Raw genomic sequence first — 458,609 nt, 5'->3', positions numbered from 1 at the left:
GAGTGGTTACCCTGGCGGGGTGACCACGTCGGTTTCGCAACGCTATCGGTGGCTGTTGCACGTCGATCTCGACCAGTTCCAGGTGTCGGTCGAGCGACTGCGCAGTCCGGAGCTCGTCGGTGTCCCGGTCATCGTCGGTGGCAACGGCGATCCGACCGAGGCCCGCAAGGTGGTGACCTGCGCGTCGTATGAGGCGCGGGACGTCGGCGTGCGGGCCGGGATGCCGCTGCGTGCTGCGTACAAGAAGTTGCCCGACGCGGTGTATCTGCCCCTGGACATGGGGGCGTACGACGCCGCGTCGGCCGACGTCATGGACGTGCTGCGCTCGACGGGACACCCCGTCGAGGTGTGGGGGTGGGACGAGGCCTACCTCGGCGTGAGTGTGCGGGGGGCCGAGGTGGACCCGTTCGACGACGACGCCGTCGTCGATCTCGCCGAGCGCATCCGTCGTGACATCTTCGACGGTTGCGGCCTGACGAGCTGCGTCGGCATCAGCGACAACAAGCAGCGCGCCAAGATGGCCACCGGTTTCGCCAAGCGGCCGCCCGGTGCCATGCCCGACACCGGGGTCGACGCGCCGCGCGTGTTCCTGCTCGACGACCGGAACTGGCTGGACCTGATGGGGGAGAAGCCGACTCGCGACCTGTGGAGCGTCGGGCCGAAGACGTCGGCGAAGCTCGCCACCAACGGCGTCGAGACCGTCAACGACCTCATCGCCACGCCCCGCGAGGACTTGATCGCCACCTTCGGTCCGCACCAGGGCAATTGGCTGTACGTGCTGTGCCGCGGCGGTGGCGATTCGACGATCACCGCCGAACCGTGGCTCGCCCGGTCGCACTCGAAGTCGCGAACCTTCGCGACCGACATCTCCGAACCGTCCGAGATGCGTGCGGCGGCTGCGGAACTGCTGCGCGAGCTACTCGACCAGGTGGTCGCCGAGGATCGTGTGCCGTTCCGTGTGGCCGTGACCGTCCGGACCACGACCTTCTACACGCGCACCAAGTCCCGGAAGCTGCCCGCACCGAGCCTCGACTTCGACCAACTCGAAGCCGTGGTCGCCGACCTGCTCACCAGGTTCGACATCGACCGTCCGGTCCGGCTCCTCGGCGTGCGTCTGGACCTGGTGACCGACGAGGAGGACGCGCCGGTGGCGTGACCTCGATACGCGGCGTGCAGGGATCACCCCGACGCAACAACCAGCGGCACAAGCTGCTCCGCAGCCGTCCACGCGCCGTGGTGGCCGATCATCATCGACTCCATCGTCTCGTTCTTCGACCGCGTGAGCGTCACGTCGTCCCGCGCCACCGCGACGACGTCCCCGATCCGACGCGCAACGGCGTCGGTCACCTCGGGCCCGAACCATCCCTCGTCGATGGTCTGCTCCCGCGAGACGACGTGCGCGGCATCGCCCAGATACCCCGACCATGCCTTCAGCACGTCCTCGCCAGCACCCGGAGCCGCGTACACGTGCCGTGCCCGCGCCTCACCGGCCACCGCTTCGACGCCGTCGAGAAGCCCTGGCGCGGTGTCGATGTCGATGGCCCGGTCGGCGGTGATCATCCCGTGGTCGCCGGTGACGAGCAGCGTTGTCCCGGAGGGCAACTCGGCGGCGAGGTCGGCGACGAGACGATCGACGAGCCGCAGCTTCTCCAGCCATGCTTCCGATCCGGGGCCGTGGATGTGGCCCGCCGTGTCGAGTTCGCTGTAGTACGCGTACACGAACCGCCGGTGGCGACTGCGTCCGCGCACGGCCGCCAGCACACCGTCGCGCACACCGTCGGGCGTCACCGCGGGCACATACTGGCCGGGTGCGCGGAACGCGGCCAGGGTCAGGCCGGTCCCGCGGAACTCGCCGGGCATCACATACGTCACCCGAACGCCTTCGTCCGCAAGCGATTCCAGGCTTCCGGGGTGGGTGCGCACCAGGGCCGGGGGATAGGTGACCAGCGCCGACGGTCCGTGCGCGTCGTCGAGACTCCAGCGCAGCGAGTTCAGTACCCGGCGCGTACCCCGAGTCCGACAGTCGTCGTCGGGCCGGAAGCTGTATCCGATGATCCCGTGCACGCCGCACGCCGCTCCGACCGTCAGGCTCAGGATGCTGGTCGCGGTCGTCGCGGGAAATCCCGCACGCAGCGTGGTCGCCGTCAGCTCACGCAGGGTCGGCGCGAAGTCCGCGTACTGCTCGAGCAGCGTCGCCCCGAGCCCGTCGATCAGCAACACCACCACCGAATCGCCCGGCGGCACAACGAGGTCCGCGCCATCGGACATGCCCAGGGCGCCAGAGACCGCAGGCAGGACATCGGCGAGGGTCTGCGGGTACCGCGCCCAGTCGGCGGGGGTCAGTTCGTCGGGAGTCGATTCGACGCTCACCGCACCCCCGAACCCGCCGGACCGAACACGTAGTGACCCGACCGCAGGAACCGCACCGACCGTCGGGCGTCACCCTCGAGAAGCAACGGCGACAGGGCGTCCCGCAGCGCGATCCGCCACCGCGCCGCGTCGAGCGGATGACTCACCCGCATCGCCTCGACGTCCCGCGGCAACGCCACCACCACCGTCGCGTCGGGGGTCACCCGTTCATGGTGGGCGACGGGACGCGACCGGTCGGAGTCGTCGATGACCGCCACCGCACCACCGGCGATCAGTGCCTCCGCGCTGCCGACACCATCCACGGCATCGGGTAGATCGGCATCGACCGCCCAAGACATCAGCACCCGATCCGAGTCGGCGTCGCCGCCCAGCTCGTCGCCGATCTCGCCGTAGAAGTCCTCGTAGTAGTGGACCGGCTCGGCTCCCAGCTTGGTGATGTTGAAGTACGCGTTGCGCGCGACCAGCGGATCGAAGGTCCACGTGATCGTCGACAGCCCGCGCGCCAGCGCCCACTTCCGCTGGTGCATCTTCAGCAGGTAGCCGACGTGGTGGCCGCGTCCGCGTCGGGTAACCCCGGTGATGTGGCTGTGCAGGGCCTCGCCGGCCGGCGCGGACAGGAACGCGACGCTACCGCCCGCCAGGTGATCGCCGATGAACGCGCCGGCGACGTAGTTGCCCGAATGCGACAACGCCCGCAGCATGTCGATGCCCACCGGGCGTCTCGTCGGGTCCGGCCGCCACACGTCGTCGAAGATCCGCATCAGTTCTTCGAGTTCGTCGGGAGACGACAGCTCGCGAACCTCGACAGGGCCGAACTCTGCTGGACGAACCTCGACATGGGCCGGTGACAGCGACATGTTCTCGATTGTTTCACCGCGGGCCGACGAGTTGGCCGGGTTGGCCGAGTCCGATCCGCGGGGACCCACTCCTTAGGATGGGGCCATGTCACGCACCGTCCGCACGCCCGACGCGTTCACGCGCGTCGCCGCGGCCGGTGCGGTGCCCGCAGTGGCGATCGCCGCGCACGGTGCCGCCGGCGGCCAGGCGCCCAGCTCGGGTGGCCTGGTGCTCACCATCGCGATCGGTGTGGTCGCGGCAATGCTCCTGCAACTGGCGACCCACCGCCGACGACTTCTCCCGGCCACCGCGTCGGCCGTCGGCGTCCTGACCGCCGCGCAGGTCGCGAGTCACTGGTCGCTCGCCGCCGACGCCGCACACGTCACCCACGACGCCCCGGCGATGCCGATGCTGCTGACGCACCTCGTCGCGATCCCGCTCAGTGCGGTGCTGATCGTCGTCGGTGCGCAGCTCCTGGCCGTCATCGGTTCGGTCATCGCGTCGCTGACGCCGCCCGTCGCGCTCCGTGTGCCGGGCGCACGCCCGATCTTCTGGACGCAACCCGCTGTTCTCGCCGGTCCCGCCGCCGGTGGTACCGGCGTTCGTGGACCTCCGCTCGGATTCTGACGCCGCGCCACCACACCGAACCCACGACGGTTCGGTGCTGTCGTGCGCGCGCCATGTACAGACATCCGAACTCCACGAAAGAACCCACATGAAGAACCTTGTCTCGACGCGGGCCACCATCGCCCGCCGGCTAGTCCTGCCCGCCGCCGCTGCCGCCGTGGTCGGCGCGGCCTCCCTGACCGGGGCGGGCGTGGCGTCGGCGCATGTCAGCGCCAACGCCCCGACCGTCACGCAGGGCGGATACGGCGTCGTCACGCTGGTGGTCCCCAACGAGTCCGACGCGGCTCCGACGACGTCGCTGCGCGTGACCCTGCCCGGCCTGAAGTCGGCACGCCCGGAGGCGATGAGCGGCTGGAAGTCGGTCGTCACCAAGAAGGACGACGTGGTCACCGAGATCACCTGGACCGCCGAACCCGGTTCGCCCGGAGTCCCGGTCGGCCAGTTCGCGCAGTTCCGGTTCTCCGGCGGCCCGTTCCCCGAGCAGGAGACCGTCACGCTGCCGACTCTGCAGACCTACGCCGACGGTGAGACGGCCGACTGGAATCAGCCCACCCCGGCCGACGGCACCGAGCCCGAGAAGCCCGCTCCGACGATCACCCTCGCGGCGGGCGGCGACGGACACGGCGGACAACACGCAGCAGCGCCCGGGACCAGCACCGACGCACCCCAGTCGCAGGCAACGGAGACGGCCCAGGCGGACTCCGCGGCCCGCTGGCTCGGCGGTATCGGCCTGGTCGTCGGCGCGCTGGGCACTGTCTTCGGCGTCGCGGCGCTGATGGTGGTCCGACGCAACGGTCGCGGCAATGCGTAAGCGGGCGGCGCTGAGCCGGCCGGTCCTGCTGGTCCTGGCCGCACTCGCGTGCCTGGGTCTGGTCGGAACCTGGTCGGCGCCCGCGGCGTCGGCGCATTCGCGTCTCGTGTCGTCCGATCCCGCCGACGGCGCGAGCCTGTCCGCCGGTCCTTCGACCGTCACGCTGACGTTCAACGAGGGCATCCAGTCCGCGTACGCGGTGCTCAACGTCGTCGGGCCCGACGATCACTTCTGGCAGTCCGGCGACCCGAAGGTCGACGGCAGCACGGTGAGCGTCGGCGTCCGTGAGCTCGGACCGGCCGGCAAGTACACGATCAACTACCGGGTCACCTCCGCCGACGGTCACGTCATCAGCGGGCAGCGCAGCTTCGAGCTGACGGTCGCCGGAAACGGTGAGCCGGGTGCGCTCGCCGATGCCTCCGCTGATCAGTCCGACGACGGAATCCCGGTGTGGTACTTCATCGTCGGTGCCGTCGCGGTTCTGGTCGTGGGTCTGGGTGTCGTGTTCTGGCTGACGCGACGCCCCAAGACACGGAGCTGACGCGTGAGGGTCGTGGCCGGTGTCCCGGTCCTGTTCGCCGGATTGTTGGTGAGCTGGTTGCTCGCCCGCCCCGACGGACCGGACACGGTGGCATTGCCCGCGACCCTCGCGCTCGGCGTCTCCGTGGTGGTGCTCGGTCTCGGCCTGCTGCCGACCATCGACGCCGAGCCGTCGTCGAAGTGGATCGGCGCACTCGCCGGTGTCTGGGTGGTGGCGACACTGATCAGCGCCTGGGTGCGGACCGCCGATCGCTCCGGCGCCGACGTGCTCGACGTGCGCGCCGGCGACTTCGGTGAGGTCCTCACCTCCGGCGCCTCCGAGATGGTCGCGCTGGTCACGGGCCTGCTCATCGTTGCGTGGGCGGTGCTCGACCTGCTGACCGAGGTCACGATCCCCGTCGTCGTGGTCGGGGCGCTCGCGGCGATCGGGGTGCTGGCCACCGCGATCTCCGGTCACGCCGGCAACAACGCACTCGGCCCACTCCTCGTCGGCGCCCACGCGCTGGCCGCCGCCTGGTGGTGCGGGCTGCTCGCCGCGATGGTGATGTCGGTGCGCGGCCGGTCCGGGTGGGCACGCAGTCTGCCGGTGTTCTCGCAGCGCGCCCCGTGGGCGGTCGGAGTGATCGCGGTGACCGGTGTGGTCGCCGCCCTCACCGAGATCGACGGGCCGTCGGCACTGTTCACCACCGGCTACGGCCGGATCCTGCTGGCGAAGGTCGTGATGCTGGCGGCCCTCGTAGGGGTCGCCATCTGGCATCGACGTCGCTGGGTGCCTGCCGCCGAACGCCACCGCGCGACCGAGGCCGCGTCGATCCGCAACGCTGCCGTCGAACTGGTCCTGATGGCCGTGGTGCTGGGTCTCGCCGCCGGCTTGTCGGCGACCGCGCCGTAGGAGCCTCCGACCCGTCCCGCCCGGAAGTGCCGGGCGGGACGGAGTCGGCTCCGCGGGTCGGATTCACTGTGGAGTTGTCAAGGAACGGATGCGGTCCCGGCTGATGTCCGGTGCCACTGCTGGTTGAGTAGGTGAGGAGCTTGCGACGAGCCGTATCGAAACCCTGCTGCGCGAAAGCTTCTCTGTGTCAGGCGGCGTCGTCGAGTCGCATGGTGCGGCGGTTGTAAGCGGGTAGCGCGGCGTCGGGGGTCGACGTCGGCGGGTGGGATCAGCCACGGATGGCGGTCGAAGCCGATCATGATGTCCCACCCGTTGTGATGGACCTGGGTGTGGCAGCGTTGACATAGCAGGCAGCCGTTGTCGAGTTCGGTCTCGCCGTTGTCGGTCCAGTGCTCGATATGGTGCACCTGCGTATGTGATGGTGGGGCACCGCATTTGATGCACTTCTCGTCGCGGATGATGATCGCCTTGCGCAGGTGTGGTGGGAACAGTCGTCGTTCGCGGCCCATCTGCAGGGGCACGGTTTCGCCGTCGATGATGATCTCGGTCAGGGTTCCGTCGCATGACAACCGTTTCGCGGTGGCTTGGGTGGTTGGTCCGGTCCAGGGCAGGGATGCGGGGTTGCCGCCGTCGGCGGGGATGGTGAGCAAGGTCTGGGTTCGCGGTGTGCCGATGGTGTCCATCGCCGCACCGATGGCGGCCTGGTCCAGCAGGGTCTCGAGGGCGTCGGCGCGTCGTTGGTCGGCGGAGCGTCGGTCAAGTGTGCCGTCGGGTTCGGGACGCGGCACGGAGCGTTCGTCGATCATCGCGATGAACTTCTCGCCGACGGTCTGGGTGACGTTGGCGTGGATCTCGACGCGACTGTCATCAGTCAGGTGGTGGGACAGGGTGTCGAGGGAGCGGTCGTCGCACGCGGGGATGCCACCCTGATCGTCGGCGATGGTGTTGCCGATGGTCTGCGCACGTTTCTGTATTTCGGTGGGTGTGGCACCGGATAGTGCTTGGGTGAGGAGTTCGGTTTCGTAGACGGCTCGCTCGTCATCGGAAAGCTGTGTGGGTGAGCGCTTCTCGATCACAGTCATGCCACGGACGATGGCGTCGACGATCTCGCCCGACAGGCGCCCGTCGGCGGCACACGCCTCGACCTTGCCCAGCATGCCGAGGCTGTCGGCGATGCGGGCGGTGCGGGTGGCGACTGCGGGCGGGAATCCCATCTCGATGAGCAGCCTGCGGGTGGTGGAGCCGGTCTTCTCGGCGACCTGTAATGCGTCGATTGGTGCTGTGTGCGTGCTGATCTGATGATCGACCACGTTGCGGATCAGTCGCCAGAACTCCAGCCGTTCGTATGTGAGGCGGCCGGTGGGGTCGTTGGCGGGTGGGGTGATCTCGATGAGGGTGTCGAGGATCTGTTCGAGCGGGGCCATGACTCCAATGTACTCGAACATACGTTCGACTGCGAGGTTTCTCCACAGCCAGTTCCTCGGTAATCGACGGCGTCGCAATGTCTTTCACATATGTGAACGATCTGGGCAATGCTGACAGCGCCGACTCCTACCCTCGGGCGCACCCTGCCGGCCGCCGACGACATTCGCAACAACGCCTCATGACGGCCACTCGCTCACCTATGGATGCGGGCAAACCCGTCACACGGCGCGAATCGTCGGCGACTCTTACGTCAACGCTGCCGAACTCACACACAACGGGTACTTCTGACAGCCGTGCTACTTCAACGCCCGTGACTGATCCCAGATCGCGAGCAGCTCGTCGATGATGTCGGTGGCCATGTGCAGGGTGCTGAGATGGCTCTCGCCGGGCAGTTCGAACAGCTTGGCGTCGGGCAGGAGCGACACCATGTGCTCGCCGTGGGCGTACGGGATGATGTGGTCGTGGTCGCCGTGCCACCAGCGCACGGGCACCTGGACGTCGGAGACGCGGAAGCCCCAGTCCCGCGCGAAGACGACGACGTCGGCGAACGGCGCTTCCATCGCCCGACGCCCGCCGTGGAGCAGGTCGTCGAGGAACATGGCGCGGAACTCGGGGCGCGCCAACAGTTCACGGTCGGCTTCGGGGGAGAAGTGGCCGTAGATGCTGATGGCCGGTTCGGCGATGGGTCGCGCGAAGCGGAGTGCCGTGCTCAGGACCTGCCCGATCTGCGACCCTGCGACACCGACGACCGGCGCCAGGAACGAGCCGAGTTTCATCGCGCCGCCGGGGATGCGGTCGGGGCCGACGGTCGGGGCGACGCCGCCGAGGATGCCCGCCGCGATCACCCGATCGGGCATCGCGTGCGCCACTCCGAGCGCGTACGGCCCGCCGCCGGAGAGGCCGATGATGGCGAACTCGTCGATGCCGAGGGCTTCGAGGACACTCTCGAGGTCGGGGGCGAAGTCGGCGATGGCGTCGTACCGGTACGGCGTCGACGCCCCGACACCGGGCCGGTCCAGCCCGATCAGCCGAACTTCCCGCTCAGCGGCATGCCCACGTGCTTCGACGGGGATCTGACGGCGCGCTCCGGGCGTTCCGTGGAGCCAGATGATGGCCCGTCCGGTGGCCGATCCGTATTCGGCGAAGCCGATTCGACGATCACCGTCGGCCACGGCGATCGACCCCTCGATTTTCGGACGGGCGATGTCGATCATGTGACCAGCATCTCACGTAGCGTTGTATGGGTGATCCCCGAGTTTCTCAACGGCGCCGCCAGAGCAGTCCGCCACGTCTTCACGCCGTACCCGGCCACGGACATTCCCCCGGGTCAGATGCTCGACCTTCCCGGTCGCGGACGCGCCTTCATCACCGATTCGGGTCCCCGCGACGCCCCGGCGGTGTTCCTGCTGCATTCGGTGCTGACCACCGGCCTGCTGTGCTGGTACCCGACCATCCCGGCGATCAACGACCGCTACCGGGTGATCACCCTCGACGCCCGCTGGCACGGTCGCGGCATCGAGTCGGACACCTTCGACCTCCGTGACTGTGCCGACGACGTGGTCGCCGTCGCCGACGTCCTCGGCATCGACCGGTTCATCGCCGCCGGCTTCTCGATGGGCGGCGGCATCGCCCAGCTGGTGTGGCGTCGTCATCCCGAGCGGGTGTCGGGTCTGGTGCTCTGCTCGACGGGCCCGTTCTTCAGCACCAACGACCCCAAGCACCGAAGGTCGTCGGAACGGACCGGCCGCATTCTGACGCCGCTCTACCGACTGCTCCCGCGCATCTCCGATAAGAGTCTCAACAAGACGACGTCACACACGTCCATCTGGGCGCTGCGGCAATTCTTCTCGACGCCGCTGTCGCATCTCGGCGAATTCGGAAACGGACTGGGCCAATTCGACTCCCGCAGTTGGCTCCACGAGATCGACGTCCCGACCGCCGTCGTGGTGTCCACCCGTGACCGCGTCGTCGAGCCCGAACGCCAGCAACTGCTCCTCGACGGCATCCCCGGGTCGCAACGCTTCGAGGTCGACGGCGGTCACGCCTGCTGCGTCCTCGGCGCGCGGTTCTTCATCCCGCCGTTCACCGAGGCGCTCGACGCGGTGAGTTCCCGTGCAGCGGTGCAGGTTCCGCCGACAGGGTGACCTCGATACGCGGCGTCCTCGCCGCGCTCGGTCGTCGCTACTCCGCCAGCGGGGAGACGGTCGGCTGGCGCCTCGGGCCTACTCTGCCAGAAGAAGTCGCTGGTTGAGTAGGTGAGGAGCTTGCGGCGAGCCGTGTCGAAACCACGCCGGCGCCAAACACTGTGGAGTTGTCAAGGATCGGATGCGGTCCCGGCTGATGTCGGGTGCCACTGCTGGTTGAGTAGGTGAGGAGCTTGCGGCGAGTCGTATCGAAATTCTGCTGCGCGAAAGCTTGTGTGTGTCAGGCGGCGTCGTCGAGTCGCATGGTGCGGCGGTTGTAGGCGGGTAGCGGTCGGCGTTGGGGGTCGATGTCGGCGGGTGGGATGAGCCAGGGGTGGCGGTCGAAGCCGATCATGATGTCCCAGCCGTTGTGGTGGACCTGGGTGTGGCAGCGTTGGCAGAGTAGGCAGCCGTTGTCGAGTTCGGTCTCGCCGTTGTCGGTCCAGTGCTCGATGTGGTGTACCTGCGTATGTGACGGTGGGGCACCGCATTTGATGCAGTTCTCGTCGCGGATGATGATCGCCTTGCGCAGGTGTGGGGGAAATAGTCGTCGTTCGCGGCCCATCTGCAGGGGCACGGTTTCGCCGTCGATGATGATCTCGGTCAGGGTTCCGTCGCAGGACAACCGTTTCGCGGTGGCTTGGGTGGTCGGTCCGGTCCAGGGCAGGGATGCGGGGTTGCCGCCGTGGGCGGGGATGGTCAGTAAGGTCTGGGTTCGCGGTGCACCGATGGTGTCCATCGAAGCGCCCGCCGCGGCCTGGTCGAGCAACACCTCGAGTGCGTCGGCGCGGATCTGGGAGGCCGAGCGCCGGTCAGGAGAACCATCCGGTTCCGGTCGCGGCACCGAACGTTCGTCGATCATCGCGACGAACTTCTCACCCACGCTCTGCGTCACGTTGCCATAGATCTCGACGCGACCGTCATCAGTCAGGTGGTGCGACAGGGCGTCCAGAGACCGATCATCACACGCGGGGATGCCACCCTGATCGTCGGCGATGGTGTTGCCGATCGTCTGGGCATGCTTGTGCACTTCGGCGGGTGTGGCACCCGACAGTGCTTGGGTGAGGAGTTCGGTCTCATAGACGGCCCGCTCGTCGTCGGAAAGTGCTGTAGGGGACCGTTTCTCGATTGCAGTCATGCCACGCACGATGGCGTCGACGATCTCACCCGACAGGCGCCCGTAGGCGGCACACGCCTCGACCTTGCTCAGTGTGCCGAGGCTGTCGGCGATGCGGATGGTGCGGGTGGCGGCCGCGGGTGGGAGTCCCATCTCGATCAACAGTTTCTTGGTGGTCGACCCGGCTTTCTCCGCAACGCCCAGCGAATCGAGAGTCGCTGCGTGGGTGGCGATCTGATGGTCGGCGACATTGCGGATCAGCCGCCAGAACTCCAACTGCGCGCACGTCGTGCGGCCGGTGGGGTCATCTGTTGGTGCGGTGATCTCGACGAGTTGGTCGAGGAGTGCGTCGAGTGAAGTGGTGTCGGTGTCGATCATGACGGCAGCCGTCCCTCTCATGGAGGCAATGCGGTTGGGTGGGACCGTCGTTGACTACTGCTGCGTCATCAAATTTTCTGTGTCTTCAGTTGTACATCGGGGGTCTGACAAACCCTGCGGACCGGCTCCGCCGACCGATCTGACCGGCGAATGGATCACACTTACTGCACGACAAGTCATAGGGCCCAATCGAACCGCCGGCCAAGCTCAATGGCGCCAACCAACCGGCCGGACGGTGGTCGTTGGGATGCCGCACCCACAACGCATTCACCAACGTCGGCTCCCGGGCGCGAGAAGCTTGACGAGCACGACGGTGCCGTGGGTCTCGTCGGGTGGGGCAACTACCTAGTGTCCTGAGTCATTAATTGTCATTCGGTTGATAGACTGGGGAATGGCAACCCGGGGTCCGCGAGCAGTGGATATTGTTCTGACCGATGACGAGCGCCGTGAGCTCGAAGGGTGGGCGCGTCGGCGAACGACGGCCTCGGGTTTGGCGATGCGATCACGAATCGTTCTCGCTGCCGCAGATGGCGGGTCGAATACCGAAGTGGCACAACGACTCGGCCTCAACCGAGGTACCGTGCGGCGATGGCGAGGCCGGTTCGTCGAGCACCGCTGCGAGGGGTTGCTCGACGAACCCCGGCCCGGGCGACCTCGAACCGTCGGCGACGAGCAGATCAAAGACCTGATCACCGCAACTCTCGAGACCACTCCGAAGAATGCGACACACTGGTCGACTCGGTCGATGGCTGAGCATCTCGACATGTCGCAGTCAACTGTTTCGCGTGTATGGAGAGCGTTCGGATTGGCTCCACACAAACAGGATTCGTGGAAGCTGTCGAAAGATCCCATGTTCACCGAAAAGGTCCGCGACGTCGTCGGGCTCTACATGAACCCACCCGAACGTGCCCTGGTGCTCTGCGTTGACGAGAAGACCCAGATCCAAGCGCTCGATCGCACCCAGCCGATCTTTCCCATGCTCCCGGGCACCCCGCAACGGGCCAGCCACGACTACGTGCGCAACGGCACCTCCAGCCTGTACGCGGCGTTGGACATCGCGTCGGGCAAAGTCATCGGTTCGCTTCACTCACGGCATCGCGCAACGGAATTCATCGGATTCCTCCGCAAGATCGACGCCGAGGTACCCGACGAGCTCGACGTCCACCTGGTCATGGACAATGCCTCCACCCACAAGACACCCGCGGTCAAGCGATGGCTGACCGCGCACCCGCGGTTTGTTGTCCACTTCACCCCCACCAGCTCATCCTGGATGAACCTCGTCGAACGCTGGTTCGCCGAACTGACCACCAAGAAACTCCAACGCTCCACCCACCGCACCGTACGAGCACTCAATGCCGACATCAGAGCGTGGATCGAGACCTGGAACGACAACCCCCGCCCCTACGTGTGGGTCAAGACCGCTGACCAGATCCTCGACTCCATCGCCCACTACTGCACACGAATTAATGACTCAGGACACTAGACGGCTCGCTTCGCTCACGAGGCCGGCGACCCCGCTCGACGGCGGCCCGGTCGCGAGGCCAGCCTTCCTGAGGGCGGCCACCTACACGCGGCAGAAACCCCGCCGCGCGGAGTGCTGCAGGTCGGAGCAACTCATCCGCCGATCGGTCGGTACTCGCTGCTAGCGTCAGCCCGAATCCGAGAGGGCTCGGTAAAGGTGCACCAACAGCAGGGGGTTCGGCTTGAACACGCTTGGCGACCCAAGTTTCTACTTGGCGCTACTCGGCGCGCTTGTACCGCTGGTGTCGGCGCTCGCCGCCCTATATGTCCATTACAAGCACCGGCGGAGCTACTTCGAACAGGTGGAGCGGTTGGTGGCGCTACTGCCCGACGAGGATGTCGATCCCACTCATGCGTCACTCAAGCAGCGATACTCCTGGGCAGAAGCCCTTCGCCAGTTCGACTTGCTCACCATGCCCCGCCCACAAGACGGCATGGCGCTGTTGTTCCGTGTGCTGAGTCTGCTCACTGCACTGTTCGCGGTCGGTTACCCGATCATGTTCTTGCCCAGCGGAACAGCGCCTCACTCGAAGGTTCTTGCTGTGGTCTTCGCGGCGGGGATGCTGTCCTTCTCATGTATTGCTTGGTTCATCGCAGGAATTTTCCGTCATCCCGCGTACAGGCTGGCTGGACGGCCGTTGAACGAGCAGTCGCCGCACACTCGGCGGATTCGACAACTGCGAGCCGCTTACGGAGTACGAGGCTCGTCCGACATCGCGGCCGAACGTTCCGCGAGAAAGCGGACGGAGCAGGCCCGTCGAGTGCGGCGGTGGTACCGGAACCGTCGCTACGACTTTCGGCTGGTGTCGTTGATCTCGAGGAGACCTCTCGCCACGCGAGCTCGCCGGGTGCGCCGCCAGCGCTCACCAGAGCACGCGTCGTAGCCGCTGATCAGCGTATGGATGCGACCGCACGAGCTGATTGCGGCGAACCTACGCATGCACCTCAAAAGCTCTGAGAACCGGAGTCTCTCATATCTGCTGGCTGCAGCGCTCGGGTTGACAGGGCCTTCAGCAGCCGCGCCGACGAGGCGTCGTCGGTGGGGAAGGCGGAGCAGACGTCGATTGCCTGGATGCCCTCGGCGTCCATGGCCGACGCGAGGCCGGCGGTCACCTCGCCGGTGTTCGTGCCCTGTGCCGAGCGCTGTTTGATCGCGACGAGGCCGGCGTTCGGGCTTCCTTGAGGAGCTGTGCGATGAGCGACTGCAGCTGTCCGGCGCGCGGTGTCGCCGCATCCTGGGTATGTCCGAGTCAATAATGCCCAAATCCGTGTGACATCGGAAAGATCAGCTTGTCGAGATTCCTCGGGCGGGTAGACCGGATTGTTCCGGATGCGCCGCCATTCCAGAGTCCGGCTGGTCCGTTAGGCGACGCCCTCGAAGAAGGCAAGGCGTGCGGATTGCTGCGCAGACGGGGCGGAGCTGGCGGCCGAGATTTTCGCAGCCGAGGCCGACGTCGGAGCAGACCGGTTGCTCGACACGATCAGGCCGACGACGAGGAGCGCTGCACAGACCACCATCGTGATCCATGCCCAGATCGGTGCAGAACCTGCGATGCGCTTCACGACATCAAACATTTAATCAGTCTCCCAACATGCGTCTTTCGTGCGCGACTTTGCAACCATAGCGGCCATTTACTGCCAGGCGCGAGTCGCCAGGTCTGAGTGTTTAAGTAATCGCGTGGTTGCTGGGACCAATGCCCTCTGCGGCACGTCGGAGCATTAGTCGTCGTAGCGCCGACGCTCGTAAGTGCGCATGAAAGTGATTGCAGAGATGATCAATCCGAGGGCCGTGAGGATGTCCGATTCGGTCAACCCATGCTCGATGCTGATGGAGATCAGCACTCGTCCCTCGATCGGGCCGTTGCCGAACAACCACATAACCGACAGAACTGCGAGGGTTGCTGCGGCTCGGTACGTCGGACGCGCCAGGCACCATGCACCTGTGACGAACAGGAGGTTCAGCAAGACCAATGCATGGAAAACTGAAGCGTCGACGGGTTGGGCAGGCACCCGACCAGTATCCTCGCACCGTCAATGCCCCGGAACTGGGGACACGTCGATCTTGGCGGGCATCAGAACGTTCGGCCTCGCGCCAGGATTTCGAGAAGGTAATCTCCGTACCCGGACTTCTGGAGCTTGACGGCTCGCGCTCGGAGTTCTTCGTCGCCGATAAACCCTTGGCGCCAGGCGATCTCTTCGGGTGCGGCGATCTTGAGGCCTTGCCGTTGTTCGACGGTGCGCACGAAGTTGCCGGCGTCGAGGAGGCTGTCGAAGGTTCCGGTGTCCAGCCAGGCTGTACCTCGAGGTAATACCCGGACAGACAATTTGCCCTGCGCGAGGTAGCGAGCGTTGATATCGGTGATCTCATACTCTCCGCGGGCACTCGGCTCGAGACTTCGTGCGATCTCGACGACATCGTTGTCGTAGAAATACAAGCCAGGGACGGCCCAGTTGCTCTTGGGTTCCAAGGGCTTCTCCTCGAGCGAGACAGCGTTGCCGTCGGCATCGAAGTCGACCACGCCGTAGGCCTCCGGATTGGACACCCAGTAGGCGAAGACCGCACCGCCGTCGATGTTCTCGAAACCCTGGAGTTGGCTTCCTACGCCAGGCCCGTAGAAGATGTTGTCGCCCAGCACGAGTGCCACCGACTCGTCGCCGATGTGGTCGGCGCCGAGGGTGAAGGCCTGGGCGAGGCCGTCGGGTGAGGGCTGGGTCTTGTAGGTGAGGTTGATGCCGAACTGGTCACCGTTGCCGAGTAGTCCCTGGAAGGCGGGCGTGTCGTGCGGGGTGGTGATGACGAGGATGTCTCGGATGCCGGCGAGCATCAGCGTCGAGAGCGGGTAGTAGATCATCGGCTTGTCGTAGACCGGGACGAGCTGCTTGCTCACACCCTGCGTGATCGGATGCAGGCGCGTGCCCGTACCGCCGGCCAGAATGATCCCTCGCATGCGCCTCAGCCTAGTGCCCGACGATCCGGCCCACCGTGTGCACACCCTGGGCGCCCACCCGGTGCCTCGGTAGAGTGACGTCCACCAGTCCTCGGGCGGAAGGAATCGACACGTGCGTGTTCTCGTGACCGGTGGTGCCGGTTTCATCGGCGCCAACTTCGTGCTGCGCACCCTGGCCACCCGCCCCGACGCCTCGATCCGCGTGCTCGACAAACTCACCTACGCCGCCAACCCCGAGACCCTGGCCCCGGTCGCCGACCGCGTCGAGCTCATCGAAGGCGACATCGCCGACGCCGCCCTGGTCCACCGCCTGGTCGGCGAAGCGGATCTGGTGGTGCACTTCGCCGCCGAATCCCACAACGACAACTCCCTGGCCGACCCCTCGGCCTTCGTCCACACCAACCTGGTGGGCACCTACACCCTGCTCGAAGCCGTCCGCGCCCACCAGGTCCGCTACCACCACATCAGCACCGACGAGGTCTACGGCGACCTCGACCTCGACGACCCGGCCCGCTTCACCGAAGCCACCGCCTACAACCCGTCGAGCCCGTATTCCTCGACCAAAGCCGGCTCCGACCTCCTCGTGCGCGCCTGGGTACGGTCCTTCGGCGTCGCCGCGACCATCTCCAACTGCTCCAACAACTACGGCCCGTACCAACACATCGAGAAGTTCATCCCCCGCCAGATCACCAACGTCCTGTCCGGAGTACGACCCAAGCTCTACGGCGACGGCCGCAACGTCCGCGACTGGATCCACGTCGACGACCACAACGACGCCGTGTGGACCATCATCGACAACGGCCAGATCGGCGAAACCTACCTGATCGGCGCCGACGGCGAGGTCGACAACCGCACCGTCGTCGAAACCATCCTCGAACTCCTCGACCAACCGAAAGATGCGTTCGACTTCGTCACCGACCGCCCCGGCCACGATCGCCGCTACGCCATCGACTCCACCCGCCTGCGCACCGAACTCGGCTGGACCCCGAAGTATGTCGACTTCCGCGCCGGTCTCGCCGCCACCATCGACTGGTACCGCGACAACACCGACTGGTGGCAACCCGCCAAAGACGCCGTCGAACAGAAATACGCCACCACCGAACGCGTCGCCGGTTGACGTGAAACGGCGCGGGCATGTCTATTCGACGGTGTGATCGGTCTGATCGAGCAAATCTAACCAACTGCAATCGTGAATTGACATCATTAGGAAAACCAGGCGGTTAACGCCAACGTTCTGCATGTTTGTCATCGTCAATCGAATGGTTGACATAGATCACATAAGTGGTCTCTATATTGTTGTTATTGGGCCCTCTGGCGGCCTGGTTCTACGAGCCGGCGCCAAGTCTTGATATGGGCAATGGGGGACTATATTAGCAGGTCAAACGACTTTTCCGCCGTGGGGCCTACTCCGAGTGTCGCTGTGCGCGAACGCAAGCCTGAGCTGGTGAGTCGGGTTCCGGATTGGGAGGGCTGTAACGGTCATTCTCTTTTTCATGTTGAGTTGTGGGTGTGACCGATCTGAAATATGCTCCTCGCACAGGACAGGATTTCAGCGTCGAGATTCTCCTTGGGCTGGGGGGTTCGCCTTTTCTTCGTAATTCGGGGGTCGTTTGGAGGAGAGCGTTGGCCAATCGCCAAGCCTACGACCAGCCTGCGCTCGGCGTCGGTCGACGCAATCAGCGACTCTGGTTTGTTGATCGTGTAGACGACCGGTCGCGCTCCTGGATGCGGACATATCTAGTGCGTGTTGCAGTCACGGACGCGGTGATTGTCGCAGGTGCGGTTGGTGTCGCCCAGTACGTCCGCTTCGGTGGAGAAGGCGCGATGGTCCCGAACGGAGCGACCGGCGCCCCCGCTGTTTACGTTTCGGTCGCTCTGGGTATAGCGTGGGTTCTCTCGCTGCGTGCGTTTCACACGCTGGACCGTCGAATTGTCGCGTCGGGTTCGCAGGAATACAGCCGCGTGGTGACCGCGTGTCTCTCGGTGTTCGGTGTCCTTGCGATGGTCGATTTGCTGTTCAAGTTGAACATTGCACGCGGATTCCTGGCACTCGCGCTTCCGATTGGAACTCTCGGCCTCGTACTTTCGCGTTGGTTGTGGCGGAGGGTCCTGCTGATCCAGCGCCGGCGATCCCAGAACCTTGAACGGGTTCTTGTGGTAGGGGCCCGCAACTCTGCGGTCCCGTTGATGGAACGCCTTGTGCGTCAACCAGAACTCGGCTATCACGTCGTTGGGATCTGCTTACCGGAGCGGAGTGGGCGACCGCGGCAAGTGGCAGTCGGTGATACGACGGTTCCCGTTCTGGGCACCTTCGACGAAGTGAGCAGTTCGGTTGCGGAGTCTGGGGCTACAACCGTCGCAGTCACCTCGGCTGAAGCGCTCGGTCACGATGCGATGCAAGGCCTGTCTTGGGATCTCGAGGGTCTCAACGTCGACATGATTGTGTCGCCTGGTGTCACCGATGTCGCGGGGCCGCGAGTGATGGTGCGGCCAGTCGCAGGACTTCCTTTGCTCCACATCGACAAGCCGCGTTATGAGGGCGCCAACCGATTTCGGAAAGCGATCGTCGACAGGATCGGTTCCGCGGTGATCCTCCTCGCCCTGGCGCCGCTGTTCCTGGCCTTGGCCGTTGCGATCAAACTTGATTCCCCTGGTCCTGTCTTCTACCGCGCAACCCGGGTCGGACTGAACAACAAACCCTTCTTGATGTGGAAGTTCCGGTCGATGGTGCAGGATGCGGACAAGCGCAAGGCCGAGTTGCGTGCGCTCGATGAAGGCGCCGGCGTCCTGTTCAAGATGCGCGACGATCCACGCGTGACAAAGGTCGGGGCATTCATCCGGCGCTACAGCCTTGACGAGATCCCGCAGTTGCTGAACGTGCTCGGTGGGACGATGAGCTTGGTCGGCCCCCGGCCTCCGCTGCCTGAGGAAGTCGAACAGTACGACGGCAGGGTGGCTCGAAGGATGCTGGTGAAACCTGGCATGACGGGTCTTTGGCAGGTCTCCGGTCGCTCAGACCTCTCATGGGAAGAATCTGTGCGACTTGACCTTTCCTATGTCGAGAACTGGTCGATCATGCAGGACGCGCTCATACTCTGGCGAACACTGCGTGCCGTTCTGAACAAAGACGGGGCGTACTGAGGGATGCCGACCGCTGTCGGCCCGGTCCGCGGTGTTGTAGTGGCGAGCGGCGATCGCAGAGGACCTGGTGGGCCGGATGGAATAGATGTGCGAGTCCTCGGTCTCGTGCTGCCTGTCGTCCTACTCCTGGCGAGTTGTGCCGCGTTCAAGACCAACCAACCGATGCATGCACAGATCGTTGGGGAGCGCGGTTATGGGTTCGTCGCAGACAGTGTTGGATTGTCAGTAGAATCAGCAATCCTCGCGGGCAATGGAAAGGCGATACAAAAGCGTGCACTGACCGAAGCCTTCAAGGGCTTTCGCCCGGGTATGGTGTTGCGGATCGGTGGGAACACATCCGACCAGATGTTCTGGACGTCGAAAGGCGAGTCGACCCCCTCGTCATACCGCTTCAGTGCGACCCCGAAGGCGATGGAGAATCTCGCCGAGGTGACAAAGCGACTGGGTTGGCGCGTAGTTATGGGTGTGAACCTGCGTTCACGGGACGCTCGCCGCGCTGCGGATATGGCTAAGCATGCCCATTCCATCTTCGGTGCATCGTTGACCGCCGTTGCAATCGGAAATGAACCCAACGTGTACTATCCGTCGAATCCGCCGTTCGGTACGTACGCGCGTGATGTGCGTGACTATTCGAACGCGATTCGCGAAGAGGTGCCAGGCGTACGCATCCAGGCTCCGGACAGTAGCGGGCATCGGTACGACTTCATCTGGAGTAGTGCGTCGCAGTTCGCGAGCAATCAAGTGACGACTCCGGACATCTATGCTGCGCACTTCTACGGAGCGCAGGGCTGTTCAACGCCCACGGTGCGTCCCAGAGATCTCTTCACCGAATTCGCCGATGACAGAAGAGATTCTTCGCTTCGGGATATCTCTCGTGCTGCATCCTTGGCCAATTCTCCGAAAGTGGTTCTTTCGGAGGTGAATTCGGTTAACTGTGGTGGCATCGTTGGAACCAGCAACCGCCTCGCCGGGGCTTTGTGGATGCTTGACTTCGCGTTCGACGCGGCGACCCGGGGTTTCGATGGTGTCTACTTCCACGGTTCCCTGACCGCCTGTATCGCGTACTCTCCGATCTGTGTCTCTGACGACCGCAAGGTGAAGAAGGCGGACCCGTTCAAGGCACTGACGGTGCTCAATGGGATGGCGAACGGAATGGCGATGCTATCCGTCGTGCCGGAAGATTCCATGAAGAATATCCGCCTGTATGCTCTCCGCGGTAAACGGTCGCTGGCCTTCGTTGTGATCAATACGGGGGAAAGTGATACGGATGGAGTCGACGTCGACGCTGTTCTGCCCGAAGGGCAGTTTGCAGAGCTCTCCGAGCTGGAAATGGTTACCGAGGACGAGACCGACACCGACGGATCACGACTCGCACGCAAGACTTCTCTGCGCGGTTCGGTTCCGGACCTGGACTCTGAATGCTCCGATGGCCTGGCGGGTCGGGATGCCGCGACATCCGCAAGAGTTACGAGTGAGCCGGCCTCCGCAAAGATCGTCTATTTATGTGAACTTCCCAACTAAACACGCCGGATTCGGCGGATTGGGTTCTGAGAAATACTTGAGAAGGGAATTCGAATGAGGATTGTTGTACTCGGCCTTGGGTATCTCGGCGCGACGCACGCAGCCTGCATGGCAGAGCTGGGCCACGAGGTACTCGGAATCGAAGTCGATGACTACCGGCGTGAGGAACTTGCGAAGGGGGAGGTTCCCTTCTACGAGCCGGGTCTTCCCGATCTGGTTCGCAAGCACCTGGAGTCGGGACTCCTCAAGGTGTCGGCCAGTTACGAGGAGGCAGCCGAATGGGGCGGGGTGTACTTCATCGCGGTTGGCACCCCGCAGCGCAAGGGCGAGTACGCGGCCGATCTCCGGTACGTCGAAGGCGTTGTCGAGAGTCTTGTTCCGCTGTTGACCGAGGACGCGCTCATCTTGGGCAAGTCCACCGTGCCGGTGGGTACATGTGAACGCCTCGCGTACCGGGCGCAGGAGCTCGCAAAGGACGATGTGACAGTCCACCTGGGGTGGAACCCGGAGTTCCTGCGTGAGGGTCACGCGATTGACGACACACTTCGGCCGGATCGAATCGTTGTCGGTGCCGAGAAGGGAAGTGAACTCGAGGTTGCCGCGCGAGAGGTCTACGCGCGGATGATCGATGCCGGGACCCCGTACATCGTGATGGATCGCCAGAGCGCCGAGATGGTCAAAGTTGCGGCGAACTCCTTTCTCGCAACCAAGATCTCGTTCATCAATGCTATCGCTGAGGTGTGCGAGGCGGCGGGTGCCGATGTCACGGCAGTAGCTGACGCCATCGGGCACGATGACAGAATCGGGCGGAAGTTCCTCAATGCGGGTCTGGGTTTCGGTGGAGGCTGCCTGCCGAAGGACATCCGGGCGTTCATGGCTCGAGCGGGCGAACTCGGTGCTTCTGAGGCACTGTCGTTTCTGCGTGAGGTCGACAACGTCAACATGCGGCGACGTAATCGCATGGTCAACCTGACGAAGCGTTCCTGCGGCGGATCACTTCTCGGGAAACGGGTCGCGGTCCTCGGCGCTGCATTCAAACCGGAGTCCGATGATGTGCGCGATTCGCCGGCTTTGAACGTTGCTGGGCAGCTGCAGTTGCAGGGTGCGTCCGTCGTGGTTTACGACCCCAAGGCAAACGAGAATTCGAAGCGGAGCTTTCCGACACTCGACTACGCCCCAAGCGTGCGCGAGGCGTGCACGGACGCGGATGTCGTTGCCGTTCTCACGGAGTGGGGCGAGTTCCGGGCGCTCACACCGCGCGACCTCAACGCCATCGTTCGCAACCGCACGATCATCGACGGACGGTTGTGCCTCGACCAGTCCGCTTGGGAGGCAGCCGGATGGTCGTTCCTCCGCTGATCCGTTTCCGATGACGTGTACGAATTCACCCAGAATGGAGTCCCAGATGAAGTCTGACGTCATTCATGCGCGCAGATCACGTCTTCGACGTGTCGCCGGGGCAACGAAGTTCCGAGCTCAGCGGAGCCTGGTGTTCGGGCGGCTCCGTGCCCGGAACGTGCTTCCGGTGCGCGGATGCGCGTTGGGAGACCCCGGTGCACCAATCGTCAGTCTGACGAGTTATGGCGAGCGGGTCGCGATTTCTTACCTTGCGATTGAATCGATCCTGAAGGGGAGACTGCGGCCGTCGCGGATCATCCTGTGGGTCGACGACGAGGAGACCGTTGAGCATCTGCCGGCAGCCCTGAGACGACTCCAGCGCGCAGGCCTGGAAATTCGTGTTGCAGCAGAGGGATCCGGTCCGCACACGAAGTATCTGGACGCATTGCCGCTTGCGGCGCAGAGTGGCGTTCCGCTGGTTACCGCTGACGACGACACCGTGTATCCGGTCGACTGGCTTCACCGACTGTTCGCTCATCATCTGGATCATCCGGACGGAATCAGTTGCTACCGAGCACGTCGAATCGCCTTCGACACCACCGACGATCAAAGCGGGCCGGGCTTGCTGCCCTATGAACAGTGGCCGTTGGTGCGCGACTCCTCGGAGTGCGAGAGAAACTTCGTGACGGGTGTCTCTGGTGCTCTATACCCGCCGGTCATGATCAATGCGCTCATGGAGCGAGGCACAGAGTTCGAGGAGGTGTGCCCGAACGCGGACGACGTATGGATCAACCACACTGCACTTCAGGTGCGGGTGCCGGTTCGGGTCGTCGACGGCCGGAGCCGAGACTTCATATCGCTCGAGGCCGCCCAGGGGACAGGGCTCAAGCATGCCAACGTTGCGCGGGGACGGAATGATGTGCAGATCGCGGCGACGTACTCCGAGCTGGATCGAAAAACGCTGGCTGCCTCGTCATGACGGCGCCGAAGGTCGCGGCTGGGGACGCTGTCGGCGCGGGGCCGACGTCCGACGGCGCCGCGCCTGAGGATCGCGTCGATGTAGGGCGCAGCGTGGCGGTCGTGACCTTCGGTAACCTGACGCCCCTTCTGGCCTCGGTCATCACAGCTCCGTTGCTCGCGCGAGCGCTCGGGGCAGAGGGTCGGGGTCTCGTCGCTGCCGCGACCGCGCCCCTGCTCGTGGCGACCGCCGCGCTCACGATGGGCATGCCTGATGCCGTGACGTACTTCGTTGCCCGACGCGTGCATACGCTACGGACGCTCGCATTGGGGATCTCCGCGGTGTGCGCGGTCGGTCCGCTGGGAAGTCTCCTAATCTTTTCGATCTCTGGGGCACTGGCCGGCGCTCACCCTGAGATTCAGGGGCTGATGTCGATGATCGGGCTCATGCTGACACCGGCCCTCGTCGCTCTGGTGATCCGGGGTTACGCTCGGGCCGTTCAAGCCTGGTTGCTGGTGGCCTTCGACCAATGTGTTGCGAGCGTGTTCCGAGTATGTGCTCTCGGGTTCCTCCTCGCTGTCGGCGATTTGACGGTCACCTCGGCTGCATGGGTCTTGGGTATCGGCAACTGTATCGGCGTGATCGCCTATCTCGGCTTGTTCTTCGGGCGCCGCACGCGGGCGGATAGTGTCGTCAGCGACCTGTCGACGGGTCGTCATGCGGCCCAGCTGACGCGCTTCGGACTCGGCGCCTGGATCGGCTCCGCGGCAGGCGTCGTACTCGCGCGGTTGGACCAAGTCCTCTTCCTGCCGTTCTCGACTGCTGAACAGCTGGGCATTTACATTGTCGCGGTTTCTCTCGCGGACATGGTCCGGACGTTCAACACGGCAGTCCGCGATGTCGTGTTCTCAGTTCAATCGGCGAAGAACGATGACGAGAGCCTTGGACGCGCGGCCCGGCTGTCCACCATCATCACCGCCGGGGTCGGTGTGTCTGCCGTATTGATGGGCTGGTGGGTGGTCCCGCTGGCCTTCGGCTCGGAGTTCTCCTCGGTGACAGGAGTTCTCGCAGTTGTTCTCGTAGGAACCATCATCGGCAACCCAGGATCTGTGGCGGCCGCCGGTATGACGGCTCGCGGAAAGCCGATCCTCAGGAGTATCGCGATCCTGTGCTCGGTCGTCCTGAACATCGTCCTCCTGGTGATCCTGTTGCCTCGAATGGGCGCGATGGGAGCGGCGATCGCCTCGATGGTCGCGAACGGCATCTGTGGCTGGCTTGTTCTTTTCCTGGCCTATCGAGTCTTCGGGATGAAGCCGTCGCTCTTTCTTCGTATTCGGGGCGACGACTTCAAGCTGCTGTATCTCAAGGTGCGTGTGTTCGCGGTGAAGTTGGGGCGCGGTAGGGGGCCGCGCGATCGCTCAGAGGAGTCAGAAGTCGGTGGTCGATATGAATAGCAGCAGAGGCGATGTGGTGAGCGAGAAGTATCTCGTATCGGTGGCCACGTACATGCGCCCCGAGGGTCTCGAGCGACTGCTCGACAGTCTGGGCGCAGGGACAAACGGGCGTGCCGATGTAATTGTTGTGGACAATGATCCGGATGGATCGGCTCGTGCGATTGCCGAAAGCCACTCCGTTACCACCTTTTACACGATCCAGTCAGAGCCAGGTATCGCGCAGGCGCGTAACAAGGGGCTGGAGTATTTCAATCCGGAGTACAAGGCCTTAATCTTCGTTGACGACGACGAGTGGGTCGAGGATGACTGGCTGAAAACGCTTACGAACTATCTCGATTCCAGCGGTGCCGACGTCGTGCAGGGCCCGGTTGTCACGTGCCTTCCGGATGATTGTCCGACTTGGATTCGGCGGGGCGGGTTCTTCCAGCGGGAGCGAGCCAAAAGTGGAACCCCGTTGCTGTCAGCCGCGACGAACAACACTGCGCTGAGGCGCAGTGCTTGGGTTCAGGCGGGAGAGCCTCGTTTCGATACATCGTTCAGTGAGACCGGTGGGAGTGACTGGGACTTCTTCTGGGGCATACGCCTATCCGGGGCGAGAATCGTCTACTGCAACGAGGCAGTGGTGTCCGAAGACGTTCCGCCGTCGAGGTTGAGCGCGCGGTGGCTACTGCGCCGGAGTACGAGGAGCGGCATCGTCCACTCGCGTGTTCGTCTCAAGTACAACGACCATCCATACCGGGCCCTCGTCAAAGGCGTTCCGCGAGCTGGTTACTACGCGCTGCTTTTCGTCTATGGCCTCGTGATCGGGCGAAAGATCCCTGCGAAGCCGTTCAGCGTCATCAGTTTTGAGACCGGGAAGGTACTCGGATTGATGGGCTTCCGTACGTACGAATATCGCCGAACCGACAATGGAGCACCCGTTGCGTAATACAGCTGCGAAGAACACGAAGGTCGCGCTGATGGCCTTCCCGATGCATGGCCAGCACAAACTGAGTCGCGAAGGCTACCGCACACGCGATGGCCACTTCATCGAGTGGTTCGGCCGACTTCTTTCCGACTCCGGTAGCACCGCAGTCATCTCGCGCCCCGAGCCCCACCTCACCGGTGCCTCGCTGAAGGCGAGAAATCTGGAGTTGGCAGACAACACGGTCGCAATCGACTCATTCACCTGGGCGGTGCCCCGACTCTCGGATCGGCAGGCGTGGTGGGTCGACTCGCTTCCCAGGTATCCGAGCCTGGGCCCAGAGCTGAGTTCCGCGGACGCGGTGGTGTGGAATCCGTTCGTGTCGCTGAGTTCGTCGTGGGCCGACCTCGGTCAGAGTGGCCGGACAATTGTCTTCGACCTCCTCGACGACTGGACAGTGCATTTCGCGTTCGAGGGCATCAGCGGCGAAGTAGAGCTGGCCTACAAGGAGATGTTTGCAAGGGCTGACCACGTCACCGCCAACTCCGAGGCGACGGCCGAGCTGGCAACGCGATTCGGTCGTGACGATGTTCATCTGGTGCTGAATGGTTGTGACCCGGAACGGTTCTCTCAGGTCCCGCGGGTGAATGGGCCGCTGACGGTCGGGTACGTCGGGAAGATCGGACGGCGGCTCGACCTGGAGCTGATTTGTCAGACCGCGAAGGAGTCGCCCGACGTCAAGTTCGTTTTCGCTGGACCGATCCTCGATCGTGAGTATCGGCGGCCCCTCGCAGAGCTGTCGAACATCGAGTTGCTCGGCGATGTGCACTACGAACGAGTGCCGGAGCTGCTGACCACGTTCGACATCGGGTGGGTTCCCCATCGAGTAGGGAAGGGTGAGGTCGGCGGCGACGTGATCAAGACCTACGAGTACCGGGCCGCAGGGCTGCCGGTCCTCACTACGCCAGTACTCGGAACAAGCAATCGCAAGCTGGACGACGGCGTGTTCGTCGTCGACGCCGACGGCCATCACGATTGGTTGTCTGGGCATCTCGGTGGCGAGAAGCGTCCGGCCCGAATCCCCGCGAATATCCCTGAATCCGTCACTTGGCGATACAAGGCACAGTTCGTTCTCGAACTGCTGGGGCGGTGACATCCGTGTTTGGTCAGAACGTCCGGGTTCACTTCGTCGCGGCACCGCTCATGGCCAGAAGTGGTGTGTACAACTCGCTGTTCGACCTCATCGAACAGGCGCAGCGAGACGGAATGCCCTGGACCGGAACGCTCGGGATGAGACCTGACGCGCCTGGAACGGTCCGCGAGCATTCGGCAGTTTCCACCGAGGACCTACATCTGCATGGACTCCCCGTTGTGTCGGAGATCCGGGAAATGCTCGCCTCTGATGAGAACTACGCACGTGCTGACTGGGTGGTCACATTGATCACCCAGTCCGACATGGCGCTCTTCATCGACACCATGGCGGGACGTCGCAGCAGATCAACGTGGATCGCATACATCCGTGGACTCCCGTGGCCGGCGCGAGGAGAGCAATCGGAGGCGAGACGGCAGACAATGCGTGTCCTCGAAACGGTCGCCCTGCGTCGTGCACGAGAAGTTTGGGTCACCACGGAGACTCTTGCTGAGGACGTCAGGCCGTGGGCCAAACCGCGTATCGTCCGGGCGGGCATCAAGGCGCTGCCGAGAATGAACACGAGTACGGACGCCGCCGGACCGTTGGTCTGGGCGGGACGTCTCGACGTCGACAAGCGCCCCGAGTTGTTCGCCGAGATATGCACTTTGAGTGGGCACAGCGGCCGAATCTACGGTGACGGACCGATGCGCGGGCAGCTCCAGGCCTCAGTATCCGGGCGCTGCGAGGTGATGGGCTGGGCAACGCCAGATCAGATGTGGTCCGGTGCTTCACTTTTCGTGGGAACTTCCTATCGCGAGGCGTTCGGGCGTAGTGCTGTCGAGGCGAGCTTGGCCGGCTTGCCGGTAGTTATCGGCGACCGTTACGGAGCAGCCCGGCTGCTCGTGACCGACCCCGAGGTCGCTGAGCTGTGCATTGTCGACTCCGCCGATGCGACCGAGTGGGCTCGCGTAGTGCGTCGCCTACTAGACGATCCGGATCTACTCAGACGGGTTGCTGAGCACGTTCACGAGAACGCCCTGCAACTGACCATCAACAACTCTGTCGCCCGAATTTCGGACCGAATCTCAGAGCTGAGTGCGAGCGCGCAGCAATCTGCGGCTCTCATCGCACACAAGTCGGAGGACTGACCTATGGAAACTCGAACCAGACCGACCGTCGCGATCGTCGGCACCCGCGGCTATCCGAGCTACTACGGCGGATTTGAGACGCTCATCAGGAAGCTGGTGCCGTTCCTGACCGAACGCGGTTGGGACGTGGTTGTCTACTGTCGCCCCGGTGTCGATCGCTTCGCAGCGGGCGAGGAAGAAGACGCGGTCCTCCAGGTGTTTTCACCGGGTATCGAGAACAAGTCGTTGAGTACTCTTTCGTACGGATTGACGAGTTCTGTCGACGCCGCATTCCGCAACGTCGACGTTGCACTGGTGATGAATGTTGCCAACGGATACTGGTTGCCGTTCTTGAGAGCTCGTGGCATTCCGATCGTTCTGAACGTGGACGGCATCGAATGGGAGCGTCAGAAATGGGGAGGCCTGGCGAAACGGGTATTCCGGACTGGAGCCTCTTTGACGGCCCGCTACGCAGACCGCATTGTGTGTGACTCCTTGGCCATTCGCGACCGGTGGGTGAGTGAGTTTGCGCGGGTGGGCGCGTACATCCCGTACGGTGGCACCGAGACCGGCGATTTGGCTCCCGTACGGGGTTTTAGACCTGGTGAATACATCTTGTACGTTGCGCGATTTGTCCCGGAGAACTCTGTAGGTGAGTTCATCGCCGCGGTTGAGAGGCTGCCAGAGAGTCAGAAAGTGGTGATAGTAGGCTCATCTGGGTACGGCGGAGAGATCGAAGAGCAAGTTGCAGCGGTCGCCGACGCGTGCGAGAGTGTGAGTTGGTTTGGTCACATATCCAACGATGACGAGCTACTTGCTTTGTGGCAGAACTGCGGAGCGTATTTCCACGGACATAGTGTTGGCGGTACTAATCCGGCGCTTGTCCAAGCGATGGCCTGTGGGGTGCCGATTATTGCCCGTGATACGAAATTCAACCGGGAGGTCCTCGGCGACGCAGGAGTGTTCACGCCGGCGGAGCCCGGTGCGATTGCAGCAGCGCTGACCGAGGTGGTCGCCGACGAATCCACTCGCACGCGACTGGGTAGGTCTGCGAAACTCCGTCAGCAAGAACACTTTACGTGGGACGGAGTTTGTGGAGCGTACGAGGATGAGCTTCTCGCTAGTATCGGCATGCCTCGCACCCCCGCGTTGATATAGGCACGAAACCGGATCGGGTAGATGTTTCGAAAACAGGCGTATCGCCCGATATCAGTCAGGTCGACCGGCTCGAAGAGTCCGAGCCACTACTGAGGCAGGCACACTGTGAACCAAACTGAAGCTGTGGACACCGCGTCGGCGGCGGACAGACTGAGAGTGCTATTTCGCGTAGTACGCGATGGCTGGTGGATTGTCGGGCTTTGTGCCTTGGTCGGGGGAGTGGCGGCCGTCGGGGTGAGCCTGACTCAGACTCCCCAATATCGCTCGTCCGCCATGCTGTACGTGACGTCAGGGACCGAGGCGACAGTGCAGAACGCCTATCAAGGGTCGCTGGCTTCGCAGCAACGTGTTGCCTCTTATGTGCGTCTGGTTGATTCCGAAGCGGTTCTCAGTACGGCGCTGAAAGATTCCGGCATCGACATGTCTGTCAAAGATGCGCGCGAAGACGTGTCCGCCTACACCTCGGTCGAAACTGTCCTCTTGACCGTGAATGCAACGAACGCAGATCCGGTGATTGCCAGCAACCTTGCGAACAGAGTTGCGGATTCACTTGTCCAGTACGTCAGTGTGCTCGAGACCCCCAGTTCCGGCGGCGATCCGTTGGCGAAGGTCACGGTCGTCAGTCCGGCGATGATCAGCGACATTCCGGTCTCACCGAGGACGAAACGAAACCTGGCCGCAGGACTCGGACTTGGGCTTCTGCTGGGTCTATTCATCGTGTTGGCACGCCATCGACTGGACACGCGTCTGCGGACCGAGTCAGACGTGACCGAGTTGTTGCCCATGACTTCGTCTTTGTGCGCAGTTCCGGTCGACTCGTCTTTGCAGGACAAGGTTCTCCTCGATTTCGCTCCAGCGGGGGCGAGTCCAACGGGTGAGGCGTACAGACGATTGCGGGTCAATCTCGGCTTCGTAAGCGTTGATACGCCTGCCCGACGAATTCTCGTGACCAGTGCCAACCCGGGAGAAGGAAAGACGACAACAGCGGTGAACCTCGCTGCGGCCTTCGCCGAGTCAGGCAAGAGGGTCGTCCTGGTCGAGGCCGATCTGCGGAAACCGTCGGCCTCGCAACGGATGCGGCTCACCAATAGCATCGGCCTCACCGACTACCTTCGTGGCGGCGTCGAGAACGTCGCGGATGTGATCCAGCAATCCAGCACGCCTGGCGTGGATGTTCTTGCATCCGGGCCGGTGCCTCCTAATCCCGCGGAGCTCCTCGCGTCGCAGCGAACTGGTCGATGCTTCGCCGAGCTCGAAGAGACATACGATCTCGTCATCGTCGACTCGGGTCCGGTTATGCCTGTCACCGACGCAGTCGAACTGACCAAGTGGGTAGACGGCGTGGTTCTGGTCGTGCGCGCTGGTAGTACCAAACGATCAGATCTGACTTCGACCTATGCGGAACTACAACGCGCGCAGGCGACAATCCTGGGATTCGTCGTCAACGGTGTCAGCGACCGTGAACGTTCATATCGTTATGGCTACTACGGGGAGGCCGTCGATCCAGATGGTCGTGATCAAGGTCCCGCGGTGATCGCCCACGCTTCGAGCGACGCGGTCCGCGAGGAACCCGACAACGGGCGGCCCATCTACCGGTAGCCGCTGGATCAGCCGATCACGGGTATTCCGAAGTCGTTGCGTTTGGGGGTCTCGACAGCACCGAACGACGTTGATCTGTCGAGCACAAGAGGCGGTGTATGTCCCTATGTCACTGATGATCCTGATGTTGGCCGTAGCGTTGGCGTTCGCCTGCGGCCTGGCGTATCTGGAACCACGCGCCGGCGTTGGTCTTGTACTGATCGGATACGCCACCATTCCGTTCGCTGCGCACATCTCATTTGCGGGTGTGCATGTGTGTACGGTCCTGGCGCTCGCAGTTGCGTGCACTCGCCTTCTGATCCCGAGTGAAGATCTTCCACCCCGATCGCGACGACTTCTGCCCACGATTCCCCTGGGCGCGATCGCGTTAGTAGCGGTCTTCCTAGTTGGCTCGGTCGTATCCGAGATACTCAAGGCATCTAGTCCGGGCGGAGCAATAGGGTTCTGGCTGAATTTCGTCGTTGCGCCTGTGCTGATTTTCGTAATGTGCTGCGACTTAGCGGAGCGATACGAGAATTTCTATCGATTACTGGCATCCGGGTACATCGCGGTGGCAGTAGCACAGAGCATTCTGGCCTTCCTTGTCTCTATGGATGTGGTCAGACAGCCATACCTGGATGACTACTCGAAGCGTTTCTGGTGGAGAATTGTCGAAGAATCGAACCGTCAGATGGGAACGATCGATCACCCCTTGGACCTGGGCTTGTTGATAGCCTCAGCCATTCCGCTTCTCGCGCTGATTCGGCGAGCGTGGGTAACGTACTTTTCGCTTGTTGCACTTGTGGCCGGCGTGCTCGTGACGCAATCACGAATAGCGCTGGTTGGGGCCGCTGTAGGGGTAGTTTTCCTCATCCTAAAGAGTTCGATGACCACAATGCGACGAGCGATTCTAGCGGTCGGTGTGCTCGTTTCCTATAGCGTTTTCAACGCTTTGGGCGCTTTCGAAGCGATCTCTGGTCGCATTCAGGACGACTCTGGCTCGGCAGAAGCGCGCCGCAACGCCTGGACTGTCATTCTTCCAGATGGTCTCAGGTTTATCCCTTCTGGCGTTGGAATTCAGAGGGTTAAAGCATTTGTTGCCTCTCAGTACGGCCTGGAGACAAGTCCGGAATCGGCACTTCTCGGATACTTGGTTGGTTTCGGTGCTGTGCTTACGATTTGCTTCTTCGCCGGTTTGCTGTGGATAGTCATGTCCAGGCTCCGCGTCGATCGAACAGTGAGCCCGGGATTGGCATCGTTCTGCATAGTGTTTGTTTCCATTCAGCTCTATTCCTCCATCAGTAGCGGGTCGACGGCCACTGCATATATTCTGTGGCTCTGTGTGTTCTTTGCGTTTGCCCATGAGCGCGACATCGAACCGGGGGATCAACCGGCACCGGCTGTCACTCGATCGCGAAACCTGGGGGCCACGGTATCGCTTTGATGTGAACAGACGTCGTTAGTAGAGACGCTAGCCAGCAGAGCCGTGTAGGAAACGATTCGGGCGTTCCCGCGCCAATATGTTGCGCGTGTCGCGGCACTGGCAGTCGACGATCAAGTGCTGCCGATAGGCGAAGTCTGAACCGTCCCGCCTGGATCAATGAGACCGTGATCTCACCGGGAGATTGCGCGCCGGGAACGCGAAGTCGTACGTTACCGTCCCGCGGACTCCTGCCTACCGTCGTGACCCGCACCGCGACGGGGCCGATTGTGACTGCGCAAGCCGGTGCAGCGCAATGGTTCTGGCGGCCGCTCGGGCGACGTAGTCCTCGATCGGTTCGAGGAGTGGCGGCACGATGGCCGGAGCGCGGCGCTCCTCTCCCGGGGCCTCGTCGTCTCGGTGCCGGTTGTCGGTGCCCGCCCACCGGAAGTAGACGGACCCGTCACTGCGATCGACGACGATGGGATCGGTGGCACCCGCCGCGCCACCGTTGCGGGGCGACGGGACCGAACAGATCGATCGGGCGATGTAGTACGCGGTGAATTCGAGTGAGTCACTTCGATCCGACCAGAAGACGGCGTTGCTGCGCACGCGCTTCTCGGCGTTTCGTGGCGGCTTGACCTCGCGGGAGAACGGGCGCTCGATCCGGCCGATGTCGTTCAATCCGCCGTCGTTGTGGACGCCCGGCCGGCGGTATTCGATCACGTCTGTCCAGAAGAAGTCGCCGTTCTTGTTGATGGAGTTGATGTAGCGGAAGAACGGCCCGTACTGGTTGTTCGCGAACCCCGCGTCGATCGTGCCGCCGATCCAGATGAGCTGCTCGTGCGTGGTGCGCAGGAAACTCTTGCTGCTCAGCTTGCTCTTCTTGGGTGAGATGCCCTCCGACACGAGCCTCGCGTACACCACCTGGAGCGGTGCGCGGATGGCCTCGATGAAGTGGCGCGTGAGTTCGCGTCGCTCCTCCCAGTCCTCGGCCGCGGACCGTTCTGCCGCCGCAACCTGCTGGTCGCGCTCCCGCCGGAGGTTGTCGGCAGCGGTGCCGGCGACTTCGTCGAATCCGAAAGTCATTGCCCTACCTCCGATATCGCGTCTGCCGGAACTCGTCGATCGCCAACTCGCAGGCGACGATCCGGGCCAGGTACTCGTCGACCGACTCGATCCAGGTGTGCGCAGCGATCTGCGAACCGACCTGGGGGACCTCCTCGAAATCAACACGGACGCTCACGACGACGCCACGAAGACGGTCGTAGTTCCATGCGATGTAGGTCTGGCCGGTGTCCGTGTCGAGGAAGAGGATTGCCGCGTCGGTAGACGTGCACGGAAGGTCGCGACCCCGGGACCGGACGGCGTCGAGCGAGTCCGCCACGGATCCGTACGACCATTCGGTGATCGCCGTCTCCCGCAGCCCCGACTCGTCGTACCAGCGGCACATGCCCGATGCATCGGGTGTCACGGTCGGCGGCGGCAACAGGGGAGTGTCGACGTCTCCGTGGCCGCGCATCTCCTCCAGGCGACCCTGCCGGTACCTGAGTTCGTAGTCCGACGACAGCAGACCGAACTGGTGGAGGTACCGGTGCCGGTCGGTGAAGGGGCCAAACTTGAACGGCTCCACCGTGCTCGGCAACCCGCTCGTGTCCCGCAGTCGGCGGACGTTGCGGCGATCGCCGATCTGCCCGAGCTTCTTGGCCGACAACTGAGAGAACGTTTGTCGTCCCAGCGGCTCCACCTGCTCGACAAAGGTGCGTGCGACGACCGATGCGTCGTCCTTCGCCCGTTTCAGCGCTGCCGCCTTGGCTTGCGTGTCCTGCGCGACCTGGGTGAGGAAGTCGTCGATCTTGCTGTTGATCTGCGATGCCAGGCGCTCGTCGATCATCGTGTCGCCCTCTCCGCCGCAATGACCTCACGCGCGAGGACCCGCCCGTAGTAGGAGGGCAGAGATTCGAAATAGTAGTCCGACGATCCGATCTGCCGGCCGACCTGGAAATCGCCTGTGAGACGGCGGAAATCCCAGACGTGCCCGATCTTTCCGATGTCGGTGGCCACCACGACGTTGGTCGAGTTCACGAAGCGACTGGCTTCGAAGTCCCCGGCCTTGTCGCGGGCGACGAGGTCGGGGAGGGCGATGTTGATCGGCAGGATCGAGGCGCGGGAGAACTCGATGATGTCGGCGGGGTCATACCACGATGCCCGGTAGCCGCTGATGGCCTTTTTCGGGACCACCAGGCGGGGATTCCGGTCCCATCGCCGATTCCGATCCAGAGACGCGACGTCGACGATCACCGTGGCGTCGGTGTTGATGAATCCGTTGGGGTGCACCAACAGGGGGGTGGTGTGGTCGGCCAGCGGTCCCAGTTTGCGGTTGTCGTCCATCTTGTGTCGCCGCCAGGCGGACGAATTCTGCCCGAGTTCGAGCACGGCTTGCGCGAGCTGCCGGCCGGGCTTGACGTTGCGGTCTCGCGGACGGGCCAGTTTGAGCTCGAAGAGGTGCTTGCGCAGGTGGAGACCGATCGCGCAGATCTCGGCGACATAGGAGGCGTAGGCAGTGTCGGTCCAGGTGAGGTGTTCCGGCGTACCCGCCGCCGGTCCGAACGTGGTCATCGTCGACTCCTGTTGCCGGACAACATGATCTTGCGGGTCACCAGGCGCTCCACGTAGTTCTCGAGCGATTCGATGTAGCGTCCCTGGAAGGGGACCCCCGGCCTGAAAAGTTCCATTCGCTCGGCCCGGGTGACCTCGGCGACACGGAGCTTCATCTCGTATTCGGTCCAGAGGAAGAGCACCTCGCCGGTCGACTCGTCGACGACGATCCGGTTCGACAATTGACGGTCGGAGGCACGGTTCAGGCTCGGCACCACTGCGGCGGCGATCGCGCGGGCCTGGGCCTCGACGGCGTCCTCGAGGTTGTACCACCGCTCCATCCCGCGGACATTGCCGTCGTACTGCGCGTACTTGGGTGGGAGGAGAGCGTTGAACACCGGGACGACCTCCTTGTCGTCTCCCGCCTTGTCGCAGCGCACGTCGGGGGACAGGAAGAAGTCACCGCGCGCGGTGATGTAGTTCCCGAACGCGGCGAACGGGCCGAACTCCCACGAATCGGTGTTGTCGATGGTGCTGATCACCGGTTCGGTGAACTTCCTGAAGAACCCCTTGTTGTTCGTGGGGAGCCGGCTGGCCGCGAAACCCTCGGACTGCAAGCGCGCGAACGCCGCGGCGAACACCGGTTTCGCCGCGGCCACAACGAGTCTGGCGGCCGCGGCACGTTCGGTCGCGGCGTCACGCAGTCGGGTCGCGCGCTCGTCGGCGAGCCTGCGGAGACGGGCCACACCGGCGTGATAGGCGTCGTCGAATTCTTGCGTGATACTCATCCCCGCACCCGCCGCTCCTGTAACTGCGCCTCGTGGACGACAACTCGTGTCATATACGCGTGCAGGGTCTCCACGCGCAGGTCGTCGGCAAGGTACTCGCCGACGCCTCCTTTCGACGCCCCGCCGTCGAGGTACCGCCACACCACATACGTGGTGCCGGAGTCGACGTCGACGTGAAGGAACCCGTCGTTGTCGGTGACGGGGCGCTTCTCGGGTGCGACGAGGTCACCGATCGGGCCGGATGACAGGGCGCGATAGCTGCGCACGAACTCCTGGCGCAGGCCCGCGTCGTCGTACCAGGTGCACGAGCCGTCGCTGCGACGAGGCACTCCGCGTGGCGGCTGCACCGGTGGTTCGCCGATACCCCCGCCGCGTCGGTACTGCTCTGTCGCGCCGGCGTTGTAATGCAGGGAGTGGCGATGGATCAGCAGCCCGTTGGCGTGCAGGAAGCGCAGGTCGGACAGGAACCTCGTGCGGCCGGACCAGGCGTCGGGATTGTCGATCGTCCCCGACGGTGACAGCCGGATGTACCGGGCCGAGGGGTCACGCCCGGTCGGGTCGGCGGCGTGGACCGTCAGTCCCCGCCGCGCCAGCACCGCGAAGGCCTCGACACCCACCGGCACGACCTGCCGGAAGTACTCGGCCGCCGCGGCCGTCGCCTTCCGGTGCCGCGCGCGGAGGGCGTCGGTCTGGTGCGCGAGATGCTGTGACGCCGACCGGATCATCGCGTCGACGCCCTGATCGAACTCGGTGTTCATGACACCCCCGCGGTGGTGCGCGCGAACATCTCCATCAAGGCCGGCCCCCCAGCACTCCTGGCCGGCCGAAGCGCCGGACACCGGAACTATAGCGCGCAAAGCGGACATTTTTGGTGATCTGATGCGCAAATTCTGAGCCGTCGACCGAAGCTCGATCGCTGGGGCGCACGACGGGCGACCGTATGAGTCTCTGGTGATCGCGACATGTGCCAGCGTCGTTGGGGTCGGGGTCCATCCACGGAAGAGCATGAGATGAGGAATTCGATCCTGGGCGCCGGCACTGCGACCCTGCCGTCGGGAGTCAGCTCTGAGCTGGGTGCGTTCAGGTCGTCGTAGATCGCATACAGGTGGCGCTACTCCGCACTCTCCGCGACCTTTCGTCGACCCGCGTCGGTGAGGGCGAAATACTTGCGGCGCCGATCGGAGCCCGGGCCTGGCTGGGTGGGCGTCACAATGTCGTCGCTGAAGAGGTCGCCAAGGGTTCGCGAGATCTCATCGAGGCGAACATCGATGCCGCCCTTGTTGATCCGTGCCTGCAGTTCGGTCGGCGTGACAGTGCCCTCGGCGATGAGGCCTTCTAGGACGAGCGCTCGGATCTGACCGCGGCGCGTCGTGTCGCCGGGGGTGCGCGCGGTGCCGAGTTGTTCGAGCCGAACGGTCATGAGCTCATTGATCGCCCACAAGGCTCCGGCGAGGTAGGCCTGACGTTCCTTCCCGAGCAGGGCCTTCTCCGGGGTGTTGATCACGTGGCCGTCGACTTCGAGTTGTTCGCGCGCCCCCGCGACCGCGGCTTGGGCCAGCCGAATATCGTCCTCCGGGCCGGCGGCAATCAGGCGGCCGAGGTCGTAGACCAAGCTGATCGCCGGCCGCAGGTCGGGCTCGTTGATCTGGTCTCGAGCGCGTTCCGCGAGGTCGTCGAGAAGTGACACGAGGGAAGCGGCAACCGCTGAAGGCATTGACACAACCTAACACAGACACAACTATTGTCAACTATTGTCAACTATTGTCATCTGTTGTGTGCACGGCGCGCTCGTCAAAGGAGAAGGTCCACAGGCCCGGCTCGTATTCCTCGTCGTTGGTGCTGCCGACTGTTGCGGCCCAGAAACGATCTGGCAGGTCGGCGTACGGTCCGGCGAAGACCGCTTCTGCCCGGTGCCCGGCCGGCGCTTGGGGCGCGTCGATCGGCGACGCGGTGTCCGGCCAGCGAGCGGGGCCGTTGGCGATCACCACGAACGCCTGGCTCCGGCGACAGAGAGACGCAGTGGTGCCGATCAGGGAGGCTGTCTTCGGGCTCATCGCGGGTACCAACAGGAGGTTCACTCCGATGGCCGCCAACTGGGCTGCCACCGCGTCGTCCATACCGTCCCGGCAGATCAGCACACACAGCGTCCACCGCTCGCTGACGAAGACACGGATCTCGGTGCCGACTCGCACTCGTTCCACCGCATCACCGATGTACGCGGGGTGCAGTTTCCGAGGCGTCGCCACCGAATGATCCGGGCTGAAACCAGCCGTGTGGATCACGAGTCTGCCGTCGTTGGTCATGACTCCGTCATCGTCGGGGCCGCTCCCGACGCCGGTGCACGTCACCGTGGGTCGCGGCTCGGCCGTCTCGCGTCGGTCGCGTTCGAGCAGGGCGGTGTGGACCGCTTCGGTGAGCGTGTACTCCGGCAGCACGAGGATGTCGGCGCCGCGTCGCGCGGCCTGCGCACCCAGCAGGGCGATCCGGTCGGCTTGCGCGGCGGCGTCTTTGGGGCCCAGGTTCGCAAAGGTGCGGCGGGGCTCGTCGCTGAACGCGATGTCGAAGTCGGTGAGGTCACGGTTGGGTTGTCCGACCGCGACCGTCAACCGCCCTGACGCACCCACCGGACTCAACCGGTTCCAGCTGTCGAAATCGATGATGTAGGTATACGGAGCGGCGTCGGCGATCCGAAGGCGCCGCGTCTGCGCCAGGTCGCGGTCGGGAAGGTTGTCCGGCCTGGTGTTGACTGCGTGGGGCGCCAGCCAGCGTCGGGGATCGCGACGACAGACCGGGTACGGCTCGCCAGGGGTCAGGACCACTTCGCCCCGAGCCCGGAACCAGTGCACGTAGGTATCGCCGGCGAGCTCGTCGATGCTCTCGGCGATGCCCCGCGCCACCGCGAGGAGATGCAACCGGGGTGGTAACGACCCATGTGGGACGGCTTCCCGAGTGGCGAACTCGCGGAGCGCGTTTCGCGTCGCGCGCGACATGAACGACAGCCGCACGACGGTTTCCGGGGCGTCCCCCAGGAGGTCGCGCAGGCCCGGCTCGGCGGTCACCATCGCGGCGAGTGCCCCCACGTGCATCGCAGCTATCGTGTCGAAGGGTTCGCCGGGGGCGAGGCCCGCCCACTCGTCGGTGGACGCCGGGTGCTCCGCGCAGTACCGCAGCAACTCGGCGGAGACGGCGAGCCACGTCGCGTCGAGGTCGGGCATCTCGACGACACGGTCGATCATCGCCGCAAACGAAGCGGTGTCGTCGGGTGACATCCGTACGGCCTCCGTGGGGATCAGGCGGGAACGCTGCGCGTGTTGTGTCCGGCCATGTTCTCCCCGGCAGCGAGTTCCGCACAGTGTAGCGACGATCGGTGACAGGCGGCGCAATTCTGTTGCGCGGCTTCACCCGCCGGTGATGTCCCGACGGGGTTGTGCGTCCTCGCGCGGGATGGCCTGCTGCGCGGCGCATCGTCGGATGCCGATGGGATGCGCGGCGGTGTCCCGATCGACTGGTGCCGGGCGCAACGCCTTCATGGGTATCGACCCGGCGCGCGGCGAGACTGGACGTCTACGCGCCGCGGGGGTTTGCCGGGCGGGTGACGGGGCGGCTGCCGGCGTGAGCCGTGTCGGCAGGTGCCGCGGTGCTGTCCGCCGCGGAGTCGGAGTGCCTTTGCGAGACAAGGTCCCGCAGATGGTCAGCAGGGGAGAGGGGAGGTGCGGAGCAACGCACAGGCCGCCGCGAGGACGGTCGCGGGATTGGAGTGCCCCCACCAGGGCTCGAACCTGGGACCTGCGGATTAAAAGTCCGTAGCTCTACCAACTGAGCTATAGGGGCGTACCCGGCGAGCCGGGCGTCGATGAGTTTACAGCCTGCCCCGACGCTCTCGCCGGGGCCCTCCACGCGTGTCGCGGGGTGATCGCGACGCTGGCCGAGCGGGCCCGCGCACGCGTCACCGGATAGTGGGCAAAACGGCCGTTTTATGCCCCTGACCACCCGATTTGTGGTTTGCTCGAAACCTGTCATAAGCTATGCGAGCTCCCAGCGGAGAAGCGAGACCGGCCCCCTTCGTCTAGCGGCCTAGGACGCCGCCCTTTCAAGGCGGTAGCGCGGGTTCGAATCCCGTAGGGGGTACGCCTGTGCGGCACTCGGAAACGAGAGTCGGACAGAACAATTGAACAAGGCCCTGTGGCGCAGTTGGTTAGCGCGCCGCCCTGTCACGGCGGAGGTCGCGGGTTCGAGTCCCGTCAGGGTCGCCAGAGATGACCGGCGCATTCGGTTCCACCGGATGCGCCGGTTCTCTTAGGGCCAGGTAGCTCAGTTGGTACGAGCGTCCGCCTGAAAAGCGGAAGGTCGTCGGTTCGATCCCGACTCTGGCCACCATGAAAACCTCCCGGTTCATCCGGGAGGTTTTTTGGGTTCGGGGGCCGGGGTGGGGGCCCACGACGTGGGCCACTGGCCGATGGGGGCCGGCTCTCGTCGCGGCTCCGCGGTGATCTGTCTGCCCGGGCCCGTGGGGCAGTCCGGCGACGTCCTCCCGGCTGATGGCGCTGCTTACGGCTGGCCCACCCGGGGGGGCGGTGCTCGGCCATGCAGCCGCTCTCCAACTATAGTGGTGTTACTCTCACTTTCGTTGGAGAAGGGGTGGGTCATGCAGCTCAACAAACCGTTCGCCACGGTGACGCCGACCCTGGACGGCGACGTGCTCGCGGTGCTGGCGAGCGCCGACGTCACGTTCACGATCAGCCAGGTCCAGCGCATCCTCGGCACCGCATCGGGGGAAGGCATCCGCAAGGTCCTCAACCGGCTCAGTGCACAGGGCGTGGTGCTGCACGACGAAGTAGGTCGGACCCACACCTACCGCCTCAACCCCGAGCATCTCGCGGCCCCACCGATCATGGCGCTGTCCCGGCTGAACTCCACGTTTCTGGACCGCCTCGAACAGCATCTCGTCGCGTGGGAGGCGGCACTGCGGTACGCCGCGGTGTTCGGGTCGGCGGCGACGGGTCGGATGAGGCCCGACAGCGACATCGACGTGCTCCTGGTGCGCGCCACCGACTCTGAGGACGACGCGTGGGACCAGCGGGTCACCGAGCTCGCTCGTCTGGTCACCGCGTGGACCGGCAACGACGGCCGGATCGTCGAGTACGCAGAGGACGAATTGCGCGCCGCGGTCGCCGCCGGCGAGCCCCTGCTCGACGACGTGTCGAAGCAGGGCGTCACCGTGGCGGGGACACACGCCTGGTTCGCCGCGCAGCTGCGCCCGGCGAGGTGGTCCTGACGGCGGGACAGCGGAACTCCTGATGCCGCGGTCACCGCGGGCCGCATGTCCAAGGCGACCGAGTTCTTCGAGGCCGCCGACCATCTCGGAGCTGAGATGCCGAACGCAGCCGGGGACCTCTATGTGGATGCGGGTATCGCAGCTTCGGACGTGATCTGCTGCGTGCGGCTCGGCGTGCACTCCAACACCGGCAACCACAGCGAGGCCGTCGCGTTGCTCAAGCGGGCCGACAGCGGATCCGAGCGGTATCTGAATACCCTCCTCAACCTGAAGAACAAAGCGGCCTACACGCATCAGGACCTGGCCGCCGCGGAGTTGACGAAGATGAGCCGCGCGGCGGAGCACCTGCTCGAGGCAGCCAAGAAGGCCGTCGCCGCCCGCGGGTAGTTCGCGGGTCGCTGATCGTGGGTGCGGACCCGCATGGCGACGCGAAGAGCTCGGACCTGGGCTGGGACGAGGGGAATTCCCGCGCGGTAGGGGTTTTCACCGGTCGGTGCGGATCTCGGTCAGCCGCGCGTCGAGGGCATCGGCGACCGCGTCGAGCTCCCCGTCGAACAGGTCGGCATAGGTGTGGGCGGTCACCGTGATCGACGCATGGCCCATCGCCACCTGCAGCAGCCGCAGATCCGCGCCGGCCGCGCGGGCCAGGCTCGCATAGGTGTGGCGCAGGTCATGCACCCGCAGGGTCGGGTAGCCCAGCGCGGTGACCTGCTCGCGCCAGCGCACCGCGCGCACCCAGTTCTCCCGGCTCAGCCGCGCCCCTTTCGGCGAGGTGATCGCCGCCTCGGTGCGGACCCGTCCCTCGATCCGGGCGGCCAGCACCCCGACGAGCGAGTCGGGGAGCGGCACGCTGCGAATCCCGGCCCGGCTCTTGGGTTTCCCGGTCACCAACTTCCCGCCGACCTGGGTCATCGACCGGCGCACGGAGATCCGCCGGCGCCCCAGATCGACGTCGGAGACGTTGAGGCCGGTCATCTCAGCGCAGACCCGTGTAGGCCAGGATGCGCACGATGTCTCCCTGCGGGCCGCACCGCGTCGCCAGGTCAGCCACCTCCTCGTGGGTGAGATAGAGGTGCTCGGCCAGATCCAACGGTGGGAACACCGTCCGCTCGGCCGGGTTCTTCACCAGCAGACCCTCGGCCACGGCATGGGCCAGGATCATCCGCAGCAGCGAATGACGCCAGCGTCGGGTCCGCGGCGCGCAGCCCATCGCGTTCACCCACACCTGGATCGACTCCCGGTCGACGGTCGTCACCGGCCACGCCCCGAACGCCGGCTGCACGTGCAGCCGCCAGTTGTCCTCGAAACCACGCCGGACCTTCGGCGTCACATCCTGGCGGGTGGCCAGCCAGGATGCATAGACCGCCGCGACGCTGAACGCGTCGCCGCGATACGGGTCGAACACCACACCCCGGTTGCGGGCGGTGACCGCCTCGGCCTCGAACGCCCGGGCCTCGCGCGCCGTGCCGAAAGCCTTGCTGCGGGTGCGGCCGTCGGGCAGCCGCCAGGTCACCCGCCAGCGGGGTTCGCCGGAGCTCGTCCGGTATCGGGTGATGCTCATCGGCGTCGGGGTGCGCCGCTCGGGCGGGGGAGCCGATCCGACCGTCGGCGGGCGGTTGCTGTTCCAGGTGTGCCGCAGGTGGTCACATCGATCACTCCTCGCCAGTCGGGTGGTCGTCGGCGGCCGCACCCAGGGCCGACCGGTCGCTCCAGAATGAGACGCACACCGTGCCTGCGGGGTTCCGTCGTCTGGTGATCCGGTCGGATGCCGCCCGAACGGTGGCTCACCTCTGAGCCGACTGGGGAGAAACAGGCCTGGCGACGACCATGCAGGGGCTCCCTGCATGGTCGAGAGGACAGCGTCGAGCGAAAAGGGCATTTCATGTGTATTGCAGATGTAATACACTGGAGAAATGGTCGGGGAGGTCAACTGGATTCACGGTGAAAACCACATGCGCGACCGGCATGGCGTCACCGTCACAGAGGACCAGGAGGCGCTCGCCGACCCCGATGCCGTCCTGCTGCGTCCGGACCCGGCCAGTACCAGCGGCGCGAGCGACCGCGTCATCGGCTGGTCGCCGACCGCGCGGGCGCTGCTCACCGTGGTGCTCGTCCGGCACATCGATGGAGTCACCTACGGCGCCAACGGCTGGAAGTCCAACCCCACCGACCACCGACGCTATCGAGAAGGGAGAGCGTGATGTCAGAGCCCGATGATGTTCTGCGGGACGCGATCACCGATGCCCAGGAGATAGAGGACCACCCGGACCGGGCCATCCGCGACGACGTCACGGTCGCCCGCCCGAACCGGGCTCGCGGCCGGGTATTGCAGGTCCGCCTCACCGACGACGAGTACACCGAGGTCGAGAAAGAGGCCGAGACGCGGGGACTGCCCGTCTCCACCTATGCCCGCGACGTCCTGCTTCGCCGCCACGACCGGTCGCTGCCCGAGACAGGCATCGTGACCCTGCCGTCGGGGGAGGCGGTCACCCTCGAGGTGTTCCTCGAGGTCTTGCTGCTGTCGAGGCAGGCCGGCATCCCGGGTCTGGCGTCGTCCGAGCAGAAGCTGCGCGCGATGCTCGGCGAGGAGGACGACAAGCACAAGCAGCGCCGGGCCGACTTCGTCCGCGAGGTCGGCGACACGATCGCCGGCGTGCGGTCGCTGACCGAGATGCTGCGTGACACACGGCTGGCGCAGGGCATGGACGTCGGGCACTCCGCGACCACGGTGCCGGGGGTTGCGGCAGAAGAGGCCGCGGAGGCGACGTCGGAACAGCGGACCCACCAGTCGGCCGACTGAGGACGACTGCCGGCGGCGATCTCCGCCGGCCGGATGGCGCCACGGACCGAGACATGTCCCCGATCTGTGGTTCATCCGTTTTGCCGGGCCACATAATTCACTGCATGAGAAATCGCGCCACGTCGGTGATCATCCGCAGTGTCTACGGCACCGCGGCCGTGGAGTGGTTCCTCATCCTGGCGATCGCCACGATCCTGGTCACCCGGCTGTACCTGCAGCTGACCGGCTACCCGCAGATCGGCGGCGGTACCCTGCACATCGCCCACGCCCTGTGGGGCGGGGCGCTGATGATGCTGGCGCTGATGACCGGCTGGCTGTTCCTCGGCGCCACCGCCCGGGTGACGGCGGTGGTGTTGGGGGGCATCGGTTTCGGGCTGTTCCTCGACGAGGTCGGCAAGTTCGTCACCCGCGACAACGACTACTTCTACGGGCCGTCGGCCGAGATCATGTACGTGCTCGTCGTGCTGGTGCTGCTGATCAGCCGCATCGTCCGGGACGTCCGCCCGCCGACCGGCGCCGAAGCCCTCGCCAACGCGGCGTCGATCGCCGCCGACGGCGTCGCCCACGGACTGCCCGACCGTCGTCGACGGCAGGCCGAGGAGTTCCTGACGATGGCCGTCGACAAGGGAGCCGACGCCGACACCGTCGACCACGTGCGCGGCCTCCTCGATTCGAGCAAGGGCACCCCCGACCGGCTGATGATCCTGCGGGACCGGGCCGTGCGCCTCATCCCCGATGTCTTCCGCAGCCCGCGGTGGGTGTCTGTCGTGGGGTGGTTCCTCGTGGTGGCCTCGGCTGGCGGCGTCGTCGTCGGCGCGCTGAGCTTCGTGTTCACCAAGGACCGCTTCGGCGACCTCGACGTCTACATCGAACTCGCCGACAACCGCATCGCCACCTGGATTCTGTTCCTCAGCGCGATCGGGACACTGGCGCTGGCGTTGCCGGCCATGCTGGCCCGCCGGCGCGGGAACGCCGGGGTCTGGCCGCTGCGGACGCTGCGCATCGCGTCGCTGGTGTTCCTGCTGAGCAACGCGCTCGTCGACTTCGCCATGGAAGGCTTCGGCGCCCTGCTGAACCTGGCGATCGGGCTGTTCGCGCTGAGCGTCGTCAGCTACCACCTCGGGCAGGTGGTCACCGCCTCGAACGGGCAGCGTGGTCAACTGAGGGTGTGACTCACCTCGAACGGGCCGTGGCGGCCGACCGCGTCGAACGGTTCGATCGCCGCACGGTCGACGTGCCCGGATCGGCGGCCGCCGCCGTCGTGCTGGCCGTCGCGGAAAAAGACGGCCGACAAGGCATCTGGCTGTGCAAACGGCCGCCGACGATGCGCCGCCACGCGGCCCAGTTCGCCCTGCCCGGCGGCCGGCTGGACCCGGGGAGGACCACATCACCGCCGGCCTCCGGGAACTCGACGAGGAGCTCGGCGTGCAGCTGCCGCCCGAGTCGGTGCTGGGCACACTCGACGACTACCCGACGCGCTCGGGATTCGTCATCACCCCCATCGTCTGCTGGGCCGAGCAGTACCAAGAGCCCACACCGAATCCCGCCGAGGTGTCGCAGCTGTTCTTCGTGACGTTCGCCGAACTGGGCGTCGAGCCGCGGTTCCTCACGATCCCGCAGTCGGCGCGTCCGGTGATCCAGCTGCCCATCGTCGACGCGCTGGTGCATGCGCCCACCGCCGCGGTGATCTACCAGTTCGCCGAGGTCGTGCTCCGGGATCGACACACCCGCGTCGATGAATTCGAACAGCCGGTGTTCGCCTGGAAATGAACGTCGATGAGGTCGTTTAGGCCGAGTTGTACGATCGTCCCATCTAAATTCTGGTGTTCTCAGATACGTTCTGCGACATGAAATTACATCGACCAGACGACACGTACTTGTATGGCAAGTTACTGGCCGGTTAGGCATGATTACGGGCGTGAACAATGCCAATTCTTCGAATACGACGACGAATCCGTCCTTCGAGGGCCGCTCAAGTGAATGGGCTCCGGCACCGAGTTCGACCCCGCAGCCGACCGCTGCCGAGCCGGCGAAGGTCGTGTACCGCTACGAGTACAAAGATCCCTACGCGCCGATGTCCACGCGCAAGCAGGCGCTGCTGGGCTGCGCGATCTCGCTCGTGGTGATCGCCTTCATGGTTGCCGCGCTCATCATCGGGCGAGGCTGACCGAGCTCCATCGCGGCGAACCTGCTGATCAGTCGGGTTCCTGAGGCCTCCCGGCGCCGGGCGGACGGCTGCCGCGGGCCTCGCGGGCGCATCTGCGTGATCTCGGGGTCGAGGCTGCCGGGCAGGGCGTCGTCGGAGGTGCCTCGGCTCGTCGGGCGTGATCCCGTGGTCTCGCTCGCCTCGCCGGTGTACCCCCGGTGAGTGGCCGCAATGGTTACGCATGGCCGCGGGGGCGGTCATGTTCTGCTCGGCAATCGTCTGCGTGGCGTCGAACGGCGGTCCTTCTCGAACGGCCTTTGCGCAACGATCGGCCGGTGTGGATTCGATCGTCTATTCGTCGACGTCGGGCCGCGCGGAATTCATGAGACCTTTCTTCGGTCTTCCGGCGCGTGTTCCGTGGTGGTTGCGGATGCAAGTTTGAGTCATTTGTCGCCGTGTGTGGCACCGGATTGTTTGCTGCGGCGAATCGTGTCCCCGGCGTGCCCGGTGGTGGCTGTGGTGCGGATCACACGAGAAAGTCCTCCCCGGGGAATGAATCCGGACCACGGTCCGTTTACAGTAGCGATGGGTCGAACAGGCCCACGCGAACCGAGAACCACTCGCTCGTCTGGAAGGACGCAATCATGACCGCAGCCACCACCGTCAAGGCCCCGATCCCCGCCGGCACCTGGACCATCGACGCCGTCCACTCCACCGTCGGCTTCTCCGTCAAGCACCTCATGGTCAGCAAGGTGCGCGGCACCTTCGACACCTTCTCCGGCACCATCACCGTCTCCGAGGACGGCACCCCCGCCGTGGAGGCCGAGATCGACGTGACCTCGATCAACACGAAGAACGAGCAGCGTGACGGCCACATCAAGTCGGCCGACTTCTTCGACGCCGAGCAGTTCCCCAAGGCCACCTTCGTCTCCACCGGCGTCCGCCAGAACGGTGACGACTACGTCCTCGACGGCGACTTCACCCTCAAGGGCGTCACCAAGCCGGTCAGCCTCGAACTCGAGTACAACGGCACCAACCCGGGCATGGGCCAGGGCACCGTCGCCGGATTCGACGCCAAGACCGTCATCAACCGCAAGGACTTCGGCATCGACATCGAGATGCCGCTCGAGGGTGGCGGCGTCGTCGTCGGCGACAAGATCACCATCACGCTCGAGATCGAGGCCGTCCAGGCCTGATCTCCCGCAGATCCCCGAACGGACTCACCACCCCCGAGTCCGGACGGTTCACGGACCGGCACCAGCGCAACCCCCGCGCAGGTGCCGGTCTGTTTCTGCGCTGCTAGACGTACCGCCGACCGTTCCAGCGGAGGATCGTGGTGGTGATGGTGCCGCCCGCGCAGTCTGGTTCGCAGTCATTGGAGAAAGTCTTGATCGTGTAGCGACCGTCGGTGCCGGGGCCGACGACCTCCGCGGAGTAATAGGCGTGCGTTGTGCTCTGGTAGGCCAACCCGCCCTTCTCCCAACCGATGTCTGCGTAGCCGGTGGCAGTCGGGACGAGAGTGATGACGCCGTTGTAGCGGCCCGGGTTGTACGTGATGAAAACGTTCTTGGTCGCATCGGTGACGGGGTCGGCGAAGTCGAGTGCATCTCCGTACACGGAGAGGGTCTGCACAAGCAGCCGCTTGCCCTTGGAATCGACCGCGACGATGCAGCCCTCTCCGGCGAGACTGTTCTCCCCGTGCCGCAATCCGATGGTGACCGCTCCAAGGGACGGGTGTGTGACCGTGCGGCGGTCGTCGATGCGGCCGCACGCAGCGTTCAGCGAATACTCGGGATCGACCTTCTTGAATAGGCCGATCTCCCATGCGCCGGCGCCGAGGTTGACGGTGGCCACGGCGTCGGCGAGAACCAGTGCGGTGGTCACCCGATTGAGCAACGGCAGGTAACGGGCATGATTCCGACCCACTTTCTCCGCGATCTTGCGGCTCTGCATCTGTTGGAACGCCTTCTCCGACAGATGACCCGCGATCTCGCTCAGCACGTCGGGTGCCTTCTGGATCAAGCACATGGCAACCGCGGCAAAGCCGGTTGCCGCGGCCCTGACCTGCGAGTCCGACATCCCGGCGAGGCCTGAGTCCACAGCTTGGCCGAAACAGGCGGCCATGAAACCGAGTTCCATCGCGCTCAGGGTCAACGGGTCGCCGATCCGGTCTTCGAGCTGATCCCAGAGAACGCCGTAGATGACCGTCGACAGCGTCGCCGTCGCAGTGATCTTCGATATCAGAGGGAGCGAACTCGCGGTGAAACCGATGTCGACGCCGCCTCCGGGTGGCAGAACCCACGTCCTGGACCGAACGCTCGTCGGAACACCCAGTAACGAGATGGTCGCGCTCTCGATCTCGGCAGCCACGTTGGCCGGCTGCCCGGAGAAGACGTCGAGGTGCGCCCACCTCGGAGTCACGGGCGCGGTGACGATCATGCCGATCCCGCGGTTGTTCCGGATCTTCACCACCGCGATGTTCTCGTCCGCTGGGTCCGCGCCGGTGCAGATCCTCATCGGCGCTTCTTTCTCGTCGAGGAACACCACCTCGTCCAACCAGCCGGGTCGCGGCTGCGTTTTGCATTCGGGTGCGCTGCCGCGCAATCCCAGCGTTGACGTCACGAAGTGGTTGGCCTCGACTGCCAGCCATTCCCACGTGCTCAGATGAGGAACCTGTGCGGTGGCGACCCGGCGGTTGCTGTCGATCGCAGCCGCGATCGGCGTGGCGGGAACGACCGAATCCGAGGCTCCGGACTCCCGTCCGAGGAGATACAGGTCGGTGCCCTCAGGTAGGGGCTCGTCTAGCTCGTATCGGAAGGTGAGCGGGGCGGTCGGCTGTCCGGTGGACAGTGTCAGGTCGGCGCCGGCGAGCGGGATCACCGACTTACCGGCCTCGTCGGACCCTTCTGCCGGCCGAACGGTGAACGTCGAATCCGATGCCGCCGAGCCCCGAGGAATCGAGATCGTCCAGTTGTCGGAGACGGAAACCTCAGTGGTTGCGTCGGGTGAGACGTCGACGGTTTGCTCCTTCACCGGCGACGCGGCGTCGAACTGTGGGGACGTGTCCTCGGACGAGGAGAACAGCGAACATCCTGACACCGACACGGCGACAGCGATGACGACGACAGCGAAACGGCGCATGGGCGCTCCTCCCGATATGGACGAGCAATTGAAACATCGGCCCAGCTCAGATGCTGTGTCGAATCGGCGTTGCCCACGGAATTCGCTCGATCGGACCACGAGCCGGCCGCGTTCTGGCGATACCTGTCTCGATTCCGAAGCGGTGACGCCAGGAAAGGGACTTTCGACGTGTCCCCGGTAACAAGCGCTTCGGTAGTCTGCTGGTATCGCCTTCAGGCAGGAGTGGCCCATGGGACGCAGGCCCCGCACCCGCCGTGGCGTGCCGTGGACGCGGCTCAGACGCCGGACCTCCGGGATGCTGTGGGGACTGCCCACGGTTCCGAGTCCTCGCGCGTGGGCGCGGGTCGGGCCGGAGATGCGGGCCCGGATCGCCCGCCACGCCACCGTCACCGCGATGACCGGCGTCGTCGTCAGCGATGCGCTGATCGGAGTCGAGACGTTCCTGCTGGTGCAACTCGCGTTCAACGGCGGTCAGCTCACCTTCGACGAGACCCTCGGCGCCCCCAACTTCCCGGCCGTCGTCGGCGCGATCATCACCGGGCTTCTCGTCAACCTGCTGCTCGGGCTGCTCGTCTTCCGGCCCCAGCTGCAGTGGTTTGTCAGTTGCCGGCCAGCCGACCATGCGCGTCGACGCGCCGTGCAACGCATCCCGGGACTCCAACTGCTGGCCACCGTCGCCGCCTGGTTCAGTGCGGCACTGTTCTACGTGCTGGTCGCCGACGACCTCACCGTCGCAACCGTCGCCGGCGTCGCGGTGGCGTTCACGCTCGCCGGCATGTCGAGCGCCTGTCTGACCTACCTGTTCGTCGAACGCGCCGCGCGACCGCTGGCGATCGTCGTCCTCGAGGACTTCCCGGCCAACCACGTGATGAACGGCGTCCGCATCCGGCTGCTCGCCGTGTGGGCGGTGAGTTCGGCGGTGCCGATGATCGGACTGCTCACCGTGAACGCCGGACGATTCACCGGGATGCTGCCCGACGTCTACGGCGCCGTCGACTGGACCACCGTCGTGCTCACCATCGTCGGACTCGCCGCCGGGGCCCGCGTCATCTTCCTGGTCGGGCAGGCCATCACCGATCCGCTGACCGAGATGCGTCGAGCCGTCCACCGCGTTGACCACGGCGACTACAACGCCCGCGTCCCCGTCTACGACTCTTCGGAACTCGGTGTGCTGCAACACGGATTCAACGTGATGGTGCAAGGGCTCGCCGAACGCGACCGCATGCGCGAGATCTTCGCCCGGCACGTCGGCGACACCGTCGCCGACCTCGCCCTCTCCGACGGCGTCGGCATGCACGGCACCAACACCGAGGTGGGTGTCCTCTTCGTCGACATCGTCGGCTCGACGAAGCTCTCCCACAATCGAAGTCCCGACGACGTCGCCGAACTCCTCAACGCGTTCTTCAGCATCGTCTTCGACGTCGTCGACCAGAACCGCGGCTTCGTCAACAAATTCGAGGGCGACGCCGCGCTCGCCGTCTTCGGAGCGCCCGTCGAGCTCGACGACCCCGCCGGTCACGCGCTCGCCGCGGCCCGCGATCTCGCCGACCGTCTCGCCAAGAGCCTCGACATCCGGTGGGGGATCGGCGTCTCCTACGGCGAGGTCTTCGCCGGCAACATCGGCGCCGAACGACGCTACGAATACACCGTCATCGGCGACCCGGTGAACGAATGCGCCCGGCTGTCCGACATGGCGAAGACCGGTCGCATCCCCGCCCTCGCCAGCGGCGCCGCGCTCGACTCGGCCGGCGCGGAAGCCGACGAATGGGAACTGCTGGGGAGCCGCATCATGCGCGGACGGTCCGCCCCGACCGAGTTCTACGCCCCCTCCGACCTCGTCGAACGGCTCGGGTCGTCGGGCAATCTGATCGCCGAGCTGCTGCGCCCGGCCCGACGCATCGTCGGCGCCAATCCACTGCGGCTGACGACGTTCTTCGGCGGCTGAGCACCCCACAGGCTGATTGAGCCGGTTGCGAGCGGTGCGCGTCGTCGTGTCTTGCGAAGCGAGCCACCGCGTCCTGCGGGTTGAGCCGGTAGCGAGCGAAGCGAGCCACCGTGTCCCGCTGGTTGAGCCGGTAGCGAGCGAAGCGAGCCACGTGTCCTGCGGGTTGAGCCGGTAGCGAGCGAAGCGAGCCACCGCGTCGAAACCCCCACTGCACCAGACGAGTCGTTGACGCGGTCCGGGGTCGTCAATAGCGTGGGCCGAAGGGTCGCGGCGCCGTCGCCGCGCCACAGACCACCCCAGGGGGCTGCGATGAACGGTTGGACGTCAGCGAACATTCCCAATCAGACAGGCCGCACCTTCGTGGTGACCGGCGCCAACAGCGGCCTCGGGGCGGAGACGGCGAAAGCGCTCGTCGCCGCCGGCGCCGACGTCATCCTGGCGTGCCGCAACACCACCAAGGCCGACGCCGTCGCGTCGAAGCTGGGACCCAACGCGACGGTCGCTCAGCTCGATCTCGCGGATCTGTCGTCGGTCCGGGCGTTCGCCTCGAGTTTCACCGGTGCCGACGTCCTCATCAACAACGCCGGTCTCATGGCCGTACCGCTTCGACGCACCGTCGACGGCTTCGAAATGCAGATCGGCACCAACCATCTCGGCCACTTCGCGCTCACCGCGCTGCTGCTGCCGAAGATCACCGACCGGGTCGTCACCGTGTCGCCGGGCGTGCATCAGATCGGGAACATCCAACTCGACGACCTCAACTGGGAGAAGCGTCGATACCGTCGGTGGCAGGCCTACGGCGATTCCAAGATGGCCAATCTCATGTTCGGACTCGAGCTCGCCAAACGGCTGAAGGAGGCCGGGTCGTCGAAGCAGTCCTTCATCGCCCACCCCGGTTATGCCGCAACGGAATTGCAGGGCCGGAGCGAGAACTTCACCGACGTCATGGCGAAGCTCGGAAACAAACTGCCGATCGCGCAGTCCGCCGCCGACGGGGCGCTGCCGCAGGAGTACGCCGCGACCATGTCGGGCCTGCCGTCCGGCACGTACTACGGGCCGACCAAGTTCTTCGGGATGCACGGTTCGCCCGGCCGGAACAAATACAAGAAGGCTGCCGACGACGAATCGTTCCGTGCGGCGCTGTGGGCGGAGTCGGAGAAGCTGACGGGGGAGAAGTTCGACGTGCCGGCGGCGGGCTGACAGTTCCCGATCACGTGCGCAGAAAGTGCGGGATGAGTGCCGGAAACCAGCACTCATCCCGCACTTTGTGTCCAGGCGGGTAGCGGTTGCTATTCGACCGAGAACGCGATGCTGTTCGACGCGCCGGAGATCAGGTCGGTGACGCGGATGGTGAAGTCGCCACCGCCCTTGAAGAAGTAGGACTTCACCGCGGTGCAGTCCCGTGTCTTGTACAGCGCGGCTTCCTTGGGCACCTTCGGTCCGGCGAGGCGGACCTCCATGCGGCACTCGTTGCCGTCGACGATGGGGCCGGAGTTGATGATCGAGTTCCAGCGCACGCCGAGGCGGGAGTTCTTGACGAAGGTGCCCGGCGTCGTCTGCGTGGCGCCCTTCGGGTTGTAGACCCAGACGTTGATGGACTTCACGCCGTTGCGCGCGTCCGCACGACCGAGCTTGCCGTAGTGGGTGACCTTGTCGCCCGACGAGCCGAACGCCGAGCTTCCGGAGTCCAGGCTGCCGCTGGCACTGCCGAACAGATCACCGACCGGGTCGGCCATCGCCGGAGTCGTCGGGATCAACATGGCGGCAGCAGCCAACAAGCCGGCGATACCGGAGCGCTTCATCGAGTTCCCCCTCGGAAAGATTTATAACGAATTGATTAAAGCATCGACGATGGGCCGCCGCTGGAGGACCCCTCACCCGGCGGCCCCCGCGTGGGTGCGCCGGATGTGCGGTTGCCCACTGGCGCGGGTCGTCGAGAACCGCGTGAGCTGCGTCGACGACGAGGCCTACCCCGCCCGCGGAGGTGAGCGTCGCCGCGTGCGCGAGTAGAGTTCCGCAGGTTCACCACCCCTGTACAGAGGAGTCCGCGGTGCCGAGTTCCGCGAAGGCCGGCACTGAGGCCGTCTCACCGGCCGACCGCCAGCCCGTCTTGTCGACACTGCGTTCGCCGAGCCGGCTGCGCACCGAGGTCCTGGCCGGACTCGTCGTCGCGCTGGCCCTGATCCCCGAGGCGATCTCGTTCTCGATCATCGCCGGCGTCGACCCGCGGGTCGGCCTGTTCGCGTCGTTCACGATGGCGGTGACCATCGCGATCGTCGGCGGTCGTCCCGCGATGATCTCGGCGGCCACCGGTGCGGTTGCGCTGGTGGTGGCGCCGCTCGTGGACAGCCACGGTCTGCAGTATCTGATCGCCGCGGTCCTGCTCGGAGGCATCTTCCAGGTCGCGCTGGGTGCGCTCGGCGTCGCGAAGCTGATGCGGTTCATCCCGCGCAGCGTGATGGTCGGCTTCGTCAACGCGCTGGCCATCCTGATCTTCTCCGCGCAGGTGCCGCATCTGCTGGGCGTGCCGTGGCTGGTGTACCCGATGGTGGCGACCGGCATCGTGATCATCGTCGGGCTGCCGCGGCTGACGACCGCGGTACCCGCACCGCTGGTCGCCATCGTGCTGCTGACCGCGGTGACGTTGATCGCGAGCGTGAAGGTGCCGAATGTCGGTGACGAGGGCGAGCTTCCGGACAGTCTGCCGGCGTGGGTGATCCCTGATGTGCCGTTCACCTGGGACACGTTGTCCGTCATCGCGCCGTACGCGCTGGCGATCGCCATCGTCGGCCTGCTCGAGTCGCTGATGACCGCCAAACTGGTCGACGACATCACCGACACGCACTCCGACAAGTCCCGTGAGGCCGTCGGGCAGGGTGTCGCCAACCTGGTCACCGGCTTCTTCGGCGGCATGGGCGGTTGCGCGATGATCGGCCAGACGATGATCAACGTCAAGGAATCCCGTGCGCGCACTCGGATCTCGACGTTCCTGGCCGGTGTCTTCCTGCTGATACTCGTCGTGGGACTGGGCGATGTGGTGGCCAAGATCCCGATGGCGGCGCTGGTCGCGGTGATGATCATGGTGTCGGTGGGGACGTTCGACTGGCACAGCATCAACCCGAAGACGTTGCGGCGCATGCCCAAGTCGGAGACCGTCGTGATGCTGGCGACAGTCGCGGTGACCGTCGCGACGTCGAACCTGGCCTATGGAGTCATCGTCGGTGTGCTGATCGCGTCGGTGTTGTTCGCGCGTCGCGTCGCGCACCTGACGGAGGTCGTCGAGGTCGACGGTCCAGACGAGAACACCCGCGTTTACAAGGTGGAGGGCGAGCTGTTCTTCGCGTCGAGCAATGACCTCGTGTACCAGTTCGACTACACCGCCGAGGAATCCAACGTCATCATCGACCTCAGCGACTCGCACGTGTGGGACGCGTCGTCGGTGGCGACCCTCGACGCCATCACCACCAAGTACAGGGCGAAGGGCAAGAACGTCACGATCGTCGGGCTCAACGACGCCAGCGCCGAACGGCACGGCCGGTTGAGCGGGCATCTGGGCGGGGAGTAGCCCGGTGTGGTGCCCCACTGCCGGCTGAGCCGGTTCCTCGTGCAGCGAGGCGCCCCTACCGCCGGCTGAGCCGGTTCCTCGCGCAGCGAGGCACCGCGTCGAAGCCCCCCGCAAGCCGACGTCGAACCCGCTGGGGATCGAGCTGCTACCTGTGGATACGACAGAGCCGCAGGCCTCGTCATCGTCCACAGTCGACCCATGTCCGGCTTCGTCTACATCCTCGAGTGCGCCGACGGCAGCCTGTACGTCGGCAGTACACGCAACGTCGAACACCGCGTCGACCAACACATGAGCGGGAAGGGTTCGAGGTACACGCGCTCACGGCTTCCCGTTCGTCTCGTCTATCAGAGAGAGTTCCCGCACATCGGTGAGGCGCATGCGGCCGAACGCCGCTTGCACGGTTGGTCGCGTGCAAAGCGTCGTGCGCTCATCGAAGGAAGAATGGAACTGCTGCCCGGCTTTGCGATGAAGGGTGGGCAGCGGAGGCTCGCGATCGACCCGTGAGGATGGCGGTGCGGGGGCTTCGACGCGGTGCCTCGCTTCGCTCGGTACCGGCTCAGCCGGCAGTGGGGGTGCCGGCTCAGCCGGCAGTGGGGGTGCAGGCTCAGCCGGCGCCAATCCTCGAACGTGCGTTCGATCTCGGTGTACGGTGGGGAGCATGTCCATCGGCATCCAGGGTTCGTTGTTCGCCGAGGTGGCCGCGGAACCGGCGCTCGGCGACCTGGCGGCCTCGATGACGCGGCGTCCACTCACCGACGGTGCGTGGGTGGACCTGTGCCCGGGCTGGATCAGCGGACCCGACGAGCTGTTCGACCGACTCCGCCGCGATGTCCCGTGGCGAGCCGAGCGACGTCAGATGTACGACCGCGTCGTCGACGTCCCCCGGCTGGTGTCGATCTATCAGAAGGACGATCCGTTCCCCGATGCGTTGATCACCGAGATGCGGTCTGCGCTGTCGCGGCATTACCGCGACGAACTGCCCGAAGGTTTCGCGACCGCCGGCATCAGCCTCTACCGCGACGGCAACGACTCGGTCGCCTGGCACGGTGACCGCATCGGCCGGGCGTCGACGCACGACACGATGGTCGCGATCGTCTCCCTCGGCGCCCCGCGGCCGCTGATGCTGCGACCGCGCGGCGGCGGGAAGTCGCTGAAGTTCACCCTGTCCACCGGTGACCTGCTGGTCATGGGCGGCAGCTGCCAGCGCACCTGGGAACACGCGGTACCCAAGGTGCGCGGCGTCGGGGCGCGGATCAGCATCCAGCTGAGGCCGCCCGGGGTGTGGTGAGCGCGGGTGCTCGTTTCGCGCGGTGGCTCGCTGGCGCTCGCTACCGGCTCAACGAGCGGGGGTGCGGGTGCTCGTTTCGACGCGGTGGCTCGCTGGCGCTCGCTACCGGCTCAACGAGCGGGATTTGCGGTGGCTCGCTACCGGCTCAACGAGCGGGATTTGCGGGCGCTCGCTACCGGCTCAACGAGCTCAGCCGGCGTTGGAAATCGGCGTGATCGGCAACCGCAGTGCGGCGGGTGCGTACTCGGGCACCGCGGGACGGGCGGGGTGCACCGGGGCGACCGGCTCGTACGACGCACCGAGCTCCGGACGCGGGTCCGCCTCACCGGCGTTCGGCCACATCGCGAGTGCGCGCTCGGCCTGGGCGGTGATCGTCAGCGACGGGTTCACACCCAGGTTCGCCGATACCGCCGAACCGTCGACGACGTGCAGGCCCGGATGGTTGAACACGCGGTGATACGGGTCGACGACGCCGTCGTCGGCGGAACGTCCGATCGAGCAGCCGCCCAGGAAGTGCGCGGTCATCGGGATGTTCAGCCAGTCGACGAAGGAACCGCCCGGGTCGCCGTCGATCTCGTCGGCGATCTTGCGGACGGCCTCGTGGCCCACCGGGATCCAGGTCGGCGGCGGGTCGCCGGCACCTGGCTTGCTGCGCAGCATCGGACCGAAACGGCCACGGCGCGAGAATAATTCGAGGGAGTTGTCGGCGGTCTGCATCACCAGGGCGATGATCGTGCGCTCGGACCAGTTGCGAACCGACAGGCCACGCAATGTGACGAGCGGGTGCTTGATCATCTCGACCACGGCTGCGAGAGGCCGCGGCAGGCGACCGTCGCCATCGATGAGCATCGCCTGCAACAACCCGATCAGGTTGCTGCCCTTGCCGTATCGCACGGGCTCGATGTGGGTGTGTTCGTTCGGGTGGAACGACGACGTGATCGCCACACCCTCGGTGTAGTCGACCTTCAGATCGGTCGCGGTCGCGGCCAGGACGGCCTCGGAGTTGGTCCGGACCACCTTCCCGAGCCGAGGGGACAGCCCGGGAAGTCGACCGCTCTGCTGCATGTCCAGCAGCAGCTTGTTGGTGCCGTACGTGCCGGCGGCGAACACCACGTGATCGGCGGTGAACGAACGGCGACCACGGCGCGACCAGCGTCGACCCGTTCGATGCGTACCGACGGTGTATCCGCCCTCTGATCGTGGACGGACATCGTCGACGGTCGTCAGCGGGATGACGGTGGCACCGGCCTGTTCGGCCAGGTACAAATAGTTCTTGACCAGCGTGTTCTTCGCGCCGACGGGACAACCGGTCATGCAGGCGCCGCAATCGGTGCAGCCGGTGCGGGCCGGTCCGGCGCCGCCGAAGAACGGGTCCTCGACAGTCTTTCCGGGCTCGCCGAAGAAGACGCCGACGGGCGTGTGGACGAAGGTGCCGCCTGCGCCCATGTCCTCGGCGACCTTGCGCATCACCCGGTCGGCCGGGGTGACCTTGGGATAGGTGGTCACACCGAGCATGCGCGACGCCTGGTCGTAGTAGGGGTCGAGTTCGGCGGCCCAGTCGGTGATCTTGCCCCAGTGCGGGTCGTCGAAGAATGCGGGGAGTGGCCGGTACAGCGTGTTCGCGTAGTTCAGCGATCCGCCGCCGACGCCTGCGCCGGCCATCACGAGGACGTCGCGCAGCAGGTGCATGCGCTGGACGCCGAACATGCCGAGCGCCGGCGCCCACACGTAATCCTTGAGACGCCAACTGGTCTTGGGCAGGTCGGCGTCGGCGAAACGACGACCCGACTCGACGACCGCGACGCGATAACCCTTCTCGGTCAGCCGGAGTGCGGCCACCGAGCCGCCGAAACCGGAACCGATGACGATGGCGTCGTAGTGGTCGGCGTCATGATGAACGGTCCTGGTCACTGGGCGAGGGTCCTTTCGGGATCGGTGTCGGTGACGGTGGTTTCAACGGTTTCGGCGACGGCCGGGATGGCGTCGTCGAAGCGGTGGTCGGCGGCCTCGAACGACGCCATCTGGCGGCGGAAGTCGCTGGTGAACTTGGGCCACATCACCGAGTTGCGGCCGGTGGAGTCGAGGTACCAGCTCGAGCAGCCACCCGAATTCCACACGGTGCGTTCCAGTTCGGGGTCGAGGTCGGCGTTGTAGCCGTCCTGCGCCGCCTGGGTGACCTCGAAGGTCGAATGCCCGGCGCGGGTGACCTCGGCGATCGTCTTGGACATGTAATACGCCTGCGGCTCGAGCATCAGCACGATCGAACTGTGGCCGAGATTGGTGTTGGGGCCGTACAGGAAGAACAGATTCGGGAAGCCGTGGACCTCGACGCCGCGGTACGCACGCGGCGAACCCTGCCAGGTCTCGGCCAGGGTGCGTCCGTCGCGGCCGGTGACGGCCCTCGCGATGGGCGGCTCGGTGGGTGTGAACCCGGTGGCGAAGACGACGGTGTCGACCTCGTGCTCGCGACCCTGATCGTCGACGGCGCCGTTCGCGGTGAGGCGGGTGATTGCACCGGTCACCGTGGCGTTGTCGCGCTGGAGGGCGGGAAACCACTTGTTGGTCAACAGCATCCGCTTGCAGCCGATGGTGTAGTCGGGGGTGAGGCGCTTGCGGAGTGAGCGGTCGCGGACCTGGACTCGGAGCTGAGCCAGCGCAAGGGTTTTCGCGATCGGCAGCAACTTGGGGTTGCGCGCCATCATCAGGACGTAGGCCTCGCGGTAGGCCCAGACCATCTTGCGGACCAGGCGGTGCACGCCGGGGACGCGCTTGTAGATGGCGCGTTCCATCGGACCGATGTTGCGGTCGAGGCGGGGCACGACCCAGGCGGGTGTGCGCTGGAAGACGGTGAGATGTCCGACGGTGTCGACGATCTCGGGCACGATCTGGATGGCCGACGCGCCGGTGCCGACCAGGGCGACCTTGCGTCCGCGCAGGTCCTGGGTGTGATCCCACTTGGCGGAGTGGAACATCGTGCCGGTGAAATCCTCGGCGCCCGGCACCTCGGGGAGGCCCGGCTCCGACAGCGCGCCCGGCGCGGCGACGAGGAAGCGGGTGCGGATCTGCCCGTTCGTCGTGTCGACGACCCACTCCTGTGCGGAACCGTCCCAGCGGGCGGCGGTCAGCGCGCAGTTGTAACGGATCTGATCGTCGTAATCGGCTGCGACCGAACGCAAGTAGTTGTGGATCTCGTGGCGTCGACCGTAGGTGTGCGCCCAGTCCGGGTTCGGTGCGAACGACAGCGAGTACAGCGAGGTGGGGACGTCGCAGGCCGCGCCCGGGTAGTCGTTCTCGCGCCACACGCCGCCGGCGCCCTCGGCCCGCTCGATCGCGAGCGTCTGCAGGCCGGGATGGTCCTTTCGCAGCCGGTGGAGGGCGGCGAGGCCACCGAATCCGACGCCGACGACGAGAACGTCGACGCGTTCGGGCAACGGGAGCGAACTGATGTCAGCCATGGTTCAGCAGGTCCTTCCAGACGGGCAGAAGACGGTCGAGGTAGTCGCGGTCGGCGTCGGGGGATCGCAGGATGCGCGACACCGCGAGGCCGCGAGCGAGTTCGATGGAGAGCTCGAGTTCTTGTGGGGTGTACCGGTCGCCGAACAGTTCGGCGCAGCCCACGGCCAGGGCGTCGGAGACACGCTGTTCGAGCGGGATCAGCGCGGTGCGCAGCCCGACGTCGCAGCGTGCGGCCACCCAGAGTTCGAGCGCGGCGTCGAACAGCGGTCCGCTGAATGCCTCGATCAGGATCTCGAGTCCCTCGTCGCCGGTGCGCGGTCGGGACAGGACCTCTTCGAGGCGCCGGTCGACGAGGTGGGCGACGGCAGCGACGACCAGCGATTCCCGGGTGGGGAAGTGGTGCAGCAGCGCGCCGCGGGAGACACCCGCACGGCGGTTGACCTCCTGGGTGGTGGTGGCCGCGTAGCCGACCTCGACCAGCGCCTCGACCGCGGCGTCGAGGACCCGGGTGCGGGTCGCCGCGGTGCGTTCGGCCTGGGTTCGCCGACGAGGGGCGCTGGTGGGCTCGGTCACAGTGGCGAGCGTAACACACAAACAGTCCGGACTGCTTGTAAGTGGTTTGGGGCGGATCTGGGTCCGGCGCGGAAACCCACCCTTTTTCGGCAAACCCTCCAGGGCCGAGAGTGGAGGAAATGCCGAAAAAGGGTGGGTTTGCGGTGGCGTGAGTTTCTCGCACCGGGGCCCGCCGGCGCGCGGAGTAAGTTCGACCTCATGCGATTCGGACTCTTCATTCCCCAGGGCTGGCGGCTTGATCTCGTGGGCATCGACCCGGCGAACCAGTGGGAGGTGATGTCGTCGGTGGCGAACCGTGCTGAATCCGCCGGCTGGGACTCGGTCTGGGTCTACGACCACTTCCACACCGTCCCGCTGCCGACCGACGAGGCCACGCATGAGGCGTGGACGCTCGTCTCCGCGCTGGCCGCGACCACGAGTCGCGTCGACATCGGACAGATGTGCACCGCGATGAGCTACCGCAACCCGATGTACCTGGCGAAGGTCGCCGCCACCGCGGACCTGATCTCCGGTGGACGCGTGCAGATGGGCATCGGCGGCGGCTGGTACGAACACGAATGGCGCGCCTACGGATACGGATTCCCCTCGGCCGGTGAGCGTCTCGCCCGGCTCGACGAGGGCGTGCAGATCATGAAGCAGGCGTGGGAAACCGGCCGCGCCACCCTCGACGGCAAGCACTACACCGTCAACGACGCGATCTGTCAGCCGCAACCGACCGCCGGGAAGCTGCCGCTGTGGATCGCGGGCGGTGGTGAGAAGAAGACGCTGCGGATCGCGGCGCAGTACGCCGATTACACCAACTTCGACGGCACTCCCGAAGGATTCGCCCACAAATCGTCGGTGCTGCAACAGCATTGCGTCGACCTCGGACGCGACTTCGATTCGATCGTCCGGTCGTCGAACTACAACGTCATCCTCGGTGAGACCGACGCCGACGTCGAGCGCAAGCTCACCGATCTCGAGGCGGGGATGGCGAAGATCGTCGGGCCGGAAGCGGCGTCGGGCAGCATGGGCGCGTTTCGCGGGATGCCTGCGGTCGGAACCCCGGAGCAGGTCGCGGACAACCTTCGTGGGCTCAAGGCAGCCGGTATGACCTACGGGATCTTCTACTTCCCGAACATCGCCCACGACCGCGAGGACCTTGAGTTGTTCGAGGAGCACGTGGTGCCCGCGTTGCGCTGAGCTGGGACGTCCGGAGCCCCGACTGCCGAACCTCAACTCGACCGGCAGACGTCGATCGACGTCTGCGGGTCGGGTTGACGTCGACCGGTAGTTGGGTGGGCGACGGTGGGTCGCCGGCCCTTCGAGGCTCGTCGCTTGCGCTCCTCGCACCTCAGGGAGCGGGGGTGGCTCGTCGCTTGCGCTCCTCGCACCTCAGGGAGCGGGGGTGGCTCGTCGCTTGCGCTCCTCGCACCTCAGGGAGCGGGGGTGGCTCGTCGCTTGCGCTCCTCGCACCTCAGGGAGCGGGGGTCGTGTCGCTCCCTTTCGATACGCTCGCAAGCTCGCTACTCAAGGAGCAGTGCGGGGCTCGCTACTCGAGGAGCAGGCTTCACAGCTTTCGCAACCGGTCCGCGGCTTCGGCGATGACGTCGTCGCGCTTGGCGAAGGCGAAGCGGACGAGGTGGTGCCAGGGTTCGCGGTCGTCGGCGAAGACGCTGACCGGCACGGCGGCGACGCCGATGCGCTCCGGTAGGGACCGGCAGAACTCGATGCCGTCGTCGAAGCCGAGGGGGCGCGGGTCGGCGCAGACGAAATAGGTTGCCTCGCTGCGGTGTACGTCGAAGCCGACGTCGAGGAGGGCGGCGGTGATCATGTCGCGCTTGTCCTGCAGCGCGGCGGCCGACGCGCGGACCCAACCCATCTCGTTGTCGAGGGCCTGGGCGACGGCCGGCTGGAACGGACCGGAACCGACGTAGGACATGTACTGCTTGGCGGTCTTGGTCGCGGCGATCAGCTCGGGAGGCCCGCTGATCCAGCCGACCTTCCAGCCGGTGCAGTTGAAAGTCTTCGCGGCGCTGGAGATCCGGAGGGTGCGCTCGCGCATGCCGGGCAGCGTCGCCAGCGGCGTGTGGGTGCGGCCGTCGAAGAGCAGGTGCTCGTACACCTCGTCGCACACGGCGATGACGTCGAATTCGATGCAGAGGCGGGCGATCTCGGCGAGGTCGTCGTCGGACAGCACGGTGCCCGTCGGATTGTGCGGCGTATTCACGATGAACACTGCGCTTTTCGGGCCGAAAGCATTTGCGAGACGTTCGCGTTCCAGGCGGAAACCGTCGCCGTCTTCGACGAGCGGCACGACGCGTCGGACACCGCTCGCCATCGCGACCGTGGCCGCGTAGGCGTCGTAGTAGGGCTCGATCATGATGACCTCGTCGCCCGGCTCGATCAGCCCGACGACGGCACCGGCGATCGCCTCGGTGGCACCGACCGTGATGAGTACTTCGCGGTCGGGGTCGTAGTCGAGTTCGTAGTGCTCGCGCTGGTGGCGCGCCACCGCATGCCGCAGCTCCGGAACCCCGATGCCGGGCGGGTACTGGTTGTGGCCGTCGGTGATGGCGCGTCGGGCGGCTTCGAGCATCGACTCCGGGCCGTCGGTGTCGGGGAAGCCCTGCCCCAGATTGATCGCCCCGTGCTCGACGGCGAGAGCCGACATCTCGGCGAAGATCGTGGTCATGAACGGCCGCAGACGGGTCGCGGTCCTGTTCTCGAACGACATGCGTCCAGGGTGGCACATCACGGATTCGGACAGCTCGCGGACGCGGTCTGAACTGCCTGATTTCCGCGCTTTGCAACGTCATTGCAGCGTACGATCCCTCGCATGGCAGAGCCATCGGAGGTTCGAACGCGCAATCGTGCGAGACGCGTGGTCGTCGCGATTGCGGCGTGTGTCGCGCTCGTCGTCCTGGGCGCATGTTCTTCGGTCGAGCGGGTGACCAACAACGTCTCCAAGCCGACGGATGTGGCGATCGGGCAATGTGTGCAGGTCAGGTCGACCGATGGCGACGATTCGAACGTCGAGGCGACGAAGTCGGGTTGTGACGCCGAGGGGATGACCTTCATCGCGTCGCAGGTCGTGCCGGGGGAGTGCGGCGAGTTCGAGAACTACCTGACCTTCCCGGACACCTCCGACCGCCTGTGCCTGATGCCGAACTTCGCGCAGGGTGAGTGCTATGCGATCCCGCAGTCGGCGGGCGGTTCGCTGGTCGACTTCAAGGAGGTCGACTGCAACGCCGACGCGGGTCCGGACTCCGTGGTCTACCTCGTCGAGACGACCGGCGACGGCTCCCTCGAATGCGCCGAAGGCCAGGTCAAAGCCGCCTACGAGAAGCCGGAACCGCGCGTCTTCTGCCTGGCCTCGTTGTCCGGCGGCTGACCTCACCCCCTCGATCGGACCATCCCGCGCCGTGCCTGGGGTGGTCCAACTGAGCGACGCCGCGACACATTGTGGTCGCCGCGCACGATCTCGGGGTGTCAGACTGAGGCCACCTGCCCGAGGAGGATGAGGAGGAGCGAATGCCGCGGAACCCCGGCGAGCACTTCGCCGGCTACACGATCATCCGACTCATCGGCCGGGGCGGAATGGGCGAGATCTATCTGGCCCGGCACCCGCACCTGCCGCGCAACGAGGCGTTGAAAGTCCTGCCCGCCGAACTCAGCCGCGACCCGATGTACCGGCAACGGTTCGTCAAAGAGGCCGAACACGCGTCGAGCGTCGTGCATCCGTCGATCGTCACGATCTTCAACTCCGGTGAGTACGACGGTCATCTGTGGATCGCGATGGAATTCATCGACGGCATCGATGCCCTCAAACTACTGCGGAAGACGCCGCAGGGCCTCGATCCGCAGACCGTCATCGCCATCGTCCGATCCGTCGGCGCCGCCCTCGACCGCGCCCACGCCACCGGGCTGCTGCACCGCGACGTCAAACCCGCCAACATCCTGCTGCAGGGCGTCGACGGCCCGGAACCGCGAGTGTTGCTCGCGGACTTCGGGATCGCGAAGTCCGAACAGGACGTCAGCCACCTGACGTCGACCAACGTCTTCCTCGGCACCGTGGCCTACGCGGCGCCGGAGCAGCTGCTGGGCGACACGGTCGACGCCCGCGCCGACCAGTACGCCCTCGCCGCCACCGTCTTCGAACTCCTCACCGGCCGACCGCCGTTCCAGGGCGCCAGCACGGCGTCGATCATCGCCCACCACCTGCAGTCGATGCCGCCGCGACTGTCGAGCCTGCGCCCCGGGATCTCGCCCGCAGCCGACGCGGTGTTCGGCCGGGCGCTGGCCAAGGAACCCGACCGTCGCTACCCGTCGTGCCGCGAGTTCGGCGTCGAACTCGAACGGGCACTCACCACTCCGGAACCGCCGAGACTGTCCAAAGAGCCGACGCTGCGCTCCCCGGGTTCGACGCCGGGGCCCGTCGTCGGTGCGCCGTATCAGCAACCGGGCGCCCATCAGCCGCAGCAACCTCCCCGGCCTGTGCAGCCGCCGTACGGGGGCGGCCCGTCGTATGCGGGGTCACCGCCGGGCCATCCGCCCGGCCAACCTCCGCCGGGCACGTATTCCCCTGGCTACCAGGGTTATCCGTCGCAGCCCGGTTACCCGACGCCGCCACCGAAGAAGAAAGGGTCGGGGGTGCTGATCGCACTGGGTGCGCTCGCGCTCGTCCTGGTTCTCGCGATCGTCGGTGGCGTCGTCTATGTGGCGACGAAGGTGTCGACCGCCCCCGAGGCCGGTGGCACGTCGACGACTTCCGCGGGACCGACGGAGTCCACCGGAACCACGCCGAGTGAGAGCCCCGCGGCCCGGACCACCGACACGACGCCGTTGTCGGTCACCGGACCCGACGACGTGGGAATCGGCGAATGCGTCGGCATCGCCATGCAGGCGGGATCGTCGACGACGGTGCTGGCGTCGAAGATCGACTGCGACTCGTCGGGGATGAACTTCTACACCGCGTCGATCATCCCGACGGCGACTCCGTGTGCCAGCGAACAGAATTCGACGCTGACCTTCCCGAACAGCACCCGAAAGCTGTGCCTGACACCGAACTTCTACGAGGGGCTCTGCTACCTGATCCCAAAGGAGGGCGGGTCGCTGGCCGACTATCGCGAGGTGCCGTGCACGAGCGCGCCCGCGTTGCGGACGGTCCTCGCGCGCGTGAACACCCGTGGCGGGTCGTCGGTCACCTGCGCGGCCGGCGAGGCCCGCTGGACGTTCGTCCAGCCGGAGTCGATCGGGTACTGCCTGGTCGAGATCTGAGGTTTCGATACGGCTCGTCGCAAGCTCCTCGCCTACTCAACCAGCAGCAAGGACGGCTCGTCGCAAGCTCCTCGCCTACTCAACCAGCAGCAAGGACGGCTCGTCGCAGGCTCCTCGCCTACTCAACCAGCAGCAGGGACGTCAGTCCGCCGAGGTGGGGTCCCCGATGGTCGGGCCGAGGAGGTCGTCGGCGTCGGTGATGCGGTAGGCGTAGCCCTGTTCGGCGAGGAAGCGCTGCCGGTGGGCGGCGTAGTCGGCGTCGAGGGTGTCGCGGGAGACCACCGAGTAGAAGTGGGCCTGTCCGCCGTCGTGTTTCGGCCGGAGCAGGCGGCCGAGGCGCTGGGCCTCTTCCTGCCGTGACCCGAAGGTGCCCGACACCTGCACGGCGACGGACGCCTCGGGCAGGTCGATGGAGAAGTTGGCGACCTTCGACACGACGAGCGTCTGCAGTTCGCCGGTGCGGAAGCGGTCGAACAGGATCTCGCGCTCCTTGTTCTTCGTCGACCCCTGGATGACCGGACAGTCGAGTTCGCGGCCGAGTTCCTCCAGCTGGTCGATGTAGGCGCCGATGACCAGCGTCTGCTGGTGCTGGTGCTTGTTCAGGATCGCCTTCACCACGTTGACCTTGGTGTGCGCGGTCGAGCAGAGCTTGTACTTCTCCTCCGGCTCGGCGACCGCGTACTGCAGGCGCTCCTCGTCGGTGAGGGTCACGCGGACCTCGATGCACTCGGCGGGCGCGATCCAGCCCTGCGCCTCGATGTCCTTCCACGGGGCGTCGTAGCGCTTGGGGCCGATGAGGGAGAAGACGTCACCCTCGCGGCCGTCTTCGCGGACCAGGGTCGCGGTGAGGCCGAGGCGGCGGCGCGACTGGAGGTCGGCGGTCATGCGGAAGACCGGTGCGGGCAGCAGGTGCACCTCGTCGTAGATGATCAGGCCCCAGTCGCGGGAGTCGAAGAGGTCGAGATTCTTGTACTCGCCCTTCGACTTTCGCGTCATCACCTGGTAGGTCGCGATGGTGACCGGGCGGATCTCCTTGCGTTCGCCGGAGTATTCGCCGATCTCGTCCTCGGTCAGCGTGGTGCGGGCGACGAGCTCGCGCTTCCACTGCCGCCCGGCGACGGTGTTGGTGACCAGGATCAGGGTGGTGGCGCCGGCCTTGGCCATCGCGGCCGCGCCGACCATCGTCTTACCCGCACCACACGGCAGCACGACGACGCCCGATCCGCCGGCCCAGAACGAGTCGGCCGCCATCTCCTGGTAGTCGCGCAGATGCCAGTCGTCCTGGGCGAGGTCGATGGGGTGCGCCTCGCCGTCGACGTAACCGGCGAGGTCCTCGGCCGGCCAGCCGACCTTCAGCAGCACCTGCTTGAGGCGGCCGCGCTCGGACGGATGCACGACGACGGTGTCGTCGTCGAGTTGCGCACCCAACATCGGGGCGACCTTCTTGTTGCGCATGACCTCGACCAGCACCGCGCGGTCGAGGCTGACGAGCGTGAGGCCGTGCGCCGGGTGCTTGACCAGCTGCAGGCGGCCGAAGCGGCCCATCGTGTCGACGACGTCCATCAGCAGCGGCTGGGGGACTGCGTAGCGCGAGTACGTGACCAGCGCGTCGACGACCTGCTCGGCGTCGTGGCCCGCAGCGCGCGCATTCCACAGCGCGAGCGGCGTGACCCGGTAGGTGTGGACGTGCTCGGGAGCACGTTCGAGTTCGGCGAAAGGTGCGATCGCCTGACGAGCGGCCTGCGCATCGGGGTGGTCGACCTCGAGCAGCAGCGTTTTGTCGGATTGCACGATCAGGGGTCCATCGGTCACCCGCTCCATTGTCCAGATGGGAGCGGTGATTGTCAGCGACGGGTGAGTTTGTGGGTCAGAACACGGGGATGCCGAGCCGGCGGCGCACCCGCAGGTCGACGATGTTCAGCCGGAAAATACCGCGCAGCACGGGTGCCACGACTGGGTCGACGACGCGCAGCGCGGCGAGAATCGCCTGGTAGCGGCGGGCGTCGTCCTCTGTCCAGGTCCAGCCCATCATCGCCCGGAACTCCGGCGGGAGGCCGGCGTTGATCGCGTAGGTGAGGAAACCGCCGAGCGTCTTGTGGGCGACGGTGCCGACGACGCCGGCGCGGAACTCCAGGAAGGAGAGGTCGGCGAGGCTGCTCAGCTCCTGCCGGACCGGCTCGTCGATGCGCAGTTCGGCCAACTGGCTGTTCCAGTAGACGAGGAGGTCGTCGTAGGTCGCCGGCCACTTGTCGCGGGGGACGTTGAGTGCGGTGCCGAGCGGATGCGACTCGGTGAGCACCAGGTGCTTCTCCGCCTCGGTGAGCGGTCCGTAGATCAGCTCGTACTGGTCGATGAAGTACTTGAGCAGGCACACCGCTACCCACAGCTGCAGACGGGAGTCGTTGGCGCTGTAGCGGACGGGGCTGGTCTCGGTGGAATAGACCTGGTCGTGGACGCGGCCGACGCAGTTGTGGATGTACTCCTTGTCGGAGTCGTTGCCCATCAGTGCCACGGCCAGGAAGGTGCCGGTGGTGCGGGCGCGTTTGATCGGGCGTTTGATGGCGTTGCCCTGCGGCACGCGGCTCTCGTGGACGCCGTACCCGACCTTCGGGTTGGACAGCTGCATGATCACGTTCGCGACGGAGAGCGTCGGACCGATGACGGTGACGAGGTCGGCGGGGCGGGTCACCGGGCGGCGCCGGCGGTGCGATCGCCTGGTCCGCGGCACCATGTCGTGCTGGTAGGTGTCCGGGACCTCGACGGAGGCGTCGGCGAGATGGCGTACGGCGGTCATGGCGGGCCAGCTTTCCTCGGCGCTGATAATCGCGAGCCTACCAAGATCTTGAGACGGATGTCACAGGTCGTTTCATCGGGTGATGGGGCCTTCGTGGCTCGTCGCTTGCGCTCCGCGCACCGGAAGTACCGGCGGCCGTCGTGGAATTCACCGATGAGCAAGGGTTCCACCGATCACACGCGACGAGATCGTCGCACCCGCGCAGAAATGAGGTCGCATGCGACATCGCTTCGCCCGTACGACTTCAGCCGAGGTCGCTCATCCGGATCGATGTCGCGTGCGACGTCGATCCGGATGCCATGTGCTGGGGCTGCACGGGGTGATTGCTGCACTGCGGTCGGGCGGCGCGAGAATCGCGTCCATCTCAGGGGTCGGCAGGGGCAATGTGCCCTCCGACGGTGCTCACGGGGACGCGTTCGTCGGCGCTTCCCCGGGTGCGGTGGCAAGGTGAACTCAGCCGGCCTTCGAGGCTCGTCGCTTACGCTCCTCGCACCTCAGTATCCGCGGCCGGCGGGCCGGCCGTCGTGGTTGGGGAAGGTTCGTGCTGGTCACCGCCGGTGGTCCGGGGTGATAGTGGAAGGGTGGAGTGCGGTGACCTCGGATACTCCTTTGTGCCGGTGAGCCAGTACCTCAGTGTGAGGCGCGGGGCCTGCCACGGGAATCGTGGATTGTTGCTGCGAGCACGCGGATCAGACTCTGAGAGCGGTCCAGCCCCGTCCGCACCCCACTCCGATCTGTTGAGAGGAGTTGGCGATGGACATCCTCCATCCCCGCTGCGCCGGTCTCGACGTGTCGAAAACCGATGTCAAAGTGTGTGTGCGGCTGAGCAGTCCGGGTCGCAAACCGGTGCAAGAGATCACCACCTGGTCATCGATGAGTCGCGACATCCTGCGCTTGCGGGACTATCTGATCGATGAACAGGTCACCTGTGTGGTCATGGAAGCCACCGGCGACTATTGGAAACCGTTCTACTACGTCCTCGAAGATGCCCCGTTCGAGGTGATGCTGGTCAACGCCCACGACGCCAAGAACCTGCCCGGCCGCAAGACCGATGTTTCCGATGCCGCCTGGCTGGCCCAGTTGGCTGCCCACGGTTTGCTGCGGGCGTCGTTCGTTCCTCCCGAACCGATCCGCCGACTGCGGGATCTGACCCGTACCCGTACCGCGATCACCCGCGAACGCAGCCGCGAGATCCAACGGTTGGAGAAAGTTCTCGAAGACGCCGGCATCAAACTATCGGTCGTCGTTTCCGACATCACCGGAGTGTCGGCCCGCCGAATGCTGCGGGCACTGGCCTCGGGGCAACGCGACCCCGATGTGCTGGCCGAGATGTCGGTGAAACTGCTGCGCCGCAAAATCCCCGCGCTCACCCAGGCACTACAAGGCCGCTTCACCGAGCACCACGCATTCCTGGTGACACTGCATCTGGACTTCATCGATCAGCACACCAGCCAGATCGATGCCCTCACCGCACGTATCGAGGAAGTGATGGCGCCCTTTCAGGCCGCCCGCGACCGGCTCGTCACCATCCCCGGAGTCTCCACCACCACCGCCGATGTGATCATCGCCGAGACCGGGGCGGAGATGACCCAGTTCCCCACACCCGGACACCTGGCCTCCTGGGCCGGAGTCTGCCCCGGCCACCACCAATCAGCCGGACGCACCAAAAACGCCAAAACCCGGCCCGGTAACCGCCACCTCAAAGGTGCCCTCGGGGCTGCGGCCCTATCGATCGCCAACCACCGAGGAACATTCCTCAACGCCAAGTACCGCCACCTCATGCGCCATCGCGGTAAGCCCAAAGCCATCGTCGCCATCGAACACAGCCTGCTCACGATCATCTGGAACATGCTCACCGACAACACCAGCTACCGAGAACCCGGACCCGACTACCACCAACGCAGCCACCCCGACCGCGCCCGCAACCAAGCCATCCGCCAACTCCAACAACTCGGCTACACCGTCACCCTCACCCCGAACGAGGCAGCCTAGCAACGCCCCTCACCTGAACCTTCGGATCAGGCAGCGAGGGGAGGGGGCGTCGTCGTGTTCTTTCGGCGAGGCAGCGAGGGGAGGGGGGCGTCGTCGTGTTCTTTCGGATCGGGCAGCGAGAGGGGTGCGTCGCTTCTTCGGATCAGGCGGCGAAGGGAGGGGGCGTCGTGTTCTTTCGGCTGAGGCAGCGGTGGTGGCGTGCACCTCAGGCGTCGAGCAGTTCGACGCTGGTCAGGCGGTGCAGCGAGAACCGCTGCTCGGTGTCGCTGCCCTCTTCGACGGCGACCAGCTGCCCGGCGCCGAGGACTTTCGGGGTCACCACGTGACGGCTGGCCGACCCCTGGGCGTCGACGTAGCCGACGCGGAGCCGGCGCTTGGCGCGCAGCGCGAGCTGGATGAGTGCGGTGGCCGATTCGCCGCTCCCGGTGGCGCGCACGGGAGTCGACGCCGAGGTGCTGCGGACCGGCGTGGCCGCGGCGGCGCGGTCGGTCGAGCGGATCCGGCCCACCACCGAGCGCAGCTGTTCCTCCGACGGCGCGCTACGACGCGGCTGGCTCTGACGACGGGCCCGCGACACGGTGACCCGGCTGCCGCGCTCGCGGAGGTCGACGACGGCACCCGACGAATCCTCGCCTGCCGGAGCGAATCCCGCGGCGCGCAGCTGGTCGATCACCTCGCGCACCTCCGACGGCGAGATCGCCACGGTCGGGGCGAGTGCCCGCAGCGCAAGGGGTTCGGCGGCCGGGCTGCGCAGGACCGCGGCCAGGACCGTCGGGTCCTCGCAGCGGATGAAGGCCGACGCGACGCCGACGCGGAGCTGGCCGTGCTTCCGGGCGACGTCCTCGATGAGATACGAGAGTGACTGGGGCACCGGTGTTCTCGAGTGGGTGGTGAACATCGACAACAGTTCGTTGCTGCTGCGTCCGGCGTCGAGCGCGCGTCGGACGCTCTCCGGCGTGATCCGGTACACCGATGCGGCGCCGCCGGATTCGAGGTCGGCGACGAGTTCGACCTGCTCGGCGAGTTCGGGCGTCATCGGGCCCGGCACGGTGAGGGTGAGGTCGGCCTGGGTGAGGAAGTGGTCCACAGGTTCGGGCAGGACGGCCCGCATCGCCGCCAGGACCGCGGCGTCGGCATCGGCGGGATCGGTGTCGGCCGGTGGCTCGATGGTGTAGACCCGGCCGACGGTGGTCAGCGCATCGTGTGCGACGAGCCCGATTTCGCGTGCCTCACGCAGGGTTTCGGCGACGAGGCGTTGGCTGAAGCGTCGGATCTGACGGGGCCGGTGCCAGTGCAGGTTCGCCAGCGCGGCGTCGGGCGACACCGCGACGGCGGGGTCGGCGTGGGCGAGCGTCGACAGGATGAGCTGCCGCTGGATGGGGGCGTAGGCGTCGTGGAGGTCGGCCGACAGGGTGGCCATCGCGTTGCCGTCGCGGTCGGGGTCGCCGACCTGCCAGGCGCGCCGGGGCATGTGCAGCCAGGCGTCGGCCAATGCCAGCCACTGACGTTCACGCGGCTGATGCAACCAGGTGTCCGCGGTGGAGGTCGGCGCGAAGGCCTGCTCGCCGGAATCGTTGGGCGGCGGCGGTTCCGGGAACCCGGCGTCGACGATCCGCAGGTAGCCGGCGAGTTCGACGAGGAAGGCGACGCGCTGGGTGTCGATGCCGGTGACCTTGGCGAGGCGTCGGAGTTCGCGGACGCCCAACGCTCCCGACCGCAGGACCGCTGCCGGTGTGGCGCCGAGGGCGTTGATCAGTGCGGTGAGATGGCGGATGAGTTCGAGCGCCTCGCCACCCGCCGCGGCGTCGACCGCCTTCGCGGGAAAGCGTGGCTTGAGGCCCGGCTCGTGCAGGGGAGGGGGAGTGAGATCGTCGGTGTGCCAGGCCGGTTCGCCGCGGATCACCGCACCGACCATGGGCGGGAGTTCGACGGTCTGATTGTCGACGCGGGCCAGCAGACCCGACGAGATCAGTTGTGCCACCGGCGTGCTCGGGTCGGCGTCGGGGGCGGCATCGCGGCTGCGACCGAGCGCCGGACCGCGCGCGAGCGTTTCCAGCAGCTCGCGCGGACGTTCGTCGAGGTCGGCGATCATCGTGGCGATCTCCTCGCCGCTCCGGCCCACCAGCGGACCGGTGAGATGCGATGACCGCCAGGGCATCGCGGAATCGACGTGCTCGCCGGCGCAGAGCGAGGTCTTGTCGCCCCAGAGGATCGCGCGGCGCCGGAGAAGTTCGATGCGGGCCCGGACCTCGTCGGCGGCGGCCCGGCCGGACAGGGCCTTGACGATCTTGGCGATCGACGGGCGCTTGGTGTTCGAGGAACTACGGGCGCCCATGGCGATCGCCTGCTCCAGGACGGCGACCGCCAAGACGTCGAGATCCTCCCGGCCAGCGCCAACGACGCCGCGGACAGCGCGCGCTGCGCCAGCACGCGCGTGCCCTGCGGGGTGGGGGAGGCGAGGTCAGGGCGTTCGATCAGCAGCTCGGTGAGCGCGTCGTCGGAACGCGCAGCCAACTCATCGGCCAGGCCGGTGTGCTGGTCATCCGAACTCATTCGATCGAGCTTACCGGGTGGGTGGCCCCGCTCTGTTCTTGCTGTGGGGGTGGTTTCGATACGGTCCTCGGCTGGCGCCTCGGACCTACTCAACCAGCAGAGGGAGCGTCCTCAGACGTCGCCGCGGCGGATCATCCGTCCGCGGGCGGTCTCGAAGTCCACCCGCTGACCGCGAACCCAGGTCCCCTTGACGACGCCGGCGAGTGCCCGGCCGTCGTAGGGGCTCACCGGGTTCTTGTGGTGGAGCCGGTTGACGTCGACGATCTGTGCGGACTCCGGCTCGAAGATGGCGAAGTCGGCGTCGCAACCGAGGGCGATGCGGCCCTTGGTGGGCAGGCCGGCGAGATCTGCGGGCGCGGAGGCCATCCACTGCATCACCTGCGGGAGGTCGATACCGCGCTTCTTGGCCTCCGACCAGATGAGCGACAGGCCGAGCTGCAACGAGGCGACGCCACCCCACGCGACGCCGAAGTCGCCGTTCTCGGGGTCCTTGAGGTCGACGGTCGACGGCGAGTGGTCGGAGACGATGCAGTCGATGGTGCCGTCGAGCAGTCCCTCCCAGAGCAACTCCCGGTTGCCGGCCTCGCGGATGGGCGGGCAGCACTTGAAGGCCGTCGCACCGTTGGGCACCTCCTCGGCGAGCAGGGTGAGGTAGTGCGGGCAGGTCTCGACCGTGATCTTCACGCCGTCGCGCTTTGCGCTCGCCAGCATGGGCAGCGCGTCCGACGACGACAGGTGGAGCACATGCGCGCGGACGCCGGTCCAGCGTGCGCGCTCGATGACCTCGGCGATCGCCAGGTTCTCGGCGCCGCGCGGGCGCGACGCGAGGAAGCGGGTGTACTCGTCACCTTCGGGTGACGGGGCGTTGTCGATGGCGCGGGAGTCCTCGGCGTGGACGATCATCAGCGAGTCGAACTCGGCGAGTTTGGCCATGTCGGCCTGCATCTCGTCGGCCGTCAGGTGCGGGAACTCGTCGACGCCCGAGTGCAGCAGGAAGCACTTGAACCCGAACACGCCTGCGTCGTGGAGGCCGCGCAGGTCATCTTCGTTGCCGGGGATGGCGCCACCCCAGAATCCGACGTCGATGTGGGTCTTCCCCTGTGCGGCAGCCTTCTTCTCGGCCAGGGCGTCGACGTTCACGGTGGGCGGGATCGAGTTGAGCGGCATGTCGATGAGCGTGGTGACGCCGCCGGCGGCCGCGGCGCGGGTGGCCGAGTCGAAGCCCTCCCACTCGGTGCGGCCGGGCTCGTTGACGTGGACGTGGGTGTCCACGAGGCCGGGGATCATCACCTGGTCGTCGGCCAGCTCGATGACCTCGGTGCCCACCAGTCCGCTTCCGAGCGGTTCGATGGCGACCACCCGGCCGTCGCGGATGCCGATCTCGCGCGCCACGATGCCAGCTGTCGTCAGCGTCTGTTCACCCCGTACGACCAGGTCGAACGGCGCATCGGTCGCGTGCTCGGCGGCGTCGGAGAGAGGGGCCGGGGCGCCGTGTTCTGAGGTCATGGGGCGGAACTCCTTGCTGGTTGCCGTGTCCTGGGGTTCGGTCCAGAGACTAACCGAGCCGTTTCTCATCGTGGAATCTTGTCATGCCATTTTGGAACGCGACTCGCGAGTAGCGCTTAGCAGTGCTATTGACAGCGCCCAGGACGATGACGCTAACCTTCACAAACGCGGAAGCGTGATTCCACATCACGGAACTTCCCCGAGTGTAGGAGCGCGGTCAACGCTGACCGTCCGACCGAAAGTGCAACAGATGAGCACTGAACCGCCCACGATCCAGCGCGACGAGGCAACGCCGACGACGTCTCCGACCGGCGTCCTCGACGCCACGGACACGACCGGTGTGACCGGAACCGTCCCGGCCGGGCTGAGCCCCAAGCTGTACAACGACGACCTCGCACCCACGAGTCGCGCCGGCCGCCGCTGGAGCAGCTACAACATCTTCACGCTCTGGGCCAACGACGTTCACAGCCTGGGCAACTACGCCTTCGCCATCGGTCTCTTCGCGCTCGGACTGGGCGGCTGGCAGATCCTGACGGCGCTGGTGCTCGGCGGTGTCTTCCTGTTCCTGTTGCTCAACCTCTCCGGTTTCATGGGCGAGAAGACGGGTGTGCCGTTCCCGGTCATGAGCCGCATCTCGTTCGGTATCCGCGGCGCGCAGATCCCCGCCCTCATCCGTGGCGGTGTGGCGATCGCGTGGTTCGGCATCCAGACCTACCTCGCGTCCGTCGTTCTCCGGATCATGCTGGTCGCCCTGTTCCCGGGCGCGGCCGATCTGGACACCAACCGGTTCCTCGGGCTCTCGACCCTGGGCTGGATCTCCTTCGTTTCGCTGTGGGTGATCCAGGTGATCATCGTCAGCTACGGCATGGAGATGATCCGGCGCTACGAGGCCTTCGCCGGTCCGGTCATCCTCGTCACGATGGTCGCGCTGGCCATCTGGATGCTCAGCAACGCGGACTGGACCATCGCGTGGTCGACGCCCGATTCGCTGACCGGCATGGACATGTGGCTGCAGATCATCGGCGGCGCCAGCCTGTGGGTCGCCATCTACGGCACCTTCGTCCTGAACTTCTGCGACTTCACGCGCAACGCGGAATCGCGAAAGGCGATCGTGCGCGGCAACTTCTGGGGTATCCCGCTCAACATGCTCCTGTTCGGCGGCATCGTGGTGGTCCTGGCCGGCGCGCAGTTCCGGATCGACGGCCGGGTCATCGAGTCGCCGTCGGACATCGTCCAGACCGTCCCCAACACCTTCCTGCTGGTGCTCGCGTGTCTGGCGCTGCTGATCCTCACCGTCGCGGTGAACCTGATGGCCAACTTCGTCGCGCCGATCTACGCGCTGTCCAACCTGTTCCCGCGCCACCTGAACTTCCGGCGCGCAGCGCTCGTGACCGCGATCATCGGACTGATCATCCTGCCGTGGAACCTGTACAACTCGCCCGCGGTGATCAACTACTTCCTGGGCGGGCTCGGTGCGCTGCTCGGGCCGCTGTTCGGCATCGTCATGGCCGACTACTGGCTCGTCCGCCGCTCGCGGATCGACGTGCCCGCGCTGTTCAGCGAAGCGCCGGACGCCGCGTATCACTACCGTGACGGAGTGAACCTGCGCGCGATCGCCGCCCTCGTCCCGACGGCCGCCTTCGCGCTGGTGATGGCCTTCGTCCCGGCGTTCGACGTGGTCGCCGAGTTCTCCTGGTTCATCGGTGCCGGCCTGGGTGCGATCGTGTACCTGGCGGTCGCCGACCGTCGCGGACCGTTCGCCGAGGTGTCGGGCGAGCCGATCTCCGTCGCCAGCACCCACTGATCCCAGCCGCTGATCCCAGGAGGTAGATCCGATGCGCATCCTCGTCGCCAACGTCAACACGACCGAGTCGATGACCGAGGCCATCGCGGCCTCGGCACGCTCGGTGGCCTCGCCCGGTACCGAGATCGTCGGCATCACACCGCGATTCGGCGCCGACTCGTGCGAGGGCAACTTCGAGTCCTACCTCGCCGCCATCGCGGTGATGGACGCGATCCTCGCCTATCCCGAGCCGTATGACGCCGTCATCCAGGCCGGTTACGGCGAACACGGGCGCGAAGGACTGCAGGAACTCCTCGAGGTGCCGGTCGTCGACATCACCGAGGCCGCGGCGTCGACCGCGATGTACCTGGGACACAAGTTCTCGGTCGTGACGACGCTGGACCGGACGGTCCCGCTGATCGAGGACCGGCTCAAGCTCGCCGGCCTCGACCAGCGCTGCGCGTCGGTCCGGGCATCGGGACTCGGTGTGCTGGAACTGGAATCGGACCCGGAACGGGCCGTGAAGGCGATCGTCGAACAGTCCACGAAGGCGGTGCACGACGACCATGCCGAGGTGATCTGCCTCGGATGTGGCGGGATGGCCGAACTCGAGGAGCAGGTTCGCGCCACGACCGGCGTACCGATCGTCGACGGTGTGCGTTCCGCGGTCACGATCGCCGAAGGTCTTGTCCGGATGGGACTCTCGACGTCGAAGGTCCGTACCTACGCGAAACCGCGCGAGAAGAAGGTCACGGGCTGGCCGTTCACGATCTGAGCCGACGGTCGGGGTTCTCCCGGTCCGGCGCCCGAAGATCCGATTGCGTTTTGTTCCGGGGGCCGGGACAAAACGCAATGTGATTCGGCGGCCGATCGAATCACTCGACTACTGGTCCTCCCGGGTGGTGTGCGGCCACAGCGGGTCCCGTCCGGTCAGGCCGGCGAGCCGGTCGACGAGGGGCGCGTCGTCGGGTACCTCGACGACCGGCCCGAACATGCCGTCGCGCTCGGCCTGCGGTTGGGGTGGGTAGTGGAAGTCGAACACGACCTGCAGGATCTCGTCGGGGACGTCGAGCGCGATGTCCGCGGCGCGTGCGACATCCCAGCCGTGCAGGACCAGTTCCGACAGCGCGACCATCCCCATCATCTCGGCGGGCAGCTCGACGCCGCCCGCCTGGGTCATGCCCTCCCACGCTGCGGTGTCGTTCCAGGAGTCGGCGAGGTCGCACACGTGACGGTGCAGGTCGTCTCGCCATTCCGGCGCCAGTCGGCTCTGCCCCGGGTTCGGCGGCGTCGAGGTCAACGGACCGAAGTCTTTGCGAGCCGCGGCCGCGAACGCCTGCGCGAATCCGTCGACGTGGGCGACCAGTGCGGCGAGATCCATGTCGCGACACGGGGTCGGACGGTCCAGTTCGGTGTCGGGGATCGTGGCGGTCAAAGCCAGCATGTGATCGGCAGCCGCAGATATCAAGCGCGCCTGGGTCGTGTCGGTGGGCATCCGAGTCCCTCTCCTCGTGTCTGAGTGCTCACCGGGACTGACCACCCGGCCGTTGATTTCTCATCGGACGCACGACAGGGCTGTGGATGCGGCGCTCGAGCCGCCGGCAGCGGCTACCTCAGACCTGATGGCACGACGTTGCCGTCGACCGTCACCGTGACCTCGCCGGTCGTCGTGTTCTCGGAGATCTCGCCGTGTTCGAAGGTCACCGTCTCGAGAGGCCCGTCGACCGTCACGTCACTGGTGGGGACGCCGAGAGGTCCGGCCGAACCGTTCGTGCCGAGGAGCATTGGGGTGCCGTCCGGGGCGCGTTCGGTGTTCCATGCGTCGCGGATCTTGCCGGAGGTGACGATGTATGCGGGCGTTCCGGGGTCGCTGTTCTTCGCGATGATCACACCACCGCGGAATTGTTGGTACACGACACCGCTCTCGCGAGTGCCGGCGTTGTGATCGCCGGTCAGCGGCCTGCCCAGCGCTTCTCGTTGTGCCTGAGTCGCCGAGGCGTACTTGATCGCGAGCGGGCCGGTGAGCGTCACCGACACGTCGTCCTCACCCGTCACCGTCAGCTCGGAGGGGTCGGCCCCGGCATCAACGGCGGCCGCGGGGGTGGAGATGGACGAATCGCGGTCGGCCTCAGCATTCCCACACCCGGCGGCGGCAAGCGCGATCACGAACCATCCGGCAACGAACACGGCGCGACGGGAAGCCGTCTGCTTCATAGATGTCTCCCGGACTCTCGACGTACAGCCGATCCACAACGCCCGAATCGGACGGATTTCGCACGAGTCTATCGGCCACGGTCGCGGGCGGGCGGCCACCTCTGCGTCGGCGAATGCCCGACCCTGTTCGCGGTCGAGTGGAGTTCACCCGTGTCGGCGGCGGTATTCGTCGGCGGCTCCCGGGTGTAGGGGGATGGGCCCGGTGACGATCAACGACTGGGCGTCGAGGAACTGACTGCCGATCGCCTGGGCCGGTACGAGCTGGGCCGATTGATCGAGCAGCAGGTCGACGACGGCCGCGGCGGTCGCGTCCGGCACGTCCCGGCGAGCGAGCAGTAGGTTCGCGACCCCGACGGTGGTGACCGCCGGATGCCGACCGTAGATGTCGGCCGGGATGCGCACGGGCTCGTACGCGAGGCCGTGCCGCTGTCGTAGCGCCGGGACGATTCCGCCGAGGTCGAGTAGAGCGATCGGTACCTGCGGGTCGGCGAATGCCGGGGTCGGCAGACCACCTGCCCACATGACCGCGTCGACCTCTCCGGCGGCGAGCGCGGCGCGGGCCTCCCGCATCGTCTGGCTAACCGGCCGGATGTCGCGTTCCGGACCGAGTCCGGCTGCGACGAGAACCCGCTGCGAGAGTTCCGCGGCCCCGGAACCCGGTGCGCCGACACTCACCACCCGCCCACGGAGGTCGGCGACCGTTGCGATGCCCGAATCGGCGCGGACCGCCACCTGGAAATAGTTCTCGTACACGCACCCGAGCGCGGTCAGCTGAGGGTCCGCGCGTTCCACGGCAGCGTCGCGGAGGCTGAGGGCGAGCTCCGCCGAACCCGCGGAGAGGGCGTCGAGGTTCTCGGCGGAGCCGTTGGACCGCAGGGGCCGGATCGGCGGTGCACCCGACCGGTCGGCCGCCGCGGCGAGCAGTCCGGCGAACTCCCAGAAGAACCCGCCCGACTCGCCGGCGGCCAGGCGGACCGGCGCCCCGCGCTCGGTCCCACACGCGGACACCACGAGCAGCGCGCCCAGGCCGGTGGCACCGCGGAGCATGGTCCGCCGGCCCACCGACCCGCGCGCGAACGACATGGTGCCACCTTAGGCCCGTCGCGCGCCGACCCCTGCGTCGAGGAAGGCCCGCCCCTGCTCGCGGTCGAGTGGCGTCTCCGCCTTGTTGCGCAGCACGAAGATGTAGACCAGCAGCGACACCGCGATCACGGCGGTGACGTAGGCGATGAACCACGGGACGTGACCGCCGTTCTTCGCCGCCTGGTAGATCAACGGTGCGGTGCCGCCGAACGCCGAGTTGGCGAGGGCGTAACCGAGGCCCACGCCGAGAGCACGGACGTGCGACGGGAACAGTTCGGCCTTCACGATCGCGTTGATGGAGGTGTAGCCGGTGAGGATGATGTAGCCGATGCCGAGCAGCGTCAACGACGCGGCCACCGAGGTGGTCTGGGGCAGGTAGGTGATCAGGACGTAGGTGTAGATGACGCCGCCGACACCGAAGAAGACGAGCACCGGCTTGCGTCCGACCTTGTCGCTGATCATCCCGCCGATCGGCTGCAGTGCCATCAGGAACACCAGTCCGATCAGGTTGATCCACGTGCCGACGCGGCCGTGGTCCTCGTAGGCGGTCTTGACGATGGCCGGGGCGTTCACGCTGTAGGTGTAGAAGGCGATGGTGCCGCCGATGGTGACCAGGAAGCAGACCACCAGCGAGCGCCAGTGGTGCAGGATGAGTTCGCGAATCGATCCGGACTCGGAATCGGCGCCGGTGCGCACGGCCTCCAACTGCTCCGGGGTGAGCGACTCGTCCATGCTGCGGCGCAGCCAGAAGACGACGACCGCGGCCACACCGCCGATGAGGAAGGCGATGCGCCAACCGAAGTCGGAGATCTGGTCCTTGTCGAGGAAACCCTGCATCACGAGCAGCGTGAGCTGCGCCAGCACGTGTCCGCCGATCAGCGTGACGTACTGGAACGACGAGAAGAACCCTCGACGCTCACGCGTGGCCGCCTCGGACATGTACGTCGCCGACGCACCGTACTCGCCGCCGGTCGCAAAGCCCTGCACCAGACGACAGAGGACAAGGACGACCGCCGCCCACACGCCGATCGATTCGCGGCCCGGTGTCAGTGCGATGACCAGCGAGCACGCGGCCATCAACGACACGCTGAAGGTCAGCGCCGCGCGCCGGCCCCGTCGGTCGGCGTACCGGCCGAAGAACCAGGAACCCACCGGCCGCATCAGGAAGGTGACGGCGAAGATGGCGTACACGTAGACGGTGGAGTTCTTGTCGGCCGAGTCGAAGAACTGGCTCTCGAAGTACGTCGCGAACACCGTGTAGACGTAGACGTCGTACCACTCGACGAGATTGCCCGAGGAGCCGCGCAGGGTGTTGTAGACGGCGCGGCGAGTGGCCGCGGCCGAGGATGTCGGTGGTGCGCTGCGCGCATCCGCGGCGAGCCGGGTGGTCGAGTCGGTCATCAGTCCTCCAGTCGTCGAACGTGCACCCGACACGAGTCCGGCGTCGGTGCCCCTAACACTGTGAAGGCAGTCACAGGCTCGACGGAAGCCGATCTCGGTTTCCTAACACTCCCTTAGGACTCGACGTCCGGCGCGAGATCTGCCGCCGGGATCCAGAGGTCGACCCGGAGTCCCGCAGAGCGTCCGGCGCCCACTGTCAGTTCGCCCCCGGCGCCCTCGATCAGGGCCCGGGCGATGGACAATCCGAGTCCGGAGCCCGGTGCGGTGCCGGTCGCCGCGCGGAAGAACCGTTCCGTCACGCGAGGCAGCTCGGAGGCGGGCACACCGCGACCGGTGTCGGCGACCCAGATGCGGATACGCGGCCCTTCGGATCGGCAGCCCAACTCGACGGACGCGTCCGGTCCGGCATGGTTGACCGTGTTGCTCATCAGGACGTCCAGCACCCGGATGAGGTCGTCCTCGTCGACCGCGGCGATCATCGACCGTGGCCGCTCCGGCGGCAAGGTGATCGACGCCGACAGGCCCGCCTCGGCGAACGCTCCCGCCCAGAAGTCGTGACGTTCGGTCAGCACGGTGGCGACGTCGCAGACGCCGGTGGCGGAGACGGCGGGCCGCGATTCGGCGGTGGCGAGGACGAGCAGGTCCTGAACGATGCGGTCCAGCCGATCGATCTCCACGAGCGTCTTCTCATGCGACGCGAGCGATCGGCCGGTCAGGCCGAGACCGAGAGTGTCGAGCCGAAACCGGACCGCGGCGAGCGGATTACGCAGTGCGTGAGCGGTGTCGGCGACCAGACGACGCTGCGCTGCGGTGGCGTGCTCGACGTCGTCGGCCATGGCGTCGAAGATGCGGGCCAGCTCACGGACCTCCGGCGGGCCTCTGCGCCGGGGATCACGGAGTCCGTCCGGCCGCGGTTCGACCGCGTCGGGAACGTGGTCGACGATGGATGCGCGCAGCGAGCGCACCCGGGTCGTCAACGCGGTCAGCGGACGAACCGTCCACCGCGACAGCGCAACCGCGATCAGCGATCCCACGAGCAGCATGGCAAGAGCACCTCCGGCGATCATCGCCCAGTACCTGGTGACATCCCGCTTCGCCGCCGACGTCGATGCCGCGATCACGACCGCGCCGTCGACCTGACTGCCCGTACCGATCGGTCGGGACACCAGTACCGATGCGGGCGACCACGGCGTCAGACCCGACGGGATCCGCGTGCGCTGGTTGCGCAACGCCTCGGAGACCGCTTCGGCGACCTCCGGCGACCGGGCCGAGAGGCCGGCCGAGGCGCGTGTCGTGCCGGCTCGATCGACCACCACGACACCCTCGCCGTAGAGGGCGTTGTAGCGCTCGACAGCCTGCTGTAGCTCGGTGCCCCGTATCTCCGGTTCGCGATCGGCGAGGTCGGCGAAGTAGGTGGCGGATGCGGTTCGGCTCTCGGTGAACCGTTGCAGCCGTTCACGACTCACCGTCGAAGCCAGGGGGACGGCCAAGCCGAGGACCACGATCGCCGAATAGGCGACGAGGACGAGCAGCACACGCCGCCACATCGCTCAGGAGTCCCAGCGGTAGCCGTACCCGCGGATCGTCTCGATCACGCCGGGTCTGCCGAGCTTCGCCCGGAGTGCGGTCATGTGGACGTCGAGGCTGCGGGAGATCGCGACGTAGGCGTCGCCCCAGATGGCATCCATCAACTGTTCGCGGCTCACGGCCTCGCCGCGGCGTCCGACGAGGTGCGCGAGGAGTTCGAACTCCTTCGGGGTGAGTGCCACGTCGGCGCCGGCGACGGTGACCCGTCGCGCATCGAGGTCGACCGTGATGTCGCCGGTCGATATCTGCCGCCCTGCGACGGCCGGCGCGTCGGCGACCCGCCGGCGGGCGGCCACCTCCAGTCGCGCCATCAGCTCGCCGAGCCGTGCCGGTTTGACCACATAGTCGTCGGCGCCCCCGCGTAGTGCCCGCACCACCGATCGCTCGTCGTCCCGCGCGGTGAGAACCACGACCGGCAGCCGGCTGACCGTACGCAACCGGCGCAACACGGTCAGGCCGTCCTCGTCCGGTAGTCCCAGGTCCAGAAGGGCGAGGTCGAAGTCCCGGTGACCGAGCAGGAGGTCGGCCCCTCGACGCATCCGGCGGGGCTCGTGTCCGACCTCGTTCAAGGCGTCGACAAGGGCGTCACCGACCCCGTCGTCGTCCTCCACCACCGCGATACGCATCGGCCCACGGTACGACAGCGGGTGACCGGAGAACCGGCGCCACCCTGCGGGTGGACCTGTGACGAACAGGGTCAGAGCGTGATCTGCCGATTGACGTCCTTGTAGAGCAGGTACCGGAAGTTCGACGGCCCGCCGGCGTAGCAGGCCTGCGGGCAGAAGGCGCGCAGCGACATGTAGTCGCCCTCCTGGACCTCCACCCAGTCCCCGTTGAGCCGGTAGACGGCCTTGCCCTCCAGGACGTACAGGCCGTGCTCCATCACGTGCGTCTCGGCGAAGGGGATCGATCCGCCCGGTTTGAAGGTGACGACGTTGACGTGCATGTCGTACGCGAGATCCTGCGGGTCGAGCATGCGCGTGGTGCTCCACGCGCCGTCGGTGTCGGGCATGGGGGAGGGCTCGATGTCGCGCTCGTTGCCGAACTTCGGGGCCGGGGTGTGGCCCGCGATCGGCTGGTAGCGCTTGCGGATCCAGTGGAAGGACGTGAGGGCGTCGCCGCGGTTGTGTGCCGACCATGCGGTGCCCGCGGGCAGGTAGCCGAACCCGCCCTCGCTCAGTACGTGTTCCTCACCCGCGACCGTGACGGTCAGCGAGCCCGCGGTGACGAAGAGGAAACCCTCGACCTCCGGTTGCGGTTCCGGAGCCTGCGACCCGCCGCCGGGCGCGACCTCGACGATCGCCTGCGAGAAGGTCTGCGCGCCACCGGGAACCGGGCTGTTGATCACCCAGGCGCGGGTGTCGGTCCACTCGGGGAAGACCGACGTGACGATGTCGCGGAGCACGCCACGCGGGATCACCGTGTAGGCCTCGGTGACCACCGCGCGGTCGGTCAGCAGATCGGTCTGCGGCGGGAGTCCTCCCGCGGGGGTGTAGTACGGGGAGGCGGTCGTCGTGGTCATCATGGTGTCCTCTTCGACAGGTAGGTGGATGGTCATTAGGGGCTGGTGGTCTCAGGCGGCGGGCGGCCGGTGGAGGGCGAGTTCGCGCACCTTCGCGACGGGCAGGTCGGTCGCCGTCTCGATCTCGTCGACGGTCAACGCCCCGCACGCTTCGCCGCGCCGGATGAAACCGGCGAGGGCACGCGCCGTCGCGGGTTCGTCGAGCACCGACGAGGAGATCCGGTGTGCATAGTCTCGCAAACGCACTGCGGCGGAATCGAATCCGTCACGGTAGAAGGCGTAGGTCGCCAGGTAGCGGGTCACCAGTTGGGCGGGATGGAGATCCCACCCCTGATAGAAGCCCCGCTCGAGGTGGCGTCGGACCAGTCGCGAGTGCAATGCCCAACCGGCTTCGACGGCCTCGCGGTCGCCGACGGGGAGGATGTTGGTCGACCCGTCCGACAGGCGTACACCGGTGCCGGCCGCCGCGAGCTGCATGACGGCCTTCGCATGGTCGGCGGCCGGATGTTCCATCGACTGGTACGCGGCGGCGATGCCGAGAGATGCCGAGTAGTCGTAGGTGCCGTAGTGCAACGCGGTCACCCGACCCTCGCCGACGTGGATCATCCGCGCGACGGGCGCGGTGCCGTCGACGCCCATCACCGACTGCGGGGTCTCCACCTGGATCTCGAAGCCGATCCGTCCGTCCGGGAGCCCGTGGATCCGCTCGAGTTCGCGGGCCACGGTGACCATCGCGGCGACCTGATCGGTCGAGGTGACCTTCGGCAGCGTCAGCGTCAGTCCGGCGGGGAGGTCGCCGGTCTCGGCCAGTCCGGAGACGAACAGGTCGAGGGTGCGCAGGCCGCGAGCCCGCACGTCGGCCTCGAAACACTTGAACCGGATGCCGATGAACGGGGGAGAGGTGGCGCCGGCATCGCGGATCGCGGCGACGGCAGCGGCCACGGCCGCGTCCTCCTCGTCGTCGGGGCGGACTCCGTAGCCGTCCTCGAAGTCGATGCGCAGATCCTCGATGGGTTCGGTGCGCAGCTTCTCCTCCACGAGCGTTGCGAGTTCGGTTGCGGCCGAGTCGGTCCGGGCAACGGTCTTGCGGGCGATGGCGTCGAGACCGCCGTGTTCGGCGGCGGTTTCCGATGCTGTGCGACCCCATTGGCCGGGGAGGCTCGCGGAGTACCGGTCGGCGGGAACGTAGACCGTGTGGATCGGTTGCCGGCTGCCGTCGTCGCCCGGATACCGATCGGCCAGCACGGCGTCCGCCGGGGCAAGGGCAGCCTCGACCTCGGACAGGAACGCCGCACCGAGGCGGCCGGGCTGCTCGCTCATGATGGGCCCTTCGTCGAATCCGATGGAATCTGTATTCCGCAGAGTGGAGTTTACCCGAGTCTGTCTCCGCTATCAGCCTCAGGTATTAATGGACTCGGATTGTGGTTTCACATCATGGAACGTAGCGTTGTGCCGAACTGTGGAGGTGGCAATGGCGGGGAACTCAGGTGGTGTCCAGTCGGTCGAGCGCGCTTTCGAGCTGCTGGAACTCATCGGACGCGCCGGCGGCGAATGTTCCCTGAGTCATCTGTCGTCGGAGTCCCCGTTGCCGCCGCCGACCATCCATCGGCTGCTGCGCACCCTCGTGGGCATCGGATATGTCCGGCAACTGCCGAATCGCTCGTACGCCTTGGGGCCCCGGCTCATCCGCCTCGGCGAGGTGGCGAACCGCCAGCTCGGCGCGGTGGCCGCACCCGTCCTCGCCTCGCTGGTCGCCGAACTCAGCGAGACCGCGAGCCTCGCCGTACTCGACGGTGACATGATCATCTACGCCGCGCAGGTCCCGTCGCCGCACAGCATGCGCACCAACAACGAGGTCGGGCGTCGGGTGACGATGCACAACACCGCGGTGGGCAAGGCGGTCCTCGCCGAACTCGACGACGCGCGAATCCTCAAGCACGTCACCCAGGCGGGGCTCACCCCCGCCACCGAATGGAGCGTCACGTCCTTGTCCGGCGTGTTCGCGGCCGTCGAGCAGGTGCGCGCCGACGGAGTCGCCACCGACGAACAGGAATACGAGGTCGGCGTCTGCGGCATGGCCGTCGCGGTCCCCGGCGCCCCGACGCCCATGGCCGTCGGCATCTCCGGGCCGGTCGCCCGGTTCGACGACGATCTGCGCGCCCGGGCGGTCGGGGCCCTGCGAGAGGCCGCCGGGGCCATCTCCGAAGCACTCATCGGCGCGCGGGAGGCCTAGCGTCGGGTCAGAAGGTCAGCTTCGTCGGCGTCGTGCGGTTGGCGGAGTCGCCGCTCGAGCCGTCGCCGATCTGGCCGTCGTTGTTGAAGCCCCAGCACCAGACCGAACCGGAGGCCATGGCGCACGACGTGCCGTTGCCGGTCGAGATGGAGGTGACGTCGGTCAGGGAGCCGACCTCGCGCGGGATCTTCACCGACCCGCCGGCCGAGCCGAGCTGGCTGCGGTCGTCGTCGCCCCAGCACCAGGCCTTCTTGTCGGCGACCGCGCAGGTCGATCCCCAATCGGTGGAGATGGCCGACGCCTTGGAGATGGTGTTCACCTTGGTGGGCGTCTTGCGCGGTTCGGCGGTGCCGTCGCCGATCTGGCCGTAGGCGTTGGCACCCCAGCAGTACGCATCTCCGCCGCCGGCGATCGCACAGGCCGTCTGGTAATAGGTGCTGGTGTTGGTGCTCGGATCGTTGTCGTCGTCGGGGGCGGACTCGTGATAGCCGCCGAGGGAGATGTCGGCGACGTCGGTCAGGCCGTCGACCTTGACCGGCGCCGACCGTTCGGTGGTGCTGCCGTCGCCGATCTGGCCGCTGTCGTTGTTGCCCCAGCAGAAGGCCGAGCCGTCGGACACGGCGCAGGTGGTGCCGTAGGCGGTGGTGACGTCGGTGACGACGCCGAGGCCGGGGACCTTGGCGGGGACCGAGGCGGGGTCGGTGCCGCCGGTGCCGAGCTGGCCGTATTCGTTGTTGCCCCAGCAGTAGGCGTCGGTACCGGCGACCGCGCAACTGGTGCCCCAGCCGGTGGAGATCGCCTTGACGTCGGAGATCGTGCCGACCTTCGTCGCGGCGTCGACGGTGTTGCCGTCGGAGCCGTTGCCGACCTCGCCGTAGTGGTTGTTGCCCCAGCACCACGCCTCACCCGCGGCGACCGCGCACGCCGTGCCGACGTATTTGTTCTCGCCGGTGAGGTAACCGCCGACGGAGACCGACGTCGCGTCGGAGAAACCGCCGACCGTGGCCGGACGGCTGTGCGGGGTGGTGGTCCCGTCGCCGAGCTGGCCGGTGGTGTTGTCGCCCCAGCAGTTCACGATGCCGTTGACCACCGCGCAGCTGGTGCCGAAGTTGGTGCTCACCAACGGCTGTGCGACGGTTGCCTTCTCCGGGTCGTCGACGGTGCTGCCGAGGAGGACCAGACCGGCGATCGCGCCGATGACCACCACCAGCACGGCGCCGAGGACGCCGGCGATGATGAGGCCGGTGCGCTTCTTCTTGGGTGGGGCCGACGGTACGCCCGGGTATCCGGTCGGCGCGTGCGGTTGCGAGCTGTAAAGCGGTTGCGGCCCAGACATGTTCGGGCCGGACATGTTCGCGGTGGCGCCGGGGCCGGAGGGATGGTTCATCAGCGGCTGCGGTCCCGACGGGCCGGTCATCGTGGGCGGCGGCGGGGTGTACTGCCCGTAGGTCTGCCCGTACGGCTGCTGCGGTGCCGCGGGTGCGCCGGTGCTGCCACCGACGAGGGTCGGCGGGGGAACGGGCGTGGCGGCGATCGTATTGCCCTGTGCCGCAGGCGACTCGATCGCCGACTTCAGTGCCGCGGCGAAGCTGCGGCAGTCGGGGTAGCGGATGGCGGGGTCTTTGGCGAGCGCGCGCTGGAAGACCGGGTCGAGATGTGCGAGGTCGCCGCGCAGCTGCCCGATGTGCGGGACGGGTCGCTGGATGTGGCCGAGCATCACCGACGGCTCGGACTGGCCGACGAACGGCGGCTGCCCGGCGAGGAGTGCATAGGCGGTACAGGCGAGCGAGTACTGATCGGAGCGTGCTGTGGCGTCGGCACCTTCGAGGGTTTCCGGCGCCGAGAACGCGACGGTCCCGATGAACGAGTGCGTGCCGGTGAGGTTCGCCGACCCGGCGAGCTTCGCGATGCCGAAGTCGAGCACGAGTGCGCGGTCGATCTCACCGGTGGCGGGGTCGCGGGTCACGAGGATGTTGGCGGGCTTGATGTCCCGGTGCACCACGTGGTGACGGTGGGCGTAGTCGAGGGCGTCGGCGACCTGGGTGACGACCGTCGACACCTCGGCCGGCTTCAGTCGCTCCTCGGTGAGGTCCTTGCCCTCCACGTAGCTCATCGAGAACCACGGCGAACCCTCTTCGATGCCGTACTGGTGGATCGTGATGATGCTGCGGTGATCGAGTTTCGCGGTGGTCTTCGCCTCGTTGGTGAAGCGCTGGTTGAACCCGGGCTGCGCGCTGACGGCAGTCGAGATGACCTTCAATGCCTCTCGCCGCTCGAGTTGCAGGTTCTCGACGAGATACACCTCGCCCATGCCACCCGCTCCCAGCTGGGAGATCACGCGGTAGCCGGCGATGTGGGTGCCCGGACTCAGCGGCACGGCGACACCTCTTTCTTACGGTGAGAATCACTTACGGGGAGAACCCACTCTTGGCGGACGTACGCTGGGACGATACCGAAGGGGTAATGCCCCGGGGCACCCTTCAACTGGATGACTCCGGGGTGGACGGCAACCATGTCTAGTACCCGATCCGGGTGGGTGTCAGCTTGTCGTCGGTGGTGCCGATACCGAGCTGGCCGGTCGCGTTGAAGCCCCAGCAGTAGACGTTCGACGACGCGAGCGCGCACGTCGTCCGTTCGCCCGCCGAGATCGCGGTGACATCGGACAAACCGTTGAGCCGGGTGGGATTCGGGCGATCCTCAAGGGTGCCGTCGCCGACCGATCCCCAGGCGTTGGCGCCCCAGCAGTAGCCGACGCCGCCGGCGATCGCGCAGGTCGTGTGCCCGGTGCCGGTGCTGATGGCCGACACGTCGTCGATGCCGGAGACGAGCGTCGCGGTGGTACGAGAATCCTTCGTGCCGTCGCCGAGTTGCCCGAAGGCGTTGTTGCCCCAGCAATATGCGCTTCCGCCGGCGATGGCACAGGCGGCCTGCGTGCCGGCCGACACCGTCGTCGCATTGTCGAGGTCGCCCACCCGGGTGGGCTTCGGCCGGTTGTAGGTGGTGCCGTCGCCGATCTGACCGTTGTCGTTGAGGCCCCAGCAGTAGGTGTCGCCACCGGCGACCGCGCAGGTGAAGTTCACGCCGACGCTGATCGAGGTGACGTCCTCGAGGCCGGGAACCCGCACCGGCCGGTACTGGTTCGCTGTCGTACCGTCGCCCACCTGGTCGTGATCGTTCGAGCCCCAGCAGTAGGCGACGCCCGCGGAGATGGCGCAGGTGGTCCAGTTGGCCGTCGAGATCGCGGTGACATCGGCGAGATCGGCGACCTGCGTCGGCTTCCAGCGGCTGGTCGTCGTGCCGTCGCCGACCTGTCCGTAGTCGTTGTTGCCCCAGCAGTAGGCGACACCCCCGGCGATCGCGCAGCTGTTGGGTCCGCCGGTGGCGATCGAGGTGACGCCGGTGAGGTCGGCGACCTGGGTGGGTGTCCAGCGGTTCGTCGTGGTGCCGTCGCCGAGTTGACCCGCCTGGTTGTCGCCCCAGCAGTACGCGATGGAGTCGCGGATCGAACAGGTCGCGCCCAGGCCGGCGCTGAGCACGACCTCCTCGGCCGCGGCCGCCTGCGGGCTCGCCGCGCCGTCGTTGCCGCTGCTGCCGCCGCGCGTGAGCAGCACGACGGTCGCGACCACCGCCAGCAGCGCGACCACCCCGATCACGCCCGCGATCAACGGCCACCGGCGTCGACGACCCGGTGGCGCGGCCTCGGTGGGTGCGGAATGCGCGGGAAGCGGGGGAGTGACGCCGGGCGGCGACGAGAGATGCTGCGTTCCCGGCGGCGGCACCTGCGCGTAGAGCGGTGGCGGCGGAAGTGTCTCCCGGCCGGCTCTCGGCGGGACGATCTGCGTCGCCGACGTGTCCACCCCGGCTCCGGTCGCGGCGAGCGCCCGACGCAGGTCCGCGGCGAAGTCGCTGCACGTCGGGTAGCGGTCCAGCGGGCCGCGGGCCAGGGCGCGGTCGAAGACGGGGTCGAGTGCGGCCAGGTCGGGACGGTACCGGCTGATCCGTTCCGGCGGCGACGTCAGCTTCGCGACGATGTGCCGGGTCTGGGTGTCGGCCTCGAACGGCGTCGTTCCGGACAGCAGCTCGTAGGCGGTGCAGGCGAGCGCGTACTGATCCGACCACGGACCGGCCGGCTTGCCGTCGAGGATCTCCGGGGCGGCGTAGACCAGTGTGCCCACGAACGACGACGGCGCGGTCAGCGTGGTGGCGGTGGCCAGCTTCGCGATCCCGAAGTCGAGAACCACGACACGGTCGAGAGCGCCGTCCATCGCCCGCCTGGTGACGAGGATGTTGCCCGGCTTGATGTCGCGGTGGACGACGCCGTTCGCGTGGGCGTAGTCGAGGGCGTCGGCGACGCGGTCGACGACCGTGAGGATCTCGTCGGGCCGGAACGAACCACGACGCAGGTCCCGCCCGTCGAGGTAGGCCATCGTGAACCAGGGGTCGTCGTCGGTGACGCCGTAGTGATAGATCGTGACGATGTTCGGGTGGTCGAGGGCGGCCGCGGTCTGGGCCTCCCGGCTGAACCGGCGGACGAACTCCTCGTCGACGGTCTCGGCGACGGAGATGACCTTGAGCGCCTCGCGACGCCGCAGTTGCGGGTTCTCCACCAGGTAGACAGTCCCCATGCCGCCCGTGCCGAGGCGGCTGATCACGCGGTAGCCGGCGACCTGTTCAGGGTGGTGGGCCATCAGCGCCTCCTGCCGGCGTGACCTGTGATGCGACGACGATAGCCCCGGTCCGGCCACCATGCCCGGACACCGCACTTCTTTCATTCGAATGGCGTGGCACAATGCTCCCGTGGCAAACAACAGTGGTGACTCCGGCAAGAAGCAGTACGTCGACAACGGCTGGCCGAAGGACGAGGACGGTAACCATCCCGACCACGCGGTCTCCGAGCTCGCGACGCACATCTCGGGTGCGCTGTCCCCGTTCGGTGACGTCGAGTTCCCGCTCCCGGTCGACGACCTGCCCTTCGTGCAGTCGAAGACGGTCGTCAACCGCTGACACCGATGCCGACCACCGGAACTCCCAGCGGCGGGTCGGTCTCTCCGGATGAAGGCGCCGGCCGCCTGTCCCACATCGACAGCTCCGGGACGGCGCGCATGGTCGACGTCGGGCACAAGGCGCCGACGAAGCGTCGTGCGACCGCAGGCGGCACCTTTCACACCACGGCCGAGGTGATCGGCCTCCTGAGTGAGTCGAAGCTGCCCAAAGGCGACGTGCTCGCAACCGCGCGCATCGCCGGGATCATGGCGGCCAAGCGCACCGACGAGCTGATCCCGCTGTGCCATCAGCTGGCGTTGTCGTCGGTGGAGGTCGGCTTCACCATCGGCACCGATTCCATCGACGTGACCGCGACCGTAGCCACCTCCGGCCAGACGGGCGTCGAGATGGAGGCCCTGACCGCGGTCGCCGTCACGGGGCTGACCCTGCACGACATGGTCAAGGCCGTGGACAAGCGCGCGCACATGGACGGCATCCGGTTGCTCGAGAAGACCGGCGGCAAATCCGGCGACTGGTACCGGGACGACCCGGCCGATGGCTGAGACCGTTCCCACCTCCACCGCGCCGCAACGCGTCGCGCAGATCGTCGTCGCGTCGACGCGCGCGAGCAACGGGGTCTATCCGGACCGGACCGGCCCGATCATCGAGGACTGGCTGGTCGAACAGGGGTTCCGTGTCGCCGAACGCGACGTGGTTGCCGACGGGCCGCCGGTGGGCGCCGCGATCCGCGCCGCCGTCTACGCCGGCGTCGACCTCGTGATCACCACCGGCGGAACAGGTCTGGCACCCACCGACCGCACGCCCGAGGAGACGCGGCCGCTGCTCGACGTCGAGATCCCCGGCCTGGCCGACGCCATCCGCGCCGCCGGACTGCCCAAGGTGCCGACCGCCGTCCTCTCCCGTGGCATCGCAGGTGTCGCCGGGACGACACTGGTGGTGAACCTGCCCGGTTCGACCGGCGGCGTGCGGGACGGTCTGGCCGTCCTCACCGGCGTCGTGCACCATGCCCTCGACCAGATCCGCGGCGGGGATCACTGAACAATCCCCCGATCGCCGCGACCAGACAGGATTCGCGAATGACCGTAGTCGTACACACCGCGGTGGCTCAGACGCCGATCGGGCTCGCCGACCACGAGGCGATGGTCGCCGACGCCGCCGACGGCAAGGCCGGCGCGATCGTCGGCTTCGTCGGCGCGGTCCGCGATCACGACAGCGGCCGTACCGTCGCCGCCCTGGACTACTCCGCCCACCCGACGGCGCCGAAGGTGCTCGCCGAGGTCGTCGAGGAGGTCTCGGCGGTCGACGGCGTGCGCGCGGTCGCGGTCTCGCATCGGGTCGGAGAGCTCGAGATCGGCGATGTCGCCTTCGTGGTGGCCGTGGCCGCCGATCATCGTCGTGCCGCGTTCGAGACGTGCGCCCGGCTCGTCGACGCGGTGAAGGCGCGCCTTCCGGTCTGGAAGCACCAGTTCTACGACGACGGCACCGAGGAGTGGATCAACTCGGCGTAGCCCTTCGAGGCTCCGGGAGCGGTGCGGCTCAGGCGCCGGCGCCGCCGTCGACCGGCACGATCGCGCCGGTGACGAAGGAGGCGCGGTCGCTGAGCAGGAATGCGGCCACCTCGGCGATCTCCACCCCGCTCGGCCATCCGGCCGAGCGGGGTGGAGTTGCTGATCCACTCGGTGACGCCCGGGCTGGCTGCTTCCCACTCGTCGATCATCTCGGTCGAGGTGCCGCCCGGCGTGAGTCCGTTGACGCGGATACCGTCGCGCGCCCAGCTGACGGCTGCGGTCTCGGTGATGCTGTTCAGCGCGCGCTTCATCGCGCCGTAGGCGGGCAGGTCGGGGTTGGCGCGGCGCGCCCCGATGCTCGAGGTGTTCACGATCGCGCCGCCTCCGCCGCGGCGCATCAGATCTGCCTGGGCGTTCATCGCGATCCAGTGGGCGCGGAAGTTCACCGTGAACTGCCGCTGGATGTCGGTGTCCGTGGTGTTCTGCAGCGGACCGGGTTCTTCCTGTACGACGGCACCGTTGTTGAAGGCGCCGTCGAGACGGCCGTGGAGTTCCTCCGCGCGGGCGATCGCGGCGTGGACACTCGCGTCGTCGGACAGGTCGAGGGCGACCGCGTCGGCGGTGCCGCCGGTGCTGCGGATCTCGTCGACGATCCGGTCGAGGGCATCGACGCCGCGTGCGCCCAGCACGACCGAGGCGCCCTCGTCGGCGAACAGGTGCGCTGCGGCAGCGCCGATCCCGCGGCTGGCGCCGCTGATGAAGATGACCTTGCCGGTGAGCAGGCCGATGGGCTGGGTGGGACGGATGTCGGTGTTGTGGGTCATGGCATCCAGCGTGGTCGCGGCGTGCGAGCTCAGGCAGGCACAGCTTGTACTACTCTCCGACGGCCGCGAGCACGCACACTCGACGTATGGACAAGCACGGACTCGCCTCGTTTCTCCGGAGCCGTCGTGAGCGATTGCGGCCGGAGGACGTCGGTCTGCCGACAGGTAGCCGACGACGGACTCCCGGGCTGCGGCGGGAGGAGGTCGCGGTGCTCGCACACATCTCGACCGAGTACTACGTGCGGCTCGAGCAGGGCCGCGCGCCCCGGCCGTCGGCGGAGGTGCTCGTCGGCATCGCCGGCGCGCTGCTGCTCACCGGGGAGGAGTCCGACCACCTGCACATGCTCGCCGGAACAGCCCCACTCCGCACTGCACTCCACCGACGTGACGTGCGTCCGAGCATCGTCGCGTTGCTGGGCCGCGTGCCGCAGACCGCGGGATTCGTGATGTCGGCGATCTTCGAGGTCCTCGCGTGGAACGAACTGGCCGCCGCACTGATGGAGGACTTCACCGATCTCGGCCCGACCGAACGCAACCTCGCGCGTCGGGCGTTCCTCGCCGACGACGCGGCGGCGTCGCTGTACGGCATTTCCGACGGCGCCGAGTTCCGGCACCACGTCGTCGCCAGGTTGCGGCTCGCAGCGACCCGCTATCCCTCGGATCCGGCGGTCGTCGGCCTGATCGAGGATCTCCGCGGAGGCAGCGCACAGTTCGCTCGACTGTGGGATCAGCACGACGTCGCGGCCGCGCCGACGCTCCGCAAGAGCCTGCAGCATCCCGTCGTCGGAAAGATCACGGTCGACTGCGATTCGCTGGAACTCGCCGAACGCGATCAGCATCTTGTTCTCTACAGTGCCCCGGCGGGTTCCGCGGACGCCGAGGCACTCGCCCTGCTGCAGGTTCTCGGATCAGACGTCGCGGAGATGAGGGAAGCCACCTGAGAATTGGAAAAGGGCCCCGCACGGATCGCTCATCGTGCGGGGCCCTTCGTCTGTGGCCCTCTGTGGTGCTCCGGATCGGTGTCCGGGCTACCCACAGATCAGGGGTTGGGCAGCAGGTGCTTGTTGTCGTTGAACAGCTTGATCTGCTCGGGACTCAGCGAGACACCGCTGCTCTTGGCGGCGTTCCAGAGGTTCTTGACCTCGGGGCTCACACCGGCGTCGGTGAGGGCCGAGGAAACCTGGTTGGCGACATCGTCGGTGCTCTTGGCCTCAGGGGCCTTGACGAAGCTGAAGCTGCCGTTGCCGTCCTGGAGCTTCTTGAGGATCGGGGCGGGAGCCTCGCTCGGCGCGGTGCGCGGGGTGTGACCCGACAGTCCGACACCACAGGTGGGCCATGCGCCCTTGCCCTGCGACGCGAGGACGCGCTCGGCGACGACGATCTGCTCTTCGCGGGTGGCCTGCTCGGCGGTCGGGGCGAACTCGCCGCCGCCGTGGCCGCTCCAGGTGCTCGGCGAGAACTGCAGGCCGCCGTGGTAGCCGTTGCCGGTGTTGATGGCCCAGTTACCGCCGGACTCACACTGGGCGACCTTGTTCCATTCCGCGTCGGTCGCGGCGTTCGCGGTACCGGTGCCGAGGAGGGCTGCTCCGCCACCGAGGACGGCGCCGGTGAGGGCGACCTTGGTGATGGTCTTGGTGGTCGAGCTGGTCGTCTGCTTGCGGTGACGTCCGGACATAGATCGAATTCCTCTCTCCACGCGCCTACGAAGTCAGCTGTCGGGTTCGAGCGAGAGGTTGCTCGGCCCCAGTGCGTCACCATGATTTGTTAATCATGGTTCTGCGCCTGGGACTTAACCCCGAGGACACCGTGTTTGGTGCCCGGTCTCAGGGGATGAGGGTGGGTCCCCCGTCCTCGCTCCTAGATTTCGTGCGGTCGTACCCTCCGGCGGAGCGAGGCTCGGCGCGGCCGGCGGGACGTATGTTCTGTTTCCTTACCGTGACCTTCGAGAAGGTCGCTTCGTACAGTACGTCGTTCGATCGGCCGATTCACCTGCTTGTACGCAACTGATTTTTTCGCCAGAACCTGGTCTCCCGACCAACATTCGGCGTCATCGCAGTTCATCGGGCCGGATGCGCTCCCGTGGCCATCTCGTTATCGGGCCGTTATGTGATAAAGGTCACAAGGCGACTGTGGTGTCAGCCACCGGCGAACGGGGGGAGGACGTCGAGTGTCGAGCAGATGCCGAGCTGTAGTGAACGGTCGGTGAAGGCCGTTTCGTCGCGGAGATAAGAGCAGCGCTTCAGGACCTTCGCCAATTCGGGGTTGCCGGCGGACAGCGTCGACTCGAGGTCTCCGAGGGTGGCCGCGGGCTGGATGTCGACGACGCGCGCCTCGGTGCCGGCGGCGGCGCGAGCCGCGGCGAAGAAGCGGACGGTGAGGTTCATCGGAGCAGAGCCTATCCGCCGATGGCGGACATGGGCCGGGACGGCTGCTGGAAGCCGGCGACGTTCACCTCGTGCCCGGGCGCCTTCTGCCACATGTCGGTGCGCCACAGCGCCGCGATAGCGGCGTCGACCTCGTCGTCGGGCAGGGATCGCAGCGCGCTGCGCAGATCGGTTTCCGACGACGCGAACAGGCAGTTTCGCAGCGATCCGTCGGCGGTGAGCCGGGTGCGGTCGCAGTCGCCGCAGAACGGGCGGGTGACCGAGGCGATCACGCCGACCCTGGCCGGGCCCCGCGCGGTCCGATGGCCGTCGACGATCCACGTGGCCGCCGGGGCGCTGCCGCGCGGCGCCGGATCGTCGAGCAGCGTGAACCGCGTGCGCAGGGTCGCGAGGATCTCGTCGGCGGTCACCATGCGGGCGCGCTGCCAGGCGTGATCGGCGTCGAGCGGCATCTGTTCGATGATGCGCAGCTCGTAGCCGTGTTCCAGGCAGTAGGCGAGCAGGTCGACGACGGCGTCGAGGTCGGCGCGGTCGGGGATCACGGCGTTGACCTTGACGGGGTCGAGACCCGCGCTCTTGGCGGCGGCGAGACCCGCCAGCACGTCGTCGAGCCGGTCGCGCCGGGTGATCTCGGCGAAGCGTTCCCGGTCGACGGTGTCGAGGGAGATGTTGATGCGGTTGAGTCCGGCGTCGACGAGTCCGTCGATCCGGCGGGTGAGTCCCAGCCCGTTGGTGGTCATCGCGATCTCGGGCCGCTGCGGTAGCGCGGAGACGGCCGCGATGATCTGCTCCAGGTCGCGCCGCAGCAGCGGCTCACCGCCGGTGAAGCGGATGCGTTCGATGCCGAGGTCCCGGACGGCGACGGTCAGCACGCGGATCAGCTCGTCGGTGCTCAGCACCGCGTCGGCGGGCATCCAGTCGAGTCCCTCGGCCGGCATGCAATAGGTACAGCGCAGGTTGCACCGGTCGGTCACCGAGACCCGCAGGTCCTTCGCGACGCGGCCGAAGGTGTCGCGAAGAGGGCCGTGGGTGGGTACATCGGATGGCGCCTCGGCCGAGAGCGGCCGCGGCGTGGGGATTCCGAGACCGACCGTGCTCATGCTGACCTGCGGATCACGTGGCGTTCGGGGCCTTGCGGGCCTCGAGAGCACGGAAGGTGCTCGCGTGGAACACCAGTGGTTCGACGCCGGGATCGGCACGGAGGGTCTTGATCTCGAGCAGTACGACGGTGTGATCGCCGGCCTGGATCTCGTTGTGGATGGTGCAGGAGAGGTGAGCGGCAGCGTCCGGGACGAAGACCGCCCCGGCGTCGGTGCTCAGCGGCGTGATGCCGTCGAACCGGCGTTCCGACGGCCCGGCGAGCTGCTTGCACACATCGATCTGGTCGCCGGCGAAGACGCTGACCCCGATGGCCGGCGCGGTGCGGATCTGCGGCCACGTCGTCGACGTGTTCTGGACGCACACCGACACCAGCGGCGGGTCGAGCGAGACGGTCGTGAAGGAACTCGCCGCCATTCCGATCAATGTGGTCGAATCTCCCTCACCCCATAGGCAACACACCGCCACGACGCCGGACGGGAAGCAACTGAACGCCTCCCGGAGGGCCTTGGCGTCGGAGACGGGAGCAAGTTCTGGGGTGGTGTCGATGGTCGCTGTCACGGGTCCTCACCTGGCTCGGCGTCCGGCACGGAGTGCGTACACCAGGCCGAGGAGAAAACCCAGGGGCGCGCACATTGTCAGCAGGTAGACGATGGTCGGGGCGGTGTCGCCGTCGGTGACGACCGGGGTCACGAACAGAGCCACGAGAGCGATCAGCCCGATCGCGAAGATCACCATGGCCACGTGCAGCAACCGCGGGGACGTCGTCTTCTGCATGCTCCTACGGTAGTGCACACTCCGGCACGACGATGCCGCACGAGGGTTGTGACGACGTGCGGCACGGTAATGGTGTGACCGCGGGGTGCTGCGTTGGCTACGATGGGGCGCAGCAGGCGCCTTGCATCCGTCTGGGCCCATACGGTCTATCCGCCGTGGGGCTGCGATGGGTCACGGCGTCTTTTGTTGTGACAGGCAGATCTGGGAAAGATCACGACGTACAGATGAGGGTGAGCACAGTGCCGACCGGCAAGGTGAAGTGGTACGACGCGGAGAAGGGCTTCGGCTTCCTCGCTCAGGAGAGCGGCGAGGACGTCTACGTCCGTTCGTCTGCGCTGCCCGAAGGGGTGGAGGCCCTCAAGCCCGGGCAGCGTGTGGAGTTCGGCATGGCTGCCGGTCGCCGCGGCCCGCAGGCGCTGAGCGTCAAGGTTCTCGACCCCGCGCCGAGCGTGTCCAAGAACGTGCGCGAGGCCGCCCGCAAGGACGTCAAGAAGCACACCCCCGACGAGCTGCACGGCATGGTCGCCGATCTGATCACCCTGCTCGAGGGCAAGGTGCAGCCGGACCTGCGCAAGGGGCGTTACCCCGACCGCAAGACCGCGCAGCGCATCTCAGAGGTCGTGCGCGCGGTCGCACGCGAGCTCGAGAGCTGACGCTCGCCCGGGCGGCCCGCAGTGTCAGCCGGACCCGGATGAACTCCGAGAACCGCCCGGTCCTGATGACCGGGCGGTTTCTCATTCTGCGGGTGCGGTCTCGACGGCCAGCTCGCCACGGGGGAGCAGCTCGTCGTTCTGGTCCAGTCGCGCGGACGCCGGGACCACGGTGACACCGAGCAGGACCCGGTCGGGCGTCGACTTGAGCGTCATCGAGTACCTCTCACCGGGGGTGGTGTGTTTGTACTCGACCTCGTCGGCGAGATTGTCGGGGGTCCGGTAGACGGCGAGAAGGTTCCACAGTCCGTCCGCGATCTCGCTCGAGACCGTCAGCATGACGGTGGTCCCCACGGGGACCGGCACCTTGGCCGTCGGTCGCTTGGCGGTGAACTCCGGATCGCAACTCGTCAGCATCAGGTTGCACCACCAGCGCGGCTCGATCGTGTGCAACTGGTCGCCGACCGCGAGGTGCAGATAGGGCTCGTGGTTTTTGTCGTCGTCGCGGGTCAGGAAGAACACCGAGGTGCCGACGACCGCCACGAAAACCACCACGACGATCGCGATGATCGAAAGTGCCTTCTTCTCACCACTGCTGATCACGGTCGGCGATGTCCTGTCTGGTCGGGGGAGTTGCGGTCACCGTGAGGTCGGTCACCGGAGTTCGGGAAAGGCGCCGTCGACGGCATGCGCGCGGTGGACGGTCGCTGGGAGTGCGGCCGGGTCGGCGCCGATCCCGGGCCGGTCCGGCGGGACTGCGGCGAGGCGTCGTCGGAGCCGACGGCCCGGAAGGCGACGGTCGGGGCGGCGTGATCGGGGCGTCGACCACCGAGGCCCGGCACCAGCGACGACCCGCGGGTCGTCATCACCGTCTGGAGCAGGCCGAGTCCGAGGAGAATCGCGACGACGGTGAACCCGATCCACAGGGTCGGCGGCAACAGCACGCCGAGCGAGGCACCGAACACCCACGACAGCTGGAGAACGGTCTCCGAGCGGCCGAAGGCGGAGGCGCGCGATTCGTCGGGCAGGTCGTCCTGGATCGACGAATCGAGGCACACCTTGCCGATCGCGCTGGTCCCCGAGGCGACGAGCGCGGCCACCGCGGCGGCGGCGATGTTGCCGAAGATCGCCGCGAGGACCGCGACGACAAAGCAGGCGGCGGTCGACCACACGATGATGTTCGGCGGGTTCTTCAGCTCCAGTCGTGTGCCGACGCCGTTGCCGACCATGTTGCCCACACCCGCCGCGGCACCGACGGCGCCGAGCAGGAGCAGCTGCGTCCAGTCCGAGGCGTCGCCCTGCTGTGCCTTGGCGTAGAAGGCGATGAACAGCGTCAGGAAGCCGGTGAGGATGCGGATCGTGCCGTTGCCCCAGAGGCCGGCCACCACTGTGCGTCCGAGCGGCTGCCGCATCTTGGCGGCGAGCATCTTCGCGCCCTCACGGGCACCGGACGGCTCGTGTTCGTGGACGGTCGAACGGGCCGGTTCACCGTGGTAGGTCAGCGTCGTCGGGATCTCGCCCTCGGTCGACTCGACCCACGACGGGATACGCATGCACAGGTAGGCGCCGGCCGCGGCGACGATCGCCAGCCACACCATGGCCCCCGGCAGGTGCAGCGGCAGCAGTTTGCCGAGCAGCATCTCGACGAGCGCGGCCACCGCGCCGCCGACGATGGTGCCGCCGATCAGACCGAAGGTGGTCAGGCGGGAGTTGACGCGCGGCAGGTCGATGGTCGGGGGCACCACGCGCGGGGTGACCGCCGATTTGAGCACGCCGAAGGATTTCGACAACACCAGCAGACCCAGCGCGCACGGGTAGAGCACCCACGGGTCGTATTCGAGTTGCTGTGTGGCGTCGTTCCACTGGACGTTCGCCATGATCAGCAGTGCCAGCACGACGCGCAGGCCGAAGGTCGTGGCCATCGCGATGCGACGCCCGCGCTGGAGTCGGTCGAGCAGTGGACCGATCAGCGGGGCGATGAGCGCGAACGGGGCGATCGTCAGTGCCAGGTACAGGGCGACGTTGGTCTTGGATTCACCCGACGCGGCTGCGAAGAACAGGGTGTTGGCCAGCGCGACGGCCATCGCGGCGTCGGCGGCGAAGTTCGCGATCACCGGCAGGGTGAGTGCGGTGAGGCCGGACTGGTCGGCGCCGTCGGCGGTCGCGGCCCGGTGGATCTTGCCGATGCCCTTGCTCGTCAGCTCGCGGCTACGCATCGCGGCGACGCGCATCACGGTGAGTTTCTTGGGCGTTCGCGGCCCGTGTTCGGTGGGCATCGCCCGGGTCGCCGACTCGTCGTGAGGTGGCTGACCTCGGTCGTCGAGCGGCGGCAGGTGCGGATTGTGCGTGGGCGGGGGCAGGTAGGCGTTGCGGCCGGGGCCCGGGCCGGGAGGCGGTCCCCAGCCGGGTGCGGGCCGGCGTCCCCGCATCTGGCGGGTCTCGTCGGCCGGGTAGTTCGCCGACCCGGGGTGCTGTGCGGCGCGACGGCCGCGATCGTCGGTCGGCGGTTGAGGATGCCGGCTCGCAGGACCCCTGGGGGCCCCGCGCCCATCGTCGTGTCGGGAACTCCGTGGGATCACGCCCACGATTGTTCCTCATCTCGTGCCGGTGCCGCTTGAAGCGGGTCGTTGTGTGGCACACGTCGGCGGTATTGCACACTGGAACCGTGACTGACGTAAGGGACGGCGGACGACTGGTGGCGGCCGTCGACATCGCACGAGCCGCGCTGGTCGACGAAGGACAGCAGCCCGGCAAGCATCGGCGCAGCGTCGCCGAGGGCGAGTGGGCTGCCGCGCACTACTTCGACGCCGAGCTCGCAGGCTATCGCGGATGGCAGTGGTGCGTCGTGCTCGCGGGTTCCCCGGGCAGCGACGAGATCACCCTCAGCGAGGTCGTGCTGCTGCCGGGTGACGACTCGCTGCTGGCCCCGCCGTGGGTGCCGTGGGTCGAGCGTGTCGCCGCGGGCGATCTCGCGCCCGGTGATCTGCTGGCCGCCGACCCCGACGATCCGCGTCTGGTGCCCAACCAGATCGACACCAAGGACGAGTTCCGCTTCGACTCCGAGTCCGAGGACCCCGACGACATCGGACAGGTCGCCGGCGAGATCGGCCTGGGTCGACGCCGACTGCTGAGCTACGAAGGACGCGCCGACGCCGCGCAGCGCTGGTACGACGGCGACTTCGGCCCGTCGTCGGAGATGGCCCAGGCCGCCCCGTTCTCCTGCTACACCTGTGGTTTCTACGTGCCCCTCGCGGGTGCGTTGCGTGCCGGGTTCGGTGCCTGCACCAACGAGTACGCGGCCGACGGTCGTGTGGTCTCCGCCGAATACGGCTGCGGTGCACACTCCGACGTCGCGGCTCCCAAGGGCGAGGGTTCACCCGCGTACGACGCCTACGACGACGGCGCGCTCGAGGTCATCACCATCACCCGGGACGCCGAACCGGCGAACTCCTGAACGACACACCACCACACATGAGCGCCGACCCGTTCGGCACCGCCGCACTGCGGTCGTCGACGCTCGACGCCTGGGTGGCCTCGCCGACGCGTCTCGCCGAGGATGCGGCCGCCGAGTCGGATCTGGTGACGGTCGGATACCGCGACCGGTTGCTCACCGAACTGGCCGCCAACGCTGCCGATGCCGCCGCCGAGGCGGGGATGGCCGGGGAGCTCGCCGTCTGGGTGGCCGACGGGGAGTTGCACGTCGCGAACACCGGTGCGCCGCTGACTGCCGAGGGCGTGCGGTCGCTGGCCGCGCTCCGGGTCTCGGCGAAGACGCCCGCCGACGGCCGGATCGGACGGTTCGGAGTCGGATTCACCGCCACCGCAACGGTCGCCGACCGCGTCGAGGTCCGTTCGCGCACCGGGTCGATCGTCTTCGACCGTGCCCTCGCCGAGGATGCTGTGCGCGCGGCCGGACTCTCGGGTGACACCGTTCCGGTCCTGCGACTCGTGTGGCCGTCGGATGTCGGGCCGGCCGAGGGTTTCGACACCGAGGTGGTCCTGAGCCTGCGCGAGCCGTCGGGGCCGCTGATCGAGGCGATGCTCGCCCAGGCTCCCGATCTCGTGGTCGAACTGGCTGCGCTGCAACGGATCACGGTCGACGGTGTGGAGATCACGGTCGAGCGGTCCGCGGGGCCGGAGGTCGAGGACGACGAGGCCTCGTCGGCGATCGTCACCGTGTCCGTGGGCGGCGCCGGCTCTCCGTCGGCTTCTTCGTCGACGCAGCGCTGGCTCGAGGTGACGCGTGGCGGTACGCGCTGGCTCGTCGACGCCGACGGCGGTCCTGCACCCGATCACGACGTGCTGCGCGCACCCACGCCCACCGACATCGAACTGAGCCTGCCGTGCCGGTGCATCACCGATCTCGCGCTCACCCCCGACCGTCGGCATCTCCATCCGCGGGCCGAGATCGCCGATGCCGCAGTCGGTTACGTTGACCTTCTGCTCCTCCTCGACCCGGTGCGTCGTGTGCAGCTGGTGCCGGAGCTGCACCTCGCGCGGAATCGCGACGACGCCAGGTTGATCGAGGCGGTGCGCGAGCAGCTTCGTGACGTCGCGTGGCTGCCGTCGGCCGACGGTGGGGCACTGCTGCCGTCGCGGTCCGTCGTCCTCATCGGGCTCACCGACCGCCTGGCCGAGATCCTCTCCGAACACTTCGCCGACCTCGTCCACCCCGATATCTCACTCGCCCAACACCTTCCGACGCTGGGGCGGCTGGGAGTCGAGGAACTGGGGCTGGCAGCGCTGGCCGAACGACTCGGCGGACTGCAGCACGAACCGTCCTGGTGGCACGACCTGTACGAGGCGCTCGCGCCTCTCGTGTCGACGGGGCGCGAGGTCGAGGAGCTCGGTGCGTTGCCGATCCCACGGTCCGACGGCCGCATGTCGGTCGGGGTCCGCGGCCTGTTCGTGAGCGATCGCATCGCGACGCCGATGCGGTGGATCCCGACCGTGCACCCCGACGCTCGGCACCCCCTGCTCGAACGTCTTGGTGTGCAGGAACTCTCCGCCACCGACGCGCTGGCCGACCCGGCGCTGCGGGTGTTGATCGAGGACATCGACCTCGACGGTTCCGATGACGACGGGCTCGCCGCCGAGATCTGCGCGGTGCTGCGTGCCGATCCCGATGCCGCGGTTCCGCCCTGGCTGGCCACCCTGCCGCTGCTCGACACCGACGGCGAACTCCGTCCCGCCGATGAACTGCTTCTACCCGACAGCCCGCTCTTGTCCGTGCTCGTCGACGATCACCCGTTCGGCGTCGTCGACGACGAGGTCGTATCCGAGTGCGGTGCAGACGAGTTGCGGCGCCTGGGTGTCGGGTGGGGTTTCCTCACCGTCACCGACGAGTTGCCGGTCGGTCCCGACCACGACCTCCCCGACGAGGAGGACTGGTGGGACACGCTGCCCGATGCGCCCGAAAAGCTCACGGCGGTACGCGATCTCGACCTCATCGACGACCGGTCCTGGCCCGATGCGCTGACCATGATGGTGACCGACGAGGACATCGCGCCGCTGCTGTCGGACCGGGACGGGTACACCGCCTGGTGGCTGCGTCGGCACGCCGAGGTCGACGGTTTGCTGCTGGGGGAGTATCGCGCACCGTCGGATGAGATCCTCGCCGGGATCATCGACCCCCTCGACCATCCGCACGCCGACGCGCTGGTCGGTGCGCTTGCCCGTCTGGAACCCGACACCGCCGACGACGCCGCGCTGCTGCTGACCCGCCTCGGCGACCCCGATCGGGACATCTCCGCCGGTGCCGCGGTGGTGGTGCACGCCGCGGTGGTCGCGGCGTGCCGTCGGGGCGCCCTCGATCCGGCGGATGTCGAAGTGCCCGAACGGGTCCGGACCATCGCAGGCGCCGTCACCGACCGCGCGGTGGTCGTCGACCAGCCCTGGTTGCTGCAGGCCCTGCCCGACGCCGAGGCGGTGCTCGCCGGACCGATGATCACCCCGGCCGACGCAGAGACGCTCGCGACGCTGCTCGACCTGCCGCTCGGTTCGGAGGAGTACACCGCCACCGTCCGCGACCCCGGTGACGCCGCGACCTGGGCGCACCCCGAGGCGGTACGTTTCGGTGCCGAACGCGGGGTGGAGGTCCCACGCGGCCAGGTGCGGTTGCACGACGAGTTGTGGATCTCGTTGCGCTCTGCGGACTCCCGGCGGGACGTCCGCGTTCGCTGGTGGGTCGAGGACGGGGTGACGCACCTCGAGCGGCGTGAAACCCCAGAATCCTGAAGCCCGACTGATGTCGCGCGCGACATCGATCCGGAGCCGCGACATCGGCCGATGTCGCTGGGCCCGAACGACATCGCGCGCGACTTCGATCGGGGTGGCGCTCCGCTCGCTCCCTGAGGTGTGAGGAGCGATAGCGACGAGCCTCGAGAGGGCCTGCGACGCATCGCACCTCAGCCGGTGGATTCACCTACCCCGCGTCGATCCCGGCCGTGAGGATGCTCGCGAGCTGGCGGTACGCGGCGGCGTCGTCGAGGCCGGTGGCGGCCCAGACCTCGCGGCGTTGGATACGGCTCATCATCGACGCGGCGAGGTCGGCGGCGAAGGCGGCGTCGACGTTGCGGAAATCGCCCGCGGCGACACCGTCGGCGATCAGCTTCTGTACCCGGGTGGCGGCTGCGGCGGTGTTGAGTTCGTACAGCGAGCGGGTGGGGGTGAACGCGTCGAGATCGCGCATGAACGCCTCTGATGCCGGCGACAGTGCCTCGCCGACGGCGACGAGGTAGGCGATGACCCGCTCGCGGGGACTGTCCGACGCCGCGACCCGTGCCTCGACCTGCTCGGTCGCGGTGCGGAAGAAGTGGGTTACGGTGGCGGTGACCAGCTGTTCCTTGCTCGCCGCGAGTGTGTAGAGCGTGGACTTGGAGCAGCGCAGCTCGGCGGCGAGGTCGGCGATGGACAGGTGGGCGAAGCCGTCGCGCAGGATCAGTTCGAGCAGGGCGTCGAACAGGGCGGCACGACGCCGCGTCGCGAACCCCTCGCGTGGCATAGGACTCCTCACCGATGACGTCAGCTGTACTGACCGCTTCCGAAATAGTACTGTGCAGAGGACTTGAGTACTAGTTCAGTTACCTGAGCTCTTTCACCTGGAGGTATCGATGCCGGTCGACCGTCTGCTCCCTAACGACGAGGCGCGCGACCTGATCGCGTTGGTCCGCGACATCGCCGACAAGCGGATGAAGCCCATCGTCGACCAGCACGAGAAGGACCGTCAGTACCCGGACGGACTGTTCGCCGAGCTCGGTGAGGCCGGCCTCCTCGGCCTCCCGTACCCGACCGAGTGGGACGGCGGCGGCCAGTCGTACGAGGTCTACCTGCAGGTGCTCGAAGAGCTCGGCGCGCGCTGGGCGTCGGTCGCCGTCGCGGTCAGTGTGCACGGTCTCGCGTGCCATCCGCTGTTCAACTTCGGTACCGAGGAACAGAAGCAGCGCTGGCTCCCGGACCTGTTGAACGGCAAGCTGATCGGTGCGTACAGCCTGAGTGAGCCGCAGGCCGGTTCCGACGCCGCGGCCCTCGCGTGCCGCGCGACCCCGACCGACGGCGGCTACACGATGACCGGCTCCAAGGCGTGGATCACCCACGGCGGCATCGCCGACGTCTACAACGTCTTCGCGCGTACCGGCGAGGGTTCGAAGGGCATCTCCTGCCTGTTCGTCGCCCGTGACACGGACGGCCTGACCTTCGGCAAGCCCGAGGACAAGATGGGTCTGCACGCGGTCCCGACCACCGGCGCGTCGTACGACAACGCCTTCATCGACGAGGACCGTCGCCTCGGTGCCGAGGGGCAGGGTCTGCAGATCGCGTTCTCCGCCCTGGACTCCGGGCGGCTGGGCATCGCGGCGGTGGCGACCGGTCTGGCGCAGGCCGCCCTCGACGCGGCCGTCGACTACGCGCAGGAGCGAGCTGCGTTCGGCCGCAAGATCATCGACCATCAGGGACTGTCGTTCGTGCTGGCCGACATGGCTGCCGCCGTCGATTCGGCGCGTGCCACCTACCTCGACGCGGCGCGTCGTCGTGATGCGGGCATGGACTACTCGCGTGCCGCGGCCACCGCGAAGCTCGTCGCGACCGATGCCGCCATGAAGGTCACCACCGATGCGGTGCAGGTCTTCGGCGGCTACGGCTACACCCGCGACTTCCCGGTCGAGCGCTACATGCGCGAGGCCAAGATCACGCAGATCTTCGAGGGCACCAACCAGATCCAGCGTCTCGTGATCGGGCGTGCGCTCGCGAAGTGACGTCTCGGCGTAGCCCGGACCCGCTGCAGACCGGCGACCTCCCGCTTCGCACCGACCCACTCAACGCCGGTTGAGCCGATACCGAGCGAAGCGAGGCGTCGTGTCCCCATGCCGGTTGAGCCGACACCGAGCGAAGCGAGGCGTCGCGTCGAAACCCGACGCACCAGCAGATGCGCGTGGGCCACGCGCTCATCGGTCGAGGTAGTAGAACGCGCGGCCGTCGAGCCGACGGAAACGCGGTCCACCGAGCTTGATGAGCAGCTTGAGGATGCCGGGGATGCGGGCGAACACCACCTCGCGGTCGGCGCCGGACAGGCCCTTGACCATCATCGGGCTCATCTTCAGCATCTCGCCGAGGCCCGACTGCTTGCTCATCTTGGCCTCGAACTCCTCCCAGTCGTGCAACGTCATCCGGCGCTGCACGATGGCGATCGCGTCGGTCTCCTCGTGGGCGAGATGATCACCGAGGATCGACTGCGCCCGGACGAGTGTGGCGGTCAGTGCCGAACGGGTCTGCTCGTCGGGGTGGGCGGCCATCGTCGTGAAGCCGGCGTTGCACTCCTCGAGGAGCGGATCGATCTGGTCGTGTTCGGCGTCCATCGCCTCGAGGACCAGCTTCTCGGTCTCGTCGCAGCGTTCCTCGAGCAGCGGCCACAGTTCGACGTCCTCACCGTTGTGGTGGTGATGCAGCGCGACCGCGAACATCGTCCAGCGATCGGCGAGCGCCCGCCACGTGCCGGCGTCGTCGAGCTTGGTGCGGGGGACGGCGGCGGCGAAGTCGGCGAGGTCGCGCCGGAAGGCGTGGTGAAGGACGTACATCATGAACGGATCGATCGACCCGACGGGTGCGGCGGCCTGGCCGGGGAGACGGAGCTGGATCGGGAGCGCGGTGGCGGCGGGGTGGGTCGTCATCGGGTGGTCCTCATCTTCAAATGGTGTTGGGGCTGACGGTGACCACTGTCGTTCTCGTCGCTTGCAGCGGACTTGAAGACGGCTTGAGCTCCGGATCTCGGCAGGTCACGAGCTCTATGGCGTCGGTCGGACGAATGCTTGTGTCGCCGGGCTAGGGTCGGAGAAGTCAGATTCGGGCGTGCTGCCGGCACGACCGCGGAGAGGAAGGTCGGACCGATGTTCCTGTCGCCGACGACGATCGACGAGAACGTGTGGGACTGGGTCGTCCAGAACCGGTCCGAGCCGTGGATCACGATCGCCGAAGTGATCACGATCCTGGGCAACACCCTGGTGCTGACCACGCTCACCGTCCTGGCGGTGGTCGGGCTGGCTGCCGCCGGCCGCCGCGTCGACGCCGTGTACGTTGGCGTCGGAACGATCTTGGGCTATGCGCTGATGCAGGGACTCAAGTTCGGGTTCGCGCGCAACCGGCCGCCGATCGAAGATCGCCTGCTGAACATCGACTCGTTCTCCTACCCGTCGGGCCACGCGATGATGACGATGATCGTGTTCGGTCTCTGCGCGGTCGCGGCCTACCGCTGTTTCGTGTGGGTACGCGAGAACCGGTGGATTCTGCTGCTCGCGCCGCTGTTGTCGATCCTGGTGGGACTCACCCGGATCGTGCTCGGGGTGCACTGGACGACGGACGTGGTGTCCGGTTGGGTGATCGGCGTGCTGTGGGTCGCGTTGTGCACCTGGGGGCTGGCGCGGTACGAATCGCGGAGGCGTACAGACGTTCCCGCCGACGCGGGCTGACCGGGGGATTCGTCCGCGCGGGGGATAGTCCGGATGTGTGCGACTGGGATTGACTGTGGTGATGTCGCATCCGGGTCCGCCGTCCGATGGGGATGACCCGCGGCCCGATGAGTCCCCCACGACCATCCAGCCCGCGCGTCCCACCGTCGTGCCCGGGGTGTCGCTGAACCAGGGTGCGCCGCAGGACCCGAATGCGACGACGCCTTCCGGGCGGATCCCGGCACAGCCGGATCCGTTTGCGGCGACGCAGATCGGTCCCGTGCCGTATGACGCCACGCCGACAGTGACACCGACGGGGCCGAACCCGTATCCCGGTATGGCTCCACCAACGGTTCGGCCCGGGATGACACCGCCGATGGGTCCGCCCGGAATGCCCCCGCCCGGATACCCGGCGCCGGGCTATCCGCCGCCCGGGTGGCAACCGCCGCCACTGCCGCGCTCGAACACCAGGGCGTACCTGATCGCCGGCGTCGCACTCGTCTGCGTGCTGGCGCTCGTGATAGGCGGGGTCGTGTGGTGGAAGTCGACGCAATCGAACGAACCAGAACTCGTCGCCGGCCAGTTGACCGGCTCGTACCCCTCAGTGCCGGCCGCGGCGTGGTCGATCAGCGCAGCGTCGATGGGTGGCGAGAAGTTCAACTCGGTGATCCCGTCAGAAGGGCGGTACAGCGCACTCGGCGCGCTCACCGACGGGGAGACGCTGGTGACACTCGTCGGCGGCGAGTTCACCGGCGTGCACACCCAGTGGGCAGTCGGTGTCGACGCCAGGACCGGCGATCGCTGGCGGTTCGACCGGCCGGTACGGCATTGCGCGGACAGGATCGTCGATCACACGATCGTCTGTGGTGGAGACGGCGACCTGCACTTCATCGACACCCGGACGGGTCAGGCCGTCGCGAGCGTGACTGCGCCGTCGCGCTCGGAAGCGCTGGCCTACAACGGGGATGCGGCTTTCATCGGAGAGTACGTATCGGACCCTCGCTCGGTCGTCGTCCACAAGGTCACACCTGACGGTGTGCAATGGTCGCGGTCGGTGGGCACACTCCCACAACCGGCGACCGGTAGTGGCGACTCCTCATATTTCACCGCCACGGACGAGGCGGTGGTGAGCACCGGGCTGATCGTGTTCGCGGTGTCGGCGGATGATGGAGAGAACCTCTTCGCAGAGACCGGTGGTTCCAGCGAGATCGGCGAATTCGACAACGGGACCCTGGCCGTTCAGGTCGGCACCCCCGACGGATTCACACTGACAGATCACCGAGTCGTGATGATCCGACCGGACAATTCCACGTCGGAGCTTCCCGGGGCGCACGTGATGGTCCCCGAAGTTGCGACCCCGAATCAGAGCCGACGGGTGTTCCTCGACGGCAAGTACGTCGACTCTCGTGACGGCACGCCGGTGTGGACCGCCCCGATCCCGGAGGCGGGCGCTTTCGGGTCGCGCGTTGTCGTCGCGGACGACCGTGAGGTGGTCCTCTACGACAGAACGACCAATCGGTTCGTCGCACTCGACACTGAAACCGGACGACAGATATGGGCCTTCGACGCCCTGGGCTCGTCCGCTGCGAGTGGTCACGCCGTCACCGACGGCGAACGACTCATCGCGGCCACGTCCGATGGTGGGGTCAGCGCACTGGATCTCGTGACGGGCGCGCCGACGTGGACACTTCCGCCCGCGGTCATCGGGAATGCGTCGGCAGAACAGGGGCGGGTTCTCACCTTTGCCATCGGCGATCGTCTGGTGACGTTGAGCGAGAACACGATCACCGGATTCGCTCCGACTGGGCCGGCTGCGATCGTGCCCGGTGCAACGCGCCCGTCGAACGGCACTGCCGGACCGACGTACGTGACTCCGTGCGGGTCCCCACCGACCTTCGAGCCGCAGACCTTCCGCACCGCCGCGGGCGGTCTCGTCGTGACGATGAAGGTCACCGCGACATGCCCCGGCGGCGACGTCCTGTACGGGCCGCAAACCAGGATCACCGTCTCCGACGGCAACGGGCTCATCGCGTCGGGCAACTTCGACTTCCAGCGCTCGCCGGTCGCGATCCCGTCATCTGACGGGGGAGGCTCGCTCACGATGGAGCTGACGTATCCGGCAGGGAGCTTCTTCCGGTTGCCCGACACCCTGAACGGGAGCGACTCGAGCTCGGGTTCAGGTGGCTCGGGTTCAGGTGGCTCGGGTTCCGGTGGCGGACAGTACCTCGTCGAATGCGAGAAGGGCCCGACACCGGGACCTGCACCGGCGTTGAGCGTGCCGGACTCGGGGGTGTCGTCGGTGTCTTCGGTGGCCACCGGGGCGGCGTTTCCGGCGGGCTCTGATGTGACCGCGACCAGCGTCAGCGCCTTGCGACTCCAGGCCGACGCGGATCGCGCGTTCATCCTGGCGAATCTCGACAACAGGTGGGTCGCGCAGCTCAGTTCCAAGCGTCCGGGTCTGGTCGCCGAGGGTCGTACCTGGACCGACCAGGCGATCCTCGACGAGTTCCTCGCACTTCGCCTGCGGTTCAACGATGTTCGATTGCTGTGGAGCGACGAATGGCCGGTGTTCTCGTACCAGGGCTGGTGGGTGACGGTGGCTGCGGCGACGTTCCCGGGTCCGGTGGAGGCGAACAACTGGTGCCGAAGCCAGGGCTTCGACCCCGACCATTGCTTCGCCAAACTGGTCAGCACCACGGCCGGACCGGACGGCTCGACGCGGTACTGGAAGTAGCCACCGGGAAGGGGTCTCCGCGATACGGTCGGGGAATGGATTTCTCTCCGTCACCACGGTCCGCCGACCTCACCGAGCGAGTGCGGGCGTTCGTCACCAACGAGATCGAACCCGTCGAATCCCGGATTCACCAGGACATCAAGGAACGTCGCGAGGGCGACGGCGATCCCTGGACGCCGTCGCCGATCATCGCCGAACTGCAGGCGAAAGCACGTTCTGAGGGTCTGTGGAATCTGTTCCTCCCGGCTGCCCACGCCGGACGCTACGCCGCCGACTTCGGGACCGACGGGGGAGAGGGCCTGTCCAACGTCGACTACGCCCCGATCGCCGAGGCGATGGGATCGTCGGCGCTGTCGCCGGTCATCTTCAACTGCAACGCCCCCGACACCGGGAACATGGAAGTCCTGCTGCGTTACGGCTCCGAGGAGCAGCGCGAGCGCTGGCTGGAGCCGCTGCTGCGGGCCGACATTCGCAGCGCCTTCTGCATGACCGAGCCCGCCGTCGCGTCGTCGGATGCCACCAACATGGCGGCGTCGGCCGTGCTCGACGGCGACGACGTGGTCATCAACGGCACCAAGTGGTTCTCCACCGGTGTCGGGCACCCCGACTGCAAGGTCCTGATCTTCATGGGCGTCACCGACGCCGAGGCCGACCGCAAGTCGCGGCACACCATGGTCCTCATCCCGATCGACGCCCCCGGCGTGAAGGTCGACCGGATGCTCACCACCATGGGCTATTTCGATGAGCCGTTCGGCCACGGCGAGGTGTCCTTCACCGACGTGCGCGTCCCGGCGTCGAACATCCTCCTGGGACCGGGCCGCGCCTTCGAGATCGCCCAGGGCCGTCTCGGGCCGGGACGCGTCCATCACTGCATGCGCGCCATCGGCCTGGCCGAACGCGCACTGGAACTCGGTGTCCGACGCGCACTTTCGCGCGAGGCGTTCGGTAAGCAGCTCGCCCGGCTCGGCGGCAACAGCGAACGGATCGCCGACGCTCGCATCGCGATCAACCGCTCGCGACTGCTGGTTCACCATGCCGCCTGGCTGCTCGACCAGGGTATGTCGCGGGAGGCGTTGTCGGCGGTCAGCGAGATCAAGGTCGAGGTGCCCAACATGGCACTCGACGTCATCGACATGGCCATCCAGCTGCACGGTGGCGCCGGTCTCACCGACGACTTCCCGCTCGCGCAGGCCTGGGTGGGTGCACGCTCACTCCGACTGGCCGACGGCCCGGATGAGGTGCACCGCAACGTCGTTGCGCGCCTGGAACTCGGCAAGTACCGCTGACCGCGGCCGTCCACACATCCACGAACGAGAAGGGTGAACTCCCACAATGGCTGACCAGGTGACCGAGGCGCGCGAGGTCCGGGACGAGGATGCGTTCGACGTCGAGGCGGTGGCATCGTGGCTGCGGTCCGCGGCGCCGGACGTCGACGGGCTCGACGCGGTGCCCGAGGTGCGGCAATTCGCCGGTGGCGCTTCCAATCTCACCTTCCTGCTGCGGTATCCGACCCGGGACCTGATCCTGCGTCGGGCACCGCGCGGCACCAAGGCGCGCGGCGCGCACGACATGCGCCGCGAATACCGGATCCAGTCCGAACTCTCCGGGGTGATCCGCTACATCGCACCGATGATCGCCTTCTGCGACGACGAGTCGGTCCTCGGCGCCGACTTCTACGTGATGGGGCGCATCGACGGTGTCATCCCGCGCAAGGAGTGGCCGTCCGACGTCCCGCTCGACGCCGATCAGGCCCGGCAACTGTGCTTCAACTTCATCGACACGCTGGTCGAGGTTCACTCGGTCGACCCGTCGAAGACCGGTCTCGGCGACCTCGGCAAGGGACTCGGATACGTCCGACGGCAGGTCGACGGCTGGACGACGCGGTTCCGTAACGCGCACACCGACGACGTTCCCGATTTCGAGACGGCGATGGCGTGGCTGGCCGACAACCAGCCCGAGGACGTCGCGAACTGCGTGATACACAACGACTTCAAGCTCGACAACGTCGTGCTCGACAAGGACGACCCGACGAAGGTCATCGGCATCCTCGACTGGGAGATGGCCACCCTCGGTGACCCGTTGATGGATCTCGCGGGATCGATGGCGTACTGGATTCAGGCCGACGACTCCGACGAGCTGCAACTCATGCGCCGTGTCCCGACGAACCTGCCGGGCATGATCACGCGCGCCGAGTTCGTCGAACGATACTGCGAGCGCATGGGTTTCGAGATGTCGCCGGAGCGGTGGCGGTGGTACGAGGCGTTCGGACTCTTCCGGGCCGTGGTCATCGCCCAGCAGATCTACTACCGCTACTACCACGGGCAGACCACCAACAAGGAGTTCGAACGACTGGGTTTCGCGGTGGGCATCATCGGAAAACGTCTGAACGAGATCGTCGCCGGCTGACCGTCGCGGAGGGCTCGCCTTCGCGCGTCTCTACGGTGATCACGTGACAGCCTCGCCACGTTCGATCGCGCCCCTGTACCTCGCTGGTTTCACCACCGCCTTCGGCGCCCACGGGGTCGCGACGGTTCTCGGCTCCGAGACCGACGACATCGGACTGTCGCTGCTGGGTCTGGGACTCGTCCTCGCGTTGTATGACCTCGCCGAGGTGATCCTCAAACCCCTGTTCGGGGCTCTGAGTGACCGCATCGGGGCCAAACCGGTGATCCTGGGCGGGCTGATCGCCTTCGCTCTGGCGTCGTTGATCGGCGTGGCGACCGCGACGCCGCTGGCTCTCGCGCTCGCGCGGCTCGGTCAGGGCGCCGCGGCGTCCGCGTTCTCGCCCGCCTCGTCGGCGGCGGTGGCCCGCCTGGCGGGGCGAGAACGGTTGGGGCACTACTTCGGTCGCTACGGCGCGTGGAAGAGCCTGGGCTACGTGTTCGGGCCCCTGCTCGGCGTCGGCCTCGTATACCTCGGCGGGATTCGGACGCTCTACGTGGCATTGGCCGTCCTCGGGCTCGCCGCCGCGGTCTGGGTGGCCGTCGCATTGCCTGCGCCACCCGTGCGGCCCCGGCAGCGGTACACCCTCGCCGACCTCGCCCGTCAGACGACCGAACGTGGCTTCCTGATCCCCACGATGCTGCTCGCGACCACGACGGCGATTCTCGGTGTCGCCGTGGGCTTCCTGCCGCTGCTGGCCTCGCGCGAGAACCTGCCGCCGATCGTCGGCGCGGCCGCGGTCGCGGTCCTGGCGCTGGTGTCCGCCGCAGTCCAGCCGATGGTCGGGCGGTATAGGGACGAGGGCCGGTTGACCGTCCGAAGCGGCGCCCCGGCCGGAATGGCCGTCGGCGCCGCGGCCTTGGTACTCGTCGGTTTCGTCCCGCATACCGCGACATTGCTGATCGCCGCGGCGGCGATCGGCGTGATGGTCGGGGGTGTCGCGCCGCTCGCCTTCTCCCATCTCGCCGACTCGACACCCGATGAGCGGATGGGCCGGACCATGGGCAACGCCGAACTCGGACGCGAGGTGGGTGATGCCGGGGGGCCGTTGCTGGTCGGGGCTATCGCGACGGTGGCAACCCTGCCCATTGCGCTGTGCTCGCTGGCGGTGGCCGCGCTCGGCGTCGGCGTCACGAGTCGACGGGCCTTGCGCTCATCCGGGGACGGGTCGTAGGCCGCCGGTCCCGGATTCGCTTTCGTCGACACCGCGCCCTCTGCTAGTCATATATGAAACATGATTGGGGGACAGCGTGAGTGCAACGACGATCGTGCTGATCGTTCTCGGGGTGTTGGTAGTGCTCGGCGTGCTCGGGATCATCGCGCTGTTCGTGCTCCACGGGCTGGCCGGCAACCCCGGCCGCTTCGCGGTGCGGGACATGTCGCTCGACGACGTCGACGACCACATCGCGCGCAAGGCGTCGTTCGCGATCACGCTGCAGGAGACGACGCCGCTGTCGCGTCGAGAGGTGTGGGAGCGGCTCACCGAGGCCGAATACCTTTCGAGCCTGCCGTTCCTCACCGGCCCGAAGTGGATCACCGCCGAGCCGGGTGCCGTCGCCGTCGGATCGAAGCGGACGATGTCGGGGACCATCCTGTCGGTCGAGCAGCGGGTCGCGGCGGTCACCGAGCGGGAACAGCTCGTGCTGATCGGCACCGGCATCTCGTTGCCGTTCGCGATCAAGAACTTCGCCGAACGGTTCACCATCACCGACGGCGCGCGGCTCAATACCATCACGGTGACGTGGGAGATCGCCGGATCGCCGCGGTGGGTCGGGTTCCTTCCGTGGCGGTGGGGTGTGCCGTTCATCAGGCCGGTGCTCGCGTTTGTCCTGCGTCACGTTCTCCGGCTCAAGGCGTTCCGCCGGCCGAAAGCAGGGGAGCTCCACGGCGACGCGTCGGAAACCCCCGACTCGATCTAGTCGAGCCCTTCCTGCGCACCACGGTCGCCGCGTCGTACGCCTGCCCGCTGTACCAGCACGATCGTCGTGCCGAGCAGCCCCACGCCGAGCCCCACGAGACAGATCTGTAAAGCGCTGCCGCCGCCCAGATCGGTCACCGCGACGACCACCGTCGCGACCAGCCAGGCCACCATCCCGACCACGATCACCGGCTCGGGAGCACGCAGCGCGCGGGGGAGTTCGGGGATGTCGACTGTATCCGGCATGGGACAAAGAGTAGCTTTCGTCAGGTGCCCAAAGATGTCCCGAGTGAGTCCCGCGATCTGACACCCGCCGACGACCCCGCCGACAACTCGACCGCGAAGGCGACCGAAATGGCTGACGGGCGTGCCGACACGGCACCCGTGGACGCCGGCCCCGCGACCACCGTAGGCCCGGCGTCGACCACACCCAACGGCCGAATCGACCGCTTCTTCAAGATCTCCGAGCGCGGCTCGACGCTCAACCGCGAGTTCCGCGGAGGCCTGGTCACGTTCTTCACGATGGCCTACATCGTGGTGCTCAACCCGATCATCATCGGCGGTATCCCCGGCGGCGAGAAGAACGCCGACGTGCTCGGCAACGTGCTGCCGCTGGCGCAGGTCGCCGCCGTCACGGCACTCGTCGCGGGCGTGATGTCGATCCTGTTCGGCCTCGTCGCCAACTATCCGTTCGCGATCGCCGCGGGTCTCGGTATCAACAGTCTTCTCGCGGTCTCGATCGCACCCGAGGTGACGTGGCCGGAGGCGATGGGCCTCGTCGTGGTCGACGGCATCATCATCGTGTTGCTGGCGGTGACAGGATTCCGCACGGCGGTGTTCAACGCGGTCCCGAGCGAACTCAAGGCGGCCATCGCCGCCGGCATCGGTGCGTTCATCGCCTTCATCGGCTTCGTCGACGCCGGTTTCGTCAAACGCATCCCGGACGCCGCCGGCACCACGGTGCCCGTGCAGCTGGGCAGCGACAACTCGATCGCCACCATTCCGACGCTCATCTTCGCGCTCGGTGTGCTGATCATGGGTGTTCTGGTGGTGCGAAAGGTCCCCGGCGGTCTGCTGATCGGCATCGCGATCACCACCGTCCTGTCGGTCGTACTCGAGCGCATCTTCGACTACGGCTCGAGCATGGACAACCCGTCGGGCTGGGGTCTCACCGTGCCCGACATCCCCACCGCGCTGGGCGGATTGCCCGACCTGAGCCTCGTCGGCGACGTCGACCTGTTCGGCGCGTTCACCCGCATCGGTGTGCTGGCGGCGTCGGTGTTCGTGTTCGCCCTCGTCCTGTCGAACTTCTTCGACGCGATGGGGACGATGACCGGCCTCGGCAAGGAGGCCGGCCTGGCCGATGAGAAGGGCAACCTCCCCGGCATCGGCCGTGCGCTGGTGGTCGAGGGGACCGGCGCCATCGCCGGCGGTGCGGCGTCGGCGTCGTCGAACACGGTCTTCGTCGAATCGGCCTCGGGTATCGCCGAGGGTGCGCGGACGGGTCTGGCGAACGTGGTCACCGGCGTGCTGTTCCTGGTCGCCATGTTCCTCACCCCGATCTACGAGGTGATCCCGCTCGAGGCGATCGCGCCGGCTCTCGTGGTGGTGGGCGCGATGATGATCGGGCAGTTGACGGCCGTCGACTTCCGCCGTTTCGACTTCGCGTTGCCGGCCTTCCTCACCGTCGTGACGATGCCCTTCACCTACTCCATCGCGAACGGCATCGGTATCGGCTTCATCAGCTGGGTCGTGATGGCGACCGCGGCAGGCAAGGCCCGCTCGGTCCATCCATTGCTGTGGCTGGTGGCTGCCGTATTCGTCGCATACTTCGCCCGGGGGCCGATCTCGGACCTCATCGGCTAACGCATGTAGTCAAATTTTGCGACCTGTTGTCATCCGGGCGGGTCAATTTGCATTGCGTATGGTTCGAGGGCCGTTAACATCCCCTACCCTTGAGTAATGCATTCACCTTATGGTGACGGAAGTCTCTCTGGCGACCTGTCCCTCGCCGTTGTACGTCTCGCGCGCCGCCTGAGAGGGCGGCGCGAGAACAAGTTGGTCTCGCTGACGCAGCTCTCAGCCCTGTACACGCTGCATCACGAAGGCCCGATGACACCCGGCGCCCTCGCCGCGGCCGAGCGGGTGCGCCCGCCGTCCATGACGAGGGTGATCGCGTCGCTGTCCGACCTCGGGATGATCAAACGTGAGCCGCATCCGACGGATGGCCGCCAGGCCATCGTGACCCTCTCGCCGGAAGGCGTCGAGGTCATCAAGGAAGAGTTGGCGGCACGCGAGGCATGGCTGAGCGACCGACTGCGCGAACTGTCGCCGGACGAACGCGACGCCCTGCGCGAGGGCGTGATGATCTTCAACAAGATCCTCGGCCAGCCCGACACCGACGTACCTCGGTCTCGCGCGGTCTGATTCTGCTCCCTGAGGAGTCCCGGAGCTTGCGGAGGGACGTCTGCCTGCTCCCTGAGGAGTCCCGGAGCTTGCGGAGGGCGTCTGCCTGCTCCCTGAGGAGTCCCGGAGCTTGCGGAGGGACGTCTCGAAGGGTCAGAAGAACGTGCCGGAGAACGGTGCGCGATCGGTTGTGAAGGCCTGGTCCAGAGCTCGAAGCGTTGTCGGGGAGTCAACGCGAAGCCGGCCGGCCGCCGCGAATGCCGACGGACGTGTACCGCCGAGGTAGATGCTCGACAGCACCGACGTGTCCATCGTCACTGTGGGCGTTGCGGTCTCGGGCGCCGGCGCGACGATCGCGTCGCCACCGCGCACGGACACCGTGAACACCCCTCCGCGACCACGGAATTCGTCGGTGACCTCGATGACGGCGTCGAGGTCGGCGGCGTATTTCCGCGATCCGAGTGCGGCCGGGATGTCGAGGATGCGCAGCCACATCTCGTCGCGCAGTCCGGTGATCGACACGTCTCGCGCGTTGATCAGCTTGTGGCGCAACGGGTCGTCGACCGGGATGATCGCGGTGAGCGACGGGATCAGGTCGAGGCTGGTCAACACCCGCCACAGGTCGGTGTGGGCGTCGTCGGTGACCGCGAACACCTCGTTGACCTCGCCGCGCACTCCGCCGTTCTCGTTCTTGTAGATGCGGTAGCTGGCGTAGCCGTCTTCGTGCAGGAGGTAGTGCAGACCGCTCGCGGGCAGCGGGCGTTCCGACGGCCGGTCGGCGAGGATCGGAGCCCACCAGGCCGGGGTCCGGGTGAGGGCGCCGGGAGTGGTGAGCGTCCAGCGTGCGTGGAGGTCGGGGATGGCCGCGGCGATCTCGTCGGCGTCGGCGAAACGTACGGTCGCATCCGTCGGCTGATCGCCGCGCAGCGGTGCCTGGCCAGGGGTGATCGACACCGTGTTGGAGTAGCAGGCGGGGCCGAATCCGAAGCGCTCGTAGATCGTTCCCTCGCTCGCGGTCAGGATCGCGAACGTGTAGTTCTCGGCCTCCCACTGCTCGAAGAGTTCGGTCAGCATCCTGCGCAGGATTCCACGACGACGATGCGTCGACGCCACGGACACCCAGGACAGTCCGGCGGCGTCGGCGACACCGGCGCCGGGCAGCGACATCGACATCCGGTAGAACATCGACACCCCGACGAGCGGTGTCGAGGGGAGACCGGGATCGCGCACCAGGACGATGTCGTCGTCGGCGACCTTGCCGCGAAGGTCCGCGCGCTCGTCGTCGGGCAGCGGATTGCGCATGGCGAATGCACGGGCATCGGTGGTGATGATGTCGTCCCAGTCGGCGTCGGTGGCGCGCTGAAGGGTCAGACGTGACTTGGGAGTCGAGCCGCTGTTGGTCACGACTTCCACGTTTTCACATCGCCGCGTTCCCGGTGTTCATTGGGTCTTGTACCGGGTGTCGCAGGTCACGGCGGTAGCGGGTGGCACACTGTTCCGATGCCCGGGCTCGCAGTGGAAGTGATCGACATCGACGACCCGAAGGATCCGCGGGTCGAGGACTTCCGCGACCTCAACTCGGTGGACCGCCGACCCGACCTCCCGGTCCTGCCCGGCGGCCGACCGGGGCGCGGCCTGGTCATCGCGGAGGGCGTGCTCGTCGCGCAACGCATGATCGCGTCGAGGTTCGCCGCCCACGCCTTCCTCGGCGTCGACAAGCGGCTCACGGAACTCGACGACGATCTGCGCGATCCGTCGCTGGCGGGTGTCCCGTTCTACCGCGCCTCGGCCGAGGTGATGGCCGAGATCGTCGGCTTCCACCTCAACCGCGGCGTTCTCGCCGTCGCACGACGCCCGGAGGCGTTGTCGGTACCGGACATACTCGAGACCGCGCGCACCGTCGCGATCCTCGAAGGCGTCAACGACCACGAGAACATCGGCTCGATCTTCCGCAACGCCGCCGGCCTCGGCGTCGACGCCGTCCTGTTCGGTCAGGGCTGCGCCGACCCGCTGTACCGCCGCTGCGTGCGTGTCTCGATGGGTCACGCCCTGCTGGTGCCGTTCGCGAAGTTCGACGAGTGGCCGCGCGGCCTCGACGAGCTGCGGTCCCGCGACTTCCGTCTCGTCTCGATGACCCCCGACCCCGATGCGCTGACCCTCGCCGAGGCTGTCGACGCCGAGAAGATCGGGTTCCTGGTGGGCGCCGAGGGGCCTGGCCTCACCGCGTCGGCGATGGCGGCGACGGACGTGAAGGCCCGCATCCCGATGAGTCGCGGGACCGACTCGCTCAACGTTGCGACCGCTGCGGCCGTCGCGTTCTACGAACGTGTCCGGTCGGGCACGATGGGGGAGTGAACACTCCCGAACAGTTCGGTGGGGGCAGCGAGCCCACACCGTGGGCAGGGCACACCGAGCCCACGCCGTGGGTCCTCGGGATCATCGTGTCCACCGTCTGTGCGCTCTTCGGCGCGTTCGTTCTCGTCGGCATCTACGAACTGATCGGCGGCATCCTGAAGTTCCTGGGCATCGCCGCGGTGCTCGTCGTCGCCGGCGGTCTCGGATGGACCCTCTGGGAGTTCCGCTACCGCCAGGTGTGGCGGTGGATCGTGTGGGGGCTACTCATAGGGTTCCTCGCCGGGGTGACGTCGTCGATCGCGTTGCTGATCATGGGGCGCTGACGGCTTCTGCTCCCTGAGCTGAGCTGAGCTGCGTCGCGGCCGCCCATTTCCAGACGCCACCGACAATTCCCGCGATCGATCGAGTTTCGATACTTGTTGCGCAGCAGCGTGATTGCGGATACGAACAGGTGCGCACCGAAATCCACGGACCCAACCCGGCGTCCGGCGATACCACACGCCTCCAGCTACGGCAGGTCATCGACCTCCGCGGCGCCTCCGACGCCGAACTCGCAGTCGCCTCAGCACTTCTCAACCACGCGTACGGGACTTAGAGCGGAAAGGTCGCCAGCCCTTCGAGGCTCGTCGCTAACGCTCCTCGCACCTCAGGGAGCAGACGGCAGGCGAACGCTCCTCGCACCTCAGGGAGACCGTAGGCGAACGCTCCTCGCACCTCAGGGAGCAGACCGCAGGCGAACGTTCCTCGCACCTCAGGGAGCAGACCGCAGGCGAACGTTCCTCGCAGCTCACGGAGCAGACCGTGGGCCAACGCTCCTCACACCTCAGTACCCGCAGAGATGACGTCGCATGCGACATCATTCCGGGTGCCGAGCACTGGGCTTCGGCCGGTTCTTCCGGTTCAGGAAGCGAGGGTGCCCGGAATCCGGGCACAACGTCGCACTGATCGAGAGCAGGCCGCAGTACGGCACGACGAGCGATCAGAAACCGAAGTACTCCCGGAACCGTCCGCGCTTGCGCGGAGTGCCCTCTGGCGCAGCACGTTCCCCGGTGCGGGCGGCGGTGGCCCTGCGGTAGTTCTCGAAGTCGGCGGCGGTCGGCTCATACTCCGCCGGGTGGAGGGAGAAGCAGGTGACGGTGACGTCGGCCGGGTCGAGGTCGGTCGGCGCGAGCGGGTGCGTGTACCGGAACCCGAGCCACGCCCGGTTGGCTTCCTCGGCGAGCTGCGCCGGATGGAACGGCAGCGCCATCCCCTGATTGGGGACACCCTCGGCGTACGTGAGCGGGAATTCGCCGCCCCAGAACGGCTTCTCGAAGGTGAACGGGAGTCCGTGGTCCTCGTGGATGGTCACGGGATCGGCGGAGAACGAACGTCGGAGTGCGCCCGACTCCCAACGCGCGAACGCGCCGAACGACGTGTCGGGTTCGGTGTAGAGCAGCGTCGTCACCGCACTCGGACGGATCGCGGCCAGCGTACGGGTCAGCGTCGAGGGGGTGGCCGTCTCGAACAGCGAGCACGAGATCACCGCGAGTGAACCGTAGAAGCCCACGTAGACGTGGTGGTCTTTCGCGGCGGCCGCGGTCGCGAGGTCGGTGTCGACGAGCGGGACGAGAACGCTGTCGCCGTAGATCTTCGACGCGAGTTGCTGGGCGTGCTGATGATCGTGCTGCGGTGCGCGTACGACGGTGCGTAGGTCGTCGGCGGGGGCGGGGGAGTCGATGAACCAGACGGTGGCGGCGCGTGCCGACATCGCTCAGCTGTTCCCGTTGCTGCGTACGCCGAGCAGGACGTCCTCCCAGGCGGGCACAGCGGGCTTGCGGGTCTTCTTCTTGCGCGGACGATCGGCGTGGTCGGGTCCGGGCTCGCGCGCCGCGGGGGCCTCCGACGAATCGGCAGTGGCGCTGTCGGGGGTCGCCGGGTCGCCGTCGCCCTCAGTGGTACCCGCTACGGCTGTATCCGCCGGTCCGGACGGCTCGTCGGCGTCGACCTCCGGCGCCGCGGGTACGGGCTGGACAGGAACCTGCGCGACGGGAGCGGAGATCGGGGTGACGGGCGCCGGGGGAGCCTCTGGGGCGGTCTCGTCGTCGAATCCGAAATCGAGGGGGACGGTGCCGTTGTCCTCGCGTGCCGCGCGACGCTCCTGTCGCGCACGCTGCGCACCGATGAGCGAGTTGGCGTCGATGGTGACTTCCTCACGCCCGTCCGGCGTGGTGTCGACGGCGATCTCCGGGGTGGCGACCGGCGTGAGCCGACGCCGCGGCGCGATGGTCTCGGGGTGGGTCAGCTCGTCGGCCAGGTCGTCGAGCGGATCGACGGTGCCGCCGTGGGTTCCGGGCTGGTAGCGCCAGTGAGCGAGGTTGTCGGTGCGTCCGACGCTCCACGCCACCTGCACGACCCAGTAGCCGCCGTCGTCTTTCCAGGCGTCCCAGTCGGCGTCGGCCGGGTTGTGGCCATAGGCGACGAGTCCTTCGGCCACGGATTCGGCGAGGGTTGCGACCGCCGGCCCGTCGTGCCGGATCGGGTGGGCCGCCCCGGCGAGCTCGGAGGCGCGGGACCGCTCGAGCAGCACCGGGTGGGCGAAGCGTTCGATCTTGTCGACACCGACCCCGGCCGCCGCGGCGACCTCGGCGACGGAGGCACCTGCGCGGATGCGTGCCTGGATCTCTCGTGGCCTCAATGCACTTTCCATCTCGATCTCGATCTGTCCCAGCCTGGTGATGTCGCCGCGGGCCGCGGCGCGAAGGCGTTCGTCGGAGGCGATCCGGAATTTCTCACCTGATTGAGGGTCTTGGCAGATGACGTGGGAACCATCGGTTTCCACTCCGACGACGCGGAGCTCACGCATCTGCTCCTCCTCCGGTGGGTTCATGCATTGGGGTCACATTAACTCACCGATCTACCGATTCACTGTGGGACACGCGGTAAAACCGCAGTTCAGAACCCGTGGGGCCGCTGCGACACCAGCGATGGGTGCGTCGTATGTGGTCTGTGTTGTCCAGGCTACCCGGTGACCCGAACGCCACCGGCGCGTCGACCCGAAGGTACTGACGCGCCGGTGACGGTGAAGATCTCGACGAGCTCAGAGACGCTCGACGATGTAATCGATGCAGTTCGTGAGCTTGGTGACGTCCTCGGGATCGATGGCCGGGAACATGCCGATACGCAGCTGGTTGCGGCCCAGCTTGCGGTACGGCTCGGTGTCGACGACACCGTTGGCACGCAGGGTCTTGGCGACCGCGGCCGCATCGACGTCGTCGTTGAAATCGATGGTGCCGACGACCTGGCTGCGGTTGGCGGCCTCGGTGACGAACGGCGTCGCGAACTCGCTGGCCTCGGCCCACTGGTAGAGGCGCGAGCTCGAGTCGGCGGTGCGCGAGACGCACCAGTCCAGACCGCCGTTGTTGTTCATCCACTCGATCTGGTTGGCGAACAGCAGCAGCGAGCCGACGGCCGGGGTGTTGTAGGTCTGGTTCTTGCTGCTGTTGTCGACGGCGGTCGGCAGCGACAGGAACTCGGGGCACCAGCGGTCGGTCTCGGCGATCTCGGCGACGCGGGCGAGTGCGCGCGGGCTCATCAGCGCGACCCACAGCCCACCGTCGGAGGCGAAGCACTTCTGCGGGCGAAGTAGTAGACGTCGGCGTCGGCGACATTCACGGGCAGGCCGCCTGCGCCCGAGGTGGCGTCGATGGCGATGAGCGCGTCGTCGGAGCCGGCGGGACGCACGACCGGAACGGACACGCCGGTCGACGTCTCGTTCTGGGCCCAGCCGATGAGGTCGACGCCGCCGAAGTCGTCGGTGGTCAGCGCGGCCGGGTCGGGGGCGGTGCCGGGGTCGGTGGAGATGACCGCGGGCGAATCCAGGAACGGCGCCTTCTTGGCGACGGTCGCGAACTTCGACGAGAACTCGCCGTAGGTGAGATGCAGCGAGCGCTGCTTGATCAGGCCGAAGGCGGCGGCGTCCCAGAACGCGGTGGTGCCACCGTTGGAGATGACGACCTCGTAGCCCTCGGGCAGCGAGAACAGATCGCCCAGACCCTCGCGGATCGAGCCGACCACGTTCTTGACCGGTGCCTGGCGGTGGCTGGTGCCGAACACCGATGCGCCGGTGTCGACGAGGGACTGCAACTGCTCGGGGCGCACCTTCGACGGTCCGCAACCGAAGCGGCCGTCCGACGGCAGCAGGTCGGCGGGCAGGGTGATGGGTGCGGTTGCGGTATCGCTCATGGCGTCGATTCTAGGGTTGTGGCGGACGCCACTTTGGGCCGCCTCGGCTTGCGCGATACCGGACATCCGCGGAATCGCCGTTTTCGGGCAAGTGCGTCAGTTCTAGATAGCGCGTTTCATGTCAGCCGGCGAATACGGAATGTGTGAAGTTAGGGCACGCTCAGTCCAAGGTGCGGCCCATACTCCGACTCTGTAAGGTTTGCGAAACATCAGGGCCTCGTTTGGGGTATCCCTGGTCGATCCACCCCACCTCGGAGGCTTGTACATGGGTCTGGTTGTTGATCGAAGCGCGCGCAGTCGTCGTGTTGCCACTGTCTCTGCGGCGGTCGTGTGTGCGACTTCCGCCGGTCTGCTGGGTGCGGCACCCGCGCACGCGGTCGATCCCGACCGGTTGCGCTCGGACGCGGGCTGCGTCTGGCGGACCGAAGAGGACCGTGCAAAGCAGATCCAGACGTGCACCTTCGACTCGGAGTCGCTGGGGCGTGAGGTGTCCGTCCAGGTGCGTCCGTCGGACAAGAAGGCCGGCGAGGACGAGCACGGCATCTACTTCCTGGACGGTCTCGGCTCGAACCCCGAGTTCAGCACGTGGACCCAGCCCGAGGCCGGCATCGACGCCTACGGCCCGGGGAGCAACCTCGTCCTGCCGGTCGGCGGTGCGGGCGAGTGGTCGACCGATTGGCAGAAGCCGCCCACCGGCCAGTCCGTGGCGCCGAAGTGGGGAAGTTTCGTCGGTGAGGAACTCCCGACCTACCTGAAGAGCAATTTCGACGTCGAGACGACGAACAACGCGATCGTCGGCGTGTCGATGTCAGCGGGCCCGGCGATGATCATCGCGTTCGACAACCCGGAGGTCTTCCAGGTCGTGCGTTCCTACTCGGGTTACTTCCCGACGGACAATCCGTTGGGCTGGATGGCGATTCCGTCCATCCAGAAACAGCGCGCCGACATCGAGAACGGCGAGACCGCGATGTGGGGCAAGCCCCAGAGCCCCGGTAATCGCTGGGCCGACAACGACGTGATGAACCGGATCGGCGAGGTCGGGGACACCGGCCAGACGGTGATCGTCTCGACCGGTACCGGCATCCCCACGGCATTCGAACTCCAGGAAGCCGGCGCCCTGTTCCAGCGCGAGCTCGACGCCGACCCGACTGCCGGGCCGGAGCTGGTCCAGAAGGCCGTGACCGCTCTGGCGCTGGGCATCGGCTTGGAGGCCGGCGCATTCGCTTCGACGGGTCTTCTCCAGTCGACCGTCGATCAGCTCGGGCTGCCCATCGAGTTCAAGTACCGCAACGGCGGACACAACTGGTACGCCTGGGGCGCCGAGTCGGACGACGATGCGCGCGAGGTCGAGCGGGCGCTCGAATCGGGTCAGCCGTCGTCGAAGACCGCTGCTGAGCCGCAGTCGGCTCCTGCGCCCAAATCTGTTGGTGCGCCGAAGACTCCGGTCACCAAGGAAGCGCCGGCCATGAAGGTCGAGCGTCCGGCGCCGAACCTCCTCCAGCCGTCGACCTGGCGTCTGCCGTGGGCTCCGCGCTGATCTGATCTCAGCAAGATCGCCACCTCCGGCCAGATGCGCTAGCTCTAACTCGCGCTCCTGATCTGGAGGTGGCGATCCTGTCTGTACTCAGAAGACCTCTGCCTCGCGGAGTGCACCGAGGATGAGGTTCCGGAACTGCACGGGCTTCAACAGGTTTCGTCCCAGGTCCAGCGGACGACGATGCGCCCGGTCCGCCGGATCGCGTCCTCCTGTCGAACTTGCCGATCATTCTGTCGTCCAACCCGCCGATGGACCGGCCCGTATGATCGACGGCGGCGACCTGGGGTTCGTTGCCCGCTTCGATATCAGAGGCAAGTCCGGTTTCGGCGCGGAATCGATGGAGGAAGACATGCGTTCCGTTGCGCAAATAACCGCGTCCACGGCTGCGGGTTGACCGAGAAACGTGTGTACGCCGGGAGCGGTCCAGGAGTCTTCGGCGGCCGATTGAGCGCCAGGGTAGTTGTGGCCGCCAGGGACGCGGAGAATGGTTCCTACTACTGCGGTTGCTTGGAGTCGGTGTGTGACGATTCCAAGGGCTCGCTGCACCCGACGAGCGTGGTGCCCAGCAACACCGCGAGCGCAATGTGGCGCCGACGACTCGGCGTTGATTGCGCTCGCGTGTCTGTCACGGTGCAGGCCAGGCGGGGGTTTGGGGGAGGGTGGGAAACCCCTGTTCGCCAAAGAGTTTTGGCGTCAGCTCCGCAGCAAATCCGTCGGGCGTGAAGGGAATCTGCCCTGAGTATGCGGGGACCTGGTCGAGTTTGGTCGCGGCCCATTGCGTGCAGGGAACTTCGATGAGTGGCGGCTGCACAGTTAGGCCCTTGCGTCGGACGGCATCGAACTTCCACGGGTAGAAGACATCGAACTGTGGCGCACGCGTACCGATTCCCGATGTGGCGACGCGGTTGACGTCCTCCCGTGGATCGATTGACCCGTCGGGCAATCGAGCGGTGAACGTGAACTCTAGGGCGCTGAGTGTGTCCCTGTCGGGTTCATGTGTTTCGACCTCCGCACGACCATTGGTCGTGTAGCAGCCTCGCGCGGAGATCTGGTTGCCCGTTCGGGTGAGTTCGAGGATTGTGGCGTACATCGTTCCGTAGAAGGCAGGTTTGGCCGTGTAGTCCGTACTCTTCGGTGCGTACAGACAGCTCACGGCGTTCTCCGGGCTCGATGCGGGCGCTGCCGCCGCGGCGCCGGGATATGCGACCGCCCGACCGAAGATGGACAACTGGCACGACTCGATGTAGCCGCGCGCCAGTTCCGCCGCCCTGCTGTGCAAGTCAATGTCGACGGCCGCGTCCCAGACGACGTTGTAGGGGCCGGCGACGTCGACGGGATAGCGGTAGTCATCAGGCGCGACTGCGGTCGCCGAAGGATCGCTTGTGGTGACGACAGTGCCTCCCGTTGTGGTGTCGGGAGTCGAGCAACCGGTGAAAACAACGACGCCGACCGCGCAGAAGGCGGTTGCCAACTTGGTCAATTTCATACTCTACGAACCGTTCAGGATCATATCGTCGTAGTTGTCGGGGTCTGTCGGATCGAAATTTCGTCGGCCCTGGTTCTTCCCGGTTCCATTCCCTGCGCGCAAAGATGCGGTCAGATCATCCGGTAGAGCTCGTTCCATCGAGCTCAAGAGCGTGTCGGGGTCACCTTTGTATTCTGAAAGAATGACGCTAAGCGGTTTAAGATCGCCATTCGAGTCGTACCACGCCTCGGACTTCCCTTCGATATCAGGGATTCCGTCGAGGGCGCTCAGCGCGCCATATGTCAGGCGGATCTCATCGTGTGTGGCGGTGTCATAGTCCCCGCCATCGGTGGTTCCTGTCGGCGGCCTGAACGGGATGTCGCCAGCGGATTCGGCAGGAAGGAGCCACGGAGCCGCCGCAGTGCCGGCAGCTCCGGCCGCTATCGCGGCTGGATGGGGAACCGCGGTGAGGCCCGCAGACGCCGAGCTAACGATATTTCTCACCTTCGAGCCGGTCGCACTCTCTTCGTCGGTGCTGACATTTTCGTCCAATTGAAGGTCGTCCTCACGTGTCCATCGCCTCTGGATTGACCGTGAAATCCCCACTCAATTGTTCCCCCGAGTGCTCAACGTGCAGATCACTTGGGAAACACTTTACGGTCTGGCCTCCATGAGGTGTGCGACCATGTCCACAGGCCTCGAGATCCGTGTGATGTTGTGCCCGGTATCCGGGTACAACATCACACTGATACTGAGGACTCCGCGGCGCCTACAGCCCCGGCTTCACCACGTCACCCCAGCCGGCGACGTCTTCGGGACGACGCGGCGCGGGGCCCGTGTAGATCGCGGCGGGGCGGACCAGCTTGCCCAGGCGCTTCTGCTCCAGGATGTGGGCACACCAGCCGGCGGTGCGGCCGCAGGTGAACATGGCGGGCATCATGTGCGTCGGGACCTCGGCGAAGTCGAGGATGACCGCGGCCCAGAACTCGACATTCGTCTCGATCGCGCGGTCGGGACGTCGTTCCCGGAGTTCGGTGAGTGCGGCCTGTTCGAGCGCGGCGGCGATCTCGAACCGCGGGACGCCGAGTTCCTGGGCGGTGCGTCGGAGCACACGCGCGCGGGGATCCTCGGCGCGGTACACGCGGTGCCCGAAGCCCATCAGCTTTTCCTTGCGATCGAGGATGCCCTTCACCAATCCTCTTGCGTCACCGGTGTTCTCGACCTCTTCGATCATCGGCAGCACCCGCGCCGGCGCACCGCCGTGCAACGGTCCGGACATCGCGCCGATGGCTCCCGAGAGCGATGCCGCGACGTCGGCGCCGGTGGAGGCGATCACGCGCGCGGTGAAGGTCGACGCATTCATGCCGTGCTCGGCGGCGCTCACCCAGTAGGCGTCGATGGCCGCCACGTGCTTGGGGTCCGGATCGCCCTTCCAGCGGGTCATGAACCGCTCGGTGACGGTGGAGCATTCGTCGATGACGTGCTGCGGGACCGCGGGCTGATGGATGCCACGCGCCGACTGCGCCACGTACGACAGCGCCATCACCGATGCGCGAGCCAGATTCTCGCGCGCGGTTTCGTCGTCGATGTCGAGTAGCGGTTCGTAACCCCAGATCGGGGCGAGCATCGCGAGCGCGGCCTGCACGTCGACGCGCACGTCGCCGGTGTGGATGGGCAGCGGAAACGGTTCGGCCGGGGGCAGTCCGTCGCCGAACTTCCCGTCGACGAGAAGGGCCCAGACGTCGGCGAAGGTCACCTTGTTCTCGACGAGGTCCTCGATGTCGACGCCGCGATAGCGCAGGTTGCCGCCGTTCTTGTCGGGTTCCGCGATCTCGGTGGTGAATGCCACCACGCCTTCGAGACCTGCGACGAAATCCTCGGGAACCGCGTTGGCCATGACAACCACCTCACTCCAGACAACCGTGTCCTGCAATCACATGCCGATCCAGATCGAACTGTAGATCAGCACGACGCTCCGCGTGTACCAGGGAGTAACTATGTCGTCGGGAGTAAATTCAGCCGGGTGTTGGAGAAACCGCTCGAATCGATCGATCTGCCGAACATGCGAGTCGGCTACGGCGGAGGTATTCCGCCCAACATCGGCGAGGGCGATCGTGCGGCCGGAGCCGACGGTATCCGCGAGAACCTCGACCCCAGCTGGCTCCGGGGCGACCCGCCGTGGCTCGACCTGTTCAGTGTGTGGCTGAGGGAAGCGCTCGACGCCCGGATCGCCGAACCGAACGCGATGGTCCTCGGAACGGCCGACGCCGACGGCCGGCCGTCGACCCGCACCGTCCTGTGCAAGGGCGTCGACGCCAACGGCGTGGTGTTCTTCACCGGCTACGAGTCCGACAAGGGGGCGAACCTGGCCGCGAACCCCTATGCATCGGTGACGTTCCCGTGGATCGCGCTGGAGCGTCAGGTCCATTTCCGCGGGCCCGTGGAACATGTGAGTGCTGAGGAGACGCAGGCCTATTGGGAGCTCCGTCCGCGGGGTTCACAGTTGTCGGCCGCCGCGTCGGACCAGTCCCGGCCGATCGGGAGTCGCATCGAACTCGAGCGGAAGGCCGCCGAGCTGGCCGAGCAGTACGGCGGATTCGACGCCGGTGACGAGATCCCCGTTCCGTCGAACTGGGGCGGCTACCGCATCGATCCCGTCGAGGTCGAGTTCTGGCAGGGTCGGGCGAACCGCCTGCACAACCGCGTGCGACTCACCCACGTCGACCACAGATGGCGCATCGAGCGGCTACAGCCCTAGCGGACGCGCAAGCCGGTCGGCGGACCGTCGCCACAGCACCGCCGCCACCGCCGGTTCGAAGTCGCCGGTGTCGTTGACCGGGCAGGAGCCCGCCGGCCGCATCGGTCAGGAACACGCCGAACTCGTCCCACTGCGGCGGGGTGATCCCGTCGGCGGCGGCCGCCTCGTACTCGGCGCAGGCGTTGATGACCAGGCGCGCCCGTCAACGACGAGCGAGGGCTCGCGCGATGAACTTGCGGATCTCCTCGATCCACAACACCGACGACGCGACGGCCACCGACCACGCCCACTGGGGCGCCGTCAGTCCGGTGGTGTCGAAGAGGTCCTGCAGGAAGCCGACGTTCACGACCGCGGCCTGTAGCACGATCACGGCGACGAGTGAGATCCAGATCGCCTGGTTGGTGAAGGTCTGCAGTGAGAACACCGAGCCGCGGTCGGACCGGACGTTCAGCAGGTTGAAGACCTGATAGAAGACGAAGGTCGTGAAACCGAGCGTGGTGGCGAAGACGGGATCGCTTGCGCTGTCCGGGAACACGTCGTCGGCGACGACGATCGTCACGATGGTGCCGACGGTCATCACCACTCCCAGGAACAGGATGCGCAGCACCCGCTCCGGGGTCAGAAGGCGCTCGCCGGGCGGACGCGGTTTCTGCTTCATGGTGTCCGGCTCGGTCGGGTCGACGCCCAGCGCGAGGGCCGGCGGGCCGTCCATGATGATGTTCACCCAGAGGATCTGCAGCGCGGTGAACGGTGCGCCGCCCGCGATCCCCGCGACACCGGCGGTGAGGAAGATGAGCACGAAACCCCACGCCGTCGTGAGCTGGAACTTCACGAACTTGACGATGTTGCGTAGATTCCCCGGCCGGCGCGCACGGCGGCGACGATGGTGGCGAAGTTGTCGTCGGTGAGGATCATCTTGGCGGCACCCTTGGACACGTCGGTGCCGGTGATGCCCATCGCGATCCCGATGTCGGCCTGTTTGAGCGCCGGTGCGTCGTTGACGCCGTCGCCGGTCATCGCGACGACCTCGTCACCTGCCTGCAGGGCCTCGACGTAGCGGATCTTGTGCTCCGGCGCCACGCGGGCGAGCACCCCGAAGTCGGCCGCGCGCGTGGCCAGGTCGTCGTCGGCGAGGTTGTCGATCTCCTTGCCGGACACCGACTCGCCGCCGATGCCCAGGTCGGCGGCGATCGACGCCGCGGTGGCGAGGTGGTCGCCGGTGATCATGTGCACGCCGATGCCGGCCTCGTGGGCGGTCGCGATGGCCGCGCGCGCCTCGGGACGGGGCGGATCGAGGATGCCGACGACGGCGTAGACGACGAGATCGTCGACGGCGTCGAACAGGCCGTCGCTGTCGGGGATCTCCGGCAGGGTCCTGCCTGCGATCAGCAGGGTCCGCAGGCCCCGGTGCGCGAGGTCGTCGATGGCGGTGCGGATGCCGGCAATATCCGCCTCGGTGATGGGCCGGTCGCCGTCGGGTCCGCGAAGTCTGTTCGCGCGGCCGAGTAGGACGTCGGGCGCCCCCTTGGCGTAGCAGCGGTAGTGGTCGCCCTCGATCGGGCTGCCGGTGTCGTGGAACGTCGCCATGAACTTGTAGTCGGAGTCGAAGGGCACCTCGGCGAGACGCGGGTGGTTCGCCCGCGCGCCCACCACGTCGATGCCGCCCTTCTCGGCGAGCACGACCAGCGCGCCCTCGGTGGGGTCGCCGACCAGCACGCCTTCGTCGACAGAGGCGTCGTTGCACAGGGCCATGGCGAGGAAGGCGCGCCGGAGGTCGGGAAGCGCTTCCTCGCTGCCGCTGAGGATCTTCCCGTCGGTGGAATAGCCCTCGCCGGTCACCCGGTACCGCCGCCCGCCCGCCACCAGGATGCGGACGGTCATCTCGTTGAGGGTGAGCGTCCCGGTCTTGTCGGTGGCGATCTGCGTTGTGCTGCCGAGGGTCTCCACCGCCGCGAGCTGTTTGACGATGGCCCCGCGGCGGGCCAGCCGCGCGGCGCCCAGGGCCAGGGTGAAGGCGACAACCGCGGTGAGGCCCTCCGGGATGGTGGCCACCGCCAAGGAGACCGCGGTGAGCAGCAGATCCGACCACGAGTCACCGCGCAGGAGCCCCAGGACGAAGACGAGGACCACGACCACGATCGCGATCACCGTGAGTAGCGTCGCGAGCTGGTCGATGCGGCGCTGCAGCGGCGTCTTGGCGGTCCCGGCTCGGCCGAGGAGACTCGCGATCGTGCCGATCTGGGTGGACATACCCGTCGCGGTGACCACCATCGACGCTCGCCCGCGCGTGATCTCGGTGTTCATGAACAGCATGTTGGAGCGGTCGCCGATCGGCAGATCCGGATCGTCGAGCGCGTCGACAGACTTGTCCACCGGGTGGGATTCACCGGTGAGGGCGGACTCGGCCACCTGCAGCCTCGCCGCCTCCACCACGCGCCCGTCGGCGGGGACGGCGTCGCCGGCCTCGAGGAGGACGATGTCACCGGGCACGAGGTCGGTCCGTTCGACCTCCCGCTCCCGCCCGTCGCGTCGGACCCGTGACAGCGCCACCGACATGTCCTGCAGCGCGCGCAGACTCTCCTCGGCCCGCGTCTCCTGTACGTAGTTCAGGATCGTGTTGAAGGTGATGACCACGAGGATCACCACCGGCGTCTCCCACTCGCGCGACACCACCGCGCTCACCACCGCCGCGATGACGAGTACGAGCGTCATCTTGTCGGCGAGCAGCCGGACGATCTTGCGCCAACCCGGCTCGCCGCGCTCCTCGGCCAGCCGGTTCTCGCCGTACGACGACCGGCGTTCGTGAACCGAGGTCTCCGACAGCCCGCGAGCGATGTCGGTGTCGAGGTCGCTGACCACGTCGGCGACCGAGGTCGTGTGGAACGGGTGGTCGACCGGACGATCGCCCGGCTTCTCCATGTGTGGCGTCATGGTTGCTGTCCTCGTGGGCGGGGACCTCGACCCTATCCGGCCCGGACGATCGCGCGCAGCGATCGCGGATCGGTCGGCTGTGACGGAGTCGGCCGGTGGCGTGGTCCTAGGATCTAGGATCGTCGGAATGCCCCGCCTGCTCGCAGACACGACGCCGCTGCGCAACCAGTACTTCCGGCGTCTGTGGCTGGCGAACATCATCACCGTGGTCGGGGCGCAACTCACCGTCATCGCGGTACCCGCCCAGATCTACGAGGTCACCGGCAGTTCCGCCTACGTGGGTCTCACGGGCGTGTTCGGCCTCGTCCCGCTCGTCGTGTTCGGGCTGTGGGGCGGCGCGCTCGCCGACGTCGTCGATCGTCGAACACTGTTGATCGTCACCACCATCGGTCTGATCGTGTGCAGTGGCCTGTTCTGGGCGCAGGCCGCGGCCGGCGGCGACAACGTGTGGATCCTGTTGGTGCTCTTCGCTGTTCAGCAAGCGTTCTTCGCGGTCAACCAGCCGACGCGCACTGCGGTGCTGCCGCGCCTCCTCGACGCCAAGGAGCTCCCGGCGGCGTTGTCGCTGAACATGACGGTCATGCAGGCCGGCGCGATCGCCGGGCCGCTCGTCGGTGGCGCGCTGATCCCGGTCCTCGGATACTCGTGGCTCTACTTCGTCGACACCCTGTTGCTGCTGCCGACGCTGATCGCGGTCGTTCTGCTGCCGTCGCTGCGTCCGGAGAGCGACGCGGCGCCGAAGGTCGCGGGACTGCGCTCGGTGATCGAAGGGCTCCGGTACCTGGCCGGGCACAAGATCCTGATGGCATCGTTCCTCGTCGACCTGATCGCCATGATCTTCGGGATGCCCCGGGCGTTGTTCCCGCAGATGGCGCACGAGAACTTCGGCGGTCCGGCGAGCGGCGGCATCGCCTTCGCCGTGCTGTTCACGGCCATCTCGGCGGGAGCGGTGGTCGGCGGCATCTTCTCCGGCTGGGTCACGCGCGTCGAACGGCAGGGTCTGGCCGTGATCGTGTGCATCATCATCTGGGGTCTGGCGATCACCGGCACGGGGATCGCGGTGTCCTTCGCCGACGGCGCGGCGATGCCGATGCTCGTCGTCGCGGTGGTGCTGCTGATGATCGGTGGTGCCGCCGACATGGCGTCGGCCGCCTTCCGCCAGACCATCCTGTTGGCAGCGGCCAACGACGAGGTGCGCGGTCGACTGCAGGGCGTGTTCATCGTGGTGGTCGCCGGAGGTCCCCGCATCGCCGACGTCGCGCACGGCACCGCCGCCGCGTCGATCGGGGTCGCGGCGGCGACGGCCTTCGGCGGTATCGCGGTGGTGATCGCGACCATCGTTGCGGCACTGCTGATCCCGGCCTTCGTGCACTATCGGGCAGGTCAGCGCACCTGAGGTGATCCTCGTCTGGCCAGCGGTTTCTCCGATTCGGTGTCACCATGGGTCCCATGACCGCCGCCGCAACCGGTTTCCAGGTGCCGATCATCGACATCTCGCCCTACATCCGCAACGGTGATCCCGCCGATCGGGCCGTCGTCGCGGCGAAGATCGACGACGCCGCCAGTTCGGTCGGGTTCATGCAGATCGTCGGGCATGAGATCCCGCCTGCGGTCATCGAGGAATTCACCGCGGTGATGGACGATTTCTTCGCCCTGCCACTCGAGGAGAAGAAGGCGTACCGGACGCCGCCGGAGATCAACCGTGGCTACGCACCGCCGAAATCGGAGTCGTTGTCACTCTCGCTGGGCGTCGAGTCGGCGGACCGGATGAACGATTTCTTCGAGGCGTTCAACGTCGGAGTGGAGGCCGGCGAATACCCCGACCTCGCCCTTCCCGACGACCACTACGCCGAGAACACCTGGCCGGCCGTCGACCATTTCGAGGCGGCGGTGTCGGCCTACTTCGTCGAGGCACGACGCGTCGCACACACTTTGACCCGCATCTTCGCCGACGCCCTCGACCTTCCCGCCGACTTCTTCGAGGGTTTCACCGACCATTCCCTCGACGTCCTGCGGATGAACAACTACGCACTCCCGCCCGGCGAGATCGAACTCGACGGCGAACTGACCGGAATGGGGGAGCACACCGACTACGGCATCGTCACCGTTCTGTGGGCGGACCAGGTGAAGGGCCTGCAGGTCCTCGACCACCACGGACAGTGGCACGACGTCAGTCCCGTCGACGGCGCGCTGCTGATCAATCTCGGTGACCTGATGGCCCGCTGGACCAACGAACGGTGGATGTCGACGCTGCACCGGGTGAAGCCGCCGATCGTCGACGGTGCGATCGAACGCCGACGGTCCGCCGCCTACTTCCACGACGGCAACATCGACGCGATGATCGCGACCCTGCCGTCGTGTGTCGGTGCGGGAAGCCGGTATTCGCCGATCACGGTCGGGGAGCACATCGGTGCAAAACTTGCCGGATCACGTGCCGGACGGCCGAACCCGTACGCCCAGCGGGAGGCGGAGCGGGTGCGCCACGCGATGCGACGGGGTCTGGGCCGGCAGTAAACCTGGGCCGACGACAAACGACAGTCCCCGCTCACTCGATCCGTTGCCGCTCACGCCTTGACGGTGAGCGGAAACGGAGCTCGTGAGCGGGAACCGCCCCCGACAGAGTTCGTGAAATCTCAGTCCGACGTCAGCACAGTCGGATACGTCGCGCGCCGGGCCGCGGTCACCGGGCAGTAGTGCATCGGATTGTCGCGCTCGTCCAGCGGCGGCAGGTTGCGTTTGGGGGTGTGGACGATCGGCGCGTCCTTCTCGACCTTGCCGTTCACCCGATCCCAAGCGTCGCGCGGACGCGGATGGCGCAGAAAGCGTTTCGGCAGCGCCTTGTGCATGACGAAGTTGATGCCCTTGCCCAGGAGGCGGAATCGGCGCTCGTCCGCATCGGTCCATTCGAGGCCGAGGATCTCGCGGATCGGCTCGTCGTAGAAGCCGGTCGTCAGCCACATGAACAACTTCTGGTTCTGCGGGACGAGATACTTGTCCCAGACCGACTTCGGGATGAAGCTCAGGAACGGGGGCGGCGGCAACTGGGTGATGTCGAGGACCGTGCGAACCGACACGTGGTCACGAAGGACATTGCGGCACATGTAGTCCCAGTACTCGAGGAAATCCTCGTAGGTCTCCGGGACGGGTCGCATCGAGACCTCGTACTGGGCGTACCAGGCCTTGGATTCCTCGAACAACTGACGCTTCTGGTCCTCGGTGAGGAAAGGGCCGAACCGCTCGCAGAGGCGGACGTTTCCGTACCAGAACGTCGCATGCGCCCAGTAGAAGACGTCGGGGTCGAGGGCGTGATACCGAGAGCCGTCCTCCATCGTGCCCTTGACCGTCCGGTGGTAGTCGCGCACCTCGAGGCCGGTCTTCGCGCCCGGGATGACCGAGTCGAAGACGACGCCGCTGATCGGGTAGAGCGACCGCATGAGACGCTGCCAGCGTTCCCCGAAGAAGTCGGAGTGGTCCCAGACCGCCGCACCCAGCTTTGGGTGCATGTTCTGGATCGAACCGGCCCACAGGCCCTGGAACATGCCGGTCCAGGTGCCCCAGATCTGCCAGGTCAGCGAATCCGGACCCAGGGGTTCGTACTCGTGCGCTCCCTTGACTCCCGAGGCGTGGCTCTCGTACCCGTCCTCGGAGAACCGGGTGTCCGGGGAGGGCTCGGCATCGGTGGTGTGAACGGGACACGTGCTCTGTGCGTCGTTCAATACCTCAGTCATGAGACAGAACCCTAGGTTCGTCTCAGGGGTGTGTCAACCGTCACCCACTAGTCGGGGTCCTCGTGCGTGACCGCCTTGTAGCCGCGTGCGCCGGCACGGTCGACGGCCGCCCGGACCAGCCCGAAGACCAGTCCCTGCAGCGCAGCGGCGGCGAGTACCTCGACGTTGCTGCGTTCGAGGTCCTTGGGATCGGGCGCTTCGGCGTCGTCGGAGATCCGCTTCCAGATCTGGCCGAACACGGCGCCTGCGGCGATGCCGCCGAGCACGCTCGTCGCCAGTGACAGCGGTTTGTAGAACGTCTTGGACACGGCACTCATGGCGTACCCCTCTCGAGTCGTTTTGTGGTCAGCTGCGACGACGCCGCAGGACGACGACGGTGCCGACGGCAAGCGCCGCGGCCACCGCGGCGCCGATCAGCACCGTCCGGTTCTCCTCGGCCTTCACCTTCGCGGTGTACGCCGTCTCCGCCGCGGCCGCGTTCACCCGTGCCGGGACGTCGAGCTTGGCCGCCAGCGCATCGACGGTCTCGGCGAGTTCCTCGCGCTGCTGTTCCACCGGGGGCGGGTCGGTGGCCGGGTTCCGGTCGGGTTGCGTGTCACTCACTTCAGGTGCTCCTTCACGGTTGCGACGTCGCGCTGGACGCTTTCGACGGTCTGCTCGGGCGCGGGCGGCACAGCCGACTTCGCACGCTGCGCGCCGATCGCGGCTGTCGCACCGCCGATCACGAGGAGCGCCACGCCGACGATCACCGCGGCCAGCCATGCGGGGACCGCATTCGCCAGTCCCAGGACCGCGGCCGCGACCAGCGTTCCGAGGCCGAACAACACCAGCAGGGTGCCCGCGCCGGAAATCCCCGCGCCGACACCGATCCGGGTGCCCTTGCCCTTCATCTCCGCGACCGCATGCTGTAGCTCGGTCTTGACCAGGGTCGTCGTCTGACTCTGCAGGCGTTCGACGAGTTGCACGGTCGACAGGTCGTTCACAGACGGATCGCTCACGTTGGTACCTCCACATCGGGGACACCCGTCGCGTTCCCGGCCGGCACCGGTCCCAAACGTCAGCCCCGGACGTCAACGCCGCCGGAAGCGGATCTCGGTGCCGGGAACGAGCTGAGCCGCGAGATCGATCGCCGCATCGGTCAACACCGCGGCCACCGGATAGCCGCCGGTCACCGGGTGATCGGCGAGGAACAGTACCGGCCGACCGCTCGGTGGCACCTGGACCGACCCGTGAGCGACGCCTTCCGAACGCATTTCGCCCGCGTCGTCCCGATGCGTCAGAAGGGGATACGACGACCCCTCGGCACGGTCGATGCGCACACCGACCCGATTGCTGTCGGCGCTGACCAGCCACGTCCCGGAGTACAGGGCCCTCGGTGCGGTCAGCAGATCGGCCCGCGGGCCCTGGTGGGCCTCGAGGACGACGATGCGCGGATGTTCGGTGTTCGGCGGCGCCGATTCGGCAGACGGCCACTCACCGGCGGCATGGCCCACCCGCACCCGCAGATTCGCGGTCAGCGCCGGCGGTCCCAGCCCCGACAGCGTGTCGGTGGACCGCGAGCCGAGAACCGGCTCGACGTCGAATCCGCCTCGCACGGCCAGGTAGTTTCGCAGCCCCCACGACGGTGGGTCGACGGCCAGCTCGTCACCCTCGTGCAATACGACGGCGGCCGCGAGCCCCACCGGAACACCGTTGTGGCGCACCGCCGTATCGGCCCCCGTCACCACTGCGAGCACGTCGCCGTCGGCGCGGACGCGCAGGCCTCCGAGGGTCACCTCGATGGTGGCGGCCGATTCGTCGTTGCCGACAAGACGGTTGGCCAGCATCAGCGAACCGCGGTCCGCACCACCTGAGGTGGGCACGCCGAGATGCGCGTATCCGTGGCGTCCACGGTCCTGGAAGGTCGCGAGTGGGCCGGTCGCGAGCACCGTGAGCGTGGTCATCCGTGGGAGTCCACCCCGACGTCGACGAACCGCACCAGACGTCCGGTCGTGAACAGGGCCGGCGGATCGGAATTCTCATCCCAGAGGCGAACATCGGTGCGGCCCAACAACTGCCATCCCCCGGGGCTTGCCTTGGGGTAGACGGCGCTGTAACCGGCAGCGATCGCGACGGCACCTTCCGGGACACGGGTACGAGCCTCGGCCCGGCGGCCGACGGCGTCGAACGGGTGTGGGGTCGGCTCGTCGGCCACCAGGTAACCGAATCCGGGCGCGAAACCCATGAACTGCACGCGCCACCGTGTCCCGCAGTGCAGGCCGATCACCTCGCCGACCGAGATGCCCAGGGCGTCAGCCACATCCGCGAGATCGTCGCCGGCGTAGCGGACCGGGATCACGATCTCGTCGGCCGGCCCGGCACTGTGGTCGGCGACGGATCGCCACCGGCGCAACGCCCGCCGCACACCCAGCTCGTCGATGCCGCGACCCGGACGGGCCTGCACCAGCAACGTGTGCGCGCTCGGTACCAGATCGGTGACATCGGGCAGTTCCCCGCGGTCCGCCGCATCGCGTAGGGCGACGGTCGCGTCGAGCACTGCGGCCGACGGGGACTCGTCGGCCGAGAAGTCGAGCACCACCGCATCGGGGCCCGCCGGCAACTCACGCATGCTCCGAATCTACCGCCGGGAGGATGGCAGACTGAGACGCACAGAGGAAAGGGATCCATTGAGAGAGATCGTCGTCTGCGGCGAGGCGCTCGTCGACGTCGTGCAGGAGAAGCGGACATCCGACGCCGCGCTGGCGCCGCTGCAGCCGGCGCTCGGTGGTGGTCCGTTCAACGTCGCGATCACATTGGGACGCTTGGGGAGTGCCGTGTCATTCGTGTCGGCGGTGTCCACCGACAACTACGGCGACGCGATCGTCGGCGCACTCCGGAACGCCGGGGTCGGCACCGCGATGCTCCAACGCCGCCCGGAACCGACCTCGCTCGCGCTGGCCACCATCGCCGACGACGGCTCCGCGCAGTACTCCTTCTATGTGGAGGGGACCGCGGATCGCACTGTCACAGATCCGGGTTCGCTGGCTCCGACCGTCGCCGCGGCGACCTTCGGAACGCTCTCGCTGGTCCTGGAGCCGGGTGCGTCGGTCTACGAGAACCTGATGCGGCGCTGTCACGCCGAACGCCGACTCGTCGTGCTGGACCCGAACATTCGCTCGGTCGTCATCCCCGACGCCGACGCCTACCGCCGACGTTTCCGCAGCTGGATGCCGTTCGTCGACGTGGTGAAACTGTCCGACGAGGATGCGGCGTGGCTCGGCGAGGGTCCTGCCGGGAGCACGGTGAAGGAGTGGCTCGACGACGGTGTCGCCGCGGTCGTCGCCACTGCCGGGGCGTCCGGGATCACCGTCACCACGGCAGAAGACGAGGTCTCCGTGCCCACGCCGAAAGTCGACGTCGTCGACACGATCGGGGCGGGGGACAGCGTCCTGGGAGGACTCGTCCATCATCTCGACCGATTGGGGGCGCTCTCGCCGGATTCGGTCCGCTCACTGACCCCCGATCAGTGGCGTGAGGTCGCGGTATTCGCAGCTCACGTCGCTGCGGTCACCGTCTCGCGGCCCGGTGCCGACCCTCCGTGGGCAGGCGAGCTGAGAAGCGACTAGTTTGTACCTGTGTGTCCTATCCGGACACTGTCAAAACTCTGATCTGAATAAGGGGTTCGTGTGTCTGCTGAAACAGTCCCAGCCGACCAGGCGTCCGACACGGCCTCAGCGACCTTCACCTACCCCGGTGGACAGCTGGAGCTCCCGATCCTGAAGGCCACCGAGGGCACTGACTCGGTTGCGCTCGGCAAGTTGCTTGCCGAAACAAACCTGACCACCTTCGACGGTGGTTTCGTGAACACCGCGTCGACCAAGTCGGCGATCACCTACATCGACGGCGACGCCGGCATCCTGCGGTACCGCGGCATCCCGATCGACCAGCTCGCGGAGAAGTCGACCTTCATCGAGGTGAGCTACCTGCTCATCTACGGCGAACTCCCGACCCCGTCGCAGCTCGAGGACTTCACCACCAAGATCCAGCGGCACACCCTGCTGCACGAGGATCTCAAGCGCTTCTTCGACGGCTTCCCCCGCAACGCGCACCCGATGCCGGTGCTGTCGAGCGCGGTCAACGCCCTGTCGGCGTACTACCAAGACTCGCTCGATCCCAAGGACGACGAGCAGGTCGAGCTGTCGACGATCCGCCTCCTGGCGAAGCTGCCGACCATCGCCGCCTACGCCTACAAGAAGTCGGCCGGCCAGCCGTTCCTGTATCCGGACAACTCGCTGAGCCTCGTCGAGAACTTCCTGCGGATGACCTTCGGCTTCCCGGCCGAGCCCTATGAGGTCAACCCCGACGTCGCCAAGGCTCTCGACATGCTGTTCATCTTGCATGCCGATCACGAGCAGAACTGTTCGACCTCGACGGTCCGCCTCGTCGGCTCGTCGCAGGCCAACCTCTTCACCTCGATCTCCGGCGGCATCAACGCCCTCTGGGGCCCGCTGCACGGTGGTGCCAACCAGGCGGTGCTCGAGATGCTCGACGCGATCCGCGCCGACGGTGGCGACACCAAGGAGTTCATGAAGCGGGTGAAGAACAAGGAAGCCGGCGTCAAGCTGATGGGCTTCGGTCACCGCGTCTACAAGAACTACGATCCGCGCGCCGCGATCGTGAAGAAGACCGCCGACTCGATCCTCGAAACCCTGGGTGTGCAGGACGACCTGCTCGACATCGCGAAGGGTCTCGAGGAGGTCGCTCTGTCCGACGACTACTTCATCGAGCGCAAGCTGTACCCGAACGTGGACTTCTACACGGGTGTCATCTACCGTGCGATGGGCTTCCCGACGCGCATGTTCACCGTGCTGTTCGCGCTGGGTCGCCTGCCGGGCTGGATCGCCCACTGGCGTGAGATGCACGAGGACCCGACCACCAAGATCGGCCGTCCGCGTCAGCTCTACACCGGTTACACCGAACGTGATTACGTGCAGATGGGCGATCGCTGAGCGATCGCCCCGCCAGGTCGGGCCGCCGGCCCGGAACCACGACTGACCGCCCGACTCAAAGGAGAGTCCTGTGACCAGCACTGAGAAGCCCCAAGTCGAGTTCCAGGCGGGTCCGCCGCCGGCCGACCTCACGATCGCCGACCTCGTCGTCGGTGAGGGTGCCGAGGCCGTCCGCGGCGGTATCGTCGACGTCCACTACGTCGGCGTCGACTACGAGACCGGCGAAGAGTTCGACTCCTCGTGGGATCGTGGCCAGTCGGCCAACTTCCCGCTGGACCGGTTGATCCCGGGCTGGCAGGAAGGCATCCCCGGCATGAAGGTCGGCGGCCGCCGTCAGCTGACGGTTCCGCCGGAGCTGGCCTACGGACCGGCAGGTGCCGGACACCGCCTCTCGGGACGGACCCTCGTGTTCGTCATCGACCTGCTCGGAGTGGGCTGACGTCCACCAACCTGGTGTGGCTCAGGCGCGATCTGCGCCTGAGCGATCAACCAGCACTCGCCACAGCCAGAGGGACCGACGATTCGTCGGTCCTTTTGTGCTTTGTGGTGGACCCCCGGCTGGAGAAGTCGTCGGGGGAGCGACGCCTCGCGTTCCTGTTCGACTCGCTTCGCGAGCTCGACGCCAAGCTCGACGGCAGGCTCCTCGTCGTTCGCGGCCGGCCCGACGAGGAGATCCCACGGCTGGCACAGGCCGTCGACGCCGAGGCCGTGCACATCTCCGAGGACTTCTCGCCGTTCGGCCGACGCCGTGACGAGGCGGTCGCCGAGGCGCTCGGCGACATCCCGCTCGAGGCCACCGGGTCGCCGTATCTGGTCTCACCCGGTCGGATCACCAAGGACGACGGCAATCCGTACAAGGTCTTCACCCCGTACTTCCGACGGTGGAGCGAGCACGGATGGCGCAAACCGGCCGACTCGTCGATCCCGGGATCGGCAGTTGTCGATCCGTCGGAGGTGAAGAAGTCCGGCCGGATCAAGATCCCCAAGGCCCCGACGAAGCTGTCGTTCCCGGCAGGGGAGGACGCCGCACTGGCACGCTGGGCCGAGTTCGTCGACGACGATCTCGCCGGCTATGACACCGGACGTGACGACCCGGCGGGTGACGTGACCAGCCGGATGTCGGCCTACCTGAAGTACGGCAACATTCACCCCCGCACCCTCGCCGCAGACCTGACGCGTCCTGCTCCCCGAGGTGCGAAGGAGCGTGGCGACGGAGCCGATTCTGCTCCCCGAGGTGCGAAGGAGCGTAGCGACGGAGCCGATTCTGCTCCCCGAGGTGCGAAGGAGCGTAGCGACGGAGCCTCGAGGGGCGGTCAGGCCTACCTTCGCGAGCTGGCGTTCCGCGACTTCTACGCCGATGTCCTCTATCACTGGCCACATAGCCTGTGGCACAACTGGAATCGACAGTTCGACGACATCGCTCTGGACACCGACGAGAAGGCCTACGAACGATTCGAGGCATGGAAGGCCGGCCGCACCGGCTTCCCGCTCGTCGACGCCGGGATGCGGCAGCTCGCCGAGACGGGGTGGATGCACAACCGGGTCCGCATGGTCACCGCCTCGTTCCTCGTGAAGGACCTGCATCTGCCGTGGTGGTGGGGAGCGGAGTGGTTCCTCGAGCAGCTCGTCGACGGCGACATGGCGTCGAACAACCACGGCTGGCAATGGGCAGCGGGCACGGGAACCGATGCGGCGCCGTACTTTCGGGTGTTCAACCCGGAGGCTCAGGCCAAGAAGTTCGATCCCAAGGGCGAATACGTACGACGCTGGGTAGGGGACACCGACGCCGACGACTACCCGGAGCCGATCGTCGACCACAAGACCGAACGCGAAGAGGCGTTACGGCGGTTCGGTGAGATCCCCTGATGGGATCTGCCTCTCAGAAACGCCTCTGACCAGCCGATTTGTGTTCGGGGTAAAGCGTGCGTAACTTATGTCGAGTCAGCGAGCCACGGCGCCGCCCCGGAGGACCTGCGAGGGTCTGAAGGTGGGGAGTGGAGACCGGGTTTCGCGGGCCGCCCCCGAACTTCTTGTCTGAGACTTTGTGTCTTGGTCGTGTTGTGCGGGGTTGCTGGATCTCTTCGGACCGAGAATCTTCGGGTTTGCGGGTCGCGGAGATGGTCTGGTAGGCTGGAAGAGTTGCCCCGGAGACGGGGTGGCGTTGGATGGTCAGAACCAAGTCTGCTGGTGAAAGCCCGTGTGGGGGTGAGTGGCTGGTGGGTGTGTGTTCTTTGAGAACTCGATAGTGTGATGATGAATTGTCTGATGCCATATTTTGGCATCGAGCATCTTTTGTGGATGTAGATGTTTATTTTGTGATGTCATCGTGGGCCCCGTCCTGCGGTGATGTCAGCTAGTTTTGGATTGGTCAGGTTTTGCTTTCCTGATTGTGTTGAAACGCCGGCGCCTTTTGGGGTGTTGGTTTTGTTTCGCTATTTTTTCATGGAGAGTTTGATCCTGGCTCAGGACGAACGCTGGCGGCGTGCTTAACACATGCAAGTCGAACGGAAAGGCCCAGCTTGCTGGGTACTCGAGTGGCGAACGGGTGAGTAACACGTGGGTGATCTGCCCTGAACTCTGGGATAAGCCTGGGAAACTGGGTCTAATACCGGATATGACCTTGGAGTGCATGCTCTGGGGTGGAAAGCTTTTGCGGTTCAGGATGGGCCCGCGGCCTATCAGCTTGTTGGTGGGGTAATGGCCTACCAAGGCGACGACGGGTAGCCGACCTGAGAGGGTGATCGGCCACACTGGGACTGAGACACGGCCCAGACTCCTACGGGAGGCAGCAGTGGGGAATATTGCACAATGGGCGCAAGCCTGATGCAGCGACGCCGCGTGAGGGATGACGGCCTTCGGGTTGTAAACCTCTTTCACCAGGGACGAAGCGTGAGTGACGGTACCTGGAGAAGAAGCACCGGCCAACTACGTGCCAGCAGCCGCGGTAATACGTAGGGTGCGAGCGTTGTCCGGAATTACTGGGCGTAAAGAGCTCGTAGGCGGTTTGTCGCGTCGTCTGTGAAATTCTGCAACTCAATTGTAGGCGTGCAGGCGATACGGGCAGACTTGAGTACTACAGGGGAGACTGGAATTCCTGGTGTAGCGGTGAAATGCGCAGATATCAGGAGGAACACCGGTGGCGAAGGCGGGTCTCTGGGTAGTAACTGACGCTGAGGAGCGAAAGCGTGGGTAGCGAACAGGATTAGATACCCTGGTAGTCCACGCCGTAAACGGTGGGTACTAGGTGTGGGGCTCATTTCACGAGTTCCGTGCCGTAGCTAACGCATTAAGTACCCCGCCTGGGGAGTACGGCCGCAAGGCTAAAACTCAAAGGAATTGACGGGGGCCCGCACAAGCGGCGGAGCATGTGGATTAATTCGATGCAACGCGAAGAACCTTACCTGGGTTTGACATACACCAGACGCATGTAGAGATACATGTTCCCTTGTGGTTGGTGTACAGGTGGTGCATGGCTGTCGTCAGCTCGTGTCGTGAGATGTTGGGTTAAGTCCCGCAACGAGCGCAACCCTTGTCCTGTATTGCCAGCGGGTTATGCCGGGGACTTGCAGGAGACTGCCGGGGTCAACTCGGAGGAAGGTGGGGATGACGTCAAGTCATCATGCCCCTTATGTCCAGGGCTTCACACATGCTACAATGGCTGGTACAGAGGGCTGCGATACCGTGAGGTGGAGCGAATCCCTTAAAGCCAGTCTCAGTTCGGATTGGGGTCTGCAACTCGACCCCATGAAGTCGGAGTCGCTAGTAATCGCAGATCAGCAACGCTGCGGTGAATACGTTCCCGGGCCTTGTACACACCGCCCGTCACGTCATGAAAGTCGGTAACACCCGAAGCCGGTGGCCTAACCCCTTGTGGGAGGGAGCTGTCGAAGGTGGGATCGGCGATTGGGACGAAGTCGTAACAAGGTAGCCGTACCGGAAGGTGCGGCTGGATCACCTCCTTTCTAAGGAGCACAACGCACGGGGGCTTGGTCCCCGTGGACCCCCGCTTCTGTGGCCGAATGTGTCACGGCGGGTGTGTTCGAGGGTGAAACATCAGACGAACCGATGACTGTTGCCGCTACATGGTGGTGGCAGTTGGGTTGCTGCCTGGTCGTGAGGCCGGTGGGTTCATTGTCACGCTATCGGGGTTCTGAGGGAACACGCGTTTTCTCGGTGCTGCATGTGAGATCTGGGTTGTTGAGGTGTTCTGTGATGGGACGCGGAGATGCAGGTTTGTGTGCGGTGTGTGTTGTTTGAGAAGTGCATAGTGGATGCGAGCATCTTTATTTCAAATCAACATTTTTTTGTTGGTCTGTGATTTAGCAGAAATGTTTTTGTGATGTCTACACTGGTGGGGGATTGTGTCTCTTGGTGGGCCCTGGTTTTTGGGGGTTCGCGGGGGCGGAGCCCCTGTGGGTGTAGGTGTTGTTGTAAGTGTGTAAGGGCGTTCGGTGGATGCCTTGGTACCAGGAGCCGATGAAGGACGTGGTAGGCCGCGATAGTCCTCGGGGAGTTGTCAAACGAGCTGTGATCCGAGGGTGTCCGAATGGGGAAACCCAGCACGAGTGATGTCGTGTTACCCACCTCTGAATGTATAGGGGGTGTGGAGGGAACGTGGGAAGTGAAACATCTCAGTACCCATAGGAAGAGAAAACAATATGTGATTCCGTGAGTAGTGGCGAGCGAAAGCGGATGAGGCTAAACCATGCGCATGTGATACCGGGTAGGGGTTGTGTGTGTGGTGTTGTGGGGTTCGTCTTCTTCCATCTGCCTGTGGAAGCGTGAGTCAGAAAATCGTGTGTTAGGTGAAGTGGCCTGGAATGGTCTGCCGTAGACGGTGAGAGTCCGGTAGCTGAAAACACATGGTCTTGCGTGATGGATGCCCAAGTAGCAGCGGGCTCGTGGAATCTGCTGTGAATCTGCCGGGACCACCCGGTAAGCCTGAATACTTCCTGGTGACCGATAGCGGACAAGTACCGTGAGGGAAAGGTGAAAAGTACCCCGGGAGGGGAGTGAAATAGTACCTGAAACCGGACGCTTACAATCCGTCAGAGCCTGTGAGTCCTTGTGGCTGTGGGTGATGGCGTGCCTTTTGAAGAATGAGCCTGCGAGTTAGTGCTCGGTGGCGAGGTTAACCCGTGTGGGGTAGCCGTAGCGAAAGCGAGTCTGAATAGGGCGAAAGAGTCGCCGGGTCTAGACCCGAAGCGGAGTGATCTACCCATGGCCAGGGTGAAGCGACGGTAAGACGTCGTGGAGGCCCGAACCCACTTCAGTTGAAAATGGAGGGGATGAGCTGTGGGTAGGGGTGAAAGGCCAATCAAACTCCGTGATAGCTGGTTCTCCCCGAAATGCATTTAGGTGCAGCGTCACATGTTTCTTACCGGAGGTAGAGCTACTGGATGGCCGATGGGCCCCACAGGGTTACTGACGTCAGCCAAACTCCGAATGCCGGTAAGTGAGAGTGTGGCAGTGAGACTGCGGGCGATAAGGTTCGTAGTCGAGAGGGAAACAGCCCAGATCGCCGGCTAAGGCCCCTAAGCGTGTACTAAGTGGAAAAGGATGTGGGGTCGCGAAGACAACCAGGAGGTTGGCTTAGAAGCAGCCACCCTTGAAAGAGTGCGTAATAGCTCACTGGTCAAGTGATCCTGCGCCGACAATGTAGCGGGGCTCAAGTACACCGCCGAAGCCGCGGCACTCACACAACAGCCCGTTGGTTTTCTACGGAGATCCAACCAGGTGTGTGGGTGGGTAGGGGAGCGTCCTGCATCCGTGGAAGCCGCAGAGTGATCTAGTGGTGGAGGGTGTGGGAGTGAGAATGCAGGCATGAGTAGCGAAAGAAGAGTGAGAAACTCTTCCGCCGAATGACCAAGGGTTCCTGGGCCAGGCTAATCCGCCCAGGGTGAGTCGGGACCTAAGGCGAGGCCGACAGGCGTAGTCGATGGACAACGGGTTGATATTCCCGTACCCGTGTATCCGCGCCCATGCTGAATCAGTTGTACTAACCATCCAGATCCCCCAGGAGCACCTTCGGGTGCCGGGTGGGGTGATGCATGGGACCTTGGCTGGTAGTAGGCAAGCGATGGGGTGACGCAGGAAGGTAGTGGGGCCAGTCAGTGGTTGTACTGGTGTAAGCCTGTAGGGCGTGTTCTAGGCAAATCCGGAACACATGCAGCCTGAGAGGTGATGCGTAGCCGAAGTGGTGAATTCCATGATCCTATGCTGCCGAGAAAAGCCTCTAGTGAGTTGGTACACGGCCCGTACCCCAAACCAACACAGGTGGTCAGGTAGAGAATACTAAGGCGATCGAGAGAACTGTGGTTAAGGAACTCGGCAAAATGCCCCCGTAACTTCGGGAGAAGGGGGACCCAGACTGGTGACGATCTTTACGGTTTGAGCTGGTGTGGGTCGCAGAGACCAGAGAGAAGCGACTGTTTACTAAAAACACAGGTCCGTGCGAAGTCGTAAGACGATGTATACGGACTGACGCCTGCCCGGTGCTGGAAGGTTAAGAGGACCGGTTAATCACTTCGGTGGTGAAGCTGAGAATTTAAGCCCCAGTAAACGGCGGTGGTAACTATAACCATCCTAAGGTAGCGAAATTCCTTGTCGGGTAAGTTCCGACCTGCACGAATGGCGTAACGACTTCTCTGCTGTCTCAACCACAGACTCGGCGAAATTGCAGTACGAGTAAAGATGCTCGTTACGCGCGGCAGGACGAAAAGACCCCGGGACCTTCACTATAGCTTGGTATTGGTGTTCGGTTCGGTTTGTGTAGGATAGGTGGGAGACTGTGAAGTGGGCACGCCAGTGTTCATGGAGTCGTTGTTGAAATACCACTCTGATCGTATTGGACTTCTAACCTCGGACCCTGATCGGGTTCAGGGACAGTGCCTGGTGGGTAGTTTAACTGGGGCGGTTGCCTCCCAAAATGTAACGGAGGCGCCCAAAGGTTCCCTCAGCCTGGTTGGCAATCAGGTGTTGAGTGTAAGTGCACAAGGGAGCTTGACTGTGAGACGTACATGTCGAGCAGGGACGAAAGTCGGGACTAGTGATCCGGCACCGGCAAGTGGAAGCGGTGTCGCTCAACGGATAAAAGGTACCCCGGGGATAACAGGCTGATCTTCCCCAAGAGTCCATATCGACGGGATGGTTTGGCACCTCGATGTCGGCTCGTCGCATCCTGGGGCTGGAGTAGGTCCCAAGGGTTGGGCTGTTCGCCCATTAAAGCGGCACGCGAGCTGGGTTTAGAACGTCGTGAGACAGTTCGGTCTCTATCCGCCGCGCGCGTAAGAAACTTGAGGAAACCTGTCCCTAGTACGAGAGGACCGGGACGGACGAACCTCTGGTGTGCCAGTTGTCCTACCAAGGGCACCGCTGGTTAGCTACGTTCGGAAGGGATAACCGCTGAAAGCATCTAAGCGGGAAGCCTGTTCCAAGATGAGGTTTCTCACCCTCTTAGCAGGGTTAAGGCCCCCTACAGACCATGGGGTTGATAGGCCAGAACTGTAAGCACAGTAATGTGTTCAGGTGACTGGTACTAATCGGCCGAGGACTTACCAACAACACTGTTGTTCACACAACAAGACCCCTACATGTTTTTGGGGGTTCACGGGGGCGTAGCCCCCGTGTGATCGCATCCACTATGACACTTCTGAAACAACACACAACAAACAAATAGCCTGTTGTGGGTTGTTTTATAGAGTTACGGCGGCCATAGCGGAGGGGAAACGCCCGGCCCCATTCCGAACCCGGAAGCTAAGCCCTCCAGCGCCGATGGTACTGCACCTTAATCAGTGTGGGAGAGTAGGACACCGCCGAACACAATTTCCATTGTGGCCCTACACGAGTAATCGTGTAGGGTCACAATGCATTTCCCGGGCTTCGCCGTTAGAGGAAACCCACCGTTTTTCCGTAGCTCCACCCCCTGCACGGGTGGTGGATCTACCGAAAACCGGTGGGTTTGTGCCGCCTGGCTCGGCCGGCCGGCTGAGACATCAGAAATGCCCCGCGACCTCGTCGTCGCGGGGCATTTCCGGTCTCTACGTCCTGTAGAAGGTAGAAGCAGTGCGCGCTATGGGCGCATTACTTCTACGAAATCCGGTGCTAGCGCGCGAGCTTCAGAACCTCGCGCCACCCGATGCGTGATCCGGTGCGCAGAATGGACCGCTGATAGATGCGTGCTGCCACCCAGGTCGCGAGCGCGCAGACGACGGCCATGATCAAGAACGTGAGAACGATCTGTAGGGCGTCGGCGTCGCCGCTGGCGATCCGCATCGGCATCAGTGCGGCACTGAACGGCGGAATCCAGCTGAGCGTGGTGATCAGCGTCGAATCCAGTGCCTGCGCACCGAAGATGCCGGCGTACATCACCGCCATGGCGAGAACCGTCAGCGGGAACGACGCCGAGCTGAGCTCCTCCTGGCGGGACACGATGGCGCCTGTCGCCGCGTAGAGGGATGCGAAGAACAGGAAGCCGAGCACGAACCAGGCGATGACGGCCGCGAACATCCCGACGGCAGCCCCGGGCAGCGTGAGAATCCCGGTCGCCGTGCCGGCGATCAATGCCGTCGCGCCGAGCAGCACGACCTGTGCGAGGGCGACCGTGCCGATGCCGATGATCTTGCCCCACAGCAGATGCAGCGGCTTGATCGTCGCCAGGAGCAGTTCGACGACCCGGGAGGTCTTCTCCTCGACGACGCCGACGGCCACCATCGTGCCGCCCATCATGATCGCGGTGATCAGGAGGATCACGCCGACGAGGGCGATCACGAGACGTTCGCCCTCGTCGGGGCGGGCCGGGTCCAGTTCTGTCACCGATATCTTTACGGCGGGGAGCGACGCGGCGTCGACTCCACGGGCCGCCAGTGCGTCGCTGAGACCGGCCTGGGAGACCGCGGTCCGGATGGGACCCTCGACCGTCGGATCGGCGCCGTTCTTGCTCAGGATCACGTAGGACCCCGGCGTCTGTCCCGGTATGAGCGCCGCCGCGACGTCACCATCGGCGACGCGGGCACGCGCCTGCTCGACAGTGTCCACTGACTCGGTGGCGATTGTGGTCCCGGTCGATTCCCCGACCGCGACAATCGAATCGGTGACCGCGGCCGGCTGCCCGACGACGGCGACCTTCTCGACATCCTCACCACCGGTGAGGAGGTTGATGATGATGGCGCCGGCGACGATCACGACGAGCAGCAGCGCGGTGCTGACGACGAAGGACTTGGTCTTGGCCCTCGTGGTGATCTCGCGTTCGGCGACGAGCCGGATCGCTTGTGCAGCCGACGCCTTGGGTGAGGGGCTGGTCGATGTGGTGGGTAGGTCTTGCAATGTGGTCATGCCGAAACCACCTCTCGGAACAGGTCGGTGAGGGAGGGGGTGGACGTCGTGAAGCGGTGGACCGGGCCGTGGTCGAGTGCGGCGGACAGGATCTGCTGGTCGTCGGCGATGTCGGGGTCGATGAGGAGGCGAGTTGTCTCGCCGTAGTCGACCTCGCGGACGCCGGGAAGGGTGTCGGCCCATGCGACGTCGGAGCGAGGTCCGGTGACCTCGAGGGTGATGCCGTCGCGGGCGCGCAGGGCGTCGACGGTGCCGAGGGCGCGCATCTCGCCGCGGGTGACGATGCCGACGCGATCGCACAGTCGCTGGACGAGGTCGAGCTGATGGGACGAGAAGATCACCGGGATGCCCTCTGCGGCCTTCTCTTTGAGCACGTCACTCATCACATCGACGGCGACCGGGTCGAGCCCGGAGAACGGCTCGTCGAGCACCAGGACCTCGGGCTCGTGTACGAGCGCGGCGGCGAGCTGGACGCGTTGCTGGTTGCCGAGGCTGAGGTCGGCGACGTTGTCGTCGTACCGGGCGCCGACGCCGAGTCGATCGGTCCAGCGTCGCACCGATTCCTCGGCCTCCGCGGTGTTCATGCCGTGCAGTTTCGCGAGGAAGGTGAGCTGTTCGCCGACCTTCATCTTCGGGTACAGGCCGCGTTCTTCGGGCATGTACCCGATGCGACGGCGCAGGTCGAGATCGATGAGGCGTTCGCCGAGGCGGACCTCACCGGCGTCGGCGGAGAGAACTCCGAGAATGATCCGCATGGTGGTCGACTTTCCGGCGCCGTTGCTGCCGACGAATCCGAAGATCTCGCCGGGCTCGACGTGAAAGGTCATGTCGCGCAATGCGACGAGGTCTCCGTAGCGCTTGTGGAGGCCGTCGACTATGAGTGGTGCGTTCATGGTTCAACTTCCTTTCCGCCGGTGGGGGCGGTGTCGGTGGCCGGATGGGTGGTGGCTGGGTGGGTGGTATCAAGGAGGTCTTCCGGATCGGGATCGCCCATCCACCAGGCGATCAGCATGTTCGGCACGCAGATCGCGGTGAGAACCAGGGAGATCAGCAGGATGGCGCTTCCGTAGACCCACTGGCCGGGCACCTCGTCGCGCATGCTGATCGCGACGAGGACGAAGTAGGGGATGAACATCACCGCATAGAGCACGAAGAAGCCGAAGGACCGCGCCGAATTGCGTTGGGCCAGCTGGATCTCGTCGAGCGCGGAGACCGGTGCGTCGGCGATGGAACCGGTGACGATACGCAGTGCCGTCTGGATGGTGATGACCGAGACCAACCCGACACCGAACGGCAGCAGGAACCATCCCGAAGAGAGGAAGGCGAGGTAGGAGCTGGCGATGATGAACGCGAGTGCGCCGAGCAGTGTGATCACCAGTCGCCGGTATGCGCGTTGGTTACGCCAGGTGGTCAGGCGGTGGGCGTGCTTGGCGTTGAACTCCTCGTGCCGGCGTCCCCGCCAGTTCTCATAACGGCGCCAGAGCTCGGGTTTGACCGCTTCGGGGAACGCCGAGTTCGGGTCGTTCATGATTCACCTCCGGTGTCGTTGGTGGGTGAGCCGTTCGCGGCCTTCTGCGTATCGCGCCGGTAGAGCTCGGCCGACATGGCGCCGAACGGGGTTCGGCTGAACACGGCTTCGACAGGGAGGTCGAAGACGTCGCAGATACGGAACGCGAGGTCGAGGCTGGGGTAGTTGTCGCCCCGCTCGAGTGCGCCGACGGACTGGACGTTGATGCCGACGAGGTTTGCGAGCTCGGCCCGCGACATCTGCCGTTCCGCACGCAGGACGCCGATGCGGTTGTAGATGGGGAGCTTTTCCCCACGGCGTATTGGACTCACCCCACCAAGTGTTGGGAAAACACAACAATCTGTCAATCCCCACAAACTGCGACGCCTGCGTCGCCGAGGGAATCGGGGGTCAGCGGGAGGCGACTCCGAGCAGGTCAGCGGCAACTCGTGCGGCTTCACGACCGGCTCGGTTGGCGCCGATCGTCGATGCCGACGGGCCGTACCCGATCAGCTGAATCCGCGGATCGGCCTCGACGACGGTCGCCAGACGGCCGGTCATGGTGATCCCGCCACCCGGTGCGCGCAGTCGCAGCGGCGCCAGATGATCGAGCGAACTGCGGAAGCCGGTGTTCCAGAAGATGACGTCGAGATCGAGGTGCTCGCCGCCTTCCGGGCCGCAGTCCCAGCAGACGCCGGTCTCGGTGATGCGGGTGAACATCGGGCGCCACGACAGGATGCCGTCGCGCTGTGCGGCCGCGATCGCGGGTGTGAGCGCCAGTCCGGTCACCGACACCACGGAGGTCGGGGGAAGTCCGGCGCGGACGCGACGTTCGACCCGCGCCACGGCCTCCCGGCCCTGTTCGGGAGTGAACGGTTCGGTGTTGAAGACGGGTTCGCGACGCGAGCACCAGAAGGTCTCGACGCCCGGTGCCTCGCGGGCGATCTCGATGAGCAGCTGGATCGCCGAGATGCCGGCACCCACCACCAGGACGCGTTTGCCGGCGAACTCCGCCGGCGTCGTGTAGTCGTGCGTGTGGAGCTGGCGGCCCCGGAAGTCGGCGCCACCGGGGATGTGCGGGATGAACGGCCGGTCCCAGGTGCCGGTGGCGTTGATGATGACGTTCGCGGTGAGGGTACGGCCGTCGGCCAGCTGGACACCGAAACCCTCTCCCTCACGTCGAACCGCCCGCACGTGCACCGGGCGATGGACGTTGAGGCCGAACTTCTCCTCATAGCGACCGAAGTAGTCGGGACGGCGGAGGCAGCGGGCAGGTGGTCGCAGTCGAGTCCGAGTGCCTCGACGAGGCCCCACCCGGGCAGGTCGTGAACCCGGTTGGCGGTGGCGAGGGTCAGCGTCGGCCACCGGAACTGCCAGGCACCGCCGGGTCCGGGGGCGTGGTCGAGCATCTGATAACGGTCGCCGAGGCCGAAGCGATGCAGGAAATAGGCCGCCGACAGTGCTGCCTGACCGCCGCCGATGATCAGGACGTCCGTGTGGTTCTCGACGTCGACGGTGTCCGAGGTGGACCCGTCCATCGGAGAGGCGCTGCTCGGCGCGGTGTTCGGCACCTCACCACCCTGTCATGGCTCGGCTCGACGGTGTCATCGGTAGGCTTGGCGCCCATGATTCACTCCACCACCGACGGCGCCGTCGTCACCATCGAGCTGGACCGCATCGACAAGCGCAATGCGCTCAACGAGGAGATGCTGACCGGCCTCGCCGACGCGTTCGGTGCCGCGGTCGAGGCGGGTGCGCGGGCCATCGTGGTGACCGGACGCGGACCGGTGTTCAGCGCGGGTGCCGACCTGTCCGGGCCGGTGTACGACCCGGGCTTCCTCGACAAGCTGGTGTCGACGCTGCATCGCATCGAGTCGACGCCGGTGCCGGTCATCGCGGCGCTCAACGGTTCTGCGATCGGCGGTGGACTCCAGCTGGCGATGGCCGCCGATCTCCGCGTCATGGCGCCCGACGCGATCGCTGCCATCCCGGCCGCCAGACTCGGCGTCGCAGTGGACGAATGGACCATCCGCCGACTGGTGTCGCTGGTCGGCGCCGGACAGGCGCGCGGCATGCTCATCGGCTGCGACCCGCTGAACGCCGACCGCGCCCACACCCTCGGATTCGCCAACCGCATCGGCGATCTCGCCGACGCCCAGCACTGGGCGTCGACCATCGCCGACCTCGCTCCGCTCACCCTGCAGCACTACAAGCTGGTCCTCAACGGCGACGGCGCGCGAGACACCGCACCCGAGGACCGGGTCGCCGCGATGGTGCGCGCCTGGCAGAGCGACGACATGGCCGAGGGTCGTGCCGCACGAACCGAGAAGCGACCGCCGAGGTTCGTGGGTCACTGAGAATCGCACCGCGGGTCCACACCGCGGGTCCACACCGCGGGGGCTGCATCGGGGAGGCCGCAACGAGGGTGTCAGCGTCGGTGTATCGGGCCGGCGCCCTCGTAGAGCGGCTCTGCCGGTGCGCCATGCCGCTCGGCGATCAGTTGCGCCGCAATGGCCACCGCGACCTCGGCGGGTGTGTGCCCGCCGAGATCGAGGCCGAGCGGTGAACGCAGACGTGAGAGCTGTTCCTCGTCGACACCTTCGTCGCGCAGGCGCCGGTTGCGGTCGGCCGCCGTGCGACGTGATCCGAGAGCGCCGATGAAACCGAAGGTCGACGACTGCACCGCGGTGCGGAGTGTCGGCACGTCGAACTTGGTGTCGTGGGTCATCACGCACAACGCGGTGGTCGAACCTATCTGCCGGTCCCGGATCTGTTCGGCGAGATAGCGATCCGGCCATCCGACGATCACCTCGTCGGCATCGGGGAACCGCTCCCGGGTCGCGAACACCGGCCGGGCGTCGACGACGGTGACGCGCATCCCGAGCATCGAGCCCAGCGAACTCAGCGAGCGCACGAAATCGTTCGCGCCCACCAGGATCAAGCGTGCCGTCGGGGCGAACGACTGGACGAAGGTGCGCGGCCGGTCATCGGTGGCGGCGTCGGGGTCGGTGACCTCGCAGTCGTCGATGCCGATGACGCCGCTGCGTCCCGTTGCGAGCATGTCGGCGACATCATGGTCGAGACGCCGCCACGGCGGTCGCGAGGCCTCGGTTGCGAGATACCACTCCGGGAGAGCAGTGAGGGTCGACGCCACGGCGATCGGTTCGTCGGCCGCGAGAGCCTCCGCGAGGCGTTGGAGCTGACCGAGCCGTTCCGGTGTCGGCTCGATACGTTCGACGGCGACGTCGATCTGACCGCCGCAGGTCAGACCGGGCGCGGGATCACGCGGGTCCTCGATGCCGAACTGTTCGACGACCGCGACCCCGTCGGCCAGGACCTGCAGCGCGGTGTGGACCAGCGCGGATTCGACGCAGCCGCCGGACACCGAGCCGATGACGGTGGCGTCCTCGGTCACGATCATCGACGCCCCGATCTCACGCGGCGCGGAGCCGGAGGTCGCGATGACCCGACACAGAGCGACCGGACGCGCGTCTGCGCCGCCGAGGACGGCGAGCAGGTCGGGCAGGATGTCGCGCATGTATTCCAGTTGACCAGATCACCGTCGTCCGAGCCAGATGTTCCTGGTGACGGCGAAACCGATGTCGCGGATCGTGGCGGCGGGCGACACGATCCGCGACACCTGCGGGGAACCTGCCGGCTCAGTCGCCCAGAACCCGTCGCAGGTAGTCGTTCGCGAACACACGCGCCGGGTCGTACCTGTCGCGCACCGCGAGGAACTCGTCGAACCGCGGGTAGACGCTGCGCAAATACTCGGCGTCGCGGGTGTGCATCTTGCCCCAGTGCGGGCGCCCGCCCAAGCCGGTGAGGATCGACTCGACGTCGGCGAAGTACGCGGCGGAGTCGGCCGGGTCGTCGCGGTGGTAGCGGTGCACGGCGATGTAACCGCTGCGGCGTCCGGTGGCCGTAGAGAGCATCAGGTCGTCGGCCGCTGCGGCGCGCACCTCGATCGGGAAACTGACGCGGAACCGGCGCCGGTCGAGCATCGCCCGGATCTCACGCAGGGCCTCGGGCACCGACTCGAGCGGGATCGCGTACTCCATCTCGCGGAAGCGCACATCGCGGTCGGAGACGAAGATCTTGGTCGACGTGTCGGTGAGTTCTCGTGCCGACAGCGTGCGGCCGGCCACCGCGTTGATGGCCGGGACCAGACGCGGCACGCGGACGCCGATCTCGCACAGAACTCGAAAGACCTTGTTGCTCAACAACTCGTCGTCGACGTAGCGGCGGAACCGCGTCGGTCCGGTGATCGGGGCATCGGTGCTCAGGCGCGTGTTGGTCTTGACCAGTGCGCAATTGGTGTGCGGGAAGATGTAGAACTCGTGGTGGTCGGCGTCGGCGACACGGTCGAGGAATCCGGCGACCGCGTCATCTGCCGACGACGGTCCCTCCACGGCGTGCAGCCGGAAGTTGTCGACGCAGTCGAGCGTGATCTCGACGAGCACCCCCAGTGCGCCGAGACCCAGTGCGACAGCGGGCAGATCGGGATCGTCGGGACCGACCGTCACGATCTCGCCGGTGCCGTCGACGAGTGTGACGCCGGCGATCTGGGTGCTGATGCCCCCGAAAGCCAGTCCGGTTCCATGGGTTCCGGTGGAGGTCGCCCCGGCGATGGTCTGCCGGTCGACGTCGCCGAGATTGGCCATCGCCAGGCCCCGAGGTGCCAGCAGCGACGGGATCTCGTGCAGATGGGTGCCGGCGTGCAGCGTCACCCGCCGCCCGTCGACTCCGGCCAGGCCTCGCAGGCCCGAGAGCTCGAGCTGGACGTCGTCGGCGACGGCGATGGGGGAGAAGCTGTGCCCGGCGCCGACGGTCTTGACCGTGCCTCCCCGCTCGGCGGTCTCCCGCACGATGCCGGCGATCGCGTCCACGCTCGTGGGACGCACCACCCGGCCCGGTGTGCACGACGCGGTGCCGCCCCAGTTGCGCCAGGTGTGTCCGGTGGCAGTCGATGTCCCGCTCACAGAAAGCATTTCCCTTCGCCTCGGTAGGTCGGCACGACCTCACCCACCACCGCCCGGCCGGTGTCGTCGCGGTCGATGATCGCGACGTGTCGCGCCCGTTCGCAGACCTCGCCGGACTTGGTGTGCCGGAACCACACCCGGTCGCCGACGGCGATCCTCGTGGCCGCCGCGCCCCGGAGCGGGGTCTGGACCTCGCCGGCTGCCTCGGTGCCGACGAACCCGAATCCGCTCGGCCACACCGGTTTCGGGAGGCGATCGGGTGAGGGCGGTCCGGAGGCGATCCAACCGCCGCCGGCGCAGGTGACGATGCCGGACGCCGGACGCCGGACGACGTCGAGGCCGAACGACAACGCGGGTGCAGGCCGGAACCGGCGGTAGCCGTCGAAGAGATGACCACCGAAAAGTCCGCTGCCCGCGGCGATGTCGGTGACCGATCGGTCGCGGGCGGTCTCCTCGAGCGAGCCGGTGCCGCCGCCGTTGACGAACTCCAGGTCGGCGAGCTGCCGCAGCTCGCCGATGATCCTCCCGCGCCGGCGGCGCAGTTCGGCCATCGACCGGCGCTGCATCACCCCGATCGCCCGGTTGACGACGGCCCTGCCCGGGACGGCGTCGGCGACACCGGCGACCTGCGCCTCGTACGACATCACGCCGACCAGATCGAATCCGTTCCGCGCGACGATGGTCCGGGCGAGATCGAGGACGTCGTGCCGGGAATGCGCCGGGGAACGCCGGACCCCGATGTGTACGAGGCCGCCGAGTAGCCGGTACGACGCGTCGAGGTCGATGGCCACCCGGATCGGCCGTCGTGACGCGGGCGGCGCGACGGCATCGACGACGTCGAGCTGCTCGACCGAGTCGACGAGCAGGCTCACCCGGCTGGTCGCCACCTCGTCGGTCACGAACGCGGCCAGTGCTTCTCGGCGCACACTCGGATAACCGACCAGGATGTCGGTGATCTCCGTCGTCGCCGCCAGCCAGTGCGCCTCGGCGAGGTCGTAGGCGAGTACGCCGTGGAAGCCGCGACGGGTGGCGAGGTCGGTGATCACCGAACGCACCCGGAGGGACTTGCTGGCGACCCGGATGGGGACACCGGCGGAGCGGCGCAACAGATCTGCGGCATTGTGTTCGAGCGCGGTGCGATCGAGGGCGAGGACCGGGGCATCGAGCCCCGCCTCGGAGACCGCCTGGTCGATCGACGCCCAGTACCGCTCGGGATCCTCCGCCCACAGGCCGCCGACCCCGTCCGCCGAGGATCTGCCGGCCGGACCGTCAGTCGAAGAGGACATAGGTGATGAGCTGGTCGGCGACGGCGGTGATGATCGAGTCGACCACCTTGTCGTCGCCGGTGCTCAGGTAGATCAGCGTGATCGAGTTGGTCGCCGCGATGATGAACGGGCCGAGCTCTTCCACCGGGCGGCTGAAGGTCACCGGCGCGTGGTCGGACACGGCCCGAAGCCCCGTGGACGCGACCCGGTAGAGCTGCTCGTACATGTCCCGGCCGACCTGCTGCAGTTCCGGGTGGTTGTGGGCGTAGATGCCCAGCGCGATCGTCGCCTGCATCCGGCCCGGGTCGGCCTTCAGCAGGTCGTAGAACGCGTGGAACTGCCGCTCCATGTTGTCCCGGATGGCCTCGAGGGTCGGCGTCGATCCGTAGTCGGCGGCGGGCAACACGGTGTGGAGCATCCGCTCTATGTCGACGGGGACGGCCTGCTCCATCACGGCGCACAAGAGCGCCGTCCGGCTCTCGAACGCGTAATGGAAACTCGCGAGCGGCATTCCGGCGTGGGCGCAGATCCGGCGGGTGGTGGCACCCTCCACGCCGTGGTCGGCGATCACCCGGTAGGCCGACTCGATGAGAGCGCTTCGACGCTGTTCGACGGACATCCGTGGCACGACGGTCAACCCCTTGGCCAGCATGCGCCTGCGCATGTGCAATGGACAATGTTCGCCGCAGCCTATCAGTGCCGTTGGTGGCATTTGCTCGGTTCACCGTCGATGTCGTGACGACTTTTACCCTTGCTCACGTGTTCGCGGGCGCCGCGAGACTCCCGGGCCGATGCCGTCGCGCTTCGCGTCGAACATCTTCCGATCGGATTACTGTGTGGACGTGACCTCGAACCCCGGAGAAACCGGCCCCGACGCGACCTCGCGGGTCCTCGGGCGGGTGACGTCGGCGGGGGTGATGATGGCCGACGCGGTGGCCGAACGGCTTGCCGCCGGTGGTCTCGGCCCGGCCCGCGCACTCGGCGCGACCCGCGAGGAGATCCTGCCCCACGTGCGCAACTCGCCGAACCTGCGCGACGGGGTCTTCGACAACCCCGAACCGCCCCAGGGTTCCATCGCCCCGGATCGGCAGGTGATCGCCGACATGGCGCGCCGCCCGGGACGGCCGCGGCGGCCGGTGATGCTCACCGTCCCGACGTTCGACTCCCCGTCGGGCCTGGCGGTCACCTGGCTCGGTCATGCCACCGCGATCGTCGACATCGACGGCGCGCGCATCATCACCGACCCCGTCCTGAGCCGCCGGTGTTCGCCGAGTCAGCTCGTCGGTCCGGCACGCATGCACGCGGCCCCGTTGTCCGCGCGCCGGCTGCCCCCGATCGACGTCGTGGTCATCAGCCACGACCACTACGACCATCTCGACATGGACACGGTGACCACCATCGCGGCGACCCAGCCGGATGCCGTGTTCGTGACGACCATCGGCGTCGCCGCGCATCTGATGTCCTGGGGGATCGCCGAAGACCGTATCCGGCAGGCGGATTGGTGGGACGAGGTCGTCGTCGGCACACGTGGCGGAGAGCTGCGGTTCACCTGCGGTCCGGCACGCCACTTCTCCGGTCGCCGGCTGGCGCGCAATCTCACGCAGTGGGGGAGCTGGTCGATCGCCGGGCACACCCACCGCGTCTTCTTCTCCGGGGACACGGGCCACACCGAGCGATTCTCCGACGTCGGCGCGCGGCTCGGTCCCTTCGACCTGACGCTCATCGCCGTCGGCGCCTACGACGTGATGTGGCCCGACATCCACGTCGACCCGGAGGAGGCGCTGTCGGTGCATCGGATGGTCTCGCCGGGTTCGGGAGCCGATTCGGTTCTGATCCCGATCCATTGGGGCACCTTCAATCTCGCCCGACACCCATGGGGTGAACCGATCGCCCGGCTGCAAGCCGCCTCACATCACGGCGACCCGACTGTGCTGGTGCCGCAGCCCGGTGGTTCGATCGACCTCGAACACCGCACCGGAACCGGTGTGGCGCATCCGAGTTGGTGGGAGGTTTCGGCGTGAGCACCACGGCGGAGACGTTCGAGCCCGGTCTGACCGCGGCAGAGGTGGCCCAGCGGGTCGCCGAGGGCAAGGTCAACGCGATGCCCGACCGCTCCGGGCGTTCCGTCGCGGACATCGTGCGCGCCAACGTCTTCACACGCATCAACGCGATCCTCGGGATCCTGTTCGCCATCGTCGCGTTCACCGGATCGCTGATCAACGGCCTGTTCGGTCTCCTCATCATCGCCAACTCGGGCATCGGCATCATCCAGGAGGTGCGCGCCAAGCGCACCCTCGACAAGCTCGCCATCGTCGGGCAGACCCGGCCCCGGGTGCGGCGCGACGGCGAGGTCATCGAGGTGACGCCCGACGAGGTGGTCCTCGACGACATCATCGAGATCGGCGCCGGCGACCAGATCGTCGTCGACGGCGAGATCATCGAGGCCACCGCGCTCGACGTCGACGAGTCGCTGCTCACCGGTGAGGCCGATCCGATCGACAAGGATCCCGGCGCCCAGGTCATGTCCGGGAGCTTCGTCGTCGCCGGCGGCGGCGCCTACCGGGCGACCAAGGTCGGGGCCGACGCGTACGCCGCGCAGCTCGCGGCCGAGGCGTCGAAGTTCACCCTCGTCTCCTCCGAACTCCGCTCGGGGATCGATCAGATCCTCCGGGTGATCACCTGGCTGCTGATCCCCGCAGGCATCCTGACCATCGTCAACCAGCTGTTCATCAGCGAGAACGGGCTCAAGCAGGCGCTCCTGGGCATGGTCGCCGCTCTCGTGCCGATGGTGCCCGAGGGCCTGGTGCTGATGACGTCGATCGCCTTCGCCGTCGGTGTCGTGCGGCTCGGTCAGCGGCAGTGCCTGGTCAACGAGCTCCCGGCCATCGAGGGGCTCGCCCGCGTCAACGTGGTGTGCGCCGACAAGACCGGCACGCTCACCGAGAACGGCATGCGCCTGTCCGAACTGCGGATGGTCGGCGACGTGCCGGCGGACCGGGCCGGTGAGGTTCTCGCCGCACTGGCCGCACACGACCCGCGACCCAACGCCAGCATGATCGCCGTCGCCGAGGCTTACCCGACCCCGCCGTCGTGGAAGGTGTCGGCGATCAAGCCGTTCACCTCGGCCACCAAGTGGAGCGGGATGTCGTTCGACGACGCCGGCACCGACGCGGGCAACTGGCTGATCGGCGCGCCCGACGTGCTGCTCGACCCGGACGGCGAGACCGCACAACTCGCTTCCGACATCGGCGCCACCGGACTGCGCGTGCTGCTGCTCGCACGCACCGACGTCCCCGTCGACACCGAACCCACCGCCGGCGCGATCGCCCCCGGCACCGTGACCCCGGTCGGGCTCGTCGTGCTCGAGCAGCGGGTCCGTCCCGACGCCCGCGGCACGATCGACTACTTCGAACAGCAGAACGTCGCGGTCAAGGTGATCTCCGGCGACAACGCCCGCTCGGTCGGTGCCGTCGCCGAATCGCTCGGACTCGGCTCGGCCGAGACCTCGGTCGACGCACGCAAACTGCCCGAGGAAACCGACGAGCTGGCCGACGTCGTCGAACACGGCGTCACCTTCGGTCGTGTCCGGCCCGATCAGAAACGCGCCATGGTCAAGGCCCTGCAGTCGAGGGACAACACGGTCGCGATGACCGGCGACGGCGTCAACGACGTGCTCGCGCTGAAGGACGCCGACATCGGTGTCGCGATGGGTTCGGGCAGTTCAGCCGCCCGGTCGGTGGCCCAGATCGTGTTGCTGGACAACAAGTTCGCCACCCTGCCGTACGTCGTGGGCGAGGGCCGCCGTGTCATCGGCAACATCGAACGCGTGTCCAACCTGTTCCTCACCAAGACGGTGTACGCGGTGCTCCTGGCGCTGTTCGTGGGCGTGGGCGGCGTGCTGGGCAAGCTGTTCGACTCCGACCCGCTGAGCTATCCGTTCCAGCCGATCCACGTGACGATCTCCGCGTGGTTCACCATCGGCATCCCCGCCTTCGTGTTGTCGCTGGCACCCAACAACGAACGCGCCCGACGCGGCTTCGTCCGTCGTGTGCTGCTGACCGCGGTGCCCAACGGCATCATCGTCGGCCTCTGCACCTTCGTCACCTACGTGATCGTCAATCCGGGTGGGGCGGGTGTGGAGGTCGGCGGCGACGCCGTCGACCTGTCGCCGGCGCAGACGCAGGCCGCCACCGCGTCGCTGATGACGCTCATCGCGATCGCGGTCTACGTCCTCGCGGTGGTCGCCCGGCCCTACAACTGGTGGAAGGTGATCCTGCTCGCCGTGTCGGCCGGCGCCTACGTGCTGATCTTCGCGTGGCCGTTCACCCAGGACCTCTTCCACCTCGACTCGTCGAACTGGACGATGAACTCGGTGGCGCTCACCTCGGCAGCCGTCGGAATCGTGCTCGTGGAGGCGGTTTCGCGGATCGTGCCGCGATGGATCGCGACCCACAACCCGGCCGGGACGCACTCCGCCGACGTCGAGGTGGCAGCCGCGTGAACACGCCGTGCAGACGGCTAAACTCTGCGGCGGGGAGGCCGGAAGAAGTCCGGCTCGTCGACACAGGAGACGTTCATGGATCTCAAGGGACTCGTCAACAAGGCGCGCGACACGCTGCGCAAGAACCCAAACCTGATCGAGAAGGGCGGCGACGCCATCGACAAGGCCACCGGCAACAAGTACGCCGGCCAGGTCGACAAGGCCCAGGACGCCGTCCGCAAGGCCGTCGGTGCCCAGAACAAGGCGCCCGAGAACAAGGCGCCCGAGAACAAGGCGCCCGGAAACGAGCCCGGCGCCCCGCAGCAGTAGCGGTTCACCCGCCGGCGCGCGGGTGACGCCGATACCCCGACACGGTCGGGTCGCCGTCGAAGAAGAACCGCCATGCCAGGTCGGCCGCGCGTCGTACGCCGACGCGCGGGCCGGCGGCCACCGGTAGCGTTTTGCGCGATCCGCGCCCAGATGTGTCCAGTATCACAGGCATGTCCGGATCGGCGAGATCGGTGCCGAGGTCGGCCATGGTGATGCCGAGCGCGCGGCAGAGATTTCCCGGCCCACTCGCGAGGCGATGGTCGGGTACCGACGTGACGCGTGCGGCACCGCGCCGGGCTCGTGCCAGCTCGATGCCGTCGATCACCTCGCCGGCCCGTAGCAGGACCGCCGCCGCGGGGCCAGGCCCGCGCACGACGATGTTGGCGCAGTGATGGCCGTGGATGCGGTAGACGTACAGCCGGCCGGGCGGGCCGTACATGATCTCCGACCGGGCGGTCCGCGTGTACGCATGCGACGCCGGATCGTCGGGGCCCGCATAGGCCTCCACCTCGGTGAGCTGGACAGTCACGCCGTGACCGGTCAGATGCGTGCCGAGCAGCCGGCGGGCCTGTTCGGCCACCGGTGCGGGAGCGCCGGACGTTCGGACACTAGGCTCTGGGATCATGGCGAAGACGAGTGACTCCATCGAGGTTGAACTGTCTCCGGAAGATACCTGGGCCGCTGCGTCGGACCTGTCGCGGTACTCCGAGTGGTTGCTGATACACGAGACCTGGCGCAGTCCGATCCCCACCTCCGAAGACCTCCGCAAGGGCACCGCGATCGCCTCGATCGTGAAGGTCAAGGGCACCCGGATCCGCTTCGACTGGGTCATCGAGAAGTTCGACCCGGTCTCGCACGTACGTCTCAAAGGAAGCGGCAAAGGCGGCGTGAAAGCGAAGCTCGATCTGGGCATCACTCCCACTTCTCGCGGATCGGAAGTAACCTTCACTGTTGATCTGGGTGGGTTGCCGCTGATCGGGCCCGTGGGGAAGACCGCGGCCCTGGCGCTATCGGGGGATCTGCGAAAGTCGCTTCAGCAATTCCGCGAGGTCTTCGGCTGACCCGTGCGTGACGTTGCGCGGGGCACATCCGTCGCCGCGTCGATGCGCTGACGGGTGACAGCAGTGCGTCAGGCGGTGTGAGGGCACCGCCATACGAGGGGAACGAGAGTAACTATGGGGCGTCACAGCTCAGATGCCGATCGCGGCGACAACGAATGGACCGGGGCTGCCGCGAGCAGCGGGGGAGCAGCGAGCGGCAACCGCCGGTCCGACGACGACTTCGGCTTCGAGCATCGCGAGGCCGGCAGTGGCCGACGCGGTGGCTGGCTGTGGGCGGGCGTCGCCCTGGTCGCGGTCGTCGCCCTCGTCACCGGCGTGATCATCTGGCAGACGAGCTCCGGCGGCTGCGGTGACCGGACACGTGTGGCGGTCGCGTCCGACGGCGCGATGACCGGACCGCTCCGCGAGGTGGCACGCCAGGCGTCGACGGACTCCTGCTACGACTACGACATCCAGACCGCGGCGGGTGCCGACGTGCCCGGTCTGCTGACGCAGGGCGCCGCCGCCCCCGATCTCTGGGTCGCCGACTCGCAGGTGCAGGCACGCCGCGTCACGACGCAGGTCCGCCGCGACATGGATCTGGTGTCGCCGTCGATCGCCTCCACCCCGACCGTCGTCGCCGGTGAGGACGTCCCCGAACTCCAGACCTGGGTCGAGGTCATGAGGCTGCCCGACCTCCGGACCGGAAGCCCGGTCGACACCAGCACCGGCGACGCCCCGATCATCGGTGCGCTCGCGGCGGTCGACGCCGGTGAACTCCCCGAGGAGAAGTTCACCGAGGCCATGACGATCCTGGCCATCCAGCAGAACAATGCGCGCCTCGTCAACGACAACGAGGGCACCCGACTCAACCTGGCGAACACCTCGGGTGTGCCGGTGGTGACGACCGAGCAGCAGTACGAGCTGTTCATGCGCACCCATCAGGGGTCGAAGCTCAAGGCCACCATCCCCGCCTCCGGCACCGTCATGCTCGACTACCCGCTGGTGAACACCGCGTCCGCCGCGCGCCAGCAGACCGCCGACGACGCCGGTACCGCACTCGTGGCGGCACTGAACACCGATGCCGGCCGTAAGGCGCTGACCGACGCGGGCTACCGCGACGCCGACGGCACCGGGGTCGGCGAACCCGTCAAGGAACTCCAGCTGCGGGATCCGTCGTCGGTCGACAAGGCACTGCGCCAGTGGCAGGTGCTCGGTGTACCGATCCGCAGCCTCGTCGTCCAGGACACCTCCGGGTCGATGGCGACCCCGGCCGGCGGAACCACCCGCGCCGGACTGCTCATCGACGCGTCGCAGACCGGTCTGAAGCTGTTCCCGAACAACACGATGATCGGTGGCTGGGCCTTCAGCGTCGACAAGGGCGGCGACGGACAGGACTGGGAGGAGATGGCCCCCATCCGGCGTCTCGACGCGCGCTCGGGCAGCGGGACGCACCGTGACGCGCTCGGCAAGGCGGTCGAGGAGGGGCTGTCGGATCTCGGTGGCGGCACCGGCCTCTACGACACCACGCTGGCGGCGTTCAAGAAGGTCCAGGACACCTACGACCCGAACTACTCCAACAGCGTCATCATCATGACCGACGGCCAGAACGAGGACCCGAACAGCATCGGCCTCGACGAGCTCCTGGCCGAGCTGAAGCGCCTCGAGGATCCGGCCCGACCCGTGCTGGTCCTGACGATCGGCATCTCCGACGACGCGGACTCCAACGCGCTCAAGCAGATCGCCGAGGCCACCGGCGGCACCACCTACGTCGCCGAGAACGCGGCCGACATCCGGACCGTGTTCGTCGACGCCATCCAGGCGCGCGTCGCCGCGGCCGGCCGCTGACCGGCGGGCAATCGCCGGTCAGGGAGGACATCACACCGGGCGATCAGGAACAATGGGCCGATGACCCCAACCTCGAGCACCGATTCCGTCCTGCCCGATCCTGATCCGTCCCGTCCGGCACGGTCCTCGGTGCTGATGCGCACCGGCGGTGTCGTCGCGGCGATGGCTGCCGTCGGCCTCGTCGCCGGGGCGTGTTCGTCCGACGACTCCGAGTCCACCGGCTCGACGACCACCGCCGGGTCGTCGACGGCGACCATCGTCGACGATGCCGCATCCGCCCAGTACAAGAACGGCGAGTACACGGCCGAGGGTGGATACAACTCGCCCGGCGGACCGCAGCAGGTCGGCGTCACGGTCACGCTGTCGAACGATGTCATCACGGCGGTGTCGGTCGACACGAGCCAGACCAAGGGCCCGTCGCTGGAGTACCAGGGCAAGTTCGCCGGCGGGATCTCCGATGTAGTGGTCGGCAAGAACATCAACGACATCGATGTCGACAAGGTCTCCGGTTCGTCGCTGACCTCGGGTGGCTTCAACGAGGCGATCGAGAAGATCAAGCAGGAAGCCATCAACTGAGTCCGCCCGGCATGAATTCACCGGGGACCGTGCATGACTGGGTGTTCGACGCGATCGGCACCCGGTGGACGGTCACCACGCCGTCGCCGCTGCCCGGGCCCGTCCTCGACGAGGTGCGTGCCGAGATCGACCGCATCGACCTGGCCTGGTCGAGGTTCCGGGACGACTCGACGGTCGCCGAGATGGCCCGTGCGGCCGGCCGCTACCCGATCGAGGAGTCGGATCAACCGCTCGTCGACTGGTACCGCCGGCTGTATTCGCTGACGCGCGGTGCGGTTTCGCCGCTGGTGGGGCAGACGCTCGCCGACGCCGGCTACGACGCGGACTATTCGCTGCGGCCCGCGCCGCAGGTGTCCGGCGTCCCGGCGTGGGATGAGGTGATCGCCGGGCACGACGGCGCGCTCGAGTTGCGGGAGGCTGCTCTGCTCGATGTCGGTGCCGCGGGAAAGGGTTTCGCGGCCGACCGGGTGGCGGAGATCGTCGCGCGGGTGACCGACGACTTCGTCGTCGACGCCGGTGGTGACATGGTCGTCTCACCACGGACCCGCCCGCTTCGGGTGGCGCTGGAACATCCGATGGACCCGACCAAGGCGATCGGTGTGGTCACGCTCGGCGGCGGGGCGATCTGCGCCTCGGCCAGCAACCGTCGGGTGTGGGCGGATTGGCATCACATCGTCGATCCGCGTACCGCCTCCCCCGCGCGGGAAGTGCTGGCCACCTGGGTGATCGCGCCGTCGGCGATGGAGGCCGACGGACTGGCGACCGCGCTGTTCTTCACGCCGGCCGCATTCCTGCGCGGCGACTTCGACCATCACGCGCAGGGCTTCCATCACGTGACCATCCGACGCAACGGGAGTGTCGAGCACACCGCGATCCCCGGATTGGAGCTGTTCCTGTGACGGCCGTTTCGACGAGTTTCACCTCGGTCCTTCCGCGACTGCTCACCCCGTTCGACGCCGCCCGGCGGCATCTGACCCCGTACCGGGCCGTGGTGTGCGGGCTGCTGTTGCTCGCGGTCGCGGCGTTCGTGGTGTCGGCGGTCGACGCCGACTTCGGTTACGGCCCGGACGAACTCGCGGTGTGGCTCGTCGTCGCGGTCGGGGTGAGCGGTGCGGCCACCTACCTGTTCGCGGCCGTGTTCCGGGTGCCGCCCAATTCCGACTCGTGGCTCATCACCGGGTTGATCCTGTTCTTCGTGGTGCCCGGCGGCTCGCAGGACACCGCGGTGGCGACCGTCGCGACCGCGGCCGTGATCGCCGCGGCGTCGAAATACGTTCTGGCATGGCGTCGTCGACTGATCGTGAACCCGGCGGTCGCCGGCGCCGTCGGCTGTTACGCGCTGGCCTACGCCGGCGTCGACGGACTGAGCTTCCCGTTCTGGTGGGTGGCCGCCGAGCCGCTGCTGATCCCGATGATCGTCATCGGCGCGGCGGTGGTCACCCTGATCCGCGAATGGTTCCTGGTGGTCGTGTTCATCGCGGCGTCGCTGGTGACCATCGGTGTGGTCGAACTGGTTCGGGGCGACCAGGACCTGTCGACGTGGATCGTGTCGTCGCCGATGCTGTTCGTCGCGGCGATCATGCTGCCCGAGCCGCTGACATCGCCGGCGCAGCAGCCGCATCGGCTGATCTATGCGGCACTCGTCGGGGTGCTGATGCACTGCCAGTACACGGTCGCCGTGACCGACTCGTACACGTTGGCCTTCGTGCCGGAGATCGCGCTGCTCGCCGGCAGCCTCTACGCCTTCGCGGTGCGTCTGGCGACGCGGACGGCGCGCCGGGTGCGGCTCGACGTCGAAGCCGCGTCGCTGGCCGACCACACCTACACGCTGCGCGGTGAACCCGCCGGTGGCGCACCGGCGTTCCGGGCGGGGCAGTGGTCGAGTGTGGGTGTGCCGCGGTGGTCGGCACCGGTCTGGTCGGGGTCGCGACGGGTGTTCTCGTTCGTGTCCGCCCCGGGGGAAGCACCTGTCGAGTTCGGTTTCACCGTCGCGGGACAGCAGCCGTCGTCGTTCAAGGCCGCCCTCATCGAGGGCCGTGTACGACGCGCCTGGGTGGACGAGATCGGCGGCGACTTCGTTCTGCCGCGGGCGTTCCCCGGCAAGGGCGAGGTGGTGCTCCTCGCGTCGGGGATCGGGGTCACGCCGTTCATCTCGATGATTCGCTCGCTGTCCGGAGATCTGTCGGGGCTGACCGTGGTGCACGTTCTCCGTGAACCGGGCCGCGCCGTCTACGGAGATGTCCTCGAGAGCGCGGGGTCGGAGGGTGCGCGGGTCGTCACGGTCATCGCACCGGAACTCGCCGATGGCATCGACGATGCCGACCGCCTGGCCGAACTGCTCGGTTCGGACCTGGTGGGCGCGCACTACTACGTGTCGGGCACGCCGGCATTCGTCGAACGCACATCGTCGACGATCCGGCACCTCGACCCGGCAACGAGGTTGCGGCCCTGGCGCATCCACACCGACTCGTTCACCGGCTACTGACCATCCCCTCGCTGCCTGAGGTGCGAGGAGCGATAGCGACGAGCCACGAAGGACTGGTGACATGACCTACCGATACCCCTGCGAGATCCTCGCTTTCGTCGTCTCCCCGAAGCACGCGTACTTCGGACGGCCCAAGGACGGTCCCGCCGGCGAGGTGGAGACCCTCACTCCCGGCGCCGTGGAGATCATCGCCGACAAGGGGATTCGTGGCGACCGGTTCTTCGGCGTACGCGCCCACACGGAGGCGGCGGTGACGTTCCTCGCGCTCGAGGCCTGGACCGCGGCGGCGGGCGATGTCGACCCGGTGCTCGCGCGGCGGAACATCGTCGTCCGCGGCGTCGAACTCGATCCGCTGCGCGGCCGGGAGTTCGGGCTCGACACCGGGGTCGGACCGATCCGCTTCCGCGGTGGCCGTCCCGCGCATCCATGCTCGTGGATGGACACCGTCGCGGGCGAGGGCGTGCGCAAGGCGCTGATCGGCCGCGGCGGCTTGCGGGCGCAACCGCTGACGTCGGGGACCCTGCACGTCGGACCGGCGACGATCATCACCGACGTCGAAATCGACGCGACGCGCGCCGCAGACCAGGTGAAGCGGGCCCAGCCGCGGTAAGGCGTTCCCGCGTGCGCGTTTCCCGCTCCACGACGTGCGAGGATCTCTCACCAGGCCCTTCGTGGCTCGTCGCTATCGCTCCTCGCACCTCAGGGAGCGGGGTTGTGTGAAGCTCGCTCCTCGCACCTCAGGGAGCGGGGTTGTGTGGAGCTCGCTTCTCGCATCGCAGGGAGCGGGGTTGTGTGACGCTCGCTTCTCGCATCTCAGGGAGCGCGGTTGTGTGACGCTCGCTCGTTCAGGAGGTGGGGGATGGCGCTCTACCCGGCCAGGGCGCGGAGGAAGAACCCGAGGTTCGCCGGCTTCTCGGCGAGGCGCCGCACGAAGTAGCCGTACCACTCGCTGCCGTACGGGATGTACACCCGCACGTGCGCTCCGGACCCCACGAGCCGGCGCTGCTCGTCGGCGCGGATGCCGTAGAGCATCTGGTGTTCCCAGGTGTCCGGACCGCGATCGAACTCCGCGGCCATGATCGACGCCGCCTCGATCATCGTCGGATCGTGGCTGGCGACCATCGGATAGCCGTTGCCCTTCATCAGGATTCGCAGGCAACGCAGATACGCCTCATCGATCTGACGGCGGTCGGGGTAGGCCACCGACGGCGGTTCGGCATAGGCGCCCTTGCACAACCTGATCCGTGCGCCCGACGACGCGAACTCCGCGCAGTCGTCCTCGGTACGACGGAGATACGCCTGCAGCACGGTTCCGACGTCGGGGAAGGCGCGTCGCAGCGAGCGCACGATGGCCAGTCGCCCGTCGACGGTCGTGTGGTCCTCGGCGTCGACGGTGACCGATGCCCCCGCCGACCGCGCCGCCGCGGCGATCGTCCGGGCGTTCTCCTCGGCGATCTTGGCGCCGTGCTCCGGCAGGCTCTGTCCGAGCGCGGTCAGTTTCAGTGACACCTCCAGCGAACCAGCCGGCACCGGACCCAGGCCCGGCATCGCCTCCAGCAGAGCCACATACGCGGCCACGGTGGCATCGGCCTGCGATTCGTCGACGGTGTCCTCGCCGAGGAAGTCGATGGTCGCCGCCAGTCCGTCGTCGAGTTCCCTTCGGATGGCGCGGATGACGTCGTCGAGTGATTCGCCGGGGACGAATCGGCGCACGACCTTCTCGGTCACCGACCATCGCTGCGAGGTCTGTTTGATCCGTTCGCTGCGCGCCGCGGCGGTGATCGTCGGGCGTAGAAGCGTGTCGAAGAGAGTGCTCAACCTCAGACCCCCGTGAAATCGGTGCTCATGTGCGGATACCGGGACGTCGTCGGCGGCGTGAACGTCTCCTTGATGGTGCGGGTCGACGACCAGCGCAACAGGTTCTGCTTCGATCCGGCCTTGTCGTTCGTGCCGGAGGCGCGCCCGCCGCCGAACGGCTGCTGGCCGACGACGGCGCCGGTCGGCTTGTCGTTGATGTAGAAGTTGCCCGCGGCGTTGCGGAGCCGATCCGAGGCGAGGGCGACCGCGGCGACGTCGGTCGCCATGACCGCACCGGTGAGCGCGTACCTCGCCGTCGCGTCGACCAGGTCGAGGACGGTCTCGTAGTCGGCGTCGTCGTAGACGTAGATCGACAGGATCGGTCCGAAGTACTCGGTGGAGAAGGACTCGTCGCGGGGATCGTCCGACAGCAACACGGTGGGGCGCACGAAATAGCCGACCGTGTCGTCGACCTGGCCGCCGACCGCAACGGTGACCGACGGCGCGGACTTGGCACGGCGCAGCGCCGCCACCTGCTTGTCGAAGGCCCGACGATCGATGAGCGCGCCACCGAAGTTCGACAGGTCCCGCACGTCGCCATAGCCGACTTCGGCGGTCTCGCTGAGGAAGTCGTCACCCATCTTGTCCCACACCGACCGTGCGATGTAGGCGCGTGAAGCTGCCGAGCACTTCTGGCCCTGGTACTCGAAAGCGCCACGGATCATCGCGGTTCGGAGTGCATGCGGTTCGGCGGAGGAATGCGCGACGATGAAGTCCTTGCCACCGGTCTCGCCGACGAGGCGCGGATAGTTGCGGTACCGGTCGATGTTGCCGCCGACCTCCCGCCACAGGTGCTGGAAGGTCCGGGTGGAGCCGGTGAAGTGGATGCCCGCCAGGTTCTCGTCGGCCAGAACGACATCGGAGACCGCGTGACCGTCGCCGTGGACCAGGTTGATGACGCCGGGCGGCAGTCCGGCGGCCTCGAGGAGTGCCATCGTGTACTGGGCCGAATATGCCTGCGTGGGAGACGGCTTCCACACGACGGTGTTCCCCATCAGCATCGGCGCGGTCGACAGATTCGCGGCGATGGCGGTGAAGTTGAACGGGGTGACCGCATAGACGAATCCGTCGAGCGGACGGTGGTCGAGCCGATTCCATACCCCGGGTGACGACACCGGCTGTTCGGCGAGGATCTCCCGGGCGAAGGTGACGTTGAACCGCCAGAAATCGGCGAGCTCGCACGCGGCGTCGATCTCGGCCTGGTGCACGGACTTCGACTGGCCCAGCATGGTCGCGGCGGAGACCCGTTCGCGCCACGGACCCGACAGCAGTTCGGCCGCACGCAGGATCACCGCGGCCCGATCGTCGAAGCCGGTGTGCGCCCAGTCGTCCTTGGCGTCGAGCGCGGCGTCGACGGCGGCACGGGCGTCGTCGTGGGTGGCGTTGGTGAGGAAGCCGAGCACCTCTCGGTGCGCATGCGGCTGCACGACGTCGATCTGTTCGCCGTGACCGAGGCGCAGGTGCCCGCCGATGATGTGCGGCAGTTCGCGTCGGCCGGCGTTGGACTGGCTGGTGAGTTCGTTGACGATGCGGGTGCGTTCGGGCGATCCGGGTGCGTAGGCGAGTACCGGCTCGTTGGCCGGGCGAGGGGGAGTGGTGATGGCGTCCATGACGTCAGTTCACCTGCGGAGGGCGCTCCCGCGATATGGCCGATCGGCAAACCGATGCGCCGTAGTCTTGTCCGTATGGACAAATCGCCGGGTGTGGCGCTGGGGCGTCTCATTCTGGCTCTGGACCGGACCGTGGCGACGCTGGTCAGCGCGCCGCAGGGGCTCGACGTGCCGGTGCGGAGCCTGGCGATGATCGACATCGACGACGTCCACTTCGGCCTCGGGCGGGCGGCGAGATCGGCCGACGTGTTCCTGCTGGTCGGGTTGTCCGACGAGGTGAGCACCGAATTGCTCGGCGGTCTCGGGAGCCATCGTCCCGTCGCGGTCATGAGCAAGACGTCGCCGACGACCCTCACCGACCTCGCCGACCGGCTCGGGATCGCCGTCGTCGCCATCGACCCGCACGCCCGCTGGGAGCGCATCTACAACCTCACATCGCGCGTCCTCGACACCGCCCGGCGTTCATCGGACGACGGCGAGTCGATGGAGTCGGGCGCCACGGGCGATCTGTTCGAACTCGCGGCCGAGGTCGCCCGGCGCACCGGCGGGCTGGTCAGCATCGAGGACGAGCGGTCACATGTGCTGGCCTACAGCACGGCCGGCGACGAGGCCGACGAGCTGAGACGATTGTCGATCCTCGGGCGCGAGGGGCCGCCGGAGATGCTCGCCTGGCTGCGGCAGTGGGGGGTGATGGACGCGCTGCGCACCTCGTCGCGGGTGGTCGCGGTCGACGCGCGCGCCGACCTCGGGCTACGCGAACGCCGTGCGGTCGCGATCCGGGCGCCCGGCACGGGCGAGTTCCTGGGCGTCGTCTGGCTGCAGTGTGGTGCCAGGGCCCTTGCCGACGACACCGACGAGGTGCTCACCGGAGCGGCCGCGGTGGCCGCCCGGGTGATCGCACGTCGTCGAACCGCCGGCACCGAACACGACGAGGTGGTCCGCCGCCTCCTCGGCGCGCGGGGCGACATCGTCGACGTCGAGGCGCTGGCCGCTGCGCTGGGCCTCGACTCGTCCGTCGCGGTCGTGCTCGTCGGTTTCACGACGAGGGGGTCGCCGGACGCTGCGGTTCCGTTGGGGGAGAACACCACCCGGATCTCCGCGCTCACCTTGCACGCCAGCGCGTTCAGTCCGCTGTCGGTGACCTCGACCATCGGCGACCGCGCCTATGCTGTCCTGCCCGGTGTGTCCGGTGATGCCGCGGTCGAGTGGGCGCGGGTCTCCGTCGACGCGACGGACCGGCAGTTCGGGATCCGCATCCGCGCCGTGGTCGCCGGACCCCACACGCTCTCCGCGGTACCGGAATTGCGCACCCAGATCAACCGCGTGCTCGACGCGGCGTCCCTCGAAGGTGACCTGATCGACGACGTCACGACCGTGGGCGGTTCGCGCACCGGTGTGCTGCTCGGCGAGATCGTCGCGCTCCTGGCCGAGAACCCCGACCTCGTCGACCCGCGGGTCTCCGAACTCGCCGACCTCGACCACCGCACCGGCAGCGAGTTCACCGTCTCGTTGCGCGCCTACCTCGACCGTTTCGGCGACGTCCGTTCGGCCGCCGACGATCTGCACGTCCACCCGAACACGTTGCGCTACCGCATCCGTCGCATCGAGGCGCTCACCGGGATGGAACTCGGGGACCCGGCCACCCGGCTCGTCGTGGCGTTGTCTCTGCGGGTCCGGTAGGCACTGGAAAACGCCCCCGCGAACCACCCTGTGCAGCGGCGCCGACGACACAGTGTCGTCGGCGCCGCCGTGGAGGGTGGATCGCAGGGGCGTTTTCCAGCTCGGTTGAGTACCGCGAGATGTCAGAGGATGGTGAGCATCTCGTTGTAGGTGGGCAGCGGCCAGAGGTCGTCGGCGACGATGCTCTCGAGCGTGTCCGCGACCTCGCGCACCGCGGCCATCGCCGGGATCAGCGCCTCGAGAGCGTACTTCGACTCCTCGAAGGTGTTCTCACCGTGCATTCCGGCGATGCCCTCGTCGAGAGTGATGACGTCGTCGTGCAGCTTGCCGATCAGTGCGGTGACCTCTGCGAGAAGCGGTGTGGGAGCTTCGATCCCGGCCATCTTCAACGAGGCGGCGGTGCCGGCCAGTTCACCCTGGTAGCGGATCGCGGCCGGCATGATCATCGTCTTCGCGATCTCCGCGGTCTCCTTGGCCTCGACGAGGAGGGTGAGGGCGTAGTACTCGAAGATGACGTCTTCGCGGGCCTCGAGCTCACGGGCCGAGAGCACCCCGTACTTCTCGAAGATCTCGATGACCTCGGGCGAGGTGTACTCGGTGACGGCGTCGACGGTGGTGCGGAGGTTCTTCAGACCGCGGGCGGCGGCCTCCTCCTGCCACTCGTCGGAGTAGCCGTTGCCGTTGAAGATCACCGCACCGTGGGTGTTGATGATCTCCTGCAACACCTTCTGGACGGCGTCGTTGAGTTCGGTGCCGTCGGCGATCAGCTTCTCGAGTTCGGCGGAGATGAAGTCGATCGAGTCGGCGAGGATGGTGTTGATCGCGACCATCGGGTCGGAGATCGACTGGTTGGAACCCGGTGCGCGGTACTCGAATCGGTTGCCGGTGAAGGCGAACGGACTGGTGCGGTTGCGGTCGCCCGGGTCGGCCTTCAGCGGCGGCAGGGTGTCGACCCCGAGTTCGATGACGCCGGCGGCCTTGGAACCGGTGGCGCCGCCCTTGGCGATCTGCTCGAAGACATCCATGAGCTGCTCGCCGAGGAAGATCGAGATGATGGCCGGCGGGGCCTCGTTCGCGCCGAGACGGTGGTCGTTCGACGCCGATGCGACGGCGGCACGCAGGAGTCCGCCGTACAGGTGGACCGCGCGGATGATGGCGCCGCAGAAGGTGAGGAACTGCATGTTCTCGTGCGGGGTGTCGCCCGGGTTCAGCAGGTTGCCCTGGTTGGCGTTGCCGAGCGAGAAGTTGACGTGCTTGCCCGAGCCGTTGACCCCGGAGAACGGCTTCTCGTGCAGCAGGCACTTCATGCCGTACTTCTCCGCGACGGACTTCATCGTGGTCATCATCAGCTGCTGATGGTCATGGGCGAGCACCGAACGCTCGAAGACGGGCGCGATCTCGAACTGGCCCGGTGCGACCTCGTTGTGGCGGGTCTTGGCCGGGATGCCCTGCTTGAACAGCTCGCGGTCGAGTTCGATCATGAACGACAGCACGCGCTCCGGGATGGCACCGAAGTAGTGGTCGTCGAACTCCTGGCCCTTCGACGGCGGGGCGCCGAACAGGGTGCGATTGGAGGTCATGAGGTCGGGCCGGGCGTAGAAGAAGTGCTCGTCGATCAGGAAGTACTCCTGCTCGGCGCCGGCGTAGGAGACGACTGTGTCGACGTTGTCGTGGCCGAACAGCTTGAGCAGGCGCATGGCCTGCTTGCTCATCGCCTGCTGGCTGCGTAGCAGCGGGGTCTTCTTGTCGAGGGCCTCACCGGTCCACGAGATGAAGATCGTGGGGATGCACAGTGTGTTGCCGTTGGGGTTCTCGAGGAGGTACGCGGGGCTGGTGACGTCCCAGCCGGTGTAGCCGCGGGCCTCGAAGGTGCCGCGCAGGCCGCCGTTGGGGAAGCTCGACGCGTCGGGCTCGCCCTGCATCAGGGTCTTGCCGGCGAACTCGGCGAGTGAGGCGCCGCTCGCGTCGGGCTCCAGGAACGAGTCGTGCTTCTCCGCGGTGAAACCGGTGAGCGGGTAGAAGACATGCGCGTAGTGGGTGGCACCCCGCTCGATCGCCCAGTCCTTCATCGCGACCGCGACGTAGTCGGCGAGGGTCGGGTCGAGCGCGCAGCCGGTGTCGATGGTCGCGGCCACCGCCTTGAAGACGTGCTTCGGGAGGCGCTTCTTCATGACCGACAAGCTGAACACGTTGCGTCCGAAGGTGTCTGCCAACGGCTCGGTGAATCCGGGTGCCGACACCTCGTAGGTCGTCACGGCCTCGATGGCCTGACGGCGGGACATGCTGCCACTCATGGTTACTCCTGGTGTTTCTCGTCGACCACCGGCAGGTCGGCACGACGAAGTCGCTAGGTTGTCGCTGGTTGCGAGCGACTCGACGCTATGAGCTGGGTGTATGCGCCCCGTTGCCCCCATGTGACGCTGAGGAAAACTAGTGGCTCAGCGCGTGTCTCAGCACATTTCGTCCGTTCGGACGACTCGCGGTCACCGGAGCGTGGCGTCGTCACCCATCACGGCACCTTCGCGACGAGGGTCGGCGCCGCCGATCCACCCGGACCCGTTGCGCATGATCGCGCTCAGGCCGCTGGACTGTTCGTCGACGGACACCTCGGACCCGCGCTGCTTCAGGCCCTGTACCAGTGGGTCGTGCGCACTGTCGTCGGACGTGTCGACCAGTGGGTGTTCGCCACCGACGTTCGACGTCGGGGTGTTGGCCGAGCCGAAGTCGATCATCGACACCGCCTGCTGCGGGTTCAGGCCCCAGTCCAGCATCCCGACGAGGGTCTTGACGACGAACTGGATGATGACCGACCCACCCGGCGAACCCAGGGCGGCCACCACCTGTGCGGGGGCGCCGTCGGTCGCCGGCTGCATCACCAGGGTCGGGGCCATCGACGACCGCGGCCGCTTCCCGGGCGACACCCGATTCGCGAGCAGCGCACCGTCGTCGTCGCGCGGCTCGGCGGAGAAGTCGGTGAGCTGGTTGTTCAGCAGGAAGCCGTCGACCATGTGGAAGCTGCCGAAGGCCGATTCGATGGTCGTCGTCATCGACGCGACGTTGCCGTAGCGGTCGGCGACGGTGATGTGGCTGGTGCCGTGCTCGGTGCCGGTATGCGACCCCAGCGGGACCGGCCCGAGATCGCCGGCCGGTGCTTCACCGAGTGACGTGTCGGGGCGGATCAGTCCGGCCCGCGCCTTCAGATACGCGGGGTCGAGGATGGTTTCGATGCCGCGCCCGGGCAGCGGAACGAAATCCGGGTCGGCGACGTATTTGTCGCGGTCGGCGTAGGCCAGGCGTTCGGCCTCGGTGATCAGATGCGCCGCAGCGGGATCGGGGCGGCCGCCATCTGCGTCGAGTTCGGTGGGCGTCATCGACGGCAGGTCGAAGTTCGCCAGGATGCCCAGGGCGGAGGCGACGGCTATCCCGCCCGATGACGGTCCCGGCATCGCCACGATCCGGCGGCCGCGGTACTCGGTCACGATGGGGTCGCGCGCGATCGCCCGGTAGTTGCGCAGGTCGTCGACCGTCATGAGGCTCGGCGTCATGCCGCCCGCGGTGCTGCCCGCCTCGGCGACGATCGCCTGCGCGAGCGGCCCGTCGTACATCGCGTCCGCGCCGTCGGTGGCCAGCACCCCGAGTGTTTTCGCGTAGCCGGGGTTGACCAGGTCGGTGCCCGCGGGCTTCCCGGAACCGTCTCCGGTGAGGAAGTAGTTGCGGGCGTCCTCGTCGGCCCGGAGGTCGGCCGCGGAAGCGGCGATCGCTCCCGCCAGCCGTGGGCTGATCTCGAAGCCGCTGTCCGCCAGGGTGATCGCCGGGGCGAACAGATCGCGCCAGGCCTGCTTTCCGTATTCTCCGTGGACCGTGTCGAGCATCCGGAGCACGCCGGGAACGCCGATCGATCGTCCCGATGCGCGGGCGCTCGGGACAGGCGGTGCCGGGTCGGCGGGGGAGATCTGCGTCAGATAGGTCTCGGTGGCGGCCGCGGGTGCCGTCTCGCGGCCGTCGAAGGCGCGCACCGTGTTCGACGCCGCGTCGTAGTACAGGGCGAAAGCGCCGCCGCCGATACCCGACGACTGAGGTTCGACGAGTCCGAGCACCATCTGCGCCGCGACCAGCGCGTCGGCCGCGGTGCCGCCGTCGCGCAACACCTCGCAGGCCGCGGTGGTGGCCAGTGGATTGGCGGTCGCCGCGGCGTAGGTTCCGGTCACGACCGGTTTCATCCCGCTCCGGTAACCCGAGGCGACCTCGGGTCTCGTCGCGAGGTCGGTGGGGGCGGCCGACGCGCTGTTCGCGTCGATCAGTTCGCCGTTCGGTATCTCCGCGCACGTCACCGGTTCGGCCCGCTCGTCGGCGTCGGTTCCGCACGAGGCGACGACCAGCACGGCGGCGAGCGCGGCCACCGCGAGGCGGACGGCCCGACGGCCGGTATGAGGACTTCCCCGACGGCGTCTCATCAGCTCAGCGTACGGTCACCGCGCAGGCCGGACCGATCGAACGGCGATGCCCACGCCGATCACCGCGACGCAGGCGAAACCGAACGACAGCAGTCGCGCCGAACCGACCGCGTCGGAACCGAAGCTGACGAGCAGGCCGGCGGCGGCCGAACCGATGGTGTTGGCGACCATCTGTACGGAGTTGATGCCCGCCGACGCACGGGCGGCCTCCGCCTGATCGGTGGTGATGCCCATGGCGGCGGTCGCGATGTGCGGGAACGCCATACCGATGCCCACGCCGGCGACGACGAGGCACGCGTACCAGCCGGCGATCGCGATCGGAGCGGTCGATGACTGGAGGAGGCCGTAGCCGGCCATGCCGACGGCGAGGAACGCCGGGCCGGCGATGCGGGCGGCCGCCGCCGATCGACCGTGGGCCCACGTGCTGCTGGCGATCTGCGCGACCGTCCACCCCGACGACAACGCGGCCGGCAGGAGACCCGCGGCCAGTGGGGTCAGGCCGCCGACCTGCTGACCGAACAGCGGGAGGAAGGCCTCGGCGGTCGACCCGGCCGCCAGTACCGCGATCGAGAGGTAGATCCACTTGAGGGGATTGCCTATCGAATAGGTGAGCCGGGGGAGCAGGCCGGTGGTCCCGCGTCGGTCCACGGCCACGAACCCGAACAGGGCGAGCAGCGCGACGCCGCCGAGCACCACGACCGCCGTCGTCGAACAGGCGACCGCGGCCACCGAGACCGCCGCGGCGGCGACGGTCACCGCCGCCAGCGACGCCCACGGCAACGGGTGCCGTTGGTCGGAGCCCCGACCGCGCGGCAACACCCGGGCGGCGACTGCGGCGATGGCCAACGTGACCACGGTCAGGAACCAGAAGGAGCCCCGCCACAGCCCGACGTCGGCGAACAGGCCGCCGATCGCGGGACCCACGATGTTGCCCACGCCCCACATCGCCGAGATGAGTGCCACCGCACGTCCCCAGATGCGCTGCGGCAGCGCGATCTGCACGACCGCGAATGCCAGCCCCGTGAGCAGTCCGCCGCCGAGTCCCTGGATCAGCCTGCCGGCCAACAGGATCGGCATGGTCGGGGTGACGGCGCAGATCAGTGAACCCGCGGCGAACGCGGAGAATCCGATCAGGTAGGCGCCGCGCGCGCCGAACTGCGCCAGCACTCGGTTCACCAGCATCGACGCCACGACGGAGGCGATGAGGAAGATCGTGACGACCCAGGCGTAGAACTGTTGGCCGCCGATGTCGGCGATGGTGCTGGGCAGCGAGGCCGAGGTCAGAAAGGTGTTGATCGCGAAGACGAGGATGCCGCCGGCGAACACCGACACCGCGGCACGGTGTTCTCGGGCGAGGAGTTCGGACCATCCGCCCGATGACGTCGACATCGTCTGCAGGAATATCCGACCGGACAACGGGGGTCAAGTCGGAAGGCCGTGTCCCGCCCTCGAAAGTGGCGTCGAGGAGCATAGGGTCGATCGGGAACGGCGCCGGACTCACCGGGCCGGACACGCGAGAACGGGGTAGAGCGTGGGAGTGGTACGTCATCAGGTCGTCGTCGATGCGCCCCGCGCGCGGGTCTTCGAGTACGTCGACGGTTATCAGAACGTTCCCGAATATCTGATGGGGGTCACCGGCTTCGAGCCCAGGACCTCGCAGACCCAGGGTCTGGGTTCCATCTTCGAGGTGACGGTCGACGTCGGCCCGAAGAAGCTCAAGTCGGTCGTCAGATGCACCGAGTACATCGAGAACGAGCTGATCGAGCTCAAGGCGATCGAGGGCTTCCAGGCCGACACCACCTGGCGTTTCGCCGAGGCCGGGAGCGGTACCGATCTGCAGGTGGAGTTCAACTACACCCTGCCCGGCGGGATCGCGGGCCGCGTGCTGGGCGGCATCATCGGGCCGTTCGCGGCTCAGGCCATCAGGCACACCGAGGCCACCATCGCGAAGAAGGTCGTCGCGCGGGGCTGAGTTCCCTCAGGTGGTCGCGTCTTTCTGGTCGTCTTTCTCGTCCTCGCCGGCGCTCTGTGCGACGATCCGGTTCGGCAGGTGCCGCGAGGACAGCAGCGCCAGCACCAGCAGGACGAACACGATGAACAGCGCCTGCTGGATCGCCGCGACCTGCGAGTCGGCGTAGGCGTCGGACACCGCCTGCGCCGATGCTTCCGAGCCGCCGGCGTCGAGCACCATGGTGCGGGCCTGATCCGCCGAGATGATGGGCACTCCACTGTCGTCGACCGTCGAGACGACCTGTTGTTGCTCGGCGGCGGGGAGTGAATCGGTGTCGTCGACCGCGGAGACGAAACCTGATGACAACAGCAGGATGAACACCGAACCGGCGACCGCGGTCCCGAAGGACGAGCCCAGATTCTGGAACGTGCCCTGCAGGCCGCCGACCTCGGAGGTGTCCTTCTCCTCGACCGCGGACATGTTGACGTTGCCGAGCTGGGAGGCCAGGAGGCCGAAACCCGCTCCCATGACGAACATCCCGATCGCGAAGGCAATGCTGCGCAGGTCGACCCCCACCCCGGCGATCACGAAGAGGACGCCGACCGCCATGGTGAGCTGCCCGCCACGGGCGATGAACCGGGCCGAACGTCGTGCGGTGAGCCACGAACCGAGGACCGAGAACAGTACGAGACCCACCGAGAGCGGCAGGATCTTGACGCCGGTCTGCAGGGCGTCGCGTCCCAGCATCGTCTGCAGGTAGACCGGGACGACGAAGAAGAGGGCGGCGATCGCGAAGTACTGCGCGAGGAATCCGCCGAGGCCGCTGCGCAGCGCGGGGACGCGCAACAGCTCTACGCGCAATAGGGGCTGCCGGCCGGAACGGGCAAGCGCGCGTTGGCGATCGACGAACAACCAGAGCACGACGACGCCGATCAGCAACAGGTAGGCGACCGGCGACACGCCCAGCGGGGCGATCTCCGATCCGTTGATCTCCGGCGGATGCTGCGGCTTCAGCCATCCCCAGGTCTTCGACTGCAGCACCCCGTAGACGATGAGTGCCAGGCCGCCCGCCGACGCGAGGACGCTCAGCGGATCGATCCGGACGTCCGGGTCGCGGTCGACGTCATGGATCAATCGGGCGGCGAACAGGACGATCACCATGACCACGGTCTCGGCGACGAAGACGTAACGCCAGGATGCGTAGGTCGTCATCAGGCCGCCCAGCAACGGGCCGACCGCGGCGGCGAGTCCGGTCACGGCACCGAGGATCGAGAAGGCGGTGACCCGGGCCTTACCGGTGTAGTTGATCGCTGCCAGCGACGCGATCGCCGGGATGACGAGCACGGCCCCGAGCCCCTCGACGAGGGACCAGCCCAGCATCAGGACCGTCAGGTTGGGGCTCAATGCGGTGGTGAGCGAACCGATCCCGTAGATGACGGCGCCGATCTTGAACGCCCGGGCGCGGCCCATGAGGTCGCCGAGTTTGCCGCCGGTCAGCATCAACGCCGCCATCGTCAGGGCGTAGAAGGTGATCGCGGCCTGCATACCGGTGATCGAGGTGTTCAGATCCTCGGCCACGACCGAGATCGACACGTTCATGACGGTGCTGTCGAGCACCATCACGAACTGCGACACCGCGAGGATGATGATGACCGACCACGAACGCATCGCAGGACTCCCTCAGCTGGAAGTGACCCGCTGATTGTCCCAGCCGAACGCTCTCAGCGTGGGTGATCGAGCATCGGGACGAGGAATCGTCTGGCCACGTCGGCCAATTGGGCGTCGTCGGTGATGTCGACGACGCGACTCGGGACGGTGAGGAACGACGCCGAGATGCGCACCATCATCTCCGCCACGATCTCGACGTCGAGATCGTCGGAGATGTTGCCCGCCAACTGTTCTCGTCGAAGCTGGGCGGCGACGAACTTCTGCACCACCGACAGCAGCAGTCCCGCGTCGCCGATCATCGACTCGATGAGCATGCTCGATTCTGAATCGGCCATGCCGCTTATCAGGGGATTGCTCGCGATGGCGCGCAGGGATCCGACAAATCCGACGACGACCCGATCGGCGACCGTCTGCGCGGCCGGGATGTCGACGCGGAACTGTTCGAAATAGCGTCGGAACTCGCGCAGCACCACCTCGTCGACGAGGGCGTCCTTGGTGGCGAACTTGCGGTACAGCGTCACCCGGGTGACGCCCGCGTTCTTGGCGACCTTCTCCATCGGGGTGCGTTGGATGCCCAGGCGGCAGAAGAGGTCGAAGGCCGCGTCGAGGAGGCGCTCGGCGGTCGGATCGGATTCGGTGTCGATGGGGTTCACCGATCCGAGGAACGCGCGGTGGATCACCGAACTCGACGACGAGCCGACCGGCATCATGCCCGGGTCCGGGACGTCTGCGGCGGACGACGGCATCGGTGCGATTCCCCTTTCTGTGGCGTTCGCTCTGCCCGGATCAAAGATCGCAAATCCGGAAAACTCGGTGTGTCCTGAATCACTCGATGGTACAGAGGATACAAGGATACGAAGTTTGTCACATTGATACATCGAAAGAGATGGGACGGGGTCATGGAAGATCTGAACAGGCGGACGCTGATCAAGGCTGGCGGGGTCGTCGGCGCGGCGGGTGCGGTGGCCGCGGTGGCGCCGGCGACGCCGTGGACGTGGTCACCCGCCAATTCCCTGCCGGGCCGCGGCGCGGGCGCCGATCCGCGCACGCTGTGGGACGACGAGGCCGACCCGGTGATCGCGAAGGTCATCGACAGCGGTCAGGCGCCGAAGGTCAACAAGTTGCTGCGTACGTGGCACAAGAACTCGCAGCCGCTGCCGGCCGGACTGCCTCCGGAACTACGCGACTTCATGGAGCATGCGCGTCAGCTGCCGTCGTGGACCGACCAGTCCAAGCTGGCCGATGCGGTGAAGTTCAACCAGAAGCGCGGCACCTATCTGGGCATCATCTACGGCTTCGCGAGCGGCATGATGAGCACTCTCATCCCGCGGGAGGCGCGGGCGGTCTACTACTCGAAGGGTGGTTGGGACCTCAAGGACCGCATCACCAAGACCGCCAAGCTCGGGTACGACATCGGCTCGCTGAACGCCTACCAGCCCGGCGGCGAGATGATCGTGACCTGCCTGAAGACCCGGATGGCGCATGCCGGCGTGCGGCATCTGCTGCCGCAGTCCCCGCACTGGGTGCACTCGGCGTCGGAGAACATCCCCATCAGTCAGGCCGACGTGATGGTCACCTGGCACAGCCTGCCGACCACGGTCATGCGCAACTTCCGCAAGTGGCAGGTGCCGATCGCCGCCGACGAGTCGGCAGGTTTCCTGCATTCGTGGCAGATCACCGCCCACATGTTGGGCGTGAAGGACGAGTACATCCCCGGGTCGTGGAACGCGGCCGAGTCCCAGGCCAGGCAGGTGCTCGACCCGATCCAGATGCCGACGCCCGAGGGTCGCAAGCTCGCGGACATGCTCCTCGATCTGGGGATGAACCTCGACCTCACCCTGCTCTCGCGCGGTGTACTGGGGGCGTTGACGCGTTTCATGCTCGGCGACAAGGCCGCCGACGGCCTGCACATCCCGCGCGAACCCGTGTGGACGCCGCTGCTGGAGACCGCGTGGACGCCGTACGTCCTGGTTCGCGAAGGACTGTTGAACGTCGGCATGCCGCGTGAGGCGTACTGGATGATCGACGAATTCCTCCGACAGTTCGTACTCTTCTACATGTCGGAACTGCGGATGCCGATCAACATCGAGATCCCGGTGTTCAACAACCCCAAGTACAGATAGCCCGAGTACAGATAGCCCGAGCACAGATAGCCCGAGCACAGATAGCCCGAGTACCGATGGTCCGACGTCCCGTACGGGTCGGCCTCGACCAGGCGGCGGTCAACCCCTCTCACCCGCCGTCGAGGTCTCGGCGGTCGGGGTTTCGGTGACTGCCGCTCGGTCCTGCTTCTTCTCCTGCCGCTTCGGCAGCAGGGGGATGCGGGGCCGGGCGGTCAGCCATTTGCTGAACGGGAGACGCAGCAGGATGTCGACGAGCAGCAGGGAACTCACCAGCACGACGGCGATGAGGATCAGCGACCGCAGGATCGCGGAGTGCGGGAACCATTCGAACAGCCCGCTGAGGAAGCCGACGCGTCCGAGGATGTCGAGGATGAGCGGGTGCACGGCGAAGACGCCGAACGCGCGCAGCGTCGCCTGCGAGACGAACTTCGCTGCGGCGGGACGCCCGGCGGCGCGTCGGTCATCCCAGACGAGACCGATCAGCCACAGCAGGACGAAGCCCCCGATCAGCCACGGCAACGACACCGGGTTCCAGGCGGTGTTGGCCTTCCACGGCACGTTCCCCGGCGAGGTCGCCAGGAGGTAGCCGGCGATGGTGAAGGCCGCACAACCCGCGGCGACGAGCACGACGGTCGCCATGTGCTCGCGCAGCCACTTGTCCACGGCCTGCTGATGCTGTGCCGCGACCACGCCCATGGCGATGAACAGCGCGTACATGGGGAGCGTCTTCCACAGGTGGTGGTAGGTGACATCCCAGGCGGCCCCGGACGGACGCGGAAGGTACTGGTAGATGACGAACATCGCGATCTGGATGAGTGCGCCACCGGACAGCAGGAGCCACGGGCGGCTGCGACCCCGTTCGGAGATCCAGGAGATGAGCGGGAAGAACAGATAGATCTGCATCGAGATCAGCAGGAAGTACAGTTGGTACTTTCCCTCGCCGACGAGCAGGTCGTGCGCGAGTCCCGAGAACCATTCACCCGCCGGTGGGAACGGGTTGTCCCGGATGACGATGTGGTCGGTGATCGCGTAGATGACGGTCCAGGCGAGATACGGCCCGATCACCAGGCCGAATCGCCGGCGCCAGAACTGCAGGGGCGACATCTCCCGTCCCTGCATGCTCAGCACGAGGACGTACAGCGTCACGGCGACGAATCCGTAGCGGGTCAGATGGCACAGGGTGCCGACCAGGTTGGCGCCGCGGATCTCGTCGGGGCCGCCGTTGATGGCGTTCACACTGTGCGCGACCACCACGAAGGTGAACAGGAACACGCGGACGAAGTCGGCGGTGTGGGCGCGGGAGCCCGGTTTCTTGGCCGGGGCGGCGTCGGCCGTGGTCGTGTCCTCGGACGTGCTGGTCTCACCGTCGGCGGTGCGCGCCGAGCCCGCTGCGTGCACCAACGAAAAGACCTCCCCGGTTGACCGAACTGTTACCCGAACGAAGTGTACGGGCCGAATCTGGCAGGAACCTCAACGCCGGGGTGTGATCAGTGGCGACAATCACAGCCGGAATTGCCCGGTTCGCGCCTTGCGTCGACTATAGCCGCGCCGGCGAGGAGCGTCGACCGAAGGAAATGTGGTCGGTGTCGCGGGCTGACGTACACTGCCGTGTGGCTGATGCGCGGGTGCTGCCCGATCGGCCGTGCAACGCCTTCGTAGCTCAGGGGATAGAGCAACCCTCTCCTAAAGGGTAGGTCGTAGGTTCGAATCCTACCGAGGGCACCAGATCGTCGTCCTACAGCCCGAAACCGCGCTGACCGCGGGTTCGGGCTATGAAACCGCAGCGGACTTCGCGAATCGGCGGCGGTAGACGAGGGGTGAGACCCCGACGGACGCCGCGAAGTGGTGACGGAGCAGCGTCGCCGAGGTGAATCCGACCAGTCGGGCCACCTCCTCGACCGGCGCATCGCTCGACTCCAGCAGGTTCTTCGCCGCCAGGACGCGCTGCTCGGTGAGCCAGCGTCGCGGTGACACCCCGACCTCGTCGACGAATCGTCGTGCGAACGTCCGGCCCGACATGTGCATCCGGTCGGCCATGTCGTCGACGCTGATGTCGCGGTCGAGATGCTCCATCAGCCACGCGAGCAGCGCACCGAAACCCTCGTCGGAGCATGACGGCATCGGGGCGTCGACGAACTGCCGTTGCCCGCCGTCGCGGTGGGGCGAGACGACCATGCGGCGGGCGATCCGGTTCGCGACGCTCGGGCCCCACGCCTCGCGGACCAGATGCAACGACGCGTCGATCCCGGACGCGGTGCCGGCACTGGTGGTGACTGGGCCGTCGTCGACGAAGAGGACGTCGGTGTCGACCTGCGCCTTCGGGTACATCCGTGCGAGTTCTTCGCCGTAGCGCCAGTGCGTCGTGCAGCGGCGGCCGTCGAGCAGGCCTGCGGCGCCCGCCACGAAGGCGCCCGAGCACACCGTGAGGACGCGTCCGCCGTTGTCGACGACCGCGCGCACGGTGTCCAAGATCTCCACCGGGTACTCGCCGTCGACCTTGCCGCCCGGAATGGCCACGAGATCGACGTCGCGGCATTCGTCGAGGCTGTGCGAGACCTGGATCGAGACGCCGTTGCCGACACGCAACGGCGCCGACGGATCGGGGGCGGCGACGCGGAAGTCGAAGCCGGGGACGCCGTCGTCGGTGCGGTCGAGGCCGAAGACCTCGTGTACGACGCCGAACTCGAAGAGTGCGACGTTGCCGTGGAGAAGGACCCCGACGGATTTCAGCATGAAGCCAGTATGGCAGAAGATTTGTGGAGGTTGTCGTTTGCGCCACTGTTGGCTGAAATTCGTCGGACAGAGAATTGCTGCCATGACCATCGCACTCATCGCTCTCGCCGCCGTGACCGTCCTCGCCATCGCCGCGCTCGGGTACTTCACCCACCGCACGCCGGTCGGCCGCCGAACCCCGCTCCAACGATTCGTCGACTGGTGGACTCGCGATCCGCAGCGTCCGTACGGCCCCGACACCGATCGGGTCGCGGCCGAGCTGAGCATCCTCACGCGCCGCTACGACCGCCTCGTGTGAAAGGGGCTGCGATACCGTAGCGGGCGTGAGCTCTCAGACCGTTCTCGTCACCGGCGCGACCAGCGGCATCGGCGCCGAGGTCGCCCGACAGTTCGTTGCCCGTGGTCACCGGGTCTATGGAACGACCCGCAATCCCGACACCGTGCAGAGGCCGATCCCCGGTGTGACGTACGTCCGCCTGGACAACGCCGACTACGATTCCGCCACCGCATGCGCCGACCTCGCCGGTCCGGTCGACATCCTCGTCAACAACGCCGGCGAATCGCAGGCGGGCGCACTCGAGGACACGTCGATGCAGGCGATCGAGGATCTGTTCCGCGTCAACGTGTTCGGGCCGATCGCTCTCACGAAGGCGGTCCTTCCCGGGATGCGCGAGCGGCGTCGAGGCACGGTCGTGATGGTCGGGTCGATGCTGTCGAGCTTCCCGGTCGCGTTCCGGTCCAACTACGCGGCGACCAAGTCGGCGCTGAAGGCGTTCGCGCTGGCCACTCGTCGTGAGGTGGCGCCGTACGGGATTCGCATGATCTCGGTCGAACCCGGCACCATCGCGACCGGGATCGGCGACCGGCGGTCCATCCACGTCGGCGAGAAGTCGCCGTATCGCGCCGAATACGAGACCCTCGCCGCGGCCACCCGGCGCAACGAGGATGCCGGTATCAGCGCGGAGGACATGGCCACCCAGATCGTCGACGCCGCACTCGCCGAGCATCCGAAACCGTTCTACGCCAGGGGAAATCAGGCGGGTGTCGTGTTCTTCCTGCGTCGGCTCGCGCCCCGTCAGTTGATCCTGGACATGACCGCTCGTAAGCACGGTCTGCCGAAGGTGAAGATCTGACCGTGCGAATCACGCTGCGGGTCATCGGAATCGGTCCCGGCGGTCCACGCCAGATCACCTTGCAGGCCATCGACGCGATGTCCGATGTCGATGTGTTCCTCGCCCTCGAAAAGGGAACGGCGAAGAGTGGACTGCTCGACGCGCGTCGGGTGATCCTCGACGCTCATGCGCGCGAGGGGTATTCACTCGTCGAGATCTCCGATCCGCCGCGTGATCGCGCGCCCGCCGACTACGACGCCGAGGTTCGACGCTGGCATGCCGCCCGCGCGGACCTCATCGCGGCCGCCTTGCGCGACGAGGTCGGCGACGGCGGGGTCGCGGCCTTCCTCGTGTGGGGCGATCCCGCGCTCTACGACAGCACGCTGCGCATCGTCGACGACCTGGCCGGGCGCGACGACCTCGAACTCGCGGTCGAGGTGATCGCGGGCGTGACCAGCGCCAGCGCGCTCACCGCGGCGCACGGCATCGTCGCCAACCGCGTCGGCGAACCCATCCACATCACCACCGGCCGTCGGCTCGCCGAGACACCCGCCGGCGCCGACGCCAACCAGATCGTCATGCTCGACGGCGATCTCGCCTTCCGCCACACCGCCGACCCCGACGACCACATCTGGTGGGGCGCCTACGTCGGCACCGATGACGAGATCCTCATCAGCGGACGCGTGGGCGACGTGACCGATCAGATCGTCGAAGCGCGCGCCGAAGCCCGTGAACGCATCGGCTGGATCATGGACATCTATCTGTTGCGCAAGGCTTCCCGCCCCGCATAGTCGCAGAACTGAAGTCTGAGAAACCCTCCACTTCCAGACTTCATTCCGGAGTTGCGACTTCGATCGAGGTCGCAACGTCGAAATGAGTTCTGGGAGTGAAGGAACGCCCGGACACGCCCGCCACCGTTCTGATCGTCGTCACAGATCCTCCCGCGCCACCAGCTCCACGGTGACGAGCATGGCGATCGAGCTGACGGCGAGTAGCGCGATGAGCACGAACAGCTGCATCGCCGCGGCCGCCCACACCGAGGCGCCGCCGAGGACCATGCCGACGAAGGCACCCGGAATCGTCACGAGTCCGACGGCCCGCGTCTGATCGAGGCCGGGGATGAGAGCGGTCGCCGACGCCGGGGCGCAGATCTCGAATCGGGCGTCGCGGGGGAGTAGGCCCAGCGACAGTGCTGCTTCCACTTCACCGTGACGGGTGGTCAGCTCGTCGTGCGCCCGGCGCCCCGCGAGTGAGGTGGTGACCATCGCCCCGCCGAGCAGGATTCCCGCGGTGGGGATGATGGCGATCCCCTTCGCCGGTAGGACACCCACGAGGGCGAGGACGACCACGACGACGATCGTCGGCGCGGCGACCGGCCCGAGACATCGCATGATGGGGACGAATCCGGCATGCCGAGGCCGAATCCGCCGCGCCGACGTCCACGCCGCCGCCACCGCCATGACCACGACGAACAGCGCCGACGCCCACAGGTGCGGTACCACCACCGCCAGCACGCCGGCGAGGGCCGCCAGTTGTACGACGGCGCGGAGAGTCGCCACCAAAGTGTCGGTGGCCAAACCGCTTCGACGGTTCACCAGCACCGCGACGACGGCGAGCACGACGATGGCGACCCCCAGGACCGGGCCGATCCGGACGACGGCGTCGCCGATTCCGTTCACACCGGCAAGTTCACCAGATCTGCTGTAGGGCCGCGAGCATGTCGTCGCGGATCTCGCTGCGACAGATCACGAAATCCGGCATGTAGGGATGGCGATTGTTGTAGACGATCTCGGAGCCGTCCAGACGACTGCAGTGCAGACCGGCAGCCAGCGCGACCCCGACCGGTGCCGCGTTGTCCCACTCGTACTGGCCACCGGCGTGGACGTAGGCGTCGGCATCGCCGCGGACGACGGCCATCGCCTTGGCGCCGGCCGACCCGACCGGCACCATCTGCAGACCGAGCCGGTTGGACACGTAACTCGTCTCGTACGAGCCGCCCCACCGCGAGGTGACCATGCGTCGCGTCAGTGCACCACCGGGCTTCTCGACGGTGTCGGCGCGGAACACCTCGCCGGTCGCGGGCAGCGACACCGCGGCCTCGGTGACCGTCCCGTTCTCCGTCAACGCCACGTGCACAGCCCAGTCCGCACTGCCCGCGGCGAATTCCCTTGTGCCGTCGAGCGGGTCGATGATCCACACGCGCTGGGCCGTCGCGCGGTCGCCGACGTCGGCGGCCTCCTCGGACAGAACGGCGTCGCGTGGACGGTGTTTGCGCAGCACGGTGGAGATCCAGGCCTGGGCGAGAGCGTCGCCGGCATCGCCGAGCATGCTGCCGGTCAACAGGTCGCCATGACGAACCCCGAGGAGGATCTCCCCGGCTCCCTGGGCGATCCGGGCGGCCAGCTCGGCGTCGGAAAGTCGGGAAGTCATCCCTTTACTAGAGCACACTGGTGGCATGCCCGAGCTCCCTGAGGTGGCCGCCATCGCCGACTATGTCGACGGACGTGCGGCCGGACTCCCGATCCGGCGAGTCGACGTCGCGTCCCTGTCCGTGCTCAAGACGGCCGATCCGCCGTATACCGCGCTCACCGACCGGATCGTCGAATCGGTCGGTCGTGTGGGCAAGTACCTGGTCATCCGGACCATCCCGGGATCGGAGGCGACCGCATCCGAGCCGATGCTGGCGCTGGTCATCCACCTGTCCCGCGCCGGCTGGGTGCGGTGGAGTGAGGACCTCTCACCCAAGCCGCTGCGTCCGGGCGGGAAGTCGCCGATCGCGCTACGGGTGCACTGCGGGCTCCCCGGGGAGGGATTCGACGTCACCGAGGCCGGTACGCAGAAGCGGCTGGCCGTGTGGCTCGTCCGCGACCTCGCCGAGATCGACCGCGTCGCCGGACTCGGTCCCGACGCCCTCGAACTGAGCGAGGAGCAGTTCGCCGAGATCCTCGCCGGGACCACCGGCCGCGTCAAGAACGTGCTCACCGACCAGCACACCATCGCCGGGATCGGGAACGCCTACTCCGACGAGATCCTGCACACCGCGCGACTCTCGCCGTTCGCGTCGTCGAAGACCCTCAAACCCGACCAGGTGAGCGCACTCTACGACGCGATGCGCGCCGTGCTGACCGACGCGACGAGCCGCCTCGAGGGGCAGGCCGTCGCCCGGTTGAAGTCGGAGAAGCGCACCGGCCTCCGGGTCCACGCGCGCACCGGGCTACCCTGCCCGGTCTGCGGCGACACCGTCCGTGAGGTGTCCTTCGCCGACCGCTCCTTCCAGTACTGCCCGACCTGCCAGACCGGCGGCAGAGTACTCGCCGACCGCCGGATGTCACGACTGCTGAAATGAGCGATGGTGCACGCGCTCGTCGTCGACGATGACATCAGGGCAGCGGAGACCGTCCGCCGGATGCTCGTCAGTGACGGGTGGGCGGTCACGGTGGCCTTCGACGGACCGGAGGGTCTGTGGCGGGCCACCGAGGAAACCTACGACGTGATCATGCTCGACATCATGATGCCCGGGATGAACGGGTACCGCGTGCTGCAGAACCTGCGCGAACGCGAGATCTGGACACCGGTCCTGATGCTGAGCGCGAAAGGCGGTGAATACGACCAGGCCGAGGCGCTCGACTACGGCGCCGACGACTACCTGGTGAAGCCGTTCTCGGTGGTCGTCCTCAAGGCCCGTCTGCGTGCCCTCCTGCGTCGGGGCGCGCCCGAGCGTCCCGCGACGCTGCGCGTCGGCGACCTCTCCCTCGACCCGGCCGAACACCTCGTGCGGCGCGGCGACACACCGATCACCCTGACACCCCGCGAGTACGCGGTGCTCGAATGCCTGATCCGTCACGCCGGAACCGTGGTCTCCAAGGCCGACATCCTGCACTCGGTGTGGGACGAGAACTACGAGGGCGACCCCAACATCATCGAGGTGTACGTCGGTTACCTGCGCAAGAGGATCGACCAGCCCTTCGGCGTGCACAGCATCGAGACCGTCCGCGGCGTCGGCTACCGCATCGGTTGACGATGCGGCATCGCGAGCGCCGTGCTGACCTCGCCGTCGCCCGCGCCGTCGGGGAGTCGACGAGCGGTCGGCAGCGAGATGACGAAGGTGACGCCGTGCGCGAACCCGGCGGGCGGATCCTGCACGGACACCGAACCGCCGTGCGCGCGGACGATCTCGCGGACGATGGACAGCCCGAGCCCGGAGCCGCTGCGATTGCGTCGATCGACGTCGAGTCGTGTGAAGCGATCGAAGATGATGTCGCGACCCTCCGGCGGCACTCCCGGGCCGTCATCGGTCACGGCGATGGACGCGAACCCGGTGGCCGGGTCGAAATACATGTCGAAACGCACCGTCGACGCCGCGTAGCGGACCGCGTTCTCGGCGAGGTTCCGGATCGCGCGGGAGAGTTTCTCCGGATCGCCCGACGTCCTGATCGGGATGATCGTCGTCGCCACCGCGGCGAGTCCGAGCGACCTGAGGCGACGTGCCTCAGAGGCGACGATGTCGTCGAGATCGACGTCCTGGATGTGCAGCGGCACACCGTGTTCGTCGGATCGTGCGAGCAGCAGCAGATCGTCGACCATGTTCTGGAGCCGGCGGGCCTCCGGTAGCAGCAACGTGCGGAGGGTCGTCACATCGATCGGGGAGTCGGTGTCGTCGGCGAGGTCGAGGAGGCCGACGACGGTGGTCAGCGGGCTGCGCATCTCGTGGGAGGCGTCCCCGACGAACCGCAACTGCGCCGCACGGCTCTGTTCGAGGCGTTCCAGCATCGAGTTCATGGTGGTGGCCAGACGCGTCACCTCGTCGTCGGTGGACGGGACCGGCACGCGACGTGACAGATCCGACGCGGTGATCGCGGTGACCTGCTCGGTGATCCGCCCGACCGGACGCAGTGCCCGGCCCACGAAGAACCAGATGGCCACGGCGGACAGGAGAACCAGGATCGGGAGCTCGACGGCGAGCACCAGGGCAGTGTTGATCAGACTCTGCCGGTACGCGTCCGCCGACACCGCGACGACCACCGTGTACGCGGCGCCGTCGTAGGCGGTGGCGGTGACGGTTGCGCAGAACTCGGACTCGCTGCCGGGAATCAGTCGGCCCTTCACCTGCGTCGACGTCCACGGTGCAGGACGAGCGGAGGTCACCGGGTCGCCGGCCGCGCCGGGGGACGACGCCACCACCCGGCCGTTTCCGTCGATCACCTGCACGATGTCGGCCCCGGAGCCCATGCTGACCGACTCGGGGGAGATCGCCGAGATCCCACCCTCCCGGATCTCGGCGGCGATCTCGTACGCCCGATAGCTCGTCTCGTCGTACATCGTCCTGCTGTCGGCGCGGTTGAGCATGAACAGCATCACCGCGGCGCCGATGAGCAGGGCGATGGTGACCAGGAGAGTCCCGACGATCGTGGACCGGATACGGACTCCCTGGTTGCGTCTCAGGAGCGCGGGGCGACCGGAGGTCATGCGTGGAAAACCGGTCATCGCAACTCCTCGGCGGCGCATACACCAGTGGGCACCTGCTGAACATTCAGCGTAGGTCGTCACGCGTTCGCTCCGACAGTGTTCGGTCGGTGTACCGCTTCAGCGGTTCTTCAGGTTCGGCGTCGCAGAGTTGTTCCCATGACCTTGACCGTAGACCTCAGGCACCGGGCGGCCACCGCCGACACTGAGCGCGGATCGACCGCGACGGTTGCCGAATACATTGTGGAACAGCTCATCTCGGCGTCGATGAGCACCGCGTTCGGCGTGCACGGTGCCAACATCGAAGACCTCTACGACGCCGCGACCCGTGCACCGGGGATGACGGCGGTCGTCGCCAAACACGAGTTCGCCGCCGGTGCGATGGCCGACGGGACGGCGCGGATGACCGGCACCCCCGGCGTCGTCATGACCACGTCCGGCGGGGGAGCGATGAACGTCGTCCCCGCACTCGCCGAGGCGTACGACAGTCGGGTTCCGGTGCTCGCGCTCATCGGGACCGCGCCGTCGTTACTCGTGGGACGCGGGGCGTTCCAGGACATGCTCGCACCGCCGGACACCGTCGACATCGCCGAAGTCCTGGCGGCCATCACGGGTTCGTGCTCGGTGGTCGGGCACGCCGACGAGGTCCCGGCTGCGCTCGCGACGGCTTTCGCCACCCTCCACCGGGGTCTGCCGGCCGCCGTCCTGCTGCCCAAGGACGTCCAGTCCGCGTCGGCCGCCGAACTACGGCAACTGCATCCCGGGGAGTGGATGCAGCATGGCGCCGATGTGTCGGGGCCGACGCTGTTCGCCGTCGCCGACGAACTGTGCGAGCTCGTCGAAGCCGATGCGCGACTGGTCATCTGGGTCGGGGACGAAGCGTCCCTCGCGGGTGCCGGACCGCGGGTCGATGCTCTGGCCGACGCTCTCGGAGCGGTGGTCGTCGCAGCTCCAGGGGGCCGGGACATCCTCAGGGACGCCGACGGTTTCGCGGGCCTGACCGGGGTGATGGGCCATCCGTCGGCACATCGTGTCCTCGCCGACGCGGACGCATGTCTCGTGCTCGGGTGCCGGATGACGATGACCGACCGCGCCGGAGAAGACGACGCGCTGGGGCGACTCCGGGTCATCCACCTGGGGTCCGAACCGCCACGGATGCCCGGCGACATCGACCACATACGGTGCACCGACCTCGTGAGCGCCGTCGCACGACTGACCGGCGGGATTGGACGACGTCTCGGCCACGACCGCCGGCGCGCCGCGGTCGGGGTGACCCACCTGCCGGTGCCGCCCGGCGGATCGGACCTCGACATGCGCACCGCGATCGAGGAGATCGGCCGTGCGCTACCGCCCGGCACCCCGGTGTTCGCCGACGCCGGAAACGCCGGTGCCGCCGCGATCCACCACCTCCCGTTCGGCCACGGCAGATTCGTGGTGGCGCTCGGCATGGGTGGCATGGGATACGCGATCGCGGCCGGGATCGGCAACGCCATCCGCTCGGCCGCCGGGAACCAGCCGCAGCGCACCGTCGTCATCGCGGGTGACGGAGCATTCTTCATGCACGGCATGGAGATCCACACCGCCGTCGAACACCGCGCGCCGGTCACGCTCGTCCTGCTCAACAACAACGCCCACGCCATGTGCATCACCCGGGAACACCGATTCTTCCCGGACACGCCCAGCGTCAACAGGTTTCGTCCCACCGACCTGGCCGCAGGCCTGGCCGCGATGTTCGACGGACTCCGCGTCGCCCACGCCTCCGATCCCGCCTCCGTACGCGCGGCCGCCGCCGAGCTGCTGTCGCAATCGGGCCCCAACTGTCTCGTCGTCGACGTCGATCCCGACGAGATCCCACCGTTCGCCCCGCTCATCCCGAAAGGACAGTCATGACAGTGCTACAACCCGCCCTCTCCGACCTCGGCGAGGACGCCTCCACCCTCCCCGGCCTCGTCCGCATCGAATCCCATCCGCGGCCGATCGCGACCCCGCTCGTCCTCGACAAGCTGCGGTCGGTGTACCCCCACGACCAGATCTATGGTGAGTTCTGCCCGGTACAGGGCTACGTCGACGCCCCGCCGCGAGAGGTGTTCGACTGGCTGTCGCACACTCGGTCGCTGGAGGAATGGAGCTACAGTCTCCGGGGATTCACCGAGACCGGGGAACCGGGACTGTGGGTCGCGCAGGACCGGTTGGGAGCCGACACCGAGATCTACGTCCGCACGATCGCCTCGCCCGAGGCGATGACCGTCGACTACCACTGCGCGTGGGACCAGGGACGGCATCTCTGGATGATCTACCTGATGCGCGTCGTCGACGCCCAGGTCGTCCTCGACAAGCCCGGTTCGGTTGTCCTGTGGGTGAATTGCCACCACCCGTTCTACGACGAGAACCCCTTCCCGGAGACCGCTCCGCCCGAACGACCGGTGTGGGTCGGGGATTTCTGGGACACCTTCGCCCCCGGCCATCAGATCGAACTCGACAACCTCACGGCCATCGCCGAATACCGGCACCGCAACGGCCTCCCGCTCACCCCGGAATGGATGCGATCATGACCAGCAATCCCGTCAGCCTGATCGACCTCGCCACCTACCTTCCCGAGAAGGTCGTTCCCGCAGCGTATTACGCGCAGTACGCGGAGGACGACACCCTCGCGGACAACGTGATGTTCCGCGCGCCGGCGTTCCGTCATCATGCCGCCGAGGGGGAGACGTCGGCGGACATGATGATCTCGGCCACTCGTGACCTGTTCGAGCGGCACGGCGACGACTTCCTCGACGACGTCGACGTCGTCCTCACCCACAGTCAGCTGCCCGAGGTGCCCGTGCGCGGTTGCGGCGGGGAGCTGGCCCATCGTCTCGGCATCCGGCCGTCGACGGTTCTCGACGTCCACAACGGCGGATGTGCCGCGTTCATGCACATGATCGAGATCGCCGCGGCGCTGCTGCGGGCCGGCGGCGGCCACAAGGCACTGCTCGGGCTGGCGCAGAACAGTGCGGGTCAGGTGTTCACCCAGGAACAGGTCCGCGGCAAGGCGCAGGCCGCCATCCCGGGCGACGGTGCGGCGGTGGCCGTGCTGACCGTCGACGACGTGGACGCCAGCCCGGTCCTGGGCCTGCGTTGCCACTCGTTCGGGCAGTACTCCGGCGACATGACCGGGGTCTCCGACCCGCCGCGCAAGTACTGGGAGGCCGGACCGGGTCAGATACACATCGGGTTCACCGACTCCAAGATCGCGAAGGTCCTCGCGCGGGGCAACCGGATGGTGCCCGAGGTCGCCATCGAGGTGGCCGACGAGATCGGCATCTCGCCGTCGGACCTCGACTGGTTCGTCACCAATCAGCCCAGCCGGATCTTCCTGCGCAACTGGCGTGAGGCGCTCGAACTCCCGGACAGCCATCATCCGGACACCTTCGACGAATGCGGCAACCTGTTCGCCGTCGCCATCCCGGTCACCCTCGACGCGGCCATCTCCGACGGACGCATCGGTGAGGGCGACGTGGTGATGATGGCCGCCTTCGCCCACGCAGGCGACTTCTCCGCGGCGGCCGCGATGAGATGGGCGGGACGGCCGTGAGTCCGCCGCTCGCCGGCGGCGCGCCGTGGCCGCAGATCCGGCTGGACCTCAACGAATCGGCCTACCCGCCGCTGCCCTCGGTCGCCGCGGCGCTGCAGAACGAGGTCGGTGAGTCCCACCGTTACCCCGACTTCCTGCCCGATCGCACACGCGGCCAGATCGCCTGCCACCTCGGTGTCGTGCCCGAACGGGTCACGGTGGGGCCGGGCGCGACCGGAGTGGCCCTGGCGGCGCTGCAGTGCGCGGTCCGCCGGGCCGCGGAGGCCGGCGTCGCGACACCGGCCCTGCTCACCTCGACGCCCACCTTCGACGGCTATCCGATCCTCGCGCGGATGGTAGGGATGCGTTTCGACACAGTCGACCTCGACGACGGCGGCGGCGTCGACCTCGACCGGCTGCTCACCGCGATCACCCCGGAGACCGCGGTCGTGGTGATCTGCTCCCCGCACAATCCGACGGGTTCGGTGGTGGACCAAGGCGACCTCCACCGGTTTCTCGGCGCGGTGCCGTCCCATGTGCTGACGATCGTCGACGAGGCGTATGTGGAGTTCGACGAGCGGACCCCGGATCTGCATCGGCTGATCCGGAATCCCGGCGTCGTGGTGCTGCGGACGTTCTCCAAGGCGTACGGTCTGGCGGCGCTCCGCGTCGGATACGGGATCGGCGCCACCGAACTGATCACCGACCTGCGTGGTCACGAGGTGCCCTTCGCCGTCGGCCGGGCCGCGATGGCGGCCGTACCGGTGGCGCTCGACGCGGAACTGGAACTGGCACAACGAGTCCGCTCCATGAGGGGTGAGCGGGACCGTTTGGTGGACATGTTGGCGCACATGGGCTTCCGCGTGCTGCCCAGCCATGGCAACTTCGTCTTCGTCCCCGGCACCGAGGGGGTGGCCGCCGGACGGATGTTGCGGGGGCTCGGGATCGCGGTGAAGGAATGCGGCACAGCCGGAACACGAATCACCGTGGGGGATCGTTCGAGCACCGACCACATCATCGACGCGCTGCGGCTGACGTCCCGGTCGGCATAGGAGGCGGTGCTGCCGGTAGGTTCGGACCCGTGACCGCGACGACACGGCAGAAGATCCTCATCACCGGTGCGAGTTCGGGACTCGGCGAGGGCATGGCCCGCAGATTCGCCGCCCAGGGGCGTTCGCTGGCCCTCGCCGCGCGGCGTCTCGACAAGCTCGAGACGCTGGCCGCCGAACTGCGACCCTCGGCAGCGCAGGTCGCGTTCGCCCGACTCGACGTCACCGATCTCGACGCGGTGCCGGTCGCCTTCCGCGCGCTGGCCGACGAACTCGGCGGCCTCGACCGCGTCGTCGTGAACGCCGGTCTCGGCAAGGGTGCACCGATCGGTACGGGCAACGCGGCGGCCAACATCGAGACCGTGCAGACCAACCTCGTCGGCGCGCTCGCCCAGATCGAGGCCGCGCTCGAGATCTTCCGCGAGCAGAACGCCGGCCACCTCGTGCTGGTCAGTTCGATCTCGGGAGTTCGCGGCCTGCCCAAGGCCCAGGCCGCGTACTCCGCGTCGAAGGCCGGACTCACCGCACTCGGGCAGGGACTGCAGGCCGAGTTCGCGGGTTCGCCCATCACGGTGTCGGTCCTGGCGCCCGGCTACATCGAGACCGACATCAACCGCGGCGTGAAGACCTCCCTGATGGTCGACACCGACAAGGGCGTCGACGCCATGGTCGCGGCGATCGAGGCCGAGAAGAACTGGGCCCCGGTACCCGCATGGCCGTGGACGCCGATCGCCGCGGCGCTGAAGTTCCTGCCGGCCTCGATCAGTCGGCGGATGATCTGAGTCAACTGGACGAAGCGACTACTTCCAGTAGTCCTCGTCGAACACCTCGTCGGGGATCTCGTCGCCCGGTTCGACGCCGAGCTTCTCGAGTCGTCCCATGATGGCGGCGGCGGTGGCCACGAACGTCACGAGATCCTCTGCCTCGACGGCCCTTTCGGCGGGATCGCCGCCGAGGAACTCGTACAGGGCCGGCGGTACGCAGGCACCCATGTCGAGCGAGCGGGTGCCGGTGGCGGTTCGCCAGGCGTCGAAGCTCGCCACGTCGACGGCTTCGGCGACCTCGCCCGTGCGGACGGCGTCCAACACCTCGTCGAGGGTTGCCAACTCGCCGGACGAGCCGCTGGATGCGTCGAAACCGAGCACGGTCTCAGGGTCGATCGATTCGTCCTCGGCGAGCGTGAAGTAGACGACACCACGCCAATCCGAGGCCAGCGCCTCGATGTCGGTTCGGCCGAAGATGTCTCCCAGCAACTCACTGACCTGATCGCGTCGGCGACTCCCGAACAACTGAAATGCGCCCGACGCCACGGTCTGTCCCTGCTTGTTCGCCACAGACCGTCACCTTACGCAGATCAGTCGTCGATGCCGAGCACGACCACGCGGCCTGTCGAGGGCGACAGGAACACCGTCGCCCGCCATTCGCCCGAGGAGAAGACGTCGTCGAGGTGCGGCCCGCCGACGAAGTCCCCGGCCGGGACGAGGTCGCGCAGTTCGGCGGCCACCGAGTCCGGCGCGGGCACCGGTTCGGCGTGGTACTCATCGGCCCAGGCCATGACGCGGTCGGAGCCGGCGTCGACGACGGCGTCGAACCAGTAGGTGGTGGGGCCGGGCACACGCTCGGAGACGCCCGGCGCCGACCCGAGGGTTCCGGCGGCCCACCCGTCGATGTTCCCGTCGGCGAGCAACGGGAAACGCAGCGTCACCGGTTCGACGTCCCGGCTGGGACCTGCGGTCACGACCTTGACCGCCGAGGACGCCGACATCGGCGTACCCGGGGTGCGATCGACGGGATCGCCGGGTGTGCAGCCGGTGGCGCCCACGAGAGTCAGTGTGACGATGGCGAATCCGATCGTCCGCCGTCGGAACCGGGGTCGCAGCATGTCACCACGCTAGCTTCCCGCGGTCCCGTCGCCCATCCGCTGATCGGATCCGATCAGCGCGAAGGAAGCCCGCCCTACGGGAAGGAAACGCGCACGCGGGAACGCGACCTAGACCGCGCGCCCACGGTGACTCCGGTACCAGGCGACCAGCTCGTTCGTCGACGAATCGGCGTCGCCCGGGGGTGCCTCGGCCTGGGTGATGGTGCCGAGCAGGGCCTTCGCCTGGGTCTTGCCGAGTTCGACGCCCCACTGGTCGAAGGGGTTGATCCCCCAGATGACGCCCTCGACGAACACCTGGTGTTCGTACAGCGCGACCAGCTGACCGATCACCGACGGGGTGAGCTTCGGTGCGAGGATCGAGGTGCTGGGGCGGTTGCCCGGCATCACCTTGTGGGCCACCACATGTGCCGGGACGCCCTCGTCGGCGATCTCGTCGGCGGTCTTGCCGAACGCGAGGACCTTGGTCTGCGCGAAGTAGTTGCTCATCAGCAGGTCGTGCATCGAACCCGATCCGTCGGGTCCGGCGGGCAGGTCGTCGGTGGGCTCGGCGAAGCCGATGAAGTCGGCCGGCACGATCCGCGTGCCCTGGTGCAGCAGTTGATAGAACGCGTGCTGGCCGTTGGTTCCCGGCTCGCCCCAGAAGATCTCGCCGGTGTCGGTGGTGACGTGATGGCCGCTCGCGGTCACCGATTTCCCGTTCGACTCCATCGTCAGCTGCTGGAGATAGGCGGCGAAACGGGCCATGTCGTTGCTGTAGGGGAGGACCGCGCGGGTGCCGATGTCCCAGAAGTTGTTGTACCAGACGCCGATCAGGCCCAGGATGACCGGCGCGTTCTGTTCCAGCGGCTGGGTGCGGAAATGCTCGTCGACGAGGTGGAAGCCCTCGAGGAACTCGGTGAAACGCTCCTTGCCGATCGCGGCCATCACCGACAGGCCGATCGCCGAGTCGACCGAGTAGCGTCCGCCGACCCAGTCCCAGAAGCCGAACATGTGGGAGGTGTCGATCCCGAATTTCGCGACCTCGTCGGCGTTGGTGCTCACCGCGACGAAGTGTTTTGCCACCGCCTCTGTTCCGGCGTCGAGTGCCTCGAGCAACCAGTTCCGTGCGGCGGCGGCATTGGTCAGCGTCTCGAGAGTCGTGAAGGTCTTCGACGCGATGATGAACAGGGTGGTCTCGGGGTCGAGACCGTCGAGGGTGCCGACCATGTCCGCCGGATCGACGTTGGAGACGAAGTGGCAGTGGATGCCGGCGTCGACGTAGTGGCGCAGCGCCTGGTACACCATCACCGGCCCCAGATCCGAGCCGCCGATACCGATGTTCACCACGTCGGTGATGCGTTTCCCGGTGTGGCCCTTCCATTCTCCGCTGCGGAGCTGGTCGGTGAACTCGCCCATCCGGGTGAGGACCTCGTGCACGTCGGTGACGATGTCCTGTCCGTCGACGGTCAGCGACGCGTCCGCGGGGAGTCGGAGGGCGGTGTGCAGGACCGCGCGGTCCTCGGAGGTGTTGATGTGTGCGCCGGCGAACATGTCGTCGCGGCTCTCCTCGAGCCCGACCTCGCGGGCCAGGCTCATCAGCAGTTCGAGCGTCTCCCGCGTCACCCGGTGCTTGGAGTAGTCGATGTGGAGGTCGCCGACGTCGACGGTCAGTTCACGCCCGCGTCCGGGATCGATCGCGAAGACCTCACGCAGATGCATTGCGTACACATGCGGTTGGTGCGCGGCGAGAGCCTGCCAGGACTGTGTTGCGGTGATGTCGCCGTGGTCGGTGCCGGTGAAGTCGCTGCCGGGTGCCTGCGTGCTCATGACACCCAACCCTATGTGGTCGGCGTCTCGACCGCGACGCTCATCACAGCCGTGGGCACAAGATCACCACGCGGTCAGCGTCCCAGCGGACCGCGTCCGAGCCGCAGCAGGAGCATCGCGAGGGTGTGCCCCTCCTTGCCGAGGTCGGCGAAACGATCGAGGACCTTCACCTCGCGGCTGTGCACGAGCCGCGGGCCGCCCGACGCCATACGTGCGGCACCGATCTTCTTCGAGACCGCCGAGCGTCGTTTGACCGCGCCGAGGATGACGGCGTCGAGCCGGTCGATCTCGAGGCGCAGTTCGTCGATGTCGTCGGGCAGATCGGCGACATCGGAGGTCAGCTGGTACTTCTCGAGATCGATCGTGTTCTCGAAGGACGCCCCCGCCGACTGCGGGGGTTCGTCGGATCCGGAGCTCGGGCTGCGATCGGTCACGGGCCGATTTTGCCACGACGCACCTACCCGACCCGCCGCCGCCCGACACATGGACACTGGAGCGCATGCTCAACGCGCGCATGATGTCGATGATCGCGGTGGCCCTGATCGCCGGACAGCTGATCATCCGGGGGTGGCTCGTCGCCACCGGCAACTTCTACTGGGACGATCTGGTGCTGATCGCCCGTGCCTCGTCGAACCCGATCCTGTCCTGGGAGTACCTGGGGCACAGCCACGACGGCCACTTCATGCCGGCCGCTTTCCTGCTGGCCGGGGTGGCCACGTGGCTGGCTCCGGTGAACTGGGTGGTCCCGGCACTCACGCTCATCGTCCTGCAGGCCATCGCGTCGCTCGCCGTGTGGCGGATGATCCGCGTCATCGCGCCCGCGGCCCGGGCCGGCGCCCTGGTGGCGCTGGCGTTCTACTTGTTCAGCCCGATGACGGTGCCCGCCTTCGCGTGGTGGGCGTCGGGCCTCAACACCCTCCCGATGCAGGCGGCGCTGGCCTGGATCGTCGCCGATGCCGTTCGGCTCGCGCGCGACGACGTGGACCCGGCCCGACGCCGCGCGGTGTGGATCCGCTCGACGGTGGTGTTCGTGATCGCACTGGCCTTCTTCGAGAAGTCGCTGTTCATCCTCCCCATCGCCTTCGTCGCCGCCGTGCTGGCGAGCGGCGGGGGGCGCGCCGCTCTGACGACGACCCTGCGTGCGGGCCGCGAGCTGTGGGCGTCGCTCGCAGCGGTGACCGCGATCTGGGTCGTCGTATACTTCGTCACCGCCGATCCGACCGCCGGCAACCATTCGGTCGGGCAGACCGCCCGGCTGGTGTGGCGCTCGGTGAACCACGCCATCGTGCCGTCCCTGGTGGGTGGCCCGTGGGAATGGGACCGGTGGACGCCGAGCCCGCCCACCGGCTTCCCGGCGACGTGGATGATCGTCGCCGGCTGGGTGGTGCTGGGCGCGATCACCTGGTGGGCGGTGACCCGTAAGCGCGGGGCGGTGCCGATCGTCGCCTTCGCGGTGGTCTACGCGGTCGCGGCGCAGATCCCGGTGATGTGGAACCGGTCCAGCCCGGAGACCGCGATCGCCCTCGCCCAGCACATGCGCTATCTCCCCGACACCGCGCTGGTGTTCGCCATCGCGATCGCGCTGCTGGTCGGCGCGCCACCCAGAAGAGCGCCTGCGCCGGACGCGCGTCAGGACGCCGAGGAGAAGTCGCCGACGGTGATTCTCCTGCCTGTCGTCGGCGCGCTGGCGATGGTGTCGGCGGTGGTCTCGCTCGTCTCGTTCTCGGCGTCGTGGCGCGACAACCCCACCGGCGACTACCTCGAGACGGCGGTCGCGACCCTGCACGACAACGCCGACGCGACCTTGCTCGACCAGTCGGTCCCGCTGGAGATCCTCCAGCCGGTGGTCTATCCGGACAACCAGATCAGCCGCATCTTCGGTCGCGTCGACCCGCGGCCGGACTTCGGCACCAGCACCGACCGGCTCCTCGTCCTCGACACCGCCGGCAACGCCGTCCCGGGCGGGGTGACCCAACGCCGCCTCATCGGACAGGGATTCGGCAGCTGCGCCCGGCCGGAGATCTCCGGCCCCTCCCGACTGGCGCTCGACGGCCCGCTGTTCCCGTGGCCGTGGACGGTCTCCCTCAGCTACTGCGCCACGCGCGACGGAGAGATCGAGATGAGCCTCGACGGTGGCCGGGCCGTGCGCGTACCGGTCCGATCGGGTCTCGGCGCGATCTACGTCCGTCTCGACGGTGGCGGCGACGCCATCTCGGTGCGTCCGGTGACCCCGGGGCTACGACTCCACACCGGCGCGGGCCGCGTCGGCGAGGCCGTCGAGGCCCGCTTCGCCGGCGGCTGACCTACTCGTAGAGGTAGGCGGTGACGTTGTCGGTCTGTCCCTCGGACGCGATCAGCGAACGAAGGGCCGAGACGGCCTGCGGTTCGCTGACGAAATAGACGACCTGCGCGTCGCCGGCGGCCTTCGCCTGTTCGCCGATCTGCTTCTTGAGGACTTCGGTGCCCTCCCAGCTCGGGTCGAAGGTGCCCCCGCTGATGTGCTCGGAGTAGCCGGGGCCGAAGGTGACGTGCAGATTGCCGTCGGTGCCGATGCCGTCGAAGAGGTACTCGCCGCGCTTCACCGCGTAGTAGCTGGGCAGACCGGTGATGCCTGCGCCGTAGCGGGCCTGCTCCGGCCCCTTGTTGCCGGTGCGGACGTAGACGACCTCGGTGTTGGTCTGCTTCTCGTTGTCGTCGATGAGCTTGTTGAGGTCGGCCTCGGTGGTGTCGAGGAACGCGAGGTAGGTGTAGGCCGAACGAGGACCGATCGACGAGTTCGCCGGCAGGTTGGTCGCGGTGCATCGCGTCGTGGCGGTGCGTCCGAAGTCGACGCGCACGACCGGCTTGCACTCACCACCAAGAGCGCCTGCGGGGCGGCCGCCGACGGCGAAGTTCAGGGTCATCCCGTAATTGAAGTGGCCGGTGACGTCGTCGGCCCACGGGATGCCGGAGACCGCGAAGTCGTAGGCGCAGGCCACGGTGGTGCACTCGCCGACCAGACGCGGCGTGACCACCGGCTGCTTCGCCCACAGGCCCGGTGCCGGCGCCGACACCAGATCGCCGACGAGGGCGCGCTGGTTGGCGAACACCTTCTGCGCCTGGTCCGCGGGCTGCAGGCTCACCGAGGTGTCGATGTCGTAGGTCGCCGATCCCTGCTTGGACTGACCCTTGACGTTGGTGACGCTCTTGGACTCCGGGTCGAAGGTGACCTCCCAGGTACCGATCTTCACCGTGTTGTCGCCGATGAACTCGATGGGCGGATCGCTGGTCGGCCACCGGCGGGCGTCGGGCGTGCCCTTGTTCGGGGTGGGGAGTTCGACGCCGAGCTGCGGTTCGGAATCGAACTCGATGTTGCCGATGTCGCCGGCCAGGTTGTCCGGGCCGAGGATGGTGCCGAACCGCGGGAGGCTGGTGAACCGGGTCGACGCCCACTTGTTGTCCAGCGGCGCCATGTCGAGGTTCAGCTTCTCGTCGGCGACGAGCAGTTCGTTCCACAGGGCGTTGGGTGCGCTGATGTACGGGTTGTTGCTGATCTGGCGGTACTCACCCTGCTGTGAACCCAGCGACACCGTGCCCTCGGCCGTGTTCGACGTCGTCACGATGAGGTCGCTGAACTCGACCGTGCCCTCGCCGCGTGCGTCCTCGTATTTGTAGGCGACCTTGCCGGTGTACTTGGCCGCCGGGCTCGTCGCCATCTTGAAGAGCACCTCGTCGAGGCTCTTCTGGGCGCGGAACGCGGCGGTGGGCTCGACCGTGCCTGCGCTGCTGAACGGCACGAACGACAAGATCAGGGCGACGACGAGGGCCAGTGCTCCGACACCCAGCGTGATGGCGGCGGGCGCTATGGACGGTCTCTTCATGGTCGCCTCTTTCGGTCGCCGAGGCATGTCAACCGCATCGACGGGCGCCCCGAGCCAGTGATACCGGGTCATCGTAGCCGCGGGAGCCGACGTCTCGGGTGTCAACGCACGCGGCGGGTCGACCGATCGGCCGACGGGCGTTCGGGCGCAAGGCCTGCGGGAAGGTGTCGGCCGGTCCGGGTAGCCTGGACTACCGATGAACAGCTCTTCTTCTGCCCCTCTCCTCGCCGGTCGTACGTCTTCCCCCTCGTCGGGGACGGCTGCCGCCGACGACCGTGTCGCACGCCTGCTCGAGGGCCTCAACCCGCAGCAGCGTGCCGCGGTGCTCCACGCGGGCGCGCCGCTGCTGATCGTGGCCGGCGCCGGGTCGGGCAAGACCTCGGTCCTGACCCGCCGCATCGCGTACCTGCTGGCGGCGCGCGACGTCACCCCCGGGCAGATCCTGGCGATCACCTTCACCAACAAGGCCGCCGCCGAGATGCGCGAACGCGTCATCGACCTGGTCGGGCCGCGGGCCGCCTACATGTGGGTCTCGACCTTCCACTCGACCTGCGTCCGCATCCTGCGGGCACAGTCGGGGCTCCTGGAGTCGATGAACTCCAACTTCTCCATCTACGACGCCGACGACTCGAAGCGGTTGCTGGGCATGATCATCCGCGACCTCGATCTGGACCCCAAGAAGTTCAGTCCGCGGGGCGTCTCGGTGGCCATCTCGAACTACAAGAACGAGCTGATCTCGCCCGACGCGGCGGCGGCCGCGGTGAACGAGGACGATCTGGCCGCGGCGACCATCGCCCGGATCTACGCGGAGTACCAGCGTCGGCTGCGGGCGGCGAACGCATTCGACTTCGACGACCTGATCGGCGAGACCGTCGCACTCCTGCACCGGCACCCGCAGGTCGCCGAGTACTACCGGCGCCGGTTCCGCCACGTGCTCGTCGACGAGTACCAGGACACCAACCACGCGCAGTATGTGCTGATCCGCGAGCTGGTGGGGGAGCAGACCACGGCGAGCGGACTCGAACCGTCGGAACTGTGCGTCGTCGGTGACGCCGACCAGTCGATCTATGCCTTCCGCGGCGCCACGATCCGCAACATCGAGGAGTTCGAGCGCGACTTCTCGAACGCCGAAACCGTTCTGCTCGAACAGAACTACCGCTCGACGCAGACCATCCTGTCGGCGGCCAACGCGGTCATCTCGCGCAACACCAACCGCCGCGAGAAGAAGCTGTGGACCGACTCCGGCGACGGCGAACTCATCGTCGGCTACGTCGCCGACTCCGATCGTGAGGAGTCGACGTTCATCGCCAAGGAGATCGAGGAGCTCACCGACTACTCGATCGGCGGAAGCTCGAGCCACAAGTACTCCGACGTCGCGGTGTTCTACCGCACCAACACCGGCTCACGTGCGATCGAGGAGGTGTTCGTCCGCCACGGCATCCCCTACAAGGTGGTCGGCGGCACCAAGTTCTATGAGCGCAAAGAGGTTCGGGACGTGGTCGCCTACCTGCGGGTGGTCGCCAACCCGGACGACTCGGTGAGCCTGCGACGCATCCTCAACACCCCCCGACGCGGCATCGGCGACCGCGCCGAGGCCTGCGTCGCCGTGCATTCGGAGAACACCGGACGCAGCTTCTACGAGTCGCTCATCGACGCCGCCGAGGGCAAGGTGGCGCTGCTGAACACGCGCGCGGTCAAGCAGATCGGCGGTTTCGTCGAACTCATCGAGGGGCTGCGCGCCGACTTCCTCACGCATTTCGGCGAATCCGACACCGAGGACGCCGACACCGCCTTCCTCGACGCCACCGAGGAGTCCGCCGACATCGGTGAACTCGTCGACGCGATCGTCGAACGTACCGGTTACCGTGCCGAACTGGAGGCGTCGAACGACCCCCAGGACGGCGCACGACTCGACAACATCAACGAACTCGTTGCCGTCGCACGGGAATTCAGTGCCGACGCCGCGCAGGTCGATCTGGAGGCCGACGACGATCCGTCTATCGAGGTCGACCGCGAGGGCGAGCCCGAACCGGGTTCTCTCGCAGCGTTTCTGGAACGGGTCTCGCTGGTCGCCGACGCCGACCAGGTGCCCGACGAGGGTGACGGCGTCGTCACGATGATGACGCTGCACACCGCGAAGGGCCTCGAGTTCCCGGTCGTGTTCGTGACCGGTTGGGAGGACGGCCATTTCCCGCATATGCGTGCACTGGGTGATCCGAACGAACTGAGCGAGGAACGTCGACTCGCCTACGTCGGCATCACGCGTGCCAAGCAGCGTCTGTACCTGACCCGGTCGGTGACCCGCGCATCATGGGGGCAGCCGGTATCGAATCCGGAATCCCGCTTCCTGCAAGAGATCCCGCAGCACCTGATCGACTGGCGGCGCACCGAGCCGCGTCGTGGTGCGCGTGGGTTCGGCGGATCGTCGGGCGGCGTGTTCGGGCGCGACGGCGCCTTCTCGGAGTCGGGCGGCTCGTCGTTCGGCCGCGGCCGGTCGTCGTACTCCGCCGACCCGGGCCGCGGACGCAACAAGCAGGTGCACCTCGACATCGGCGACCGGCACAACCATCCCAAGTACGGCATGGGCAAGGTCGTGGCCAAGGAGGGGAGTGGCGCCACCGAACGTGTCACCATCGACTACGGCGGCAGCGCCGGACGCGTCACCTTGCTGACCGCGGGCGGTATCCCGGGGGACAAGCTGTAGCAAGTGGTGCGGCGGCGGGCCCTTCGAGGCTCGTCGCTATCGCTCCTTGCACCTCAGGGATCGGTGGATGCGTGCGCTCCCCATCGCTTCTCGCACCTCAGGGATCGGTGGATGCGTGCGCTCCCCATCGCTTCTCGCACCTCAGGGATCGGTGGATGCGTGCGTTCCCCATCGCTTCTCGCACCTCAGGGATCGGTGGATGCGTGCGTTCCCCATCGCTTCTCGCACCTCAGGGATCGGTGGATGCGTGCGCTCCCCATCGCTCCCTGAGGAGCCCGGAGCTTGCGGAGGGCGTCACGAAGGGCGCCGGAGAAAATCTAGCCCGTGTAGCCGGCGAGCTTGACGCCCTTGGCGGCGAGCCACGGCACGGGATCGATCTTGGTGTTGCCGTTCTTCCACACCTCGAAGTGGAGGTGCGGACCGAACGAGAAGCCTTCGTTGCCCACGAGGGCGATGACGTCGCCGGCGGTGACGTGCTGGCCTTCGCTGACGAGGACGCCCGACGAGGACATGTGGCCGTACATGGTGACCGTGCCGTCGTCGGCGCGGACCTGAACCCAGTGGCCGTATCCGGAGGCCGGCTCGGCCTTGATGACGACGCCGTCGGTCGCCGCATGGATGGGGGTACCGAGCGGGGCGGCCATGTCGATGCCGCCGTGCATGGTGCCCCAGCGCATCGCGAAGGCGGAGGTGAAGTCGTACTTGCCGAGCGGGATCGGCGAGGTGAAGAGCGGGCGGCGGGCCAGGGCCTCGCGCTGCGCCTCGTCGGCGGCCATCTTGGCGCCGACGCCGAGCTGACCGGAGAAGACGTTCATCTGGTCGGTCAGGGGCGTTGCCGCTGCGACGCCCGGACCGAGATCGACGGGTGCGGTGGCGTCGGTGACCGCTGCGGCGTTCACCGCGGCCGTGTTCGACGCGTCGTCGGTGGCGCCGACCTGGGAGACGGCGGCGACGGCTGCGCCGGCTGCCATGGCGATCAGAGCGGCGCGTCCGCCCTTGAGGACGTTCGGCGGGGCCGCGATGCGGTGCTTGCCGCCGCGACGGATGCGCTGGCCGGCCGGATTCGTACGGAACGGGCGGAGTCCGGCATCGGACTCATCGAGATCTGCGTGATCCTGGTCGTCGACGAGCATGTCGAGCTCGGCGCCTTCGACGTCGAACGGCTCGTCATGCGCGTACTGATCGAACTCGTGCTCGGGGATCAGGATGTCCTGAGTGATCTCCGAGTGGGTCGGGCGGTAGTAGCCCTTCCAGGACGAGGGGGTCCAGGTGGTCTCTTCGGACGGTGTCCGGGTGGTGGAAGCAGACGTGCCGGGGGCTTCGTAGCCGAAGTCGTAGTCGCTGAGGTCGTAGTCGGTGTCGCCGTCGACGAAGGGGATGATGGTGGTCATCTCTTCTGCCGTGATGTCGTCGACCAACCCGCCCGATCGGACGCGGCTCGATCCGCGTGAGACTCCGGGTCCCGCCAAATCGTCCACCTCATCTCTTCGCTGCCGCGGATCCGAAATCATCGTCCGTAATCCTTTTGTGACCAATCGCTGAGAGCCGACGGTAACGAAATGATTGCGGCAAGTCCAACCGTAGAAAGCCGCTAACCGGAAATTTGTGAGCTGGGTCACAAACTTTCCCGCACTTCGTCACGCCGTCGAATCTCGGGTTCGCCAGCTTGTATCGCGCTGCCTTGCCGGGATCGTCGCCGCGATCGATTGAACACCGTGCGACGGCCGCGCGCCCGGTCGGGTCCTTACTGCTGCGAATATCCCAGGTGAGACGTGTCGTCACGTACCCGCGAGTAAGTTCGCCGACCGAGCGAGTGATCTGTCGCACAAGGGCAGGGTGCGCGCGAAGCGGCGATCCAGTACGGGTTTAGAGTCCGATATGGCCCGCGTTACACCCTTGGGCGGGCAAATCTACGAGATGGTGAGCTGAATGGATCTCTTCGAATACCAGGCGAAGGAACTGTTCGCCAAGCACGGGGTTCCCACCACACCCGGTCGGGTGACCGATGATGCCGCCGACGCGCGGGCGATTGCCGAGGAAATCGGCAAGCCTGTGATGATCAAGGCGCAGGTCAAGACCGGCGGACGTGGCAAGGCAGGCGGCGTGAAGTACGCCGCGACCCCGGACGACGCGCAGTCCCATGCCTCCAACATCCTTGGCCTCGACATCAAGGGCCACGTCGTCAAGAAGTTGCTGGTCGCCGAGGCCAGTGACATCGCGGAGGAGTACTACATCTCCTTCCTTCTCGATCGCGCCAACCGCACCTACCTGGCCATGTGCTCGGTCGAGGGCGGCATGGAGATCGAAGAGGTCGCCGCAACCAAGCCCGAGCGCCTCGCCAAGGTCGCCGTCGACGCCGTGAAGGGTGTCGATCTGGAGACCGCCCGCTCGATCGCCGAGCAGGGCCATCTGCCCGCCGAGGTCCTCGACGCCGCCGCCGTGACCATCCAGAAGCTGTGGGAGGTCTTCGTCGCCGAAGACGCCACCCTGGTGGAGGTCAACCCGCTCGTCCGCACCCCGGACGATCAGATCCTGGCCCTCGACGGCAAGGTCACCCTCGACGAGAACGCCGACTTCCGTCAGCCCGGCCACGCTGAGTTCGCCGATATCGACGCGACCGATCCGCTCGAGCTCAAGGCCAAGGAGAACGACCTCAACTACGTCAAGCTCGACGGTCAGGTCGGCATCATCGGCAACGGTGCGGGTCTGGTCATGTCGACCCTCGACGTCGTCGCCTACGCCGGTGAGAAGCACAACGGTGTGAAGCCGGCCAACTTCCTCGACATCGGTGGCGGTGCCTCGGCCGAGGTCATGGCCGCCGGCCTGGACGTCATCCTGAACGACGAGCAGGTCAAGAGCGTCTTCGTGAACGTCTTCGGTGGCATCACCGCGTGTGACGCGGTCGCCAACGGCATCGTCGGCGCCCTGGAGAAGCTGGGGTCGGAGGCCAACAAGCCTCTCGTCGTCCGCCTCGACGGCAACAAGGTCGACGAAGGTCGCAAGATCCTGGCCGATGCGAACCACCCGCTGGTCACGCTCGCCGAAACCATGGACTCGGGCGCCGACAAGGCCGCCGAGCTGGCGAGCAAGTAAGGGAGCCACGGAAAATGTCGATCTTTCTGAACAAAGACAACAAGGTCATCGTCCAGGGCATCACCGGCGGTGAGGGCACCAAGCACACCGCCCTGATGCTCAAGGCCGGCACCAACGTCGTCGGCGGCGTCAACGCCCGCAAGGCCGGCACCACGGTCTCGCACGTCGACGCCGACGGCAACAACATCGAACTCCCGGTGTTCGCCTCCGTCGAGGAGGCCATCAAGGAGACCGGGGCCGACACCTCGATCGCCTTCGTGCCGCCGAAGTTCTCCAAGGACGCCATCATCGAGGCGATCGACGCGGAGATCCCGCTGCTGGTCGTCATCACCGAGGGCATCCCAGTGCAGGACAGCGCCTACGCGTGGGCCTACAACCTGGAGAAGGGCGCGAAGACCCGCATCATCGGTCCGAACTGCCCCGGCATCATCACCCCGGGTGAGGCACTGGTCGGCATCACGCCGAACAACATCACCGGCAAGGGCCCGATCGGTCTGGTCTCCAAGTCCGGCACCCTGACCTACCAGATGATGTACGAGCTGCGCGACCTCGGCTTCTCGACCGCCATCGGCATCGGCGGCGACCCGGTCATCGGCACCACCCACATCGACGCCATCGAGGCGTTCGAGAAGGACCCCGAGACCAAGCTGATCGTGATGATCGGTGAGATCGGTGGCGACGCCGAGGAGCGGGCCGCCGACTACATCAAGGCCAACGTCTCCAAGCCGGTCGTCGGCTACGTCGCGGGCTTCACCGCGCCGGAGGGCAAGACCATGGGTCACGCCGGTGCGATCGTGTCCGGTAGCTCCGGCACCGCGCAGGCCAAGAAGGAAGCCCTCGAGGCTGCGGGCGTGAAGGTCGGCAAGACGCCGTCCGAGACCGCCGCGCTGGCACGGGAGCTCTACGAGGCCCTGTAAGTCGTCTCTCGACACGAAGAAACCCGAGCGGGATCGCCCGCTCGGGTTTTTTCGTGTCCTCGGTGACCGCTGAGGGGCGGTGCCTACTCGCAGGCGACCCCGTCGCCGTCACGGTCGAGCTTGGCGCGGTAGCCAGGCTGACCCGCGTACAGCGGGGCCGCCCCGGCCGCGCGTGCGGCCGAGCAGTTCTTGTAGTACGCGGAGGAAGGTGCTTCGGCGGGAGGTGTCGTCTCGGCCGGCGGGGCGTAGAGCCGCGGCGGGGTGTAGGTCGTCTCCGGTACCGGGGTCGCGGTGGAGGTACGCGTCTCGGTGCGCTCGGTGGTCGGGGCCGACGCGGTGGCGCCGCAGGAGGACAGGACGCGGGTGATCGCGTCCTTCTCGGCCTGCGTGACCCAGAGCTCGTAGGCGGCCTTCACCTCGACCTGACGGCTCACGTAGGTGCAGCGATGGCCCTTGTTCGGCGGCAGCCAGGTCGCGGCGTCGCCGGCGCCCTTCTTCTGGTTCGTCGGGCCGTCGACGGCCTGCAGGTTGCGCGGGTCGTTGGCGAAGTCGACGCGCTGCTGCGGTGAGAGCTGCTGCGCGCCCTTCTGCCAGGCGTCGGAGAGCGCGACGACATGATCGATCTGGACTGCCGAGGATGTGGCCTGGCCGCGGACGAACCGGATCGTCGTGCCCGTGTACGGATCGTCGAGGGTGCCCGACAGGACGGCGCATCCGTTCGAGCCGGGTTTCAGGGTGATGCCGGTCAGGTCCCGGCGCAGGATGTCGTTGCGGGTGTCGCAGCCGTTGTGGCCGCCGTCGACGGTGACGTCATCGGACCAGGCCTGCCCGAACAGTGCGCGGTCGTATCCGGTCTTCGGTGCGCGACCCTTGACGGCCAGGGTGCTCAGGGTCCTCAGGGCGTTGTCGGCGGCCGGTGCCGAGGCCACGGTGACCACGGGCGAGGGGGTCGGCAGCGGTGCGTCGGTGGTCGGCGCCGCCACGGCGGAGGTGATGTCGGGCGTCGGCGGCGTCGCCGCGGTCTGCTGGCTGATGCCGCAGCCGGCGACGACGAGTGTGAACGCCGCGACGGGGGCCGCGAGCAACCATCGGGACACCGTGCGCGCGCGTGGGGGTACGGATTCGGGCATCGTCGAGCAAACCTCTCATAGGACTGATCATCATCATGACGCGCACTTGTCTCGACGGGCCTCGGGCACCATATCGGTCCTGAACCGGCGCCGTTACATGGCACTCGACGTGACACGATTGCGACGGTCGGGGCTCATCCCCGCGTGCGATAATTCGTCGGTGAACCCCGAGGCGCGGCGCAGCGCGTTATCCCAATTGACGAGGGAGTCGCTGCATTTCGCGGGTGTCGTCATCGACGTCGCCGAGCGTCTTCCGGTCGTGGGCGGAGTGGTCGGCGCGGCGCGTACCGGCGTGCAGGACTTCGTCGTCGACACCCGCGCCTGGGTCGCGACGACGACCCGAACGATCCTCGGTGCGGTCATCCGCGAGGTCGTCGAGGTGCTCACCGAAGAGGTGGACCTCACCGATCTCGTGCTCGACCACGTCGACCTCGAGCGGCTCATCGCCGAGGTCCTCGCGGTCATCGACCTCGACGCGGTGATCGAGACCGTCGACCTCGATCGTGCTGTCGCGCAAGTGGATCTGATGAAGGCGATCGGCCTGGTCGACCTCGACGAGGTGATCGGGAAGGTCGACCTCGACGCGGTGGCCGCCAAACTCGACATCGACGCGGTCCTCGACCGTGTCGACCTCGTCGAGCTGGCCGAGGAGATCATCGACGGCGTCGACCTCCCCGACATCATCCGCGAGGCCAGCACCTCGGTCACCGCCGACGTGATGACAGACGTGCGCAGCACCAGTGAACGTGCCGACGACGCGGTCGCCAACGCGGTCAACCGCTTCCTGCGTCGCCGTGGTGCCGAGGCGGTCGAGGCCACCAGGCAGGACGGGGCGCCCGAATGACCGCAGAACCCAAACCTGCTCACCCGGCGGTCCATCGGGCGCATGCCGTGCAGGACCGGGACAAGAACGCCGGGATCGTGAGTCGCGGTATCGCGGCATTCCTCGACCTGCTCGTCGTCTGGACGATCCTGGGGGCCTGCTACGCGGGACTCGCGCTGATGAAGTTCGTGGTCTCGGTCAGTGAGTACCGGTTCCCCGAGGTCAATCTGTTTTTCACCACAACAGGTTTCGTGGTCACCTCGGTGCTCTACCTGGCCACGTGCTGGGAGGTGTCGGGGCGCACGCTCGGCTCGGTGGTCATGGGACTCCGCGTGGTGAACGGCAAGGGCGAGCGCATCCGGCCGGCGGTCGCGGTTCTACGGGCGCTGATCTGCACGCTCTTCGCGATCGGACTGGCATGGGCGGTGGTCGATCGCCGGCGACGCTCGGTCGCCGACGTCGTCCTGCGCACCCGGGTCATCTACTCTCGCTGACCGCCTTCAGCTGTGCCAGGCCCTTCTCGAAGTCCTTGCCGAGCATCTTCTCGAAGAACCCGAAGAGCCCGCCGATGCGGCTGAACAGGGTGTGCTTGCCGACCATCACCCATGCGACCCGGGTGGCCTCGCCCTGCGGGGTCAGTTCGAAGGTGACGGTGTTGGTGGCCTTCATCGGCTTCTCGAAGTCGAGGCGGACCTCGACCTCGCGCGGTGCGTCGACCCGGGTGATCTCCATGGCGCCGCGTCCGGCCTTCTTGTTGCCGGACCACGCGTACTTCGCGCCGACCCCCGACTCGGCACCCGAGTACTCCCGATGCAGGTCCGGATCGAGTCCCTCCCAGGGCGACCAGTGGACCCACTGCCGAAAGTCGGTCAGGTACGGGAGGATCGCGGCGGGCGGGGCGTCGACGACGATCGAACGGGTGAAGGTGAAGGTGTCGGCCATGGTGTCTCCTGAGAGCGAGGTGGGGCTGTCGAGAAGTATGACACCGGCCGGGAGCGGAATTCATCGCTTCACTCCGGGGCTAGACGGACGAGCGGGATACGGTGGGAGGCATGGGTGAACGGGCACGGCTGTCGGCCGTGGAGCTGCGGAGGATGATCGTCGACGACGGGTCGTGGGAGTCGTGGGACACCGCGATCGTCCGCCCCGCGGTCACCTCCGACGGCGACGACCATGCCTACGCCGACGACCTGGCGCGCGCCCGGGAGCGCAGCGATTCCGACGAATCGGTGATCACCGGCACCGGCCTGGTCGGCGGTCACCGCGCGGCGATCGTGCTCAGCGAGTTCGGTTTTCTCGGCGGTTCCATCGGTCGTGATGCCGGCGCCCGCATCGTCGAGGCCATCGGCCGGGCCACCCGGGAACGGATGCCACTGATCGCGCTGCCCGCGTCGGGCGGCACCCGCATGCAGGAGGGGACCGCGGCGTTTCTCCAGATGGTCGCGATCACCGGGGCCGTCACCGTGCACAAGGCGGCCGGGCTGCCGTACCTCGTCTATCTGCGGCACCCCACGACCGGCGGGGTGTTCGCCTCCTGGGGGTCGCTCGGTCACGTCACGTGGGCGCAACCGGGTGCGCTCGTCGGGTTCCTCGGTCCCCGCGTCTACGAGGGGCTCCACGGGAAACCGTTCCCCGACGGGGTGCAGACGGCCGAGAACCTCGTCCGCACAACGGTCGTCGACGATGTGGTGGAACCCGCCGAGCTCGCGGGCCGGCTCTCATCGGTGCTCCGCCTCCTCGCCCTGCACGACGCCCCCGCGCCGAACGAATCCCCCGAGGCCACCGTGCCGGACGACGGCACGCCCGCGCACGACGCCTGGGCGAGTGTCCTGGCCACCCGTGAGCGGGGGCGTGCGGGCCTCGCCGAGTTTCTTGCACAGGGGGACTCGGCGGCGTTGTCCGATGCCGGACCACTTCGCTTCTCGCTGAGCAGTTTCGGGGGCAACGTCGCGATGGTCGTCGGTTACGACCGGGTGTCCCAGCAGAACGGCGAACTGCCCGGTCCCCGGCATCTGCGCGAGGCGCGCCGGGCGATCATGGCGGCGGGTGATCTCGGACTGCCGGTCGTCACCGTCATCGACACACCGGGAGCGGAGTTGTCGGTGGTCGCCGAGGAAGGCGGGCTGGCCGCCCAGATCGCCCGCTGCACCGTCGAATTGATCAAGGTCGGAGTACCCACCGTCTCGGTGATGCTCGGCCAGGGCGCCGGTGGGGCGGCCCTGGCGCTGTTCCCCGCGGACCTGCGCGTCGCCCGCGCCGACGCGTGGCTGTCGCCGCTGCCGCCCGAGGGTGCGAGTCTCATCGTCTACCGCGATCTCGACCACGCCGACGAGATGTCCTCGCGCCAGGGGATTCTCGCCGGTCGCCTGGCCGCGCAGGGGATGGTCGACGTGATCGTCGACGCGGAATCCGACGATGCGGCACTGGCCGGGATTCGCGACGTGGTCGCCCGGCATCTCGCGAGCTCGCCGGTGCCCGACCCGCAAGCACGTACCCGGGTGCCCGTGGCGGACGCACGATGACCAGGCGGGTGGTCGCCGTCGGCGCGGTGCTGACCGACGACGAGGGTCGAATCCTGTTGATCCGACGCCGAAATCCGCCGCAGGCCGGGAAATGGACGGTGCCGGGCGGAAAGGTCGAGCCCGGCGAGTCGATCGAGGCGGCAGTCGCTCGGGAGATGCTGGAGGAAACCGGCTTTCACGTCGAAGTGGGGGAGTTGCTGTGGACCGTCGACATCCCGGGACCCGACGACGTGGTGTTCGAGGTCCATGACTTCGCCGCGCGGATCGTGTCCGGCACCCTGTGTGCCGGCGACGACGCCGCGGACGCCGGCTGGTTCACCGCGCGAGACCTGACCGAACTCCCGGTGACACGTGGGTTGCTTGCTCATCTCCGCAAGCACGGAGTGTTGGGCTAGGGAGCCTCGGTCGGATGCGGACTGCTGCGACAGTGCCGATACGTCCAGCGGTATATTCTTCCGAATCAGGGGCGCGGGGAGGGGATTGTCTTGTCGGTTGAAGTGAATCCGGACAGCCTGAGAGTGGCGTCGGGGACGCTGGCTCAGCTTTCTGGAGATGTCGATTCGGCTCCCTTCCTGGGCGCCGCCGAAGTCGCGGCACGCCTGGTGGGGAGCAGTGTGGGGTCTGCGCTTGGTGAGTCGAATACGGCGAGTACCCGCGCCAAGCAGGTGGTCAAGGCGAGGTATGACCAGTTCGCAAGTCTCCTGTCGCTGTCTGCGGACACCTACAGCGACTCCGACGCGGAGGCCGCAGCTCGCATCGCGGGTGTGCCCGACATCAACTCCGCGACCAGCGGTGGGTGAGTGTGGCCACTCCGAGTGACGTTCTGAGTTGGAACATCGACTCCCTGCGAGAGTTGTCCACACGGGCCGCGGCGATCGCCGATGCAATGGTCGGGACGTCAAAGACCATGCGAGACACGATGTATGATCTGGGCTGGACAGGCGATGGGCGACGAGCTGCTGAAGACCGGGCCGAACGAGAACGAGAGCAGATCGGCGCGGTGGCGTCCGGCTACGACGCGCTCTCGGCCGCGGCGGCCGGCGCTCATGGGGCGATGTCGCATCCCGTTTCCGAGATTCGTTCGATCATTCAGAACTACGTGATTCCCCCTGTCACACTGTCTGATTCATGGGTCGTCGACGGCGTCGAGGACTGGAGTTCCGAAGCAGGACTGCAGCTGGCCCGACTCGGCGGATTGGTGTCCTCTCTCGTCGGCGCCGACGCCACCTGGGGTGCCGAGGTCGCCGAGGCGAACCAGACTCTCGCGACCATGGCGCCAGAGGAAGCACTGACGTCTGCGCTCGCGGTGATCGCGGACTCCAAACGACAGAGTCCGCGCGCAGATCCGGAGCGCATGCGTGCCTCTGCGGCTGCCTTCGAGGAGATCTTCGGGCGCGAACCATCTGGCCCGGTCGACTGGAAGACTGCCGAGGCGCTGAATCCGAACAGTTACGACCCGAAATACCAAGGCGTGGGACCCGGAATCAAGGTCGCGCGCATCGAACCGGTGCCCGGGCAAGGTGTTGTACGCGCAGCACTGTACATACCGGCGGCCGAGGTGTTCAATGCTCCGCACTACGACCTGGGGGACGATCGGGCAGAGGTTCCGAACTTCGACCCGGAGCATGCCCGTGTCGTCATGTACGTGGACTACGAGAACGGCCTGATCGTCACGAGACAGAATCCCTCGGTCGACTCCACTGGTCAGGTCCGGGTCGGTGAGCCTGAGGTCCAGGCACAGCAGCGACCCGATGGATCGGTCATGATTCAGTACGACGCGGTCAATCCGTTCGCGCCGCCCGGCGCCTCGGTCACCGGCCACACCGTCAACGGCTCGCTTGTCCTGCAACCGACCAGCGGAAACCCCGGCACTGCTCGGATCATTGCCGGTGGTGAGATCACCGATTATCCGTCGGTCGAGATCTACCAGGACAGTTCGGCCGGACAGAGCCGCCCCGTGCTGATCGACGCGGCCGACTCCGGCAGTGCAGTGGGGCCGCTGTTCAATCTGCCGGACTACCACGAGGTCGGCGGGGGCCGAGCGATGATGGATCCCTTCAAGGCCGACTTCGACGACCCGGACTGGGAACGGAACAGACCGACGAACCTCGGAGACCCGGACAATCCCCCCACCGTTGTCATGGTGCGATAGTGTCGCGGCCGATGAAGCATCGTGCGCTACTCGCGGATTCCCGATTCTGGCAGGCAGCCACCGTGGCCGTACCGGTCTCGGTGGTATTCGCCATTTTCGTCTTCATGATTCTGGCCGGGATCACGGACCGACTGAATCCGGAGTGGTCGTCGTCGCTGGGAGTGGTGATAGTCATTGCAGGCGTGGTCCTTCTGGCGATCGCTGTCGGCCTGTGGTGGCGCCGAACACCGAGGTGTGCGGGAGCAGCTCTGGGTGTCTTGGCCGCGAGTGTGGTGGTCGCGTACGTCGCGTTGGTGACACTGTGATGACGACCCTGCCGACGAGGTATCGACGTGAGGACTGGTTCGGGCCGGAATCGTTCGGTGCAGTGGTGATCGGGATGCTCCTGATGTCGTTGCCGTTCACCGGATTGGCCTCCAGGGATGCGGTGTGGCTGGTCGTCGGGCCACCGGTGACCGGGCTGGTCCTGCTCGCACTGAGCACGGCACCCGTTCGGGGCGTGCGATCGGTACGGCGGGCCGGAACGGGACTTGTGGCGGGTGGTGCCGGAGCGATCATCTCGATACCTGTTCTCCTGGCCGGGGCCGCGCTCGGATCGGCCATCGCCTGAACCGACGAAGCCGCCCGGTCCGAGCCTGATCTGACCACGGCTGGTGGTGCCCACCGCCCGACGTGTGGAAGATGGGGGACATGACCGAACTCCTGCCGCTCGACCCCGACCAACTCCTCACGACGACGCGCTCGGTGCGCAAACGTCTCGACTACGACCGCCCGGTCCCGCTCGACGTGGTCAAGGAAGCGCTCGAGGTCGCACTGCAGGCGCCGACCGGGAGCAACAGTCAGACCTGGCACTGGATCGTGCTCACCGATCCCGAACTGAAACAGAAGGTCGCCGACTACTACGCGCAGTCCTTCTCCCACTACTACGCCGCCCAACAGCCGCGCGACGAGACCGGCAAGCGCGTCGCGTCCAGCGCGCAGTACCTCGCCGACACGATGGGCCAGGTTCCGGTGCTGGTCATCGGTGCGATCTACACCGGCGGTGACCTGCCCGAGGGCAACCAGGCGGGGGTCTGGGGGTCGCTGCTCCCGGGCGCCTGGAGCCTGCAGCTCGCCCTGCGCGCCCGCGGACTGGGCTCGGCGTGGACCACGCTTCACCTCGCCCACGAGAAGGAGATCGCCGAGCTGCTCGGCATCCCGGACGGCATCCACCAGGGCGTCCTGCTGCCGGTGGCCTACTACACGGGCACCGACTTCAAGCCTGCTCCCCGCAAGCCTCTCGACTCGGTACTTCACATCGACGGTTGGTGAGTAGAGTGCGGATCCATGTCCGCGACGAGTGACACACCGCAGGTCGGGACGGGGGACGCCCCCCGCCCGCCGACCCGCCGCACGCAGGCCAAGGCGGCCCGGCGCGCCGAGTTGCTCACCGCGGCCGCCCGGCAGATGGCCGAACGCGGATTTGCCGGGGTGCGCCTCGAGGACATCGGGCGCGCCGTCGGGGTGAGCGGGCCGGCCATGTACCGGCACTTCTCGTCGAAGACCGAACTGCTCGACGAGATGCTCGTCGACATCAGCCAACGGTTGCACGACGGCGGTGCCGAGGTCGTCGACCGCGGCGATCCGCCGGCCGAGACGCTGTTGGCGCTCATCGGTTTTCACATCGACGTGCTCGTCACGAAACCCGATCTGATCGTCGTCCAGGACCGCGATCTGTCGTCGATGACGCCGGAGGCCAATCACCGGGTCCGCCTGCTGCAGCGGCGCTACGTCGAACGTTGGGTCGATGTGGTGATCGGCGTCTACGAGGAGGACGGCCGCACCCTGGACCGCGCCGAGGCCCGCGTCCGCGTGCACGCCACGTTCGGCCTGCTGAACTCCTCACCCCGGTTGCCCGACTACGACGAGACCGAGCTACGGCATCTGCTGACCGCGATGGCGCTCGCCGCGCTGGGCTGCCGGGCCTGATCAGCGGAGTTCGCGGCGCAACAACTTGCCGGTCGCGCTGCGGGGGAGTGCGCCGACGATCTCGATCTCGCGCGGGTACTTGTACGCCGCCATCCGTTCGCGACAGAACTCGATGAGTTCGGTGGCGGTGACCTCCGCGCCCGGCTGAAGGGCGACGTAGGCGCGCGTCGACTCGCCGCGGTAGTCGTCGGGGATCCCGACCACCGCAGTCTCCAGGACCGCGGGATGCGATTGCAGCACCTGCTCGATCTCGAACGGCCAGATCTTGTAGCCGGCGGCGTTGATCAGGTCGTTGCTGCGGTCGATGACGTAGAACCATCCGTCGGCGTCCATGAATCCCACGTCGCCGGTACGCATCTCGCCGTCCCTCAGCGCCGAGCCGGCGTCGTCGGCCTGCCCCCAGTAGCCCGCGGCGATCTGCGGACCGGCGGTCACGATCTCACCGAATGTCCCCGGCGGCACCGGTTCTCCGCTCTCGTCGACGACGCGGGCCATCGTGTCGAAGATCGGCAGGCCCACCGAGAGTGCACCGGTCTCGGGGTCGACCGGCGCGTGTGCGCCTGGCGGGACCATGTGCGTCGGCGACGTTGACTCGGTCTGCCCGTACACGTTGTGGATCATCCCGCCGAGGCGTTCGGAGAGTCGCTCGGCCACCTCGGGCAGGACCGGCGCGCCGCCCGAGTAGCGGAGACGCAATGAGCTCATCGCTTCCGGCGATGCGTCGGGATGATCGGCGAGCGCGATGTACGCGGTGATGGCGGCGACGGAGAAGGCCGGACGCCAGGTGCGCACCGCGTCGAGGACCAGACCGGCGTCGAACCGGTGGGTCAGGATGAGCGGCGACCGGAGGGACAACGCCAGCATCACCGAACCCACCAGCCCGGTGACGTGGAAGATCGGCGACATGCACAGGATCGGTTCACCGGTCTGCAGGCCGGTCCAGTCGCGATAGGCCTGGGCGCTGAACGCGAGATTGCGGTGGGTCAGTTTGGCGCCCTTGGGCGGTCCGGTGGTTCCCGACGTCGGCGCCAGCACGGCGATGTCGTCCGGTGCGGTGGCCTGCCGGGTCACGTCGCGCGAACCGGTGGCGATGACGTCGAGGAGTCCGACGGTGCCGGCGGCCGGGACCCGGGACACCTCGAAGACGCGCTGCACATCGTCGTTGCCGGCGAAGTCGAGAGGGGAGACGGTGATGACGAGGTCGACGGACCCGGTCACCTCGTCGGTCACCTCGGCGAGCACGTCGTCGAGCACGAGGAGTGCGCTCGGCGTGAAATCGTCCAGCGCCCTGCGGAATTCAGAACGCTTGTACATGGGGCTGATGAGGGCGGCGACGCCACCGGTCTTCCAGGCGGCGAGGAGCCCGAGCAGGATCGCCGGTCCGTTCTGGACCGCGATCCCCAGGCGGTCGCCGGTCGCGAAACCGTGCGTCTGCAGGACGTGGGCGAGCGCGTCCGACGCGGCGTCGAGGTCGGCCCAGCTGAGCGTCGCGCCGAAGTAGCGGACGGCCGGGTCGTCGGGTGCCGACGCGAGAGCCGCGTCGAACATCTCCAGCGGGGAGCCGAACTCGAGGTCGAGATGATCGGCCAGTCCGGACGGGTAGTGGGCCAGCCATAAACGGCCTTCGTAGGCGTTCATGCGTACGTGCGTTCGGCGTGACACGAGCGATGCGAGAGGTTGTGGACCACGAGAAGGAGTCTACGAAAATGGGCGCGTCCCCATAAGGTGTTCAGTGTGGTCGAACAACCGGTGACCGACAGCGGCGCCACCGTGCGCGAGTTGCGCAAGCAGGCGGGCGTGACGCTGCGTGGGCTGGCGGCCGGCATCGGGGTGAGTGTCGGGACCATGAGTGCCATCGAGAACGGCAAGGTCGGGCTCACCGTCGACCGCCTCCGGGAGATCGCGCAGTGCCTGGACGTGCCTGTCGCCCGCTTCCTGGAACCTCCGCAGCCGGAGAAGGTCGACGCCGACGCGGACCCGACGGACTGGCGCGCCTTCGCGCCGCTGGCCCTCGACCCGGTGCTGGAGTCGGCGATCGACGTCTTCGAGGAGCTCGGCTACCACGGCGCGACGATGCGACTCATCGCGGCCGGCGCCGACATCAGCGTCGCCGGGATCTATCACCACTACCCGAGTAAGCAGCATCTGCTCGTCGCGCTGGTCAACATCGCACACGCTGACCTGGCACAACGCCTCGACGCGGCCGGCGACGGCGTCGACGCGGTGAGCGCGTTCGCGAACATGGTGGAGGCGCTCACGCTGTTCCACGTCGAGCGACGCGCGCTCGCGCTGGTCCTGGCGACGGAGTTGCGACGCCTCGAGGAACCCAACCGCACACATCTGCAGGCGTCGATGGCGCAGATCGAGGGCCGCCTGCACGACACGGCCCGGCGTGCCGCCGACCTCGGGTTCTTCCGGTCCGGGGATCTGTCCGTGGCGACCAAGGCCATCGTCACGATGTGCCTGGCCGTCCCGACCTGGACCGACGACGCCGACGTGGCGCAGGGGCGCCGGATCGCCCGCGAGTACGCGGATCTCGCGCTCGGCATGGTGGGTTTCCACACCGGCCACTAGGTCTCCCTGGTCTCCGTCCCCCATCGCCGGGAAACATCGCCGCCAGCGCTTGTTCAGCTTTTCTGAACTACTCGACTGTGCTGGGCTTTCGCTGCTTTCCCTGACAAACGCTGAGACATCGTGGATTTCGCCTCTTGACGGCCTCGTGATCGAATGCGATGCTCGTCACAATGAACTTACCGAGCGAGCGCTCACCAAGTTCAGTCCGCATTGTTCGAGTCAGAGGAGATGAGATGGCCGAGATCGAGACCACTGCACCGTCCATGGGTGAACTGCTGGGTGCAGACGCCCCTTCCAACTGGGGCAAGTGGGGACCCGACGACGAGGTGGGCGCCCTGAACTATCTCGACGCGAGCGAGGTCCTGCGCGGTGTCGGGCACATCAAGTCGGGCGAGACCTTCACCCTGCAGATCGAGATGGGCCGCAAGGAGAGCCCCGGCGACCCGCTGTGGCCGGGTCGTGAGGGCATCAACCGCACCAACATCCTCGACGAGTCGTCGTGGGACGGCGAGGGCGCACCGCAGTTCCCCGGTGGTCTGCACTACGCCGACGACACCGCGAACATCTTCCTGCAGGGCTCCACGCAGTACGACGCCCTCGGTCACGTCTGGTACGACGGCAAGCTCTACAACGGCTACGACGCACGCAGCACCGTCGACGCACTGGACAAGGCGTCCGTCCTGCCGATCGCCGAGAAGGGCGTCGTCGGCCGTGGCGTGCTCATCGACATGGCCCGCTACCGCGGCAAGAAGTACTTGGAGAAGGGTGAGACCTTCGACCACAACGACCTCGAAGCCGCCGCTGCCGCACAGGGTGTCACCATCGAGCCCCACGACGTCCTGATCATCCGCACGGGGTGGCTCACCTACTGGTACGAGCTGAACAACCCGGAGGAGTTCTACGACGGCTTCTGCGAGCCCGGCCTGACCTACTCGCGTGAGCTGGTGCAGTGGTTCCAGGACAAGGAGATCCCGAACCTGGTCACCGACACCATCGCCAACGAGGTCACCACCGATCCGGAATCCGGTGTGGCGCTTCCCCTTCACAACGCGCTCATGCGCAACCTGGGTGTCGTGTTCACCGAGATCGTCTGGCTCGAGGAGCTCGCCGAGGCGTGTGCCGCCGACAACCGCTGGAGCTTCCTTTACGTCGCGGCTCCGCTCAAGGTCGTCAGCGGCACCGGTGCGCCGGTGAACCCCGTCGTCATTCGCTGAGTCAGAAGCCGAAAGAGGTACGTCAGACATGACTGTCTACGACGAAAAGGTGTGGTTGGGCCGCTACCGGGAGCAGGATCTCGCTCCGCGGACCATCGAATTCGACACTGCGCTGGACATGTTCGCGGCCACTGCCGCACGAACCCCGGACGCCGACCTGATCCGCTACTTCGACGGATCGATCACGGCGGGCGAGCTCGACGAGCTCACCGACGCGTTCGCGGTCGGCATCCTGGATCTGGGGTTCACCCCGGGTGACCGTGCGGTGGTCTACGCCCAGAACATCCCGCAGTTCGTCATCGCGCAGTTGGGCATCTGGAAGGCCGGCGGTGTCGCCGTCTCGGCCAACCCGATGTACCGCAGCCGTGAACTCGCCGAGATCCTCGTCGACTCCGGTGCCACCGTGCTGATCGCGATGCAGCAGCTGTACCGCGACGTCGCACAGGAAGCGCTGCGCGACAACAAGACCGCGGTACGGACCGTAATCACGACCTCGGAGCTGGAGTACCAGACCGCGAACAGCGGAACCCTCGCCGGCGTCGAGAGGATCGAGTGCCCGGACACGGTGGACCTGGCGTCGATGCTGGCGAAGTACCGCGGACAGCGGCCGCCGAAGGCCGATCTGACCGGCGACAGCGTCGCGTTCCTGACCTACACGTCGGGGACCACCGGACCGCCCAAGGGTGCGATGACCACCCACCGCAACGTGGTCTTCAACGCGCAGACCTACCGCGACTGGGTCGGCGTCGACAGCGACGACGTGATCCTCGGTGTGGCACCGCTGTTCCACATCACCGGACTCATCGCGCACATCGCACTCGCCGAGCTGACCGGTGCGCCGCTGGTGCTGATGTACCGGATGGACCCGGCAGACACCATCGCGACGATCGCGCGGGAGAAGGCGACCTTCACGGTCGGCTCGATCACCGTGTTCATCGCGCTGATGAACGTGCCCGACATCGACCCGGCATCGCTGGCGAGCCTGTCGAAGATCTACTCCGGTGGCGCACCGATCCCGCCGAGCACGATCGCCGAGTTCCAGCAGCGTTTCGGGCATTACATCCACAACGTGTACGGCCTGACCGAGACCACCTCGCCGTCGCATGCGGTGCCGTTCGGCGTGACGGCACCGGCCGACGAGGAGACCGGAGCCACCTCGGTGGGAGTTCCCGTCTACGACACGGTCGTCCGGATCGTCGACGAACAGGGCAACGACCTGCCCGCCGGCGAGGTCGGCGAGCTGGTCACGGCCGGCCCGCAGGTGGTCGCCGGCTACTGGAACAAGCCGGAGGCGACCGCCAAGGGCATCCCGAACGGCGTGCTGCACACCGGCGACGTCGGGTACATGGATGCCGACGGATGGTTCTACATCGTCGACCGGAAGAAGGACCAGATCAACACCAGCGGTTTCAAGGTGTGGCCACGCGAGGTCGAAGACGTTCTGTACGAACATCCTTCGGTTCGGGAAGCTGCCGTCATCGGCGTGCCCGACTCCTACCGCGGCGAGACCGTGAAGGCGTTCGTGAGTCTGCGCCCGGGAACAGAGGCGACGCCGGACGAGCTGATCGCGCACTGCAAGACGCGGATGGCGGCCTACAAGTATCCGCGTGAGGTCGTGGTGATGGGTGACATCCCCAAGACCGCCACCGGCAAGCTGCTGCGTCGTGAATTACGGACGGTGACACAGTGATCCAGCCCGACCTGACCGCCCGCACACCGGCCGAGACCCTCGACCTCCGGCCGTCGTCGAAGGCGCTCGAACTGCGTGACGAACTCATCGCGTTCATGCACTCCGACGTCTTCCCGGCGGAGGAGCGTTATGAGCAGGAGCGCGGTTCCGGCGGTCCCGACGATCACGATGTGCCTGCGGTCGTCGAAGAGCTGAAGCAGAAGGCGCGGGCACGTGGCCTGTGGAATCTGTTCCTGCCGGCGGAATCCGGGATCAGCCAGCTCGACTACGCCGGTCTGGCCGAGATCACCGGCTGGAGCCTGCATCTGGCGCCGGAAGCCGTGAACGGCGCGGCGCCCGACACCGGCAACATGGAGCTGCTGCACCTGTTCGGCACCGACGAGCAGAAGCAGACCTGGCTCGAGCCGCTTCTCGACGGCACGATCCGGTCGGCGTTCTCGATGACCGAGAAGGACGTCGCGAGTTCCGACGCGACCAACATCGAGACCAGCATCGAACGTGACGGCGACTCCTACGTCATCAACGGCCGGAAGTGGTGGACCAGCGGCGCGGCCGACCCGCGCTGCAAGCTGCTCATCGTCATGGGCAAGACCGATTTCGACGCCGCGACGCATAGGCAGCAGTCGATGGTGCTGGTCCCGATCGACACCCCCGGGGTCACCGTGGTGCGCGACGTGCCGGTGTTCGGTCGCCACGACCAGCACGGCCACGTCGAGGTCGTCTACGAGAACGTGCGGGTTCCCGTCGAGAATCTGCTCGGCGAGGAGGGGGCCGGTTTCGCGTTGGCACAGGCGCGACTCGGACCCGGTCGCATCCACCACTGCATGCGCGCGCTCGGCGCTGCCGAACGAGCACTGCACCACCTGGTCCAGCGGTCGAAGGCGCGCGTCGCCTTCGGCAAGCCGCTGGCCGAGCAGGGCGTCGTCCAGCAGCAGATCGCCGAATCGCGCATCGCGATCGACCAGGCGCGCCTGCTGTGCCAGCTGGCCGCCAAGACGATCGATCAACTCGGCAACAAGGCTGCCGCGCCGTACGTCTCGGCCGCCAAGGTGTCGGTGCCGCGGGTGGCGCTCGAGGTCATCGACCGTGCCATCCAGGTCCACGGCGGAGCCGGCGTCAGCGACGACGTGCCGTTGGCCGCTATGTACGGATGGCACCGCGCGATGCGCATCTTCGACGGCCCGGACGAGGTGCATCTCCGCACGATCGCCAAGTCCGAACTGCGGCGGTGAGCCCCGGGGCGAGGAGTTGAGGCAGTTTGCGCCGGTTACCGGCGCAAACTGCCTCGACAATTCCGCGACCGGCTTACGCTGGCCCGCAGGTCGCGACGACGAGGAGTTTGCGGTGAACCCAGGCGATCCCAACCAGCAGCAGGGCGGTCAGTGGTCGCCGGCCCCACCGGGTCCCCCGCCGTCCGGCGGTTTCCCCGGCAACCCGGATGAGACCGCGCAGGTTCAGGGCGGCCCGCCCACCGGCGGGGTCCCCGGGCAGCAGTGGGGTCCTCCGGGACCGCAGAACCAGTATCCGACCGGTGGCTGGGGTCCCGCACCCGGCATGGGACCGCAACGCACGGCGGCGCGACCCGATCTGTCGGTGATCTTCGCGTTCGCCGCCGCGGTCGCCGGCGTCGTCACCTACTTCATGGGCTTCGTCAGTTGGATCAACGTGTCTGCCGGGCCCCAGCAGGGGATCGACCCGTGGGGCCGCAATTTCGGAGACGGGCTGGGCAGTGTCCCCGGGTTCTTCTCCGAGGACGTCGTGCTGAACCCGGGCAAGTTCTTCATCCTGCTCGGCGTCGTCGGGGTCGCGACGACGTTCGTGCTGGTTCCCCGGTACCGAAGGGCCCTGCCCTTCCTCGCCGTGATCGCGCTCGCCGGGTGGTTGGCACTGTTCGCGTCGGCGTTGGTCATGCCGCCGTTCGTCGAGCTCGGGGCAGGCGCCATCCTCGGGCTGATCTTCGGATTCGTGCAGGTGGCGCTGCTCATGACGGCGTCGTTCTTGTACGGTCTCAAGAAGGATGACGCCACACCTTCCTGACGGACATGTGCAACCGGCGGGTCTCGTCGACGACCCGCTGGTGATTGCACTTCGTCGTGCCGGCTGTGTGTTCGCCGATGACGAGGCCGAGTTGCTCCGCCGACACGCCTCCGATGCAGACGAACTCGACGATCTGAGTTCCCGGCGGATTGCCGGTGAACCCCTCGAACATCTCCTCGGGCATGTGCAGTTCGGGGATCTCCGGCTAAGCGTCGGACCAGGGGTGTTCGTACCGCGGCAGCGGACGCTGTTGTTGGCCGGGGAGGCCGTCAAGGCGGCGTCGCGGCATCCCGAACCTGTTGTCCTCGAGGCGTTCTGCGGGGTGGCGCCGATCGCTTCCGCCGTGGCCGCCGTCGTCGGGGGCGCGCGGATACACGCGGCCGACATCGCCGCCGACGCGCTCGTCCATGCCCGCCGGAACCTGCCCGATCATGCGCAGATCCATCACGGGATCGGGTTCGACGCGGTACCCGCGTCGCTTCGCGGTCGCGTCGACGTGATCGCCGCCGTCCCGCCGTACGTCCCCGAACACGCCTTCGATCTCTTGGCTCCGGAAGCGCGCGATCACGAACCGCGACGTGCGCTCACCGGGGGCGTCGACGGCCTCGACCACGTCGACGCGCTGATCGTCGATGCGCAGACATGGCTGTCCGGCACCGGAATCCTGTTCATCGAGATGAACGTCGTACAGTTCGACGCCGTCGCCGTGCGTGACGGGTACCTGCGGTCGTTCGACATCGACGCCGTCCCCGGCGACGACGGTCAGACGGTGGTCGCCCGCTTCCGGCGGCGCGCTGAAATACACCCCTGAAATGCGCCCCCGAAATCCACCCCGGTCCGAAATGCGCCCCTGGAATCCACCCTCCAGCGCCCCGCCGCGACCAGCGGTCGTCGGTGGGCAGCCGCTGAGGGGTCGTCTTCAGGGGTCGTTTTCGGGGGCGGATCGCAGGGGCGGGTGGTTTTCAGGGGCGGATTCCAGCCCGGGTACCGCCCGGGCGGTGTGTCAGACGCCCAGGGCCTGACGCAGCCGGCCGACCTCCGCCCGATACTTCTCGACGTTGCGCATCTTCACGCTCTCGTAGCCGCGCACCATGTCGGGCAAGCCGGCCAGCTCGACGACGGTCGGGAGCTGCGACTCACCGATCGCGCCGTTCCCGATCCCGGCCAGCAGTGCGTCGACGATCTGCCGGTACTCGGCGATCAGCTCGCGCTCGGTGCGGCGGATCTCGTTGCGGCCGAACGGGTCGAGCGCCGTTCCGCGGAGTCGCTTCATCTTCGCGAGGCCGGCGAGCGGCCGGTCGGCCCACGGGCCGAGAGACATCTTCTCGCGCATACCCATCCGGCGCAGGGTCGGCGGATGCAGCCGCACGGCGACCTCGGCGTCGTCGCCGAACGCATCGGCCACCTTCGCCGCGAACGCGGCATCCTGCGTCAGGCGTGCCACCTCGTACTCGTCCTTGTAGGCCATCAGCTTGAACAGATTGCGCGCCACCGCATCGGTGAACGCGACCTGCCCGGCGCTGCGGTGCACGCGCTCGACGATGTCGAGATACTCACGCGCGTACCGCTCGTCGGAGTGGGCGATCAGCTCGTCATAGCGGATCGCGACGGTGCGCAACAGTTCGTCGTCGACACCGCGCGCACGGACCACGCTCATCGCGTGTTCGCTCGGCTCGGGTTCCGAGGTCGACGCGCCGTGCAGCGAGGAGATGGTCGCCGACACGGCGTCCGCATCGGCGACGGCCTGGCGTCCCCGCCGGAAGGCCTGCACGTTGGCGTCGACCGCGACCCCGTTCAGCTCGATCGCCCGCTCGATCGACGACGCCGAGATGGCCAGGGAGCCCGCCTGGTACGCGGCCCCGACCATGAGCATGTTGGCGAACTGCTCATCGCCGAACAGTGCCGTCGACAGCGCACCGGAATCCAGGTAGAGGCCGCGTGTCACCTTCGCGTCGATCGCCGAATGGATCGCGGTTTCCGCGGGGAAGCCGACCGAGGTGTCGATGACCATGAGCCCGGTCGGCACCTGCGTCGTGGACACCACGGCCACGGTCTTCTCCGGTGCCGCGACCTTCAGATTCACCGGGTCGGTCCCGACCAGGGGGTCGCAGACGAGGTAGAGGTCGCAGTCATCGGTGGCCACCTTGGCGGCCTGCTCGACGTCGTGCGGTGCGATCTTGATGTCGCTGACGACGGCACCGCCCTTCTGCGCGAGCCCCGTCATGTCGACGGTGCGTGCGGCGTGACCGTCGAGCACCGCGGCCGTGGCCAGCACCTGCGACACGGTCACCACACCGGTGCCGCCGATGCCGGTGACACGGAGGGAGAACGTGTCGCGTACTGCGGGCAGCGCCGGTTCCGGCAGCAGCGCGTCGGGGATGTCGGTGGCGCGCGCCCGCGTCCGCGTCGTGCCTGGCGAGACGGTGACGAACGACGGGCAGTCGCCCTTCAGACACGAGTAGTCGAGGTTGCACGAACTCTGGTCGATCTGCGTCTTGCGGCCGAACTCGGTCGGTACCGGATGCACCGACAGGCAGTTCGACTTCTCGCCGCAGTCGCCGCACCCCTCACAGATGCGCTCGTTGATCATCACACGCGTCGTCGGCGTGGGCATGGTGCCGCGCTTGCGCTTCCGGCGTTTCTCCGCGGCGCAGTGCTGGTCGTGGACGAGGACGGTCACACCGGGTACGCCGGCGAGTTCGGTCTGGACGTCGAGCATCTCGTCCCGATGACGGACCTCCACGCCCTTCGGGAGTCCCAGCGTCCGAGTACGTTTCGGGTCGTCCGTGGTCACCACGATCTTGCGGACGCCCTCGTCGATCAGGAGAGAGGTCAACCGTGGCAGGTCCATCTCGCCGACCGGGTCCTGACCGCCGGTCATCGCGACCGTGCCGTTGTAGAGCAGCTTGTAGGTGATGTTCTCGCCGGACGCGACCGCGGCCCGCAGTGCCAGCGATCCCGAGTGCATGAACGTGCCGTCGCCGACGTTCTGGACGAAGTGGCCGGCCGACACGAACGGCGCCATGCCGATCCATTGTGCGCCTTCGCCACCCATCTGTGTGATGCCGGCGACGTCGCCGACCTGGCGCGGGTCCATCAGCAGAACCATCGCGTGACAACCGATCCCGGCGCCGACGAGCGTGTCCTCGGAGACCTTGGTCGAGCTGTTGTGCGGGCAACCCGAACAGAAGTACGGGGTGCGTACGGCGAGTGGCAGCTCGATCCGGGTACGACGCCGCGACTTGGCGTCGATCCACGCCTGAGCGGCGTCGACGTGATGCCGCGCGAGACGATCCGCGAGACCGCGGGTGACGGCGTCGACGTCGAGTTCGCCGAAGCGGGAGAACAGGGTCGACCCGTCCTCGTGGACCTTGCCGACGATGCGCGGTGCGCGCGGATGCCGGAACAGGATGTCGCGCATCATCGTCTCGATGAAATCGCGCTTCTCCTCGATGACGATGACCTCGTCGAGATCGCCGCGCGCGGTGTCGAACATGAAGCGGTTCAGGATGTCCCGTTCGATGGGGTAGACCATCCCGAGCTTGAGGATCCGGATGCCGAGGCGGCGCAGATCGTCGTCGGTGATGTGCATGAGGCGCAGGGCCTCTCGAAGATCGAGGTAGGTCTTTCCTGCGGCGACGATGCCGATCCGGTCGTCGGGCGTCGACACCACGATCTTGTTGATCCCGTTGAGCCGCGCGTACTCCAGGGCGCGGGGGATGCGCGTGGTGAGCTGATTCTGTTCGAGCTCCATCAGATTGGCGCCGAGCAACCGGCCGCTGGGTACATGCGGGCTACGTCCGAGATCGCCGTGGGCGGGGATGATCCGTTCCGGATCGACGTGGGCGGTCGACGCGCCGTCGGCGACGTGGGCCGAGATCTTCAGCGACGTCCACAGCCCGCTGACGCGGCTCATGATCGCCGCGTGCACGCCGAGGTCGAGGATGTCCTGCGAATCGGCGGGGTAGAGGATCGGGATGTACAGGTCGGCCAGGGCCATCTCCGACGCGCAGGGCACGGTCGAGGACTTGGCGCCCGGATCGTCGCCGACCAGCGCCACCGCACCACCGGACGGGTGCGTGCCGACCAGGTTGGCGTGCCGGATCGCGTCGGTCGCGCGGTCGAGGCCGGGGGCTTTGCCGTACCAGTAGCCGACGACTCCGTCGCGGGACGTGCCGTCCGCAGTCGGAGCCAAATCCGTGACCTGCGCGGCGACCTGTGAACCCATCACCGAGGTCGCGGCGATCTCCTCGTTCAGACCGGGGCGGTGGGTGATGTCGTAGGGCGCGAGGAGGTCGCGGCGCCGAGCGAGTTCGAGGTCGTAGCCGGCCAGGGGCGAACCCTCGTAGCCGGAGATGAACGATGCGGTGTTCAGGTTCTGCCGACGATCGACGCGAGCGCGGTCGCGGACCATGCGGACCAGGGCCTGGATTCCGGAGAGATAGATCGTGCCCGACTCACGGGCGTAGCGGTCGTCGAGCGAGAAGCCCTCGATACGGGGCTCGGACGAGCGTGTTTCGGCGGTCGGCACCTGCTGGAAGCGTGCGCGGTCGTCTGCGAGGGTCATGGGGTTACCTGGCCTTCTATGTGCGGTGGCCAACTCCGGTCGTGCCGGGGTCGACGCATCGGTTGTCGCGGCCCTGGGGTGGTGGGCCTGCCACCACAGTACGAGATGAGGTGACGCGCGTCACGTCGAATGGGGCCACGGGGGGGCTTCGACGCGGTGCCTCGCTTCGCTCGGTACCGGCTCAGCCGGCGGGGGTGGCGGTGCCTCGCTGCGCTCGGTACCGGCTCAGCCGGCGGGGGTGGCGGTGCCTCGCTGCGCTCGGTACCGGCTCAGCCGGCGGGGAGCGTCGGTGCCTCGCTGCGCTCGGTACCGGCTCAGCCGGCGGGGGTGGCGGGGGAGGCGGGGGTGACATGGGCCACTCGATGAAGTAGGATTTCACTCAGTTAATCCCAACTAACTGAAGGGTCGACGGTGACCAGCATGATCGACGGCTTCCGGGCCGCGCACCAGCAGAATCTCGACCTGCTCCACCAGCGTCTGACGACCGTGGCCGCCGGCGGTGGGGCCAAGGCGCGCGAGCGCCACGTCTCGCGCGGCAAGCTGCTGCCGCGCGACCGCGTCGACGGCCTGCTCGACGTCGGGTCGCCGTTCATCGAGGTCGCTCCGCTCGCCGCGTTCGGGATGTACGACGACAAGGCTCCGGCCGCGGGCGTCATCGCCGGCGTCGGCCGGGTGGCCGGTCGGGAATGCATGATCGTGGCCAACGACGCCACGGTCTCCGGCGGCACCTACTACCCGGTGACGGTGAAGAAGCACCTGCGGGCGCAGGAGATCGCGGCCGCCAACCGGCTGCCCTGCATCTACCTCGTCGACTCCGGCGGCGCGATGCTGCTGCAGCAGGACGAGGTCTTCCCGGATCGCGACCACTTCGGCCGCATCTTCTTCAACCAGGCGACCATGAGTGCGGCGGGCATCCCGCAGATCGCGGCCGTCCTCGGTTCCTCGACCGCCGGTGGCGCCTACGTCCCCGCGATGAGCGACGAGACGGTCATCGTCCGCAACCAGGGCACGATCTTCCTCGCCGGCCCGCCGCTGGTGAAAGCCGCGACCGGCGAAGACGTCTCGGCCGAGGACCTCGGCGGCGGTGCGATGCATTCGTCGGTCTCCGGTGTCACCGACCACCTCGTCGACAACGACCAGCAGGCGCTCGCCAAGGTCCGCGAGATCGTCGCCACCCTCGGTCCGCGTGAGGCGCCGCAGTGGGAGACCATCCCGTCGCGCGAACCCCTCCGCCCGCAGACCGACATCTACGACGTGGTGCCCACCGACTCGCGCACCCCGTACGACGTGCGCGAGGTCATCGAGATCATGTGCGACGCCGGTGAATACACCGAGTTCAAGGCGAACTACGGTACGACGCTCGTCACCGCCTTCGCCCACATCCACGGTCATCCGGTGGGCATCATCGCCAACAACGGTGTGCTCTTCAGCGAATCCGCCCTCAAGGGAGCGCATTTCATCGAGCTCTGCGACCAGCGCCGAATCCCGTTGATCTTCCTCCAGAACATCACCGGGTTCATGGTCGGCAAGGCCTACGAGCAGGGTGGTATCGCCAAGAACGGCGCCAAGATGGTCAATGCGGTTGCCTGCGCGCGCGTCCCGAAGTTCACCGTCATGGTCGGCGGCTCGTTCGGTGCCGGCAACTACTCGATGTGCGGCCGCGCCTACTCGCCGCGGTTCCTGTGGATGTGGCCCAATGCCCGCATCTCCGTGATGGGTGGCCCGCAGGCCGCCGACACGCTGGGCACCGTGCGCCGCAACCAGATCGAGCGGTCCGGGGACACCTGGGCGGCGGAGGACGAAGAGGCCTTCAAGGCGCCCATCCGCGAACAGTTCGAACAGCAGTCCGACGCCTACTACTCGACGGCCCGACTCTGGGACGACGGCATCGTCGACCCCGCCCAGACCCGCACGCTCCTCGGCCTCGCGCTCGAGACGGCGCGCTACGCCCCACTGGCCGACCCGCGCTACGGCGTCTTCCGGATGTGAGAGCGGAGTCCGAGATGCAACCGAGTTCACCCACGACGACAGAGGACCTTCAGACCGTGAGCACCAGACCCATTCGCAGCGTCCTGGTGGCGAATCGTGGTGAGATCGCCTGCCGGGTTATCGACACGCTGCGCCGCTTGGGAATCCGCAGTATCGCCGTCTACTCCGATGCCGACGCGCACGCACGTCACGTCCGCGAGGCCGACGTCGCCGTCCGGATCGGACCGGCCGCGGCGGCGCAGAGCTATCTCGACATCGCCGCCGTGGTCGACGCCGCGCGCAAGACCGGCGCCGACGCCGTGCACCCCGGCTACGGATTCCTCTCGGAGAACCAGAAGTTCGCTGCCGCGCTGGCGGAGGCGGGCATCGTCTTCATCGGCCCGCCGGCCGAGGCCATCGCCACGATGGGCGACAAGATCACCGCACGCGCCGCGGTCACCGAGCGCGACGTACCGGTGGTCCCCGGCCTCTCGCGTCCCGGTCTCACCGACGAGGATCTCATCGCCGCGGCCCCGACATCGGCTTCCCCGTCCTGATCAAGCCGAGCGCCGGCGGCGGCGGCAAGGGCATGCACCGCGTCGCCGACCCCGCGGAACTGCCTGCGGCACTGCAGCGGGCACGACGCGAGGCCGGCGCCGCATTCGGTGACGACGCACTGTTCCTCGAACACTTCGTGGACACCCCGCGCCACATCGAGGTACAGGTTCTCGCCGACACCCACGGCAACGTCGTCCATCTCGGCGAACGCGAGTGCTCCCTGCAGCGCCGCCACCAGAAGGTCATCGAGGAGGCGCCGTCGGCGCTGCTCGACGCCGAGACCCGCGCCCGGATCGGCGAGGCGGCCTGCGACGCCGCGCGCAGCGTCGGCTACACCGGCGCGGGCACCGTCGAGTTCATCGTGTCGGCGCACAAGCCGGACGAGTTCTTCTTCATGGAGATGAACACCCGGCTACAGGTCGAACACCCGGTCACCGAGCTCGTCACCGGAATCGACCTGGTGGAACAGCAGATCCGCGTGGCCCGCGGCGAGGTGCTCGGCCTGGTCCAGGACGACATCACGCTCACCGGCCATGCCATCGAGGCCCGCGTGTACGCCGAGGATCCGGCCCGTGGCTTCCTGCCCACCGGCGGCACCATCGAACATCTCGTCCCTCCCGACTCCTCGCCGGGCAGCGGCGTCCGCGTCGACTCCGCCATGCTCGAGGGGCTTCGCGTCGGCAGCGACTACGACCCGATGCTCGCCAAGATCATCGCGCACGGCAGCGACCGTGAGGAGGCACTCGAACGCCTCGACCAGGCGCTGGCGCACACCCGCGTCCTCGGTGTCGTCACCAACATCGACTTCTGCCGTTTCGTTCTGCGTCAGCAGGCCGTCGTCGACGCCGAGCTCGACACCGAACTGCTCGACCGCCTGGTCGTCGACTACGCGGTGCCGCAACCGGCCCCGGAGGCGCAGGTCCTCGTGGGCCTCGCCCGCATCGGAACCCGGGACCGCGGTGACGTCTGGTCCTCGGCGGTGGGCTGGCGGGTCGGCGCACCCACGCCGGTGAGCACCAGGCTGGTGAGCGGCGGACACCACTCCACCGTTTCCATCCGCGTCGAACATGCTGATGCGCAGTCGATCTCCGGGTCCGCGACGGTCGTCGTCGAAGGTGTCGACGGGGCGGAGGGCGAGTCGTGGACCGCCGACGTCGTCTACCTCCCCGCGCAGCCCGGTGGCGGACGCGACTCCGACCGGCTCATCGTCGACGGCGTCAGCCAGTCGTGGTCGTCGACGCTGATCGGCGAATCCTGGTGGGTGTCCGGCCCATCGGGCTCCTGGGTCCTCGACCTCGCCCGCCCGATTCTCGACGAGGCGGCCGACGAGCGGGCCGGCGAGATCGCCAGCCCGATGCCGGGCACCGTCGTCGCCGTCGGCGCCGCGTCCGGCGACGAGGTGACCAGCGGGTCGCCGGTCGTGGTCGTCGAGGCGATGAAGATGGAACACACACTCACCGCGCCGGTCGACGGGACCGTCGACATCACGGTGGCGGTCGGTGACAAGGTGGATGCCGGACAGGTTCTCGCCGTGGTGACGCCTGCGGAGAGCCGGGAGCCCGTTCCCGCCCCTTCGTGACGGCCCTCCGCAAGCTCCGGGCCTCCTCAGGGAGCGGAGGGGTGCGAGGATCGCAAGCGACCGGCCCCCGCTCCCTGAGGTGCGAGGAGCGCAAGCGACGAGCCTCGAAGGGCTCGCAACCAAACCGAACCGAACGACACGAGTGAACAGGACTCCCAATGGAACTCACGCAGGAGTACACCGACCTCATCGCAACGGTGCGCGACTTCGCGCAGACCGTGGTGGCGCCGGTGGCCGCGAAACACGATGCCGACCACACCTTCCCGTATGAGGTCATCGCCCAGATGGGCAAGATGGGCCTCTTCGGTCTGCCCTTCGACGAGAAGTACGGCGGCATGGGCGGCGACTACTTCGCGCTGGCCCTCGCGCTCGAGGAACTCGGCAAGGTCGACCAGTCGGTCGCCATCACGCTCGAAGCCGGCGTGAGCCTGGGCGCGATGCCGATCTACCGTTTCGGCACCGAGGAGCAGAAGCAGCAGTACCTGCCCGACCTCACCGCCGGTACCGCACTCGCCGGCTTCGGCCTCACCGAGCCGGGGGCCGGCTCCGACGCCGGTGCCACCGCGACCACCGCCCGCGACGATGGTGACTCGTGGATCATCAACGGCGGCAAACAGTTCATCACCAACTCGGGCACCGACATCACCTCGCTGGTCACCGTCACCGCGGTGACCGGGGTGAAGGAGAACGGCAAGAAGGAGATCTCGACGATCATCGTGCCGTCGGGAACCCCCGGGTTCACCGCCGAACCGGCCTACAACAAGGTCGGCTGGAACGCCTCCGACACTCATCCGCTCACGTTCACCGATGTGCGGGTGCCGAAGGAGAATCTGCTCGGCGAGCGTGGGCGCGGCTATGCCAACTTCCTGTCGATCCTCGACGAGGGCCGCATCGCGATCGCGGCGCTCGCGACCGGTGCCGCGCAGGGCTGCGTCGACGAGAGCGTCAAGTACGCCAAGGAGCGTCAGTCGTTCGGCAAACCGATCGGGGAGTACCAGTCGGTGTCCTTCGCCATCGCCCGGATGGAGGCGCGAGCCCATGTGGCCCGCACCGCCTACTACGACGCGGCGGCGAAGATGCTGGCGGGCAAGCCCTTCAAGAAGGAGGCGTCGATCGCGAAGCTGGTGGCCAGCGAGGCCGCCATGGACAATGCGCGCGTCGCGACCCAGATCCACGGCGGCTACGGCTTCATGAACGACTACCCGGTCGCCCGTCACTACCGGGACTCGAAGATCCTCGAGATCGGTGAAGGCACCACCGAGGTGCAGCTGATGCTCATCGCCCGAGAGTTGGGATTCGCATGACCGACAGCGACATGGGTGGCGGGGAACAGGCACCCGTGAGCCGCGTGGTCCAGCGTGGACTGTGGTTCGAGGAGTTCATCGAGGGCACGCTCTACGAACACCGGCCCGGCCGTACTGTGACCGAGGCCGACAACGTGCTGTTCACGACGCTCACCATGAACACCCAGGCCCTGCACCTCGACGCCGCGTGGTCGGCCCGTCAGCCCGGTTTCGGTGGGCAGCGTCTGATCAACTCGATGTTCACGCTGTCGACGATCGTCGGCCTCTCGGTCAGCCAGCTCACGCAGGGCACACTGGTCGCGAACCTCGGTTTCACCGAGATCGCGTTCCCCGCTCCGCTGTTCGCCGGCGACACGCTGTACGCCGAGACCCTGTGCACCGGTAAACGTGAATCCCGGTCGAGGCCGGGGGAGGGCGTGGTGAACTTGACCCACATCGGACGCAATCAGCACGGCGAGGTAGTCGCGCGAGCCGCGCGGGCCACGCTGGTACGCAAACAACCTACGGAGTGACGACGATGTTCTTCGACGGACCCGCCGACAACTCGCTCGTGAGCGGAGCGAATCTGGGCGATTCCCAGCTGGCCAACGCCTGGTTACCCGCCGGGCCGGCGCTGCTGTTCTGCCCCGCCGACCGGCCCGAGCGTTATCAGAAGGCCCTCGATCGAGCCGACGTCGTCATCCTCGACCTCGAGGATGCGGTGTCCCCGGAGAACCGCGCGGCGGCCCGGGAGGCGTTGATCGCCAACCCGATCGACCCCGACCGCACCATCGTGCGGATCAACCCGGCCGGTACCGGCGATTATCGCCGTGACCTCGCCGCGGTCTCCGAGACCAACTACCGGGTCGTCATGCAGGCCAAATCGGAGGACGTGGTGTCGATCCTGGACACCGCGTTCCAGACGATCGCGCTGATCGAGACACCGCTGGGCGCGACCCGCGCCAACGACATCGCCGCCACCTCGAACTGCATCGGACTCATGTGGGGCGCAGAGGACCTGGTCGCCGGGCTCGGCGGGACGTCGAGCCGGTTCGGTCCCGACGAGCCGCGCGCCGGGGAGTACCGCGACGTCGCCGCCTGGGTGCGGTCGATGGTCCGCATCGCGGCCGCCGCGCACGGCAAGTTCGCCGTCGACTCGGTGCATCTCGACATCGACGACGTCGACGGCCTGATCGCCGAGGTGCGGGACGCGGTGGCGCTCGGGTACACCGCGACCGCGTGCATCCATCCGTCGCAGGTGGAGCACATCCGGGCCGGCTACCGGCCGTCCGAGGAGTCGATCGCGTGGGCACGCAAGGTCCTCGACGGTTCCGCCGAACACGGCGGCGGGGTCTTCAGCCTCGACGGCCAGATGATCGACGGTCCGGTGCTCCGCCAGGCCGAGGTGGTGCTGTCCCGGGTGGCCGAACAGGCCACCGCCACCGCCGACGAATCCTGATCCACGTCTTCCGACACCCGTCTTCCCGACACACCCTCGCCTTCCCGACACCACCGAGAAACCGGAGCCCGCCATGAGCATTGACGCTCACGCCCAGAACCTCGCGCACACCCACGGGCCGCAGAGTCCTGCGCTTCTGACGGACACGATCGGCGCGACCCTGGCGCGGACCGTCGAACAGTACGGCGATCGCGTCGCGCTGATCGACGCCGCCGCGGGACGGCAGTGGACCTACACCGAGTTCCACCGCGACGTGAAGGCCTTGGCCGCAGGTCTGTTGCGGCTGGGCGTCGCGCCGGGAGATCGGGTCGGACTGTGGGCCCCCAACCGGTTCGAATGGGTGCTCACCCAGTACGCCACCGCCGAGATCGGTGCGATCCTGGTCAACCTGAACCCTGCCTATCGCCAGAACGAACTCGAGTACGCCCTCACGCAGTCCGGAACGAGCGTCGTCCTCGCCGCCGAACGTTTCAAGGACTCGGGATATGCGTCGATGCTGGCGGAGGCGCGCCCGAAGTGCCAGGAACTGCGGACCGTGGTGACGTTCGAGTCGCCGGAGTGGGCGGAACTGACCGCCGCGCCCTCCGCGGAGGAACTCGCCCGGGTGGCCGACACCGCGGCGTCGCTGTCCGCCGACGACCCGATCAACATCCAGTACACCTCGGGCACAACGGGATTCCCGAAGGGTGCGACCCTCTCGCACCGCAACATCGGGAACAACGGCTACCTCGTCGGTGAGCTGCTCGACTACACCGCCGACGACCGCATCTGCCTGCCGGTGCCGTTCTATCACTGTTTCGGCATGGTGATGGGAAACCTCGCCGCCACGAGTCACGGTGCGGCCATGGTGATCCCGGGCCCCGCCTTCGACCCGAAGGCCACGCTCGACGCGGTCGCCGAACATCGCTGCACCAGCCTGTACGGCGTGCCGACGATGTTCATCGCCGAACTCGCGCTCCTCGACGCCGCTCCGGACGGCTACCGTCCCGACCTCTCCTCGCTGCGCACCGGGATCATGGCGGGCTCGCCGTGTCCCGAGCAGGTGATGCGTCAGGTGGTAGAGCGCATGCACATGAGCGAGGTCTCCATCTGCTACGGCATGACCGAGACGTCGCCGGTGTCCACGCAGACCAGGGTCGACGACCCGCTCGAACTGCGTGTCACGACCGTCGGCCAGGTCGGCCCGCATCTGGAGATCAAGATCGTCGCCCCCGGGACCGGGGAGACGCTGGGGCGCAACGAGACCGGCGAGCTGTGCACGCGCGGCTATTCGGTGATGACCGGTTACTGGAACGACCCCGAGAAGACTGCCGAGGCCATCGACGCCGACGGCTGGATGCACACCGGCGACCTCGCCGAGATGGACGACGCCGGGTACGTCCGCATCACCGGCCGGATCAAGGACATGGTGATCCGCGGCGGCGAGAACATCTATCCGCGCGAGATCGAGGAATTCCTATACACCCACCCCGACATCCTCGATGCCCAGGTGATCGGTGTCCCCGACGAGCGGTACGGCGAGGAACTCATGGCGTGGGTCCGACTCCGCGACCACGCAGCCGATCTCACGGCCGAGGACGTCCGCGCCTTCGCCGACGGCAAGATCGCCCGCCACAAGATCCCCCGATATGTCCACGTGGTCAAGGAATTCCCCATGACCGTCACCGGAAAGGTTCGCAAGGTCGCGATGCGCGAAGAGGCCACTCACATCTTGGAGGACCTGAGATGACCGGTGCCGCCATGGAGCGGTTCCGCCGACACGTCGAGGAACGATTCGGCACGGGCGCAGCAGATTACGACGAACTGTGGTCGTGGTCGGTGCGGCAGCCGGCCCAGTTCTGGCGGGCGGTGTGGGAGTTCTTCGACCTCGATGCGCCGGCCGCCGAACCCCTGGGCGAGGGGGACGACGCCGTTCTCGCCGATGCGCGGATGCCCGGCGCCCAGTGGTTCCCCGGTGTCCGGCTGAACTACGCCGACCAGATCCTGCGCCACGCCGACCTTCCCGGTGCGGCGATCGTCGGCATCGACGAGACGGGTGAACGCTCTGAGATCGCCTGGTCGGAGCTGCCGGGAATGGTCGCCTCCCTGGCCGCGACGCTGCGGGCGCAGGGGATCGGCACCGGCGACGTCGTGGCCGCCTACCTGCCCGACATCCCCGAGGCGGTCGTCGCGTTCCTCGCCACCGCGAGCCTCGGCGCCGTCTGGTCCGGATGCGGGCAGGACTATGCGCCCCAGGGCGCCGCGAGTCGGCTGGGCCAGCTCCGACCGAAGGTCCTGTTCAGTGCCGGGGGTTACCGCTACGGCGGCAAGGACATCGACAAGCGTTCCGACAGTGCCGAACTGGCGGGCCTGCTCCCGGAACTCGTCGCGCACATCACGATCGGCGGGGAGGCCGGCGGTGCACCGGGGGAGGGGCCGGCCCTCATCGACTATGCCGACGCCCTCACCGTCGAGGCCGGTGAGGCGCAACCGGTCCTCGTGGACTTCGACCATCCCCTCTGGATCTTGTTCAGCTCGGGGACGACCGGACGACCCAAGGGGATCGTGCACGGTCACGGCGGCGTCGTCGTCGAACACCTCAAGGCGGGGGCGCTGCACGGCGACCTGTCGTCGGACGACGTGTTCTTCTGGCAGACCGCACTGAGCTGGATGATGTGGAACTACCAGGTCGCCGGTCTGCTCTGCGGGGCCCGGATCATCTGCTACAGCGGTTCTCCCCTCTACCCGGACGCCGACAAGCTCTGGCAGATCGTCGCCGACGAGAAGGTCACCTACTTCGGCACCTCGCCCGGACAGCTGCAGGCCTCACGCAAGGCCGGTCTCGAACCGGGCCGCGACCACGACCTCGCAGCCCTTCGAACACTGGGCAGCACCGGTTCTTCGCTCGCCGCCGACCTCTTCACCTGGGTCGACGACCACGTCAAGCGGGGACTGCCGATCTCGTCGATCAGCGGGGGCACCGACATCGTCTCGGCCTTCGCCGGCGGATCGATCGGGGTACCGGTGGTGCCCGGAGAACTGTCGGTCCGCTATCTCGGTGTGGCGCTCGAGAGTTGGGCCCCGGACGGCACCCCGCTCGTGGGCGAGGTCGGCGAACTCGTCGTCACCGCACCGATGCCGTCGATGCCGGTGCGCTTTTGGGACGACCCCGACGGCACCCGCTACCGGTCCGCCTACTTCGACCATGAGTGGGAGGGCCCGACGGCCCATCCGGACGGGCCGGTGTGGCGACACGGCGACTGGGTCACCGTGACCGAGCGCGGCTCACTGGTCATCCACGGCCGCAGCGATGCGACGTTGAACCGGCACGGAATCCGCATGGGATCGGCCGACATCTACGAGGTGGTGGAGGCCCTCGACGAGATCGCCGAGGCGTTCGTCCTCGGCGTCGACGGACCCGGCGGCGCCTACTGGATGCCGCTGTTCGTCACCCTCGTCCCCGGCGCGGTTCTCGACGACGCCGTCGTCGCCCGGATCGCCGCCGCGGTCCGCGACCGGTTGTCGAAACGCCATGTGCCCGACGAGGTGATCGAGGCACCCGGGATCCCGCACACCCGGACCGGCAAGAAACTCGAGGTTCCGGTCACGGCGATTCTGGCCGGCCGATCCGAGGTCAACATCGATCCCAAGTCGGTCGACGACTACTCACTCATCGACTGGTACGCCGAACAGGGCCGAGCTCACCGCTGGTGATCGTTGTGGACGGTCTCGCCGTTGTTCGGCTCGCCATGAGTAGCGTGGAGATCGTCGTCGACGCGATCGACGTCGAATCGTTCATGTGACCCGCGGGTCACATGTACTACCGTGGGCCGGGAGTTGTGCCCGTCGGGGCGGTGACGGCCGATCGGCGTCATCACCGGCGCGCGACCTGAGCCAGATAACCCAGACGAGCCGACCAGGAGATCGCCATGACGTATCCATCGGGGGGCTACGGGCAGCAGCCCGAGTCCGGCCAGTCCTACGGCCAGTACGGGAGTCCCTCGGGCTACCCGCAGGCCGGTTCCCAGAACACCGGATCGCAGGGGTCGCCGACCTCCGGTTCGGACCAGTACGGCCAGCAGTACCCGCAGAGTGGCCAGCAGGGCTACGGCCAGAGCCCCCAGCAGCAGGGCTACGGCCAGTCCTACGGCCAGCAGGGCTATGGCCAGTCCTACGGCCAGCAGCAGGGCTATGGACAGCAGGGCTACGGCCAGCAGGGCTACGGCCAGTACGGCTACTCGCAGCAGCCGGTGAAGCCGCCGAGCCAGGGCCTGCCCGCGATCACCCCGACGATCCTGGCCGGTGTGATCGGTCTGTTCGGTCTCGTCGTGCTGTTCAGCGGCTTCCTCGCCGCCGCGCAGGCCTACGACTTCGAGGTGCAGCTGTTCCAGACGCAGTACAACGCCCCGTACGCGCTGGTGGCCGTCGCCGGCGTGCTCTCGCTGATCTCGCTGATCCCCGGCGCGAAGGTCGCGGCGGCACCGATCGTGGCATCGCTGACCGTCACGGCGTTCCTGATCACGCTGTTCCAGTTCCTCAGCGTCGACGACAACGCCTCCGGCGCGATCGTCCTGCTGATCTTCTCGCTGCTCTCCGCGGTCCTCGCGGTCGTGTGGCTGCTCGTCGAGGCGAACGTCATCAAGGTGGCCCCCGCGGTGGCGGCCCCGTCGTCGGCCACCGGACCGATCGCGACCGCGACGTCGGCCACCGATGCGTCGGCGGGCCAGCAGACCGCTGGGCAGGGACAGGGCGATGCCCAGGCCTCCGCATACGGCAGCGGCCAGTCGCAGTACGGCCAGCAGTCGTCGGCGACCTACGACCCGTCCGCATACTCGCAGGCGTCCGGAGCCGGCCAGAACGGCTACCCGGGATCGGGCGCCCAGTCGGGCCAGGCCTCGGCGCACGGTGAGTCCGGCTACGGCGGCTACAGCCCCGGCCAGTACTCGGCAGGCGCCTCCGGTTCCCCGGCCGGTGGCGGTGCGTCCGCGAGCGCGTCGGAGTCGGACACCGGTCCGGCCGCCGATCACTCGACCACGGTCTTCCAGAAGCCCGAACCGCCCAAGAGCAGCGGCAGCTGATCGCGTCACGACTGAGCAGCGGCAGCTGACCCAGGCAGTCGAGAGTGCCCCGCCGACACGAGTCGGCGGGGCACTCTCGTATCCGGGGGCGGGTGCCCGGTGACGTGAAACGCTTTCCGTCCCATCGCGGCGCGTCTCCGACAGCCCGGGCGCCGACCGTGCCACGCTCATGACGATGCCCACCTTCAGGCCCGACTCGACCGCGGAGAACCTCGCGTCGCAGCTGCGTGCACTGCGGCGATCCCGTCGTGCCCAGCGCGACTCCGTCGAGGGTTCGGCCCGGCAGCTGGCCGTGGTCGCGTTCACCGTTCCCGCCCTCGCCCTGGTCACGCTGGTGGTCGTGATGCTGACGGTGCTGCTGCTCGCGGGCAGCGGTCTCACCGGCCTGCCCAGTGCGATCGCGTCGAGCTGGCTGGCGATCCATCAGGTGCCTGTCACCATCAGCGGCGTCACGATCGGCGTGCTCCCGCTGCTGCCGACCCTGGTCGTCGCGCTCGGCACCGCCCGCCTGACGACCCGCGCGATCGGCGGCGGACCCGCGCAACGATCAGCCCACGACCTCTTCGACGTCGGTGCGGTGGTGTGCTCGGCGATCGTCGGTCCGCTGCTGATCACCGCCATGTCGCTGGCCATCGTGATGGACGGCGGATCGGTACTCCCGGTGGAGACGCCCAACGCGCTGATCGCCTTCGCCTACACGATCGGCATCCACGGTGGTGCGTCGCTCGCCGGCGTCACGTGGGTGCGGCGGCACGACTTCGCGGCCCGGTGGGGGATGTCCTACGCCGACCGCCGCGGCTTCAAATACGGTCTCGTGGCCGTGCTGGCGCTGATCGTCGCCGGTGCGGTGCTCGTGTGCCTGCGCATGCTGATGCGGCACACCCAGATCGGCGAGCTGATCGAGACGGGCTACGACTTCGACGGTTTCCTCGGGCTCAGCCTGCTGTCGCTGATGTACCTTCCGAATCTGATGGTCGGCGCGTCGGCGGTGCTCCTCGGTTCCGACGTCCAGATCGGCGCGATGACCGTCGACCTGTTCACCGTCCGCGGGGGAGCGGTCCCGCCTGTCCCCGCTCTCGCCGTCCTGCCCGACGGAACCGGGGCCGGCAGCTGGGGTTTCCTCGGCCTGGTCGCCCCCGCCGCCGTGGCGGCCTTCGTGGCGTGGCGCTGCCGAGACCTCAACCCGGTCGCACATGTGCGGTCGATCGGGGTGGCCGCCGCCGTCGCCGCATCGGCCATGGCGATCCTGACCGCGACCGCCGGCGGATCGCTGGGCGAGTTCGGTGACGTCGCGGTCACCGTCTCCGCGGCCGGCGTCTTCACACTCGGCTGGATCGCGGTGATCGGCATCCTCCTCGCACTCGTCTACGCCTTCCTGCCGTCGACCCGGGCAGCCCGGGCCGCCGTCGGGGACGAGTACTTCGACGATCCGGACGACCTCGGCTTCGAGGACGAATACGTCATCGTCGCCGACCTCGACGAGGACGACGACTACGTCGAGTACGCCGAGGCGGAGGTCGAGTACGGAGACGACGACGCGGCCGAATACGACGACGCCGACTTCGGCGATGCAGACCACGAGGACCCGGCGTACGAGGAGTCGGAGTACGACGACGCGGTCGAGGACCTCGACGACAGCGATCTCGTCGACGATGCCGACTACGACCTCTACCCCGGTACACCAGGTGCCGGTCGCCGGCGCTGAGACCCGACGAATTTTGCTCGACGTGCTGCCATTAGGCTCGCAGGCGTGATATCGGAGACCGCGCCTGCACGCACCCCTGTCGTGGTGATGGCGTCTGGTACCGGTTCTCTGCTCGAGTCGCTGCTCGCCCGTGCCGCCGCCGACGACGCCCCCTTCTCGGTCGCGGCCATCGTGGTCGACCGCGCCTGCCGGGCCCAGGAGATCGCGCAACGCAACGAGATCCCGCTGATCACCTGCCGCGTCGCCGACCATGCCGATCGAGCGGCCTGGGACTCGGCGCTCACCGACGAGGTCGCCGCGTTCGATCCGGGCTGGGTGGTCACCGCCGGTTTCATGAAGATCCTCGGGCCTGCCTTCCTCGAACGCTTCGGCGGGCGGATCGTCAACAGTCATCCCGCGCTGCTGCCGTCGTTCCCGGGCGCACACGGTGTGCCCGAGGCCCTCGACTACGGCGTCAAGGTGACCGGTGCGACCGTCCACCTCGTGGACGACGGCGTCGACACCGGCCCGATCCTGGCGCAACAGGTGGTCACGATCGACGATGACGACACCGTCGACACCTTGCACGAACGCATCAAAACGGTCGAGCGCGTGTTGCTCGCCGAAGTGGTGACCGCACTGGTCACCCGTGGAGTAGTCATCGATGGACGAAAGGCCCGCATCCCGTGAACGCACAGCCCGCTGACAGCGCCCGCCGACCCATCCGGCGCGCTCTGGTGAGTGTCTACGACAAGAGCGGCCTGGCCGACCTCGCGACCGCACTCCAGGCCGCCGGCGTGGAGATCGTCTCGACGGGATCGACCGCCAAGACCATCGCCGACGCCGGAGTCCCGGTCGTGGAGGTCTCGACCCTGACCGGCTTCCCCGAGTGCCTCGACGGCCGGGTGAAGACCCTGCACCCCAAGGTCCACGCCGGCATCCTCGCCGACACCCGCAAGGACGACCACGTCGCGCAGCTCGCCGATCTGGGCGTCGCCGCATTCGATCTCGTCGTCGTCAATCTCTACCCGTTCACCGCGACCGTCGCCTCGGGCGCGACCCCCGACGAGTGCATCGAGCAGATCGACATCGGCGGCCCGTCGATGGTGCGCGGCGCCGCCAAGAACCACCCGTCGGTGGCCGTCGTGACCAGCCCCGACGACTACGCCCTGGTGACCGAGGCGATCTCGGTCGGCGGCTTCACTCTTGCCGACCGGAAGAAGCTGGCTGCCAAGGCATTCCGCCACACCGCCGACTACGACGTGGCCGTCGCTTCGTGGATGTCCAGCGTCGTCGCACCCGAGGACGATTCGCAGTTCCCGGCCTGGGCCGGTGCCACCTGGAACCGTTCGGCCGTCCTGCGTTACGGCGAGAACCCGCACCAGGCCGCCGCTCTGTACGTCGGCAACGCCGGGGACGGTGGCCTCGCCACCGCCGAGCAGTTGCACGGCAAGGAGATGAGCTACAACAACTACACCGACGCCGACGCCGCCTGGCGCGCCGCGTATGACTTCGACGCCCCCGCGGTCGCGATCATCAAGCACGCCAACCCGTGCGGCATCGCGGTCGGCGCCGACATCGCCGAGGCACACCGCAAGGCCCACGCCTGCGACCCCGTCAGCGCCTACGGCGGCGTGATCGCCGCGAACCGCGAGATCACCGTCGAGATGGCCGAACAGGTCGCCGAGATCTTCACCGAGGTCATCGTCGCACCGGGCTTCGCCGACGGCGCGCTGTCGGTGCTCACCCGCAAGAAGAACATCCGCGTGCTGGTCGCGACGCCGCCGTCGGCCACCGGGATCGAGACCAAGCCGGTCTCGGGTGGACTGCTCATGCAGCAGCGCGACGTCATCGACGCCGAGGGTGACAACCCGGCCAACTGGAACCTCGTCGCCGGTCCGCCCGCCGACGCCCAGACGCTCGCCGATCTCGAATTCGCATGGCGTGCCTGCCGTTCGGTGAAGTCGAACGCGATCCTGCTGGCCTCCGGCGGCGCATCGGTGGGCGTCGGCATGGGACAGGTCAACCGCGTGGACTCCGCACATCTGGCCGTTCAGCGTGCCGGTGACCGCGCCGCGGGGAGCGTCGGCGCGTCCGACGCCTTCTTCCCGTTCCCGGACGGTCTGCAGGTGCTGCTGTCCGCGGGCGTCAAGGCCGTTGTGCAGCCGGGTGGTTCGATCCGTGACAAAGAGGTCATCGAGGCGGCCGACGAGGCGGGCGTGACGCTCTACCTCACCGGGGCACGCCATTTCGCTCACTGATCTCGCGCTACTGGTCGTCGCCGGTTTCGGCGCAGGCCTGATCGGTTACATCACCGGACTGGCGTCCATCGTCAGCTACCCCGCACTTCTCGCGGTCGGTCTCACCCCGATCGCGGCGAACGTGACCAATACGGTCGCACTCGTCGCGGTCGGGGTGGGCAGCACCGCGCAGTCGGGTAGGGCCCTGCTCGACGGCGATCGCCGACGGTTGGTCATCGGGTTGATCGTGGCCCTGTTCGGCGGAACCGTCGGCGCTGCACTGCTTCTCGTCACGCCTGCCGACGCCTTCGAGGTACTCGTCCCGTTCCTGGTGGCGATCGCTGCCATAGCGCTTCTCGTGCAACCGGTTCTGCGTCGCTGGGCGACCTCGCACGCGGAACGGCCGTGGGTCTTCATCCTCGGCCTCTTCCTGATCTGTATCTACGGCGGCTACTTCGGTGCCGGCGCGGGCATCATGATCCTGGCCCTGATGCTGGTGGTGACCAGCGAACCGCTGTGGCGTGCAGCGCTGTCCAAGTCGGTGTTCCTGGGTGTCGCCAACGCCGTTGCGGCGGTGGGCTTCATGATCTTCGGTCCGGTCGACTGGTGGGCGGCACTCGCGATGGCGATCGGTTGTCTCTTCGGCGGCTGGTGCGGCCCGCCGGTGGTCAAGCGCCTGCCCGCGGGTCCGCTGCGGATCGTCGTCGGACTGTCCGGCATCGGCCTCGCGGTGTGGCTGGCGGTCAGCTGAGCGACGTATCGTCGAAAGCCGCCACAGGAAACGGGGAGGCACATGACGAGTTCTGCCGGTGACGAGTGGAGCGCGGCCTATCCGCGCATGCGTCTGTACGGCTTCGCCTTTGACGGCACCGGGTACGTCGCCGAAATCATCGAACACGACGGTTACGACGTGGAGACGGCCATCGAGGACGGTGACTATCACTTCACCGACACCGGCAAACTGTTCTCGCTCGCCGTGACCGGTGAACACGGCACGTCGGAGCCGACGTGGTTGCTCGGCGGTGACTACCGCGTCCGGCCCACCTCCCGCGCCGAGCATCGGCGGCGTCGTGACATGCAGCAGCGCTACTTGATGTCGCGTTCCCGACTAGGCGAACCCATCGTGCTGCCCGACGGGCTCCGCGTGGTGCGGATGTTTCCGGAATGGGGTGGTGCGGGGCCGCTGTGGGAGAGCTTTACCGACAACTATCCAGCTGATCCGTCGAAACTCGGGATCTCTGTCACGCTGGCCGATGAGCTCGAATCCTGGAACGACCACTGGAATGCGCGGGACCCAGAGGACGACCTGCCCGATGCTCGGGAATGGCTGGCCACCGGACGTCACCTGTACCACCGAGTTCAGGATGAGCTCGACGGAGTCGCGGAGGTCGTGCCGGAGTTCGACGCCGGCGACCCGCTCTGAGTCTGTAACGGGTCTGGCGGCGGTGATCAAACCACACCGGCTCCGCGAATCACGCATGGCGTCGGCTTTTCCGTCGCGACGACGATAAGTCTGGTTTCCGACGACATCTCAGGCCTCTAGACATGCACGGTGACCTTGTTCGTGGACATCGTTCCCGAGGACGCGCCGGGGGGCCGTTCCGAACCGAAACCGCCTGGTGGATCATCGCGTCTGCGATCGATCGCGACCCGATCCGGCCTGCCGCTGCTGTCGGTCCTGGTGTTCGGTGTCGTCTGGCAACTCGTTGCGGTGAGCGGGATCTGGAGTGAGACGTTCGTCCCACGTCTGGGAACCGTGTGGCAGGCCTTCGTCGACATGTCGACCACGCACAACGGAGTGCGCGGCTACGCCGACTACTACTGGTGGGAACACCTGTACATGACGCTGCGCCGCGTGTTCGCGGGCGTGGTGATCGGCGTGATCCTCGGTGTCCTGCTCGGACTCGCGATGGGTACCGTCGGCTGGCTTCGACGCCTGCTCGAGCCGTGGCTTACGTTCCTGCGAGCGCTGCCGCCGTTGGCCTACTTCTTCCTGCTCGTCATCTGGCTCGGCATCGACGAGGCACCCAAGATCACCCTGCTCGCACTCGCTGCGCTGCCGCCGGCGGCGGTCGCGACGACCGCTGCGGTCAGTGCCGCGCCGGTGGCGTTGATCGAGGCGGCTCGAGCACTCGGCGCCTCGCGGACAGAGGTCATCCGCGACGTCGTCGTGCCGTCGGCGCTGCCGGAGACCTTCACCGGGATCAGGCTGTCGGTCGGCATCGCGTACTCCTCGGTGGTCGCCGCCGAACTGTTCAACGGCATCCCCGGAATCGGTGGCGTGGTCAAGGACGCCAGCAACTACAACAACACCCCCGTCGTCCTGGTCGGCATCATCGCCATCGGTCTGTCCGGACTGATCATCGACGGGCTCCTTCGAACAATCGAGCACCGAGTGGTGCCGTGGCGCGGAAAGGTCTGACACGCAATGACAATCGAACTCAGGGGAGCGGGTAACCGTAGGGGAGCGCGCTCGGTGAGCGCACTGCTCGGAGTGCTGGCCGCAGCGATGCTGGTACTCGCCGGGTGCTCGGTCGACAACTCCGAGGACAGCAGCAAGCCGACGATTCGCCTTGCCTACCAGTCGTTCCCGAGCGGCGACCTGATCGTCAAGAACAACGGCTGGCTCGAGGAAGCCCTGCCGGACTACAACATCAAGTGGACCAAGTTCGACTCGGGCGCCGACATCAACACCGCCTTCGTCGCCAAGGAGATCGACTTCGGCGCCATCGGCTCGAGCCCCGTCGCCCGCGGACTGTCCGCGCCGCTGAACATTCCGTACGAGGTCGTCTTCGTCCTCGACGTCGCCGGCGACAACGAGGCGCTGGTCGCCCGCAACGGCACCGGGATCAACACGATCGCGGACCTGAAGGGCAAGCGCGTCGCCACCGCCTTCGCGTCGACCGCGCACTACAGCCTGCTCGCCGCGCTGAACCAGGCGGGCGTCGACCCCAAGGACGTCGACCTGATCGACCTCCAACCGCAGGCCTCGCTGGCCGCATGGCAGCGCGGTGACGTCGACGCGGTCTACACCTGGCTGCCCACGCTCGACGAACTCCGCAACGACGGCACGACGATCATCGCGAGCCGTGAGCTCGCCACCGCGGGCAAGCCGACGCTCGACCTCGGCGTCGTCTCGACCGAGTTCGCCGACGCCCATCCGGAGGTCGTCGACACCTGGCGCAAGGTCCAGGCGCGCGCTCTCACCCTGATCAAGGACGATCCGCAGGCCGCCGCTCAAGCGGTTGCGGCACAGCTCAACACGACGCCCGAGGATGCAGCCAACCAGTTGGAGCAGGGCACCTACCTGACGGTCGCCGAACTGACCTCACCGACCTGGCTCGGTACCGAGGGCAACCCGGGCAACCTCGCCGAGAACCTGCACAGTGCCGCCGAATTCCTTGCCGAACAGCAGCAGATCCCGTCGGCGCCGCCGCTGAAGACCTTCCAGGACGCCATCTACACCAAGGGGTTACCGGGTGTCGTCGAACAGCAGTAGCCAGGTCGTCGATGCCGACCGGGTCGCAACACCGACGAGCGGCCGGACCGGATCGATCGGTCTGCACGGCGTCACGCGGACCTACGGCTCCGGGGCCGACGCCGTCACCGCTGTCGGTCCGGTGGACCTCGAGGTGCCGCCCGGTGAGTTCCTCGTCCTGGTCGGGGCGTCGGGTTGCGGGAAGTCGACTCTGCTCCGGTTGATCGCAGGCTTCGAACCCGCGACCTCCGGGCAGGTCGAGGTCTCCGGCAGGGTGCCGGTCCCCGGTGTGACCGCCGGCGTGGTGTTCCAGCAGCCGAGGCTGTTCCCGTGGCGGACCGTCGGCGGCAACGTCGATCTCGCCCTCCGGTACGCGCGTATCCCCAAGGCGGAGCGAGCTACTCGTCGTGACGAGTTGCTGCACCGCGTGGGGCTCGACGACACCGCGGACCGGCGGATCTGGGAGATCTCGGGCGGACAGCAGCAACGCGTCGCCATCGCGCGGGCGCTCGCCGCCGAGACGTCACTGCTCTTGCTGGACGAACCGTTCGCGGCGCTCGACGCGCTGACCCGCGAACGGCTGCAGGAGGATCTGCGGGCGGTGAGCACGGATTCGGGACGAACGAACGTGTTCGTGACCCACAGTGCCGACGAGGCAGCCTTTCTCGGCACCCGGATCGTCGTGCTCAGCCGACGACCGGGGCGGGTGGCCCTCGACCTCACCTCCCCGTTGCCGCGGACCGGGGCGACACCCGACGAGCTGCGTGGATCTCCCGAGTACGCCGCGCTGCGCGCCGAGGTGAGCGCGGCGGTCAAAGAGGCGGCAGCCGCGGAGCGATGATCGACAGGAGAGGCAGGGCGAGCAACAGCGCTGCTCCGGTCGTCGAGGCTGCCACCCAGACCGGGCCGAGGTCGCCCACCTTCGTGTCCAGCGAAGCTGCAGCGAGAACCGGGCCGACGGTTGCTCCGACGTTGAGTGCCGCGGTGGCGTAGGAGCCACCCATCGTGGGTGCCTCTGCGGCAGCGTAGAGCACGCGCGTGATCAACGTGCTGCCGACCGCGAAGCCGAGGATGCCCTGGATGAGCACCAGCGGGAGCAACACGGCCGGGTTGGTCGCGACGACGGCCAACGTGATCCAGCCCAACACACGCAGCCCTCCGCCGGCGACGACGAGGAGCTGCGGGCGCCCGTCGGAGAACCGGCCGCCGATGGTGACGCCGAGGAGGGAACCCGAGCCGAAGAGCATCAACGCCACCGAGACCCACCATCGGGTGAGCCCGGCGGTGTTCGTCACGATCGGCGCAAGGAACGTCAGCGTCGCGAAGGTACCGGCGTTGACGAGAGCGGCCAGCGGCATCGGCACGACGAGCCGAGGCGAGGTGAGCTGCACCAGTTCCGAACGCAGGGTTGGAGCAGCCGCCGCATCCGGCGATGCTTCGTCGGCTCGGTTGGCGAAGCCCTTGGCGATGCCTACGGCTGCGGGAACACAGAGCAGTGCAATCGCCCAGAACGTCGACCGCCAGCCCAGAGCGGCGCCGAGCAGCGCACCGGCGGGAACACCCACGACAGTGGCAACAGTGGTGCCGGAGAGGAGGACCGCGACAGCGTGTCCCTTCTGGTTTGCGGCCACCAGTCTGGTCGCTGTGCCCAGCGCGATGGCCAGGAAACCGGCGTTGGTGAAGGCCGCGAGTACGCGAATGGCGACAAGGACCGTGAAGTGCGATGTCAGCGCGCCCACACCGTGCAGCAGTGCAACGACGACGACGCAACCGAGGAGCGTCGCCCTGGTGGGCAGGCGACGGGTGACGGCGGCCATGGCGGGCGCGCCGACGACCATGCCCGCGGCGAAAGCCGACGTCAGCAGACCCGCGGTACCCACTGGAACGCCGAGACCGGCGGCGATGTCCGGCACGAGGCCGGCGAGCATGAATTCGGAAGTGCCCATGGCGAAAACCGCCAGGGCAAGGACGTAGAGAGCAATCGGCATCGAGAAACTCCGAGGCGAGAGAACGAACAGAAGACGTCTCGTCACCGCGGTCGGCACCCGAACGGAACCCGAGGTCGCGCCGCGCATCATGCGGCCGACGGGGCTAGGAGATCAAGGGTTCTGGGGGCTGACGGCGTGACCGAAAGCCCCCCGGGTGTTTGTCTCGGGGCTCGACATGCGACTCATCTTATCCAGCACGCCGAAGGGCCGAGTCGTCGAGTCGCCCTGGCAGCAACACCATGCGCAGCTTTTTTCCCAGCCTGGGCCGAACCCTGTGCGGGCGGGCGGCGGGGGATTAGACAGTATGGGTGTCCGTTTCCGCACCCCCCGCCCCGCACCGCGACTGCTCGTCGAGCATGTCGTGTACCGGGCCGGCGGCCGGGACGGAATCGATGCGTCTGATGACACTCCACTCGATGAACTGGTCCGACGGATCCCACCACGGGTCCCCGCCGGCGGCTGTTGCTCCACGCCACCTCCAGCCATCCTCGAGAAGGAACCATCATGACCATCTCCCATCCCGTTTCTGACGTCCGCACCCCTGCCGTTCGGGCCGCTGCACCAGTCGAGGGCATCGTCTCCTCGGGCGTCGAGCTCGACGTCGACGAGTTCGGCCCCAGCTTCGGAGCCGAGATCCGCGGACTCGACGTAGCCACCGCGTCGGACGACGAGGTGCGGGCCATCCGGGCGGCGCTGATCGACTACAAGGTCATCGTCCTGCGGAATCAGCAGCTCGACGACGCCTCGCACATCGAGTTCGGGAATCGACTGGGCGAGCTGACTTTCGGGCACCCGGTGTGGGACAGCGGTGACGTCCCGGACGAGGTGTACGAACTCGACAGCGCCGACAACGGTTTCGCCGACGTGTGGCACACCGACGTGACGTTCATGCCGCGTCCGCCGTCGGGGTCGATCCTGCGTCCGGTCGTGTTGCCGCGCAACGGCGGTGACACCAACTGGGCCGACGCCGAACTCGCGTATCGGTCACTGTCCGAACCGATCCGACGCCTCGTCGACGGTCTCACCGCGGTGCACGACGGCAGTCGCGAATTCGGCTACTACCTCAAGCAGCGCCGTGATGGACGCGGAAATGCCTGGGACGGCAAGGAGGTCACCGAACTCGTGCCGGTGAGCCACCCGGTGGTGCGGGTGCATCCGGAGACCGGCCGCAAGTCGCTGTTCGTCAACCCTGGCTTCACCTCGCACATCGAGGGCGTGTCGGAGGCCGAGAGCCGCGGAATCCTCGACCTGCTCTACGCGCACATCACCAAGCCCGAGCACATCGTCCGCCACCGCTGGCGTCTCGGCGATCTCGTGCTCTGGGACAACCGCAACACCCTGCACTACGCCAACCGCGACTACGGCGACAACCGTCGGGTCATGCACCGCATCACGCTGCGGGGCGACGCGCCCGTCGGACCGGCCTGAGCCGTCCTTCGAGATCCCGATGACGTTGTGCCCGGAAGCCGGGCACAACGTCATAGGGATTATTTTTGCCGTCGTATTCAACCAAGGGGTTGACAACGATCCGCGGCGGGGCGCATCGTTGTATTCAACCAAACGGTTGAGGAGGATGAAGAAATGGCAGACGAGCTGTCCAAGGTGTTCGCCGCACTCGCGGACCCCACCCGGCGCGACATGGTCGCGCGGCTGGCGGTCTCCGACGCGACGGTCAGCCAGCTCGCCGAGCCCTACGACGTCAGCATCCAGGCGGTCTCCAAGCATCTGAAGGTGCTCGAGGACGCCGGCCTGGTGACCCGGACCCGGGAGGCGCAGAAACGTCCGGTCCATCTGGAAGCAGAGGTGTTCGACCTCATGACCAAATGGATCGAGCGGTACCGACAGCGGGCGGAGGAGCGCTACCAGCGTCTCGACGTACTGCTCGCCGAGATGAACGACGGCCCGGAGGCGGAACGTCCCGAGGGCGAGAACGGCACGACACTCAAGGAAGGAAAGGCATCATGACCGCAACCCAGACCCGCTACCCCGAGGCCGCGATCGAAGCCGACAAGGAGGTCCCGATCATCCGGATCACCCGCGACTTCCGCGGGACGCCCGCCCAGCTGATGAAGGCCCACACCGATCCCGAACTGTTCGTCCGGTGGATCGGCCCCGACGTCATCGAGAGCCGCATCGTCGAGTGGGACGTCCGCGACGGCGGCAGCTGGCACTACGTCTCCACCCATGAGGGCCAGGAGTTCGGGTTCCGCGGCTGCTTCCACACGGTGGGCGAGGACAAGATCGTGCAGACCTTCACCTGGCTGGGAATGCCCGACCAGGTGTCGCTGGAGACGCTGTGGTTCGAGGATCTGGGCGACGGCACGACGCGCCTGCACGCCCAATCCCTCTGCGACAGTTTCGAAGCGCGCGACGGGTGGCTGTCCTCCGGCATGGAGGTCGGCGTCAACGACGGGTACGCCGCCATCGACAAGCTGCTCGCGGCCGGCGAGCTGTAGAACCATGTCACTGACCGAACTCGACGCGGCCGACCGGCACCGCGAGGTCGCAGCCGGTTTCGCCGACATCGTCGCCGGCGTCTCCGACTGGGACGCGCCGGCGCCGGTCGACGGCTGGGTGGCCCGCGACGTGGTGGCCCACCTCATCGACTGGTTCACCGGATTCCTCGATGCCGGAGGCATCACCGTGCCGGACGGACCCGCGGTCGCCGACGATCCGGAGGGGGCATGGTCGGCGCATGCGGCGGCGGTGCAGGGACTGCTCGACGGACCGTCGGCGGGGGAGACCTTCACCCATCCGATGGCGGGGGAGCATCGCCTCGCCGACGCGGTCGACCGGTTCTACACGGCCGATGTGTTCATGCACTCCTGGGACCTCGCCCGCTCGCAGGGCGCGACCCCCGACCTCGACACCGCCTATGCGCAGGTGCTGCTCGACGGGATGATCCCCATCGACGACCTGCTGCGACAGTCCGGTCAGTACGGACCCGCGGTCGAGGTGCCGATCGACGCCGACGCCGTCAGCCGCCTGATGGGCTTCGTCGGGCGCGACCCCACTGCCGGCTGAGCCGGTACCGAGCGCAGCGAGGCACCGCGTCGAAGCCCCCCGGTGACCACCCGACAGTGCGCACGCAGATCACAACTCGGAGTAGCGTGGATCACGTGCCAGAGGACAATTTCACCACCCATGGTTCTCAGTCGACCGAAACCCGCCATCCTTCACCCCGCACCCTGGGTGAACTGCGTGCCAGCGGTCATGTGCAACGCAGTGTGCGCGACGAGATCCGCAACAACCTGCTGACCGCTCTCCGCGAGGGCCGCGACCCCTGGCCGGGGATCGTCGGCTTCGAGGCCACCGTCATCCCGCAGCTCGAGCGTGCGCTCATCGCCGGCCACGACGTGGTGATGCTCGGCGAGCGCGGCCAGGGCAAGACCCGTGTCCTGCGGACCCTCGTCGGACTCCTCGACGAGTGGACGCCGGTGATCGCCGGATCGGAGCTCGGCGAGCACCCGTACGAGCCGATCGCGCCCGCGTCGATCCGCAAGGCCGCCAACCTGCTCGACGACCTGCCGATCGAGTGGCGGCACCGGTCGCAGCGCTACAGCGAGAAGCTCGCGACTCCCGACACGTCGGTGGCCGACCTGGTCGGCGACATCGACCCGATGAAGGTCGCCGAGGGCCGCAGCCTCGGCGATCCGGAGACCATCCACTTCGGGCTCATCCCGCGCGCGCATCGCGGGATCGTCGCGATCAACGAGCTGCCCGACCTCGCCGAGCGCATCCAGGTGTCGATGCTCAACGTCATGGAGGAGCGCGACATCCAGGTCCGCGGCTACACGCTGCGGCTCCCGCTCGACGTGCTGGTGATGGCGAGCGCGAACCCGGAGGACTACACGAACCGCGGTCGCATCATCACGCCGTTGAAGGACCGCTTCGGCGCCGAGATCCGCACCCACTACCCGCTCGAACTCGACGACGAGGTCGCCGTCATCGAGCAGGAGGCCGACCTCACCGCGAGCGTCCCGACCTTCATCGTGGAGATCCTGGCGCGCTTCACCCGCTACGCCCGCGACCATCCGTCCATCGACCAGCGCTCCGGTGTGTCCGCGCGCTTCTCGATCGCCGGCGCCGAAACCGTGGCCGCCGCGGCACTTCACCGCGCCACGATCACCGGCGAAGATCAGGCGGTCGCGCGCGTCGTCGACCTCGAGTCGGTGATCGAGGTGTTGCGCGGCAAGATCGAGTTCGAGTCCGGTGAAGAGGGACGCGAACTGGAGATCCTCGAACATCTCATGCGCAAGTCCGTCGCCGACACCGTGCGGGCCCATCTCGGCGGTATCGACATGGCGGCGCTCGTCGATGCGCTGGAGAGCGGTGAACCGGTCGTGACCGGGGACCGTGTGCGCGCAGCCGACTTCCTCGGTTCGATCCCGTCGCCGGAGACCACCGGCGAGGTGCTCGACGCGATCGCCGAACGCCTCGAGGCGGAGATCGACGGCGAACGGGCCAGTGCCCTCGAGTTGGCACTCGAGGGTCTGTTCCTGGCCCGTCGGATCGGCAAGGAAGCCGACGAATCCGGCCAGACCATCTACGGCTGAGGAGAATTCCTGCTCCCTGAGGAGCCCCGGAGCCTGTGGAGGGGCGTCAGGAAGGGCGCCAGACACGTATACAGCTAGGAGAATCCATGGCGCGCAAGAGTTTTCATCGTTCGCGCTACCAGCGGTACACCGGCGGTCCCGACCCGCTCGCGCCCCCGGTCGACCTGCGCGAGGCGCTGGAGACGATCGGCGACGACGTCATGGCCGGTGCCTCGCCGCAGCGCGCCCTGCGTGAGCTGCTCCGACGCGGCACCCCGAACATGCGCGGCCTCGACAAGCTCCGGGAGCAGGTCAACCGGCGCCGGCAGGAGCTGCTGAAGAAGCGCAACCTCGACGGCACGTTCGCCGAGATCCGCGAACTCCTCGACCGCGCTGTCCTGGAGGAGCGCAAGCAGCTCGCCCGCGACCTCGACGACGACGCGCGCTTCGCGGAGATGCAGATCGGCAGCCTGCCGCCGTCGACCGCGCAGGCCGTCGAGGAGCTGTCGGAGTACAACTGGCGTAGTCCGCAGGCGCGTGAGGACTACGAGAAGATCAAGGATCTCCTCGGTCGCGAGCTGCTCGACCAGCGGTTCGCCGGGATGAAGGAGGCGCTCGAAGGCGCCACCGACGCCGACCGCCAGCGCGTCACGGACATGCTCAAAGATCTCAACGAGCTGCTCGACGCGCACAACCGCGGTGAGGACACGTCGGAGAAGTTCGACGAGTTCATGGACGCCCACGGCGATTTCTTCCCGGAAAACCCGCGCAACACCGACGAACTCATCGACTCGCTGGCCCAGCGGGCCGCGGCGGCCCAGCAGTTCTACAACTCGCTGACGCCGGACCAGCGGGCCGAACTGGACCAGTTGGCGCAGCAGGCCTTCGGTTCGCCGGACCTGATGAGTCAACTCGCGCAGATGGATTCACAGCTGCGCGCGGCGCGTCCCGGACTCGACTGGGACGACGCGCAGTCGTTCTCCGGCGACCAGCCGATGGGACTCGGGGAGGGTGCGGCGGCGCTCCGCGACATCTCCGAGCTGGAAGCCTTGTCCGAGCAGCTGTCCCAGCAGTACGCCGGTGCCCAGATGGACGACATCGATCTCGACGCGCTCGCGCGGCAACTCGGCGACGAGGCGGCCGTCGACGCGCGGATGCTCGCCGAACTCGAGAAGGCCCTCTCCGAGCAGGGATTCTTCGACCGCACGGCCGACGGCCGGCTCCGGTTGAGCCCCAAGGCGATGCGCCAGCTCGGTCAGGCGATCTTCCGCGACATCGCCGAACAGCTGTCGGGGCGTCGCGGTGACCGTCAGACGAGGCAGACCGGTCTCCTGGGTGAACCCACCGGGGCCAGCCGCGAGTGGGAGTTCGGCGACACCGACCCCTGGGACGTCACCCGGACGGTGTCGAATGCGGTGTTGCGCACCGTGTCCGAGACCACCGAGCCGTCGCTCGCGACGTCGGAGATGGCGCGTTCGGGGGTGCGGATCGATGTGCGCGACGTCGAGGTGGCCGAGACCGAGAGCCGCACCCAGGCGGCGGTCGTGCTGCTCGTCGACACGTCGTTCTCCATGGAGATGGAGGGCCGCTGGACGCCGATGAAGCGCACCGCGATCGCGTTGAATCACCTGATCTCCACGCGCTTCCGCAGCGACGAACTGCATCTCATCGCCTTCGGCCGGTACGCGCGGTCCATCGACATCGCGGAACTGACCGGGCTGCAACCGCGGATGGAACAGGGCACCAACCTGCACCACGCGCTGCTGTTGGCGCAGCGGCACCTGCGTCGCTTCCCGAATGCGCAGCCGGTGGTCCTGGTGGTCACCGACGGCGAACCGACCGCGCACCTCGATCCCAGCGGCGAGCCGTTCTTCTTCTATCCGCCGCACCCGCAGACGATCGCCCTCACCGTGCGCGAACTCGACCATGTGGCACGACTCGGCGCGCAGGTCACGTTCTTCCGCCTCGGCGAGGACCCCGGTCTGGCCCACTTCATGGACCAGATCGCGCGTCGTATCGGCGGACGCGTGGTGGCGCCCGATGTCGACGGTCTCGGTGCCGCGGTGGTCGGCGACTACCTGAAGTCCCGGAAGGGCCGTCGACGCGGCTGAGGAGTCGAGCGCCGGTTCAGGGGGCCGGTGGCGAGGCGGTCCGGGGCTTACGCCCGGCGATGACCCACAGCACGATCCCGATCAGCATCAGGACACCGCCGAAGCCGCCGCCGAAGACGGCCAGCAGCACGCCGCCGACGCCGCTGAAGATACCGCCGATGTCGATGGAGGCGACCACGACCCGGTCGCTGCACACGAACGAATAGGTTCCGGCCTCGACCACTTCGAAGGACTCGAACGACTGCACCTGGGTGCCGTCGTAGGGGAATTCGGCCGTCACGTCGGAACCGCGTTCGAGTGCCGCCGGTCCGGTGATCTCACAGGAGGGCGTCGACGCGGTGTTGTCGGGGCGGAAGAGGGCGAAGGTGTCCCCGGCGTCGTAACGGTGCTCGGCCCGTGGGTCGACGACGAAGGCCTGCTCGGCCTGATCGACCACCTGGCCGATACCGCTGACGGCCAGCACCACCCCGATCGCGACCGATGCCACGAGGATGACGATGCCGACGACGGTGAGGATCTTGCCCCAGAGCCGCATCCCTTTCCGGTCCTTGGGAGGTGGGGGCGGCGGGTAACCGCCGTACCCGTAGGGGCCGGGCTGATTCGGGCCGGGCTGATAGGCGCCGGGCTGGTACGGATTCGCGCCGGACGAACCGGGATCGTAGGGCTGGCCCATGGGTCGCCTCCGGTGTAGGTCGGGCGGGTGTCCGTCCGGGGTGAATGAATTATGCCCTGCCGTGCACCGGACGGTGGGCGGATCGCCGTCGGGGTCGGCTCAGGGTGGAAATCAGGGTGGTCGGACCGCGGTGCGGCCACTAGGGTTTGGATACGTGACGACCTCCGGCGATCTCCCCGCTCCCGACGATCGGCGAGCGCGTCTGCGTGCTGCCGATGCCGACCGGGAACTGGTGCACGAACTCCTGTCCGCAGCCATGGCGCACGGCAGTCTCTCGCTCGTCGAATACGAGGAGCGAGCCGGAAAAGCGGTGATGGCCAAGACCTTCGGCGATCTGGACGCGCTGACCGATGACCTCCCGATCGCTCAGCTCGGGGTGGCGATGCCGGCGGCGTCGATGTCGCCGGGCCCGCGGGTGACCGGCGGGAACTCCGACGCGGCGGTGCGCCATCGCCTGGCGATCATGTCCGGCAGCGAACTGTCGGGGACCGCGGTGGTGGCCGACGAGCTCACCGCTACGGCGATCATGGGCGGCGTCGAGATCGACCTGCGCGAGGTCGAGTTCACCGCGCCGGTCCTCACCGTCCAGTGCATCGCGATCATGGGCGGCATCGAGATCAGGGTTCCCGACGGTGTCACCGTCGAGATCGGCGGTCTCGGGATCATGGGCGGTTTCGGCGGGAAGTCGCAGACGGCGTCGCGACCGGGTGCACCCGTCGTGCGCGTGACCGGGCTCGCGCTGATGGGCGGCGTCGAGGTCAAACGCGTGCCGCGCGAAGACCCCGACGTGTGACCCCGCGGCGTCGCGGCCTCAGGCCAGCAGCAGCGCGATGACGGCGATCGCCGGGATCGAGGCGAGCGTGGTGATCAGCGCGGTGTCCCGGGCGAGGATCTGCCCGCGTCGATACCGGGTGGCGTAGACCAGGACGTTCTGCGCCGTCGGCAGCGCGGCGATCACGACCATGGCGAACAATTCCTCCCCGGTCTGACCGAACCCCCACCGTGCGATCGCGTACACCGTCAGCGGCATCACGACCATCTTCAGGACCGTGGCGAGCGCGATGTCGCGGCGCGGGCTCTCGCCCTTCTTGAACACCTGGACGCCGGTGAGCGAGAGACCGAAGGCGAGCAGCGCCGCCGGCACCGACGCATCGCCGAGCATCTTCAGCGGTGACATCACCGCGGCCGGCGGCATCAACCCCAGCACCGACACCACCAGCCCGGCGATGCCGCCGACGACGATCGGATTGGTGATCGGGGCGATCAGCGAATCGCGGACGAGGGAACGTCCCGTATCGCGTTCCAGGGCGGTGAGGTCGAGAGCCAGCAATGCCATCGGGGAATAGATGACGATCTGGAACAGCAGCAGCGGCGCGATGAACGACGCGTCGTCGAGGACGAAGATCGCGATGGGGAGTCCGAGGTTGACGCTGTTGACATACGACGACGACAGCGCCCCGATCACGAGTTCCGGAACGGGTCGTCGTAGCCACAGCTTGGCGATCACCAGATAGATGACGCCCATGAGCATCGCACTGCCACCGGCGATCACCAGCGTCGACGAGAAGACGACCGACAAGTCGGTGGTGACCAGGGAGTGGAACAGCAGTGCCGGGGTGAAGACGAAGAACACCAGGCGGGACAGGACTTCATGCGCGTGATCGCCGATCACGTGCGTCCGTCCGAGGAGATACCCGACCCCGACTACTATGAAGATCACCGTGAAGCCGGAGATGACGCCAGACACCGCTCGAGTCTATTCATTAGGGTGATGAACGGATTTATCGGATCGAACGAGGGGGTTACGGGTGTCATATCCACCGGGACAGGGATCGGGCCAGGGCCAGGACGACTGGGGGACGGTGCCGAACTCAGGGTCGTCGGAAGGCGCGGGCCCCAACCTGAGCAAGGGTGATCAGGGGCAGGGCTCCCCGGATTACGCCCCCACCGAGTTCGCGCAGACCTACCAGCCGGGACCGTCCTCGGATCCGCAGGGCCAGAATCCGTACGGCCAGAACCCCTATGACCAGAACGCCTATGGGCAGAACCCGTACGGCCAGCCCCAGGCCCCGTACAACCAGGACCCGTACAACCAGAATCCGTACGGTCAGGCGCCGGGCGCGCCCTACGGGCAGTACAACGACCCCTACCAGGCCGGACAGCAGCCCGCTTACGGGTCGGCGGCCTACGGTGCCCAGAATCCTTACGGCGCTGCGCCGTACGGGGGTTACGGCTACGGGGCTCCGCAGAAGAGCACCAACGGCAAGGCGATCGGCGCGCTGGTCTGCGGCATCGTCGCCCTGGTCATGCTCGCCGCATGCTTCCCGCTGGCGTTGCCGCTGGGAATCGCGGCGGTCGTCCTCGGTGTCATGGGACGCCGCGAGGTGGAGCAGTCGGCCGGCAACCAGACCGGTACGGGTATGGGCCTTGCCGGGATCATCACCGGCGGGCTGGGGATCCTGGGGGCCGTCGTCGCCGTCGTGCTGATCATCATCCTGGTCGCGGCCGGCAACTCGATGGACTCGGTCTACTACTACTGAACGAATATCAGGCCGATCTGAGCCTGCGATCGTCGACTTCCACCCGGTTCGAGGCGTTTTCTCACTACTCTGTGACCTGCGCAGCCACTGCGCTGCGCTGCAACGATCCTCGCGCCGCGACGACGCACGGCTTGTGAAAGGCATCTGATGTCGAACCCGACCGGAGGCGGGGATCCGCACGATCCGTCCTCCACACCCCAGTCCCAGTCGGATCAGGTGCCGCCGGGCTCGGCACCCGATCCGACACCGTCTCCGTCGGAACCGACGCAGAAGGTGTCGCGGGCAGAGCTCCTCGGCGACTCGAGCACGGCGGATGAGACCACCGAGCCGGTGCCGTCGACTCCGGGTACCTCGACTCCGGACACCTCGACTCCCGACACCTCGCCGCCGGTGACCTCGACTCCGGGTGCCGGCCCGGAGGGCACCGAGGTGGCGCAATCGCACAGCCCGGCCGACGGTGTCACCCGCGTCATCAGCACCGCGGGCGGACCCCAGGGCCACGCCGCGACGCCTCCCGCACCGCCGCATCCGGTTCCGCCGCCGCCCGCACCGCCGGGCCCGGCGCCGTCCGGATACGACTCGACGCGCGTCATCTCGACCCGTCCGCCCGGTGGACCCAGCGCGCCGGGTTCCGCCCCGCCTCCGGGGTACGGGCAGCCGGGACAGCAGGGGCCGGGACAGCAGGGCTACGGCCGGCCGAACCCGCCCGGATACGGACAGTCGGGGCGGCCGCCCGGGTACGGCGGGCCGGGTCCGTCGGGGTACGGGCAACCGGGCCCGCCGGCGCCCGGACCGGGCCGGCCGGGATACGGCCCGCCGCCGGGACAGCCGTACGGGCAGCCGCCCCAGGGGCCGCCGCCGGGGCAGCAGTACGGGCAGGCGCCGTCGGGGGACCAGCCCGCCGGCGACGGTCATCACGGTGACGAGACGCCCAAGACCAACACGCTCGCGGTGGCGGCGCTTGTCGCGTCGCTGCTGGGTCTCGTGTGCGTCGGCATCGGTGGGCTGATCGGACTCGTACTAGGCCTCGTCGCCCGGAAGCAGATCGCGGCGTCGGGCGGAAGTCAGACCGGTGACGGCCTCGCACTGACGGCCGTCATCATCGGCTTGTTCATCATCGTCGTGTGGGTGGCGTACTGGCTGGTCGTCCTGTTCACCGGAGTGGAAAGTCCCTGGTCCTACATCTGACGCCGACCGGCGCGGCGTCGCGGTGGATGACCATTTTGGAGCTGGGCGGTCTCGCCAGGTAGTCTGGTCGGGTTGTGTGCCACGCCCGCGGGGCCGTGGGCGCACTGACTCGGGTCGATCGGTGACGTTCTGCGTTGCCAGCGGCCACGCAGACCACAGTAGGAGAAGGGCTCAACCATGGCTGTACCGAAGCGCCGGATGTCGCGGGCGAACACCCGTAGCCGTCGTTCGCAGTGGAAGGCGGAAAACCCCGCACTGCAGGAAGAAAAGGTCAACGGCGTCCCCGTGCGGATTCCGCGTCGACTCGTGAAGGCCGCTCGCGCGGGCATCATCGACCTGGATCGTCGCTAGCCTTTTCCGGTTGCCGCCTAGGCACCGCGATTTCTACATGGACGGCCGTCCCCGGTATCCGGGGGCGGCCATTCGTGTGTGTGTGGTTCGCGTGCCGGGCGACCTGGTCGTGAGGAGGTTGTGAAGTGCTTCTCGACATCCTGAACTTCGCGGGAGTCGCGGTGTTCGCAGCCTCGGGCGCGATGGTCGGTGTCCGCAAGGACTTCGACATGTGGGGCATCGTGACCGTCGGCGTGCTCACCGGCGCCGGTGGTGGTGTCCTGCGTGACGTTCTGCTCGGCATCACCCCACCTTCGTCGGTCCAGGGCTTCGGCAATGCGCTGACCGGCACGATCGCCAGCTTGCTAGTCTTCGCCTTCCATCCGGCGTTCACAAAGCTCCGCCGGTCGATCCTCGTCCTCGACGCCTTCGGGATGGGCCTGTTCGCGGCGACCGGGGCGTCGATCGCCGTCCACGTCGGAGCCAGCGCGTTCGCCGCGACCGCCGTCGGACTCATGACCGCGATCGGCGGAGGCGTCCTGCGCGATGTGATCTCCAACGAGATCCCGCTGCTCCTCCAGCCCGCCGACCTCTATGCGGTTCCCGCCCTGTTGGGTTCCACCGTGGTCGCCGTCGGGTCGTACCACACCTCTGTCCCGGAGTGGGTCTGGCTGATCGTCGGCTCGATCCTCGCCACCGGGTTGCGCCTGCTCGGCCTGAGGTTCGGGTGGCGACTCCCGACCGCCCGCCGCTGACCCGCTCCGCAAACCCACCCCTTTTCCGTAGATTCACCCCCGCCGCGGGGGCTGGGTTTACGGAAAAAGGGTGGGTTTGCTGGCGTCAGGCGAGGGCAGCGCCTTCTTGAGCATCGCGTGGAAGCGGGTTTTGTCGGCCAGATCCTGCCACGTCCACCGCACGACGGTGTACCCCTGCGCACGCAGTTTGTCCTCTCGGATCTTCTCGTCGACGACCGTCTTCCACGCAGCCTTGTCGCCGACCGCGCCGTTGTACTTGATCATGCCGTCGAACTCCCCGACGACCTTGTCTGCCAACAGGAAGTCGACGCGGGCGATCAGTGTGCCGCGGTCGTCGAAGAGTTCGACCTGCTGCCGCGGTACAGGTAGGTCGGGGAACTCGAGCATGACTGCGCGACTGAGGGACTCGCCGACGCTCTCGGACAGTGCGTTCGCATGTGGCAACAAGCGGCGTAACATCTCGACGCCCTTGAATCCTCGACACGACTCGAGGATTCGGTTCATCTGTTCGAGATCGGCGTCGCGTCGCAGTGCGGCGTCGAGCACCACGAGCGCCTGGCGGCTGGTTCCGAGCCTGGCGATGTCACACGCTGTGCGCTCGATGCTTGTCACGGTGGCGCCGTCGACAACCTCGATGTCCTGAGGTTCGACGACGGCCTGATGTTTGACCATATTCGCTGTCCGCTTCCCGACTTTCGGAGACGTCACGTGAATCTGTGACAGATCGGGCCAGAGCATCGGCAGCCTGTGCATGGCTGCCGCGGAGACGTGGCTGAACAGTCGGCCCGCGCGTCCCGCGTTCGCGGCCGCGATCACCGTCAGCCGATGCTTCTCGATGGCGTCGAGTTGGTCAACCGTGGCGAAGTCGGCCATCGCGCCCGGCCAGAGGCGGTAGAGGCCGTTGCCTTCGACCATGCGCTGCAACCGTTCGTCAGTGATGTGGGTGCCGACGGTTTCGCTGCGAAGGATCAGGCCGTATTCATCGGTGGGCAGGTCCATGTGAATCAGACGCACGAGAGCACGTTGGGGACCCACCCTCAGACAAACCCACCCCTTTTCCGTAAACGCGCCCAGTCTGCGCAGGGTGGGTTTACGGAAAAGGGGTGGGTTTGCGGGACGGCTCGGGTTTGCGGGATGGCTACTGCGCGATGAACTTGTTGACGGTCCGGTTCAGGAAGTTCGGGATGAACTTGGCCGCGTTGCCGAGGAACAGGGTCTGTGCGCCGACCGAGTAGCTGGTGCGGTGCAGCAGCTTGTCCTGGCGCGTGGGATGGACGGACTCCCAGACCTTGTCGGCGACCTGCTCGGGGGTGATGCGGATGCCCAGCGTCTTGGTGGACTTCGCGCCGCCGGTGGCCAGGGCGGTCTTGGCCCACAGCGGCCAGATGCTGACCGCGCGGATGTCGTCGTGCTCCCACTCGAGTTCGAGTGCCTCGGTGAGCCCACCGACGAAGAACTTGGTGGCCGAGTAGACCGCGATGCCCGGCTGGCCGTAGATCGCCGACGCCGACGCGATGTTCACCAGGTGCGCACCCGGGGTCTTCTTCAGGTACGGGTAGGCGGCCTGCGCGCCCAGGGCGACGCCGAGTGCGTCGATGTCGATCTGCCGCTTGATCGCCTCGGGCGAGATGGAGTCGATCTTGCCCTCGTGCAGGATGCCGGCGTTGTTGTCGAGGACGTCGAGGGTCCCGCCGGTGTGCGAGGTGAACTCGGCCAGCGCGTCGGCCCACTGCTCGGGTTCCCGCACGTCGAGGGTGCCGGTGATCCAGTCAGGATGGTCGGCCTTCACCTTCGCGAGGGCCTCGGCATCGACGTCGTAGACACCGACGGTCCATCCTTCGCGGCCGAACCGTTCGGCGGTGGCGAGGCCGATTCCGGCGGCTCCGCCGGTGATGAAGATGGATGACATGAGAACCCCTCCGAGATGATCCATGACGGCTTTGATGACGTTGACCTGCGATAACAGGACCCACGCCAAACTTACTCGCCAGTATATTCATCGATTCGTTTACTGGGTCACACCGCGGTGCTATCTTGACAACACACATTGTCATTACATCGATCATTGTCATGGTCGACGACGACCGAGAGGCGAGTTCGCATGACTGCCGCGATGGAACGAACCGAGAATGTCATCAGCATGCGGGACCAGGGGACCGAGGAGGTGTCGGCGCGTCTGCTGGCGTCCGCTGCCCGTCTGTCACGGAACGCGATGACCGAGATCGACTGGTCCAAGCCGATGGATCCCACCAAGTACGGCTGCAGCCCGGAGTGGTCGTCGCTCTACGGCACCGACTACTGGGACGAGCTGACCGACGAGCAGCGCATCTCGGTCACCCGCCACGAGTTCGCGTCGATCATGAACATCGGGATCTGGTTCGAGATGATCCTGCAGGAGATGGTGATCCGCGATCAGTACCTCGGCGACTACCACGGCTCGGAGTTCCAGTTCGCGCTCACCGAGATCGCCGACGAATGCCGCCATTCACTCATGTTCGCCAAGGCGTCGGAGAAGATGGTCGGCACCTCCTACCGGCCGTCGAAGAAGGTCGCGCGTCTCGGCAAGATCTTCATGCAGACCGCCAAGAACGAGGTTGCCTACGCCGGAATCCTTGTCGCCGAGGAGGTTCTGGACGTCTTCCAGCGCGGGTGCATGCGCGACGACCGTGTGCTCGACTTCATCCGCACGGTCAACGAGATCCACGTCCTCGAGGAATCGCGGCACATGAAGTTCGCGCGTGAAGAGGTGCGTGACTCACTGGAGGGCGTGAGCTGGGCACGACGCCAGTTCAGCGCGCTCACCGTCGCGATCGGCGCCTACTACATCGTCACGAGCCTGGTGCAGGGACAGGCCTTCGCCGACGCGGGCCTCGACGCCGATCGGGCCCGGCGCGAGATGAAGCAGAACTCCCACTTCCACTCGATGATCCGCTCCAGCTGCGCCCACCTCATGGAGTTCCTCGACGAGGTCGGCCTGCTCACCAAGCCCGCCATGCGGTACTACCGGAAAGCGCACATGCTCTGATGTTCGTCATCACCCAATCATGTTGCAGCGACGCGGCATGCGTGTCCGTGTGCCCGGTGAACTGCATTCACCCCACACCCGAGGAACGCGGCTTCGGCAGCTCCGACATCCTGCACATCAACCCGCAGGCCTGCATCGACTGCGGCGCGTGCGCCGACGCCTGCCCGGTGGACGCGATCTATCCCGCGGACAAGCTCGGCACGCGCGACAAGGTCTTCATCGACATCAACGCCGACTACTACAAGCGCAACCCCGACGTCCGCTCGGGCTGGGTGCCGCCGACCGACGACGAGGCGTCCACCGTCACCTACCCCGACATCCCGAAACTGCCCGCCGGGCTGCGTGTTGCACTCGTCGGCACCGGACCGTCGGGCGGTTACGCGTTGCGCACACTGCTCGACCGGACCGAGGCGACCATCACCGTCATCGACAAGCTGCCGACGCCGGGCGGGCTCGTCCGCGCCGGCGTGGCCCCGGATCATCCGGGCACCAAGGGCGTCCTCCGCGGATTCGATCTGCTCTACCGCGATCCGCGTGTCACGATGATGACCAACGTGTCCGTCGGTGACGGACCGGACGAGATCACCACGGCCGAGCTGGCCGAGCACTTCGACGCGGTCTTCTATGCGGTGGGCGCCAGTGAGTCTCGGCGACTGGGGATTCCGGGCGAGGACCTGCCCGGTTCGACGTCGGCCACCGACCTCGTGGCCTGGTACAACGGTGTGCCCGGCGTCGACGCGGGGCCGCCGCTGCGTCGCGGAACGGCCGATGATCCGGCAACGGGTCGCGCGGTCGTCGTCGGCACGGGCAATGTCGCGCTCGACGTCGCACGCATCCTCGTGTCCCCGCCGGAGTTGTTGGCCACCACCGACATCGCCGACCGGGCCCTCGACATCCTACGCGAACAGAACATCCACGAGGTGGTCCTCCTCGGCCGGCGCGACCAGGCCGCGGCTGCCTACACGGCAGCGGAATACCGTGCGCTGTCGGAGATCCCGGGTGTGGACGTCGAGGTGTTCGACGGACTCGACGGGCAGGTCCCGTCGTTGAACGAACCCGCCGACCCGTCCAGACGTCGAATCGTGTTCCTGTTCCACAGCACTCCGGAGGAGATCGTCGGCAACCCCGAGGTGCAGGCGATCACGGTCCGCACCGGCGAGGGGCGCCACCACGTCGCCACCGACCTCATCGTGCGCTCCATCGGCTACCGCTCGACCCCGATTCCGGGCCTGGCCTTCGACGACGAGCGTGGCATCTTCCGCAACGACGCCGGCCGGGTGGTCGACGAGTCCGGCGAGATCGTCCCGAGCAGCTACGTGCTGGGTTGGGCCAAGCGCGGACCGAGCGGCGGGATCGGCGCCAACAAGATGTGCGCCACCCAGACCGTGGAGGACTTCATCGTCGACGCCGCGTCGGGTCGTCTCCGGCGCACCGGGCACGCGGCGGGGGACTTCCCGGCACTGGTGCGCAAGCGCGTGAAGACCATCATCGGCTATCGGGGCATGCGCGCCATCGACCGGCGGGAACGCCGCCGCGGCGTCGAGCAGGGCCGTCCGCGCGTGAAGTTCACCCAGGTCGCGGAGATGGTCGGCGCGGCGGGGTGGCGAAAGGGCTGAGGGCCGTTGCGCCGTCGTGCCACCATCGGGGCATTCGAGACAACCCAGGAGGCACGATGACGTACGAGGGTATGAACCAGAAGTGGCGGGAGCGTTCGCTGTTCGCGGTCTTCGTGACCGCGTTGGTCACGCAGAACGCGATCGCGATCCCGTACGTCCGACGCAACGGGCCGGAGTCGGTGAGAGATTTCTTCGTCGGCGACATCATGAAGACCACGCCGGGTCGTTTCGCGATGGTCGACCTGCTGTTCGTGGTGATCGCCTTCCACCTGTGGGCGTTCGGCGAGGCCAAGCGCCTGCGGATCATGCCGTGGTGGATCGCGTCGGTGGTCCTCACCTTCGGGGTCGGCATCGCGACGGCGATCCCGTTCTTCTTCCTGGCCCGCGAACGCGCGTTGCGCCGCTGACCCGACGTCGACGCTGCTCTCGGGGCCGCGGATGGACCGTGAGAACCAGACAACGTTGCCGTAACACCGAGGCAAGTCGCATTTCACGCGCCGCGCGGATAGTGGCGGCATGTCGAGTACTCCGCACTTTCTGCAGGGCGTCTTTCCCTTCGTGGGAGCAGGCCTGTCCAAGTCCGGTCCGATCGACCCGTCGCTGACGTTCGTGGTGCCGTCGGGAATGACGGCGCAGCCGTTGTACTTTCGCGGCGGCAACAGCTCCGGCGAACTGATCTGCGTGACCCTGATGCGCGACGGGACGCCGATGCGCATGTTCCCGATGGGGGCGCGGTCGTCGGTCAACGTGCCGCTGCGCGTCGTCGAGGACGTCGACCCCGACACGACGCTCGAGCTGGTGATCGCGGCGCCCGAGGGCACGACCGGTGAGGTCGTCGTCGATTTCGGGATGGTCGTCTTCTGATGGCTGACTCCCAGGATCTGCGGGAACGACGACGCCTGGTGGTCGTCGGGAACGGCATGGCCGGGGCGCGCACGGTCGAGGAGATCCTCACGCGCGGCGGCGGCGACCGGTTCGACATCACGATGATCGGCGACGAACCCTACGGAAACTACAACCGCATCATGCTCAGCCATGTCCTCGCCGGCGAGGCCACGGTCGACGACGACGATCTGATGCTCAATCCGATGGCGTGGTATCGCGAGCACGGCGTCACCCTCCATGCCGGCGACCGTGCCGAGTCGATCGACCGTTTCGCCAAGACGGTGACGTGTGCGTCGGGACGGGTCATCGACTTCGACGTCCTCATCATCGCCACCGGCTCCCACACGTTCTTCCCGAACATGGACGGGCTCCGGGAACCGGACGGCAAACTCGCGCGGGGCGTCTTCGGCTTCCGGACCATCGAGGACACCAACGGCATGCTCCAGCTGGCGACCTCGCGCGATCACATGCGCGCCGTCGTGATCGGCGGCGGGCTGCTCGGTCTCGAAGCCGCGTACGGTCTGCAGACGCAGGGCGTGGCCGTCGACGTCGTACATTCGCCCGGTCACCTGATGAACCAGCAGCTCGACGAGCGCGGTGGGCGGGTGCTGCGCAACAAGATCGAATCCCTCGGGGTGGGCGTCCACACCGGCAAACGCACGACATCGGTGCTTCGCAACGACGACGGGACGGTCGCGGGAGTCGGCTTCACCGACGGGGATTCGCTGCCCGCCGACATGATCGTGGTGACGGCGGGTATCCGGCCGAACGTCGAGATCGCGCGCGGGGCCGGTCTGGTCGTCGAACGCGGAATCGTCGTCGACGATCAGATGCGTTGTGAGGACGAGGCATTCATCTATGCGGTCGGGGAGTGCGCACAGCATCGTAGTGAGGTGTACGGACTCGTCGCCCCGCTGTGGGAACAGGCCGTGGTCCTCGCGGACGTGCTGACCGGCGCCAATCCCCGAGCCGAATACCACGGTTCGCGGCTGACCACGAAGCTCAAGGTCGCGGGCGTCGACGTCGCGGCGATGGGCGTCAAGGGACCGGAACGCGACGACGACGAGTTCGTCCAGTTCTACGAACCTCGCAGCGGTATCTACAAGAGTGTGGTGGTCCGCGACAACAAGCTGATCGGCGCGATGCTGCTCGGCGACATCTCCAAGGCCAACTTCCTCACCCAGGCGTTCGACGAGAAGGTGCCGTTGCCGGACGAGCGCATCTCGATGCTGTTCGACATGGGCACGCCGAGCGCGGAGACCGGTGCGGCCGAACTCGCCGACGACGTGCAGGTCTGCAACTGCAACGGAGTCACCAAGGGCGACATCATGAGCTGCGTGGCGTCGGGGTGCACCAGCGTCGGCGAGGTGTGCGCGAAGACGCGCGCCGGCAAGGGATGTGGGTCGTGCAAGGGTCTCGTCGCCGACATCGTCGAACACGCGGCCGGTGATGCTCTCACCGCCGACGCCTCGGCCGACTGGTACGTGCCATCGATCCCGCTCACCAAACCCGAACTCATCGACGCGATCCGGCGGCAGAACCTGCGGTCGGTCAGCGAGGTCTTCGAGAAGCTGGCCCCGGCCGGGGAGGACGCGACCGCGAAGATGCCGTTGGCCTCGTTGCTGCGGATCATCTGGGGGTCCGACTGGAAGCGTGAGCCCGGTGCGCTGTTCGTCAATGACCGTGTGCACGCGAACATCCAGCGCGACGGCACCTTCTCCGTGGTGCCGCAGATGAAGGGCGGGGTGACCTCGCCCGACCAGTTGCGCAAGATCGCCGACGTCGCGGAGAAGTACGACATCCCGATGATCAAGGCGACCGGCGGCCAGCGACTCGACCTCCTCGGCGTCAAGAAGGAAGACCTGCCGAAGGTCTGGGAAGACCTTGGCATGCCGTCGGGTTACGCCTACGGCAAGTCCTTCCGCACCGTGAAGACCTGCGTCGGAACCGATTACTGCCGTTTCGGTCTCGGTGATTCGACGCAGCTCGGCATCGACATCGAGACGCGCTACCAGGGGCTGGAGTCGCCGGCGAAACTCAAACTGGCCGTGACCGGTTGCCCGCGCAACTGTGCCGAAGCGCTGTGCAAGGACTTCGGCGTGGTCGCCATCGGCGACGGCAAGTGGGAGATCTACGTCGGCGGTGCCGCGGGAGCCCACATCCGCAAGGGGGACCTGCTGGCCACCGTGGATTCGCCCGACGAGGTGATCCGGTTGTGCGGCATCTTCATCCAGTACTACCGCGAGCAGGGCAAATGGCTCGAGCGGACCTACGCCTTCGTACCGCGGATAGGCATCGAGGAGTTGCGCGCGATCATCGTCGACGACCGGGACGGCCTGGTCGCCGGACTGCAGGAGCGGATCGACGACGCCGTGGCCGCCTACGTCGACCCCTGGCTCGATCGCGTCGAACCCAAGTCGCCGGCGCAGTTCACCCCGGCCCTGCCGTTGCTGCCGCTCCCGCAGGTGCCGGTCCGATGACCAGCATCACCGAACCCGGAGTGGTCATCGGGGCCGTCGCCGACCTCGAGCTGGGCGAGAGCCGCGCATATGCGGTGGACGGCAGACAGATCGCGGTCTTCCGCATGACCGATGGCTCGTTGCGCGCCACCGACGCCGTCTGCCCGCATCGCGCCGGCCCGCTCGCCGACGGCCAGTTCGACGCCGCGAAGATCGTCTGCCCGCTGCACCAGTACGCGTTCACCTTCGCCGATGGTTCCTGCACGTCGGAGGGGATCGGGTCGGTCACCGTCCACCGCATCGAAGAACACGACGGAGACATCATCGTCTGGCTCTGAGTCACTCTCGCTCCCTGACGTGACGAGCCAACCTCGTTCCCTGAGGGGACGAGCCAACCTCGCTCCCTGAGGTGTGAGGAGCGTTAGCGACGACCAATCCCGCTCCCTGAGGTGTGAGGAGCGCAAGCGACGACCAATCCCGCTCCCTGAGGTGTGAGGAGCGTTAGCGACGACCAATCCCGCTCCCTGAGGTGTGAGGAGCGCAAGCGACGAGCCACGAAGGGCTCGCGACCTCGGATCTCGGCGTCCCCAGTGCTGGAAGCAGTGTCAACCAGAAGTATGTCGCTGGGCGGCACCAGGTCGCTTCGCCAGCATCTTCAGATGATCGATCTCGCCGTCGATCAACGCTCTCTTCTTCGCTCGCGACCAACCGTGAATCCGCCGCTCGATTCGGTAGGCGTCGGCAAGATCGAGTTCCGCGGACCACGCCAACCGGACCGGTCGCCTCTGCGAGGTGAACCCGATCTGCGCCGAGCTGTGTTGTTGAAGGCGGTTTGTCAGGTCACGTGTGCTCCCGACGTAGTACGCGCCGTCGGCGCATTCGAGGATGTAGACCCATGCCATGTGGGGATCATGCGGTTCGGATGGGTGGAATCGGCTTGGTCCTTGGCAGCTGTGGACAGGTTTGACGAAGCCGCTGCTTCTGTGGAGTTCTTGGGTTGCGAGCCCTTCGTGGCTCGTCGCTTGCGCTCCTCGCACCTCAGGGAGCGGGGGGGGCGTCTCCGTGTCTGAGGGGGCGGGGGTGGGGTTGCAGGGTTCGTTGCGAGCCCTTCGTGGCTCGTCGCTTGCGCTCCTCGCACCTCAGGGAGCGGGGGGTGGTCGCTCCTCGCACCTCAGGGAGCGGGAATGGCGCGTACCGTGTCTCAGGGAGCGGGGGGGTCGCTTGTGCTCCTCGCACCTCGGGAGCGGGGCGGTCAGTAGACGTCGCGCACGTACCGCTTGTCGGCGGCGAGGGCCTTGACGTAGGCCTCGGCACCGGCGGGGGAGCGGCGGCCGTACTGCGCGACAATGCCTTTCAGAGCAGCATCGACGTCTTTGGCCATCCGGGACGCATCACCGCAGACGTACACGTGGGCGCCGTCGTGCAGCCACTGGTAGAGCTCTTCGCCGTGTTCGACCATGCGGTCCTGGACGTAGATCTTGCGGTCCTGGTCGCGGGAGAAGGCGACGTCGAGACGGGTCAGCAGGCCGTCGCCGAGCATCGTCGTCAGCTCGTCGCGGTAGTAGAAGTCGGTGGCCGAATACTGTTCGCCGAAGAACAGCCAGTTCTTGCCGTTGTGGCCCAATGCTTCCCGTTCGCGGAGGAAGCCGCGGAACGGGGCGATGCCGGTGCCGGGTCCGATCATGATCATCGGGGTGTCGGGATCGGCGGGCGGGCGGAAGTGCGTGGTCGAGGTGACGAAGACCCCGACTTCGGTGTCCTCCGCATGGTCGGCGAGGAACGTCGAGCAGACTCCGCCGCGTTGGGTGCCGCATCGGTTGTAGCGCACCGCCGACACGGTGAGCTGCACCTCGTCGGGACTTTCGAGCGGGCTGGACGAGATCGAATACGACCGCGGGGCAAGCGGCTTGAGGACGTCGAGCCACTCGTCGACGTCGGCGCGGATCGGATGCTCGGCGAGGACGTCCACCGATTGCCGGCCCCAGGACCAGTCGTTGAATGCCTGCTTGTTGCCCGGCGCGACGAGCGTCATCAGATCATCGGAACCGGAACGCTCACCGACGAAGCGCACGAGATCGGTGGTGACCCGGGCGAACTCGAGACGCTCGCGCAGCGCCCGGTGCAGGGGCATCTCGTCGCCGCCGACCGTCACCGCGTGCCCGCCGTCGAGCCCGGTCCGGTCGAGGAACTCCTCGATGAGGGTCGGATTGTTCAGCGGCCAGACGCCGAGCGCGTCGCCGGCCTGGTAGGTCAGGGTGTCGGCGGGCAGCCGGAACCCGAAGTTGCGCACATCCTTCTGCGAGCCTGCGGAGTTCAGCTTGACGTTCCGCACCAGCGAGGTGGCCAGGGGCTTCTTGCGCGAATAGGCCGGTGCGGTCCGCACCGAGGGAGCGGCCGCGGAGTCCGCGGGTTCGCTGACCACGGTGACCCGCTCTTCGGACACACCGGAAGTGGGTGCGCGGTTACCGATGCTGATCGCACGGATGACCTCGTTGAGCCAACCACCCGCGGTCTCGGAGAAATCCGGTTCACAGTCGACACGGTCGACGATCCGGCGACCGCCGAGTTCACCGATCCGCTCGTCGAGTTTGCGTCCGTGGCCGCAGAAGTCGTCGTAGTTGGAGTCGCCGAGAGCAAGTACCGCATAGTCGACGCCGGAGAGATCCGGTGCCTCCGCCCCATTGAGGGAATCCCAGAACGCCGAACCGTTGTCGGGCGGGTCGCCGTCGCCGGTCGTGGACGTGACGAACAGTGCGGTACCCCGCAATTCGCCGACCTCGACCTCGTCCATCGACTTCGCGTCGGCCCGGAGTCCGTTCTCTTTCATCCGCTCGGCGGTCTCGGTCGCCAGTTCCTCCGCGTTGCCCATCTGCGACGCCCACAGCACGGTGATGGTGCCGGTCGATTCCTCCGAATCCGCCGACGGCACCGACGGCGTCGCGGCATCGACCCGTGAGAACATCCCGGCGAGCAGGCCCGACGCCCACAGTCGGACCTCGTCGCGCAGCGGCGCGTCGGCGGGCACCGACGGAACACCCGACGGCGCAGCCGAAACACCCGCGGCCAGCCCGGCCAGGTACATCTGTTCCGCCGGGGACAACTCCGGGACGACGACGTCCGAAACTCCCAGTGCGACAGCCAACTCAGAAGAGCCGGCGACGGGCGCCACAGCAGACGGCGACCCGGCGACCCTGGTCAGCGTCACGGCGCACACCTTCAGCTCGGGCTGCTGCGACAGCGGGTCCACCGCATCCGAGGTGACGGCGTTGATGGAGAGGTGCTCACCGAAGACGTCGTTCCAGTGGAACGGCACGAAGCAGTTCCCGGGCCGCACCCGATCGGAGACCCTGGCGGGCAACACCGCTCGTCCACGACGCGACGCCACCTCGACCTTGTCCTTCGACCCGATACCCAGGCGTTCGGCGTCCTCCGGGTGGAGTTCGACGAACGGCTCCGGATTGAGCTTGTTCAGTGTGGCGACCCGGCCGGTCTTGGTCATCGTGTGCCACTGGTGCGGCAACCGGCCGGTGTTGAGCAGGAACGGATAGTCGTCGTCGGGCAGCTCATCGGCGTCGAGATGCGGCCGGGCGAAGAACTGCGCGCGGCGCGAGGGGGTGGCGAACGCCAGGCGCGGCACCGATCCGTCGTCGAGCCGGTGCAACGTCTGACTCCGGCCGTCGTTCAGGTACCGGGTGGGGTTGCGCGCGCCGCTCTCAGCGGGGTCCCCGATGCCGTCGGCCGGCGGGCACGGCCACTGCATCGGCGTCCGGCGCAGGCCGTCGTAGGTGACGCCTCGCAGGTCGTAGCCGGTGTTCGGATTCGCGAACTGCTTGATCTCGTCGAAGATCTCCTCGGCACTCGAATAGGTGAACGCGTGTGCGTACCCCATCTCCGATGCGATGCGCGCGATGATCTCCCAGTCGGGGATCGCCTGTCCGGGTGCGCCGAGCGCGGGTTCGAACAGCGTCAGGTTGCGCTCCGAATTGACCATGATGCCGGTCGATTCCGACCACAGCGTGGCCGGCAGCACGACGTCGGCGTACTGGTTGGTCTCGGTCTCGGCGAACGCGTCCTGGGTGATCACGAGATCGGCACGTTCGAGGCCTTGGATGACGGTCTTGCGATTGCCCACCGAGGCAACGGGATTGGTGCAGATGATCCAGCAGGCCTTGATGTCGCCGTCGGCCATCTTGCGGAACATGTCGATGGTTCCGCCGCCGACGTCGGTGCGCAGCGTGCCGGCCGGGACGCCCCACGCGTTCTCCACGAACACACGATCCGCCTCGGCGAACACCGACCGCTGACCGGGCAATCCCGGTCCCATGTAACCCATCTCGCGGCCGCCCATCGCGTTCGGCTGGCCGGTCAAGGAGAACGGGCCGCTGCCGAGCCGGCAGATCGCGCCGGTCGCGAGGTGGAGGTTGACGAGCGCGTTGGTGTTCCAGGTACCGTGCGTCGACTGGTTGAGACCCATGGTCCAGCAGCTCATCCAGTTGCCGGCCTCGCCGATCATCGTCGCCGCGGCACGCAGGTCGTCGGCGGGGATTCCGGTGATGGACTCGACCACCTCAGGCGGATACTGCGCCGCGAAGTCCGGCATCTGCTCGAAACCGTCGGTGAACGACGCGATGAACTCGTCGTCGGTGTGGCCGCCGGAGATCAGCAGATGCAGCAGGCCGTTCAGGAAGGCGAGGTCGGTGCCGGACTTGATCTGCAGGAACAGGTCGGCCTTGTCGGCGGTCGCGGTGCGCCGCGGGTCGACGACGATCAGCTTGGCACCCGCCTTGACCCGGTCCATCATCCGCAGGAAGAGGATCGGGTGGCAGTCGGCCATGTTGGCGCCGATGACCAGGAAGACGTCGGCATGGTCGAAGTCCTGGTACGACCCGGGCGGCCCGTCGGAGCCCAGCGACAGTTTGTAACCGGTGCCCGCGCTGGCCATGCACAGCCGGGAGTTCGATTCGATCTGGTTGGTGCCGATGAACCCCTTGGCCAGTTTGTTCGACAGATACTGCGCCTCGAGCGACATCTGGCCGGACACGTACAGGGCGACCGCGTCGGGACCGTGCTGGTCGACGACGGCGCGCAGCCGCCGCGCGGTGTCGGTGATGACGGCGTCGAGGTCGCCGCGACGCAACTGGCCGCCGCGGTCGTCGCGGACGAGGGGAGCGTCGAGCCGGCCGCCGGAGGCGAGCATGTCGGCGGTGGTCGATCCCTTGGTGCACAGCCGGCCGAAGTTGGTGGGGTGATCGGCGCGCCCGACGGTCTTGGTGAGTTCACCGGCGCCGTCGAGCCGCATCTCCATGCCGCATCCCACGCCGCAGTAGGCGCACAGTGACATCACCGACCGCGACATGGCCGATGGGGGCAGGCCGGGGTGCGAGGTGGGGGAGGCGGTCACGTTCTCCAGCGTCGAAGTCGGATGTTTCGCAACCCGAAGGCCGGCGTTACGCGGCTATCAACTTGATCTCACAGTCGATGACCAGGGGTGTGAAGGTCGAGGAAACCGCAGGTGGCGCGCAATTCCGAGACCGGATGGCGCCGGTTGCGGCGTTGCTCAGGCGGATCTCAGCCGAGGTGGATAAGACTGTATGCCATGCGCATCCTCGTGGTTGATGACGACCGGGCGGTCCGGGAGTCGTTGCGACGGTCGCTCACCTTCAACGGATACAGCGTCGAGACCGCGGGCGACGGCATCGAGGCACTCGAGAAGATCCTCGCCGATCGCCCGGACGTCGTCATCCTCGACGTCATGATGCCGCGGCTCGACGGCCTCGAGGTGTGCCGCCGACTCCGCTCCGCCGGTGACGACCTGCCGATTCTGGTGCTGACGGCCCGGGACTCGGTGTCCGAGCGGGTCTCCGGGCTCGACGCCGGAGCCGACGACTACCTGCCCAAGCCGTTCGCGCTCGAAGAATTGCTGGCCCGGCTGCGGGCGCTGTTGCGGCGCGCCGCACCCGACGACGACGCGGACTCGGAGACGCTCGTCTTCGCCGACCTCTCGCTCGACCCGGTCACGCGCGACGTCACCCGCGGTGAACGGCCGATCAGCCTCACGCGCACCGAGTTCGCCCTGCTCGAGATGCTGATGGCCAACCCGCGGCGCGTGCTGTCCCGTAGCCGCATCCTCGAAGAGGTGTGGGGATACGACTTCCCGACGTCGGGCAACGCCCTCGAGGTCTACGTCGGCTACCTGCGCCGCAAGACCGAGGCCGACGGTGAGTCGCGACTGATCCACACCGTCCGCGGTGTGGGATACGTGCTCCGGGAGACCCCGCCCTAGTGTCGAAGGAGATGCGCGCGCCGATGCCGCTGACGCGGGCGGTGTCGCTTCGTTCGCGTGTCACGATCCTGTCGGCGACCGTCGTGCTGGTGTCGGTCAGTCTGATGGCCGCGGCCGCTTACTTCGTGGTGTACCGGGCGATGTACAACGAGGTCGACCAGCAGCTCGAGAGCCGCGCCGACGGCATGGCCGCCCTCGCCCGCGCCGGCGTCCTCCGCAACCAGCCCGAGCAACTGGTCGCGGGAACCGTGTTCTCCACCAACATCTCGGTCGCCCTGGTGACGCCGAGCGGTCAGACGTACCTCATCGGGCAGGTCCCCTTCGACGAACCCGAACGCGCGATCGTGCGGTCACCGTCGGTTCCCGGGACCAATCCTCAGAGTCTGCGCACCACGCACAATCAGCGCGTCCTGACACGCAAACTCGACGACGGCAACACCCTCGTCCTGGCGCAGAGCCTCATCCAGACCGACCGCGTACTCAAACGCCTGGCCTGGGTGCTGCTCGTGGTCGGTTGTGGCGGAGTGGCTTTGGCGGCTCTCGCCGGTACGACCGTCGGACGTGCCGGTCTGAGACCGGTGGCGCGGCTCAACCGGGCAGTCGAGCGGGTCGCGCGAACGAATGACCTGACACCCATCCCGGTGACGGGCAACGACGAATTGGCCAAGCTCACCGCGAGTTTCAACGCGATGCTCCGGGCGCTCGCCGAATCCCGGGACCGCCAGGCACGTCTCGTCGCCGACGCCGGACACGAGCTCCGAACCCCGTTGACCTCGTTGCGCACCAACCTCGAACTGCTGATCGCGGCGAGCCGGCCGGGCGCACGGGCCGTTCCCGAGCAGGACATGGCCGACCTGCGCGCCGACCTCATCGCGCAGATCGAGGAATTGTCCACGCTGGTGGGCGATCTCGTCGACCTCGCGCGTGAGGACGCGCCCGAGGTGGTGTACGAGGAGGTCGATCTCGCGGAGATCGTCGAGCAGGCTCTCGAACGGGTCCGACGACGCCGCAACGACGTCGAATTCGTGCTCGAGGTGGCGCCCTGGTACGTCTTCGGCGAACAGCACGGACTGTCCCGTGCGGTGCTGAATGTGCTGGACAACGCGGCGAAATGGAGTCCGCCGGGGACGTCGGTGGTCGTCGCGCTGACACAGACCGGGATGTCCACCGCGCAGCTCACCGTCGCCGATGCCGGTCCGGGAATCCCCGAGGAGGACCGGGGCCTGGTGTTCGAACGCTTCTATCGTTCGACACAGTCGAGGTCGATGCCGGGTTCCGGTCTGGGCCTGGCGATCGTGCGGCAGGTGGTCGAACGCCACGGCGGCACCGTCACGGCCGACACCTCGCCCGACGGCGGTGCGCTCATCCGGATGACTTTGCCGGGCCGGGCAACTCCCGCGGAACCATCTCCGCAGGTGATTCGTCAATAAGGGTGAAGCGTCGCGCATCGGCGGGTCACGAGGGCAGCTGTACACCTGATCGACAGCTGTGTGGTTACCCGGTGTGACCTGGTCATCGATCACCTAGGGTTGACCAAAGACGCTGGCCGAAGAGCAAGCGCGCCGGCAGTGTGCCGGTCATACGACGAGGAAGAGACGAAGATGACGACTGGCGGTTCGCAAGGCGGTCCGTTCGGGGGTGGCCAGCACGGCCAGCATGGCCAGCACGAGGCGGGGCACCGGAGCGGGGGCGGCGCTCCCTCCACACCGTCCGGCCCGGGGGCGGGGCCGGCCTCGGGAGCGTTCCCCGCGCAGGGCGGCCAGCACGGTTTCGGCGGCAACAACGCGCCGACGTCGGTGTACGGCACCCCGGGAACCAGTCCCTTTCCTCCGCAGGCCCCGTACGGCGGGCCCGCCGCGGGTGGTGCCTACTCCCAGCCGGGGCCGGCGGCGTACGGATCGCAGCCCGGTGCGCAGCCCCCGAAGAAGAAGGGCGGCGGCCGCCTGGCCGCGCTCGGCGCCGGTGCGCTGGTGGTCGCTCTCGTCGCCGGCGGTGCCGGTGGTGCGATCGGCTACACGCTGGCCGACGGCTCCGACGGGTCGTCGAGCAGCACGAGCACCGGCCCGCTCGGCGGCGACCCCAAGGCGAACGGGAACACCACACCCGTCGAGGCCCCGGCCGGCTCGGTCCAGGAGGTGGCGGCCCGGGTGCTCCCGTCGGTTGTCTCCATCGAGGTCGCCTCGGGCGGCGCGCTGGGATCGGGCTCGGGTGTCGTCCTGAGCGAGGACGGCGTCATCATGACCAACAACCACGTCGTGAGCGCGGGCGGCAACGCAACCGCGGCCAAGGTCGCGGTCAACTTCTCCGACGGTTCGCGCTCGCAGGCGCGGGTGCTGGGTGCCGATCCGATCTCCGACATCGCGGTCATCAAGGTCGACCGGAATGACCTGACCCCGATCACTGTCGGCAACTCGAACAACCTGGCGGTCGGGCAGGACGTGATCGCGGTCGGTTCGCCGCTGGGTCTGGCCGGAACGGTGACCACGGGCATCATCAGCGCCCTCAACCGGCCGGTCCTGACCTCGCGCGATCCGGGCACCAACACCACGTCGGTGATCGACGCCATCCAGACCGACGCCGCGATCAATCCCGGCAACTCGGGCGGTGCGCTGGTCAACGCGAGGGGAGCGCTGATCGGTATCAACACCGCCATCGCCACCCTCGGTGGAGGCGAGGAACAGGCCGGTGGCAGCATCGGACTCGGGTTCGCGATCCCCATCGATCAGGCGATCCGCGTGGCCAAGCAGCTCGAGTCCACGGGCAAGGCCAGCCACGCCAACATCGGTGTGTCCGTGCGCCCGAGTGGTGACTCGGACGTACCCGGCGCGGTCGTCACCGATGTGACCGCGGGCGGACCGGCCGCGGCTGCTGGAATCCCCAAGGACGCGGTCATCACGAAGGTCGACGACCGTCCGATCTCGTCGGGGGACGCGCTGGTTGCGGCCATCCGGTCGCATGCGCCCGGGGACACGGTGACCGTGACCTACACCGCCGGCGGGAACAGCAAGACCGCGCAGGTCAAGCTGGGCACGCTCGAGCTGAAGTGACACGCGGCGCAACCGCCCGCGACACGCGTTCGCGCACAACTGCATAGCGACGAGGCCGTCCATCGGACGGCCGAAGAAGAGAGAGAAAGGGCCTGCCATGTCCGACGCCGGATCCCCCGTTCCCGGAAACACCGCCATCTCCGGCGACACCGTCGAGGAGGGACAGTCCCTGGACGTCCGTCTCGCGGGTGATCCGGGTCAGGTCGATCCGGCCGACGTGGTGGCCGCCGACGCCGCGGCGCGGGAGTTCGTCGCGCGTCACGAGCAGGCCGCGCATCGCCCGCCGGGCGAGGAGATCGGCCGGGCTCTCGTCGTCGTCGTCGACGACGAGGCCGCGCACGGCGAGGACCAGCGTCTGCTCGGGCCTCTCGTCAGCGAACTGCTCGCCGAGGCGGGGTTCCACGTCGATGCCGCTGTTGTCGTCTCAGGCGACGAGGTGGAGATCCGCAATGCGCTGAACACCGCGGTGATCGGCGGCGTCGACCTGGTGGTGTCGGTCGGCGGTGTGGGCGTGGGGGCCCGCGACGTCACGCCGGAGGCCACCGAGCCTCTGCTGGACCGCCGGCTCCGCGGCATCGAGGAGGCGGTCCGCAGTTCGGGCCTCGCCGCCGGCGCGACGGATGGCGGACTTTCGCGCGGGCTGGCCGGAATCTCGGGTCAGACGCTGGTCGTCAATCTCGCCAATTCCCGCGCCGCGATTCGGGACGGCATGGCGACCGCCGCCCCGCTCGCCAAATATGTGATCGAGTCCATCAGTGAATTCTGATTGTGGTCTCGGCTACTCGTCGCGGTAATGTTGAGCAACGCTAAGAATCGGGCTCCGACAGGGACGATCGACCGACTGGAAATGGGGCGACCCCGCCGATGACTGGCGACCGCGGCAACCCGGAAAAACAACCGATGAGCAGCAGTGATGATGCTGCTGCTCATCGTGCTGCCCGGCGGGCGAAGCTCGATTCGGTCTTCGGCGACGACCTCCCGGAGATCACCCGAGATGAGTGTGGCGAAGATCACAAAGGCCTCTCTCAGGATTGGTTCGAAGCCCAACGACCGCCGCATTACGAGTGAAATGCGACTTCCTGTACATAGCCGCATCAGCGCGTTTATCTACCGTTAACTTTCGTCCGTCGATAGATCACGTATTCGATATTTGTGATGGTGCGTATCCGGTTCGTGACACGGCTGAGTCCAGCTGTTGCCCGTTCTGAGACCCCTCCGATAACGTTCGCCACGACAACGCTCGGCGCCCCAGAGTCGGGGGCTGAGGGAAGTCCTGCGATCTGTCGCGAGTGACAACGCAGCAGTGACCAGGAATTCGATGGATTCTTAACGCCCGCTAAGACATGCGTAAGAGCTTGCTTAGCGGTTACTGTGTGGAAGCCCATCGACGTCGAGGGTCATGACTTGCGGATGTGAATGCATTCCGCGGGGTAACAGCCGAATCCTGTGAGAGGGAACGAATGAGCAAGTTCAGCAAGCTTGGGCTGCGCCGCGCCGCGGGCGCCGTCGCGATCGCCTCGGCCGCGGTCGTGGGCCTGGCCGGCATGGGCGCCGGTGATGCGGCAGCAGGAAAGCTGGCCAACGGATACAAGAAGGCCTCGGGCATCGAAGGTGAGTCCATCCAGACGTGGCGCACCGGTGAGTTCGCACTCCCGGCCCCGTCGGTCGCCAACAACGGTGCGGGCCGCTCCGCTGTCGTTTCCGGTGTGTACCAGGCCAAGGCCAGCAAGGGTGTCTCCGGCAACCTCGCCGTCAAGCTGCTCGTCGGCTGCCAGGTCGACATCACCGGTCTGTCGGGCGGATTCGGTGCCGGCATCGACATCCTCGGCGGCCTCGCGAACGCCACCGGTGCCGTCAGCATTCCGCTGTCCCCGGGACAGGTCGCACTCGTCGACATCACCGACAAGGATCTCGCCGACAACGGTCAGGCCGCGATCCAGCTGTCGCAGTTCGAGGTCTCCGTCCAGCAGTGCGGTGGCTTCGCCTCGGCTCGCACCATCACCAAGGTGATCGGAGCCAAGGGCTACAGCACCGACGACGGCAAGGTCAGCGGCGAAGGCTCCCTCATCCAGTCCACCCTGTACGGCCAGCCCTTCAGCCTCAACTGACTCTGGCGCAGATAACTAGCACTTCCTGACTTATCTGCCCTGAGCAGATTGATATTCCACGAAGGGGAATCATGAAGAAGAACATCACGCGTCGCGTGGTTGCGGCTGCCGGTCTCACCGGCGCCGTCGCGATGGGGCTGACCAGCTTGGCTGCTGGTGGCGCCACCGCAGGTCCGCTGCCGGGCGGCACCGTCACCCGGACCCTGGTCGACGGCACCCCCGTCACCGTCCAGCTCTTCGACGAGTTCGTCAACGTCCAGCGCGCCGTCACCAACGTCCAGACCAGCCGTGAGGTGTGGGTCTCGGGCAAGATCAAGGTCACCGTCGGCGGCAAGGCCGAGGGCGGCTCGGTCAACGCGGGCTACCTCGTCGGCTGCCAGGTCAACTTCGGCGCCAGCGCCGAGGGCGGCGCCGGCGTCACCGCAGATTCGTCGGGCGGCGCGCTGAGCTCCGCGGAGGTTGGCGCAGGCTTCACCCTCGGACCGGGCCAGGCCAGCTACTTCCCGATCATCGAGACCACCTCGGGCACTGACACCGCGTACAGCGACTACAAGGTCAACTCGTACTCGTTCAAGGGCAAGTCCGGCGGCGTCGTCTACAGCCAGGAGAAGTTCGGCATGGACGGCTGCGCGGGCTACGCCTCGGCGAAGGCCAAGATCAAGGTGACCGTCAGCACCGACGCCGTGAAGGGTGTCATCACCCTGTACGGCAAGCCGTTCAGCATCGGCTGATCGTCTGGCTGACACTCAGCATCACCACCGCGGGGTGGGAATCCGACCAGGATTCCCACCCCGCGGTGTTTGTTTCGGTGGGAGACGGCTGTCCGGCGCCTGCCGATGTTCTGTGAGGCTCCTGTGATCGGCTGTCGGACAAGGGTTTCCCCAGGTTCGCGCGCTAGCCTCGGCGTCGGCGGTGCGGATGCCGTCGCTGGGAGAGTGGCAGATGATGCACGAAGTGGACGAAACGACCGCGGACGGGCAGGTCCCCGGGCATCCCACCGCACTGTCTCTCCGGATGGCCATTCGTCGTTTCCGCCCGCTGCTCACCGGCTTGAGGTGGCGACTCGTCGCCGCGATCCTCTGCTATCTGGTCCACGTCGCGACCACGGTCGTCACCGTCGCCGTGTTCGCCCACATCGTCGACGACGTCCTCATCACCGGCGATCTGTCGGCTCTGCTCGATCCGCTGCTGGTGTGGATCGCCGCGTCCCTCATCGGTGCGGCGGCCTCGTACGCGGGAGCGGTGCTGACCGGCGGGGTCACCGAGAAACTCCTTCTCCGGCTGCGCGACCGGTTGTACGTGCACACGCAACGGCTCGCACCGCATGCGCGACATCGATTCGGCACGGGAGATCTCGTGTCCCGCAACACCTCCGACGTGGAAGCGGTCGACAGTCTGCTGTCCTCCGGGGTCGTCACCGCCGCCGTCGCCGTCGTGAGCCTGATCGTCTATGCCGTCGCGGCTTTCGTGACCCAGTGGCAGCTCGCCCTGGCTGCCGCGATCCTCGCACCCCTGCTGTGGCTGATCGCCCGCCGTTTCGGCGTCATCGTCAAGCGTGCGTCGCGCCGGGAACGATCGTCGGCCGGCCGGATCAGTTCCCTGGTCGCCGAGGGCGTCGCCAATGCGCCCGCCATCCAGGCCGCCGGTCAGCTCGATCGAGACCGGCGCAGGGTGGGGCGGCAGAGTCGACGATGGCGCGATGCCCGGATGTCGGAGATCCGTGCCGACGCCGCCTTCTCCGAGGCCGTCACCGTCGTCGAGGTGCTGTGCATGATCGCGGTGATCGTCCTCGGAGCCTGGCAGATATCAGCCGGCACAGCGGAACTGGGCACCCTCATCGCGCTGACCGGCTATCTCGGCTACCTGTACCCGCAGATCCAGACGCTGGGGGACTTGTCGTCGACGTCACTGCGGCGACCGCGAGCGCCGAACGCGTCGCACAGGTGCTGGATGCGCCGGTCGGCGTGGCCGAGACGCTCGACGGAGATGATGTGCCGCCGGGCCCGGTGGCGTCGGCGGTGAGCCTGACCCTGGACGGTGTCTCGTTCGCCTACCCGCAGACGGATTCGACGGTGCTCGACGACGTGCAGCTGGACATCGACGCCGGCGATCTCGTCGCCATCACCGGACCCAGCGGCGCCGGCAAGAGCACGCTGACGTACCTGCTGCTGCGGTTCTACGACCCCGACGCGGGCGCGATACTCCTGAACGGCAACGACATCCGGACCATGGACACCCCGACCCTGCGCGCACACATGTCGGTGCTCCAGCAGCGGCCGGCACTGATGAGCGGCACGATCGCCGAGAACATCGCGTTCGGACAGGCGGACGTCACCCGCGAGCAGATCGTCACGGCCGCCGACCTGGCCGGCGCGACGCCGTTCATCCGGCGACTCCCCGGTGGCTTCGACGCCGAGGTGGTCGAACGCGGGGACAACCTCTCCGGTGGACAGCAACAACGAATAGCGTTGGCCCGAGCGTTCTTGCGGAATACGCCGCTGCTGATCCTCGACGAGCCGACCACCGGACTCGATGCCGAGACCGTCGACGAGGTGCTCGAACCGCTCACGCGGCTGGCATCGACGCGGACGACGCTGCTCATCACGCACGACCCGCGTGTGCTGGCCATCGCCGAACGGCGGATCGAGTTGCGGCACGGGCGTTTCGAGTCCCTCGACACTCTGCGAGGAGCCGTGCGCGGGTGACTTGCGCGCCGCAGATGCGTGAAGAGGAGACTGCGGTATTCAGCAACGCGAAGTGAAGGAGGCGGGCTGAATTCTGTCGCACAACCGGAGACGACGCGAGCCCCTGCCGCGCGTAGCGGCAGGGGCTCGCCCCGGGGATCAGCTGCTCAGCTGCCGAAGAACCAGGGGAAGTTCTTGGGACGGGCCTGGGGGCGCGGCGCCGGCTTGCGCTGCTGCCGATTCGGGGCCGTCTGCGGCTTACGGTTCGGCTGATGCTTGTTGGGCATTCGTCCATCCTTGTTTCTCGATGTCTCCGCCCGGGCCGTCGGACCCGGTGGGCCACACACTCTCTGTGCGACGAATCCCAAAGTAGGAGCGCAACCTTGGGGTACGGATGCTGCGCGCTGTCAGCCTCCTGGGAATGGACAGGGCCCGCAACGACTTCGGCCCCCGCCGGTGAGGCGAGGGCCGAAGTGGTGATCGAAATACTCAGCGCGAGTGGCGTCCCGGGGCATCCGGGCCGTCACCGGGGAACTGCTCACCCGGATACTGCTCACCCGGATACTGCTGCTCACCGGGGTACTGGGAGCCGGGGGGAGGGTAGTTGCCCGGAGGGGGGTAGTTGCCGGGCGGCGGGTAGTTACCCGGAGCCGGCTGCGGCGTCGGGTAGGGCTGGCCTCCCGGGCCGCCGGGCTGACCCTGCGGCGGGTTGAACAGCGGCGACGCCTGCGGGCCGGACTGGGAGGGACCCTGCTGTGACGGGCCCTGCTGGGACGGCTGGCCCGCCGGCGGGGGAGTCGAGATCCGTTGCGTGGTACCGGCACCGGCCGGTGACTCGTACGGCGCGAGCGGGCCTGACTGCGGTGAGTAGGCATCAGCGGCAGGAGCGGACGGCTCGGCCAGGTGCTGCGGCAGATCGCTCTCCGCCTCGGCCTTGGCCCTCGACGTTCCCTCCGGATCGAGCAGGTCGCGGATCTCGGTCAGCAGCGCAACCTCGGTGACCTCGGACTTCTTGCCGAAGCCGCCCAGTTCCGCGAGCTTGTTGTACGGCAGGATGATGATGAAGTACACCACCGCCGCGATGATCAGGAAGTTGATGACGGCGGTGATCACGCTGCCGAGGTCGACGAAGGTCGAGGCGTTGTCGGTGATCTGGAAGCCGAGCCCCTGTGCGGCGTCCGACCCGATCGGAATCGAGTTGATGATCGGCTGGACGATGCCGTCGGTGAACGCGGTCACGATGGCGGTGAAGGCCGCACCGATGATGACGGCGGTGGCCAGCTCGACGACGTTGCCCTTGAGTATGAAGTCCTTGAATCCCTTGAGCACGGTGTGCGGCCTCTCCTTGGTCTTCCGCTCTTGTTTCAATGATTCGGTCTCAGTCGGTGCAAGTCCGACATTTGCTGTACGAACTCGTACCACCCTATCCACGATCGTGAACGATCCGATCGATTTGCCTTGAATCTGTAGGAGTGTCGCGGGTGACCGCTGCCCTCGAGTGCTGCTCGACTGTGGTGGGCCACACCGGAGATCGCGACAATTCGGGCAGGTGGCCGTTGCAGGTCAATGCAGCACGACCGCGAGCGAGGAATCCAGGCCCGCCGCCGCGACCCGGTGCGCCGCTGCGGCATCCATCGCCAGGAGAACAGGTGCCACCGCGTTCCGGCCGGCGGTGATCCCGCCCGACGAGGTCTGCCCGGTGTGCATCGCGACGACGGCGCGTCGTGCGAGGACATCGGCGGAGTCGGTCAGGACGTCGACCACGTCGCCGGGCCGGAGCAATGACGTGACCGCCTCGTCGGACAGCCGAACCGGCACGAGACGGGCGTCGTCGACCCCGGTCAGCTCGGCCGGGAGTCGTGAGGACAACAGCCGGGCGTCGGTCAGGATCTCCCCGGTCCGTACGCGGCCGGTGACGGTTCGACCGGTCGCCAGCGCCGCGTCGGAGACGACCCCGGCCGGAGCCGTGCCCGCCATGACGAGCCGGGAGGTCAGATCGCCGGCCTCGACGGTCTGCCCGGGCAGCAGGTCGTGTGCGGCGACGAGCACCTCGAACTCGCCGTCGGCCCGGGTCCCGACGATCGCGACGACCGCCGACGCGACGACGAGCGCGGCCGCAACGGTGCGCCGGACCGCGAGACGGCGTGTCCACCCCGGGCGTACGGCGTGAGCCAACCGGTCGCGGAGGCGTGGGCCGAGGCGGTCACGCGGCAACGACATCTGAGTGTGTGGCATGGCCCGACGGTAGGACGGTGACCACGCGGAACGCGGTGTCGCGGCCGGGGTTGTGGACAGGCAGCCGGGTCGGCGTCGCTCTGTGCACACTCCGCCGCCGCGGCCGGCCTCCGCTAGGGTGACGACGGAAACATGGTGTGCCGGGAAGTCTGGTCGGCCGTCGCCGGGTCCTCCGGTGGCGTGAAGCGGGCACGTGCGTGCCCCGCAGACAGAGGAGCTCCATGACACGCAACCGGCTGCGGCAATGGGCCGCACTCGACACCACCAGCGGCGCGCTGTTGCTGATCGCCGCGACGATCGCGGTCGTATGGGCCAATTCGCCGTGGCGGGACAGTTACTCGTCGCTGCTGCAGACCGAGATCGGTCCCGAAGCCCTGCACCTGCATCTGTCGCTCGCGCACTGGGCGTCCGACGGGCTGCTGGCGATCTTCTTCTTCGTGGTCGGTGTGGAACTCAAACACGAGTTCGTCGCCGGCTCCCTCCGAGACCTCAAGCTCGCCGGGGTGCCGATCGCGGCGGCCGTGGGCGGCATGGTCACGCCCGCGCTCTGTTACGTGGTCGTCGTCGCGGCCGGTGACCCCGACGCGCTGCGCGGCTGGGCCATCCCGACGGCCACCGACATCGCCTTCGCACTCGCCGTCCTCGCGATCTTCGGACGCGGTCTGCCCCTGCCGCTGCGGACATTCCTGCTCACGCTGGCAGTCGTCGACGACCTGTTGGGCATCGTGGTGATCGCGACGTTCTACACCGACGAGATCGACTTCGTCATGCTGGTCGGGGCGATCGCCGTCGTCGCCGTCTTCGCCGTGCTGGTGCGTCAGCGATGGCAGCTGTGGCCGTTGCTCATCCCCGTCGGCCTGGTCGCATGGGGTCTGATGCACGCGTCCGGAGTGCATGCCACCGTCGCCGGTGTGCTGCTCGGCTTCACGGTGCCCGCGGTCGCCATCCGCGGAGAGAAGCTCCCGCGAACCGAGCGGCTCGACGAGGCGGTCCGTCCCTACTCGGCGGCGATCGCGCTCCCGGTCTTCGCCTTCGCGGCCGCCGGTGTCACGGTGATCGGCGGCGAAGGCACGATCGTGCAGCCGGTGTCGATCGGCATCGTGCTCGGACTCACCGTCGGCAAACTCGTCGGCGTCCTCGGGTCGACCTGGCTGATGACGAGGTTCACGCCGCTACGGCTTCCGGACGCCATCGGGATCCGGGACCTCCTGCCGATCGGCATGCTGACCGGTGTCGGCTTCACGGTTGCTCTCCTGATCGCCGAACTCAGCTTCGAGGGCGGCTCCGACGACCACGCCGCGGCCGCCAAGGCCGCGATCCTCGCCGGTTCGGTCATCGCCGCGGCCCTCGCCGCGGTCCTGTTGCGCTGGGATGCCCGGCAGGTGCGCGACGCCGACATGAACCGGGACGACATCCCCGACGTCAACCGCGATGTGATCGGCGGTTAGATGCCGGGGCCCGGCCCTCTCAGCTCGTGGCCGGCTCTTCTTCCTTGAAGTGGCGATCCTTGCGCTCGTAGGTCTCCCAGAACGTCGCCCCGACGATGCCGAGCGCGATGGGGTCGAACACCGGGTCCTTGCCCTGCTTCTTCTGTCGCTCGTAGTCGCGCAGCGCCTTGAAGGCCGGTTGCTGCAGGACGAGGATGCCCAGGATGTTGAGCCAGGCCATCAGTCCGACGCCGATGTCGCCGAGGGTCCACGCGTCCTTCGCCGTCGACACCGCTCCGTAGGCGACCGAGAACAGGATCAGTGCCTGCAGCAGCATCGTCAGGTTGGCGCCGACGGTGCTGCGCAGGGGGTGGACGTAGATCGTCGCCGCCTTGCCGAGCAGGAACCGCAGGTTGGTCTCGGCCATGTAGTAGTAGGCGATGATCGTCGTCAGGCAGAAGAAGGCCAGGGAGATGGCGACGAAGGTCGAACCGGCGCCGCTCCACACGCTGTCGAAGCCCACCTGCACGTAGGTCGGACCGACATCAACGACGTCGGGGAGCAGCCCGCCGTCGCCCAGCACCGCGCCGTCCGCGCTCTCGCCCTCGAACACGCGGTAGGCGCCGGTCGAGATGATCAGGAAGCCGGTCGCCGAGCACACGAAAAGTGTGTCGATGTAGACCGCGAAGGCCTGGACGAAGCCCTGCTTCGCCGGGTGGGAGACCTCGGCGGCGGCAGCGGCGTGCGGGCCGGTGCCCTGACCGGCCTCGTTGGAGTAGATGCCGCGCTTGACGCCCCACATGATCGCGGCGCCGATGATCGAGCCGAACACCGCGTCGACGCCGAACGCGCTCGCGAAGATCAATCGCAGCACCTCGGGGATCTGGCCGGCGTTGGTGAAGACGACGATCAGCGCGAACAGGATGTACAGCACCGCCATGAACGGGACGACGATCGACGCGAAGGTCGCGATGCGCTTGACCCCGCCGATGATGACGAACGCCAGGATGATCACGATGCCGATGGCGACGGCCCAGTCGGCGATGCCCCAGGCCTGGCTCATCGCGACGGCCATCGAGTTCGACTGGACACTCGGCATGAGCAGACCGCAGGCGAGCACGGTGACCGCGGCGAAGACCAGGCCGTAGACCTTGAAGAACGGGGCCGCCCTGGTGTGCGCGAAGGCCTTGCTGAAGTAGTACGCCGGACCGCCGCGGTACTCGTTGGTGAGACGGTCGCGGGTCTTGTAGATCTGGCCGAGCGTGCACTCCACGAACGATGTCGACGCACCGAGGAAGGCCATCGCCCACATCCAGAACAGGGCGCCGGGCCCACCGAAGGCGATGGCCGTGGCGACACCGGCGATGTTGCCAGTGCCGACGCGCCCGGCCAGCGAGATCATCAGCGCCTGGAACGACGACACCCCGTCGGGGGAGCTCTCGCCGCGGATCATCACGCGGATCATCTCCGGGATGTGCCTGATCTGCAGGAATCGGGATCGGATGGAGAAGTACACACCCGAGCCGAGGCACAGGTAGATGAGTGGGTTGCTCCAGATCAAGCTGTTGAGGTCGTTGAGGAAGTCGGTCATCTCACTCCAGCGAAGGTGTCAGCAGCCCTGGTTGCTTCAGGCCAACGGAAGGTGTCGGTAGTTTGTCAGGTGAACGACCGGCGTGCGGCCGAGATGTGGGGAACACCTTGCCCGAAGCCGGCCGGATTTTCTCGCCGACCCGTCGTCGACACCCTTGTCCGGACCCGGCGTTAGCACTCGGAATGTAGGAGTGCCAAGATCGGTTACACTTGTCAGCGTTTACCGACTTTCGGAGGTACAGGTGCCCACTTACTCGTATGCGTGCACGGAGTGCGACAACAAGTTCGACATCGTCCAGTCGTTCTCCGACGACTCGTTGACCGAATGCCCGCAGTGCACCGGTCGCCTGCGCAAGCTGTTCAATTCGGTCGGCATCGTGTTCAAGGGGAGCGGTTTCTACCGCACCGACTCGCGGTCGGGTTCGTCCTCGTCGGACACCGCGTCGTCGTCCTCCTCGTCCGACAGCTCGTCGTCGAGCAGCAGTTCCACGTCCGGCAGTTCCGCCGGCTCGTCGGATTCGTCGAGCTCGAGCAGCAGCAAGAGCGACACCAAGGCCGCCACCCCCGCCTGACCCGGGGCGGCACACAACTCCACACCAGAACCTGGGCAGGAGCTCCCGGCACACGCCGGCGGCACCGCCCGGGTTCTGCTCTTCCTGCTGCCTGAGGAGCGAGCCTGCGAGCGTCGGATCCTGCTGCCTGAGGAGCGAGCCTGCGAGCGTCGGATCCTGCTGCCTGAGGAGCGACCCTGCGAGCGTCGGATCCTGCTGCCTGAGGAGCGAGCCTGCGAGCGTCTCGAAGGCTCAGCCGAGTTCCTGGAACCCTCCGCCGGGCGTGAGGACCCACCCGACGGCGACGTCGTGGTCACCGGCGGGCAGCGAGTCGACGACCTCGTCGTCGTAGACGACGGCGACGAGATCGGCGGACAGCCCGATCAGCGTGCGGTCGTAGTAGCCGGCACCCCGGCCGAGGCGGACGCCGGTCTTGTCGACCGACAGGGCAGGGATCAGGATCACCGACGCGGCACGGACCGCGGGCACGCCGAGGCGGTCGTGGGTGGGTTCGAGCAGGCCCCATCGCCCCGGCGCGAGTGACTCCGGACCGGTGTAACGAGCCCAGTCGAGCGGTGCGGGATCGCCCTCGGGGACCACCGGGAGCAGCACCGTGACGCCGCGGTCGAGAAGTGCGTCGAGCATCGCCGTCGAACCGGGCTCGGAGCCGACCGGCACGTAGGCGGCCACCGTGACGTCGTACTCGAGTCGGAACGGGCAGGTGTGGATCCATTCGGCGAGGTCGGCCGCGGCCCGCTCGCGGGCGTCGCCCGACATGCGCGACCGGCGGTGCGCGGCTTCCGTCCGCCGCTGGTCCTTCAGGGTTGGCACGACGCGACCGTCCTCCATGTCGTGGGTGGTTCGACGACGCCCGCACTTTATCCGACCTCGGTGTCGATCCGGGTGAGGTCTGGGTCACTGCCGGCCGTCAGGCCGACCGCGGACACCTGTCCTAGGGTGGTTTCATGACTGCGTCCAAAGAAGGCTTCAGCGAGTACGAAGAGGTACCCAACACCCCGCCGATCCCGCGTACCGCGGTCGTCCCGGCCGCCGGGCTGGGGACGCGGTTCCTCCCCGCCACCAAGACGGTGCCCAAAGAGCTGCTGCCGGTGGTCGATACGCCCGGCATCGAGTTGGTCGCCGAGGAAGCCAAGTCGGCGGGTGCCGATCGGCTCCTGATCGTCACCTCGCCGGGCAAGGACGGCGTCGTCGCGCACTTCGTGAAGGACCTCGTCCTGGAGAACACCCTCGCCAAGCGCGGCAAGGAGGCCATGCTGGCCAAGGTCCGCAAGGCGCCCAACCTCCTCGAAGTCGCCTCGGTCGTCCAGGAGAAGCCTCTGGGCCTCGGCCACGCCGTCGGCTGCGTCGAGGACCTCCTCGACGACGACGAGGACGCGATCGCCGTCCTCCTGCCCGACGATCTGGTGCTCCCCGGCGGTGTTCTGGAGGTCATGGCCCGCACCCGTCAGCGTCGCGGCGGTTCTGTGCTGTGCGCGATCGAGGTCCCCGAGGACCGCATCAGTGCCTACGGCGTCTTCGACGTCGAGGAGCTGCCCGACGCCAACAACCCCAACGTGATGAAGCTCAAGGGCATGGTCGAGAAGCCCGACGCGAAGGACGCGCCGTCGAATCTCGCGGCCGCCGGGCGCTACATCCTCGACCGCAAGATCTTCGACGCGCTGCGCCGGATCAAGCCGGGTGCGGGCGGCGAGCTGCAGCTCACCGACGCCATCGCACTCCTCATCGAGGAGGGCGAGCCGGTGCACGTCGTCGTGCATCGCGGCACCCGCCACGATCTGGGCAACCCGGGCGGCTACCTCAAGGCCGCCGTCGACTTCGCGCTCGACCGCGACGATTACGGCCCTGATCTGCGTGAGTGGCTCGAGAAGAGGCTCGCCGACAGCTGATCGGCGCCGGTCTCCGCGCGCCTCGACCGTTCCGGCCCGCACGCCCGATACCGTTTGTCTGTGTTGTATCGAGCAGTGCGGGCTCGGTTGTGGATGAGACGGGAAGAGCGGTGAGATGCGGTCGGTCGAAGATCATCTGACGCTCGTGACCGCCGCCGCGGTGGCGCCGCGGCCGGTGCGCGTCGCGATCTCCGAGGCACAGGGTCTGATGTGCGCGGAGGAAGTGGTCACCGAGCATCCGATGCCGGGTTTCGACCAGGCTGCCATCGACGGCTACGCGGTACGCGCGGTCGACGTGGCGCTCGCCGGTGTGCTCGCGCCGGAGGACCTCGAGGAGTTCGACGCCAACGGTGCCGAACTCGTGGACCTCGAGGCCGGCGAACCGATGATCGTGTCCCTGCCCGTGGTCGGGGAGGTGGGTCCGGGTTCGCGAACCCCCACCCGGCTACAGCCGCGGCAGGCCGTGCGGGTCGAGACCGGTGCGCCGATGCCGACTCTCGCCGACGCCGTCGTGCCGTTGCGCTGGACCGACGGCGGCGACCAGCGGGTGAAGGTCGGTCACGGCGTCGAGAGCGGCAACTATGTCCGGCGGGTCGGCGACGACGTCCAGCCGGGTGACGTCGCGGTCCGTGCCGGCGCCATCATCGGGCCTGCCCAGGTGGGTCTGTTGGCCGCGGTCGGACAGTCACGCGTGATGGTGCACCCGCGTCCGCGCCTGTCGGTGATCTCGGTCGGCAGCGAACTCGTCGACATCGACCGCACCCCCGGGCCGGGGCAGATCTACGACGTCAACAGTTATGCGCTCGCGGCCGCGGCGCGCGACGCCGGCGCCGACGTCAATCGGGTCGGGATCGCCGAACGCGACGCCTCGCGCATGCGTGAGGTGGTCGAGGCGCAACTCATCCGCTCGGAGATCGTGGTGATCTGCGGCGCCGTCGGCGGCAGCGCGTCGAAGGCCATCGCCGACGCCCTTGCCGACCTCGGCGACCTCGAGATCGTCCGGGTGGCCATGCATCCCGGGTCGGTGCAGGGTTTCGGGCGGCTCGGCCGCGACGAGGTGCCGACCTTTCTGCTCCCGGCGAACCCGGTGAGCGCGCTGGTGTGCTTCGAGGTGATGGTGCGGCCGCTGATCCGGATCGCGCTGGGCAAGCGGCAGCCGATGCGCCGGGTGATCAAGGCCCGCACCATCGGGCCGATCGCGTCGGTGCGCGGCCGCAAGGGCTATCTCCGCGGTCAGCTCATGCGCGACGAGCGGACCGGTGACTACCTCGTCCAGGTGCTCGGCGCATCGCCGACCGGATCGTCGCATCTGCTGGCGGAACTCGCCGACGCGAACTGCCTCATCATGGTCGACCCCGACGTCGAGGAGATGAGCACTGGCGACGAGGTCGAGGTGGCCTTCCTCGCCCAGCGCGGCTGACGCGGACCGGCGACTCTCCGCGAGACGCAGGTCTCATGCGGGGTGTGAGTGTGATTGCGCCTAAACTGACTCTTCGTGTTCAGGTGGTTAGGTGGCGGTGGAGGCAGCCCGGGCTGGCCGGCGACCCTCGGACCGCTGCGCACGAAGGGCGGGACGGTCAGTCTGCGCCCGGTGAAGATGCGCGACGGGAAGACCTGGAGCGAACTGCGCATCCGCAATCAGAATTCGTTGTTGCCCTGGGAGCCGACCGGTATCGGGAGCTGGGCCGACCGGCATCAGCCCGGTTCGTGGCCGCCGTTGTTCGCGGTGCTGAAATCCGAGGCCAAGCGCGGCGCGATCCTGCCGTTCGTGATCGAACTCGACGGCCGCTACGTGGGACAGCTGACCGTCGGCAACATCCAGCGCGGGGCGGTGCGGACGGCATGGATCGGCTACTGGGTCGACGAGGCGCACGCGGGCAAGGGCATCGCGACCGCCGCCGTCGCGCTGGGTGTGGACCACTGCTTCGGTCCGGTCGGCCTGCACCGGCTCGACGCGACCGTGCAGCCGTCCAACGAGGCGTCGCAGAAGGTGTTGAAGAACAGCGGTTTTCGGCAGGAAGGCCTGCTGGTCCGGTACATGGACGTCAACAAGCGGTGGCGCGACCACCTGCTGTTCGCGCTGACGGCCGAAGAAGTCGTCGGCTCCGCGGCCGAAGCCCTGGTCCGAGCCGGCCGGGCCTCCTTCCAGTAGTTAGGCTCGCGTCGTGACCGATCTCGAAATCGTGGTTCGTGGAAACGCCCGTGGTCGCTACGCGCCCGAGCGCGGTGTCCTCGACCTCGCCGTCCATCTCGAAGGTCCGGTGAAGTCCGCGGTGTACGAGGCGGCCGTGGCGCTGCACTCCCGGCTCACCGGCGCCCTCGGAGAACTCGAATCGGCCGGCGCGGTGAACCGGTGGACGGCCGAATCGGTACGGGTGTACTCGTACCGGCCGTACTCGCAGGACGGGGAACCGCGGGACCCGATGTACAACACCCGCATTCGCCTCGACGCCGAGTTCGGCGACTTCGAGAAGCTGTCGGAGTTCATCGACACCTGGTCGGGCGAGGAAGGGGTGACGGTCAACGCGGTCCGGTGGGACGTCCACGAGACGAGCCGTCGCGCACACGAACGTGAGCTCCGACGGGAGGCGGTCGAGGACGCAATCGCCAAGGCGCAGGCCTACTCCGACGCCGTGGGCCGGGGACCGGTGACACCGACTCTCCTGTCCGATCCCGACATGGTCGACCGCGTCCCGTCGCCGCGCGGGCGGATGATGATTGCCGCTGCCCCGGATTCGGGGCCCTCTCTGGAACTGCGGGCCGACGACATCGAGATCGACGTCGCGGTCGACGCGCGGTTTCGCGCGGAGTGACTGAGAGCGGCATGTGAATCCGCGTCGACATCGTCGCGCTACGGCGCGTCGGCGCGGCACTGGGACTTTCGGGCCCTAGATTGTGGAGTGGCCTCGTGTGACCAGAGTGAATGAAGGGAGAGTCGCATGCCCAACTCCGTACTGTGGGTTTGTCTCGTCGCGGTCTGGCTCTTCGTGCTGGTCCCGATGGTGATCAAGGGTCGTCCCCAGATCCTCAAATCCACTGAGGCCGCCAAGAAGACACGACTGCTTCACCGCGGCGGCTCGCGAGCGACGGCACCGTCGACCGCCCGACGCCGTTCGTCGGCTCGCCATCCCCACGACCCGTCCTGGAAGTCCTCTCGCACGGCGACCGCGACCGCCGTCGTCGACGAGGACGAGACCGAGACCGAGGACGACACCGCGACCGAGGACACCGAGGTCACGACGAAGGTCCGACGCGCGGCCGACACCGAGGTGGAGAAGCCGACGGTCGAGGCCACGGATGACGCCGCCGACGATGTCGAGGACCACGATGCCGACGACGCCGCCGCCGAGACCGACGACGATCTGACCGACGAGACCGAGTACGACGAAGCCGACTCCGAAGACGCCGAATACGAGGACGATTCCGAGGTCGCCGAACACGACGACGAATCCGAGTACGACGAGGACGCCGAGTACGAGGACGATTCGGAAACAGACGAGTTCGAGGACGAATACGAGGACGCGACCGACGAACTCGACGAGGACGAATACGACGACTACGCCCGTGCGTCCCGGCACACCGAGGCCGAGCCGGAGTCGGTCGTCGACGAGATCGAGGACGAGCGTCCGGCCGCGCGCACCGCGCAGCCCCGGCGGGCCGCCCGACGCAGCGTCTACTCGTCGGAGAAGGAACGCGAACTCAAGTACCGCGAGCGTCAGCGTGTGACGCTGGGGCTGTTCGTGCTCACGATTCTTGCGTTGGTCTCCGGCTTCCTGATCGGTACGCCCGGATGGGTTGCGACCGGTGTGATCGGCCTGATGCTGGTCGGCTACCTCGCGTACCTGCGTCGGGCCGTGAAGGTCGAGACGCAGATCCGGGCCCAGCGACTCGCCCGTGCCAAGCGTGCGCAACGCGCGGAGGAGGAGCGTCGCCGACGCGCCGCCGCGGTGCCCGAGTTCGCCGCCGCACCGCCGCCCCCGCGCCTCCGGCGCCCCGGTGGCGCAGTGGTTCTCGAGATCGACGACGAGGACCCCGTGTTCGATCATCTGCCGCCGTTCCAGCGTCGTCGCATGGACCGCGAGGACCTGGAGTACCGCCGGGTCGGGTGACCTCGATACGCGGCGTCCTCGCTCCGCTCGGTCGGCGCTACTCGGCCAACGGGATCAGGAGCCTGCGCGACGCAGTCCCCCGCCGGTTGAGTAGGCGAGGAGCTTGCGACGAGCCGTATCGAAACCCCCTCAGCGCCCCTTGGTCAACGACGCCTTGCCGTGTGAATCCAGCCACGCCTGACCGCGTTTGGCCGCAGTCGAGAGGGCGAAGCGCTCGCCGACATAGGTCGCCGGCGCGCCGATCACCGGGATGTACCCGAGCATGCGGAACAGGATCATCGGCTGGGGTCGCTTCTCGAACTCGTCGTCGACGGCCCGCAGTAGCTTCGCGGCGTCCCAGATGCCGCGGAACACCGACTTCTTGCGTTCCTCGGGTTCGGTGGGCAGGGGAGCGGCGGAGTCCGCCGAGACGTCGGGCGCGGAGATGTCGCGTCCGCACAGCACCGACGCCAGCAGCGCGACCTGGCGGGCGCGGTCGGTGACCCCGTACTCGCGGGCGATCGCCACCAGCACCATCGCCTGGTTGGCGAAGCCCAGGTAGGGCGTCACCGGCAGGCGCTTCGCCCAGACGCCGAAGACGCCGGGGAAGGCGACCGCGCCGGTGTTGAGCGTCCCGATGCGGGTCACCCACCAGCTCGCGCGCTTGTGCATCGACCGTTCGGTCCAGCCCTTGGTGCCGGGCCAGTCGGCGACGTCGAGCAGCTTCGCCGCCGCGTGTTGGGCCTGCTGAAGGCGGGAATCCGGATGATCGTGGTCGTGGAACGTGTGTCCCTTGAGGCCGAGCGGGTCCCGCTCGGCGAGCACGTCGAGGACCGGGTTGATCACCCCCACGACGTTGCTGAGAACACCGGCCAACTGCTGATCAGACATCTGAGGCACCGGCCCAGCCTAGCGACCGGTCCAGGCGTTTGGGATCCACTGCGGTAAGGCTGCTAAAGTGGCTCCCGGTTGGTCGTTGGTCGACCGTCCGGGGCTATGGCGCAGTTGGTAGCGCGACTCGTTCGCATCGAGTAGGTCAGGGGTTCGATTCCCCTTAGCTCCACCATTTTCACGCCGGATCAGGCCGAGCCGCAGGACGGGTCGCCCCGCTGCCGGGGTAACCTTCTCAGTATCCGGATCGAACATCCGACAGACCTCTGTCGGCCTCTCCGGTGACAGACCGTAGACAGTCCACTCTCCGTCTGGTGAACACGTCAGGTGGAAATGTGACTTCCGAATTCCGCAGCATCGCAACCGCCGAGGCGGTGGGCCGATGAGCTCCCCTCCTCTTCTGGGACCGCCGCGGGTGCGGTTCGGTGTCGATCCGTCGGCTCCGATCGGCGGCGCCTGGTACCCGTACACGGTCCAGCTCGCCGACGAGTTGCCCGGCGTGCTCGCCGCGGCTCGATCGCAGATCGGCGACGTCACCGGGATGGACGTCAACTGGAGCAGCTTCCGCCGCATCCCCGGCTTGGATTCGCCGGACTCTCCCATGACGCCGCCGCTGATGTCCCTCACCGCGGGCGGGGTCGTCGTGACGATTCTCGTCATCCCGCCGCGAACCGCGTCGTCGCTGGCCGCGATCCTGCTGCGTCAGGCGAGCAACACCGTGTCCCCGGAGACCCAGCTGCATTCGCTGGAATACCGTCGGGGCGAACGGATCCTGGAGCTCGCCGCGCGTGCGGTGACTTCTTCCAAGAACTGAGCCCGGGGCCGCGGCCAGGCCATTCGCAGCACGTGTCCGGCTCGGCCGTTGTAGGTTTCGTCCATGACAGCCGCGATGCTGACGTTCGCCGGGACGCTGCTCGTCGCCATGATCGGTGCGGTGATCGCCCGGCTGGATGCCAATGAACGGCACCAGAAGCTGTCGCAGAAGGTCGACATCCTCGCCAAGCTGGCGCCGGGTTCGGCGGCTCACGCGCGGATGGACGGCATCGTCCTCGACGCCATCCACGACCTCGCCGAATACGAGCATCGCCAGCGCAGCGCGGCGTTCCAGCGTCGAGCACTGACACTCGCGTTCCTGGCGTGGCTGGTCGTGCTGGCACTGCGCGTCTCTGCCGAGCAGTTCGACCTGGGACACTACGAGAGCTTCATGCACTACGCCGCGGTCACCCTCCTCGTGCTCGGTTTCCTGCTCGTGCTGGCAGCCGCGGCGGCGATAGTCCGCGACATCCGTCACCGAGACCCCGACGAGGCGCCGGCCTGACCGGCCCGGCCCGGTCCCGTCCAGTCCGGTCAAACGCCCCACCCGGTGCGGGCCGGTTTGTTAGCTTCCAGCCATGAGGACCTCCAAGCTGCTGTTGGGGCTGGTCGTGGCGGCATTGGCCGGAGTGCTCGTCGCCACCGCGGCGCCGGCGCGGGCCGACACGTTGCCGGTCACCTACAACTTCCTATCCGGTATCCCCGGTGAACTGACCATCCCGGGCGGCTCGCTGCCCGGGGCGAACGACTGGAACTGCAAGCCGTCCGCCCGCCATCCCAATCCGGTCATCCTGGTGCACGGGACCGGGGGCTCGCAGCAGACCAACTGGGGAACCTATGTCCCGCTGCTGAAGAACGAGGGGTACTGCGTCTTCACGACGACGTACGGTGCGATCAAGGGCGCCCCGTGGCCGATCAGTGCGATCGGCGGGATGGGCCTGATGTCCGAGAGTGCGCGCGAGTTGGGTGACTTCGTCGCCAAGGTGAAGCGTGCGACGGGTGCATCGAAGGTCGACATCGTCGGGCATTCACAGGGAACGGTGGTGCCGGCCTACTACGTGAAGTATCTCGGCGGCGAGAACAGCGTCGACAAGTATGTCGCGCTGGCGCCGGTGTGGCGAGGCACGACGGTCGCGGCCGCAGATGCGATCGGTCCCTTCGTCCGCGGTCTGGGCGTACGTCCCGAGCAGGTCCCGTTGTGTCAGGCGTGCTTTGACCTCGACCCGGGTGCCGCGTTCCTGCGCAAGGTCGCCGACGGTGGCTATTACGCGCCGGGTATCGAGTACACCAACATCGCCACCCGCTACGACGAACTCGTGGTCCCGTACTGGTACGGTCTGCCGCCCGGTGGAAAGAACGTCCACAACATCGTTGTGCAGGACGGATGTTCGGTCGACTACTCCGAGCACGCCGGGCTGGCGGGTTCCCGGCGGACGGCCACTTTCGTACTGAACGCGCTCGACCCCGAACACCCACGTCCGGTGCCCTGCGAGCGTGTCGCGCCGTTCACCGGTAGTCCGTTCTGACCGTGCACAGAGCTCTTCACCTCGTGATCGCGGTGGCGGCGGCGCTACTGCTCGTCGGCATCACCTCGCCTGCGCGAGCGGCAGTTCCGCCACTCGGTCCCGACTTCGAGTTCGGCGTCGCCCAATCCGGTTTTCAGTCCGAGGGATACAACCGGGATTCGAACTGGCTGCGGTACGGCGAGCAGGGCAAGGTCGACCACCCGGTCGGCGATGCCGTGGACTTCTACCACCGCTACGCCGAGGACATCGACCGCGCCGCGTCGTTGGGTGTGGGTATCTACCGCACGTCGGTCGAGTGGTCCCGCGTCGAACCGGCTCGCGGACAGGATGATCCGTCGGGGTGGGCGTTCTATGACCGGGTGATCGGTGCCGTCGTGGACGCCGGGATGCGACCGATGATCACGCTCAACCACTGGGTGCACCCCGGTTGGGCGGTGGATCTGGGTGGGTGGAACCGGCCGGGCATGGCCGACGACACGGTGGCGTTCGCCTCGCGGGTCGTCGACCGGTACGCCTGGGCCGACCCGCTGTGGATCACCTTCAACGAACCGACCGAGTACGTGCGGCGCGAACTCCAGTACGGCGGGGTGACACCACAGAATCTGGGGCGGATGGCCGACGGCATCGTCGCGGCGCATCGGGCCATCTACCGGCACATCCATCGGGTGCAACCGGGCGCGCAGGTGTCGTCGAACTTCGCCTACTATCCGATCGCGGGTCTCCAGCCGTGGCTGGAATCGATCTTCCCGCAACGGATGCTCGACACCCTGGACTTCGTCGGCGTCGACCACTACTACTCGTTCTCGGTCACCGATGCCTCGGTGGCCTACGGTGCGCTCGGTGAGTTCTGGAAGAGTTCGCAGGCGCCGGAGAGCATCTACTACGTACTCCGGCACGTGGCACGGCAGTTCCCGGGCAAGCCGATCCGCGTGATCGAGAACGGCCTGGCCACCGATCCGGACGGCCGACGACCCGACGGCTACCGCCGTTCGGATCACCTACGCGACACGGTGTACTGGCTGCAGCGGGCCAAGCAGGACGGCATCGATGTGAAGTCCTACAACTACTGGAGCCTCACCGACAACTACGAGTGGGGCGATTTCGACTCCCGCTTCGGTCTCTACACCGTCGACGCCCGGCGAGACCCGTCGTTGACACGACGGCCCACCGACGGTGTCGCCGCGTATCGCGAGATCACGCGGGCCGGGGGAGTCCCGGCCGGATACCGCCCGACGCGGCTGCCGGTGCCGTGCTCGCTGGTCGCCGTTCCCGATAGCTGCGCCGAGCCCGCCGTCGTTCGCTGACCAGCTCCGCAAACCCACCCTTTTTCGGCAAACCCACCACCCAGGCAGGGGGTGGAAATGCCGAAAAAGGGTGGGTTTACGTGTGGCTCAGGCGATTCCGAGCGCTCGCAGACCGGCGGCGGTCGCCGCAGCGAGGATGACGACGACCGCGATCGGTGCGCGCAGAACGGCCGCGAGGACACCGACGGCGACGCCTGCCGGCCGTGCCCATCCGGCGAAGTCGTGACCGGCGAAGAAAGCGCCGGTCAGAGCCACCGCCACCAGCAGCACCACGGTGGCGCGATCCATCAGCCGCTCGGCGTTCGCCGAGACCGAGTACCGGTTGCGGAGCAGTGGTCCGGCCAGGCGGATCAGATAGGTGCCGACGGCCAGAACGGCGATTCCGATGCCGAGTGACAGTCCGGTGGTCATCGGGGTGCTCCGATGTGGTTTCGACACGGCTCGTCGCTATCGCTCCTCACCGGCTCGACCCGCGGAGAACGTAGTCGCCGGACGACTTCGACGCCGGCGAACCCGGCCAGCGCACAGAGGATCGGCAATCCGGCGGGCAGGAACGGCGTCGAGGCCACCGCGACGGCACCGCCGACGGCGACCGCGGCCCAGGTGGCGCGCGTGCGCAGGGCCGGAATGGCAAGTGCGGCAAGCAGGGCGGGGAACGCGGCGTCGAGACCCAGTGCCTCGGGGCTCGCGACGCTGCTGCCGAGTAGGGCGCCCAGTCCGGCTCCGAGTGGCCAGCAGACGAGGATTCCCAAGCCGCACAGAAGGAATGCCGCACGGGCGCGACGCGGCTCGGATTCGGCAGTGGTCAGCGCGGCCGTCTCGTCGTTGATCAGATGCGCGCCGAGGAGCATCTCCGGCAGTCCGCGCAGGTGTTTGCCCACCGCGAGTCCGTATCCGAAGTTCCGTGTATTGACGAGGAGCCCGGCGAGGGCGGCGACCACGGGAACGCCGCCGACGGCCAGGACGCCGACGAAGACGAACTCCGACGACCCGGCGAGCACGACGGTCGCGATGAGCACGATCTGCCACAGGGCGAGTCCGGCGCTGTGGGCCGCGACGCCGTACGACGCGCCGATCACGAGCACCGACAGGCACATCACGACGACGGCGCGCAGGGTCGCCGCATCGAGTGTTCTCCAGGCTGAACGCATGACTATCATAGTGAACACGAAGGCAGGTGTTCGTCAAGATGGACGATCGGACGGTTCGATGAACGATGCTCGGCAGGTCAATCCGAAGGAGCTGGTCGCCGCGTCGCTGAAGCGCGAACGCACGCGCGCCGGGCTGTCGCTCACCGAGTTGGCCCGACGGGCTGGAATCGGGAAGTCGACGCTGTCCCAGCTCGAATCGGGGGAAGGCAACCCCAGCGTCGAGACGTTGTGGGCACTTTCCACGGCGCTCGGTGTGCAGTTCTCGGCGCTGCTGGACTCGCCGGCGCCGACCGTCGAGGTGATCCGCTTGGGGGAGGGGCCGGTCATCCCGGCCGCCGATGCCGACTACTCGGCCACGCTGCTGTCGACTGCCGCGCCCGGTTCTCGCCGCGACATGTACGTGATCCGGGCCGAACCCGGTAAGCCGCGGGTGTCCGCTCCGCATGCTCGCGGGGTCCGCGAACATGTGGTCGTCAGCTCCGGTCGCGCTCGGCTCGGGCCGACTGATGCCACCGAGGTACTCGGCCCCGGTGACTACATCTCCTACCCCGGCGACGTGGAACACGTCTTCGACGCGCTGGAGCCCGGCACCGTCGCCGTGATGCTCAGCGAGGCGTTCTGAGAGTCGGGGTCACAGTACCCGCGCGTTGTCGGCGTAGACCTTCCCCGCGATCACCACAGGGTTGCTGAGGTAGGGGCCGATCTCCCAGACGGTTTCGGCTCTGTCCAGTGCTCGGAGCATGTACCCGCGGTCCTCGTCCAGCTGTGAGACGAGGACGCGCCGCCCATCCGACCCCAGGCACTGGGTATCCGTCAGATGGTCGGCCAGTACCTCCCCGGTCACGATGTCGTAGACGCTGCTCTTGCCGTTGACTCCTTGCCGGATCGTGACGGTGTCGGCTGTGGCCGATTCGACAAACGGCTCGGAAAACCTCCAGCGCCACAGTGGCTTTCCGGTCATCGGTGAGGCGGCTGAGAGTGTCGTGGCATCGCCGGGGGAATTGCCGCGACCGGTGAGAATCGGCAGTCGCGTCTCGCGGGTCGGTTCCAGTGGGTAGGTGAGGTCGAGACCTCTTGTCCGGAAAGCGATCCGAGCGCCTTGAACTGTTGTCATCAGAGACCCTCGATTGTCGACATATGCGACCCCGTCGCCGGTGTCGACGGCGAATCCGCCTGCGAAGGGACTGAATTCGGAGTAGGCGTGGAGCTCGAACTCGTGCCGGAACGCTACTTCCAAGGTGTCCAGGTCGTGTACGACGAGGGTCTTGGCATTCGATTCGCCGGTCTCCTCGACCGAGGTCATCAATCCCCAGCGCGGATAGATGTCGCCGCCGGGCAGTGTGGCGGTGTGGGAGCCGTCGGCGTCGTAGACGTCGATCCCGTTCCTGTCCTCGATGAACGGGATGGCGAAGAAGCGGTTCTGGTAAGCGAGCACCTGGTGACCGTCGGTCTCGACAGTGCGTCGAATGGAACCGGTAGCAACATCGATGAACGCGATCAACGGGTCGTTGCTTCCGCTGGGGCTCCGGATGAGGGTGCACGCTGCCGATGAGCCCGAATCGACGACGGCGCACAGGCCGAATCTGTGACCATCGTCCGGCGACGCCGCCTCCGAACGGGCCTCGCCGGTTTCCGTGTCGACGAACGCGACTGTGGACCGGCCTTCGGACGGGAGTTGGGAGGCAATGGCAACCACCTGCCCGTTGCCGCCGATGGCCTGTGTACGGGCTCGCGGTTCATCGTCGAAGTACCAGCGTGGCCCGTGCGGTTCGACGGAGAGATCGGCAAGGTTCTCCCTCGACTGATTCTCCGCATCGTCCTGCGTGGCTGCGCGCACGGCGAACACCGCGCCGATGCCCACGGCCACCGTGACCGTCAATGCGCCGGCCAGCAGCGCGAACTTCTTCTTCCGGTTCGAAGACCCGTGTGTCGACACGCTGTCGGAGCGTAGCGAATCAGACAAGCACGGCGGGCCGCGTATCCACAGGCCCCGACGCGACCTCCGTCACAGCAATTCGCTTCTTTCGTTACCGACGCGTAGTGTCGATCGCAGTGTTGCACCCGTGATGGGTTGCATCAACGCGTCGTAGAACGCCTCTCTCGCAGGTCGGAGCCCACTGAAGGTGGTCGCCGAGGTCGGACACGTCAGATGTCCACCACCTGCCATTGACTTCGTACGGCGAACGAGCCCGCGTACCCGCGTGTTCGCCATCGGCACCGACCATCGGCAGTGATCTGTCGTCGGCGCTCGCGTGCCACGCACAGGAAGAGCTCTGCTCACATAATGACTGCTGTCCTCGAGACCCCTTCGGCAACTGCAACCCAGAACGCCGACGCCACTCCCGCCGACACCACCGCTGCACCCGTGATCTCCTTCGAATCTCTCGGTGTGCCAACCAAACTCGTTGAGGTGCTGACCTCGCAGGGCAAGGCCAACGCCTTCCCCATCCAGGCCGACACCCTGCCCGACACGCTCGACGGCAAGGACGTCCTCGGCCGCGGCAAGACCGGCTCGGGCAAGACCCTCGCCTTCTCCATCCCGCTGGTCGCCGGACTCGCCGAGATGGAGGTCAAGCGTTACGTCGGTGCCCCCACCGGCCTCATCCTCGCTCCGACCCGTGAACTGGCCACCCAGATCGCGGCTGTCGTCGAACCGCTGGCGGCCGCCGTCGGTCTGACCGTCACCACCGTCTTCGGTGGCGTCAAGCAGATGCGCCAGGAGCAGGCCTTCCGCCGCGGCGTCGACATCGTCGTCGCGTGCCCGGGTCGCCTCGAAGACCTCATGCGCCAGGGCATCGTGAAGCTCGACGAGGTGGAGATCACCGTCATCGACGAGGCCGACCACATGGCCGACCTCGGCTTCCTCCCGGTCGTCACCAAGCTCCTCGCCGCCACCCCGTCCGACGGTCAGCGCCTGCTGTTCTCGGCGACCCTCGACAACGGTGTGGACAAGCTGGCCAAGCGCTTCCTCGACAACCCGGTGCTGCACTCGGTCGACTCCGCCGAGTCGCCGGTCGCCGCCATGACCCACCACGTCTTCGAGGTCTCCTCGGCCGGCAAGGCCGACCTGGTCGCCGAACTCGCTTCCGGTGCCGGTCGTCGAATCCTGTTCATGCGCACCAAGCATCAGGCCAAGAAGCTCGCCAAGAAGCTGACCGAGCAGGGCATCCCGGCGGTCGACCTGCACGGCAACCTGAGCCAGGCCCAGCGCGACCGCAACCTCGCCGCCTTCGGTGAGGGCGATGTGCGCGTACTCGTGGCCACCGACGTCGCCGCCCGCGGTGTGCACGTCGACGGCATCGAGCTGGTCGTCCACGTCGATCCGCCCGCCGAACACAAGGCCTACCTGCACCGTTCGGGCCGCACCGCCCGCGCCGGCAGCTCCGGTGACGTCGTCACCGTGTGCCTGCCCGAGCAGCGTCGTGAGGTCTCGCAGCTGCTGCGCAAGGCCAAGATCAAGGTCACCCCGAAGCAGGTCGACGCCAAGGCCGACGCCGTCGACGAGCTCGTCGGCGCGCGCGCACCCCGCGTGTCGGCCGCCGAGCGTGCAGCCGCCGAGGCCGCTCGTGGCGGTGGCCAGGGCGGTCGCTCGCAGGGTGGACGTCCCCAGGGCGGTCGTTCCCAGGGTGGTCGCCGTGGCGGTCGTCCCGGACACGCACGCGGCGAGGGTCGCGGCAACGGCGGCGCCCGCGGTGAGAGCCGCGGCGCACGCGGTCAGGGCGGCGAGAGTCGTGGCGCACGCGGCCAGGGCGGCGAGAGCCGCGGTGGCAGCGGGGCGTCGCACCGATCGGGCGGACAGCGTTCCACCGACGGTCGCTCCGCCGGTCAGTCCCGGTCAGCGGGTCAGCCGCGTTCCGGCGACCAGCACCGTGCCGGTGGCCGTTCGCAGGGTGGGCGTCGCAGCAGCCGCCCGGCGGGATCGCCTACCAGCCGCTGAGGCGGAGCCCGCTCAGGCGGGTAAGAACTTCTGAGCAAGCCGTGGCGCAAGCCACGGCTTGCTTCCCCACGCGAAGGCCCGGCCGGTCAGCCCCGCCCACATGGGGGAGAGCCGCCCGTAGCCGGTGAGCAGTGCCGCAGTGGGGTCGACGCTGATGTGCACGTCCGGGCGTCGGGGCTCGTCGGGGTTGATCGTCAGCTCACCGTCGGTGAATTGGTAGAGGTAGCGCTCCGAGCATCCCCGCAACCGGATGTCGTAGCTGCCGTCGTGTCCGGCGGCCGCGGCGGTGTCCACCCAGCTGGGCAGCACCTGTTGCCTGCCGCGGATGATCATCAGCACCACCTCGGGCTCGACCCACCATCGGCCGCCCACGGCGCGCGCGACATCGTATCCGTGCACCACGAACTCGCCGATGAGGATCCCCAGCGCGGCGTCGGCCCGGATGAGCCGGTCACCGTCGAAACGCATCTTCGGGACCTGCGCGTTGAAATGCGTGACGGCGTCGACCAACGTGTCGAGGTCGTCTCTCAGCTGACCGGCCAGCGCCGACACCTCACGGGTCGGCAGGTTCGCGATCTGCTTCGCGTTGAAATCCGGTACATCGATCGCCTGGCGACACCATTCGCCCTCGCCGCGTGCAAGCGCGAGAAATCGGGTCGGCGCCTGGGCTACGTGCCCCAGGCAGTCGACCAGCGTCCATCCCGGCGTGTCCGGCAGACGCGTCTCCGGTTCGTCGACCCCCTCGACGAGTTCCAAAAAACGTTCCCCGGTGGTCAGCGCGGCGTTGGTGTAATCAAATCTCGAGAACATCCCCATCACGCGTGGTTCCTCCCCCACATGAGGCGCCAGAGTACTCGTGCGTAATGCGACGTGCGACACATCCACTGGAACCGGTTCCTGTTGCGGCACCTATACGAAACGCGCACAACGTGATCCGGGATTCGTCGCGATGATCCCAGGTCTGGAGTCGAGGTTCAGGGTGCCTCGCCCAATCGGACGAAAACGACACCGGCGATGATCAGCAGCCCGCCGACGAGCTGGACGGGCGCCGGGAGTTCGTCGAGGGCCAACCAGGCGAACAGGACCGCGAACAGCACCTCGGACAGGGCGACGAACGACATCACCCGGGCACCGAGCATCCGGCCGGCGGCGATACCGAACGCGTACGCCATCGCCGCCGAGACGACCCCCAGCATCAGCAGGGGCGCCCACCAGGGCAACGACAGGTCGCCGACGCGGACAGAGGAAGTCGACGCGGCCATCGGCAGCGCGCCCACCATCCCGGCCGCGGCGAGTGCGACCGCACCGATGAGCAGACCGCCGGCCGCCAGCGCGAGTGGCGGCAGACCGGTCCGTTCGTCGGCCGAGATCACGAAGTAGGCGGCGGCGCCCACCATTGCCGCCAGTGCCCACAGGACGCCGACCGTGCTCATCGAGACCTCGCCGGTCAGGTCGAGCACGAGTGCCAGACCCCCGATCGCGAGGGCCGCGCCGAGAACGGTGAGGCGGGTGGGTCGCTGCGCGTGACGCAACCACATCCACACCAGGACCGCGACCGGTGCGGTGTACTCGATCAGCAACGCCACCCCCACCTGAAGGTAGGTCACGGCATAGAAGTAGGCCAGCTGACACCCGGCGACGGCCAGCAGCCCGTAGGCGAGCAACACCCACCAGGTGCCTGTGGCCGAGCGTGCCGGGAGCGGCGCACGCCGATCCCGGAAGGCGAGCAGGCCGGGAATTGCGAGGACTGCGGCACCCAGCGCGATGCGCACGGTCACGGTTGCTCCCGCGGACCAGCCGGATTCGATCATCGCCCGCGCCAGGACGCCGGAGATACCGAAGCAGGCCGACGAGATCAGGGCCAGCGTGATGCCGACGGTCGGTCGGGGAACTCCGTGGGTGGTCGTCGTCGGGGTCACGCGTTCTTCGCCGCGACGATCGCCGCGAGCACCGCGTCCCGGCATTCCCGGCCCTGCGGTTCGCCGACGCCGATGTAGTGGCTGCCCGGGCGGCCGTCGTCACCGGCGAACCCGGTCACCGAGAAACCGTCCGGAGTGCCCGGCGCATCGACCGAGGCGATGGCGAGGGGGACCGAGAGCGCCGAGATCCCGCGCTCCGCCCCGGAGACGACGATCAGCAGGTGCTTCGGATGCAGGACGACCAGCGTCTGATGTTCCGAATCGGGGTCGACGGGATTGGCGCGGCGCCCGAACAGCCTGCCGGCCAGCGACGACGCCGGCGGGTTGATGCTCCGGGTGCTCCACGCGGGCAGATCGTCGGTGATGGTCAGCTGCCGCGACTCGGCATGATCACGCAGCGCCGCAGCGAGGTCGGCCGGAAGAGCGGAGAGATCGGCGCGCACGGTGGTGCGCTGGTAGGCGGGGCCCATGGTGGTCAATGTATCGGAGGGTGACCTCGATACGCGGCGTCCTCGCTTCGCTCGGTCGGCGCTACTCGGCCGGCGGTGGTGTGCGCTGCTCGGTCGGCGGTGGCCCCACCGCTGGTCGAGTAGGTGAAGGAGCTTGCGACGAGCCGTATCGAGATCAGCGACGACTCAGAAGCCTTCGACGACGCGTGATCTCGGTCGCGAGGACGCCGGCCTCGAGATCCGCGAGCAGCGACGAGACCGTCTCCGCCGAGTCGGTCTTGTTGGTGCCGATGAAGCCCGACGGTCCGCGCTTGATCCAGCCGGTCACGTACATGCCCGCAACCGGTTCGTCGCCGTCTACGACCCGCCCGGCGCGGTGCGGGATGACGCCCGTGGCCGCATCGAACGGGAGGCCCGGCACCGCGACGCCGCGGTAGCCGACGGAGGTCAGTACGAGTCCGGTGTCGAGTGTGGTCGTCTCACCGGTGGGTTCGATCCCGGTCACGACGCCCGCGTCGTCGACGTTCAGCCGGTTGCGGCCCACGACCACACCGCTCGCGCGTCCGTCCCGGCCGACCACCTCGAGCGGAGAGCCGAAGAACGCCAACCTGATACGACGCCCCTCGGGGTCGCCGGCGGAAGCACATTCGGCGAGGATGTCGAGTTTGGCGCGGATGGTCGCGTCGAGTTCGCCGTCCACCTGCGCCGACTCGAGATCGGCGGGGTCGACCGTCACCGACACACCGGAATCCACCAGCCCGATCAGTTCGGGCAGGGTGAATGCCGCGTGGGCGGGTCCGCGTCGGCCCAGCACGACCACCTCGCGCACCGACGACTGCTCCAAGGCCGCCAGTGCGGCCCGCGAGATGGACGTGTCGGCGAGTGAGGCGGGGTCGGCGACCAGGATGCGGGCGACGTCGAGCGCGACGTTGCCGTTGCCGACGACCACCACACGCTCGGTCGACAGGTCGACGTCGAGGTCGGTGAAGTCGGGATGGCCGTTGTACCAGCCGACGAACGAGGTGGCGCTGGTGACGCCCGCCCGGCCGATCCCCGGCAGGTCCAGGGTCTTGTCGGTCGGGGCACCGCCGGCCCAGATGACGCCCGCGTGACGTGACCGCAGGTCGTCGAGCGTGATGTCGCGCCCCACCTCGGTGTGGAGCAGGATCTCCAGGTTCGGGTTGCGCGCGATGTCGTCGAACAGGCGCATGACCTTGCGGGTGTGCAGGTGGTCCGGGGCGACGCCGAAGCGGGCGAGGCCGAACGGCCGGTCGAGGCGTTCGTACATCGTCACCGACACCTGGGGATGCCGCAGCAGCTCGTCGGCCGCGTACATCGCCGACGGCCCGGACCCGACGATGCCGATCGACACCCGGCCCTCGACCGCGAGCCCGCGCGGACGATCGATGGGGGCGAGGGGCAGTCGCAGCGAGGCGTCCACCGGGAAACGTGCGGCCCCGTCGACGGTTTCGCGGTACTGCGAGGCGTTGACCTCGGCGAATCGCTCCTGCCCCGCGGGCAGCCGGTGACCCGGCACGATCGCGCCGACGGGGCACGCGCTGACACACGCTCCGCAGTCGACGCAGGTCGCCGGGTCGATGTAGAGCATCTCGGCGATGCCGAAGTCGGGCTCTTCGGGTGTGGGGTGGATGCAGTTGACGGGGCATGCGTAGACGCACGACGCGTCGCCGCAGCACGCCTGGGTGACAACGTGAGGCATGGGGGTCGGTTCGCTACCTGTGTTGACGGGCGGATCAGGCTGCCGTGTAGGTGGGCTCGCTGCGGAAACGCGAGGGGCGTCCGCTGATTCCGAGTGCGCGCCACAGCAGACGCGAGACCGGGTTCATCAGTCCGCTCTGGTCGGCGAGCATGCGGACATCGCCGAAGACGTTGCGCAGGAAGCGCTTCGACTCCGCCGACCGCCAGAAGATGTCCTTCATGACCTCACGCGGGACGTCGAATTCCTTGGCGAAGGAACGCGGCGGCACCACGATGGCGCTGCACAGGGTGCGCATCGTCAGCGGCAGCATCAGCGACAGCAGGAAACGCTGGAAGCGGTTGCGCTGCGGCACCTGCTCCCGGATGAAGTGGTGCGCGAACGAGATGTGCCGCGCCTCCTCGGCGACGTGCAGCTGCATCACCGCGGCCATCGTCGGGTGCAGGCGGGCGCGGGTCCGCAGGAAGTCCTTCTGGATGTGGTCGATCGGTTCCTCGCCGCCGAGGACGCCGAAGAAGAACACGATCGGGAACATCGTCGACACCAGCGGGACGAACGGCGAGATCAGTCGATATCCGACCTTGGCGCCGGGGACGTCCATGCCCACGCGGTTCACGAACTCCTGGAACATCAGGGTGTGGTTGCACTCCTCCTTGGATTCGTGCGTGGTGTACCGGAATTCGCGCGCGCCGTTGGGGAGTTTGAAGCTGTACTGCATCAGTCCGCGGATCAGCACCGACTCGAACTGCAGGCCGACCTTCGCGACATTGGCCTGACGCCACATGCCGATCTCGATCTGCTTGCTCTCCGGGAGCTGCTGGTACCAGGGATGCCGGCCGATCGGGTCGACCTCGTAGGAGAGGACCCAGCGCGGATCGTTCTCGGTGATCGCCATGTGCGGCGCATCCCAGTCGATGTCGACGTACGGATCGAAATTGCGGTGCACCGACGCCGCGGACAGGTCGTCGAGCACCTGGCCGTAGTCGTGCTCGCCGCCCGTTTTGTCGTGTTCCGGAACGTAGCGCGAGGCGGCGTCGTCGGCGCTGCCGGTGGTGTTCGGATTCGTCAATGCGTTGGTCATCGTCGCGTCCTTCGAGGTGGGCCGGGTCGCGTGAGGTCGACCACAGCAGATGACTCGAACGTATTTCGACGGTCCGCTATTTGTCAACAGTCAATGTCACGTTCGGCGTCGGGTCATATCCGGTTCGCGCGCTGACCAGCCGAGACAACCGTAATTCGTTCGGCTGGTTTCAGGCCGTTCCGGACCACTCTGCGCGTTAGAGTTACCGCAGAAATCCCGTGCCACCCGACCTCATCGGAGGAGTAGTGATGTCCCGTCGCGCCCCGTACGAGCCATGCCGGTGAGCCGACCTCCGCGATACCCCGGTCCGGGGCCGTATCCCCAGGGTCCGCGTGGGCCCGTCCCCAACCCGGCCGGTCCGCCGCCCGTCCCCGGCCCGCCCGGCCCGCCGCCGGTGCACCGACACGCGCCGGGCCCGATGCCGCGGCGACCGGGCCCCCGTGGCATCGGCGATCTGACACCCGAACTCGTCGACACCGACGTCTGGACCGACGCCATGGTGGAGGCGGCCGGCATCCCGGTCGTCGACGTCCCGTTCGTCACCGTCGGCTCGGGAATCGGTTCCTTCGTCACGGTCGACTATCTGCGGATCAGCGGAGTCCCGCTCGACCAGATCGCGGTCCTCGGTCCGCAGGACGTGCCCTGGCACAGTTACGAGTACCTGACCCGGGTGTCGCAGATCCCGCGCGGTGAACGGCTGCGATCGGACTCGGCGTCGACGCCCGACAACATCTGGGGCTTTCCGTCGTACGCGGTCCGCGAGGCGTGGGCCGACAAGAAGATCAAGCCGCTGTGGAACGTCCTGGTGGAACCCATCTTCGCGAACTACTACACCCCGAAGGCGGGACACGCGTTCGAGTCGATGGAGGCCGAATGCGAGCGCATCGGCTACCTGAAGTGTCTGCACCGCGGGCAGGTTCGCATGATCCGGCGCCGGGCGGGTGGCGGGTACTTCACGATTCTCACTCCGCCGCAGGGGAGTTCGCCGACGAAGCGGGTCGCGTTCCGTAGCCGGTGGGTGCATGTGGCGATCGGCTATCCCGGGATCAAGCTGCTGCCGGACCTACAGGCGTTCCGGGAGACCTATCGCGACGCCAGCAAGGTCGTCAACGCCTACGAGTCGCATGAGCACGTCTATCAGTCGTTGCAGCGCAAACCCGGCACCGTCCTCATCCGCGGCGCCGGGATCGTCGCATCCCGTGTGCTGCAACGCCTCATCGACGACCGTGACGCGCTCGGCCTGCAAACGCAGATCGTGCATCTGTTCCGCACCTACTACGACAAGCCCCACGGACCGCATATCTTCATGCGGCGCAAGGGCAAAGACGGGTGGGCCTACCAGGGCTTCAACTATCCGAAGTCGGTGTGGGGCGGGCAGCTCAAGGCACGCATGCGCAAACTCGAGGGCCACGACCGGGCCGAGGCCTACAAACAGATGGGCGGCACCAACACCCCGGTCCGCGACGACTGGCAGGAACAACTCGCGCGCGGACGCCGTGAAGGGTGGTACCGGGTGGCGGTCGGCAAGGCCGAGAGCCTGGTGCCCGGACCCGGCGGCCAGGGTGTGGTGACGACGGTTCGCGTCGATCCACACGCCCCGATCCGGCAGGAACACCGGCCGGACGGCACCTTCGAGCTGTACGCCGACTACGTGATCGACTGCACCGGGCTCGAGGCCGACGTGCGGGAACACCGGCTGCTGCGCGACCTTCTCGACCACACCGGCGCGGGAATCAACCCGGTCGGCCGGATGGACGTCGAACGAGACTTCGAGCTGAAGGGCACCCGCAACGGCGACGGGAAGCTCTACGCATCCGGCAGTGCGACGCTCGGCGGGTACTTCCCGGGCGTCGACACCTTCCTCGGTCTGCAGATCGCCGCGTTGGAGATCGTCGACGACCTCGCCCGGCAGGGCTTCTGCAAACGTCTCACCCCGTGGCGGTCGACGGCCCAGTGGTGGCGGTGGATGAACAACAAGGGAGTCGACTGATGTTGCCCACCCTGTGGGGCCGGATTCAGACCCGCGTGCTGGTGCTCGGCATCCTCGGTGGGGCGTGGACCATCGTCCTGGTGCCGTTCCTGTGGCTCATCTCCTCGGGCGATCCCACGATCGTCGACGTCTACCGCGTCGCGTTCACGGTGTTGTTCACCGTCATCGTGCTCGGGGTCGCATGGGAATTCGTCTACCACTTCCTGCAGCAGTTCCGCTGGGAGAAGGACTGGCCCACGCTGTTCGGACTGCTCACCGCGATCAACGAGGGGATCGTGGTGTGGCTCGTCATCGACGGGACCGGCCTGTTGCCCGAGGAGCTGCGGCCTTCGCCGTTCGTGTTCGCGGTCCAGTTCGTCACCACCTGGCTGCTGGTGTGGGTCGCGGTCAACGGTCCGCTGCGAGCGATCTTCCCGCACTGGCGATTCCAGGGAGGGCGGTTCCTGTGACCATTCCGGGCGACATCCCGAGCGTGACCCCCACGGTGACGCTGATCCCGGGTGCCGGGATCGTGATCCGCAAACCGGCGTTCCTCTGCCTGATCGCGGACACGGTGCCGGCCGCGTTCATCACCGACCTGCTCGACATCGAATCGGCGGTGTCCGTGCCGGATTCGGCACCCCGGCGCGGCCGCCATCTGGTCCGCGCGCTCGCACAGCTGGTGCTGACCGCCGACGAGCAGATCGACATCGCCTTCGCCGCACCCGACAACGTCGGGATCGCGATCTTCCTGTCGGGGCGGGTCTACGGCGAGACCGACGGCAAGCGGATCGAACCGCCACCCGGCGAGACCTACGACAAGGCCATTCCGTGGCCCTTCGAGGGACTCGGCCTGTACCTCGACGGGACCGTCCCGGCCGAGGTCGGCGAGGAACGTTTCGACCTGGTCGACGGCGTCGTTCCCGCATCGGGGACGCTGCTGCACACACCGCTGGGGTTGCGGGGCACGGAATTCCATCCGCTCCCCGCGTCGTCGCGGACCCAGACGCCCGAGGTGTCCGTGCCGGCACCGGATCCGGAACGGAAACCCGAACCGGTCGCGGAGCCCCAACCGGAACCGGTTGACGAGCCCGAACCGGTCGCCGCGCCCGAACCAGGGCCGGCCACCGGAGCGCTCGCCGATCCCTTCGCCGACTTCCCGTCCCGGTCCGCGTCGCAGACCCCGCCCGAGCCGCCGGTCGCCGCTCCTGAACCGGAACAGGTGGAGACCACCGAGCGGATGCGGCCGGCGGCGGAGCCCCTGCCGTTCACGTCGACCCCGCTGGGCGGGACGCCGGTGGCGCAGCCGGAACCCGCCGAACCACTCCCGACGGACCCCATGCCGGCGGCACCCTCACCCTCCGCCGAGCCGTCACCGTTCGCCGAGCAGTCACCGTTCGCTCAGCCGGACCCGTTCGCCGAACCTCTCGAGGCGCGCGCCCCGCTGCCGAAGGAAGAGCATCAGCGTCCCGCGACCGAGATCGTGAAGGTCGAGGCGTCGCGCGCCAAGGTGCACGGGATCCGCTGCTCCCGAGGTCACCTCAACCACCCGCAGTCGTGGTTGTGTGGGGTCTGCGGCATCCGGATGGATCAGCTGACGACCTTCCTGGTCGAGGGGGAGCGACCGCCGCTGGGCTGGTTGCTCCTCGACAACGGCTTCACCTTCCTGCTCGACGAGGACCTGGTCATCGGCCGGGAACCCGGATCGTCCGGCGGTGGACGAGCAGGGTCCCCGAAACCGATTCGCGTGCAGGACGAGACGGGGCAGCTGTCGCGTCGTCATGTCGAGATCCGTCTGGTCGAGTGGACGGTGCAACTGGTCGACCTCGGCTCGGCGAACGGCACGTTCGTCGCCGACCCGAGTGGTGGCAACCGGGAGGTGCGCCTGCTTCCGCATCGTCCGCATGTCCTGGTCCCGGGCTCGCATGTGCGTATCGGGGGACGCCACTTCATCTTCGAGTCGCACCATGCGCGAATCTGAGACGGCGGGGACCTGACATGGACAAGCACGCTGTCGCCTTCCTCCTCCTGGATGTCGCGGTCATCATCGCCGCCGCTCGTGTCGGTGGGATGATCGCGCGTGCGGTACGGCAGCCCGCCGTCGTCGGTGAGATCGCGGCCGGGATCGCGTTGGGGCCCAGCCTGTTGGGACTGCTACCGGGGAACCCCGACGAGTGGTTGTTCCCCGAGGAGGTTCGGCCGCTCCTGGGCGGACTGGCACAGATCGGTCTCGTGCTGTTCATGTTCATCGTCGGTCTCGAGCTCGACATGAGACTGACGCGCGGCCGTGAACGCGCGGCGGCGAGCATCTCCGCGTTCTCGATCGTGCTGCCCTTCGGACTCGGTGCGGCACTGGGCCTTCTGCTGTACCCGTCGCACGACACCGTCGGGGGCGTCGAGATCGAACGGCTCGGCATGGTCCTGTTCATGGGCGTCGCGATGTCGATCACCGCGTTCCCCGTCCTCGCCCGCATCCTCGCCGACCGCGGGATGATGCGGACCGTCCCCGGCGTGTTCAGTCTGGCCGCGGCCGCGGTCGACGACATCCTCGCGTGGACCCTGCTCGCGTTCATCATCGCGATCATCGAGGGCGGCAGCCCGCTGGAAGTCGCCAGGATCGTCGGGATGACCCTGGTGTACGCGGCGGTCATGTTCGGCATCGTGCGTCCGCTGTTGGCCAAGCTGGTCGAGTGGCGCGACTCGGCGGGACGCCTCACGCCGGACATCCTGGCGGTCATCCTCATCGGTGTGTTCCTGTCCGCGGCGGCCACCGACGTCATCGGCATCCACCAGATCTTCGGCGCATTCATGTTCGGTGCGGTGATGCCGAAAGTCGGTGCCGAGCAGTTGCACCGGGAGATCCTGGAACGACTCGAACAGGTCAGCGTGCTGCTGTTGCTGCCGATGTTCTTCGTCGTCACCGGCCTGAGCGTGGACCTCGGCGGCATCGGGCTGTCGGGGCTATGGCAGTTGGGTCTGGTGCTGGTCGTTGCGATCGCCGGCAAGTTCCTCGGCGCCTACGCGGGCGCCCGGGCCAGTGCGATACCCACGCGGCAGAGCGCGGCCATCGCCGTGCTCATGAACACCCGGGGACTCACCGAGCTGGTCATCCTCTCGGCGGGACGTGATCTCGGCGTCCTCAGCGACGACCTCTTCGCGATGCTCGTGGTGATGGCACTGGTGACGACGGTGCTGACCGAGCCGCTGCTCCGCGTGGTCTACCCGGACACGGTGGTGGCCAACGACATCGCCGCGGCCGAGCGTCGTGCGCTGGCCGCCGCGACCGCCCCACGGGTGCTGGTCGTGTTGCGCGACCCCGACGGCACGGTCGACGACCTGCGCGCACGGCATCGCCGATTACTCGACTGCACAACAGGTTACGACGTCGTGCTGGCGGGTCTGCTCACCTCCGCGGACGGACGGGGCAAGCACCTCGAGGTCGGCGTGCCGGTGGTGCCCGACTTCGCGGCCATGGCGTCGGCCATCGAGAAGCTGAACCTGCTGGGCGCCTCGCTGACCGGGTCCGGATCGGTGTCGGTCCTGTGCCGCTTCAGCGCCGACCCGGCCACCGACCTCGACGCCATGACCCGCAACGCCAACGCCGACGTGATCGTCATCGATGCCGCCGACCGCGAGCTCGGCGAGATGTTGCGCGCGGCGCCGGTGGCGATCGTGGACGAGAACGCCGGGGCCGGTGTGGCCCCCGGTCGCAGCGTCGTGACCTGCGTGGTCGCCGACAGTCGCAGCGGCCGTACCGCCGCCGTGGTGGCGGCCGGTCTCGCACTGTTCGGGTCGCGCTCCCTGACGGTCGTCTCCGCGGGCTCCCGGCGTCGTTGGCTCGCCGATCTGAGACCCGTTGTCGACCGCGGGGTCCGCGTCTCGGTCGTGGAGCCGAGGCGTCACCAGGGGGAGCCCGGTGCGTTCACCGTGGCCGCCGGCGACGACATCATTCACGGGCGCGGCCCGGATGTTCCGGTGACCGTCGTCGACAACACCGAGACCAGCGAAGAGGCGCTGGGGGAACGGATGACGACGCTGTACGCGGATGCCTCCGAGTCAGCCGATCCCGTGAAGACCACCGACCGATCCCAGACCACCGACACCACTCGCTCCACGTCATCACCAGAGAGGCACTGACATGGCCACAGTCGAGATCCCGCAACAGCTTGCGGATTTCGCCGTGCTCCAGAAGCTCGGAGTCGGCGGCAACGGAACGTTCTATCTGGCCGTACCTCCCGCACGCCTGGGCCTGGCCACCGATCGCGTGGTGGTCAAGGTGTTCAGCGGTGTGTGCAGCGACGACGCCTATCGTCGTGGCGTGCGCGAACTGCGCGCGTTCGCCGCGGTCGCCTCGCCCTACCTGGCCGGCCTGTACGACGCGGTTCTCCAGGGACAGTTCATGTATGCCATGGAGTACTTTCCGATGGGATCGCTCGGCGCACCCGTTCGTCCCCTCAGCCGGGACGAACGACTCGCCGCGGTGGCCGACGCGGCACGCGGCGTCGACGCCCTGCACGAGGCCGGCATCGCCCACGCCAACATCACCCCGTCGAGCATCATGGTGACCGAGACCGGTGGGAAGATCTCGGATCTCGGGCTCGCGCGGGTGCTCGCCGCGGAGGAACCGATCACCAGCTTCGCCCAGCCCGGCGCGGTGCAGTACATGGACCCGGCACTGCTCGCGGGCGATGTGCCGTCCCGCGCGACCGACATCTGGTCACTCGGCGCGTGTCTGCACCGGGCGCTCACCGACGAGGGGGTGTACGGCGAGGTCCCCGACACCCAACCGCTGCTGGCGATCCGGGCGGCGCTGTCGACGCCGCCCGCCCTGTCGGAGAACCTGAACCGCGACGAACGCACGCTGATCGCGAATTGTCTTGCCCTGGCCGGAAGCCGGCCGTCGACCGCGCTGCAGGTGGCCGAGCGGATCGACGCACTGCGGGGCCGCTGACCGCGGCGATGCCCGACCGGACCGTCGCGCTCACCCGAGTGGGGCGGTGCGCCACCAGCCGTCGAGGATCTGGCGACCCGAATGTCCCGGCCACGTCGCGATCACCGTATACGGTGCGCGCACCGGCTCGGCGAAATTGGTGACCACCCAGCCGTCGGCGAGGCTGTCCCGGCTCGACGACGCGGGACCGTCCCGCCACCGGATCTCGTCGCCCGGAAAACCCTTGAGCGGTGCGGTGACGGTGTCCCGTGCGCCGGGCGTGGCCGTGTGCCAGACGACATAGGTCACCTGTTCGGCGTCGGAGCACGAGATGGCGTCGAGTCCCTCGCGGAACATGGCCTGGCAGGACGCATCTCGCCAGCCCTGGTGATCGGGGGAGTCGGGCAGCAGTCGCGGGAACGCCTCGGCGATCGGTGCGACCGTCGCCGGCCACGGTGTTGGGGCGTTGCGGGCGCCGAGAACGATCACCGTGCCCACGCAGACCGCGACCACCACGAGCGCCACCAGCAGCGGCGCGACGGTCCGGCGTCGTGGCCGGGTGTCGGCTCCTCGGGATGAGCGTGATCCGCCGAGTGCGTGCTGCGGTCGGCCGGGGCGGTGACCGGCGACGATCTCGGTGGGCCGGTCGGGACTCCCCGTGGGCCGGAAGACCCGCGGCGACGAGCTGATCACCTCGGTGGGTGGCTCACCGTCGGTGTGGGTGAGGTGGAGGGCGAGGTCGGCGGCCCGGACGAACTCCGCGCAGGTCCGGTATCGATGATCCGGTTGCGGGTCGAGCGCTCGCGCCAGGACGGCGTAGAAGGCCGGTGACACGGCTCCGGAAACCCGATGTCTGGCAACAGATGTGGTACCGGTCAGCAGCTCGACGAGGATTCGGCCGAGGGCGGCCACGTCGGCGTCGGGATGCGGGGTCTCCTCACCGTCCGCGGGCGGGGACAGGCCGAAACCGCGCAGTGTGACAGCACCCGGGCCCGCGATGGCGGATGCGGTGATCTCCGACGAGGCAGCCGAGATCAAGATGTCCGAGGTCGTGACGCCGCCGTGGACCAGCCTGCGGCTGTGTGCGGCGTCGAGGGCCTCGCCGACCGCGGCCACGATGCGTACGGCCAGGTCGATGTCGGTGCCGTCGGGGTGACGTCGGATCAGCTCGGCGGCGTCGGTGGTGGGAACCGGTGCGGTGGCGACCCACAAGAGGCCGTCGGACACACCGTGCCCGACGATTCGGGCGATCGCGGGATGTCTGATGCCGGAAGCCGATTCATTGGCGCGGGCGAACCGGCTGCGAAACCGGGGATCTGCGGAAGGGGCCGGGTCGACCACGGTGAGGACGACCGGTTCCGGCCCCGGCATGCCGGGAGCGGGGGATGTCGAGGTGATCGGGACCGCGCGACAGGTGATTCCGATCCCTGATTCGTGGAGCACCCGCTCGATGCGGTGACCGGCGACGACCGAGCCGGGAACCACTCGTCCCGCCCTGACCGAACCGGGGGCGGGCGAATCGCCGTGGGTGGCATCGAAGGACACGCTTGGCTCCCTGTGGTGTGAGAGCTCGAATTCTACCGGCGGTCGACGGCGCTATTCGGTGTTCGACTCGAACAGCACGGGTGCCGAATTGAACAGCATGATGATGAAGAACACGAGCAGGAACCAGGCCCCGCCCTGCCACAGCTGCCATCGTCCACCGGATTTCCAGACCCGGTAGGCCCGAACCAGCATCGCGATCGCACCGATCATCACCACGACGGGGGAGGCGATGATGAGTGCGGTCTGTAGCGAGTCCGACGAGGCGTGCGCGACGAGGAGTAATCCGAGACCGAAGACGACGGTGATGGCGATGTGGATCACAATCGCGCGAAAGTCGTTGTTGCCGTTCTGCGGAGTCGGGGGAGTCATGGTGCCTCCCACGCTACACGCCGTGAAATGCGCGGTGGCGAAGGACCAATTGCTCATTGCCGCCTGCGGTCACCGGGAGCAGGATGGAGGTGAACACCGGCCCCGGCCGGTGCCGAAGTCCGGCTCCCGCCGGGGAACTCGTGACCAGAGGAGATGATCGAGGAACATGAACGCGATACTCGTCGGCGTGGACGGTTCGGATGCGGCCACCGGGGCGGTGCGATGGGCGGCCAAGGCCGCCGCGGCAGAAGGCGTCGACCTCAAGATCGTCGGCGCCTACGACGCGAGCACCAGCGACTATGCGCCCGGCCTGATCATTCCGCAGGACGTGGTCGACGCCATCCGTCAGGACGCGTCGGACGCGGTGCACGCCGCCACCGATGCCGCCAAGGCGGTTGCGCCGAACGTCAGCGTGACGACCTCGATCGTCGACGGGGACGCGGCACGCGTCTTGCTCGAGCTGGGCAAGGAAGCCGCGATGATCGTGGTCGGCACGCGTCGCCTGGGCAGTGTGAAGGGTCTGTTCCTCGGCTCGGTGAGCATCAACGTCGCGGCCCACGCGCACGGTCGGGTCGCGGTCGTCGCCGCCGAGGGATCCGACACCGGCCCGATCGTCGTCGGTGTCGACGGATCGCCGGTGAGCGATGTGGCCGTCGCCGAGGCGTTCCGTCAGGCGTCGTTGCGCAACGCCCCGCTGATCGCCGTGCACACCTGGACCCCGCTCGACGCCGACGCCCTGCACGGGTACGGGATCGGGCCCGAGGAGGTCCAGCGGATGACCCAGGACGCCGTGGAGGTGCTGTCCGAGCGGCTCGCCGGCTACGCGCAGGACTACCCGGACGTCACGGTGGAGCGGCGGGTCCTGCCGGAGGAGCCGGCGAAGGCGCTGCTGGACGCAGCCGGGACCGACGCGCAGCTCGTCGTCGTGGGCAGCCGTGGACGCGGCGGATTCCGCGGACTGATGCTCGGCTCGACCAGCCAGAAGGTGATGCACAACGCCGAGTGCCCGGTGCTGGTGGTGCGCAACTGACCGTCAGCGGTGCCTACCATCGACCCATGACGCTGAAGAGACTCGAGCTCTCGGTCGGGGAGCTCGCGCAGCGGGCGGGCATCGCGCCGTCGGCGGTCCGGTTCTACGAGGAGCAGGGCCTGATCTTCAGCCGGCGGACCGCCGGCAACCAGCGCCGCTACCACCGGGCGATGCTGCGGCGCGTGGCGTTCATCCGGGCCTCGCAGGTCGCCGGAATCCCGTTGTCGGTGATCGGCGAGGTGCTCGCCGAACTCGGCGACCACGAATCCCCGTCGAAGACGATGTGGGAGGCGGCGTCGACACGTTGGGTGGACGACATCAACCACCGGATCTCGCTGCTGGAGAACATGCGCGACATGATGGGGTCGTGCGTCGGGTGCGGGTGCCTGTCGCTCGGCGAATGCCACCTGCTCAACCCCGGGGACGAGCTGAACAAACTCGGCCCCGGCCCCCGTCGTCTCATGACCGAACAGTGATCGGCGGCCGCGGAATCGGCGGCGGTAGGGTTGCGGAATGGCTCGACCGTCGCGCGTGGCGCTTGCTCTGGGAAGTGGCGGCGCTCGCGGCTACGCACACATCGGGGTGATCGCCGAGCTCGAGGAACGCGGATTCGAGATCGTCACGGTCGCGGGCTCCTCCATGGGCGCGCTGGTCGGGGGCCTGCACTGCGCGGGCAGACTCGACGACTACGTCGACTGGATCTCGGGTCTGTCCCAGCTCGACGTCGTGCGGCTGCTCGACGTCTCACTCACCAAACCCGGCGTGATCGGCGCCGAACGCATCCTCACCCGGGTGCGGGAGATCCTCGGCGACACCGCGATCGAGGATCTGCCGATCCCGTTCACGGCCATCGCCACCGATCTGTCCGCGGGCCGTGCGGTGTGGTTCCAGCGCGGCAACCTCGCCGACGCTCTGCGTGCGTCGATCGCGATACCCGGGGTGATCAGCCCGCACGAGCACAAGGGCCGACTGCTCGCCGACGGCGGCATCCTCGACCCGTTGCCCGTCGCGCCGACCTCGGGTGTGCCCAGCGATGTGACGATCGGGGTGATCATCGGTTCCGACGGCGGACCCGAGACGGGTGCGAGCCGGGCGCCCAAGACGAAGGGCCTGCTCCGGCGCAACGTCGCCCCCATCCTCGACGCCGGACTGGTGCGCTCGGTGCGCGACAGGTTCGGGACCGACGAGATCGCGCCGGCCGCCGCCCACGACGAGGAGGGAGCGGTCGTCGTCGACACCGCCGCGGTGTCCCCGGACACCGCCGACGAGCCCCAGCGGATGGGTCGCGTCGAGGTCTTGAGTCGCTCGCTCGACATCATGCAGGACGCGCTGACCCGCTATCAGGTGGCCGGTTACCCGCCCGACGTCCTGATCCGCGTACCGCGGCGAACCGTGCGGACCCTCGACTTCCACAAGGCCACCGAGATGATCGATCTCGGCCGGGAACTCACCGCGAAGGCCCTCGACGACCTGCCCGAGCTGCCATGAGGCAGATCCCTCGCGGCATCTGGGTGCTGCTGTCGGCCAACGTCGTCATCGCACTCGGATACGGCTTCATCGCGCCCGCCCTGCCGAGTTTCGCCCGGGCCTTCAACGTCTCCTTCACCGCGGCCACCGCGGTCGTGTCCGCCTTCGCCGTCATGCGGCTGCTGTTCGCACCCGCGGGCGGTCGGCTGGTGTCGGTCTTCGGCGAACGGCGCATCTACCTCACCGGTCTCCTCATCGTCGCCGCCAGCACGCTGGCTTGCGCCTTCGCACAGACGTATTGGCAGTTGCTGATCTTCCGCGGATTGGGCGGGATCGGCTCGACGATGTTCAGCATCTCGGCGATGGCCCTGCTGATCCGGATGGCGCCCAGTGACATTCGCGGGCGGGTGTCGGGCTTCTTCTCCGCGGGATTCCTGATCGGCAGCATCACGGGACCGTTGATCGGTGCTGCTCTGGTGGAGTTCGGGCTGCGGGTGCCGTTCGTCGTGTACGCGGTGGCGCTGCTGGTCGCGTCGACGGTGGTGGCGACCCAGCTCCGGGAGGTGATCGCCCCCGACCAGGCCGAGGGGCCGACCGCCGGTCTCATCGGCTTCCGGACCGCCTTGCGCGACAGCGCCTACCGCGCCATCCTCGCGTCCAACTTCACGCAGGGCTGGGCGTCGATGGGGGTGCGGGTCGCGGTCGTGCCGCTGTTCATCACCGAGGGACTCGGTGCGGGGGCGGGCATGGCCGGGATCGTGCTGGCGATCTACGCGGCCGGGAACGTCCTCGCGATCCTCATCGCCGGCCGTCTGTCCGATCGCTTCGGCCGTCGTCCGATCATGCTGCCGGGTCTGACGATCACCGTCGTCGCCACCATCGCCCTGGGGTTCTCGCCCAATGTGCCCGTCGCACTCGCGCTGTCGGTGCTCGCCGGCGTCGGGTCCGGACTCTTCGCGCCGACGCATCAGGCAGCCCTCGCCGACGTCCTCGGCAACCGCCAGCAGGGCGGGTCGGCGCTCGCCGCGTTCGGCATGTCGTCGGATCTCGGGGCGGTGACCGGACCGGTGATCGTCGGTTTCGTGGCCGACCGCGTGGGCTTCGGTCCGGCCTTCGTGCTGACCGGCGTGGTCGCGGCGTTCGCCGTGGTCGCGTGGCTGTTCGCACGGGAGACCGCACCGGCGATCGTGGGTCAGGGCCCGACGTTCACCCACGATGAGACGGCCGATCGCGACGGAACGAATTACGGTTGAGCGATGACGGGTGAAGGGCAGGCGGACGCGCCGGCAGAGCTGGACTACGCACTGGGGGCGAACTCCGAGGTCGGCACACTCCGCGCGGTGATGTTGCACCGTCCCGGCGACGAACTGCGGCGCCTCACCCCGCGCAACAGCGACCAACTCCTCTTCGACGGCCTGCCCTGGGTCGACCGGGCGCAGGAGGAACACGACGCCTTCGCCGAGGTCCTGCGTGATCGCGGCGTCGACGTCTACCTGCTCGGGGACCTGCTGACCGAGACGATCGCGCACAGCGGGGCCGCCCGCATCCAGGGCATCGCCGCCGCGGTGAGCCCGCGACGCCTGGGGACACATCTCGCCGAGGATCTCGCGACGCACCTGCGCGGACTCGCCCCGGCGGAGTTGTCGCACGTCCTGACGGCAGGGATGACATTCGACGAACTGCCGATCACGCCGTCGGCGGAGCGGTCGTCGCTGGTCCGCCGGATGCATCACGGTCCCGAGTTCGCGATCGAACCGTTGCCGAACCTGCTGTTCACCCGCGACAGCTCGTTCTGGATCGGGTCGCGCTTCGCGATCACCTCCCTCGCGCTGCCCGCACGGGCACGTGAGACCTCGCTGACCGACCTCATCTACGCCCACCACCCGCGGTTCACCGGCGCCCGACGCGCCTACGAGTCGCAGGTCGCGCCGGTCGAGGGCGGCGACGTCCTGCTCCTCGCTCCCGGTGTCGTCGCCGTCGGGGTGGGGGAGCGCACCACACCCGCCGGCGCGGAAGCGCTGGCGCGCAGCCTCTTCGACGATCAGCTCGCCCACACGGTGCTCGCCGTGCCGATCGAACAGGCGCGTGCATTCATGCATCTGGACACCGTCTGCACCATGGTCGACACCGATGCGGTGGTGATGTACCCCAACATCCGCGACCACATGTCGGCGTTCACCCTGGCCCACGACACCGCCACCGACGCCGTACACGTCACGGGGGAAAGGCCTTTCGTCGAGGCGGCGGCCGAGGCGATGGGCATCGGCAAACTCCGGGTCATCGACACGGGCCTCGACCCGGTCACCGCCGAACGTGAGCAGTGGGATGACGGCAACAACACGCTCGCGCTGTCCCCGGGCGTCGTCGTGTCCTACAACCGGAACGTGGAAACCAATCGGCGCCTGCGTGATTCGGGTATCGAGGTCATCGAGATCGAGGGTCGGGAACTCGGCTCGGGTCGCGGCGGGCCACGGTGCATGTCCTGTCCGCTGGCGCGTGATCTGTTGTGAGGATCCGACGATGACCACGACGCTGTTCGCGCATCTGCAGGTAGATCCGGCATCGGACCGGCCGCCCTTCGAACAGGTGCGGCTGCGCATCATCGAACTGATCGCCGACGGCACGCTGCTCACCGGTGAGCGCCTGCCGACCGTCCGGGCGCTCGCCGCGCATCTCGACCTCGCCCCCAACACCGTGGCGAAGACGTATCGCGAACTCGAGGCGGCCGGCGTGATCGAGACGCGCGGACGGCAGGGATCCTTCATCAAGGCGGGGCGCCACGATGCGCAGGACGCCGGGTTCGCAGCGGCGGCGTCGTACGTCGAGACCGCCCGTGAGCTGGGGCTGGACGACGACACGATCGTCTCGATGGTGGCGCGGGCGCTGCGCGCGACTTGAATAGCGACGCTTACGTTGCTTTGGTGGACTCATGACAAGTGAACAGATCGCGACGACTCGTCGCGCGCGAGTTAGCCAGCGCCGGCGGGACCGGGGGCGTCGGCCGGGAAGCCAACGGATCGATCCGGTGGTCTTCTCGATCACGGCTGCTCTCGTCATCGCGTTCGTCGTGTGGGGTATCGGAGACAAGGACAGTCTCAACACCACCACCAGTGAGATCCTGAGCTGGATCACCACCAACCTGGGCTGGCTGTTCATCCTCTCCGCAACCGGATTCGTGATCTTCGCGGTGTGTCTGGCGGTGTCCAAATACGGGCGAATCCCGTTGGGGCTCACGGGGGAGAAGCCTCAGTTCCGCACCATCAGCTGGATCGCGATGATGTTCAGCGCCGGAATGGGCATCGGCCTGATGTTCTTCGGCGCCTACGAGCCGCTGTACCATTTCGCAAGTCCGCCACCGGAGATCGACGCCGGCGACGTCCGGGCGGCGATGGCGACGACGATGTTCCACTGGGGATTCCATCCGTGGGCGATGTACGCGGTCGTCGGACTCGCGTTGGCCTACAGCACATTCCGGCTCGGGCGGGCCCAGCTGATGTCCGCCGTGTTCACACGTCTCCTCGGCCCGCGCGTCTCGAACGGTCCGGTCGGCAAGGTCATCGACATCCTGGCGATCTTCGCCACCTTGTTCGGTACCGTGGCCTCCCTGGGGCTGGGCGCCCTGCAGATCGGCTCCGGCCTGGACAAGGTCGGCTGGGTCAACGAACCGACGAAGATGGTGCTGGTGGCGATCATCGCGATCCTCACCGCGGCCTTCGTCGCATCGGCGGTGTCCGGTATCGCCCGCGGCATCCAGTGGTTGTCGAACATCAACATGGTGCTCGCGGTGGTACTCGCGGTCTTCGTGTTCGTCGTCGGCCCGACGATCTTCATCCTCAACCTGCTGCCCACCACCCTGGGCGCCTACGCCACCGATCTCACGACCTTCGCGGCGCGTTCGGACGCCACGGTGACCAGCGAGGCGGGGCAGCAGTGGCTGGCCGACTGGACCATCTTCTACTGGGCGTGGTGGGTCTCGTGGACCCCGTTCGTGGGGCTGTTCCTCGCCAAGATCAGCCGCGGGCGCACCATCCGCGAGTTCGTGATCGGTGTGATGGTCGTGCCGACGACCGTGTCGTTGATCTGGTTCTGCGTGTTCGGCGGCACCGCGATCCGGCAGCAGACCGACGGTGTGCTCGACTTCGACCCGAACACCGCGGCGAGCGAGGACACCCTGTTCGACGTCCTCACACACCTGCCGTGGACCGGCGTCGCCTCGGCGCTGGTGATGATTCTGGTCGGGATCTTCTTCGTCTCCGGCGCCGACTCGGCGTCTCTCGTGATGGGCACCCTGTCACAGCGCGGCGTCGAACATCCCTCACGCTCGCTGACGGTGTTCTGGGGTGTCCTGACCGGCGTCGTGGCCGCGCTGCTCCTCGCGATCAGCGGTGACGACGCGCTCGAGGGCATCAAGACGATGGCGATCATCGCCGCCTTGCCGTTCGTCGTGGTGATGATCGGCATGTGTCTGTCGCTCTACCTCGACCTCCGCTGCGACCCGCTGATCGTGTCCCGGCACGTGCTGTCGGCACAGGTCGACGAACACGTCCACGAGCAAGCGGTGGCCATCGCGACCGGTGAACTCGAGTCGATCGACGCCGACGCCGTCCGGCACCTGGAGAAGATCGATCCGGGCTACGTCGAGCAGGTCGGTACGGGCGTCACCCACCCGCTGGGCGAGGCGCACCACGCCGACGACGAGCCGGACGCCGAGCCCCGGAAGTAGTCGCGCTCAGCCCCAGCTCGGCAGCCAGATCTGCTGCCGCCAGAGTCCCGGCGAGATCGGGGAGGCGGTGAGGATCGGCCAGAGCCATACGAAGTTGGTGACCACGAGCGCCACATAGATGGCGACCACGATGATCGACAGCACCCGGCGTTCGGGCCGGGCGCGGGCCGTCCTCGCCGTCGAACGCAGGATGTCGCCGCAGCACAGGGCGAGACCCATCACCAGGAACGGGGCCAGGGCGGTCGCGTAGAAGAAGTACATCTGGCGGTCGAGGGCGAGGAACCACGGCAGGATGCCTGCGCCGTAGCCGACGAGCACCGCGGCGTAGCGCCAGTCGCGGCGGACGATCCACGACCACAGGCCCCACAGCAGCATCGGCAGCGCGAGCCACCACAGAGCGGGCGGCCCGATCAGCATCTGGGCGCGGACGCACTCACCCCCGCCGCACTGATCGGGCCCGTTCTCGAGCGCGTAGAGCATCGGTCGCAGGCTCATCGGCCAGGTCCACGGCTTGGACTCCCACGGATGCTGGTTGCCCGCGGAATTGGTCAGTCCCGCATGGAACTGGAGAATCCCGGCCTCGTAGTACCACAGCGACCGCCATGCCCCCGGGACCCAGGAGAAGGTGCCGCCGGTGCCGATCGCGTTGCCCTCGGAGTAGCGGTAGACGGCGGTCTCGCTGTTGAACCACGGGATGTAGGTCAGGAAGTAGATGACCACCGGCATCACGGCGAGGCTCGCGCCGGCGGGCACGACGTCGCGGACGAGCGTGCCGACCCACGGCCGCTGCACGCGGTAGGCGCGGCGGGCCGCGACGTCGAAGCCGATCGCGAGCGCGGTGAAGAAGATGACGTAGTAGATGCCCGACCACTTGGTGCCGCAGTTCAGTCCGAGCATCACACCGGCGGTGAAGCGGTACCAGCGGAACCCGAGGCGTGGTCCGAACGGGCTGTCGCCCATCCGGCCCTCGAGGTACACGCGATACATCCGCTCGCGGACCTGGTCGCGGTCGGCGATGAGCGCGGTGAAGGCGGCGACGATGAAGAGTGCCTGGAAGATGTCGAGCATGCCCATCCGGGACTGCACGAACAGGACGCCGTCACAGATCGCGAAGATGCCGGCGATGGCACCGACGAGCGTCGACCGCGTCAACCGGCGCACCACGCAGTAGACGAGGACGACGATGATGATGCCGGAGATCGCCGGCGCGACGCGCCAGCCGAGCGGGCCGTACCCGAAGACGGCCTCCGACGCGGCGAGCATCCACTTGCCGACCGGGGGATGCACCACGAGCCCGTACGCCGGGTTGTCCTCGATCCAGTTGCCGCCGGTGAGCACCTGCCAGCCCTGCGGCACGTAGTGCTTCTCGTCGAAGACCGGTGTGCCCTTGTCGGTGGGGTGACTCAGGTTCCAGAACCGGGTGAGGGCGGCGATGAGGGTGATGACGACCCCCACCAGCAGGCCGCGACCACGGTCCGGGGCGCCGAACAGCGGGGCCGGGACCTCGGGTCCGAGACGCGGCGGCGGGACCGCGGCGGGGACCGGAGCACCTGCGGGCACGGTGGTGTCACGCGCGGCGGTGATGGTCACCCGCTCGATCCTAGTGGGCCCTCGTAAGCTGGCTGACGATGAATGCCGCCCAGCCCGACACGCACTCCACCGACCAGCCCGGGTCCGACCCGTCCGGCACCTCCCGCTCCGGAACGGGACGGCTGGTGCTCGCCGCCACCCCGATGGGGCAGGTGGACGACGCGTCGCCCCGGCTGCGGGCGGCGCTGCAGACGGCCGACATCGTCGCCGCCGAGGACACTCGCCGCACCCGTGCGCTGGCCGCCGCGCTCGGCGTCGAGATCGGCGGACGCGTCGTCAGCTACTACGACCAGGTGGAGGCCGCCCGTACGCCGGGCCTCGTCGAGGCCATCGCCGGCGGCGAGACGGTCCTGCTGGTCACCGATGCGGGGATGCCGTCGGTCAGCGACCCCGGCTACCGGATCGTGGTGGCCTGCGCCGAGGCGGGTCTGCCGGTGACGGCACTGCCGGGGCCCTCGGCGGTGACGACGGCACTCGCGGTGTCGGCACTGCCGTCGGAGCGCTTCTGTTTCGAGGGGTTCGCACCCCGGAAGCCGGGAGCGCGTGCGGAGTGGCTGCGTGAACTGATCGCCCAACCGCGCACCGCCGTCTTCTTCGAGTCGCCGCACCGGTTGGCCGACACCCTGGCCGCGGCGGCCGAGATCCTCGGACCGGACCGGCGCGCCGCGGTGTGCCGGGAGATGACGAAGACCTACGAGGAGGTCCGCCGCGGCGGTCTGGCCGAACTGGCCGAGTGGGCGGCCGGCGGGGTCAAGGGCGAGATCACGGTCGTCATCGCCGGTGCGGTCGCCGCCGAACCCGACATCGACGAGCTGGCCGACCGCGCCGAGGCGCTGGTGGCCGGCGGGATGCGACTCAAGGACGCCTGCGCGGAGGTCACGCAGGGTTCGGGTGCCTCGCGGCGCGACGTCTACCAGTCGGTTCTCGATAGGCGTCGAGCTGATCCGAGCTGACCCGCAGTTCGACGCGCGGCGCCAGCCGGTAGGGCCGGCTCGAGACGAGTGCCCCGACGACCCGGCGAAGCCGCGACAACTCGGCGCGCACGCTCACGGTGTGGTTCTGGTCGCCGAACAGCAACTGGCTCAGCTGCTGTGAGGTGAGTCCCTGATCGCCCGCGTCGGCGAGCAGCAGCAGGATCTGCGCGTGGCGTCGGGTGAGGACCGTGCGCCAGGGGTCGTCGTCACCGGTGACTGTGATCGTCGGTTCACCGGCGAGGTCGAGTTCGGCGATGACCGGACCCGACGGCCCGGCCGGACGCACCATCCAGCCCATCCCGAGTCGTTCGACGACGCAGATCCCGAGTCCGGGGACGAACTGGCGCATGTCCTCGGTCGGCGCGGCCACCCGCACCGGCGGCGTGCATCCGCGACCCTCGGCCACCCAGCCGTCGTCATCGATGATGAGACCCGGGCCGTGCAGACCCGTCAGCTGTGCGCGGCCGTGGTAGCGGAGGTCGGCGAGGGTGCGCTGATGGGCCAGCGTCACCTCGTGCTCGCTGAGTGCGGCGAGGGTGGCGGTGAACGCCGACGCCGCGGGCTGCATGTGCATCGCCGGTCCGGCGAGTCCGGCGACCGCGATCATCTCGCCGGTGCGTGGGTCGTGGACCGGCGCCGCGGTGCAGTACAAGCCGTGCAGTGAGCGGCTGTAGTGCTCCGGGCCGAAGATGCGGCTGGGACGGCGGTGGCGGATCGCGAGGCCGACCGCGGTGGTCGCGGCGGAATCCTCGTCCCACCGGCTGCCCTCCACGAGACCGAGGCGGTTGGCCTCGGGGAACACCGCGCGCGAGCCGTCGCGCCACAGCATCACCCCGTCGGCGTCGAAGATGCCCAGCGCCATCATCGGGTCGTCGGCGGATTGCGCGAACACCCGCTTGAGGGAGTGCACTGCGTGCCGGAGCGGATGGGCGGCCCGACGGGCTTCGAGCTCGTCGCGGTCGATGCGTCCGCGATGATGTTCGTCGATCGTCGAGGGATTGCCCGCGGCTTGCACGCGCGTCCAGGACTCGACCACCTCGTCCGCCAATCCGGCAGGCGGTGTCGCACCGGACATGACCGCCTCGCGGTCCCGGTTGATCTCCCGGGCGAGCTCGGTGAGATCGGTGGTCGCCTCGATGGACAGCGTCATGGGCGAGATATTACCGAAATCAACGATCAAGTCCGGTATTTGTGATTCTGCAGCGTATCGATTCGATTGTTAGCGACGATGCTGGCCGCTTTGTCGAGGCATTCCTGCCATTCGCTTTCCGGGACGGAATCGATGGTGATACCGCCCCCGACACCGAGTGTGAGGGTGCGGTCCGGGGTGATCTCGACGGTGCGGATGGCCACGTTGAGATCGAGGGCGTGATCGGGTCCGGCGACGCCGATCGCCCCGCAGTACACGCCGCGGGCGTCGCTCTCCCAGTCCGAGAGGAGCTCCATCGCGCGCAGTTTGGGTGTGCCGGTGACCGATGCGGGCGGAAAGGCGGCGTCGAGCACGGCGTCGTTGCCGGTGCCGGGCCGCACGATCGCCTCGACGCGCGAGACGAGATGCCAGACGCCGGGCGCGGGGACCACCGACAGCAGTTCGGGCACCCGGACGCTGCCGGTGACGGCGATCCGTCCCAGGTCGTTGCGGACGAGGTCGACGATCATGATGTTCTCCGCGATGTCTTTCGCGGAGGCCGACAGGGCGTCGGGGTCGGCGTGTGCCGGCAGGGTTCCCTTGATCGGCGAGGAACTGATGATGTTGCCGGTGCGCCGCAGGAAGGTCTCCGGCGACAGGCTCGCGACGGTACCCCAATCTCCTTGCAGGAAAGCTGCTTTCGTCGGGGCGGTGGCACCGGCGAGGTCGGCGAAGAAGTCGACCGGGCGACCCGACAGCGTGCCGGTGAACCTGGTGCACACGCACGCCTGGTACACCTCGCCGGCGCGGATCGCGTCGAGACAGTGATCGATCGCCGCCAGATGCGGATCGCGCGCCGGGGGTTCCCAACTCGTCGTCGCGGGCCGACCGACCACGGTGTCCGGGGCATCGACCACGGCCTGCGCCCAGTCGGGGACACCGGTGCCGAGAGTCGACCACACGCCGTCGCGCAGGACGAGGACGCCGTCGGTGAGGCCGCCTGCGGTCGGCGGCAGCGACGCCTCGTCGGCGCGCACCGGGAAGCCGAGATAACCGAACCAGAAGCGGTCGGGGTCGTCGGGCGGAGTGCAGCCGGCGACGATCTCGACCGATGGTGCGATCACCGCATCGGCGTCGAGCCAGTCACCGATCAGTGCCGCGGGTGGCGGGAGTCCCCGGCTGCGGGTCTCGGCATGGAGTGCCCTGAGTGCATCGAGCGCGGATGCGGCCATGAGCGGCGAGGGTCGGTCAGTTCTCGTACCGCGGGAACACCGGCGACGGTTTCGGCAGGGAGGCACCCGGCACCAACCGGACCGTGACGGCGCTGAACCGGCGGTCGTCGCCGACCGCGAGCAGGTCGAGGATCTTGTTCGACGACTCCGGCATCACGGGCTGGCTCAACACCGCGACGATGCGGACGACCTCGGCGCACACGTAGAGCACCGTGCCGGTGCGGTCGAGGTCGGTCTTCGCGAGCTTCCACGGCTCCTGCGCCGAGATGTACCGGTTGGTCTCGGCCAGGGTCGACCACAGCGCCTCGAGACCCAGGTGGATCGCCTGGTTGTCGAAGTGTTCGCGGACGTTCGCGAGCAGCGAGTCGGCCCGGTCGAGCAGGGCCTTGTCGGTGTCGGTGAGGTCGCCGGGAGCGGGGACCACACCGTCGAAGTACTTGCCGATCATCGACAGGGTGCGCTGGGCGAGGTTGCCGAACTCGTTGGAGAGGTCGGCGTTGATCCGCGACACGATCGCCTCGGCGGAGTACGACCCGTCCTGGCCGTAGGACACCTCGCGCAGGAAGAAGTAGCGCACCGGGTCGAGACCGAACTCGTCGATGAGGTTCTCCGGGTCGACGACATTGCCGACCGACTTCGACATCTTCTCGCCCTTGTTGAACAGGAAGCCGTGCGCGAAGACCCGCTTGGGCAGCTCGACGCCCGCACTCATCAGGAACGCGGGCCAGTACACACAGTGGAACCGGATGATGTCCTTGCCGATGATGTGCAGGTCGGCGGGCCAGAATCGCTCGAAGGTCGCGGCGTCGTCGGGGAAGCCGACGCCGGTGAGGTAGTTGGTGAGCGCGTCGACCCACACGTACATGACGTGTTCGGGATGGCCCGGGACCGGGACTCCCCAGTCGAAGGTGGTCCGCGACACCGACAGATCGGTCAGGCCGCCCTTGACGAAACTGATGACCTCGTTGCGTCGCACGTCGGGCCCGATGAAGTCGGGCTGTGCCTCGTACAGCTCGAGGAGCTTGTCCTGGTAGGCCGACAGCCGGAAGAAGTAGGTCTCCTCCTCGGTCCAGGTCACCACGTGCCCGGTGTCGGAGGCGACGCGCTCACCGGCGTCGTTGACCTCGGTGTCGGACTCGGCGTAGAAGGTCTCGTCCCGGACGTCGTACCAGCCGGAGTACTTGTCGAGGTAGATGTCGCCGCGGTCGCTCATCCGCTTCCACAGCTCTTCCGACGCACGCTTGTGGTCCACGTCGGAGGTGCGGATGAAGCGGTCGAAGCTGGAGCCGAGACGCTCCTGCAGCTTCTGGAAACGGTCGGAGTTCCGGTTGGCGAGCTCGGCCGTGGGAACGCCCTCGGCCTGCGCGGTCTGCTGCATCTTCTGGCCGTGGACGTCGGTGCCGGTGAGGAACCGGACGTCGAACCCGTCGAGGCGCTTGAACCGTGCCAGGGCATCGGCGGAGATGTACTCGTAGGCGTGCCCGATGTGCGGCGCCCCGTTGGGGTAGGCGATCGCGGTGGTGAGGTAGTACGGGTGCCCCGCACCGTGGGAGGTGCCGCGCTCGGCCGTGCCGGACAGATCAGGGCTGGTCAGATCGGGTGCCATAGTGCCCCACAGAGTACCGACCGGCGACCGGTGACAGCCAATCGCGGGTCGGCGCCGCTCAGCGTGCGCGCAACGACCCGATCGCCTGCGCGGTGCGGGCGACCGTCTCGTCGGCGTCGGTCCCCAGTTCGGTCAGGGCCTTCGACGCGGCGTCGCCGGGGATCTCGGCCAGTGCCTGGACCAGGCGGGAACGCACCGACGGGTCCGGATCGGCGCCGAGACGGTCGGTCAGGAGGGTCACGATCCGCGCGGCGTCGGACTCGTCACGTGCGAGGATCTCGGCGGCCTCGACGTCGTGGTCCCCGACGGCGATCAGTTCGATCAGCACGGCCACGGCTGCTCCGACGCCGCGTCGGCCCAGGGTGAGGGCGGCGATGCGTCGTACATCCGGGTCTGCGTCGGCGAGTGACTGCTCGAGCACCGAGGCGGCCCCCGAGTTCTCGTCGATCGCTGCGAGCGCGGTGACCGCCCGGCGCCGGATCACCGGGTCGGGGTCGGCCGCGGCGACGGCGAGACGGTCGAGTCCGCCCGGCCTCTTGGCCAGCGCCCAGCGGAGTGCGCCGGCGACGTTCTGATCCGGCTCGGCGAGCAGGGCGTCGACCAGCGCCTCGGCGGAGAGTCCGGACTCACCCGCTCGCAGGGCCGCCCGCTGGCGGTGCGCCGAGTTCTCGGAGTGCACCGCCTGGAGCAGGCTGATCGCGCCGAGTATCGCCGACCAGTCGCCGGGACCGGTCGCCTTGATCTGGTGCAGCCGTGTCAGGAGCCGCGAATCGGCCGCCATCCGTTCTTGCGTGTCCTGGATCAGCCGGTCCACGAGCATGGCCGGCGCGAAGCCGGGCTCGTCGAGGGCGCGTCCCACGTCGCGCAGTGACAAGCCCAGTGACCGAAGGCTTTCCACGTGCAGCAGGCGTTCGATGTCGGCGTCGGAGTACTCGCGATAGCCGCTCGTCGTGCGGCCCGTCGGTCGCACGAGACCCAGGGCGTCGTAGTGGCGCAGCATCCGGGCGCTCACGCCCGAACGCCGCGCCACCTCGCCGATCAGCACGGCGGACTCGAATCCTGGACGGCGGCACCGGTGTTCGCGATCTTCGCGGCGAGTTCGAGTTCGTACCCGAAGTCGCTGTCGGGATCGTCGAGGAGCCGCGCGGTGGCCTCGGCGTGCGCGCGCACCCGTGGATTCCGGTGGCGCCGGGCCGTCGTCAACGCGTCGCGTGTCGCCTCGCCGAGTTCTGCCAGTGCCCGGCTCAGGCTGCGCTGCACATCGATTCCGCCGCGTCCGAGTTCACCGGCCAACTCGGCCGCGAGCGCGGTCTCCCGGCCCGCAGGGACGAGGGCCACGGCGGCGCGCCAGGCCGCCCGCGCCACCTCGGCATCGTCGTCGTGCAGCAGGTCGCCGGTGATGGCCGGCCAGGCCGATCGGTCGCCGACCTTCGACAGCGTGTGCAACGCCTGCGCACGCGCCTGCGGCGACTCCGACCCCAGCTCGCCGACGAGGCGCGGCACGGTCACCTGCGCGGGCAGCCTGGTCAGCGCCCAGGTCAGCATGTCCCGCACGAAGAAATCCGGGTCGACGCCGCAGCGCGCGATGAGCTCGTCGACGAGCCGCGGGTCGGGATCGGTACCCGCCGCCAACGCGGCACGCAGGCGCATGGACGGGTCGGGTGCGTGCAATGCGGTCGTGATCGTCTCGATCATCGTCAACACCTCCTCATGCACCCATTCCAGACCCTGACACAGTGTGAAGGTCAAGAAGCGCATGACGTCGTACCCGGAATCCGGGCACAACGTCATACGGGTCGAGAGGGTGGTCGGCGGGTGCGGATCAGATCTCGCGCCGGTAGGGCTCGCAGCCCGGTGGTGCCTTGGGCGGTTCCCGGTACTCCAGGTCGGGGATCTTCATGCTCATCGGTGCCGACGTGAGGGTGAACTTCTCACCGTGGTGGGCGAGATCGATCGGCGGTCCCGACAGCAGCCGGTAGGTGGCGTGTTCCTTGTCCACGGCGACCACGAACTTCGACTCCCGCACGATCATGCGGAAGGACATGTACGTCAACCGGCTCGGCAACCGCGGCGCGAAGGTGATCTGCCCGCCGAAATCGCGCATGCCGCCGAAACCGGCCACGCAGTCCGTCCACGCCCCGGCCAGCGCGGCGATGTGCAGGCCGCTGTTGACGTTGTTGTGCAGGTCGTGCAGATCGGTGAACACCGACTCGGCCAGCAGATCGTAGGCGAGGTCGAGGTAGCCGACCTCGGCGGCGGTGACCGCCTCGCAGCAGGCCGAGAGCGACGAGTCGCGCACGGTGATCGGGTAGTAGTAGTCGAAGTTGCGGAGCTTCTGATCGGCGGTGAACGAGTCACCGAACAGATAGGTCGCGAACACCAGGTCGGCCTGCTTGACCACCTGTTTGCGGTAGAGGTCGTAGTACGGATAGTTCAGCAGCAGCGGGTAACGGCCCACCGAGGACTCGAAATCCCACGCGCCGAGGAGCGTGAACGACTCGCACTGCTGGTGCACTCCGAGGGCGTCGTCGTAGGGGATCGACATGTCGTCGGCGCACGACTCCCAGTGTGCCGCTTCGGCTGTCGTCACCCCGAACTGCTCGGCGAGGTCGGGGCGGCGATGGACCGCCGCGACCGCGTCGCGCAGGTTCTGCTGCGCCGCGAGGTTGGTGAAGGTGTTGTTGTTGACCACCGCGGTGTACTCGTCGGGCCCGGTGACGCCGTCGATGCGGAACTTGCCGTTGACGTCGTGGTGTCCCAGGCCGGCGAACAGCCGGGCGGTCTCGACGAGAAGTTCGACGCCACACTCGGTCTCGAACTGTTCGTCGTCGGTGGCGCGCAGGTAGCGGGCGGTGGCGTTGGCGATGTCCGCCGACACGTGCACACCGGCCGTACCCGCGGGCCAGTAGCCGGAACACTCGTCGCCGTTGATCGACCGCCACGGGAACATCGCACCGCGCTGACCGAGTTCGGCGGCGCGGGCCTTCGCCTTGTCCATGGTGGCGTGCCGCCAGCGGAGTTCCTCACCGGCCGCCGCGGGCACCGTGTAGGTGAGCATCGGGAGGATGAAACTCTCGGTGTCCCAGAAGGTGTGGCCGTCATAGCCGGGACCGGTGAGTCCCTTCGCCGGGATCGCGCGCGACTGTCCGCGGGCTCCGGCCTGCAGCACGTGGAACAGCGCGAACCGGACCGCCTGCTGCAGTTCCGGGTCGCCGTCGAGTTCGATGTCGGCGTCGCGCCAGAAATCCTCGAGGTAGCGGACCTGGTCGGCCTTGAGGGAGTCCCAGCCGGTCTCCATCGCCATGGCCAGCGCGGCGTCGACCTGCGCACGCAGCGCCGGGACCGAACGCCGGGCCGACCAGCCGTACCCGATGTACTTGGTGAGGGTCAGGCTCTTGCCCTTCGGCACGTTCGCCGCGATGGTGAGGCGCGCGAGGTCGCCGTCGGCGCGGATGAAGGTGTCGGCCTTGTCCGGGAAATAGATCTCGTGGTCCATGCCGGCCGCGATGTGCAGACCGGACTGCTTGGTGTGGTGGACCAGCATGCCCCAGTAGTTGCGGCAGGTCGCGAGATCGGACACCAGCGGGGCGTCGAGCGCGGCCGCGAGACGCGGGTCGTTACCCGGCGCCGGAACCGGCTCGTTGGCCAGGAGGTCGGACTGGAGGACGAGCTTCATGTCCTCGTCGACGGGCTCCACCTCGTAGCGGATGGCCGCGATGGTGCGCTTGGTGAACGAGACGAGCCGCTCGGACTTGATGCGCACGGTGCGGCCGGTCGGCGACGTCCACAGGGTGTGCCGACGCAGCGTGCCTGTGCGGAAGTCGAGGGTCCGTTCGTGTTCTTCGGTACGGCCGTACCGAAGATCCATCGGCTCGTCCTCGACCAGCAGGCGGATGACCTTGCCGTCGGTCACGTTCACGACGGTCTGGCCCGATTCCGGGTAGCCGTAGCCGCTCTCCGCGTAGGGCAGGCCACGCAGCTCGTAGAAGCCGTTCAGGTAGGTGCCCGGGTGGTCGACCGGTTCACCCTCCTCGAAGGTGCCGCGTAAACCGATGTGCCCGTTCGACAACGCGAACAGCGTCTCGGTGCGGCCGAGCATGTCGAGGTCGACTCCGCCGCTCCACTTCAGCTGCCACGGGTGGACCTCGAACCCGTGTCCCTGTTCCTGGCTCATGCGGGCAGCAATTCGTCGAGGTCGTTGACGACGATGTCGGCGCCCGCGGCGCGCATCGCCTCGGCCTGGTTGCCGCCGACCCGGTCGATGCCGACCACATAGCCGAACTCACCTGCGCTACCGGCCTGTACGCCGGAGATGGCGTCCTCGAAGACCGCGGCCGCGGACGGCTCGACGCCCATCAGTTCGGCTCCCAGGAGGTACGAGTCGGGAGCGGGTTTGCCGTTGAGGCCCCGCGCGGCGATCTCCAGACCGTCGACGCGAACCTCGACGAATCCCGACAGGTCGGCTGCATCGAGCACTGGTCCTCCATTCTTCGACGACGTCACGACCGCGATGCGGAGGCCCGCCTCACGTGCCGCGTTGAGGTACCGCACCGAACCGGGGTAGGCATGGCCACCGTCCTCGGCGAGGCTGACGAGGAACATGTCGTTCTTGCCGTTGCCGATCGCGGTCACGGTCGCGGGGTCGACATCGGTGATCCCGCGCGACGCCAGGAAGGCGCGCACGCCGTCCTCACGGGGACGTCCGTCGACGTAGTCGAGGTAGTCCTGGTCGGTGAACTCCACGAAGCCGGGCGCATCGACGCCGCCCGCGCGTTCGGCGAGGAAGGCGTCGAAGGTCTTCTTCCATGCTTTGCGGTGGAGTACCGCGGTCTCGGTGAGGACCCCGTCGAGATCGAAGAGCGCGACAGAGATCACTTCTGGCAATCCCAACACGATTCGCAACGCTACCCGTCCGAGTCGGGTAAGGCGCGACGAAGCGGGATCAGGCGCGTTACGCGGTGCTGGCGGTGTGGGCTTCTGTCTCGGGTGATTGCTCGTCCCAGAAGCCGATCGATTCCAGCTGGGCGATCAGGCGGTCGCGCGCGTCGTCGAAGGCGGAGACGATCTCGGACTTGATGCCCGCGGTGTCGCCCCTGCGCAACAGCTCGATCAGTCGACGATGGCTGGTCGCGGCCTCCCGGCCCCACTCGGCGTCGTTCGAATAGAGCTGCAGGGGGTTGTATTTGCTCGCCGAGAACTGGAACCAGGCCAGCTTCTTGCTCTCGGCCATCAGGTGAACCTTACGGTGGAAGGCGAACTCCGCCGACAGCACGTGGTCGGCACGGCCCGACTCGACCGCCGCCTCGAGGTCGTCGACGAGAGCGGCCAACTCGTCGAGCTGCACCTCGAGATCGGGGTTCTCGGCGGCATGACTGGCCAGACGCGCGGACAGTTCGGCCTGCATCCAGAAGATGTCGACGATGTCGCCGCGGGTGAGCGTCTCCACGATGAAACCCCGGTGCAGCGCCTGCTTGACGAGTCCTTCGCCGCGGAGTGTCGCCAGTGCCTCGCGGACGGGGGTGACGCTGCAGCCCAGCGCCGACGCGGTCTCGTCGAGCCGGACGAACTCGCCCGGGCGCAGGACGCCGGTCATGATCCGGGTGCGCAGATAGTCGGCAACCTCGACGGCCAGCTGAGTCCTGTGCAGGGGTCCAGGGGTCATCGGTTGTTCCGTCCGTTGGTGTGGGGGTGTGTCACCGCGGTCTGTCTGAGTCGGGCTGCGTGACGCTCGCGTTGTCGTCTGCCGTGCCGGCGCCGAAGCGGCCCCGGACAGAGACTCTGCCAACGTCTGACCGTGCGCACCGCCCGCAGGTGGCGGCGCTCTTGGTCGATTGACCAGTCGACTCCGTAGACCGACCTTAACCGCTCACCGGCCATTCCCCACGTGAGGAGCCGCAGGCGCGGGACGTGGCGTACGTATCGCCATGGCATCGAGTACGGGGCGAAGACCTGTGCGGCCACGTCGCCTGCGGTGACGTGCTCGGGATCGTCCGACGTCGAGCGCGGCAGGGCCGCCGGATAGTCGCCTTCGACGTAGTCGAGGTACCTGCGCAGGGTCACGAGATCCTCGGGCCAGTCGTCGGGACGCACCTTGTTCACCTCCCGGACGAGGTCGCGGACGCTGTCCTCGTCACCGGCGACGGCGATCCGCAGGTAGTTCACCGTCCCCGCCCAGCGCCCGGCCCCGCGTACGCCGTACACCCCGCTCTCGACCTCGGTCGGCGCCACTCCGGAATGGGTGAGCTGCATCAGCGCAGCGCGTGGCCACATCAGGTAGATCACCGGCTCGTCGAGGATCCGCGCCAGGTTCGGCCGGGAACGCCGCGAGTTCAGATGATCGCCTTGTCGTGCTTCATCCGGCGTCGCAGGTCGCGCATCAGCATGCGACTGCCACCGAACCGGATCGACTTGGGCAGGAACTTGTTGACCACCGACACGAAGGTGAACAGATGCTGGAAGCGACGGCGGTCTTCCTCGGTCCATTCCAGCCCGAGCTGGTCACGGTAGATCGGGGCAGCGAGCCGATGGTGAGGAACCGCAGGAGATTCACGAACGGCAGCCGGATCAGCGGGTTGATCATCTTGAGGTCGACGAGGTCGTTGAGGAAGTCACAGGTGGTGTCGTCGATGACGATGCGCTGGCACCCGAGGTTCCAGTACCGGTCGAAGTCCTTGCGCGTTGCCGGCCACATCTCGTCGGGCACCTGGAGCGTGGTGCCCAGGGTCTTGGAGGACTGGTAGAACTCCTCGGCCTCCTCGTCGGTCATGACGCCGTGCAACAGCAGGTGCATGTCCTCGATGCCGACGAACAGGCATGCGGCGACCCACATCTGGAGTTCCCGGTTGAAGGCGTTGTACTTGACCGGGCTGTTCGCATCGGACTTGACGTGACGGTGAGCCGAGTTGACGGCCTCGCGGAAGGCGGCCTTCTCCTCGTCGGTGCCGAGGATCGCGACCGCGAGGTACTGGCCGGTCGTGCGGGCCCGCTTCCACGGATGCTTGGTCAGCGCGCCCGATTCGACCTTGCTCTCCATGACGCCGTAGGCGACCTCCGGCCAACCCAGTTGCATGACGACGTTCGCGGCGCCGCCGGCGAAGGACCAGAAGTCGATGGCCTCCTGGATGCGAGCGGGTTTGCGCAGGCTGGTGACCCGCCGCTTGCGCGTGGTGATCTGGATGCGGGTGTGCCGGGTCGTCAGTTCCGGCTCGGTGTCCTCGATCGACGGTAGGTAGCTCGCGGCCATGGCAGTCACTCCTCGGATCGGTGTGGGTTCACTTGGTTTCGACGTTGTCGACCAGCCAGCGGTCGCCGGACCGCTCGAGCGTCACGACCATCCGGTACGGCTGGGTCTTGCCGTCCGGGGAGACGACGTTGCGCGCCTTCTGGTCGACGAACAGGATCACCGTCGCGGAGGAGCCGTCGATCTTCTCGACGGCCGCATGCGAGACCTCCGCGGTGGCCTCGCCCTTGCCGTCGGTGACGATCTGGCTGAGGGCGGTGACCATCTCGCTGTACTTCGCCGCGAAGTCGTCGGTGGACATCGCGGCGATCGCGTCCCGGTTCTTGTTCAGATCGCGATAGTCGAAGCTCGACAGCTTGATCGCGTAGTCCTTCGCGACGTCGATCGCCGCCGTGCTCGCCTCGGTCGAGGTGGCCGGGGAATCGGTTGTGGCGTACTGGTATCCGAAGAAACCCGCGAGTGCCGCGGCGACCACGAGCAACGTGGCGAGGACGCCGGTGGTCGAGACGGCCCGCTTCCGCGGCTTCCGGCGCAGGGGAGCGGTCCGGGAGGCGGACTTCGTCGCGCGCGACGTGGTGTCCCCGGCGGCGGTTCCGGTCTCCTCGACATCCTCGTCGGAGTTGCGAGTGGTTGTGTCAGTTGCCATTTCGTGCCCTTTCCAGAAGTTCTTGCCACCACTGCAACAGCTCCACGCCGTGCGGGATGAGTAGTGGATCGGCGACGGCGGGTGGTCCGGAGACACCGCCGGGGGATTTCCAGGTGCTCGTGCCCAGGTCGTTCGGTCGTGGGGCGTTCACCGCGCCGCGCTGTTCGTAACCGTTGCCCGCCGGGCAGAAGCGCGCGAGATTCGGGGCCGGGGTGTGCAGGTCGCCGACCGGATAGCGGGGCTGGTCGTAGAACATGCAGACCGGTCCCTGGGTACCGATGAGCGCGAAGTCGGCGCGCCCGTTCTTCACGATCGAACGCAGGTCCAGCAGACCCTGGGGGATCGTTTCCAGGCCGACGGCGAGTGACTGGTCACGGTCGGAGATGATCGGTTCCACCACTGCGAGATTCGCCATCACACCGCCGAATGTGCCGCGGTACCTGTCGAACAGCGCCTGGGTGCGGGTCAGGGACTCGGGTGACTTGTCGAGCAGGTAGACGAACACCGGCTGGTTGGCGTCGAGCTGATCGGTGAACGTCGCCGCGCTGCGCATCCCGGCCTCGAAGGCGGTGGTGGTGTTGCTCATCGCGGACAGCACCTGCAGCCATTCGTCGAAGAGTCCCTGGAGGATCGGCGCGTTGCGGTTGACGAGTCCGGCGAGCGCGGTCCCGTTCGACACGATCTTGGCGAGCGCCTTCTCGTCGTGGTCGAAGGCCGCGTAGAACTCGTTGCCCAGCGTGGAGAGATTGCCGCTGCCGATGCTGCGCAGCACCGACGCGGCGTCGCCGATGATGGCGTCCATCTGCTTGGGCTGCCTGTCGGCCGGCGCGGCGAGGGTGTCGCCGGACTCCAGATACGGGGCGTCGGCGTCGGGCGAGATGATGTCGACGCTCTGGATGCCGGCCATCGAGGCCATCGTGACCTGCATGTAGGAGTCGGCAGGGATGCGGGTGTCGCCGCGCACGACCAGTTCGATCTCCGCGGCGCCGCCGGCCGGGTCGAGCTCGACGGATCGAACGGTGCCGACGTCGACGCCCCGGAGCGTGACGCCGGTCCCGGAACCGAGCCCGAACGCGTCGTCCATGCGGGCCTTCAGCACGATCTTGTCGCCGAAACCCTCGGGCCCGGCGATGAAGTTGATGCCGTAGGGGATCACGATCGCCGACAGGACGAGGAAGATCAGGAACTGCAGCATCCCGGTGCGTGCCTGTGGCATCCGAACGCGGGGCATCCGAAGGCGCCGGGTCTTCGCCTTGGTGGTCATCGCGGGGCTCCTGCGGGTGGGCTGGGCGTCGGAGTGGTCGTCTTCGTCGGTGTTGTCTTCTTCGGCTTCGTGTTCGCGAGACCGCCGGACAGCACGTTGCGCAGGTCGTCCGGCGTCGGCAGGGGGCCGCCGGCGAGCAGGAGGCCGCCGGTGAGGATCTTGTCGATGCCGCCCGGGATGTCGAGGGAACCGTCGAAGACGAGGTAGTCGCCGCGGATGGCGCGGTCGAAGTTCTTCATGAACGCGTTCATGTTGTCCAGGGTCGAGCCGACCTCGGTGTTGAACGCGGACAACGACTTCACCATCTGCTCGGCGTCGCCGACCAGGTGGTTGAGCGTCTCCTGCCGACCACGCGTGATCGCCGCGACGTTGGTCGTCAGGCGGGTGGTCTGCGACATCAGCTTCGCGATCTGATCCCGTTGGGCGGCGAGTACGTTGACCGCCTGCGGGACCTGGCCGAGGAAGTCGTCGACGGTCTGCTGTTGCGCCACGAGGAGTTCGCTGACATCCGCGGCCTCCGCCATGGCCGCGTTGAAGTCGTCGGTGTACTTCGACGACCGGGCGAGCAGCCGGTTCAGTGTGTCGATCAGGTCGCCGACCTTGTCGGAGCGGTTCTCGAAGGCGGTGTTGAGACTCGACATCACCGACTGGAGCTGGCTGACGCCACTGCCGCCGAGGATGTTGCCCAGCGCGGCGAGGGTGCTCTCGATCTGCGGGCCGACGCCGGTGTCGGAGAGGTCGAGATGCGAACCCTCGGTGAGCCGGCCCTCCGGCTCCTCGGGCTCCGACAGGCGGACGAACGGGGTTCCCAGCGCCGACGGTAGTTCGACGTTCAGCGTCGTGTTCGCGGGGAGGTCGGTACCGTCGGCGATCGTCATGGTGATCTCCGCATGCCGCTCCTCGAGGCGCATGTCGGTGACGCGTCCGACGATCTGCTGCCCGTGCCGGACGTCGGCGCCCGACACCAGGCCGTCGGCGGTGACCAGTTCGGCGGTCACGTCGAAGGCGTTGCGGCCACCGGCACCGAGCGGCAGGTCCTGCAGTCCGACCGAGCAGCCGGACAGGCCGACGGTCGCCGCGATCGCCGCGGTCGCGATCCGGGTTCGATTGGCGCGCACAGTCATCAGTTCTCTCCCTTCGGGGGGAGTTTGCCGCCGGTGATCGCCGAGACGATGCCCAGCGGGTCGGATGCGCTGATCGGGAACGAGATCGGGTTGGTGAGTCCGGCGCCGGTGCACAGCGGCATCGGGAACTGGTCGCACAGCGGTTTGAGCGTCTTGAACTGAGTGAGCGTGGTCGAGACGTTCAGGCGGATGCGGCCGCGGCGGTCGGGACCGATCGTGCTCGAGAGGTTCTGCATCATCAGTGGTGCGAGGTCCATGAACTCGGCGAGCCCGGCCTTGTTGTCGACCAGGGTGTCACCGAGGACCTTCAGGTTCTCCGCGACGACGCCGACATCGTTGCCGTGGGCGAGGACGAAGTCGTTGATCTGGTCGAAGACGACCTTGAGATCGTTGACCGGGCCGGCGATGTCCTGGTTGGACGCCGCCCACTGGCTGCTCAGCAGACCCATCGAGGTGATGAGGCCGTCGAGCGAGACCTGCTTGGCGTGGAAGGTCTGCATCAACGTGTTCAGGCTGTCGATCAGGTCCTGCAGGTCCTCGGTCCGTGCCCCGAAGATCCCCGACGCCGAGGCGAGCCCGGACATCGTCGTCCCGAAACCGGTGCCGCGGCCGTCCCACGACTTGGCGGTGGCGGCCAGGAGGGAACCCATGTCGTTGGGGTCCGCCGGTGCACCGGGCGCGGCGTCGGCGGGACCCATGATCTTCGTCAGCACGCTGATGCTGTCGAGGAGCTGGTCGAAGCTGATCGGGGAGTGGGTGCGCTTCATCGGGATGGTCGCGCCGTCGGGCAGCTGCGGCCCGCCGGTGTAGGCCGGACCGAGCTCGAGGTGGCGGTCGCTGATCACCGACGGATTGAGGACGTAGGCCGACACGTCGGCGGGGAGGTCGATGTCCCCCGGCATGGTCATGGTGACCTTGACGTGGTCCCCGGCGGGCTCCACGTTCTCGATACGGCCGACCGGGACGCCGAGGACGGTGACCTTGGATCCTTCGTACAGACCGTTGACGAATGCGAAATCGGCGTGGACGGTGCGGATGTGGGGATCGCGGCCGAACACGTACCACGTGCCCACGATGATCGCGACCACGAGAAGCAGTGCGGTGAAGATCTTGCCGCCGTAGCGCTTGCGCGGGCGGACCTCGCGTACCTGGCGAAAAGTCATCAGCGGCACCCCTGCATCACGCCGAGAACACAGAGCATCCCGTCGGGGATGACCGCGCTCGGCGACACCACGTCGGTCCAGTTGCCGTTACCGGTCGCATCGGTGACCGTGCGCATCGCCGGCGGGAGCTGCGTCAGGATCCGGTCGATCGACGACACGTTGTCCTTCAGCGTCTCGGTCACCGACTCGATGTTGGTGACGAGCTGTCCCATGGGGATCTTCGGGAAGGTCGTGGCCATCTGGTCGAGCACCGCCCGGAGGTTGTCGGTCAGCCGGGTCAGCAGGACGCGCCGGACGACCAGGGTCTGCACGATCGCCTGTGTGCTGGACATGGCGCTCGAGATCGAATCACTCTGCTGCACGGTCACTTCGGCGACCCGCTTGGAGATGGCGAGGAGCTGGTCGAGCTGCGTGCCCGTTCCCGTGATGGCGGCCATCGCGCCCGTCGCCCCCTTCATCGAGGCGTCCAGGGTCGAGGTGCGGGGCATGATCTCCTTCATGGTCACGAACATCGCGCGCACGGCCTCTTCGTCGATGTCACGCGAGGCGGTGACCGCGGCGCCGGAGATGTCGTCGAGGCTGTAGGGCACCGTGGTGCGGTCGAGCGGGATCGTGTTGTCGGGACCGACCTTTCCCGATCCACCCGGGACGATCTCGAGATAACGCTTGCCCAGGACGGTCCGGAGCCGGACCGATGCGCGCGTCTGATTGCCCAGCGGCTGATCGTCGTCGAGCCGGAAGCCCACGCGGACACGGTCTCCGGCGAGATCGACCGACTCGATCCGGCCGGCCGGGACACCCGCGACCAGCACCGGGTCGGCGGTCGTCAGTCCCGAGGCGTTGGCGAGCTCGGCGGTGTACGGGCTGGTTCGGGTGAAGTAACTCAGCTGGGGGATGCCGATCGCGATCAGCATGAGCGCGACCAGGGTGATGATGCCCGCCGTGCCGAGGACCGCGGGTGACGCACCCTGTGCGCGCTTGTCGGACTTGAAGACGAACTCCAGGATTCCGACGAAGACGTCGATGAGCCTGACCAGGAACACGGACTTAGACTCCTACCTTGCTGGGAGCTGACATGGCTTGCCTCACATGCAGACCGGGGAGTGGAGGGGGCCGAAGATGTTCGCGTCCAGGCCGAATGCGCCCAGGGTGAAGTTGCAGAGGTAGAGCATCATGAATCCCCCGTATCGTCCGCTCTTGTTGATCTCCTCGGCCATCACCGGAAGCCGGTCCAGGAAGGTCGTGAACGCCGGCGTGTTCGGAACCCAACTGGCCGTGACCTGTTCGAGTCCCACCATGGTCTGCCGGAAGTCGTCACCCGCGACGGTCATCATGTCGGCGAGCGCGGACACGGCGCGATCCCCGCTGTCGAGGAGGGTGGCGAGCTGACCGTTGTCGCCGACCACCGCCGAGGTGAGGTCGGACAATCCGCGGAAGAGCTCGTTCAGCTGCGGATTGTGCCGATCGACGGTGCCCATCAGTACGTTGAGGTTGCTCACCAGCCGGGCGAAGACCGCGCTGTTCGCCGAGAGGTTGTTGCCCATCGACGCGATCTGGCCGAGCAGTGTCTGCACCGAACCCGAACGCCCCTCGAAGGTGTCGACGAAGCCACGGGCGAGATCGTTGACCTGGTTGGCGTCGAGCGCGGAGAACAGCGGCTCGAAACCGTTCATCAGGGCGGTGAGGTTCACCGGCGGTGACGTCCCCTCGACGGGGATTCGCGTGCCGTCGCGCGCCGTTCCCTCCGAGCCGCTGTCGGTGAGCGCGATGTAACGCGCACCGAGCATGTCCCCGTAGCGGATCGCCGCGTGGACCTGCAGGGGCAGCTGATGGTCGTCGGAGATCGTGACGGCGACGTCGGCCAGGGCCGACCCGTCGTCCTGCGGCTGGAACGCGACGGACTCGACGCGGCCCACCCGCACCCCGGACATGGTGACCGGGTTGCCCTCGACCAGGCCCTCGGCGTCGGTGAACTGGATGTGATAGGTCGTCGTGGAACCGTGAACCGGGACGCGCAGCGTGTTGCTGACGAGTACCGCGGCGATGATGCCGATGAGGACGAACGATCCGGCTTTGAGGATCGTCTTCAGCGAGAGAGTGGTCATGACACCTTCACCTCGTGGCCGCGAACCATCGGGCCGAGCATCAGGGTGGTGGCGGCGTTGGGCCCGGTGCTCTTCGCCGGGGTCGCGCCCAGTTCGGCTTCCAGGCGGCTCAGCGTGGGTGCCTCGCGGGTCCCGTCGATGACCGGGGGACCGCCGAAACCGGAAGGGGTGTAGGTGGGTTCACGCGGCGAGAGCAGCTTCGGGTTGGGTGCGCCCGGCGGCCGGACCGGTCCGGTGCCCATGCCGGTTCCCTTGCCGAAGCACTGCGAGCCGCGCAGCGATCCGTACGTCGGGCAGTCGGCGGCCGTGTACGGCATCGGCTGCGAGAACGTGGGAACCGCGGTGATGTCGAAGCGTCCGCTCGAGAACAGCATCGCGCCGGCGGCACCGAGCTTCTTGGCCTCGGCGAGCGTCTTGCTGACCCCCGACGGGTTGTCCGCGACGGTCGAGAGGATGGTGCCGGTGGAGTCGAGCACGGTGATGATGTTGTTGCGCTGGGCCGCGAGGAACGGGTCGACCGCGCCGGCGAAACCGGATGCGGCGGTGAGGAACGACGCCAGGTTGTCCTGGTTCTCGAGGATTCCGCGGGAGATGCTGGTGGTGTTGGCGAGCGTCTCGGTGATCGCCGGGGTGGAGCGCTCGAGACTCTCCATCACCGCGCGGAATTTCGGTGTGGCGTCGATGAACTCGTTGACGGTCGTCTCGAGTGTGCGCGACGCCTGCCACCAGTCGTCGATCATGACGCCCAGGTCGCCGCCGCGGTCGCCGATCGCGGAGGCCACCGCGGTGAGCGCGATGTTCATCTTCTCGGGCTGGACCTCGGCGAGGACGTCGGCGAGTTTTGTGTAGATGTTGTAGAGGTTCGTGGCCTCGGCCGATGTGTCGATCCTGATCTCGTCGCCGTCGGAGAGCGATTCGGTGCCCTGCGCGGACGACGGTGCGGTGAGCTGAACGTAGATGTCGCCGAAGAAGGTTCGCGGCAGCACGCGCATGGTGACCGTCGCCGGGATCGCGTCGATCGCCGCGTCGTCGATGGAGATCTTCACCTGCGACGAGACGGTGCCCGCGTCGATGCCGCTGATCTCGCCGACCGTGACACCGTGGTACCGGACGGGTGCGCCGGTGGTGATGAGCCCGGCCTCGACCGGCACCTCGGCGAACACCTCGGGGTCGCTCGCGAGGGTGCCGGCGCTGCGGGCCACCATCCACACCGCGAAGGCGGTGATGAGTGCGCCCGCGATCAACGCGCGGAGGATGTAACCGAATCGGGAGACCGGATTGCCCGGCAACATGGTCGACATGTCAGATCCCCATTCCCGGGATCTCGGGGACCAGGCCCCACAATCCGAACGTGAAGATCACGTCGAAGATCCCGATCGCCAGGATCGACGTGCGGAGGGCGCGCCCGGCCGCCTGACCGACGCCTTCTGGTCCGCCGGAGGCGAAGTACCCGTAGGAGCAGTGGACCAGGGCCACGATGCCGGCGAAGACGATTGCCTTGATCGCGGAGTAGAGCAGGTCCGTCGGGGTGAGGGCCAGATGGAAGAAATAGTCGAAGGTGCCCGAGGATTCGCCGTTGAACCACACGACGACGAGGCGGGTCGCGATGTAGCTGGCGAGCAGGCCGATCATGTAGATCGGCAGGATGCACACCATCGCCGCGATCATGCGGGTGGTCGCGAGGAACGGGATCGACCGGATCGCCATCGAGTCGAGTGCGGCGATCTCGTCGGAGATGCGCATCGCGCCTACCTGGGCGGTGAATCCGGTTCCGACCTTGGCGGCCAACGCGATTCCGACGACGACCGGCGCGAGTTCGCGGGTGTTGGCGATCGCGGAGAGCATGCCCGACAGTGAGGTCATGCCGACCAGCTGCAGTCCGCGGTAGGTCTCGACGCCGAGCATCATCGCGGCCGCCAGGGACATTGCCAGGACGATGCCGAGCGTTCCGCCACCGGAGAGAAGCGATTTCGACCCGAAGGTCACCTCGGCGATCTGGTTGAGCACATGCTTGCGGTAGTGCACCAGGGTGAACGGGATCGCGGCGATCGCCCGCACGATGAAGGTGACGAACTCACCCGCCCGGACGATGCCGGAGACCGTCTGGTCGATTCGACGCCCGACCCGGCGTTCGGTACGCACCGTCACGTCTGCCGAGACCACCATCAGTACGCCCCCACGGCCGGCACCATCACGGTGTAGAGCTGGGACAGGATCGTGTTGAAGACGAACACCAGAGCGAAGGCGATCACGACCGCCTCGTTCACCGCGTCGGCCACCCCTCGTGGGCCGCCGCGTGCGTGTAATCCCTTGAAACAGGCCACGATCGTGGACAACAGCGCGAACATGGCCGCCTTCACGAGTGCCATCACGAAGTCCGAGAACCGGCCGTACTGGCTGAAGGTCGCCATGAACGCGCCGGCCGGCAGGTGCTGCACGTAGATGTGGTAGAGGTAGCAGGCTCCGACGCCGGTGACGGTGATGAGCGAGCACAGCACCAGCGAGACGACGATGGCGGCGAGGAGCCGGGGAGCGACGAGGCGCTCGATCACGTTGAGCCCCATGACCTCCATGGCGTCGACCTCTTCGCGGATCTTGCGGGACCCGAGGTCGGTGCAGATGGCCGAGCCCGCGACGCCGGCCATCATCAGCGCGGACACGAGGGCCGAGGCCTGGCCGACGATGATGAACGCGACGACCGCGCCAGAGTAGCCGCCGGCGCCGATGCGGCCGGCGAGTTCACCGACCGACACCGCGATGAAGACGCCCACCGGGATCATCAGCAGCAACGACGGTCCGGTGCTGACCCGACCGATGAAGACCGTCTGGTTGAGCGTCTCGGCGATGGACAGGCGTCGGCGGAAGGTCGCGACGACCAGAGCTCCGATGGCCTGCAGCGCGAACCCGAGTGTGTGACCGGCCTCGTTGGCCAGGTCGCGCATCGGCCCCCGGGAAGCGGGCAGCTCGAACGCCATTGATCCCCCTGTCATCGCGGTGACATCCCCCGACGCCGGTCGCCGACTGTGACCCGCGTCGCAGAGGGAAGGTATCCGGTTTTATATATGAAATCAAATAAGACGATTATTTCGATGCGTCTCGCCTGGTGGCGACGGGTCGTTTGCCGCATTTCTGTCGGGAGAAACTCCGTGGCCGACGCGTGATCCCCAGTGAGACGATGGCGGGATGACTCGTCGTTTCGCTCAGGTCGATGTGTTCTCGTCCACCGGCACCGAGGGCAACCCGGTGGCCGTCGTCGTCGACGGTGGTGGTCCCGGTGCTCCCGTTGCGGAGGATCGGATGGCGGCCTTCGCCCGCTGGACCAACCTGTCGGAGACCACGTTCGTGCTGCCGCCCACCGATCCGGCCGCCGACTACAAACTGCGGATCTTCACCCCCGACGGGGAGCTGCCGTTCGCCGGCCACCCGACCCTGGGGTCGGCGCACGCGTGGCTGACCTCGGGCGGCCGGCCGAAGGGGGAGGACGTCGTGCAGGAGTGCGGCGTGGGGCTGGTCCGCATTCGCCGGTCGGGCGCGCGACTCGCCTTCGCGGCCCCGCCGTTGCGACGGTCGGGCCCGGTGGACTCCGGCGTCGTCGACGAGGTCGTCGCCGCCCTCGGCGTCGATCGGGGTGAGGTGCTGGCGGCGGAGTGGGTCGACAACGGTCCCGAGTGGATGGTGATCCAACTGGGATCGGGGGAGCGGGTGCTCGAGGTCCGTCCCGACATCCCCGCACTCGGCGACCACAAGGTCGGATTGCTCGGTGTCTACGGTTCGGGCGACGTCTTTGCCGAGGTCAGGGCCTTCGTCCCGGGGATCGGGGTTCCCGAGGACCCGGTGACCGGCAGCCTCAACGCGGGGATCGCGACCTGGCTACGGGCGACGGGTCGGGCGCCGGCCACCTATGTCGCCGCCCAGGGTGCGGCGATCGGACGGGCCGGCCGCGTCCACATCCACGACGACGGCGAGGACATCTGGGTGGGCGGCGACACCGCGACCGTGATCGAGGGCACAGTCGCGCTGTAGCCGGACGCGAGATGTCGCCGGTCTGTGTCAGGGTGTTGCCATGAGCGACGCCCTCACCGACGAGGCCGAGACCCTGAGCAACAAGGCGGCCAAGAAGCGTCGTCGGCGCGAACCGCCGCCGGATCCCGCGCCACTGCCGGGCCTGGTCGACGCCCACACCCACCTCGCCGCGTGCGGCGGGCGGGACGCCGGGTCGGTGCGCGCGATCCTCGACCATGCGCAGGCTGTCGGCGTCGATCAGGTGGTGACCGTCGCCGACGACATGGTCGATGCCCGCTGGGCGGTCGCCGCCGCGGAGTGGGACGACCGGGTCTACGCGGCCGTCGCGCTGCATCCGATGCACGCGGGCGACCTGAACGACGAGACGGCCGCCGAACTCGAGCAGATGGTGCGACACCCGCGCGTCGTCGCGGTGGGTGAGACGGGCCTCGACTACTACTGGCCCGGAAAGTCCGACGACTGCGCGTCCCCGGAGGTGCAGCACGAGACGTTCCGGTGGCACATCGACCTCGCCAAGCGGGTCGGCAAGCCGCTGATGATCCACAATCGCGAGGCCGACCGGGATCTGCTCGACGTCCTGGCCGCCGAAGGCGCGCCGGACACCGTGATCATGCATTGCTTCTCCGGTGACCGGAACGTTGCCCGCGAATGTGTCGACCGTGGGTTCATGCTCAGCTTCGCCGGAACTGTGAGCTTCGCCAATGCCGAGGAGTTGCGTGTCGCGGCGGAGCTGGTGCCCGACGAACTGATCCTCGTCGAGACCGACGCGCCCTTCCTGACACCTCATCCCTACCGTGGCCAGCCGAATCAGTCGTACTGCCTGCCGTACACGGCGCGAGCCATCGCCGAGGTCAGGGGTGTGTCCGAGGAGGAGATGGCGCGACTGTTAGGGGCGAATGCGCGGCGCGCCTACAACATCCCTTTGCCATAATCTGGCCGGTTCGTTATCGTACTGTGATCCCGCTCGGCCAGAGCGATACATCCGGCTATCAGCGGTTCACTGATGCGGTGCGTATGCACCCCGAACAGCTCGGATGGGTCTTCTGGTCGCGGCGGCGCCTTGTTCCCGACCAGATTGTTGCGCCTTGCCTTCTCTCCCTACCTCAGTGTCGCCCAAGTCGGTGTTCTCGAAGATCAACGGGACCGATTCCCTTCGTGCCCGCCTGGCCGTCGGCGCCGTGTGCGCGACCGTCGCCGCCGGCGGTGTGATGGGTGTGGCGATGCACAAAACCGTCACGATCGACGTCGACGGGAAGACCCGTCAGGTGTCGACGATGGCGATGTCGGTGGAGAGCCTGCTCGAATCGGAGGGCCTCGCACCGGCCGACGGTGACAAGGTGAGCCCGTCGCTCGACTCCGGCTTCGGCGAGGGGCAGACCATCAAGGTCAACCGCCTCAAGAAGCTCACCCTCGACATCGAGGGCAAGCGCGAGACGATCATCACCAACGCCTCGACCGTGGATCAGCTCCTCGCCGAACGCGGCCTCACGCACGCAGCCGAGGAAGCCGACTTCGGTACCCCCGAACTGCCCGTCGACGGCGGCAGTATCGACGTCGCGCTCCCCAAGCCGGTGAACCTCGTCGACGGCCCGGCCAAGAAGCGCCCGGTCGTCGCGGCCCACACCGTCAAGGATCTGCTGGAGGCGCTCGGTACGCCCCTGTCCGCCGAGGACAAGGTCGTCCCGGCCGCCGACACCGAGGTCACGCCCAACCTGAAGATCGTCGTCACGCGCATCAAGACAGAGGACGTCACCGTCAACGAGCCGGTCGCGCCGCCGGAGATCAAGAAGGAAGATCCGACACTCGTCCGCGACCGCAAGGTCGTCGAGAAGAAGGGCACCCCCGGTGAGGCGCGGGTGACGTATAAGGTCACCACCGTGAACGGGAAAGTGGTCAAGCGCGACAAGCTGACGAGCGAGGTGCTCGCCGAGCCGGTCGCCGCCACCGTCCGCATCGGCACCAAGCCGGGTGCGCCGTTCGTGCCGCCGGGCTCCGTGTGGGACGCCCTCGCGCAGTGTGAGGCCACCGGGAACTGGGCCATCAACACCGGCAACGGCTTCTACGGCGGCGTGCAGTTCGACCAGAACACCTGGGAACGCTGGGGAGGCCTCGAGTACGCACCGCGCGCCGATCTGGCGACCCGCGAAGAGCAGATCGCGATCGCCAAGAAGACCCAGGCCGTCCAGGGCTGGGGCGCATGGCCGTCGTGCACGTCCAAGTTGGGTCTGCGCTGATCGACGACACGCCTGGCGACGCACCGCGGCTCCTCGGACCCGCGCAGATCCGCGAACTCGCCGCCGAGGTCGGTGTCCGGCCGACCAAAACCCTCGGACAGAACTTCGTCCACGACGCGAACACGGTTCGCCGGATCGTCGCGGCCTCCGGAGTCGGTTCCGACGACGTTGTCCTCGAGGTGGGGCCAGGCCTCGGGTCGCTGACCCTCGCGCTGCTCGGCACCGCCGGCCGGGTCGTCGCCATCGAGATCGATCCGATTCTCGCGCAACGGATTCCACAGACCGTCGCCGAGTACGCGCCGGCCCAGAGCGGCAACTTCGACGTCGTGCTCGCCGATGCGCTGCAGGTCACGCGTGACGACCTGCCCGTCGTGCCGACCGCGCTCGTCGCCAACCTGCCGTACAACGTGTCGGTCCCGGTCCTGCTCCATCTGCTCAACCTGTTCCCCGAGATCACCACCGCGCTGGTGATGGTCCAGGCCGAGGTGGCCGACCGGTTGGCCGCCCCGCCCGGCAGCCGCACCTACGGCGTGCCCAGCGTGAAGGCCCGCTACCACGGTCGCGTGAGCCGCGCGGGTGCGGTGGGGCGCAACGTGTTCTGGCCCGAACCCAAGGTCGAATCCGGTCTCGTGCGGATCGAGCGCACCGACGATCACCCCATCGATCCGGTGTTCCGGCGAACGGTGTTCGCCGCGATCGACGCCGCCTTCGCCCAGCGCCGCAAGACGATGCGATCGGCTCTGGCCGGCTGGGCGGGCTCGCCGGCCGAGGCCGAAAGACGGCTGCGCGCAGCCGACATCGATCCGGGAATCCGCGGCGAGAAACTCGACGTCGAGGACTTCGTGCGGCTCGCCCGGACCGTCTGACATATCTGTCCCTGATCCGAAAGACCACCGGTCGACGTCAACCCGACCCGCAGACGTCGATCGACGTCTGCCGGTCGAGTGGAGGTTCGGCAGTGAGTTCTCGGCTCCGCGGTTTTCAGCTCGACGCCGCGCGCAACTTCTCCAGCAGTTCCGGTGCGGCGTCACGCAGGAACTCGTCCTGTGTCTCGCCGCCGATCTGGACGAGTGCCACATCGGTGAATCCGGCTTCCCAGTACGGTTTCACGGCGTCGACGATCTGGTCGAGGTCCGGACCGCACGGGATGTTGCCGGCGACGTCGTCGGGGGTGACGTACTGTGTCGCGGCGGCGAAGCCCGCGGTGGTGCGGAGATCTGCGTTGACATCCCAGCCGCCGGCGAACCAGCGGAACTGATCGTGGGCGCGTTCGACGGCGGCGTCACGGTCGGGGCCCCAGCTGATCGGGATCTGCCCGATGGCGCGGGTGGCCTTGCCGTCGACCGTTCCCGTGGCGGCCTGGGCGTTCCACGCCGAGATGAGGTCGGCGTTCGGTTCGACCGCGATCAGGTGGTCGGCCAGCGGGCCGAAGGTCTCGATGCCGGATTCACCGGCCACGGCCACACCGATCGGCACCGGCTGGTCGGGGAGATCCCAGATGCGCGCGGCGTCGACCTGGAAGAACTCGCCGCGGAAGTCGACGAGCTCGCCGGTGTGCAGCTTGCGGATGATCTCGATGGCCTCGGCGAGCATGTCCTGGCGTTCGGCGACGGCAGGCCATCCCATGCCGACGACGTGCTCGTTGAGGTTCTCGCCCGATCCCAGTCCCAGCGTGAAGCGGCCGTCGGCGAGGATCTGCAGGGTCGCGGCCTTCTGCGCCACGACGGCCGGGTGGTAGCGGATCGTCGGGCAGGTCACGTAGGTCATCAGCTCGACGCGTTCGGTCGCGTGGGCCGCCGCGCCCAGGACCGACCACGCGTACGGGGCGTGGCCCTGCGCGGACAGCCACGGGAAGTAGTGGTCGCTGGAAACCTCGAAGTCGAATCCGGCGCCCTCGGCGTCGACGGCGTAGCGGACCAGGTCCTTGGGGCCGGCCTGCTCGGTCATCAAGGTGTACCCGAATCGGGTTGTCATCTTCAACTCCTCTGCGCGTCGCTCATGGCCGGGATCGGTCGCTTCGGTGTAGCCATCGAGCCGTTCGGGTAAACGGGCCGATCGGTGGCGCGTTCACCCGACCCGGAAGGAAGGTGCTGATGTCCGAGGCCAACGAATCCGTCGATCCCGGCGGGGGCGGTTCTGTCGACACCGTGCTGCTCGACGTCGACGGCACCCTGATCGACTCGACCTATCTCCATGCGCTCGCCTGGATGCGGGCGTTCACCGCGCACGACCTCACCCCGCAGTGGTGGCAGGTGCACCGCGCCATCGGGATGGGCGGCGACCGGCTCGTCGGCGAGATCTGCGGTGACGAGGTCGAGGAGTCGCTCGGCGACACCCTTCGGGACGACTGGGAGGAGCGGTATCGCGAGTTGGTGCCCGATCTGCGGTCGCTGCCGGGTGCCGTCGAATTCGTCCGAGGTTTGCTCGACGCGGGATACCGGGTGGCGCTGGCCTCGTCGGGGAAGGCCGAATTCACCGATGCCGCACTGAAAGTGATGGGTATCGGTCGGGACGAGCTGGCCGCGGTCACCTCGTCCGACGATGCGGGCGACTCGAAACCGGCACCGGACATCCTCGAGGTCGCACTGAGGGAGGCCGGTGGTGACCGGGCGATCGTCGTCGGTGACACGGTGTGGGACGTCGCGTCCGCGCACCGGCTGCCCGCCGAGTGCGTCGCGGTCCGTTCCGGCGGTTTCGCCGAGGCCGAGTTGCGCGATGCGGGGGCCGTCCTGGTCGTCGACCACGTCGGGGAACTGTCACGTCGCGGGTGGCGGCCCTGAGCGCATGTCGACCCGCGCCCGACTAGTCTGACTCACTGTGTCGCGAACGTCGCTGTCGGTGGTAACCGACTCCGTCACCGCGCGTGCCCCGTCGAAGGTGAACCTCCACCTGGGTGTGGGCCCGCGCCGGGATGACGGGTACCACGATCTGGTCACCGTGTTCCAGGCGCTCTCGTTGCATGACGACGTCCGGGTGGCGCGCGCCAACGAGCTGAGCGTCGCCGTCCGCGGTGAGGGCGCCGCTTCGGTCCCCGCCGACGCGTCCAATCTCGCGGCCCGCGCCGTGCAGGCGCTGGCGGATTGGGCGGAGCGGTCGGGTCACGTCGCCATCGAGATCGAGAAGACGATCCCCGTCGCCGGTGGCATGGCCGGCGGCAGCGCAGACGCCGCCGGAGCGCTCGTGGCTCTCGCGCATCTGTGGAAGCTCGAGATCTCGCGCGACGAACTCGCCGAGATCGCCGCCGATCTGGGGAGCGACGTGCCGTTCGCGCTCCACGGCAACACGGCGCTGGGCACCGGTCGCGGTGAGCAGTTGATGCAGGTGCTCTCGCGCGGCGAGTTCCACTGGGTGCTCGCCCTTGCGCGCGAAGGCTTGTCGACGCCTGCGGTGTACAAGGAGCTGGACCGACTGCGCGAGACCCGGTCCGGTGATGCCGGCGACAGCGACTTCCTGCGTCGTCCCGACGACCTCATGCAGGCGCTCGCATCCGGTGACCCGCGCGCGGTGGCGCCGTTGCTGCACAACGATCTCCAGCCCGCCGCCCTCAGCCTGCAGCCGACGCTGCGTCGAACACTGCGGGCCGGGGTGGACTCCGGTGCGCTCAACGGGATCGTGTCGGGTTCGGGGCCCACGTGTGCGTTCCTGTGCGCGGACGAGCAGTCCGCGGTGAATGTCGCGGCGGAACTGTCGGGAGCCGGTGTCGCCCGTGCCGTCCGCACCGCGAGCGGTCCGGCGCCGGGAACCCGCGTCCTGGGTGTCGACTGAGACCGTCCCACCGCGCTGACCTCGTGTTCTGTCGGAGGTCACTACAGTTGTCCGGGTGCTCCGCAGACCACTGACCGCCGTGCTGACCTTCGTCGTCGCCGTGGTCGTCGGCATCGGGTCGCTCGCGTCGACGCCGTCGTCGTCGGCCGCCGCTCCCGACAACGGCTTCGTGTTCACCACCACCGACGTTCCCGACGATCAGCTCCCGTCGGCGGCGGCCGCCGGGACCCGCCTGACCTATGCGACGCGGGACCAGCGCGAACGCCCGGCGATGGCGAGCGGCGTCTACTGGGTCCCGCGCGGCACACCGCCCGCGGGCGGATGGCCGGTCGTCTCCTGGGCGCACGGGACCGTCGGTATCGCCGACGAGTGCGCACCGACGAAGCATCGGCTCGGAGACGGCGTCGAAGCACCCGTGCGCGCCGCACTGGAAGCGGGTTACGCGGTGACGGCCACCGACTACGCCGGACTCGGGACCGCCGGGGAGACCGACTATCTCGGCGGTGCCGCAGCCGCCTACTCGGTCATCGACATGATCCGCGCCGCGCGGTCGGTCGACGCCTCGCTCGGTGGTTCCTGGGTGTCGATCGGACACTCCCAGGGCGGGCACGCAGCACTGCACGCGGCGCACCGCGCGCCGTCGTACGCACCGGAACTACCGGTCAAGGGAGCGGTGGCGATCGCACCGGTGTCGTCGCTGGAGAATCTGTTCGGTCTCTTCGGACCGCGGATACCCGGACTCGGCGCCCTCAACGTACTGAGCGCCCCGTTCCTCTACACCCTCGCCGGGCTCGACCATTCCCAACCCGAGCTGAGGGTCGGGGACTTCCTCACCGACAGCGGCAAGCGATTCCTGGACCGGTCGCGCGCCCGGTGTAACGGCGACGTCGTCGCCGCGCTGCGGTCGGTGTCGCCGGGATCGCTTGTCGCGTCGTCGTTCCGAAAGGACCAGAGGTTCCGCGATGCGCTGCGGTCCTACGCCGAGGTCCCGACCGGCGGTTACCCGGCGAAGGTGACCATCGCCCACGGGGTCCTCGACCCGATCCTGCCGTATCCGCTGAGCCGTTCACTGAGGTCTTCGATGAGCCGCGACGGCACCGACGTCGATCTGAAGACCTACGCGCGAGCCGACCACAGCAGCGTCGTCGACGCGTCGCTGCCCGACGTCATGACCGCCGTCCGGGAGGCGTTCGGGCGGTAGGGGTTTCGATACGCCTCGTCGCAAGCTCCTCGGCTACTCAACCAGCGGGGGCTCGTCGCGAGCTCCTCGGCTACTCAACCAGCGGGGGGCTCGTCGCAAGCTCCTCGGCTGACGGAACCTGCTGGCCGTATCGAGGTCACTCGATGGTCTCGCCGAGCTCCATCCAGCGTTCCTCGATCTCGGCGAGCTCGGACTCCATCTCGCGGATGCGTTCGGTCTCGGCGGCCAGACCCTGGTAATCGGACTGGTCGTGGTCGGCAAGGGCGTGGCGTGCTTTGTCGATCTTGCTGTGCAGCTTGTCGATCCGGCGTTCCAGCGACGCGAGCTCCTTGTTCGCGGCCCGCAACTCGGCGCCGCTGAGCGCGGAGGTGTCGGCGGTCGACGATCCGCCGGAACCGGAGGAGGTCGCCGCGACCGTCGCAGAAGCCGACTTCTGCTGAGCCGCGCGGAGTTCCAGGAACTCGTCGACGCCGTTGGGCAGGTGGCGCAGTTTGCCGTCCATGACGGCGAACTGCTGATCGGTGACGCGTTCGAGGAAGTACCGGTCGTGCGAGACGACGATGAGGGTGCCGGGCCACGAGTCCAGGAGGTCCTCGAGGGCGGCGAGCATGTCGGTGTCGAGGTCGTTGGTCGGCTCGTCGAGGATCAGCACGTTGGGGGCGTCGAGCAGGATGAGCAGCAGCTGCAGCCGTCGTTTCTGGCCACCGGAGAGGTCCTTGACCGGGGTGGACAGCTGGGCGCTGTCGAAGCCGAGGCGTTCGAGCAGTTGCGACGGGGAGAGCTCCTGCGCCTTCGATCCGGCGCCGAAGGTGTAGGTGGTCTGGAGTTCGGCGATCACCTTGCGGACCGGGTCGTCGAGGTAGCGGTCGAGGTCGTCGAGCCGCTGAGTGAGGGTGGCGACCTTGACGGTCTTGCCGCGCTTGACCCGTCCGCCGGTCGGCTCGGTGGTCCCCGCGATGAGTCCGAGCAGCGTCGACTTGCCCGCACCGTTCACTCCGAGGATGCCGGTGCGTTCACCCGGGGCGAGGCGCCATTCGACTCCGGTGAGGACGTCGCGGTCGCCGTAGGACACCGACACGTCGAGCAGGTCGACGACATCCTTGCCGAGGCGCGCGGTGGCCAGCGACTGGAGAGCGACCTTGTCGCGGACGGGCGGGACATCGGCGATCAGCGCGTTCGCCGCGTCGATGCGGAACTTGGGCTTGGAGGTGCGGGCCGGTGCGCCGCGACGCAGCCACGCGAGTTCTTTCCGCGCCAGGTTCTGCCGCCGTGCCTCGATGGTCGCGGCCTGCCGGTCACGTTCGACGCGCTGGAGGATGTAGGCGGCGTACCCGCCTTCGAACGGTTCGACGATCCGGTCGTGCACCTCCCAGGTGACCGTGCACACCTCGTCGAGGAACCAGCGGTCGTGGGTCACGACCATCAGGCCGCCGGCGTTGGCGGGCCAGCGGCGTTTGAGGTGATCCGCGAGCCAGGTGATGGCCTCGACGTCGAGGTGGTTGGTCGGCTCGTCGAGCGCGAGGACGTCGTGCTCACCGGCCAGGAGCCGGGCCAACGACACCCGACGACGCTGACCGCCGGACAGCGACCCGGTGGTGGCCGTCCATTCGACGTCGCCGAGGAGCCCGCCGATCACGTCGCGGACACGCGCGTCACCCGCCCATTCGTGTTCGGGCCGGTCGCCGACGACGGCATGGCCGACGGTCTCGTCGTCGTCGAAGCGGTCGACCTGGTCCAGGACGCCGACGCGCACCCCGCCGCGCACCGTGACACGGCCGGAGTCGGGCTGCTTGCGGCCGGCGAGCATCGCGAGCAGGCTCGATTTGCCGTCGCCGTTGCGTCCGACGATGCCGATCCGGTCGCCCTCGTTGACGCCGAGGGACACCGAGTCGAAGACCTTGGTCGTCGGGTATTCCAGGCCTAGGGTTTCCGCACCGAGAAGATGAGCCACGCGGACCAGGTTAGTGACCGGTCCCGCGCGGCCTACCGGCGGATCGCGCCGTTGACCATCATGGCGAGCGCGAGAGCTCCCGCCTGGTTGACGTGGTAGGGGAGCGCGATCCGATTCGACAGTGCGCTCTCGTACCAGGGAGTGATCAGATTGCACGGATCGTGACCGAGCGACCCGCGATTGGCGTCGACGAAACGGCCCTCGACCTTGGTCGTCGCGCGCAACAGGGCGTCGTTGGCGCGGTGGAAGACGTTGCGCATCCACCGGGCGTCGGGGTCACTGAGCGGGATCAGCGGCCAGCATCCGCTGTTGCCGATGAACCCGCCGAGTCCGACGACGATGATCTGCGCGCGGGGTGCCTTGTTGCGGATCGCCCGCAGCGCGGGGGTGACACGGTCCTCCATGCGCTGCACGCGCCACCGGACCTCGTTCTCGAGGCGCGGGTTGTGCCGGCAGTTGCGGTCGGTGAGCGGTTGGCGGATCTTGCACTGCGAGAGGATCGCGGCCCACTGCATGTCGTTGCCGCCGATGCTCACGGTGATGAGCTGGGCGTCGCGGGGGACGAGGTTCAGCTGAGCGGTCTTCGCCCCGCCCGGGGTGTGCTGCGCGGCGCGATAGAGGTGCGCCGACTGCGCCCCGGCACACGAGGTGTCGACGAAACGCCGCGGCAGTGTCATCGCCGCCACGTACTTCGGGTAGTTGAGCGCCGACCGCTTGCATCCGTCGAAGTACCCCGGCGTCGGTGTGAAGAAGCCGCCCGATGCGCGTGAATCGCCCATCGCCACGTAGGGGCCGCCGGTGTAGCGCACGGGCGCCGCCTGCGCGGGGGATGCCGTCGCGGCCACCAGTGCTGTCACGAACGCGGTGATCAAGACCGCTACCAGTGGGCGAAACCCGCCCCGCACCATCCGCACGAACTGTTCCCGCACTTTCCCTCAGCAACCAATCAGGTAAGCAGATCACACGTGCTCGCAGAGCGCGTACTCGATGCTGCTATCCGGCACTGATTTCGCGATGTGCGGGAGGAGCGTTACACGATCCAAGATCACGTTGCGTTTTGTCCCGGCAACCGGGACAAAACGCAACGTGATCTCGAAGCGGGAACCTACAGACCCAGATCCTTCGCGATGATCGTCTTCATGACCTCGCTGGTGCCGCCGTAGATGCGCGTGACACGGGTGTCGGCGTACAGGCGGGCGATCGGGTACTCGAGGACGTAGCCGTAACCGCCGTGCAGTTGCAGGCACTTGTCGATGACCTTGCCCGCGGTCTCGGTCGCGAACAGCTTGGCGCGCGCCGCATCCGGGACGGTGAGTTCGCCCTCGTTGTGCAGTTCGAGTGCACGGTCGACGAGGGTGCGGATCGCCTCGACCTCGGCGGAGCACTCGGCGAGCACGAACTTGGTGTTCTGGAACGCGGCCACCGGCCTGCCGAAGACGTCACGCTCCTTGGTGTAGGCGATCGCGTGCTGGACGGCTGCCGCGGCGGTGGCCGACGCCCCGATCGCGATGGTGAGCCGTTCCTGGGCGAGGTTGTGGCTCAGGTACTTGAAGCCCGCACCCTCCTCGCCGAGGAGATCCTCGACGGGCACCTTGACCGAGCTGAACGACAGCTCCGCGGTGTCGGAGGCCTTCAGGCCGATCTTGTCGATCTTGCGTCCCACCGCGAAGCCCTCGGACTTGGTGTCGACGACCAGGATCGAGAGCCCTGCTCGACGGTTCTCGGGGTCGAACGGCGTGGTGCGGGCGACGACGAGGATGCGGTCGGCGAGGGCGCCGCCGGTGATGAAGGTCTTCGCGCCGTCGAGCACGTAGTGCGATCCGTCCTCGGACAGCTTCGCGGTGGTCGCGATGTTCGCGAGGTCGGAGCCGGTACCGGGCTCGGTCATCGCGATCGCGAACATGGTTTCGCCGGAACAGAATCCGGGGATCCAGCGCTCCTTCTGCTCCTGGGTCCCGTACTCCATCAGGTAGGGGAGGATCAGGTTCGAGTGCACCGAGTAGCTGCCGAAGGTGACGCCCGCGGCGGAGGTCTCCTCGGCGATCACCAGCGAGTAGGTGAAGTCGCTGACACCGCCGCCGCCGAACTCCTCGGGGGCCTCGATGCCGAGCACGCCGAGATCGCCGAGCCGGTTGTAGAACTCACGCGGCGGGTGTCCCTGCTTCTCCCAGTCGTGGTAGACGGGCGCGACTTCCTTGGCGATGAAGTCCCGGATGGTCTTGCGGAAGGCCTCGTGGTCCTCGGTGAAGATGCGACGCTGCATGGAGAATTCCTAAAGGTGTTGTGTGCCGACAGGATCGGGGGTGGTCACTGCTCGCGGTACTCGCGCAGGAGTCCCTTGGAGATGATCTGCTTCTGGATCTCGCTGGTGCCCTCGCCGATGAGCAGGAAGGGTGCGTCGCGCATCAGGCGTTCGATCTCGAACTCCTTGGAGTAGCCGTAGCCGCCGTGGATGCGGAACGACGCCTGCGTGACCTCGGCGCAGTATTCGCTGCACAGGTACTTGGCCATACCCGCGGCGACGTCGTTGCGCTCGCCGGAGTCCTTCAGCCGGGCGGCGTTGACCATCATCAGGTGCGCGGCCTCGACTTTGGTCGCCATCTCGGCCAGCGAGAAGGCGATGGCCTGATGTTCGGCGATGGGCTTGCCGAAGGTGTACCGCTGCTGCGCGTACTTCACTCCGAGTTCGAAGGCGCGCTGGGCGATTCCGCATGCACGCGCGGAGACGTTGACGCGGCCGACCTCGACGCCGTCCATCATGTGCGCGAAGCCCTTGCCCGGCACGCCGCCCAGGATGTCGGTGGCCGGTGCGCGGTAGCCGTCGAAGACGAGCTCGGTGGTGTCGATTCCCTTGTAGCCCATCTTGTCCAGCTTGCGCGGGATGGTCAGGCCGGGGACGACCTCGCCGAAACCGGCGGGCTTCTCCACCAGGAAGGTGGTCAGGTTCTTGTGCGGGCGCTCCTCACCCTCCTCGGTACGGACAAGCGCCGCAACGAGAGTCGACGACCCGCCGTTGGTCAGCCACATCTTCTGGCCGTTGATGACGTAGTTGTCGTCGCCGTCGCGCTTGGCGGTCGTCTTGATCGCCGCGACGTCGGAGCCGAGTTCGGGTTCGGACATGGAGAACGCACCGCGCACCTCGCCGGTGGCCATCCGCGGCAGGAACCGCTGCTTCTGCTCGTCGGTGCCGTGCTGGCGCAGCATGTAGGCGACGATGAAGTGGGTGTTGATGACGCCGGAGACACTCATCCAGCCCCGGGCCAGTTCCTCGACGCAGAGCGCGTAGGTCAGCAGCGATTCGCCGAGGCCGCCGTATTCCTCGGGGATCATCAGGCCGAACAGGCCCATCTCGCTCATGCCGTCGACGATGGCCTGCGGGTACTCGTCCGCATGCTCGAGTTCCTGAGCGTTCGGGATGATCTGCTTGTCGACGAAGGAACGCACGTTGGCGACGATCTCCGTCTGGATCTCGGTGAGGCCCAGGGTCTGCGCAAGGCGGGTCATGGTGGTGAGTTCTCTCCCATGAGTGGGCGGTGCAGATCGCACCGGCGGGCGGGTGTGGGACGCAACATACCCAAGCATGCCGTCCCTCGACCGGCGGAAGTAGACGCGATGCGCTAAGGGTGCGATAGCGCGAGCCAATGACCTCCCCTGGAACGTCCGCGGAGGCTTCGTTCCGTGCCTAACCCTCCGATAGGGCCAGCCAATGGTGTCTGTTCGCGGCGCTGTGGCTCTCGACACATAGGCAAACGCAGTCGGACCGTTTGCCAAGCGAACGTTGTGCCACCCTTTGGCGGTGGTTTCAATCAAACGCAGATGTGATCCACCCCACTGAATTCCGGGTCCGTCTATTCTCAGACCATTCGCCTGAAAGAGGTTCCCCCAATGACGGTCACGACCGCCTCCGGATCAGGCTCCGGCAAAGATCCCGCAGCAGCCCCCGCTGCGCCCAACACCACCGATTTCGAGGCGACGCCCGGACGTTTCGGCGGCGTCGGCCCGCTCGGCGAATCCCGGCTCACCGCCTGGAGCCTGACCTCCCTGCTGGTCAGCCTGTATGTCATCAACTATGCCGACAAGGCCGTGCTCGGCATCATCGCCAAGCCGCTGCGCGAGGAACTGGGCCTCAGTGCCTCGCAGATAGGCCTCGTCGGCAGCCTGTTCTTCCTCACCTTCACCATCGGCGGATTCTTCGCCGGCCTGCTCAACAAGTGGATGACCCTGCGCTGGTCGCTGGTCATCCTCGGACTGTGCTGGGCCGCGGCGATGCTGCCGATGATCGTGGTGGCCTCCCTCGCGGTCCTGCTCATCAGCCGGCTCTTCCTGGGGCTGGCGGAAGGGCCGTCGTCGGCGTTGCTGCACACCGCCGCCTACGCCTGGCACCCGCCCGCCCGCCGTGCGCTGCCCGGCGCGCTGCTCGCGGGTTCCGCGTCGATCTCCAAGATCGCGATCGCCCCGCTGCTGACCCTCATCACGGTCAGCTTCGGCTGGCGATGGGCACTGTTCGCCCTGGCCGCCGCGGGACTGGTCTGGGCCGTCGTCTGGCTGTCGACCTGGCGTCCGGGGCCATACATCGCGAGCGGCAAGGCCAAGGCGACCGACACCGTCGACGCCGAGCCCGCCACTCCGTGGGTGAAGATCTTCCTCGCACCGACGTTCATCACCGGCGCCCTGCTCGTCATGAGCGTCTACGCCCTGGTGTCGGTCGTGCTCACCTGGCTGCCCTCGTACTTCGAGGACGGCCTGGGCTACAGCCAGCTGCAGTCCGGTTCGATGTTCGCCTTCCCGTCGATCGTCGGTCTCGCGCTCATGCTGCTCAGCTCGGTGACCAGTGACCGGATGATCACCAGGGGCGCATCGCCGCGGGTTCTGCGTGTCGTCGTCCCGTCGGTGGGCGTCCTGTTCTCCGGTGTCCTGCTGTTCCTGCTGCCGTCGATCGGCACCCCGATCGTGTGCGTCCTGATCCTCTCGATCGGCTACGGTTTCGCCGCCATGGTGTTCCCGCTGCTCAACGCCGCTGTCGCCGAGATCTGCCCGCCGCGTCAGACCGCAGGCACGCTCGGTGTCTTCCTGGCGATCATGGCCATCGGCGGACTGGTCGCCCCGTACGCCACGGGTGTCATCGTCGACGCCGCGGCCACCCCGGCCGAGGGATACGCCACGGCCTTCCAGGTTCTGGGCCTCGTGGCCTCGGTGTGCGCCGTGCTGGCGCTGATCTTCGCCAACCCGGTGCGCGACCGCGCCCGGCTGCGTCCTCATCGGGTCGCCGTCGAAGGCTGACGCCGCGGCATCCCGTCGTTCATAGGCAGCACCTCATCGTCCGTGAGCGGGAATCGACTTGTCCGCCAGACCCGTTCGTGGTCGGCTCATCAGGACGGGTGATTTCCGCTCACGGACGTCCTCGGTTCCACAACTCCAACTCCCATCCACTGCCCGACATCTTTAGGAGACCTCATGCGCGATGCAGTGATCGTCGACGCCGTCCGCGCCCCGATCGGACGCCGCCGTGGAGCCCTGTCCGGAATCCACCCGGCCGACCTGTCCGCCCACGTCCTCGAGGCTCTCGTCGAGCGGACCGGCATCGACCCCGCGATCGTCGACGACGTCGTGTGGGGTTGCGTCAGCCAGTCCTCCGAGCAGGCCGGCAACATCGCCCGCACCGCGATCCTCGCCGCGGGCTGGCCGGAGTCGGTCCCGGGCACCACCGTCACCCGCGCCTGCGGCTCGAGCCAGCAGGCCGTCAGCCAGGCGGCCGCCGCGGTCATCTCGGGCCAGCAGGACGTCGTCATCGCCGGCGGCGTGGAGTCGATGAGCCGTGTCGCGATGGGCAGCTCGGCACCCAGTGGCGAACACTTCCCGGCGACCGTCCTCGACCGCTACGGCATCGACAAGTTCAGCCAGGGCCTCGGCGCGGAGACCATCGCGGCGAAGTGGGGATTCGACCGCACCCGCCTCGACGAGTTCTCGCTGCGTTCACACGAGCTCGCCGCGGCCGCCGCCGACCGTGGCGCCTTCGACGCTCAGCTCGCCCCGATCCCCGGTGTGCTCGAAGGTGACGAGGGCATCCGCCGCGGCGGCACCGTGGAGTCGCTCGCCAAGCTCAAGCCCGCGTTCGCCGAGAACGGCGTCATCCACGCCGGCAACTCGTCGCAGATCTCCGACGGATCGGGCGCCCTGCTGGTCATGTCGTCGGAGACCGCGAAATCCCATGGCCTGACACCGATCGCCCGCGTCCACACCGCCGTCGTCGCCGCCGACGACCCGGTCGTCATGCTGACCGGCCCCATCCCGTCGACCGCCAAGGCGCTCAAGCGTGCCGGACTGTCGATCGACGACATCGGGGCCTTCGAGATCAACGAGGCCTTCGCCCCGGTGCCGCTCGCGTGGCAGGCCGAGACAGGCGCCGACCTCGAGCGCCTCAACCCCCTCGGTGGCGCGATCGCCGTCGGCCACCCGCTCGGCGGATCGGGCGCCATCCTGATGACCCGCCTCGTGCACCACATGCGCGACAACGGGATCCGCTACGGCCTCCAGTCGATGTGTGAGGCCGGCGGCATGGCCAACACCACCATCCTCGAACTCCTCTGACCTGTCGGTCAACCGAACTCGAAAGGCATATCAGCACAATGGAACTCAAGGGACTCTCCGTCGCGGTCACCGGTGGCGCCTCCGGTCTGGGCCTGGCCACCGCCAAGCGGGTCATCGACGCCGGCGGCCTGGTCACCCTGATCGACCTGCCCTCGTCCGACGGCCAGGCCGTCGCCGAAGGTCTCGGTTCGGCGGCCTCCTTCGCCGCCGCCGACATCACCGATGCCGAACAGTTCGCGGCCGCACTCGATGTCGCCGACGAGCGCGGTGGCCTGCGTGGCCTCGTGCACTGCGCCGGCGCGGGCCGCCGTATGCGCATCCTCGACAAGGAGGGCAAGGCCGGATCGGCGGAGGACTTCGAGTTCGTCATCAAGCTGAACCTGGTCGGATCGTTCCACGCGCTGTCGCTGGGTGCCGAGCGCATCGCGCGTCTGGAGCCCATCGACGGCGAGCGCGGCGCCATCATCATGACCGCGTCGGTCGCGGCGTTCGAGGGCCAGATCGGCCAGATCAACTACACGGCGTCCAAGGCGGGCATCGTCGGCATGACCCTGACCGCCGCCCGCGACCTGGCCAGCAAGCTGATCCGCGTCAACACCATCGCGCCCGGCACCATGGACACCCCGCTGCTGGCCCGCCTGCGTGACGACGTGCGCGCCTCCCTCGCGGCGAGCATCCCCAACCCGTCGCGACTCGGCCGCCCCGACGAGTTCGGGCAGCTCGCTGCGAACATCCTGGAGAACGCGTACCTCAACGGCGAGACCATCCGCCTCGACGGCGCGATCCGCATGGCTCCGCGATGAGTGCCGCGACCGCGACCACGCTCACCTACCCGGATACGAGCATGGCGGTCGTCCCGGCCAGCATGGCCGCCCTGTACGGCGACCGTGCGGCCGTGGTCGACGGCGACACGACGCTGACCTACGCCGAACTCGACTCACGTTCGGCGGCGGTCGCGTCGGCGCTCCGGTCGGCGGGCGTCGCCGAACGCGACGTGGTGCTGATCTACCTCACCAACAGCATCGAATTCGTTGTCGCGTACTACGGTTCGTTGCGAGCCGGGGCGACGGTCACGCTCGTCAACCCGTTGCAGCCGGTGCCTGGTCTGCATCGCCAGATCGTCGAAACCGGTGCGGTGGCAGGCTTCACGCAGGCCGAGCAGTCCGACCGGCTCCTGTCGGCGGCTGCCGACTCGCCGCTGTCCACCGTCGTGGTCGTCGACGGAACGGCAGCTGCGGTCGAGGGCGTGCGGGTCACCTCACTCGAGGAGTTCACCGCCGGACATTCCGAGGTGCCCGCGGTCGCCGTGTCCTCCGACGACGTCGCCCACCTGGCGTTCACCGGTGGGACCACCGGTGTCTCGAAAGGCGTTCGGGTCCTGCACCGCAACGTGCTCGGCAACGTCACGCAGATGATCGGATGGCGTGCAGGGCACGCGATCGAGGTCGGCGACGACGGGCTGCTGCGGTTGACGCCGCGCGAGGGCTCCGCCCGCGGCGTGGTCCCGGGTGATGCCGCGACCGTCGTCGTGTCGCCGCTGTTCCACGCGCACGCCCTGATCAACATGTCGTTCCTGTTGCTGTGCGGCGCAACCCATGTGTTCGCCGGACGATTCGAACCCGGTCGCATGCTCGCCCTCATCGAGCAGCACCGGGCGTCGTATGTGACCGGCAGCCCGGCGATGTGGCATGCGCTGGCAGTCCATCCCGACGTCGAGTCGCGTGATCTGACGTCGGTGCGGGTGGTCTCCTCGGGCGCCGCCCCGATCGACCTGGTGACGCTCGAACAACTCGAGAAGGCCTTCCCCGCAGCGGCGATCGTCGAGGGCTACGGGCTCACCGAGGCGACCTGCCTGGTGTCCTCGGCGCCGCTCACCGCCGAGGGGCAGTACCGGCTCGGCAGCGTCGGCCTGCCGACCTTCGACACCGAGGTCGAGATCCGCGCCGCCGACGACCCGAGCATCGTCTTGCCGGCAGGGGAGCGGGGACAGCTCTGGGTCCGCGGTCCGCAGGTCACCGACGGCTACCTCGGCCATCCCGAGAAGACGGCGGAACAGTTCGTCGACGGTTGGCTGGACACCGGCGACATCGCCTACCGCGACGCCGACGGTTGCATCTACATCTGCGACCGCGCCAAGGACATGCTGATCTACAAGGGCTACAACGTGTATCCGCGTGAGCTCGAGGAGATCCTGGTGACCCATGCCGACGTCGCGGCCGCCGCCGTGGTCGGTCGGGAGGCCGGGCACGTCGGCCAGGAACCGGTCGCGTTCCTGGTCCCCAAGGACGGCCACGTCATCGACGAGGACGCGGTGGCCGCGTTCGTCGCCGAACAGGTGCTGCCGTACAAGAAGATCCGCGACGTGTTCGTCGTCGGGGAACTGCCGACCTCGGCGGCCGGCAAGATCCAGAAGGTCGCCCTGCGCGAACGCCTCGGCACCGCCTGATCCCGGCTGCGGACTGTTCCGCCGACCGAGCCAGGTTCCGCGCATCGACACCTCGCAGATCCCGTGCGATCCTCGGTTGATGGCTCGTATGCATCGTCGGGACTTCCTCGCCGCCGTCGCACTGGGCGGTCTGGGTGTGGTCGCCGCGTGTGCACCCGACTCGTCGTCACGGACAACCGGCACGCCCACGTCCGATCCCTCCGCGCCGGGCATGCCGGCGCCGTCGACCGGTACCGCGACGACCGTCGACCCGACCCGCATCACCACGGTGGCGTCCGGGCTGAATGTCCCGTGGGCGTTCGCATTCCTGCGCGACGGCAGCGCACTGGTCACCCAGCGCGACGACGCCACGGTGGTGCGTGTCGTACCGGGCCGACCGGTGACGACGGTCGGGGATGTCGCCGACGCCGCCCCGCGGGGCGAGGGCGGTCTCCAGGGCATCGCCCTGGCACCGGGAGACGAGTCGGCGGTCTACCTGTACTACACGACCGACCACGACAATCGGCTGATCCGAATGGAATTCGACGGCGATCGGCTGACCGATCCCCGTCCGCTGCTCACCGGTCTCGACTTCGCGTCGAACCATCATGGTGGCGCCCTGCTGTTCGACAGCACCGGACATCTGTTCGTCGCAGTTGGAGACGCGGCGGAACCCGATGTCGCACAGGATGTCCGATCGCTCAACGGAAAGATCCTGCGAGTTGATCGGGACGGGCGTGCCGCCGCAGGCAACCCGTTCGGCAATGAGGTCTGGTCGTACGGTCACCGCAACATCGAGGGTCTGGCGTTCGACTCTGCGAACCGCCTGTGGGCCACGGAGTTCGGCCAGAACGGCCAGGATGAGTTGAACCTGATCCGACGCGGCGGCAATTACGGGTGGCCGACGGTCGAAGGGGAGTCCGACGACCCGCGATTCGTCGCACCGCAGGCCACCTGGAGCACATCGGAGGCCTCACCCGCCGGGCTGGCCATCCTCGGTGACCGTGCCTACATGGCCGCGCTCCGCGGTCGCCGGCTGTGGGAGATCCCGCTCGCCGGCGAATCGGCGGGCCGGCCCGTCGATGTCCTCGCCGACACCTTCGGCCGGCTGCGCGCGGTGGCCGTCGCGCCCGACGGGGCTCTGTGGTTGGGCACGAGTAATACCGACGGACGCGGACGCCCGGTCGAGGGTGACGACCGGATACTGCGTGTACCGCTCGCCGCGACCTGACCCTCACACGCGACCGACCCACGGAACGCGAACGGACCCACCGGCAGGGAGGCCGATGGGTCCGTCGTCGGTTCAGCGCTGGGCGTTCTTGGTGCCCTGCTTGTAGAGGTTGCGCCCGATGATGAGGCGCTGGATCTCGCTGGTGCCCTCGTAGAGACGCAGCAGGCGGACCTCGCGGTAGATGCGCTCCACCGGGACGTCGCGCATGTAGCCGTTGCCGCCGTGGATCTGGACGGCGAGGTCGGCGACCTTGCCCACCATCTCGGTGCAGAAGAGCTTCGCCGCGGACGGCGCGAGACGACGGTCGGTGCCCTCGACCCAGGCGCAGGCGGCGTCGCGCACCAGCGCGCGGCCGGCCATCACGCCGGTCTGCTGGTCGGCGAGCATGGCCTGGACCAGCTGGAACTCGCCGATCGGGTTGCCGCCCTGGGTGGCGGTGGCCGCCCACGCGATCGACTCGTCGAGCGCGCGCTGAGCGGTGCCGACGGACAGTGCGGCGATGTGCACGCGACCGCGGGCGAGCGACAGCATCGCGGCCTTGTAGCCGACGTCCTCGCTGCCGCCGATGAGTGCGGAGTTCGGGACGCGGACGCCGTCGAAGTGCACGTCGGCGGTCCAGGCGCCTTCCTGGCCCATCTTGCGGTCCTTGGCGCCGACGGTGAGTCCGGCGGAATCGGCGGGCACGAGGAACACCGCGATGCCGGTGCCGTTCTCGTCGGCCGGACGGGTGCGGGCGAACACGACGAACAGGTTGGCCAGCGGTGCGTTGGTGATGAAGCGCTTCTCGCCGCTGATGACCCAGTCGTCACCGTCGCGGACGGCCTTGGTGCGCAGGCCGGCGGGGTCCGAACCGGCGCCCGGCTCGGTCAGGGCGAATGACGCGACGACCTCACCGGAGGCGATCTTCTCCAGCCAGGTGGCCTTCTGCTCGTCGGTACCGAAGCTCACCAGGACCTGACCGGCGATGCCGTTGTTGGTGCCGAACATCGATCGCAGGGCCAGTGAGGTGTAGCCGAGTTCCATGGCGAGTTCGGCGTCCTGGGTCAGGTCGAGGCCGAGACCGCCCCACTCCTGAGGGATGGCGTAGCCGAAAAGACCCATGTCCTTGGCGGTTTGGCGGATGTCCTCGGGGATGGCGTCGGTGTCGAGGATCTCCTGTTCGCGCGGCACGACGACCTCGCGCACGAACTCTCGGGTCGCCGCCAGGATGTCGGCGAAGTCTTCCGCGCTCACCTGAGAGGTGGTGGTCGGTTGTTGAATCACTCCGGTCATGGTGCCACTCTTGCGCGTCCGCGGTGAGGGGTCCAATACGAAAGTGGGATCGCTCCGATAGCCGTTGCGTATGAAACTCCGGGCCTTCGACGCCGGGAATGCAGGTTAGATTACTGGCATCACCCCGAAGCCGCCGTGTGAGCCACGACGCGCGAGGGACTGTCCGTAGTACGTCGTCTGGTGCCGCATCAGATCGAGACCTGGTGCCCGGCGCCAGGACTTCCCGGGAAGGACCGAACATGTCATCCACCACCGCCCAGCCGCTGCTCGAGGGACGCACCGCCGTCATCACCGGCGCCGCCCAGGGCATCGGTTTCGAGATCGCCCGCTCCTTCGTGGACGCCGGCGCCAAGGTGGTCCTGGGTGACCTCAACCTCGACGCCGCGCAGGCCGCCGCCGACAAGCTCGGTGACCGCGACGTCGCCCGCGCCGTGAAGTGCGACGTGGTCGAGGCCGGCGAGGTCGACGCGCTGCTCGCCGAGGCGGTCGACGGCTTCGGTTCGCTCGACGTGCTGGTGAACAACGCCGGCATCACCCGCGACGCCACCATGCGCACCATGACCGAGGAGGACTTCGACCTGGTGATCTCGGTGCACCTCAAGGGCACCTGGAACGGCACCCGCAAGGCCGCCGCGATCATGCGTGAGCAGAAGTCCGGTGCGATCGTCAACATCTCGTCGCTGTCGGGCAAGGTCGGCATGGTCGGCCAGACCAACTACTCCGCCGCGAAGGCCGGCATCGTCGGCATGACGAAGGCCGCGGCCAAGGAGATGGCTCACCACGGTGTGCGGGTCAACGCGATCCAGCCCGGCCTCATCCGCTCGGCGATGACCGAGGCGATGCCGCAGAAGGCCTGGGACCAGAAGATGTCGGAGATCCCGATGCACCGCGCGGGCGAGGTCGAAGAGGTCGCGAGCGTCGCCCTGTTCCTCGCCTCGGACATGTCGTCGTACATGACCGGCACGGTCCTCGAGGTCACCGGCGGACGCTTCATGTGAGACCCGCTCTCACACAAACATTTCCACTTCTGAGATTCTGCGAAAGGTTTCACCCATGCGCGACGTCGTCATCTGCGAGCCGGTCCGTACCCCCATCGGACGCTACGGCGGGATGTTCAAGAGCCTCACGGCAGTCGACCTGGGCGTCACCGCGCTCAAGGGCCTGCTCGAGCGCACCGGGCTCGACGGCGAGAAGGTCGAGGACGTGATCCTCGGACATTGCAACGGCAACAGCGAGGCCCCCGCCCTCGGCCGCGTCATCGCGCTCGACGCCGGACTGCCGATCACGGTGGGCGGCATGCACATCGATCGTCGATGCGGCTCGGGTCTGCAGGCCGTCATCCAGGCCGCGTACCAGGTGGGCTCGGGTGACAACGATCTCGTCGTCGCCGGTGGCGCCGAGTCGATGAGCAACGCCTCGTTCTACTCCGTCGACATGCGGTGGGGCGGCGCGCGCACCGGAATCGCCATGCACGACAGCCTCGTCCGCGCCCGCTCGACCGCCGGCGGCAAGCACTACCCGGTACCCGGCGGCATGATCGAGACCGCGGAGAACCTCCGCAAGGAATACGAGATCTCCCGCGAGGAGCAGGACGAGCTCGCCGTCGAATCCCACACTCGCGCAGTGCGTGCCCAGAAGGACGGCGTGCTGGCCGAGGAGATCATCCCGGTCACCGTGCCGGGCCGTGGCGGCGACACGGTCATCGACACCGACGAGCATCCGCGCCCGGACGTGTCGCTGGAGTCGCTGGCCAAGTTGAAGCCGATCATGGGCAAGGCCGACCCCGAGGCCACCGTGACCGCGGGCAACGCCAGCGGACAGAACGACGCCGCGTCGATGGCGATCGTCACCACCGGCGAGGTCGCCGAGAAGCTGGGCCTGCGCCCGCTCGTCAGGCTCGTCTCGTGGGGACTCGCCGGTGTCCCGCCGCGCACCATGGGCATCGGGCCGGTGCCGGCCACCGAGAATGCGCTGGCCAAGGCCGGTCTGACCCTGGCCGACATCGACCTCATCGAACTCAACGAGGCCTTCGCGGCCCAGGCTCTCGCCGTCACCCGCGAATGGGGCTTCGGCCGTTTCGGTTCCGGAGGCGACTTCGACCGCACCAACGTCCACGGCTCGGGGATCTCGCTGGGCCATCCGGTCGGCGCGACCGGCGGCCGCATGCTGGCCTCGCTGGCCCGCGAACTGCAGCGCCGGGAGGCCCGCTACGGCCTCGAAACGATGTGCATCGGCGGCGGTCAGGGACTCGCCGCGATCTTCGAACGAGTTGCCTGACCTCACAGACCCACCGGGCCCCCACTGAATTCACCCAGTGGGGGCCCGGTGTTCCACGTGATGTGGCTGTTCGAGCTGTCCGGTCGGGGCGGTGCCGCTACGAGGATTCGTATGCGACGCCCGGTCCGACGGCGACCACGCGTGGCCGCCCGTACGGGTCCTTGTTGGTTCCAGCGGTGACCTGAATCGTCCTGACGTTGCTGCCCACGGAGTAGGTGCGTTTGCCGCCGTTGGGGATGGAGTTGTACTGCGTCCACACCGCCTTGCCGGCAGCGTCCAGGAAACGAACGTGATATTGGTTTTTCCAGGTCGAGGGGAGCGTCTGGCCGTTCAGCGCCCGATTCCATCCCCAGCTGTACCGGCCGAAGAGAGTCAGATTTCGCGTCTTGTGCGATCCCAACTTGAAGTTCACGCCGGCACCGAACCCCACGCCGTTCACGATGTTGTAGGTGATCGACGAGGTATTCCATTTCAACGTTGTGGTGGTCGCTGCGCCGGCGCCGGGCGCGGCCAGCAAGTTCAGGCTCATCACGGCTGCGACCAACGCGATGACCAGGGCGACGCGGTGGCCCGACGCACGTCGAGGGGCGGAGCGGGGCGGTGGGGCGGTGAGAGCGAAGCGGGGCATGGGTCTGCTCCTCGGGAGGATTGGAGTTGTATCGAGGAGCGACGGCAAAAGGACCGCGCCCCACGAGGTCCTTCGACTCTAGCTGCCGATCAGCTTCAACGCATCGATTCTCTTCAGCCTGGTCTCAACCCGCCTGCGCGCGAATGAGTTCCACGAACGCCTGACCCACCGGCGACAGGGATGCGGGGTCGAAGGCGATCGCGAACGGCCGCACGAAGCGGGGTTCGGTCTCGCGGATGATGACGCGGTCCGCCGCCGTCGTGGCCATCGACCGTTCGAGGAGGGTGCCGCCGATCCCGGCCAGCACCATGGGGAGTCGTTCCTCCCGGTGCTCGGAGAGCACGGCGAGCGGTGGTCGGACCCCGCCGACCCGGATGGCCTCCTCGAACTCGTCGGCCACCGACTGTCCGCGCGGCACGAACACCATCGGGAACGCGGGCAGGTTTCCCAGCGGGATCGGTCCGTCGGGGACCTCGGCGTCCTCGGGATAGACGAGGACGTATTCCTGCTCACCGAGAACGATCACCTCGAGGGCGTCACCGGCGATGGGAAGATGGGCGACGGCGAATTCGCAGTGGCCGTCCTCGATGGTGGACGCGGCCCGTGTCTCGTCCCGTAATTCGCCGAGCCGCACCGATACTCGCGGATAGGTGGCGCGGAATCTGGCGATGAGGTCGACGACCGGACCCACCGCGGTGGCCGGGGAGGCGAGCAGGTCGAGATGGCCGGTGAGCTCGTCCTCCTCGGCCGCGAGGAGATCGCCGACGGCGTCGACGTCGCGGATGATCTGGCGTGCCGGACCCACCATCGTGCGACCGGCGGCCGACAGGACCATGCCCCGGCCGATGCGGTGGAACAATTGCACGCCGAGTTCGCGTTCGAGGGCGCGTAATGCTTGCGAGACCGTCGGCTGCGCGACACCCAGTGCCGTCGCGGCACCGCCGATGCCCTGGTTCTCGACCACGGCGAGGAAGTATTCGACCTGACGTAATTCCATGGCGGCCTACCAGTCCCGGGTCTCGATCGGTTCCGGGCTCAGTCCGGAATGTGCGCGGGCCGCGGAGATGAACGCGAGCGCCGCCGGCGACGGTAGTCCCGAACGGAGGACGAGCCCCCACGGCCGCGTCAGCGGCGGATCGAGCGCGAGCTGCCGGGCGCCGGCGAGCTGTTTGTCGGCCACGACGCGCGGGACAACCGTTGCGCCCGTGCCGCGTTCGACGAGGTTCCAGATCGCCGCCGGCAGCGGACAGTCGATCACGATGTTGTGCGCGTCGTCGTCGATGAGTTCGGCGAACAGGGCCGCGGTGTGCTGGTCGCTGTGGTCGACGACCAGTGGTACCGACCGAATGGCACTGCGCGGCACGGTGTCCGGTAGGCCGTCGGCCAGTTCCTCCGGCGCGGCCACCACGAGTTCCTGTTCGGACATCGGGATGGCGGAGAACGTCGCGTGTTCGGCCGACGAGTCGATGACGCCGATCTCGGCGTTCCCGGAGCGCAGTGCGGAGAGCACACCCGCCGGGCTGTCGGCGGCGAGGACTCGTACCGCGAGCTTCGGGAATCGCTCCCGGAACAGGCGGACGATGTCGACGAGGGGGTCGATGCTGAACGCCGCATACGTCACCACGTCGACACGTCCGGCCTGTAGCTTCCGCACCGAGTCGACCTTGCGCTTGGCGCGCTCGACGTCGGCGAGGATGCGCCTCGCCGCGTCGTCGAGCTTGCGTCCGGCCTCGGTGAGTTCGAGGCGTCTACCCGTCCGGTCGAACAGGGTCACACCCAGACGCTTCTCCAGCGTCCGGATGGCCTGCGACAACGAGGGCTGGGAGATGTAGAGCGACTGGGCGGCCCTCGTGATCCCGCCGTGGTCGACGACCGCGACGAAGTAGGTCACGAGGTGCAGGTCCACTCCAGCCACTCTAGTGACTCACTTCTCCGGGCTTCAGCGGCCCTTCCGCTGCGACAATCAGCGGCCCTTCCACTGGGGAGCGCGCTTCTCGGCGAATGCCTTGGCACCCTCCTGCGCGTCCTCGGACTTGAAGACCGGGGTGAGGTAGTCCCACTGCTTCTTGATCAGGTCGGTGTCGGTGTACTTGATGGCCATCGAGGTGACCTGCTTGGTGGCGCGCACCGCGAGCGGTCCGTTGGCGGCGATCTTCGCGGCCAGCTCACGCGCACCGGCGAGTGCCTCGCCGGGCGCGGTGACCTTGTTGACCAGTCCGAACTGGTGGGCGCGCTCGGCGGTGAGCGGGTCACCGGTCAGGGCGAGTTCCATCGCGACCTGGTACGGGAGGATCTTCGGCAGACGCAGAAGGCCGCCGGCTGCTGCGGCGAGACCGCGCTTGACCTCCGGGATGCCGAACTTGGAGTTCTCGGCGGCGACGACGAGGTCGGCCGACAGGGCGAGCTCACAGCCTCCGGCCAGGGCCCAGCCCTCGACCGCGGCGATCAGCGGCTTGCTCGGCGGGGCCTCGGTGAGGCCACCGAAACCGCGGCCCTTCAGCGAGACCTGCTCGCCGCGCGAGAAGGCCTTGAGGTCCATGCCCGCGCAGAACGTGCCGCCGGCGCCGGTGAGGATGCCGATCGTGAGGTCGTCGCGCGACTCGAGTTCGTCGATGGCGGCGGCGATGCCCTCGGACACCTCGAGGTTGACGGCGTTCTTCGCCTCGGGGCGGTTGATCGTGATGACGGCGACTCCGTCGGCGAACTCGGTGAGCACGGCGCTCATGCGTGATTCTCCTCTGTGTGGTGAACTGCGGATGGTGAACTGCTGGTGCGGTGTTCGGACATGGTCGACAGCGACCACCGGACCGGTTCGATCGCGGTGTCGGCGAGGTCGGGTTCCGTCGGTGCCGTCGTCGAGGCGAGGATTCCGCGTTCACTCAGGACCAGCAGGTGAGCGTCGGTCTCGCGGAGGGCGAGTCGTTTCATCGTGAGGTTGAGGTCGCTGAACGGCCGGGACCAGCTGACGGACCGGGTGATCTCCCATGCCGTGGACTCCGGGCGGGCGGCGACCGTCTCGGTGATCTCGGTGAGCCGTTCCTCGTGATGGGACAGCAGTCCGGTGACGCGGGCGCCCAGACCGCGGAAGCGGTACTCGTGCGACGGCAGGGCCTCGTGGTCGCGCATCCGCTCGGTGTTGGCCAGCGACGTCAGGTAGTCCGCGAGCGGGCTCTGCGTCTGCATCGGGCTGGTGGATACGTTCGGGCTGATCCGGGGCAGAAGGTGGTCACCGGTGAAGATGATCCCGGCGTCGTCGTCGGCGAAACACAGGTGGCCGGGGGTGTGGCCAGGTGTCCAGATCGCGCGCAGGTTCCAGCCCGGGATGTCGAGCGGGGCGTCGGCGGTCAGTTCCCGATCGATGGTCCGGCCGTCGGGCAACCGGACGAAGTCGACGAGTCCCAGCCCGGCGACGTCGGCCGGGGCGCCGAGCACCCGCAGTTCCCACCGGGCCTCGTCGAGCTGGCGTTCGACCTCGTCGTCGGAGTGATAGCGGAGGTGGCAGGCGTCGTCGCGGTGCATCAGGAGTTCGGCGTCGGTGTGTTCGAGCAGCCTCGGGACCAGGCCGAAATGATCGGGATGGAAGTGGGTGATGGCGGCCGATCGGACGTCGGTGACGTCGTGGCCGGTGCTGCGGATGCCGTCGACGAGGGCCTGCCACGACTCGTCCGACGGCCAGCCCACGTCGATGAGCGCCAGGCCGCCGTCGGGTCGCGCCAGGGCGTAGACCAGGACGTATCGCAGTGGATTGGGGCCCATCGGCACGGGGATCGACCACAGGCCGGGACGCACCTCTTCGACGGGTGGGAGCACCTTGTCGGCCCAGGCCTGCTGCTGACGCCGACCGGTCACCTCGATAGTGGTCATGTCCGGCCTCCTGGGCTGTCTCGTTCGCGGCGAATCGCCACGACTGTTGTGCTGCGCAACATTCATCCGATCACGAGAGCCCGGTCACCCTCAAAGTCGGGGTGGCTCAGGACGCGTGAGGAACTACCTATGGATCGAAGGTTTGCCTGGTGATGACCCGTCCATCCCGACCCGACGGTCGATCCCGATCCGGTCCAGGAACCCGGCGTCGTGCGAGACGACGAGTAGCGCGCCGTTCCAGCTCTCGAGCGCCGCGACGAGTTGCGTGACGGTGTCGAGATCCAAGTTGTTGGTCGGTTCGTCGAGGATCAGCAGCTTCGGGGTCGGGTCACCGAGCAGTGCGTCGGCGAGGCCGACGCGCAGCCGTTCGCCGCCGGAGAGCTCCCCGAGCGCACGGTCGGCGCGCGTTCCGCGGAACAGGAAGCGCGCCAGATGGGCGCGGACCTCCTGCGTGCCGATGTCCGGATGGTGCGCCGACACCATTCCGGCGATCGACACCGCCGGGTCGTCGAAGGCGATCTGTTGCGGCACATACGCATACGGAACCGCGATGGACTCGCTTCCGATGAGGTCGGCGATCAGCGTCGACTTCCCGGAACCGTTGGGCCCCACGAGCGCGATCCGTTCCGGGCCGTCGATGCGCAGCCGATCGTCGGTGATGACCTGGGTGCGTGACGCGACCTCGACCTCGGGCACCGAGATGCGTGCGGTTCGGTCGTCGCGGACGTCCTCACGCGCCCCGTCGAGACGGGAGGCGGCCGCTGCCACGTCGTCGCGATGGGCGTTGCGCAGCTTTCCGGCCGAGACCTGGGCCTCGCTTCGACGCTTGTGCGCGATGATCTTCGGCACCCGCTTCTCCCGTTCGGCGGTCGCCGCGGTGCGAGCCCGGCGATCGAGCTTGATCTGCGCGTCTACCAGCTCGCGGCGCTGTCTGCGGAGATCGCCGGCGGCGGTCGCGACCGCCGCCTCCGCCGCGTCCTGCTCGGCGTCGACGATCTCGCGATAGTGCGTGTACGGACCGCCGAAGAACCGGACGCGGCCCCGATACAGCTCGAGCGTCGCGTCTACGCGCTCGAGCAGTTCGAGATCGTGACTCACGACGATCACCGTGCCGGCGAAGGCGTCGATGGCGTCGAAAAGCCTTGTCCGTGAACTGGTGTCGAGGTTGTTGGTCGGTTCGTCGAGGAGCAGGACCGACGGTCTGCGCATGAGCGCTGCGACGATCGACAACAGCGTCGCCTCGCCACCCGACATGGCACCGACCCGGCGGTCGAGATCGGTGGGCAGACCCATCTGTGCGAGGAGTTCGAGCGCCCGCTCGTCGACATCCCAGTCGTCGCCGACGGTGTCGAAGTCGGCGGTGTCGACCGAGCCGCCCTCGATGCGACGGATCGCGGCGCGGATGCCGTCGATGCCGAGGGCCGCGGACACGGTCGACGCCGGATCCGACTGCGGATCCTGCGGAACGATCCCGACCTCGGGGCGGAACCGGTGCCCGCGATGGCGACGCTGCCCGACGCCGGGCGCAGGCGTTGCGCGATCAGTCCGAGCAACGTCGACTTACCTGCGCCGTTGGCGCCGATCAACGAATACGTCGAGGCGCCCAGCGTGAGGTTGAGGTGGTCGAAGACCACGGTGCCGTCGGGCCAGATGAACGAGACGTCGGACAGCACGATGGACGACGCCTGGGAAGACAGAGATGTGGACACGAGACTCCTGAAGTGGTGAGGATTCACCGACGGGGCGTCTGTTCGACGTCGCGCGCATCGGCGGGGGCCACTTCAGTTCTTCACGTGCGGGATCACTCCTCGGGTCGGCGGCTACAGCGGGGTCCACCGTAGCGGATGGGTTCGGGTCTGCCAACAGGTTTTCAGGCCGGGCTATTCGTCCGGTTCCTCGTGTCGCCGCTACGGTTGAGGGCATGTCCTTCATTCGTACCTCGGTGTCCAACGGAGTCGGCGAGATCGTCCTCGACCGCCCGAAAGCCCTGAACGCGCTGGACCTGACCATGATCGACGACATGTACGCCACGCTCGGCGAGTGGGGCGACGACGATTCGATCGACACGGTTCTCGTCACCTCGGCCAGCGACCGTGCGTTCTGCGCGGGCGGCGACATCCGGGCCATCCGCGATCATTCGCTCGACGGAGACGCCACGGCGATCACGCGCTACTTCAGCCGCGAGTACCGCCTCGACCAGATGGTCGCCGACTATCCCAAGCCCTACATCAGCCTGATCGACGGCGCCGCGATGGGCGGGGGGCTCGGCATCAGTGTGCACGGCGAGATCCGGGTCGTCACCGAGAAGGCGATGATCGCGATGCCCGAGACCGCGATCGGTTTCTTCCCGGACATCGGCTCCACCTACTTCCTGCCGCGGCTGCCCGAGGGGGTCGGCATGTGGCTGGGCCTCACCGGCGCACGCCTCCGCGGCATCGACGCCGTGGCCGTCGGTCTGGCAACGCATTTCGTGTCGTCGGCCGATCTGCCGGGGGTCGCCGAGGTCATCCGGTCCGGTGGATCGCTGGCCGACGCGCTGGCGACTTCGGGGACCACCGAGACCAGCGACGTCCCGCTCCGCAAGATCGGGGAGTACTTCGCTGACGACAACATCGCCGCCATCGTCGGTGGCCTGCGCGGCGCGATCGGCGACGAGTGGGCCGAGGAGATGATCGGCCTGATGGAGAAGGCGTCACCCACCAGCCTGTGGGTCACGGCCGCGATGATCAGCGCCGGTGCGCAGTCGGGGATCGACGAGTGTTTCGACCGGGAACTACATGCGGCCGAACAGATCACGACGACCAACGACTTCCGCGAGGGGGTGCGGGCGGTGCTGGTCGACAAGGACCGCAACCCGTCGTTCGACCCCGCCGGGATCGACGACGTCGACCCGGCGGTCGTCGCGCGGATCGTGGGCGGGTAACTACGGCGTCAGCTGGAACCGTCCGGACAGCACGACGGTCGGCGGGGTGCCGGCGTCGGGCTGCGGGGAGGCCGACTTCTCGTCGGCGTCGTAGGCCACGTCGTCGTCGGGCGCGAACGGGTTGGCTTCCACTCGTGAGGCTTCCGGGCAGGTGAACGATCCGGCGGCGAGCTTGCCCGACATCCCGCTGATGCTGAGCTGGCACGCCGAGGACTGGTGGTAGACACCGTCGACCGAGACCCCGACCTGAGCGTTGATCGGCTTCGTCAGGGGTCCGGCGGTGGGTCGTGGTCCGCCGCCGGCCGGTGGGACGGTGCCGCCGGTCAATTCGCTGATGGGGAACTCGATCTGGGCGCCGTCGGTCCCGGTTCCCTTGAACACGAACAGCAATGAGTCCGGTGGGACGTCGGGCCGCGACGGACCCCACCGCGTGAACTCGTAGCAGCTGGTCGCGTCGTCGGAGGTTGCGCCGCTGCCGGCTGCCGGGAGTCCGGTCGTGGTGCCGGCCGGCTCGGTGATCGCGATCCGGATGTCGCCGGAACGGAAGTCGAGGCCGTGGCCGCCGCGGTCGACGCTTCCCCGCGGTGGTTTCTCCGCGCACTTCGCGGGATCGATCGGCCTGGCCGCCGGGGTGGGTGCCGTGCTCGTCGACACCGGCGCCGGTGTCGGGTCGCCGGCGCAGCCCGACAGGAGGAGCGCCGCCGCGGCTACCGCGGCCAGCGCGCCGGCACCGCGGGTGCGCACGAGGTGACGCGTCATCGAGTCAATCCGCCGCGGCGACAAGGGGTTGCAGCGTCAGGTCGGGATGTTCCTTCTCGATGTACTGCAGACGCCACTTGTCGCTGAAGAGCGCCAGGATCGCGCCGTCGGTCCGGGTGAACACCTCGACGCCGCGCTGCCGGTCGAGTTCGGGTGCGCTCTCCTCATCGGTTCGTCGGGCGATGGTGTACCCGAGCGGTTCGATGATGGTGTCGACGTTGAACTCGGCCTTCATGCGGGCGGTGACGACCTCGAACTGCATGGGGCCCACCGCGGCGAGGACCGGCGACATGTCGCCGCGGGTGTCGTTGCGCAGCACCTGCACGACGCCCTCGCTGTCGAGCTGGTCCATCGCCTTGCGGAACTGCTTGTACTTGTCGGCCGTCGTCGCACGCAGCGTCGAGAAATGTTCCGGCGCAAACGAGGGAATCGGCGGGAACTGGACCTTCGGCCCGTCGAAGAGCGTGTCGCCCGGGGCCAGCGCGGTCGCATTCACCAGGCCGACGACGTCGCCCGGATAGGCGGTGTCGACGGTGGAACGGTCCCGGCCGAACACGGCCTGGGCGTACTTGGTGGCGAACGGTTTCCCGGTCTGCGCATGCGTGACGACCATGCCGCGCTCGAACTCGCCGGACACGATCCGCATGTACGCCAAGCGATCTCGGTGACTGGAGTCCATACCGGCCTGCACCTTGAACACGACGGCACTGAACGGGTCGGTCACCGGACGTTCGTTGCCCTCGATGTCGAGGCGGCCGGCGGGCGGTGGAGCGAGCTCGACGAGCACCTCGAGCAGTTGCCGCACACCGAAGTTCAGCATCGCCGAGGCGAAGATCATCGGTGAGGTCTGGCCGGCCAGGAACATCTCCTGGTCGTGGTCCTGACCCATCTCGGAGAGCAGTTCGCTCTCCTCGACGGCGGCCGTCCACTCGTCGCCCTCGCGTGCCGCCGCGTCGTCGGCGCTCATGATCTCCTCGGGGGCGATCTTCGCGCCGCCGGCGGTGCGGGTGAAGTGCACGTACTCGCCGGTGCGCCGGTCGAGCAGGCCGCGAAAGTCGCCGGCGATGCCGACCGGGAAGAACAGCGGGGTCGGCGTGAGACCGATGCGTTCGGTGATCTCGTCGATCAGCTCGAGCGGGCTCTGACCGGGACGGTCCCACTTGTTGATGACCGTGATCACCGGGATGCCGCGGTGACGACACACCTGGAAGAGCTTCAGGGTTTGCGGCTCGAGGCCCTTGGCCGCGTCGATGAGCATCACCGCGGCGTCGACGGCGGTCAGCACGCGGTAGGTGTCCTCGGAGAAGTCGGCGTGACCGGGGGTGTCCACCAGGTTGATCACGCTCGGCACGTCCGGCTCGCTGTGCTCGGCGGCGTAGTTGAACTGCAGCGCGGTGGAGCTGACCGAGATGCCGCGGGCCTTCTCCATCTCCATCCAGTCGGAGACGGTGGACTTGCGTCCCGCCTTGCCATGGATCGCACCCGCCTCGCTGATCATGCGCGCATGCAGCGCCAACGCCTCGGTCATCGTCGACTTACCGGCGTCCGGATGGGAGATGATCGCGAAGGTACGTCGGCGCTTGACCTCGGTTGCGACGTGAGAACTCACGAGATTCGAGGCTACTCGGCTGGTCGGGGGGCATCCAAACTGATGGCGTTCCGACGATGCGGCAACTGGTGCCGGCAGCCGGGACCAGCTGCCGCAATCTCAGATGCCGGGAACCGGCGGGAGGGGTCGTCGCGTCCAATCGTCGTGCAGATGCCACCCCGCCTTCGACGCCACGCGCTCACACGCGACGGGGTCGTGACGATCGCCGAAGCTCTGGAGTTCGGGCTGACCAAGTCGGGTATCCATCGACGCGTGGGGGCCGGCCTGTGGACGCCGCAATCGCGCGGCGTGTACACCCTGGCTGATCATCCGGTCACGCCGCGGACCCGAGCCCGGCTCGCGGTGGCTGCGGTCGGCAACGGCGCAGCACTGTCCGGCGTCGGTGCCGCGTGGTGGCACGGCATCGTCGACGAGCCGCCGAAGAAGTTCACCGTCACCGCGCCGCGGTCTCGGCACGGATCACCGGTCGAGGGAGTCCAGCTGCGCTACCGGCCTCTCGCGGATGCCGAGACGGTCACTCGCGACCACCTCGTCGTGACATCGTTGCCGTTATCTGTGCTGGAGGCGTCGGTCGAAAGCGGCAGCAACGTCCTCGACGCCGCGCTGCTCCTGCGCCGGGTGTCGATCGAGCAGCTACGGACCGCTGCTGAGCGTCGTCGCAGGAAGGGGGACGCGACTGCGATCGCGGCGCTGGTTGCCGGGGTCGAGGCCGGAGCGCGGTCCGAGGCCGAACGGCTCGCGGTCGATCTGTTGCGGCAGGGCGGAGTGGAGGGCTTCATGTGCAACCACCCGGTCGACGGATACTTCGTCGACGTCGCGTTCCCGGACAGGATGCTCGCCGTCGAGATCGACGGCATGGCCTTCCATCGCGACGCCGAGACGTTTCAGCGCGACCGCCGTCGGCGAAACGACCTGATCGCACAGGGCTGGACGGTCCTGAACTTCACGTGGGCGGATCTCAGGGAACGTCCGGAGTACGTCGTCGAGCGCGTACGTCAGGCGCTCGCTGTCTGAAAACAGATGCGGCAGTTGGTCCCGGAAAGCGGGACCAACTGCCGCAACTGGAAGAGGTGTCCTACTCGAACGGCACCGGCGGGAGCTTGACGACCTGCGAGGCGTACGAGAGTCCGGCACCGAAGCCGAGGAGGAGGGCGGTCTGGCCCGGCTGTGCCTTGCCGGTGGAGAGGAGGTCCTCCATGGCGAGCGGGATGGAGGCGGCGGAGGTGTTGCCGGTGTACTCGATGTCCTTGGCGACCACCGCGTCGTCGCGCAGCTTGAGGTTCTTGGCGAGCAGCTCGTTGATGCGGGCGTTGGCCTGGTGGGGGACGAAGACGTCGAGGTCCTCGGAACCGAGCTTGGCGGCCTCGAGGGCGCGCAGCGCGACCTTGCCCATCTCGAACGCGGCCCAGCGGAACACCGCGGTGCCCTCCATGCGCAGGTAGGGGCGGTGGACGCGGTCGCCGTCGAGGAAGGTCACCCAGTCGTAGTCCTGGCGGATGGCGTTGAACTGCGAGCCGTCCGAACCCCAGACCACCGGGCCGAGTTCCTGTTCCTCGGTCGGTCCGACGACCACGGCGCCGGCACCGTCGCCGAAGATGAAGCAGTTGGTGCGGTCGGTCATGTCCAGGGCCACCGACAGCTGCTCGGCGCCGATGACCAGCACGTTGGTGGCGCTGCCGCCGCGGATCATGTCCGACGCGAGGGCCATGCCGTAGCCGAAGCCTGCGCAGCCGACGGTGACGTCGAAGGCGGGGACGCCATTGCAGCCGAGTTCGGTGGCGACCTTGGTTGCACCGGCGGGGGTCAGGAGCAGGTGCGTGTTGGTCGCGAGGATGACCGCGTCGATGTCGGAGCCGTGCAGCAGGGCGTTCGCGATGGCCTTGCGTCCGGCGTTGACCGCCATCTCCATGACGCTCTCGTCACGACGGGCGAAGCGGCGGGTCTTGATCCCGGTGCGGGTGTAGATCCACTCGTCGGAGGAGTCGATGTGCTCGCAGATCTCGTCGTTGGTGACCACACGCTCCGGGCGGTAGGCGCCGATCCCGAGCATGCCGATGTTGTTGATCCCTGAGGTGTCCGCGATGACTGCCATGGTCTTCCTTCCGAATATGTGACCCGACATACGACGGTACTCACCCGGCCACTTACTAGGAAGTACCGCATCCCCCTACGCACATCGTTACCGGCCGATTCGGATCTCCACGGCCGAAGCGGACCGAATGTGTCCTCATTGCGATGAAAACTGGGGCGCAGATCGGTCGAAACCTCACGGCAGGCCGGAATAGAAGGGGAGTCCGCATGATTCACGCACGCGGTTTGGTCCAGGTGTTCCACACCGGGAAAGGCAAGAAGAAGCGCGAGGTGCGAGCCGTCGACGGCGTCGACCTCGACATCGCCGAGGGGGAGGTGGTCGGCTTCCTCGGGGCCAACGGCGCGGGAAAGACGACCACGCTGAGGATGCTGACGACGCTGCTGCGGCCCACCGCGGGCACTGCAACGGTCAACGGCTACGACGTCGTCGCCGACCCGGTGTCAGTTCGACGCAGCATCGGCTACGTGTCCCAGGCCGGAGGCACGTTCAGCCAGGCGCAGGCCGGGGACGAGATCGTCGACCACGGGATGCTCTACGGGCTCTCGCGAGCCGAGGCGACCCGACGCGGCCGGGCGCTGTTCTCGGAGCTGCAGCTCGACGGCCTGTGGGAACGGATGCCCAAGAACATGTCCGGCGGTCAGAAGCGCCGCCTCGACATCGTGATGGGGCTCGTCCACCAACCGTCGCTGGTGTTCCTCGACGAGCCGACGACGGGCCTCGACCCGCAGGCCCGCGCCAACCTGTGGGAGCACATCCGCAGGTTGCGGACCGAACGCGGCGCGACGGTGTTCCTCACGACGCACTATCTCGACGAGGCGGACGAACTCTCGGACCGGATCCTCATCATCGACAACGGCCGGATCGTCGCCGCGGACACCCCCGACAACCTCAAAGCGCAGGTCTCCGGCGATCTGGTGGCCCTCGAGGTCGCCGACGCCGCCGCGGTCACGACGGCGGCGGAGAGACTCGCCTCGGTCGGTGGCGGCAACGGCGGCGGCCGGATCGAGGTGGACGGACGCCATGTCCGCGGCCGGGTGCCGCGCGCGGGCCGGGCGGTACCGGGCCTGCTCCGAGACCTCGACGCGTCGGGGATCTCGCTGGATTCCATCGAGGTCATCCGGCCGACCCTCGACGACGTGTTCCTCACCCTCACCGGCCGCTCGCTGCGCGACGCGGAGACCGAACGTGATCCCGTGGAAATCGAACCTGCCTCCGCCGCAACCACTTCCGACGAGTCCACCCGACGCACCGAGCAGGAGGTCGCCCGATGAACAGCTTCTTCCGTGACAGCACCATCGTGTTCCGGCGCCAGATCCGGATGAACCTGCGCAATCCCGCCTGGGTCCTGATCGGCGTCATGCAGCCGATCCTCTACCTGCTGCTGTTCGGCCCGTTGCTCAAGCCGCTGGTGGCGCAGTTCCCCGGCGGCGCGGACAACCCGTACACCTTCCTGGTGCCGGGACTTCTCGTGCAGCTGGGACTGTTCGGGGCGTTGTTCGCCGGCTTCAGCCTGATCGGCGAATGGCGTGAGGGTGTCATCGAGGCCGAGCGGGTCACCCCGGCGAGCCGGACGGCGCTGCTCGCCGGTCGTCTGATGCGCGACATGCTGCAGTTGCTGGTGCAGGCCCTGATCCTGGTGATCCTCGGCTACGCCATGGGCATGCGTGGGTCGATCGTCGGCGTGATCCTCGGCATCCTCATCACACTGCTCATCGGCGGTGCGTGCGCCGCGGCGTCGAACGCCCTGGCGCTGACGACGAAGAGCGAGGATGTGATGGCCCCGCTCATCAACATGGTGATGATGCCGGTGCTGTTGCTGTCCGGAATCCTGCTGCCGATGACGCTCGGGCCGGGATGGTTGCAGGGATTGAGCGACTTCATGCCGTTCCGCTGGATCGTCGACGCCGTGCGCGACACCTTCGGCGGCGACCTCGCGAGCGCTCAGGTCCTGTGGGGAGTTCTCGCCTCACTCATCCTGGCGAGCCTCGGAACCTGGTGGGGTACTTCGGTGTTCCGCAAGGAGAACGCCTGACCCGTTCGCTCCCTGAGGTGCGAGGAGCGTAAGCGACGAGCCACGAACGGCTGGTGAGCACATCTCGTCAGCCCTTCGTGGCTCGCTGCGCTCGCACCTCAGGGAGCGGGGGACTACCAGGCGTGCACGGTGTTCTGTGCGCTCTCCAGATCCTGGGAGACGAGCAGTTCGATGGCGTCGCACCCGTTGCGGATCATCAGCTCGACCTCGGCCCGGTCCGCGGACGGGAACGGCTTCAGCACGAAGTCGGCGGGGTCCTGCCGGCCGGGCGGACGGCCGATGCCCATCCGCACACGCAGATAGTCGCGGGTGCCCATGACCCGGCTGATCGACCGCAGCCCGTTGTGGCCGCCCTCGCCGCCGCCGCGTTTGAGTCGTACCGCACCGAAGTCGATGTCGAGTTCGTCGTGAACGACGATCAGGTCGGCAGGCGCGACGGAATAGAACTTGGCCAGCGGGCCGATCTGCCGGCCGGACTCGTTCATGTAGACGCGTGGCTTGGCCACGAGAACAGACTGGCCGCCGAGGCGGACCTCGGCGACCTCCGCACCGGATTTCTTGTGAACCTTCCAGCGCTCGCCTGCCGAGTCGACGAGGCCGTCGGCGACCATCGCGCCGACGTTGTGCCTCGTCTTCTCGTACTTGGACCCGGGATTACCGAGTCCGACAATCAGTTTCACCACTGATTCGATCTCACCACTCGGGTCGAGCAGTTCGGGGGTCGGATTACTCCGACTCCGCGGGAGCCTCGGCAGCCTCACCCTCGGCACCTTCGGTGGCGTCGGCGTCGGACTCGGTGGCCGCGGCCTGGGCCTCGTTGACGGCGACGATCAGGGTCTCCGGATCGGCGATCAGGGTGACGCCCTCCGGCAGGTCCAGGTCGGAAGCGTGGATGGAGGTGCCGGCCTCGGCGCCCTCGACGCTGACGACGATCTGCTCGGGGATCGACAGGGCGTCGGCCTCGACCTCGACGACGCTGGCGTCGGAGACGACGAGGGTGCCGGGAGCGGCGTCACCCTCGACGACGATGGCGACCTCGACGGTCACCTTCTCGCCGCGGCGGACGATGAGGAGGTCGGCGTGCTCGATGTAGTTGCGGATCGGGTGGACGTCGACCTGCTTGGTCAGCGCGAGCTGGCTGGTGCCCTCGATGTCGAGATCGATGATCGCGTTGAGGCCGTTGTTACGCAGGATCGCGGCGAAGTCGCGGGCCGGGAGGTGCAGGTGCTGCGGGTCGGTGCCGTGGCCGTAGAGCACGGCGGGAACCTTGCCCTCGCGACGTGCGCGGCGAGCGGCGCCCTTGCCCTTCTCGGTGCGGGTGCTGACAGCCAGCTTGGAGGCCTGAGTAGCCATGGTGATCTCCTCTGATCAGTGGTTGCGGTCGTTCGTCCGTCGCGACGAGCAACGGGCACGGATTCCGACCGCGGACACCCACCGGGCCACATGCGGGCACCAGAGGAGACTGCGATGGTCGCGCCGATCACGGTGACTGGGTCACCCTCGCCGAGACAACGGTGGCAAGGATAGTCGACGACCTGCCGAGATGTCACATCGCCCCACGTGGACGGCCGGATCCACGGCATACTGGGCTGCCATGACCTCACAGACCCCGATCGAGATCGTGACGACACTCCTCGACGCGTTCGCGCGCGACGACACCTCGGCCGCGCTCGCGACGATCGACGACGACATCGCCTACACCAACGTGTCGCTGCCGACCATCTACGGCAAGAAGAAAGTCGCCGGAGTGCTGGGCGGCGTCGCGAGCAAGTCCTGGATCAACTTCAACTACCGCATGATCAACGTGAGCGCCGACGAGGCGGGCGTCGTGTTGACCGAACGCATCGACGAGCTGCGCTTCGGGCGACTGCACCTGCAGTTCTGGGTGTGCGGACGCTTCGAGATCCGCGAGGGCCGGATCGCGGTGTGGCGCGATTACTTCGACTATTTCGCCATGACCAAGGGACTCCTGCGCGGCGTCGCAGCTCTCGCGGTCCCGGCCCTGCAGAAGCCGCTACCGGCGCCGGTGCTCGCTCAGTAGTCGGCCGGCTAGCGGTTCAGCGGGCTGTAGAACACCAGCCCGTTGCCCTGGTTGTCGTACACCACGGCACGACGTTCGTGTGCGTCGTCGTAGGGGCCCTTGACGATGGCGCCGCCGTCGGCCTCGATCGCCTTCGCGGCGGCGTCGACGTCGGCGGTCTTGATGCCGACGACGACCTTGCCGGGGATCGGGTGGTCGACCGCGGTGGCGAGGGCGATCGTCACCGGGCCGCCGTCGAGTGCGGCGAAGTGGGCGCCGTCGCGGAACTTCAGCGACATGCCCAGCGTCTCGGTGTAGAACTTGATCGATTCGTCCAGGTTCTCGGTGGACAGGATGATCATCTTGGCTTCGTAGCTCATGTGTCCGATGCTAGCGAGGATCGGTGATCGCCGAAACACCTGAATCGCGTTCTGGCACAGAGCTGTACAAATCGGTCGCCGATCGGGTCATCCGTGCGACCAAAGTCCCGGATTCCCGGGACCGACGCCCCTTCAGAGAATCTCGTCGAGCTTCTCGAACGGCCGCGGGATGCGGGTTCCCTTGTCGGTCACCACGATCGGACGCTCGACGAGGACGGGGTGAGAGACCATCGCGTCGAGGATCTGATCATCGGTCGCCGACGCGAGGTCCAGCTCCTTGTCGAGCGCCTCGCGCTTGCGAACGGCCTCCGACGGGGTGAGTCCGGCGTCGGCGAACAACTGCACGAGCTGCTCGCGCGTGTACGGCTCGTCGAGATACTTGACGACGGTCGGCTCGATGCCGGCGTCGCGGAGTGCCTGCAGCGTCTTGCGCGAGGTCGAGCACTTCGGGTTGTGATAGATCGTCGCATCCACGAAATACACCGTACCCAGCGCAAAGCGGTCCGGGTTCCAGAGGGGGAGAACCCGGACCGCTCGCGAACCCGTTCTGCGGGTGAGATCGCTACTCGGGATCGAGTGCGAAGTCGTACTGCACGACGTTCCGACCGTCCTCGTCCGGCTTGGGGTCGAGGAGCAGCTCCGGCTTGGTCGCCGAGGCGACGTCGCTGTCGAGCCAGTCGCCACCCGCGAAGTACAGCTGCGTGACGATCGGATGCCGGCCCTTGGCCGAGACCCGCAGATGCAGGTGCGCGGGTCGCCAGGGGTGCCAGCCGGCGGTCTCGATGAACTTGCCGGTCGGTCCGTCGGTCGGGATCTGGTACGGCGCGGGCTGGATGGTGGTGATCTCGTAGCGGCCTTGACCGTCGGTCACGACCGTGCCGCGCAGATTCCAGGCCGGGAGGTGCGGCGCGAACCCCGAGTAGTAGCCCTCGGCGTCGGCGTGCCAGATCTCGATCGTCGCGCCGGCCATCGGGCTGCCGTCGAGGTCGGTGACCTGGCCGTGCATCACGAACGGCGTCTCGCGGGCGTCGACGCTGCGCATCGGGAGGGTGCAGCGTGCGGGCAGCAGCGGGGAGTCGGGGAGGTAGTACGGGCCCTCGATGCTTCCCTTGGTGCCCTGGTACTTCCGCGAGTTGACCTCCTCGATGTCGTGTTCGACGAACACGTCGAGCAGAAGCGGCCACTCACCACCCTCGCCGACGTCGATGAGCCACTGCTTGAGGACCCGGTACTCGTCGTAGGTGATCTCGTACTTGTCGATCAACGCGCTGAAACCGGCGAAGGCCTCGGATGCGATGGCCGACAAGCGTTCCGGCGAGGTGTCGGCGGTGAACCGGTGGCCGGCGAAGGCTGCGGTAGCGGCGCTGCCGGAACCGGCGGCGGTCGGCGAGTCGACGCTGGGGGACTCGACGGGGGCCGGGGGTCGTTCGATGGTGGTCATGTTGTCTCCTGGTTCGAAAGCTGTGTATTCGAGAAGAGCTGTGCGAGAAAGCGTCAGCGGTTCCCGAAGTAGCTGACGTCGTCGTTGCCGATGAGATCGGGCACGGTCCAGCCGTCGAGGTCGTACTCGGACAGGCACTGCTCGGCGAGACCCTTCATCTCCCCGACGGTGCCGCGGGCATCGGCGAACATGAGGAGCTCGGCCTTGACGCCCTCGTGGTTCCCGGCGTAGTTGCGCTCGTAGAGCTCGTGACGGCCGCCGAACTCGCTGCCGATCGAATCCCACAGGGCCTTCATGACCTTCACGCGATCGACGGCCATGATGCCGTCGGAGCCGCGGACGTACTTGTCGAGGTAGGGGCGGACGTCGGGGCTCTTGAAGTCCGCCGAGCTCGACGGCAGGTAGATCAGACCCGACGCGACGTCCTGCTCGATGATCTCCTTCACACGCGGGTAGCCCTGCTGGGCGAACATGCGGTAGGTCAGGCCGTACTCGAGCTTCGGGATGACGGTGTCACCGATCCACGGCTCCGGGTTGTTCACCATGGCATCGCTCAACGACCAGAACAGGTTTCGCCAGCCGATGACCTCACCGACGCGGGTCTGCACGCCGCGGAACCCGCCGGCGCCGGTGCAGTCGAGTGCCTTCATGAGCAGACCGGCGATGAAGTCCAGCTTCACCGCGAGGCGGGTGCACCCCTGCAGGGTGAAGCGGGGGAGGAAGCCGGACTGCGGGAAGAAGGCGTTGATCTTGTCGACGTCGCCGTACATGAAGACGTTCTCCCACGGCACGAGCACCTTGTCGAAGACGAAGATGGTGTCGTTCTCGTCCATGCGGCTCGACAGCGGGTAGTCGAACGGTGTGCCCATCACGGCGGCCTGCTGGGTGTACGACGACCGGCAGATGAGCTTCACGCCCGGTGCGTCCATCGGGACGGTGCAGATCAGGGCGAACTGCTTCTTCTTGATGGGCAGGCCGTAGTGGGAGATGAAGTTGTAGTTGGTGATCGCCGAACCCGTCGCGACGACCTTGGCGCCGGAGACGATGAGGCCGGCGTCGGTCTCCTTCTCCACCTTCATGAACACGTCGCCCACCTCGTCGGGCGGCAGCTGACGGTCGACCGGCGGGTTGATGATCGCGTGGTTCCAGTACAGGACCTTCTCCTGCGACTCCTTGTACCACCGCTCGGCGTTGGCCTGGAACGGTGCGTACAGCTCGGAGTTGGCGTGCAGCGTGCCGAGGAAGCTGGCCTTGTAATCGGGGCTGCGGCCCATCCAGCCGTACGTCATCCGCGCCCAGGTGGCGATGGCGTCGCGGTCGGCGCGCAGGTCGTCGGCCGATTTCGGTGCGCGGAAGAACGGCATGGTCACGCCGCCGTTGCCGGTGTCGGTGGGGGCGGTGACCTTGTCCTTGGTGGCCGGGTCGTGCATCGCGTCGTAGAGGCGCGCGGTCATCCGGATCGGGTTTCGGAAGGCCTCGTGGGTGGTCACGTCCTTGACACGCTCACCGTTGAGCCAGATCTCGCGGTCGTCGCGCAGTGACTCGATGTACTCGTCACCCGTCATCGGCCTCGTGGCGAAGTTCTCGGTGCGGTTGGCCTCGGAGTCGGCGGCGACGTTCACCTTCGACCGGTCGACGGTGGCGGTCTCGGTGCCAGTGGTCTCGGTTTCGGGGGCGATGTCGGTTGCGGTCATGATGGTCCTCACTTCGGTTGTGCGGCAGATGGTCTGGTTGATCAGGAAACGGCGGAGAGCGGCACGCAGCTCGGGGTGAACCGGGCGGTCGCGTCGAACCAGCGACTGTGCGGGTCGTCGAGGCTGCCGCAGTAGGCGGCGGCGCCCGAGGTGTCGCCGAGGTCGTGGAACTTGCTGCGGTAGAACAGGAGCGGCTCGGCCTCGGTGTCGACGACGGCGTCGACGATCTCGCCGACGTAGATGACGTGGTCGCCACCGTCGTACGACGCCCAGGGATTGCAGATCAGCGTCGCGGCGGTGTCGGCGAGTGCCGGGACGAGCCAGTCCGAGCTCCATTCCGGACCGTGCTCCTGCGGCTTGCCGGCGAAGTGCATGGCGGTGTCGAGCTGATCCGACTTGAGGATGTTCACCGCGAACGGGGCGTCGTCGAGGAAGCCGCACGCCTTGGACTTGCGGGTCAGCGTCACCTGGCACAGGCGGGGTTCGATCGAGATCGGGGTGAACGCGGTGACCGTCGCGCCATGCGGCGTGCCCTCGTCGTTCGCGCAGGTGATGACGGTGACGCCGGTGGCGAACTGTCCGAAGATGTTGCGCATCGTGCGTTGGTCCATGGGGATCAGCTCCTTCGTTCTCGGTAGCGGCTGATGTGGCGGTGCGACCAAACGTATGACTGCGGTCACATTGCGTCGATCCGCTTAGCGAAGCGTCGATCCGGTCTGCGCAACGATGCGATCTGGGTCGCTTCCGATCGACAGAAGTGACTGCTGTCACAGCTAGGCTGGACCTCGTGAGGGGAGATACGCCCGCGTCGGGGCCGCACGCAGGGGTGCCGGTGTCGCAGCAGACGCCGATGCCTCGTCGAGTGGTGGGCTCGGGGATGGCCGATTGGGACGAGGTCCACGAGGTCGTCGCGGACGCCTATTTCCCCCATGAGCTGCGACCGTTGTCCCGCGACGACGCCTCCCACTACCGTCTGGAATCCACTGCTATCGGTTCGACGGTGCTCGCCCGGATCGGCTTCGGCGCGGATGTCTCGATCGACACCGACCATCCGGGAGCCTGGGCGATCAACGTGCCGCTGTCCGGCAGCATCGCCTCGGTCACCGACGGCCGGGAGATCGTCTCCGGACCGGGTCAGGCGACGCTCAACCCGCCCGACACCCCGACGGTCATCACCAACTGGAGCAAGTCCTGCGAGATCATCGGATTCAAGATCGAGCGCGATTACCTACAGCGCGAGATCGACCGGATCGCGGGTCGTCCGGGCAGGTCGTTGACCCGTCAGCTGGACCTGCGCACGGGCGCCGGCGCCGAATGGCTGGGGCTGCTGCGGTCGGCGCGACAGCAGGTCGCGTTCTCCGACGGCCTGCTGCTCCGGAATCCGCGGATGGCCGAGCAGCTCGGCGGCATGCTGACGACGGCACTGGTGCTCGCGGCGCTACCGGAGACCGACGACCCGATGGCCGGTACCCGTCCCCGCATGGTCAAACGGGTCATCGACGCCATCCACGCCGACCCTGCTCGACCGTGGACAGTCGGCGAACTGGCGGAGATCGGGACGGTCAGCGCCCGCCGCCTGCAGCAGGGATTCCGCGAGTGCGTCGGGTTGAGTCCCATGGAATACGTGCTCGACGTCCGGCTCGAATGCATCCACAACGACCTGATGACCTGCGGCGGAACCTCGACCGTCACCGACATCGCCACCCGCTGGGGTGTCATGCACACCGGCCGGTTCGCCGCGGCCTACCGACGCAAATACGGTGTCGCGCCGTCGGAGACGCGCCGGAGGTCGGGATAGACACCGCGCCCGGATGTTCGTGTGAACATCCGGGCGCGGTGTTGAGAGGGGACAGATAGACTAGGCGATTCCGTCGAACAGGCTTGTGACCGAACCGTTTTCGAAGACCTCGCGGATCGTCTGCGCGAGCAGCGGGGCGATCGACAGGACGGTGAGGTTCTCGAAGCGCTTGTCCTCGGGGATGGGCAGCGTGTCGGTCGCGATGACCTCCTTGGCGCCGCAGGCGGCGAGGCGCTCGGCGGCCGGGTCGGAGAAGACGCCGTGGGTGGTGGCGATGATGACGTCGCCGGCGCCGGCCTCCTTGAGGACGCGGACCGCGCCGGCGATGGTGCCGCCGGTGTCGATCATGTCGTCGATCAGGACGCAGGTGCGTCCCTCGACCTCACCGACCACGCGGTTCGACTTGACCTGGTTGGGCACCAGCGGGTCGCGGGTCTTGTGGATGAAGGCCAGGGGAGCGCCGCTGAGGGCGTCGGCCCACTTCTCGGCGACGCGCACACGACCGGAGTCCGGCGACACGACGGTGATGTTGTCGGTGCCGTAGTTGTCGCAGACATAGCCGGCGAGCTGGCCGAGGGCGTGCATGTGGTCGACCGGGCCGTCGAAGAAGCCCTGGATCTGGTCGGTGTGCAGGTCGACGGTGATGATGCGGTCGGCGCCGGCGGTCTTGAGCAGGTCGGCGACGAGCCGGCCCGAGATGGGCTCGCGTCCGCGGTGCTTCTTGTCCTGGCGGGCGTAGGGGTAGAACGGCAGGATCACGCTGATGCGCTTGGCCGAACCGCGCTTGAGAGCGTCGATCATGATCAGCGCCTCCATGACCCACTGGTTCAGCGGGTAGGGGCAGCTCTGCAGGACGAACGCGTCCGAGCCGCGCACGGACTCCTCGAAACGGACGAACAGCTCGCCGTTGGCGAAGTCGCGTGCCGTCTGGGGGGTCACCTTGATGCCCAGTTCGTCGGCGACTGCTTCAGCCAGTTCGGGGTGGGCACGACCAGAGAACAGCATCAGGTTCTTCTGGTTGTCGGTGGTCCAGGTCATGAAACTCTTCTGTCCGTTCGGTCGATCTATGGGTCGATCAGTTGGGCTGCCTGCCGCGAACGGCAGGAGTTCTCGGGTCCGTTATGCGGACCCGGAGTTCTTGTCGCGTGCCTCGGCAGCCTTGTCGCGTGCCTCGAGTGCCGCTCGTGCCGCCGCGGTGTCGGGTCGTTTGGTGACAACCCAGTCCTCGATGACACGTTGTGCTCCCGCCGAGACCGCGAGGGCTCCCGGCGGTACATTTTGCCGCACGACGGTTCCGGCGCCGGTGTATGCCCCGTCGCCGACGCTCACCGGCGCGACGAACATGTTGTCCGAGCCGGTCCGGCAGTGGTCGCCGATGACCGTGCGGTGCTTGTTCACGCCGTCGTAGTTGACGAAGACGCTCGACGCCCCGATGTTGGAGTGCTCGCCGATCGTGGCGTCGCCGACGTAGGTGAGGTGCGGAACCTTGGAGCCGTCGCCGATGATTGCGTTCTTGGTCTCGACGAAGGTGCCGATCTTGCCCGCGACGCCGAGCACGGTGCCCGGTCGCAGGTAGGCGAACGGGCCGACGGTGGCGTCGCCGCCGATGACCGCGTCGCTGCCGTGGGTGCGGATGACCTGGGCGCCTTCGCCGACGGTGACGTCGTTGAGTGTGGTGTCGGGTCCGACGACCGCGTCGGCCGCGATGTGGGTGCGTCCGTACAGCTGGGTGCCGGGTTCGATGCGCACGTCTGCCTCGATCGTCACGTCGACGTCGATCCAGGTGGTCGCCGGGTCGACGATCGTCACGCCGTCGACCTGGTGGCGGCGGATGATCCGGCGGTTGAGCTCGGCGCCGAGGTCGGCGAGCTGCGCGCGGTCGTTGCAGCCGGCGACGAGGACGGGGTCGGCGACGGTGAACCCGCGAACGGCCTGACCGGCGTCGCGGGCGATCTCGACGATGTCGGTCAGATAGAACTCGCCCTGGACGTTGTCGGTCGACAGCTTCGAGAGCCCGTCCCGCAGGGCGTCGGCGTCGACGGCGTAGACACCGGCATTGACCTCGGTGATCGCGCGCTCTGCTTCGGATGCGTCCTTGTGCTCGACGATCGCGCGGACCGTGTCGTCGTCGGCGCGGATGATGCGCCCGTAGCCGGTCGGATCGTCGGCGACGAAGCTGGTGAGCGTCACCGCGGCACCACCGTCGGCGGTGTGGGTGTCGATGAGGCCGCGCAGGGTGTCGGCGTCGAGGAGCGGGACGTCGGCGGCGGTCACGATGACCGTTCCGCGGAACGTTTCGGGCAGGCCGGTGAGTCCGACGCGGGCGGCGTCGCCGGTGCCGCGGGGCTCGTCCTGTTCGGCTATCGCGATGTCGCGGCCCAGTTCGGCGGCGATGTCGGCGACGGCGGCGGAGACCCGTTCACGTTCGTGGCTGACCACGACGACCAGATGGTCGGGGTCGATGCCCGACGTGCCGTGCAGGGCGTGGCCCAGAAGCGACCGGCCGGCCATCGTGTGGAGGATTTTCGGGGTCTTGGACTTCATGCGGGTACCGGCACCCGCGGCCAGCACGATCACGGCCACAGATGGCGACGTTCCCGACATCGAATGCCCACCCTCTTCCTTCATCGGTGTTCACGTCGGGTGCGATCCTACGCATCGGTAGCGCAGTGCAATCACGCGCCGCACCGTTTCCCGGCGATACGGTGCTCCTCACGTGATGGAACACACTTCCGCGAACACACCTGATAGAACACAAGGGACCGCGTTACCCCGAGCGTTCGATCGGTGCGCCTTGAGCGTGCGGCTTCGACGCACAGCGGGGAGCGGACCACACAGGTGCGCCGGGCGTCCCGGCGCGCACATCGACCAACGGAGGTATGAATGAGCACGCAGAAGACTGCGATCGTCACCGGCGCCGCACGGGGTATCGGTGCTGCCGTGGCCAAGCGGCTGGCCGACGACGGCCTGGCCGTGGCCGTCCTGGACCTCGACGCCGATGCCTGCGCCGACACCGTCAAGGCCATCACCGACAAGGGCGGCAAGGCCATCGCCGTGGGCGCGAACGTCGCCGACGAGGCGTCGGTGCAGGGAGCTGTCGAGAAGGTCGCCGCCGAGCTCGGTGCGCCGACCGTCGTCGTCAACAACGCCGGCATCACCCGCGACAACCTGCTGTTCAAGATGACCGTCGACGACTGGGACGCCGTCATGGCCGTCCACCTGCGCGGCGCCTTCAACGTCACCAAGGCCGCCCAGAAGTACATGGTCGACGCCGGCTGGGGCCGCGTCGTCAACCTGTCGAGCACCTCGGCGCTCGGCAACCGCGGTCAGGTCAACTACTCGGCCGCCAAGGCCGGCATGCAGGGCTTCACCAAGACCCTGGCCATCGAGCTGGGCAAGTTCGGCGTCACCGCCAACGCCATCGCCCCGGGTTTCATCGAGACCGAGATGACCGCCGCCACCGCCGAGCGCATCGGCGTCCCCTTCGAGGACTTCAAGAAGGCCTCGGCAGCCCAGATCCCGGTGAACCGCGTCGGCGTCCCCGAGGACATCGCCCACACCGCCTCGTTCTTCATCAGCGAGGGTGCAGGCTTCGTCTCCGGTCAGGTCGTCTACGTGGCCGGTGGCCCGAAGGACTGACGACTCCCAGACCTCATTTCGACGCTGCGACCTCGATCGAAGTCGCAGCGTCGAAATGAAGTCGTGCTGACGAGAGTGCCCGGGTCGTCGCGCCGGAGGCCTGTGGCACAATCGTCAGCGCAGTATTCCCCCATGGTGTAATCGGCAACACTTCTGATTTTGGTTCAGGCATTCCAGGTTCGAGTCCTGGTGGGGGAGCAACGGGTTGTTTGCAGAACTGACGGCCCCATGTTTGCGGAACTCGCCGCAGGCGCCTCGCGGCACAAAAAACCCGCTTGAACTGGGCGTTCGAGCGGGTTTGTGCTTGCATGACGTTGGACTTCAGCTTGCCTGGGTGCGGGAATCTGCGGCCTGCAACGACCTCTGCCGTCCCGCGGATGGGCGGGGCGGGTTGCAGGCCTAGCTGTCGCGGTCTGGTCCGGCGCGGGATGCTAAACCGTCAGTTGTGCTTCGCGAGTACTCCGACAGCGTGTGCCTTCGCCTGCGGCCATCGTTTGATGGTTTGCTACGTGGTGTTGTGGAGTGATCTGTGTCGTGCGATGCGCGTTCGCGTAGGTAGCTGCGGATCTTGCTGACATTGATGGCGGCAATCATCAGGGCCGCGAAGATAGTCTGCGCGGCGCGACCTCGGACTCGTCGGCGGCCTGGTGAGGCGAATGCCGCGGTCGCGTCGTTCTTGAGTAGGCCGTTGAGGCCTTCGATTGTGTTGCGTGGTGAGTGGTAGAGCTTCCGCCATTCGGAGGTCTTGTAGGGGACCTTCTGTCCATATTTGAGGCCGTGCTCGGGCCCGAAGGAGACGGACTCCTTGTTGGTACAGATTCGTGGGGGCACGTCTGGCACGTTCGTTGTCGGCGGTAGGGATGGCAGTCCGAGTTCTGCTTTGCCTGCCCGTGGCTTGAGCGCGCAGCTTACGGTGGGTGCGGGACCAGCTGCGGGGCAACGCATTACAACGACACCATTGGCGTCGGGGCTTGACTTCTGTTGGAGTTGGTAACGGCGACGTTCTTCGATTCGAGCCAAGTACACCTCCTCGCTAGTCCTGTTCTCTCGAAAATCGATTGAGGCATTAGCGAGAGCGTCGGGTAGGCAGGGGCCGTATGCGACACCTTCGACATACAACGCACCAGCATGCTGTTCCTTGATGCCGAGCTGGTCTTTGCGGTAGTCGCTGACGACGGCGATCCCGCGCGCCTTCAGAGGTCCTTGGAGCTTGGTGACATCGGTGCTGGGCGCGTATGCGCGGTCCCCCACAAACAGGGTCAGTCGATGTCCTCGATCGATCATTGAATCGATTGCCGCCATGGCATTTTCGGCGGGGCGCGCGGCAGGTTTATCGATCGACATTCCAACGGCGAGAAGTGGATGTGGACCAGCCTCGCCAAGAGGGTTTGCCGCAACCGCGATCGTTGTCTCGTAGGCCCAATCGGCCTTCCGGACGTCTTTGCCTGAAGGTTGTCTGCCATTGGCTGTGACCCCTGACTCGCTGTGGTCCTCGGTGGTTCGTACGTACCACGCGGCGTCGTACTCCGGCGTACACTTCGCGGTCGGGTCCTTCTTGGCCTTTGAATCACCCCAGGTTTGATACCGCTTCCTTCTGAGTCAGGAAGGATGAGCACATGCCTAAGAAAATCGACCCGGAGGTCCGTTCGAGGGCCTTGCGGTTGCTGGAGGCCCACGGCGGCGAGTACACGTCGTTGACTGCCGCGGCCGAAGCGATCGCCAAGCAGGTCGGTGTCGGCGGAGAGACGGTACGTCGATGGGCCGTACAAGCCCAGATCGATGCCGGCGCCCGCTCCGGGACCACTACGAAGGAGTCCGCCGAGATCAAGCGCCTCAAGGCCGAGAACAAGCAGTTACGAGAAGACGTTGCCATTCTGAAAGCAGCGACAACTTTCTTCGCGGGGGAACTCGACCCCCGCAACCGATGATCGTGGCGTTCATAGATCAGATGCGCGCCAACGGGTTTGCGGTCGAGTCGATCTGCCGGGTCCTGCGTGGGCAGGGCTGCCAGATTGCCGCACGAACCTACCGGGCATGGCGATCACGCACGCCTGCCGCATGGACGGTCTCTGATGCCCACGTCGTCGATGCGGTGCGCACTGTCGTCTGGCGCACCGGTGACGACGGCCGGCGGAAGATGACTCCCGAGGGCCTCTACGGGCGGGTGAAGATGCGCGCCCATCTGCATCGCACAACTCTGCCTGGGGTGTTCTATGGCGCCGTTGATCGAGCGATGAAAGTGATAGGCCACCAAGGAATTCGACGGTCGAAGGGAGTCCGAACGACCGTCAGATCCGCTGATGGTGTCCGCGCGGAGGATCTGTTGAACCGACAGTTCAGTGCTGCCGAACCGAACCGGGTTTGGGTGACCGATTTCACCTACTGCCGGACCTGGGCTGGGTGGGTGTATGTGGTGTTCATCATCGACGTGTTCTCCCGTCGAATCGTGGCATGGCACGCCTCGACATCGAAGTCGGTGGAGTTGGTGACAGTCCCGCTTCGGATGGCACTGTGGCAGCGCAATCGGGAAGGGCATCCGGTGAAAGCTGCTGAGCTTATTCATCATTCGGATGCCGGAAGTCAGTACACATCGGTTACACTGACTGAGCGTCTGCGACTCGAAGACATCGCAGCGTCGATCGGATCGGTCGGGGACGCCTACGACAACGCGCTGGCCGAGTCGGTGAACGGCTTGTACAAGACCGAGTGCATCCGGACCACGATCTTCCACTCCGGCCCGTACCGGACGATCTCCGACGTCGAGTTCGCGACCGCTGGTTGGGTCGACTGGTACAACAACAGCAGGTTGCACTCGAGTATTGGCCATATTCCCCCGACCGAGTTCGAAACGCTCCACTACGCTGGCCTCGGCCCCGAGGACCAGCCCACATTGGAGGCGGCACAAAACCTGGGGTGATTCAGGGAGCCTCAACTGCTGTGCTTATCATGCTGGTTTCCGCCTCACGCATCCATTGTCGCCCACGGGGAGCATTTGAAGACTGTCCTGTAGTGAGAGTCGCAGATTAGCCCATGAGTGCGACATCCTTCCGACAGCACAGGGAGTATGCGTCGGTCAGTCAGATGCGGTGGCGGTCACCGGTGGTAGGCGAGCGTCAGATCGACGGTGGCATCCGTGCGGCGTTGGGATGCCTCCGAGGCATCGCTGCCTTCATTCGCGCCTCAACGGAACACAAGGCCAAACTCGCCCGCGAATTCGCGGAGAACGAGCACGGTTGCCAGATAATTGGCTGACGACCGCCGATCGACGAGGGTTCGTGTGCCCGTGCGCGTGCATCGAAGCTGGGTGCCCCTGATGCTCAATGGCGACGTTCGCGCTCCTACGCGCCCGACGCGAGTCTGCCCTTGTTCCTCGACTGTGCTGAAGCTGATCTGTGTTCGGGCCACGGCCTCCGCTTGCTAGGTTCGCTCCGTGACAGTCCACAGCAGCGCTGCCGATCTACTATTCACAGCCCTCCGGGACGCGGGCGGCGATGTGCTGCTCGCGAGTCCGTACCTGACGCGAGACATCGCGCGGCGTCTCGCCGCCATAGCCGAGACCAGCGCGCATGACTGGCTACTTGTGACTCGGCTCGATGCGCCCGCAGTCGCGAACGGCTACCTCAGCGTGGAGGGCCTCGGAGTCCTGCTGGGCGTGGGGGTACGAATCGTTGACTGCGCTCGCCTGCACGCGAAGGCGTACCTCGTCGGAGACGGCTTCGGCCTGGTCGGCTCGGCAAACCTAACGGGTTCCGGGCTAGGTACCACAACCGCGACGAATCTGGAGCTGTCCGTTCGACTCGACCCAGCTGAAGTCCCGGGCGTTCGCAATAAGCTCCTTGCATGGGCTGGGGGCGGTAAGAACGTCGACTCCGTACGCCTTGAAGCGCTCGCAGCGGAGGCAGCGGCGCTGCCCAAGGCGAAGCCAGCCCCGCCGACAGGCACCGCAGCGGTCGCACCGACTACGGCTGACGTCGAACAACTTCTTGCCGACGCCCGTGACCGCAGGCTGTGGGCGAAGGGGCATTACGGCGATCCACACCCAGACGAATGGCGGGCAGAGAGTTGGTTCTCGAGTTCAAAGAAGGCTCGACCGACCTTCGCGGTCTCCGACCTTGTGTTGGTCTACTCGGTGGACGCACCCGGTGTGTACGCGGTGGTCGAGATAATCGATGAGGCGGTGCACGATCCGGAGTTCGTCACGGCGCAGACTGGCTCGGAGGAGGAAGGGGAACGGTGGCCGTACGTCAATCGGACGACGCCGCGCTTGGTGCCTGACGACCTCGCGCTGGTTACGGCGGAGCAGCTAGGTTTCTCCGGGCGAGGGCTCCAGAACGGCCACAAAAAGCTCTCCCTGAGTGAGTTCGCGGCGGCTGTGCGCGCGCTGGCGGATGGACTGTGAGTCCCGATTGGTGCCCTGAATTCCCTACCGATCGTAGCCGTTTGCGCAGTTCACCGAGCGAATCTGCATCCCGAAAGTTGACCCACCGTTGATTCATTGCTCACGCACTGCCCTCCGCCGAGCGCGATGTCGCTGTTCACCGCGCATTCGCCGGACCCACTGGACTGGAGCACACCGAGGCCGATAGCTCAAAACGAGCGCAAAGCCACGAGAAGTACACTCCGGCGAGGTTCGCTGTCGCACTGCCTTTCCGCTACGAAGCTGTCGGTCGTGAAGCTGGACCTCTGCGGGAGGCGCGCCAATCCCTGGAAAGCGGCGAAGACTGGCTGAGTCCTGCGTGGTCCCGCAGCTCTGACCTGGAAAATGGACAAGATCTGCGGCTTGCATGGACAACGCGACACACGCCGGTGAACGGTGGTCTGACGGCCTCATGTTTGCGGAACTCGCTACGGCCGCCTTGCGTACTACTAAGCGAGGGGTCTTGCCCGACCGCGCTACGGCTTCGCGGCCGCCGCTCGGCAATCACGACGAACACGATCAATCAGCCGCTTACGGTCAGTCAGGATGTCGAGCAAATACACCATCGGCACCAGGACGATATGAATCACCCCAGGTTTTGTGCCGCCTCCAATGTGGGCTGGTCCTCGGGGCCGAGGCCAGCGTAGTGGAGCGTTTCGAACTCGGTCGGGGGAATATGGCCAATACTCGAGTGCAACCTGCTGTTGTTGTACCAGTCGACCCAACCAGCGGTCGCGAACTCGACGTCGGAGATCGTCCGGTACGGGCCGGAGTGGAAGATCGTGGTCCGGATGCACTCGGTCTTGTACAAGCCGTTCACCGACTCGGCCAGCGCGTTGTCGTAGGCGTCCCCGACCGATCCGATCGACGCTGCGATGTCTTCGAGTCGCAGACGCTCAGTCAGTGTAACCGATGTGTACTGACTTCCGGCATCCGAATGATGAATAAGCTCAGCAGCTTTCACCGGATGCCCTTCCCGATTGCGCTGCCACAGTGCCATCCGAAGCGGGACTGTCACCAACTCCACCGACTTCGATGTCGAGGCGTGCCATGCCACGATTCGACGGGAGAACACGTCGATGATGAACACCACATACACCCACCCAGCCCAGGTCCGGCAGTAGGTGAAATCGGTCACCCAAACCCGGTTCGGTTCGGCAGCACTGAACTGTCGGTTCAACAGATCCTCCGCGCGGACACCATCAGCGGATCTGACGGTCGTTCGGACTCCCTTCGACCGTCGAATTCCTTGGTGGCCTAACACTTTCATCGCTCGATCAACGGCGCCATAGAACACCCCAGGCAGAGTTGTGCGATGCAGATGGGCGCGCATCTTCACCCGCCCGTAGAGGCCCTCGGGAGTCATCTTCCGCCGGCCGTCGTCACCGGTGCGCCAGACGACAGTGCGCACCGCATCGACGACGTGGGCATCAGAGACCGTCCATGCGGCAGGCGTGCGTGATCGCCATGCCCGGTAGGTTCGTGCGGCAATCTGGCAGCCCTGCCCACGCAGGACCCGGCAGATCGACTCGACCGCAAACCCGTTGGCGCGCATCTGATCTATGAACGCCACGATCATCGGTTGCGGGGGTCGAGTTCCCCCGCGAAGAAAGTTGTCGCTGCTTTCAGAATGGCAACGTCTTCTCGTAACTGCTTGTTCTCGGCCTTGAGGCGCTTGATCTCGGCGGACTCCTTCGTAGTGGTCCCGGAGCGGGCGCCGGCATCGATCTGGGCTTGTACGGCCCATCGACGTACCGTCTCTCCGCCGACACCGACCTGCTTGGCGATCGCTTCGGCCGCGGCAGTCAACGACGTGTACTCGCCGCCGTGGGCCTCCAGCAACCGCAAGGCCCTCGAACGGACCTCCGGGTCGATTTTCTTAGGCATGTGCTCATCCTTCCTGACTCAGAGGAAGCGGTATCAAACCTGGGGTGATTCATCCAGGCCGCCCGGCAATACCCACACGCCCACACCCCACCACAGGACCCATTGACACAAACCCTCATAGGCTGCTCAGGCCATCCCCAGCGCTCGTCCAATTTCGTGCTACGACCGCGGTCTGCTCGCAGCTCGTGTACTGCATTCTCATTCGCTTGGCATATCTCGCCCGCGCCATCACGCTGGGCGACCCTTGACCGACCGTAGGATTCGAGCATGGAACGATCCTGCGTGGATTTCGCGCCTGCCTGGGTTGCTGAGACACTGTGCGAACCGTTCGGTGAGTCACCTGATCAGGGCGGTTCGTTCGCTGTTCAGTTCGCGATTCAATGGGCCTGGATACTCGTTGTCGTCGCGTTGGTCTGGATCGCGCTTGGTCTAACCTGGGAGCTCGCGTCCCGGCGCTTTGGCGGTCGAATCCGCGCCCGTTCGGAACGTCGTGTGCAATCTGCTATGACTCTCAAGGACTTCAGGACAAACGCCGTTGTAACACGATTTTGGTCCGAGGCCTTGCGGCGTAGTCGATGGTGGACGGGCATCGGCTATGCCTCAGGGGAAAAGGACCCCGACCATGCTCGTCGTCCCGTGCCGGTGGTGGTGAAAGGCGTCGTTGTTGGCGTGCTTTCCTTCTTGCTCGCCAGCCCGTTCGGTATTCTCACAGGGGTTCTCGCGTTGGGAATCGTCGTAACTCAACGTGGGGGGATTGGCATTGACCTGCTTGGCTGGCTGCAAGACCGTCCGATCGCCCAGGTCTCGGTCGCGGTCGCCGCTATTGGTCTCGCTATAGCCGGTACCAGCCTTGTTGCCTCACGTACCTCCCCGCATACGCGCGGCCTCACGAAATGGCGCACCGATAAGGCCGCCGAGGAGTTCGAACGCCTGGATCACCTCCGCAAGGGTGCTGTCGAGATGGACGAGATTCTTAGAGAAGGAATTAAAGACTGGTACCGCGTCTGCTTTCAGGGGTACGACCTCCCGATGCTGGACAGGACGAAGGGCTGGCCCGGTGCAAGTGAGAAACTCTCGCAAACGCGGTTCCTTCGCGACTACGCAGCCATCGCGAAGATCGTGGAGAACGTTCCAGACCCGTTCAGCTTCACTCGCGATGTTAGGCGATCGCTGCCGCGCGATGCATGGCTGTATTTGATTGAGCTGGGGTTTGGCGACGATCCGGGAGCGCTAATGATTCGCTCGCGCTGGTCTTGTGAGGCATACGTTCAAACGGCAATTGCCCACGCCGGGAGGGACGATCTCTATTCGCTTGCGGACAGGATTGCGACCGAAGCCCGACGCCTGCTCGACAATGCACCGTCCGCATCGCCGGAGCCACGTATCACCGAGAAGCTCAACTCCATTGCAACGATGCTCGCGCAAGTCGCGCGCCGGATGTCGAGCTGCGATCGATCAGTGGCACTGAGTCCGCTGGGTCGTGAGACCGAAGAGGCGATGAGTGCATTGCACGGAGTGAAGGACGTCGTCGACGACGACTACAACATTCTGCTCGATTGGTGTCTCGGCGTTCGACATCTCGTCGACGCCTTGGAGCTTCTCGATGGCGGAATGCGGACATCGATGAGCTCACTGTGCGAGCTCCAGCTAATCACGGAGGCATGTCATCGATCACTACAACAGCATCTGTGGCCTGAAAGCAGGCTGCAGCGACTCCGCGCACGCCTGAGCTAAGGGTGAGGAGTACGTTCAGCGGCCCACCACCGGGAACCTCGCTGCGTTCACACGACGTCGACAGGCGGTCACACGGGTCTTGCCTGAGGTGGCCGCGCATTCCGCAGCTCTGACCTGCGGTTTGGACAAGAACCGAGAGTTACACGACAAGTCGGTGAACGGTGGTGCTATCGGTGCTGGTGGGTCAGTTGTGCAAATAGCCCGCAACGGTAAACTCGCTGGTAGCAGCCGGTTTCGGCTCCAGTGCGTAACTGGCTCGTGCACTATCTGACCTCCGAAGCGAGTCGCCCCGAACAGTGCTCGCAACACCGATTGAGGCCTCGGACACACCGGAGGCTCATTCCGATGCGCCGGCATCAGTCGTTTCGGCGGCTCCGACATCCGCATTCGCGCTCAGCGCCTTCTGCCTCATCCCTCTTGTTGCCGTGGCGTGCTGTGCCGCGTTTTGCTGGCACGAATACGACCCTCCTGGGATAGCCCAGGACGGTCGGTTGCCTGACGCGATGCCGCGTGGAAAAACGTAGGGAGGAATACCGCCTATGCCTGAGGGGCAGATACCGCCATGTTTCGGTGGCGGAGCGAAATCTGCCGTTCCTCAGAGTGGCAGCCACGACGGCCACCAGTCGGGCTTGCCTCCGTTACACCAGATCTCGGTCATGCTGTCGGGGTCGTAGTTCCACGCAACCGCTCCCCAGACGACCAGGCACGCCGCCACGAGTGCGACGGCGGGTGCGAGATAGGAGACCGGGATCCACTTGTGGCAGTGGACCGTCTGGGTCGTGATCGGAGAGGTCGCGGTTCCACAGTTGTTCGAGGAATTTGATCGCGGTCTGGCCGCTCACCTGCTGTAACCGGACCTCGTGGGCGAGTTCGGCGGCCTGCGAGTCGGTGTCGCCGACGACGAATGTCGCCGCGGGCAACACGAGCAACTCCTCGGGTCGACGACCGTACGCGGACAGTCGCCGCTTCACGTCGGCGTAGAACGCGCGACCGGCGTCGTAGGTGGCGTGCCGGGAGAAGATGGCGTCGGCCGTGGCCGCCGCGAACTCTCGTCCCTCGTCGGAGTCGCCGGCCTGGAAGATGACCGGACGACCCTGCGGCGGTCGTGGTGCGGCGAAGTGTCCGCGGATGTCGAATTGCGAACTCCGGAACTCGAATTCACCGGCATCGTCACGTGCCAGGAAGCGGCCGGAGGTCTTGTCGGCGATGATGTCGTCGTCGCGCCACGAATCCCACAGGACGGCGGCGGCGTCGAGGAACTCCTTGGCCCGGGCATAACGCTGGTCCTCCGGTAGGTACCCGCCGCGGCGGAAGTTCTCGCCGGTGAACTCGTCCCACGAGGTCACGACATTCCACGCGGCGCGACCGCCGGACAGGTGGTCGAGGGTTGCGAATTGCCGTGCGACGTCGACGGGTTCGTTGAAGGTGGAGTTGATGGTGCCGGTGAGGCCGAGGTGTTCGGTGACGGCCGCAAGGGCGGAGAGGACGGTGAACGTGTCGGGCCGGCCCACGACGTCGAGGTCGTAGATGAGCCCGTTCTGCTCCCGCAGTCGGAGACCCTCGGCGAGAAAGAAGAAGTCGAACTTGCCCCGCTCGGCGGTCTGCGCGAGATGCACGAACGAGTCGAACTCGATCTGGCTGCCGGAGGCGGGATCGCTCCAGACCGTGGTGTTGTTGACGCCGGGGAAGTGGGCGGCGAGATGAACCTGCTTGGTCATGCGACTCCGGCCTTTCCGGTGGTGAAACGGTTGAGCGGTCGGGGCAGGCCGAAGCGTTCGCGAAGGCTCCGATCGTCGTAGTGGTTGCGGAACAGATTGCGGCGCTGCAGTTCCGGGACCACCGCTCGGGTGATGGAGTGCAGATCATCCGGCAGGACCGCGGGATGCAGACGGACGCCGCGGATGCCGTCGACCGACAACCACTGTTCGATCTCGTCGGCGAGATCTGCCGCGGTCCCGACGACGGGGACGATGTCGGGCGTGAACGACGTCCCCGCCCACTCGTCGAGCTGCGCCAACCGTTCGTCGGCGCCGCGACGCGACTCGCCGAGGACGACGAACAGGTCGACGAGAACGAGGACGGGATCGTCCGGTGAACGTTCGGCGGCGTTGTGCGCCTTCGTGATCGCGGCGACGGCACGAGCGGCGTCGTCGGCGTCGCGCGGGGCGATGAAACCGAGGTCGGCGACGCGTCCGATCACCGGCAGGTCGGCGGCATGTGCGGCCGCCGTCGCGATGATCGGTTGGCCCTGGGGTGGACGAGGCGTGATCGACGGGCCGCGCACGGAGAATTGCATGCCCCGGAAGTCGATGTAGTGCAGCTTCTCCCGGTCGACGAACCGTCCCGTCGCGACGTCCCGGATCTCGGCATCGTCCTCCCACGAATCCCACAGCAGTCGGAGAACCGTCGCGAAGTCGGATGCCTCCGCGGCGAGCTCGCCGAGCACGGCCGGATCGTCGGGGAACCGGCGACGCCCAAACAGAGCGGCTTCATCGGGATCGGGGGTCGTGCGCAGGACGACGCCCGCCCGACCGCTGCTGACGTAGTCGAGCGTGGCGATGGCTTTCGATACGTGGAACGGTTCGGTGTGCGTCGCGGTCGCGGTCGGGAGGAGTCCGATGTGCCGCGTGGCCGGTGCCAGCCGTGATGCCAGCAGCAGGGAGTCGAGTCGGCCCACCGCCCGGTCGGTTCGCGCTCGTCCGGGGTGCAGTTCGAACGCGTCGGTGAACGTGACGAGGTCGGGGAGCCCGGCCTCGGCGTCGGCGATCAGTGACCGCCAGTAGGTGGCCGTGGTGAGCGCGTCAGGTCTGGCGCCCGGAGCGCGCCACGAACCGGGATGGGACCCGGTCTGATCCAGGGCGACTGCCACGTGCAGGGGGTCGCTCATCGGTCCTCCGTCTCGTCGGTCTGCTCGGGTGCGGCACAACCCGTCATCGCCACGAACGTCTCGGCCGTCGAGAAGGATTCCGACGCACCTTGATCCGATCCCGCTGGGTCAAACCCTTCCGCGAGCGGCGATGACCATGCTTCCTGGTGGGGTCAGCGTCACATCAGCGGAGGAGCGCCATGTCATCAGTCGCGGCGATCCCGCTGTCCGTGCTGGATCTGGCGCCCGTCGTCGACGGTTCGGACGCGCCTACCGCGATCCGACGCGGCGTCGAACTCGCACGTCATGCCGAGCGGCTCGGTTATCGGCGGTACTGGCTGGCCGAACACCATTTCGTCGCTGTTGCCAGCTCGTCGACGACGACGCTCATCGGCCTGATCGCCGCAGCCACCGACTCGATCCGGGTCGGTTCGGCAGCGGTTCAGAGCGGCCTGCACACCCCGGTCTCGGTCGTCGAGGCCTTCGGCACCATCGACGCGCTGTATCCCGGTCGCCTCGACCTGGGGCTCGGGCGGTCTGCCCAGCGGCGCACGGAGATCGCATCGGGTAGCCGTCCGCCCACCACGCCACAACCCGACCAGATCGTCGACGGCCTGCTGATCCCGTCGCCGTTCCCGGTCGAGAAGCTCCTCGGGTCGCCGCGCGTCGTCGCGGCCTACGAGGCCTCACAGTTCGAGGGTGCACAACCACCGGACTTCGACGACGCCGTCGGCGACGTGATCGCCTTGCTCGACGGGTATTTCCGCCACGGCGAGATCCCGTTGACCGCGGTACCGGGACGCGGCGCCGACGTGCAGGTCTGGATCTTCGGCAGCAGCAAGGGGCAGAGCGCACAGACGGCCGGGGCGCGCGGATTGCCGTTCGTCGCCAACTATCACGTCAGTCCCAGCACGGTCCTCGAGGCGGTCGAGGCCTATCGCAGTGCGTTCCGTCCCTCGGCCGGGCTCGCCGGACCCTACGTCGTCGTATCGGCGGATGTGGTTGTCGCCGAGGATGATGCGACCGCGCAGCACCGTGCGTCGACCTATGGGCACTGGGTTCACAGCATCCGGAGCGGTGCAGGCGCGGCTCCCTACCTCAACCCGGACACTGCTCCCGCGCTCGACGACGATCAGCGCGCGATCGTCGACGACCGGATCCGCACGCAGTTCGTCGGATCGCCCGAGACCGTCGTCGACGGATTACGCACCTTGGCACGGGTCACGGAAGCCGACGAACTCGTGATCACGAGCGTCACCCATGACTTCGACCATCGCCTGCAGTCGCATGAACTGCTCGCCCGCGCATGGGGATTGGAAGGTACACGATGACCGATCACGCCGCGTGGTCCGCCGGCGCCTCTCGGGGCCGCTTGCGTCACTCGCTCGCGGCATTTGTCGCGGACTTCCTGTGCCGCCTCGACGCCGACACCCTCGCCGCTGCTGCCGCTCTGCATCCGGAAGCGCCGCGGACGCCGATGCCGTTAAATGGCCAGGGTTCCCTACGGCGGTACTGAGCCCTCGCTGTTGTGGTCGGCGGGTTAGGTGTTCGGGTCGCCAGCCCTTCGAGGCTCGTCGCTTGCGCTCCTCGCACCTCAGGGAGCAGAGGCTCGTCGCTTGCGCTCCTCGCACCTCAGGCAGCAGACCTGGGCGCGTTGCGTTCTTTCGGATCAGGGAGCTACGGGGTCGCGCCCGCGTTTCGTCGAATTCAGGGAGCGCGGGTGTTCTAGGCGATGAAGCCCTCGGCCTTGAGCCAGTCGTAGGCGACGTCGGCGGGGTCCTCGCCGTCGATGTCGATGCGGCCGTTGAGTTCCTGCATCACCGAGTCGGTGAGCTTCGCCGACACCGGTGCCATCAGTTCGGCGATCTGGGGAGCCTCCTTGTTGAGGCGCGTGCTCAAGACCACGCAACCGCTGTACGGCAGGAAGAACTTCCGGTCGTCCTCGAGCACTGTGAGATCGAGGTTCTTGATCCGGCCGTCCGTGGAGTACACCATGCCGAAGTTGCACGGTTCGCTGCGCGCCGTCGAGGTGTACACGACACCGGAGTCCATGGTGGTGACGTTGTTCTTCGGCACGCCGTCGGGCGTACCCAACGGGATGTCGTAGGCCTCCAGCATCGGGATCATTCCGTCTGCACGACTCAGGAACTCGTCATTGATGCAGAAGGTCCGCTCGGACACAGGCAGTTTCGCGATGTCCGACATCTTCGTCACGTTGAGACGCTCCGCCGTCGGCGCCGAGGCCGCGAACGCGTAGGTGTTGTTGAAGGCGGCCGGTGGCAGCCATTCGGCCCCGTTGGCGCGGTCGGCATCGCGGACGCGTTGCCACAGTTCGTTCGGGTCGGAGATGGTCTCGGTCTCGCCCAGGTAGGTCTGCCAGGCCGTTCCGGTGTACTCCCAGAGGATGTCGGCGTCGCCGTTGAGCAGCGCCTGACGTGACGACATGGAACCCGGCGCGTTGGTCAGGTCTTTGACGGACGCGCCGGCCGCGGCGAGATAGGTGGCGGTGATCTTGCCGAGCAGAACGGATTCGCTGAAGTTCTTCGAGGTCACCCGGATCTCGGTGCCCTCCAGGGGAGTCGAGCCGTCGGCCAGGAACGCCTCCCGGAAGGTGCCTGACGAGCTGACCAGACCGCAACCGGCGATCACCATCATCAGGACGGACGTGAGGGCGACCAGGGCAATCCTTCTCATGAGATCCCCCGCGGTGTCGCAGCCAGTTCGACGAGTCGCCCGAGCCAGTCGATGGTCATCGCCAGCAGCGCGACGAGAACCGCGCCGGCGACAAGGAGTTTCGGCAGGAACAGGGTGATGCCGGTCGTGATGAGCGTGCCGAGGCTCGTCGCGCCGATGAACGTACTCAGCGTTGCGGTGCCGACCAGGATGACCAGCGCGGTGCGGACACCGTTGAGGATGACTGGCACCGCGAGCGGCAGCTCCACCTGGAACAGCGTGCGGATCGCCGACAGTCCGATGCCGCGTGACGCCTCGACCGTCCGCTGATCGACCTGTCGCAGGCCGACAATGGTGTTCTGCAGGATCGGCAGCACCGCGTAGACGACCAGACCGACGACCGCGGTGTTGAATCCGGTGCCGAGCCAGAACGTGAACAGCACCAGCAGGCCGATCGCGGGCGCGGCCTGACCGATGTTGGCGATGTTGACCGCGATCGGGTTGAGCCACTTCAGCGATGGCCGGGTGAGCGCGATGCCCAGCGGGATGGCGATACACACCACGATCACGGTGGCGGTCAGCGTGAGCTCGATGTGGTCGATGATCGTCGCGCGCAACGCCGGCCACGACATCGATGCGCTCTCGGTCTCGGTGAACGTCGTGCGCTGGTACCAGATCAGGAATCCGACCCCGATGACGATGATCACCAGCGGCTCGAACCAGACGTCGATGGGCAGCTTCGCGAAGCGGCGTCGAAAACCACCCCGGGGTGGCCGAACAGGTTCTTCTGCAGCCGCGGTGACCCGCGCGGACTCGTCGGCGACCGCGGTCATCGTTCGGCACTCGGCTCGGGCGCCGCGACTGCCTCGGTGCTGCCGGGGGACTCGTCGTCGGCTGCGACGATCGGGGTCTCGGCGGGTGCGGACCCCTCGGTGTGGTCGAGATATCCGACGTGGTCGTCGTCGCGCACATCCGCGAGCTGCCCGCGGATCGCCTCCATCACCGAGGCGATGTTGAGGGCGCCGATCACCGCGCCGCGACCGTCGGTGACGAGGACGCCGCCCTGGCTGGTCGCGAGCATCGAGTCGAGTGCGTCGTTGAGCGTCGACGACTGTGCGACGACCGGCAACCGCCGGTCGAGGTAATCCGACACCTCGGGTTTGGCCGCGACCTCCTCGACGGTGGGCCAGGCGCGTGGACGTCCGTGTTCGTCGACGACGACGAGCCAGTCGTCACCGGCAGCCCTGGTCCGGTTGACGACCGTGCCGGACGGTTCGCCGACGCGGGCGGTGACGACTTTGCTGATCTCGACGTCGCGGACGCGGGTGAGGGTCAGATGCGCCAGTGTCGCACCGGAACCGACGAACTCCTCGACGAACGGGCTGGCCGGGTTGGCGAGGATCTCCTCGGGGGGCGCGTACTGCTCGACATGCCCGCCCTCGGAGAGGATCAGGACCTTGTCGCCGAGCTTGGTGGCCTCTTCGAAGTCATGGGTGACGATGACGATCGTCTTGCCCAGTTCGTGCTGGATGGCGATCAGCTTGTCCTGCAATCGGGCTCGCGTGATGGGGTCGACGGCGCCGAACGGCTCGTCCATCAGCAGGACGGGCGGATCGGCGGCGAGCGCACGTGCCACGCCGACGCGTTGCTGCTGGCCGCCGGACATGTCCTTGGGCAGCCGGTCGGCGAAGGTCGCGGCGTCGAGTCCGACCAGGTCCATGAGGTATTCGGTGCGTTCGGCGATGCGCTTCTTGTCCCACTTCAGGATTCGCGGGATGGTGCCGATGTTCTTGCTGACCGACCAGTGCGGGAAGAGTCCGCCGGATTGGATGACGTAGCCGATGGACTGGCGCAGCTGGTCCGGATTCTCCGCGGTCACATCACGTCCGCCGATGTAGATGCGACCTTCGGTGGGCTCGATGAGCCGGTTGATCATCTTGAGGGTCGTCGTCTTACCGCAACCCGACGGCCCGACGAAGGCGACGATGTCGCCTGCCTCGATCTCCAGGTCGAGCTTGGCGACGGCCGGCGTGCTCTGACCGCGATAGCGCTTGACGACGCCTTCGAGGCGAATCGATTCGCCCGTGACGACGCGGTCGGTCCCGCTCGGCGACGGTTGTCCGGCGGCGGTTTTCGACGAGGGGGCGGTGGTGGAGTCGGTCATGAGAGTCCCTTGGAGATGGTGAGTCGGCCGAGCAGTACCAGGAGTGCGTCGAAGACGAGGGCGATGATGACGATGAGAACGGTTCCGGCGAGCGCCGATTCGAGGGCGTTCGCGCCGCCGAGACGGGCGAGTCCGTTGAAGATCAGTGACCCGAGCCCCGGGCCGAGGACGTAGGCGACGATCGCCGCGACGCCGACGATCATCTGCGTCGACACCCGGATGCCGGTCAGGATCACCGGCCACGCGATGGGCAGTTCGACGGTGAACAGGATGCGCCAGCGGGAAAGACCGATGCCGCGGGCGGATTCGACGACCGAGGGCGGCACCGACCGCAGTCCGACCACCGCGTTGCCGATGACCGGCAGCATCGCGAAGAACGCGAGCATCAGGAACGACGGTGTGACACCGAGTCCGAACGGGACGATCAGCAGCGCCAGCAGGGCCAGCGACGGAATCGTCAGTGCCACACGGCTGGAGGTCAGGGTGAGCGCGGCGGCCAGCGGAAGCCGGTAGACCAGCGCCGCGACGGCGATGGCGACGAGGGTGCCGACCAGCACGGTCTGGAACGACAGTGACGCATGTTGATAGGTCAAGAACGTGAGAGAGCGAGCGTTGTCGCCGATGTAGTCCCACAATTGCACTGTTTGTGTCCCATCCCCGGTGGTGAATCCGACATTACGCATCGTCGTGGGCCGTTGCCGACATTTGTCGGATCACGCGTGCCTTTACCCTCACGGCGGGCAAAAGTAACCCTGCGAATCTGCGGGAGCACGGAGTCGGCACGATTCCGCGCACGCCGGGAGTCGGGCACCACGCGCGACGGTGTCATCCTGGATGGGTGAGTGAGAGCGCCCCAACCCATGCAACAAGCCCCTCGGAGATCGATCCGGACGATGACCGGGCCCTCCTGGCCGAGGCCGTACGCTCCTGGACGCGCATCGTCGCCTGGGTGCTGACCGTCGGCGGCGCGATCGGGTTCGTGGCGTCGTTCGTGCTCACGGTCGAACGGATCGAACTCTTCAAGAACCCGGACTATGTCCCGTCGTGCAACTTCAATCCGGTCCTGAGCTGCGGTTCGGTGATGGCGAAGCCGCAGGCGGCGCTGTTCGGATTCCCGAATCCGCTGCTCGGTATCGCGGGATTCGCGGTGGTGATCACCACGGGCGTCGCCATCCTCGCCGGCGCGCGCCTGGCGGGTTGGTACTGGGCGGGGCTGCAGGTCGGTGTGACCTCGGCGATGGTCTTCATCGGCTGGCTGATCTACTCGAGTCTCTACTCGATCGGCGCGCTGTGCCCCTACTGCATGGTGGTGTGGGCGGTGACCCTGCCGATCTTCGTCCTGGTCAGCGTGCGCAACCTGCATGCGAGTGGACTCACCTCGCGGTCCGGGGCCGCGCTCGCGGTGGCGCGCAGTCACGCCCTGATCCTGGTGCTCGCCGTCGCGCTGGTGATCGTGCTCATCGCGGTGCGGTTCTGGTCGTACTGGTCGAGCTTGTACTGAGGGCGGGGCGGCCCTTCGTGGCTCGTCGCTTACGCTCCTCGCACCTCAGGGAGCAATAATTGCCGCAACATTCGTGATTCCGCGACGACTCGTCCTAGGCTGGGCCCATGGCGATCGGACGTCCGGCGGAAGGCGCGGCCGAGGTGCACAAGGCGCCCCGGGCGCGGATGACCGGTGCGCAGCGGCGACTGCAGCTGATCGAGGTGGCGCGCGGATTGTTCGCGGAACGCGGTTACGAGGGCACCTCCATCGAGGAGATCGCGCAGCGCGCAGGCGTTTCCAAGCCGATCGTCTACGAACACTTCGGCGGCAAGGAAGGTCTGTACGCGGTCGTCGTCGACCGTGAGATGGAAACCCTGCTCGAGATGGTGACCGCGTCACTGTCGAAGAACCGGTCGCTGTACCGGATTCAGCAGGTTGCCCTCGCGCTGCTCACGTACATGGAGGAACGTACCGACGGCTTCCGCATCCTCGTCCGGGGGGACAGCACCGCGTCGACCGGCGAAACCGCCACCTACTCAAGCCTTCTCAACGATGCGGTGAGTCAGGTGGAGCACATCTTGGCGGGCGACTTCGAGCGCCGCGGCTTCGACCCCGCGCTCGCCCCGCTCTACGCGCAGGCACTGGTGGGCATGGTGTCGTCGACCGCGCAGTGGTGGCTCGACGTCCGCGAGCCGTCGAAGGAGGTCGTGGCCGCGCACCTGGTGAACCTCTGCTGGAACGGGCTCACGCGTCTCGATCCGTCGCCCGATCTCGTCGGCCCCGACTACGTCGAACCGCTCGAGCGCACCACCGCCGAGGACTCCTGACGCCCTTCGTGGCTCGCTGCGCTCGCACCTCAGGGGGTGGTTGGGCGCGCTGCGCTCGCACCTCAGGGGGCGGTTGGGCTCGCTGCGCTCGCACCTCAGGGGGCGGTTGGGCGCGCTGCGCTCGCACCTCAGGGGGTGGTTGGGCTCGCTGCGCTCGCACCTCAGGGGGTGGTTGGGCGCCCTGCGCTCGCACCTCAGGGGGCGGTTACGCGAGCACCAGACTCCGCTTGGACAGTCCCATCCAGAACCCGTCGATGACCTGATCCGGGCGCTGTTCGACGTCGTCGCTGGCGCCGAGTGCGACGAACAACGGCGCGAAGTGTTCGACGGTCGGGTGCGCGTACGGCATGCCGGGCGCGGTCTGACGGAACCTGATGAGCGACTCCACGTCTCCGGCGGTGAACCGCTCGGCGGCCCAGGCGTCGAATTCGGCCGACCAGCTCGGGGGAGCGGCCTCGGGGCGGAAGTCGCGCAGGAACGGCAGGCCGTGGGTGGTGAATCCGGACCCGATGACGAGGACGCCCTCGTCGCGCAGCGGCTTCAGCCGGCGGCCCAGTTCGAGCAGGCGCTCGGGGTCGAGGGTCGGCAGCGAGATCTGCAGTACCGGGACGTCCGCCTCGGGGTACATGACGGTCATCGGCACGTACGCGCCGTGGTCGAGACGGCGGTTGCGGTCGTGGGCGATGGGCTCGCCGTCGGGCATCATCGCGGCGACGCGTCGGGCCAGGTCCGGGGCTCCCGGTGACTCGTACCGGACCCGGTAGTACTTCTCGGGGAAGCCGCCGAAGTCGTAGGTCAGCGGCGTCGAAGAATCGGTGGAGCCGATGGTGAGCGGGGCGGCCTCCCAGTGCGCGGAGACGATCAGGATCGCCTTCGGTCGCGCGAGTCCGCGGGCGAGCTTCTCCAGCTGGCGAACCCAGGTGGGGCTGTCGACGAGGGGCGGCGCGCCGTGGGACAGGAACAGTGCGGGCTGCCGGGTCGGAGTATTCGAGGTGGGCATGCCGCATTCTAACCGGACTACGGTCCGCTTTGTTCCTGGTGCTCCGCCCCACGCCGCCCGGACGGCGGTTCGGCGTGGCCACCGCACTTCCCGCTGCGCGCGGCGATAACGTTCCAGACATCCCCGGCGGCCGCTCGCGGCCCAGAGCGGAAGGGACTCCCGGCGCGTGGAGACAGTCGGTATCTACCTCGTCGTCATCTTCGGCTGTGGATTCCTCGCGCGGCTGGTCCGCCTGCCGACCCTGGTCGGCTATCTGGCGGCCGGGTTCATCCTGCACGCGCCGGGTATCGACGATCTGCCGATCATCGACACGCTCGCGGATCTGGGCGTGACGATCCTGCTGTTCACGATCGGCCTGAAGCTGGACCTCCGGATGCTGTTCCGGCGCGAGGTCTTCCTGACCACCGCCATCAACCTCGCGGTGATCCTTGGTCTCACCACCGGCTTCCTCGGACTGCTCTCGACGATCGGCGTCCGGATGCTCATGGGCGAGGGGTGGCAGACCCTTGCACTCCTCGGCTTCGCGCTGTCGTTCTCGAGCACGGTGTTCGTGGTCCAGGTGCTCGACGAACGCTCCGAGTCCCACTCCCTCTACGGCCGGATCGCGATCGGCATCCTCGTCCTGCAGGACGTCGTCGCCGTCGCCTACCTCACGGCGATGAGCGGGGAGCCGCCGAGTCCCTGGGCGTTCGCGCTGGTGCTGCTGATCCCCGGTGCCTGGGTGGTCCGGCGGCTGTGGAACCGCCTCGGGCACGGTGAACTCCAGACCCTCTTCGGCGTGACCATGGCGCTCGTGCCGGGATACTGGCTGTTCGAATCCGTCGGCATCAAGGGCGACTTCGGGGCCATGGTCGTCGGCGTTCTCCTGGCCTCGCATCCACGCGCCTCGGAGTTGTCCCGGACGCTCTTCGGGCTCCGCGAGCTGCTGCTGGTCGGTTTCTTCGTCTCGATCGGCCTGCACGTCACGCCGACCCTCGACACCGTCCTCCTCGGATTGGTGCTCGTCGTCCTGCTGCCCCTCGAGGCCGCGCTGTTCACCTTCGTGCTCGCGTTGTTCGGTCTGCGTCGACGCACCTCGATCCTCGCCGGCCTCGCCCTGGCGAACTTCTCGGAGTTCGGACTCATCGTCATCTCCAACGGCGTGAGCAACGACCTGCTCGACGACGACTGGCTGGTGGTCACCTCCGTCGCGGTGGCAGCGAGCTTCGTGTTCTCGACCCTCGTCAACCGTCGCGGTTCCAAACTGGTGAGCCGGCTCTCGGCGTACGTGCCGAGGACGGCGTCCGCGCGCGCTCATCCCGACGACGCATCCATCGATCTCGCGCCCGCGCGTGCCGTCGTCTTCGGTCTCGGGCGGGTGGGCAGTTCGGTCTACAACCGTCTCGTCGACGAGTACGGGCTGAGCGTCGTCGGCGTGGAGAACGACCCGCTGAAAGTGGCGAACCTCCGCGGGCGCGGATTCCGGGTGATCGAGGCCGACGCGACCGAGACGGGGTTCTGGGAACGGTGTGAGGGGGTCGCCGACCTCGACATCCTCGTGATGGCCATGCCGTTCCACGGGTCCAACCTGGTCGCCCTCGATCGGGTGGAGGAGCGCGACTTCGACGGCACGATCGCCGTCGTCGCCCAGTACGACGACGAACGCGACGAACTGCTCGGCCGCGGTGCCGACGTCGCCTTCCACATCTACGAGGGCACGGGTGTCGGTCTGGCCGACGCCGCCGCCGAGGCCGCGGGGCTGGACCGCTGAGCCGCTACCGGAGCGGGGAGTCCCAGAGGTCCTTCTGCATGTAGACGCAGTCGATCCACTGGTCGGCCTTGTGGCCGATGGAGCGCAGCCGGCCGACCTCGGTGAACCCGAATCGCTTGTGCAGGGCGATCGAGCCCGCCCCGCCGGTGGCCGCGATCACCGCCACGATCTGACGCACGTTGTCGCGGTTCGCGCGGTCGAGCATCCCGGCCATCAACGCCGATCCGACGCCGCGGCCGCCGAAGCCGGGGCGGACGTAGATGGAGTCCTCGGTGGACCGGTCGTAGGCCGGCATCCCGCGGAACGTGCCCAGGTAGGCGTACCCGACGATCTGGTCGGCGGATTCCATCGGCAGCGTCGCGACGACGAAGGGCCGATCCGCCTCGCGGATCGTGCGGTATTTCGCCAGCCACGCGGCGGGCGACGGGACCACGTAGTCGAAGGTGGCGACCGTGTTCTCCACGTAGTGGCGGTAGATGTCCGCGACGCCCGCGAGGTCGGTGTCGACGGCGTCGCGCACCGTCACCCCCATGTCGTCGGTGTGGGCTCCCTGCATTCCGATGATGATAGAGGCGTGTGCGCCGTCACCCGTGCTACTACTTCGAGTAGTAGCAGGCGTAGGCTCGTGTCATGCTAGGGGCGTCCGATCCGGCCGAACGACCTGTGCGCGTGCACTGGTCGGCAGTCGCCGCGACGACGTCCGGGTCGTTGAGCATCGCGGCGCACTCACTCGCCGGGGGAGGCCTCCCGACGACCTCGCACATCGTCCTTCTCGTCGCGATCAGCGCCGGACTCGGCTGGGCGTGCGGTGCGGCGGCCGGGACCCGCGGCCGCCCGGCCGGCATCGTCTCCGTCGGTGCGGCACTCACCGTCGCGCAACTCCTCGGGCATCTGGCCATGCACTCGGGCGGCCACCACGCGTCGACGCCGTTGCTGCCCGGTCCGACGATGATCGGTTTCCACGTTGCGGCGCTGCTGATCTCCGCGGTTCTGCTCGTCGGCGCGCGGGAGTGTGCGCGCCGCATCGGCTCACGCATCCTCGCATCAACGACGCGTCCGCTGATCGCGGTCGGTGATGTTCTCGTGGTCGCGGGTGCGGTGGATCCGCTGCGTCCGCTGTACGGCCGCACGAGTACGTGGACCAGGGGTCCGCCGGTCCTCCCGGCCTGACCTCATCTCCTTTCCTCTCCCACCGCGCCGTGACGGGCGTCGGTGGTGACTCGCGTACCCGAAAAGGCGAAACATCCATGTATTCAATTTCTTTCACAACTCGTCGGGCGCACCGCCCGTTGGCGGTCCTCGTCGCGCTGGCCCTTCCACTGGCGGTGGCGACGGCCTGCGGCTCTTCCGAGGACGCTCCCGCCACCCAGTCCGACTCGGTGAGCATCACCGACCGGTGGGTGAAGGCGTCCGACTCCGACATGACAGCGGCGTTCGGCACGGTGACCAACACCTCCGACCGCGAGGTCACCCTCACCGGTGGCGACACCGACGTCGCCGCCCGCGTCGAGATGCACGAGATGGCCCCGACCGGCGACGGCACCATGGCCATGCGCCAGGTCGACGGCGGCCTGAAGATCGGTGGCGGTCAGGCGGTCTCGCTCGAACCCGGCGGGAACCACATCATGCTGATGGGCCTGAAGGGGCCGATCGGGGCCGGGGAGACCGTCACGATCACCCTGCGCTTCGGCGACGGATCCACCACCGAATTCGTTGCGCAGGCACGCGATTTCCGCGGAGCCAACGAGGAGTACGCGCCGGGCCACGGCTCGTCGGACGCCAACAGTGATGGCTGAGACCCGCGGCGGCGATGACGGCAGAGAGCGGGGCGGAGCTGCGGCCTTCTCACGACGCAGCCTGATCGCGGGTGTCGTGGGAGCGGCGGGCCTCGGTGTCGGCGCCACGGCGATCGCGGCGCGGTCCGCCGACGGCGCCGGGGACATCACGCACGGCGGTGACGCGATCGAGTTCCACGGCGTGCACCAGGCGGGGGTGGCGACCCCGCCCACCGCGCACGTCAACTACGTCGGACTCGATCTCTCGGCAGACCCGGGCAGGCAGGCGCGGGAGGCGCTCGCCGGCATCCTCCGGGTCTGGACCGAGGACGCCGCCCGGCTCACGAGGGGTACCCCGGCGCTGGCCGACAGCGAACCGGAGCTCGCCCGTCTGCCGGCCAGGCTCACCGTCACGGTGGGTCTGGGCCCCGGCGCCTTCACCGCGACGGGGCTGGAGGAGCGACGCCCCCGGTGGTTGCATCCACTGCCGGCGTACCCCATCGACCGACTCGACGAGCGGCGCTGGGGACAGACGGACCTGCTGCTGCAGATCTGCTCCGACGACCCGATCACCGTCGCCCACGCGACCCGGGTCCTGACGGCGAACGTGGCGGGACAGGTCCGTCTGCGCTGGGTCCAGCGCGGCTTCCGCAACTCCCGCGGCAGCCAGGACGAGAAGGTGACCATGCGCAACCTCATGGGACAGGTCGACGGGACCGTGAACCTCGGTCCCGCCGACTCCGACACCCTGGTCTGGGACGACGGCGCGGAGCAGCCGTGGTTCGCCGGCGGCACGTCGATGGTGCTGCGTCGGATCGCCATGGATCTCGACGGCTGGCAGGAGGTGGACCCGCGCAGCCAGGAACTGTCGGTGGGCCGCACCCTCGCCGACGGTGCGCCGCTGAGCGGGGGAGGTGAACACGACGACCCGGACTTCGACAAGATCGTCGACGGGCTGCCCGCCATCCCGGCGTCGTCGCATATCGCCCGCGCCCGTCACCGAACGCCGACGGAGCGATTCCTGCGTCGTGGCTACAACTACGACGATCCGCCCGAGCCGGACGCCACCGGTCACGTGCCGACCTCCAACAGCGGGCTGCTGTTCGCCGCCTACCAGCGGGATGTCGACACCCAGTTCGCCCCGGTGCAGGCACGGCTGGCCGAACACGACGCCCTCAACCAGTGGACGACGACCATCGGCTCGGCGGTGTACGCCGTCCTGCCGGGGGCTCCTCGCGGTCAGGTGCTGGGCGGGAGCCTGCTGGGGTGATCGACCGGCCTGAGGGGGCACGAGGCGCGGCACATACAATCGGCGGAGTGTCGACGCCCCGTGCCCTGTCCGGTCTGGCCGCGCTTGCGTGTGCGGACAAGTCCTTCCGCGAGGTGCACGAACGTCGCGCCGAACGTCACCTCGACATCACCGCGCCCGACGCGGCGCGACCCTTCCTCGTCTCCTGCATGGCTGCCGATGCCGACGCCCCGCTGCTCGTCGTGTCGGCCAACGGGCGCGAGGCCGATGACCTGACGGCCGAGCTGGCCGAACTCCTCGACGACGCCGACTCGGTGGCGCAGTTCCCGTCGTGGGAGACCCTCCCGCACGAGCGACTGTCGCCGAGCGCGGACACGGTCGGTCAGCGCCTCGCAGTGCTGCACCGTCTGGCCAATCCCGGTGACACACCGCTGCGGGTCGTGGTGACCACGGTTCGTTCGCTGGTGCAGCCGATGGCGCCCGGCCTGGGTGAGGTCGCCACGGTCACGCTGCGCGAGGGCATCGAGGTCGACTTCGACGGCCTGCTGGCACAGCTCGTCGAGATGGCCTACGAACGTGTGGACATGGTCGGACGCCGCGGCGAGTTCGCCGTCCGCGGCGGCATCCTCGACGTCTTCCCGACGACCGCCGACCACCCGGTCCGCGTCGAGTTCTGGGGCGACGAGATCACCGAGATGCGCGCGTTCTCGGTCGCCGACCAGCGCAGCCAGCCCGAAGTCGAGGCCACCGAGGTGCGCATCCACCCGGGACGCGAACTGCTCCTGACCGAGAAGGTCCGCACGCGCGCAAGCGATCTCGCCGAGAAGAACCCCGACGACACCACCCTCACCGAGATACTCGGCAAACTGGCCGAGGGTATCCCGGTGGAGGGTATGGAGGCGCTCATCCCGGCGCTCGTCGACGGTGAGATGCAGCTCCTCACCGAGGTCGTACCGGCCGGCACCCGCGTGCTCATCCTCGACCCCGAGAAGGTCCGGACCCGGGCCGCCGACCTGTCGAAGACCGGCGCGGAGTTCCTCGAGGCGTCGTGGACGGCCGCGGCGATGGGGGCGAACGCGCCGATCGACCCGCGGTCGGGAGTCGGTATCGACCTGCAGGCCAGCGCCTACCGTCCGCTCGACGACGTGCGGGCCGCGACGCTCGAGGCGGGCCGCCCCTGGTGGACGCTGTCGCCGCTGTCCACGGGCAGTGGGGACGAACTCGAGCTGGATCTGACCCCCGGCCCGGCGCCGCGCGGCGACGAGCGCGAGATCGCGGCGACGTTCGCCCAGTTGCGGGTCCACGTGTCCGATGGCAAGACCGCCGCGATCGTCGTCACCGGCAAGGGCACCGCCCAGCGCGTCGGCGAACGACTGTCCGAGGCCGAGGTGCCGTACGTGATCGCCGAGCCGGGGCATCGTCCCGAACCGGGGGAGGTCGCGGTCTTCGGTGCGACGCTGCGTGCTGGAATCGTCTGCGCCGACGCCGGTCTCGTCGTGGTCACCGAAGCGGATCTCACCGGTACCCGCGTCGCGAATGCCCGTGACGGACGCAAACTCCCGGCCAAGCGTCGCAATCAGGTCGACCCGCTGGCGCTGGCCGCCGGCGACCTCGTCGTGCACGACCAGCACGGCATCGGCAAGTTCGTGGAGATGATCGAACGCACCGTCTCCGGTGCGCGCCGCGAGTACCTGGTCCTGGAGTACGCGTCGAGCAAACGCGGCCAGCCGGCCGACCGGCTGTACGTGCCGATGGACGCCCTCGACCAGCTGTCCCGGTACGTCGGTGGCGAGCAGCCGTCGCTGTCCAAGCTCGGCGGGCCGGACTGGCAGAACACGAAGCGCAAGGCGCGCAAGGCCGTTCGCGAGATCGCGGGCGAGCTGGTGCAGCTCTACGCCGCACGCCATGCCGCCCCGGGTCACGCCTTCGGACCCGACACCCCGTGGCAGCAGGAGATGGAAGACGCCTTCGACTTCACCGAGACCATCGATCAGCTGACGGTGATCGCCGAGGTCAAGTCCGACATGGAGCGTCCGGTCCCGATGGACCGCGTCGTCGTCGGCGACGTCGGCTACGGCAAGACCGAGATCGCGGTGCGTGCCGCGTTCAAGGCCGTGCAGGACGGCAAGCAGGTCGCCGTCCTCGTGCCGACGACCATTCTCGCGCAGCAACATCTGCAGACCTTCACCGAGCGGATGAGTGGCTTTCCGGTGCGGGTGCGCGGATTGTCTCGCTTCACCGACCCCAAGGAATCCCGCGAGATCACCGAGGCGATGTCCAAGGGCGAGGTCGACATCGTCATCGGCACGCACCGTCTCCTGCAGACCGGTATCACCTGGAAAGACCTCGGACTCGTGATCGTCGACGAGGAACAGCGATTCGGCGTCGAACACAAGGAACACATCAAGTCGCTGCGCACCCACGTCGACGTGCTGACCATGTCGGCGACGCCCATCCCGCGCACCCTGGAGATGTCGATGGCCGGCATCCGCGAGATGTCGACGATCCTCACCCCGCCGGAGGAGCGCCATCCGGTGCTCACCTACGTGGGCGCCTACGCGCCGAAGCAGGTGGCCGCGGCGATCCGCCGGGAGTTGCTCCGCGACGGCCAGGTGTTCTACGTCCACAACCGGGTGTCGACCATCGACAAGATGGCCAAGGACATCTCCGCGATGGTTCCCGAGGCGAGAGTCGTTGTCGCACACGGTCAGATGGGTGAGGATCAGCTCGAGCGCACGGTATCGGGGTTCTGGAACCGCGAATACGACGTGCTGGTCTGTACGACCATCATCGAGACCGGTCTCGACATCTCCAACGCCAACACGCTGATCGTCGACCGCGCCGAGAACCTCGGGCTGTCGCAGCTCCATCAGTTGCGCGGTCGCGTCGGCCGTAGTCGTGAACGCGGTTACGCCTACCTGCTGTACAGCCCGGACCGGCCGCTGACCGAGACCGCCTACGACCGGCTCGCGACGATCGCCCAGAACAACGAACTCGGCGCCGGGATGGCGGTGGCGCTCAAGGACCTCGAGCTGCGCGGTGCCGGAAACGTGCTCGGCGCCGAACAATCCGGTCACGTCGCGGGTGTCGGTTTCGACCTCTACGTGCGGCTCGTCGGCGAGGCGGTCGAGGCATACCGCGCTGCGGCCGACGGCAAGCCGGTCGAGACGCAGGAGACCGGAGAGGTGCGCATCGACCTGCCGGTCGACGCACACATCCCGGTCGAGTACGTCGACTCCGACCGGCTGCGCCTGGAGGCCTACCGGAAGCTGGCGTCGGCCACCGACGACGCCGCGGTCGATTCGGTCCTGGTCGAACTCAACGACCGCTACGGTCCGCCGCCGGTCGAGACCACACGACTGGCGTCGATCGCACGCCTGCGCCTGCGCTGCCGGGAACGCGGGATCACCGAGATCGGCCTGGCCGGACAGGGTGTCAAGATCTCGCCGCTGCCGCTCCTCGACAGCGAGCAGGTGCGTCTCCGGCGGCTGTACTCGTCGGCGACCTTCCGGGCGACGACGTCGGTGGTCACGCTGCCGATCCCGCGGACCGGGGGAGTGGGCTCGGCGCGTCTGCGCGACGACGAGTTGATCGAGTACCTCACCACGTTCCTGACGCAGCTCAAACCGGAGCCGAACGGCTGAGGACTGAAATCCGCGGTTTCCGGCGCGGCGGGTGGCGCCGGCGAGGTCGGGGGTTAGGTTGGCTGTTGAGCAGGGGGGTCGAGAAAGGGCGTACGACGAATGACGGTGGTGCTGCTGGACCCGGCACGGCCCGACCTGATCCCGATCCGGGCGCGTGCGTGGCTCACGGGACCGGTCAAGGTCACCGAGGACGTGCCGGCCGCCCTGCTCTGGGAATTCGACCATGTCGAACCGGTCTTCGACGAGGTGCTCGATGAGACGCCCGTCGACTCGGTGCTGGTGAGCACCGACGCCGATCACCCGCTCGTGCGTGCGCGCACCGCCCGCGGTGAGCAGGTCATCGCGGCGCAGAAGGTGTCGGGGATGGCGCTGCTCGATTCCGTCGCCCTCATGGACACGTTGCGACGCAACGGCCCCTGGGAGAGCACGCAGACACACCACTCGCTGCGCCGTTACCTGCTCGAGGAGGTCTACGAGCTGCTCGACGCCATCGAGGTCGGCGATCAGGTCGAGCTGAAGGAAGAGCTCGGGGATCTGTTGCTGCAGGTGCTCTTCCACGCGCGCATCGCCGCCGACGACCCGGACGCGCCGTTCGACATCGACGACGTCGCACGGAGCTTCACCTCCAAGGTGATGGGCCGTACCCCCGGCGTGCTGTCGGGTGCCCACTCCGACCTGGAGACCCAGATCCGCGAGTGGGAGGAACGCAAGGCTGCGGAGAAGAAGCGCGGTTCGGTCCTCGACGGCGTCGCCACCACCCAGCCGTCACTCGCCCTGCTGCAGAAGATCCTCGAACGTCTCACCGCCGCGTCGTATCCGGTGGACACCATTCCCGCCGATACCTGGACAGTGACCGTCTCCGCCGACGACGACAGCGTCGAGGCTCAGACGCGGGACAAGGCGCTGGCGTTGATGGCGTCGGTCCGCGACGCCGAGGCGCGCGCGAAAGAGCAGGGCATCGAACTGGATTCGCGCGAGGCCTGGGAGCGTGTCCTCCAGGCCTGAGGGGGAACTCACTCGAAGAGCCGCTGCCCCCACCATTCGCCGGGCTCCAGGCCCGGCGGGATCGCGAAGTTCGCCGAGCCGTTGGGGATCAGGTACTCGGTCATGGCGTCCTGACGGGACAGGACCTGCTGCATCGGGACGAACTGTTTGCCGGTGTCCCGGTTGAAGGCGATGAAGAACAGTCCGGCGTCGAGGTGCCCGAACCCGTCGGAGCCGTCGGTGAAGTTGTAGCCGCGGCGCAGGATCCGCACCCCGCCGAGGTTGTCCGGATGTGCCAGCCGCACATGCGAGTTCTTCGGGATCATCGGTGTACCACCCGAGGTGATCATGAAGTCGGGGTCATCGAACTCGCCGGACTTGCCCAGTGGGGCGCCGGCGCGCTTGGTGCGGCCGATGATGTGTTCCTGCTCGAACAGGTTGGCCCGGTCCCACGGTTCGATGTCCATCCGGATGCGGCGGGCGACGAGATAGGTGCCGCCGGTCATCCACTGGGCGGCCGCCGGGTTGTCCTCGGGGCGCACCCACACCCAACGGTCGAGGAGGTCGGTGTCCTCGGCGCGCAGGTTCGCCGTTCCGTCCTTGAATCCGAACAGGTTTCGCGGTGTGTCCTGGGACTGCGTCGTCGACGACGTCCGGCCGAACCCCAGCTGCGACCAGCGAACCGCCATGACGCCCACCGCCATTCGGGCGAGATTTCGGATGGCGTGCACCGCGACCTGCGGGTCGTCGGCGCAGGCCTGCACGCAGATGTCGCCGTATGACCGTGCGGGGTCGATCTTCTCCGCGGCGAACATCGGCAGGTCGACGAGCGCCGGCGGTCGACGGTCGGCGAGACCGAACCGGTCGGGACGGTCGGGCGCCGACGCGCTGGGGCCGAACAGTCCCGGACCGAAGCCGATCGTGAGGGTGAGATGAGCAGCGCTCAGCCCCAACGCTTCTCCGGTGTCGGCGGGCGGTGTGTACTCGCCGAGACCGGTGGCGCCGTCGGGCTCGGTCTCCTCGCCGCGGGTCATGCGTTCGGCCGCCTCGGTCCATCGGCGCAGCACGGAGACGAGTTCGTCCCGGTTGTCGGTGACCACGTCGAAACTCGCGAAATGCAGACGATCCTGCGCGGCGGTGACGATCCCGGCCTGGCGTGGACCCCGGAACTCGACGACATGGTCGGCGGCCGGTGCCGGGGTCGTGGCACGGCCGACGGCCACCCCGCCCGCGGCGACGAGCAGACCGGCGCCGGTCCCGCCGAGGATCGCACGACGTGACAGACCACGTCGCGTCGTACGCCTCTCGGGTTCGGCGGGCTGTGCGTCGTCGGGGCGGGGGACCGGATCACTCATTGCTGCAACACGATTCCCGGTACCTGGGACAGCGTGGCCGACAGCGCGTCGATCTGATTCGACAGTTCCTTACGCTGTTCGGGCGTGACCTCGGTGTAGGACACGTAGCCGTCACCGTCGCGGTAGGAGTTCACCGCGTCGCGCGCCGTCGTGAACTGCGCGGTGATCTTGTCCATCAGCGCCTGGTTCTTGGCGGCGATGATCGGCTGCATCGTCGCGATCGCGGTTTCCGACCCGTCGAGGTTGGCCGCGATGTCCCACAGGTCGGTGTGGGAGTACCGGTCCTCTTCACCGTCGACCTTGGTGGCGGCGACCTCGTCGATGAGAGCCTGCGGGCCCTTGACGAACGACAGCGTCTCGAACTCGAAGTCGGGCTTGTTGACCTCGTCGCGGAGCCTGGTCACGTTGGCGAGCAGGCCGTCGGCGATCTCGGCGATGGCCTGCGGATTGTCGGTCTCCTTGGCGTTCGCGGCATCCGACGGCGTGATCTGGCCGGGTGCGTCGCCGATCTCGGCGGGCTGCGGCGGCCACAGGTACCGCTCGAGGCGGTGGAAGCCGGTGAACGGCTGGGTGCCGTCCTCGGTGTCGTCCCACCGCATGTCGATGGCCGGGTCGAGGTCGGGGAACGACTCGGCGACGGGTTCGATCCGCTCGTACGGCGTGCGGGTGAGACCGAACTGCGCACGCGCGGCGTCGAGATCGCCCTTCTTGATGTTGTCGACGAAGGACGTCGTCTGTGCGTGCAGGGTGTTCAGCTGGTTGCGCACATAGTCGAGGTACTGCGCCTTGGCGGCCGTGACGTCGGCGGGGACGTCGGCCTTCTCCTTGCGTTCACCGCCGACCGTGAGCTCGGTGCGGATACCGGTGCCGACCATGCCCGGCTTGCACGCCACGGTGTAGGTGCCCGGCTCGACGATCTCGACGGTCAGGTTCCCCGACAGTCCGGGACCGATGTTCTCGACCTCGCCGAGGACTCGGTTGTTGTTGCCGTAGACGTAGAACTCGGTGACCTTGTTGCCGGAGTTGGTGATCGCGAAGTCGACGTTGCCGGTCGTCGCGTCGGTGGTCGCGAGATCGCAGGCGTCGGCGGTCGAGGTCACGGCGATCGCATTCTCGGCGTCGGACTTCTCGGTGCAGCCGGCCAACAAGATGGGGGCGATCACCACCGCGGCCGCACCGGCGGCCACCACGGTTCTACGGTTCACTGAGCATTCCTTTCGGGGGTGGGCTCCGCGGGCGCGGAGCTCTCGTCGGCGGTTGCGCTCTTCCGGGCGGCGATCGCACGATGGCCGGCGCGCTGTCGACGGAAGAAGATCGTGGTCACGACGACCACGTAGACCATCCAGGCGATCACCTGCAGGACCGTCGGATCCGGGCGCACGTTGAAGATGCCGCCGAGGACGGTGCCGTACCAGGACGAGGCGTCGTAGGTACCGGAGACGTCGAAGGCGATGTTGTCGAGGCCGGGCAGCCAACCGATCGTCTGCAGCGCGCGGATTCCGTAGGTGAGGATTCCGGCGGCCACGACGATCAGGAACAGGCCTGTATAGGTGAAGAACACCGAGAGGTTCATCCGGATCGCCCCGCGGTAGATCAGCACCGTCAGCGCGATCGCGGCCAGGATGCCGATCACGAGTCCGATCAGCGGCCACAGGCCGCCCGACACACTCTCGGCATAGCCGACCATCAGCAGCGCGGTCTCGAATCCCTCGCGGCCGACCGCGAGAAACGCCAGACCCAACACCGACGCACCGCCTGCGAGGAGGGCCTTCGACATCCCGCTCTTGAGGTCGGCGGAGATGTGGGACGCGGCCTCGCTCATCCAGAGCACCATGAACGTCACGATCGCGACCGCCACCAGCGAGGCCACGCCGGCAATGGTCTCGGCCGCCAGCGGCGTCATCGTCGACGTGCCGAAGTGGATCACGAGGAACACCGCGAGGGTCATGGCGACCGCTGCGCCCACGCCCGCCCAGATCCATTTCAGGGCGTCGCGGCGGTCGGTCTTGACGACGAAGGCGACCAGGACCATGACCACGATCCCGGTTTCGAGTCCTTCGCGGAGACCGATGAGGGCGCTCCCGAACATCTGGGTCCCGATCGACGGCCCGTCGGCGGCCAGCACGTGAACTCCGCTCGCGGCGAGTGCCGATATGTGATCGATCACCGGTCGTCCATCTCCTCGGCGCCTGTCGGCGATCTGCGGTTGGTGAGGCTAGCCATAGCGACGGTAGACCGCCGAGGGGCGATCGCATAGGGCACATCTCCCCACTCGCGGATCGGATTCGGGCCTCGGGGGCGTGATCAGCGTTGTTCGGCGCACAGTGATTTCAATTCGTCCGCCGGTGCCGTGGGCGGTATGTCGGAATCGGGTAGAGCTGCGGCGCCGGCGCGTCCGTCGAGCTGCGTCATCATGGGGGAATGGCACGCGAGAACGTCATCCTGATCCACTGGCACGACCTGGGGCGCCACCTGACGTGTTACGGCGCGGACGGCGTCGAATCGCCGACCCTCGATCAACTGGCCGCGGACGGCATCCGATTCGCCGACGCCCACTCGACCGCCCCGCTGTGCTCGCCGGCGCGCGGATCGCTCTTCACCGGCCGCTACCCCCACCGCAACGGACTCGTCGGGCTGGCCCACCACGGGTTCGAGTACTTCTCGGATGTGCGGACGCTGCCGTCGCTTCTCTCCGACGCGGGGTACCGGTCGGCGCTGTTCGGGATGCAGCACGAGAGCGCGGACCCACAGCGCCTCGGCTTCGACTCGGTGGACGTCTCGGACTCGCGCTGCGACTACGTGGTGGAACAGTCCCGGGACTGGCTTCGACGCCACGCCGGGGAGGATCGGCCCTTTTTCCTGACCGCAGGCTTCTTCGAGACCCATCGGCCGTACCCGGCGGACGAATACAAACCGTCCGACACCAGCGGCATCGCCGTCCCGGGATTCCTGCCCGACACCGACGACGTCCGTGACGACCTCGCGGGTCTGCACGGGTCCATCACCAAGGCCGACGCCGCGGTCGGCCGGCTGCTCGACACCGTCGCCGAGCTCGGGCTGGACTCCTCGACGTGGATCGTCTTCATCACCGACCACGGACTGGCGTTCCCGCGGGCCAAGTCGACCCTCTACGCCGAAGGGACCGGCGTCGCGCTGATCGTGCGGCCGCCGACCCGGCGCGGCATCGAACCGCAGGTCTACGACGACCTGTTCTCCGGTGTCGACCTGACCCCGACCCTGCTGGACCTGCTCGGGGTCGAGATCCCCGACGACGTGGACGGCGACTCCCACGCGTCGGCACTCGTCGAACCGCCCACCTCGAGGCCTGCCGGGGACCCGGCCGCGGCCGTGCGGACCCGGGTGTTCACCGAGAAGACCTATCACGACGCCTTCGACCCGATCCGGGCCGTGCGCACCAAGGACTTCAGCTACATCGAGAACCTCGCGGCCCGGCCGGCACTGCTGTTGCCGCTCGACATCGCCGACAGCCTGTCCGCGCGCTCGCTGGATTCCGAAGCGATACAACAGGACCGGCCGAGGGTCGAACTCTACGACCTGCGTTCCGATCCGTATGAGCGCAACAATGTCGCCGAGGACCCGTCGTATGCAGAGGTGCGTGCCGCCTTCGCCGCGACACTCGCCGCGTGGCGCGCCGAGACGGGGGACGAGCTACCCGACGAGGCCACCGGCACCGCCATCGCCCAGCGCTTCATGGACGCCTTCCACGCCAAGGCGGCGCAGGTGGAACCGCGGGAGGAGGCGTTGCCGTCCCGCCGTCCGCAGGGGTCGCGACGCGAGCTGGCCGGCGACATCACCTCGGGAACCCGCTGAACCGAGAACCGCGGCGGTCACCGGACACTCACGACACCCACCAGGTGTCAAGGTTTTTCGCCGCCGTGCGCCTAAAACCCCAGGTTGCGAGGGGTTTTCGGATCGTTAGACTCATCGTTCATGTCAGCAACGCCCGCGGTGGGGCCGTCGAACTATCTGGTGTGCGCGAGCCAGCGCAGCGGCAGCACCCTCCTCGTCGAGTCGCTGTCGGCGACCGGTGTCGCGGGCACGCCGGAGGAGTTCTTCCAGTACTTCGCCTCCTCGTCGCAGGCGCCGCAACCGCGTGAGTGGTTCGCCGGTGTCACCGACCCGACGATCCTCGAACTCCTCGACCCGATCGACCCCGGCACCGTCGACGTGCGCGACGCCGACACCTGGCGCGCCGACGTCCTCGACGCCGGGAGCAGCGACAACGGGGTGTGGGGCGGGAAGCTCATGTGGAACCAGACGCCACTGCTGATCGCGCGAAGCCGCGCGGGTTCGGGATCGTTGCGAACCGCGATCCGGTGGATCTTCGACGGCGCCGACCCGCTCTACGTCCACGTCTACCGCGATGACGTGGTGCCGCAGGCGGTTTCGATGTGGCGCGCGGTGCAGACCCGCGTGTGGCGCAACGACGGATCCGACGGGGACGAGGGGAGCGGGGACGACGTCGCGGTGTACCACGCCGCGGGGATCGCGCATCTCGCCGGCATCCTTCTCGAACAGGAACGCCAGTGGCGCAACTGGTTTGCCGAGGAGGGCATCGAGCCGCTCGACATCGGGTTCCGCGACCTGGTGAACGATCCCACCAAGGCGGCCGCACGGGTTCTCGAGAAGATCGGCCAGGACCCGGCCCTGGCGCCGCCGCCACCGTTGAAGCCGCAGTCCGACTCGCGGTCCAAGGAATGGGCCCAGCGTTACCGAGAAGACGCCGAACGGAACGGATATCCGCTGTGACGACAGCCGAGAAGACAACCGACGACATCGATCACGTCACCGCGATCAGAGTTCTGGAAGCCGAGTCGGTGCACATCATCCGCGAGGTGGTGGCCGAGCTCGAGCGCCCGGTACTGCTGTTCTCCGGCGGCAAGGACTCGATCGTCCTCCTCCGTCTGGCGGAGAAGGCATTCCGGCCGGCGCCGTTGCCCTTCCCGATCATGCACGTCGACACCGGACACAACTTCTCCGAGGTCATCGAGTTCCGTGATCGCCGGGTGGCGCCCGGTGCCGACAACCCGGACGGCATCGAACTGATCGTGGCGTCGGTCCAGGAGTCCATCGACACCGGTCGCGTCGCCGAGTCCACGGACCCGTCGGGTTCGCGCAACCGGCTGCAGACCCGCACGCTGCTCGACGCGCTCGAGAAGGGCGGATTCGACGCCGCTTTCGGCGGTGCCCGGCGCGACGAGGAACGGGCCCGCGCGAAGGAGCGCATCTTCAGCTTCCGGGACGAGTTCGGCCAGTGGGACCCGCGCGCGCAGCGTCCCGAGCCGTGGTCGTTGTACAACGGGCGCATCCGACGCGGTGAGTCCGTGCGCGTGTTCCCGCTGTCGAACTGGACCGAGACCGACATCTGGCGCTACATCGAACTCGAGAACCTCGAACTGCCCCCGATCTACTTCGCCGGTGAGCGTGAGGTTTTCGAGCGGGACGGCATCCTGCTCTCGGTCTCGGAGTTCTCGCAGCCCCGCGACGGCGAAGAGGTCACCACCGAGTGGGTGCGCTACCGCACGGTCGGGGATCTGACGATCACCGGCGCGGTCCGCTCGCGGGCGACCACGATCACCGAGATCATCGCCGAGATCAGCGAGTCGACGGTCTCCGAACGCGGTGAGACCCGCGCCGACGACCGCACGTCGAGCGCCGCCATGGAAGACCGCAAGCGCGAAGGGTATTTCTGATGACCATCACCTCTCCGCAATCGGTCGATACCGGTCCCGGAGCCGCTACCGCGACAAGGCAGTTCCTCCGCATCGCGACCGCGGGCAGCGTCGACGACGGCAAGTCGACGCTGATCGGCCGCATCCTGCACGACACCGGCAGCCTGCCCACCGACCACCTCGAGGCGGTCACCGACGGTGACGGTGACGTCGACCTCGCCGCGCTCTCCGACGGGCTGCGTGCCGAGCGGGAGCAGGGCATCACGATCGACGTCGCGTACCGGTTCTTCTCCACGCCCACACGCAGTTACGTCCTCGCCGACACTCCCGGCCACGAGCGCTACACCCGCAACATGTTCACCGGGGCGTCGAACGCCCACGTCGCGGTGCTGCTCGTCGACGCCCGGCACGGCCTGCTCCGCCAGACCCGACGCCACGCGCGCATCGCGACCCTGGTCGGTGTCCCGCATGTGGTCGCGGCGGTCAACAAGATCGACCTGGTCGACTTCTCGCAGCACCGGTTCGACGAGATCCGCGCCGACCTGGCCGAACTCGCCGTGCAACTCGGCATCGACGAGATCATCGCGGTCCCGGTCGCCGCGAAGCACGGCGACAACGTCGTACATCGTTCCCCGAGTACGCCCTGGTACGAGGGGCCCACGCTCCTCGATTATCTCGAGAACGTCGAATTACACGCGCCCGCACCGGTTGCCGAGGAACTGCGGCTGCCGATCCAATGGGTCTCGCGTCCGAGTGAGAGACACCGGCGCACCTACACCGGCCGGTTGGCGTCGGGAACGCTGCAGGTGGGTGACGAGATCGTCGTGCTGCCCTCGGGCAGTCGGTCCACGGTCACCTCCCTCGACACCCTCGACGAGTCGAGAAAGGTTGCGGTCGCGCCGCTCTCGGTCGCGATCCAGATCGCCGACGACATCGACATCGGGCGCGGCGACATCGTCGTCAGCGGCGCCGAGGGCGCACACGTACCGGTACTGGCCCGCGAGATCGACGCCCACGTGTGCTGGCTGTCGTCGACACCACTGCGTGCGGGTGACCGCGTCGCGCTCAAGCACGGACCGTCGACGGTGCGAGCCACCGTCGGGTCCCTCGAACGACGGCTCGATCCCGACACGCTGATCGAGCACGTCGGGCCGAGTGAGTTGGCGCTCAACGACATCGGCACCATCACGCTCCGGACGTCGTCGGTGGTGCCGGCCGACCCGTACCAGGACAACCGCGACACCGGTGCCTTCATCCTCATCGACGAGGCGTCCAACGACACCGTCGGCGCCGGGACGATCCTCGAACCGCGCGAGGTCATCCCCGGAAAAGCGACGCGCAACGACATCAAGTGGCATCCGAATTCGCTGGCGCGCGCCGAACGCTGGGCGCACACCGGTCAGCGCGGAGCGACGGTGTGGCTCACCGGTTTACCGGCGTCCGGCAAGTCCACCGTGGCGGTGGCGCTCGAACGCGCCATCGTCAGCCGCGGGCGCGTCGCCTATCTCCTCGACGGCGACAACATCCGGCACGGCATCTCCGACGATCTCGGCTTCTCGGCCGGCGACCGTGCCGAGAACATCCGCCGCGTGGGCCATGTGGCGCGTCTGTTCGCCGACGCCGGGGTCATCTCCATCGCGTCGATGGTGTCCCCGCTGCGTTCGGACCGCGAGATCGCGCGGGAACTGCACCGCGCCGCCGACCTCGAGTTCATCGAGGTGCACGTCTCGACCCCGGTCAGCGAATGCGAGCGTCGCGATCCCAAGGGCCTGTACGAACGCGCCCGGCGCGGCGAACTGCGCGGTCTGACCGGCATCGACGCACCGTACGAGAGCCCGGAACACCCGGATCTGCGCTTCGACACCACCGGAGCCGACATCGACCGGCTCGCCTCGCTGGTCCTCGGTGCGCTGATGGACCGGGGCATCATGGAGGGGTGAGTTGCTGCCACCCGCCTGGTCCAGAACCCTCGGTCACTGACCCCGGGAGTCGGCGTCCGGCCGGGGAGGGAACACACGGGATCGAGACAGTCGACGTCCCCGCCGGCCGGTTCTCGATGGGCGACGCGCATGACGAGGGTTACCGCACCGACGGCGAGGTCCCGGTCCACGACGTCGAACTCGATGCGTTCTCGGTGGACGTCACGGCCGTCACGAACGCCGCCTTCGCGGCTTTCGTCGAGACGACCGGCTACGTCTCCGATGCCGAACGAGCCGGCATCTCCGCGGTGTTTCACGGCTACGCGACCGCTCCCGGGGAGTCCCTCCCCCAAACCCCGTGGTGGCTCGCGATACCCGGGGCGTCGTGGCGACAACCCTCGGGACCCGGCAGCGACCTGACCGGCAAGGACTCCCATCCCGTCGTGCATGTCAGCCACGACGACGCGCTCGCGTACTGCGACTGGGTGGGGAGAGCGTTGCCCAGCGAGGCGGAGTGGGAACACGCCGCGCGCGGTGGCCTGCACGGCGCCCGCTATCCCTGGGGTGACACCCACCCCGGTCCGGAAGAGCCGCGCTGCAACATCTTCCGCGGTGAGTTCCCGGACCGCCCGGAGGGTGCGGTCGGCACCGTCGACGTGCGGGCCTTCGAGCCCAACGGGTACGGCCTCTACCAGTGTGTGGGCAACGTGTGGGAGTGGTGCGCCGATAGATTCAGCGCGCGGTACTACCGGACCTCCGAAACCCTCGACCCGACGGGACCGCCACGCGGCACCCGGCGCGTGCTGCGCGGCGGCAGTCATCTCTGCCACGACTCGTACTGCAACCGCTACCGGGTGGCCGCACGGTCGTCGAACACCCCGAACTCGACCGCGAGCAACATCGGATTCCGCACGGTGGGCAGGACCGGGTAGGCGTCGACGACCCACCGTCGGGAACCGAACGCGTCCGCCGACAGTTGTCCCTTGTGACCACGTGGCGTGTGTCCCGCTGAGGGGTGCCGGTGTGTGTTGCGGAGGGGTGCAGGCCGCGGCATGTGCGATCGTGGTCGCTCGGGCGGGCATCGGCTCGCCACGGATTTTCGGACAGGAGCGGAACGGGGAATGCGTGTGTTGGGTCGGGGGCGTGATCGTCGCTCGTGGAAGAGCGGGCTCGTGGCAGGTGGCGTGGCGATCGCATCGTCGGTGCTGCTCTCCGCATGCATCGACCTCCCGTCGCTGAACAGGCCCGACATCCCCGAGGGCATCCCGCCCGGGGCAGGAGTGCCGCAGCCCTACATCGACATCAACTCCCCGGGCCGTACCGCCGACAAGATGCGCGAATGGGCCGAACCCATCTCGAAGTCGACCGGCATTCCGGTCGTGTCCCTGCAGGCCTACGGAAACGCCGCCGAGATCCAGCGGCAGCAGCACCCGGAATGCGGCATCGCGTGGACGACCCTCGCCGGGATCGCCGGTGTCGAGAGCAAACACGGGCACTACCGGGGTTCCAGTGTCGCCGCCAACGGCGACGTCAGCCCGCCGATCCGTGGGGTCCAGCTCGACGGCACCAAGGGCAACATGGAGATCCGGGACACCGACGGCGGCAGCCTCGACGGCGACTCCACCCACGACCGCGCCATGGGGCCGTTCCAGTTCATCCCCGAGACGTGGAAGCGCTACGGCGTCGACGCCAGCGGCGACGGCGTTCCCGACCCGGACAACATCGACGACGCGGCGCTCTCCGCCGCCCGCTACCTGTGCGTCTCGTCGGGCAACGACATGACCGTGGCGGAGGGCTGGGAGAAGGCGATCCGCCGGTACAACAACTCGATGGCATACGTCCTCGACGTGCGCGATCACGCGAACGCGTACTCCATCAACGTTCGATTCTGACTCTGTCGATGTCCGGTTCCGGGCCGCGATCCGCGCGGTTACGCGCTCTAGCACGAGACCTTGTCTCGTGCACCGTGGATGGAGCCACTAGTCTTTGAGTCACCGACCGGCATCACAGCCGGCACGTCCACCGAGATTGGGGTTCAGCCGTGGCAATCATCGAGCAGGTAGGTGCGCGCGAGATTCTCGATTCGCGGGGAAACCCGACGGTCGAGGTCGAGGTCGTCCTGGACGACGGCACCTTCACCCGCGCTGCCGTTCCGTCGGGCGCTTCCACCGGCGAACACGAGGCCGTCGAGCTGCGTGACGGTGGCGAGCGGTACCTGGGCAAGGGCGTCACCAAGGCCGTCGAGGGCGTGCTCGGCGAGCTGGCACCCGCGGTGATCGGCATCGAGGCCGAGGAACAGCGTCTCGTCGACCAGGCTCTGCTGGACTGCGACGGAACCCCCGACAAGAGCCGCATCGGCGCCAACGCGCTGCTCGGTGTGTCGCTCGCGGTGGCGAAGGGCGCGGCCGAGTCGGCCGGTCTGCCCCTGTTCCGCTACATCGGCGGCCCCAACGCCCACATCCTGCCGGTCCCGATGATGAACATCATCAACGGTGGTGAGCACGCCGACAACGGCATCGACTTCCAGGAGTTCATGATCGCTCCGGTCGGTGCTCCCACCTTCAAGGAAGCCCTCCGCTGCGGCGCCGAGGTCTACCACGCGCTCAAGTCGGTGCTGCACAAGCAGGGCCTGAACACCGCGCTCGGCGACGAGGGCGGCTTCGCCCCCGACCTGCCGAACACCGAGGCCGCGATCGCCGTGATCGGTGAGGCCGTCGGCAAGGCCGGCTACAACTTCGGCCGCGACGTCGTCATCGCGCTCGACGCCGCGTCGACCGAGTTCTACTCCAACGGCGCGTACAAGCTCGAGGGCAAGGAGCTCGGCGCCGACGACATGGTGTCGTTCTACGAGAAGCTCATCGCCGACTACCCGATCGTCTCGATCGAGGACGGTCTGTCCGAGGACGACTGGGCCGGTTGGGCCAAGCTGACCGAGTCGATCGGTGACAAGGTGCAGCTCGTCGGCGACGACCTGTTCGTCACCAACCCCGAGCGCCTCGAAGAGGGCATCTCCAAGGGCATCGCCAACGCGCTGCTGGTGAAGGTCAACCAGATCGGCACGCTGACCGAGACCCTCGACGCCGTCGCCCTCGCTCACAACAACGGCTACAAGTCGATGATGAGCCACCGGTCGGGTGAGACCGAGGACACCACCATCGCCGACCTGGCCGTCGCCTGCAGCTGCGGCCAGATCAAGACCGGCGCGCCCGCTCGTTCCGAGCGCGTCGCCAAGTACAACCAGCTGCTGCGCATCGAAGAGGGTCTGGGCGACGCGGCACGCTACGCGGGCGACCTCGCCTTCCCGCGTTTCTCGTTTGGTTCGTGATTAGCTGTCTTCATGGCTTCTGATCGACGTCACCGCGGTGACGGGCGTCAGCGTGCGCGTGACCGGAAGGTCGATCCGCGCGCACGCGACGCCCGTCGCACGCGTCGGCACGGTCGGTCCGGCCGGCCCGCTCGACCTGCTCCACCGGTCTCGGTCGTCGAGACCGGTGAGCAGGAGCTGATCACCGACGACGCCGTCGACACGACCCCCGAGGGTCAGGACGGCGCCGACACCGCAGCCTCATCGGGTGGCGGTGCCACCGCGCGCACCCGGCCCAGCCCGTCCCGTGGTCGGATGCGATCCGGACTGGGCGCTCGTCTGCGCCGGTTCGAGATGACCCCGGCGACGGTCGCGACGCTCGTGATCACCGTCGTCGTGGTCTGCGTCGTGGCCCTCACGCTGGCGATGCCGCTGCGCACCTACTTCAGTCAGCGCTCGGAGTTCCGCCAGCTCACCGCGTCGAACGAACAGCTACGACGCGAGGTCGCCGATTACCAGCAGAAGGTCAACGAGCAGAACGACCCCGCCTACATCGAAGCCCAGGCGCGGACGCGTCTGCAGTTCGTCAAGCCAGGAGAGATCCCGCTCGTGATGTTGTTCCCCGCCGACGAGGCCCGCCGCGAGGCCGCCGAACGCGCCGAAGAGCGCGCTCGTGCCCCTTGGTACGGCAACCTGTGGGACACCCTGTCCACCCCGCCCGCCGCGCAGTGAGGTCAGAGATCGTGAGCGTGTCAGAAACCGATCTCGCCACCGTCGCGGCCCAGCTGGGACGTGAACCGCGCGGGGTCCTCGAGATCAGCTACCGCACTCCCGACGGTCAGCCGGCCGTCGTGAAGACCGCGCCGCGGCTGCCCGACGGTACGCCGTTCCCGACGCTGTACTACCTGACCGATCCCCGGCTCACGGCCGAGGCGAGCCGGCAGGAATCGGCCGGTGTCATGAAGGGGATGACGGCCCGACTGGCGTCCGACCCCGAGCTGGCGGCCGCCTACCGTCGCGCGCACGAGGACTATCTGGCCGAACGCGACGCTCTCGAGTCGCTGGGCACCGACTTCACCGGCGGCGGCATGCCCGACCGGGTGAAGTGCCTCCACGTGCTGATCGCCCACTCCCTCGCCAAGGGGCCGGGACTCAACCCACTCGGCGATGAAGCGGTGGCTCTTGCCGCCGCAAACGGCTTGCGGGGCACCGCGATTCCCGACGACTGGCCGGACGTCCGCCCGCCCGCCGACTCCGCCGGAGACGACGCGTGACGGTCGTCGGTGCCGTCGACTGCGGAACCAACTCGATCCGCCTCCTCGTCGCCCGACCGGGTTCCGATGGACGGCTCATCGACCTGCATCGCGAAATGCGGGTCGTACGACTGGGTTACGGCGTCGACGCGACGGGACAGTTCGCGCCGGAGTCGATCGAACGCACCCGCGTCGCGCTGGCCGACTACGTCGAGACGATGGAATCGCTGGGAGTCGAGAAGGTCCGGATGGTCGCGACGTCGGCGACGCGAGACGCGTCGAACCGCGACGAGTTCTTCGCGATGACCGCAGATCTGCTGGGTTGTGTCTCCGACGGTGCGATCGCCGAGGTCATCTCGGGCGATGAGGAAGCGCGGCTGTCGTTCCGCGGTGCGGTCGGCGAATTGGACCCTGCCAGTGGACCTTTTGTGGTCACCGACCTCGGCGGCGGGTCGACCGAGGTGGTCCTCGGTGACACCGACGGTGTCCACGCCGCCTACTCCGCGGACATCGGGTGCGTACGTCTGACTGAACGGACTCTGCCGTCAGACCCGCCGACCGCTGAGGAGATCGCCGCCGCACAGGCGTTCGCCGCGGAGCGTTTGGCCGAGGCCTTCGCGCGGGTGCCGGTGGAGCCGGCCCGCACGTGGGTCGGCGTCGCCGGGACGATGACGACGCTCGCCGCGCTCGGCGCCGGGCTCACCGAGTACGACTCCGAGAAGATCCATCTCTCGCGCATCTCGCTGCCCGACCTGGACCGCGTGTGCTGGGACCTCATCCACATGTCCCGCGCCGACCGCGCGGCACTCGGCCCGATGCATCCCGGTCGCGTCGACGTCATCGGCGGGGGATCGCTGGTCACCCTCGAACTGGCGAAGGTGCTGTCCGAACGCGCGGGCATCACCGAACTCGTCGTCAGCGAACACGACATCCTCGACGGGATCGCCCTCGGAATCCTGGACTGATCGTCCGGCCCGATAGGATGTGACGCATGGCATACAACCTGCGTTGCCCCTGTGGCGAGTCCATCACCGCCCTCGAAGACGACTTCGTCCCCAAGGTCCAGGCCCATCTGGCGTCCGAACACCCCGGCCGGGACTACAGCGAGACCGAGATCATGATGATGGCGATGACCGTGCCGGACCGCGCGGTGAAATCCGACTAACCCTTCGAGACGCCCTCCGCAAGCTCCGGGCTCCTCAGGGAGCGAGTAGGGACGCCCTCCGCAAGCTCCGGGCTCCTCAGGGAGCGAGTAGGGACGCCCTCCGCAAGCTCCGGGCTCCTCAGGGAGCGAGTAGGGACGCCCTCCGCAAGCTCCGGGGTCCAGTGGTAAACCCACCCTTTTTCGGCAAAATCACCACCCGCGCGGGTGGTGATCTTGCCGAAAAAGGGTGGGTTTGTGGAGCTAGACGGCTGCGGGATTCCGCAGCGAGATGTTGTTGCAGGCCTCGCAGACCGACTCGGGGATGATGCCGGCGCGCTGCAGGAAGCCGAAGATGGTGCAGCCGAGGCAGAATCCGAACACCGACTCGAGCGTCGCAGCGACGATCAGGATGCCCGCGGTGATCTGGGCGGCCAGTCCGAACCCGAGCAGGCTCAGGACGAACGCCGCACCGCTGACCACCAGTCCGATGGTCTGGGCGAAACGCTTCGGCGGACCCGGGACGAGCTTCTCCTTGCGGACGATCTTCGGGACGATGAACTTCACCGAGAGCTGTCCGAACGGGGAGAGCGTCGGGCCCGACGCCACGCGCAGCGCGAAGCCGAGCGCGAGGACGCCGTACAGAATTGGGTTGTCGACCGCGACCGCGATGATCGCCAGGACGACGACCAGGCCGGCGGTCGTGCGGGCCGCGTAGTCGTTCACGGGGTTGGGAAAGGTGAGAACCTCACGCACCGACATCGACAGAACCTCCATGAACTAGGAAAACCACGACCAAGCTACGGGTGAGTCCGGACTTTGGCAAAGGTTGTATCCACCCAGATCGCAAGAGGGTGAGCGTGGTCTCACAAGTGATCGGTGTCAGGCGCGATCCGCGGCTCCTCGGCAGCGATCTCCCGCGGGTCGTCGACGTCGGGTTCGTCCTGGTCGGTGACACCGCCGTCGTTGGGGAGTTCGGCCTCTCGCGAGATCTCGCCCTCCTGATCGATGCCGGCCTGTTCGCCGACGTCGATGCGGTCGGGGATCTGGTCCATGTCGACTCCTGTCACTTCTCGTGCCTGTTCGGACTCGGAGAACGGCTCGGACAGATCGGCATCGTGGATGGCCTCGGCGTAAGCGAACTCGGCGTCGACGATTCCGTACTCCCTCTCCCGGAAACGCTCGTCGTCGCGGGCCTTGCGTGCGGCCTCCCGCATCTCGAACCCGTCGGTGACGATCTCACCGATTTCGCGGGTCACCCCGGCAACGGCGCCGGTGATGATGGTCGCGATGCGACCCACGTGCGTGGCTGTGGACTCGATCAGTTCCTGCATGAAGTCCTTGTTCCGTTCGATGCTGTCGACCATCTGTGATCCCCTGGGCTCTGAAGGGTGCTGTCCCCGCGTGCAAGTGTCCGCGCGCGCCTGTAGAACGCGGCTGGTCCCGAGGCTACCCCCGGGACCAGCCGGTCAAACGATCTTCACGACCCCGCGGCTCAGGCGACGGACGCGGGCTTCTCGCGCTCGACGATCACGGTCAGGTCGTCGTCGTCGCGGGTCATCCAGTTGGGCAGCGACAGTTTGGCGATCTTCTTCCAGGTCGACGCCAGCTGGTGGCTGAACGAGCCGGTGTTGTACGGCAGTCCGTAGCGCTCGCAGATCTCCTGGACCTCGGCCGACATCGACGGGTATCGGCTGGCGGGGATGTCCGGGAACAGGTGATGTTCGATCTGGTGGGACAGGTTGCCGCTCATGATGTGGAACAGCGGGCTTCCGGTGATGTTGGCCGAACCCAGCATCTGCCGCAGGTACCACTGACCGCGGGTCTCGTTCTGGCATTCCTCCGAGGTGAAAGTCTGTGCTCCGGTGGGGAAGTGACCGCAGAAGATGATCGAGTACGTCCACACGTTGCGCACCAGGTTGGCGGTGGCGTTGCCGACGAGGGTCGAGACGAACAGCGGGCCCGTCAGCGCCGGGAAGACGACGTAGTCCTTGAGGACCTGTCGACCGGCCTTGCGCCACATGCCTTTCACCAGGCCCTTGATGTCGTTCCACTTGCGCTTGCCCTGGATCACGTTCTCCGCCTCGAGGTCATGGAGCATGACGCCCCACTCGAACAGGAGCATGAGGGCGGTCGCGTAGCCGAGGTTGCCCAGGTAGTAGGGATTCCACTTCTGGTCACGCGCCATCCGCAGGATGCCGTAACCGATGTCGCGGTCCTCGCCGATGATGTTGGTGAACGTGTGGTGCAGGTAGTTGTGGCTGTGCTTCCACTGATCGGCCGGACACACGGTGTCCCACTCGAATTCGCGGGAGTTGTAGGTGTCCTCACGCATCCAGTCGTACTGACCGTGCATGACGTTGTGGCCGATCTCCATGTTGTCGAGGATCTTCGACACGGAGAGTGCGCCGACGGCGGCGATCCACGCCGGCGGGAAGAATCCGAGGTACATCAGCGCGCGGCCGCCGATCTCGAAGCCGCGCTGGGCGCGGATGACCGAGTACAGATAGTCGCGGTCCTTCTGGCCGAGGTCGGCGACGATGCGTGCGCGCAGCTCGTCGAGATCGCGGCCGAGGGACTCGACCTGTTCGTAGGACAGCACGACGGTGTTGGGGTCGTGCTCGGTGGGGATGGCCGGCAGGTTGTCCGGGATCGTCGTAGGGGCGTCGTCCCGGGTGATGTCGATGGTCATGGTGTGCCTCCTGGTGGATAGGAGAGGTGGAACGGTGAATGGGAAGCGGGCGGTTCGGACGTTCAGATCTCGATGTCGACGGAACCGACCGGGGCGTTGATGCAGAGCTGGATCTGTGTGTCGGACTCGGTGTCGGTCTCGCCGGTCAACACGTTCCGGGTGCACCCCGACTTCTTGACGGCGGTGCAGGAGAAGCAGATCCCCATGCGGCAGCCGGATTCCGGGGTGAGCCCCGCGGCCTCGGCCTGGTCGAGGATCGGGCGGCCGTCGTTGGTCGCGGTGGTGCGAGATCGCGAGAACGTCACTTCGCCCTCGACCGAGTCGGGGTCGGCGACCGTCGGCACGGCCAGGGTGAACGCCTCGCTGTGCAGCGGCTCCGAGATACCGAGATCGGCGTGTACGTCGGCGACGGCATCCATCAGGGCCCGCGGTCCGCAGACGAAGACGTCGGCGGCGGCCAGACCGGGGATGTCGTCGAGGTGAGCGGCCGTGAAGTGGCCGTCTCGGTCCTCTCGGGTGTGGTGAATCCGCAGGTCGACGTTGGGGTGCTCACCCGCCAGCGCGGCGAGCTCGTCGCGGTACGCAACGTCCGACGCCGTGCGTGCGTAGTGCACGAAAGTGATCGGACCGGCGTACCCTCGGGCCACAAGCGTCCTCATCATTGAGAGCACAGGTGTAACGCCGCTGCCCCCACTGATGAAGACGGCCGACGTCGGGTCGGTCTCGGGCAGGACGAAGTCGCCGTCGGCCTGGGACAGTCCGACGACGTCCCCCACCCGCGCGTGTGCGGCGAGATGCTTGGAGACGAGGCCGTCGTCGTTGACGGTGACGGTGAGCTCGATGTCGCCGTCGCGGCCGACGGCGGCGTTGGCCGGGGAGAAGCACCTGGCGTGCCGAACACCGTCGATGACGACGCTGACCTGCACGAACTGTCCGGCTCGATGGCCTTGCCACTGACGGGTCGGGCGGATGGCGAGACGCACAGTGCGAGGCGTCGGGTGGTCGACCCGGACGATCTCGCCGCGCAGGTCGCGCCAGGTGAGCATCGGGTCGAGGAGTTCGAGGTACCGGTCGACCGGATGCGGCGACAATGCTGCCTCGACGATCGATCCGACCAGGCGGTTCCAGCGGCCGGGGCTGCCGGCGGTGGTACCCGGAGTCGGGTTCTGGGGCGTGCGAATGCTCATGGACTGGGCTCCGTTCGCATGATTTCGGTGTACAGGTGTACACAAACGAGTGTGACACGACGGCGCCCCGGATCGTCAAGCCGAAACCCATGTGACGGCCGTCACGATCGTCGGGAGGTCGCGGCCCGGCCGAGGGGGTGTGGCGAATACACTCGGCCATGTGACACGCACGCGGAGTTCGAACCAGCGCGATGCGCAGACGCGTGCGGACAAGAAGAACCAGACACGCCAGGCGCTCCTCGACACCACGAGATCCCTGGTCGGGGAACGCAGCTTCGGCAGCATCAGCCTGCGCGAGGTGGCTCGTGGTGCGGGCATCGTGCCCACGGCCTTCTATCGGCACTTCGCGTCGATGGAGGACCTCGGGGTCACCGTCGTCGAGGACTCGATGCGGGTCCTGCGTCGTGCACTCCGTGAAGGCCGGCGTGATCTCGCGGCACGGCAGGCGATGCCGACCGCGAAGAACTCGCTCGACATCCTGTTGCGTCACGTCCGCGAGAACGAATCGCAGTTCCGTTTCCTCATCCGCGAGCAGCACGGCGGGATCGCGGAGATCCGGCGCGCCATCGACACCGAACTCCGGCTCTTCTCCAAGGAACTGACGATCGACCTGGCCCGGATCCCGGATCTCGCCCCGTGGCAGCCGGAGGACCTCGAGATCGCCGCGGAGCTCATCGTCACGATCATGCTCACCGCGGTCGCCGATCTGCTCGACGGCGAGTACCGCGGACGCGGAGCCGAGAAGGAGATCGTCGAGCGCACCGAGCGGCAGCTGGTGATGGTCTTCCTGGGTATGGGGCAGTGGCGTCCATCTGAGTAGGGCGCGATCGAAGTCCTGCCTGAGACCTGCAGGAACGAGTCCACTACCGAACGGTGTCGACCGTTGTCCACTTGGCGTCACGGAGATTTCAACTGTGGCCTCGTGTCTCGCCGGTGCCCGACACTTGTGGTCGCACTGTGTGTCGCAGCGCGGGCTCTCGGTCTGCGTCGCCGATCGCGCGTGCCGCTCCACCCTCGACGCTCACGACGAAAGGTGCCTTCGCGGTGTCTCTGCATTTCAACTGGTTCCTGCCCACCTACGGTGACTCCCGCAATCTGATCGCGGGCGGGCACGGCAGCCAGATGAACGGGGACCGGCCGGCCGACCTTCGCTACCTCAAGCAACTCGCGGGCGCGGCCGAGATCAACGGCTTCGAGGCGGTCCTGACCCCGGCAGGGCTGTGGTGTGAGGACGCATGGCTGACCACCGCCGCACTGATCGATGCGACGGAAAGCCTGAAGTTCCTGATCGCCTTCCGTCCCGGACTCATCTCGCCGCTGCTCGCCGCCCAGATGTCGTCGACGTTCCAGTGGCATTCGGAGGGCCGCCTGCTGATCAACGTCGTCACCGGTGGCGAGTCGAGTGAGCAGCGCGCGTTCGGCGACTTCCTGGCCAAGGACGCACGCTACGAGCGCTGCGGTGAGTACCTGGAGATCATCCGCCGCCTGTGGACCGAGGAGGAGCCCGTCGACTTCGTCGGCAAGCACCTGCGCGTCGAGAACGCGCTTCTCGGCCGTCGCCCGAACCCGACCCCGCCGGTCTACTTCGGCGGATCGTCGCCGGCTGCCGGTGATGTGGCCGCCAAGTACGCCGACACCTACCTGACCTGGGGTGAGCGTCCGGAGGCGGTCTCGGAGAAGATCGCCTGGATCAACGGACTCGCCGCCGCGCAGGGCCGGACCCTCGACCACGGGATCCGGTTCCACGTCATCGCCCGTGAGACCTCCCAGCAGGCGTGGGCGGAGGCCGAACGTCTGCTCCACAATCTCGATCCCGCACAGGTCGCCGCCGCCCAGCGGAACCTCGCACAGTCGGAGTCCGAGGGGCAGCGTCGTATGTCCGAGCTGCACGGCCGCGGAGCAGGATTCGAGGGTTCGACCGACCCGCGTTCACTGGAGATCCACCCGGGCGTGTGGTCCGGCGTCGGCCTGGTGCGCGGCGGTGCGGGCACTGCGCTCGTCGGTTCCTACGACGAGGTCGCGGAGCTCATCGGCGAGTACGCGGCCCTCGGGCTCGACCACTTCATCCTGTCCGGTTACCCGCACCTCGAGGAGGCCTACCACTTCGGTGAGGGCGTCCGACCGGCGCTGGCCCGACGCGGCCTGCTCGACCCGGCCGATGCACGTCCGAGCGAAGAGGTTCGCACCGCGTTCCTGCCGCGCCTGCAGGCCGCATCGTCCTGATCGATCCACGCTCCACCTGAGAATCCACCTGCGGAGGTAACGCCATGTCCACCGAATCCATCGCGGACCAGATCAAGTTCGCCTACTGGGTGCCCAACGTCAGTGGCGGTCTGGTCACCAGCACCATCGAGCAGCGCACCGACTGGGGCTACGACTACAACATCAAGCTCGCCCAGACCGCCGAGAACAACGGCTTCGAGTACGCGCTCTCGCAGGTCCGCTACGAGGCCAGCTACGGCGCCGAATACCAGCACGAGTCGACGAGCTTCAGCCTCGCGCTGCTGCTCGCTACTCAGCGGCTGAAGGTCATCGCCGCCGTGCATCCGGGCCTGTGGCACCCGGCGGTGCTCGCCAAGCTCGGCGCCACCGCCGACCACCTGTCCAAGGGCCGTTTCGCCATCAACGTGGTCAGCGGCTGGTTCAAGGACGAGTTCACCCACCTGGGCGAGCCGTGGCTCGAGCACGACGAGCGCTACCGCCGCAGCGGCGAGTTCCTCGAGGTGATCCGCAAGATCTGGACGGAGGACAACGTCGACTACCGCGGCGACTTCTACCGCATCCACGACTTCACGCTGAAGCCCAAGCCGCTCAACACCCCGGAGCGCCCGAACCCGGAGCTCTTCCAGGGTGGCAACTCCACCGCGGCCCGCAGCAACGGCGGCCGCTTCGCCGACTGGTACTTCTCCAACGGCAAGGACTTCGACGGCGTCACCGAACAGATCGACGACCTGCGCGCCGTCGCGGAGGCACACAACCGTTCGGTGAAGTTCGGCCTGAACGGCTTCATCATCGCCCGCGACACCGAGAAGGAAGCCCGCGACACCCTGCGCGAGATCGTCGAGAAGGCGAATCGTCCTGCGGTGGAGGGCTTCCGGGGCGCCGTGCAGCAGGCCGGCAACTCGACGGGTGACAAGAAGGGCATGTGGGCGGACTCGACGTTCACCGATCTCGTCCAGTACAACGACGGCTTCAAGACGCAGCTGATCGGTACCCCTGAGCAGATCGCGGAGCGCATCGTCGCCTACAAGCGTCTCGGCGTCGACCTCATCCTCGGTGGCTTCCTGCACTTCCAGGAGGAGATCGAGTACTTCGGCGAGAAGGTGCTCCCGCTCGTGCGTGAACTCGAGGAATCGCAGACCCCCGCAGCAGTTCTGTGACGGCTGTGAGTCAGGCCCGACCCGAATCGGCAAGCCGGATCCGGTCGACGGCCGAAGCTCTCTCCGTCGCACGGGAACTCGCTGCGACGTTCGCGGCCGGTGCCGTCGAGCGCGACCGTGACCGTCGGCTGCCGTTCGCCGAGATCGATCGCCTGTCGGCGTCGGGTCTTCTCGCGCTGACGGTGCCCGCACGGTTCGGCGGCCTCGACGTGCCGCCGAGCGTGCTGGCGGAGGTCGTCGCGATCCTCGCCGCCGCCGATCCGAGCATCGCGCAGATCCCGCACAGCCACTTCGTCTATCTCAACCTGGTGCGCCTCTCCGCGGGAGAAGCGTTGCAGGAGCGGATCTTCACCGACGTGCTGGCCGGTGGCCGGGTGGCCAACGCCCAGTCGGAGCGGGGCGGGAAGACCATTGCGGACATCTCGACCCGTCTGACCCCGGTCGACGGCGACGCCGGCCGGTTCGTGCTCGACGGTGAGAAGTTCTACTGCACGGGATCGCTGTTCGCGCACACGCTCGCCGTGCTGGCGAAGCTCGACGCGGCGACCGGCGACCTCGCACCGGGCGAGTACGTGGCGTTCATTCCCGCGGACTCACCGGGTGTCGAGCTCATCGACGACTGGGATGCGGTGGGGCAGCGGACCACCGGCTCGGGAACCGTCCGGTTCTCGGGCGTCGAGGTCGCGGCTGCCGACCTCGTGGCCCGTGCGTCGGCGACTGCAGCGCCGACCGCGTACGGCGCGTATGCGCAGCTGCTGCACGTCGCGATCGACACGGGTATCGCCCGCGGCGCGCTGACCGAGGCCGTCGAGTTCGTGCGGACCAAGGCCCGCCCGTGGTTCGAGGCGGGTGTGGACCGCGCGGTCGACGATCCGCTGGTGGTCCAGCGTTTCGGCGAGCTCGAGGTGGATGTCGCGACCGCCGAGGCGATGCTCGCCGCAGCGGGACGCGCGGTCGACGAGGCCGTCGACGACTCCGCGGGAGCGCCGCGCCGTGAACTCGTCGCCGCGGCGTCGATCGCGGTCGCGCGTGCCAAGGCGGTGGCCGACCGGGTGGCGACCCCGGTGGCGTCGGCACTCTTCGAGGTCAGCGGAACCCGTAGTGCCGCAGCCGGAACCGGGCTGGACCGTTTCTGGCGCGACGCCCGGACGCACACGCTGCACGACCCCGTCCGGTGGAAGTACCAGCACATCGGCCGCTGGCTTCTGCGTGGTGAGGACCCACCGCTGCACGGCGTGATCTGAGCTGCGATACTCGTCTACAGGTACTTGCCCACGTGTGCGAGCGCCTTCTTGGGCGTCTTGGCGTCGAATCCCTCGCCGATCGCCCGTAGTTTCCACTCATCGCCGTCGCGACCGATGACCGCCATCGCGACGGCGGTGAACGGCATCCCGCCCTTGAGGGTGTAGCGGGCGAGTTCGGCGGATGTCGTCTCGTCGACGAGACGGCAGTAGGCGTTCTCGATCTTCTCGAAGGTGTGGCCGCGGTACGAGGTGACGATGAACATCAGCGCATCGACGCGGGCCGGAACCGACTGCAGCGCAACGCGGATGACCTCGTCATCGCCCTCACCCTCGCCGGTCAGGTTGTCTCCCGAGTGCAGGATCGAACGGTCCTTGCTGTTGAGGTGGCCGTAGTACACGGTCTCGACGCATTTGCCGCCGGAGAACATCAGGACCGACGCGTCGAGGTCGATCGATCCGCCGCGACCGAATCCTCCGCGCACCGGGTCCCAACCGAGTCCCATGCGGATGTCGGTCAGCTTGACGCCACCCTCCTTGCGCAGGGTGACCTTCTGGCCCTTCGTGAGGCTGACCGGACGATCCTTGCTGAGGCTGATCTCCGGCGTCCGCGGCGGAACCGGAGATGGCGTGGGCGCCGCAGGCTGCGCCGGAGGTGCTGGGGGAGCCGGAGGTGCCGCGGGTCGCGAGTAGGCCGGTGCCGCCTGGGCAGGTGCGGGAGTCGGCTCCTCGTCGACGCTCACGCCGTGATCACGGACGAGGTCGGCGAACCCGCCGGCATAACCCTGCCCGACGGCGCGCACCTTCCAATCCTGGTTGCGTCGGTACACCTCGAGGGCGATCACGACGGATTCCGTGGTGAGTCCCGTGACCGTGTAGTCGTAGAGCTCGCGGCCGCCGGCGTCGGTGACACGCGCGACCGGCGGCGCGAACCGGCCGAAGGTGGAGTTCGTGTCGTCGAGCGTGATGACGGCGCGGATGGCGTCGATGTCCGCCGGGACCTGGTTGGTCGAGATGTGCAGTCGCGCGGGTCCGTTGGGTGCCTGCTGCAGCTCGACCCCCGGACCCTTGGGCTGGTTGTAGAACACGAAGTCGTCGTCGGTGCGCACGACGCCGCGGTCGGTCACGAGCAGTGCCGACACGTCGGCGGCGGTCGCGAGGTCGACGGTGAGGACGATCTGGGAGGTCGACAGCGGGCCGTTCTGGCCTTTGGTCAGCGAGGGCATGATGCTCAGGGTAGTCACCGGTCCCGACGTCCTCCGAATGCTGTCGCCCGGGCGGCAGATGCGATCGACCGGGCGACAGAGAAGTGTCAGTCGAGCGGCTTATGCTGCTCGTTATGTCAGGAAGCCGGGTCGGCACGCAGTTCGGGCCATATCGTCTCGACGCGTTGTTGGGCCGGGGCGGCATGGGCGAGGTCTACCGGGCCCACGACACCACCAAGGAGCGCACCGTCGCGCTGAAGCTGCTCAATCCGGGCCTCGCCGGCGACACCATGTACCAGGAGCGATTCCGTCGCGAGTCGCATGCCGCGGCGCGACTCGGTGAGCCGCATGTCATCCCGATCCACGACTGGGGCGAGATCGACGGAGTGCTCTTCATCGACATGCGTCTGGTCGACGGCCAAGACCTGCGGGCACTGCTGAGCCGCGAGACGAGAATCGATCCCGCGCGTGCGGTCTCGATCATCGAGCAGGTCGCCGCCGCGCTCGACGCCGCCCACGCCGAGGGGCTGACGCACCGGGACATCAAGCCGGAGAACATCCTCGTCGACGCCAACGACTTCGCGTACCTCGTCGATTTCGGTATCGCCCACGGCGCCGACGACACTCATCTCACGCAGACGGGAACCGCCGTCGGTTCGATCGCCTACATGGCGCCGGAACTCTTCGACGCGGCGTCGCCGGGTCCGGCGAGCGACATCTACGGCCTCGCGTGCGTGCTGTTCGAGTGCCTCACCGGGCAGGTACCGCATCCGGCGAAGACGGTGAGCGCCGCGATCAGGGCGGCGGTGCTCACGCCGCCTCCCGCGCCGAGTTCGGTCAACGCCGACATCCCGGAGGCGATGGACGCGGTCATCCGGAGAGGCCTCGCCGCGGAACCGGCCGAGCGCTACGGCTCGGCACGCGAGCTGGCCCGGGCGGCACGCGCGGCGCTGTCGGGCGTCTCGCTCCACAAGGCCTCACCGGATCCGGCGACCAGCATCATCAAGGCGCCGCACACCGTCATCGCTCCCGTCGAACCGGCTTACGAGCCGACCCTGATCCGCCAGACGACCGGACCCGAGAACGCCCCCGGCACCCGGCAGCTCTCCGGTCCGCAGACGTTCGGCGAGTCGCAGCAGATCCCGGCGGCCCCGCACTATTCGGGATCCCAGCACTTCTCGGGACCCCAGCAGTTCCCGGGCGCGTACGGGCCGCCGCCCGGGTATCCGCCGGTCCATCAGCAGCCCGCGCCACGCCGCTCGGTCGCGATACCGATCCTCCTGGGACTGATCGCCGTCGTCCTCGTGGGCATCGCCGTCGTCGTGGGCGTCCTGCTCGCGGGTTCGGGCGGGGACAGTTCGGAGCAGGCCGCCGACCCGACCACGCCGACGGTCACCGAGACGGTCGCCCCGCCGACCGTCGACAACGCACCCGAGGGACCCGGCGCTCCCGCGTCGCCTCCGCCGGGGTCGGCGCCGTGTGACGGGACGGTGGGCGTGGGGACGTCGGTGACGAGTTGCCCGTTCGCGTTCGCGGTCCGGGACGCGTACTTTCGGGCGGGCCAGGAACGTTCCCCGCGTGTGGTGACCGCGGCGAGCCCCGTGACGGGGCAGTCGTACGCGATGAGCTGCGTCCCGGAAGGGGCGATCGTGGCATGCCGCGGCGGCAACGATGCGGTGGTGCACATCTACTGATGGCGACGACACAGCGGATCAGATCCGTGGCGGTGGCGCTCGGCTGCGTCGTGGCGGTCACCGCCGGTTGTGCGACCTCTGCCGACCCGGCCCCGATCAGTCCGGTCACCGTGACCGTCACGTCGACACCGCCGACCTCCGTCCGGCCGGCTCCCGTGTCGCCGTCGAATCCGGCTTCCTACGACGCTCTCGCCGCGGGCTTCCGCAAGGTCGCGTCGTCGACCGGGCTGACCGTCGGCATCGCGATCGCGCCCGTCGGCGGCGACGCCGTGCCCGCTCTGACCCTGGGTGACACCACAGCGCGGGTCGCGTGGTCGACGATCAAGGTGCCGCTCGCGGTCGCCGCCGAACGTCAGAACGGGCCCAGCCCCGCCGCCGCAGCTGCGATCGTCAACTCCGACAACGGTTCCGCAGAAGAGCTGTGGGCCTCGCTGGGCGGCGGACAGGCCGCTGCCGACGCGGTCACCGGTGTACTGCGAGACGGCGGTGACGCCGGCACGGTCGTCCCGGCCACGCAGCGTCGGCCGGGCTACACGATCTTCGGGCAGACCATCTGGGCACTGCCCGATGCCGCGACCTTCACCGCCCATCTGCCGTGTCTCGAGGGCGCACAATCGGTGCTCGCGCTCATGGGCGAGGTGGCCGGCAATCAGCAGTGGGGCGTCGAGGTGATGCGCGCGCCCCGCGCCACCGCGGTGAAGGGCGGCTGGGGACCGGGCATGACCGAGGGATACCTCGTCCGTCAGATCGGCCTGTTCACCTTCCGCGACGGAAGACGCACCGCGGTCGCGATGAGCGCGGTCGGCGGAACGATGACGTCGGGGATCGCGGCGCTGAACGCGGTATCCACCTGGCTCAACACCAACATGACCCGGCTGCCGCGCGGCAGGTGCAACGCCTGAGGCCGGATTCCACGACGACCGGGGCGTGACGCCGGTCGCAACAAGGTCCCGATTGGGTATACAAGCTGGTCACCTGACCAATCCGCCCCCTATTCTCGTGTGTCTAGAGTGACTCAGGAGAAAATTGTGAAAGTTGTGACTAGGTTCGCCTCCGCCGTCGGCGCCCTGATGATGTCCCTGGTCGTCGGTGCCGGCACCGCGACCGCGGTCCCGCTCCCGGTGTTGCCGCCGCTGCCCGAACCGTTCGCAACGTGGCTCACGCCGCCGGAACCGATCGAGGCGAAGCTGGCGAAGAGCTACGCCACACTCCAGAAGTCGATGAAGAAGTCGCTGCCCGGACAGCTGGGCATCGCGATCGTGCCGGTCGGCGGCAACCAGGTCATCTCGCTGGGATCGCTCAAGGCGGGCCGGGCGTGGTCGACGTTGAAGGTGCCGGTCTCGCTGGCCGCGCAACGCAAGCGAGGAGTGGCCGTCGCAGCGATGGAGGACAAGGCGATCACCTTCTCCGACAACGACGCCGCGGGCGAACT

The 458,609-nt window shown here is 67.4% G+C and carries 398 protein-coding genes, 7 tRNA genes, 3 rRNA genes, 13 pseudogenes, 1 riboswitch and 2 other annotated features (1 of these 424 cut by a window edge); of the genes and pseudogenes, 240 read left to right on the top strand and 181 right to left on the bottom strand.

What is annotated here, in order from left to right:
* Positions 1-19: 19 nt before the first annotated feature.
* Positions 20-1,156, top strand: coding sequence for a DNA polymerase IV (locus tag BLU62_RS17445; protein WP_074851055.1), 1,137 nt, complete (start codon positions 20-22; stop codon positions 1,154-1,156).
* A gap of 23 nt (positions 1,157-1,179) precedes the next feature.
* On the opposite strand, the gene BLU62_RS17440 is transcribed toward BLU62_RS17445, so the two are convergent.
* Together BLU62_RS17440 and BLU62_RS17435 are read right to left on the bottom strand one after the other, a co-directional pair.
* On the bottom strand, positions 1,180-2,370 hold the full coding sequence (locus tag BLU62_RS17440; RefSeq protein WP_074851053.1) for an alkaline phosphatase family protein: 1,191 nt from the start codon (positions 2,368-2,370) through the stop codon (positions 1,180-1,182).
* A complete protein-coding gene (locus BLU62_RS17435; protein ID WP_074852972.1) occupies positions 2,367-3,227 on the bottom strand; it encodes a GNAT family N-acetyltransferase in 861 nt (286 codons plus the stop codon). Before BLU62_RS17435 ends, BLU62_RS17440 begins: the two co-directional genes overlap by 4 nt.
* An 85-nt stretch (positions 3,228-3,312) precedes the next feature.
* On the opposite strand from BLU62_RS17435, the gene BLU62_RS17430 reads away from it, so the two are divergent.
* From BLU62_RS17430 to BLU62_RS17415, 4 genes are all read left to right on the top strand, one after another.
* Complete coding sequence (locus BLU62_RS17430) at positions 3,313-3,834, top strand: hypothetical protein (protein ID WP_074851051.1); 522 nt, start codon at positions 3,313-3,315, stop codon at positions 3,832-3,834.
* Between the two features lie 88 nt (positions 3,835-3,922).
* On the top strand, positions 3,923-4,645 hold the full coding sequence (locus BLU62_RS17425) for a YcnI family copper-binding membrane protein (protein ID WP_074851049.1): 723 nt from the start codon (positions 3,923-3,925) through the stop codon (positions 4,643-4,645).
* Positions 4,638-5,186, top strand: coding sequence for a copper resistance CopC family protein (locus BLU62_RS17420; protein ID WP_074851047.1), 549 nt, complete (start codon positions 4,638-4,640; stop codon positions 5,184-5,186). Before BLU62_RS17425 ends, BLU62_RS17420 begins: the two co-directional genes overlap by 8 nt.
* Before the next feature lie 3 nt (positions 5,187-5,189).
* The gene (locus BLU62_RS17415) at positions 5,190-6,077 is read left to right on the top strand and encodes a copper resistance D family protein (protein ID WP_074851045.1); all 888 of its coding nucleotides are present in this window, start codon (positions 5,190-5,192) and stop codon (positions 6,075-6,077) included.
* Between the two features lie 187 nt (positions 6,078-6,264).
* On the opposite strand, the pseudogene BLU62_RS17410 reads toward BLU62_RS17415, so the two are convergent.
* Together BLU62_RS17410 and BLU62_RS17405 are read right to left on the bottom strand one after the other, a co-directional pair.
* Positions 6,265-7,501: pseudogene (locus BLU62_RS17410) on the bottom strand (HNH endonuclease).
* 297 nt (positions 7,502-7,798) lie between these two features.
* Complete coding sequence (locus BLU62_RS17405; protein WP_074851043.1) at positions 7,799-8,716, bottom strand: alpha/beta fold hydrolase; 918 nt, start codon at positions 8,714-8,716, stop codon at positions 7,799-7,801.
* Between the two features lie 30 nt (positions 8,717-8,746).
* Between BLU62_RS17405 and BLU62_RS17400 the strand changes: the two genes are divergently transcribed.
* Positions 8,747-9,646, top strand: coding sequence for an alpha/beta fold hydrolase (locus BLU62_RS17400; protein ID WP_208863640.1), 900 nt, complete (start codon positions 8,747-8,749; stop codon positions 9,644-9,646).
* A 280-nt stretch (positions 9,647-9,926) separates the two neighbouring features.
* On the opposite strand, the gene BLU62_RS17395 is transcribed toward BLU62_RS17400, so the two are convergent.
* Positions 9,927-11,180, bottom strand: a complete 1,254-nt coding sequence (locus BLU62_RS17395) for an HNH endonuclease (protein WP_074851039.1) — start codon at positions 11,178-11,180, stop codon at positions 9,927-9,929.
* A 391-nt stretch (positions 11,181-11,571) separates the two neighbouring features.
* Between BLU62_RS17395 and BLU62_RS17390 the strand changes: the two genes are divergently transcribed.
* Both BLU62_RS17390 and BLU62_RS17385 read left to right on the top strand, forming a co-directional pair.
* A complete protein-coding gene (locus BLU62_RS17390; protein ID WP_074847987.1) occupies positions 11,572-12,663 on the top strand; it encodes an IS630 family transposase in 1,092 nt (363 codons plus the stop codon).
* 220 nt (positions 12,664-12,883) lie between these two features.
* Positions 12,884-13,585: a hypothetical protein gene (locus BLU62_RS17385; protein WP_139180039.1), complete on the top strand. Its 702-nt coding sequence runs from the start codon at positions 12,884-12,886 to the stop codon at positions 13,583-13,585.
* Between the two features lie 61 nt (positions 13,586-13,646).
* Here the strand turns inward: BLU62_RS17385 and BLU62_RS33905 are convergent, their stop codons facing one another.
* The 4 genes from BLU62_RS33905 to rfbA form a co-directional block, all read right to left on the bottom strand.
* A complete protein-coding gene (locus tag BLU62_RS33905) occupies positions 13,647-13,814 on the bottom strand; it encodes a hypothetical protein (RefSeq protein ID WP_244278230.1) in 168 nt (55 codons plus the stop codon).
* Between the two features lie 249 nt (positions 13,815-14,063).
* Positions 14,064-14,264 (bottom strand): hypothetical protein, encoded by a 201-nt coding sequence (locus tag BLU62_RS33900; RefSeq protein ID WP_244278229.1) that lies wholly within the window; start codon positions 14,262-14,264, stop codon positions 14,064-14,066.
* A gap of 156 nt (positions 14,265-14,420) precedes the next feature.
* The gene (locus BLU62_RS17375) at positions 14,421-14,711 is read right to left on the bottom strand and encodes a hypothetical protein (RefSeq protein ID WP_074851036.1); all 291 of its coding nucleotides are present in this window, start codon (positions 14,709-14,711) and stop codon (positions 14,421-14,423) included.
* A gap of 62 nt (positions 14,712-14,773) precedes the next feature.
* Positions 14,774-15,649 (bottom strand): glucose-1-phosphate thymidylyltransferase RfbA, encoded by an 876-nt coding sequence (rfbA, locus tag BLU62_RS17370; RefSeq protein ID WP_074851033.1) that lies wholly within the window; start codon positions 15,647-15,649, stop codon positions 14,774-14,776.
* 112 nt (positions 15,650-15,761) lie between these two features.
* Here rfbA and rfbB point away from each other — a divergent pair, with 112 nt between their 5' ends.
* From rfbB to BLU62_RS17310, 12 genes are all read left to right on the top strand, one after another.
* Entirely contained in the window at positions 15,762-16,766 is a 1,005-nt protein-coding gene (rfbB, locus tag BLU62_RS17365) for a dTDP-glucose 4,6-dehydratase (RefSeq protein WP_074851031.1), read from the top strand.
* Between the two features lie 506 nt (positions 16,767-17,272).
* A complete protein-coding gene (locus BLU62_RS17360) occupies positions 17,273-18,790 on the top strand; it encodes a sugar transferase (protein ID WP_074851029.1) in 1,518 nt (505 codons plus the stop codon).
* A 162-nt stretch (positions 18,791-18,952) separates the two neighbouring features.
* Positions 18,953-20,311: a hypothetical protein gene (locus BLU62_RS32555; protein WP_139180038.1), complete on the top strand. Its 1,359-nt coding sequence runs from the start codon at positions 18,953-18,955 to the stop codon at positions 20,309-20,311.
* Between the two features lie 54 nt (positions 20,312-20,365).
* Entirely contained in the window at positions 20,366-21,670 is a 1,305-nt protein-coding gene (locus tag BLU62_RS17350; protein WP_074851025.1) for a UDP-glucose dehydrogenase family protein, read from the top strand.
* Between the two features lie 46 nt (positions 21,671-21,716).
* Positions 21,717-22,628 (top strand): glycosyltransferase family A protein, encoded by a 912-nt coding sequence (locus BLU62_RS17345; RefSeq protein WP_084811921.1) that lies wholly within the window; start codon positions 21,717-21,719, stop codon positions 22,626-22,628.
* The gene (locus tag BLU62_RS17340; RefSeq protein ID WP_084811818.1) at positions 22,625-24,061 is read left to right on the top strand and encodes a lipopolysaccharide biosynthesis protein; all 1,437 of its coding nucleotides are present in this window, start codon (positions 22,625-22,627) and stop codon (positions 24,059-24,061) included. Before BLU62_RS17345 ends, BLU62_RS17340 begins: the two co-directional genes overlap by 4 nt.
* Before the next feature lie 16 nt (positions 24,062-24,077).
* Positions 24,078-24,989 (top strand): glycosyltransferase family 2 protein, encoded by a 912-nt coding sequence (locus BLU62_RS17335; protein WP_244278227.1) that lies wholly within the window; start codon positions 24,078-24,080, stop codon positions 24,987-24,989.
* Complete coding sequence (locus BLU62_RS17330; RefSeq protein WP_244278226.1) at positions 24,982-26,118, top strand: glycosyltransferase; 1,137 nt, start codon at positions 24,982-24,984, stop codon at positions 26,116-26,118. The genes BLU62_RS17335 and BLU62_RS17330 overlap by 8 nt, the downstream gene beginning before the upstream one ends.
* Entirely contained in the window at positions 26,115-27,245 is a 1,131-nt protein-coding gene (locus BLU62_RS17325; protein ID WP_244278225.1) for a glycosyltransferase family 4 protein, read from the top strand. The genes BLU62_RS17330 and BLU62_RS17325 overlap by 4 nt, the downstream gene beginning before the upstream one ends.
* A 3-nt stretch (positions 27,246-27,248) precedes the next feature.
* Positions 27,249-28,382: a glycosyltransferase gene (locus BLU62_RS17320; RefSeq protein ID WP_074851019.1), complete on the top strand. Its 1,134-nt coding sequence runs from the start codon at positions 27,249-27,251 to the stop codon at positions 28,380-28,382.
* Between the two features lie 105 nt (positions 28,383-28,487).
* On the top strand, positions 28,488-29,981 hold the full coding sequence (locus BLU62_RS17315; RefSeq protein WP_074851017.1) for a tyrosine-protein kinase domain-containing protein: 1,494 nt from the start codon (positions 28,488-28,490) through the stop codon (positions 29,979-29,981).
* Positions 29,982-30,087: 106 nt separating this feature from the next.
* Positions 30,088-31,404, top strand: coding sequence for an O-antigen ligase family protein (locus BLU62_RS17310; RefSeq protein WP_074851015.1), 1,317 nt, complete (start codon positions 30,088-30,090; stop codon positions 31,402-31,404).
* 231 nt (positions 31,405-31,635) lie between these two features.
* Here the strand turns inward: BLU62_RS17310 and BLU62_RS17305 are convergent, their stop codons facing one another.
* The 9 genes from BLU62_RS17305 to BLU62_RS17270 form a co-directional block, all read right to left on the bottom strand.
* Positions 31,636-32,469 carry a hypothetical protein gene (locus BLU62_RS17305; RefSeq protein ID WP_074851013.1) on the bottom strand — a complete coding sequence of 278 codons (834 nt, stop codon included), beginning with the start codon at positions 32,467-32,469 and terminating at the stop codon, positions 31,636-31,638.
* A 4-nt stretch (positions 32,470-32,473) separates the two neighbouring features.
* The gene (locus BLU62_RS17300) at positions 32,474-33,274 is read right to left on the bottom strand and encodes a hypothetical protein (protein WP_074851011.1); all 801 of its coding nucleotides are present in this window, start codon (positions 33,272-33,274) and stop codon (positions 32,474-32,476) included.
* On the bottom strand, positions 33,271-33,999 hold the full coding sequence (locus BLU62_RS17295) for a hypothetical protein (protein WP_074851009.1): 729 nt from the start codon (positions 33,997-33,999) through the stop codon (positions 33,271-33,273). Before BLU62_RS17295 ends, BLU62_RS17300 begins: the two co-directional genes overlap by 4 nt.
* Positions 33,996-34,766, bottom strand: coding sequence for a hypothetical protein (locus BLU62_RS17290; RefSeq protein WP_074851007.1), 771 nt, complete (start codon positions 34,764-34,766; stop codon positions 33,996-33,998). The genes BLU62_RS17295 and BLU62_RS17290 overlap by 4 nt, the downstream gene beginning before the upstream one ends.
* Positions 34,763-35,524: a hypothetical protein gene (locus BLU62_RS17285; protein WP_074851006.1), complete on the bottom strand. Its 762-nt coding sequence runs from the start codon at positions 35,522-35,524 to the stop codon at positions 34,763-34,765. Before BLU62_RS17285 ends, BLU62_RS17290 begins: the two co-directional genes overlap by 4 nt.
* Before the next feature lie 353 nt (positions 35,525-35,877).
* The gene (locus BLU62_RS17280; RefSeq protein WP_139180037.1) at positions 35,878-36,480 is read right to left on the bottom strand and encodes a PadR family transcriptional regulator; all 603 of its coding nucleotides are present in this window, start codon (positions 36,478-36,480) and stop codon (positions 35,878-35,880) included.
* Between the two features lie 40 nt (positions 36,481-36,520).
* Positions 36,521-38,035 carry a nitrilase-related carbon-nitrogen hydrolase gene (locus BLU62_RS17275; protein ID WP_074851001.1) on the bottom strand — a complete coding sequence of 505 codons (1,515 nt, stop codon included), beginning with the start codon at positions 38,033-38,035 and terminating at the stop codon, positions 36,521-36,523.
* 129 nt (positions 38,036-38,164) lie between these two features.
* Positions 38,165-38,287 (bottom strand): hypothetical protein, encoded by a 123-nt coding sequence (locus BLU62_RS34400; RefSeq protein ID WP_280141543.1) that lies wholly within the window; start codon positions 38,285-38,287, stop codon positions 38,165-38,167.
* Between the two features lie 237 nt (positions 38,288-38,524).
* Positions 38,525-38,597: transfer RNA gene (locus tag BLU62_RS17270), tRNA-Lys, on the bottom strand.
* A gap of 224 nt (positions 38,598-38,821) precedes the next feature.
* Between BLU62_RS17270 and BLU62_RS17265 the strand changes: the two genes are divergently transcribed.
* The 5 genes from BLU62_RS17265 to BLU62_RS17245 all read left to right on the top strand — a co-directional run bounded on the left by BLU62_RS17265 (position 38,822) and on the right by BLU62_RS17245 (position 40,428).
* Positions 38,822-38,894, top strand: a tRNA-Glu gene (locus BLU62_RS17265).
* A gap of 48 nt (positions 38,895-38,942) precedes the next feature.
* A tRNA-Asp gene (locus tag BLU62_RS17260) sits at positions 38,943-39,019 on the top strand.
* A 47-nt stretch (positions 39,020-39,066) separates the two neighbouring features.
* Positions 39,067-39,143: transfer RNA gene (locus BLU62_RS17255), tRNA-Phe, on the top strand.
* 268 nt (positions 39,144-39,411) lie between these two features.
* Positions 39,412-40,041 (top strand): nucleotidyltransferase domain-containing protein, encoded by a 630-nt coding sequence (locus BLU62_RS17250; protein WP_074851000.1) that lies wholly within the window; start codon positions 39,412-39,414, stop codon positions 40,039-40,041.
* Between the two features lie 45 nt (positions 40,042-40,086).
* Positions 40,087-40,428, top strand: coding sequence for a hypothetical protein (locus tag BLU62_RS17245; protein ID WP_074850998.1), 342 nt, complete (start codon positions 40,087-40,089; stop codon positions 40,426-40,428).
* 96 nt (positions 40,429-40,524) lie between these two features.
* On the opposite strand, the pseudogene BLU62_RS35110 reads toward BLU62_RS17245, so the two are convergent.
* Positions 40,525-41,602 (bottom strand): annotated as a pseudogene (locus BLU62_RS35110) (tyrosine-type recombinase/integrase).
* A gap of 352 nt (positions 41,603-41,954) precedes the next feature.
* Here BLU62_RS35110 and BLU62_RS17235 point away from each other — a divergent pair.
* The 3 genes from BLU62_RS17235 (at position 41,955) to BLU62_RS17225 (ending at position 44,013) form a co-directional block, all read left to right on the top strand.
* Entirely contained in the window at positions 41,955-42,242 is a 288-nt protein-coding gene (locus BLU62_RS17235) for a hypothetical protein (RefSeq protein WP_074850996.1), read from the top strand.
* Positions 42,242-42,841, top strand: coding sequence for a plasmid mobilization protein (locus BLU62_RS17230; protein ID WP_074850994.1), 600 nt, complete (start codon positions 42,242-42,244; stop codon positions 42,839-42,841). Before BLU62_RS17235 ends, BLU62_RS17230 begins: the two co-directional genes overlap by 1 nt.
* Before the next feature lie 125 nt (positions 42,842-42,966).
* The gene (locus BLU62_RS17225) at positions 42,967-44,013 is read left to right on the top strand and encodes a hypothetical protein (protein ID WP_074852969.1); all 1,047 of its coding nucleotides are present in this window, start codon (positions 42,967-42,969) and stop codon (positions 44,011-44,013) included.
* Here the strand turns inward: BLU62_RS17225 and BLU62_RS33885 are convergent.
* Positions 43,998-44,135, bottom strand: coding sequence for a hypothetical protein (locus tag BLU62_RS33885; RefSeq protein ID WP_244278393.1), 138 nt, complete (start codon positions 44,133-44,135; stop codon positions 43,998-44,000). The two genes, BLU62_RS17225 and BLU62_RS33885, sit on opposite strands and share 16 nt — an antisense overlap.
* Between BLU62_RS33885 and BLU62_RS17220 the strand changes: the two are divergent.
* From BLU62_RS17220 to BLU62_RS17210, 3 genes and pseudogenes are all read left to right on the top strand, one after another.
* Positions 44,076-44,611 (top strand): annotated as a pseudogene (locus BLU62_RS17220) (NUDIX hydrolase). The gene BLU62_RS33885 and the pseudogene BLU62_RS17220 sit on opposite strands and share 60 nt — an antisense overlap.
* Before the next feature lie 148 nt (positions 44,612-44,759).
* Positions 44,760-45,008, top strand: coding sequence for a hypothetical protein (locus BLU62_RS17215; RefSeq protein WP_084811817.1), 249 nt, complete (start codon positions 44,760-44,762; stop codon positions 45,006-45,008).
* A 623-nt stretch (positions 45,009-45,631) separates the two neighbouring features.
* Positions 45,632-46,183 carry a YceI family protein gene (locus tag BLU62_RS17210; RefSeq protein WP_074850991.1) on the top strand — a complete coding sequence of 184 codons (552 nt, stop codon included), beginning with the start codon at positions 45,632-45,634 and terminating at the stop codon, positions 46,181-46,183.
* Between the two features lie 103 nt (positions 46,184-46,286).
* Here the strand turns inward: BLU62_RS17210 and BLU62_RS17205 are convergent, their stop codons facing one another.
* Positions 46,287-48,128 (bottom strand): hypothetical protein, encoded by a 1,842-nt coding sequence (locus tag BLU62_RS17205; RefSeq protein WP_074850989.1) that lies wholly within the window; start codon positions 48,126-48,128, stop codon positions 46,287-46,289.
* 229 nt (positions 48,129-48,357) lie between these two features.
* Between BLU62_RS17205 and BLU62_RS17200 the strand changes: the two genes are divergently transcribed.
* Entirely contained in the window at positions 48,358-50,073 is a 1,716-nt protein-coding gene (locus BLU62_RS17200; protein WP_074850987.1) for an adenylate/guanylate cyclase domain-containing protein, read from the top strand.
* Positions 50,074-50,382: 309 nt separating this feature from the next.
* Complete coding sequence (locus tag BLU62_RS17195) at positions 50,383-51,273, top strand: oxidoreductase (RefSeq protein WP_074850985.1); 891 nt, start codon at positions 50,383-50,385, stop codon at positions 51,271-51,273.
* An 89-nt stretch (positions 51,274-51,362) separates the two neighbouring features.
* Here BLU62_RS17195 and BLU62_RS17190 read toward each other — a convergent pair whose 3' ends face one another.
* A complete protein-coding gene (locus tag BLU62_RS17190) occupies positions 51,363-51,875 on the bottom strand; it encodes a hypothetical protein (protein WP_074850983.1) in 513 nt (170 codons plus the stop codon).
* A 248-nt stretch (positions 51,876-52,123) separates the two neighbouring features.
* Here BLU62_RS17190 and BLU62_RS17185 point away from each other — a divergent pair, with 248 nt between their 5' ends.
* From BLU62_RS17185 to BLU62_RS17175, 3 genes are all read left to right on the top strand, one after another.
* Positions 52,124-53,638 (top strand): SulP family inorganic anion transporter, encoded by a 1,515-nt coding sequence (locus BLU62_RS17185; protein WP_074850981.1) that lies wholly within the window; start codon positions 52,124-52,126, stop codon positions 53,636-53,638.
* A gap of 198 nt (positions 53,639-53,836) precedes the next feature.
* Positions 53,837-54,142, top strand: a complete 306-nt coding sequence (locus BLU62_RS17180; RefSeq protein ID WP_074850980.1) for a GIY-YIG nuclease family protein — start codon at positions 53,837-53,839, stop codon at positions 54,140-54,142.
* A 154-nt stretch (positions 54,143-54,296) separates the two neighbouring features.
* Positions 54,297-54,926 (top strand): alpha-ketoglutarate-dependent dioxygenase AlkB, encoded by a 630-nt coding sequence (locus BLU62_RS17175; protein ID WP_074850978.1) that lies wholly within the window; start codon positions 54,297-54,299, stop codon positions 54,924-54,926.
* A 189-nt stretch (positions 54,927-55,115) separates the two neighbouring features.
* Here BLU62_RS17175 and BLU62_RS17170 read toward each other — a convergent pair whose 3' ends face one another.
* The 3 genes from BLU62_RS17170 to BLU62_RS17160 are packed head-to-tail and all read right to left on the bottom strand — an operon-like array spanning position 55,116 to position 58,955.
* Positions 55,116-56,837 (bottom strand): GMC oxidoreductase, encoded by a 1,722-nt coding sequence (locus tag BLU62_RS17170; protein WP_074850976.1) that lies wholly within the window; start codon positions 56,835-56,837, stop codon positions 55,116-55,118.
* Positions 56,834-58,381, bottom strand: a complete 1,548-nt coding sequence (locus tag BLU62_RS17165; RefSeq protein WP_074850974.1) for a flavin-containing monooxygenase — start codon at positions 58,379-58,381, stop codon at positions 56,834-56,836. Before BLU62_RS17165 ends, BLU62_RS17170 begins: the two co-directional genes overlap by 4 nt.
* Positions 58,374-58,955, bottom strand: coding sequence for a TetR/AcrR family transcriptional regulator (locus tag BLU62_RS17160; protein WP_074850972.1), 582 nt, complete (start codon positions 58,953-58,955; stop codon positions 58,374-58,376). The genes BLU62_RS17165 and BLU62_RS17160 overlap by 8 nt, the downstream gene beginning before the upstream one ends.
* 198 nt (positions 58,956-59,153) lie before the next feature.
* On the opposite strand from BLU62_RS17160, the gene BLU62_RS17155 reads away from it, so the two are divergent.
* A complete protein-coding gene (locus tag BLU62_RS17155; RefSeq protein ID WP_074850970.1) occupies positions 59,154-60,137 on the top strand; it encodes an LLM class F420-dependent oxidoreductase in 984 nt (327 codons plus the stop codon).
* Positions 60,138-60,504: 367 nt separating this feature from the next.
* On the opposite strand, the gene BLU62_RS17150 is transcribed toward BLU62_RS17155, so the two are convergent.
* The gene (locus BLU62_RS17150; RefSeq protein WP_074850968.1) at positions 60,505-61,671 is read right to left on the bottom strand and encodes a pyridoxal phosphate-dependent aminotransferase; all 1,167 of its coding nucleotides are present in this window, start codon (positions 61,669-61,671) and stop codon (positions 60,505-60,507) included.
* A gap of 102 nt (positions 61,672-61,773) precedes the next feature.
* On the opposite strand from BLU62_RS17150, the gene BLU62_RS17145 reads away from it, so the two are divergent.
* On the top strand, positions 61,774-62,328 hold the full coding sequence (locus BLU62_RS17145) for a pyridine nucleotide-disulfide oxidoreductase (RefSeq protein ID WP_074850967.1): 555 nt from the start codon (positions 61,774-61,776) through the stop codon (positions 62,326-62,328).
* 140 nt (positions 62,329-62,468) lie between these two features.
* Positions 62,469-64,214, top strand: coding sequence for a serine/threonine-protein kinase (locus BLU62_RS17140; RefSeq protein WP_074850966.1), 1,746 nt, complete (start codon positions 62,469-62,471; stop codon positions 64,212-64,214).
* Positions 64,215-64,355: 141 nt separating this feature from the next.
* On the opposite strand, the gene BLU62_RS17135 is transcribed toward BLU62_RS17140, so the two are convergent.
* Positions 64,356-66,026 carry a DNA repair helicase XPB gene (locus tag BLU62_RS17135; RefSeq protein WP_342028641.1) on the bottom strand — a complete coding sequence of 557 codons (1,671 nt, stop codon included), beginning with the start codon at positions 66,024-66,026 and terminating at the stop codon, positions 64,356-64,358.
* 55 nt (positions 66,027-66,081) lie between these two features.
* On the bottom strand, positions 66,082-67,008 hold the full coding sequence (locus BLU62_RS17130; protein WP_074850963.1) for an oxygenase MpaB family protein: 927 nt from the start codon (positions 67,006-67,008) through the stop codon (positions 66,082-66,084).
* 753 nt (positions 67,009-67,761) lie between these two features.
* Between BLU62_RS17130 and BLU62_RS17125 the strand changes: the two genes are divergently transcribed.
* The gene (locus BLU62_RS17125; RefSeq protein ID WP_074850961.1) at positions 67,762-69,000 is read left to right on the top strand and encodes an IS110 family RNA-guided transposase; all 1,239 of its coding nucleotides are present in this window, start codon (positions 67,762-67,764) and stop codon (positions 68,998-69,000) included.
* A gap of 205 nt (positions 69,001-69,205) precedes the next feature.
* Here BLU62_RS17125 and BLU62_RS17120 read toward each other — a convergent pair.
* Together BLU62_RS17120 and allB are read right to left on the bottom strand one after the other, a co-directional pair.
* Positions 69,206-71,553: pseudogene (locus tag BLU62_RS17120) on the bottom strand (helicase-associated domain-containing protein).
* A 111-nt stretch (positions 71,554-71,664) separates the two neighbouring features.
* Entirely contained in the window at positions 71,665-73,059 is a 1,395-nt protein-coding gene (gene allB, locus BLU62_RS17115) for an allantoinase AllB (RefSeq protein ID WP_074850958.1), read from the bottom strand.
* Positions 73,060-73,309: 250 nt separating this feature from the next.
* On the opposite strand from allB, the gene BLU62_RS17110 reads away from it, so the two are divergent.
* Positions 73,310-74,863: an NCS1 family nucleobase:cation symporter-1 gene (locus tag BLU62_RS17110; protein ID WP_074850956.1), complete on the top strand. Its 1,554-nt coding sequence runs from the start codon at positions 73,310-73,312 to the stop codon at positions 74,861-74,863.
* 31 nt (positions 74,864-74,894) lie between these two features.
* Positions 74,895-75,617 (top strand): aspartate/glutamate racemase family protein, encoded by a 723-nt coding sequence (locus BLU62_RS17105; protein ID WP_074850954.1) that lies wholly within the window; start codon positions 74,895-74,897, stop codon positions 75,615-75,617.
* Between the two features lie 108 nt (positions 75,618-75,725).
* Here the strand turns inward: BLU62_RS17105 and BLU62_RS17100 are convergent, their stop codons facing one another.
* The 8 genes from BLU62_RS17100 to BLU62_RS17065 form a co-directional block, all read right to left on the bottom strand.
* The gene (locus BLU62_RS17100; protein ID WP_074850953.1) at positions 75,726-76,337 is read right to left on the bottom strand and encodes a TIGR03086 family metal-binding protein; all 612 of its coding nucleotides are present in this window, start codon (positions 76,335-76,337) and stop codon (positions 75,726-75,728) included.
* 113 nt (positions 76,338-76,450) lie between these two features.
* Positions 76,451-77,056, bottom strand: coding sequence for an LGFP repeat-containing protein (locus BLU62_RS17095; RefSeq protein ID WP_074850951.1), 606 nt, complete (start codon positions 77,054-77,056; stop codon positions 76,451-76,453).
* A 144-nt stretch (positions 77,057-77,200) separates the two neighbouring features.
* A complete protein-coding gene (locus BLU62_RS17090) occupies positions 77,201-78,139 on the bottom strand; it encodes a TAXI family TRAP transporter solute-binding subunit (RefSeq protein WP_074850949.1) in 939 nt (312 codons plus the stop codon).
* 9 nt (positions 78,140-78,148) lie between these two features.
* Positions 78,149-79,540 (bottom strand): MFS transporter, encoded by a 1,392-nt coding sequence (locus BLU62_RS17085; RefSeq protein ID WP_074850947.1) that lies wholly within the window; start codon positions 79,538-79,540, stop codon positions 78,149-78,151.
* A 113-nt stretch (positions 79,541-79,653) separates the two neighbouring features.
* Complete coding sequence (locus BLU62_RS17080; RefSeq protein ID WP_074850945.1) at positions 79,654-81,087, bottom strand: sensor histidine kinase; 1,434 nt, start codon at positions 81,085-81,087, stop codon at positions 79,654-79,656.
* A gap of 3 nt (positions 81,088-81,090) precedes the next feature.
* Entirely contained in the window at positions 81,091-81,753 is a 663-nt protein-coding gene (locus BLU62_RS17075; RefSeq protein WP_074850943.1) for a response regulator transcription factor, read from the bottom strand.
* A 71-nt stretch (positions 81,754-81,824) separates the two neighbouring features.
* Positions 81,825-82,649 carry a bifunctional allantoicase/(S)-ureidoglycine aminohydrolase gene (locus tag BLU62_RS17070; protein ID WP_074852968.1) on the bottom strand — a complete coding sequence of 275 codons (825 nt, stop codon included), beginning with the start codon at positions 82,647-82,649 and terminating at the stop codon, positions 81,825-81,827.
* Positions 82,650-82,700: 51 nt separating this feature from the next.
* On the bottom strand, positions 82,701-83,969 hold the full coding sequence (locus BLU62_RS17065) for a DUF6986 family protein (protein ID WP_074850941.1): 1,269 nt from the start codon (positions 83,967-83,969) through the stop codon (positions 82,701-82,703).
* Positions 83,970-84,120: 151 nt separating this feature from the next.
* Between BLU62_RS17065 and BLU62_RS17060 the strand changes: the two genes are divergently transcribed.
* Positions 84,121-84,882 (top strand): IclR family transcriptional regulator, encoded by a 762-nt coding sequence (locus BLU62_RS17060; RefSeq protein ID WP_074850940.1) that lies wholly within the window; start codon positions 84,121-84,123, stop codon positions 84,880-84,882.
* Positions 84,883-84,889: 7 nt separating this feature from the next.
* Here BLU62_RS17060 and BLU62_RS17055 read toward each other — a convergent pair whose 3' ends face one another.
* Together BLU62_RS17055 and BLU62_RS17050 are read right to left on the bottom strand one after the other, a co-directional pair.
* Complete coding sequence (locus BLU62_RS17055; protein WP_074850938.1) at positions 84,890-87,259, bottom strand: protein kinase domain-containing protein; 2,370 nt, start codon at positions 87,257-87,259, stop codon at positions 84,890-84,892.
* A 139-nt stretch (positions 87,260-87,398) separates the two neighbouring features.
* The gene (locus BLU62_RS17050; RefSeq protein ID WP_074850936.1) at positions 87,399-89,570 is read right to left on the bottom strand and encodes an RCC1 domain-containing protein; all 2,172 of its coding nucleotides are present in this window, start codon (positions 89,568-89,570) and stop codon (positions 87,399-87,401) included.
* 88 nt (positions 89,571-89,658) lie between these two features.
* Between BLU62_RS17050 and BLU62_RS17045 the strand changes: the two genes are divergently transcribed.
* Genes BLU62_RS17045 through BLU62_RS17030 form a run of 4 tightly spaced genes read left to right on the top strand, consistent with a single transcriptional unit; the run spans position 89,659 to position 91,394 of the window.
* Positions 89,659-89,886, top strand: a complete 228-nt coding sequence (locus tag BLU62_RS17045) for a hypothetical protein (RefSeq protein ID WP_074850934.1) — start codon at positions 89,659-89,661, stop codon at positions 89,884-89,886.
* Positions 89,887-89,891: 5 nt separating this feature from the next.
* Positions 89,892-90,428, top strand: coding sequence for a cyclic pyranopterin monophosphate synthase MoaC (moaC, locus tag BLU62_RS17040; protein WP_074850932.1), 537 nt, complete (start codon positions 89,892-89,894; stop codon positions 90,426-90,428).
* The gene (locus tag BLU62_RS17035; RefSeq protein WP_074850930.1) at positions 90,421-90,924 is read left to right on the top strand and encodes a MogA/MoaB family molybdenum cofactor biosynthesis protein; all 504 of its coding nucleotides are present in this window, start codon (positions 90,421-90,423) and stop codon (positions 90,922-90,924) included. The genes moaC and BLU62_RS17035 overlap by 8 nt, the downstream gene beginning before the upstream one ends.
* 38 nt (positions 90,925-90,962) lie before the next feature.
* Positions 90,963-91,394, top strand: a complete 432-nt coding sequence (locus tag BLU62_RS17030; protein ID WP_074850928.1) for a molybdenum cofactor biosynthesis protein MoaE — start codon at positions 90,963-90,965, stop codon at positions 91,392-91,394.
* Here BLU62_RS17030 and BLU62_RS17025 read toward each other — a convergent pair.
* Positions 91,355-92,218: an SDR family NAD(P)-dependent oxidoreductase gene (locus BLU62_RS17025; RefSeq protein WP_425284568.1), complete on the bottom strand. Its 864-nt coding sequence runs from the start codon at positions 92,216-92,218 to the stop codon at positions 91,355-91,357. The two genes, BLU62_RS17030 and BLU62_RS17025, sit on opposite strands and share 40 nt — an antisense overlap.
* Before the next feature lie 86 nt (positions 92,219-92,304).
* Here BLU62_RS17025 and BLU62_RS17020 point away from each other — a divergent pair, with 86 nt between their 5' ends.
* Entirely contained in the window at positions 92,305-93,159 is an 855-nt protein-coding gene (locus BLU62_RS17020; protein ID WP_074850926.1) for a helix-turn-helix domain-containing protein, read from the top strand.
* Between the two features lie 98 nt (positions 93,160-93,257).
* Here the strand turns inward: BLU62_RS17020 and BLU62_RS17015 are convergent, their stop codons facing one another.
* The 5 genes from BLU62_RS17015 to BLU62_RS16995 all read right to left on the bottom strand — a co-directional run bounded on the left by BLU62_RS17015 (position 93,258) and on the right by BLU62_RS16995 (position 96,477).
* Positions 93,258-93,893 (bottom strand): transglycosylase family protein, encoded by a 636-nt coding sequence (locus tag BLU62_RS17015; protein ID WP_074850924.1) that lies wholly within the window; start codon positions 93,891-93,893, stop codon positions 93,258-93,260.
* A 6-nt stretch (positions 93,894-93,899) separates the two neighbouring features.
* Positions 93,900-94,099: riboswitch (cyclic di-AMP (ydaO/yuaA leader) on the bottom strand.
* A gap of 254 nt (positions 94,100-94,353) precedes the next feature.
* Positions 94,354-94,602, bottom strand: a complete 249-nt coding sequence (locus BLU62_RS17010; protein WP_074850921.1) for a ubiquitin family protein — start codon at positions 94,600-94,602, stop codon at positions 94,354-94,356.
* Between the two features lie 11 nt (positions 94,603-94,613).
* Positions 94,614-95,702, bottom strand: coding sequence for a GTP 3',8-cyclase MoaA (moaA, locus tag BLU62_RS17005; RefSeq protein ID WP_074850919.1), 1,089 nt, complete (start codon positions 95,700-95,702; stop codon positions 94,614-94,616).
* Positions 95,703-95,715: 13 nt separating this feature from the next.
* A complete protein-coding gene (locus BLU62_RS17000) occupies positions 95,716-96,261 on the bottom strand; it encodes a flavin reductase family protein (protein ID WP_074850918.1) in 546 nt (181 codons plus the stop codon).
* A gap of 6 nt (positions 96,262-96,267) precedes the next feature.
* Positions 96,268-96,477: a hypothetical protein gene (locus tag BLU62_RS16995; protein ID WP_074850916.1), complete on the bottom strand. Its 210-nt coding sequence runs from the start codon at positions 96,475-96,477 to the stop codon at positions 96,268-96,270.
* Between the two features lie 239 nt (positions 96,478-96,716).
* Here BLU62_RS16995 and BLU62_RS16990 point away from each other — a divergent pair, with 239 nt between their 5' ends.
* Complete coding sequence (locus BLU62_RS16990) at positions 96,717-97,130, top strand: cold-shock protein (RefSeq protein WP_074850914.1); 414 nt, start codon at positions 96,717-96,719, stop codon at positions 97,128-97,130.
* Positions 97,131-97,211: 81 nt separating this feature from the next.
* Here the strand turns inward: BLU62_RS16990 and BLU62_RS16985 are convergent, their stop codons facing one another.
* Together BLU62_RS16985 and BLU62_RS16980 are read right to left on the bottom strand one after the other, a co-directional pair.
* Positions 97,212-97,730: a DUF2771 family protein gene (locus BLU62_RS16985; protein ID WP_074850912.1), complete on the bottom strand. Its 519-nt coding sequence runs from the start codon at positions 97,728-97,730 to the stop codon at positions 97,212-97,214.
* Positions 97,727-99,706 (bottom strand): MFS transporter, encoded by a 1,980-nt coding sequence (locus tag BLU62_RS16980; RefSeq protein ID WP_074852967.1) that lies wholly within the window; start codon positions 99,704-99,706, stop codon positions 97,727-97,729. The genes BLU62_RS16985 and BLU62_RS16980 overlap by 4 nt, the downstream gene beginning before the upstream one ends.
* A gap of 86 nt (positions 99,707-99,792) precedes the next feature.
* Here BLU62_RS16980 and BLU62_RS16975 point away from each other — a divergent pair, with 86 nt between their 5' ends.
* Complete coding sequence (locus BLU62_RS16975; RefSeq protein WP_074850909.1) at positions 99,793-100,581, top strand: DUF3027 domain-containing protein; 789 nt, start codon at positions 99,793-99,795, stop codon at positions 100,579-100,581.
* 17 nt (positions 100,582-100,598) lie between these two features.
* Entirely contained in the window at positions 100,599-103,364 is a 2,766-nt protein-coding gene (locus BLU62_RS16970) for a sacsin N-terminal ATP-binding-like domain-containing protein (protein WP_074850907.1), read from the top strand.
* 187 nt (positions 103,365-103,551) lie between these two features.
* Here BLU62_RS16970 and BLU62_RS16965 read toward each other — a convergent pair whose 3' ends face one another.
* Complete coding sequence (locus BLU62_RS16965; protein WP_074850905.1) at positions 103,552-104,130, bottom strand: TetR/AcrR family transcriptional regulator; 579 nt, start codon at positions 104,128-104,130, stop codon at positions 103,552-103,554.
* Between the two features lie 109 nt (positions 104,131-104,239).
* Between BLU62_RS16965 and BLU62_RS16960 the strand changes: the two genes are divergently transcribed.
* Entirely contained in the window at positions 104,240-105,379 is a 1,140-nt protein-coding gene (locus tag BLU62_RS16960; RefSeq protein WP_074850903.1) for an acyl-CoA dehydrogenase family protein, read from the top strand.
* A 189-nt stretch (positions 105,380-105,568) separates the two neighbouring features.
* Here BLU62_RS16960 and BLU62_RS16955 read toward each other — a convergent pair whose 3' ends face one another.
* Complete coding sequence (locus BLU62_RS16955) at positions 105,569-106,291, bottom strand: hemerythrin domain-containing protein (RefSeq protein ID WP_074850901.1); 723 nt, start codon at positions 106,289-106,291, stop codon at positions 105,569-105,571.
* A 216-nt stretch (positions 106,292-106,507) separates the two neighbouring features.
* Here BLU62_RS16955 and BLU62_RS16950 point away from each other — a divergent pair, with 216 nt between their 5' ends.
* The 6 genes from BLU62_RS16950 to BLU62_RS16925 all read left to right on the top strand — a co-directional run bounded on the left by BLU62_RS16950 (position 106,508) and on the right by BLU62_RS16925 (position 114,160).
* The gene (locus BLU62_RS16950) at positions 106,508-107,086 is read left to right on the top strand and encodes a phosphatase PAP2 family protein (protein ID WP_074850900.1); all 579 of its coding nucleotides are present in this window, start codon (positions 106,508-106,510) and stop codon (positions 107,084-107,086) included.
* Between the two features lie 61 nt (positions 107,087-107,147).
* Positions 107,148-109,799, top strand: a complete 2,652-nt coding sequence (locus BLU62_RS16945) for an outer membrane protein assembly factor BamB family protein (protein WP_074852966.1) — start codon at positions 107,148-107,150, stop codon at positions 109,797-109,799.
* Positions 109,800-109,834: 35 nt separating this feature from the next.
* Positions 109,835-111,085 carry an acyl-CoA dehydrogenase family protein gene (locus BLU62_RS16940; protein WP_074850898.1) on the top strand — a complete coding sequence of 417 codons (1,251 nt, stop codon included), beginning with the start codon at positions 109,835-109,837 and terminating at the stop codon, positions 111,083-111,085.
* A 46-nt stretch (positions 111,086-111,131) separates the two neighbouring features.
* Positions 111,132-112,205, top strand: coding sequence for a phosphotransferase family protein (locus tag BLU62_RS16935; protein ID WP_074850896.1), 1,074 nt, complete (start codon positions 111,132-111,134; stop codon positions 112,203-112,205).
* 43 nt (positions 112,206-112,248) lie between these two features.
* Positions 112,249-113,415 carry an MFS transporter gene (locus tag BLU62_RS16930; protein WP_074850894.1) on the top strand — a complete coding sequence of 389 codons (1,167 nt, stop codon included), beginning with the start codon at positions 112,249-112,251 and terminating at the stop codon, positions 113,413-113,415.
* Between the two features lie 76 nt (positions 113,416-113,491).
* Positions 113,492-114,160: a hypothetical protein gene (locus BLU62_RS16925; protein WP_074850892.1), complete on the top strand. Its 669-nt coding sequence runs from the start codon at positions 113,492-113,494 to the stop codon at positions 114,158-114,160.
* Here BLU62_RS16925 and BLU62_RS16920 read toward each other — a convergent pair.
* Positions 114,157-114,405: a DUF2530 domain-containing protein gene (locus BLU62_RS16920; protein ID WP_074850890.1), complete on the bottom strand. Its 249-nt coding sequence runs from the start codon at positions 114,403-114,405 to the stop codon at positions 114,157-114,159. The two genes, BLU62_RS16925 and BLU62_RS16920, sit on opposite strands and share 4 nt — an antisense overlap.
* A 24-nt stretch (positions 114,406-114,429) precedes the next feature.
* Between BLU62_RS16920 and BLU62_RS16915 the strand changes: the two genes are divergently transcribed.
* Positions 114,430-116,025 (top strand): NCS2 family permease, encoded by a 1,596-nt coding sequence (locus BLU62_RS16915; protein ID WP_074850888.1) that lies wholly within the window; start codon positions 114,430-114,432, stop codon positions 116,023-116,025.
* Between the two features lie 96 nt (positions 116,026-116,121).
* Positions 116,122-116,586 carry a MarR family winged helix-turn-helix transcriptional regulator gene (locus BLU62_RS16910; protein WP_074850886.1) on the top strand — a complete coding sequence of 155 codons (465 nt, stop codon included), beginning with the start codon at positions 116,122-116,124 and terminating at the stop codon, positions 116,584-116,586.
* Positions 116,587-116,718: 132 nt separating this feature from the next.
* On the opposite strand, the gene BLU62_RS16905 is transcribed toward BLU62_RS16910, so the two are convergent.
* Positions 116,719-117,969, bottom strand: coding sequence for a GNAT family N-acetyltransferase (locus BLU62_RS16905; RefSeq protein WP_074852965.1), 1,251 nt, complete (start codon positions 117,967-117,969; stop codon positions 116,719-116,721).
* A 96-nt stretch (positions 117,970-118,065) separates the two neighbouring features.
* Here BLU62_RS16905 and BLU62_RS16900 point away from each other — a divergent pair, with 96 nt between their 5' ends.
* From BLU62_RS16900 to BLU62_RS32890, 3 genes and pseudogenes are all read left to right on the top strand, one after another.
* Positions 118,066-118,920, top strand: coding sequence for a TrmH family RNA methyltransferase (locus BLU62_RS16900; RefSeq protein WP_074850884.1), 855 nt, complete (start codon positions 118,066-118,068; stop codon positions 118,918-118,920).
* Positions 118,917-119,243 carry a DUF2537 domain-containing protein gene (locus tag BLU62_RS16895; RefSeq protein ID WP_074850881.1) on the top strand — a complete coding sequence of 109 codons (327 nt, stop codon included), beginning with the start codon at positions 118,917-118,919 and terminating at the stop codon, positions 119,241-119,243. Before BLU62_RS16900 ends, BLU62_RS16895 begins: the two co-directional genes overlap by 4 nt.
* Before the next feature lie 122 nt (positions 119,244-119,365).
* Positions 119,366-119,553: pseudogene (locus tag BLU62_RS32890) on the top strand (HNH endonuclease); the annotation flags it as partial.
* Positions 119,554-119,899: 346 nt separating this feature from the next.
* On the opposite strand, the gene BLU62_RS16890 reads toward BLU62_RS32890, so the two are convergent.
* From BLU62_RS16890 to serC, 3 genes and pseudogenes are all read right to left on the bottom strand, one after another.
* Positions 119,900-120,670, bottom strand: a complete 771-nt coding sequence (locus tag BLU62_RS16890; RefSeq protein WP_074850879.1) for a DUF6928 family protein — start codon at positions 120,668-120,670, stop codon at positions 119,900-119,902.
* A 3-nt stretch (positions 120,671-120,673) separates the two neighbouring features.
* Entirely contained in the window at positions 120,674-121,765 is a 1,092-nt protein-coding gene (sepH, locus tag BLU62_RS16885) for a septation protein SepH (protein WP_074852964.1), read from the bottom strand.
* A 234-nt stretch (positions 121,766-121,999) separates the two neighbouring features.
* Positions 122,000-123,144: pseudogene (gene serC / locus BLU62_RS16880) on the bottom strand (phosphoserine transaminase).
* A 328-nt stretch (positions 123,145-123,472) separates the two neighbouring features.
* Here serC and BLU62_RS16875 point away from each other — a divergent pair.
* Together BLU62_RS16875 and BLU62_RS34390 are read left to right on the top strand one after the other, a co-directional pair.
* Positions 123,473-124,681, top strand: coding sequence for an alpha/beta hydrolase (locus tag BLU62_RS16875; RefSeq protein ID WP_244278220.1), 1,209 nt, complete (start codon positions 123,473-123,475; stop codon positions 124,679-124,681).
* Between the two features lie 262 nt (positions 124,682-124,943).
* The gene (locus BLU62_RS34390; protein ID WP_280141542.1) at positions 124,944-125,075 is read left to right on the top strand and encodes a hypothetical protein; all 132 of its coding nucleotides are present in this window, start codon (positions 124,944-124,946) and stop codon (positions 125,073-125,075) included.
* 231 nt (positions 125,076-125,306) lie between these two features.
* Here the strand turns inward: BLU62_RS34390 and BLU62_RS16870 are convergent, their stop codons facing one another.
* The 3 genes from BLU62_RS16870 to BLU62_RS16865 form a co-directional block, all read right to left on the bottom strand.
* Positions 125,307-126,161 carry a hypothetical protein gene (locus tag BLU62_RS16870; protein WP_244278218.1) on the bottom strand — a complete coding sequence of 285 codons (855 nt, stop codon included), beginning with the start codon at positions 126,159-126,161 and terminating at the stop codon, positions 125,307-125,309.
* A 9-nt stretch (positions 126,162-126,170) separates the two neighbouring features.
* The gene (locus BLU62_RS31650; RefSeq protein WP_208863639.1) at positions 126,171-126,698 is read right to left on the bottom strand and encodes a hypothetical protein; all 528 of its coding nucleotides are present in this window, start codon (positions 126,696-126,698) and stop codon (positions 126,171-126,173) included.
* Between the two features lie 217 nt (positions 126,699-126,915).
* Positions 126,916-128,043: a citrate synthase 2 gene (locus BLU62_RS16865; protein ID WP_074850874.1), complete on the bottom strand. Its 1,128-nt coding sequence runs from the start codon at positions 128,041-128,043 to the stop codon at positions 126,916-126,918.
* 165 nt (positions 128,044-128,208) lie between these two features.
* Here BLU62_RS16865 and pdxH point away from each other — a divergent pair, with 165 nt between their 5' ends.
* Positions 128,209-128,904 (top strand): pyridoxamine 5'-phosphate oxidase, encoded by a 696-nt coding sequence (pdxH, locus tag BLU62_RS16860; RefSeq protein WP_425284604.1) that lies wholly within the window; start codon positions 128,209-128,211, stop codon positions 128,902-128,904.
* Between the two features lie 202 nt (positions 128,905-129,106).
* On the opposite strand, the pseudogene BLU62_RS16855 reads toward pdxH, so the two are convergent.
* Positions 129,107-131,823 (bottom strand): annotated as a pseudogene (locus tag BLU62_RS16855) (cation-translocating P-type ATPase).
* Positions 131,824-131,962: 139 nt separating this feature from the next.
* On the opposite strand from BLU62_RS16855, the gene BLU62_RS16850 reads away from it, so the two are divergent.
* Both BLU62_RS16850 and BLU62_RS16845 read left to right on the top strand, forming a co-directional pair.
* Positions 131,963-133,231, top strand: a complete 1,269-nt coding sequence (locus BLU62_RS16850; protein ID WP_074850871.1) for an MFS transporter — start codon at positions 131,963-131,965, stop codon at positions 133,229-133,231.
* Between the two features lie 44 nt (positions 133,232-133,275).
* On the top strand, positions 133,276-134,349 hold the full coding sequence (locus BLU62_RS16845) for an isopenicillin N synthase family dioxygenase (protein ID WP_074850869.1): 1,074 nt from the start codon (positions 133,276-133,278) through the stop codon (positions 134,347-134,349).
* A 119-nt stretch (positions 134,350-134,468) separates the two neighbouring features.
* Here BLU62_RS16845 and BLU62_RS16840 read toward each other — a convergent pair whose 3' ends face one another.
* The 6 genes from BLU62_RS16840 to BLU62_RS16815 all read right to left on the bottom strand — a co-directional run bounded on the left by BLU62_RS16840 (position 134,469) and on the right by BLU62_RS16815 (position 138,171).
* The gene (locus tag BLU62_RS16840) at positions 134,469-135,563 is read right to left on the bottom strand and encodes an oxygenase MpaB family protein (protein WP_074850867.1); all 1,095 of its coding nucleotides are present in this window, start codon (positions 135,561-135,563) and stop codon (positions 134,469-134,471) included.
* A 47-nt stretch (positions 135,564-135,610) separates the two neighbouring features.
* Positions 135,611-135,880, bottom strand: a complete 270-nt coding sequence (locus tag BLU62_RS16835) for a DUF4235 domain-containing protein (protein WP_074850866.1) — start codon at positions 135,878-135,880, stop codon at positions 135,611-135,613.
* A 28-nt stretch (positions 135,881-135,908) separates the two neighbouring features.
* Positions 135,909-136,166 (bottom strand): DUF3618 domain-containing protein, encoded by a 258-nt coding sequence (locus tag BLU62_RS16830; RefSeq protein WP_074850864.1) that lies wholly within the window; start codon positions 136,164-136,166, stop codon positions 135,909-135,911.
* Positions 136,163-136,561 (bottom strand): phage holin family protein, encoded by a 399-nt coding sequence (locus tag BLU62_RS16825; protein ID WP_074850862.1) that lies wholly within the window; start codon positions 136,559-136,561, stop codon positions 136,163-136,165. The genes BLU62_RS16830 and BLU62_RS16825 overlap by 4 nt, the downstream gene beginning before the upstream one ends.
* 72 nt (positions 136,562-136,633) lie before the next feature.
* A complete protein-coding gene (locus tag BLU62_RS16820; RefSeq protein ID WP_074850860.1) occupies positions 136,634-137,506 on the bottom strand; it encodes a 5-oxoprolinase subunit C family protein in 873 nt (290 codons plus the stop codon).
* Positions 137,503-138,171, bottom strand: a complete 669-nt coding sequence (locus tag BLU62_RS16815) for a 5-oxoprolinase subunit B family protein (protein WP_074850858.1) — start codon at positions 138,169-138,171, stop codon at positions 137,503-137,505. The genes BLU62_RS16820 and BLU62_RS16815 overlap by 4 nt, the downstream gene beginning before the upstream one ends.
* A gap of 58 nt (positions 138,172-138,229) precedes the next feature.
* Here BLU62_RS16815 and BLU62_RS16810 point away from each other — a divergent pair, with 58 nt between their 5' ends.
* The 7 genes from BLU62_RS16810 (at position 138,230) to rrf (ending at position 148,371) form a co-directional block, all read left to right on the top strand.
* Positions 138,230-139,168 carry a carbohydrate kinase family protein gene (locus BLU62_RS16810; protein WP_074850856.1) on the top strand — a complete coding sequence of 313 codons (939 nt, stop codon included), beginning with the start codon at positions 138,230-138,232 and terminating at the stop codon, positions 139,166-139,168.
* Positions 139,169-139,228: 60 nt separating this feature from the next.
* Complete coding sequence (locus tag BLU62_RS16805) at positions 139,229-140,551, top strand: citrate synthase (RefSeq protein WP_074850854.1); 1,323 nt, start codon at positions 139,229-139,231, stop codon at positions 140,549-140,551.
* 70 nt (positions 140,552-140,621) lie between these two features.
* On the top strand, positions 140,622-140,990 hold the full coding sequence (locus tag BLU62_RS16800; RefSeq protein WP_074850852.1) for an FKBP-type peptidyl-prolyl cis-trans isomerase: 369 nt from the start codon (positions 140,622-140,624) through the stop codon (positions 140,988-140,990).
* A 14-nt stretch (positions 140,991-141,004) separates the two neighbouring features.
* Positions 141,005-142,417: a cryptochrome/photolyase family protein gene (locus tag BLU62_RS16795; RefSeq protein ID WP_074850850.1), complete on the top strand. Its 1,413-nt coding sequence runs from the start codon at positions 141,005-141,007 to the stop codon at positions 142,415-142,417.
* Between the two features lie 573 nt (positions 142,418-142,990).
* A 16S ribosomal RNA gene (locus tag BLU62_RS16790) occupies positions 142,991-144,513 on the top strand.
* A 466-nt stretch (positions 144,514-144,979) separates the two neighbouring features.
* A 23S ribosomal RNA gene (locus BLU62_RS16785) occupies positions 144,980-148,112 on the top strand.
* Between the two features lie 142 nt (positions 148,113-148,254).
* Positions 148,255-148,371 (top strand): 5S ribosomal RNA (rrf, locus tag BLU62_RS16780).
* Together the 16S, 23S and 5S rRNA genes form the textbook arrangement of a ribosomal RNA operon.
* A 283-nt stretch (positions 148,372-148,654) precedes the next feature.
* Here the strand turns inward: rrf and BLU62_RS16775 are convergent.
* The 5 genes and pseudogenes from BLU62_RS16775 to BLU62_RS16755 form a co-directional block, all read right to left on the bottom strand.
* On the bottom strand, positions 148,655-149,884 hold the full coding sequence (locus BLU62_RS16775) for an ABC transporter permease (RefSeq protein WP_074850848.1): 1,230 nt from the start codon (positions 149,882-149,884) through the stop codon (positions 148,655-148,657).
* Complete coding sequence (locus tag BLU62_RS16770) at positions 149,881-150,777, bottom strand: ABC transporter ATP-binding protein (RefSeq protein WP_074850846.1); 897 nt, start codon at positions 150,775-150,777, stop codon at positions 149,881-149,883. The genes BLU62_RS16775 and BLU62_RS16770 overlap by 4 nt, the downstream gene beginning before the upstream one ends.
* Positions 150,774-151,412: a hypothetical protein gene (locus tag BLU62_RS16765; RefSeq protein WP_074850844.1), complete on the bottom strand. Its 639-nt coding sequence runs from the start codon at positions 151,410-151,412 to the stop codon at positions 150,774-150,776. Before BLU62_RS16765 ends, BLU62_RS16770 begins: the two co-directional genes overlap by 4 nt.
* Positions 151,409-151,723: a helix-turn-helix transcriptional regulator gene (locus tag BLU62_RS16760; protein ID WP_074850843.1), complete on the bottom strand. Its 315-nt coding sequence runs from the start codon at positions 151,721-151,723 to the stop codon at positions 151,409-151,411. The genes BLU62_RS16765 and BLU62_RS16760 overlap by 4 nt, the downstream gene beginning before the upstream one ends.
* A 79-nt stretch (positions 151,724-151,802) precedes the next feature.
* Positions 151,803-152,929, bottom strand: a pseudogene (locus tag BLU62_RS16755) (NAD(P)-binding domain-containing protein).
* A gap of 87 nt (positions 152,930-153,016) precedes the next feature.
* Between BLU62_RS16755 and BLU62_RS16750 the strand changes: the two are divergent.
* Entirely contained in the window at positions 153,017-153,748 is a 732-nt protein-coding gene (locus tag BLU62_RS16750; protein WP_074850841.1) for an enoyl-CoA hydratase, read from the top strand.
* Positions 153,749-153,819: 71 nt separating this feature from the next.
* On the opposite strand, the gene BLU62_RS16745 is transcribed toward BLU62_RS16750, so the two are convergent.
* From BLU62_RS16745 to BLU62_RS16730, 4 genes are all read right to left on the bottom strand, one after another.
* Positions 153,820-154,929 (bottom strand): XdhC family protein, encoded by a 1,110-nt coding sequence (locus BLU62_RS16745; protein WP_074850839.1) that lies wholly within the window; start codon positions 154,927-154,929, stop codon positions 153,820-153,822.
* A 121-nt stretch (positions 154,930-155,050) separates the two neighbouring features.
* The gene (locus BLU62_RS16740) at positions 155,051-156,382 is read right to left on the bottom strand and encodes a D-arabinono-1,4-lactone oxidase (protein ID WP_074850838.1); all 1,332 of its coding nucleotides are present in this window, start codon (positions 156,380-156,382) and stop codon (positions 155,051-155,053) included.
* On the bottom strand, positions 156,370-157,659 hold the full coding sequence (locus BLU62_RS16735; protein WP_074850836.1) for an alanine racemase: 1,290 nt from the start codon (positions 157,657-157,659) through the stop codon (positions 156,370-156,372). The genes BLU62_RS16740 and BLU62_RS16735 overlap by 13 nt, the downstream gene beginning before the upstream one ends.
* Positions 157,643-158,302: a TetR/AcrR family transcriptional regulator gene (locus BLU62_RS16730; protein WP_244278216.1), complete on the bottom strand. Its 660-nt coding sequence runs from the start codon at positions 158,300-158,302 to the stop codon at positions 157,643-157,645. Before BLU62_RS16730 ends, BLU62_RS16735 begins: the two co-directional genes overlap by 17 nt.
* Positions 158,303-158,474: 172 nt before the next feature.
* On the opposite strand from BLU62_RS16730, the gene BLU62_RS16725 reads away from it, so the two are divergent.
* The 3 genes from BLU62_RS16725 to BLU62_RS16715 all read left to right on the top strand — a co-directional run bounded on the left by BLU62_RS16725 (position 158,475) and on the right by BLU62_RS16715 (position 162,448).
* Entirely contained in the window at positions 158,475-159,659 is a 1,185-nt protein-coding gene (locus BLU62_RS16725) for an MBL fold metallo-hydrolase (protein ID WP_074852960.1), read from the top strand.
* Positions 159,656-162,139 carry an HAD-IC family P-type ATPase gene (locus tag BLU62_RS16720; protein ID WP_074852961.1) on the top strand — a complete coding sequence of 828 codons (2,484 nt, stop codon included), beginning with the start codon at positions 159,656-159,658 and terminating at the stop codon, positions 162,137-162,139. Before BLU62_RS16725 ends, BLU62_RS16720 begins: the two co-directional genes overlap by 4 nt.
* A 75-nt stretch (positions 162,140-162,214) precedes the next feature.
* Positions 162,215-162,448 (top strand): antitoxin, encoded by a 234-nt coding sequence (locus BLU62_RS16715; protein WP_074850834.1) that lies wholly within the window; start codon positions 162,215-162,217, stop codon positions 162,446-162,448.
* A 4-nt stretch (positions 162,449-162,452) separates the two neighbouring features.
* Here the strand turns inward: BLU62_RS16715 and BLU62_RS16710 are convergent, their stop codons facing one another.
* Entirely contained in the window at positions 162,453-163,094 is a 642-nt protein-coding gene (locus BLU62_RS16710; RefSeq protein WP_074852958.1) for a DNA-3-methyladenine glycosylase, read from the bottom strand.
* Here BLU62_RS16710 and BLU62_RS16705 point away from each other — a divergent pair.
* From BLU62_RS16705 to BLU62_RS16680, 6 genes are all read left to right on the top strand, one after another.
* Positions 163,072-163,509, top strand: coding sequence for a type II toxin-antitoxin system Rv0910 family toxin (locus BLU62_RS16705; RefSeq protein ID WP_074852959.1), 438 nt, complete (start codon positions 163,072-163,074; stop codon positions 163,507-163,509). The genes BLU62_RS16710 and BLU62_RS16705 overlap by 23 nt on opposite strands.
* Before the next feature lie 114 nt (positions 163,510-163,623).
* Positions 163,624-165,336, top strand: a complete 1,713-nt coding sequence (locus BLU62_RS16700) for a substrate-binding domain-containing protein (protein WP_074850832.1) — start codon at positions 163,624-163,626, stop codon at positions 165,334-165,336.
* A gap of 60 nt (positions 165,337-165,396) precedes the next feature.
* The gene (locus BLU62_RS16695) at positions 165,397-165,912 is read left to right on the top strand and encodes an FMN-binding protein (RefSeq protein ID WP_074850830.1); all 516 of its coding nucleotides are present in this window, start codon (positions 165,397-165,399) and stop codon (positions 165,910-165,912) included.
* Between the two features lie 11 nt (positions 165,913-165,923).
* The gene (locus BLU62_RS16690; RefSeq protein ID WP_074850829.1) at positions 165,924-166,811 is read left to right on the top strand and encodes an FAD:protein FMN transferase; all 888 of its coding nucleotides are present in this window, start codon (positions 165,924-165,926) and stop codon (positions 166,809-166,811) included.
* Positions 166,808-168,397, top strand: coding sequence for an FAD-dependent oxidoreductase (locus BLU62_RS16685; RefSeq protein ID WP_084811815.1), 1,590 nt, complete (start codon positions 166,808-166,810; stop codon positions 168,395-168,397). The genes BLU62_RS16690 and BLU62_RS16685 overlap by 4 nt, the downstream gene beginning before the upstream one ends.
* A 61-nt stretch (positions 168,398-168,458) precedes the next feature.
* On the top strand, positions 168,459-169,007 hold the full coding sequence (locus BLU62_RS16680; protein ID WP_074850827.1) for a molybdenum cofactor biosysynthesis protein: 549 nt from the start codon (positions 168,459-168,461) through the stop codon (positions 169,005-169,007).
* Positions 169,008-169,264: 257 nt separating this feature from the next.
* Here the strand turns inward: BLU62_RS16680 and BLU62_RS16675 are convergent, their stop codons facing one another.
* Positions 169,265-170,215: a proline dehydrogenase family protein gene (locus tag BLU62_RS16675; RefSeq protein WP_074850825.1), complete on the bottom strand. Its 951-nt coding sequence runs from the start codon at positions 170,213-170,215 to the stop codon at positions 169,265-169,267.
* Between the two features lie 2 nt (positions 170,216-170,217).
* Positions 170,218-171,864, bottom strand: coding sequence for an L-glutamate gamma-semialdehyde dehydrogenase (gene pruA, locus BLU62_RS16670; protein WP_074850823.1), 1,647 nt, complete (start codon positions 171,862-171,864; stop codon positions 170,218-170,220).
* A gap of 75 nt (positions 171,865-171,939) precedes the next feature.
* Between pruA and BLU62_RS16665 the strand changes: the two genes are divergently transcribed.
* Positions 171,940-173,544, top strand: coding sequence for a PucR family transcriptional regulator (locus BLU62_RS16665; RefSeq protein WP_074850821.1), 1,605 nt, complete (start codon positions 171,940-171,942; stop codon positions 173,542-173,544).
* Between the two features lie 122 nt (positions 173,545-173,666).
* Here the strand turns inward: BLU62_RS16665 and BLU62_RS16660 are convergent, their stop codons facing one another.
* The 3 genes from BLU62_RS16660 to BLU62_RS16650 form a co-directional block, all read right to left on the bottom strand.
* On the bottom strand, positions 173,667-175,838 hold the full coding sequence (locus tag BLU62_RS16660) for a glutamine synthetase III family protein (protein ID WP_074850819.1): 2,172 nt from the start codon (positions 175,836-175,838) through the stop codon (positions 173,667-173,669).
* A gap of 189 nt (positions 175,839-176,027) precedes the next feature.
* Positions 176,028-177,998: a gamma-glutamyltransferase family protein gene (locus BLU62_RS16655; protein ID WP_074850817.1), complete on the bottom strand. Its 1,971-nt coding sequence runs from the start codon at positions 177,996-177,998 to the stop codon at positions 176,028-176,030.
* A 15-nt stretch (positions 177,999-178,013) separates the two neighbouring features.
* On the bottom strand, positions 178,014-179,387 hold the full coding sequence (locus tag BLU62_RS16650; RefSeq protein ID WP_074850815.1) for an MFS transporter: 1,374 nt from the start codon (positions 179,385-179,387) through the stop codon (positions 178,014-178,016).
* A gap of 142 nt (positions 179,388-179,529) precedes the next feature.
* Between BLU62_RS16650 and BLU62_RS16645 the strand changes: the two genes are divergently transcribed.
* Positions 179,530-179,970, top strand: a complete 441-nt coding sequence (locus BLU62_RS16645; protein ID WP_074850814.1) for an SRPBCC family protein — start codon at positions 179,530-179,532, stop codon at positions 179,968-179,970.
* Positions 179,971-179,976: 6 nt separating this feature from the next.
* Here BLU62_RS16645 and BLU62_RS16640 read toward each other — a convergent pair whose 3' ends face one another.
* Positions 179,977-181,617, bottom strand: coding sequence for an MFS transporter (locus BLU62_RS16640; protein ID WP_074850811.1), 1,641 nt, complete (start codon positions 181,615-181,617; stop codon positions 179,977-179,979).
* A 53-nt stretch (positions 181,618-181,670) separates the two neighbouring features.
* Positions 181,671-182,363 carry a TetR/AcrR family transcriptional regulator gene (locus tag BLU62_RS16635; protein WP_074850809.1) on the bottom strand — a complete coding sequence of 231 codons (693 nt, stop codon included), beginning with the start codon at positions 182,361-182,363 and terminating at the stop codon, positions 181,671-181,673.
* 153 nt (positions 182,364-182,516) lie between these two features.
* On the opposite strand from BLU62_RS16635, the gene BLU62_RS16630 reads away from it, so the two are divergent.
* The gene (locus tag BLU62_RS16630; protein WP_074850806.1) at positions 182,517-183,740 is read left to right on the top strand and encodes an oxygenase MpaB family protein; all 1,224 of its coding nucleotides are present in this window, start codon (positions 182,517-182,519) and stop codon (positions 183,738-183,740) included.
* Positions 183,741-183,839: 99 nt separating this feature from the next.
* On the opposite strand, the gene BLU62_RS16625 is transcribed toward BLU62_RS16630, so the two are convergent.
* Entirely contained in the window at positions 183,840-185,138 is a 1,299-nt protein-coding gene (locus tag BLU62_RS16625) for an acyltransferase (RefSeq protein ID WP_074850804.1), read from the bottom strand.
* Between the two features lie 251 nt (positions 185,139-185,389).
* Between BLU62_RS16625 and BLU62_RS16620 the strand changes: the two genes are divergently transcribed.
* Positions 185,390-185,465, top strand: a tRNA-Arg gene (locus BLU62_RS16620).
* A gap of 45 nt (positions 185,466-185,510) precedes the next feature.
* Here the strand turns inward: BLU62_RS16620 and BLU62_RS16615 are convergent.
* Positions 185,511-186,473, bottom strand: coding sequence for a GlxA family transcriptional regulator (locus tag BLU62_RS16615; protein WP_074850802.1), 963 nt, complete (start codon positions 186,471-186,473; stop codon positions 185,511-185,513).
* Positions 186,474-186,555: 82 nt separating this feature from the next.
* Here BLU62_RS16615 and BLU62_RS16610 point away from each other — a divergent pair, with 82 nt between their 5' ends.
* Genes BLU62_RS16610 through cobF form a run of 3 tightly spaced genes read left to right on the top strand, consistent with a single transcriptional unit; the run spans position 186,556 to position 188,376 of the window.
* A complete protein-coding gene (locus BLU62_RS16610) occupies positions 186,556-186,771 on the top strand; it encodes a hypothetical protein (protein WP_074850800.1) in 216 nt (71 codons plus the stop codon).
* A gap of 25 nt (positions 186,772-186,796) precedes the next feature.
* Positions 186,797-187,606 (top strand): SDR family oxidoreductase, encoded by an 810-nt coding sequence (locus tag BLU62_RS16605; protein WP_074850797.1) that lies wholly within the window; start codon positions 186,797-186,799, stop codon positions 187,604-187,606.
* A 2-nt stretch (positions 187,607-187,608) separates the two neighbouring features.
* Positions 187,609-188,376, top strand: a complete 768-nt coding sequence (cobF, locus tag BLU62_RS16600; RefSeq protein WP_074850795.1) for a precorrin-6A synthase (deacetylating) — start codon at positions 187,609-187,611, stop codon at positions 188,374-188,376.
* Between the two features lie 138 nt (positions 188,377-188,514).
* Here the strand turns inward: cobF and BLU62_RS16595 are convergent, their stop codons facing one another.
* On the bottom strand, positions 188,515-189,264 hold the full coding sequence (locus BLU62_RS16595; RefSeq protein WP_074850792.1) for an ABC transporter permease: 750 nt from the start codon (positions 189,262-189,264) through the stop codon (positions 188,515-188,517).
* A 10-nt stretch (positions 189,265-189,274) separates the two neighbouring features.
* The gene (locus BLU62_RS16590; protein ID WP_074850790.1) at positions 189,275-190,015 is read right to left on the bottom strand and encodes a 3'(2'),5'-bisphosphate nucleotidase CysQ; all 741 of its coding nucleotides are present in this window, start codon (positions 190,013-190,015) and stop codon (positions 189,275-189,277) included.
* Positions 190,016-190,040: 25 nt separating this feature from the next.
* Between BLU62_RS16590 and BLU62_RS16585 the strand changes: the two genes are divergently transcribed.
* Positions 190,041-190,931: a DNA-formamidopyrimidine glycosylase family protein gene (locus tag BLU62_RS16585; RefSeq protein ID WP_074850788.1), complete on the top strand. Its 891-nt coding sequence runs from the start codon at positions 190,041-190,043 to the stop codon at positions 190,929-190,931.
* 3 nt (positions 190,932-190,934) lie between these two features.
* Positions 190,935-191,603 carry a response regulator transcription factor gene (locus tag BLU62_RS16580; protein ID WP_074850786.1) on the top strand — a complete coding sequence of 223 codons (669 nt, stop codon included), beginning with the start codon at positions 190,935-190,937 and terminating at the stop codon, positions 191,601-191,603.
* Here BLU62_RS16580 and BLU62_RS16575 read toward each other — a convergent pair.
* The gene (locus BLU62_RS16575) at positions 191,588-193,069 is read right to left on the bottom strand and encodes a sensor histidine kinase (RefSeq protein WP_074850784.1); all 1,482 of its coding nucleotides are present in this window, start codon (positions 193,067-193,069) and stop codon (positions 191,588-191,590) included. The two genes, BLU62_RS16580 and BLU62_RS16575, sit on opposite strands and share 16 nt — an antisense overlap.
* Positions 193,070-193,207: 138 nt before the next feature.
* On the opposite strand from BLU62_RS16575, the gene BLU62_RS16570 reads away from it, so the two are divergent.
* Genes BLU62_RS16570 through BLU62_RS16550 form a run of 5 tightly spaced genes read left to right on the top strand, consistent with a single transcriptional unit; the run spans position 193,208 to position 198,432 of the window.
* Positions 193,208-194,938: a thiamine pyrophosphate-binding protein gene (locus tag BLU62_RS16570; RefSeq protein WP_084811814.1), complete on the top strand. Its 1,731-nt coding sequence runs from the start codon at positions 193,208-193,210 to the stop codon at positions 194,936-194,938.
* On the top strand, positions 194,935-195,600 hold the full coding sequence (locus tag BLU62_RS16565) for an SRPBCC family protein (RefSeq protein WP_074850783.1): 666 nt from the start codon (positions 194,935-194,937) through the stop codon (positions 195,598-195,600). Before BLU62_RS16570 ends, BLU62_RS16565 begins: the two co-directional genes overlap by 4 nt.
* Entirely contained in the window at positions 195,597-196,622 is a 1,026-nt protein-coding gene (locus tag BLU62_RS16560; protein ID WP_074850781.1) for a 3-oxoacyl-ACP synthase III family protein, read from the top strand. Before BLU62_RS16565 ends, BLU62_RS16560 begins: the two co-directional genes overlap by 4 nt.
* On the top strand, positions 196,604-197,653 hold the full coding sequence (locus BLU62_RS16555; RefSeq protein ID WP_244278214.1) for a pyridoxal phosphate-dependent aminotransferase: 1,050 nt from the start codon (positions 196,604-196,606) through the stop codon (positions 197,651-197,653). The genes BLU62_RS16560 and BLU62_RS16555 overlap by 19 nt, the downstream gene beginning before the upstream one ends.
* Before the next feature lie 29 nt (positions 197,654-197,682).
* Complete coding sequence (locus BLU62_RS16550; RefSeq protein WP_074850779.1) at positions 197,683-198,432, top strand: SDR family oxidoreductase; 750 nt, start codon at positions 197,683-197,685, stop codon at positions 198,430-198,432.
* 18 nt (positions 198,433-198,450) lie between these two features.
* Here BLU62_RS16550 and BLU62_RS16545 read toward each other — a convergent pair whose 3' ends face one another.
* From BLU62_RS16545 to BLU62_RS16530, 4 genes are all read right to left on the bottom strand, one after another.
* On the bottom strand, positions 198,451-198,984 hold the full coding sequence (locus BLU62_RS16545) for a hypothetical protein (protein ID WP_074850777.1): 534 nt from the start codon (positions 198,982-198,984) through the stop codon (positions 198,451-198,453).
* 20 nt (positions 198,985-199,004) lie between these two features.
* A complete protein-coding gene (locus BLU62_RS16540) occupies positions 199,005-199,532 on the bottom strand; it encodes a hypothetical protein (protein ID WP_074850775.1) in 528 nt (175 codons plus the stop codon).
* A 108-nt stretch (positions 199,533-199,640) separates the two neighbouring features.
* Positions 199,641-201,338, bottom strand: coding sequence for a glucose-6-phosphate isomerase (gene pgi / locus BLU62_RS16535; protein WP_074850773.1), 1,698 nt, complete (start codon positions 201,336-201,338; stop codon positions 199,641-199,643).
* 74 nt (positions 201,339-201,412) lie between these two features.
* Positions 201,413-201,772, bottom strand: a complete 360-nt coding sequence (locus tag BLU62_RS16530; protein ID WP_074850771.1) for a chorismate mutase — start codon at positions 201,770-201,772, stop codon at positions 201,413-201,415.
* 65 nt (positions 201,773-201,837) lie between these two features.
* Between BLU62_RS16530 and BLU62_RS16525 the strand changes: the two genes are divergently transcribed.
* Positions 201,838-203,640, top strand: coding sequence for a hypothetical protein (locus BLU62_RS16525; RefSeq protein ID WP_074850770.1), 1,803 nt, complete (start codon positions 201,838-201,840; stop codon positions 203,638-203,640).
* A 1-nt stretch (position 203,641) separates the two neighbouring features.
* On the opposite strand, the gene BLU62_RS16520 is transcribed toward BLU62_RS16525, so the two are convergent.
* The gene (locus BLU62_RS16520; protein WP_074852954.1) at positions 203,642-205,198 is read right to left on the bottom strand and encodes a hypothetical protein; all 1,557 of its coding nucleotides are present in this window, start codon (positions 205,196-205,198) and stop codon (positions 203,642-203,644) included.
* 196 nt (positions 205,199-205,394) lie between these two features.
* Here BLU62_RS16520 and BLU62_RS16515 point away from each other — a divergent pair, with 196 nt between their 5' ends.
* Positions 205,395-207,902 (top strand): UvrD-helicase domain-containing protein, encoded by a 2,508-nt coding sequence (locus tag BLU62_RS16515; RefSeq protein WP_074850768.1) that lies wholly within the window; start codon positions 205,395-205,397, stop codon positions 207,900-207,902.
* A gap of 317 nt (positions 207,903-208,219) precedes the next feature.
* On the opposite strand, the gene BLU62_RS16510 is transcribed toward BLU62_RS16515, so the two are convergent.
* Positions 208,220-209,380, bottom strand: a complete 1,161-nt coding sequence (locus BLU62_RS16510) for a M23 family metallopeptidase (RefSeq protein WP_074850766.1) — start codon at positions 209,378-209,380, stop codon at positions 208,220-208,222.
* A 451-nt stretch (positions 209,381-209,831) separates the two neighbouring features.
* Between BLU62_RS16510 and sucC the strand changes: the two genes are divergently transcribed.
* Positions 209,832-210,995, top strand: a complete 1,164-nt coding sequence (sucC, locus tag BLU62_RS16505) for an ADP-forming succinate--CoA ligase subunit beta (RefSeq protein ID WP_074850764.1) — start codon at positions 209,832-209,834, stop codon at positions 210,993-210,995.
* Positions 210,996-211,009: 14 nt separating this feature from the next.
* Positions 211,010-211,912 carry a succinate--CoA ligase subunit alpha gene (gene sucD, locus BLU62_RS16500; protein WP_074850762.1) on the top strand — a complete coding sequence of 301 codons (903 nt, stop codon included), beginning with the start codon at positions 211,010-211,012 and terminating at the stop codon, positions 211,910-211,912.
* An 83-nt stretch (positions 211,913-211,995) separates the two neighbouring features.
* On the opposite strand, the gene BLU62_RS16495 is transcribed toward sucD, so the two are convergent.
* Complete coding sequence (locus tag BLU62_RS16495) at positions 211,996-213,042, bottom strand: GmrSD restriction endonuclease domain-containing protein (RefSeq protein ID WP_074850760.1); 1,047 nt, start codon at positions 213,040-213,042, stop codon at positions 211,996-211,998.
* 160 nt (positions 213,043-213,202) lie between these two features.
* On the opposite strand from BLU62_RS16495, the gene BLU62_RS16490 reads away from it, so the two are divergent.
* Positions 213,203-213,886: a hypothetical protein gene (locus BLU62_RS16490; protein ID WP_244278212.1), complete on the top strand. Its 684-nt coding sequence runs from the start codon at positions 213,203-213,205 to the stop codon at positions 213,884-213,886.
* Positions 213,883-214,359 carry an RDD family protein gene (locus BLU62_RS16485; protein ID WP_074850756.1) on the top strand — a complete coding sequence of 159 codons (477 nt, stop codon included), beginning with the start codon at positions 213,883-213,885 and terminating at the stop codon, positions 214,357-214,359. Before BLU62_RS16490 ends, BLU62_RS16485 begins: the two co-directional genes overlap by 4 nt.
* Here BLU62_RS16485 and BLU62_RS16480 read toward each other — a convergent pair.
* Complete coding sequence (locus BLU62_RS16480; protein ID WP_074850755.1) at positions 214,343-214,807, bottom strand: SRPBCC family protein; 465 nt, start codon at positions 214,805-214,807, stop codon at positions 214,343-214,345. The two genes, BLU62_RS16485 and BLU62_RS16480, sit on opposite strands and share 17 nt — an antisense overlap.
* A 110-nt stretch (positions 214,808-214,917) precedes the next feature.
* On the opposite strand from BLU62_RS16480, the gene BLU62_RS16475 reads away from it, so the two are divergent.
* From BLU62_RS16475 to BLU62_RS16440, 8 genes are all read left to right on the top strand, one after another.
* Positions 214,918-216,387 (top strand): carboxyl transferase domain-containing protein, encoded by a 1,470-nt coding sequence (locus BLU62_RS16475; protein ID WP_074850753.1) that lies wholly within the window; start codon positions 214,918-214,920, stop codon positions 216,385-216,387.
* Positions 216,384-216,782, top strand: coding sequence for an NUDIX hydrolase (locus BLU62_RS16470; protein WP_074850751.1), 399 nt, complete (start codon positions 216,384-216,386; stop codon positions 216,780-216,782). The genes BLU62_RS16475 and BLU62_RS16470 overlap by 4 nt, the downstream gene beginning before the upstream one ends.
* 219 nt (positions 216,783-217,001) lie before the next feature.
* Positions 217,002-217,187, top strand: coding sequence for a hypothetical protein (locus BLU62_RS33880; protein ID WP_244278210.1), 186 nt, complete (start codon positions 217,002-217,004; stop codon positions 217,185-217,187).
* Positions 217,188-217,189: 2 nt separating this feature from the next.
* On the top strand, positions 217,190-218,539 hold the full coding sequence (locus tag BLU62_RS16460; RefSeq protein ID WP_244278209.1) for a hypothetical protein: 1,350 nt from the start codon (positions 217,190-217,192) through the stop codon (positions 218,537-218,539).
* 11 nt (positions 218,540-218,550) lie between these two features.
* Positions 218,551-218,844 (top strand): hypothetical protein, encoded by a 294-nt coding sequence (locus BLU62_RS16455; protein ID WP_074852952.1) that lies wholly within the window; start codon positions 218,551-218,553, stop codon positions 218,842-218,844.
* Entirely contained in the window at positions 218,844-219,149 is a 306-nt protein-coding gene (locus tag BLU62_RS16450) for a hypothetical protein (protein ID WP_074850747.1), read from the top strand. The genes BLU62_RS16455 and BLU62_RS16450 overlap by 1 nt, the downstream gene beginning before the upstream one ends.
* Before the next feature lie 80 nt (positions 219,150-219,229).
* Entirely contained in the window at positions 219,230-219,850 is a 621-nt protein-coding gene (locus BLU62_RS16445) for a nitroreductase family protein (protein ID WP_074850745.1), read from the top strand.
* 15 nt (positions 219,851-219,865) lie between these two features.
* The gene (locus BLU62_RS16440; RefSeq protein WP_074850743.1) at positions 219,866-220,507 is read left to right on the top strand and encodes a TetR/AcrR family transcriptional regulator; all 642 of its coding nucleotides are present in this window, start codon (positions 219,866-219,868) and stop codon (positions 220,505-220,507) included.
* Here the strand turns inward: BLU62_RS16440 and BLU62_RS16435 are convergent, their stop codons facing one another.
* Positions 220,508-222,145, bottom strand: a complete 1,638-nt coding sequence (locus BLU62_RS16435; protein ID WP_074850742.1) for a class I adenylate-forming enzyme family protein — start codon at positions 222,143-222,145, stop codon at positions 220,508-220,510.
* Positions 222,146-222,241: 96 nt separating this feature from the next.
* Here BLU62_RS16435 and BLU62_RS16430 point away from each other — a divergent pair, with 96 nt between their 5' ends.
* The 6 genes from BLU62_RS16430 (at position 222,242) to BLU62_RS16405 (ending at position 228,833) form a co-directional block, all read left to right on the top strand.
* The gene (locus BLU62_RS16430) at positions 222,242-223,081 is read left to right on the top strand and encodes a TetR family transcriptional regulator (RefSeq protein WP_074852951.1); all 840 of its coding nucleotides are present in this window, start codon (positions 222,242-222,244) and stop codon (positions 223,079-223,081) included.
* 233 nt (positions 223,082-223,314) lie between these two features.
* On the top strand, positions 223,315-224,295 hold the full coding sequence (locus tag BLU62_RS16425) for a cyclase family protein (RefSeq protein WP_074850740.1): 981 nt from the start codon (positions 223,315-223,317) through the stop codon (positions 224,293-224,295).
* A gap of 28 nt (positions 224,296-224,323) precedes the next feature.
* Positions 224,324-225,985: a class I adenylate-forming enzyme family protein gene (locus tag BLU62_RS16420; RefSeq protein WP_074850738.1), complete on the top strand. Its 1,662-nt coding sequence runs from the start codon at positions 224,324-224,326 to the stop codon at positions 225,983-225,985.
* Complete coding sequence (locus tag BLU62_RS16415; RefSeq protein ID WP_074850736.1) at positions 225,982-227,217, top strand: acyl-CoA dehydrogenase family protein; 1,236 nt, start codon at positions 225,982-225,984, stop codon at positions 227,215-227,217. The genes BLU62_RS16420 and BLU62_RS16415 overlap by 4 nt, the downstream gene beginning before the upstream one ends.
* 112 nt (positions 227,218-227,329) lie before the next feature.
* Positions 227,330-228,022 carry a DUF5336 domain-containing protein gene (locus BLU62_RS16410; RefSeq protein WP_074850734.1) on the top strand — a complete coding sequence of 231 codons (693 nt, stop codon included), beginning with the start codon at positions 227,330-227,332 and terminating at the stop codon, positions 228,020-228,022.
* The gene (locus BLU62_RS16405; RefSeq protein WP_074850732.1) at positions 228,003-228,833 is read left to right on the top strand and encodes a class I SAM-dependent methyltransferase; all 831 of its coding nucleotides are present in this window, start codon (positions 228,003-228,005) and stop codon (positions 228,831-228,833) included. Before BLU62_RS16410 ends, BLU62_RS16405 begins: the two co-directional genes overlap by 20 nt.
* A gap of 192 nt (positions 228,834-229,025) precedes the next feature.
* Here BLU62_RS16405 and BLU62_RS16400 read toward each other — a convergent pair whose 3' ends face one another.
* Positions 229,026-232,589, bottom strand: coding sequence for an indolepyruvate ferredoxin oxidoreductase family protein (locus tag BLU62_RS16400; RefSeq protein ID WP_074850730.1), 3,564 nt, complete (start codon positions 232,587-232,589; stop codon positions 229,026-229,028).
* Positions 232,590-233,009: 420 nt separating this feature from the next.
* On the opposite strand from BLU62_RS16400, the gene BLU62_RS16390 reads away from it, so the two are divergent.
* From BLU62_RS16390 to BLU62_RS16315, 16 genes and pseudogenes are all read left to right on the top strand, one after another.
* On the top strand, positions 233,010-234,578 hold the full coding sequence (locus tag BLU62_RS16390) for a carboxyl transferase domain-containing protein (RefSeq protein WP_074850726.1): 1,569 nt from the start codon (positions 233,010-233,012) through the stop codon (positions 234,576-234,578).
* A gap of 56 nt (positions 234,579-234,634) precedes the next feature.
* A pseudogene (locus BLU62_RS16385) lies at positions 234,635-236,694 on the top strand (acetyl/propionyl/methylcrotonyl-CoA carboxylase subunit alpha).
* Between the two features lie 158 nt (positions 236,695-236,852).
* A complete protein-coding gene (locus tag BLU62_RS16380; protein WP_074850724.1) occupies positions 236,853-237,998 on the top strand; it encodes an acyl-CoA dehydrogenase family protein in 1,146 nt (381 codons plus the stop codon).
* An 11-nt stretch (positions 237,999-238,009) separates the two neighbouring features.
* A complete protein-coding gene (locus tag BLU62_RS16375) occupies positions 238,010-238,510 on the top strand; it encodes a MaoC family dehydratase (RefSeq protein WP_074852950.1) in 501 nt (166 codons plus the stop codon).
* A gap of 5 nt (positions 238,511-238,515) precedes the next feature.
* Positions 238,516-239,436 carry an HpcH/HpaI aldolase/citrate lyase family protein gene (locus BLU62_RS16370; RefSeq protein WP_074850722.1) on the top strand — a complete coding sequence of 307 codons (921 nt, stop codon included), beginning with the start codon at positions 238,516-238,518 and terminating at the stop codon, positions 239,434-239,436.
* A gap of 73 nt (positions 239,437-239,509) precedes the next feature.
* The gene (locus BLU62_RS16365) at positions 239,510-241,165 is read left to right on the top strand and encodes an AMP-binding protein (protein ID WP_074850720.1); all 1,656 of its coding nucleotides are present in this window, start codon (positions 239,510-239,512) and stop codon (positions 241,163-241,165) included.
* Entirely contained in the window at positions 241,162-243,129 is a 1,968-nt protein-coding gene (locus BLU62_RS16360; RefSeq protein WP_074850719.1) for an acetoacetate--CoA ligase, read from the top strand. Before BLU62_RS16365 ends, BLU62_RS16360 begins: the two co-directional genes overlap by 4 nt.
* 215 nt (positions 243,130-243,344) lie before the next feature.
* On the top strand, positions 243,345-244,493 hold the full coding sequence (locus BLU62_RS16355) for a DUF5336 domain-containing protein (protein WP_074850717.1): 1,149 nt from the start codon (positions 243,345-243,347) through the stop codon (positions 244,491-244,493).
* A 175-nt stretch (positions 244,494-244,668) separates the two neighbouring features.
* Positions 244,669-246,198: a cell division protein PerM gene (locus BLU62_RS16350; RefSeq protein ID WP_074852949.1), complete on the top strand. Its 1,530-nt coding sequence runs from the start codon at positions 244,669-244,671 to the stop codon at positions 246,196-246,198.
* A 45-nt stretch (positions 246,199-246,243) separates the two neighbouring features.
* Positions 246,244-246,867 (top strand): phosphoribosylglycinamide formyltransferase, encoded by a 624-nt coding sequence (gene purN / locus BLU62_RS16345; RefSeq protein WP_074850715.1) that lies wholly within the window; start codon positions 246,244-246,246, stop codon positions 246,865-246,867.
* Positions 246,864-248,438 carry a bifunctional phosphoribosylaminoimidazolecarboxamide formyltransferase/IMP cyclohydrolase gene (gene purH, locus BLU62_RS16340; protein ID WP_074850713.1) on the top strand — a complete coding sequence of 525 codons (1,575 nt, stop codon included), beginning with the start codon at positions 246,864-246,866 and terminating at the stop codon, positions 248,436-248,438. The genes purN and purH overlap by 4 nt, the downstream gene beginning before the upstream one ends.
* Positions 248,425-249,168, top strand: coding sequence for a sulfite exporter TauE/SafE family protein (locus BLU62_RS16335; protein WP_074850711.1), 744 nt, complete (start codon positions 248,425-248,427; stop codon positions 249,166-249,168). The genes purH and BLU62_RS16335 overlap by 14 nt, the downstream gene beginning before the upstream one ends.
* A gap of 42 nt (positions 249,169-249,210) precedes the next feature.
* On the top strand, positions 249,211-249,840 hold the full coding sequence (locus tag BLU62_RS31645; RefSeq protein ID WP_084811811.1) for a hypothetical protein: 630 nt from the start codon (positions 249,211-249,213) through the stop codon (positions 249,838-249,840).
* 129 nt (positions 249,841-249,969) lie between these two features.
* Positions 249,970-250,839, top strand: a complete 870-nt coding sequence (locus BLU62_RS16325) for an ABC transporter permease (protein WP_074850710.1) — start codon at positions 249,970-249,972, stop codon at positions 250,837-250,839.
* Positions 250,840-250,845: 6 nt separating this feature from the next.
* Positions 250,846-251,916, top strand: coding sequence for a taurine ABC transporter substrate-binding protein (locus BLU62_RS16320; protein WP_074850708.1), 1,071 nt, complete (start codon positions 250,846-250,848; stop codon positions 251,914-251,916).
* Positions 251,897-252,736 carry an ABC transporter ATP-binding protein gene (locus tag BLU62_RS16315; protein WP_074850706.1) on the top strand — a complete coding sequence of 280 codons (840 nt, stop codon included), beginning with the start codon at positions 251,897-251,899 and terminating at the stop codon, positions 252,734-252,736. The genes BLU62_RS16320 and BLU62_RS16315 overlap by 20 nt, the downstream gene beginning before the upstream one ends.
* On the opposite strand, the gene BLU62_RS16310 is transcribed toward BLU62_RS16315, so the two are convergent.
* Positions 252,708-253,883 (bottom strand): Cmx/CmrA family chloramphenicol efflux MFS transporter, encoded by a 1,176-nt coding sequence (locus BLU62_RS16310; RefSeq protein WP_074852947.1) that lies wholly within the window; start codon positions 253,881-253,883, stop codon positions 252,708-252,710. The two genes, BLU62_RS16315 and BLU62_RS16310, sit on opposite strands and share 29 nt — an antisense overlap.
* A gap of 504 nt (positions 253,884-254,387) precedes the next feature.
* Between BLU62_RS16310 and BLU62_RS16305 the strand changes: the two genes are divergently transcribed.
* From BLU62_RS16305 to BLU62_RS16280, 6 genes are all read left to right on the top strand, one after another.
* Positions 254,388-255,311, top strand: a complete 924-nt coding sequence (locus BLU62_RS16305) for a TauD/TfdA dioxygenase family protein (RefSeq protein WP_074850704.1) — start codon at positions 254,388-254,390, stop codon at positions 255,309-255,311.
* Between the two features lie 153 nt (positions 255,312-255,464).
* Positions 255,465-255,848, top strand: coding sequence for an ArsR/SmtB family transcription factor (locus BLU62_RS16300; protein ID WP_074850702.1), 384 nt, complete (start codon positions 255,465-255,467; stop codon positions 255,846-255,848).
* Positions 255,845-256,339, top strand: a complete 495-nt coding sequence (locus tag BLU62_RS16295; protein WP_074850700.1) for an SRPBCC family protein — start codon at positions 255,845-255,847, stop codon at positions 256,337-256,339. The genes BLU62_RS16300 and BLU62_RS16295 overlap by 4 nt, the downstream gene beginning before the upstream one ends.
* Before the next feature lie 4 nt (positions 256,340-256,343).
* On the top strand, positions 256,344-256,907 hold the full coding sequence (locus BLU62_RS16290) for a DinB family protein (RefSeq protein ID WP_074850699.1): 564 nt from the start codon (positions 256,344-256,346) through the stop codon (positions 256,905-256,907).
* Between the two features lie 86 nt (positions 256,908-256,993).
* Complete coding sequence (locus BLU62_RS16285; protein ID WP_074850697.1) at positions 256,994-258,439, top strand: sigma 54-interacting transcriptional regulator; 1,446 nt, start codon at positions 256,994-256,996, stop codon at positions 258,437-258,439.
* A gap of 86 nt (positions 258,440-258,525) precedes the next feature.
* Entirely contained in the window at positions 258,526-260,529 is a 2,004-nt protein-coding gene (locus tag BLU62_RS16280) for a vWA domain-containing protein (protein ID WP_074850695.1), read from the top strand.
* Positions 260,530-260,545: 16 nt separating this feature from the next.
* On the opposite strand, the gene BLU62_RS16275 is transcribed toward BLU62_RS16280, so the two are convergent.
* Positions 260,546-261,202 carry a hypothetical protein gene (locus BLU62_RS16275; RefSeq protein ID WP_074850694.1) on the bottom strand — a complete coding sequence of 219 codons (657 nt, stop codon included), beginning with the start codon at positions 261,200-261,202 and terminating at the stop codon, positions 260,546-260,548.
* Between the two features lie 154 nt (positions 261,203-261,356).
* Here BLU62_RS16275 and BLU62_RS16270 point away from each other — a divergent pair, with 154 nt between their 5' ends.
* Positions 261,357-261,995 carry a DUF1707 SHOCT-like domain-containing protein gene (locus BLU62_RS16270; protein ID WP_074850692.1) on the top strand — a complete coding sequence of 213 codons (639 nt, stop codon included), beginning with the start codon at positions 261,357-261,359 and terminating at the stop codon, positions 261,993-261,995.
* Between the two features lie 18 nt (positions 261,996-262,013).
* On the opposite strand, the gene BLU62_RS16265 is transcribed toward BLU62_RS16270, so the two are convergent.
* Complete coding sequence (locus BLU62_RS16265; protein WP_074850690.1) at positions 262,014-262,949, bottom strand: AEC family transporter; 936 nt, start codon at positions 262,947-262,949, stop codon at positions 262,014-262,016.
* Between the two features lie 61 nt (positions 262,950-263,010).
* On the opposite strand from BLU62_RS16265, the gene BLU62_RS16260 reads away from it, so the two are divergent.
* The 4 genes from BLU62_RS16260 (at position 263,011) to BLU62_RS16245 (ending at position 266,015) form a co-directional block, all read left to right on the top strand.
* The gene (locus BLU62_RS16260) at positions 263,011-263,742 is read left to right on the top strand and encodes a DUF4190 domain-containing protein (RefSeq protein WP_074850688.1); all 732 of its coding nucleotides are present in this window, start codon (positions 263,011-263,013) and stop codon (positions 263,740-263,742) included.
* A gap of 147 nt (positions 263,743-263,889) precedes the next feature.
* The gene (locus BLU62_RS34385) at positions 263,890-264,930 is read left to right on the top strand and encodes a DUF4190 domain-containing protein (protein ID WP_074850686.1); all 1,041 of its coding nucleotides are present in this window, start codon (positions 263,890-263,892) and stop codon (positions 264,928-264,930) included.
* 177 nt (positions 264,931-265,107) lie between these two features.
* Complete coding sequence (rpmF, locus tag BLU62_RS16250) at positions 265,108-265,281, top strand: 50S ribosomal protein L32 (protein WP_005193867.1); 174 nt, start codon at positions 265,108-265,110, stop codon at positions 265,279-265,281.
* Between the two features lie 125 nt (positions 265,282-265,406).
* Positions 265,407-266,015 carry a trimeric intracellular cation channel family protein gene (locus tag BLU62_RS16245; protein ID WP_074850684.1) on the top strand — a complete coding sequence of 203 codons (609 nt, stop codon included), beginning with the start codon at positions 265,407-265,409 and terminating at the stop codon, positions 266,013-266,015.
* A 57-nt stretch (positions 266,016-266,072) separates the two neighbouring features.
* Here the strand turns inward: BLU62_RS16245 and BLU62_RS16240 are convergent, their stop codons facing one another.
* Positions 266,073-267,014: a hypothetical protein gene (locus BLU62_RS16240; RefSeq protein ID WP_074850682.1), complete on the bottom strand. Its 942-nt coding sequence runs from the start codon at positions 267,012-267,014 to the stop codon at positions 266,073-266,075.
* A gap of 139 nt (positions 267,015-267,153) precedes the next feature.
* On the bottom strand, positions 267,154-267,924 hold the full coding sequence (locus BLU62_RS16235) for an SDR family oxidoreductase (protein ID WP_074852946.1): 771 nt from the start codon (positions 267,922-267,924) through the stop codon (positions 267,154-267,156).
* A gap of 192 nt (positions 267,925-268,116) precedes the next feature.
* On the opposite strand from BLU62_RS16235, the gene BLU62_RS16230 reads away from it, so the two are divergent.
* The 6 genes from BLU62_RS16230 to BLU62_RS16205 all read left to right on the top strand — a co-directional run bounded on the left by BLU62_RS16230 (position 268,117) and on the right by BLU62_RS16205 (position 274,338).
* A complete protein-coding gene (locus tag BLU62_RS16230) occupies positions 268,117-269,040 on the top strand; it encodes an AurF N-oxygenase family protein (protein ID WP_074850681.1) in 924 nt (307 codons plus the stop codon).
* A complete protein-coding gene (locus BLU62_RS16225) occupies positions 269,040-270,656 on the top strand; it encodes an FAD-dependent oxidoreductase (RefSeq protein WP_074850679.1) in 1,617 nt (538 codons plus the stop codon). The genes BLU62_RS16230 and BLU62_RS16225 overlap by 1 nt, the downstream gene beginning before the upstream one ends.
* A 56-nt stretch (positions 270,657-270,712) precedes the next feature.
* Positions 270,713-271,063: a DUF2834 domain-containing protein gene (locus tag BLU62_RS16220; protein ID WP_074850677.1), complete on the top strand. Its 351-nt coding sequence runs from the start codon at positions 270,713-270,715 to the stop codon at positions 271,061-271,063.
* 109 nt (positions 271,064-271,172) lie between these two features.
* Complete coding sequence (locus BLU62_RS16215; protein ID WP_074850676.1) at positions 271,173-271,520, top strand: molybdopterin oxidoreductase; 348 nt, start codon at positions 271,173-271,175, stop codon at positions 271,518-271,520.
* Positions 271,520-274,021 carry a nitrite reductase large subunit NirB gene (nirB, locus tag BLU62_RS16210; protein ID WP_074850673.1) on the top strand — a complete coding sequence of 834 codons (2,502 nt, stop codon included), beginning with the start codon at positions 271,520-271,522 and terminating at the stop codon, positions 274,019-274,021. The genes BLU62_RS16215 and nirB overlap by 1 nt, the downstream gene beginning before the upstream one ends.
* Positions 274,018-274,338 (top strand): Rieske (2Fe-2S) protein, encoded by a 321-nt coding sequence (locus BLU62_RS16205; RefSeq protein ID WP_074850671.1) that lies wholly within the window; start codon positions 274,018-274,020, stop codon positions 274,336-274,338. Before nirB ends, BLU62_RS16205 begins: the two co-directional genes overlap by 4 nt.
* Positions 274,339-274,605: 267 nt before the next feature.
* Here the strand turns inward: BLU62_RS16205 and BLU62_RS16200 are convergent, their stop codons facing one another.
* Both BLU62_RS16200 and BLU62_RS16195 read right to left on the bottom strand, forming a co-directional pair.
* The gene (locus BLU62_RS16200; RefSeq protein WP_074850668.1) at positions 274,606-274,902 is read right to left on the bottom strand and encodes a GIY-YIG nuclease family protein; all 297 of its coding nucleotides are present in this window, start codon (positions 274,900-274,902) and stop codon (positions 274,606-274,608) included.
* A 350-nt stretch (positions 274,903-275,252) separates the two neighbouring features.
* Positions 275,253-279,341 (bottom strand): bifunctional nitrate reductase/sulfite reductase flavoprotein subunit alpha, encoded by a 4,089-nt coding sequence (locus BLU62_RS16195; protein ID WP_074852945.1) that lies wholly within the window; start codon positions 279,339-279,341, stop codon positions 275,253-275,255.
* A 255-nt stretch (positions 279,342-279,596) separates the two neighbouring features.
* Here BLU62_RS16195 and BLU62_RS16190 point away from each other — a divergent pair, with 255 nt between their 5' ends.
* The 8 genes and pseudogenes from BLU62_RS16190 to BLU62_RS34940 all read left to right on the top strand — a co-directional run bounded on the left by BLU62_RS16190 (position 279,597) and on the right by BLU62_RS34940 (position 288,143).
* Positions 279,597-280,283, top strand: coding sequence for a response regulator transcription factor (locus BLU62_RS16190; RefSeq protein WP_074850666.1), 687 nt, complete (start codon positions 279,597-279,599; stop codon positions 280,281-280,283).
* An 11-nt stretch (positions 280,284-280,294) separates the two neighbouring features.
* Positions 280,295-281,713 carry a HAMP domain-containing sensor histidine kinase gene (locus BLU62_RS16185; protein WP_244278205.1) on the top strand — a complete coding sequence of 473 codons (1,419 nt, stop codon included), beginning with the start codon at positions 280,295-280,297 and terminating at the stop codon, positions 281,711-281,713.
* Between the two features lie 171 nt (positions 281,714-281,884).
* Complete coding sequence (locus BLU62_RS16180; protein WP_167544021.1) at positions 281,885-283,330, top strand: S1C family serine protease; 1,446 nt, start codon at positions 281,885-281,887, stop codon at positions 283,328-283,330.
* Positions 283,331-283,427: 97 nt separating this feature from the next.
* Positions 283,428-284,096: a MogA/MoaB family molybdenum cofactor biosynthesis protein gene (locus BLU62_RS16175; RefSeq protein ID WP_074850661.1), complete on the top strand. Its 669-nt coding sequence runs from the start codon at positions 283,428-283,430 to the stop codon at positions 284,094-284,096.
* 98 nt (positions 284,097-284,194) lie between these two features.
* Entirely contained in the window at positions 284,195-284,398 is a 204-nt protein-coding gene (locus BLU62_RS16170; protein ID WP_074850659.1) for a hypothetical protein, read from the top strand.
* Between the two features lie 392 nt (positions 284,399-284,790).
* On the top strand, positions 284,791-285,438 hold the full coding sequence (locus tag BLU62_RS16165; protein ID WP_074850657.1) for an MspA family porin: 648 nt from the start codon (positions 284,791-284,793) through the stop codon (positions 285,436-285,438).
* A gap of 71 nt (positions 285,439-285,509) precedes the next feature.
* Positions 285,510-286,169, top strand: a complete 660-nt coding sequence (locus BLU62_RS16160) for an MspA family porin (protein WP_074850655.1) — start codon at positions 285,510-285,512, stop codon at positions 286,167-286,169.
* Positions 286,170-286,356: 187 nt separating this feature from the next.
* Positions 286,357-288,143, top strand: a pseudogene (locus BLU62_RS34940) (ABC transporter ATP-binding protein).
* Positions 288,144-288,611: 468 nt separating this feature from the next.
* Here BLU62_RS34940 and mscL read toward each other — a convergent pair.
* Positions 288,612-289,451 (bottom strand): large conductance mechanosensitive channel protein MscL, encoded by an 840-nt coding sequence (gene mscL / locus BLU62_RS16150; protein WP_074850653.1) that lies wholly within the window; start codon positions 289,449-289,451, stop codon positions 288,612-288,614.
* A 234-nt stretch (positions 289,452-289,685) separates the two neighbouring features.
* Positions 289,686-290,357, bottom strand: coding sequence for an SAF domain-containing protein (locus BLU62_RS16145; protein WP_375295842.1), 672 nt, complete (start codon positions 290,355-290,357; stop codon positions 289,686-289,688).
* A gap of 221 nt (positions 290,358-290,578) precedes the next feature.
* Between BLU62_RS16145 and nhaA the strand changes: the two genes are divergently transcribed.
* Entirely contained in the window at positions 290,579-291,805 is a 1,227-nt protein-coding gene (nhaA, locus tag BLU62_RS16140) for a Na+/H+ antiporter NhaA (protein ID WP_074850649.1), read from the top strand.
* Between the two features lie 19 nt (positions 291,806-291,824).
* Here nhaA and BLU62_RS16135 read toward each other — a convergent pair whose 3' ends face one another.
* Positions 291,825-293,375: an alanine/glycine:cation symporter family protein gene (locus tag BLU62_RS16135; protein ID WP_074850647.1), complete on the bottom strand. Its 1,551-nt coding sequence runs from the start codon at positions 293,373-293,375 to the stop codon at positions 291,825-291,827.
* Between the two features lie 241 nt (positions 293,376-293,616).
* Between BLU62_RS16135 and BLU62_RS16130 the strand changes: the two genes are divergently transcribed.
* On the top strand, positions 293,617-293,946 hold the full coding sequence (locus tag BLU62_RS16130) for an FmdB family zinc ribbon protein (RefSeq protein ID WP_074850644.1): 330 nt from the start codon (positions 293,617-293,619) through the stop codon (positions 293,944-293,946).
* Between the two features lie 231 nt (positions 293,947-294,177).
* Here BLU62_RS16130 and BLU62_RS16125 read toward each other — a convergent pair whose 3' ends face one another.
* Positions 294,178-294,756: a 5-formyltetrahydrofolate cyclo-ligase gene (locus BLU62_RS16125; protein ID WP_208863638.1), complete on the bottom strand. Its 579-nt coding sequence runs from the start codon at positions 294,754-294,756 to the stop codon at positions 294,178-294,180.
* A 134-nt stretch (positions 294,757-294,890) separates the two neighbouring features.
* Between BLU62_RS16125 and BLU62_RS16120 the strand changes: the two genes are divergently transcribed.
* From BLU62_RS16120 to sepX, 5 genes are all read left to right on the top strand, one after another.
* Positions 294,891-295,832 (top strand): UTP--glucose-1-phosphate uridylyltransferase, encoded by a 942-nt coding sequence (locus tag BLU62_RS16120; RefSeq protein ID WP_074850640.1) that lies wholly within the window; start codon positions 294,891-294,893, stop codon positions 295,830-295,832.
* A gap of 115 nt (positions 295,833-295,947) precedes the next feature.
* Entirely contained in the window at positions 295,948-297,252 is a 1,305-nt protein-coding gene (gene glp, locus BLU62_RS16115) for a molybdotransferase-like divisome protein Glp (RefSeq protein WP_074850638.1), read from the top strand.
* 75 nt (positions 297,253-297,327) lie between these two features.
* Positions 297,328-297,984: a GNAT family N-acetyltransferase gene (locus BLU62_RS16110; RefSeq protein WP_074850636.1), complete on the top strand. Its 657-nt coding sequence runs from the start codon at positions 297,328-297,330 to the stop codon at positions 297,982-297,984.
* 13 nt (positions 297,985-297,997) lie between these two features.
* Positions 297,998-298,645, top strand: coding sequence for an SIMPL domain-containing protein (locus BLU62_RS16105; RefSeq protein WP_074850634.1), 648 nt, complete (start codon positions 297,998-298,000; stop codon positions 298,643-298,645).
* 126 nt (positions 298,646-298,771) lie between these two features.
* Positions 298,772-299,941 (top strand): divisome protein SepX/GlpR, encoded by a 1,170-nt coding sequence (gene sepX, locus BLU62_RS16100; RefSeq protein WP_074850632.1) that lies wholly within the window; start codon positions 298,772-298,774, stop codon positions 299,939-299,941.
* A 129-nt stretch (positions 299,942-300,070) separates the two neighbouring features.
* Here sepX and BLU62_RS16095 read toward each other — a convergent pair whose 3' ends face one another.
* Positions 300,071-300,820 (bottom strand): hypothetical protein, encoded by a 750-nt coding sequence (locus tag BLU62_RS16095; protein WP_074850631.1) that lies wholly within the window; start codon positions 300,818-300,820, stop codon positions 300,071-300,073.
* Between the two features lie 90 nt (positions 300,821-300,910).
* Here BLU62_RS16095 and BLU62_RS16090 point away from each other — a divergent pair.
* The 5 genes from BLU62_RS16090 (at position 300,911) to BLU62_RS16070 (ending at position 304,454) form a co-directional block, all read left to right on the top strand.
* Positions 300,911-300,986: transfer RNA gene (locus BLU62_RS16090), tRNA-Ala, on the top strand.
* 207 nt (positions 300,987-301,193) lie between these two features.
* Positions 301,194-301,625 (top strand): DUF5994 family protein, encoded by a 432-nt coding sequence (locus BLU62_RS16085; protein WP_074850629.1) that lies wholly within the window; start codon positions 301,194-301,196, stop codon positions 301,623-301,625.
* A 63-nt stretch (positions 301,626-301,688) separates the two neighbouring features.
* Positions 301,689-302,129 (top strand): hypothetical protein, encoded by a 441-nt coding sequence (locus BLU62_RS16080; RefSeq protein WP_074850627.1) that lies wholly within the window; start codon positions 301,689-301,691, stop codon positions 302,127-302,129.
* Positions 302,130-302,202: 73 nt separating this feature from the next.
* The gene (locus BLU62_RS16075; RefSeq protein ID WP_074850626.1) at positions 302,203-303,150 is read left to right on the top strand and encodes an esterase/lipase family protein; all 948 of its coding nucleotides are present in this window, start codon (positions 302,203-302,205) and stop codon (positions 303,148-303,150) included.
* A 2-nt stretch (positions 303,151-303,152) separates the two neighbouring features.
* A complete protein-coding gene (locus tag BLU62_RS16070; RefSeq protein WP_074850624.1) occupies positions 303,153-304,454 on the top strand; it encodes a family 1 glycosylhydrolase in 1,302 nt (433 codons plus the stop codon).
* 87 nt (positions 304,455-304,541) lie between these two features.
* Here BLU62_RS16070 and BLU62_RS16065 read toward each other — a convergent pair whose 3' ends face one another.
* Positions 304,542-304,865: an AzlD domain-containing protein gene (locus BLU62_RS16065; RefSeq protein ID WP_074850622.1), complete on the bottom strand. Its 324-nt coding sequence runs from the start codon at positions 304,863-304,865 to the stop codon at positions 304,542-304,544.
* Entirely contained in the window at positions 304,862-305,605 is a 744-nt protein-coding gene (locus BLU62_RS16060; RefSeq protein WP_074850620.1) for an AzlC family ABC transporter permease, read from the bottom strand. The genes BLU62_RS16065 and BLU62_RS16060 overlap by 4 nt, the downstream gene beginning before the upstream one ends.
* Positions 305,606-305,663: 58 nt before the next feature.
* Between BLU62_RS16060 and BLU62_RS16055 the strand changes: the two genes are divergently transcribed.
* Positions 305,664-306,227, top strand: coding sequence for a helix-turn-helix domain-containing protein (locus BLU62_RS16055; RefSeq protein ID WP_074850618.1), 564 nt, complete (start codon positions 305,664-305,666; stop codon positions 306,225-306,227).
* Between the two features lie 9 nt (positions 306,228-306,236).
* Here the strand turns inward: BLU62_RS16055 and BLU62_RS16050 are convergent, their stop codons facing one another.
* Complete coding sequence (locus BLU62_RS16050) at positions 306,237-307,541, bottom strand: hypothetical protein (RefSeq protein ID WP_074850616.1); 1,305 nt, start codon at positions 307,539-307,541, stop codon at positions 306,237-306,239.
* A gap of 348 nt (positions 307,542-307,889) precedes the next feature.
* Here BLU62_RS16050 and BLU62_RS16045 point away from each other — a divergent pair, with 348 nt between their 5' ends.
* A complete protein-coding gene (locus tag BLU62_RS16045) occupies positions 307,890-309,542 on the top strand; it encodes a DEAD/DEAH box helicase (RefSeq protein WP_074850614.1) in 1,653 nt (550 codons plus the stop codon).
* A 12-nt stretch (positions 309,543-309,554) separates the two neighbouring features.
* On the opposite strand, the gene BLU62_RS16040 is transcribed toward BLU62_RS16045, so the two are convergent.
* The 5 genes from BLU62_RS16040 to BLU62_RS16020 all read right to left on the bottom strand — a co-directional run bounded on the left by BLU62_RS16040 (position 309,555) and on the right by BLU62_RS16020 (position 314,708).
* Positions 309,555-310,361 carry a maleylpyruvate isomerase family mycothiol-dependent enzyme gene (locus tag BLU62_RS16040; protein ID WP_074850613.1) on the bottom strand — a complete coding sequence of 269 codons (807 nt, stop codon included), beginning with the start codon at positions 310,359-310,361 and terminating at the stop codon, positions 309,555-309,557.
* 155 nt (positions 310,362-310,516) lie between these two features.
* Positions 310,517-311,461, bottom strand: a complete 945-nt coding sequence (locus tag BLU62_RS16035; protein WP_074852944.1) for an EamA family transporter — start codon at positions 311,459-311,461, stop codon at positions 310,517-310,519.
* Positions 311,458-311,931 (bottom strand): hypothetical protein, encoded by a 474-nt coding sequence (locus BLU62_RS16030; protein ID WP_074850611.1) that lies wholly within the window; start codon positions 311,929-311,931, stop codon positions 311,458-311,460. The genes BLU62_RS16035 and BLU62_RS16030 overlap by 4 nt, the downstream gene beginning before the upstream one ends.
* 154 nt (positions 311,932-312,085) lie before the next feature.
* A complete protein-coding gene (locus tag BLU62_RS16025) occupies positions 312,086-313,630 on the bottom strand; it encodes a 4Fe-4S binding protein (RefSeq protein WP_074850609.1) in 1,545 nt (514 codons plus the stop codon).
* 34 nt (positions 313,631-313,664) lie between these two features.
* Entirely contained in the window at positions 313,665-314,708 is a 1,044-nt protein-coding gene (locus tag BLU62_RS16020) for an AurF N-oxygenase family protein (RefSeq protein WP_074850608.1), read from the bottom strand.
* 418 nt (positions 314,709-315,126) lie between these two features.
* On the opposite strand from BLU62_RS16020, the gene BLU62_RS16015 reads away from it, so the two are divergent.
* From BLU62_RS16015 to BLU62_RS15995, 5 genes are read left to right on the top strand one after another with little or no spacing between them, the layout of a single operon-like run.
* A complete protein-coding gene (locus tag BLU62_RS16015) occupies positions 315,127-316,698 on the top strand; it encodes an FAD/NAD(P)-binding protein (protein WP_074850606.1) in 1,572 nt (523 codons plus the stop codon).
* Complete coding sequence (locus tag BLU62_RS16010) at positions 316,698-317,147, top strand: hypothetical protein (RefSeq protein WP_074850605.1); 450 nt, start codon at positions 316,698-316,700, stop codon at positions 317,145-317,147. Before BLU62_RS16015 ends, BLU62_RS16010 begins: the two co-directional genes overlap by 1 nt.
* A complete protein-coding gene (locus BLU62_RS16005; protein WP_074850603.1) occupies positions 317,144-318,658 on the top strand; it encodes an FHA domain-containing protein in 1,515 nt (504 codons plus the stop codon). Before BLU62_RS16010 ends, BLU62_RS16005 begins: the two co-directional genes overlap by 4 nt.
* A 17-nt stretch (positions 318,659-318,675) precedes the next feature.
* Entirely contained in the window at positions 318,676-320,814 is a 2,139-nt protein-coding gene (locus BLU62_RS16000; protein ID WP_074850600.1) for a cation:proton antiporter, read from the top strand.
* A gap of 1 nt (position 320,815) precedes the next feature.
* A complete protein-coding gene (locus BLU62_RS15995; protein ID WP_074850599.1) occupies positions 320,816-321,628 on the top strand; it encodes a protein kinase domain-containing protein in 813 nt (270 codons plus the stop codon).
* A gap of 30 nt (positions 321,629-321,658) precedes the next feature.
* Here the strand turns inward: BLU62_RS15995 and BLU62_RS15990 are convergent, their stop codons facing one another.
* Together BLU62_RS15990 and BLU62_RS15985 are read right to left on the bottom strand one after the other, a co-directional pair.
* Entirely contained in the window at positions 321,659-323,152 is a 1,494-nt protein-coding gene (locus BLU62_RS15990; protein ID WP_074850597.1) for a serine/threonine protein kinase, read from the bottom strand.
* 51 nt (positions 323,153-323,203) lie between these two features.
* Positions 323,204-323,521: a hypothetical protein gene (locus BLU62_RS15985; protein ID WP_074852943.1), complete on the bottom strand. Its 318-nt coding sequence runs from the start codon at positions 323,519-323,521 to the stop codon at positions 323,204-323,206.
* A gap of 166 nt (positions 323,522-323,687) precedes the next feature.
* Between BLU62_RS15985 and BLU62_RS15980 the strand changes: the two genes are divergently transcribed.
* From BLU62_RS15980 to BLU62_RS15950, 7 genes are read left to right on the top strand one after another with little or no spacing between them, the layout of a single operon-like run.
* A complete protein-coding gene (locus BLU62_RS15980; protein WP_074850596.1) occupies positions 323,688-324,551 on the top strand; it encodes a universal stress protein in 864 nt (287 codons plus the stop codon).
* Positions 324,552-324,577: 26 nt separating this feature from the next.
* A complete protein-coding gene (gene soxR, locus BLU62_RS15975; RefSeq protein WP_074852942.1) occupies positions 324,578-325,027 on the top strand; it encodes a redox-sensitive transcriptional activator SoxR in 450 nt (149 codons plus the stop codon).
* Between the two features lie 37 nt (positions 325,028-325,064).
* On the top strand, positions 325,065-326,039 hold the full coding sequence (locus BLU62_RS15970; RefSeq protein ID WP_074850594.1) for a patatin-like phospholipase family protein: 975 nt from the start codon (positions 325,065-325,067) through the stop codon (positions 326,037-326,039).
* Complete coding sequence (locus tag BLU62_RS15965) at positions 326,036-327,271, top strand: MFS transporter (protein ID WP_074850592.1); 1,236 nt, start codon at positions 326,036-326,038, stop codon at positions 327,269-327,271. The genes BLU62_RS15970 and BLU62_RS15965 overlap by 4 nt, the downstream gene beginning before the upstream one ends.
* Positions 327,272-327,274: 3 nt before the next feature.
* Entirely contained in the window at positions 327,275-328,528 is a 1,254-nt protein-coding gene (locus BLU62_RS15960) for an arginine deiminase (protein ID WP_074850590.1), read from the top strand.
* Positions 328,529-328,538: 10 nt separating this feature from the next.
* Complete coding sequence (locus tag BLU62_RS15955; RefSeq protein WP_074850588.1) at positions 328,539-328,916, top strand: GntR family transcriptional regulator; 378 nt, start codon at positions 328,539-328,541, stop codon at positions 328,914-328,916.
* A 31-nt stretch (positions 328,917-328,947) separates the two neighbouring features.
* Positions 328,948-330,741 carry a BCCT family transporter gene (locus tag BLU62_RS15950; protein WP_074850586.1) on the top strand — a complete coding sequence of 598 codons (1,794 nt, stop codon included), beginning with the start codon at positions 328,948-328,950 and terminating at the stop codon, positions 330,739-330,741.
* Between the two features lie 6 nt (positions 330,742-330,747).
* On the opposite strand, the gene BLU62_RS15945 is transcribed toward BLU62_RS15950, so the two are convergent.
* Positions 330,748-332,331, bottom strand: a complete 1,584-nt coding sequence (locus BLU62_RS15945; protein WP_074850584.1) for a dolichyl-phosphate-mannose--protein mannosyltransferase — start codon at positions 332,329-332,331, stop codon at positions 330,748-330,750.
* A 38-nt stretch (positions 332,332-332,369) separates the two neighbouring features.
* Between BLU62_RS15945 and rsmI the strand changes: the two genes are divergently transcribed.
* Positions 332,370-333,284, top strand: a complete 915-nt coding sequence (gene rsmI, locus BLU62_RS15940; protein WP_074850582.1) for a 16S rRNA (cytidine(1402)-2'-O)-methyltransferase — start codon at positions 332,370-332,372, stop codon at positions 333,282-333,284.
* Here rsmI and BLU62_RS15935 read toward each other — a convergent pair.
* The 19 genes and pseudogenes from BLU62_RS15935 to BLU62_RS15845 all read right to left on the bottom strand — a co-directional run bounded on the left by BLU62_RS15935 (position 333,208) and on the right by BLU62_RS15845 (position 353,789).
* The gene (locus BLU62_RS15935) at positions 333,208-334,455 is read right to left on the bottom strand and encodes a helix-turn-helix domain-containing protein (protein ID WP_074850580.1); all 1,248 of its coding nucleotides are present in this window, start codon (positions 334,453-334,455) and stop codon (positions 333,208-333,210) included. The two genes, rsmI and BLU62_RS15935, sit on opposite strands and share 77 nt — an antisense overlap.
* A gap of 26 nt (positions 334,456-334,481) precedes the next feature.
* Positions 334,482-335,666, bottom strand: a complete 1,185-nt coding sequence (locus BLU62_RS15930) for an aminodeoxychorismate synthase component I (protein ID WP_074850578.1) — start codon at positions 335,664-335,666, stop codon at positions 334,482-334,484.
* A 16-nt stretch (positions 335,667-335,682) separates the two neighbouring features.
* Positions 335,683-337,272 (bottom strand): methionine--tRNA ligase, encoded by a 1,590-nt coding sequence (metG, locus tag BLU62_RS15925; protein ID WP_074850576.1) that lies wholly within the window; start codon positions 337,270-337,272, stop codon positions 335,683-335,685.
* A gap of 58 nt (positions 337,273-337,330) precedes the next feature.
* Positions 337,331-338,317, bottom strand: coding sequence for a HEAT repeat domain-containing protein (locus tag BLU62_RS15920; RefSeq protein WP_074850574.1), 987 nt, complete (start codon positions 338,315-338,317; stop codon positions 337,331-337,333).
* Complete coding sequence (locus tag BLU62_RS15915) at positions 338,311-338,967, bottom strand: HEAT repeat domain-containing protein (protein WP_074852941.1); 657 nt, start codon at positions 338,965-338,967, stop codon at positions 338,311-338,313. Before BLU62_RS15915 ends, BLU62_RS15920 begins: the two co-directional genes overlap by 7 nt.
* Before the next feature lie 127 nt (positions 338,968-339,094).
* Positions 339,095-341,446, bottom strand: a complete 2,352-nt coding sequence (locus tag BLU62_RS15910; RefSeq protein WP_074850572.1) for a glycoside hydrolase family 65 protein — start codon at positions 341,444-341,446, stop codon at positions 339,095-339,097.
* Complete coding sequence (locus tag BLU62_RS15905; RefSeq protein ID WP_074852940.1) at positions 341,443-342,165, bottom strand: beta-phosphoglucomutase family hydrolase; 723 nt, start codon at positions 342,163-342,165, stop codon at positions 341,443-341,445. The genes BLU62_RS15910 and BLU62_RS15905 overlap by 4 nt, the downstream gene beginning before the upstream one ends.
* A 58-nt stretch (positions 342,166-342,223) precedes the next feature.
* Positions 342,224-342,934, bottom strand: coding sequence for a GntR family transcriptional regulator (locus BLU62_RS15900; RefSeq protein WP_074850570.1), 711 nt, complete (start codon positions 342,932-342,934; stop codon positions 342,224-342,226).
* Positions 342,931-343,542: an oxygenase MpaB family protein gene (locus tag BLU62_RS15895; RefSeq protein ID WP_139180035.1), complete on the bottom strand. Its 612-nt coding sequence runs from the start codon at positions 343,540-343,542 to the stop codon at positions 342,931-342,933. The genes BLU62_RS15900 and BLU62_RS15895 overlap by 4 nt, the downstream gene beginning before the upstream one ends.
* Before the next feature lie 59 nt (positions 343,543-343,601).
* Positions 343,602-344,515 (bottom strand): annotated as a pseudogene (locus tag BLU62_RS15890) (oxygenase MpaB family protein).
* 28 nt (positions 344,516-344,543) lie between these two features.
* Complete coding sequence (locus BLU62_RS15885; RefSeq protein WP_074850567.1) at positions 344,544-345,158, bottom strand: hypothetical protein; 615 nt, start codon at positions 345,156-345,158, stop codon at positions 344,544-344,546.
* On the bottom strand, positions 345,148-346,422 hold the full coding sequence (locus tag BLU62_RS15880; protein WP_084811809.1) for an MlaD family protein: 1,275 nt from the start codon (positions 346,420-346,422) through the stop codon (positions 345,148-345,150). Before BLU62_RS15880 ends, BLU62_RS15885 begins: the two co-directional genes overlap by 11 nt.
* The gene (locus BLU62_RS15875; protein ID WP_074850565.1) at positions 346,419-347,546 is read right to left on the bottom strand and encodes an MCE family protein; all 1,128 of its coding nucleotides are present in this window, start codon (positions 347,544-347,546) and stop codon (positions 346,419-346,421) included. The genes BLU62_RS15880 and BLU62_RS15875 overlap by 4 nt, the downstream gene beginning before the upstream one ends.
* A complete protein-coding gene (locus BLU62_RS15870; protein ID WP_074852938.1) occupies positions 347,546-348,709 on the bottom strand; it encodes an MCE family protein in 1,164 nt (387 codons plus the stop codon). The genes BLU62_RS15875 and BLU62_RS15870 overlap by 1 nt, the downstream gene beginning before the upstream one ends.
* A complete protein-coding gene (locus BLU62_RS15865; RefSeq protein WP_074850563.1) occupies positions 348,709-349,752 on the bottom strand; it encodes an MlaD family protein in 1,044 nt (347 codons plus the stop codon). The genes BLU62_RS15870 and BLU62_RS15865 overlap by 1 nt, the downstream gene beginning before the upstream one ends.
* A 42-nt stretch (positions 349,753-349,794) precedes the next feature.
* Complete coding sequence (locus BLU62_RS15860; RefSeq protein ID WP_074850561.1) at positions 349,795-350,814, bottom strand: MlaD family protein; 1,020 nt, start codon at positions 350,812-350,814, stop codon at positions 349,795-349,797.
* The gene (locus BLU62_RS15855; protein ID WP_074850559.1) at positions 350,811-352,115 is read right to left on the bottom strand and encodes an MCE family protein; all 1,305 of its coding nucleotides are present in this window, start codon (positions 352,113-352,115) and stop codon (positions 350,811-350,813) included. Before BLU62_RS15855 ends, BLU62_RS15860 begins: the two co-directional genes overlap by 4 nt.
* 1 nt (position 352,116) lies before the next feature.
* Positions 352,117-352,980 (bottom strand): MlaE family ABC transporter permease, encoded by an 864-nt coding sequence (locus BLU62_RS15850; RefSeq protein WP_425284564.1) that lies wholly within the window; start codon positions 352,978-352,980, stop codon positions 352,117-352,119.
* Positions 352,980-353,789 (bottom strand): MlaE family ABC transporter permease, encoded by an 810-nt coding sequence (locus tag BLU62_RS15845; RefSeq protein ID WP_074850558.1) that lies wholly within the window; start codon positions 353,787-353,789, stop codon positions 352,980-352,982. The genes BLU62_RS15850 and BLU62_RS15845 overlap by 1 nt, the downstream gene beginning before the upstream one ends.
* 208 nt (positions 353,790-353,997) lie before the next feature.
* On the opposite strand from BLU62_RS15845, the gene BLU62_RS15840 reads away from it, so the two are divergent.
* The 4 genes from BLU62_RS15840 (at position 353,998) to rsmA (ending at position 357,937) form a co-directional block, all read left to right on the top strand.
* Positions 353,998-354,837, top strand: a complete 840-nt coding sequence (locus BLU62_RS15840) for a PhzF family phenazine biosynthesis protein (RefSeq protein ID WP_074850556.1) — start codon at positions 353,998-354,000, stop codon at positions 354,835-354,837.
* Between the two features lie 40 nt (positions 354,838-354,877).
* Entirely contained in the window at positions 354,878-355,768 is an 891-nt protein-coding gene (locus tag BLU62_RS15835) for a TatD family hydrolase (RefSeq protein ID WP_074850554.1), read from the top strand.
* 175 nt (positions 355,769-355,943) lie between these two features.
* Positions 355,944-357,071 (top strand): resuscitation-promoting factor, encoded by a 1,128-nt coding sequence (locus BLU62_RS15830; RefSeq protein ID WP_074850552.1) that lies wholly within the window; start codon positions 355,944-355,946, stop codon positions 357,069-357,071.
* Entirely contained in the window at positions 357,035-357,937 is a 903-nt protein-coding gene (rsmA, locus tag BLU62_RS15825) for a 16S rRNA (adenine(1518)-N(6)/adenine(1519)-N(6))-dimethyltransferase RsmA (protein ID WP_074850550.1), read from the top strand. Before BLU62_RS15830 ends, rsmA begins: the two co-directional genes overlap by 37 nt.
* Before the next feature lie 115 nt (positions 357,938-358,052).
* Here rsmA and BLU62_RS15820 read toward each other — a convergent pair whose 3' ends face one another.
* Complete coding sequence (locus tag BLU62_RS15820) at positions 358,053-359,045, bottom strand: LLM class F420-dependent oxidoreductase (protein ID WP_074850549.1); 993 nt, start codon at positions 359,043-359,045, stop codon at positions 358,053-358,055.
* A gap of 119 nt (positions 359,046-359,164) precedes the next feature.
* On the opposite strand from BLU62_RS15820, the gene BLU62_RS15815 reads away from it, so the two are divergent.
* From BLU62_RS15815 to BLU62_RS15805, 3 genes are read left to right on the top strand one after another with little or no spacing between them, the layout of a single operon-like run.
* On the top strand, positions 359,165-359,851 hold the full coding sequence (locus BLU62_RS15815) for an HAD family hydrolase (protein WP_074852936.1): 687 nt from the start codon (positions 359,165-359,167) through the stop codon (positions 359,849-359,851).
* A gap of 37 nt (positions 359,852-359,888) precedes the next feature.
* Positions 359,889-360,836, top strand: a complete 948-nt coding sequence (locus BLU62_RS15810; RefSeq protein WP_074850547.1) for a 4-(cytidine 5'-diphospho)-2-C-methyl-D-erythritol kinase — start codon at positions 359,889-359,891, stop codon at positions 360,834-360,836.
* A gap of 55 nt (positions 360,837-360,891) precedes the next feature.
* Positions 360,892-362,037, top strand: coding sequence for a lipase family protein (locus BLU62_RS15805; RefSeq protein ID WP_074850545.1), 1,146 nt, complete (start codon positions 360,892-360,894; stop codon positions 362,035-362,037).
* Between the two features lie 136 nt (positions 362,038-362,173).
* On the opposite strand, the gene BLU62_RS15800 is transcribed toward BLU62_RS15805, so the two are convergent.
* From BLU62_RS15800 to BLU62_RS15785, 4 genes are all read right to left on the bottom strand, one after another.
* Entirely contained in the window at positions 362,174-363,988 is a 1,815-nt protein-coding gene (locus BLU62_RS15800) for an ABC-F family ATP-binding cassette domain-containing protein (protein WP_074850543.1), read from the bottom strand.
* Positions 363,989-364,020: 32 nt separating this feature from the next.
* Positions 364,021-364,896, bottom strand: coding sequence for an SGNH/GDSL hydrolase family protein (locus BLU62_RS15795; protein ID WP_074852935.1), 876 nt, complete (start codon positions 364,894-364,896; stop codon positions 364,021-364,023).
* Positions 364,897-365,093: 197 nt separating this feature from the next.
* A complete protein-coding gene (locus BLU62_RS15790) occupies positions 365,094-366,251 on the bottom strand; it encodes an acyl-CoA dehydrogenase family protein (RefSeq protein ID WP_074850541.1) in 1,158 nt (385 codons plus the stop codon).
* A gap of 44 nt (positions 366,252-366,295) precedes the next feature.
* A complete protein-coding gene (locus BLU62_RS15785; RefSeq protein ID WP_074850540.1) occupies positions 366,296-367,492 on the bottom strand; it encodes an acyl-CoA dehydrogenase family protein in 1,197 nt (398 codons plus the stop codon).
* A gap of 381 nt (positions 367,493-367,873) precedes the next feature.
* On the opposite strand from BLU62_RS15785, the gene BLU62_RS15780 reads away from it, so the two are divergent.
* The 5 genes from BLU62_RS15780 (at position 367,874) to BLU62_RS15760 (ending at position 374,232) form a co-directional block, all read left to right on the top strand.
* Positions 367,874-369,268 carry an MFS transporter gene (locus tag BLU62_RS15780; protein ID WP_074850538.1) on the top strand — a complete coding sequence of 465 codons (1,395 nt, stop codon included), beginning with the start codon at positions 367,874-367,876 and terminating at the stop codon, positions 369,266-369,268.
* Positions 369,269-369,442: 174 nt separating this feature from the next.
* Entirely contained in the window at positions 369,443-370,576 is a 1,134-nt protein-coding gene (locus BLU62_RS15775) for a thiolase family protein (protein ID WP_074850536.1), read from the top strand.
* A gap of 38 nt (positions 370,577-370,614) precedes the next feature.
* Positions 370,615-371,379, top strand: coding sequence for an SDR family NAD(P)-dependent oxidoreductase (locus BLU62_RS15770; RefSeq protein WP_074850534.1), 765 nt, complete (start codon positions 370,615-370,617; stop codon positions 371,377-371,379).
* Positions 371,376-373,022 (top strand): class I adenylate-forming enzyme family protein, encoded by a 1,647-nt coding sequence (locus tag BLU62_RS15765; RefSeq protein WP_074850532.1) that lies wholly within the window; start codon positions 371,376-371,378, stop codon positions 373,020-373,022. The genes BLU62_RS15770 and BLU62_RS15765 overlap by 4 nt, the downstream gene beginning before the upstream one ends.
* A gap of 88 nt (positions 373,023-373,110) precedes the next feature.
* Positions 373,111-374,232: a PQQ-dependent sugar dehydrogenase gene (locus BLU62_RS15760; RefSeq protein ID WP_074850530.1), complete on the top strand. Its 1,122-nt coding sequence runs from the start codon at positions 373,111-373,113 to the stop codon at positions 374,230-374,232.
* 72 nt (positions 374,233-374,304) lie between these two features.
* Here the strand turns inward: BLU62_RS15760 and BLU62_RS15755 are convergent, their stop codons facing one another.
* A complete protein-coding gene (locus tag BLU62_RS15755; protein ID WP_074850528.1) occupies positions 374,305-375,504 on the bottom strand; it encodes an acyl-CoA dehydrogenase family protein in 1,200 nt (399 codons plus the stop codon).
* A gap of 239 nt (positions 375,505-375,743) precedes the next feature.
* Here BLU62_RS15755 and fabG point away from each other — a divergent pair, with 239 nt between their 5' ends.
* Positions 375,744-376,502 carry a 3-oxoacyl-ACP reductase FabG gene (gene fabG, locus BLU62_RS15750; protein ID WP_074850526.1) on the top strand — a complete coding sequence of 253 codons (759 nt, stop codon included), beginning with the start codon at positions 375,744-375,746 and terminating at the stop codon, positions 376,500-376,502.
* A 55-nt stretch (positions 376,503-376,557) separates the two neighbouring features.
* Complete coding sequence (locus BLU62_RS15745; protein WP_074850524.1) at positions 376,558-377,781, top strand: acetyl-CoA C-acetyltransferase; 1,224 nt, start codon at positions 376,558-376,560, stop codon at positions 377,779-377,781.
* A gap of 97 nt (positions 377,782-377,878) precedes the next feature.
* On the opposite strand, the gene BLU62_RS15740 is transcribed toward BLU62_RS15745, so the two are convergent.
* From BLU62_RS15740 to BLU62_RS15715, 6 genes and pseudogenes are all read right to left on the bottom strand, one after another.
* Positions 377,879-378,409 (bottom strand): hypothetical protein, encoded by a 531-nt coding sequence (locus BLU62_RS15740; RefSeq protein ID WP_074850522.1) that lies wholly within the window; start codon positions 378,407-378,409, stop codon positions 377,879-377,881.
* A 124-nt stretch (positions 378,410-378,533) separates the two neighbouring features.
* A complete protein-coding gene (locus BLU62_RS15735; RefSeq protein WP_074850520.1) occupies positions 378,534-379,406 on the bottom strand; it encodes a LysR family transcriptional regulator in 873 nt (290 codons plus the stop codon).
* 6 nt (positions 379,407-379,412) lie between these two features.
* Complete coding sequence (locus BLU62_RS15730) at positions 379,413-380,315, bottom strand: LysR family transcriptional regulator (protein WP_074850518.1); 903 nt, start codon at positions 380,313-380,315, stop codon at positions 379,413-379,415.
* Between the two features lie 57 nt (positions 380,316-380,372).
* Positions 380,373-381,134 (bottom strand): crotonase/enoyl-CoA hydratase family protein, encoded by a 762-nt coding sequence (locus BLU62_RS15725; RefSeq protein WP_074850516.1) that lies wholly within the window; start codon positions 381,132-381,134, stop codon positions 380,373-380,375.
* A complete protein-coding gene (locus BLU62_RS15720; protein WP_074850514.1) occupies positions 381,131-382,273 on the bottom strand; it encodes an MBL fold metallo-hydrolase in 1,143 nt (380 codons plus the stop codon). The genes BLU62_RS15725 and BLU62_RS15720 overlap by 4 nt, the downstream gene beginning before the upstream one ends.
* A 123-nt stretch (positions 382,274-382,396) precedes the next feature.
* Positions 382,397-383,982 (bottom strand): annotated as a pseudogene (locus BLU62_RS15715) (ABC-F family ATP-binding cassette domain-containing protein).
* Positions 383,983-384,194: 212 nt separating this feature from the next.
* Between BLU62_RS15715 and BLU62_RS15710 the strand changes: the two are divergent.
* Complete coding sequence (locus BLU62_RS15710; protein WP_074850512.1) at positions 384,195-385,196, top strand: enoyl-CoA hydratase/isomerase family protein; 1,002 nt, start codon at positions 384,195-384,197, stop codon at positions 385,194-385,196.
* Here BLU62_RS15710 and BLU62_RS15705 read toward each other — a convergent pair whose 3' ends face one another.
* Together BLU62_RS15705 and BLU62_RS15700 are read right to left on the bottom strand one after the other, a co-directional pair.
* On the bottom strand, positions 385,197-385,940 hold the full coding sequence (locus BLU62_RS15705) for a hypothetical protein (RefSeq protein ID WP_074852934.1): 744 nt from the start codon (positions 385,938-385,940) through the stop codon (positions 385,197-385,199).
* A 19-nt stretch (positions 385,941-385,959) separates the two neighbouring features.
* On the bottom strand, positions 385,960-387,564 hold the full coding sequence (locus BLU62_RS15700; RefSeq protein ID WP_074850510.1) for a peptide chain release factor 3: 1,605 nt from the start codon (positions 387,562-387,564) through the stop codon (positions 385,960-385,962).
* 144 nt (positions 387,565-387,708) lie between these two features.
* Here BLU62_RS15700 and BLU62_RS15695 point away from each other — a divergent pair, with 144 nt between their 5' ends.
* A complete protein-coding gene (locus BLU62_RS15695) occupies positions 387,709-388,578 on the top strand; it encodes a type IV toxin-antitoxin system AbiEi family antitoxin domain-containing protein (protein ID WP_074850508.1) in 870 nt (289 codons plus the stop codon).
* Between the two features lie 61 nt (positions 388,579-388,639).
* Here the strand turns inward: BLU62_RS15695 and BLU62_RS15690 are convergent, their stop codons facing one another.
* Positions 388,640-389,656, bottom strand: a complete 1,017-nt coding sequence (locus tag BLU62_RS15690; protein ID WP_074850506.1) for a beta-ketoacyl-ACP synthase III — start codon at positions 389,654-389,656, stop codon at positions 388,640-388,642.
* A 206-nt stretch (positions 389,657-389,862) separates the two neighbouring features.
* On the opposite strand from BLU62_RS15690, the gene BLU62_RS15685 reads away from it, so the two are divergent.
* Positions 389,863-390,927: an ATP-binding cassette domain-containing protein gene (locus BLU62_RS15685; protein WP_074850505.1), complete on the top strand. Its 1,065-nt coding sequence runs from the start codon at positions 389,863-389,865 to the stop codon at positions 390,925-390,927.
* The gene (locus tag BLU62_RS15680; protein WP_074850503.1) at positions 390,924-391,688 is read left to right on the top strand and encodes an ABC transporter permease; all 765 of its coding nucleotides are present in this window, start codon (positions 390,924-390,926) and stop codon (positions 391,686-391,688) included. Before BLU62_RS15685 ends, BLU62_RS15680 begins: the two co-directional genes overlap by 4 nt.
* 113 nt (positions 391,689-391,801) lie before the next feature.
* Here the strand turns inward: BLU62_RS15680 and pth are convergent, their stop codons facing one another.
* Both pth and BLU62_RS15670 read right to left on the bottom strand, forming a co-directional pair.
* Positions 391,802-392,368 carry an aminoacyl-tRNA hydrolase gene (gene pth, locus BLU62_RS15675; RefSeq protein ID WP_074850502.1) on the bottom strand — a complete coding sequence of 189 codons (567 nt, stop codon included), beginning with the start codon at positions 392,366-392,368 and terminating at the stop codon, positions 391,802-391,804.
* Between the two features lie 46 nt (positions 392,369-392,414).
* Positions 392,415-393,041, bottom strand: coding sequence for a 50S ribosomal protein L25/general stress protein Ctc (locus tag BLU62_RS15670; RefSeq protein ID WP_074850501.1), 627 nt, complete (start codon positions 393,039-393,041; stop codon positions 392,415-392,417).
* Between the two features lie 241 nt (positions 393,042-393,282).
* Here BLU62_RS15670 and BLU62_RS15665 point away from each other — a divergent pair, with 241 nt between their 5' ends.
* Positions 393,283-393,729: a limonene-1,2-epoxide hydrolase family protein gene (locus BLU62_RS15665; RefSeq protein WP_074850500.1), complete on the top strand. Its 447-nt coding sequence runs from the start codon at positions 393,283-393,285 to the stop codon at positions 393,727-393,729.
* 8 nt (positions 393,730-393,737) lie between these two features.
* On the opposite strand, the gene BLU62_RS15660 is transcribed toward BLU62_RS15665, so the two are convergent.
* The 5 genes from BLU62_RS15660 to BLU62_RS15640 all read right to left on the bottom strand — a co-directional run bounded on the left by BLU62_RS15660 (position 393,738) and on the right by BLU62_RS15640 (position 397,834).
* Positions 393,738-394,088 (bottom strand): VOC family protein, encoded by a 351-nt coding sequence (locus BLU62_RS15660; protein WP_074850499.1) that lies wholly within the window; start codon positions 394,086-394,088, stop codon positions 393,738-393,740.
* Between the two features lie 132 nt (positions 394,089-394,220).
* The gene (gene arsC / locus BLU62_RS15655; protein ID WP_074852933.1) at positions 394,221-394,562 is read right to left on the bottom strand and encodes an arsenate reductase (glutaredoxin); all 342 of its coding nucleotides are present in this window, start codon (positions 394,560-394,562) and stop codon (positions 394,221-394,223) included.
* Between the two features lie 88 nt (positions 394,563-394,650).
* Positions 394,651-395,529, bottom strand: a complete 879-nt coding sequence (gene catA / locus BLU62_RS15650) for a catechol 1,2-dioxygenase (protein ID WP_074850498.1) — start codon at positions 395,527-395,529, stop codon at positions 394,651-394,653.
* A gap of 53 nt (positions 395,530-395,582) precedes the next feature.
* Positions 395,583-397,223, bottom strand: coding sequence for a 4-hydroxyphenylacetate 3-hydroxylase family protein (locus BLU62_RS15645; RefSeq protein ID WP_074850497.1), 1,641 nt, complete (start codon positions 397,221-397,223; stop codon positions 395,583-395,585).
* 41 nt (positions 397,224-397,264) lie between these two features.
* A complete protein-coding gene (locus BLU62_RS15640) occupies positions 397,265-397,834 on the bottom strand; it encodes a flavin reductase family protein (RefSeq protein WP_074850496.1) in 570 nt (189 codons plus the stop codon).
* A gap of 239 nt (positions 397,835-398,073) precedes the next feature.
* Here BLU62_RS15640 and BLU62_RS15635 point away from each other — a divergent pair, with 239 nt between their 5' ends.
* A complete protein-coding gene (locus BLU62_RS15635; RefSeq protein WP_074852932.1) occupies positions 398,074-399,021 on the top strand; it encodes an AraC family transcriptional regulator in 948 nt (315 codons plus the stop codon).
* Between the two features lie 60 nt (positions 399,022-399,081).
* On the opposite strand, the gene BLU62_RS15630 is transcribed toward BLU62_RS15635, so the two are convergent.
* Both BLU62_RS15630 and glmU read right to left on the bottom strand, forming a co-directional pair.
* Complete coding sequence (locus BLU62_RS15630) at positions 399,082-400,059, bottom strand: ribose-phosphate diphosphokinase (protein WP_074850495.1); 978 nt, start codon at positions 400,057-400,059, stop codon at positions 399,082-399,084.
* An 81-nt stretch (positions 400,060-400,140) separates the two neighbouring features.
* Complete coding sequence (glmU, locus tag BLU62_RS15625) at positions 400,141-401,625, bottom strand: bifunctional UDP-N-acetylglucosamine diphosphorylase/glucosamine-1-phosphate N-acetyltransferase GlmU (protein WP_074852931.1); 1,485 nt, start codon at positions 401,623-401,625, stop codon at positions 400,141-400,143.
* Between the two features lie 279 nt (positions 401,626-401,904).
* On the opposite strand from glmU, the gene BLU62_RS15620 reads away from it, so the two are divergent.
* Both BLU62_RS15620 and BLU62_RS15615 read left to right on the top strand, forming a co-directional pair.
* Positions 401,905-402,660 (top strand): SDR family oxidoreductase, encoded by a 756-nt coding sequence (locus BLU62_RS15620; protein WP_074850494.1) that lies wholly within the window; start codon positions 401,905-401,907, stop codon positions 402,658-402,660.
* 126 nt (positions 402,661-402,786) lie between these two features.
* Positions 402,787-402,858: transfer RNA gene (locus BLU62_RS15615), tRNA-Gln, on the top strand.
* Positions 402,859-403,059: 201 nt separating this feature from the next.
* On the opposite strand, the gene BLU62_RS32540 is transcribed toward BLU62_RS15615, so the two are convergent.
* Positions 403,060-404,004 (bottom strand): hypothetical protein, encoded by a 945-nt coding sequence (locus BLU62_RS32540; protein ID WP_139180034.1) that lies wholly within the window; start codon positions 404,002-404,004, stop codon positions 403,060-403,062.
* Positions 404,005-404,276: 272 nt separating this feature from the next.
* Between BLU62_RS32540 and BLU62_RS15605 the strand changes: the two genes are divergently transcribed.
* Both BLU62_RS15605 and BLU62_RS15595 read left to right on the top strand, forming a co-directional pair.
* Positions 404,277-405,577, top strand: a protein-coding gene (locus BLU62_RS15605) for an IS3 family transposase (protein WP_099047860.1) whose coding sequence is annotated in 2 segments (ribosomal slippage) — positions 404,277-404,550 and positions 404,550-405,577 — 1,302 coding nt in all. Because the reading frame shifts where the segments join, the coding sequence is not laid out codon by codon here.
* Positions 404,549-404,680: a sequence feature (AL1L pseudoknot), on the top strand. It overlaps the preceding gene by 132 nt.
* A gap of 513 nt (positions 405,578-406,090) precedes the next feature.
* Complete coding sequence (locus BLU62_RS15595) at positions 406,091-407,059, top strand: phospholipase D-like domain-containing protein (protein ID WP_074850489.1); 969 nt, start codon at positions 406,091-406,093, stop codon at positions 407,057-407,059.
* A 604-nt stretch (positions 407,060-407,663) separates the two neighbouring features.
* Here the strand turns inward: BLU62_RS15595 and BLU62_RS15590 are convergent.
* Positions 407,664-408,964, bottom strand: a protein-coding gene (locus BLU62_RS15590; protein WP_099047859.1) for an IS3 family transposase whose coding sequence is annotated in 2 segments (ribosomal slippage) — positions 407,664-408,691 and positions 408,691-408,964 — 1,302 coding nt in all. Because the reading frame shifts where the segments join, the coding sequence is not laid out codon by codon here.
* Positions 408,561-408,692 (bottom strand) — a sequence feature (AL1L pseudoknot). (Overlaps the previous gene by 132 nt.)
* Positions 408,965-409,231: 267 nt before the next feature.
* Here BLU62_RS15590 and BLU62_RS15580 point away from each other — a divergent pair.
* Positions 409,232-410,698: a hypothetical protein gene (locus BLU62_RS15580; RefSeq protein WP_139180033.1), complete on the top strand. Its 1,467-nt coding sequence runs from the start codon at positions 409,232-409,234 to the stop codon at positions 410,696-410,698.
* Positions 410,699-411,384: 686 nt separating this feature from the next.
* On the opposite strand, the pseudogene BLU62_RS15575 reads toward BLU62_RS15580, so the two are convergent.
* A pseudogene (locus tag BLU62_RS15575) lies at positions 411,385-412,416 on the bottom strand (NtaA/DmoA family FMN-dependent monooxygenase); the annotation flags it as partial.
* Complete coding sequence (locus tag BLU62_RS15570) at positions 412,413-413,585, bottom strand: LLM class flavin-dependent oxidoreductase (protein WP_074850484.1); 1,173 nt, start codon at positions 413,583-413,585, stop codon at positions 412,413-412,415. The gene BLU62_RS15570 and the pseudogene BLU62_RS15575, both read right to left, overlap by 4 nt.
* Before the next feature lie 179 nt (positions 413,586-413,764).
* On the opposite strand from BLU62_RS15570, the gene BLU62_RS15565 reads away from it, so the two are divergent.
* Both BLU62_RS15565 and BLU62_RS32535 read left to right on the top strand, forming a co-directional pair.
* Positions 413,765-414,895: an LLM class flavin-dependent oxidoreductase gene (locus BLU62_RS15565; RefSeq protein WP_074850482.1), complete on the top strand. Its 1,131-nt coding sequence runs from the start codon at positions 413,765-413,767 to the stop codon at positions 414,893-414,895.
* Positions 414,892-415,080: a hypothetical protein gene (locus tag BLU62_RS32535; protein ID WP_139180032.1), complete on the top strand. Its 189-nt coding sequence runs from the start codon at positions 414,892-414,894 to the stop codon at positions 415,078-415,080. Before BLU62_RS15565 ends, BLU62_RS32535 begins: the two co-directional genes overlap by 4 nt.
* A gap of 209 nt (positions 415,081-415,289) precedes the next feature.
* Here BLU62_RS32535 and BLU62_RS15560 read toward each other — a convergent pair whose 3' ends face one another.
* Genes BLU62_RS15560 through BLU62_RS15545 form a run of 4 tightly spaced genes read right to left on the bottom strand, consistent with a single transcriptional unit; the run spans position 415,290 to position 419,042 of the window.
* Positions 415,290-416,258: a glycine betaine ABC transporter substrate-binding protein gene (locus BLU62_RS15560; RefSeq protein ID WP_074850480.1), complete on the bottom strand. Its 969-nt coding sequence runs from the start codon at positions 416,256-416,258 to the stop codon at positions 415,290-415,292.
* Positions 416,255-417,070 carry an ABC transporter permease gene (locus tag BLU62_RS15555; protein WP_074850479.1) on the bottom strand — a complete coding sequence of 272 codons (816 nt, stop codon included), beginning with the start codon at positions 417,068-417,070 and terminating at the stop codon, positions 416,255-416,257. The genes BLU62_RS15560 and BLU62_RS15555 overlap by 4 nt, the downstream gene beginning before the upstream one ends.
* Complete coding sequence (locus tag BLU62_RS15550) at positions 417,067-418,401, bottom strand: ATP-binding cassette domain-containing protein (RefSeq protein ID WP_074850477.1); 1,335 nt, start codon at positions 418,399-418,401, stop codon at positions 417,067-417,069. Before BLU62_RS15550 ends, BLU62_RS15555 begins: the two co-directional genes overlap by 4 nt.
* Complete coding sequence (locus BLU62_RS15545) at positions 418,398-419,042, bottom strand: ABC transporter permease (RefSeq protein ID WP_099047858.1); 645 nt, start codon at positions 419,040-419,042, stop codon at positions 418,398-418,400. The genes BLU62_RS15550 and BLU62_RS15545 overlap by 4 nt, the downstream gene beginning before the upstream one ends.
* Before the next feature lie 197 nt (positions 419,043-419,239).
* Between BLU62_RS15545 and BLU62_RS15540 the strand changes: the two genes are divergently transcribed.
* Together BLU62_RS15540 and BLU62_RS15535 are read left to right on the top strand one after the other, a co-directional pair.
* The gene (locus BLU62_RS15540; RefSeq protein WP_074850473.1) at positions 419,240-419,902 is read left to right on the top strand and encodes a vitamin K epoxide reductase family protein; all 663 of its coding nucleotides are present in this window, start codon (positions 419,240-419,242) and stop codon (positions 419,900-419,902) included.
* A gap of 107 nt (positions 419,903-420,009) precedes the next feature.
* The gene (locus BLU62_RS15535) at positions 420,010-420,711 is read left to right on the top strand and encodes a TetR/AcrR family transcriptional regulator (protein WP_074850471.1); all 702 of its coding nucleotides are present in this window, start codon (positions 420,010-420,012) and stop codon (positions 420,709-420,711) included.
* A 205-nt stretch (positions 420,712-420,916) separates the two neighbouring features.
* Here BLU62_RS15535 and BLU62_RS15530 read toward each other — a convergent pair whose 3' ends face one another.
* Positions 420,917-421,711: a dioxygenase family protein gene (locus BLU62_RS15530; protein WP_074850470.1), complete on the bottom strand. Its 795-nt coding sequence runs from the start codon at positions 421,709-421,711 to the stop codon at positions 420,917-420,919.
* Between the two features lie 166 nt (positions 421,712-421,877).
* Between BLU62_RS15530 and BLU62_RS15525 the strand changes: the two genes are divergently transcribed.
* Positions 421,878-423,461, top strand: a complete 1,584-nt coding sequence (locus BLU62_RS15525; RefSeq protein WP_074850468.1) for a cation:proton antiporter family protein — start codon at positions 421,878-421,880, stop codon at positions 423,459-423,461.
* A 4-nt stretch (positions 423,462-423,465) separates the two neighbouring features.
* Here BLU62_RS15525 and BLU62_RS15520 read toward each other — a convergent pair whose 3' ends face one another.
* The gene (locus tag BLU62_RS15520) at positions 423,466-424,017 is read right to left on the bottom strand and encodes a GNAT family N-acetyltransferase (protein WP_074850466.1); all 552 of its coding nucleotides are present in this window, start codon (positions 424,015-424,017) and stop codon (positions 423,466-423,468) included.
* 74 nt (positions 424,018-424,091) lie between these two features.
* Here BLU62_RS15520 and BLU62_RS15515 point away from each other — a divergent pair, with 74 nt between their 5' ends.
* The 5 genes from BLU62_RS15515 (at position 424,092) to BLU62_RS15495 (ending at position 431,134) form a co-directional block, all read left to right on the top strand.
* Positions 424,092-424,631, top strand: coding sequence for a hypothetical protein (locus tag BLU62_RS15515; protein ID WP_074850464.1), 540 nt, complete (start codon positions 424,092-424,094; stop codon positions 424,629-424,631).
* 77 nt (positions 424,632-424,708) lie between these two features.
* A complete protein-coding gene (locus BLU62_RS15510) occupies positions 424,709-425,257 on the top strand; it encodes a copper chaperone PCu(A)C (protein ID WP_074850462.1) in 549 nt (182 codons plus the stop codon).
* Positions 425,250-426,506, top strand: a complete 1,257-nt coding sequence (locus tag BLU62_RS15505) for a Dyp-type peroxidase (RefSeq protein ID WP_074850460.1) — start codon at positions 425,250-425,252, stop codon at positions 426,504-426,506. The genes BLU62_RS15510 and BLU62_RS15505 overlap by 8 nt, the downstream gene beginning before the upstream one ends.
* 47 nt (positions 426,507-426,553) lie before the next feature.
* Complete coding sequence (gene mfd / locus BLU62_RS15500; protein ID WP_074850459.1) at positions 426,554-430,129, top strand: transcription-repair coupling factor; 3,576 nt, start codon at positions 426,554-426,556, stop codon at positions 430,127-430,129.
* A gap of 99 nt (positions 430,130-430,228) precedes the next feature.
* Positions 430,229-431,134: a nucleoside triphosphate pyrophosphohydrolase gene (locus BLU62_RS15495; protein WP_074850457.1), complete on the top strand. Its 906-nt coding sequence runs from the start codon at positions 430,229-430,231 to the stop codon at positions 431,132-431,134.
* Positions 431,135-431,142: 8 nt separating this feature from the next.
* On the opposite strand, the gene efeB is transcribed toward BLU62_RS15495, so the two are convergent.
* The 3 genes from efeB to efeU are packed head-to-tail and all read right to left on the bottom strand — an operon-like array spanning position 431,143 to position 434,632.
* Complete coding sequence (gene efeB / locus BLU62_RS15490) at positions 431,143-432,468, bottom strand: iron uptake transporter deferrochelatase/peroxidase subunit (RefSeq protein WP_074850455.1); 1,326 nt, start codon at positions 432,466-432,468, stop codon at positions 431,143-431,145.
* Entirely contained in the window at positions 432,465-433,673 is a 1,209-nt protein-coding gene (efeO, locus tag BLU62_RS15485) for an iron uptake system protein EfeO (RefSeq protein WP_074850453.1), read from the bottom strand. The genes efeB and efeO overlap by 4 nt, the downstream gene beginning before the upstream one ends.
* Positions 433,670-434,632 carry an iron uptake transporter permease EfeU gene (efeU, locus tag BLU62_RS15480; RefSeq protein ID WP_074852930.1) on the bottom strand — a complete coding sequence of 321 codons (963 nt, stop codon included), beginning with the start codon at positions 434,630-434,632 and terminating at the stop codon, positions 433,670-433,672. The genes efeO and efeU overlap by 4 nt, the downstream gene beginning before the upstream one ends.
* A gap of 257 nt (positions 434,633-434,889) precedes the next feature.
* Here efeU and BLU62_RS15475 point away from each other — a divergent pair, with 257 nt between their 5' ends.
* From BLU62_RS15475 to BLU62_RS33055, 11 genes are all read left to right on the top strand, one after another.
* Positions 434,890-436,299 carry a sulfatase family protein gene (locus tag BLU62_RS15475; RefSeq protein ID WP_074850451.1) on the top strand — a complete coding sequence of 470 codons (1,410 nt, stop codon included), beginning with the start codon at positions 434,890-434,892 and terminating at the stop codon, positions 436,297-436,299.
* A gap of 120 nt (positions 436,300-436,419) precedes the next feature.
* A complete protein-coding gene (gene stf0, locus BLU62_RS15470) occupies positions 436,420-437,238 on the top strand; it encodes a trehalose 2-sulfotransferase (protein WP_074850449.1) in 819 nt (272 codons plus the stop codon).
* A complete protein-coding gene (gene cysD / locus BLU62_RS15465; RefSeq protein ID WP_375295762.1) occupies positions 437,187-438,182 on the top strand; it encodes a sulfate adenylyltransferase subunit CysD in 996 nt (331 codons plus the stop codon). The genes stf0 and cysD overlap by 52 nt, the downstream gene beginning before the upstream one ends.
* The gene (gene cysC, locus BLU62_RS15460; RefSeq protein WP_074850447.1) at positions 438,182-440,101 is read left to right on the top strand and encodes an adenylyl-sulfate kinase; all 1,920 of its coding nucleotides are present in this window, start codon (positions 438,182-438,184) and stop codon (positions 440,099-440,101) included. Before cysD ends, cysC begins: the two co-directional genes overlap by 1 nt.
* Positions 440,098-441,012 (top strand): formylglycine-generating enzyme family protein, encoded by a 915-nt coding sequence (locus BLU62_RS15455; RefSeq protein WP_074850445.1) that lies wholly within the window; start codon positions 440,098-440,100, stop codon positions 441,010-441,012. The genes cysC and BLU62_RS15455 overlap by 4 nt, the downstream gene beginning before the upstream one ends.
* 189 nt (positions 441,013-441,201) lie before the next feature.
* Positions 441,202-441,972: a lytic transglycosylase domain-containing protein gene (locus BLU62_RS15450; protein WP_074850443.1), complete on the top strand. Its 771-nt coding sequence runs from the start codon at positions 441,202-441,204 to the stop codon at positions 441,970-441,972.
* A gap of 149 nt (positions 441,973-442,121) precedes the next feature.
* Complete coding sequence (eno, locus tag BLU62_RS15445; RefSeq protein WP_074850441.1) at positions 442,122-443,405, top strand: phosphopyruvate hydratase; 1,284 nt, start codon at positions 442,122-442,124, stop codon at positions 443,403-443,405.
* 12 nt (positions 443,406-443,417) lie between these two features.
* Positions 443,418-444,116: a septum formation initiator family protein gene (locus tag BLU62_RS15440; RefSeq protein WP_074850439.1), complete on the top strand. Its 699-nt coding sequence runs from the start codon at positions 443,418-443,420 to the stop codon at positions 444,114-444,116.
* Positions 444,117-444,127: 11 nt separating this feature from the next.
* Positions 444,128-444,658, top strand: a complete 531-nt coding sequence (locus tag BLU62_RS15435) for a DUF501 domain-containing protein (protein WP_074852928.1) — start codon at positions 444,128-444,130, stop codon at positions 444,656-444,658.
* Positions 444,655-445,602 (top strand): Ppx/GppA phosphatase family protein, encoded by a 948-nt coding sequence (locus BLU62_RS15430; protein ID WP_074850437.1) that lies wholly within the window; start codon positions 444,655-444,657, stop codon positions 445,600-445,602. The genes BLU62_RS15435 and BLU62_RS15430 overlap by 4 nt, the downstream gene beginning before the upstream one ends.
* Before the next feature lie 26 nt (positions 445,603-445,628).
* Complete coding sequence (locus BLU62_RS33055) at positions 445,629-445,802, top strand: hypothetical protein (RefSeq protein ID WP_167544020.1); 174 nt, start codon at positions 445,629-445,631, stop codon at positions 445,800-445,802.
* A 240-nt stretch (positions 445,803-446,042) separates the two neighbouring features.
* Here BLU62_RS33055 and BLU62_RS15425 read toward each other — a convergent pair whose 3' ends face one another.
* The 4 genes from BLU62_RS15425 to BLU62_RS15410 all read right to left on the bottom strand — a co-directional run bounded on the left by BLU62_RS15425 (position 446,043) and on the right by BLU62_RS15410 (position 449,657).
* Positions 446,043-446,540: a DUF4395 domain-containing protein gene (locus BLU62_RS15425; RefSeq protein WP_074852927.1), complete on the bottom strand. Its 498-nt coding sequence runs from the start codon at positions 446,538-446,540 to the stop codon at positions 446,043-446,045.
* A gap of 104 nt (positions 446,541-446,644) precedes the next feature.
* On the bottom strand, positions 446,645-447,145 hold the full coding sequence (locus tag BLU62_RS33050) for a hypothetical protein (RefSeq protein ID WP_074850435.1): 501 nt from the start codon (positions 447,143-447,145) through the stop codon (positions 446,645-446,647).
* 128 nt (positions 447,146-447,273) lie between these two features.
* The gene (locus tag BLU62_RS15415) at positions 447,274-448,470 is read right to left on the bottom strand and encodes a fatty acid desaturase family protein (RefSeq protein WP_074850433.1); all 1,197 of its coding nucleotides are present in this window, start codon (positions 448,468-448,470) and stop codon (positions 447,274-447,276) included.
* A 62-nt stretch (positions 448,471-448,532) separates the two neighbouring features.
* Positions 448,533-449,657, bottom strand: a complete 1,125-nt coding sequence (locus BLU62_RS15410; RefSeq protein WP_074850431.1) for a ferredoxin reductase — start codon at positions 449,655-449,657, stop codon at positions 448,533-448,535.
* A 160-nt stretch (positions 449,658-449,817) separates the two neighbouring features.
* Here BLU62_RS15410 and BLU62_RS15405 point away from each other — a divergent pair, with 160 nt between their 5' ends.
* The 4 genes from BLU62_RS15405 (at position 449,818) to BLU62_RS15390 (ending at position 454,281) form a co-directional block, all read left to right on the top strand.
* Entirely contained in the window at positions 449,818-450,477 is a 660-nt protein-coding gene (locus tag BLU62_RS15405) for a TetR family transcriptional regulator (RefSeq protein ID WP_099047856.1), read from the top strand.
* 224 nt (positions 450,478-450,701) lie between these two features.
* On the top strand, positions 450,702-451,880 hold the full coding sequence (locus tag BLU62_RS15400) for an LLM class flavin-dependent oxidoreductase (protein ID WP_074850429.1): 1,179 nt from the start codon (positions 450,702-450,704) through the stop codon (positions 451,878-451,880).
* Positions 451,881-451,924: 44 nt separating this feature from the next.
* Positions 451,925-453,037 (top strand): dimethylsulfone monooxygenase SfnG, encoded by a 1,113-nt coding sequence (gene sfnG, locus BLU62_RS15395; protein ID WP_074850427.1) that lies wholly within the window; start codon positions 451,925-451,927, stop codon positions 453,035-453,037.
* A complete protein-coding gene (locus BLU62_RS15390) occupies positions 453,034-454,281 on the top strand; it encodes an SfnB family sulfur acquisition oxidoreductase (protein WP_074850425.1) in 1,248 nt (415 codons plus the stop codon). Before sfnG ends, BLU62_RS15390 begins: the two co-directional genes overlap by 4 nt.
* A 14-nt stretch (positions 454,282-454,295) precedes the next feature.
* Here BLU62_RS15390 and BLU62_RS15385 read toward each other — a convergent pair whose 3' ends face one another.
* On the bottom strand, positions 454,296-455,504 hold the full coding sequence (locus tag BLU62_RS15385) for a TerD family protein (RefSeq protein WP_074850423.1): 1,209 nt from the start codon (positions 455,502-455,504) through the stop codon (positions 454,296-454,298).
* A 113-nt stretch (positions 455,505-455,617) separates the two neighbouring features.
* Between BLU62_RS15385 and BLU62_RS15380 the strand changes: the two genes are divergently transcribed.
* From BLU62_RS15380 to BLU62_RS15370, 3 genes are all read left to right on the top strand, one after another.
* Positions 455,618-457,177 (top strand): serine/threonine-protein kinase, encoded by a 1,560-nt coding sequence (locus BLU62_RS15380; protein ID WP_074852925.1) that lies wholly within the window; start codon positions 455,618-455,620, stop codon positions 457,175-457,177.
* Positions 457,177-458,079 (top strand): serine hydrolase, encoded by a 903-nt coding sequence (locus tag BLU62_RS15375; protein WP_074850421.1) that lies wholly within the window; start codon positions 457,177-457,179, stop codon positions 458,077-458,079. The genes BLU62_RS15380 and BLU62_RS15375 overlap by 1 nt, the downstream gene beginning before the upstream one ends.
* A 171-nt stretch (positions 458,080-458,250) precedes the next feature.
* Positions 458,251-458,609, top strand: the 5' portion of a protein-coding gene (locus tag BLU62_RS15370; RefSeq protein WP_084811914.1) for a serine hydrolase. The gene runs 487 nt beyond the window's last position; only the first 359 of its 846 coding nucleotides appear in the window; it begins with the start codon at positions 458,251-458,253; its stop codon lies beyond the right edge, outside the window.

Origin of the sequence: Gordonia westfalica (genome assembly GCF_900105725.1) — a bacterium.
GTDB classification, from domain to species: Bacteria; Actinomycetota; Actinomycetes; order Mycobacteriales; family Mycobacteriaceae; genus Gordonia; species Gordonia westfalica.
This window is presented reverse-complemented; position numbering and strand designations above follow the sequence as displayed.

What these genes read in the sequence shown, in the direction of transcription:
- BLU62_RS16775 (WP_074850848.1), bottom strand. Translation starts at nt 149,884, where the DNA reads ATGACCACATTGCAAGACCTACCCACCACATCGACCAGCCCCTCACCC.
- BLU62_RS32555 (WP_139180038.1), top strand. Translation starts at nt 18,953, where the DNA reads ATGCATGCACAGATCGTTGGGGAGCGCGGTTATGGGTTCGTCGCAGAC.
- BLU62_RS16355 (WP_074850717.1), top strand. Translation starts at nt 243,345, where the DNA reads ATGACGTATCCATCGGGGGGCTACGGGCAGCAGCCCGAGTCCGGCCAG.
- BLU62_RS15845 (WP_074850558.1), bottom strand. Translation starts at nt 353,789, where the DNA reads ATGGCGTTCGAGCTGCCCGCTTCCCGGGGGCCGATGCGCGACCTGGCC.
- BLU62_RS16965 (WP_074850905.1), bottom strand. Translation starts at nt 104,130, where the DNA reads ATGCCACGCGAGGGGTTCGCGACGCGGCGTCGTGCCGCCCTGTTCGAC.
- BLU62_RS16350 (WP_074852949.1), top strand. Translation starts at nt 244,669, where the DNA reads ATGCCCACCTTCAGGCCCGACTCGACCGCGGAGAACCTCGCGTCGCAG.
- BLU62_RS16740 (WP_074850838.1), bottom strand. Translation starts at nt 156,382, where the DNA reads ATGCTTTCTGTGAGCGGGACATCGACTGCCACCGGACACACCTGGCGC.
- BLU62_RS15850 (WP_425284564.1), bottom strand. Translation starts at nt 352,980, where the DNA reads ATGGTGGTCTCGGCAGACGTGACGGTGCGTACCGAACGCCGGGTCGGG.
- BLU62_RS15910 (WP_074850572.1), bottom strand. Translation starts at nt 341,446, where the DNA reads ATGAGCCAGGAACAGGGACACGGGTTCGAGGTCCACCCGTGGCAGCTG.
- BLU62_RS15720 (WP_074850514.1), bottom strand. Translation starts at nt 382,273, where the DNA reads ATGACCACTATCGAGGTGACCGGTCGGCGTCAGCAGCAGGCCTGGGCC.
- BLU62_RS16950 (WP_074850900.1), top strand. Translation starts at nt 106,508, where the DNA reads ATGTTCCTGTCGCCGACGACGATCGACGAGAACGTGTGGGACTGGGTC.
- BLU62_RS16470 (WP_074850751.1), top strand. Translation starts at nt 216,384, where the DNA reads ATGACCAGGCGGGTGGTCGCCGTCGGCGCGGTGCTGACCGACGACGAG.
- BLU62_RS17395 (WP_074851039.1), bottom strand. Translation starts at nt 11,180, where the DNA reads ATGATCGACACCGACACCACTTCACTCGACGCACTCCTCGACCAACTC.
- allB (WP_074850958.1), bottom strand. Translation starts at nt 73,059, where the DNA reads ATGACCTCAGAACACGGCGCCCCGGCCCCTCTCTCCGACGCCGCCGAG.
- BLU62_RS15765 (WP_074850532.1), top strand. Translation starts at nt 371,376, where the DNA reads ATGAGTGCCGCGACCGCGACCACGCTCACCTACCCGGATACGAGCATG.
- BLU62_RS15680 (WP_074850503.1), top strand. Translation starts at nt 390,924, where the DNA reads ATGAACAGCTTCTTCCGTGACAGCACCATCGTGTTCCGGCGCCAGATC.
- BLU62_RS15410 (WP_074850431.1), bottom strand. Translation starts at nt 449,657, where the DNA reads ATGAGCATTCGCACGCCCCAGAACCCGACTCCGGGTACCACCGCCGGC.
- BLU62_RS17095 (WP_074850951.1), bottom strand. Translation starts at nt 77,056, where the DNA reads ATGAAGCAGACGGCTTCCCGTCGCGCCGTGTTCGTTGCCGGATGGTTC.
- BLU62_RS16120 (WP_074850640.1), top strand. Translation starts at nt 294,891, where the DNA reads ATGACTGCGTCCAAAGAAGGCTTCAGCGAGTACGAAGAGGTACCCAAC.
- BLU62_RS15855 (WP_074850559.1), bottom strand. Translation starts at nt 352,115, where the DNA reads ATGTCGACCATGTTGCCGGGCAATCCGGTCTCCCGATTCGGTTACATC.
- BLU62_RS17340 (WP_084811818.1), top strand. Translation starts at nt 22,625, where the DNA reads ATGACGGCGCCGAAGGTCGCGGCTGGGGACGCTGTCGGCGCGGGGCCG.
- BLU62_RS17100 (WP_074850953.1), bottom strand. Translation starts at nt 76,337, where the DNA reads ATGCCCACCGACACGACCCAGGCGCGCTTGATATCTGCGGCTGCCGAT.
- BLU62_RS16695 (WP_074850830.1), top strand. Translation starts at nt 165,397, where the DNA reads ATGACCCCAACCTCGAGCACCGATTCCGTCCTGCCCGATCCTGATCCG.
- BLU62_RS17345 (WP_084811921.1), top strand. Translation starts at nt 21,717, where the DNA reads ATGAAGTCTGACGTCATTCATGCGCGCAGATCACGTCTTCGACGTGTC.
- efeB (WP_074850455.1), bottom strand. Translation starts at nt 432,468, where the DNA reads ATGAGTGATCCGGTCCCCCGCCCCGACGACGCACAGCCCGCCGAACCC.
- BLU62_RS15840 (WP_074850556.1), top strand. Translation starts at nt 353,998, where the DNA reads ATGACTCGTCGTTTCGCTCAGGTCGATGTGTTCTCGTCCACCGGCACC.
- BLU62_RS16665 (WP_074850821.1), top strand. Translation starts at nt 171,940, where the DNA reads ATGGACAAATCGCCGGGTGTGGCGCTGGGGCGTCTCATTCTGGCTCTG.
- BLU62_RS16030 (WP_074850611.1), bottom strand. Translation starts at nt 311,931, where the DNA reads ATGGGCCCCGCCTACCAGCGCACCACCGTGCGCGCCGATCTCTCCGCT.
- BLU62_RS17110 (WP_074850956.1), top strand. Translation starts at nt 73,310, where the DNA reads ATGAGCACTGAACCGCCCACGATCCAGCGCGACGAGGCAACGCCGACG.
- BLU62_RS16235 (WP_074852946.1), bottom strand. Translation starts at nt 267,924, where the DNA reads ATGTCATCCATCTTCATCACCGGCGGAGCCGCCGGAATCGGCCTCGCC.
- catA (WP_074850498.1), bottom strand. Translation starts at nt 395,529, where the DNA reads ATGACCACCATCGAACGACCCCCGGCCCCCGTCGAGTCCCCCAGCGTC.
- BLU62_RS16865 (WP_074850874.1), bottom strand. Translation starts at nt 128,043, where the DNA reads ATGGCCAACGCGGTTCCCGAGGATTTCGTCGCAGGTCTCGAAGGCGTG.
- BLU62_RS16000 (WP_074850600.1), top strand. Translation starts at nt 318,676, where the DNA reads ATGGACAAGCACGCTGTCGCCTTCCTCCTCCTGGATGTCGCGGTCATC.
- BLU62_RS17070 (WP_074852968.1), bottom strand. Translation starts at nt 82,649, where the DNA reads ATGACCACGACGACCGCCTCCCCGTACTACACCCCCGCGGGAGGACTC.
- BLU62_RS16655 (WP_074850817.1), bottom strand. Translation starts at nt 177,998, where the DNA reads ATGAGACGCCGTCGGGGAAGTCCTCATACCGGCCGTCGGGCCGTCCGC.
- BLU62_RS17425 (WP_074851049.1), top strand. Translation starts at nt 3,923, where the DNA reads ATGAAGAACCTTGTCTCGACGCGGGCCACCATCGCCCGCCGGCTAGTC.
- BLU62_RS15745 (WP_074850524.1), top strand. Translation starts at nt 376,558, where the DNA reads ATGCGCGACGTCGTCATCTGCGAGCCGGTCCGTACCCCCATCGGACGC.
- BLU62_RS16440 (WP_074850743.1), top strand. Translation starts at nt 219,866, where the DNA reads ATGTCCGCGACGAGTGACACACCGCAGGTCGGGACGGGGGACGCCCCC.
- BLU62_RS15640 (WP_074850496.1), bottom strand. Translation starts at nt 397,834, where the DNA reads ATGGACCAACGCACGATGCGCAACATCTTCGGACAGTTCGCCACCGGC.
- BLU62_RS32540 (WP_139180034.1), bottom strand. Translation starts at nt 404,004, where the DNA reads ATGTCGATCGATAAACCTGCCGCGCGCCCCGCCGAAAATGCCATGGCG.
- BLU62_RS16690 (WP_074850829.1), top strand. Translation starts at nt 165,924, where the DNA reads ATGAATTCACCGGGGACCGTGCATGACTGGGTGTTCGACGCGATCGGC.
- BLU62_RS32535 (WP_139180032.1), top strand. Translation starts at nt 414,892, where the DNA reads ATGACCGATCACGCCGCGTGGTCCGCCGGCGCCTCTCGGGGCCGCTTG.
- BLU62_RS15970 (WP_074850594.1), top strand. Translation starts at nt 325,065, where the DNA reads ATGGCTCGACCGTCGCGCGTGGCGCTTGCTCTGGGAAGTGGCGGCGCT.
- BLU62_RS16320 (WP_074850708.1), top strand. Translation starts at nt 250,846, where the DNA reads ATGACAATCGAACTCAGGGGAGCGGGTAACCGTAGGGGAGCGCGCTCG.
- pdxH (WP_425284604.1), top strand. Translation starts at nt 128,209, where the DNA reads ATGCGAGTCGGCTACGGCGGAGGTATTCCGCCCAACATCGGCGAGGGC.
- BLU62_RS15960 (WP_074850590.1), top strand. Translation starts at nt 327,275, where the DNA reads ATGACGGGTGAAGGGCAGGCGGACGCGCCGGCAGAGCTGGACTACGCA.
- BLU62_RS16145 (WP_375295842.1), bottom strand. Translation starts at nt 290,357, where the DNA reads ATGCCACACACTCAGATGTCGTTGCCGCGTGACCGCCTCGGCCCACGC.
- BLU62_RS15775 (WP_074850536.1), top strand. Translation starts at nt 369,443, where the DNA reads ATGCGCGATGCAGTGATCGTCGACGCCGTCCGCGCCCCGATCGGACGC.
- BLU62_RS15520 (WP_074850466.1), bottom strand. Translation starts at nt 424,017, where the DNA reads ATGCAGGGAGCCCACACCGACGACATGGGGGTGACGGTGCGCGACGCC.
- BLU62_RS16910 (WP_074850886.1), top strand. Translation starts at nt 116,122, where the DNA reads ATGCATTCACCTTATGGTGACGGAAGTCTCTCTGGCGACCTGTCCCTC.
- BLU62_RS16085 (WP_074850629.1), top strand. Translation starts at nt 301,194, where the DNA reads ATGAGCTCCCCTCCTCTTCTGGGACCGCCGCGGGTGCGGTTCGGTGTC.
- BLU62_RS16555 (WP_244278214.1), top strand. Translation starts at nt 196,604, where the DNA reads ATGGGCGGGACGGCCGTGAGTCCGCCGCTCGCCGGCGGCGCGCCGTGG.
- BLU62_RS16730 (WP_244278216.1), bottom strand. Translation starts at nt 158,302, where the DNA reads ATGCGCAGGCGCATGCTGGCCAAGGGGTTGACCGTCGTGCCACGGATG.
- BLU62_RS15645 (WP_074850497.1), bottom strand. Translation starts at nt 397,223, where the DNA reads ATGACCGCAACCGACATCGCCCCCGAAACCGAGACCACTGGCACCGAG.
- BLU62_RS16400 (WP_074850730.1), bottom strand. Translation starts at nt 232,589, where the DNA reads ATGACCCTCGCAGACGACCGCGCACGCTTCCAGCAGGTGCCGACCGCC.
- BLU62_RS15725 (WP_074850516.1), bottom strand. Translation starts at nt 381,134, where the DNA reads ATGAGCGCCGTGCTCACCGAGTTCGCCGACGGAGTCGCCGTCATCACG.
- BLU62_RS16075 (WP_074850626.1), top strand. Translation starts at nt 302,203, where the DNA reads ATGAGGACCTCCAAGCTGCTGTTGGGGCTGGTCGTGGCGGCATTGGCC.
- BLU62_RS15630 (WP_074850495.1), bottom strand. Translation starts at nt 400,059, where the DNA reads ATGACCTGGACCACCGACAACCAGAAGAACCTGATGCTGTTCTCTGGT.
- BLU62_RS16170 (WP_074850659.1), top strand. Translation starts at nt 284,195, where the DNA reads ATGACTGGCGACCGCGGCAACCCGGAAAAACAACCGATGAGCAGCAGT.
- BLU62_RS16580 (WP_074850786.1), top strand. Translation starts at nt 190,935, where the DNA reads ATGGTGCACGCGCTCGTCGTCGACGATGACATCAGGGCAGCGGAGACC.
- BLU62_RS16160 (WP_074850655.1), top strand. Translation starts at nt 285,510, where the DNA reads ATGAAGAAGAACATCACGCGTCGCGTGGTTGCGGCTGCCGGTCTCACC.
- BLU62_RS16970 (WP_074850907.1), top strand. Translation starts at nt 100,599, where the DNA reads ATGAGCGCCGACCCGTTCGGCACCGCCGCACTGCGGTCGTCGACGCTC.
- BLU62_RS16955 (WP_074850901.1), bottom strand. Translation starts at nt 106,291, where the DNA reads ATGACGACCCACCCCGCCGCCACCGCGCTCCCGATCCAGCTCCGTCTC.
- BLU62_RS17145 (WP_074850967.1), top strand. Translation starts at nt 61,774, where the DNA reads ATGGCAGAGCCATCGGAGGTTCGAACGCGCAATCGTGCGAGACGCGTG.
- BLU62_RS17430 (WP_074851051.1), top strand. Translation starts at nt 3,313, where the DNA reads ATGTCACGCACCGTCCGCACGCCCGACGCGTTCACGCGCGTCGCCGCG.
- BLU62_RS17195 (WP_074850985.1), top strand. Translation starts at nt 50,383, where the DNA reads ATGAACGGTTGGACGTCAGCGAACATTCCCAATCAGACAGGCCGCACC.
- BLU62_RS16435 (WP_074850742.1), bottom strand. Translation starts at nt 222,145, where the DNA reads ATGAACGCCTACGAAGGCCGTTTATGGCTGGCCCACTACCCGTCCGGA.
- BLU62_RS16765 (WP_074850844.1), bottom strand. Translation starts at nt 151,412, where the DNA reads ATGAACGACCCGAACTCGGCGTTCCCCGAAGCGGTCAAACCCGAGCTC.
- BLU62_RS16225 (WP_074850679.1), top strand. Translation starts at nt 269,040, where the DNA reads ATGTTCGTCATCACCCAATCATGTTGCAGCGACGCGGCATGCGTGTCC.
- BLU62_RS15440 (WP_074850439.1), top strand. Translation starts at nt 443,418, where the DNA reads ATGGCTTCTGATCGACGTCACCGCGGTGACGGGCGTCAGCGTGCGCGT.
- BLU62_RS15580 (WP_139180033.1), top strand. Translation starts at nt 409,232, where the DNA reads ATGGAACGATCCTGCGTGGATTTCGCGCCTGCCTGGGTTGCTGAGACA.
- BLU62_RS15710 (WP_074850512.1), top strand. Translation starts at nt 384,195, where the DNA reads ATGTCCTTCATTCGTACCTCGGTGTCCAACGGAGTCGGCGAGATCGTC.
- BLU62_RS16575 (WP_074850784.1), bottom strand. Translation starts at nt 193,069, where the DNA reads ATGACCGGTTTTCCACGCATGACCTCCGGTCGCCCCGCGCTCCTGAGA.
- BLU62_RS16305 (WP_074850704.1), top strand. Translation starts at nt 254,388, where the DNA reads ATGACCATCTCCCATCCCGTTTCTGACGTCCGCACCCCTGCCGTTCGG.
- BLU62_RS16715 (WP_074850834.1), top strand. Translation starts at nt 162,215, where the DNA reads ATGGATCTCAAGGGACTCGTCAACAAGGCGCGCGACACGCTGCGCAAG.
- BLU62_RS17405 (WP_074851043.1), bottom strand. Translation starts at nt 8,716, where the DNA reads ATGATCGACATCGCCCGTCCGAAAATCGAGGGGTCGATCGCCGTGGCC.
- BLU62_RS15870 (WP_074852938.1), bottom strand. Translation starts at nt 348,709, where the DNA reads ATGACTTTTCGCCAGGTACGCGAGGTCCGCCCGCGCAAGCGCTACGGC.
- BLU62_RS16705 (WP_074852959.1), top strand. Translation starts at nt 163,072, where the DNA reads ATGGCGAAGACGAGTGACTCCATCGAGGTTGAACTGTCTCCGGAAGAT.
- BLU62_RS16890 (WP_074850879.1), bottom strand. Translation starts at nt 120,670, where the DNA reads ATGTCGGCACGCGCCGCCACCGTCTGGTTCATCGACTCCCCCGCCCCC.
- BLU62_RS16135 (WP_074850647.1), bottom strand. Translation starts at nt 293,375, where the DNA reads ATGACCGACTTCCTCAACGACCTCAACAGCTTGATCTGGAGCAACCCA.
- BLU62_RS15475 (WP_074850451.1), top strand. Translation starts at nt 434,890, where the DNA reads ATGGCACGCGAGAACGTCATCCTGATCCACTGGCACGACCTGGGGCGC.
- BLU62_RS16295 (WP_074850700.1), top strand. Translation starts at nt 255,845, where the DNA reads ATGACCGCAACCCAGACCCGCTACCCCGAGGCCGCGATCGAAGCCGAC.
- BLU62_RS15995 (WP_074850599.1), top strand. Translation starts at nt 320,816, where the DNA reads ATGGCCACAGTCGAGATCCCGCAACAGCTTGCGGATTTCGCCGTGCTC.
- BLU62_RS17165 (WP_074850974.1), bottom strand. Translation starts at nt 58,381, where the DNA reads ATGGCTGACATCAGTTCGCTCCCGTTGCCCGAACGCGTCGACGTTCTC.
- sucD (WP_074850762.1), top strand. Translation starts at nt 211,010, where the DNA reads ATGTCGATCTTTCTGAACAAAGACAACAAGGTCATCGTCCAGGGCATC.
- BLU62_RS16995 (WP_074850916.1), bottom strand. Translation starts at nt 96,477, where the DNA reads ATGCAGAAGACGACGTCCCCGCGGTTGCTGCACGTGGCCATGGTGATC.
- moaA (WP_074850919.1), bottom strand. Translation starts at nt 95,702, where the DNA reads ATGAGCACGGTCGGTCTCGGAATCCCCACGCCGCGGCCGCTCTCGGCC.
- BLU62_RS16650 (WP_074850815.1), bottom strand. Translation starts at nt 179,387, where the DNA reads ATGTCGACGTCATCGGGCGGATGGTCCGAACTCCTCGCCCGAGAACAC.
- BLU62_RS15555 (WP_074850479.1), bottom strand. Translation starts at nt 417,070, where the DNA reads ATGACCGCGGTCGCCGACGAGTCCGCGCGGGTCACCGCGGCTGCAGAA.
- BLU62_RS16450 (WP_074850747.1), top strand. Translation starts at nt 218,844, where the DNA reads ATGACGACCCTGCCGACGAGGTATCGACGTGAGGACTGGTTCGGGCCG.
- BLU62_RS15955 (WP_074850588.1), top strand. Translation starts at nt 328,539, where the DNA reads ATGACCACGACGCTGTTCGCGCATCTGCAGGTAGATCCGGCATCGGAC.
- BLU62_RS16425 (WP_074850740.1), top strand. Translation starts at nt 223,315, where the DNA reads ATGGCCGAGATCGAGACCACTGCACCGTCCATGGGTGAACTGCTGGGT.
- BLU62_RS15565 (WP_074850482.1), top strand. Translation starts at nt 413,765, where the DNA reads ATGTCATCAGTCGCGGCGATCCCGCTGTCCGTGCTGGATCTGGCGCCC.
- BLU62_RS15415 (WP_074850433.1), bottom strand. Translation starts at nt 448,470, where the DNA reads ATGACCATCGACATCACCCGGGACGACGCCCCTACGACGATCCCGGAC.
- sucC (WP_074850764.1), top strand. Translation starts at nt 209,832, where the DNA reads ATGGATCTCTTCGAATACCAGGCGAAGGAACTGTTCGCCAAGCACGGG.
- BLU62_RS15860 (WP_074850561.1), bottom strand. Translation starts at nt 350,814, where the DNA reads ATGACCACTCTCTCGCTGAAGACGATCCTCAAAGCCGGATCGTTCGTC.
- BLU62_RS15740 (WP_074850522.1), bottom strand. Translation starts at nt 378,409, where the DNA reads ATGCCCCGCTTCGCTCTCACCGCCCCACCGCCCCGCTCCGCCCCTCGA.
- BLU62_RS16770 (WP_074850846.1), bottom strand. Translation starts at nt 150,777, where the DNA reads ATGAACGCACCACTCATAGTCGACGGCCTCCACAAGCGCTACGGAGAC.
- BLU62_RS16935 (WP_074850896.1), top strand. Translation starts at nt 111,132, where the DNA reads ATGGCTGACCAGGTGACCGAGGCGCGCGAGGTCCGGGACGAGGATGCG.
- BLU62_RS16615 (WP_074850802.1), bottom strand. Translation starts at nt 186,473, where the DNA reads ATGCTGAAATCCGTCGGGGTCCTTCTCCACGGCAACGTCGCACTCTTC.
- BLU62_RS16360 (WP_074850719.1), top strand. Translation starts at nt 241,162, where the DNA reads ATGACCGGTGCCGCCATGGAGCGGTTCCGCCGACACGTCGAGGAACGA.
- BLU62_RS16365 (WP_074850720.1), top strand. Translation starts at nt 239,510, where the DNA reads ATGAGCATTGACGCTCACGCCCAGAACCTCGCGCACACCCACGGGCCG.
- BLU62_RS16815 (WP_074850858.1), bottom strand. Translation starts at nt 138,171, where the DNA reads ATGCGTGAGTTGCCGGCGGGCCCCGATGCGGTGGTGCTCGACTTCTCG.
- BLU62_RS17230 (WP_074850994.1), top strand. Translation starts at nt 42,242, where the DNA reads ATGTCAGAGCCCGATGATGTTCTGCGGGACGCGATCACCGATGCCCAG.
- BLU62_RS16570 (WP_084811814.1), top strand. Translation starts at nt 193,208, where the DNA reads ATGACCTTGACCGTAGACCTCAGGCACCGGGCGGCCACCGCCGACACT.
- BLU62_RS16960 (WP_074850903.1), top strand. Translation starts at nt 104,240, where the DNA reads ATGCCGGTCGACCGTCTGCTCCCTAACGACGAGGCGCGCGACCTGATC.
- BLU62_RS17060 (WP_074850940.1), top strand. Translation starts at nt 84,121, where the DNA reads ATGGCGGGGAACTCAGGTGGTGTCCAGTCGGTCGAGCGCGCTTTCGAG.
- BLU62_RS16455 (WP_074852952.1), top strand. Translation starts at nt 218,551, where the DNA reads ATGAAGCATCGTGCGCTACTCGCGGATTCCCGATTCTGGCAGGCAGCC.
- BLU62_RS16230 (WP_074850681.1), top strand. Translation starts at nt 268,117, where the DNA reads ATGACTGCCGCGATGGAACGAACCGAGAATGTCATCAGCATGCGGGAC.
- BLU62_RS15935 (WP_074850580.1), bottom strand. Translation starts at nt 334,455, where the DNA reads ATGACGCTGTCCATCGAGGCGACCACCGATCTCACCGAGCTCGCCCGG.
- BLU62_RS15820 (WP_074850549.1), bottom strand. Translation starts at nt 359,045, where the DNA reads ATGACAACCCGATTCGGGTACACCTTGATGACCGAGCAGGCCGGCCCC.
- BLU62_RS16375 (WP_074852950.1), top strand. Translation starts at nt 238,010, where the DNA reads ATGGGTGGCGGGGAACAGGCACCCGTGAGCCGCGTGGTCCAGCGTGGA.
- BLU62_RS16060 (WP_074850620.1), bottom strand. Translation starts at nt 305,605, where the DNA reads ATGCGTTCAGCCTGGAGAACACTCGATGCGGCGACCCTGCGCGCCGTC.
- BLU62_RS17320 (WP_074851019.1), top strand. Translation starts at nt 27,249, where the DNA reads ATGGAAACTCGAACCAGACCGACCGTCGCGATCGTCGGCACCCGCGGC.
- BLU62_RS15620 (WP_074850494.1), top strand. Translation starts at nt 401,905, where the DNA reads ATGAGCACGCAGAAGACTGCGATCGTCACCGGCGCCGCACGGGGTATC.
- BLU62_RS17290 (WP_074851007.1), bottom strand. Translation starts at nt 34,766, where the DNA reads ATGAGTATCACGCAAGAATTCGACGACGCCTATCACGCCGGTGTGGCC.
- BLU62_RS16585 (WP_074850788.1), top strand. Translation starts at nt 190,041, where the DNA reads ATGCCCGAGCTCCCTGAGGTGGCCGCCATCGCCGACTATGTCGACGGA.
- BLU62_RS15385 (WP_074850423.1), bottom strand. Translation starts at nt 455,504, where the DNA reads ATGCCCTCGCTGACCAAAGGCCAGAACGGCCCGCTGTCGACCTCCCAG.
- BLU62_RS15770 (WP_074850534.1), top strand. Translation starts at nt 370,615, where the DNA reads ATGGAACTCAAGGGACTCTCCGTCGCGGTCACCGGTGGCGCCTCCGGT.
- BLU62_RS17085 (WP_074850947.1), bottom strand. Translation starts at nt 79,540, where the DNA reads ATGACCGACTCGACCACCCGGCTCGCCGCGGATGCGCGCAGCGCACCA.
- BLU62_RS17310 (WP_074851015.1), top strand. Translation starts at nt 30,088, where the DNA reads ATGTCACTGATGATCCTGATGTTGGCCGTAGCGTTGGCGTTCGCCTGC.
- nhaA (WP_074850649.1), top strand. Translation starts at nt 290,579, where the DNA reads ATGACACGCAACCGGCTGCGGCAATGGGCCGCACTCGACACCACCAGC.
- BLU62_RS16900 (WP_074850884.1), top strand. Translation starts at nt 118,066, where the DNA reads ATGCCCGGGCTCGCAGTGGAAGTGATCGACATCGACGACCCGAAGGAT.
- BLU62_RS34385 (WP_074850686.1), top strand. Translation starts at nt 263,890, where the DNA reads ATGTCGAACCCGACCGGAGGCGGGGATCCGCACGATCCGTCCTCCACA.
- BLU62_RS16525 (WP_074850770.1), top strand. Translation starts at nt 201,838, where the DNA reads ATGCTCAACGCGCGCATGATGTCGATGATCGCGGTGGCCCTGATCGCC.
- BLU62_RS17075 (WP_074850943.1), bottom strand. Translation starts at nt 81,753, where the DNA reads ATGCGTATCGCGGTGGTGGAGGACGACGACGGGGTCGGTGACGCCCTT.
- BLU62_RS16370 (WP_074850722.1), top strand. Translation starts at nt 238,516, where the DNA reads ATGTTCTTCGACGGACCCGCCGACAACTCGCTCGTGAGCGGAGCGAAT.
- BLU62_RS16520 (WP_074852954.1), bottom strand. Translation starts at nt 205,198, where the DNA reads ATGAAGAGACCGTCCATAGCGCCCGCCGCCATCACGCTGGGTGTCGGA.
- BLU62_RS16680 (WP_074850827.1), top strand. Translation starts at nt 168,459, where the DNA reads ATGACCTACCGATACCCCTGCGAGATCCTCGCTTTCGTCGTCTCCCCG.
- BLU62_RS15875 (WP_074850565.1), bottom strand. Translation starts at nt 347,546, where the DNA reads ATGACTGTGCGCGCCAATCGAACCCGGATCGCGACCGCGGCGATCGCG.
- BLU62_RS17105 (WP_074850954.1), top strand. Translation starts at nt 74,895, where the DNA reads ATGCGCATCCTCGTCGCCAACGTCAACACGACCGAGTCGATGACCGAG.
- BLU62_RS17200 (WP_074850987.1), top strand. Translation starts at nt 48,358, where the DNA reads ATGGGACGCAGGCCCCGCACCCGCCGTGGCGTGCCGTGGACGCGGCTC.
- BLU62_RS17175 (WP_074850978.1), top strand. Translation starts at nt 54,297, where the DNA reads ATGTCCATCGGCATCCAGGGTTCGTTGTTCGCCGAGGTGGCCGCGGAA.
- BLU62_RS15950 (WP_074850586.1), top strand. Translation starts at nt 328,948, where the DNA reads ATGACAAGTGAACAGATCGCGACGACTCGTCGCGCGCGAGTTAGCCAG.
- BLU62_RS16700 (WP_074850832.1), top strand. Translation starts at nt 163,624, where the DNA reads ATGGGGCGTCACAGCTCAGATGCCGATCGCGGCGACAACGAATGGACC.
- BLU62_RS15570 (WP_074850484.1), bottom strand. Translation starts at nt 413,585, where the DNA reads ATGAGCGACCCCCTGCACGTGGCAGTCGCCCTGGATCAGACCGGGTCC.
- BLU62_RS15660 (WP_074850499.1), bottom strand. Translation starts at nt 394,088, where the DNA reads ATGAGCTACGAAGCCAAGATGATCATCCTGTCCACCGAGAACCTGGAC.
- BLU62_RS16565 (WP_074850783.1), top strand. Translation starts at nt 194,935, where the DNA reads ATGACAGTGCTACAACCCGCCCTCTCCGACCTCGGCGAGGACGCCTCC.
- BLU62_RS17090 (WP_074850949.1), bottom strand. Translation starts at nt 78,139, where the DNA reads ATGTCGTTCGCGCGCGGGTCGGTGGGCCGGCGGACCATGCTCCGCGGT.
- moaC (WP_074850932.1), top strand. Translation starts at nt 89,892, where the DNA reads ATGCCGACCACCGGAACTCCCAGCGGCGGGTCGGTCTCTCCGGATGAA.
- BLU62_RS16310 (WP_074852947.1), bottom strand. Translation starts at nt 253,883, where the DNA reads ATGCCGATTGCTCTCTACGTCCTTGCCCTGGCGGTTTTCGCCATGGGC.
- BLU62_RS15380 (WP_074852925.1), top strand. Translation starts at nt 455,618, where the DNA reads ATGTCAGGAAGCCGGGTCGGCACGCAGTTCGGGCCATATCGTCTCGAC.
- sepH (WP_074852964.1), bottom strand. Translation starts at nt 121,765, where the DNA reads ATGCGTGAGCTCCGCGTCGTCGGAGTGGAAACCGATGGTTCCCACGTC.
- glp (WP_074850638.1), top strand. Translation starts at nt 295,948, where the DNA reads ATGCGGTCGGTCGAAGATCATCTGACGCTCGTGACCGCCGCCGCGGTG.
- fabG (WP_074850526.1), top strand. Translation starts at nt 375,744, where the DNA reads ATGTCATCCACCACCGCCCAGCCGCTGCTCGAGGGACGCACCGCCGTC.
- BLU62_RS17020 (WP_074850926.1), top strand. Translation starts at nt 92,305, where the DNA reads ATGGACAAGCACGGACTCGCCTCGTTTCTCCGGAGCCGTCGTGAGCGA.
- BLU62_RS16445 (WP_074850745.1), top strand. Translation starts at nt 219,230, where the DNA reads ATGACCGAACTCCTGCCGCTCGACCCCGACCAACTCCTCACGACGACG.
- BLU62_RS15835 (WP_074850554.1), top strand. Translation starts at nt 354,878, where the DNA reads ATGAGCGACGCCCTCACCGACGAGGCCGAGACCCTGAGCAACAAGGCG.
- BLU62_RS15915 (WP_074852941.1), bottom strand. Translation starts at nt 338,967, where the DNA reads ATGATCGAGACGATCACGACCGCATTGCACGCACCCGACCCGTCCATG.
- BLU62_RS16055 (WP_074850618.1), top strand. Translation starts at nt 305,664, where the DNA reads ATGAACGATGCTCGGCAGGTCAATCCGAAGGAGCTGGTCGCCGCGTCG.
- BLU62_RS15530 (WP_074850470.1), bottom strand. Translation starts at nt 421,711, where the DNA reads ATGCCCACCTCGAATACTCCGACCCGGCAGCCCGCACTGTTCCTGTCC.
- BLU62_RS16485 (WP_074850756.1), top strand. Translation starts at nt 213,883, where the DNA reads ATGACCGCAGAACCCAAACCTGCTCACCCGGCGGTCCATCGGGCGCAT.
- BLU62_RS16185 (WP_244278205.1), top strand. Translation starts at nt 280,295, where the DNA reads ATGCGCGCGCCGATGCCGCTGACGCGGGCGGTGTCGCTTCGTTCGCGT.
- BLU62_RS16920 (WP_074850890.1), bottom strand. Translation starts at nt 114,405, where the DNA reads ATGCCGGATACAGTCGACATCCCCGAACTCCCCCGCGCGCTGCGTGCT.
- BLU62_RS17080 (WP_074850945.1), bottom strand. Translation starts at nt 81,087, where the DNA reads ATGTGGCGGCGTGTGCTGCTCGTCCTCGTCGCCTATTCGGCGATCGTG.
- BLU62_RS16495 (WP_074850760.1), bottom strand. Translation starts at nt 213,042, where the DNA reads ATGCCCGAATCCGTACCCCCACGCGCGCGCACGGTGTCCCGATGGTTG.
- cysC (WP_074850447.1), top strand. Translation starts at nt 438,182, where the DNA reads ATGACCATCACCTCTCCGCAATCGGTCGATACCGGTCCCGGAGCCGCT.
- BLU62_RS16390 (WP_074850726.1), top strand. Translation starts at nt 233,010, where the DNA reads ATGATCGACGGCTTCCGGGCCGCGCACCAGCAGAATCTCGACCTGCTC.
- BLU62_RS17350 (WP_074851025.1), top strand. Translation starts at nt 20,366, where the DNA reads ATGAGGATTGTTGTACTCGGCCTTGGGTATCTCGGCGCGACGCACGCA.
- BLU62_RS15760 (WP_074850530.1), top strand. Translation starts at nt 373,111, where the DNA reads ATGCATCGTCGGGACTTCCTCGCCGCCGTCGCACTGGGCGGTCTGGGT.
- BLU62_RS17280 (WP_139180037.1), bottom strand. Translation starts at nt 36,480, where the DNA reads ATGCCTTCAGCGGTTGCCGCTTCCCTCGTGTCACTTCTCGACGACCTC.
- BLU62_RS17205 (WP_074850989.1), bottom strand. Translation starts at nt 48,128, where the DNA reads ATGCGCCGTTTCGCTGTCGTCGTCATCGCTGTCGCCGTGTCGGTGTCA.
- BLU62_RS17045 (WP_074850934.1), top strand. Translation starts at nt 89,659, where the DNA reads ATGGCGTGGCACAATGCTCCCGTGGCAAACAACAGTGGTGACTCCGGC.
- BLU62_RS16735 (WP_074850836.1), bottom strand. Translation starts at nt 157,659, where the DNA reads ATGTCCTCTTCGACTGACGGTCCGGCCGGCAGATCCTCGGCGGACGGG.
- rpmF (WP_005193867.1), top strand. Translation starts at nt 265,108, where the DNA reads ATGGCTGTACCGAAGCGCCGGATGTCGCGGGCGAACACCCGTAGCCGT.
- BLU62_RS16180 (WP_167544021.1), top strand. Translation starts at nt 281,885, where the DNA reads ATGACGACTGGCGGTTCGCAAGGCGGTCCGTTCGGGGGTGGCCAGCAC.
- BLU62_RS16195 (WP_074852945.1), bottom strand. Translation starts at nt 279,341, where the DNA reads ATGTCACTGTGCGCCTACTGCGGCGTGGGATGCGGCATGGAGATGCGG.
- BLU62_RS17140 (WP_074850966.1), top strand. Translation starts at nt 62,469, where the DNA reads ATGCCGCGGAACCCCGGCGAGCACTTCGCCGGCTACACGATCATCCGA.
- BLU62_RS15785 (WP_074850540.1), bottom strand. Translation starts at nt 367,492, where the DNA reads ATGACCCGCCTTGCGCAGACCCTGGGCCTCACCGAGATCCAGACGGAG.
- BLU62_RS17125 (WP_074850961.1), top strand. Translation starts at nt 67,762, where the DNA reads ATGGACATCCTCCATCCCCGCTGCGCCGGTCTCGACGTGTCGAAAACC.
- BLU62_RS16480 (WP_074850755.1), bottom strand. Translation starts at nt 214,807, where the DNA reads ATGGCCGACACCTTCACCTTCACCCGTTCGATCGTCGTCGACGCCCCG.
- BLU62_RS16660 (WP_074850819.1), bottom strand. Translation starts at nt 175,838, where the DNA reads ATGAGTGGCAGCATGTCCCGCCGTCAGGCCATCGAGGCCGTGACGACC.
- soxR (WP_074852942.1), top strand. Translation starts at nt 324,578, where the DNA reads ATGACGCTGAAGAGACTCGAGCTCTCGGTCGGGGAGCTCGCGCAGCGG.
- BLU62_RS17245 (WP_074850998.1), top strand. Translation starts at nt 40,087, where the DNA reads ATGTCCAAGGCGACCGAGTTCTTCGAGGCCGCCGACCATCTCGGAGCT.
- BLU62_RS15815 (WP_074852936.1), top strand. Translation starts at nt 359,165, where the DNA reads ATGTCCGAGGCCAACGAATCCGTCGATCCCGGCGGGGGCGGTTCTGTC.
- BLU62_RS16290 (WP_074850699.1), top strand. Translation starts at nt 256,344, where the DNA reads ATGTCACTGACCGAACTCGACGCGGCCGACCGGCACCGCGAGGTCGCA.
- BLU62_RS16560 (WP_074850781.1), top strand. Translation starts at nt 195,597, where the DNA reads ATGACCAGCAATCCCGTCAGCCTGATCGACCTCGCCACCTACCTTCCC.
- BLU62_RS17390 (WP_074847987.1), top strand. Translation starts at nt 11,572, where the DNA reads ATGGCAACCCGGGGTCCGCGAGCAGTGGATATTGTTCTGACCGATGAC.
- BLU62_RS16630 (WP_074850806.1), top strand. Translation starts at nt 182,517, where the DNA reads ATGGAAGATCTGAACAGGCGGACGCTGATCAAGGCTGGCGGGGTCGTC.
- BLU62_RS17025 (WP_425284568.1), bottom strand. Translation starts at nt 92,218, where the DNA reads ATGACCCACAACACCGACATCCGTCCCACCCAGCCCATCGGCCTGCTC.
- BLU62_RS17300 (WP_074851011.1), bottom strand. Translation starts at nt 33,274, where the DNA reads ATGATCGACGAGCGCCTGGCATCGCAGATCAACAGCAAGATCGACGAC.
- BLU62_RS15985 (WP_074852943.1), bottom strand. Translation starts at nt 323,521, where the DNA reads ATGACTCCCCCGACTCCGCAGAACGGCAACAACGACTTTCGCGCGATT.
- BLU62_RS15535 (WP_074850471.1), top strand. Translation starts at nt 420,010, where the DNA reads ATGGCGATCGGACGTCCGGCGGAAGGCGCGGCCGAGGTGCACAAGGCG.
- BLU62_RS15880 (WP_084811809.1), bottom strand. Translation starts at nt 346,422, where the DNA reads ATGACCACCAAGGCGAAGACCCGGCGCCTTCGGATGCCCCGCGTTCGG.
- BLU62_RS15560 (WP_074850480.1), bottom strand. Translation starts at nt 416,258, where the DNA reads ATGAGAAGGATTGCCCTGGTCGCCCTCACGTCCGTCCTGATGATGGTG.
- BLU62_RS34390 (WP_280141542.1), top strand. Translation starts at nt 124,944, where the DNA reads ATGATCGACGGCGGCGACCTGGGGTTCGTTGCCCGCTTCGATATCAGA.
- rsmI (WP_074850582.1), top strand. Translation starts at nt 332,370, where the DNA reads ATGAATGCCGCCCAGCCCGACACGCACTCCACCGACCAGCCCGGGTCC.
- BLU62_RS15735 (WP_074850520.1), bottom strand. Translation starts at nt 379,406, where the DNA reads ATGGAATTACGTCAGGTCGAATACTTCCTCGCCGTGGTCGAGAACCAG.
- BLU62_RS16475 (WP_074850753.1), top strand. Translation starts at nt 214,918, where the DNA reads ATGGGTGAACGGGCACGGCTGTCGGCCGTGGAGCTGCGGAGGATGATC.
- BLU62_RS15980 (WP_074850596.1), top strand. Translation starts at nt 323,688, where the DNA reads ATGAACGCGATACTCGTCGGCGTGGACGGTTCGGATGCGGCCACCGGG.
- BLU62_RS17180 (WP_074850980.1), top strand. Translation starts at nt 53,837, where the DNA reads ATGTCCGGCTTCGTCTACATCCTCGAGTGCGCCGACGGCAGCCTGTAC.
- BLU62_RS15965 (WP_074850592.1), top strand. Translation starts at nt 326,036, where the DNA reads ATGAGGCAGATCCCTCGCGGCATCTGGGTGCTGCTGTCGGCCAACGTC.
- BLU62_RS15550 (WP_074850477.1), bottom strand. Translation starts at nt 418,401, where the DNA reads ATGACCGACTCCACCACCGCCCCCTCGTCGAAAACCGCCGCCGGACAA.
- BLU62_RS16840 (WP_074850867.1), bottom strand. Translation starts at nt 135,563, where the DNA reads ATGACTGAGGTATTGAACGACGCACAGAGCACGTGTCCCGTTCACACC.
- BLU62_RS15895 (WP_139180035.1), bottom strand. Translation starts at nt 343,542, where the DNA reads ATGTGGCCACGCGCTGCGCTGATGCAGCTCACCCATTCCGGAGTGGCG.
- BLU62_RS16280 (WP_074850695.1), top strand. Translation starts at nt 258,526, where the DNA reads ATGGCGCGCAAGAGTTTTCATCGTTCGCGCTACCAGCGGTACACCGGC.
- BLU62_RS16220 (WP_074850677.1), top strand. Translation starts at nt 270,713, where the DNA reads ATGACGTACGAGGGTATGAACCAGAAGTGGCGGGAGCGTTCGCTGTTC.
- BLU62_RS16025 (WP_074850609.1), bottom strand. Translation starts at nt 313,630, where the DNA reads ATGCCTCACGTTGTCACCCAGGCGTGCTGCGGCGACGCGTCGTGCGTC.
- BLU62_RS15790 (WP_074850541.1), bottom strand. Translation starts at nt 366,251, where the DNA reads ATGCAGCGTCGCATCTTCACCGAGGACCACGAGGCCTTCCGCAAGACC.
- BLU62_RS16175 (WP_074850661.1), top strand. Translation starts at nt 283,428, where the DNA reads ATGTCCGACGCCGGATCCCCCGTTCCCGGAAACACCGCCATCTCCGGC.
- BLU62_RS15690 (WP_074850506.1), bottom strand. Translation starts at nt 389,656, where the DNA reads ATGGCAGTCATCGCGGACACCTCAGGGATCAACAACATCGGCATGCTC.
- BLU62_RS17150 (WP_074850968.1), bottom strand. Translation starts at nt 61,671, where the DNA reads ATGTCGTTCGAGAACAGGACCGCGACCCGTCTGCGGCCGTTCATGACC.
- BLU62_RS33055 (WP_167544020.1), top strand. Translation starts at nt 445,629, where the DNA reads ATGGCATACAACCTGCGTTGCCCCTGTGGCGAGTCCATCACCGCCCTC.
- pruA (WP_074850823.1), bottom strand. Translation starts at nt 171,864, where the DNA reads ATGGACGCCATCACCACTCCCCCTCGCCCGGCCAACGAGCCGGTACTC.
- BLU62_RS16745 (WP_074850839.1), bottom strand. Translation starts at nt 154,929, where the DNA reads ATGCGCGACATCCTGCCCGACCTGCTCGCCGTCCTCGGCGGCGCAGAC.
- nirB (WP_074850673.1), top strand. Translation starts at nt 271,520, where the DNA reads ATGGCTGACTCCCAGGATCTGCGGGAACGACGACGCCTGGTGGTCGTC.
- BLU62_RS16590 (WP_074850790.1), bottom strand. Translation starts at nt 190,015, where the DNA reads ATGACTTCCCGACTTTCCGACGCCGAGCTGGCCGCCCGGATCGCCCAG.
- BLU62_RS16640 (WP_074850811.1), bottom strand. Translation starts at nt 181,617, where the DNA reads ATGCGTTCGTGGTCGGTCATCATCATCCTCGCGGTGTCGCAGTTCGTG.
- glmU (WP_074852931.1), bottom strand. Translation starts at nt 401,625, where the DNA reads ATGTCGGGAACGTCGCCATCTGTGGCCGTGATCGTGCTGGCCGCGGGT.
- BLU62_RS16835 (WP_074850866.1), bottom strand. Translation starts at nt 135,880, where the DNA reads ATGAGTGCCGTGTCCAAGACGTTCTACAAACCGCTGTCACTGGCGACG.
- BLU62_RS17035 (WP_074850930.1), top strand. Translation starts at nt 90,421, where the DNA reads ATGGCTGAGACCGTTCCCACCTCCACCGCGCCGCAACGCGTCGCGCAG.
- BLU62_RS15685 (WP_074850505.1), top strand. Translation starts at nt 389,863, where the DNA reads ATGATTCACGCACGCGGTTTGGTCCAGGTGTTCCACACCGGGAAAGGC.
- BLU62_RS16205 (WP_074850671.1), top strand. Translation starts at nt 274,018, where the DNA reads ATGACCAGCATCACCGAACCCGGAGTGGTCATCGGGGCCGTCGCCGAC.
- BLU62_RS15885 (WP_074850567.1), bottom strand. Translation starts at nt 345,158, where the DNA reads ATGGCAACTGACACAACCACTCGCAACTCCGACGAGGATGTCGAGGAG.
- BLU62_RS17275 (WP_074851001.1), bottom strand. Translation starts at nt 38,035, where the DNA reads ATGTCACCCGACGACACCGCTTCGTTTGCGGCGATGATCGACCGTGTC.
- BLU62_RS16300 (WP_074850702.1), top strand. Translation starts at nt 255,465, where the DNA reads ATGGCAGACGAGCTGTCCAAGGTGTTCGCCGCACTCGCGGACCCCACC.
- BLU62_RS15665 (WP_074850500.1), top strand. Translation starts at nt 393,283, where the DNA reads ATGACCTCACAGACCCCGATCGAGATCGTGACGACACTCCTCGACGCG.
- BLU62_RS16405 (WP_074850732.1), top strand. Translation starts at nt 228,003, where the DNA reads ATGACGCCACACCTTCCTGACGGACATGTGCAACCGGCGGGTCTCGTC.
- BLU62_RS16710 (WP_074852958.1), bottom strand. Translation starts at nt 163,094, where the DNA reads ATGGAGTCACTCGTCTTCGCCATGATCCCAGAGCCTAGTGTCCGAACG.
- BLU62_RS16515 (WP_074850768.1), top strand. Translation starts at nt 205,395, where the DNA reads ATGAACAGCTCTTCTTCTGCCCCTCTCCTCGCCGGTCGTACGTCTTCC.
- BLU62_RS16420 (WP_074850738.1), top strand. Translation starts at nt 224,324, where the DNA reads ATGACTGTCTACGACGAAAAGGTGTGGTTGGGCCGCTACCGGGAGCAG.
- BLU62_RS16215 (WP_074850676.1), top strand. Translation starts at nt 271,173, where the DNA reads ATGTCGAGTACTCCGCACTTTCTGCAGGGCGTCTTTCCCTTCGTGGGA.
- BLU62_RS16850 (WP_074850871.1), top strand. Translation starts at nt 131,963, where the DNA reads ATGCCCCGCCTGCTCGCAGACACGACGCCGCTGCGCAACCAGTACTTC.
- BLU62_RS15425 (WP_074852927.1), bottom strand. Translation starts at nt 446,540, where the DNA reads ATGTCGGTGCGTGAGGTTCTCACCTTTCCCAACCCCGTGAACGACTAC.
- rsmA (WP_074850550.1), top strand. Translation starts at nt 357,035, where the DNA reads ATGGCCGTCGTGCACGTCCAAGTTGGGTCTGCGCTGATCGACGACACG.
- BLU62_RS16610 (WP_074850800.1), top strand. Translation starts at nt 186,556, where the DNA reads ATGACCATCGCACTCATCGCTCTCGCCGCCGTGACCGTCCTCGCCATC.
- BLU62_RS15670 (WP_074850501.1), bottom strand. Translation starts at nt 393,041, where the DNA reads ATGGCTACTCAGGCCTCCAAGCTGGCTGTCAGCACCCGCACCGAGAAG.
- BLU62_RS16165 (WP_074850657.1), top strand. Translation starts at nt 284,791, where the DNA reads ATGAGCAAGTTCAGCAAGCTTGGGCTGCGCCGCGCCGCGGGCGCCGTC.
- BLU62_RS17420 (WP_074851047.1), top strand. Translation starts at nt 4,638, where the DNA reads ATGCGTAAGCGGGCGGCGCTGAGCCGGCCGGTCCTGCTGGTCCTGGCC.
- BLU62_RS17050 (WP_074850936.1), bottom strand. Translation starts at nt 89,570, where the DNA reads ATGGCCCACCACCCTGAACAGGTCGCCGGCTACCGCGTGATCAGCCGC.
- BLU62_RS15755 (WP_074850528.1), bottom strand. Translation starts at nt 375,504, where the DNA reads ATGACCGGAGTGATTCAACAACCGACCACCACCTCTCAGGTGAGCGCG.
- BLU62_RS16240 (WP_074850682.1), bottom strand. Translation starts at nt 267,014, where the DNA reads ATGGACCTGCCCACCGATGAATACGGCCTGATCCTTCGCAGCGAAACC.
- rfbA (WP_074851033.1), bottom strand. Translation starts at nt 15,649, where the DNA reads ATGCGAGGGATCATTCTGGCCGGCGGTACGGGCACGCGCCTGCATCCG.
- BLU62_RS16080 (WP_074850627.1), top strand. Translation starts at nt 301,689, where the DNA reads ATGACAGCCGCGATGCTGACGTTCGCCGGGACGCTGCTCGTCGCCATG.
- BLU62_RS15635 (WP_074852932.1), top strand. Translation starts at nt 398,074, where the DNA reads ATGCCTCGTCGAGTGGTGGGCTCGGGGATGGCCGATTGGGACGAGGTC.
- BLU62_RS16945 (WP_074852966.1), top strand. Translation starts at nt 107,148, where the DNA reads ATGTCGCATCCGGGTCCGCCGTCCGATGGGGATGACCCGCGGCCCGAT.
- metG (WP_074850576.1), bottom strand. Translation starts at nt 337,272, where the DNA reads ATGGCACCCGATCTGACCAGCCCTGATCTGTCCGGCACGGCCGAGCGC.
- BLU62_RS16635 (WP_074850809.1), bottom strand. Translation starts at nt 182,363, where the DNA reads ATGCCGTCGTCCGCCGCAGACGTCCCGGACCCGGGCATGATGCCGGTC.
- BLU62_RS15780 (WP_074850538.1), top strand. Translation starts at nt 367,874, where the DNA reads ATGACGGTCACGACCGCCTCCGGATCAGGCTCCGGCAAAGATCCCGCA.
- BLU62_RS16045 (WP_074850614.1), top strand. Translation starts at nt 307,890, where the DNA reads ATGACTGCTGTCCTCGAGACCCCTTCGGCAACTGCAACCCAGAACGCC.
- BLU62_RS17010 (WP_074850921.1), bottom strand. Translation starts at nt 94,602, where the DNA reads ATGAACCTCACCGTCCGCTTCTTCGCCGCGGCTCGCGCCGCCGCCGGC.
- BLU62_RS17130 (WP_074850963.1), bottom strand. Translation starts at nt 67,008, where the DNA reads ATGACCGCCGTACGCCATCTCGCCGACGCCTCCGTCGAGGTCCCGGAC.
- BLU62_RS15510 (WP_074850462.1), top strand. Translation starts at nt 424,709, where the DNA reads ATGTATTCAATTTCTTTCACAACTCGTCGGGCGCACCGCCCGTTGGCG.
- BLU62_RS15930 (WP_074850578.1), bottom strand. Translation starts at nt 335,666, where the DNA reads ATGGCCGCATCCGCGCTCGATGCACTCAGGGCACTCCATGCCGAGACC.
- BLU62_RS16275 (WP_074850694.1), bottom strand. Translation starts at nt 261,202, where the DNA reads ATGGGCCAGCCCTACGATCCCGGTTCGTCCGGCGCGAATCCGTACCAG.
- sfnG (WP_074850427.1), top strand. Translation starts at nt 451,925, where the DNA reads ATGTCCACCGAATCCATCGCGGACCAGATCAAGTTCGCCTACTGGGTG.
- BLU62_RS15495 (WP_074850457.1), top strand. Translation starts at nt 430,229, where the DNA reads ATGACGGTGGTGCTGCTGGACCCGGCACGGCCCGACCTGATCCCGATC.
- BLU62_RS15505 (WP_074850460.1), top strand. Translation starts at nt 425,250, where the DNA reads ATGGCTGAGACCCGCGGCGGCGATGACGGCAGAGAGCGGGGCGGAGCT.
- BLU62_RS15375 (WP_074850421.1), top strand. Translation starts at nt 457,177, where the DNA reads ATGGCGACGACACAGCGGATCAGATCCGTGGCGGTGGCGCTCGGCTGC.
- BLU62_RS17030 (WP_074850928.1), top strand. Translation starts at nt 90,963, where the DNA reads ATGACCGTAGTCGTACACACCGCGGTGGCTCAGACGCCGATCGGGCTC.
- BLU62_RS16845 (WP_074850869.1), top strand. Translation starts at nt 133,276, where the DNA reads ATGGGTCCCATGACCGCCGCCGCAACCGGTTTCCAGGTGCCGATCATC.
- BLU62_RS17190 (WP_074850983.1), bottom strand. Translation starts at nt 51,875, where the DNA reads ATGAAGCGCTCCGGTATCGCCGGCTTGTTGGCTGCTGCCGCCATGTTG.
- BLU62_RS16940 (WP_074850898.1), top strand. Translation starts at nt 109,835, where the DNA reads ATGGATTTCTCTCCGTCACCACGGTCCGCCGACCTCACCGAGCGAGTG.
- BLU62_RS16020 (WP_074850608.1), bottom strand. Translation starts at nt 314,708, where the DNA reads ATGACCAACGCATTGACGAATCCGAACACCACCGGCAGCGCCGACGAC.
- BLU62_RS17155 (WP_074850970.1), top strand. Translation starts at nt 59,154, where the DNA reads ATGCGATTCGGACTCTTCATTCCCCAGGGCTGGCGGCTTGATCTCGTG.
- stf0 (WP_074850449.1), top strand. Translation starts at nt 436,420, where the DNA reads ATGTCAGCAACGCCCGCGGTGGGGCCGTCGAACTATCTGGTGTGCGCG.
- BLU62_RS16200 (WP_074850668.1), bottom strand. Translation starts at nt 274,902, where the DNA reads ATGGCATGGGTCTACATCCTCGAATGCGCCGACGGCGCGTACTACGTC.
- BLU62_RS16750 (WP_074850841.1), top strand. Translation starts at nt 153,017, where the DNA reads ATGATTCACTCCACCACCGACGGCGCCGTCGTCACCATCGAGCTGGAC.
- BLU62_RS17285 (WP_074851006.1), bottom strand. Translation starts at nt 35,524, where the DNA reads ATGAACACCGAGTTCGATCAGGGCGTCGACGCGATGATCCGGTCGGCG.
- BLU62_RS15795 (WP_074852935.1), bottom strand. Translation starts at nt 364,896, where the DNA reads ATGGTGCGGGGCGGGTTTCGCCCACTGGTAGCGGTCTTGATCACCGCG.
- BLU62_RS17295 (WP_074851009.1), bottom strand. Translation starts at nt 33,999, where the DNA reads ATGACCACGTTCGGACCGGCGGCGGGTACGCCGGAACACCTCACCTGG.
- BLU62_RS16380 (WP_074850724.1), top strand. Translation starts at nt 236,853, where the DNA reads ATGGAACTCACGCAGGAGTACACCGACCTCATCGCAACGGTGCGCGAC.
- BLU62_RS17305 (WP_074851013.1), bottom strand. Translation starts at nt 32,469, where the DNA reads ATGACTTTCGGATTCGACGAAGTCGCCGGCACCGCTGCCGACAACCTC.
- BLU62_RS17210 (WP_074850991.1), top strand. Translation starts at nt 45,632, where the DNA reads ATGACCGCAGCCACCACCGTCAAGGCCCCGATCCCCGCCGGCACCTGG.
- BLU62_RS15515 (WP_074850464.1), top strand. Translation starts at nt 424,092, where the DNA reads ATGCTAGGGGCGTCCGATCCGGCCGAACGACCTGTGCGCGTGCACTGG.
- BLU62_RS17435 (WP_074852972.1), bottom strand. Translation starts at nt 3,227, where the DNA reads ATGTCGCTGTCACCGGCCCATGTCGAGGTTCGTCCAGCAGAGTTCGGC.
- BLU62_RS16010 (WP_074850605.1), top strand. Translation starts at nt 316,698, where the DNA reads ATGTTGCCCACCCTGTGGGGCCGGATTCAGACCCGCGTGCTGGTGCTC.
- BLU62_RS33050 (WP_074850435.1), bottom strand. Translation starts at nt 447,145, where the DNA reads ATGGTCGACAGCATCGAACGGAACAAGGACTTCATGCAGGAACTGATC.
- BLU62_RS17235 (WP_074850996.1), top strand. Translation starts at nt 41,955, where the DNA reads ATGGTCGGGGAGGTCAACTGGATTCACGGTGAAAACCACATGCGCGAC.
- BLU62_RS17065 (WP_074850941.1), bottom strand. Translation starts at nt 83,969, where the DNA reads ATGAGCGAGCAGCCCGGCCGCCTCGGTGCGGCGTTCCTGTCCGAGGTC.
- cysD (WP_375295762.1), top strand. Translation starts at nt 437,187, where the DNA reads ATGGGCCCAGCGTTACCGAGAAGACGCCGAACGGAACGGATATCCGCT.
- BLU62_RS15900 (WP_074850570.1), bottom strand. Translation starts at nt 342,934, where the DNA reads ATGACCCCTGGACCCCTGCACAGGACTCAGCTGGCCGTCGAGGTTGCC.
- sepX (WP_074850632.1), top strand. Translation starts at nt 298,772, where the DNA reads ATGCCCAACTCCGTACTGTGGGTTTGTCTCGTCGCGGTCTGGCTCTTC.
- pgi (WP_074850773.1), bottom strand. Translation starts at nt 201,338, where the DNA reads ATGAGCACGCAGGCACCCGGCAGCGACTTCACCGGCACCGACCACGGC.
- BLU62_RS17250 (WP_074851000.1), top strand. Translation starts at nt 39,412, where the DNA reads ATGCAGCTCAACAAACCGTTCGCCACGGTGACGCCGACCCTGGACGGC.
- BLU62_RS16540 (WP_074850775.1), bottom strand. Translation starts at nt 199,532, where the DNA reads ATGCTGCGACCCCGGTTCCGACGGCGGACGATCGGATTCGCCATCGTC.
- BLU62_RS16820 (WP_074850860.1), bottom strand. Translation starts at nt 137,506, where the DNA reads ATGACCACGCTCACGGTGCTCGCGACCGGCCCACTCGCGACCTTCCAG.
- BLU62_RS16065 (WP_074850622.1), bottom strand. Translation starts at nt 304,865, where the DNA reads ATGACCACCGGACTGTCACTCGGCATCGGAATCGCCGTTCTGGCCGTC.
- BLU62_RS16190 (WP_074850666.1), top strand. Translation starts at nt 279,597, where the DNA reads ATGCGCATCCTCGTGGTTGATGACGACCGGGCGGTCCGGGAGTCGTTG.
- BLU62_RS17015 (WP_074850924.1), bottom strand. Translation starts at nt 93,893, where the DNA reads ATGTCCGGACGTCACCGCAAGCAGACGACCAGCTCGACCACCAAGACC.
- BLU62_RS16015 (WP_074850606.1), top strand. Translation starts at nt 315,127, where the DNA reads ATGCCGCGGCGACCGGGCCCCCGTGGCATCGGCGATCTGACACCCGAA.
- BLU62_RS15450 (WP_074850443.1), top strand. Translation starts at nt 441,202, where the DNA reads ATGCGTGTGTTGGGTCGGGGGCGTGATCGTCGCTCGTGGAAGAGCGGG.
- BLU62_RS31645 (WP_084811811.1), top strand. Translation starts at nt 249,211, where the DNA reads ATGACGAGTTCTGCCGGTGACGAGTGGAGCGCGGCCTATCCGCGCATG.